The organism is Actinoplanes sp. NPDC051343 (genome assembly GCF_044455125.1).
Taxonomy (GTDB): Bacteria; Actinomycetota; Actinomycetes; order Mycobacteriales; family Micromonosporaceae; genus Actinoplanes.
Genome location: NZ_JBITEL010000010.1, coordinates 1 through 406,361, shown reverse-complemented (window position 1 = coordinate 406,361; position 406,361 = coordinate 1). Strand labels below are relative to the sequence as shown.

Here is a 406,361-nt window from a genome sequence, read left to right as displayed (position 1 = left end):
GCAGCCCACGCCCATTCATCTGGACCAAGACTGCCGAAGAGATCCTCGAATCACTCGCACGGTTTTGCCAACGAATTTACGGCGCACCACACTAGCGGGCTCCAGGCCAGGACGCCCATGCCGTACTCCTGGGTGACTGGCAGGACGTGCGCTTCCACGCCGCGTTGGAGGATCGAATAGCTGGGCTGCTCGGTGACGTAGCGGCCGGCGCGCGCGGCCCATTGGGCCGGCACGATCCGGTAGGCCGGGAAGGTCGACGAGCCGAAGTATCGGATCTTGCCCGCGCGCTGGAGGTCGGTCAGCGCGCCCAGCGTCTCCTCGTCGCTGGTCCGCGGATCCCAGCGGTGCATCTGGTAGAGGTCGACGTGGTCGACCTTGAGCCGGCGGAGGCTGTCGTCGAGGGCGGTGAACAGCCAGCGGCGGGATCCACCCTGCCGGTTGCGGTCGTCGCCCATCGGCAGGGTCGCCTTGGTGGCGAGGACGATGGCGTCGCGCCGGCCGGCGATCGCCTTGCCGACCATCTCCTCCGATTCGCCCTGCCCGTACATGTCGGCGGTGTCGATGAGGTTGATGCCGGCGTCGAGGGCGGTGCCGATCAGGGTGTCGACCTCGTTCTGGCCGGTGCCGCCGATGCGGCCGAAGTTCATGGCGCCGAGAACGAGGGTGCTGACCTGGACTCCCGTCCGGCCGAGGGTGCGGTATTGCATGGGTGGCTCCTCTGGCATGCTTGACTCGAAGCGGAACATGGTTCCGGGAGAAACATACGGAACATTGTTCCGGTTGCCAAGTGAGGTGCGTCATGACGCCGCGGAAGAGAGCGGATGCGGAGCGGAACAAGCAGACGCTCCTGGAGGCAGCGGCAGCGGCCTTCGTCGCCTCAGGGGTGCACGCGCCGGTGCGCGACATCGCGGGGCGCGCCGGGGTGGGCGTCGGCACCATCTATCGGCACTTCCCGACGCGGGCCGACCTGATCGTCGCGGTCTACCAGCACCAGGTCGAGGCGTGCGCTCTCGCCGGTCCGACGCTGCTCGAGGCGTCGTCGTCACCGCATGTCGCGCTCGGACGCTGGATCAATCTGTTCGTGGATTTCCTGGTCACCAAGCACGGCCTGGCCGAGGCGCTGCAGTCGGACGAGGCGGCGTTCCAGAAGCTGCACGCCTACTTCCTCGATCGGCTGGTGCCGGTGTGCGCGTCCTTGCTGGCGGCGGCCGCCGGCGCCGGCGAGATCCGGGCGGACATCGACGGCTTCGAGTTGATGTTCGCGGTCGGCAACCTGTGCATCGGGGCCGGTGCGAGCCCGCGCTACGACGCTCGCCGGATGGTCGAGGTGCTGATCGCCGGTCTGCGGGTGCGCTAGAACAACAAACGGAACACCGTTCAGGCGATGAGCTGCCAGAGGTTCTCGTTCCAGCCCGGCGGCGCCGACCACGGCTGCGGCACCCACACCCGCCACCGATAGCGATCCACCACCTCGCCGCCAGGGGCGAGCCGTGAATAGGCGAGCACATCGCAATGCCCCGGCATCCAGGGCGAATCCGACTCGAGCACGCTGCGTACGGCCAGCAGCACGTCGACCGGGCAGACCGCCACCACCGCCGAGACCGAGGCCCCGGCCACCTCGGGGCCGGACAGCCACGCGGCCACCCGTTCCCGCAGGTCGGCCGGCGTCATCCGGGGCAGATCGGCGGCCGCCGCGGACGAGGGGTAGGCCCCGGCCGCGAAGGAGGGCGCCGGGGAGGGGAGCCGCGACAGGTCGGCGCTCGGCGTCCACGGCCCCAGCCCGAGCAACTCGGCGGTCTGCCGGGCCTGCCGGGCGGGCGAACTGACCACCGAGAAGCCACCGGCCGTGAATAACGGCACCGCTACCGAGCGCAACCATCGGCCGCATGCTCGGGCCTGGGCGCGACCGGCCGCGGTGAGGCCGCCCAGCGGTTCGCCCGGTTCCGGCGGTGCCCAGGTGCCCGGCCGGATGAGGACCAGGCGTACCGGTGCCTCAGAGTGCATCGGACCATGATGAACCCTTGGTCACCGAGGCTCGAAAACAGGGTCCGATGTGGACACAACGGCACGCTGCCACAGCGTTTCAAACCCCGCTCGGCGTCTTGACCGCGGCGACGGCGGGGCCGTAATCTGACGGCAGTCTGTGAAACGTTTCATAAGCAGGGAAGGCCACGATGACCAATCCCGCGGTGCGCGACCTCCTTCAGCGCAGCAACCGGCTGGGCGCCGATCCGCGCAACACCAACTACGCCGGCGGCAACACGAGCGCCCAGGGCAGCGCGACCGACCCGGTCACCGGGGAACCCACCGACCTGCTCTGGGTCAAGGGCTCGGGCGGCGACCTCGGCACCCTCACCGAGAACGGCCTGGCCGTCCTGCGCCTCGACCGCCTCCGGGCGCTCACCAGCGTCTACCCCGGTGTGGAGCGCGAGGACGAGATGGTCGCGGCGTTCGACTTCTGCCTGCACGGGCGGGGTGGCGCCGCGCCGAGCATCGACACCGCCATGCACGGCCTGGTCGAGGCCCCGCACGTCGATCACCTGCACCCCGACTCGGGCATCGCGATCGCGACCGCGGCCGACGGGCCGGCGCTGACCAAGGAGATCTTCCGCGACCGGGTGCTCTGGGTGCCCTGGCGCCGCCCCGGCTTCCAGCTCGGCCTCGACATCGCCGCCGTGCATAAGGCCAACCCGCAGGCCATCGGCGTCATCCTCGGCGGGCACGGCATCACCGCCTGGGGTGCGACGAGCGCCGAGTGCGAGGCCAACTCGCGCGAGATCATCGAAACGGCCGCGGCCTACCTGGCCTCGCACGGCCGTCCGGCGCCTTTCGGCCCGGCGATCCACCAGCCGCTTCCCGTACGCCGTGAGCGCGCGGCCGCCCTGTTCCCGGTGCTCCGCGGACTCGCCTCCACGGATCGTCCCCAGGTCGGCCACTTCACGGACTCCGACGTGGTGCTCGACTTCGTCAACAGCGAGCGGATGCCGGAACTGGCCGCGCTCGGCACCAGCTGCCCCGACCACTTCCTGCGCACCAAGGTGAAGCCGCTGGTCGTCGACACCGCGCCGGACGCGCCGCTCGACGACGTGATCGCCCGGATCAGGGAATTGCACGCGGCCTACCGCGACGACTACCGCGCCTACTACGAGCGGCACGCCACCCCCGACAGCCCGGCCATGCGTGGCGCCGACCCGGCGATCGTGCTGGTGCCCGGCGTCGGCATGTTTTCCTTCGGGGGCAACAAGCAGACCGCCCGGGTGGCGGGCGAGTTCTACGTCAACGCGATCAACGTGATGCGCGGCGCCGAGTCGGTGTCCCGCTACGCCCCGATCGACGAGTCGGGGAAGTTCCGCATCGAATACTGGGCGCTGGAGGAGGCGAAACTTCAGCGGATGCCGAAGCCGAAGCCGCTGGCGACCCGCATCGCGTACGTCACGGGCGCGGGCAGCGGCATCGGCCGCGCCATAGCGAAACGGCTGGCCGCCGAGGGCGCCTGCGTGATCGTCGCCGACCGCGACGGCGACGCCGCACGGCAAACAGCCGTCGAGATCGGCGGTAGTGACGTCGCCATCGCGACGACGGCCGACGTGACCAGCGCCGACGCGATCATCGAGTCGCTGCGGGACGCCGTGCTCGCGTTCGGCGGCGTCGACCTGGTCGTCAACAACGCCGGCCTGTCGATCTCGAAGCCGCTGCTCGAGACCACCGAGGCCGACTGGGACCTGCAGCACGACGTGATGGCGAAGGGCTCCTTCCTGGTGTCGCGGGAGGCCGCCCGCATCCTGATCGCCCAGGGACTGGGCGGCGACATCGTCTACATCTCGAGCAAGAACTCGCTGTTCGCGGGCCCCAACAACGTCGCCTACGGCGCCACCAAGGCCGATCAGGCCCATCAGGTGCGGTTGCTCGCGGCCGAGCTCGGGGCGTACGGCATCCGGGTGAACGGGATCAACCCGGACGGCGTGGTCCGCGGCTCCGGCATCTTCGCCGGCGGCTGGGGTGCCCAGCGGGCCGCGGTCTACGGCGTGCCCGAGGAGAAGCTCGGCGAGTACTACGCGCAGCGCACCCTGCTCAAGCGCGAGGTGCTGCCCGAGCACGTGGCCAACGCGGTCTTCGTGCTGACCGGCGGCGACCTGACCCACACGACCGGCCTGCACATCCCGGTGGACGCCGGGGTGGCAGCAGCTTTCCTGAGATGAGGTCGTTCGCCGCGGTCGACCTCGGTGCGTCCAGCGGGCGCGTGATGGTCGGCCGTGTCGATCGCTCCACGGTGGAGCTCGCCGCCGCGCACCGGTTCGCCAACGAGCCGGTGCGGGCCGGCGGCACCCTGCACTGGGACATCCTCGCGCTCTATCGCGGCGTGCTGACCGGGCTGGCCCAGGCCGGCCCGGTCGACTCGATCGGCATCGACTCGTGGGCGGTCGACTACGGCCTGCTCGACGCGGCGGGAGCGTTGCTGGGCAACCCGGTCCACTATCGCGACGCCCGCACCGACGGCGTGCCCGAGCGGGTGGCCGCGCAGATCGGTGACGACAAGCTCTACGAGATCACCGGCCTGCAGAAGCTGCCCTTCAACACCGCCTATCAACTGGTCGCGGCGATGACGACGCCGCAGTACGAGGCCGCCCAGCAGATGCTGCTGATCCCCGACCTGCTCGCCTACTGGATGACCGGCGAGATCGGCGCGGAATACACCAACGCGTCGACCACCGAGCTGCTGGACGTGCGTACGCGAAACTGGTCCCTGCCGTTGTTGGCCGAACTGGGCCTCCGGCCGTCGCTGCTGCCCGCGATCCGCCAACCGGGGTCGCTGATCGGCTCCTTCGAGGGCACCCCGGTCGTGGCCGTCGGCTCGCACGACACCGCGTCGGCCGTGGTGGGCGTGCCGGCGACGTCCGACCGGTTCGCCTACATCTCCTGCGGCACCTGGTCGCTGGTCGGCCTGGAACTGCCGTCGCCGGTGCTGACGCCCGCGTCACGAGCCGCCAACTTCACCAACGAGGGCGGGATCGACGGCACGATCCGGTTCCTGCGCAACGTGATGGGGCTGTGGCCGCTGCAGGAGGTGATGCGCGAGTGGGGCTCGCCGTCGATCGACGACCTGCTGCGCTCGGCCGCGCTTGCGCCGGCGCTGGCCCACGTGGTCGACCTGGACGACCCGATCTTCCTGCCGCCGGGTGAGATGGCCGGGCGTCTGCGTCGGGCCGCCGGACTGTCCGCCGGCGCGAGCCCGGCCGTGCTCGCCCGCTGCATCCTCGACAGCCTCGCGCTGGCCCACCGGCGCGCGGTGCGGCAGGCCCAGGAACTGGCCGGACGTGACGTCGACGCGGTGCACATCGTGGGCGGGGGAGCCCGCAACGAGCTGCTCTGCCAGCTGACCGCCGACGCCTGCGGATTACCTGTGCTGGCCGGGCCGGTCGAGGCCACCGCACTGGGTAATGTTCTTGTGCAGGCGCGGACCGCCGGCGTCGTCGAAGGTGACCTCGGGGCGATGCGGTCGCTGCTGCGCGAGACCCAGCCGGTCGTGCGCTATTCGCCTTCGGGCGACGAGGGCCAGTGGAGGGCTGCCGAGAGGCGGCTCGCGGAATAGGAGGCGCGGTGCGGATCGCCCTGTTCGTGACCTGCCTGGCCGACACCATGTTCCCGGCCGCGGCCAAGGCGACCGTTCAGCTGCTCGAGCGGCTCGGTCACGAGGTCGTCTTCCCCGAGGACCAGACGTGCTGCGGGCAGATGCACATCAACACCGGCTATCAGAAGGACGCATTGCCGCTGGTGCGGCGGCACGTTCGCGCTTTCGAACCGTACGACGTGGTGGTCGCCCCCTCGGGCAGCTGCGTCGGATCGGTGCGTCACCAGCACGCGATGGTGGCCGCCGGGGACGCCGGTCTCGCCGCGCGTGCCTCCTCCGTGGCGGCCCGCACCTACGAGCTGTCCGAGCTGCTGGTCGACGTGCTCGGCGTGGAAGACGTCGGCGCCTACTACCCGCACCGCGTCACCTACCACCCGACCTGTCACTCGCTGCGGGTGCTGAGGGTCGGCGACAAGCCGCTGCGGCTGCTGCGCAACGTCCGCGGCCTGACCCTGGTCGACCTGCCCGCGGCCGAGGAGTGCTGCGGCTTCGGCGGCACCTTCGCGGTCAAGAACGCCGACACCTCGACCGCGATGCTGGCCGACAAGATGCGGCACGTGCTCGACACCGGCGCCGACGTCTGCACGGCCGGCGACGCGTCCTGCCTCATGCACATCGGCGGCGGCCTCTCCCGGCTGCGAACGGGCACACGTACGGTCCACCTGGCCGAAATCCTCGCGTCGACGGAGGCATGATGACGTTCCTCGGCATGCCCGCCACCGCACCGAGGGGGGTCGGCAACCTGCGGGGCGACGAGCCGTTCCCGGCCGCCGCCCGCAAGGCCCTCGCCGACTCCCAGCTGCGGCTCAACCTGCAGCACGCGACCACCACGATCCGCGGCAAGTCGGGCCGGGTGATCGCCGAACTGCCCGACTGGGAGCAGCTGCGGGAGGCCGGTTCGGCGCTCAAGACCGCCACGATGGCTGCCTTACCGGAGCTGCTCGAACAGCTCGAAGAGCGGGTCACGGCGGCCGGCGGCACGGTGCACTGGGCGGCCGACGCGGTCGAGGCCAACCAGATCGTCACCGACCTGGTGCGGGCCACCGGCGAACAGCGGGTCATCAAGGTCAAGTCGATGGCCACCCAGGAGATCGGCCTCAACGAGGCGCTCGAGGCGGCCGGCATCCAGCCGGTCGAGACCGACTTGGCCGAGCTGATCGTGCAGCTCGGCGACGACAAGCCCAGTCACATCCTGGTGCCGGCGATCCACCGCAACCGCGCCGAGATCCGCGAGATTTTCCTGCGGGCCATGCCCGGTGTCGACCCTTCACTGAGCGACGAGCCGGCCGTGCTGGCGGCGGCCGCCCGGCGTTACCTGCGCGAGACGTTCCTGGCGACCAAGGTGGCGGTGTCGGGGGCCAACTTCGCGATCGCCGAGACGGGAACGCTGGCCGTGGTCGAGTCGGAGGGCAACGGCCGAATGTGCCTGACCCTGCCGGACACCCTGATCACCGTGATGGGCATCGAGAAGATCGTGCCCCGCTGGTCCGACCTCGAGGTCTTCCTCCAACTGCTGCCGCGGGCGTCGACCGGCGAGCGGATGAACCCGTACACGTCGATGTGGCACGGCGTCACGCCGGGCGACGGCCCGCAAGACTTCCACATGGTGCTGCTCGACAACGGGCGCAGCGCGGTGCTGGCCGACGAGATCGGCCGCCAGGCGCTGCACTGCATCCGCTGCTCGGCCTGCCTCAACGTGTGCCCGGTCTACGAGCGCACGGGCGGCCACGCGTACGGCTCGGTCTACCCCGGCCCGATCGGCGCGGTGCTGTCCCCGCAGCTCACCGGCGTCGAGGACAACGCTTCGCTGCCCTACGCGTCCTCGCTCTGCGGCGCCTGCTTCGACGCCTGCCCGGTAAAGATCGACATCCCGTCGATCCTGGTCCACCTGCGCGACCAGGCACCCCACCCGCGCGCCGAAAAGGCGGCGATGCGCGCCGCGGCCTACACGATGGACCACCCCCGGCTCTACGAGGCCGCCCAGCACGCGGCCAAGCTGTCGAAGTTCGCCGGCGGGCGGCTGCCACCGCCGTTGAACGGCTGGACCGCGAGCCGCGACCTGCCGGCCCCGCCGGACGAGACCTTCCGCGATTGGTGGCGAGGCCGATGAGCTCGAAAGACGTCATCCTCAGCCGGGTGCGGGCGGCGCTGCGCGACCAGCCCGCGGTGCCGGACATCCCGCGCGACTACCGCCGCGAGTTCGACCCGGCCGATCTCGACCTGTTCGTCGAGCGGCTGGTCGACTACAAGGCGGTGGTCCATCGTGGACCGGACGTCGCTTCGACGATCAAAACCATTCTCGGTACGGGCACCCTGATCGTTCCGCCCGGTCTGGACCGTTCCTGGCTGCCCGCCGAGGTTTCCGCTCTCGTCGACGACGGTCTGCCGGCCGACCGCATCGCGGCCGCCGACGGCGTGGTCACCGCGGCCGCGGTCGGCATCGCCGAAACCGGCACAATCGTCCTCGACGCGTCCCCCGACCAGGGCCGCCGCATCATCTCGCTCCTGCCCGACCTGCACCTCTGCGTGATCCGCCCGGACCAGGTGGTGGCCGGGGTGCCGGAGGCGGTCGCCCGCCTCGACCCGACCCGCCCACTGACCTGGATCAGCGGCCCGTCCGCCACCAGCGACATCGAACTCAACCGCGTCGAGGGCGTCCACGGCCCCCGCAACCTGCACGTGATCCTGACGCCCTGACGCTCGGAATGCCCCGCCGGGCCACGATGCGCTCATCGGCCGTCGGTGCCGAAAACTCCCGCGCCCGAGGTGATTTGCCGAGGTCGCTTTCTCAGGCGGCAGTTCCGCCATCAGATCGCTTCGTGCCGCCGGCCGCTTCCCGAGTCTGTAAGGCGTGGCCAGCTTCCCGATATTGCCCGATCAAAGGGATCGTCAACAGATAGCGCATGCGTGCCGGCGCGGACTGCGGCGCCACGCTTATCGCGCAATTCAATGCGGGCGGCTATCGCATGCGGGCGTGTCGGACATTGACGGTGTTAGAGTCCGAGCCCTGGCCTGGCTGCGGAGAGACGAGGCGAGATGGGGAGTCCGGTTCGCAGTCTGCGGAGTGGCGTTGCCGTCGCGCTGGGGCTGGCGGCCGTGCTGGTTGCCGCGCCTGCCCGGGCTATGAACTACGGGCCCGGCACCCCCTCGGGCTGGGTCTTCACCGACTCGGCCGACCCCGGTTCAGGTCAGATGGATGCGCCCGGTGACACCCCGCTCGGGTCGTTCGTGGCCGGCGGGGTGAAGCACACCCGCCGGGCCTACTTCACCTATGACCTCAGTGAATTCCGGGGACAGGTGCTTCATCGCGCCACCCTGTCGGCGACCGAGACCTCGGTGACCGACTGCGATACGGCCGGGCCGGTCGAGGTCTGGCGCACCGGGCCGGTCGGGGCGGACACGAGCTGGGCGCATCCGCCGGCCGAGGTGGAGTTGGTCGGGCACGCCGACTTCGGCACAGGGGCGCTCTGCCCGGGGGCCTATCTCGGCGTCGACGTGCTGTCGCAGGTCGACAGTGCAATCGCCCGCGGTGACAAGACGATCAGCTTCGAGGTCCGGATGGCGGCCGGGGCCGAGGCGCGGGCGCTGGCCGGTCGCCTGATGCAGCCGTTCCGGCTGACGATCTGGGGCAACCACGCGCCCGTGCTGAGCCGGCTCGGGCTGCGTGCACCCGCGCGCGGGTGCGGCACGCCGGAGCAGATTCCGAGCGCCGGTGGCCGCACCACGCTCGCGTTGCACGTCGATGACGCCGATCGGGAGCAGCCGCGGTCGGTGCAGTTCGCGATCTGGCCGGTCGAGCACCCCGATCAGCGTAAGCAGATCCGCGGCAGCTACGGCGACGACCCGGACGCGGTCGCCGACCTGAGTGGCTATCCGGACGGCACGGTCCTCGCCTGGGCCGGGCAGGCGCGCGACGCCGACGACACCTCGCCGTGGAGTTCTCCGTGCTTCCTCACGGTCGACAACACGCCGCCGCGGACCGCGCCGACCGTCCGGGCGACCGACTGCACCGGCGCGTTCGTCGTCGACGGTGCCGGCGACCGCGACACGGTCGGCTTCGTCTGGTCGGCGGCGGGGCGCAGCGGGCGGGTGCGCGGTGACCATGCCCGGATCGATACCGGCGCCGACGAGGTCACGGTCGACGCGGTCGACTCGGCCGGAAATCGGGGCCGCGACGTCGCGTACGCCTGCACGCCGCCGGCCGGCGACGCACCCGGAGTTTCGGTTCCTTCCTTGGTCGCCGGCGTGGCCGGCACCATCGCACTGACCTCGCGGGCGGCCGATGCGGTCGCCTACGAGTACGACTTCGGCGACGGCCGGCACCGCATCGACGCGGTGCCCACGGATCCCACCCAGCTGACCTGGACGCCGCGGCACAGCGGCGCCTACACGCTGGCCGTCTCCGCGGTGACCGCGACCGGCGCGCTCTCCGGCCTGCGTGAGCAGTCCTTCGACGTGATCGACCCGACGCCGTCCCTGCGGTCCGATGCCGGGCCGGCGGACGTCGGCGTGCCGGTGCCAGTGAAGATCACGAGCGGTCTGCCGGACGGCGCTGCCTATCGCTACCGCATCGACGGCGGCGCCGAACGGGAAGTCCGGTTCGCCGCCCAGGTCACCGTGCCGGTCGTTGCCGCGCACGCCGGGCCGGTCACGGTGAGCGCCCGGGTGCGCCGGGTCGACGGCACGTTCACCCCGGCGGGCACGCTCACGTTGGCGGTCTCGTCCGCGCCGGTGATCAAGCCGGTGCCCGATCTCGGGGTCGCCGCCGTTGCCGGGCGGATCGGCACGGTCACCCTGACCCCGGCCGAGCCGGGCGTGGTCGGCTACCGCTACTCGTTCGACGGCGGCGCCCAGCGGCAGACCGTCCCGGCCGGGCCGGACGGCCGCGCCGACGTCGAATTCACCCCGGACCGGCCGGGCTGGCGGGTGCTGACCGCGGTCAGCGTCGACGGCGACGGCACGGCCTCCGACCCGCGCGACTATCCGATCGTCGTGGCCGACCCGGCGGTGCAGGTCACGGCCAGCTGGCCGGCCTCGGGGAAAGCGCTCGGCCTGGGCGTACCCGGCACGTTCGGGTTCCTCGGCGACCTGACCGGGGAGACCACCGACTACCTGTGGCACGTCGACGACGGCCCGGTGCGGACGATGCCGCGCGACACCGGCGAGGCGATCACCTCGGTCGCGTTCACACCCGACCACACCGGGCCGAGCACGCTCGCGGTGCAGCGGCGGTTCCGCGACGGCTCGCTGTCGCCGGTCACCGAATACCACTTCGACGTCGGCACCCAGCCTCGGGTCGTCGCCGACCCGGGCCGCGGCCTGCCCGGCAAAGCGACCGCGGTCACCTTCGCCGGGGGCATGCCGGACGTGGTCTCCTTCGACTATCAGGTCGTCGGCGACAGTGACGGCGTGGTCGACAGCGCCGGCACGGTGCTGGCCGACGGCGACGGGGCGGCCCAGATCACGTTCGTCCCGCCGAGCGCCGACAACTACCGGGTGATCGTCACCGGGCACACCGCCGACGGCACGGCCACCGGCACCGCGACGCTGAAGATTCCGGCCTACCTCTGAGGTCCAGGTCCCGCGCGGGGCGGAAACGCGGGCCGTGAACGACTAGGGTCGCGAGGGTGACCAGTCCTATGCGCCGGCCGCCGTCCGATGTCGAGCGGGAGCGTGCGGCCGAAGTGTTGCAGCGGGCGTGCGGCGACGGGCGGCTGACGCTCGAGGAGTTCAGCGCGCGGGTCGGTGCGGTCTGGGCGGCCGAGGACGATGCGGCACTCGAGCAGGCGACGGCCGGGCTGACGACCACGCCGATCGTCGGGTCGGCCCACTCGGTCGACAAGATCGTCACGGTGTTCAGCGACAACAAGCGGCGCGGCCGGTGGAAGCTGCGGTCCGGCCGGCTCAAGCTGCGCAACGTCTTCGGGGCGACCGAGATCGACCTGCGGGCGGTGCTGACCGATCAGAGCGTCATCGAGATCAGCGGAGCCTGCGTCTTCGGCGAGCTCAAGGTGATCGTGCCGGAGGGTGTCGAGGTCGACTTCGTCGGCTCGACCTATTTCACCTCGCGGCACATCCGGCTGGCCGCGGTGCCCCGGGTGCCGGGCACGCCCGAGATCCGCATCCAGGTCACCGGCTGGTTCAGCTCGATCGAGGTCGACTCCAAGCCGTACACACTGCCTCAGAGTTACTGACCGATCGAGACCCAGACGTCGTCCAGGGCGCCCTGGAACTGGTCGTTGTCGGTGAACGAGCCCTTCCCGCCGACGCTGAGCGGGATCCGGTTGCGCACCGACAGGTCGGCCGGCACGCGCGTCGCGCCCCGTTCCGCGCCGTCGACCAGCACGGTCAGCTGGGCGCCGCGGCGCCGGCATTCCAGGGTGTGCCACTGACCGTCGGCGACGCTGACGCCGCTCTTCGCCAGGTGGATGCCCGGCCGCCGGTCGTCGACCATCGCGCAGCTGGGGTCGCCCGCCAGACCGTCGACCTGCAGCTTGTACTGGCTGCCGCTGGCCGAGAAACCCTTCTGCACCACGTTCTCGCCCTTGGTCGTCTGGTCGGCGGCCAGCTTCACCGTCGCGCCCCAGCGGATCGGGCGGGTGCCCGGGTCGAGGTCGGTGGCGGTCGAGGCGCGCAGCGCGATCCGCGGGCACGGCTCATCGTGGCACGGTGGCGGGAACACCAGCGCTTGCCCGTTCCCGTGCCGGGCCGTGGCGAACGCGCCGCCGTGCCGGGCGACCGGGCTGAGATCGTGGCCGTGCCCGGTGATGTCGGCCAGCAGTCCGGCGCCGTCAAAAGAAAAGCGGACAGCGTCCGGCGCGTCCGCCGACGACTGGTCCGTGGCGCCACCGGTCGACAAGGGGCCGGGAGCACCGGTGGATGAGCCGCCGGTCGACGCCCGCGTCAGGGCGCCCGTCGACGCCCGGGCCGACGGCCCGAGCGTCGAGGTGAGCACTGCCACCGCCGCGAGCAGCAGCAGAAAGCGGGTCCTGGACACCGGCTCAGCCGAAGAAGGCGTAACGCTTCTGCGCCTTGCCGCCGATCGTGGTGAAATCGCCTCCGACCGCGACCGTGTGCCGCAGCGGGTCGACCACGATCGTGCGGACGCCGACGATGCCGTTCGCCTGCGGCGCCCACGAGTTCAGCGACCCGTCGGCGTTGACCGCGGCCAGCTTCACCCGCGACTGCGAGCGCCCGGAGCACGTGCCGTGGGCGCCGTTCGCGTTGGTCGTGCAGGCCTTGTCGAAGTGCCCACCGACGTACGCCGTCCCGTCGAGCACCGCCACGCCCTGCACGTCACCGTCGAAGAACCGGGTCCACCGGGCGTGACCGGTCGTGGTGTAGGCCGCGGCCTGCCCGCCCTGGCCGCCCATCGCGGCGTACACCCCGTGGTTGTCGACCGCGATCGCGTGCACGACAGCGGGTGGCGACGGCCGGAAGCCGCCGTCCAGCGCGCCGGTCGACGGGTCCACAGCCGACAGTCGCAGCGTCGAGCGCGCGCCGTCCGTACGGTGGAAGCTGCCGCCCAGATAGACCCGGTTCCCGGCGAAGGCCAGCGCGTGCACGGCGTCGTCGGTGGTCGGCGTCCAGCGACGGTCGATCGCGCCGTCGACGAGCGAGAACGCGGCCAGCCGTGTCCGCGGGGACGAGTCGATCCGGCTGAGCGAGCCACCGACGTACAGCTTGCCGTCGCCCACCGCGAGCGCCTGCGGGATGCCGGTGACCCGGTGGGAGAAGGTGCCGACGGCTCCGGAGGAGCCGTTGATCTGGGCGAGTTTGTCGCGGCGCCGGCCGGAGATGCGGGTGAAGTCGCCCGCGGCGTAGACCGAGCCGCCGGAAACGGCGAGCGCCCGGACCGTCTGGTCGGCCTCGGGCGCCCACGAGAGTAGATCGCCGCTGCGGGTGTCGAAGGCGGCTAGGCGATCGCGGTGCACCAGATGACCGTCGATCATTGCGCTGGTGAACGAGCCACCCACGTAGACCGTGTCGCCGTGGTAGGCGATCGCGTAGACCGAGCCGTTGAATTGCGGGGAGGTGTGGGCCGCGCTGCCCACCACCGCGGCACGAGCCACGCCGGTGCCGGCGATGGCGATGGCGGCCACGGCGCCGCCGATCAGGACACGCTTGGAGATACGCACGCCGGGTCAACGCACGGCCCCCTGATCAGGATGCGTCACCCGGATCGAAGCATTACCCCCGTCCGGGGTCGGTACCCGGGCCGGGCCGGATGGGCCGGACGGGGTGTCCGACGGCAGCGAAAGAATCATGGTGAGGCCGCCGCCGGGGGTCTCGTCCGGGGTCAGCGAGCCGCCCATCGCCTCGGTCAGACCGCGGGACAGCGCCAGCCCGAGCCCGGCCCCGGTGTGGTTGTCGTGGTCGCCGAGCCGCTGGAACGGTTGGAAGACCTTGTCCCGGTCCTCGGCCGGAATGCCCGGCCCGTGGTCGATGACCCGCAGTTCGACACGGTCGCCGACGGCGCGGCCGGCGATCGTCGGCGGGCGGCCGGGCGGGCTGTAGCGTAGCGCGTTGCCGATGACGTTGACCAGGATGCGTTCGAGCAGGCCGGGGTCGGCGCGGACGGCCGGCAGGTCGGGCGGCAGGCGGGAAACGACGTTACCGCCGAGGTCGTCCAGGGCGCGCGGGACGACCTCCTCCAGCCCGATGTCGATCGCGGTGACGCCGAGCGCACCGGCCTGCAGCCGGCTCATGTCGAGCAGATTGGCGACCAGGCGATCCAGCCGGTCGAGTGACTGGTCGGCGGTCTCCAGGAGCTCGCGTCGGTCCTCCGGGCCGAAGTGGACCTCGTTGCTGAGCAGACCGGCGACCGCCGCCTTCGCGCCGGCCAGCGGCGTACGCAAATCGTGGCTGACCGCCGCGAGCAACGCCGTCCTCATCTTGTCGGCCTCGGCCAGCGGCTTGGCCGCGGCCGCCTCGGCAGTGAGCCGTTCCTGCCGCAGTGCGAGCGCCGCCTGGGCGGCGAACGCCTCGACGATGCGCCGGTCGGAGGCATCCAGAGGATGCCCTTTCAGGAGCAGGGTGTGCCGGTCATCGACGATGACTTCCGCGTCGGCCGTACGCGGGTCCGTGCACGGTACGCCGACGGTCGCGCTGACCCGCCCGTCCTCCAGCAGGGTGACCGATTCCAGGCCGAAGGTCTCCCGGAGCCGTTCGAGCAGACGCTCGCCGCGGATCACGCCGCCGGCGATCGTGAACAGCGTCTGCGCCTCGGCCGACGCCCGCGCCGCCTGCCGCGTCTTGCGGGCCGCGGTGTCGACCACCCAGCTCACCGCCAGCGCCACGATCACGAAGACCAGCAGGGCGACCAGGTTGTCGCGTGCGGCGATCGTGAACCGTCCGAGCGGCGGCGTGAAGTAGTAGTTGAGCAGCAGCGATCCGGCCACCGCGGCGAGCAGGGCGGGCCCGAGACCGCCGACCAGCGCGACGCCGACCACCGCGGCGAGGAAGATCAGGATGTCGTTGGTCAGGCCCACGTCGAGGACGAGGGTCAGTGCGGGCAGCCCGAGCAGCACGAGGGCGAAACCGGTGATCTGCCGGGACCAGGACAGCGCCGGCGACACCCGCCGTGCCAACCGTCCCTGCCCGGCCCGCTCGTGGGTGACCAGATGCACGTCGATCGAGCCGGAGAGCGCGGTCGTCGTCACCCCGACGCCGGCGGTGAGCAGCCGGGCCAGCCGGCCGCGGCTGCTCGCACCGAGCACGATCTGGGTCGCGTTGACCCCGCGGGCGAAGTCGAGCAGCGCCTGCGGCACGTCCGCGCCGACCACCTGGTGGTAGGTGCCGCCGAGGCTTTCCGCCACAACCCGCTGCCGGGCCAGCTCGGCCGGGTCGGCGCCGGCCAGGCCGTCGTTGCGCGCCACATGTACGGCGAGCAGATCGGCACCCTTGTTCCGGGCCGCGATGCGCGCCGCGCGCCGGATCAGCGTGCCGCCCTCACGTCCGCCGGTCAGCGCCACCACGACGCGTTCCCGGGTCTCCCAGGTCGCGTCGATCCGGTGGTCGGCCCGATATTTGTCGAGCTGGTCGTCGACCTTGTCGGCCAGCCAGAGCAGGGCCAGTTCGCGCAGCGCGGTCAGGTTGCCGGCTCGGAAGTAGTTGCTCAGCGCCGCGTCGATCTTCTCCGACTGATAGATGTTGCCGTGCGCCATCCGCCGGCGCAGCGCCTCCGGTGTCATGTCGACCAGCTCGACCTGCTCGGCGGTTCGGACGACGGCATCGGGTACGGTTTCCCGCTGCTCGACCCCGGTGATCCGGGCGACGACGTCGTTGAGCGACTCCAGGTGCTGCATGTTGACCGTACTCAGCACGCTGATGCCGGCGTCCAGCAGCTCCTGGACGTCCTGCCAGCGCTTCGCGTTGCGCCGGCCGGGGACGTTGGTGTGGGCGAGCTCGTCGACGACGGCAAGCTCCGGGCGGCGGGCGAGGATCGCGTCGAGGTCCATCTCGGTGAAGTCGGCGCCCCGGTAGGTGATCGGTTTGCGGGCGACGGTTTCCAGGTCGCCGATCATCGCGGCGGTGTGGATCCGCCCGTGCGTCTCGACGAAGCCGATCACGACGTCGGTGCCGCGCTCGGCGCGCCGACGCGCCTCCTCGAGCATCGTGTAGGTCTTGCCGACGCCGGGCGCGGCGCCGAGATAGATCCTCAGTTCACCGCGTGCCATCGGGGGTGCCGTCCAGGGCGCGGTTGAGTTTCAGCACGTTGACCGCGGGCTCGCCCAGGAAGCCGAGCGCCCGTCCGGCGGTGTTGTCCTTGATGAGCCGGTGTACCTGGTCGAGCGACAGCCCACGCTCCCGGGCTATCCGCGGGGCCTGCATGGCGGCGTAGGCGGGACTGATGTCCGGGTCGAGCCCACTGCCGCTCGCGGTGACCGCGTCCGCGGGCACGATCGGCTTGGCCGGCGCGTCGCCCCGGATCGGGGTGATGATGCCGCCCTCGGCCACGTAGTCGTGACCCGGCTGGGCCGGCTGCACCGGCACACCGTCGTAGACGGCCAGGAACGGGGTGCCGGTCTGGTTGACCGAGACGACCCGGGTGACCGCGCCGGTCAGGCCGTCCTTGCGCCACACGGCCAGCGCCGCACCGACGCCGTCGGAGGTGCAGAACGGCCGCGAACCGTCCACCCCCTCCCGCCGGCCGATGTCGAGACTGCGCGTGCACACCTGAGTGAGGAGGCTGGGCTTGTCGGGCAACGTGTCGACCACGCTTTCCGGGCCGAGGTTGCTGGCCCCGGTGGCCGTCGGGTCGTAGCCGTCGCCGGCCGCCGAGGGCCGGCTCTGGAAGTACCGGGTGTGGCCGGTGAAGGACTGGCCGATCAGCGAGTCAGCGGTGCGATGTGAGAGGCCGGGCAGCCGGTCGATCGCCACCATGAGCAGTGGATAGACCAGTCCCAGCAGGACGGTCAGGACGAGCAGCGCACGCAGCGCGGCCAGGTGCCGGGCCAGTGAGATGGGAAGTCGCATTATCGGATCCCGGGAATGAACTGGACGAGAAGGTCGATGAGCTTGATGCCGAGGAATGGCACGATGGCGCCGCCCAGGCCGTAGATCCAGAGATTGCGGCGGAGTAACGCCGAAGCGCTCGACGGCGTGTAGCGCACACCCCGCAGGGCCAGCGGGATCAGCGCGACGATCACCAGGGCGTTGAAGATGACCGCGGACAGGATCGCCGAGCCCGGCGAGTGCAGCCGCATGATGTTGAGCTTGTCGAGCCCCGGATAGACGGCCGCGAACATGGCCGGGATGATCGCGAAGTACTTCGCGATGTCGTTGGTGATCGAGAAGGTGGTCAGCGCGCCGCGGGTGATCAGCAACTGCTTGCCGATCTCCACGATCTCGATCAGCTTGGTCGGGTCGGAGTCGAGGTCGACCATGTTGCCGGCCTCCTTGGCGGCCGACGTGCCGGTGTTCATCGCCACCCCGACGTCGGCCTGGGCCAGCGCCGGCGCATCGTTGGTGCCGTCGCCGGTCATCGCGACCAGCCGGCCGCCCTCCTGTTCCCGGCGGATCAGGGCGAGCTTGTCCTCCGGCGTCGCCTCGGCCAGGAAGTCGTCCACGCCGGCTTCCGCCGCGATCGCGGCCGCCGTACGCGGGTTGTCGCCGGTGATCATGACGGTGCGGATGCCCATCCGGCGCATCTCGTCGAACCGGGCCTTCATCCCCTGCTTGACGACGTCCTTCAGGTGGATGACGCCGAGGGCGCGGGCCGGCTGGCCGGCGGCATATTCGGCGACGACCAATGGCGTGCCACCGGTACCGCTGATCGTGTCGACGATCTCGCCGACCTGCTCGGTCGGGTGGCCGCCGTTCTCGCGGACCCACTTCATCACCGCGGTCGCGGCACCCTTACGAACCTGGCGAGCGCCGATGTCGACGCCACTCATCCGGGTCTGAGCGGTGAAGGGCACGAAGGTGGCGTCGCTCATCAAGCCGGGCTCGCGTTCCCGCAGCCCGAAGTCGTTCTTCGCGAGCACCACCACCGACCGACCCTCGGGGGTCTCGTCGGCCAGGCTGGACAGTTGCGCGGCATCGGCCAGCGTGGCCGCGGTGACCCCGTCGACGGGGACGAACTCCGACGCCTGCCGGTTGCCCAGGGTGATCGTGCCCGTCTTGTCGAGCAGCAGGGTGCTGACGTCGCCGGCCGCCTCGACCGCGCGACCCGACATGGCCAGCACGTTGCGCTGCACCAGGCGGTCCATGCCGGCGATGCCGATCGCCGACAACAGGGCACCGATCGTGGTCGGGATCAGGCAGACCAGCAGCGACACCAGCACGATGCCGGTGACGCCGTGCGCGTTGATCGCGTCGGTGTCGGGCGCCGCCGCGTTGTAGGCCTTCGAGAAGATCGCCAGCGGCTGCAGCGTGACCACCGACAGCAGGAAGATGATCGCGAGCGCGGCGAGCAGGATGTTCAGCGCGATCTCGTTCGGGGTCTTCTGCCGGTTGGCCCCCTCGACCAGCGCGATCATGCGGTCGACGAAGCTCTCGCCCGGCCTCTGCGTGATCTTGACGACGATGCGGTCGCTCAGCACCTTGGTGCCGCCGGTGACCGCCGACCGGTCGCCGCCGGACTCCCGGATGACCGGGGCCGACTCGCCGGTGATGGCCGACTCGTCGACGCTGGCGATGCCCTCGACCACGTCGCCGTCGCCCGGGATGATCTCGCCGGCCTCGACGACCACGATGTCGCCCGGCTGAAGGTCGGGCGCGTCGATCGTACGGCCGTCCTTCAGGTGGGCCACGGTGTCCTGTCTGGCCGCTCGCAACGTGGCCGCCTGGGCCTTGCCCCGGCCCTCGGCGACCGCCTCCGCCAGGTTGGCGAAGACGACCGTCAGCCACAGCCAGACCGTGATGATCCACGCGAGGACCGAAGGTGAGGCGATCGAGAGCACGGTCGTGAAGACCGCGCCGACCTCGACGATGAACATCACCGGGTTGCGCCACAGCGTGCGCGGGTCCAGCTTGGCCATCGCGCCGGGCAGCGACCTCCCCAACTGGTGGGGTTCGAGAAGACCTGGTTTGACCGGCGCCTGAGCGGCCGGCTTTTCGAGAACTGCGGTCATGACGACAGGCCCTCCGCGACGGGTCCGAGAGCGAGAGCGGGAAGGAAGGTGAGAGCGACCAGCACGACGGTCACGCCGACGACCATGCCGACGAACAGGGGCTGGTGGGTGGGCAGCGTGCCCTCCGAGTCGGGCACCGGCCGTTGCCGGGCCAGCGACCCGGCCAGGGCCAGCACCAGAACCATCGGCAGGAATCGGCCGAGCAGCATCACGAGGCCGGTCGCCGAGTCCCACCAGGGTGTGTTCACGGTGAGGCCGGCGAACGCGGAACCGTTGTTGTTGGCGGCACTGGCGAAGGCGTACAGAACCTCGGAGAGGCCGTGCGGCCCGGAGTTGAGCGCCGTGCTGTTGTGCCCGGTGGCGAAAGCCGCCGCGGCACCGATCAGAACGAGAGCGGGTGTGATCAGGAAGTACAGCGAGGCGAGCTTCATCTCGCGCGCGCCGATCTTCTTGCCGAGGTATTCCGGCGTGCGCCCCACCATCAGGCCGGCCACGAACACCGTGATCATCGCGAGGATCAGCAGGCCGTACAGGCCGGATCCGGTGCCGCCGGGCGCGACCTCACCGAGCATCATGTCGACCATCGGCATCATGCCGCCGAACGAGGTGTACGAATCGTGGAACGAGTCGACCGCACCGGTCGAGGTGAGCGTGGACGCGGCGGCGAAGGTGGCCGAGTCCGGCGCCCCGAACCGCACCTCCTTGCCCTCCATCGCGGCACCGACCGCCTGCGGCACCGTGCCGCCGCCGTGCACCTCGAAGCCGACCGTCAGCGCGACACCGGCCAACGCGAGCACCGCCATCACGGCGAGGATCGCGTAGCCCTGCCGGTTCTGGCCGACCATCCGGCCGAACACCCGGGGCAGGCTGAACGGAATCACCAGCAGCAGGAAGATCTCGAGCCAGTTGGTCCACGCGGTCGGGTTCTCGAACGGATGGGCCGAATTGGCGTTGTAGAAGCCGCCGCCGTTGGTGCCCAGCAGCTTGATGGCCTCCTGGCTGGCCACCGGGCCGCCGGTGAGGTGCTGGGTGCCTCCGATCAGCGTGGTCACATCGGTGCCGCCGGACAGGTTCTGCACCATCCCGCCGACCATGAAGATGATCGCGAACAGCACTGCGAACGGCAGCAGCACCCGCATCGTGATCCGGGTCAGGTCGACCCAGAAGTTGCCGAGCGTGCTCTGTTTGCGGGCCGCGAAGCCCCGGACCAGGGCGATCGCCACCGCAATGCCGACCGCCGCGCTCACGAAGTTCTGCACCGCCAGGCCGGCCATCTGCACCAGATGGCCGAGCGCCGACTCACCCGAATACGCCTGCCAGTTGGTGTTGGTCACGAAGCTGACCGCGGTGTTCCAGGCCACGTGGGTCGCCATCTTCGGCACCCCCAGCGCCAGCCAGAGCCGGTCCTGCACGCGCAGGAACAGATAGAGGAAGAGCACCGAGACGGCGGAGAACGCGAGCACGCTGCGGGCGTAGACGCCCCAGGTCTGCTCGGTGCCCGAATCCACGCCGACGAGCCGGTAGATGCCGCGCTCGACGACACTGTCTCGTCTCGCGGTCACCACCCGGTGCAGGTAGTCCCCGAGTGGCCGGTAGCACGCCGCCAGGGCCAGGACCAGCGTGAGGACGAACAGCCCGGCGGCCATCAGAACTTCTCCGGGAACAACAGGGCAGCGACCAGGAATGCGGCGAGAACGACGGCGACGATGCCGCCGATCAGGTTGACGGCGCTCACCAGCGTTCGACCGCCCGGATCAGCACGGTCAGGGCCGCGAACAGCACCACCGTGAGCACGACGAACAACAGATCAGCCACTTTGCCTCGCTCCTTATTTCGGTTGCGAGGCAACGAAAGCGCGGCCGAGCGGGCCCGGACAGGGGTGTTGATACGACTGCTACGAGGCGAGCTGGTTTTTTGACGCGCTATTGACGCGCCGCCCGGAACGGCGCCGGCGTGGCGCGGATCGTGTCGGCGGCGCCCCAGTCGTCGTCGAACTGGGCCAGGACCGCCAGGTGTTGCCGCAGCTGGATGATCGGCATGCGGGCCGGCCAGCCGTCGTCGAGACCGGTCAACTCGGCATAGACGTCGAAGAACCGGCGCGACTCCGGCGGTGGCGCCGTGATCCAGAGATGGGCCAGGTCGACCTCGGCCCACATGTACGACACCGCCGGGTCGATCAGCGCCGCTCGCCCGCCCGCGGTGGCCAGCACGTTCTGGGCCCACAGGTCGCCATGGGTCAGGCCGGCCGGCCGGTCCGGCCGCAGCTCGGGGAGTCGATCACACAGTCGTTCGAGCGCGGCCCGGCCGGCGGGTTCGAGCGCTGCCTCGACGCGGGGCTCGGAGAGCCAGCGGAGCAGCCGGCGCTCGGCGAAGAAGGCGAAGCCGTCGTCGGCCCACGTATTGATCTGCGGCGGCGACCCAACCAGTTGTCGCGGTGCCATCCGAAGCCCGCCCGCGACAACCGCTCCACCAGAAATGCTGTCGGGGGCATCGGCACTGGTCTCCTCCGGTCGGTGCGGGCAGGGTGCTCACTACAAACGCCTCAGAAGACCACTCTGAACCCGGGTTGCGGGCCGGATGTCGAGGGTTTCATTCCGGTGGCCGGATTCCTTTATGTCGCGCGTCACTCACCGATAAGACCGGCGTGTGGCGACGACGGCGGCAGAAGCGGCAGGGAGCGCGATCCAGCGCCTCCCTGTTCGCGACGTACGCCGTCGCCGGCCTGGTGCCGATCGCCGTGCTGGGTGCCGTGCTGATCCGGGGCGTCCAGCAGGACGCGGCCCGGCAGGGCATCGACCAGGGCCGCTCGCAGGCCGCCGTGATCGCCGAGATGGCGGTCAGCCCGGCGCTCGGCAACGCCGACCGGCTCGACGAGGGCCTGACCACCGACCAGCGCCGGCATCTGCAGGAGGCGACCGACCTCGCGCTGTTCCACGGCTCGGTGGTGCGGATGCGCATGCGCACCTTCGCCGGCCAGGTGGTGTACTCCGACGACGGCTCGACGGCCGGTGGCGTCTCGACCGCCGATCCGGACTTCCGGGCCGCCGCGACGGGCGACACCGCGGTCGATGTCGTCAAGGACCCCGATGCGCCGGGCGGCCGGGCGATCCGGGCGCTGCAGCCGGTGGTCGCGAGCGCGACCGGCGAGGCGGTCGGGGTGCTCGAGCTGTACCTGCCGTACCAGGCGATCGCGGGCCGCCTGCACCGTGAGATCGTTCAGACCTATTGGCGGCTCGGCGGCGTGCTCGGCGGCATCTATCTCCTGCTCGGCCTGATTGCCTGGTCGACCACCCGGTCGCTGCGCCGCTACGCCGCCCAGCAGGAGTACGAGGCGCTGCACGACGGGCTGACCGGCCTGCCCAACCGGGAGGAGTTCCGCAACCGGGCTGCGTACGCGCTGGCGACCGCCCGGCGCGACGGCGGCGGCGGCGCGGTGGTGCTGGTCGACCTCAACCGGTTCAAGGAGGTCAACGACACCCTCGGCCACCACGCCGGCGACGAGTTGCTGCAGGTGGTCGCCCGCCGGCTGCAGCCTGGTCTGCGCTCCGGCGACACCCTGGCCCGGCTCGGCGGCGACGAGTTCGCGCTGATCATGCCCGGCCTGCAGGCGGCCGACGTCCTGCCCCGGATGAACCGGCTTCGCGAGGAGCTGACCCGGGAAGCGGTCATCGAGGGCGTACCGCTCAACGTCGAGGCGAGCTTCGGCGTCGCGCTCTACCCCGAGCACGGCTCGGACGTCGAGGAACTGCTGCAGCGGGCGGACGCCGCGATGTATCAGAGCAAGCGCGGCGCGACCGACGTCGTGCTCTACGACGGCGGCGGCGTCGCCACCCCGACCCAGTGGCTGGTCGTGCAGGCCGAGTTGAGGCACGCACTGCAGCGTGACGAGCTGTTCCTGCTTTACCAGCCCAAGGTCGACCTCGCCGACGGTGCGATCAACGGCGTCGAGGCGCTGGTCCGCTGGCAGCATCCGGAACGCGGCCTGTTGCCGCCGTCCGAGTTCCTGCCCGCCGCCGAGCTGTCCGGCGTGATCGAGCCGCTGACCGCCTGGGTGCTGCGCCGGGCGGCCGAGGACCAGGCCCGGTGGCTCGCCGAGGGCCGCCCGTGGGTGGTGTCGGTCAACATCTCGGCCCGCAACCTGGAGACGCCGGGCTTCGCCGATCTCGTGGCCGGCATCCTCGCCGAACACGGCCTGCCGCCCGAGCTCATGCTGCTCGAGGTCACCGAGACGGCGTTGGCCGGCGACGCGGAGACCGCGGCGCAGGCCGTACGCGACCTGGCCGCCCGTGGCATCGGCATCTCGGTCGACGACTTCGGCATGGGCTACACCAGCCTGTCGCAGTTGCGGGGCCTGCCGATCGCCGAGATCAAGATCGACCGCGCGTTCGTCTCCGACCTGCTGACCGATCCGCAGAGCCGGGCCATCGTGCGCTCGGTCATCGAGCTGGCGCACGGTCTGGGCAGCAAGGTCACCGCCGAGGGTGTGGAAACCACCGAGGTGGCCGACTGGCTGGCTTCGGTCGACTGCGACAAAGCGCAGGGCTACGTCTACTCCAGGCCCGTGGCCTGGAGGGAAATCCACGTCGCGGAAGGGGTCATTCGATGAAGCGTCTGTTCGGCATCGCGGTCGTGGCGCTCGCTCTCGCCGCTGGCGGCTGTGCGAGTGCGGCGAACTCGACCAAGGACGCGTCGGCGTCGTCGGACGGGGTCCGCTACGACGCGGCCCTGCACGCCAAGCTGCCGGCCCCGGTGCGCAGCCGGGGCGAGATCCGGCTGCTCACCGCCCCCAGCTATGCCCCGATGGAGCAGCTGGCGGCCGACGGCCAGACGATCATCGGCTTCGAGCCCGACCTGGCGAGCGCGCTCGGCTCGGTGCTCGGCATCAAGGTCGTCATGGTTCCGGGTGACTTCGACACGTCCCTCGACAACATCTCCAAGGGCGCCTACGACGGTGTGCTCTCGTCGATGAACGACACCCCGGAACGGGAGAAGAAGGCCGACTTCCTCGACTATTTCCAGGCCGGCACGTCGATCCTGGTGCAGCGTGGCAACCCGCGCGGGATCACCGACCTCGACGACCTCTGCGGTCAGGTCGTGGCGGTCGAGACCGGCACGGTCCAGGACGACCTGCTGCGGCGTTCGCAGCGCGGCTGCGGCGGCGACAAAATGGTCGTCAAGAAGTTCCGGAGCAACGTCGATGCCTGGCTGGCGCTGCGTTCGGGCAAGGCGATGGCGGTCCTCAACGACTACCCGCCGGCCGCGTACATGGCCGGTGACGTGAAGACCCGGGCGTACTACCAGCTGGCCTCCACCGTGCAATATGAACCGGGGCTGTTCGGCATCGCGCTGCCGAAGAGCAACCCCCAGCTGCGGGACGCGATGCGGCAGGCCCTCGACCGGCTGATCCACTCGGGGGCCTACAACGAGCTGCTCCAGCGCTGGAACCTCATCGGCGGTGGTCTCCCGGCGTCGTCCGTCAACGCCGGAACCTGATCGACCGGGGCTAACCGGCCTGGGTGAGCAGCACGATGCGGCGGTATTCGTTCTGGATGCTGGCCAGGATCAGGTGGCGCTGGGTGGTCGTCAGCTCCGGGTTGTCGAGCAGGGTGTCGAGGTCGTCGCCGAGCTTGCCGAGGGCGGCCCGCAAGCCCTCGTCGTCGGGCACCGTCTCGTCGTCGGGCGCCGTCGCGACGGCCGGCGCGGCCGGGACGTCGACGGCCGGCCGGGCCGGGGCGGGTGCCGGCCGCGGTGGGAACCGGTCCGGCTCGGCCGGGGGCGGCGTGATGGTCCAGGTCGTCGGCTCCGGCAGATCCGGCGGTCCGGAAGCACCGGTTGCCGCCTGCGGCTTGCGGGTCGCCTGCGACTCGGCGGTGGCCTGCATGCGGTCGAGCAGCGCGTTGACCGAGGCGGCGATCTCGGCCACCTCACGCGGTTCCTTGATGGTCGGCAGCCGGCCGCTCAGGTCGTCCGGGCGCAGCTCGCGGGCGCCCTCCTCGAGGCGGCGCAGCGGGCGCAGCACGACCCCGACGGCGAACCAGCCGGCCAGGCCGCCGAGCAGTATCGCGGCCAGCACCGACAGGTCGACCAGCCGGACCGCCTGGCTGTGGCGGCCCTGCACGTCCGAATAGTCGGTGAGCACCTGCAGCTGGATGCCGGTCTTCAGGGTCTCGGCCCACGAGCGGTAGGTGCGGCCGTCGGCCGCCGCGACCGTCGAGAAACCGTCCTTCACCGGGACCGAGAACTGGGTGGTCGAGCCGCTCTGGGCGCGCACCTCGGTGCCGGCCATCAGGCGTACCGAATAGACGCCGTCCGACGGCAGCCGGCCGGACTTCGTGGCATCGGTCCGGATCTGCGTGGCTCGGGCGGTGAGCGCGCGATCGACGTCGGCCCGGTCGCGTTGATCGGTGCGCCAGACGATGAACTGGCCGGTGAGGGCGACCAGCAACGCCACGACGGCGGTGGCGGCGACGGTGAGCTGGGTGCGGGCCTTCATGCGGTCACGACGAACCGGTCGCCGGAAACGCGGCTGAGGACCCTCGGCTCGCCGGCCGCCTCGAGCTTGCGCCGCAGACCACCGACGAAGACGTCGACGACGTCACCGTCCACCTCCCACGTGTATCCCCACACCTGTGCCAGCAACTGCGGTCGGGTGACCGCCCGGCTGGCGTGCCGGGCCAGCACCGCCAGCACCTCCAGCTCCCGGGTCGTGAGATCGAGGTCACGCCCGCGCCGGGTGGCGACCCGGCGGGCCGGTTCGATCGTCAGGTCGCCGAGGTGCAGCGGCCGCTGATCGTCGGTGCCGAGCCGGCCCATCGCCTGCAGGCGCGCCGCGAGCTCGGTCGCCGCGAACGGCTTGACCAGGCAGTCGTCGGCGCCGGCCGCCAGCGCGGCCAGCCGGTCGGCCGCGTCGTCGCGGCCGGCCAGCACGCAGACCGGGAGCGTACGCCGCTGAGCCCGGATGTCCCGCACCACCTCGATCGTGGTCATCCCGGGAAGGCTCACGTCGAGCACCACGGTGGCCGGAGGTTCGGCACTGATCTCGTCGAGGGCGCTCAGCCCGTCGGCCGCCGTACGCACCTCGAAGCCCTCCTTCACCAGGGCACGCCCCAGTGACTCGCGGGCGGCCCGATCGTCGTCCACGACAAGCACATCTGGCACGGACCTCACCTTGCCAGCCGAATCGCACCGGTCGACTCGGAATCCCAGCCTGCGACGGCTCGGCCTTTCGGGTTAAACTGGGTAACGGCCCCAGCCGAGAGGCGCTGCGACGGACGTAAAAAATCCGCCACGCTCGGCCCGGGTTTCTGACACCAAGGGCGCCTCCTGACGAGGGAGGAGCCCTCTTCATGAGCGACAATGCTCATTCAGATCGGCATCAGACGATCAACGGCCTCGAGTTTGCGGTGGCCGATCTGTCCCTGGCCGAGGCGGGCCGGCACCAGCTGCGTCTGGCCGAGCACGAGATGCCGGGCCTGATGTCGCTGCGTAAGGAGTTCGGCGAGTCCAAGCCGCTGCGCGGTGCGCGCATCGCCGGCTCGCTGCACATGACCGTGCAGACCGCCGTCCTGATCGAGACGCTGGTCGAGCTCGGCGCCGACGTGCGCTGGGTCTCCTGCAACATCTTCTCGACCCAGGACGAGGCGGCCGCCGCGGTCGTCGTCGGTTCGGGCACCGCCGACGCTCCCCAGGGCACCCCGGTCTTCGCCTGGAAGGGCGAGTCGCTGGAGGAGTACTGGTGGTGCACGATGCGCCTGTTCGACTTCGGTGACGGCCAGGGCCCCAACATGATCCTCGACGACGGCGGTGACGCCACCCTGCTGGTGCACAAGGGCGTCGAGTTCGAGGCGGCCGGTGCAGTCCCGCAGGCGGCCGAGGGCGACAGCCACGAATACACGATCATCCTCGAGACGCTGCGCGCGTCGCTCGGGGAGTCGTCCGACCGCTTCACCAGGATCGCGGCCGAGATCCGGGGCGTGACCGAGGAGACCACCACCGGCGTGGCCCGCCTCTACAAGCTCGCCAAGGAGGGCACCCTGCTCTTCCCGGCGATCAACGTCAACGACGCGGTCACCAAGAGCAAGTTCGACAACAAGTACGGCATCCGCCACTCGCTGGTCGACGGCCTCAACCGCGCGACCGACGTGATGCTCGGCGGCAAGCTGGCCGTGGTCTGCGGCTACGGCGACGTCGGCAAGGGCTCGGCGGAGACGCTGCGCGGCCAGGGTGCCCGCGTCGTCGTCACCGAGGTCGACCCGATCTGCGCGCTGCAGGCGGCGATGGACGGCATGCAGGTCGTGCGGCTCGAGGACGTGGTCGGCGAGGCCGACATCTTCGTCACCACGACCGGCGGCACCGACATCATCCGGGTCGAGCACCTGACCGCGATGAAGCACAACGCGATCGTCGGCAACGTCGGTCACTTCGACGACGAGATCGACATGGCGGGCCTGGAGAAGGTGCCGGGCATCGAGAAGGTCGAGATCAAGCCGCAGGTGCACGAGTGGCGCTTCCCGGACGGTCACTCGGTGATCGTGCTGTCCGAGGGCCGCCTGATGAACCTGGGCAACGCCACCGGGCATCCGAGCTTCGTGATGTCCAACTCGTTCACCAACCAGGTGATGGCCCAGATCGAGCTGTGGACCAAGCCGGGCGAGTACGAGAAGCAGGTTTACGTGCTGCCGAAGCACCTCGACGAGAAGGTGGCGCGGCTGCACCTCGACGCTCTCGGCGTACGCCTGACCACGCTCACCAAGAAGCAGGCCGAATATCTCGGCGTCGACGTGGACGGCCCGTTCAAGCCGGACCACTACCGTTACTGAGGTCCATTTCTCGTCGCCGGCCGCGCCCCGTGCGCGGTCGGCTACGCAAAGATGGACCCCATGACCGTCCAGGGAGTCCTGCTGTTCGCGCTCTGCGCGGCGGCCGTGATCGTGGCCGTGCGCTGGCTGGCGAACAGGACCGGGCTGCCCTCGGCGGCGCTGCTGACCATCGTCGGCATCGCGTACGCCTATCTTCCGGGCACGAACGTCCCGATCAACGCCGAAGTCGTCCTGACGTTCGTCATCCCGCCCCTGCTCTACAACGCCGCGCTCGATTCCTCGCTGATCGACATCCGGCGCAACCTGCGTACGGTCATCAGCCTGTCGGTGCTGCTCGTGCTCGCCACCGCCTTGCTGGTCGGGGTCGGTTTCGACCTGTTCGTGGGCGGCGCGACGCTGGCCGCCGGGGTGGCGCTGGGCGCCGCGATCGCCCCGCCCGACCCGGTCGCCGCGCTGGCCGTCGGCCGCCGGGCCGGCCTGCCCGGCAACCTGATCACGCTGATCCAAGGCGAGGGCCTGCTCAACGACGCGACGGCGCTGACCATCCTGACCGTGGCGGCGGCCGCCGCGACCGGCGACGGCTTCTCGTTCTCGCACGCGGTGGGCAAGTTCTTCCTCGCCGCCATCGGTGGCCTGGTCGCCGGGGTCGTGGTCGCCTATGCCGTACGTGCGTTGCGCCACTTCCGCCACGACCCGCTCAGCGCCAACGTCATTTCGCTGGTCACGCCGTTCGCGGCCTATCTGCTCGGGGAGTCCGTCCACGTCTCCGGCGTCCTGGCCGTGGTGGTGGCCGGCCTGATCACCGGGCACGACGCCCCGCGGTACGGCTCGGGCGCCAGCCGCCTGCAGACCGGCGCGGTGTGGCGACTGGTCGACTTCGTGCTCGAGGGCGTCGTCTTCCTGCTGATCGGCCAGCAACTGCCCGAGGTGGTGAAGGGCCTGGCCGACTACAGCGCGGGCACGATCGCGGCGGCGCTGGCGGTCTCGGTCGGCGTGACCCTCCTGCTGCGCCCGCTCTGGCTGGTGCTCACGCAGTCGCTGCCCCGCTCGCTGCACACCCGGCTGGGTGCCTCCGCCTCCCCCGACAACCGGTTGAACGCCACGGAGGTGACCGCGCTCAGCTGGGCCGGCACCCGCGGCGTGATCAGCCTGGCCGCGATCTTCATCATTCCCGGCAATGTGCCCGCTCTCGACCTGCTGCGGTTCTGCACGTTCGTAGTCGTGCTGGTCACGCTGATCGGACAGGGCCTGACGTTCGGCCCGCTGGTGCGGCGGCTGGGGTTGCGGGCCAACCACACCGATCTGGCCCGGGAGCGCAACGAGGCCCGGTCGGCGTCGGTGCAGGCGGCCCTCGACCGGCTCGACGAGATCAAGCTGGAGCGGCACGACAACGTCGAGGACCTGGCGATCGACAACATGCGCAAGCAGCTGGAGGTGCGCCTCGAGCGCTACCGCCGGCGGCTCGATCTGCTCGAGAAGGCGGAGTCGGACGAGATGCCGACCTCACCGAAGTACGAAGCGTCGCTGATGGTGCGCAAGCAGGTCATCGAGGCCCAGCGGGAGGAACTGCTGCGCTGGCGGGACGCGGGCAACCTGACCGACGAGGGGCTGCGGACACTCGAGCGCGAACTCGACCACGAGGAACTGCTGCTGCCCGACCGGCAGGCGCGGGCCTGACGCAACCCTTACAAATCCCGGGCCGTTTCCTGATCGACGATCTTCATGATCGTCAGCATGAAACGAGTTCTCGCCCTCGCGCTCGTCGGTGGGGCCCTGCTGCTCGGCGGCTGCGACCGCCAGCAGGCAGCGTCTTCGGCCGGCGGCGACCGGCCCGCGGCCACGCAGAGCCCCGCCGCCTCTGCTTCCGCTGACAAATCGGATCAGTCGAGCAAATCGAATGAGTCTGACGCATCGAGCGCCGACGTCGGCTCCTTGATGAGCGACGTCGACAAGCAGCTCAGCAGCGACGACCAGCCCCCCGCCGACCAGGACTGAGAAGGAAGACACCCATGAACCGCATCGTGCACACCTCCGTTGTCGCCACCGCAGTCCTCGGCGCCGCTCTCGGCCTGGCCGGCCCGGCCTCCGCCGCTCCGGCCACCAAGCCGCTGGATGTGGCCAAGAAGGCCGTCACCACCCGGATCGACCTGCGGCTGGCCGCCCTCAAGAAGTTCTCGGTCGCCCTCTCCGACGCCAAGCAGGTGCAGTCCGGCCACCGGGCCACCCTCACGTCGCTGATCAACGAGCAGACCACCGACCTCACCACCCTGAAGGGCAAGGTCGGCACCGAGACCACGTCGGCCGCGGTCAAGACCGACGCGAAGGCGATGATCGACGACTTCCGCGTCTTCATCCTGACCGGCCCGAAGGTCCGCCTGACCGCCGCCATCGACACCGAGCAGGTGATCGCCGGCAAGCTGGGCACCAAGGCCACCCCGATCAAGTCCGGCCTGGACGGCAAGGTCGACACCCTGCTGGCCATCAAGCCAGGCCCGGACGGCGACGCCATCCGGGCCCAGGTCAAGTCGGTCCGCGACGCTGCCAAGACCGCCCGCACGTCTCTGAAGGCAGTCCGCAAGCAATCGAAGTAGGTACCGATCAGTCCGGGATGTTGCGGCGGCGCAGGCCGGCCGCGCCCAGGGCCGCCAGCACCACGGCCACGGCGGTCAACGTCACCAGCGGGGTGGCCGGGACGCGGCCGCCGGGCAGGTGCGGGATATGGGTGAACGGGCTGATGTCGAGCAGGTAGTGGTTGAGCTGGAGCGTCTCGCCGACCAGCAGAATCAGCAGGCAGACGGCAGGGGCGCCCCAGGCCACCAGCGACCACCGCGGCAGCATCCCGAAGACCAGCACCGCCACGGCGGCCAGCACCCAGACCGCGGGCAGCTGCAGCAGCGTGCCGGCGATGATGCCGCCGACCTCGCCCTGGCCGTAGGTGACGCCGGCGACCAGGCCCTCGGCCAGCAGCGCGACCGCCGGGCCGAGCAGCGAGAAGACCAGGTGGCTGCCGAGCAGGGCGTTGCGGCTCACACCGGTGCTGAGCACCACCTCGGCGTGGCCGGTCTGTTCCTCGTCGCGCAGCCGGAGGGTGGCCTGGATGGCGTAGCAGGCGGCGATCAGCCCGACGATGCCGGCAATGCTGGCGAAGTAGCTGGCGATCAGCCCGCTCCGGCCGCCCAGGCGGGCGAACAGATCGGTCACCGCCTGGTTGCCGTCGGCCAGGTCGTCGACGCTGCTGCCGACGCCGCCGAAGACGAGGCCGAGCACCGCGAAGCCGAACGTCCAGCCGATCAGCAGGCCGCGGTGCAGGCGCCAGGCCAGGGCGAGCGGGGTCCGCAGGCCGGCCGAGGCGAACGGCCGGCCGAGACGCGGGGCGATCAGGCCCGCGCCCAGGTCGCGGCGGCTCAGCAGGAGCACACCACCGGCCACGGTGACGAGGCTGAACAGGACGGTGAGCAGCATCGGCCGGGCGGCGTTCTGCTCGTACGGGAAGACGTGGGTCAGCCAGCCGATCGGCGACAGCCAGGACAGCCACGACAGCTTCTTGTCGCCGAGCGCGGAGATGTCGCCGCCGACCCGCAGCACGTACGCGACGCCGAGCACGACGATCCCGATCGCGCGAGCCGCGCGGGCACTTCCGGCGAGCTGGACCGCGATCGCCGCGACCCCGGCGAAGGCCCACCCGGCCAGTGTGAACTCGGCGCCGAAGGCGAACGACCCGGCCGCGTCGAAGCCGTTGCCGGTCATCGCCGCCACCAGCACCAGGCCGCAGACCAGGCTGGCACCCGTCGTGGCGATCAGGGCCGCCGCGAGCTGGGCCGACCGGCCGACCACGGTGGCACCGATCAGTTCGGTGCGCCCGGCCTCCTCGTCGGTGCGGGTATGCCGCACGACGGTGAGCAGCGCGAACAGTCCGACCATGATGGGGATGAAGCCGGACCGCCAGGCCACCATCACGGGCAGGCTGTCGCCGTGCAGCGGGCCGTAGAGTGCGATGAAGCCGGCGTTGTTCTGGCTGGTCCTCGCGTAGGCCAGGCGCTCGGCGTCGGTCGTGAAGATGGCGTTGAACGTCTTGATATAGCTGGCCGGGACAAGGCCGATGATCACGGACCAGAGCGGCGGCAGGATCCGGTCGCGGCGCAGGATGAGGCGCAGCAGCTTGCCGGTGCCGGTCATTTCCGCTCTCCCGACGACTGGTACTGCCGCAGGAACAGCTCCTCGAGGGACGGCGGCTGGCTGACCAGGCTCCGGACCCCGACCTTGACGAGGGTCTGCAGCGCCGGTTCGAGTGACTCCGAGTCGACGTCGAAGACCACGCGACCGTTGTCGGTGCGCAGCCCGTGGATGCCGGCGAGTTTGGACAGGCCGTCCGGCGGCCCGGAAAGTTCGGCCTGGATGGTGGTCCGGGTGAGATGGCGAAGTTCGGCCAGGGTGCCGGTTTCGACCCTACGACCGTCGCGGATGATCGTCAGCCGGTCGCAGAGTGCCTCGACCTCGCTGAGGATGTGGCTGGAGAGCAGGACCGTACGGTCGCCGCGCGCCTTCTCCTGAAGGATGACCTCGCGGAAGACCTCTTCCATCAGCGGGTCGAGACCGCTGGTCGGCTCGTCGAGGATGAGCAGTTCGACATCCGATGCCAGGGCGGCGACCAGCACGACCTTCTGCCGGTTGCCCTTGGAATAGGTGCGGCCCTTCTTACGCGGGTCGAGCTGGAACCGTTCGAGCAGCTCGGCGCGCCGCTTCGGGTCGAGCCCGCCGCGCAGCCGCCCGAGCAGGTCGATCACCTCTCCGCCGGTGAGGCTCGGCCACAGCGTCACGTCACCCGGTACGTACGCCAGGCGGCGGTGCAGCTTCGTCGCGTCGGACCACGGGTCGCCGCCGAGCAGGCTCACCCGGCCGCCGTCGGCCCGCATCAGGCCGAGCAGGACGCGGATGGTGGTGGTCTTGCCGGCGCCGTTCGGGCCGAGGAAGCCGTGCACCTCGCCGGCACGGACCTGAAGGTCGAGCCCGTCCAGGGCGGTGACCTTGCCGAACCGCTTGATCAGTCCCTCGACGTCGATGGCCTCGGTCATGGCTGCTCCTTCTGTTGTGAAGCGGTGAATTCGGCCAGTGCTTTGCGGGCCTGCTCGGCCAGGTCCGGCGGGACCAGTGGCTGGGAGAAGATCTCGATCGACGCGGAGATCACCCGCGCCCATCCGGCCGGCTCGTCGACGCTCTCGCCCAGCGCGTGTGACAGCAGGTCTCGCATGACGAACATCGACATCTTCATGACCGAGATGACGGCCAGGTAGGCCTGGGGATCGGCGACCTCCAGATCGGACCTCTCCAGCCAGTGCTCGCCGTAGGCGAGGGCCTTGTCGAACATCGCCAGCGCGCTCGGCGAGCCGTCCATCACCGATCGGATGGCGTACTGCTGGAGGCGCATGATCTCGGGCGTGATCCGGCCGAGCAGGTTGGTCTCGGTGAACTGGATGCCGAGGGCCGTGATCTGGTTGAGCGCGTATTCGTCGCAGGCGTCGCGCAGCCCCTCCTTCGAGCCGAAGTGGTGCCGCAGCAGACCGGACGAGACGCCGGCCGCCTGCGCGATGTCGCGAATCGTGGTGGCCGCCATGCCTTTCTCCGCGAACAGGGCGATTGCCGCTTCTCGGATGCGGGCTCGTGCGGTCAGGTCGCTCTGACTACTCACGCGTGTAGCGTACTACACACTTGTGTAGTCGACGTACCAATTCCGGTAAGCGCTTGCCTAGGCCATGGATGAGTATCAATATTGCGAGCATGAGAGCACTTCGCTGGCTTGCCGTGCTGATTTTGGCGCTCCCACTCGTTGCATCCGTGAGCGATCCGGCCGCCGCTGCGTGCCAGGCCGCCAAGCCCGCCGCCGAGCCCGCCGCCGAGCCCGCCGCCGAGCCCGCCGCCGGGGCCGCCGCACCGGTCACCGTGTGGATGGCCGGCGACTCGACGATGGCCAACCCGAGCAGCACCTGTCCGGTCGGATGGGGGAGTCAGTTCGGGGCGCTCTTCACGAGCAGCGCCACGGTCAAGAACCTCGCGGTGGCCGGCCGGAGCATCCAGACCTGGCTCTACGAGGGCAACGTGACCAGCACGAAGGGCTCGGACGGCGAGTGCGTGCTCAGCTCCACCGGGTACTCGACCCGCTGGAACCAGATGCTGACCGGCATGAAGGCGGGCGACTACCTGATCGTGCAGTTCGGCATCAACGACGGCGACACGGCCTGTCCGCGACACGTCGGAACCGCCCGCTACCAGCAACTGATGACCATGATGGCGCAGGCCGCGCTGGCCCGCGGCGCCCATCCGATCCTGCTCACCGCGGTCGCGGCGATCACCTGCTCGGGCAGCACCGCCACCACCAACCGCGGCTTCGTGACGCAGACCCGGGCCGCGGCGGCGGCCACCGGTGCGCCGGTCATCGATCTGCAGACGCTGAGCGTCGCCCTCTACAACCGGTTGCGGTTCTGCCCCAACAACGGCGACTACACCACGGGCGCGCTCGGCGCGTTCTTCTGCAACGACCACACGCACTTCGAGGCATACGGCGCGCAGCAGATCGCCGGCCTGGTCGCCGGCGCTCTGCGGAGCCAGGGCATTCCCCTAGCGAGTTACCTCCGGTAGGCGCCGGGCGGCCTGCGAGTCGAGCGCCGCGAGGAACCGCGACTCGTCCCACTTCTCCGCCAGGGCCTGCCGGAGCAGCGCGGCCTGGGTCGCCGGGGCCAGGCCGTCGACCGGCTGGTCGCGGTCGAGGTTGGTGGGAAAGGCATAGCCCTCGGCGCTCGCCGCGATCACGTTGTCCACATTGCCCTCGAACGAGAGCAGGGCCGGATAGAGGGCTCGGCACATGGCGATGCGGTCGACGCTCTCCATCGCCCGGCCGAACGCCGACGACACCTGCAGCAGGTTGGCCATGCGGCGTACGCCGGTGGTGCGGTTGGTTCCGGCCCCGTGGAAGAGGGCCGGGTTGAAGAACGCGGCGTCGCCCTTGGCCAGCGGCAACTGCACGTGATTCTGATCGAAATAGTCGGTGAACGAAGAGACGTGGAAGGCCAGATAGCCCGGCGCGTACTTCTGCGAGTGCGGCAGATAGAGCGTCGGGCCGGTCTCGACCGGCATGTCGACGTGGGCGATCGCGCCTTGCAGGGTCAGCGCGGGGGAGAGCCGGTGCGCGTGGGCCGGATAGCGCAGCGCCTGCTCCCGCGACATGAAGCCCAGGTGGTAGTCGCGGTGCGCGACCTGGGCCGCGCCGCCCGGGTTGACCACGTTGATCTGCGAGGTGACCTGATAGCCGTCGCCCAGCCAGGCCTGGCTGATCAACGCCAGCGCGGTGTTGGAGTAGTAGGCCGCGAAACCGTCGGGATCGCGTACGGCGAACTTGTCCAACGCACCCCACACCCGGTCGTTCGCACCCGGCTTGGCGAAATGGTCGCCCCCGGCGACGCCGGCGGCCTTCTGCTCCTCGATCATCGCGACGAAGGCCGCGCTCGCCCGGTCGACGACTGAGGGCTCGACGGCATTCTTGAACACCACGATGCCCGGCCCGTCGAGCAGCGCCGACGTGAGTTCCGGCCGAGCCGAGGCCGGCGGGTTGTCGTAGATCAGGACGTTCTGCTCGACACCCACCGCGTGCGGATAGGCGGACAGCGAAGTGGTCTGCTCCACTACGGCCCGGAAGTCCGCGAGTCGGCAGTCATCGGGGGTGAACGAGGTAGTCATGAGGTCACGCTAAGACCCGGCGGAATATCAAAGGCCATTGATAAGACCTCAAAAACCCCTCATCCTGTACGGCGTGAACCACCCCTATCGGATACGCGAGATCGCCGCACAGGCCGGGCTCAGCGAGGCCACCGTCGACCGGGTCCTGCACGGGCGCGGCGGGGTGCGGGAGAGCACGGTCCGCGAGGTGCACCAGGCCATCGCCGACCTCGACCGGCAGCAGTCCCAGGTGCGTCTGGGCGGCCGCACGTTCATGATCGACGTGGTCATGCAGGCGCCGGCCCGGTTCACCGCCGCGATCAAGGTCGCGCTGGAGGCCGAACTGCCCGCCCTGCGCCCGGCGGTGATCCGCTCCCGGTTCCACCTCTTCGACGGCCCGGCCGACCTGCCCGGAGTGCTGGCCAAGGTGGGCCGGTCACGGTCCCAAGGGGTGATCCTCAAAGCGCCCGACTCGCCCGAGGTGGTCGATGCGGTCGGACAGCTGGGTATTCCGGTGGTCACGCTGGTCACCGACCTGCCGACGAGCAAGCGGGTGGCCTATGTCGGCATCGACAACGCCGACGCCGGTGCGACCGCGGCCTATCTGGTCGAGCAGTGGCTGGCCGAGCGGGCCGGAGACGTGCTGGTGGTCCGCGGGCGGGGGTCGTTCCGCGGGGAGGACGAGCGGCTGGGCGGGTTCCGGGCCGAGATGGGTCGCCGGGCACCCAACCGGCGACTGCTCGAAGTCGTGGACGAGGAGGATCGGGCGGCTGCGGTGCACGAGCGTACGCGCGCTGTCCTGCACCGAAATCCCAGCGTGCGGGCCGTCTATTCGATGTATGCCGGAGCCGGCGGCAACGCCGCCGTGGTCGACGGCTTCGCGGCGGCCGGTCGTAACTACGACGTCTTCGTCGCCCACGACCTCGACGACGAGAACACCACGCTGCTGCGCACCCACGCGATCTCCGCGGTGCTGCACCACGACTTGCGGGCCGACGTGCGGCACGCCTGCCTGGCGGTGATGCGGGCCCAGGGCGCACTGCCCGGACGACTGCGCTCCAACCCGTCGGCGATCCAGGTCATCACGCCTTTCAACACCCCGCCGGCGGAATTCTGAGCTTTTTTACGCCACCTGTCCGGATCCGGTCCGGCCACTCGTCACCCTGGCAAAACCACAATGAGGGAGAACGCAAATGCAGTACATGATGTTCGTCTGCACCGACACCGAGCCGGAGACCGACCTGTCCGGGGCGCCCGACATCGAGGCGTGGGTCGCGGACAACGACGCCGCCGGCCGCCGGGTCACCGGAAGCGTGCTCGGCCAGGCGTCGTCCGCGACCACGGTTCGGGTGCGCGGCGGCGAGACGCTGCTCAGCGATGGCCCGTTCGCCGAGACCAAGGAGGTGATCGTGGGCTTCGACATCCTCGAGTGCGCCGACCTCGACCAGGCGATCAAGGTCGCCGCGGCTCACCCGATGGCCTGGACCGGCCGCCTCGAGATCCGGCCGCTCGTTGATCTCTGACGTCGTCTCGGAAGCCGGCCGGGCCTCCTACGCGCGGATCGTCGCCACGCTCATCCGGGTGACCGGGGATTGGACGCTGGCCGAGGACTGCGCGCAGGAGGCGCTGGCCGCCGCTCTCGAAAAGTGGCCGCGCGACGGAATTCCCGGCAATCCGGGTGGGTGGCTGATGACCGTCGCCCGCAACCGGGCGGTCGATCTCTTGCGGCGTACGGCGGTGGAGCGCCGCAAACTCGAGGAGGTGGCGACGTTGTGGAATCCGTCGTCTCTGCCCGACCACCCGTCGCTCGGTCACGAGATCGTGGACGACCGGCTCCGGCTGATCTTCACCTGCTGCCATCCGGCGTTGTCGCTGGAGGCGCGGGTGGCGCTGACCCTGCGCACGATCGCCGGGGTGCCGACCGCCGACATCGCCCGCGCGTTTCTCACCACCGAGTCGACCATGACCCGGCGTCTTACCCGCGCCAAGACGAAGATCGCGGAAGCTCGCATTCCCTATCGGGTGCCGGCGGGCGCCGAGCTGGTCGAGCGGCTGCCGGGGGTGCTCGGGGTGCTCTATCTGCTCTTCACCCGTGGCTACGACGCGGACGGTTCACCGGCGTTCGCCGACGAGGCGATCCGGCTGGCGCGGCTCGTCTCGGAGCTGATGCCCGACGAGCCGGAGGTGGCCGGGCTGCTGGGGTTGTTCCTGCTGCAGCATTCCCGGCGGGATGCCCGCCGGGATGTCGCCGGCCGGCTGGTCATGCTGGAGCGGCAGGATCGCGCGCGGTGGGATCGGGCCATGATCGACGAGGGGCTCGCGATCGTCCGCCGGACGCGGGTGACCGGGCCCTATGCGGTGCAGGCGCGGATCGCGGCCGAACACGTGGCGGCTTCGACCGACTGGGTGGCCGTCGCGGGCTGGTATGACGCGTTGGCGCAAGCTCAGCCGACGCCCGCGGTCGCGCTCAACCGGGCGGTCGCTCACGGCTATGCCTTCGGCCCGGCCGCCGGTCTCGCGCTTCTGGGCGAAGTTTCGGACATGCCGCAGAGCTATCTGCTCGCGGTCGAGGCCGATCTGACCGCTCGTGCCGGCGACCGGGATCGGGCGGCGGGGTTGTTCCGTCAGGCGGCCGAGCACGCTCTGTCCGACGTGGAGCGTCGAGCGTTGCTGGAGCGGGCCGACGAGTTTTAGCGGCAGGGCGGCGTATATCCGGCGCCGAGCGAGTATTGGCGCCAGGTGTCCGCGGTCAGAGCGCCGGCGGTCGTCGCGCAGGCCCGGGAGACCGCCGCAGCCGGGGACAACGCCGACAGCTGGGTGGTGGCATCGTCGCTGGTCGTCGCCAGAGCCGAACCGTCGGGGGTGAACTCGACCGAGCTGACCCGGCCGACGTGGCTCGTGATGGCGTGGCCGACCGCTTTCGGTCGAGCCGGATCGGCGACGTCCCACAGCCGTACGCTCTGGTCCTGCGAGCCGCTGGCCAGGGTGCGCCCGTCGGGGCTGAACGCGACCGCGAGCACGAAGCTGGTGTGCCCGGTCAGCGCGGGCGACCAGGCGACGGGGTGCGCGGGATCGGTGATATTCCAAAGCCGGACGGTGTGATCGGCCCCCGCGGTGGCCAGCGTGCGCCCGTCCGGATTGATCGCGAGCGCCCGCACCCCGCTGGTGTTCACGGTCAGCCGAGCCAGAACGCGCGGCCGGGCCGGGTCGGCGACATCCCATAGGACGACCCGGTCGTCGGCGCCGCCGCTGGCCAGCACCCGCCCGTCGGGCCGGAAGGCGACGTCGTAGACCACGTCGTCGTGCGCGATCGAGGCACCGCCCAGGGCGAGCGGGTGAGCGGGATCGGCGACGTCCCACAGCCGGACGCCGCGGTCGGCGCCCGCGGTGGCCAGGACCCGACCGTCCGGCCGGAACGCGACCGCGTGCACGATGCCGGTGTTGCCGGTCAGTGGCCCTCCCAGCGCGACCGGATGCACCGGATCGGTGGCGTCCCAGAGACGGACCGTGTGATCGTCGCTCGCGCTGGCCAGGATCGCGGTGCCCGGCCGGAAGGCCAGGTCGTTGACGCCGCCGGTGTGCCCGGTCAGGGTCGCCCCGGCCGCGGGACGGAGACGCCGCAGTCGCACGGTGTCGTCGGCACCGCCGGTGGCGAGCAGGTCGCCTGTCGAGTCGACCGCCGCCGACCGGACGGGCCCGCGGTGCCCGGTGAAAGTCGTCGGCGGCAGATGCCAGAGCCGGACGCTGCGGTCCTTACTGACGCTGGCCAGCGCGTGACCGTCGGGGCTGAACGCCAGCCAGTAGACATAGGCGGTGTGCCCGGTCAGCGGGCGGCCCAACGGCCGGGGTATCCGCGGGTCGGCCAGGTTCCACAGGCGTACGGTCTGGTCGGCCCCGGCGGTGGCCAGCACCGATCCGTCGGGGCTGAACGCGACGGCATAGACGGTGTCGGTGTGCCCGGTCAGCGGACGGCCCAGCGGGCGGGCATGGGCCGGATCGTGGACGTCCCACAGCCGTACGCTGTGGTCGTTGGCGACCGTGGCCAGCAACCGTGCGTCCGGCGAGAAGGCGGCGGCATAGACCGTGTCGGTGTGGCCGGTCAGCGGCGGCCCCCACGGTGCCGGGTGGGCCGGGTCGGTCACGTTCCACAGGCGGACGCTGCGATCGTGTCCGAGGCTGACGACCGTGCGCCCGTCGGGGCTGTAGGCGGCCGAGGCGACCGGCTCGGTGGTCCCGGTCATCGGCGGCGCGGCGGCGCGGGCGTGCGCGGGATCGGCGACGTCCCACAGGCGGACGCTGCGGTCCTGGCTCGCCGACACCAGGTGCCGCCCGTCGGGGCTGAACGCGACCGAGAAGACGTAGCTCGTATGCCCCCGGAGCCGGGGTCCCCACGGCACCGGGTGGGCCGGGTCGGTCACGTTCCACAGGGTGATCGTTCCGTCCCGGTTGGCCGCCGCGAGCGTTCGCCCGTCCGGGCTTAAGGCCAGCCAGTAGACCCGCCCGCCGTCGGCGGGCACCGGCCCGGTCAGCGGGGCCGGGTGGAACGAGTCGGCGACGTTCCACAGCCGGATCGCGTCGTCGCGGCCGCCGGTCGCCAGCGTGCGCCCGTCCCCGCTGTAGGCGACCGCGTAGACCACGTCGGTGTGTCCGGTGAGGACGGTCGCCAGCGGCTCGTTCTCCGCCGTGAGCAGGTCGGTGTAGACGTCCGGCGTCGGGTCGAGCCGGTAGGCGGCCAGGTCGAGACCGACGGCGAGCGAGGTGTCGGTCGAGGCCAGTTGCTGGGCCTGGATGCTCATCCGGGCCGCCACGGCCCGATTGCGCTCGGCCACCGCGCTCGCGCGGAGGCGCAGTGCCACCACGGCACCGGCCGACGCCACGACGGTGAGCACGCACAACAGCGCGACGGCGGTCCGGCGTACGCGGGAGGTCCGCCGCTCCAGCCGCACCGAGGCGGCGAGGAAATCCCGCACCTGAGCTGCCGGTGTGATGCCGGTGTCGCGCTCGTCGAGCCAATGCCGGGCGGCGGCCAACCGGCCGCCGCGGAGCAGGCCGCCGGCGTCGTGCTGCTCGCGACTCCACGCCGCGGCGGCGTCGGCCAGCTGCTGATAGGAGCGGAGGGCGTCCCGGTCGGCGCTGATCCAGCCGGCCAGCCGGGGCCACGCCGAGAGAAGTGCCTCGTGCGTCAGCTCGACCGTGCCGGTGTCGAGCGTGATGAGCCGTGCCGCGGCGAGAATTTCGAGAACGGCGCCCGCCTCGGCATCGCGGAACTCCGCGCGGCCGGCCCGCCGCCGCGTGTCGCCGGTCCCCTCGCCGAGCGTCACCAGATGGAGAAAGACGGATCGGGCGATCCGCTGCCGGGCCGGCGACATCGCTTGATAGGCCGTCTCCGCGGTATTGGCCAGGGCGTGGTGCAGGCCGCCCGAGGCCTCGTAACCGCTCAGGCTCAGCGTGTTGCCGCGACGGCGCCGCCAGGTCTCCCGCATGGCGTGCGAGACCAGCGGCAATGCGGTCGGCCGGCCGGCCGCGTCGGCCACCACCCGGGTCAGCAGCGCACTCTCGACGATGTATCCGGCGCGGGCCGCGGGCCGGCCGACGGCACGGCGCAGGTCGTCCACGGTCATCGGGCCGACCAGCAACGTCGCGTCCTGCATGGCATCGAACAGGTCGGGGTGCTCGGAGCAGCGCTGGAAGAAGTCGGCGCGGATGCCCACGACCACGCGAAGCCGGCTGTTGGCCGCCCGCGCGGCGGTCAGCAGCGCGGTGATGAAGGCGTTCCGCTCGGCCGGGTCGTCACACAGGCTGAAGACCTCTTCGAACTGGTCGACGACGAGCGTCAGGTCGGCGCCCGATCGCAGGGCGGTGCGGTGCAGGGCGCGCGGGTCCTGCCGCAGCTCGTCGGCGCCGCTCAGGGCCATGCCCAGCGCGGTCGCACACTCCTCGAGAGGATGCGGGCCCGGCGTGATCAAGAAAACCGGCTCGTCCCGGAGCCGTGCCACCAGGCCCGCCCGGAGCAGGGACGACTTGCCCGACCCGGACGCGCCGAGCACGGCCAGGAACCGTCCGGATCGCGCGCGCTCGACGAGTTCGTCGGTCAGCCGTTCGCGCCCGAAGAACCGGTCGGCGTCCTGCGGCTGGAATGCGGCGAGCCCGGCGTACGGGCAGGCGTCGTCGTCGGTTTCCTCGTGCGAATCGGCGGCGAGCGTATGCCACCTCTCCGTCCACTCGTCGGGGTCGCCCCCGCACGCCCGGACGTAGGCGAGCGTCACGGCGAGGGTCGGCAGCCGCTGCCCGGCCGCCGCGTCGGCCAGCGTGGTCGACGAATAGTGGGCTCGCCGGGCGAGCTCCCGATAGGACGGTGAGCCGGACTTGGCACGCAGCGTGCGCAGACCCGCGGCGAAGGCGGTCAGCGCGCTGCCGTCCGGCGGCAGCGGTCGCTCTCCTCGTGGCACGCCAGCCCCCGTCGGCGTCGGGCAATCCGCGACGAGAGTGCCCGATGTGGACATCGGGCACATCTCAGGCGGTCATCCTAACGGCCCGGAGGCATTGATCGCGATTACTGCACTTGATCGGCGGCGCTACAGCGACCGGAGGTGCTCCGCGCTTCGCCGGACGTCCGCGACCGGCCCTTCCCCGACGAGCCCTTCCCCGACCGGCGGAGCGTCGAGGACGGTGTCCTGCTCGAGCACCCACCAACCCTGGTAATCGTGCTTGTCGAGCGCCGCCGCCACCGCCCCGAAGTCGATGTCGCCGTCGCCGAGCGGCCGGTACATCCCCTCCCGCACCGCGTCGGTGTAGGTCAGGTCGCCGGCCCGCACCCGCACCGCCAGAGCGTTGTCGACGTCCTTGGCGTGCACGTGGGCGATCCGGTCGCCGGCCTGCCGGGCCAGCTCGACCGGGTCGGTGCCGCCGATCAGCAGGTGCCCGGTGTCGAGGCAGAGCGCGACGCCCGACCCGGCCAGCACCCGTTCGACCTCGGGCCCGGTCTCGACCATCGTGCCGACGTGGGGGTGCAGCACCGCGCTGATCCCGCGCCGGGTCGCCTCGGCGTTGAGCTGGTCGAGGTTGGCCAGCAGCCGCCGCCAGCCCGAAGCATCCAGGGACGGCCGCTCGTCGTAGCCGTCGACGCCGGTCGCCGCGGCCAGCACCAGCACGTCACCGGCCGCGAAGCCCTCGAACGCGCGCGCGAGGTGCAGCCCGTCCTCGTGCAGCACGACCGGCACGAACCCGCCCAGCGCGGTCAGCCCATATCCGGACAGCAGCGGGCCCGGGTGGGGCGGCAGGAATCCGGCCGGGCCGAGCTCGGTCGCGGTCAGGCCGACGGCGGCCATCTCGCCCAGCACCCGCTCCACCGGCAGCTGGTAGCCCCAGCCCGGCACCTCACACACGCCCCACGAGATCGGAGCTCCGGCGATGTTTCGCATGGTGCGAGCGTGCAATTCGGCAAGCCAAGGTCGCCAGCGGGCGGGTCCATCAAAAAGGCCTCAGGCGGGCGTGGCCTGCTTGTTCGCCGACTCGAGCGCCCGGGTCGACCAGCGGACCGCGTCCATATATTGCCCGGCCAGGTCGAATGTCCCGAATTCGCCGCGCTCGTAGGCGTCGACCGCCTGCAGCACCCGGCCCAGCCGGCCGGCCCCGTCGACCAGAGCGGCGACGATCTGCGGCGCGAGCGGGAACTGCTCGGTCATCGTCCGGGGCGGGGCGGAGAGGACCGCCGCGACGCCGCTGATGATGCCGGCCATGAACGCCTCGTCGCTCGGCGCGCCGAACCAGGGCGCCACGTTCTCGCAGAGCCGGGCCCGGGTGAGCACGCCCAGCATGTGCTCCTCGGTGGCACCGGCCACGTCGTCGAGCACCATCAGCACCGCCCACTGGCGGATGTGCATGAGGCCGACCATGACGACGGCCTGGCGCACCGACGAGACCCGGTTGGCGTTACCGACGGCGGCCGAGTTGCTGGCCCGGAGCACGCGCAGGGACAGCGCGGGATCGCTCGCGATGATGTCGACGATCTTCTTGAGGTCGGGGTCGGGCGCGGTGAGCGCGCCGACCAGTTCGAGCCGGCGCAGGCGGGAGGGCGACAGGCTGGCGACCGTGAGCACCTGGGGTCGGCTCAGCGCGTACCCCTGGCGCAGTTCCATGCCGTAGCGGTCGGCGATGGCGATCTGCTCGGCGGTCTCGAGCCGCTCGGCCACGATCTGGATGTTGGGGAACCGGCGGCAGGCGGCGACGATCTCGTCGAGCCGGCTCAGGTCGCCGTCGAGCAGGTCCAGCTTCACATACGACGCGAGACTGAACAGGCGCTCGTGTCCGGAGCCCCAGACGAAGTCGTCCAGCGCGATCTTGTAACCCTTGCCGGCCAGCGCGGTGATCCCGTTGATCACCTCGTCGTCGATCTCGACCGTCTCCAGCACCTCGAGCACCACCTGCTCGGGCCCGAAGGGCAGCGTGAGGTTCCCGGAGAGGAACTCCCGGGTCAGGTTGATGAAGCACAGCCGGTCGCCGGCGACCTCTTGGATGCCGAACTCGGTGAACGCGTTGATCATGACGGTGCTGGTCGCGAACGTGTCCTGACGGCCGGCCGCGACCGCGTCCATGCTTCCGCGGAACAGCAGCTCGAAGGCCACGACGTCGCCGTGGACGTCGAAGATAGGCTGCCGCCCGACGTGAATCAGCTGGGTGCCGTCCGAGGACACAGGTTTCACGATCCTCTTCATCGGCCGCGCGTGGCCGGACTTGACGAATTGCGTCCGCCGGTCAGACCGTTGTGCTCCACAGCCCGTCGGTCGACGCCACGAGCAGGGTGTTTCCGCGCCCGGCCACCGCGACGGCGTCGGCCGGCGCGGATCTTGAGGATCCGTCGACCCAGAGACCACCCCCGGCGACGACCGGCTTTCCGCCGGCCAGGGTCAGCGACCGTACGCCGGAAGCATCGCCCCCGAACGCCTTACCCGCCGTCCACCTCCCGGCATGCCATCGCCACACCTCGAACCGGTCGCCGCGCACGCCGGCCGCCACCAGATCACTCCCGTCCCGAACCACCCGCTGGATCTCGTTGTAGCCGCCGGCGTCCGGTGGATCATCGCGCGTCCAGGTCGTGCCGTCGGTGGTGAGCCAGACCGCGGCCTGCTCGTCGAGGCTGTTCTTCACCGCCGCCCCGCCCACGAACGCCCAGCGCCCGTCGTCGAGGTAAGCGGCGTCCCGGGCCATCGTCTGGTGCCCGGCGTCGCTCGCCAGCCCCGGCGCGTCCTCGACCAGACGGAACGTGCGCCCGTCGCCCGAGAGCCACGCCGCGGCCCCGCTGACCCGGTCGCCCGCGATCGCGATGCCGGCGGGACCGGCCGCGATCCGCCCGACGCCACCCGCCTTCTCCCCGCCGTACGTCTCGAAGGGCGCCGGATTCTCGGCCATCACCCCGCCGACCAGCCCCCAGGTGCTGACCCGGGGATTGCCGTGCACGCCGCCCGGGATCGCACCGATCATCGCCACCCGCCCGGCCGCGCACGCCACGCTCTGGATCACCTGGTTGGGCCCGTAGTAGCTGGTCGGCAGCGGCCGGAAGGCCACCGCGCTCCAGGTCTTGCCGTCGGTGCTGGTCCACGCGGCGGGATGAGTGGTGGCGTCCTTGATCACGCCGGCCGCGTACCAGTGGCCGTCGCAGTCGGCCACGTCGTTCAGGCCGATCGTGCCGCGGGCCGGCAGGTCGAGGCGGGTCCAAGCAGGGTGCGTGGGCTTGCTGCAAGCGTTGACCGCCAGCACCGCCGCGAGGACGGCGATGCTGCAAGAAAACGATGTCTTCATGTAATCACCGCGCAGACCGTCGAAAATAGCCGACAAGACCTTGTGGAGTTCATCACAGGAATTCTATGGTCACCAGCACGTCCTCCCATCGATGAAAAGAGCGTCGATGTTCCTTGAATTCAACCGGCCACGGCTGGCCGCCGCGGCCACGGCCTCGATAGTCGGCCTGGGCCTGGCGGTCGGCGCGCCCGTTTCGGCGTACGCCTCCGGCCCGGCACCAACCGCAACCCGCGCCGCTCTCGACCCCGCACTGGTCGCCGGTCGCGGAGCGGCCGTCCCGTTCGTCGAGCAGGAGGCCGAGAAGGCCGTCACCACCGGCTCGGTCATCGGTCCCGACCGCAGCGCCTACACGCTGCCCGCCGAGGCGTCGGGCCGCTCGGCGGTCAAGCTCGCGCCCGGGCAGTACGTCGAGTTCACGCTGCCCAAGACCGCCAACGCGATCACCGTGCGCTACAGCATCCCGGACGCCCCCACCGGCGGCGGCATCACCGCGCCGCTGTCGGTGAAGGCCGGTAGCGATACCCGCACGATGTCACTGACCTCGCAGTACGCCTGGCTCTACAACCTCTATCCGTTCACCAACGACCCGAACGCGGACGTGCTGCATCCGGACTGGTGGATCACCGAGTGCAGTTGTGTACCCAACTCGACGACCCCTCCTTTTGCTGTGACCAAGCCGTTCCGGCCCAACCACTTCTACGACGAACAGCGCCTCCTGCTCGGCAAAACGTACGCGGCCGGCACCAGGATCCGGCTGACTGCCTCGTCGGCCGCCGCCTCGACCGTGATCGACTTGATGGACTCCGAGCAGGTCGGGCTGCCCAAGATCGACCTGCTGGCGGCGAACGTGCTCCTGTTCGGGGCCGACCCGACCGGCCGCCGCGACTCGGCCGACGCCTTCGACAAGGCGATCGCGTTCGCCAAGAAGGCCAAGCTCAAGGTGTACGTGCCGCCGGGCACCTACCAGGTCAACCGGCACATCATCGTCGACAACGTGACGATCGAGGGCGCCGGCAACTGGTACACGGTCATCAAGGGCCACGAGGTCGCGCTGTCGACGCCGGCGCCGGACGGCTCGGTGCACACCGGGGTCGGCTTCTACGGCAAGGACGCGTCGGCCGGTGGCAGCCACAACGTGCACCTGTCCGGGTTCGCGATCGAGGGCGACGTCCGCGAGCGCATCGACACCGACCAGGTCAACGGCATCGGCGGCGCGCTGAGCGACTCGACGATCGACGGCCTCTACATCCACCACACCAAGGTCGGCATGTGGTTCGACGGTCCGATGTCGAACTTGAAGATCACCAACAACGTGATCGCCGACCAGATCGCCGACGGCCTCAACTTCCACACCGGCGTCACCAACTCGGTGGTCAGCAACAACTTCATCCGCAACACCGGCGACGACGGCCTGGCCATGTGGTCGGAGAAGGTGGCCGACGTGAACGACACGTTCGACCACAACACGGTCCAGACGCCGGTGCTGGCCAACGGCATCGCGATCTACGGCGGCACCGACAACACGGTGTCGAACAACCTGATCGCCGACCCGATCCGCGAGGGCAGCGCGCTGCACGCCGGGTCCCGGTTCGGAGCCGAGGCGTTCACCGGGCACCTCTGGTTCACCGGCAACACCACGGTGCGGGCCGGCACGTACGAGCTGAACTGGAACATCGGGCTCGGCGCGATCTGGCTCTACGCGCTGGAGAAGGACATGAGCGCGGACATCGAGGTGGCCGGGGACAACTTCCTCGACAACACCTACAACGCGATCATGGAGGTCGCCGACTTCCCGGTGAAGGACCTCTACTCGATCACGAACGTCCACTACAAGGACATCAAGGTCGACGGCACCGGCACCAGCGTGCTCAGTGCCCGGGTGGCGGGCGGCGCCACGTTCTCCAACGTCGACGCCCGCAACGTCGGGGCGGTCGGCATCAACAACTGCGGCTCGTTCCACTTCACCCCGGCCGGCTCCGAGTTCACGGTGACCGACCTGGGCGGCAACGACGGAGGCTGGCTGGCTCCCTGGGAGTTGCCCAACACGATCACGTGTGACGACCGGCCGCCGGTCGTTGCGCCCCCGGCCCCCTCGGCCTGGTGACCTGGCCGCGCGGCCCTGTCCGGACATTTCGGACGGGATCGCGCGGCTGCTAGCCTGAGCAGCCGAGGACTCGGGCGGAGGAGAAAAGTGAGCCAAACGCTGCTGGTGACCGGTGGGGCCGGATTTGTCGGTGCCAACCTGATCAAGGCATTGCTCGCCGACTACCCGGCCGCGTCGATCGTCTCGCTCGACAACTACTTCACCGGCTCGCCGGAAAACCACAGCAACGATCCCCGGGTGACCTACCTCGACGGATCGACGGTCGACATCGCCAAGATCTGGGCCGGCAGCGGGCGACCCAGCCCCGAGATCATCTTTCACCTCGGCGAATACTCGCGGATCGTGCAGTCGTTCGACGACCACGACCTGACCTGGGACTTCAACCTCCTCGGCACCAAAGAAGTGGTCAAGTTCGCGTCGGCCAACGGCTCCAAGCTGATCTACGCGGGCTCGTCGTCGAAGTTCGGCAACGACGGGGAGGACGAAAACCTCAACCCGTACGCCTGGACCAAGGCGAAAAATATCGAATACATCCGCAACTACGCAAACTGGTACGGGCTCGACTACGCCATCACCTACTTCTACAACGTGTACGGCCCCGGTCAGATCGGCCAGGGGAAGTACGCGACCGTGATCGGCATCTTCGAAAACCAGTACCTCACGGGCGAGCCGCTGACCGTGGTCTCGCCCGGCACCCAGACCCGCGACTTCACCCACGTCGACGACATCGTCCGGGGCATCGTGCTGGTCGCGCAGAAGGGCTCGGGCGACGGCTTCCTGCTCGGCACCGGCCACGAGTGGCCGCTGCTCGAGGTCGCGAAGCTCTTCGGCACCACATACAAGCTGGTCCCGCCGTTGCGGGGGGAGCGCGTGCGCGGCCAGGCCGACACCACCCAGGCCGGCGAACTGGGCTGGGCCCCGCAGCGCCGGCTCGACGAATACATCGCGTCGTTCGTGGCCGCCAACCCGCGTCCGGCCCGGTCATGACCTCAATCACTTAGCCCCTCAGGTCGCGACGGGGCGGAGTTGACTGGGGCGTGTGCGCCGTGCCCTGACCCTCGTGCTCGCGACCGCCTGCGGCCTGACCGTCGCCAACCTTTACTACTCGCAGCCCCTGCTCGACCTGATCGCCCACGCCTTCGGCGTGAGCCAGGGCGCGGCCGCGATGATCGTGACGTTCACCCAGGCCGGGTACGCGCTCGGCCTGCTGTTCCTGCTGCCGCTCGGTGACCTGATCGAGAATCGCAAGCTGAGCACGCGCCTGCTCGCCGGAACGGCCGTGTCCCTGCTCCTGGCGGCGGTCTGCCCGGCGTACCCGATCTTTTTGATCATTTCGGTGCTGGTCGGGCTGACCTCGGTCGTGGCGCAGATCCTGGTGCCGCTCGCCGCTCACCTGGCGCCGCCCGAGCAGCGCGGCGCCTTCGTCGGCAAGGTGATGAGCGGGTTGATCCTCGGCATCCTGCTGGCGCGCACGGTGTCCAGTTTCGTGGCCGATCTGTGGGGCTGGCGCGCGATCTACTTCGTGTCGGCCGGCCTGATGGTCGTCCTCGCCCTGGTGTTGCGCCGGATGCTGCCGCAACGCGCGCCCGACCACACGGCGGGTTACGGCTCGCTCCTGCGTTCGCTGGTGACGCTGGTTCGCGACGAACCGGTCCTGCGTCGCCGGGCGCTGTGCCAGGCGACGATGTTCGCCGCGTTCAGTGCCTTCTGGACCGCGATCGCCTACGAACTGATCGGCGAGCACGGCTTCGGCCAGGCCCAGATCGCGATCTTCGCGCTGGTCGGTGCGGGCGGCGCGGCGGCGGCTCCGCTCGGCGGCAAGCTCGCCGATAGGGGGTACGGGGCTCTGGTGATGGGGGGCGCCCTGCTGTTGGGGACCCTGACCCTGGTGCTGGCCGCGGTGGGGCACCGCAGCGTGGTGCTGCTGGCACTGGCCGGCGTGCTGCTCGACTTCGCGGTGCAGATCCACCAGGTCTCCTCCCAGCAGGAGATCTACGCGCTGCGGGCGGACGCCCGGGCTCGCATCAACACCGTCTTCATGACTACGGTGTTCACCGGCGGGGCGATCTCGTCGGCGCTCACCGGCGCGCTTCACGACCGGTGGGGCTGGACCGGCGCCTGTGTGCTCGGGGCCGCGTTCCCGCTGATCGGGCTCGTGATCTGGGCGCTCGGACGCTTTTCCGCCACCCCGGCCGCGGTCGAGCCGGAGAGGGTTCCCGCGCAGTGACGCGGCTCTCAGAAATGTGCACGGAGGATGCGTTTATCCAGTTCGTTTCCGTTCCGGTCCAGGAATGGCCATCACCTCCCTAATTTGGGCCTTCCGGAAATCCCCTAATCCCCCAACGCGGCTCCTTCGCCGCCGCCTCGGTGCCCAGCAAACTTGCTGGTAGCAGCATTTCCCGTGGCGCTCCGTGACTAGGGGGAAGCTTTCTGTTAGTCACTCGTTAGGTGCGTTCTGTCGTCATCGAGACTTGGGCATGTCTCGCACGTTTCTGTGCATTGGAAAGGGTGACCGGGCCACATTAGAGTGAGCGTGAACTCCACTCCGGACATCGCGTCCCGTCGACCGAAGGATGCTCATGCCCGACACGCCTTCCGTTCCTGACGAGAGCTCCCGGCTCGCCCAGCTGACCTGGCTCATCGCCCTTCCCGCGACGATTGCCGCCGCGGTGCTCGCGGCGACCGCCGGTTACCTGTCCAACGGTGATCACACCGCGCTCCTGCTGCTGATCGCCGCCGCGATCGTCATCGTCCTCGGCACGGCGGTCTACGCGGTCAGCAAGATCCGCCGCGTCGGCGATCGGTCGGCCGAGCTGCGCGCGATGGCCGCCGAGTCGCGGTCCGGGCTCGCACAGAGCCGTTCCGAGCTGGTCGAGACGCGCGCGCAGCTGGGCGACACCCGCAACGAGCTGGCCGGCGCGCGGGCCGAGGTCGAGCGGCTCGCCGAGCGGCTCCGGCAGGCAGAGTCCGCGCCCGCGCCGATGCCGCCGCCCGGTCAACCGAGCGGCCGTCAGGTCGAAGTCTTCGTCAACCTCTCCCGGCGGCTCCAGTCGCTGGTGCACCGCGAGATCAAGCTGCTCGACGCCCTGGAGAACGAGGTCGAAGATCCCGACCTGCTCAAGGGCCTGTTCCAGGTCGACCACCTGGCGACCCGCATCCGGCGGCACGCGGAAAACCTGGCCGTGCTCGGCGGCTCGGTCTCCCGCCGGCAATGGAGCCGTCCGGTCGCCCTCACCGAGGTGCTCCGCTCGGCGATCGCCGAGGTCGAGCACTACTCGCGGGTCAAGCTGGTGCCGCCGATCGACGGCACGCTACCCGGTCACGCGGTCGCCAGCGTCGTCCACCTCATCGCCGAGCTGATCGAGAACGCGACGATGTTCGCGCCGCCGCAGACCCAGGTGCTGCTGCGGGCCCAGCGGGTCGCGGCCGGCGTGGCCATCGAGGTCGAGGACCGCGGCCTCGGCATGCAGCGCGGCGACCAGGAGCGCATCAACCAGCTGCTGGTCAACCCCGACCACATCAACCTCGAGGACCTGCTGCGCGACGGCCGCATCGGGCTCTACGTGGTCTCGGTGATCGCGCGCCAGCACGGCGTGGTCGTCCAGCTGCAGACCAACATCTACGGCGGCACCCAGGCCATCATCATCCTGCCCCAGCCGCTGCTCGACTCGCCGACCACAGCCCAGCAGCTGCGGCCCGCGGCCGCCCGGCCCGAGAGCCTCACCGAGCTGACCACCGAGATCCCGCAGCACTCCTCCTGGCCGATCTCGCCACCGTCAGTCACCCAGCCGCCGATGGCCCAGCCGCCGACGAACCAGCCGCCGACGAACCAGCCGCCGACGAACCAGCCGGCAGTGAACCAGCCGCCGTTGGCCCAGCCGGCAATGACTCAGCCGCCGATCTCCCAGCCGCTGATCCCTCGGCAGCTGCCGGCCCCGGGCGCCGACCTCTATGGCGCCGCCCCGCAGCCGGCGTCGCCCCGGATGGCGGCCGATCTGCCCTCGGGCCCGTTCGCCGGCTCACCCGCCGGTCTCTCCAACGGGCCGGCCGGCTTGGCCAACGGCCAGCCCGGCTTGGCCAACAGCCAGCCCGGCTTCGCCAACGGCCAGACCAGCTTCGCCAACGGCCAGAGCGGACTCTCCGGCGGGCCGTTCCTCGAGCCGGCCGTCGAGCCGGCGGTCGGACCGCCGCGCGCCGACGGGCTGCCTCCGCTGCCACGCAGGCGCAGCCAGACGCACATGGTGCCGCAGCTGCAGCTCGGTCCGCCCGCGCCGGCGCCCGAGCCGACCGGCGAACACAACCCGGGGCTCATGGCCTCGTTCATGCACGGCGTCTCGCAGGGCGAGGCCGACCCGGCCGGTCCCGATCGTCTTTAGTTCGATCCCCCACCCCTTCCCGAGGAAGGTTCGGCTCACATGTCGAGCACTGATCCCGTCGTACGCCCCGCTCAGGACCTCGTCTGGCTCCTGTCCGGCCTGGCCGACCGCGTCCCCGACACCCGGAGCGCCCTGCTGCTCTCGTCCGACGGGCTGCGCAAGGCCGCCCACGGGCTCGACGACGACGGCGCCGACCACCTCGCCGCGGTCGCGTCCGGCCTGTTCTCGCTGGCCCGCAGCGCCGGTTCCCGGTTCGGGGCGACCGACGGGGTGCGGCAGGTCGTCTGCGAGCTTGACGACTCACTGCTGTTCGTCTCCGCCGCCGGGTCCGGGGCGGTGCTCGCGGTCATCGCCGGGAGGGGCGCCGACCCCGGAGTGCTGGGTTACGAGATGGCCCAGCTGGTCAAGTCCGTCCGTCCCTACCTGTCCACACCGAGCCGGCACGAATTTGAGACCCCCGGTGTTCTCGGACGGTGACCATGGTGGGCATCGACGAGCGTTGGTTCGACGACGAGCACTGGTACGACGACGCCGCGGGCCGGCTGGTCCGGCCCTACACGGTCAGCAACGGCCGCACCGAGCCGAGCACCCGGCTGGAGCTGTTGTCGATGGTCGTCGCGACCGGCCGGCAGCCGCACGGTCAGCTGGGCCCCGACCACGCGCAGGCGCTCGTCCTGTGCGGGGCCTTCACCACGGTCGCCGAGGTCGCCGCGCGCTTGCGGTTGCCCGCGGTGGTCACCAAGATTCTGCTTTCCGACCTTGTGGGGTGGGGCGCGGTCGACACCCGCTCGCCCGACCCGCTGGCCGATTCCTCTAACCCGGCGGTACTGGAGACCATCCTCGATGCCCTACAACGACGGCTCTGAAGCGTTCCCGTCCGCCCTCAAACTCCTGATCGCGGGCGGTTTCGGCGTCGGCAAGACGACGTTCGTGGGTGCGGTCAGCGAGATCGAGCCGCTGCGCACCGAAGAACTGCTCACCACCGCGAGCGTCGGCACCGACAAACTGACAGGCGTCGAACGCAAGTCGACGACCACCGTGGCGATGGACTTCGGCCGCATCACGATCAGCCGCGATCACGTGCTCTACCTGTTCGGCACGCCGGGGCAGGAGCGCTTCTGGTTCATGTGGGACGAGCTGTCCGTCGGCGCGATGGGCGCGGTCGTGCTGGCCGACACCCGGCGGCTCGAGGACTGCTTCCCCGCGGTCGACTTCTTCGAGTCGCGGGGCATCGAGTTCCTGATCGCGGTCAACGAGTTCGAAGACGCGCTGCGCTACCAGGTGGACGACGTCCGCAGCGCGCTCGATCTGAAGCCGGACATCCCGGTGATCTTCTGCGACGCGCGGGACCGGCGCTCGGCCACCGGCGTACTGATCGACCTGATCAAGCATCTCCTGCAGACCCGAATCCGCCCATGAACGGAGTCTTGGCATGATTTACGACCTCTCCGCCCACCAGCCGCTCACTCCCACCGACCCCGAGGTGGGCATCCGCATGCGCCGGCTCTCCGAGCTGGGCCTGGGCGACCAGCCGGACCCGGAGTTCGACGACTTCGCGCGCAAGCTGACCGAGGTCACCCAGGCCCCGTACGCGATGGTCAACTTCATCGGCGAGCACCGGCAATACTTCGCCGGTCTGGCTGTGGCGCCGTCCGGCCCGGGCGCGTCCGCCTCGGCCCAGCCGGGCCGGGTGATGGACCGCGATCACGGTTACTGCCCGCATGTCGTGGTGCGCAAGAAGGCCCTGGTGCTCGACGACGTCTGCGACTATCCGCGGTTTGCGGGCAACCCGGTGGTCGACGAGATCGGCATCCGGTCGTACCTGGGAGCGCCGCTGATCGACCGTACGGGCATCGCGCTGGGCACGATCTGCGTGGTCGACATCGAGCCGCGCCCGTGGGGCCGGGCCGGCCTGGAGACGATCAAGTCTTTGGCCGCCGAGTTGATCGACAAGATCAACGCGCGGGAGGCGCGGGGGCTAGGGTCTACGAGTTGACGAAGCCGGCCGTGATGCGAGGGGCAAGTCGTTGCGACCACTGCCCCTTGTCGGTGCCCATCGCCACCTCGGCCAGACGCAGCAGCTGGATGTCGGAAGTACCGGCGGGCGCGAAGATGTGGTGGGCGTCGCGGAGGTAGCGCTCGACCGGGCGATCCGGATAGAGCCCGACCGCGCCGTGCACCTCCATCGCGTTGCGTGCCGAGTCCAGCGCATACTCCACGTTGATCAGCTTGGCGTTCATCAGCTCGGCGTCGCAGGGTAGACCCTGGTCGAGCAGATAGACGGCGTGGTAGGCGGCGAGCCGCGCGGTCATCAGGCGGGACTGCAGCTGCCCGATCTTCAGCTTGATCGGCAGCAGTTCGCCGAGGGGCTTGCCGTAACGGGTGCGGTCGGCCGCGAAGCGCGTCGTCTCATCGACCAGCGCCTGGTGGATGCCGAGCGAGACCGCGGTCAGGTTGGGGCGGCCGTAGAGGATGCTCGACGAATAGGCGACCGCCAGGCCGTCGCCCTCCGCGCCGAGCCGGTTGGCCGCCGGCACCCGGCAGTCCTCGAAGATGAGTTCGCCGAAGCTGAAGCCGTGCAGGCCCATCGAAGGCTTGTGCTCGCCGAGCGAGAAACCGGGCCGGTCGGCCTCGACCAGGAACGCCGACAGGCCGGTCGAGCCCGATCCGGTACGCACGACGACCCCGTGCACGTCGCCGACGTGGCTGTTGCCGACGAAGACCTTCCGCCCGTTGAGCACGTAGTCGTCGCCGTCGCGGACCGCGTTCGCCGTCATGCCCAGCACGTGACCGCCGGACTGCTCCTCGGTCACCGCGATCGTCGGCAGGCAGTCGCCGCGCGCGACGGCCGGCAGCCAGGCCGACTTCTGCTGCTCGCTGCCGAAGTGCAGGATCTTGGCGACGCCGAGCTGGGAGGCCTGCACCATCGCGCCCATCGCTCCGCTGACCCGGGCCAGCTCCTCGATGATGATGGTCTTGGCGAGGTGGCCGAGGCCCATGCCGCCGTACTCGCGGCCGATGGTCACCCCGATCCAGCCCTGACGGGCGATCAGCCGGGAGAGCTCCTGCTGGACCTCCCGCGACTCCTCCATTTCGTCGAGGCGTAGCCGGACCTCGGTCTCCGCAAACGTCCGTACTTCTTGGCGCAGCTTCTCATGGCGTTCGGTCATGAAGTACGCGTCCACGTGAACTCCTATCGACGGTGGCGGATAGCCCGTGCGACGACTTGGAGGCGGCCCGGCAACGTTGGCGGTGACCATCCGTTTGTGGTCGTGTCCACTCAGTACAGATCATTCTCAGGTGATCTCACAATAATTTGCCGATGTTGTAAACATCCCAGTATGTACGTCGGCCATAGTCCCATGCCCACTAGGCACACGTCTATCTTGCCGAACGGCCGAGAGGAGTCTACGGATGCGCTAGCTTGAGCCGGTGACGAACGACCGGTGGTCGCAGTGGCTGCTGACCCGGCGCGACGGAGACAGCGAGCCCATTCGCGCGCAGAACGCGGTGAGTCTGGCCGCGTTCCGCGACGGCGTGCTCGCCCGGGCCGCCCTGCGCCCCGACGACGTCGTGCTCGACGTCGGCTGCGGCACCGGCCTGATCGGCTTCGCCGCCCTCGAACGCCTGGGCCCCGCCGGCCAGGTCATCTTCACTGATATCTCGGACGACCTGCTCGACGAATGCCGGCGCACGGCCGGCGACGATCCGCGCGCCTCTTTCGTACGCGCCGGGGCCGACGATCTTACCGGCATCGAGGACGCGTCGGTCGACGTGGTCACCATGCGCTCGGTCCTGCTCTACTCGGACCGCAAGGAGGCCGCGTTCCACGAGTTCTTCCGCGTCCTGCGCCCCGGCGGCCGCCTGTCACTCTTCGAGCCGATCAACCGTTTCCTGGTCGAACACGGCCCGCACCGCATGTTCGGCCTGCCGGACTCCCCGGTCGACGACCTGCTCCGCAAAATCTCCCTGGTCTACTTCGACGCCGGCTCGGCCGCCGCCTCCCAGACGATTGTCGACTTCGACGAACGCGACCTGCTGGCCTGGGCCGACGCCGCCGGCTTCGACGCGATCGAACTCGACTACCGCGCCGAACTACGCGCCCTGGCCGATCCGATCGTCGACTGGGAGGGCCTGAAACGCACCGCCCCCAACCCCTTGGCCCCCACCTACGGCGACGTCATCGCCGGCGTCCTGACCGCCGAGGAGCAGCGACGCCTCGACACCTACATGCGGGGCCTGGCCGAGGCCGCCACCCCGACCCGCCGCACCCTTGGCATGGCCTTCCTCGCTGCCCGCCGCCCCTGATACTGCAACGGCACTCAGGCGGCCACGTGGGCATCGTCCGGACCGGCCTGGATGGTTTCGACGCGTCAAGGGACGCGAGATCCCCGAACGGCCCGGGTCGACCGGGAGACTGAGGGGATTTTGCTGGCTTCGTGGCGCCGCCCGCCGGGCCGGTCGCTTTTACGATCACCGGCATGGAGACGCTCGGGATCGGTGTGGTCGGGTTCGGGTGGATGGGTCGGGTGCACACGCAGGCGTACGCCCGGGTGCGGCACCACTACCCGCACGTGGTGCGGCCGGTGCTGGTGGCGGTGGCCGACGACGTGCCGGGGCGGGCCGACGCGGCGGCCGGGCAGTTCGGGTTCGACGCGTCGACGCTCGAGTGGCGGAGCCTGCTCGACGATCCGCGGGTCGAGGCGGTCAGCATCACGGCGCCCAATTTTCTGCACCGGGAGATGGGTGCGGCGTTCGCGGCGGCGGGCAAGCACATCTGGATCGAGAAGCCGGTCGGGCTGAGCGCCGCCGACGCGCGGGCGATCGTCGGAGACGTGCAGGTGTCGGTCGGCTTCAACTACCGGAACGCGCCGGCCGTCGAGAAGGCCCGGGAACTGGTCGCGGCCGGCGGGATCGGGCGGGTGACGCACGCCCGGGTGCGGCTGTTCAGTGACTATGCGGCCCACCCGGAAGGGGCGCTGAGCTGGCGCTTCGAGCGGGCGCGGGGCGGCAACGGGGTGCTCGGCGACCTCGGCGCGCACGGTGTCGACCTGACCCGCTACCTGCTCGGCGAGATCGACTCGCTGGTGGCCGACACGGCGATCTTCGTGCCGGAACGGCCGCGGCCGTCCGGGGCGACCGCCGGCCACCAGCGGGGTAGCGGCGAGCCGGGACCGGTCGAGAACGAGGACTACTTCTCGGCCCTGCTCCGTATGGCCTCGGGCGCCCGCGTCGTGCTGGAGGCCAGCCGGGTCGCGGTCGGCGAGCAGAACAGCTACGGCTTCGAGGTGCACGGCACCGCCGGCGCCGTCTTCTGGGACTTCCGCCGCATGGGTGAGCTTCGGGTGGCCGGCGGCCCGGACTATCAGGACGAGGCGGTGCGCACGGTGTTCGTCGGGCCGGGCGACGGTGACTATGCCGCCTTCCAGCCCGGCGCGGGCACGGCGATGAGCTACGACGATCTGAAGGTCATCGAGGCCTACCGGTTTCTGCGGTCGGTGCAGACCGGCACCCCGCACGGCGCCACCCTCGCCGACGCCGTCGCCAGCGCCGAGGCACTCGACGCCATGTCTCGCTCAGCCGAGACCGGCGGCTGGGTCAAGCTGCCCGGTTAGCCACCGGTGGGCGCTCACCTCTCGTCGTCGCGGCCGTTGACGGTGCGCTGGTGGAGGCGGCTGATGGCGGCGTCCCAGGCGTCGTCGGCGGGCTGCGAGTTGCCGCGGCCGAAGAACCAGTCGCCGTGCCAGATCACGGCCATGGCGAGGGCGCCGACCGCCGCGGCCGCGGCCAACGCCTGCAGGCCCTGGGCGATGTCTTCGGCCCACGAGTACCACGACGGGTACATCGCGGCGTTGACATCTCCGATGCGCTCGACGGCGATGCCCTGGTGCAGGTTGGTCAGGTAGGTGTGGAGGGTGACCGGCTGGGTCGCGTCGGAGCCGATGAAGGCGAGACCGACCGCCAGCGTGCCGATGGCCAGCGCGAACACCCAGGTGCGGGCGGTGCGGTTGCCGGCGCGGACGCCCAGAGCCAGGAACGCCGGCGCCATCGTGAGCAGCCCCAGCACGAGCAACTCGATCGCGCCGGTGTGGCCGCGGAGCAGCGCCGGCGGTTCGACGCCGAACTCCCGTTTGATGTCGGCGAGCACGGCCGTCAGCCGATGGGCCGAAGGGCTGGCCCACCAGCGCAGTTCCCACAGTCCGTCGATCACCAGCAGCAGGCCGGCCGGCGCCAGCAGCATGACTATCGTCGTGGCGGCGCGCACGCGCCGCGGTATGTCGGGCCCCGTCATGCCCGGCACTGTAGCGACGACCGGGTCATGGGCACATGTCAATTTCGGGGATCGATGTGGATCTTCGGGGCGATGCCGCGACGGGCACCGGAGAGGACGTCGGCGGCCGAGGAAAGGCCGACCACGGAATCTACGAGCGGGCGCGGATCGACGGCTCCCGATGCGTACGCCTCAATTGTCTCCGCAAGGATCGGCGAACCGCTCAGAATGCCCACGACGGTGATGTCTTTGAGGACCACGCGCCGGGTGTCGATCACCGACGGTTCGCCGGAGATGCCGATGTAGACGATCCGGCCGCCCGGTTCGACCCGCTCGACCGCGAAAGCCGGCAGGCCGGGCGCGTTGCTGGCGTCAAGGATCGCGTCAAATGGCATATCGGGCAGCGTGTCGGCGGTCCACGCCTCGGTGAAACCGAGCGAGGTGGCAAATTTCAGCGACGATTCCGTCGCCCCGAGCAGGTGTACGCGGGCACCACGCGCCCGCGCGAACATGGCCGCCAGCAGCCCGATCGTCCCCGGCCCCATGATCAGCAGTTCGTCGCCCGGTCCGGCGGCGGTGGCCCGGGCGGCCCGCAGCGCGTTGGCTCCCGGCTCGACCAGCGCACCTAGCGTGGCGTCGACGGTGTCGGGCAGTCGGTGCAGCGCCGTGACCGGCACCGGAAGCTGCGCCGCCAGCGCACCGGGCCATCCACGGCGGATGCCGATCTCGTAGCGGTCGGCGCACAGGTGCTGCCGCCCGCCGGTGCATCGCGCGCAGTGCCCGCAGCCGAGCATCGTGTCGCCGGTGACCCGGGCGCCCAGCCAGGACGGGTCGGTGAGCGGGCCGACGTGCGAGACGACGCCGCTCCACTCGTGCCCGATCCGCATCGGGTAGGCGGCCTCGCCGGTGGCCAGGTAGCTCATGTCGCCGGTGAAGAACTCCATGTCGGTGCCGCACAACCCGGCCCGCTCGACGTCGACCACGACCTCGCCCGGCCCGGCGACCGGCGGATCGACCTCTACCACCTCGGTACGCCCCGGCCCGTTGATCACAAACGCCCTCATGTACTCCATGATTACCGCTGTGCAGACGATCGTGGGCGAGGACTGCCCGACCTGTCGCGTGCGGCTCATCAGCGCGGGCGACGCCGTGCCGTGGTGCGGGTCGTGCGAGTGGAACCTGGACGCGTTTCCGGACGGTCGCTCCGACAGCTGGTTCTGGCGCTGGGTGCGCCGGGCCGAGCGGCGGGCCGGCTTCCGGTCCGATCGGGAACTGGCCGGCTCGGCCGGGCCACTGCCGATCGGCGGCCGGGTGTACGCCCTCCTCCTCGTCCTCTCGGCGCTGCTCCTGCTGGCCGATGTCGCCCTGGCCGCAGCCGTGATTTTTCGACTTCGGCTTCAACGCCGGGGTGACCCGGGTCGGGCCGCGCCAGACTCGCGTGCTGACCCTCGGCGTCCCGTTGCTGCTCGCGCTCACCCCGCAGCAGGTGGTCGCGCTGGTCGGCCACGAACTGGGTCACCTGAAGTACGAGGACAACCGCCGCCGCCTTCTGCTTCAGCCGGCGGCCACGTTCTTCAGCCGCCTGGCCCGCGTGTTCAGGCCGCCGCACATGGTCGCCAGGGCCCAATTCGTCAACCTGGCTCGGGTGATCTGGCCACTCGGCGGTGGCATCGCCCATCTTCTGCCGGCCGGGGCGCACGTCGCGATCAAGAGCGCGACGGCGGCTCAGCACCGGGCGGTCGAGCTGCGGGCCGACCTGATGGCCGCGCAAGCGGCCGGCACCGCCGCCGCGGTCGAGATGCTCGATACGCTGACGCTGGTGCCGATCATCTCCGGCTATCTGCAGCACCACGTCGAGCCCGGCGAGGCCGCCGCCCGATGGCGGCGCTATATGGGCTCGGTGCGGGAGCGGCACGTCGACTCGCTGCCGGCCCGGCGGCAGCTTTCCATGCGTACGGACGCGTCCGTGCTCGCCGATCACCCGGCTCCCGGACGGCGGCACCAGTGGTTGTCGGCGCAGCCAGCCCGGACGCCGGGGCTGCTGGTCGAGGAGGCGGCGGGCGTACGGCTCGAGCGGGAGATCGCGCCGTACGCCGAGATCCTGCACCGCGAGATGCTCGACCGCGTGATCGTCTGACCTACGCCGCGAACCAGGCCGGCTCGTCGCTCTGGGCGAGAGCCAGCGCGTGAACGTGATGAGGCGGCAGTTCGGGCAGGTCGTCGACCGCGAACCAGCCGACGTCGATCGACTCGTCGTCGTTCACCCGCGCCTCGCCGCTGACGTGCCGGCATTGGAACATGATCGAGGTCCACCAGACCTGGTCGCCGTTGATCAGGGTGGCCAGGTCGCGTGTCCCGATGCCGAGCAGGCGCTCGACCTTGGCGATCACGCCGGTCTCCTCCTCGATCTCGCGCAGCGCACCCGCGGCCGGCTCCTCGCCCGGCTCGATGATGCCGCTGACCAGCGTCCACTTGTGGTTGTCGGCCCGCCGCACCAGCAGCACCCGGCCCTGGTCGTCGAGGACGACGTTGGTCGCGCCGTTCAGCGGCAGGGGATTGTGCCCGATCCTGGCCCGCAGGGTGAGGACGAATTCAGGAGTAGCCATGGCCCGAACGTAGGTCAGAACGCCGCCATGACGCTCGGGGTGATCATCTTCTGGCATATTCGGGCGATCTCGGCCGGCGCCTGCGGGAAGCCCTGCCGCACCCACGCGACCAGCACCGCGACCAGGCCGCCCGCGTGGTAGGACGCCACGATGTCGGCCGGCAGTTTCAGGCCTACCGGGGTGAGATGGTCGCGCAGCGAGTCGAGGACGAGACCGTGCAGGAGGCGGGTGCCGGCGGTGGCCCCGGAAAACCCGCACAGTGCCTGATAGACGAGCTGGTTGGCGTACGCGTGCTCGAACATGACCCCGATCGGCCGGGTCGGGTCGTCGTGGGAGGGGCCCTCGACGGTGGCGGCCAGCTCGCGTTCCAACGAAGCCCGCAGGTCGTCGAAGCAGGCCGTGAACAGGGCGTCCTTGTCGCGATAATGGGCGTAGAACGTGGACCGGCCGATGTCCGCCCGGTCGAGCACGTCCTGCACGGTGACCTTCTCGTAGCCGCGCTCGACGATCAGGGCGACCAGCGCCTCGCGCAGGGCTCGCCGGGTGCGCCGCACCCGCCGGTCGTTTCCGGTCACTTCCCGCTCCAGTGTTCGTTTCCGCACGTGGAAGCCGATCCGCGCGTTGCCCCTCCGAACCCTAATCGAACACAGTGTTCGGAAACAGAGGGGAACGTCATGCACAACATCAGCCTCCGTAGCCCGCGGATGAGCGGGCCCTTCAACGATCCGGCCGGCTACGACAAGCACACCCGTCCGTTCCGCAAGCTCCACGACCGGGTGGTCGCCGACGCGGCCGCGGCCGGGCTGCCCGACGACGCCCGGGTGCTCGATGTGGGGACCGGGCCCGGCCGGATCCCCCGAGCGCTGGCCGACGATCATCCGCGATGGGCGGTCGACGGTGTCGATCTCGATCCGCGCATGATCGCGTACGCCCAGGACCGTGACCTGGCGCGGCGAGTGAGTTTCGCCGTCGGCGATGTCGCCGACCTGCCCTATCCCGACGACAGCTTCGACCTGATCGTCAGCTCGATGAGCCAGCACCACTGGACCGACGTCGAGGGCGCGATGACGAGCCTGCGGCGGGTGCTACGTCCGGGCGGACGACTCCGGATCTACGACGTCCGGTTCGTCCTCCGGCGGGCCACCCGCGCGGCCCGATCGTCCTTCGGCATTGTCCAGGTTCGAGGAGTGCGAGCGTTTTATGCGCGGCTGGAGGCCTGCTAGAAGCGGCTCGGCCGCCACCACGGCGAACCCGAGCACCCCGATCAGGGCACCCACGAGCACCGTGCTCCGCACCCCGGGGCCGTCGATCAGCGCGGCCCCGATCAGCGCCCCGGCCGTGATGCCGACGTTGAACGCGGTCGACGTGCCGGCGTTGGCCGTGTCGGTGTCGCCCGGCGCGACCTCCAGCACCCGGGCGCCGAGCGCGGTCACCATCCCCGACAGCGCGAAGCTCGTCACCGCCGACACGACCACCGCGAGCACGGTGATCGTGCCGAACGCGTAGAGCACCCCGAGCGCCACCGCCTGCAGCCCGATCGCGGTCAGCATCGTCAGCCAGCCGAACCGCGACACGAACCACCCGGCCACGAACACGCCGGCCATCCCGGCCACGCCGCGCAGCACCAGGGCCGGCCCGACCGCTGACTCGGCCAGCCCGCTGACCTGGGTAAGGAAGGGGTTGACGTAGGTGTAGGCGGTGAACGCGGCGGTCACGGCCAGGATCACGGTCACGACCAGCACGCGATAGCGGCCCGCGTCGGGGGCGGTGCCCCGATCGGTGCCGCTCGCGCCCGGTGCCACGTCGGGCAGGATCGCCTGCAGAGCGACCATGACCAGCACGCCGAGCACGCACAGCACGACGAACGGGACCCGCCACGACGACACCTGACCGAGCCAGGTGCCGGCCGGCACGCCGACGAGCGTGGCGGCGCTGCTTCCCACGTACAGGGTCGAGACGGCGCGCCCGCGCGCCGCCGGAGGGAAGAGCGCCGCCGCGGCCGGGGAGACGATCGCCCAGAAGACGGCCTGGCTCAGCGCGGTGACGACCCGGGCGGCCAGGAGGGTGGCGTAACCGGGTGCGGCCGCCGACAGGGCCGTCGCCACGACGAAGATCCCCAGGAGTACGCCCAGGAGTCTCTTCCGAGGCCACCGGCGGGTGAGCCGGGTCAGCGGCAGCGTGGCGACCACCACGATCAGCCCGTACGCCGTGACCAGCAGTCCGACCGAGGACGCCCGCGCTTGCAGCCCGTCCGCGATCTGCGGCAGCAGCCCGATCGGGAGCGTCTCGGTCGTGACGTAGGTGAAGGTCGACAGCGCCAGGGCGGCCAGGGCGAGGCGCGCGCGGGTCACTCGAAGTCGAGGCCACCGGTGCGGGTGCGCTTGAGCTCGAAGAAGTGCGGATAGTTGGCCAGGGCCACCGCGCCGTCGAAGATCTTCACCGCGTCCTCGCCGCGCGGGATCTTGTTGAGCACCGGCCCGAAGAACGCCACCCCGTCGATGTGAATGGTCGGGGTGCCGACGTCGTCGCCGACCGGGTCCATGCCCTCGTGGTGGCTCTTGCGGAGGGCCTCGTCGTATTGATCGCTCGTGGCCGCCTCGATCAGCGACGCGGGCAGGCCGACGTCGGCCAGCGCGGCCGGGACCACCTCGTCGAGGTTCTTGTCGCCCTCGTTGTGGATGCGGGTGCCGAGAGCGGTGTAGAGATCGCGGAGTACGCCGTCGCCGTGCTGCTGGGCGGCCGCGGTCACTACGCGGACCGTCCCGAGCGAGCGGTCGATGAGCTCGCGGTACGAGTCTGGGAGGTCGCGGCCCTCGTTGAGCACATAGAGGCTCATGACGTGGAACCGGAGATCGAGATCGCTGCGCTGCTGCTCGACCTCGAGCATCCAGCGGGACGTGATCCAGGCGAAGGGGCAGGCTGGGTCGAAATAGAAGTCGACTTGTGTCACGGGCTCACGCTACGACCAAAAGTGCTTGCGCGGCGAACCAATCAGGCGCGAATTGACCGGGCCACTGCCGCGACCCCGGCCATCAGCAGGTCGACGCCGAACGCGAAGTAACGCTCCGGGTCGGGTTCTTCGTTGTATGTACCGGCGAACGCGACAAGCATCGGGAACTGGTCGGCCGGCAGCCGCTCCATCTTCAGGCGCTTCTGCCGCCGCCACTCCGCGACGTCCTGCGCCGGGACCATCGTCGGGCAGTCCGGCTGACCCGAGACCAGGCCGATCGCGCCGTGCAGCAGATAACTCGCGACCCAGAACGCCTCCCGCACCTCGAAGCCGGCCCGGGTGAGCAGGGTGAGCGCGTCGTCGGTGGCGCGGCTGAAGCTGGTCGCCTCGTCCTTCTCCACCGAGTGCAGCAGGTCGGCCAGGATCGGGTGCGCCCGCATCACTCTGACGAGCGAATCCACCATCGCGCGCAGCTGGATGTCCCAGGGATCGGTGTCGGCGCGGTCGGCGCGTACGCCGTCCAGAACATGGTCGACGATGCCCAGCATCAGCTCGTCCTTGTTCTTGAAATGCCAGTACAGCGCCATGGGAGTGACCCCGAGCGCCTGAGCGAGCCGGCGGATGGTCACGGCTTCCAGGCCCTCCTCGTCGCCGAGGCGCAGGGCCCGCTCGGCGACTGCGGACCTGCTGAGTTTTTCGGTCGCCACTTGACAACCATACAACGTACAGGTCTGATGTACGACGTACATGTACAACGTATATGGACGCCGTACAGGGGGCGAGCACGATGGGAAAGAATCGACGCTGGTGGGCGCTGGTAGCAGTAGCGCTCGGCACCTTCATGACGTATCTCGACAACAACGTGGTCAACGTCGCGCTGCCGTCGATCCAGCGTGACCTGAACCTGAGCATCTCCGGGCTCGAGTGGATCGTCAGCGCGTACATCCTGGTCTTCGCCGGCCTGCTCCTGGCCGGCGGCCGCATCGCCGACGTGGTCGGCCGGCGCACCGCCTTCCTCGGCGGCCTGGTCGTCTTCACGCTCGCCTCGGTCGCGGCCGGCCTCGCGCAAAATCAAGAAATGCTGATCGGCGCCCGAGCCGTCCAGGGCCTCGGCGCGGCACTGCTCACCCCGGCCTCGCTGGCCCTGCTGCCCCAGCTGTTCCCCAACCCGCGCGAGCGCGGCACGGCGATCGGCGTCTGGGGCGGCGTCGGCGCCCTGGCCCTCGCGGTCGGCCCGCTGCTCGGCGGCCTGTTCAGCCAGCACACCGACTGGAGCTGGATCTTCCTGATCAACGCGCCGATCGGCGTCGTCACCGTGCTGCTGTCGGTGTTCGCGATCCCGGCCGGCGACCGCGGCACCTCCCGCGGCCTCGACCTCCCCGGCCTGATCACCTCGTCGGTGTCGCTGTTCGCCCTCACCTACGCCCTGATCGAGGGCGAGTCGAAGGGCTGGACCTCCACCCCGATCCTGGCCGCGTTCGGCCTCGCCGCGGCGGTCGCGATCGCCTTCGTGGTCATCGAGATGCGCTCGGCCAACCCGATGATGAACCTGGGCTTCCTGCGCATGCCGGTGTTCAGCGGCGGCCTGATCTCGATGGGCCTGTGGGCGTTCGGCGTCTTCGGCATCTACTTCTACACCGCGATCTACCTGCAGAACGTGCTCGGCTTCTCGCCCACCGAGGCGGGCGCCGCATTCGTGCCGATGGCCCTGGTGATGGCCGTAATGGCGACCCTGGCGCCGCGCCTGGAGGCACGCTTCGGCGCCGGCCGGACGGTCGCCGCCGGCCTGCTGATCATGGCGGTTGCGCTGGGCATCATCGCCACCTTCGGCGAGGGCACGACCTACACCGACCTGCTGCCCTGGTTCGTCCTCTACGGACTCGGTGGTGGCCTGCTGGTGCCGCTCAACAACGTCATCATCGGCGCGCTGCCGAGCGAGCGGGCCGGCATCGCCTCAGGCATGCTGAACGTCTCCCGCGAGGTGTTCGGCCTGCTCGGCGTCACCATCCTCGGCGCGGTCCTCTCCAACCGCTCCGCGGCGGCGACCGGCACCGAACTCCACCGCTACCTGTCCGGCTATCAGTTCTCACTTATGGTGGCCGCGGTCCTGGTCGCCGTGGGCGCCCCCATCGCGTACTTCTCGATGCGCAAGGTCCGCACGCCGGAGCCGGACTCGGAGGCCGCCCTCGAGCCGCCGATCCTCGAAACGGTCTGAACCGTCACCACCAGATGGCCCGGCGCGAAAGCGTCGGGCCATCTTCCCGATCGTTCACGGCGTCAAATGGGCGACCAGATCGGCGACCGAGCCGGTGCGGGCCCGGGCGTGCCCGGTGCCGGCCCAGAGGTTGAGCGAACCGGCGTCGCCCAGCTTGGCCGCGGCGGCCCGGATCGGTGCGGTCAGGTGGTGAATCGCCGGGTAGCCGATCGGGGCGGCCTTCGAATATGCCTCAGTGAACCGGTTGGCGAAACCGCGCGCCGGTTGGCCGGTGAAAGCGCGCGTGACGACGGTCTTCTGGTAGACGCGTTTCAGCATCGCGTCGCGCTGCGCTTCCCGGGTGGCCGCCTCGTCGGCCAGCAGGAATGCGGTGCCGCATTGAACCGCTGCCGCGCCCTTTTCGAGGAGTGCGTAGGCGTCGGCCGCGGACATCACGCCACCGGCGACGATCACCGGTTTGTCGGTGCACGCCCGCACTTCGGCCAAGACCTGTTCGGCGCTGGTGTCGCCCTGGAAATGCGCCGGGTCGGTGGTCGAGGAATGCGCGCCGGCTGCGCCGGCCTGCGCGATCAGCCCATCGGGTTGCACGGCCAGGGCGCGGCGGGCCTCGTCGCGGTCGGTCACGGTTATGAGTACGCGGGAGCCGGCGCGCCGCAACCTTTCCACTATGGTGCGTTCCGGAACTCCGAAGGTGAAGCTGACGACCGGCACGGCGTACGTCTCGGCAAGCGCGACCTTCGCGCCGAAGCTGTCGTCATCGTGGAGCCGCAGCGGCGGCAGATCGACCTGGAATCGCTCGGCTTCCGGTTGCAGAAGCCGGCGATAACGCTCGAGCGCCTCGACGTCGGGAGCCGGGGGCATCGGCACGAAGATGTTCAGCCCGTGCGGGATGTTCCGGACCGCGCGCAGTTCGTCCTCGACGGTCTCCGGCTTCTTGTACCCGGCAGCGAGAAATGCGAGCGCACCCGCATCGGCCGCACCGGTGACCAGCGCGGTCGTCGTGGGGCCGCCGGCCATCGGTGCGACGACAACGGGCCGGATGAGGTCGTCCATGCCTCGACCCTAGTAGTGCCATTTCTGGTTGCCGGCGCCGGTGCATTCCCAGATCTGGGCCGGGGTGCCGTTGCCCGCGTCGCCGTCGGGGACGTCGACGCATTTGTCGGCCTGGCCGCTGACCAGGTCGTAGGAGGTGTTGTAGGAGAACTGCTGTGACGCGTCGCCGTTGCAGGTGGCGAGTTCGAGGTGGGCGCCGTCGCCGGTGGATCGGATCGCGACGCATCTACCGCGCACGCGCAGGGTGCCGTCGTTGGCGAAAGTGAACAGTTGCGGTTCGGTGGGGCGGCAGGCCCAGAGCTTGAGTTCGCCCGTGGTGCCGGGGGCGTAGAGGCAGGTGCCGGTCTGGAAGTTCTGGATCTGCCGGCCGGTGGGCGACGGCTTGGCCGTGGCGGCCAGTTGCTTTGTCGGCGGGGTGCGGTGGCTCGGCTCGGACGACGATGCCGACGCCGAAGGCGATGCCGACGGGGAATGTCTAGGGGACGTGGTGCTGGGAGCCGGTTCGACGAAGGCGGCCGCCGAGGCTGAGGGACTGGGGCTTGCGGTGGGGACCTCGTCGGCCGAGGCGTTTCTGAGTGACGGCCGGACGGCGATGAGGATGGCGGCCAGGACGGCGAGGGCCGCGGCCGCGATCAGCCAGCGGGTCCGGATGCGTTTCGGTGGCTCGGGGTGGTCCGGCTTCTCCTCGACCTCGTGGACGCGCTGCCTGATGTACGCGTATTGGCGCGTCTGCGCCGTCGACGCCTCCTCGGCCGCCTCGCGGAGCAGCCGTTCGGCCGTCTCGGCGTCCGCCCGGCGCGCCGGATCCTTCTCCAGGAGGGCGGCCAGCGCCGGGCCCATCGCGCCGGCCTGCTCGGGCGGCGCCGGCGGCTCGGTGGCGAGCGCGGCCAGGGTGGCCATCGGCGACGATTTCGCGTACGGCGGTTTGCCCTCGACCGCCGCGTACAGCGTCGCGCCGAGTGACCAGAGGTCGGCCGCCGGGCCGATCTCGCCGTCCAGTGCCCGCTCCGGGGCCAGGTAGGACGGTGAGCCCAGCACGATGCCGGTGCTCGTCATGCTGCTGTCCCCGGCCGCCGTCGCCAGGCCGAAATCGGTAAGCACCACCCGGCCGTCCTCGCCGAGCAGCACGTTGGCCGGCTTCACGTCGCGGTGCAGGATGCCTGCCCGGTGGGCCGCTCGCAGCGCCGCCAGGACCTCGAGCCCGACCCGGGCGACCTGTTCCGGCGCCATCGGCCCGTCCGTGCTGACGACTTCGAAGAGTGACCGCGACCGGACCAGCTCCATGACGATCCAGGGCCGGCCGCCGGCGAAGACGACATCGAAGATCCGCACGACGTTGCGGTGGTCGAGCCGGGCGATCGCCCGGGCCTCCCGGATCGTACGTTCCGCCAGGTCACGTTTGTCCTCGGGCGCCATGCCGGCGGGCAGCACCAGCTCCTTGACCGCGACGTCCCGGCCCAGCAGCTCGTCGCGGGCCGCCCACACCCGCCCCATGCCGCCGCGCCCCAGCTCACCTACCAGCCGGTAACGTTCCGCAACCACCCGAGCCCCGATTTCCGACACGACGGAACGGTACCGGCCCCAGCGCAACCGGAGCCGGGTGACCCGCCCTGTGACATCCGTCATAATCAATTGAAGAGCGTCGACTGTCGCGTGTGGACAGTGAACAACCAACGCTCAGAGCTGGCCCGAAGGTCAACCCGGCCAAGGTGCTTCGACCGTGAAGTATCAGAAGTAGTAGGGCTCGAACGACGAGCATGACTTGAGTCGGCTAGGTGACAGTTCCTGGCTTCGTTCGATCGAGACGGTTACGCAGAGACGACCAAAGGAGGCCCGAGGTGGAGCCGGAAGAGACGGCCGCCCTGGTGCGCCGGGCGGCGGCGGGCGACCAGAGCGCGTGGGGAGCGCTGGTCACCGCGTACGCGGGCCTGGTCTGGGCGATAGCCCGCACCCACCGTCTCGGCGCGGCCGACGCCGAGGATGTTGCCCAGACGACCTGGGAAAAATTTGCCCGGACGATGGGCAAGGGCGACATCAACCAGCCGGAACGTGCCGGGGCCTGGCTCGCGACGACCGCCCGCCGGGAGTCGCTGCGCGTGCTGGCCATCCGCAACCGGGTCCTGCCGACGGGCGACCTGGGCTGGATCGGGGCTTCGCCGACCGAAGAAAACCCCGAGGAGGTCGCGCTTGCGCGCGAGGACAGCGCTCACGCCGTACGCGTGTGGCAGGCGCTCCACCTCCTCGGCGAGAACTGCCAGCAGCTGCTCCGGGTCATGATGGCCGACCCGCCACCCTCGTACGCCGATGCCGCCGCCGCCCTCGGCGTGACGGTCGGCTACCTCGGCCCCACCCGCAAGCGCTGCCTGGAGAAGCTCCGGAAGCTCGTATCAGAACCGGTGGAGAGCGGTCATGACTGGTGACAGGGGTGGCCCGCCGCCCCGCGAGGAGGACACCGACGCCATGGACCTGGACGCCGTGCTCCGCGAAGTTGTCTCCCGGGTGGACCCGGTTCCCCCGGCGGTCGAACGGTACGCGCACGCCGCGTACGCGTTCCGCACCGCCGACGAGGACTTCGCCGACCTGGAGTGGGATTCGTGGACCGACGACGCCGAGGCGCTGACCCGGGGCCCGGACGGCACGCGCATGCTCGTCTTCGGGCCGGCCGGTGAGGCGGGCACCAGCATCCATCTGGGGCTGACCCGCACGGCGACCGGGCTCGACCTGGACGGCCTGGTGGAGCCGCCGGGTCCGGGAGAGGTCGAGGTGGAGTTCCGCGGGGGTGTCATCCGCCGGCCGGTCGACAGCGGGGGACGGTTCGACGCCGACCTGCCCGCGGTGCGTTCGATCCGGTTGCGGCTGCGGGGACCCGATTCGGCACCGACCGTCACCGGCTGGGTGGCGCTCGGCTGACGCCCGGAAAGCGAGACAGCAATGCCCGAAGCGACCAGCTTCCCCAACCCGTGGGCGTTCGACCCCCGCGTGCGGTACGACGGCAGCGTCTACTACCTGGCCGGTGAGGTTCTCGTCGGGGCCGAGCCCGAAGGGCCCCGGGTCGTCAGCAACCGGCTGCGCGAGTTCAACGCGGTGCAGATCGATGAGGACAACCCGCTCTCCGAATATGTGACCCGCTGGGTTCTGCCGCCCGGTCGCTCGGTCACCCGAACCCTGCGGGAACTGCGATCTCTGCCCGGGGAGACGCGGGTCGGTGTCAATCATGTGTACGCCGCGAGCCGAGAGAGGATCCCGGTCATCGGCCAGCCGAAGCTGCACGGCGGCGCCGGCGACGATCCGGTTCCCGCACCCGAGGTGGTCGCCTCCGGCTCGGGCGGCCGCGTGGTGCGGGTCGCGGTGGTGGACACCGGGCTCGACCCGAACGCCATGACGCTGCCCCTGTTCCGTGATCACCAGCGGCACGGCGTGCACGAGCCGGACGCCGTCTACGAGAACGCCGCGGCCCGGCAGATCGGCCTGATGGGCGGCCACGGCACGGTCGTGGCCGGCATCATCGCCCGCTACGCGCCGGAGGTGCACCTCTCGTCGATTCAGGTGCTGAGCGTCGCCGGGATCACCGACGACGTCACCCTGGCCAACGCGGTCCAGCGCGCGTTCGACGGCGGCGCCGAGATCGTCAACCTGTCCCTCGGCTGCGTCTACGACGGTTCGCTCGGCCCGCTCGCCCTCGACGCGGTCCTCAGCAATCGGCCGGCCGGGACGGTGGTGGTAGCGGCGGCCGGCAACGTGGAGAAGCCGGAGCCCAACTTCTACCCGGCCGACCGGTCCGACGTCATCGCGGTCGCCGCCATGAACACCGCGGTCGTGCCGGCTGTCCCGGCCGGGTTCAGCAACACGGCACCCTGGGTCGACGTCTGCGCGCCGGGGGTGATGCTGCACTCCACGTACGTCGTCGGCACCTGGAGGTACGGGGCGACACCGCAGACCTTCAACGGATATGTCGCCTGGAGCGGAACCTCGTTCGCCACGCCGTACGTGGTGGCGCGCATCGCGTCGACGACCGGGGCCGGCCAGACCGCCGAGGCAGCCGCGAACAACCTGCTGACCTTGCCGCCGCTGCATGGCGTTCCCGGTTACGGCCTCTACCTGGAAGCGCCGCCCGACCCGACACTGTAGTCAGCCGGCTCCGTAGCAGACGAAAGCGGCCGCCGCCGGCTGCACGGCCGCGAGCGCGGCCGCCGGCGACCGTCCGGCCCGCAACCCGGCGTGCAGGTGCAGCATGACGTCTCGGGTGGCGCCGTCGCGTACCGGCGCCACCGCGGCGATCACCGCGCGGGTGCCGAGCGCGAGCAGCGCGGCCGCGAACCCCATGATCTCGTCGCCGCGGTGCACGGTGAACATGCCCAGGTCGCAGGCGGACAGCACGACCAGGCCGGGCGGCCGGCGCAGCGTCTCCAGGTCGTAGACGGTGAGCGGCCCGTCGCTCAGCCGCAGCGCCGAGAACTGCGGGTTGTCGGCCCGGAAACTGCCGTGCGCGGCGACGTGGACCCGGCGCGCGCCGTCGATCGCGTCGAGCGCCTCGGCGACACCGCCGGTCAGCACCCGGGCGCCGCCGTACAGCCCGGCCAGCGTCTCCACCTCGTCGATCGCGGCGGGCAGACCCGGCCCGGCGATCACCACCGTTTCCCCGCCCGGCGGCTCGGCGCTGGCGGCGCGCAGCCAGCCGGTCGCGCTGGGCGCGACCGAGACCGTACGGTCGTGGCAGCTCGGCAGCACGTGCCAGGGCACGCCGTGCAGCCGTCCCGACGGCACGACCACCAGTTCCCGGTCCCCGAGCCGCGAGCGCAACGGGCCCAGCAGAGCCCGGTCGAGCCGTTCCGCCCCGCTCGCCACCGGCCGGTCGCGCAACGCCATCCGCTGCAGCGCGAACCGCAGCGCCCGCACCTCGGCGTTCATCGCCCCGACCGGCCCCAGCTCGTGCCGGCTGAACCGGCCCCCGGCCAGCACGACCGCGTGCAGCGTCTCCTCGATCGCGATCAGCTCGACCAGCGCGCGTCCGTCCAGGCCGGACACCAGCCCCCGCAGACCGGGACCGCCGGCCGGCGGAACGCGGTCAACCGGCCCGATCTGCCGCACCCGGTCGCGGATCGAGCGTTCCAGGAGCGCCTGCCGATGCCCGTAGCGCCGCGCGTCCCGCCCCTCGGCCACCGCCTGCTCCCGGTCGGCGGCGACCGCACGCAGTTCGGCGATGTCGGCCGCGAACCGGGCGTCGTCCGGTGGCCGGGCGGGCCGGCGCTGCTGGGCCGCGGCCCGCCCGCGCTCGGCCCACAGAAGCAGCTGCTTCGCCGGCCCGGCCACGCTCAGGGCGGTGCGCACCAGTTCCAGCCCGTGCTCGGCCGCGCGTACCCGCAACTCCGTCGCCCCCAGCGTGAGCCGATGCTCGTCGAGCGCCCGCAGCCCAGCCCGCAGGGCCGCCTCGGCACCCCGCCGGTTACCGCCCGCGATGCGCAGCAGCGCCTCGGCGTGCCAGGCACTGACCCGCTGCGCGGCCGGGGCGTCGCTCCGGCGGGCCCGGCGCGCCTGCCGCAGCAGGCCGGTCGCCTCCTCCGGGCGCCCCGCGGCGAGAGCGCAGCGGGCCGCGATCAGCACGGCGTCGGCGGCCGGAACCGCCCAGCCGGCCGCCCGCAGCTCGGCCGCGTTCGACGTCGCCGCCCGCTGAACCTTCTGGTCACGGCGGCCCGCGGTCCAGTCCGTACGCAATCGGCCGTAACGGGCGACGGCCGCCCAGCCCGGACGGCCCTGCCGGTCGAAAGCCCGCCCGGCGAGCCGGGCGGCCCCACCGGCCGCATCGAGATCACCGCACGCGAGGGCCGCGGCGGCGAGCAGAAGACGGGCCTCGGCCAGGTCGGCGCCCATCCGGCGGCGCGCCAGTTCCCGTACGGCGGTGGCCGCGACCTCCCGAGCCTCCCCGTGCAACCCGGCCGCGAGCAGCACGTCACACCGGTCCATCAGGATCATCGCCGTCGGCAGCCGGTTGCCGACGTAGTAGACCTCGGCCGCCGCGAGATGCGTCAGCGCGGTGACGACCCGGCCGGCCCGCCCGTCCGCGAACCCCCGGTTCCATCGCACGTCGGCGACAGCCAGATCCTGGCCCAGCTTCTGATAAAGCTCCTCGGCCCGTTCCAGGTCGGCCTCGGCCGCCTCGGAACGCCCGCGATAGGCCTGCAGAACCCCGCGGTTGTTGAGAAGCTTCGCCTCCCACAGCCGGTCACCCTCCCGGCGGAACACCGCGAGCGCCCGGCCGTACTCCGCGAACGCCTCATCGAACAGCCCCTGCCGCTGCGCCACGACCGCCAGCTGCATCCGCAGGCGGGCTGCCTCGAGCCCTTCCAGCACCGGGGCAGCCCGCTTACCCAGCTGAATCGCCTCGGCGATCGCCCCCTGGTCGGCCCGCACCAGGGCCAGACTCATCCGCCCCTGCGCGGCGAGCACCGCAAGCCCGGCCTCATCGGCGACAACAACCGCCCGCCGCAGATGCCCGGCAGCCGACCGCATGCGGTTACTCTCCCGGCCGGCCAGCCCGAGCACCCGCTCAGCCGCCGACTCGGCCGCCCGATCCCCGGCCTTCCGCGCCCGCGCCCGAACACGCAGCGCTTCAGCGCGCGCCCGCCGCGGATCGGTCGGGACGAGGCGCATCGCTCCTTCGGCGAGCTCAAGTTCGGTCATTGTCTGTTGTCTCTACCGCACTGGCCCCAAGAGCACGACGCCTTTACGCCCGCCATGCAGGATCAACGCTGCGGCTCAGCCCCCGGCGTGTGACCCTCGTCGATACGATCGGAGGGGATGGCCAGATCCCACACCCCGCACCGCGAGGAGCCGGAACACCGGGCGTCCGGCGACGACGGTGCCGGAGGCGGACGTCTCCGGCGTCGGCCGCCCGCAACGGGCGCCGCCGGCGACGACAGCGTGTCCGGGGCTCAGGAACGGGTCGGCGACGTTGCCCGACTAGGGCGTATCGGAAGCGCAAGCGCACCGACCGGCTCACGGACTGAAGGCCCTGGGCCGATCAAGGGACCGGCGGCGAAGATTCCATTGAAGCCACCCAACAACCGGCACAATCTCAGTGGCATCCGGCCGAAGAACCCGGCCAGGGACAAGAACACCGTCGTGCTGCCCGGCACGGATATGGCGGGAGACCTGGCGGATATCTTCGCCGGACGAGGTACGTGGTCCGACAAGACCAGCCGCTATGAGGTGAACGGCCGCACGTACGGGGTGGAATCGACCGGAACTGTCTTTCCGGAGTCAGGTCCCGGCTTCGTCAACCTGTCACGATCCCAATACAAGATTCTCCAGCAGCTCATCGGCTCGGACGGCGACGTCGATGCGGCCCGGGACGCGTTGCGCCGGGACCCGAGCATCGCTGATGCTGACTGGCCGGCGGCGCTGGAGGTTTTCCAACACCACAAGAGCTACAAGGGCGGGGCATGACGTACGGAATCTATTTCGACAGCAGGACGCCGGCCGAAGCGTTGCGGGCGGCCCTGCACGCCGTCTACAACGTGCCGCTCGACCTGGTGTACGCCGGACCGTACGAGGCGCTCAACGACCACGCCGGGCCGGACCCGGTCGCCCTGATCACCCCGGTCGACGGCCCGTTCGGCAACGAGTTCAGCGCAGGCGACAAGCTCCACGAGCTGACCCGCACCGGCGAGCTGGACCTGGCCCAGGCGATCTGCCGGGTAGCCCACACCAGAGCACTGCTGGACGACGGCAGCCAGGCCCCGGACTACTGGATTCTGGTCGCCGCGGACGGCAGCTACGGAAGAGTTCAGACCGACCCGGACAGCGACGAGCTCACCATCCTCTACGCCCTCGAACCCATAGCCGGCGAGCCAGACCTGCCGGTCGAGCCCCCGCCGGACTGGGCCCGAACCTGGTGACCGACGCGCTGGGATCGGAGGCGCTGCCACCCGCCCGTCTTTCCTGGGCGCACCAGGCCGTGACTTCGCCAACACTCTCCAAACATGACAATTGTCAGCGATCCCGCTGACTCCACTCACCGTGAGCTGATGACAGCACTCACTGGGTTGAGGCCGCCCCCGCAACGAGGCTTATCGATGACAACACAAGCCAGACGATGATTATCAGCAGGAGGAACGATGACACATCGGCAACGGCTCACGATGATCGTCGTAACGTTGGCGGCGGCGTTGGGTCTCAGCTTCGCAGGTGCGGGTGTGGCCAGTGCCGCCCCGAGTGCCCCGGCGGCCGCTCCGCCGGTAACCGCCCTCGCCACACCGATCACCGGCACGGCCGCCAACGGCGGCTCCTTCGCCGGCAGCTTCACCCCGTCGAAATTCTCGACGCAGAACGGAAAACTGCTGGCCACCGGCGTACTGACCGGCGCGGTCACTGACTCGTCCGGCGCCACCGTCGGCACCGTCACCCGCACCGTCAGCATGCCCGTGGGCATCGCCGCCGCGACGTGTCAGGTGCTGAACCTCGTCCTCGGACCGCTGCACCTCGACCTGCTCGGCCTGGTCGTCGACCTGAACCAGGTGCACCTGGTCATCACCGCGGTGCAAGGGGCCGGCAACCTGCTCGGCAACCTGCTGTGCGCCATCACCCACCTGCTCGACGGCACCCCCACCGCGGGTGGTCTGTCCGCGCTCCTCAACGCCATCCTTGCTCTGCTCGGCCAGCTCTGACCCGTTCAGCTCTGACCGGTACGTCCGACGCAGTCGCACCCCGCCAGGTGCGGCTGCGTCGCCGTCGTCACTGCAACCAGCCGGCGCCCTCGGCGAGACGGACCGCTTCCAGGCGGTTGCGGGCGCCGGTCTTGCGGAGGATCGCCGAGATGTAGTTCCGAACGGTGCCGGTGCTCAGGTGCAGCTCGGCGGCAACCTCAGTGGACGGCACCCCGGACGCGGCCACGCTCAGCACGTTGAGCTCGCGCGGCGACAGTGGACTGCGCGGCGCCGCCACCATCGCCACGGCCAGGCTCGCGTCGATGACCCGTTCACCCTCGGCGAGCCGCCGAATGCCGCGAACCAGCTCACACGGGGCAGCCTGAGTGCCGACGACGCCGTCGATGCGCAGGTCAAGCGCCCGATTGAGCAGTCCCGGCTCGTCCGGCCCGGCCAGCACCAAGGTAGCGCAGCCGGGCTGCTCGGCGGTGAGCCGGCCCATCGTGGCCAAGCCGTCGCCGGCCAGGAGCGCGATGTTGACCACGGCCACGTCCGGCGGCACCGCGCGGGCCATGTCCGGCGCCTGGTCAAGGGCGCCGAGCTCAGCGACCACCTCGAGGTCCTCCTCCAAGGACAAGGTCGCGGCCAGGGCGCCACGGAGCAGATTTATGGGTTCGACGAGCAGAATGCGAATCACGACGGCCTCCCAGCCAGGGTCAAAGCTTCGGTACGGCCGAACTGGTGCCGGCCGGTTTCCGGATCCCTGCGGGAGTTCGTTCAGCTGGGAGGGCCCGCGTAGCGGACGGTGCGCCCGCGCGCGACGAATTCGACGGCCAGACGACGGCCGGTGGCCACCACTTCCGGCCGCCACGACGAGGAGACGGTGCAAATCGCGGGCCCGTTGCTGCCACCGGCGTCACGTGCCTGGCCGGTGGAAGTCGATTGATCGCCCGGCTGCCTCGGCGGAGCCGGGAGCGGCACCGTCCGCGGTTGAACCGGCGCTGCCGACGGCGTGGCCAGGCCACGCGCGGACGCTTGCGAGAACCGGCACACCGGCGCGGACGCCGACTGGTGAGATACGGCGACACTCGGCAACGCCGTGATTTGGGTCAACACCGGCGTACGGTTCTGCGTCGCGCCGGGCACCTGCGGCCCGGCGGCGAGTCGGGTGTGCTGCGGTCCGGGCAGCTGCGGCCAGTCGGGGAGTTGAGCCTGCTGTGTGCGCGGCCACGAGGGCAGCCGCGGCGAAGCCGCGAGTTCGGCCCGGGGAAGGTCAGGCATCGCGGCGGGCTTCGGCAGAGAAGGAAGCGGGATGGGCTTCGACAACTCATGCCGGGCGACTGCCGCCCGCGCCGAGGTCACCGTAGTTCGCGCAGCGTGCCGCACCGCGCCCGACGGAAGCCGACCCGGTTTCGGCGTCTGGGCCTGCACCCGCCGCACCGTCTTGCCGACCCGAACGCTTTGAACCTGTACCTTCTTCGCGGCCTGGGCCTTCGCCGCGTGGACCGTCGGCGTCTTCGCCGTCGGCCGATGGATCCTCGGCGGGTGAGCCTTGGGAGCGGTCGACTTCGGAACGGTCGGCTTACGCTCCCGAAGGGCCTTGCCGGCGCCAGCGGCTGTGGCCTTGACCGTGCCGACCGGATCGGTCGCGCCGACTTGACCGCTTGGCAGGCCAAGCGACCCCGAATCGGCCCGCGCAGCATGATCAAAGAAGCTGAGCACGAGATACGCCGCAACAGCCGCCCCGAGCAGCACAAACAGCCGAACAATGCGCCGAGTCACCTCGGCCGCACGGTCCTCTCCTTGCGCAACTCCGCTCAGCATCCAGAAGTATTTACCCATCCCTGGCAAGCTGACACACACCGACCAGTAGGGACGGTGAGGCCGGCGAGCGAGCGGAAGGTGACAGTCCGCTCGTCACGCCCGAGATTCTCGTCGATCGGCCGAGCGACCGCACGAGTCCGGGCTTTCGCGCGGGAGCGAAGCTGGGAACGGAGGCCAGCCTGGCCGACCGAGTGGCCGAGCACGTGCGGATGAGTGGGCACGGCGTGAGCCCCGCCGAACGCAGCTCCTGGTCGCGGAGCCTGTCGATCCTCGCGCATGACCTCGCGGACGCGGGCCCGCGGCATCCTGCTGGGGTTCAGACGAGGCCCGGTTTGTCGGGGACACGTTGCCACCACCATGCGTCGCCGCCGTGTGCTGGCGGTGTCGTCGTCTGGTGGGTGAGCGCCTTGAACTTTTCGTCGACGCGGCCAATTGCCCATCGGAACCGCCCGGTCGCGGCGGCCGGTAGCCAGGTGAGTGCCGTCTCCAGTTGGTCGCGGGTGCTCAGGTCGTCGCGGTAGAAGTCGGTTGGGTACCAGCTGTCGGGTGGCCAGCCAGCGGCAATCCGTTCGATGAGCTGTTCCCAGACGGCGAGGTAGGTGCGGGCGTGCCGGACCGCGTCGTGGGAATCCTCGGGCAGTACCGTGTCCTCGTCGGCGAGCCAGGCGGCCAGTTCGTCAGTGACTGGTGTCGGCACTCGGTGCTCGCGGATCACTTCCGGCAGGCGCTCGACGCGCACCGAGGGGAACTGCGGGACGGGCTTTTCGACCGCGTCCAGCCGGTACGCCGCGAGGTCACCGTCCTCCTCGTCGTAAACGCGTGCCCTCGTCCGCGTGCCGTCCGGGGTGATCAGCCAGAACGCCGATGGTGGGAATTCCTGGGCCACCCAGAGCACCGATGTGCCCAGCCGAGCGGCGATGAGCTGGGCGACGACAGCAACGTCGGGCTCCTTGGCCGCGCCAACACCGAGGTAGATGTCGAGCAGCCAAGACAGGTCCCCGCCGACCGGCTCGTAGGTGCACAGGACGGGCGAGTCCCAGGCGCGGTCCTCGGCGTCGCGTTCGGCGATGTCGACCGCGTCAGCCGGCACGCCGACCAGGTCGGCGAGCGCGGCGGCGAGGGCGGCTCGGTCGAAGTCGCCGGCGAGGAGCAGGTCGTATGTCATCCCTGGTAGTTCCCGTCGTAGATGGCCTTGGCTTTGGCAATCGCGTCCGGATTGTTGATGAACCGCGGGTCACGCGTGAAAGCGGGGACCTTCGCCGGATCTCCGCCGGCCTTCGCGATTTCGGTCAGGGCGGTGTACTCGTTGCGGTCCAGTTTCACGATGCCGGGGCCTGAGTCGGGATAGACGGTGCCGCTCGGTTCCACGCCGTACGACCTCCCGTTGATCTCGTAGCGGCTGGTGGGCGCGTCCCAGCGGGCGTTGCCCGCTGCGATCTGCGCTACATCGTCCCGCATCGCGTCCTCGTTGCCGCGCAGGACGACGCTGTTCTTCCGGCCCACCATGCCGCTGCGCGCGCCGGCCACGGTGTGCCGCGCGTTCGGAGGGTTTGAGAGTCTTGCCCCGAGCTGAGCCCACGACGTCGTCCGCGACCGGCCACGGCGGCCCAGCCGGCACCAAGCGCGTCCCGGCGCCCGCAGTTTCCGGCGTGCCCTTCTTGCCGGCCGCGGCGATCCGGTCGGCCGCTTTGGCGTCCGCCTCGAGGATCTCGGAGACGTTGCGTTCCTCGATGTTCGCGGTCTGCTCGGTCACTTTCGCGATGGACTCGGATGCGTGCTCGGCCGCCTGGGCCGCGTCCTTGGCGAGCGCGCGGAATACTGCGCCCAGTTCGCCGTCGGCCATCAGAACCCGAGCCCGCCGACGGCCAACGAGAACCTGGCGCCGTGTTGACGCATCTGGGCGGCGTGCTCGCGGAGGATGCCGAGTTGCGTACGCACCGCCGCCGGATCGATCGACACCTGGGTAGGCTCGGCCGCGCCTGCACCGCCCGACTGCGACCAGTCGAGCCCTGACATCGCCTGGCCGATCTTGGCGAACAGCGGTTTTGCCGCCGCCTCGATGACCTCGCCGATCACATGCTGTTGCAGGTCCATGATCAGGGACTTGATCAGCCGCTCGGCGCCTTCAATGATCAGCGGGACGGCCACCTCCGCAAGACCGGCCGTGGCCACTGCAGCGGCCTGGTCGGCAACGAACGCGGCGGCCATGCCGATGAGGACCGCGATCGCCTCCGCCTTCTGCGCCACGATGTAGCCCGCAGCCGCGTCCAGAGCCATGGCAAGGGTGGCGCAGCCGGTAATGATCTCGTTCACGTGCTGGTCCGACATCGTGCCCCAGCCGGAGCGCATCGCCTCGGTGGAGGCGCCCTGGTGGGCTTCGGCGAGCGCGTGTACAGCGCGGGTGGCGTCCTCATGGGTGGTGCCCTACCGCTTGCCCGAACTCGCGCGTCAAGGACGCGGACAGCCGGACGACGTAGCGTATTTCTGTGGGGACGGCGATCCTCCTGCATCCCGCAACGATGCTTCTCGCCGCATCATTTGGGACCCCACTCACGGCCACGAGCGCTCAGGGCTGAATCTCGCGCGGCACCTTAAACCCCAAACTCGGCCTCCGCGGGGCCGGATGGATCGTGCGTCTCGCGTTCCAAGCGGCACTGTGCTGAAGCCGGTGCCGCGTCACCGCGCGAGAGGACCATCTGTGTCAGAGAAGGAACCCAATCCGCCCGCCCGGCCCCTCCGGCATGGCGAGACCTGGATCTGGACGATTACGAGCAGAACTGGGCCGCCCCGTCAGCGCGCGAATAGTCAGAGACCCGTAAGGCACCTCGTTAGGAGGCGCACTACGGGTCTGACTTCCTTCGTAGTCACGCCGCTGCCTGTCAGTAGTAGTAGGCGTGAGCGGTCGTGGGTGCCTTTCCGGCCCGGGTGTAGCCGCGCAGGATCGAGGCGGCCACCTGAGCGAACAGGCCCTTGTCGACCTCGGGCGAGGTGCCCTGCGAGTCTCCGGTGGTCGCGTCGTAGAGAAGCCCACCGATCGGCCGACCGTTGTCGTCGGACGGGAGGAAACGGCGTATCGGCACCTCGAACGTCACGAAGCCGATCTGCTGATCGGCTTCCCAGCGGTAGAGCACTTGCACACCGGCCGTATCTCCCTGGGCCCATATTCCGATCGAGGCGGTCACTGCTCGAACCCCCTGTTCCGGTCGATGTCCGTCATCCTTGTCGTTGATAGCCGAAGCCCTCTCTGGCCGCTGCTCCGGATCCCATGCAAAGCCGGCTTCGTTTGTTGCCGAGTGTGCCCGTAGGTAGCTGGGATCTCCGGTAGTCGCCATGACGTTGGCCTCGTACCGTTCGTGGTTGAGCAGGTCAACGTCCGCCGGGTGCAGATTGCCGTCAACCAGCCGTTGCCATGCCTCGGCCATTCGCGGGTTCGCGTCGAACGCCCCCACGATGTCGTCACCGTATATATCGAGTAGGTGTTCGTCGCGAAACACATGGTCCTTGATGGTGATGACGTCCTCGGTGCTGAAGCCGTATTTGCTGGCACTTTCGGCGACCGATGCAATGTCGTCGTCGCTGGATCGGATCCGGTCGTACGTCCCGTTCGCCGCCGGTCTGCAGTACGACACCGGCGTCGTCCCCCCTTGCCCGAGCTGGCCGAGCAGGCCATTGAGGCTGTCGATCAGCTCTCCGACCTTGCCGGCCACGCCTTGCAGCCGGCTCAGGCTTCCAACCAGGTCCTTAAGCCACTTACTGATCTTGGCGGCATATGAGGCGCACAACGCGCTGACCTGTTCGACCACCGGCGGGGGCGAATCCGAACGAGGCGAGTTCCTGGTTCGCTTGCAAGATCAGCCGGGAGACCAACGTGGCGATGGCGTCGCGAACCATCATGCGTACGCCGGCGATCAGCTGACCGGCCGCCTCGGTGAGGTCGCCAAGGTTGTGGCGGCCTGAGCCAGGCCGTCGACCGCCCCCTTCTCCCGGCCCACCCAGTTTCGGTACGCATCGGCCGCGTTGCCGGTCTATTCGGCGGCGTCCCAGCGGACGGCTCGGTCCAGGTCACCGGCTCGATCGTCCAGCGCGCCGGCCACGTTGTGCCAGGTCAGCGGTGAGCGGCGATCTGTGCGAGATCTCCGGCCAGCCAGTCGAGCGCCTCGGAAAGCGGCTTGACGTGATCGATGATGCACGCAACCCCGTACTGGAACAGCGCTCCGGTCGGATCAGAGATGACGGCGAGTGCGTCGAGCCTGCGATCCCGTCGCACCGCGTCTCGATGTCCTGCGCGATCCGCACCCCGGACCAGGGGTCGACCGGCGCGTTGGACGCGCTCGCAACGAGCGGATCGGCAGTGCTCGTCGCGTGTTCGGGATTCGGTCCGCGGGCGCCCGTCCGAGCCGTCATAGTCGCTGACGGTGGAGCGCAGCGCGGTCGCGGTGTCGTGAGAGTCGCCGACGGACTTGGAAAACGCCACCTGCCTGTCGAAGGAGAAGTCGCCTGAGTTTCGGATGATCACGTTGTAGTGGCTTGCCTTTGATGTGCTCGGATTAGTCATCACCTGAGGCAGCCCATGTCGCGAGCACTGCGCGACAACCGGGCATATCCGTGTTCCGCGACCTTGCTTACCGCCAACAGATCGGCGCTCTTCCACTCATGCGGACGAGGTCGCAAAAGTGGCCACTCTGGCTGGAAGACGGTCGGTAAGGACTGTGCGTACGGACGGTGTCCAATTGCGGCCACCGGCACGAGGATCGGGCTATGGCAGACAAGTACCGGGCGGTCCTGGCGATGGTGGCCGGGCCGGGCCTGCCGAATTGGGGCGAGCTCACCCGCTCCGTATTACCGGCGGTGTTTCGGGCGCTCGGGCTGGACTGGGGCCAGGCCGAGCACGTGCGGTCCGGAGGCGGTCTATTGATCGTGCTGCCGGCGGAGGCCGCGGGACGACTCGCTGGCGGCTTCGTACAGGAACTGGCCGACTCGTTGGCCGAGCGTCCTAAGCCGATGCGGCTGGGCCTCGGCCTGGCCATCGGCGTGTGCCACAGCGACAGCAGAGGTTGGTACGGGGACGTCGTGACGACGGCTCGCGCGCTCGCCGGGACGCCACCGGCCGAAGGCGACGGCGACGTGTGCCTCACAGCCAGTGACGCCGTGCGGGAGCTGATATCCACCTACGGCGAGGCGACCGACATGGTCCTCACCGCAACCGGCAGCCGATCGGAACCCGGACCGCCGCCGGGCATTGACACATCCGGCTCAGTCGAGCGGCCGGATATCGCGGGCGTGATCGAGGCCGTCGCGGCGCCGGTGGCGACGTTCGCGGAGGAGCTGCCGGTGCTGCTCTCGGCCGATGTCGCGCCCTCCGACGTGCTCGCCTGGATGTACAGGGCGCTCGGCGTGGACAGCCCGCTGTTGCTCGACGATCGGCGCGGCCGCCGGCTGCTGGCCGGGCTGATGCGCTGCTACCGGATGCGGGGCACAGCCTGCGGTCTGGCCGAGCTGATTGAGCTGCGCTACCGAGTGGAGGCCGAAATCTTGGATTCCGGTGGAACCACGTGGTCCCTGGCGCCCGAGACACCCGTCCAGCGTTCGCCCGCGCTCGTCACCGTCCTTATCGACTCCGCTGAGCCGCTCGACGGCCTGGACGAGGTCATCCGGTCCGCTCTGCCGGTCGGGGTCGGCTATCGGGTGTGGCGACGCCCGCGCCAGGCGGCCGGCCTCGTGCGCTGAACCCTTGCTGTTCGCTATTTGGCGTGGTGGCGGTACCCGCCCCGAGCGAATACTGCCGTAGCGACTAAACACGGGAGAGGACCTTCCTTTGGGCCGGGTAACACTGGCGAGCCTGGGCCCGCTGGGTAAGGAGCTCGGCTCCGGCGGTCAGGGCACGGTGTACGCGCTGCCGCGGTCCCAAGCGCCGTTGCTGGTCTACAAGGCGTATTCGAACGATGTCCTGGCCGACCTCGACGTGGGTGTCCTGACTGACATGATCGAGCTGCCGTCCGGACTGCCCGAGCGGGACCGACACAAGCTTCTCGCCGCTGCCGCGTGGCCCCTGGACTCGGTGGTCGACGACAGCGGCAGCGTCCGCGGGTTCACCATGGCTCAAGTCCCTGAGCGTTTTCACACCACTTTGAAGCTGCTCAAAACCCATCAGACCAGGCTCGGTCAGACCCAGCTGCTGCTGAACCCGCCCGACTACCTTGACCGGGTCGAATTGCGCATCGACGACCGGTTCCGGTTCGAGCTGCTCGCCGACATCGCCGCAACGCTGCGCCTGTTCCATCGGCTTGGGCTTACCGTCGGCGACCTGTCGCCGAACAATCTTCTTTACAGCCGTACGGGTACGCCGTGTTGCCATTTCATCGACTGCGACGCTATGCAGCTTGACGGGCGAACCGTTCTCCCGCAGGTCGAGACCACGGACTGGGAGGTGCCCGCCGGGGGCGGCGCTCTCGGTTCTGAGGCGGGCGATGCCTACAAATTTGCTCTCCTCTGCATCCGTCTGTTCGCGGGCGACCAGAGCACCATGGACCCGGAGGTGCTGCTCCGGGTCGCGCCCGAGGTATTCGCCCTGGCCCAGCGGGTGTTGTCCGGCGATGCCGACAACCGCCCGAGTCTCGGCACCTGGGAGAGGATGCTCCGGGCGGCCAAGCCCACGTCGGAGCCGCCCGCGATGACCATCCCGTCGCCACGGATCAGCGAGCCGACGCCTCGGCGGATCGGCGCCACGGTTCCGGCCCCGGCTACGGCCGCCAGGCCGGTGCGCCGGCGCCTCACCCGGGCCCGGCGCCGTAGCCTCGTCAAGGTCGCAGTCGCCGCGCTGATCCTGGGGTTCGTCGGCACGCACACCGCGCAGATCGAATCCGTTGCGCGGCAGGCCGTCCAGGCCACCGAGGCCGCCGTCGCCGGCGACCATGCCGAGGCCCAAGCACAGGCCGACAAGATTGCCGCGATTCTGACTTCTTCGGCGCCCGTCCGCGACAAGGTCAAAGGAGCCGTCACCGATCTCGCGGCCTGCAAGAACCTGACGAAGTCGGTCAGTGACCTCGGCGCCGCCTCGACGGCCCGGCGGAGTTCGCTCGCCGCCGCGAGCGCGCTGGTGGTCACCGAGCTTGACGACGGTGCCGTGCTGAAGAGCCGGCTCGTCTCGGCGTTCCAGCATTCGAAGGCGGCCGACGACGCCTACCGGAGGTGGGGTCAGAAGCTCAGCAAGCTGGGCTGTCGCAAGTCGGTGCGCAATGGCCAGGACCGCCAGCGCGGCGACAAGGAGTCGACGGCGTCCACGAAGGCCAAGCAGGACTTCGCGAAGCTGTGGAACGAGATCGGGCCGGACTTTGGCCACAAGACGGTGGCGTACCAGAACATCTAGATGCCGCCGTCGGCGAGCCTGGTCAGTTCGGCCAGGCGCACCAGTACGACACGCCGGCGGCCCGTGATCACGACGTTGTCTTGGCGCCAGTCGGCCAGGATGCGGCCCAGCGAGCGGTGCGAGGTCAGGGCCAGGCCGGCGAGGTCGTGCTGGGACAGGGCGAGCTCGATGACGACCTCGCCCTCGGGCTGGGTGCTGCCGTATCGCTGGCCGAGGTGGAGCAGCAGCGCGGCGAGCCGCTGCTGGGCGGACTCGGCGCCGGCCGCGGCGCGGGAACGGTCCGCCTCGCGGAGGCGGGCGGAGAGCGTACGGCGGAGGATCGCCGCGACCCCCGAATTAGCCCGCACGAACGGCCCGAACGACGCGGCGGGCAGACGCAGGGCCTCGACCTCGGTCATCGCGGTGAGCGTGGCCGAGCGTAGGCCGCCGTCCGAGCCGGCCAGCTCACCGACTAGCTCACCGGCGTCACGCAGCCCGAGGATCGCCTCGTAGCCGTGGTGGCCGATCGACGAGACCTTGACGCAACCGTCGAGCAGCACGAATGCGTAGTCGCTGGTGTCGCTCTCGCGGACCAGGACGTCGTCGGGGCGGTAGTGCCGCCGCGTACCCATCCGCATCAGCGTCGCCCGCTGGTCCTGGTGAAGGGCATACCAGAACGGCTCACGAGGGTGGCCGAGCGTCATGTCGCTCATCGTATGTCCGTCGGGCCAGCCGGCGCGCCGCTCAGAAGAGCTTCACGAGGCCCCAGATCACGCCCACGACGCAGGCCACCGCGAATACCCAGAACAGCAGGCCGAGCACCAGGTACAGCGTCGGATGGTCGGCCGCTGCCTGCTGCTGCGGCGTGAGCTGAGGGCCGGAGGCAGGCTGCCGGGTGGACCGCGGTGGCGGTGGCGGGGACGAACTGGGTGGTTGGACGCGGCCTGTTGATCCGAAGGGATAGGCCGGTGCCACGTACGTCGTGCCGGAGGGCGGCGGCGTCGACGCGTACCTCTTCGCCCGTGGTTTTGGAGGCGGCGGCACCGGGGGCGGTGGCACGGCCGCCCGTCGCGTTACGCGCGGCGTTGCGGTGACCCGGTGCGGCGCCGAAGGCTGCCGGGGAAGGCCTCCCGCCTGAACCGTACGCAACGCGCCGAGCCAGTCGCCCATCGACGGGCGGATTGTAGAGTTCGAGTCGAGGCTGCGCCGGGCCAACACGCCCAGCTCGCCGGAGACGCCGGCCAGGACGGTGACGTCCGCCCCCATCTGATCCTGGGTGAACAACCGGGCGGCGAGCAGGCCGAACTTGTACGAATCGGAGGCCATGGTCGCCCTCGGCTCGGGACGATGACCGCGCACGTTCCACTCCGGGGTCTCGACCTGCTCGAGGACGTCCCGGCCGCGGAGCCGCATGGCGTCGCAGTCGATGAAGAAGCAGGCCGGATCGTCCAGGTCGATGAGCAGGTTGTTCGGCGACAGGTCGCCGACGACGATGTTGAGGCTGTGCAGCCGGGCCATGACATCGGCGATCGCCTCGAGCAGCTTGAGCCGGGTCTGCGTGTCGAGGCGGATGCCCTTGCGGTTGAGGTATGCCTGCGGGTTGAGCAGGTACTGCAGCGCGGCGGGGACCTCGATTCCGTTGTCGCCCCACGGCATGCGGAACCGGTCGGGGACGCGGCGCATGAGGAACCCGCTGACCTGGCTGCTGTTCAGGACGAGCGCCGCCGGCCATGCGGTGTTCTCGCACAGCCAGCGGCCGCTGAGCTCGTCCAGCGACGGCACGAAGGCCACCATCTGGTGCAGCACGTCCCGGTCGAACACGGTCTCCGGCCGGTACTCCTTGTACGCCGCGGCCCAGACCTTGTTGATCCTGATTCGGTCGGTGGCGTAGACGACTCCCTGGCCGCCGTCGCCGATCCGGGTCAGCGGTTCCAGGACGGGCCGGGTCACCTGGGGTATGTCGTCCATCACTCAGCCTCCGATCCGACGGTGCGGCCAGAGCGCGAACAGAGTCCGGTCGTCATCCCACGTCTCGAACGAAAAGTCCAGGTCGTTGGCGAACTTCAGGACCGGCGGAACGCCGGAGAGCGCAGCGGCGAAATGGTTGCCCACTGCGTTGTCGCCGTCGCCGAGCGGGTCGCCGAAGCCGTCCGTTCCGACGAGCAGGATCTCGTCGGCGGAGATGATCCCGGACTTGACATCGAGTGGTGGTACCCGTGGCAACGCGCTGACCGCGTTGCTGACGACCTGCTCACCCCGGCGGTACTTGGTCGGCGCGAGACACCGGTACCGTCGCTCCCGGACGTTGAGCATCCACGCGCTGGAGTCACCGGCCTGCACGAGCTGCACCCGCGGCGCGTCCCGCCCGGGCAGGACGCACCCGGCCACAAGGGTCGTGGCCATCTTGTCCTCGGCCGCGACCTGGTTGATCTCGGGCAGCCCGAGAGTCATCTGGGCCTGCACGCAGAGCTGCCAGGCCGCGGTCTGCAGTAGCTCCGCCCAGTCCACACCCTCTTCGGGCGAGTTCAGGCCGGTAATCATGTAGTTGATCGCGGCCCGGCAGACCGACGTCGCTCCGATGTGGGACATCGGCGCGTTACCCACGCCGTCGGCCACCGCAAACAGCACCGCGCCAGTCCGCTGATGCCAGGCGACGGCGACGTCGTCCTGCCGCGGGTCGCCGTTGTCGCGGTGGGCGTATCCGCGGGTCGACGCGATCCGCACCGTGAACTCCGACGTGCTCCAACCGTCGGCGATGTAGTCAGGCCGGTACGAACTGGCGTTGGACGGCTTGGGGTCGAAGTCAGGGACCGGCGGCCCTACGACCGGCGGAGCCCACGGACCGGGTGGAGGCCCGGACCCGGCCGGGGATCGCGGCGGTACCGACTGCCCGAGCCGCTCTTGTTGCACAGGCGGCAGGGAGTGGATGTGCGGCCGGGACTGGACGGGCGGTCCGGACTGGACCGGAGGCCCGGGCGGTGCGGTCAGCCCCAGCGGGCCCGGCTCGCGAACCTCTTCCCGCCGGCCCGGAGCATGCGACTGGTGCGCGCCGGTGGGCGGCCTCTCCGTGGTCATCCGTTGATCACCCTGGTAGATCGAACCGGAGGTCCCGGGCGGCCGGGTCCCGTTGGCCGCCACGAAAGGGTCCGCCTGCTGCCCCGGACCCGGCCCCGAGATATTCTGGGTCTCCTGCCCGCGTGGGTCGACCCACCATTTCCACGCCTCGGAGAGGTAGCGAAAAACGCTCATCAGACGACGTCGATCGCCATTTTGAAGTTCTGCGGGCGCTCCACCACGAGCTCCGGCTGCAACGATCCGATCGTCCGGCCGGACTTCACGATGCTTTTGGTCAGCGCCGCGCAGAACTTGGCGATCTCCGCGCCGAGGTCGGCCCCGGTGGAAACGAACGCGTACTCCTGCTTGGTGGCCACGTCCAGCATGGTCTGCGCCTTCACGTCGCCGATGCCACAGGCAATGATGTTCGGCGCGGCCGAGGTGAGGTTCTGGTCGACCAACTCATCGCGCTTCTTGTGCCACCCGTCGCCGTCGGTCGGCTGTCCGTCGCTGAGGAAGAACACCGCCGGGCGGTGGACGGTGTATCCCTGCCCCTTGAGCGAGGCCACGTCGGCCGGGATGCGGGCGCGAAGATCCTCAAAGACCTTGCCGTACGCGGTGCGGTTACGCGCCACCAGTTGCGGGAGCTCGTTCTCGCTGCGCAGGTCTGCCATCGCGAGCCGCAGCTGCACGTCGTCCGAGAACCCGAGGATGGTGAAGCGCACCTTGGCCGCGGCCATCGGCTCGCCGAGCAGGGCGCCGTGCAGCTGGGTCAGGCCGTCGTTGAGGTTGTCGATGTAGTCACTCATCGAGAAGGACTCGTCGGCCACCATGTAGACCGGGAGCAGATTCCCGCTGTTTGCCGTCATCTCACTTACTCGCTCTCCCCGGCTCGGGGCCGGACTGGATCAGGGTTACGCCGCCGAGACGGCAATGTCAGGAAGCCGTGGCCACCCGGAAGTGGGGCGGCAGCTCAAACTCCAGGTCGGGAGCCCCGGCGAGCAACGTCCGGCCGTACGCGATCAGGCAGCGCGTCAGCGCGTCCCAGTAATCGGCGATCGCCTTGTGCACGTCGGCGTCGGCCGTCGCGACGTAACCGAAGTCGGGCTGGGTGGCGATCGCGGCGATCAGCCGACTCGTCGCGCGGCCCACCCCGCACGCCACGATCTGCGGCGCGTACCGATGGGCCGCCGGGTCGGTCAGCCGGGCGTACGGCGTCGGCCAGATCCCGTCGTCGGCCGGCGCCGCGGCGGCGAGCAGAAAGACCAGCGGACGGCGGACGGTGATCCCCTGGCCCTTGAGTGCGTCCACGTCCGGACCGATCCGGCCATACAACGTCTCGAACGCGTTGGCGTAGCTCGCTGGTCCACGGGAGGTCAACCACGGCGCCGACGTTCCCGAGTCGACCGCGGCCATGGACAACCGAGCCGCGACCTGGTCGGCGAACCCGAGCACGGAGAGCCGGATCGTCGGGGCGATGTTGGGCACCCGGCGCAGGCCGTCGAGCAGCCGCTGCAGTCCGTCTCCGAGGTCGTCGAGGTAGGGAGCGGCCTCGGTGGACTCGTCGACCAGCAGGTATACCGGCTGTACGCCGTCGGTGGGGCCCCACACCTTGGTGTTCGGATCCTGTTGCAGCACGACCTGTTCCCGAGCCGGTGGGCCCGGCTGCGTGGGCGGGGCGGACGGCGCTGCCGGGGCGGAGATCCCCCCGGGCGGCAGGACGGGCGGCTGGTTCCAGCTGCCCGGCCCGAGGCTCGCCGGTGTCGCGGCGGGTAGGCCGTACGCCTGGGCCGCGCCCTGCACGAACGGCTGGAATTGTCCGGGCGGCACGATGCCGTTGTCCATCATGAACTTGATGAACTCTGTGGTGCGCTGGCTGTGCACGTCCTGAGCCTGGAGCATCGCGCGCTCGTGTTCCAGCAGCATGGCGGTCACCTTCTCGGTGTCCTCGGGGTGCCGGATCAGATGCTCGCGAGCCATGTCGGCGGCGGTGAGTCCGCGCGCGGCCAGCGCGGTGCGTTCTTTCTCTTGAGCGGCGAGCGTTGCCCTCTGGGCCGCCGCTTCCCGCTCCTGGCGCTGCCGCTCCCGTTGCATCTCGACCAGGTGCTGGTCGGCGTCGATGTCCAGGGTGCGGCGCGCGTCCCGGCGGTTGCGGAAGTACTCGGCGGTCGCGTCGTCGGGCCGTAGACGGGGTATCACCTCGAAGATCGTGATGCCGTCGGCCAGCGCGACCGGGTTAGCGAACTCCTGGTGGATGGCCTGCTCGGCCGCGCTCGGATTGCCGACGTCGTATCGGGAAGTGACGGCCTCGAGGGCCCGGCCGAGATAGGTGTAGACCACCTTGAGGGCGTCGACGATGTTGCGCCGCACCACCTCGCACGGGTCGTGGACCTTGAAGGCGACGTCCACCGTGGCGATGAAGTGGTGACCGTCGCGGGTGCGCAGCGGCTTGCTGGCCAGTTCCGCGGTGCGGCGGTGGTCGCTCATGTCCACGTCGAACCGGGTGCGGCACTCGCTGAACCACCGCTGGCCGAACGTGCGGGTGCGCCCGGAGTAGAAGACCAGCTCACCCGAGGCGGTCGCGTACACGGCGGCGACATTCGGATCGCGGTTGGGTTCCGGGCGAAAAAAGCCCTGCAGGGGCGTCTGGGTGAGGATGAGCGGCACGGAGTTGGTCATCGGGACCCGTTCCTTTTCGCAAGTTCTGCTTCGACGGCGTACGCGGTAAGGCTCTTGGGTTGCAGGGTGTCGGGCGTGAGCCACTGAGTGAGCTGCGCGCGCACATTGAGCTCGACGACGTCGGCCACGCCGATCCGGCCGGGCAATGCAGCCAGCATGTTCGCCAGCGCGCGGCGCACGTCCGGATCGACCTCGGCCAGGTCGGCCCAGTGGCCGAGAACCCGGGCGGTGGTGTCGCCGAGCAGGCCGGAGCGGATGACCTGGTGCCACATCTGCAGCAGCTTGTCCCGCAGCTCGGGGCGCTGGTCGGCGATGAACAGCAGCATCGGCCAGGTGCCGCCGCCCCCGGGCGGGTCCGAGGTCAGGTTGTCGGCCAGCCAAAGGAACACGAAGGTGCCGCTGAGGGCCCGCTGGTCGTCGAACAGCCAGCTCCCCACGCGACGCAGCACCCTGATGGCGTTACCGTCCTCGTCGGCCAGGAGCAGGTCGGACATGCTGTCGCCGACGGCCCGAGCGACGCGGCGGTCGTCGATCGTGGTGAGGCGCTCCAGCGCGTTCAGCGCCCGGTCGGGGCTGTGTACGCCGAGCGTGGAGCCCCACACCCGGGCGGCGGTCGCCTGGCCGAGACGGTTGTTCTCGTTGCTGTACCAGCCGCCCACGGCCGCCTCGACCAGCGGCCGCATCCGGGCGTCGCCGGCCGGCACGCCCAGCGCGGTGGCTGCCACGTCGCGCAGCCAGAACTTTTCATCGATGGCCATCGGCGCCATGGCGTTGCGGTGCACGAAGTCGAACGCCTGCTTGGCGAAGACGCCGAGCGCAGTGCCTGTCCAGATTCGGACGTCCTCCGAGGGATTGTCGGCAAGGTCGCGTAGCCACACCATCAGCGGGAGCTGGATGCGGTACTCGCGCCAGACCCGGGTGAGCACGGCCGAGGCGTAGTCGTCGCCGACGTACTCCATCACTTCGGCCGGGGCGTTGCCGAACGGCCCGCGCACCGTGGTGGTGCGGATCTGCGCGCGTAGAAGCCGCAGCAGCTCACCGCGGGTCGCCGCAAACGGATCGCGCCACGGTGGCCGCGGGCGGTCGCCGTCGGCTCCGTCGTGCGGCCCGTCGAGACGTTCGGCCAGGCGCCCGGCGGCGTAGACGATCATCTCGTACGGCAGTCCGTTGAGCACGGCGAGCGCGATGGCCAGGCAGCGGGTCGGCACGTCGGGCAGGCCGCCGAACCAGATCTCGAAGTCCTCGGTAGCCCGTTCGAGCCAGCGACGTTCCAGCCGGGTGAGGTCCACAGTGGCGCCGTCCAGCTCCTGGCCGATCATCACGGCCAGGTCAGCGGCGGCCTTCATGGTCCGGTCGGCGCTGAACACCTTGTCGGCGAACTCGGCCAGCTTCGGGTCGGCCAACAGCCGCTCGGCGTCAGCCCGCGGCCGGCCGAGTGACCAGGCCACGTGCGAGGCGAGGACCGTGGTCTGTTCCTTCGGCGGGGGCAGCGTGACAACGTACGAGGTGAGGTCCGGGTCGGCGAGCGCGGCGTCGGCGGTGACCGTGATAATCAGCCGGGCGTCGATGTGCTTGAGGGTCGGCTCGAGTTGCTGCAGCACCCAGGCCGAGGTCTGGCTCCAGGCGAGCGGCTCGCAGAGCAGGAAGCCGGCCGAGCGGGGGAGCGGGTCGTCGCTCTTGGCGTCGGTGTCCAGCCAGTGGCCCAGGCCGCGCAGGTCGACGTTGCGGTCGAGGTTGAAGATGCGGCGGTCGGGCGGGGACTGCAGCAGCTTGATCGCCGCAGCGACCTTGCCGTGGCCGGGCTCGGCGCGCAGCACGACGACGCGCCGGCCGCCGGCGGCGTGACGAACGTCGTCCCAGTCGTCCGGAGGGACGAACGCGTGCCGGACCGGCTCGCTCATCCACGCGGCGAGCACCTGCAGCGGGGCGGGCTCGGCGCCGCCAAGCGAGACGACCAGCTTGTCGCCCCCGACCATGTCGCCGGCGACCTTGACGCGGGCGTTCTCGATGCTGTGCTGACGCTGTCGGCCGGCGCGGCCCTCGACCCGCGACGCGTCCGGGTCGGCAGAGTCGACGGTGGTCTTGATCTCGCCGTCGGACGTGGCGTCGGGCAGCACCGGCTTCTGCTGCTCCGGGGGTTGCCCGGAGGCGTTCGGGTCGGCCTTGGGATCCGGCGGGGCAGCCGCCGGAGCTGAGCCGTTGGGCGCGGCGGGGGCCGCAGCAGCGGGAGCCGAGGCCGCAGCGGCGGCGGGATCGGGCGCCGTCACCGGCCGTCCCCGTTGACGTGTTTGTCGCCGAGGATCTGATCGCCGTGCACCGTCACGGTGTCGTTGAAGACGAACCCGCTCTGGCCGGCCGCCGGCCCCTTCTTTGCCTTCGTCTTCGGTTTCGGTGTCGTCGGCTCGGGCGGCGGTGGCGGCGCGGCGGTCACGCCCGGCGGATAGGGATAGCCCGGCACCTGGATCCACGCCGTCTCGCCGCGAAGCTCCTTGGCGTCGATCGCAACGCGCTCGAAGGTGGACGAGTCGACCGAGCGGTAATCGTGCCGGATGACGTCGTCGAACACCTGCCGGGAGACGATCAGCGCGAGGTTTGCCTGGTCGGCAGCGGCGAGCGCGGACTTGAGCGGCGGCGCGTCGACGAGCCGGGCGGTGGTGTTCACCGCGGTGCCGACCCAGCCCTCGCCGTCGTGCTCGCACATTCCCTGGTGGACCGCGACGCGTAGGCGGATCCGGGCGATCGGCGAGCTGACGCGCGCCTTCTCCCGCAGGCCGTCGTCGAGCTCGCGGACGAAGCGTCCGGCCAGCTTCAGTACCGAGACGTCCGGGTCGACCATGAGGATGCCGTCGCCGCGGTCCTCCTGGCCGATGCGGGTGGGGTCGAGGCCGGCCTCGGTCAGGGCGGTCCGGACGACTTGATAGATATCGGCGCGCACCTGCTTCTGCACGGGGTTGGGCCGGGCGCCGAAACCCTCGACATCTACGACCGCGACCGCGTGGAAGGCCGGTTCGGGCATGCGGATGCTCCCAAGGGGAAGAATGACCATGTCGGATAGCACTGTGAGCAGTGCGCCCCCCGATGAACAGGCCATGTGGCATGCTGTCCGGTTTCTGCCGGGGTGCGTAGTCTCAACCTAGGCTGCCGCGGCCGTCATTGCTCTCAGCTGCTCGCACACTACGGAACGCATGATCGGGTGACCGAGTCTCTGTACCCGTGGGGTAACGTCCGTCCCTTTTGCCGACCCTGGTCACCCTCGGATGATCCGCACCCGATGGCCGACCGACAGCGGAAGGGCTGTCGGGATGAGTGGAATGACCGTTTGGGTAGGGTTGCGTGCGCCGGTTGGGGGATCCACCGGGGACAGCGCGATGTAGACGCAGTCCTGCACGCCCGGCAACGGGAACAGCAACTTCTTGATCGTGGACTCGTGCACCGCCTCGCCGAACGGCCAGCCCGCGCCGTCCTCCCCGCCGGTGACCGGGTGTAGGAACGCGTACAGCGCCCGCTCGGCCCGGTCACGCACCTCCCGCGGGTCGGCACCGGCTGCCGCGACGATCTCGACGTCCACTTCGATGCCCTGGTAGCTGGGCGGCATCACGTGCAGCCGGGCGGCCAGAAGACGCCGCTGGTCGAGGAAGCTCCGGACGGCTTCCAGAGTCGCCGCGGACGGCTGCAGGTCGGCCGGTGACGGCCTGTCCCGGCGGTCCGGCGGTGGCGTCGCCACCAGCAGCACCTGGACGGTGCCGGACTGTTCGTCGGCGATGCAGCGCACCCGGGCCAGCGACGGGTCGGCGCGGCGGGCGAGCTCCTCGTGATCGGCCGCGGTGACCGCCCGGTCGCCGGCCCGGAGCAGGCCGGGGGCCCGTTGCCAGAGCTCGGCCTCGGTCTCGGCGTCGCTGCCACCGCGCGCCGGACCGGGGTTCTCCACCCGGAGGCCGGGAAGAGCCAGGTCGATCTCCTGCAGCGCCCCGGCCGGGACGTTGCCGGCCCCGCCGCCGCCCGTCCAGTAGTCGCGGATGCGGACCAGCGCCCCGGCCGGCGGCACCGGGCCGGTCGCGCGGCGCGACCCGTCTGGCCCGGTCACGGCCGGCGGGAAGAAGATCTCGCCGGCCGCCACGTCGTACCGGACGTGGTGGTCGCCGGGCCGGGTCTCCTCGAACGACTCCACCGGCCGCCAGGCCAGCCAGCCGTCACCGGCCGAGGTCTCGATCACGGGGTCCTGGCCCCGGACGACGGCGGGCCGTTCGCGCAGTCGGAACCGCTGGCCCGAGGTGCCGTCGCTGATGCCGAGCGCCTCCTCAACGATGCGGTGTGCCTGCACGGCGAGGACCACCGCCTCTGCCGTCCGCGCCCGGACCTCGCTTGACACCCGGCCGCCGGATAGTCGCAACCACGCCGCCTCGGCTCCGTCCAACCGGTGGCGGACGTGGCCCGGTCCGACCTCCAGCCACAGCGCGCCGCCGGGCCCTGTCCGGTGAAGGCACGGCTGCCATTCGCCGCCGTCCCAGGACTCGCCCGTGACGGCACCGTCCACGCCGGTCAGCTCCACGGTCGTGTGACCGGCGGGTTCGGCCAGGCCGATCAGCAGCTCAGTCGGCTCCGCGCGCAGTTGGATCACCCGATTGGGGATCACCCGAACGGCTCGAACCGTGGTGAACGGCGCAGAGCCGGCGCGGCCGCCGCTCCCTACGCCCGCTGGGCCGATCTCAGTACCGGCCGGGACGTCGAGCGGGGTGGTGAGTGGACTCTCGAAGGTGAGGCGCAAGTGGGCGTGAGCGGCGCGGGGCCCCCGCGGCCGAAGCCCTATCAGCTCCAGCAGCGGACGGCGCAGACGGTTGGAGATCGCGCCGAGACGGTCGTGCATCTGGTCGACGAGCAGCGCGGCCGACACCAGGACGGCGTCCTCCTCGGAGCTGATTGGACGGTTTGTCCCTGCGTCGATGAGACGTCGGCGCAACTCGGCCCGGGCCTGTTCGACGAGATCGGTGAAGCGGCGATCGTCGAACAGGGGTCGCCGGTCGGTCATCCGTTATCCACCTCTAGGACGGGCCGAAGGGATTCTGTCGCTTCACCGACGAGCCGGGGACAGTTATCCGCAGATGATGTAAGCACGCAGATGCGCGATCCGTCGACTGTGAGGTGAGGCGCTGTGTCCGATTTCGTCCAACCGGTGGTTTTGAGTCCTGAGGACACCACCATCAAGCCGGGGGACTGGCAATGGGGGGAAGAGAGCCGCCGTCTCGTACGGCTGTTGCAGGCGCACGATCTCCGCGTACGGCAAAGCCCCCGCCCGCCGAAGCCGGGCGACAAAGGCCTGGCCACCGATATCATTTTGGCCCTCGGTGCCTCCGGCACGATCGGCGCCACCACCACCGTCCTGCTCAACTGGCTCAACGGGCGCAGCACCCGGAGCCTGACGCTGACCGTTGGCGACGGGGCGGCCAAACGCACGGTGAAGCTGGTCAGCGCGGGGCTGACCGACAGCTCCGTGCGGGCTGCGCTGCTCGCCGCCCTCGGCCGCCCGGCGGAAGGGGAGGGCGGTGCGGAGGCACCGGCCGGGCCGCAGGCCGCCGAAGATCAATGAAGGCCGAGCTTCGATACCGCGCACTGCTGCTCGGCAACGACGAGTTCCCCCGCGAACCGGAGTTGTTTCCCGAGCTCGCAGGGCCGCCGACGGATGTGGAACGGCTGCGCGAGGCGCTGACCGACCCGGAGCGTGGCCTGCACCGGCCCGAGGACGTCATCGTGCACCGGAACCTGGAGATCTCGCCGATGCGCGAGGAGATCGAGATGTTCCTGCACGACGGCCGCCCCGGCGACCAGTTGCTCGTCTACTACTCGGGGCACGGCTGGACGGAGGAGGATGGCGAACTGTACCTGTGCACCCGTGACACCACCCGCCGGGCCATCCAGGCCACCACGATGAGCGCCGCCGACCTGGCCCGGCAGGCGCAGGCCAGCCGCGCGACCGCCAAGATCGTCGTGTTGGACTGCTGCAGCTCCGGCAACTACCGGTTCAAGGGCCCGGTGCCCGGCCGCGTCTTCAACGGCCGAGGCGTCGCAGCCCTGACCAGTTCCCAACCTGACCGACCCAGCAGAGACGCCGACGCTCCGGGGCGGCCCAGTCAATTCACCGGCCACCTGGTCGCCGGGCTGCGCGGTGCGGCGCAGGGCCGCGATGGCTACCTGATACTCAGCGACCTCTACGACTACGTGTACGAGCGCATGACCGCTGAGGGTGCAATTCGACCGACTTACCACAACAAGCTCGTCGGCCTCGTGGCCCTCGGCCGCGCGCGCACGGTTCGCGGGCCTGCAGCTGACCCCGGACGGGCGGCCGAGCGGCTGAGAGCGGCCATCGAGCTCGAGACGGTCAATCGCGCGGCGGCGGTGCGCTCGCTGCGCGAGCTCAGCGGGGACGGCAGCAGCAGCTGGGGAATCCTCGCGGCCCTTCGGCTCGGCGAGCTCGCCACCGCGGACGGCGACGACGCGACGGCGGTCAAGGCGTACGCCAAAGTCGTCGCCGCGGGCGACCCGCGCTGGGCCGCCGAGGCCGCCTACCGCCAGGGTTCTCGGCTCGCGGCCATGTGCGACATCGACCGGGCCGCCGAGGCATGGCGGCAGGCGGTCGATCTGGACGACCTACGCTGGTCGCCCGCTGCCGCTCGTGAGCTCGGACGCCTGCTCTGCGGCGCCCCGGCGACCGCTCCGGCCGGGCTCGGCTACTACCGCCAGGCGCTAGCCACCCTGGACGATCCGGGCCTCACGCTGGAGGCCGGCGACGCCTTGCGCGCCGTCGGCCGGCACGCCGACGCCCGCGCGCTCTACCGACGCCTCGCCAACCGGCCGGACCCGCCCTGGCCGGGGATCGGAGCCGAACGGCTCACCGGATTGCCGTCGCCCACGGCCGCGCCTACGGGACGGTGAGCGGCCTCGTGCTCCTTTTGCCATATTGGCCCACTGCGGCACCGTCCCCAAGGATTGGTGATCGTGGCCGCCGCCCCGGCCGCGCCAGCCGAGAGTCAGTGCTGAGACCAGAGCCGGCCTGGCCGGACGCAGTCGGCGTCGGCGCGGTCGACCACGAGAATGGTCTCTCCGGTGCGTTGCGCACGCGGCGTGGGGTGGTCGACGCTGAGGACGTGGATGGGATGGCCGCTGGCGTCGTCGCGCAGGCTCGGAATGCCGACGAATTCGCGGTTTCGGGTCGTTCCGACGGCGATCAGTCCGCCACGGGTGGCGATGTCGAAGACTTCGTTGACGAGGAACTGCACGGCGATCATGGCGCAACGTTCCTATGTTGTTCCTGAGCGCTCGGTTATGTGGCTTGGATGAGCACTGTGCCGCTCTGGATGGTGTCGGCGAGGGCGGCGTCGATGGCGACAGTGGTCTTGTCCGGCGCGCTGTGAAGCTCGATGGACCGTACGACCGCGGTGGCAACCTGAATGTTGCCGTGCGTGACTGCCAGCTCGTCGCCGATGTGGAGTTCGTCGCCTTCGAGCCGGCCGGTTACGAAGGCCCACGGGCGGCTGGAGGTTCTGTGCACGTTCTCGACGATGAGGCGGGTCATGACCGGTTTCCCCTCCAGGTGGCGACAAATCCGTCCTCGGCCGCGTAAGCCTCATCCTCCAGCGGTCCCGTCATGGTCGTGATCCGCCCCTGCTGATGTTGAACGACGTGCACACTTTCATGACCCAAGGTTCGCACCAAGGTTTCCTCGTCCTGGAATGCGGCCGGTCCGAGCTGTACGCCTAACGAGTCAGTTCTCGCCACCGCTCCCTGGAAGTCGAGGTAGGCGACGTCATCTGCGCTTTCCACCACCTCGACCGGCATCCCACGGAAGTCGACCCCGGCCAGCTCGGCGTAGTGCTGGATGGTCTCCGGCGTACGCGGCAAACCGACGCCTTGCTCGAGGACCTCCCGATTCGACAAAGCACCTGATCGCGAATGCAGGACCACGCCCGCGTCTCTTCCGCCGCCCGGCCGCTCTCCCGCAGCCGCGTGGAGTCGGTCGCGTACGGCCTGGTCGTTGCTGTGGTGGTCCTTGAGGTTTTGCTCAATCGCGTCGGCGCCCTTCTCCGCCAGGCTCCTGGTGGTGGCTGCCGCGTTCTCCAAACCCTTGGCCACGCTGTCGGCGATGGCTTTGACGGCGGCTCCGATCCTGCCTCTGGGCATCAGAAGTCCAGAGCTCTGATCTTGGCTGCGAAAGTAGTGCCGTGCTGCCCGATCATGACCGCCTGTTGGCGGAGCGCGGCGACCTGGAGCGTCACCGCTTCGGGGTCGATGGAGAATCCGCCGGGTTCGTCCACCTGAGCGCCTGACTTTGACCAGTCCAGCCCACTCAGCGCGTCTTCGATCTTGGCTAGCAGCGGCTTTGCGGCGGCCTCGATGACCTTGCTGATGATGTACTGCTCCAGGTCGGCGGCGAGGGAGTCGACGACCTTCTCCGCGGCCGCGATGATCAGCGGCACGGCGGCCTCGGCCAGACCGGCGGTTGCGATCGCGGCGGCCTGATCGGCGATGAGTGCCGCGGCCATGTCCACCAGGATCACGACGGCTTCGGCCTTCTGCGCCATGACATACCCGGCGGCCACGTCGAGCGCGTCGGCCAGCACGTGGCAGGCGGTCAGGATCTCGTCGACGTGCCGGGCCGACAGCTTGGCCCAGCCCGAGGTCATCGCGTCGGTTGCCGAGCCCTGGTACGCCGCGGCGATGCCCTTCACCGCCTGGGTGGCTTCGTCATGGGTTGTCTGCACGGCTGTCGCGAAGTCGCGCGTGAACGCGGCGAAGTCGTGCAGGGTGTCCTCGTCGATGTAGGGCTACGGCACACCGATGACGTTGAGCAGATTCACTACCGGCAGTGGCAAGTCATCGATTGCCATAAACGCCACTCTAGGGCCGCGGCCCAAAGGGGCGCTCCGGTGGTGCTCCGTACGTCGTTGGCACCCGACGGCACCGGTAAGGCCTGTCCGGAACTGAGCAGCATCGCGAGCGAAAATGCCCGGAATTTGCTCCGCGCGTCCTCCGACCAGCGCCGGAAGCCCCGCCGACGCCCCCGACGGCACTGGTTGGGACCCCAGGGGACGCCCGAGCACGCATGAGAACGCCCTGGTAGGTACGATATGGGCCGCAGGCCCTCGTAGCTCAGGGGATAGAGCATCGGTTTCCTAAACCGTGTGTCGTAGGTTCGATTCCTACCGGGGGCACCACGTCTGACCCACAAGGAGGCGGCGACCTGGCCGCCTCGCAATTTGTTCAGCGAACGCTGATGGTCACGGTCGCCGTGCTGGTCTTGGCCGGAAGCTTGGCCATCTCGACCGCCAGGAATTCACCCTCGTCCTGCCGGCCGTTGGCCGGCGAGATTTTCGCGTGCAGGGTGAACGGGGTCGTCGCGGACTGCATCAGGCCGTCGATGCCGAAGTCGCTGTCGTTGGACAGGATGATGGTGCGGCCGCCGTTGAGCTGGGCCACGCCCTCGATCTTGTCGTGGGAGAAGAACTTCGCCTGCGGGTCGAGTGACGTCAGCAGCGCGGTGACGTCGAGGAACGGCGCCTTTGACACCGGTTTCACGTCGGCCGCGGCCAGGGTTGCGGTGGCGGTCGCCGTGTCCGTCTTGCCGACCGTGTGTTCGATGCTGCCGCCGTTGATGAGGTAGCCGCCCTTGGACGCGTCGTAGCCGGGAGCCGCCGGGCCCACATCCGTTGCGCCGGTCAGGTCGATTTTGAAGAGTTTTTTGAAGGCCGACGGCGGGAATTTGCCGTCGCGTTCGTCGACCAGGAACGTGGTGGCCGACAGGGCGGTGATCTCGCTGACCGCGGTGCCGGTGTCGTTCGGGTCGTCCAGCAGGTAGAGGTATTCGTGGGTGGCGTGGCTGCGCAGGTTGATCGTGACGATGCGCAGCGTGGTGACGTTGCCGGGCTTCTGGGTCAGGTCGGGTTGTTGCAGCGCCGACTGCATGACGCCGACCAGGGTCCGGCCGTCGGGGGTGACCGTCAAACCTTCCATGCCCTTGTTGGGCACCCGGTTCTTGAGTTCGGGCGGCAGGCTGCCGTCGTACGGGGAGAAGCGGCCGACCTGGCGGCCGTTGCGGTCGAAGTGGGTGATCAGCGGGCCGTACTCGTCGGACACCCAGAAGGTGCCGTCGCGCAGGGCGACCAGGCCTTCCGAGTCGTAGCCGGTGGCGTCGCCGGGCAGGGCCTTGCCGTTCAGATCGGTGATGGTTTCGCCGGTGTTGGCGACGTTGTTGACGTGACCGGTGTACGGGGTGCCGTCCGGCAGGCGCAGGGTGATCGTCTTCTCCAGGACGGCCTTGCCGTCGCCGTCGAAGCGGAACTTGCCGATCTGCGGGTGGAAGTCGGGCAGCGGTTCGACCTTGGTGCCGTTGGGGCCGTCCACGTTGGGGCCGCGGTCGGTCAGGCCGTAGAACTCGTGGGACCGGCCCGGGACCCGGGGTGAGGGAGGAGCCGTAGCCGCCACCACCGATCGTGACGCCGCCGATGGTGGCGAGCGGGGCGATGTGCGTGGAGTAAAGCTTCACCGCGTCACTCACGGTGTAGGTGAATGTGTCGGTGCCCCGGAAGTCCTTGGCCGGGACGTACCGGAATGAGCCGTCCGCGTTGAGCGTGAGCGTGCCGTGCGCCGGATCGGTGTGGTCGATCAGGGTGAGCGGGTCGCCGTGGTCGTTGCCGAGGACGCCTTGACGCGGGTCGACGGTGGTCGCGCCGGAAGTGCGGTAGGCGTCGTTGCGGGCGGCGAGTGACGGCGCGTGATGTGCGCTGGCCGCACCGGGCGTCACCAGGGTCAGCGCGAGTGCGCCGGCGCCGGCGAGTGCGAGCCCGCGGCGGGAAGCGAGCCGCGCGCGGGCGCGGCGGATTGAACGGGTGTCCATGCCCGGAGTCTCGGGCGGCCGGATGACCGGCGGATGAACGGTGAATGGAAACCGGGCTCTGAGATCGCGGGACCGGGCGGCCTCGGCGGCCCGGTCCCGCCACCAATCACCCGGGCGGGCCGGCAAAGCGAGGCCGATTGCGGTTTCATCGACCAGGGCCACGCGTACGCCATCACGCGTCGCGGCGTACCGGAAATGCGCGAGACAAAGTCACATAGACCGCTCGTGCCGTTTCCGCCGCCGCGGGGCTCGCCGAAGAACAGATTGCTCGCATATCGCCTCAGCCTCAGCTCAGTGGGGTCGTGATACAACCCCGGCATGCGCATTTTGTTCGTGGCGGCGCCGCTCCAAGGGCATCTGCTGCCTCTGGTTCCGCTGGCCGCGGCCTGCCGGGACGCCGGCCATGACGTGATTCTGGCCAGTGGCGGGTTCCCGACCGACGTCATGGGCTTGCGCACGGCCGACATCGGGGCTGGGTTCAATCTGGCCCGCAGTGCCATTAGGGTCGCTCTGCGGCATCCGGGCATCGCACGGGCCGAAATGAGCGGAACAGCCGGACAGGCAATGGTCGGCGAGCTTTTCGGCCGGGCCAATCTGGTGCTCGTCGAGCCGTTGGAGGCGCTGGCGTCGAGGGAAAGGCCGGATCTGATCGTCTTCGAACCGCTGGCCGAGGCCGGGGCGGTCGTGGCCGGACGGTTGTCAATTCCGTCGGTGCTGCAGGAAAACACGCTGTGGCCGGCCACCGAACTGTTCAAGGGCGTGACCGGGTCGTCGGTGCTGGCCAAGTTCGACATTCCCAATCCGGAGCTGACGATCGCGGTGACCCCGGCCAGTCTGCGCGGCGGCCCATTGCCGGGTGCGGTTCCGATGCGGCCGGTTCCGTTCTCCGGCGGCGGCTCGATCCCGGACTGGTTGCTGACGCCGGGCGACCGGCCGCGGGTGCTGGTCAGCCGGAGCACGCTGAAGGGGCCGAACGACGGCGACCCGATGCCAGCCGTCATAGCGGCAGCGACGTCCGTCGATGCCGAATTCGTTCTGGTGCGGCCGGCGAAGGCAACCGGCCTTCCCGCGAATGTGCGGGCCGTCGACCGGATCCCCCTCGACCGGGCCCTGCCGCATGCCGCCGCCTTCATTCACCACTCCGGGGCGGGGAGTGTGCTCGGCGGGCTGGTCGCCGGGGTCCCGCAATTGACCACCCCGGGAGCGGGCGACCGCCGTTACAACGCGCGAATGCTGGCCGACCGCGGAGCCGGATTTGCCGTCGATGCCAAGGCGATCGGCGCCGCCGACCTGACCCGTTTGCTGACCGACGAATCGCTGCGCGCGGCGGCTCAGGAGGTCGCCATCGAGATCGCCGAAATGCCGCCGCCGTCTGAAGTGGTGCCTGAGCTCGAGAAGCTCGTCCGAGGCTGAATCGTTCGCACGGACCGCCTCGATGGCGCCGCTCTGATGTCATGGAGGACGACCGGGAGGTTCCGATGAACGTCGAAGACCCGACCGCCAAGTCCCGTCGCTTCTGGGACGACGTCGCCCCGCGCTACGACCGGGCCATGCGTCTTCTGGAGCGCTACCAATTCCGAGGCGGCCGTGAATGGGTGTGCTCGCGGGCCCGCGGCGACGTTCTCGAGGTCGCCGTCGGCACCGGCCTCAACCTCGGCCTCTATCCGCCCGGCACTCGCCTGACCGGCGTTGACCTGAGTCCGGAAATGCTGGCGCGGGCTCGTTCCCGATCGGCTGCGATCAATGCGCCGATCGAGCTGAAGGAGGCCGACGTGGAGGCGCTGCCGTTCGGCGACGGCACTTTCGACACGGTGGTGTCCACATTGGCCATGTGTGCGGTGCCCGATGAGCGCGCGGCCGTTCTGGAGATGCGCCGGGTGCTGCGGCCAGGCGGCCGGCTGCTGCTGCTCGACCACATCGGCAGCAATTGGTGGCCGATCCGGGCCGGTCAGCGACTGATGGAGATCTACACGATTCCGCACGGGGGCGAGCACATGACGCGGCGGCCGCGGCCGGTCGTCGAGCAGGCCGGGCTCGTCATCGAGGAATCGGAGCGGCTCAAGGCGGGCACGGTCGAGCGGATCAGCGCTAGGAAACCGTGAGGAATTCGCCGAGAAAGCGGGCCTCGTCGAGCAACTGGGCGGCCCGATCGGCGTGCCCGGCCCGGTCGTAATCGGCGGCGGCCTCTTCGCGGGAGGCGATTTCATCGCGCACGATCTGCGCGATGTCGTCGGGGGAGAGCACCCGGCGTTCGGCCTCGGCGGCACCGACACCGATTGGCGACTGCTCGATTGCGAGGCCCTTGGTCTCGGCCGGGACGACGGCTTCCGCGTTGTCAATGGCGGCCAGCGTGGACCGCAGCACGCCGACGGCGAGCCGATCGCGGGCCTTCATCGCGGCGGGCAGGGCTTGGCGGAGTTGCTCACGAATCGAGACGGACACGGTTCGTCAGATTAGCCGAACGCCGCTTTCAAATGCGGCAGGAGCGCTTCCAGCGCCGCGCTGACCCGAGGGCGCCAAACGAGCGCGAGCAGGGCGGCAATCGGGACTCCGGTGATCGGCACCGCTTTCAGATCCGGAAAGTCGGCGGCCATCGATTCGCTCAGGACCGCCACGCCGAAACCGCGGGCGGCGAGACTCGCCACGGCGCCGGGCGCCGATGCGGCGAGCGCGAGATCGGGGATCAGACCCTGCGACAGGAAGGCTTCGTCGAAAACGGCACGGATGCCGGTGCCTTCCGGCAGGGTGACGAGCGGGTACGCGGTGAGCTCCTCGACGGAAACCGCGTCCCGGCCGGCGAGTTCTGAATCGGGCGGGGCCAATGCGATAAGCCCTTCCCGGGCGATGACGTGGGAAGCCAGATGCTCCGGGGCGTCGCCGGCCAGACCGACCAGCGCGATGTCGTAGAGCGAGACCCGCACGCCGGTCACCAACTGGTCGGAGTTGTCCTCGGCCAGCTCGAGTTCGATGGCCGGATGCGCGCGGTGGAAGGCGGCCAGGGCGGCGAAGAGCGGCTTCACCTCACAGCCGATCACCATGCCGATCGTCAGGTGGCCGCGCACCAGCCCCTGAACCTGGTCGACGGTCTGCCTCAGGCCGGCCGCGGCGTCCAGCGCGGCTTTCGCGTACGGCAGGGCCTCGCGCCCCGCCTCGGTGAGGCGGGCGGTGCGCCCGGACCGGTCGAAGAGCTCCGCCCCGAGCTCCTTTTCCAGGGCTTTGACCTGCGCACTCACCCCGGATTGGCTGATTCGCACCCGGGCTGCCGCGCGGGTGAAGTTGGCCTCGTCGGCGACCGCGGCGAAGTACTCGAGCTGGCGAAGTTCCATAACCACAGATTCTAGTTACGACAAGAACCATCTGTTGGACTGCTGAGGCCGACCGCGGAAGGGTGGCGTCATGAACGAACGACAGAAGGCCATGAAGCCCGAAGACCTGACCCGCCTCTTCGTCGAGCGGGCCAACGCCAGAGACGCGGCCGGCCTGGCCGAGCTCTACGAGGAAGGCGCGGTCATGGCCTACCCTCCCGGCGGCCAGACCGTCGGCCGAGCCGCGATCGAGAAGCTATGGGCCGAGCTGTTGCCCAAGATGCCGGAGATCAAGCCCGAGCAGCCATTGCCGACGCTGATAAGCGGCGACCTCGCCCTGACCTCGACGCCGCCGCGTGACGGCTCCGGTGCCCGTGCGCAGGTGGTGCGCCGCCAGGCCGACGGCTCGTGGCTGCGGGTGCTCGACCAGCCCGAGTTCGTCACCCCGGGCAGTCGATGAGGCGGTGTCGCTGTGGTGGTGCCGACGGGGGCAATGGCACCACCACAGCGCACGGGGAACGGGGCACAGGGGTTGGTGCGGTGAAACTATCTAGCTCAGAGCGCGATCCGCTGACCGGGGAAGATCAGGTTCGGGTCGTTGATGATGCCGCTGTTGAGCTTGGCCAGCGAGTGCCAGCCGCCCTTGACCTGATAGCGCGAGGCGATGGCCGACAGCGTGTCGCCCGAACGCACCACATAGGTCTTGCCGGTCGCCTTGACCGACGCCGACCGGACGACCCGGTTGGTGGTCGCCTTGTGCTGGCTCGACTTCGACGACTTGTGGGTCACCGACTTCGAGGTGTTGCTCGACTTGGTGCTGTGCGACTTCGAGCTGTGCGACTCGCTGTGCGAGCCGCTGGTGTTGCTGCCCGAGTAATGCTTGGTCGAGCCGCCCTTCTTGCCGCACACCGGCCAGGCGCCGATGCCCTGGCCCCGCAGAACCTTCTCGGCGATCGCGATCTGTTCCGACCGGCTCGCCTTGTTGGCCGTGCTGGCGTACTTGCCGCCGCCGTACGCCTTCCAGGTGCCCTTGGTGAACTGCAGGCCACCGTAGAAGCCGTTGCCCGTGTTGATGCTCCAGTTACCACCGGACTCGCACTGCGCGACGGCGTCCCAGTTCACGCTGGACGCCTGCGCCGGCGAGGCCGGCCCGAGCAGGGCGGCGGTGCCCGCCACGCCCGCGGCGGTGATGCCGAGGGCAATACGGGCATGCTTTCGAATCTGTGCCATGACAGAAATTCCTCCACGCCTGCGAGGTCAGCTGTCGGGTTCGGGCTGAGGTGCCCGGCCGCGGTTGGCGGCTTCACCCCGAGGCGCGCACCAGCGCGCCGAGGAACTTTTGGGTCCCCCGCTCCATGCCTTGGGTCAATTTCCGTCGGGCGGCGGCAAGGACTCGGCGATCCGCCCACGGTGTCCACGATGGCGGACCCGACCGAACCTAGCCGGACGAATTCGGCGACCGCCAAGTTAAGGTGACCTTGTTCTCAGTAATTGACCTATTTGATCTTTCTTTAGGACGAGTATGACCGATATGTGGAGTCCTTAAATTACCAGTCGGTAACCTTCGACTCCATGTCGCTTTGTCTGATGCAGAATCGGCAACTATGACCCAGCCCACCCGCGAGCACGATGTCGTCGTCTACGGCGCCACCGGCTTCGCCGGCGCCCTCGTCGCCCGTCATCTGGCCGCGTACGCCCCTGTCGGCGCCCGGATCGCGTTGGCCGGCCGTTCGGAGACGAAGCTCACTTCGGTCAAGACCGAGTTGGGCGTCGATTGGCCGATCGTGGTCGCCGACGCCTCCGACGAAGCCGCCCTGTCCCGGCTCGCCACCTCCACCCGGGTGGTCGTCACCACGGTCGGGCCGTACCTGAGATACGGCCGCCGGTTGGCCGCGGTCTGCGCTGCGGTGGGCACCGACTACGCCGACCTGACCGGCGAGGTGCTCTTCGTCCGCGACAGCATCGACGCCAACCACGACATGGCCCGCCGCACCGGCGCCCGCATCGTGCACGCCTGCGGCTTCGACTCGATCCCCTCCGACATCGGTGTCCACGTCCTCAATCGTCAGGTCAAGGCTGACGAGGCGGGCGACCTGACCGACACCACGCTGGTCGTGACCAGCCTCCGCGGAGGCATGAGCGGCGGCACCATCGACACCATCCGCGCCCAGATGGAGGAAATGAAGAAGGACCGCGCGCGGCGCCGCATCGCGGCCAGCCCCTACTCGCTGAGCCCTGACCGCGCGGCCGAGCCCGACCTGGGACGCCAGCCGGACATGGTCACCCTGCCCGGTCCGGCCGTCGACCCGTCGTTGCGGGGCACGCTCGCCCCGTTCTTCATGGCGCCGTTCAACACCCGGATCGTGCGCCGGTCGAACGCGCTGCAGAACTGGTCGTACGGCCGCACGTTCCGCTACCGCGAGGTCATGAGCATCGGCACGTCTCCGCTTTCACCGCTGCTGGCCGGGGCCCTGAAGGCCGGGATCGGTGCCGCGATGGTCGGCCTGGCGGTGACGCCGCCGGCGATCCTCGACCGTGTTCTGCCCAGCCCGGGCAGCGGCCCCAGTGAGCGCACCCGCACGTCGGGCCATTTCACCGTCGACGTCTTCACCCGCACGACGACCGGGGCTCGCTATCGCTCGCGGGTCCGCGCGAAGGGTGATCCGGGCTATGCGGCGACCGCCGTCATGCTGGGCGAGTCGGCGCTGGCCCTGGCCTTCGACCGCGACGAGTTGCCGCCTTCGGAGGGTGGCGTGCTGACGCCGGCCACCGCCATGGGAGATGTGCTGGTCAACCGCTTGCGCACGGCGGGCCTGACGATCACCGCGGGCCGCGCCGACTGAGGGCACTGCCGTGACCCGTGCGGCAAGATCCGTGCGGCCAAGATCCGTGCGGCCACGGCTCCGCTCCCGGCCGGCCCGCTGCAGATCGAGGAGTTGACCGGCAGTGGGCCGGGCCGGGCGTGATCCGCCCGGACAAGTCCGGGTCCGTCGGCCGGCCCTGTCGGGAACGCAGGCGTACCTGATCTACGCGAGACTGCCCGACCATCGCCGGTACGTCAATGAGCGAGGAGGTGGCCGGCGATCCACGTCAGGTGGTCAGCCAGTTCGTCCGGGTCCTCGGCCATGTCGCGCGAGATCCAGTCGATGATGACCTCGCTGATGCCCGCGATCAGCGCCAGCAACGTGCGTTCCAGCCGCCGCTTGTCGGCCGTGTCGCCGACGAACCGGTTGACCAGCGGCGCGAAATGCTGGGCGTCCTCCCGCAGCACACCGCGGCGGCGGGTCTCCATGCGCGGCGCGTTGACGTAGATCACGCGGGCGCGTTCCGGATCTTCGACCAGTTTGGCGATCAGCGTGCGCATCATCGGCCGGAGGAGCTCCTCGGCCGTTGCTGCCTGAGGCGGGGCCGACCCGGCGACCTGGCCGAGCAGCCAACGATTTTGCTCGCGGTGCACGATCAGCAGCAGGTTTTCCCGGTCGGTGAAGTGCTCGTAGAAGTAGCGCTTGGAGACCTTTGCTCCGGCGCAAACGTCGGCGACCGTCACGTCCTCGTAATCGCGGGTGCCGAAGAGGTGTACCGCCGCCGTCACGATCCTGGCCCGCCGGTCGCTGGCCCGTTCCTGCCGGGACCGTCCGCCGTAGTTCTCGCCGCGGCGGGATGGTGCGCCTCGGCGCGGCGCAACCGCCGTCCGCTCTTCCACGCCCCCACCGTAGGCCCTCGGCGCCGACTCCTCCTAAACAGTGCCGAAAAGCCCCGGTGATCACGCTTCTCGACAGTCCACGTTGTCCATTCCGGCGATGTCGGTCCGGGTACTATGCCGCCCGTAACACCCTTGACCTCCGCCGCCCTCTGGCCGGAAGTGCCTCCTAACCGGCACGATTCACCTGTGACCGCGAGCCGCCTTCCCTTCCCGCTCACTCTGACGGGAGGCGGCGTCGTCCTGCGCGAATGGCGTTCGGACGACCTCGACGACCTGGTCGTGATGCTCGACGACCCCGACATCGCCCGCTGGACACCGATGCCGTCGCCGTTCGACGTGGAGGCCGGCATCGCGTACCTCAAGCGCGCCTATCAGGGCCGCGCCACCGGCCAGCGCATCCAGCTTGCGATCACCGCCGATGGCAGCGTGCCCCTGGGCGAGGTCCTTCTCTTCGGCGTCGACCTCGGCCTCAAGGAGGCCGAGCTCGGCTATCTGGTCGGCGCGCCTCATCGCCGACGGGGGCTTGCGGCGAGTGCGTTGTCGCTGCTTTCGGCGTACGCGCAGAGCACGCTGAAGCTCTCACGTCTCCTGCTGCGGATCGATCCGGGCAATCTCGCAAGCACCGCCGTGGCCCGTCGCTGCGGCTTCCGTCTCACCGGCGAGCCGGCGATCCTGCAGGAGGGCCCGTACGGCCCGACCAGCCTCGACACGTGGGAACTGGTCGAGGGCCGGGCCGGCACCCGGATGGAACGGCTGAGAAATGTCGCAGCCCGGCGGTACGGTCGTCGCACCCAGTTCTAGGGAGGTGCCCGATGGCCGACCGCGCTCAAGTGATGGCGTTCCGCGTGGCCGCGCAGGGCCTGGCCAAACGTGGCAAGGCCCGGCCCGGCGACCTCGACGTGCTCGATCTCGGCGTCCAGGAGTACATGCCGGGCTCGCTGCAGGTCGCCCTGGCCGCCCGCACCGCCGCCGGCTTCGACGACGATCGCCTGATCATGGTCTGGGCCGCCCGTGGCGCGCCCCACCTGCATCGGCGCCGTGACCTCCCGGCCCTGACTCGCCAGCTGTGGCCGCTCACCGACGCCGATGCGGCCGCCCGCATCAAGAGCGGCCAGATGCCCGATGCGGGCCGGCTGGGCATCGAGGCGTTCCGGGTCACCGCGGCCGCGTTCCGCGAGGTGCTGACCCGTTCGATGGCCCGAGGCGAGGTGAGCACCCAGGTCAGCAAGCGCGTGCCGAAGGAGTTGACCTACGAGTGCCGCTCCTGCAAGGCCCGGCACATCGGCGGCAACATCTGGCAGGTGGCCGGCCTGGCCGGCGGCGTCGAGGTCGAGTCCCGTGGCCGCGAGGCGACGCTCGGCCCGATCCCCGACGGGCCCCCGATCCCCTCGTCGAACGACGGCATAGCCGACCTGATCGCGACTTACCTGCGGTTCCTCGGTCCCGCCACCCCGGCCGAGATCGCCAAATACGTCGGCACCACGACCGCCGAGATCAAGCAGGTCTGGCCGGACGATCTGGCCGAGGTGAGGGTCGAGGGCAAGAAGGCCTGGCTCCCCGCCGCCGCGGTCAAGCATTTGGAGTCGCCACCCGATCCGGTCGGCGTGCGTCTGCTCCCCGGCATGGATCCGCTGCTCCAGGCCCGTGATCGTGACGTGCTGGTGCCCGGCCGCGACCGCCAGAAGGAGGTCTGGCGCATCCTCGGCAACCCGGGTGTCGTCCTGGCCGACGGCGAGATCGTCGGCGTGTGGCGCGCCAAGCTGGTGGCCCGCAAACGGGTCGACCTGACCGTGACCCCGTTCGGCCCGCTGACCCCGGCGCAGCGGGCCGACATCGAGGAGGAGTCCGCGCACGTGGCCCGTGCCCGCGGCGTACCGTCGGCCACCGTCACCTTCGAATAGGCTGCCGGTCATGACTCAGGTCTTCGGCTTGCTCGCGGTCGTAGCCGGGCTCGTCGTCGTGCTCGCGCCGTTCGTGCTGCTGGCTCGGCGCATTCGGCGGAGCAACGCGGGCGCCCGGCTGATGGGTCCGCTCGACGAGATCTACAACGTGGGCGCGCTCAAGACCCGGCAGGAGCAGCAGGTGATGGAATACCGCGCCGCCCCGCGTCCGTCGGCCGACGACGGTCCCCGCTCTTGACAGATCGCCGGAGAAGTTGACCGTCGATAACTCGGAATTATCGGTCTTCGAGGGTAAAAGCCACTATTCACCCCGGGGTCGGCATCCTCGCAGGTATCGCTAAGGCAACGCGCGAGTAACAATGGCATTGATCGGGGTGGTCCTCTTCTCCGGTCAGGTGCGTGACCCGCGGCCCGAGCGGAGGTGGCGACATGCTGAGCAGGGAAGACAGCCGTCGACTGGCAGAACTGGAGCGCCAGTTATGGCGTGACGATCCCGAATTTTGTGCCCGCCTGGAGGGTGGGCAGCCCCTGGTGCCGCCCCGCCGCAAACGCTTCCCGATCACGTTGATCCTGACCGCCGCCGTCCTCTGGGCCACCGCGATCACGCTGGGCATCCTCACCTGGTGGAGCCCCGCCGCGATCACCGCCGCCTGCGCCGTGACCGTCTCGACTGCCGTCTGCCTGCGCGCCCGCCGAGTCTCCAAGGCTTGACCCGCCCGGCTGTGGACGACGACCGATTCTTGTCGTACCCGGCTGCTTGACTCGTCCCCTCCCAGAGCCGGGGTGGGGGGCGGGCTGGGGGCGGCGCGCGCTCGATGATCAAGAGACTCGATGATCAAGAGACTCGACGATCAAGACACTCGACGATCAAAGAAAGGCGACGCCGGACGGGGGACCGGCGTCGCCTTTCTCTTTGGGAAGGGTCTGTCTTGGACTGCCGTCGTGGCCCCCCACGACGGCTGCGAGATCAGGCCCGGGCTTCGCGGGCTCGGCTCCGGAACACCCAGATCCGCATCAGCAGGAACCGCACCCCGGTCGCGACCAGGTTGGCCACCACCAGCACGAAGATCTCGACCGACTTCGGCGGCGCCGACGACAGGCCGTCCAGCAGCGCCAGCGACCCGCTCGTCAGGCCAAGGCCCACCGCAAACACCGCGAGGCCTTGCGCCTGGTGCTTCCAGGCACGGTCGTTTCCCCGTACGCCGAAGGTGAGCCGCCGATTAGCCGCGGTGTTAGCGATGGCCGTGAGTAGCAGGGCGATGAAGTTGGCCCATTGAGGGCCGGCGCCGATCGGGGTGCGCAGCACCGCGTAGAGAAAGAGGTAGGCGAGCGTGCTCGCCACCCCGACCGCGGCGAAGCGGATCAGCTGGCCGGTGAGCCCGGCCGGCACCCCGGCGACCGGCAGCGGATCGCGCCCCAGCTGGTCGCGGAGGGCGCCCAGCGGCAGCCGGCCGGAGCCGAGCGCCCGGGTGAGGCGCCAGATCCCCTTCAGGTCGGCGACCGCGGTCGACATGATGTCGACGCGGCTGTCCGGGTCGTCGATCCAGTCGACCGGCACCTCGTGGATGCGCAGACCGGCCCGTTCGGCCAGCACCAGCATCTCGGTGTCGAAGAACCAGCCGGTGTCCTCGACCATCGGCAGCAGCCGGACGGCCACATCGGAGCGGATCGCCTTGAAACCGCACTGTGCGTCGGAGAACCGGGCGGCCAGCGTGCCCCGCAGAATCAAGTTGTAGCCGCGCGAGATTATCTCGCGCTTGGCGCCCCGTACGACCCGGGAACCGCGGGCCAGGCGCGAGCCGATCGCCAGGTCCGAGTGCCCCGAGATCAAGGGGGCGACCAGTGGGAGCAGGGCGCCGAGGTCGGTCGACAGGTCGACGTCCATGTAGGCGAGAACCGCCGCGTCGGACTGCGTCCACACATGCTTGAGGGCGCGACCGCGTCCCTTCTCGTCCAGCCGTACCGATGCGACGCCGGCCATCTCGGTGCTCAGCCGCCGCGCCACGTCGGCGGTGGCGTCGGTGCTGGCGTTGTCCGCGACAGTGATCCGAAAGGGATAGGGAAAGTGTGCCGCAAGGTACGCGTGCAGACGCCGCACGCACGGCTCGAGGTCGATCTCCTCGTTGTAGACCGGCACCACGACGTCGAGCACAGGTGCCCGGTAGCCGGTCGCGGCGGCGTCGTGCGAAGGCAGCGTCGAAAGGCTCATGCCAGCAACGATCTGCTCGCCAACTAGGTCACCAATGTGGCGACCCTGTGCCACCCCTGTGAACTTTTCCGGGGATATGTCGCTTTCCGAACGCGAGGACGCCGGGCCGGGGCTCCCGGTGAAGGGAGCCGCCTGCCCGGCGTCGGAGGAGATAGTCAGGCCGTGGTGGTGCTGGCCGGAGCGGTCAGGTCGTAGACGGTCACGCCGCCCACCGACTTGGCGGTGAAGTTCTGGGCGATCCACTGGGCGATCTGGGAACTGTCGTTCGAGCCGCCCATGTTGTTGCCGAAGCCGCCGCCGCTGCCGATGAAGTAGTGGATTTTGCCTTCCGCCACGTACTGCTGGAACTGGGCCAGGGTGGGAGAGGGATCGGTGCCGTTGAAGCCGCCGATCGCCATGACCGGCTGGCCGGTCGCCAGCTGGTAGCCGGAGGCGCTCTGCGAGCCGACCGCGGCCGCGGTCCAGGTGTATTTGTCGGCGTCGGCGAGGAGCAGAGCCTTCATCTCGGCGCTGACCGTGGAGGCGTCGAGCAGGCCGCCCATGCCGCCACCGCCGCGCCGGCCGCCACCGAAGCCGCCGCCGTTCTGGCCCGTTCCGTTCCCGTTCCCGGTCCCATTGCCGGTGCTGCCGCCGTTCTGGCCGGTCCCGTTCGCGTTGCCATTGCCGTTCTGGCCGCCGAAGCCGCCGCCGTTTCCGAAGCCGCCGCCATTGCCGCCGCCGTTTCCGAAGCCGCCGCCGTTGCCGTTGCCGTTGAAGCCTGGGAACCCGCCGCCGCCACGACCCCCGCCGGGGAATCCGCCCCGCCCACCGAATCCAGCGGCCACCGCCGGCCCAGCAGTCGGGATCGACCCGGTGTGCGGTTGTGACGCGGTCTGCGTCGCGTACGCCGCAGGCCCCGCAAGCAAAGCAGCCACCGCGACCCCGCCGGCCACCGCAACCACCCGCCGGCCCAGGCGGATCGTCGCAACCAGCGCGGCCGCCGCCAGCAGACCCGCGACCAGCACCACCCACCGCAGCCACGGCAGGAAGTCGGCGCTGCGGGCCAGCAGGTGGTAGGACCACCAGGCCGAGACCGCAACCGTGATCGCGAGCAGGATCATCGGCCACACGTCGCGGCGGGCCCGCCAGAGCAGCACCGCGCCCATCCCGACTACCGCGCCGATCGCCGGCGCCAGCGCGACCGTGTAGTACGCGTGGAAGATGCCCTGCATCAGGCTGAACGTCAGCCCGGTGACGAGCAGCCATCCACCCCACAGGAGCAGTGCCGCCCGCTGCCGGTCGGTGCGCGCCCGTCGCCATGTCACCGCGAGCCCGCCGGCCAGCAAGATCAGTGCCGCCGGGAGGAGCCACGAGATCTGTCCACCCTGGTCGGTGTCGAACATCCGCAGCAGGCCCGTCTGGCCCCAGCCGCCGCCCCCGCCGCCCCCGCCGACGCTGCCGGTCTCGTCGCCCGAGAGGCGGCCGAGGCCGTTGTAGCCGAGGGCGAGTTCGAGCAGGCTGTTGTTCTGGGAGCCGCCGATGAACGGGCGGGACGACGCCGGCCACAGTTCGACGATCGCGATGTACCAGCCGGCCGAGACGACCACCGCCACGCCGGAAAGCAGCAGCTGGACGATGCGTTTGCCGAGGCGAGGAGGACCGGCGAACAGGTAGGCGAGTGCGTAGGCCGGCACCACCAGCAGCGCCTGCAGCATTTTCGCGAGGAAGCCGAAGCCGACGAAGACGCCCGCCCAGACGAGCCACCGGGTCCGGCCGGTTTCGATCGCGCGCGAAGTCGCCCACGCTCCGGCGATCATCAGCAGGACGAGCAGCGCGTCCGGGTTGTTGAACTTGAACATCAGCACCGCGACCGGGGTGAGCGCGAGCACCGCCCCGGCGATCAGCCCGGCCGCCGGGCCGAACCAGCGTTTCACCGTGCTGTAGAGCAGCGCCACGCTGGCCACGCCGATCAGCGCCTCCGGCACCAGGATGCTCCACGAATTGACCCCGAAGATCCGGGCCGAGAGATCCATGATCCACAGCGCGCCGGGCGTCTTGTCGACCGTGATCGAGTTGGCCGCGTCGGAAGAACCGAAGAAGAACGCCTTCCAGCTCGCCGAGCCGGCCTGCACGGCGGCCGAATAGAAGGCGTTGGACCAGCCCGACTTACCGAGGCCCCACAGGTAGAGAACCGCGGTGACCAGCAGCAACACCCACATCGACGGGCGCGCCCAGGCGGCGTCGCCGGCCGGGCCGAAGAAAAACCCGGCTCGGCGCCGGGCCGGGGGTGGTGGCGGCGTTTCCGGGTACGCCGTAGCCGGCGGGACGGGCAACGTCGAAGTCATCGCGACACTCCACACGCGGGGGACAGGGCTTTACCCGACCAACTTTCGGCGTGAGCCCTGTCCCGCCCTTGTGGCGTCCCTGTGCGCTATCTATGAGCCCGTTTCGCCGAAGCCGAAGCCAGACGCTCGAGCACCTCGATGGTGGCGTCCCAGCCCATGCACGCGTCGGTGATCGACTGGCCGTAGGTCAGCTCGCCACCCAGGTTCTGCCGGCCCGGCACCAGGAAACTCTCCAGCATCACGCCGCTGATGCCGCGCTGCCCGGCCGCGACCTGGGCGGCCACGTCGTCGGCGACACCCGGCTGGCGCAGATGGTCCTTGCCGCTGTTACCGTGCGAGCAGTCGATCACCACTCGCTCGGGCAGGCCTTCCTTGCGGAGCAGCGCCAGCGCGTTCTCGACGTCCGTCGCGCTGTAGTTGGGTTTGCCGCCGCCCCCGCGCAGCACCAGGTGGGTGTCCGGGTTGCCGGTGGTGTGCAGGATCGCCGGGGTGCCCGAGTAGTCGATGCCGGGGAAGACGTGCGACACGGCCGCGGCCTGGATCGCCTCGATCGCGGTCGGGATGCTGCCGTCGGGCCGGTTCTTCATGCCGATCGGCATCGACAGGCCGGAGGCGAGCTGGCGGTGCACCTGCGACTCGACCGTACGCGCGCCGATCGCACCCCAGGCCACGGTGTCCGCAATGTACTGCGGAGTGATCGGGTCGAGGAACTCGACCGCGGTCGGCAGACCCCGCCCGACGATCTCCAGCAGCAGCTTGCGGGCAATCCGCAGACCGCTGCTCACATCGCCGGTGCCGTCGAGCGCCGGATCGTTGATCAGACCCTTCCAGCCGACGGTGGAGCGCGGCTTCTCGAAGTAGACCCGCATCACGATCAGCAGGTCGTCGCTGAGCCGGTCGGCCTGCGCCTTGAGGAGCGTCGCGTACTCGCCCGCCGCTTTCGGATCATGCACCGAACACGGGCCGACGACGACCAGCAGGCGCGGATCTCGGCCGTTGAGCACGTCTTCGACCTGCGCTCGGCCGGCCAGCACGGTGTCGTGCAACTCGGACGTCAGCGGCAACTCGTGGTGCAACAAGGCGGGGCTCATCAGCGGCACGACACGCTCGATGCGCTGGTCACGGACGCGCTGGACCTCGGGGACGGTCATCGTTTGTCGCTTTCCTTCTGCCGGACCCCGGGGCTCCCGAGCCGGCTCGCTCGCAAAACAAAAGGCAGCGACGGGAATGTCGCTGCCTCGGCCGGCTCTGGCGGGTGTCTCAGGTCATGCGGTGATGACCGGGACACCGGCTTTGAGCCGGCCCGGTAAACCACCGATACCAACGAGTCACGCCCGACAGCATAGCGCTGCCTCAGCGCGCACGCGGAAGCGTGCGCGCGAGTTGCTCACCTACCGGGACGCGCGCCAGCGGCAGGGTGACGGTGAACACGGTCTGACCAGGCACGCTCTCCACCGACACACTGCCCCGATGAGCCGCCACCACGGCCGACACGATCGACAGCCCCAGCCCGGTACTGCCGGCCGCCCGCGACCGGGAGCTGTCCCCGCGGGCGAACCGCTCGAAGATGTGCGGCTGCAACTCGGCCGGGATGCCCGGCCCACCGTCGATCACCCGAAGAACGGCAGCATCGTTGGTTGCGCTCACCGCGACGGTCACGGTGGTGCCTTCCGGAGTGTGCGTACGGGCGTTGGCCAGCAGATTGGCCAGCACCTGATGCAGTCGCTGGCCGTCACCGACCACGGTGACCGGCTCCTCGGGCAGGTCGAGCTGCCAGAAGTGGCGCGGCCCGGCGGCGTGGGCGTCGCTGACCGCGTCGACGACCAGCATGGTCAGGTCGACCGGATCGTGGGCGAGCGGCCGCCCGGCGTCCAGGCGCGCTAGCAGCAGCAGGTCCTCGACCAGGCCGGTCATCCGCTTGGCCTCCGACTCGACCCGGCCCAGCACGTGCGCGACCTCGTCCGAGATCGGGGCCCGGCTGCGACGGCTCAGCTCGGCATAGCCGCGGATGGCGGCCAGCGGCGTACGCAGCTCGTGGCTGGCGTCGGCGACGAACTGGCGTACCTGCATCTCGCTGGCGTGCCGCGCTTCCAGCGCGTTGCCGACGTGGTCGAGCATCCGGTTGAGGGCCGCGCCGACCTGACCGACCTCGGTGCGCGGATCGGTGTCGCCGACCGGCACGCGCTGGGCCAGCCGCACCTCGCCCTGGTCGAGCCGCAGCTCGGACACCCGGGTCGCGGTCGCCGCAACCCGGTCGAGCGGCGCGAAGTTCCGGCGGATGATCAGGGCACCGGCCCAGCCGGCGACGCCGATCGCGATCAGCACGGCCCCGAAGGTGACCAGCGCGACCTGCACGAGGACCCGGTCGGTGCCCTGGAGGGAGAGCGCTACGACCCGCAAGGTGCCGTTGTTGACCCGGGCCTCGACGCGGAAGGTACCGATACCGTCGAGCGAAACCGTCTCCCGGTGCCCGTCGGCGTCGACGGCGAGCAGCCGCGCCTGGTTGGCCGCGGAGATCCCGGAGAAGGTGAGACCGGGTTGGTCGTCGCTGATCGGGCTCGGCTCGACGACGCCTCCGTGGACCGCGTCCTCGTCGGGATAGTGGGTCAGCTGGATCGAGCCGAGGACGGAGCCGCCGAACGGCCGGTCCCGCGCGTCCGAGTCCGGGTCGGGAAAGCTGCCGCCGTGGAAACCACCCGGGCGGCCGAAGTTCATCGCCTGGTCGAGCTGGTTGTCGACCTGGTGGTAGAGCGTCTTGCTCAAGAAGATCTCGGCCGTGCCACCGACCAGAACCCCGAGCAGGCAGAGCAGAGCGATCATGAGCGCCACGAGTCGGGTACGCAGCGGCCACGTGCCCGGGCTGCGCCACGTCATACGCGGACGGATCTCAGTCAGCGGGCTTGAGGACATAGCCGGCCCCGCGCATCGTGTGGATCATCGGCTTGCGGCCCGCGTCGATCTTCTTACGAAGGTACGAGATGTACAGCTCGACCACGTTGGCCTGGCCGCCGAAGTCGTAGTTCCAGACCCGGTCGAGGATCTGGCTCTTGCTCAGCACCCGGCGCGGGTTACGCATGAGGTAGCGCAGCAGCTCGAACTCGGTCGCCGTCAGCGTGATCAGGTCGCTGCCCCGGCGCACCTCGTGGCTGTCCTCGTCGAGGCTGAGGTCGCCGACGACCAGCTGCGACTCCGTACGCATCGGGGAGTGACCCATCCGCCGCATGAGCCCGCGCAGCCGGGCGACCACCTCTTCCAGGCTGAACGGCTTGGTGACATAGTCGTCGCCGCCCGCGGTGAGGCCCGTGATGCGGTCTTCGACCGAGTCCTTGGCCGTCAGGAACAGCACCGGCACCTCGGGCGTCTCGCCGCGCAGCCGGCGCAGCACCTCAAGCCCGTCGATGTCAGGCAGCATCATGTCGAGGACGACGGCGTCGGGCCGGAACTCGCGGGCGGTGCGCACGGCGGTCTGGCCGTCCCCCGCGCTCTTCACGTCCCAGCCCTCGTAGCGCAGAGCCATCGAGAGCAGTTCGGCGAGCGTCGGCTCGTCGTCGACCACCAGCACCCGAACCGGCCCACCGTCGGGGCGGCGGAGCTCGTTGGTGTCTGCGTTCGCCATCGTCATGCCCCTACTTTTATGGGTCACGCTTTGCGCGAGCTTTCCGCTTCCTGTGTAGCACCTGTGACCGCGGACCGGCAGCGGAAAGCCAGTGCGACCAGGGCGGCCGCTGCCACGGTAAATACCCCGTTACCGGTAAAAGCCACCGGATCGGCCCGGTGCTTCAGGGTGGTGAGCAGGAAACCGGCCCACGCGTACGTCATCAGCGCACCCCCGGCAAGGGCGATCTCGTGCCGGCTCTGCCATCCGGCGCGGCGGCCGAGCCACACGATCAGCCAAGCCGCCAGGGCGACGATCGTGACCGTGAGGGCGACGCCCGGCCAGGTCGCGGGTAGAACGAGATAGGCGCTCGACAGCCCGAAGCCCACCACCCCGACCAGCCACGGACGCGGCACCCATCGGTCCGACCCGCGGGGCGACGGCCGCGGCTCCCGCTGCCGCCGTGGTTCCCGCTCGAGCTGCAGTGCCGGCTCGTGGTGCAGTGCCGGCTCGTGGTGCAGTGCCGGCTCGTGGTGCAGTGCCGGCTCGTGGTGCAGTGCCGGCTCGTGGTGCAGTGCCGGCTCGTGCTGCAGTGCCGGCTCTCTGTCTCGCGCTGGCTGCCGCTTCGGCTCCGGACTCGGCAGGAGCAGGGCGATCCAGATCAGCACGAGGGCGACGACCGCGACACCGATGCCCTGCGCCCAGGTGACGTGGTATTCGCCGCTTTGCACGCTGTCATAACGGATCAGCAGGCCGGCGGCTAGGTAGACCGCGGTAGTCACGGCGAGTCCGAACCGCCCGAGCCACGGGGTTGTTGTCCGGTTGCGCGACGTCAGCGTCTCGGTCAGCAGGATCGGGATGCCGATGCTCCAGACGGCGTGGTTGAGCACGAACTGGAGACCGTAGAACCCGCTCACGCCGAGCACCGGAATGCGGACCGCGTCATAATCCACGCCCTCGTAGGCGGTGCTGAACAGGGAACCGTCGAAGACCCCGGCCTCCACGAGGCCGTAGGCCAGGCCGAGAACGAGGAGGGTCGGCCAGCCCTTTCCCGTACGTCGTGCGACCTCCCGTACCAACAGGGCCCCGCCACCGTAGAAAGGAGCCAGAAGGATCAGCGCGCCGATCTCGCGGATCGCCACGTTGCCGAGCAGGAACTCGCCGACGAGCGGCGCTAGAAGAGCCAGACCCAGGACGGATTTCCACGGCGTACGCATGACCTGAGCCTGGCCGCCCGGCCTGCCCCGCCGCGACGGCCGACGGACGGTGCCGCATAGACCAAAGTCGACGGTTCCGCCGCCCTTCGGCCGCGGCCAGACTCGACGCCCAACCCGTAGCGTGAGCCCATGCGAATCGACGCCGCACTCATCGCCCTGGCGGCGGTGCTGGGCGCGCTGTTCTGTCTCGACTCGCAGCACGCCACCGTCCTCGATCTTGCGGTGGGCTTGGTGGCGTGCCTCGCCCTGTTGGCTCGCCGCCGCCGGCCGGCCATGGTCGCCGGCCTGCTCATGGCCTCGACGGTGCTGTCGGCCGCGGGGATGGGGGCCACCGCGATCGCAGTCGGCGCGGTGGCCCTTTACCGGTCGTTGCGGGTGACCGCGGTGGTGGTCGCCGTGCACGCCGCAGTGGTGATCCCGCTGTTCGCCTTGGCGGCCGGCAGCGCCCGCGACTTCGTGCAGGGGACGGCGGTGCTCCTCGCGCTGGACACCGCGGCCGTAGCCACCGGTCTGCTCGCGCGCTCGGTGCACGACCGGAGCCGTGAGACCGAGGTGCGGCACTGGCTGCAGATCGAGGAGGTCCGTCACGCCGAGCGGGAACGCATCGCCCGCGAGATGCACGACGTGCTCGCCCACCGCATCTCCCTGCTCGCCGTGCATGCCGGAGCGCTCGAGGTGCGACGGTCGGCGCCGGAGGAGGAACGGCGGGCGGCCGCGGTCGTGCGGGAGTGCGCCTACCAAGCGCTGGAGGATCTCCGGGCAGTGATCGGCATGCTGCGAGACGACGACATATCCGATGCCGACCGCCCCCAGCCAACGCTCGCCGACCTGCCCGCGCTCGTCGAAGAGGCCCGACAAGCCGGCTCCACGATCACCCTCGACAGCCGACTCGACGACCTGGCCGCGGCGCCGGAGTCAGTCGGCCGACATGTCTACCGCGTCGTCCAGGAGGGCCTGACCAACGCCCGCAAGCACGCCCCAGGCGCCCCGGTCCACGTGTGCCTCCAGGCCACCGACGAGCTGACCGTCGAGATCACCAATCCCGTCCCGCAAGCCAGGAAGACGACGCTCCCGGGCGCGCCAGGCGCCCTACCGGCCGCTGCCGGGAGCGGCGTTCCGGACGCCGGAGGCAGCTTGGCGGCTGGAGTGCCAGACGCGGGAGGCGGCCTGACGGGTGGGGTGCCGAGCGCGGAAGCTGCCTTGCCGTGCGCGGAGGGTGATGGGCCGGGTGTGAAGAGCCGCTCGCCGAGCGCGGTGCCGGGCGTCGGGAGCGGTGTGCTGAGGGCGGGAGGGAGTCTGCCGGGGGCGGGAGACGGTCTGCCGGGGGCGGGGAGTGGTCTGATCGGGCTCGGGGAGCGGATGGATCTGGTCGGTGGGGAGTTGGAGTTCGGGCTTACGGCGGAGGGTGAGTTCCGTCTGGTTGCCCGGGTACCGTGGCCGCCGTGACGGTGCCGGTTCGAGTGCTCATCGTTGATGACGACGCGCTCGTCCGGGCTGGCCTCGCGATGATGCTGGGCGAGTTGGACGGCATCGAGGTGGTGGGGGCGGTGGCCGACGGCAGCGAGGTGCTCGGAGCGGTCAATCAGCATCGGCCCGACGTTGTGCTGATGGACATTCGGATGGCTGGGCTGGATGGCATCAGCGCGACGGAGCAGTTGCGGGCCCGCCGGGAGCCGCCGGAGGTCATCATCCTGACGACCTTTGACACCGATCGGCACATTCGGCTTGCTTTGCGGGCCGGGGCCAGTGGCTTTCTGCTCAAGCACACGCCGCCGGAGAAGATTGCGCACGCTGTCCGGCAAGTGGCGGCCGGTGAGCCGATGATGTCGCCGGGTGTGTTTCGCCGGGTTATGAGCTTTGCCGCCGAGCCGGCCGGTGACCCGCGGCAGGAGCAGGCGCGAGCGGTGCTGGCACGGCTCAGCCCGGGCGAGCGGGAGGTCGCACGGCTCGTCGCGGAGGGGCGCACCAACCAGGACATCGCCGGTGAGCTGGCAATGAGCACGGCCACGGTCAAGGCGTACATGTCGCGCATCCTGACCAAGCTGGAGCTGACCAACCGGGTTCAGGTCGCGCTGCTCGTGTCGGAAGCGGACAAAGGCTGCTAAAGCGCCCATAATCGTCGGCATGTGGCTGGGCGGACGAGTAACGGCGATCTTCCTTGCCCTGGCTGCGATCCTCGTTGCGGCGCCGGCGCGGGCGGCTCAGAACTGCTCGCTTACCCGAAGCGGCGGCGTCTACTGCGACGGCGCGGCGCAGCCGGTCCGGGTTCGGGTCACCGGCAAGGTCGTGCAGCTCGCCGCGTCCGGAGACAGCACCTGCGCGCTTACTGAACCGGGCGAGGTTTATTGCTGGGCCGGCGCTGACCAGGCGGCCCGCCACGGAGCTAGCCAGGCGGCAGGCAACGGAGCTGACCAAGGTGCCGACCGCGCGGCGGCCGGGATGGGCACCGGCGACGGCGGATTCGGCTTCAACCCGCTGCTCCTGATCTCGATCGGACTGGCCCTGATCGGCGCCGGATTCGCGCTGGTCAAGATGGGCAGCGGTCAGGGCGCGAGGTCGAGGGTCGCATCCCGCCACCGGTCGGCGCCCTCCTTGAGTCGCTCGGTGTAGTCCGGGCGGGTCCAGTTCACCCAGGTCAGCTGGGTGAGTTGCTGGGCCGCGCCGGCCGCCGTGATCGACATTGTGATGCCGGGGGTGGTCTGCGTTGTCAGCGTGGCACCACCGTTGCTGGTCGGCTTGGGCACCGCGACCTCGTGCGAGGACGGGTCGGCGAACCCGAGCAGCGCCCACGGCACCCGTACCACCAGGTCGTCGCCGTCCCGGTGCCAGATCGAGCGGCTGTCCGCGTGCGGGTCGCTCGGATCCCACGACCCGTACCGGAGGATGCCCGCGTCCTGCAGCTCCAGCGGCAGCTTCTGTTTGGTGCCGGGCACGGTCAGCCGACGGTTCACGATCAGGCTGAACGGCTTCCAGCCGACCGGTGCCTGGCCGCGTTCCGAGCCCGGCACGGCGTAGTCCAGCGGCATCGGGTCGAGCTCGTTCCGCAGGTACGCCTGCCCGGTCCGCGCGACAAGGTTGAGGGCGAGTGCGGCGTCCGGCTTGCGGTCGGTGCTCCCGGCGAACGGCGTGCCGGCCAGGCCGGGCAGCACGTCGAAGCCGACGGCCAGCGAGTCCGGCGGGGAACCGCCGAGGCCGATGGTCAGGTTCACGTACGACTCGTCGACCGTCGCCGTCACCCGCCGGGCCGGCCAGCCACCCTGGGTGTTGAGCAGCTGTTGCGGGGAGCCGCCGGGTTCGCCGTTCGCGTCCATCGCCAGCAGCCCGAAGTTCTGCGCGTTGGTCATCGGGTCGTGCCACAGCTGGCGCCGGTCGGGATCCTGGTGGGCGCTGGTGTTCCAGCTCATCGTGAACCACTCGTCGGTCCACTCGAAGAGGAAGCCACCGGCCAGGTTCTGGTCGTGGATGAGCCGCAGCAGGCCGGCGTCGATCTGCATCGCCTGCTGCTCGCTGTGGTCACCCTGGGTGCGTCCGAGCGGCGCATTGTGGGCCGAGCCGATCGACGACGGCACGCCGAATTCGGTGATCAACGTGGGCATGTCCGGGTGGTGCCGCCCCAGGGCGGCGACATAACCGGCGTACGGGTCGGACCGCCCGTCGTACTGATAGTCCTGCAGTGCTGGCTCGTGCCGCTGGAAGTCCGGGTAGTAGGGGTAGGCGTGGTAGCTGGCGAAGGTGCCCGCCGGCCAGTCCGCGGTCGGCCGCACGTGGTTGGCGTCCAGTTGCAGCATGTCCTCGCGGGCCAGCGGCTCGTCGGGATGGCGCAGCGGGTCGGTGGTGGGCCAGTTGACGAAGGCGATCGGCTGACTGAGTCCCAGGTCGGCCCCGTAGCCGGCGAGTTCGTCCATGCGCGCGGCCAGCCACCGCTCGGTTGGCGTGGCGTCGCCCGTCGAGCGGAAGTACTTTCCGTCATGGCCCGGTGCTGACGCATTGTGTTTGTCGGAGGCTTCCCCCGCGTACGGGTCAAGCTCCGTGCCGACGATCCACCCGAGCAACCACGGTGTGATGTCGGTGTTCCACACGCCGCTGGCCCGGCCGGGCGAAGCCGGCCGGCTGAGGTGGCCGGAGACGGCGCCGGAGGCGTCTTTCAGCTCACGCTGAAAGGCGGTGGTGACGGCCGGGTCGAAGAGGTTGCGCTTCTGGATGTACGAGTCGTCGGGCAAGTTGACGCCCTGCATGAGATAGATCGGCCGATCCGGGTTGGCCTCGTTGTACGCCGCGAGCTGCTGATAGAACGCCGGCGGGTGGATCGTGTAGATCCGCACCACCCGGATGCCGAGCCAGCTCATCGCCGCGAACCAGGCCCGATATTGCGCGGCCGCGATCGACAGATCGCCCGACTGGTGACCGGGCGTGGTGGCGCCCAGGTTCACTCCGGGCAGGAAGGTCCGATCGCCACCCGCGGTGTGTAGCTGGAACTGCTGACCGTCCGTGCTCGCGACCATCTTGAGGCCGTTCGCATCGACCAGCTTGGGCGCCCACGAACTGCCCTTGGGCGGCGACGGAATCTCGCTCATCCCGGCGATCAGGAATGCCGGCGAGCTCGGGGTCACGGACGAGGTTCCGCCGGCCAGCAGCAGGCAGAGCGCCAGCATGAAGACGCCGATGACGGTCGCTCGGACACGCCCGAATCGGGGACGCGGCGGCGCGTACATGAGGTGGCTCGGGAAGTCGCCCACCCGAGCATTGTCTAAGGCGAAAGTTGCTGAATGGGGCGAATTGTCGGGAACCTGGGATCACTCGAACCCTCGCCGTTGGCTCGATGTTGTGCCAGCGTTGAGGATCGAGGTCGGCGGCGATGGCCGCCCGCGGGTGAGGAGCGAGCGTGGATCTTCTCGAGGAGTACCGCCGGGCCACCTTCTTCTTCGAGTCGGGCGATCCGCTCGGGGCCAGCCGGCTCCTCGAGCCGATCGTCCAAGCCGAGCCGCACAACGCTGCGGTCCGCCAGTTACTGGCCCGGGCCTATTTCAACTCGGCCCAGCTCAACGGCGCCGAAACCCAGCTCAGGGCACTGATCGAACATGATCCTTCCGATCATTACGCACATCACGTGCTCGGCCGGACCCTCGAACGGGCCGGCCGTTTTCGTGAGGCGCTCCCGCACCTGCGGCTCGCCGCCGCGATGAAGCAGCAGCCCGACTACGCCGAGGCCGTGCACCGCGTCGAGCAGTGGCTCGGCAAACAATAGGCGGCTTTCGGTGGATGGAGGCCGGGCCGCGGCGTGCCTCAGCCGCCGCCTGGAAACCGCCCGGGCCACGCTCGGATACAACCCCGGCCACGCTGATACAACCCCCGGCCGTGCCCGATACAACCCCGGACCACGTCCGATACAACCCGGTTACGCCCGGATACAACCGTCGGCTACGCCCGGATACAGCCCGGTCTCCGGCGCTCGACGGGCGCGACTCAGCAGACACCCGAGAGGGCGGACCCGGCCGAGACCAGAGACTCCCTCGCTCCGGCTCCGATCGGCCAGACACCACCTAGGATCGTGACCTGTGAAACTCAAGCTTGACCTTCACGACATCTTCAACAAGGGCCAGCAGATCGACAAGGCCCTGCGCGACATCATCGACGAGGCGATTGAGAAGAAGGCGACCCTCGTCGAGATCATCCCGGGCAAGGGCAGTGGTGCGCTGAAGAAGAAGGTGCTCCGGTTCCTCGACCAGCGGGAGATCAAGCAGCTCTATCACCGGGTGGAGAAGGACGGCGACAACTGGGGCCGGCTCTTCATCCACTTCCGCTTCAAGGAGTCGACCGGCCGCCGCGGCCGGGGCCGCTGACGACCGCCGCGGACGGCGGTCGAACCATCGCCGGCCATGCGGGAACGTTGCGGACAAAGGCGCGCCGTCGCCGGGCATGCGGGAACGTTGCGCGCACCGGCCGGGCCGGCGGCGGCTATGCCTGAACGCTGACGGCACCCGGCCGTGCCGGCAAGGGGGCGATCGGGCGCGGCGCTCGGCGGTCAGAACTTGTAGGTCTTGGCCACGGCCAGTAACTCGCTGGTGTGTGAGCCGACTATGCCCACGTTGGCCGGGCGTTCCTGGAAGCCGGGGACCCCGGTGAATCCGTCGCTGCCGTCCATCGCCCGGAACGTTACCGGGCCCGGGGTGCGGACCGTGACCGTGATCTCGATGCCGTCGGCTGGTGGGCCGTGGAAGACGAAGCCCCAGCCCCACCGCTGGTTTTTCTGGTTGGCCGGGATGATCGGCTGGCCCTGCACCTCGGCCGCCAGCACCCGGGTCTCGGCGCCGACGTGCAGGGTGACCAGGCGAACCGGGCGTTGCGGGGTCAGTCGCAGCACCAGGCGCCTGGCGCCGTCCGCCGGGACGTCCCTTTCGAGGGTCAGCCGGGGCGCCGGGATGCCGGCCGGCTGGGCCTTGCCGGTGCGTACCTTTTCCGGGCCGAAGAACGGCAGGCTGTCGCGGACCTCGTGCTGCCGGCCGGAGACGTACTGCGAGGTCCACTTCTGCACGCTCGCCTCGTCGCTCACCCACTGGGCGGTGTTGTTGTCGGCGTCCAGCGCGTACATCAGCTGGGTCAGCGCCGGATGGGTGCGATCGAACCGGTCGACCGACAGGCCGACCACGCTGAAGACGACCAGGGCCAGCGCGGCGGCCACGGCCGGGAGCGTGCCGCGGCGGCGGGCGCTGAGCGCGGCCGGGCCTCGCTGACCGCCGCCCTCGGGGTGGAGCAGGTCGATCACCGGCAAGAGGGCCAGGCCGAGCAGCACGGCCAGGAATGCACCCGCGCCGGCCAGCGGCATGCCGAGCGCCGGGAACAACATCACCGCGGTCGGCAGCAGGATGATCACCGCGACTGCTCCGCCGAGCACCACCGCGGCCACCGACCACCAGCCGCGCAGCAAGATTGCCACGATGCCTAGGATCGCGCCGGCCAGGGCGGGCAGCGCGGCCAGGTATGATCCGCCGGGCGTCGCCCCGGCCAGCACCAGGCCGAGCACGGCCAGCCAGCCGAGGCCGCCGATTGCCAGAGCGGCCGCTCCGAGCCTCCGCCGGAACATCGCGAACCAGGCGAAGACCACCAGCGCGGTCAGGGCCAGCACGCCCAATCGGTAGGGCACGGGGTGGTAGGGGTCGATCGGCAGCTCGCCGTAGGCCGGGCGGATCAGCTTGAGGACCAGCCAGTAGACCTGGGCCAGCACCGGGGCGGCCACGATCGGGATCAGCGTCACCGCGAACGCGCCCAGGCCGCGCTTCGTCGTGATCAGCCCGCGCCGGCGGGCCAGCCAGGCCAGCGCCAGTACCGCGACCAGCGCCGCCGCGGCGAACGGCCAGACCAGCGAGCCCGGATAGCGTACGAGCAGGCCGGGCGCCGGGAAGTAGGTCGCGTCCTCGCTCGAGCCGAGCCGGGTCAGGTTGTCGTTGCCCAGTTCGCGGGTGAGCGCCAGCGCGTTGTCGCCGTGGTGCTGGAGGCTGTCACGGTTCATCGCCGAGGGCCGGTCGGTGGGTGCGTGGTAGACCGCCGCCCCGTCGATGTAGGCCGAGTTGAGCCCCTGGAAACCGGCCAGCCGGAACGGCGTGAAATCGGTGTCGTTGGGCAGCAGCCGATAGATCTCGACCGCGAACGAGGTGCCGACCGGCTTGGGGGTGTGCGCGTACGCATCGACGAGCTTCTGGTTGTGGTCGGACGTCTCGAACATGATCGCCGGACCGGAGCTGCCGCGGGCCTCGAGGTTGAGAACGATTCCGCCGTCCTTGGCCAGCGGGCTCTGGTGCACGAACGCCGCCGCGCCGCACAGGCACGCCTCCTCGGCGTCGGTCAGCACGAGCACCACGTCGTTGCGCAGCCGCGGTCCGTTGACCAGCGCACGGGCCGTCTCGAGCACGGTCGCGACGCCGGCCGCGTCGTCGTTGCCGCCCGGACCGGTCTGCACCGAGTCGTAGTGCGCGACCAGGAACAGCCGCCCGGTCGACGCGGTGCCCGGTATGACGGTGACGATGTTGCGCACGTGGGCGAGACCGATGCCGCCGGCCGAGGACGACAGCTCCCCGCCCTCCGGCGAGACCGTGTCCTGCACCTCAGGCGTCAATCCGAGCTGCCGCAACGCCGTGACGAGATGCTCCCGTACCGAATTTTGCGCAGCGCTTCCCACCGGGTGCGGAACCGTGGCGATGGCCTGGACCTGCTCGAAGGCCCGCCCGGCGCTGAATTGACTCGGCGGAGCCGAGGAAGGAGCCGCCGCCGGCGGCTCGACCGAGCGAACCGCGGCAAAACCGATCAAAGCCAGCACGACGATCGCCGCCAGGGCGGCGAGAGCCCGGTGGGCGACATCGACGAGGGCGGGTGCGCGCATGGGGTCATCTAAGCGGCTGGGTACGACAACCGGGTAGCGAAAAGATCGATTACGGCGTGGCATAGCGTTGTCGGGGTGAGTACGCCGATCGACCCCGCCGCCGTCGTCGCGGAGTTCATCGACGCCGTGGCCCCCTACGACCCCGATCCGGGTGCGCGGCCGGTGGCGATCGTCGGTGTCCGCACCGCGCTCGGCGAGGGTGTCTTTCCGCTGAGTGACCATGTCGTGCGCGCCCTGTGCCGGGCCCTGGCCTCCTATCGCGACCCGGAGGACCGCGGCACCTGCGTCGAGTGCGGAGGTCGTCACCTCGACGAAAACCTGCATTGCCGGGATTGCGGGCGTTTGCACGGCATCCTCGGCCAGGTGATCGCCGACCACGCGGCCCGGGTGGCCGCGGCGGCGAGGTCCGAGCCCGGTGAGGACGACCGTTGAGGGGTCAGAGTTGTGTGCCCGCCGCTCCTGAGCGACGATCAGCGGGACACGCCCGGTGCAGACGAGTGGGGTTCTCGGCATGACGGAACGGTCGGTCGCGCCCCGCGTCCGCGGCGCCACGGCCACGCCTCAGGAGCGGCTGCGCGTGCTCCTCGTCGAGGACGACGAGGGCGACGCGTTCCTGGTCCGCGAGTTGCTCGACGAGGCCGAGGCCCCGTTCGAGCTGAGCGTGGCCACCACGCTGCGTGAGGCCGGCACCAAGATGCAGGGCGTGCAGTGCGTCCTGCTCGACCTGGGCCTGCCCGACGCCGAGGGCATCGACGGACTGCGCAAGTTTCTCTCGGTCGCCGGTGGCGCCGCCGTCTGCGTGCTGACCGGCCGCTCCGACGAGCACCTGGGCGTCGCCGCGGTCGCCGAGGGCGCCCAGGACTACCTGGTCAAGGGCCAGGTCGACGGCGTGCTGCTGACCCGGGCGCTGCGCTACGCGGTCGAGCGCAAGCGGGCGGACGAAAACGCCCAGCGCCTGCGCGAGGTCGAGCTTCGGCAGGCCGAGTCGGCCCGTCTGGAACGCGGCCTGCTGCCCCAGCCGCTGATGCAGACCACCGAGGTCGCGGTGCACACGTTCTATCGCTCGGGGCGGGCGATGGGTTTGCTCGGCGGCGACTTCTTCGACGTCGTCCAGGTCGGCGACGACCGGCTGCACGTGATCGTCGGCGACGTCTGCGGCCACGGGGTCGACGAGGCCGCGCTCGGCGTGGAACTCCGGGTCGCCTGGCGGGCCCTGGTGCTGGCCGGGGTGCCCGAGGAACAGATCCTGAGTTCACTCGAACAGGTGCTGATGAGCGAGCGCCGGGCGCGGGAGATCTTCGCGACCGTCGCCTCGGTCGTGGTCGATCTGACGAGCAACCGCGCGACCGTACGCCTCGCCGGCCATCCGCCACCCGTGCTGCTGTCCGGGGGCCGGGCGGTCCCGGTCCCGGCCCGCACCGGCATCGTGCTGGGCGTCAGTCCCAAGCCGGCCCCGGCCACCGACGTCGAGTTCATGGGCGAGGACTGGTCCCTGCTGCTCTACACCGACGGCTTGATCGAGGGCCACACCGGCGCCGGCAACGAGCGGCTCGACGTCGACGGCCTGTGCAGGCTGCTCGGCGAGCCGTCGGCCGCCGACGTGCCGCTGGCCGCCCTGCCGGCCTGGCTGGTCGGGCGGGCCGAGCAGGCCAACGGCGGCCCGCTGGCCGACGATGTGGCGATGTTGTTGATCTCCCGGGGGAGCGGGCGTTGAACGTGTGGAACCTCAGCACCTGGACCCTCCGGCGGCGCATCGTCGCGCTCTGCTTCACGGTCGGCGTGCTGCTCAGCGCGCTGGCCGTGTTCGCGGTGGTCACCGCCGCCCGCAACAACCGCCAGCTCGACGACGTGCTCAACCGGGCCAGCCCGATGCGGGCGGCCGGCGAGTCGCTCTATACCGCCCTGGTCGACCAGGAGACCGGCATCCGCGGTTACGCGATCACCGGTCAGACGGCCAATCTGGCGCCCTACACGAGCGGGCAGCAGGAGGAGCGCGACGACGTCGCGCTCATCGAGGGCCTGCTCAAACCGGACGACACCGACATCAGGGCGTCCCTCGATCTGGTGAAATCGCAGGCCGCGGCCTGGCACAGCGAGGTCGCCGAGCCGGTGATCAAGACGATCGAATCGCGGGGCAAGGCGGCCGGGCAGACCCAGATCACGGCCGCCTCGACCGGCCGGTTCGACGCCGTACGCGCCGCGATCGACCGGATGCAGGGCCAGATCCAGACGCTGCGCGACAAGTCGGCGGCGGCCGCCCGGCACACCAGCCAGACCCTGGTGGCCCTGCAGATCGCCGCGTCGGCGATCGTCATCCTGGCCGGTGCGGCCCTGCTGCTGCTGCTCGACCGGCTGGTCAGCCGTCCGGTCGTCGAGCTGGCCGAGCAGGTGCGTGATGCCGCTGAGGGCAACTACGACCGGCACATCGCCAGTGGCGGCTCGCCGGAGCTGGCCGGTCTGGCCGGCGATGTCGACGCCATGCGGCAGAAGATCGCGACCGAACTGTCCGAGGTTCGCGAGGCCCGCACCCAGGTCGAGTGGATCAACGACCAGCTCAAGATTCAGGCCGAGGAGCTCACCCGTTCCAACCGTGACCTCGAGCAGTTCGCCTACGTGGCGTCCCACGACCTGCAGGAACCGCTGCGCAAGGTGGCCAGTTTCTGCCAGCTGCTGCAGCGCCGCTACGCCGGGCAGCTCGACGAGCGGGCCGACCAATACATCGGCTTCGCGGTCGACGGCGCACAGCGCATGCAGCGGCTGATCAACGATCTGCTGGCGTTCTCCCGGATCGGCAGGCTGACCAGCGGTTTCACCGAGGTCGACCTCAACCGGGTGCTCGAGGAGGTGCGGTCGCAACTCGAGGCCCGCGCCGGCGCCGACGGCGAGATCATCTGGGCCGATCTGCCCATCGTGGAGGGCGAGGAGCCGCTGCTGACGACGCTGTTCGTCAACCTGATCGGCAACTCGCTGAAGTTCCGCCGGCCGGACGTGCCGCCGGTCATCCGGGTCAGCGCTCAGCTCGAGGACGACGAGTGGCAGATCAACGTGCGCGACAACGGCATCGGCATCGAGGCCGAGTTCGCCGACAAGGTGTTCGTCATCTTCCAGCGGCTGCACGCGAGGGACGCCTACGACGGCACCGGCATCGGACTCGCCATCGTCAAGAAGATCGTCGAATATCATGGCGGTCGGATCTGGCTGGACCTCGACGTCGAGGAAGGCACCTCGATCAACTTCACGATCCCGGTGCTGCCCGGTTCGACGGAGCCTTCCCAGGCCCCGGAAACGCAGAAAGAGGTCACCGCATGACCGAGCTCACGAGAGCCGAGGGCACACCGATCGAGGTGCTGCTGGTCGAGGACGACCCCGGCGACGTCCTGATGACCCAGGAAGCCTTCGAGGAGCACAAGGTCCGCAACCGGCTCACGGTGGTCTCCGACGGTGCCGAGGCCCTGGCCTACCTGCGGCGCGAGGGTCCGTTCACCGAGGCTCCGCGCCCCGACCTGATCCTGCTCGACCTCAACCTGCCCCGGCGTGACGGCCGCGAGGTGCTCGAAGAGATCAAGAAGGACGAGGACCTCGGCCGCATCCCGGTGGTCGTGCTCACCACCTCCTCGGCCGACGAGGACATCCTGCGCAGCTACCAGTTGCACGCCAACGCCTACGTGACCAAGCCGGTCGACTTCGATCGGTTCATCGCGGTCATCCGGCAGATCGACGAATTCTTCGTCAGCGTCGTGAAGTTGCCGCCGCGTGCTTGAACAGGTCGCCGAGCTCATCCGGGAGGTCGCGGCCACGGTCGTGCTCCCGCGTTTCCGGCACCTCTCGGCCGACGAGGTGCATCAGAAGACACCGGGCGATCTGGTCACGGTCGCCGATCAGGAGTCCGAACGCGAGCTGACCCGCGGGCTGACCGCGCTGCTGCCGGGTTCGACCGTGGTCGGCGAGGAGGCGGTCGCCGCCGACCCGGGCATCCTCGACCGGCTGACCGGCCAGGGGCCGATCTGGATCGTCGACCCGGTCGACGGCACCAACAACTTCGCGGCCGGCAAGGAGCCGTTCGCGATGATGGTGGCGCTGGTCGAGGGGGGCGAGACGGTCGCGTCCTGGATCCTCGACCTGCCCGGCGACCACCTCACGGTGGCCGAGCGCGGTTCCGGCGCTTACCGCGACGGCGTACGCGTCAAGAGCCGCACCGACGACCCGGGCCTGGCCGCGATGGTCGGCGTGGTCGCCACGCACTACTTCCCGGACGACCTGCGTGACGAGGCGAAGAGCAACGCCCACTTCTTCCGCGAGATCACCCGCGGCCGGCACTGCGCGGGCTGGGAATACCCGGCCGTCGCCACCGACCGGCAGCAGTTCGCGGCGTTCTGGCGGGTGCTTCCGTGGGACCACGTGCCCGGCACGCTGATCATCCGGGAGGCCGGCGGCACCGTGCGGCACTTCGACGGCTCCGACTACCAGCCGGCCAACCGCGAGTCAGGTCTGCTCGTCGCGGAGAACGCGGATATCTGGCAGTCGGTGCGCGACACGTTGCTGCCGTCGTTCCGCGGTTAGCTCTTCTCCCGCGAAACGATCATGACCCGGTTGCCGGCCGGGTCGAGCACCCGGGCCATCCGTTCGCCCCAGGCCTGGTCGCTCGGCTCCTCGACGACCAGCACGCCGGCCGAGCGCAGCGTCGCGACGGCCCGGTCGCAGTCGTCGGCATAGACGCAGATCTCCAGCGAATCGGCGGGTGCGGCCAGCGGGTCGAGGCCCAGCCCGATCTCACTCGCGCCGAGCCGCACCACCACGAAATCGGGTTCGCCCTCCGACGGGAACGCGTAGGTCGCCTGGAAACCGAGCAGGCCGACGTAGAACTGAAGGGCCGCCGCGATTGAGGGGACGGTCACAATCGGAAACGCCGTGGTGAACACGACTGCCACCCTAAGGTGCGGAGCATGTCCCCTGCGTACCTCGATGAGGTTTTTGGTCTGCGCGGACGCACGGCGGTCGTGACCGGCGGCAGTTCCGGCATCGGGCGCTCGATGGCGGTCGCGCTGGGCCGGGCCGGCGCCCGCATCATCCTGGTCGCGCGGCGCCCGGAGCCGATGTCCGAAGTGGTCGAAGAGCTCGAGGGGCACGACGCGGAAGGACACGCGATCTCCGTCGATCTCGCCGACCGGGCGGCGCTCACGGCCGCCGTCCGCAAGATCACCGACGTGTACGGCGTACCGGACGTGCTCGTGAACTCGGCCGCGGTAAATCGCCGGCCGCCGATGGACGAGCTCACCGAGGACGACTGGGACGTCACGATGAGCGCCAACCTCACCGCGCCGTTCCTGCTCGGGCAGGCCTTCGGCCCGGGCATGGCGGCCCAGGGCTGGGGACGCATCATCAATGTCGCGTCGCAGCAGGCTTTCCGGGCGTACGGCAACAGCGGCGCGTACGGGGTTGCCAAGGCCGGTCTGGTCGCGCTCACCCGATCGCAGGCCGAAGCGTGGTCGCCGCACGGCGTCTGCTGCAACGCGATCGCGCCCGGGGTGGTACACACGCCGCTGACCGAGCCGACCTTCGCCGACCCGGCCAAGGTGGCGCAGCACGCCGCGCGCACGATGATCGGGAGAAACGGCGTTCCGGATGATTTCGGGGCGTGTGCCGTCTTTCTGGCCAGCAATGCTGCCGTTGCCGTAACCGGCCAGACACTCTTCGTCGACGGCGGGTACTCGGCGACTTGATCTATCTGTCCGCCCCTTGCGCCCCGCGATAGAGTTTGCCCCGCTCATGACCTGGGGAGGTTCCGTGGCGGCGACAACCCTCCGCCGGCTTTACGCTGCGCTCGCGTTGCTCGTGACCGCCTGCGCGCTGCTCCTGGCCGCGCCCGGCTCGGCGGCCTACGCCGACCCGAAAGGCGAAAGCGGCGGCAAAAAACTCGAGGACGCTCTGGAATCGGCGGCCAAGGGCCAGGCCGATGCCATCCAGAAGCTGAACGCGTCGAAGAAGCGCCAGTCCGACCTGCAGAAGCTGGTCGCCCAGTCGCAGGCCGGCGCGAAGGCGCTGGAGACGCAGGTCGGTGTCATCGCCAACCGGTCCTATCGGCTCGGCCGCTCCAACACCGCCGCGATGCTGCTCGACAGCAGCTCGCCCGACATCTTCCTGGAACGGGTCGAGCGGCTCGACATGATGGCCCAGGTCGACGGGTCGACGCTGAAGAAATATGAGGACGACCTCAGCGCGGCCCGGCAGGCCAAGGCCGACATCGACCGCGAGGTGGCCGAGCAGCAGAAGCAGGTCACCGCGCTGGGCAAGAAGAAGAAAGAGGCCGAACTGGCGCTGGCCAGCGTCGGCGGCGGCTCGGCCGGCAGCGGTTTTCTCGACGCCAACTCGCCGCTCGCCAAGGCGGCACCGCGCAACTCGGACGGGTCGTGGCCCAAGGAGGGCTGCACGATCAACGACCCGACGACCACCGGCTGCATCACGCCGCGCCTGCTCAACGCCTATCAGAACGCCAAGGCCGCCGGATTCAGCCACTACGTGGCCTGCTTCCGGCATCAGGACAGCGGCGAGCATCCCAAGGGCCGGGCGTGCGACTTCTCGGCCCATGCCAGCGGATTCGTCAACGAGGCGGCAACCGGCGCCGACAAGGACTACGGCAACCGCCTGGCGGCGTACTTCATCAAGAACTCCGACCGGCTCGGCGTTCTGTACGTGATCTGGTACCGGCAGATCTGGATGCCCGGCACCGGATGGAAGGCGTACAGCGCCACGGGTGACGCGGCCGCGGTGCACACCAACCACGTACACCTGTCGGTCATCTAGGGCGTGGGGGTGCGTCGGTAGCATTCCGGCGATGGGAGTCCCGTCGCGCGCGCTGCCGTCCGCCCTCGCCTCGACGCTCGTCTTCGGGGCCAGCGGCTCGGTGCTGGTCCTCGAGATCCTCGCGTTGCGCCTGGTGGGGCCGTACGTGGGCGTCACGCTGCAGGTGAGCAGCTCGGTCATCGGCGTCTCGCTGGCCGCGATCGCGTACGGCACCTGGCTGGGTGGCCGGCTGGCCGACCGGTTGAACCCGCGGGCCCTGCTCGCCCCGGTCCTGGTCCTCGGCGCGATCGGCACCGCGCTCACCCTGCCGCTGGTCCGCTGGGCCGGGGAGATCCTGCGCGGCGGGGCCGCCCCGGCGGTGCTCCTGCTTGCCGCGATGGCCGTTTTCCTCCCGGCGTTCCTGCTCTCCACGGTCACGCCGATGGTGGTGAAACTCCAGCTGGCCGACCTCGACCGCACCGGCGCGGTGGTCGGCCGACTGTCGAGCATCGGCACGCTGGGCGCGATCACGGCGACGCTGGCGACCGGCTTCATCTTCGTGGCGGCCATGCCGAGCAGCTGGATCGTGCTGAGCCTGTCCGGGCTGCTGGCGCTGGGCGGGCTGGTGCTGGGCTGGTGGCTGCGGCGGGACGCGGAGGCGCTGCCCGGTGGCCCGCGCGCCCGGGCACTGCTCGGCGTGGTCGGCCTGGCGGCGGCCGGTCTGGGCGCGACGGCCCCGAACCCGTGCGACGTCGAGACCGCCTACCACTGCGCCTCGGTCGAGGCGGACGGGGCCGACCCGAGCGGGCGGCTACTGGTCCTCAACTCGGCCCATCACTCGTACGTCGACCTGAGTGACCCGCTGCACCTGGATTTCGCGTACGTCCAATGGCTCGCGGCGGTGACCGACGCGGCCTCCCCGACCGATGTTCTCCATCTCGGCGGAGGCGGTTTCACGATGCCCGAATACCTGCGGGCGACCCGGCCCGGCAGCCGCCAGCTGGTGCTCGAGCTGGACGGCGGCCTGGTCAAGCTCGATCGGCAGAGGCTCGGGCTGGCGACCGGGCCCGACCTTCGGGTGCTGGTCGGCGACGCCCGGGTCGGGCTGACGTCGCAGCCGACGGCCGCCTACGACCTGGTGATCGGCGACGCGTTCGGCTACCTGGTGGTGCCCTGGCACCTGTCGACCCGCGAGATGATGGCCCAGGTCGCGCGCACCCTGCGTCCGAGCGGCATCTACGCCCAGAACGTGATCGACTACCCGCCCGACCGGTTCGTCAAGTCCGAGCTGGCGACCGTCGCGGCCGTGTTCCCGCACGTCGCACTGATCGCCCCGTCTGCGGCCCTGTCCGGCTCGACCGGCTCCAACTTCGTGATCGTCGGGTCGAAGAATCCGCTGCCGCTGGACGCCATCCGGGCCGGCCTCGACCGGCACGCCAAGGACCCGGTGACGCTGATGCCGGACGGCTCGTTCGCCGGGCACGCGCGGGTGCTGACCGACGACTACGCGCCGGTCGACCAGCTCCTCGGCTATTGAATACGGACATAACCCCCAGGTTTTGGTGTGCGGGGCTTGGCCGCCGGTGCTGCGGGTCACAATCGGCATATGGGGCGGACGGAGCGAAACGGTCAGGGGAGTTCGCTTCGTATCGCGGGCCGGTACCGGCTCGTCGAGAAACTCGGGACGGGCGGCATGTCGGTCGTCTGGCGCGGCTACGACGACGTGCTCGGCCGGCAGGTCGCGGTCAAGGTGCTGTCTCCCCGGCTCGCCGGTGACCAGGCGTTTCGCGATCGGCTCCGCCAGGAGGCACTCGCCGCGGCCCGGCTCGCCCACCCGCACATCACCGGCATCTTCGACTTCGGCGAAACGTCGGTGATCGGCGAACTGTCGGTGCCGTTCGTGGTCATGGAACTGAACGACGGCGAATCGGTCGCCGCCCGCATCGGCCGGCAGGGCGCGCTGGACTGGCGCGAGGCCGTGACGATCACCGCCGAGGTTGCGTCGGCGCTGGCCACGGCTCACGCCCGCGGGCTGGTGCACCGCGACGTCACGCCGGCCAACGTGATGCTCACCGGGGCCGGCGCCAAGGTCGTCGACTTCGGGATCTCGGCCGCGGTCGGTCAGCGCGACGCGGCCCCCGACGGCAGCCTCCTCGGGACGCCGGCCTACCTCGCCCCGGAACGCCTCGGCGGCGCGCACGTCTCGGCTGCCACCGACGTGTACGCCGTCGGCCTCCTCCTCTACCGCAGCCTGACCGGCCGGCTGCCGTGGCCGGCCGAAACCACCGCCGATGCCCTGCGTGCCCATCTCTATGCCGCGCCGGCCCCGGTTCCGGACCAGACGGGCATGCCGTCCGCCGTCGGCACGCTGTGCCTGCGTTGCCTGGCCAAGAATCCGGCCGACCGCCCGGGTGCGGCCGAGGTGGCCCGGTCGCTGGCCGCGCTGGTCGGACTTCAGTCGATCATGCCGCCGCCGACCGCACGCGAGCCGGGCACGGCGCCCGCGCGGGGCGCGGCGGCGCCGGTCAACCCCGTGCCGCGAGGCCTGGGTCGCGCCGCTCTCGCCTATCTTGGGCTGCCCGGGGGTACGCCGGGACCCCGGCCGAGGGCGCACCTACTTCGCCTCCGCGCCGGACTGAAGATCGCGTCGGTGCTGGGGATGGGCGGCGTACGGCCCCTCGGCGGCGGCGTCTTCGCCGGCCGCCGCCCGTCGCTGCCCACGGTGTCGTTCCGTCACCGGCTGCAGGTGGTGATCGGCATCGTGGCGGTGCTCGTCATCGGCGGCGTGGCCTGGTCATCGACGCGGGGAACGCCGTCGGTCGGACAGGCGCAGGCGGCCGGCGCGGCCCCGGCGTCGGTGCCGCAGGGAACCGCCTGCGCGGTCCGCTACCAGCTCAAACGCGACTCGGGCAGCGACTATGAGGCGCTGCTGACGGTGGCTACCACCGATGCGGTGGCCGGCCATCGCTGGCGGGTGCAGTTCGCCTATCCGGGGTCGCAGAAACTGACCTCGCCGGAGAAGACGGTGACCCAGAAAGGCCACCAGGTCGTCGTGAAGGGACGAGGCAAGCTGCGGGCGTTCACTCTGCGCGGCGACTACCGCGGGGTGAATGCGCTGCCGTTCTCGTTCCGCCTGAACGGGCAGCGGTGCCGGGCCGAGGTGCTGGGCAGCATGACCGGTTCCCCGTCGGACGAGCGGCAGGGCGTGAGCGAGGCGGCCGGGGATCGAAATAGGTCGACGTCGGGCCCGACGGTTCCCTAGTTTGGTAGCTCCGTTGAGGAGCTCTTCTTGCGTGCCCGTTTCGCCGTGCCCCTGGGCGCGGACTTCTCGAAATTGTGGACCTCAACCGCGGTGTCCAACCTGGGCGACGGCGTCACCATGGTCGCCGGTCCCCTGCTCGTGGCCTCACTCAGCCCGGACCCGGCCGCGGTCGCCGGCGCCGCCTTCGCCCAGCAGCTGCCGTGGCTGCTCTTCGCCCTGATCAGCGGCGCCTGGGCCGACCGCCTCGACCGGAGACGCCTGGTAGCGACGGTCAACGTGGTGCGGGGCGCAGCCGTCGGCGTACTCGCCATAGCCGTAGCCTCCGGCTCAGTCGGCGTGCCACTCATTTTGATCGTGTGCTTCGTGCTCGGCACCGGCGAAACCCTCGCCGACACCGCGTCGGCCGCCTTCGTCCCGGCCCTCGTGCCGCCCGCGTCGCGGCCCCGGGCCAACTCGCTGCTCTACGCCACCTTCAACCTGATCAACCAGTTCGCCGCCAAGCCGTTGGGGGCGTGGTTGTTCGTCGTGGCGGCCTTCCTGCCGTTCGGCCTGAACGCCCTGACGTTCGGCGCATCGGCCCTGCTCGTGGCCTCGATCCGTCCCCTGCCGGCACCGTCGCCCTCGCGCGCCGGCCGGTTGTCCGCGGAGATCGCCGAAGGTGTGCGGTTCCTCTTCGGCCACCGCCTTCTTCGCACCCTGGCGGTCACGATGGCCGTCGCCAACCTGGTCTTCTGCGCTGCGTTCGCCATCTTCGTGCTCTACGCCATGCAGCGCCTTGGCCTCTCGGACGTCGGCTACGGCGTGCTGCTGCTCGCTTTCGCGGCCGGCGGCCTCCTGGGCACGCTGGTCGCCCCCCGGCTGCTCCGGGCGGTCGGAGCCTCGTTGCTGCTCCGCCTGGGCCTGCTTGTCGAGGTAGCCCTGCACGCCACCCTGGCCCTGACCACGACCCCGCTGGTAGCCGCCTCGATGATCGTCATCTTCGGCATCCATACGACGGTCTGGGGCGTGGTCGTCACGACGATCCGCCAGCGCGACATTCCGGCGGCCCTCTTCGGCCGGGTAACCAGCGTCTACTCGCTGATCGACCTGGCCGGCGCGGCTGCGGGTTCGCTGGCCGGCGGCTTGTTCGCCACCGCGTTCGGTCTGACGGCGACGTACGCCGCCGCAGCGGCCGCGATGCTGGCCGTGGCCGTGGTCGCCTGGCACCCCCTCCGAGCCGCCGCAACCTGACCGCGGTGCTGATGACGACGGCCCTGCCGCCGCGGCGGCAGGGCCACGGCCGTTCTTCGGCGACATGGCCGAGGCGTTGTACCGGGAGGCGATCGAACGGTTGTGGCGTTCACTGGACGCCGCCGACGAACTTGCCCTCGCCGGGCCTGTTGGGCCGGAAGCGGAGCCCTGACCAGCGGTCGTCGATTGCCACCTGGCCGCACGGCCGCATGTCGAAGTCGGCGACGATCGGCCACAGCGAGTCGCGGCCGATGTCGGCCTTGTTGCCCTTCGGGTAGGCGACCCAGAACGCCCCGGGCTTGTCGAGGTCGCCAACGTGCTTCTGCAACTGCTCACGCGCCCCGGCCGCGCTCTCGGCGAACACGATCGCCGTGCTCGCCGCGGCCAAGGCGTCGACCTCGCGCACACCCTCGGGCATCGGCGCGAGCAGCGGCACCTGCGCCGGGTCGGAGAGCCAGACGGTGGTGTGCGGCTTGATCAGCAGCTTCTCGGCAATCGTCTTCATGCCCTCGACACTTCCACCGACAAATTTAGTTGTCAACGAACATCGGTAAATGCCCTCCCACCCCCGCGACCCTTCAGCTCGCCTCGCCGCCCCAGTCGTCGGCCGCTCGGGCGTCCGCCGCGCCGGTGATCGGTCGGCGGCCCGCGCGCCGCAGCCGCCCCGGTCCCGTACGCCCGCCGATCTGCACGATGCGGTCGCGCCCGGCCCGATGTCGGCGCTCGGCGGTCGGATGGAGCGCGCGGAACGGGACGATCTGCGCTTCGCATGCCGAGCCGTCCAGCGCTTCCCGCGCCGGGTCGACGTGCGCTCCTTGCGTGGAGTCGATCTGTGCTTCCCGCGTCGGATTGACCTGTGCTTGCCGTGTCGAGTCGATCTGCGCCTCACTCGCTGAGTCGACCTCTGCGGAGTCGGCGTTGTCGTCGCTCACGGGGGGAAGGTCGCGTCCCGGCGGAACGAGCCGGAGGCGGCTCGCCGCGGGTGCGCCGAAACCGACTTGCGGCCCGACTCGACGCGGCCGTCGCGAACCCGGATCTCGAGAGGTCACCCCCGGCCCGAGAAACTCGTCGAGCAGAAGGTCGGCATCGCGTAGGTGTTCCGCGTCCTCCGGCTTCCCTGCGCTCACGTGGCTCTGGTCACAAGGCCGGCCCCTCTCGGGTAGACCCCGCGGGCCGGGAAAGTCGCGACGGCGATGAGCCGGATGGTCTCCGCCCTCACCGGCGTCCGGAAACGTCCTGCGCCGGTGGCTGCCATCGACCGGCTGGAAACGTCGTCGACCCGTCGACCTGCGGTTTCTCGGCACGATCCACTCCTCTCCAGAACTCGCGAACGACCCGATTTTGTCGGTCGCGGCCGACTCGGCGTACGGGATCTTTGAAGGCCTGTGGATAACTTTCTGGCCTGTGGATAGCCGGGGTTTTGTCGGTGCCGGCTGATAGACATGCCGGGTGACCGAGACGACCGGAACCGTGGCTGACCAGGCCGAGCGAGCAGCGGTGCGCGAGCGCGCCGAGGAGGTGTTGCGCCGCCTGGCCGGCGAGCACGCGACGCTGCGAGAGGACCAGTGGCGCGCCATCGAGGCGCTCACGGTCGACCGGCGGCGGGTGCTCTGTGTCCAGCGCACCGGCTGGGGCAAATCGGCAGTCTATTTCGTGGCGACCGCGCTTTTACGTGACGGCGTCACCGCGCAGTCCGGCGAGCGTGAGGCCGGGCCGACCGTCATCGTGTCGCCGCTGCTGGCGCTCATGCGCAACCAGGTCGACGCCGCTGCCCGCGCGGGCATCCGAGCCCGCACGATCAACTCGGCCAACCTCGACGAGTGGAGCGTGATCCAGGCCGAGATCCGGCTCGGTGAGGTCGATGTCCTGCTGATCAGTCCGGAGCGCCTCAACAACCCCGATTTCCGCGACAACGTGCTCCCCGACCTGGCCGCGACGACCGGCCTGCTGGTGGTCGACGAGGCGCACTGCGTCTCCGACTGGGGGCACGACTTCCGCCCGGACTATCGGCGTCTGCGCCAGTTCCTGGCCGGCCTTCCGTCCCGCACCCCGGTGCTCGCCACCACCGCAACGGCCAACGCCCGGGTGACCGCCGATGTGGCTGATCAGCTCGGCGACGCGCTGGTCCTGCGCGGCTCGCTCGAACGAGACTCGTTGCGCCTGGCCGTGCTCGACCTGCCCGATCCGGCGCATCGGCTGGCCTGGCTCGCCGACCATCTCGAGCGGCTGCCGGGCTCCGGCATCGTCTACACACTGACCGTCGCCGGCGCCACCGAGGCCGCCGATTTCCTGCGTTCGCGCGGCTTCGCGGTGGCCTCTTACACCGGCCAGGTCGACGACAGCGAGCGTCGGGCGGCCGAGCAGGGCCTTCTCGACAACAAGCTCAAGGCCTTGGTCGCCACGTCGGCACTGGGGATGGGTTTCGACAAGCCCGATCTGGGCTTTGTGATCCATCTCGGCGCGCCGCCGTCCCCGATCGCCTATTACCAGCAGGTCGGCCGGGCGGGTCGTGCGGTCGAGCATGCCGAGGTCGTGCTGCTGCCCGGGGCGGAAGACGTCGCGATCTGGCGCTACTTCGCCTCGCTGGCCTTCCCGCCCGAGGATCAGGTGCGGTCTGTCCTGTCGCACCTGGCACCGGACCGTCCGATGTCGACCCAGGCCCTCGAGCCGCTGGTCGACCTGCGGCGCAACCGGCTCGAGATGATGCTCAAGGTCCTCGACGTCGACGGCGCGGTCCGTCGGTCGCGCGGCGGCTGGCTCGCCACCGGAGAGCCGTGGACCTACGACACGGCCCGTCTGCGACGCGTCGCCGAGGCGCGCAGGGCCGAGCAGGACACCATGATCGAGTACGCGTCGAGCACCACCTGCCGCATGGAGTTTCTTCGCCGTTGCCTGGACGACCCCGAGGCCGGACCTTGCGGCCGCTGTGACAACTGTTCCGAGCCGCTGTTCGACGCCGAAGTGTCGGCCGCCTCCCTCGCCGCCGCCAACGCGTTCCTGGGCAAGCCGGGCGCCGAGATCGCCCCGAAGAAGATGTGGCCCACCGGCCTCGCCGCGGTCGGACTGTCACTCAAGGGCAAGATCGCGGCGGCTGAGCAGATCGAGCCGGGCCGTTCCGTCGGTCGCCTGTCCGACCTGGGCTGGGGCAACCGCCTCCGCGCGCTGGTCGCCGACGACGCACCCGACCAGCCGATTCCCGATGATCTGGCCGCCGCCGTGGTCGAGGTTCTCAAAGCGTGGGCTCACGGGGAGGACGCCTGGGCGCAGCGCCCGGCCGGCGTGGTCGCGGTCGGCTCGCGGCGCCATGCGCTGCTCGTGCAGAGCCTGGCCGAGCACATCGCCAAGGTTGGGCGCCTCCCGCTCCTGGGCGGGCTGACGTCGACCCACGAGGGTGGCGGCGCGCGGGGGAACAGCGCCCAGCGGGTGCTCGCCCTGCACGACGCTTTCACCGTCCCGGCCGAGCTCAAGGCGGAACTGTCCACCTTGTCCGGCCCCGTGCTGCTCGTCGACGATCTGGTCGACTCGGGCTGGACGATGACGCTCGCCGGCCGGGCCCTGCGCCGGGCCGGAGCCGGCGCGGTGATGCCGCTCACGCTGGCGGTCGCCAACTGACGCCGCGCCGGGCCGGAGCCGGTGCGGTGATGCCGCTCATGCTGGCGGTCGCCAACTGACGCCGCGCCGGGCCGGAGCCGGTGCGGTGATGCCGCTGGCCGTCGCCAACTGACGCTGCGCCGGCGAGGGACGCCGGGGCTGACGCTCAGGTGGGGGATGGTCGCGCGAGAGCAGGTACCGGCAGAATGGGACAAAGGATTTCAAAGTGGATGACAACGCTCCCGGAGGCCGGCGACGGCGTGATACCGGTAGGGGGTATGCTCTGGCTATGTCCGATGAGTCGACGCACCACGCTGGCCCGCACGGTTACTCCGGTGACAAGGCTGCCCTGCTCGGGCGTCTCCGTCGCATCGAGGGGCAGATCCGCGGCCTGCAGCGGATGGTCGACGAAGATACCTACTGCATCGATGTGCTGACCCAGATCTCCGCCGCCAAGAGTGCGCTCCAGGCGGTGGCGGTTGGCCTGCTCGAGGACCACCTGGCCCACTGCGTCGTCGACGCGGCACGGGCCGGCGACCCCACGGCCAAGGTCAAAGAGGCGTCCGATGCGATCGCGCGGCTCGTCCGTTCGTGACGGCCGTTGTCTGAGAGGGGCTTTGCCATGGCTGTGACCAGCACCTACACCGTGACCGGGATGACCTGCTCGCACTGCGTGCAGGCGGTGACCGGCGAGCTGTCCACGCTTCCCGGCGTCGAGGACGTGCGCATTGACCTGACCTCGGGCGCGGTGACGGTGACCAGCGCGGCGCCGCTCGCCGACAACGACGTTCGGGCCGCGGTCGACGAGGCGGGCTACGAACTGGCCGGGGTCTGACCCCCGGCGGGAACTTTGCGGTCGCGCCGACGGACTCATCCAGTAGAGCGTGATCAACGAACGGGGGAAACGGGATGGCTGTTGATCAGCAGACGGAGGAGCCACCCGATTTCGGCCGGCGGCCGGCCGATCCGGCGACAAGCGGGAAGGCCGAGGAGAGGGCCACGTTCCGGCTGGCCGCCTACGGCGCCGTGCTCGTGGTCGTGCTGTTCGCGGGCTACGGGCTGGGCCGGCTCAACAACGGAGCAACCTCGGCATCGGCCCCACCGGCGGCAACCGGCACCAGCAGCGGCGCGCCCCAGGGCGCCGGCGGGGACATGCCGGGCATGGCCATGGGCGAGAGCGAACCCCACACCCACAACGCCGACGGCACGGTCACCCAGTCCGCGGTCGCCCTACCGGCGGGCTCCATGGTCGGCGGCCTCTCGCTCAGCTCGGCCAACCTCACCCTCGTACCGCTGAAGACCACCTTCCAGGCCGGCTTGAAGCAGCACCTCAGGTTCCGCATCATCGGCGCCGGCGGCGCACCCGTCACCATCTTCGCCGTCGTCCACGACAAGCTTCTGCACCTCATCGTGGTCCGCCGTGACTTATCCGGCTATCAGCACCTGCACCCCACGATGAACCCGGACGGCACCTGGACCATGGACCTCACGCTGGCCCAGCCGGGCATCTACCGGATGATCGCCGACTTCACCGCGATCGTCGGTGGCCAGCAGGTCGCGGCCGCGCTGGGCAGCGACCTCACGGTCGCCGGACCGTACGCCCCGGTGCCCCTGGCCGCCCCCGCGAAAACGGCTCACACCGGTGGCTTCGCGGTCGGCTACGAGGGCACCCCGAACACCCGGTCGGTGCAGCCGATTTTGGTGAGCGTCGCCGGACCCGACCGCAAGCCGGCCGCCCTGCAGCCCTACCTCGGGGCGTACGGCCACCTGGTGATGATCCGGCAGGGCGACCTCGGCTACGTCCACGTCCATCCCGAGGCGCAGCTGGTCGGCGGCAAGGTCAAGTTCTGGCTGACCGCGCCGAGCCAGGGCACCTACCGGATGTTCTTCGACTTCCAGGTCGCGGGCCAGGTGCACGACGCGGCCTGGACCGTCACGGTCAGCTAGGCAGCATGGTCGACAAGGCCGGTTTCACACCCCACTCCTCGACCAACGATGCGTACTCGGAAAGCTGGGCCGATGTCGGCGCCGCGCCGGTCCGCCGGGCCCGCAGCATCAAATTTCGAGGCGTGTGCGCCGAGTCGATGAACTCGACCACGTCGACCCGGTAGCCGTTCAACCGCAGCAGCGACGCCCGCAGCGTGTCGGTGAGGACGTCGGCGAACCGCTCCCGCATGATCGCGTGCCGGGTGAGCTCTCCGAACGGTGCCGGCGCCGTCCGGCCCTTGAGCTGGGCCGCGATGTCGTGGTGGCAGCACGGCGCGGCGAGCACCCACGAAGCCGACCAGCCGACCGCGCGGGCCAGCGCCTCGTCGGTCGCGGTGTCGCAGGCGTGCAGCGCCAGCACCAGATCGGGCTCGAACGGCAGCGAGGCCGAAGAAATGGTCCCCGCGACGAACGAGACGTCGTCGGAACAGCCGAGGGATTCGGCGACGGCGGAATTCCGTACGCGTTGGTCCTCGCGCACATCGACCCCCACGACCTCGACGGAAACGCCTCGCCCGGCCAGGTATCGATAGGCCGCGAACGTCAGATAGGCATTGCCGCAGCCCAGATCGACGACGCGCAGCGTCGGCGGCAGTTCGGCGGGCAGGGTCGCCTCGAGGGCGCGCAGAAAGGCGTCGATCTGCCGCCGCTTGGCCGCATTGCCGCCGATCACTTCGAAAAGCGGGTCGCCCGGATCGAGGAGCCACTGCTTGGTCCGGTCGTGATCGGCCGCCGCCGAATCCCGGGACGCCGAGGCCCGATGAATCTGCGCGTCGCCCTTCTTGGTGATTCGCACCTGCACGGTCGAGGACGCCGTCTCGATGTGCCAATTCCCGAACGGCTCGGCCAGCAGCGAATCGACTGCTTCGGCCGCCTCCGGTCCCGGAACGACATTTCGAGTGGTCGGGCGCGCCCCGTCGTCGGTCACGATCTGCAGCCGCGCCCCGGCCTTCAAGGTGACCGGCCGCAGCTCGGCCCGGGTCACCGAAGGGGTGAAACCGCGCCGCCGGCCGGCCGCCACCGCGCGGGTGAGCCCCGGGTCTAGTAAGAGTTCACGGACTTCGGCGAGCACATCGGCGAGCGGTTGTGGCATGCATCCATTCTGCCTGGCTCCTCGGGTCTTCCGTTCGCCACCAAGTTGATCTATACATTGGCGCGGAGGTGCCTCATGTCGTACCGGGGCGACCCGCTCTCGGTCCGGCTGCGCGCCGAAACGCACGCCGCGCACGACGCGGCGCAACGAAGCGGTTTCCTAGGGTCACTCGCGGCGGGCCGCTTGCCGTTTGCGGCGTACGCCGACCTGGCCGCGCAACATTGGTTCATCTACGAAGCCCTGGAACTGGCCGCCGCGGCGATGACCGACGACCCGGTGGCCGGCGCATTCGTCGCACCCGAACTGCACCGCCTGCCCGCGATCGAGTCCGACCTGACGTTCCTTTACGGCCGGGGCTGGGAATATCGCATCGAGGCGCTGCCCGCGACCACTACCTACTGCACCCGGCTGCGCGAGGCGGCGTTCGCCGGGGCGCCCGAATTCATCGCCCACCATTACACCCGCTATCTGGGTGACCTGTCCGGCGGCCAATATCTGGGCCCGGCAATTGCCAGGTCCTATGGCCTCACCACCGACGGCCACCGGTTCTTCGTCTTCGAGGGCGTCGACCCGTTCGTCTTCAAAGCCCGCTACCGGCAGATGCTCGACGCCCTGAACTGGCCGCGCTCGCAGGAACGGATCTTCCTGCGCGAGGTCGGCGAGGCGTACCGGCTCAACATCAGCCTGCTCACCGAACTGAAGGAGCGCTGGGTATGAACCCGTTCCCGCCCGAGGTGGTCGCCCAGATCGCGGCCCACATGAACGGCGACCACGCCGACGACAACGTGCTGATCGTGCGGGCGCTCGGCGGCATCCCGCAGGCGACGGCCGCCCGCATGTCGGGCCTGGACGCCGACGGGATGGAGTTCGCCGCCATCGTCGACGGCATCGAGGTCCCGGTGCGGATCCCGTTCCCGGAACGCCTCACCGAACGCCGCCAGGTCCGCGCCGAGGCCGTCCGCATGTACCGCGAAGCCTGCACCACCCTGGGGATCGATCCCCGGCCTTGAGATTGTGGACGGCCGCCCGAAATTGTCGGACCCCGGTGCTCTACTCGACCCCTCCCAAAACAGGGGTGGGGGGAGGTGGCGGGGGCCAGGCGGCATGGTCGAGCCGGCAGGGTCCGGCGCGGAGACCGGCGGCCGCGCCGGACATGCGAAAGGCCCGGCCGAGTGGCCGAGCCTTTCGCAGATAGAAATCAGGCGGTGGTGCCGACTCCGGCCTCGGAACCGCCGGTCATCTCGGCCGAGCCCGACCCGCTGCCGCGGTTACCCCGGGTGCCCCGGCGCCGCTTGCGCTTGGGCTGGTCGGCGTCGTCGTCGGAGTCAAGGTCGGCGTCGGCCGGGGCCGACGAGTCGGCGGCGGCATGGTCACCGCCGTCGGAAAACACCGGCATGTTCACGGGTGCGGCCTTGCGTCGCGTACGCGGGGGAGCCGCCTCCTCAACCGCATCGCCGGTCGTCTCCGCCACCGGGGCGGCGGTCGCCTTGCGGCGGGTCCGCTTGGGTGCCACCCCGAGTTCGGAAGCCGGGTCCGAATCGGCCGGCGTCTCCACCGCGGGAGCGACGTCGGCCGCGGCGCGAGTGCGGGTACGCGGCGTGGTCGCGCCCTCTTCGGACGCCGACACCGACTCGTCGGCCACCGTGCGACGGCTGCGGGTCCGGGGGGCCGTGGCGGCTGCATCGGCCGCCGCCGGGTCGTCGGTTACCGCGCGACGGGTGCGGGTCCGGGTCGACGGGGCGGCCTCGACCTCCGAAGCCGGCTCATCGCTGACCGGGCGGCGGCTGCGCGTCCGAGTGGCCGGCGCGGCCTCTTCGACGGAAGCCGAAGTGGGAGCCGAAGCCGGCTCGTCGCTCGCCCGGCGCCGGCTGCGCGTGCGCGCGGCCGGGACGATCTCGTCGTCCGGCGAGCCGGCGCTGGGCGCGGCCTCCACCGGCGAGTCGGTCACCCGGCGGCGGCTGCGGGTACGCAAAGCCGGCGCGATCTCGTCGACCGGCGAGTCGACGGAGGCCGAGGAGTTGACGGCGGCCGAGGAGTTGACGGCGGCCGAGGAGTTGACCGATGCCGAAGAGTTGACCGATGCCGAAGAGTCGACGGAGACCCCGGAACCGACGGGGGTCGAAGCGACAGCCGAGTCGGGAGCGTCCGGCGAGGACGCCGTGCGGCGACGGCGCGAGCGGGTCCGCGACGCCGGTGCGTCCTCGGCGAGAACACTCGAGGACTCCGTGGTTTCGGCGGCCGGGCTCTCCGGCGTACCGGAAAGCTCGTCGCCCGCCCGGCGCCGGCGACGCTGGCGCTTGGGGCGGTCTTCGCCGCCGTCGGAAGACGGCCCGGACGATGAGCCGAAGGACGGTCCGGAGGAATCCGGCCGGCCTCGCCGACCGTTCCGGCCCCGTTCCCGGCGGCGTCCGCCGCCACCCAGGTCCTCCTCGATCTCGGCCGAAAGGCCGGCCCGGTTGCGCTCGGCCGTCGGCAACGTGCCCGAGATGTCGGTCGGAATGTCGAGGTCACTGTAGAGCGCGGCGCTCGTGTGGTAGGTCTCCGGCGGCTGCGGCATGCCCAGGCCGAGGGTCTTGTCGATGAGGACCCAGCGCGGCATGTCCTCCCAGTCGACGAAGGTCACCGCGACGCCGGTCGCGCCCGCCCGGCCGGTGCGGCCGATGCGGTGGGTGTAGGTCTCCGGGTCTTCCGGGCAGTCGTAGTTGATGACGTGGGTGACGCCGGAGACGTCGAGGCCGCGGGCGGCGACGTCGGTGGCGACCAGCACGTCGATCTTGCCGGAGCGGAAGGCGCGGAGCGCGCGCTCGCGGGCGCCCTGGCCGAGGTCACCGTGGACGGCGGCGACCGCGAAGCCGCGGAAGTCGAGGTCTTCGGCGAGGCGGTCGGCGGCCCGCTTGGTGCGGGTGAAGATCATGGTGAGGCCGCGGCCGCGGGCCTGCAGGATCCGCGCGATCATCTCCACCTTGTTCAGCGGGTGGGTGCGATAGACGACCTGCTTGGTCAGCGGCGACGGGCCGCTGTCGGCGGTGTGACCGGCGTGGATGGTGACCGGGTGGTGCAGGAACCGGCGGGACAGCGCGACGATCGGGTCGGGCATGGTCGCCGAGAACAGCATGGTCTGCCGCTGCTCGGGCAGCATCGCCAGGATCTTCTCGACGTCGTCGAGGAAGCCCAGGTCGAGCATGCGGTCGGCCTCGTCGAGCACGAGCGTCTTGACGCTGCTCAGCTTGAGCTGCTTCTGCTTGGCCAGGTCGAGGAGGCGGCCGGGCGTGCCGACCAGGATCTCGACACCCTTCTTGAGGGCGTCGACCTGCGGCTCATAGGCGACACCGCCGTAGATCGGCAGCACCCGCACCCCGCGGGTGCTGCCCGCGGCGGCGAGGTCACGTGCCACCTGCAGACCCAGCTCGCGGGTCGGTACCACGATGAGAGCCTGCGGCATGCCGTCGGCGCCCTCGGACGGGGCGAGCAGCCGCTCGAGCATGGGCAGGCCGAACCCGAGGGTCTTGCCGGTGCCGGTGGGCGCCTGGCCGATCAGGTCGGTGCCGCGCAGCGCGATCGGAAGTGCGTACTCCTGGATGGCGAAGGCCCGGGTGATGCCGGCCTTGGCCAGCGCCTCGACGGTCTCGGCCCGGATTCCCAGCTCGGCAAAGGTGGGGCTGTCGGGGCGGACGGGGGCGCGGTTGGTAACTGGTACGAGTGCGGGTTCTGAGTTCTCGATGTCGGTCATGAAGTTTTACGGGTGCCTCTCGTGGTGCGCCCGTCGAAACCTGGGGCGCGCTATGGGTAGGGCGCGGGCCACACGCTCGAAAGCGGGCCGCACGCGCGGGTCGCCGCGGCGATCAAGAGGATCGACGTCGACGGCGACGCGACAAGTCTACCCGACTCGGAGATCTCGCACCTCAGAGCAGAGTTACGGAAGGGGGCCGCGGGATTCCGCGACCCCCTTCGAGACAGCCTCAGCGAGTGGTGAAACCGAACGGCCGGTTGGACGACTCGGCAATCTCCACGTACGCGACCTTGGCGATCGGGATGATCACCTTGCGGCCCTTCTCATCCGTGAGCGACAGCACGCCGTCCTTGGCCATCGCCTCGGTCACGGCCTGCTCGACCTCCGCCGGGGTCTGTGCGCTCTCGAGCACCAGCTCACGCGGCGTGTGCTGCACGCCGATCTTGACCTCCACGGGGTCCTCCTCTGTGCGCGTCCGACGCACTGAAGGCTATCCGATTTCGGCCGGTGTTCCGCCGGATGTGCCGTCCTGAAGGGGGAAGCTGGCGATGCCGCGCCAAATAAGCGCAGCTACCAGCGTTTCCGCTTCCGCTTTAGGCGTACGCCGTCCGTTGGCCAGCCAGTACTGAGCCGACTGCCCGGACGTCCCGACGAGGCCCGCCGCGAGCAACTGGGCCTGGTCGGTGCTGAGGTTGGTGTCGACGATGATCGTGTCGGTCACCGCCTCGATGCAGCCCTGCTCGACCCGCTCGACCCGCTGGCGCACCTGCGGATCGTTGCGGAGGTCGGACTCGAAGACGAGACGGAAGGCCTCGCTCTCGTGGTCGACGAAGTCGAAGTAGGCCTGGACGGCGCCCTTGACCCGTTCCTTGTTGTCGGTCGTGGCCATCATCGCGCTGCGCACCTTGGCGATTATCGCGTCGCAGTGCGTGTCGAGCAGCGCGAGGTAGAGCTCGAGCTTCCCCGGGAAGTGCTGATAGAGCACGGGCTTGGAGACGCCGGCGCGCTCGGCGATGTCATCCATCGCGGCTGCGTGGTAACCCTGCGCAACGAAGATCTGCTGGGCGGCCGCCAGCAGCTGCTTGCGCCGCGCGGAGCGGGGCAGGCGCGTAGGGCGGGCGGTCTGTGGTCCGCCGGACGCTGCGGTCATCTCTCTGAACCTCCAGGGGGTTGGTCCCCGCGGTTTGGTCGGCGCGGTATGCCCGGATCGGCGCGTGTCGCAGCCGTGCGGTCAATTGTCGCGACGCTGCAACTTATCGCCACCGCAAGCACACGGTAGCCTCAGCGGGGGCGAGCGAGGAGCACGCGGTGGATGAAACAGGGCATTCCGGAGACGCCGGAGCCGCGGAGGGCGGCGACGGTGCTGATCCGCATGAGCGCACCCGGCTGAACGGCTGGGCGACGCCGGACAGCCCCTGGTCCCACCCCGGTGCCCCGCTCGAACAGGAGAATGACGTCCCGGCGTGGCGTCGCCCGGCTCCGGAAAACAGGCCCTCCTCGGGCGTCCCGCTGCCGGCGCCGACACCGCCCGGGTTCGTCGACGCCAGGCCGACCGGCGAAATTCCCCCGTCCGGGGCAGCGGACCGGTGGGGTGAGACCCGTTCGCGCTACTCCGACCTGCTGGCGCCGCTCGCGCCGCCGCCCCTTCCCAGCGTTCCCGAGCAGTCCCGCCCCGGCGGCGGAAGTTTCGGCAGCCCGGCCGTGCGGTCGGAGCCCGGCCAGTCGACCGGCGGCTTCGGGAGCAGGGAGCCCGGTCAGTCGACCGGCGGCTTCGGGAGCAGAGAGCCTGGCCAGTCGACCGGCGGCTTCGGGAGCAGAGAGCCCGGCCAGTCGACCGGCGGCTTCGGGAGCAGAGAGCCTGGCCAGACAACCGGCAGCTTCGGCAATGGCGGGCCTGCTCCCACGTCCGGCGGCTTCGGTAGCAGTGAGCCGACTCCGACGTCCGGCGGCCTCGGCAGCAGTGAGCCCGCTCCGACGTCCGGCGGCTTCGGCCGCAGCGAGCCTGGCCAGACGACCGGCGGTTTCGGAAATATCGAGCCCGGACAGGTCACCGGTGGCTTCGGCAGCCCGGCCGCGGCGCGGCCTTCGCCGCTTCGCGCCTTCGATGTGCCTACGCCGAGCAGCGCACCCCCTTATCCGTACGAGGGGGACCTCGACGACGCAGCGCCCCCCGCACCGCCGCAGCGCGCCACCACGGCCGTTCCGCTCGTGCGCCCGGCCGCCCCGGGTGGCCGCCGCGCCGACTGGATCGCCTCCGAGATGGGCCAGGACGCCCGCCACGCGCTGAGCCAGGGCACCCCGATCCAGGGCACTCCGATCCAGGGCACTCCGGTCACCGGCAGCCCGGTTGTGCCCGAACGGGCCGCGACCCCCGAGCCCCCGCGCGTTGTGACGCAACCGGAAAACCCGGTCGGCGACGAGGCGAAACTCGCCCGCCCGTCGTACGATCCGTCCAGCTTCCCGCGCGGCCAGGGATACGAGCCCTCGCCGGCCGCGGAGACCTCCGGCTACACCCCGCCGCCGGCCTACGCCGGGTTCGGTGGTCGCGACGCCGGCCCGGTCCGGCCCGGTGACCCCGGGGCTGCCCGGGCGACCGAGTCCGCCGACCAGGGCGCCCGTTCGCTGCTGCCCCAGCGCGTCCCGGCCCAGCCGGACGTGCCGAGAGTTCCGGAGCCACCGCTGGTGGAGCCCACCGCCGAGACGCCCGCGCTGGCGCGCATCGCGACGCACCTGCGCCGCGGTGACGTGTTGCCGGCGCAGGAACGGCAGGAAGGGTTCGACGTGCAGGCGATCCTGGCCGCGGTCCGCGAGGTGGCCGGCGTGCGCGACGCGTCGTTGCGCACCACTCCGGCCGGCGCCCACAGCCTGCGTCTCGACCTTGCCGAGGGCGCCGACCCGGCCGAGGTGAGCCGCCGGGTGGCCCGCCTCCTGCAGGACCGCATGGGCCTCGACGCGGCGATGAAGGGTGAGGCCCTGCCCCCATTGCCCCCTCCCACGTCCCCCGTCTCGCCGGCGCGGGCCACCGCCCCGGTGTCACCCCCACCAAGGGATGCCTCGCTGCGGGAAGGCAGGCCCCGGGGAAGTTCGCTCAGGGATGCCACGTACGAGGACAGCGCCCAGCGGGATGCCACCCGCCAGGAGAGGCGGGATGCCGCCTTCCAGGAAAGGCCGGACGCCGCCTTCCAGGAGCGGCGGGATGCCGCGTCCCGGGAGACCTCGCTGAGCGATGCCTTGCCTCGGGAGACCTCCCTCCGGGAAGCCCCGCGCCGGGAAAGAGAACGCGAACGGCATCGGGAGTCAACGCTGAGCGACGTCCAGCCGGCGAGAGAGGCCGCCCCGGGCCCCGCGATGGAGGCCCCCCCGACCAGGGCAGCCCCGGCGGCTAGGGAGATTGCCCCGGCCAGGGAGACTTCGTCGACCCAGGCTTCCGCGCCGACCCGGGCGAAGCCGGTCGAGAGGGCCCCGGAAAAGCCCGCCCAGCACGAGCGCCACGACGACGAGCCCCGGATCATCTCGGAGACCGCGATCGTGCCGAGCGGCGTCGAGACTCCGCCCCGCCCGCTCTATCCGGCCCACGACCCCGGCCCCCGCATCGTCATCGAGAACGTGCAGGTCAACACGTTCGGCACCGACGCCACGGTCGAGGTGCGGCTGGGTGTCGGCGGCCGGTCGGCGGCCGGTGAGGCGAGCGGCCCGGCGGTCGACGGTTACCTGCTGCGGCTCTGCGCGATGGCCACCGCCGCCGCGGTCGACCAGTTACTCTCCACCACCGACCATCCGGAGGGGCCGGTGCGCTGCTTCGTCGAGCATGCCGCCGCCGTACCGTTCGGTGCCTCCCATGTCGCCGTCGCCGTGCTGCTGCTGTCCTGGAACGGCTGGGTCGAGCAGCTGGCCGGCTCGGCCGTGGTCACCGGCGACGACCGGCTGGCCATGGTGCGCGCAACCTTGGCGGCGGTCAACCGCCGGCTTGAGGCACTCTTGTCGGGATGAAGGGCGCCATCCTGGCCGCCGACGGCGCGTTGCGGCCGGTCGGCGACATACCACCTCCTTGGCCCGCCCGGCGGGTGACCGTCGACGGGAAGATGCTCCACGTCCGTGACACCGCGGGGACCGGTCCGGACGCCGAGCCCGCCGTCTACGTGCACGGTCTCGGCGGTTCCTCGCAAAACTTCACCGACCTGGCGGGCCTGCTCGCCGACCGGTTCGACGGGCAGGCGATCGATCTGCCCGGCTTCGGTTACAGCGATCCGAACCCCCACTATTCGATCCGGGCCACGGCCGACACCCTGATCGGCTATCTGGAGTTCGCGGGGCGGGGCCCCGTGCATCTGGTCGGGAACTCGTTGGGCGGGTCCATCGCCGTACGCGTCGCGGGCTTGCGCCCCGACCTGGTCCGCACCCTCACCTTGATCTCCCCGGCCATGCCGTTCCTGGACCCGCGCCGCACGGCGCAGGGTCCGCTGCTGCCGATTCTGGCGCTGCCCCGCGCCGAGCGGTTGTTCGCGTGGGGGATGGCCCGGATGACCGTCGACGAGATGGCCGACCAGGTGATGATCGCCTGCTTCGGTGACACCTCCAAGATCAACTCGCAGCGACGGGCCGAGGCGATCGAGGAGATCAAGCTCCGTTACACGGTGTCGCACTACCCGCGGGCCTACCTGGGCACGCTGCGCGGCCTGGTCTCCAGCTTCCTGCGGGCCTATCTGCCCGGCGCCGGTTCGCAGTGGCGGCTGGCCGCCAACGTGGTCGCGCCGACGCTGGTGATCGGCGGTCTGGACGACAAGCTGGTCGATCCGCGGGTGCCGGCCCAGGTCGCCCGGGTGATCCCGGACAGTCGCCTGCTGATGCTGCCGCGGGTCGGTCACGTCGCGCAGATGGAGGTGCCGCGCCTGGTGGCCCGGGGAATCGTGGGGATGCTCTCCGACATCGCCGCCTAGGGGCAACCTGTGCGACTCTGGCCGGGCGATGATCGAGAAATCTCCTCACGTTCGGGATCGGTGGCGCCAGTGGTGGCTGGCGGTCTTCGCGCTGGTCCTGGTCGTTGTCGCCGGCGTGCTGGCCGGCCGGCATCTGCGCTCCGGCGGCTGGCAGCCGGTCGCCGCGCCCTCCTCGGCGGCGCCCGCCACGCCGCCTCTCCGGGAGTCGACGCCGTCGCCGTCACCGAGCAGAACCAGCTTGCTGCAAACTTCGGGGAAGGTGCCCACTCACGGCTCCGGTTCCTTTTCGTACGCGATGAGCACCGGTCCCGTGATGGGCCGGACGGGCCCGTTGCGCCGTTTCCGGGTCGGCGTGGAGAACGGCAGCAACGAGGGCGTGGCCGCGTTCGCCGACCAGGTGCAGGCGACGTTGGGCGATCCGCGCAGCTGGACCGGCGGCGGCACGCTGCGCCTGCAGATGGTCGCGGTGGGGGAGAGGTACGACTTCACGGTTTACCTTGCGACCCGCGGCACGACCGGCCGGATGTGTCTGGCCGGCGGCACGAACGTGACGATCCACGGGCGGCCGTACACGTCGTGCCGCACGACCGGGAAGGCGATCATCAACCTGGACCGCTGGCGGTTGTCGGCTGCCCCGTACCGGGCGGCCGGGATCCCGCTCGGCGTCTACCGGCAATATGTGATCAACCATGAGGTGGGGCACGAGTTGGGGCATCACCACGTGGGCTGTCCGAGGGCCGGGGGACCGGCGCCGGTGATGGTTCAGCAGACGCTCACGCTGCGCGGATGTGTCGTGAACCCGTGGCCGCGCTTCGACGGCAAGTTCCTCACGGGACCGCCCGTCTGATCGAATCAGGCCCGCCCGATCGCTGATCCGTGGCAATCTCGCGTTTGTCATGGCAAAGGTGATGAGCCGGACTCGCGATCGTGAGCCGGTGGCCACGTCGGCGGTGCGAGCGACCAGGTCGAGCGGCCGCCGCGTGGTCCGCACGCCGGTCGTCCTGCCCGGTGAGAACGTCCCCGCGGCGGTCCGCGACCCCGGGCCGCGCCACCGGTTTCTGAGCACCCTCTTCTTCCTGCTGATCGTCGTGGGGATGCTGCTGCTCGGCCGCTACGTCGGAGCCGGGGGCCGTGCCGGGCCGCGCCCGTCCGTCGCGGCCCCGGCCGGGCACGTGGCCCCACCGGTGCCGCGGGTCGAACCCACCCCCTCGGCCGCCGCGCGGCCGGAAGCGGGCACGAGCGGCCAGTTCGCGTACGTCAACGGCTTCGGACCCGTCCTGGGCCGCGCCGGACCGATCCACCGTTTCAAAGTCGCGGTGGAAAGGCCGTCGCCGGCGCAGGCCGGCGCGGACTTCGCCCACGCGGTCGACCGCACGCTGGGTGACGGGCGTAGTTGGATCGCCTCCGGGCGGTTCCGGCTGCAGCGGGTGCCGGAGGGCGCCTCGGCCGAGTTCACGGTCTATCTGGCGTCGCCGAAGACCTCGCAGCGGATGTGCTCGACCGGCGGCCTGGAGACCGGCGGCTACACCTCGTGTCGCCTGCCGCGAAAGGTGATCATCAATGACGCCCGGTGGGACGGCGCGGTGCGTGACTATCGCGCTCCGATCTCGACGTATCGGCAGTACGCGATCAACCACGAGGTGGGGCACCAGTTGGGGCACGGGCACGAGGCGTGTCCCGGTAAGGGCCGCCCGGCCCCGGTCATGATGCAGCAGACGCTGGGCCTCAAGGGCTGCGTGGCCAACGCCTGGCCGTATCGGAACGGCGAGCGGTACACCGGCCCGTCGATCCGCTGAAAATTCCCGTGTCCCGCATGTCGGGCCGGTGTTCAACGTCATGGCCGCGACGCGGGCCAACGAGCAAGAATGGGGGGCGATCCTTACCGCCAACCCGGGAGTCACAGGGTGCTTGACAAGAACGTGGCACTGCCCCCGCTCGTCGAGCCGGCCGCAGAGCTGAGCGTCGATGAGATCCGCCGCTACTCGCGGCACCTCATCATCCCGGATGTCGGGATGGTCGGTCAGAAGCGTCTCAAGAACGCCAAGGTGCTCGTCGTCGGCGCCGGCGGTCTCGGCTCGCCGGCCCTGCTCTACCTGGCCGCGGCCGGTGTGGGCACGCTCGGCATCGTCGATTTCGACACGGTCGACGACTCCAACCTGCAGCGCCAGATCATCCACGGCGTCTCCGACGTCGGCCGGCCCAAGGCCGAGTCCGCGGCGGACAGCATTCGCGAGATCAACCCGCTGGTCAACGTGATCATTCACAACACCGCGCTGGATCGCGACAACGTCAAGGAGATCTTCAGCCAGTACGACCTGATCGTCGACGGCACCGACAACTTCGCGACCCGATACATGGTCAACGATGCCGCGGTGCTGCTCGGCAAGCCGTACGTCTGGGGTTCGATCTACCGCTTCGACGGCCAGGCCTCAGTCTTCTGGGAGGAGTACGGTCCCTGCTACCGCTGCCTCTACCCGGAGCCCCCGCCGCCCGGCATGGTGCCGAGCTGCGCCGAGGGCGGCGTCCTCGGCGTGCTGTGTGCGTCGATCGGGTCGATCCAGGTCAACGAGGCGATCAAGCTGATCACCGGCATCGGTGAGCCGCTGGTCGGCAAGTTGATGGTCTACGACGCCCTCGAGATGGAATACCGCAAGATCAAGGTGCGCAAGGACCCGAACTGCGCGCTCTGCGGCGACAACCCGACGGTCACCGACCTGCTGGAAGACTACGACGACTTCTGCGGCGCGGTCTCCGAGGAGGCTCAGGAGGCGACCCTCGACTCGACGATCACCGCCCGTGAGCTGAAGGAGTGGCAGGACGCCGGCAAGGACGTGTTCCTGGTCGACGTGCGTGAGCCCGCCGAGTGGGAGATCAACCGCATCCCCGGCGCCACGCTCATCCCGAAGGGTGAAATCCTTTCGGGCGAGGCCCTGTCCCGCTTCCCGCAGGACCGGCAGATCGTGCTGCACTGCAAGTCGGGTGTGCGCTCGGCCGAGGCGCTGGCGGCCATCAAGGCAGCCGGTTTCAAGGACGCCGTGCACGTCCAGGGTGGCATCGTCTCCTGGGTCAACACGGTCGACCCGTCGTTGCCGTCATACTGACCCTTCGTGCCGTCACGCCTCGTCACCAATCGGTGACGAGGCGGGGCGGACGTTCCGGACAGTTACCAGGACGACACAGCGGATCGCTGTCCCGAGTTGTAGCGTGACGGTCGTGGTCGATATTGATGCGGCGATCGGATACGTGATCGCGCACGGAGATCCGGTCGAGCGAGCTCGACTGCACTATCTCCGCACGCGCCAGCAGGCGCCCGACGAGATCATCGATCGCATCACCGCCGGGCAGACCTCGGCCGGGGGCTGGCCCGCCTCGACCGACAGCGCGATTCCCTCGGTCGACGCCACCTGCTTCCGCCTCAACGAGCTCGACGACCTCGGTGGCCTGCACGGCCCGGCGGTCGATCGGGCGCTCAACTGGCTGGCTGCGGCCCAGCGTGACGACGGCTCCTGGCAGGAGGACGAGTCGCTGGCCGCCGAGGCTCCGGCCTGGGCGATGCCTGGTGACCCCGAGGCCACGCTCTATCTGACCGCGCTGGCCGGCTATTGGATGACGGTCGCCGAGATGGAGACCAACCCGCACCACACCGGGCCGGTTCGCTACGGCGCCAACCTCGCCGCGGCCGCCCAGTTCTTCGTCGCCCGGCTGCGCCCGGACGGCACCTGGCCGTCCTATCTGGCGGCCGGCTGGCACGCCGCCGGCCTGCTCGGGGAGCAGCAATATTTTTATGAGGCGGCCCGCATCCAGCTGGTGCTCGGCGACCGGTTGCCCGACATGACCGCGGCTGACATCGCGTCGATGGCGGCCGCGCTGCGCCGGGTCAACCTGGGTGACGACTGGTTGTTGCAGAGCGCGCGCAAGCGGCTCGCCGAGACGCAACGTACCGACGGCGGCTGGGACAGCGCCGAGGGGCCCAACTTCGACGTCAACACCACGCTCATGGTGCTGAGGGGCCATCGCTGACATCCGCCGAACGGCCATCATTACGCTCAGTAGTTAGGGCTATTGGGTCAATACCGACACGTCGGGCATAGTGGGTAACGGCCCCAACCGGGGCCGGGCGAGATGAAGATCCGCACGGGCGATGAAGTTGGTCGCTACAGTCCGGCGGGGAGTCAGTAGCGAAACCGGCGCCTACGAAGCAACTCCTTCGGAGGAACGCCGTAATGCGTAAGTCTGTGAAGCGCGCCGTCGTCATCGGTACCACCCTCGCTGTCGCCGGTGTGGCCGGTGCTGCCTGGGCGTCGTGGGTCGCCGGCGGCGATGGAACCGCCAGCGCCCAGGCCGGCACGGCGAGCGAGTTGACGACCAATGTGGTCACCACCGACGCGACCCTGTTCCCGGGCGTGACCGGCGACTCCACCATCTCGATCAACAACCCGAACCCGTACCCGGTCAAGGTCACCTCGATCGTCTGGAACCCGAGCGACGGCGTCCAGGCCACCCCGGTCGCCGGCAAGACCTGCGGCAACACCGGCGTCTACTTCGGTGACTTCTCGCAGAACAACATCGGCACCAACGGCGTCCTCTCCGGCCTCGACCTCGAGATCGCCAAGGGCGACAGCGCGCAGTTCACCCTCCCGAAGACCGTCCACATGATCAATAACTCGGAGGACGGCTGCCAGGGCGCCACCTTCTCGATCAAGGTGCACGTGAGCGGTGTGAGCAACGCCAGCTGACGTACGCGGCCGGCGGCGACCTCGCCGCCGGCCATTCGGCTCGGAAGGCCGTCTGCCATGAAGCTCCGCCCTGCCCTCGCCGGTGTCAGCCTGACGGCCGCCGCGTTGCTGGCCACGCCGGTCCCGGCGCTGGCGGCCTGGACGACCTCCTCCGGCCACGCCGGCCTCAGCGCACGGGCTGCCGTCCTGCCCGCCCCGGCGACACCGTCGGCCACCGCGCACGGTTCGTCGGTGCGGGTGACGTGGTCGTCGATGACCGCCTTTCCCGTACGCGGCTACCGCCTGACCCGCACCAACGCCCTGACCGTGACAACCGTCGAGGCCGGCAGTCACTGCGGCGGCCTCCTGACGACACCGGCGTGTACGGAGGGTGACGTCCCGCCCGGAAGCTGGTCCTACGCGGTCCTCGCCGTAGTCGGCGACAGCTGGACCAGTGCATCGGTCCCGAGCGCCCCGATCGTGATCGGCCGACCGCCACCGCCTGCCGAGGATTCCGTCGCCCGGCCACCCGCGCCCGCCTCGTTACCGGCTCCATCAATGACCACCACGCCGTCTCCCTCCGCGCCGCCGTCACAGGTGCCCTCGGCGACGCCGAGCGCGCTCACGTCGGCCAAGCCATCAGCGTCGCCTACGCCGAGCGCGACCACGTCGGCCAAGTCATCAGCGTCGCCTACGCCGAGCGTGACCACGCGGGCCGAAGCCAACGTCTCACCCGAGCCGCATGACTCGGTGGAGCCGGCCGAGGGCGTCATCACGCCCAGCTAGTGCCGGCCCATTCGCCGGCCTAGCCCGGTTGCACTGAGCTCAGCGCGTGTGGCCGTTCCCGGTGACGATGTACTTCGTCGAGGTCAGCTCGGGCAGGCCCATCGGGCCGCGGGCGTGCAGCTTCTGCGTGCTGATGCCGATCTCGGCCCCGAAGCCGAACTCGCCCCCGTCAGTGAACCGGGTGGACGCGTTGACCATGACCGCGGCCGCGTCGACGCCGGCCGTGAAGCGACGCGAAGCCGTCACCGACTCGGTCACGATCGCCTCGGTGTGGCCGGTGCCGTAGCGGCGGATGTGGTCGAGCGCGTCGTTCAGGGAGTCGACCACCGCGACCGAGATGTCCGCCGACAGGTATTCGGTCTCCCAGTCGACCTCGGTCGCCGGCACCACGTCGTCGCTGTGGGACGCCACCCGCGGGTCGCCGTGCACTGTCACCTTGGCCGACGCGAACTCTTCCAGCACCAGCGGCAGGAACGTGTCGGCGATCTCCGCGTGCACCAGCAGCGACTCGGCCGTGTTGCACGTGGACAGGCGCTGGGTCTTCGAGTTGACCGTGATCGCGAGCGCCTTTTCCAGGTCGGCCGTGGCGTCGACGTATACGTGGCAGTTGCCGACGCCGGTCTCGATCACCGGGACCGTCGACTCCTCGACCACCGTCTTGATCAGGGACGAGCCGCCGCGGGGGATCAGCACATCGACCAGGCCGCGGGCCCGCATCAGCTCCTTGACCGAGTCGCGGCTGGTCGCGTCGACGAGCTGGATCGCGTCGGCCGGCAGGTCGGCGTCGGCCACCGCCTTGCGCAGCACCGAGACGATCGCCGCGTTGGAGCTGAGGGCCGAGCCGGAGCCGCGCAGCAGCACCGCGTTGCCCGACTTGAGGCAGATGCCGGCCGCGTCGGCGGTCACGTTGGGGCGGCCTTCGTAGATGATGCCGACCACGCCGAACGGCACCCGCACCTGCCGCAGCTCGAGCCCGTTGGCCAGGGTCGAGCCGCGGACGACGTCGCCGACCGGGTCGGGCAGCGCGGCGAGCTGGCGCAGCCCGTCGGCCATGGCCGAGACACGGTCGGCGGTCAGCGTGAGGCGGTCGATCATCGCGTCGGTCAGGCCGCCGTCACGGGCGTTGGACACGTCGACCGCGTTGGCGGTGACGATCTCGTCGGAGCGCGAAACCAGACGGTCGGCCATCAGCAGCAGCGCCCGGTCCTTCTCGGCGCGGGTGGCCGCGGCCAGTTCGATCGAGGCCACCCGTGCGTCAGTGGCCTGCTGCTGAACGGTCATCGCGTTACCCCGATCAAAGGAGGACAAGGTCGTCCCGATGAACGACCTCACGTTCATAGCCTGGCCCCAGTGTCGCCGCCAACTCGGGTGTGGAGCGTCCCAGAAGTGCGGGCAGCTCGACCGCGTCGTAGTTGACCAGCCCGCGGGCCACCGGCGCGCCCGACCCGGCGTCGACCAGGTCGACCGGGTCGCCGGCCGCGAATGACCCGTCGACCGCGGTGATGCCGGCCGGCAGCAGTGACTTGCGCCGGGCCACGATCGCGGTGACCGCACCCGGGTCGAGGTGCAGCCGGCCGCGGGGGGCGGTGGCGTGGGCGAGCCAGAAAAGGCGGGCCGCCGGCCGCTGCGAGGCGGCGTGGAAGAGCGTGCCGACCTCGTCACCGGCCAGAACCTCACCGGCCCGGGGTGCGGAGGTGAGCACGACCGGAATGCCGAATCCGGTCGCGATGCGGGCGGCCTCGACCTTGGTGACCATGCCGCCGGTGCCGACACCGGACCGGCCGGGCGTGCTGATGCTGATGTCGGAGAGATCCGAGGAGGAATCGACCGTCGGGATGCGGCGCGAGGACGGGTCGGACGGGCTGCCGGTGTATAGCGCGTCCACGTCGGAGAGCAGCACCAGCAGGTCGGCCTGCACCAGGGCGGCGACGAGCGCGGCCAGCCGGTCGTTGTCGCCGAACCGGATCTCTTCGGTGGCGACCGTGTCGTTCTCGTTGACGATCGGGAGGGCGCCCAGGTCGAGCAGCTTGCGGAGGGTGCGGTACGCGTTGCGGTAGTGCGCCCGCCGGGTCACGTCGTCGACGGTCAGCAGCACCTGCCCGACGGTTTTGCCGTGCCGAGCGAAGCCCGCCGCGTACCGTCCGATGAGCAACCCCTGGCCGACCGACGCCGCCGCCTGCTGCGTGGCCAGGTCTCGCGGCCGGCGGCGCAGCCGCAGGGGTGCGAGACCGGCCGCGATGGCACCGCTGGAGACCAGCACCACCTCGCGCCCGGAGGTCGCCAGCGAGCCCAACGCGTCGACCAGGGCGTCGACGCGCGCCTCGTCGATGCCGCCGGACGCCGTGGTCAGCGAGGACGACCCCACCTTGACCACGACCCGGCGTGCTTCGGTCACTACATCGCGCACCCGGCCATTGTCCTCGTGCGGGTCCGCGGAATCGGCCCGAGATCCCATATCGTGGCTCGGGTGACACCGCAGGAGTACGCCGAAGAGGTGCTCGCGCTCGTCGAGCGCATCCCCGAGGGCAAGGTCATGTCGTACGGTGCGATCGCCGACGCCCTCGCCGACGTCTCCGGGCGCAACTCGGCCCGGCAGGTCGGCACCATCATGGCCCGGCATGGCGGCGGGGTCCCGTGGCACCGCGTGGTGACCAGCGCCGGGCGGATGCCGCCGGGTCACGAGCAGGAGGCCCGGCAGCGGCTGCTCTCCGAGGGCGTACCGCTGAAGGGCGACCACGTCGACATGTCACGCGCCCATTGGTTGCCCTAGGCCGATCAGCCGCGCGGCGCCCCGCATCTGGAATTCGAGGAACCCGCGCCGGTCCTCGTCGATCGAGTTGTTGAGCTGCCCGAACAGTTCGGAGCTGACCGCGCCGCAGAGCTGGGTGAACGCCGCGATGGTCGCGCCCACGACCTGGGGCGGTATCCGCGAGTCGAACTGGCCCGCGACCGCCGCCAGCTCTTCGGCGTAGCGTCCGCTGATCGGCGGCCCGGCGGTGACCGCGCCGTCGCCTATGGCGTCGCGCACGATCGAGACGATCAGCAGGATGACCCGGGTGGCCGGCCCGACGGTGTCCTGGGGGGCCTGATAGCCGGGCACCGGGCTGCCGTAGATCAGGGCCCACTGGTGTGGTTCGGCGAGCGCCCATTCGCGGACGGCCAGCCCGACCGCGACCAGCTTCTCGGTGTGCCCGGTCACGCCTTCGATCGCCTGTTCCGCGGCGACGCCGACCGCGTCGTACGCGTCGATGATGAGCGCCGTGAGCAGCTCGTCCCGGCTGGCGAAGTAGCGGTAGACGGCGGACGAGGCCATGCCGAGGTCGCGGGCGACCGCGCGCAGCGAGAGGTTGGCCCCTTCGGTGGCCAGGTGGCGCCGGGCCACCGTCTTGATCTCGTCCGTCATCTGGGCCCGGACCCGGGCTCGTACTCCCGCTGCACTCATGCGACCAGTGTGTCATACCGAGAGCAGTGCTCTTGCCAAACAGTGATCGTGGTGGCATCGTTGTTCTCGTCAGAGAGCGGTGCTCACAAAAGCGAGCAAGGAGAATGGCATGCACGTCATCGTTGGTTCCGGCCCCGTCGGTAGCTCCATCGCCCGCCTGCTCGCCGGCCGCGGCGAGAGCGTCCGGATGATTACGCGGAGCGGCAGCGGCCCCGAGCACAAGCTCGTCGAGCGGGTCGCCGCCGACGCCTCGGATGCCCGCCGGCTCACCGAACTGGCCGCCGGCGCGGAGGTCGTCTACAACTGCGCCAACCCGAAGTACACCGAGTGGGAGCAGAAGTGGTTCCCGATGAACGACGCGATGATCGCCGCCGCGAAGGCGACCGGCGCGGTCTACGCGATCACCGGCAATCTCTACGTCTACGGGTTGCAGCCCGGCGGCTACATGCGCGAGGACACCCCGATGGCCGCGGTCGGCCGCAAGGGCAAGGTCCGCATCAAGATGTGGCGCGACGCCCTGGCCAGCGGTGTGCGTACGGTCGAGGCACGCGGCGCCGATTACATCGGCGCCGGAGCGGTGGGCATCTTCTCGGCGGTCCTGCTTCCGGCCATGGCCACCCGACGTACGCCGTGGGTCCCGGCCGACCTCGACGCACCGCACACCTTCACCTACACCGGTGACATGGCCCGTGCCCTGGTCGACCTGGCCGGTGACGAGCGCGCCTGGGGCCGGGCCTGGCACGTGCCGTCGGCCGACCCGATCAGCCTCCGCGAGCTGACCGACCGCTACTGCGACCTGATCGGTGTCCCGCACCTGACCATGCACAAGCTTCCGCGCTGGATCAACCACGCCATCGGCCGCTTCAACCCGATGATGCGCGAGATGGCCGAGATGGACTACCAGTTCTACTTCCCGTTCCGGCTCGACAGCACACTGACGGCGCGGACCTTCGGCCTCACCGCCACGCCGCTCGAGGTCAGCCTGCGGGAGACCGCCGAGGACGCGGAACGCATCTCGGCGCGAACGATGTGAGGTCAAAGCCGTAGGCCGACTCAGAGCAGTAGGCCCACTCCGGCGCGGCGCGGATCCCCGGCCGCGCCGGCCTGGCCGACCGCGGTCACCCCACCGAAGTAGTGGTCGAACTCCGGCCACTCGTTGATCTGCCAGCCGGCGTCGGCCAGCAGCGCCAGTTCGTCGCGGCGGTAGCCGGGCTCGACGTGCGCGACGTCGCCGACGACGTGCAAACGCGGGCGGCGGATCGCCGACTCCATGTCGAGACCGTCGACCAGCACCCCCAGGAGCGTGTCGACCAGGGCCGTACGGATGCGGGACGCCCCGGCCGACCCGATCGCCACCGCGAGCCGGCCGTCCGGGTCGATCACCACCAGCGGGCACATGTTGGACGCCATCCGGCGGCCCGGCGCCAGGTTGTCGGTGAGCAGTTCGCCCTCGCCGAGCATCGAGTTGAGGTGAACGCCCAGGCCGGGCAGCCACACGCCGGAGCCAAGACCGAGCGTCGTCGTGATGACGCAGGCGTTGCCGTCGGCGTCGACCACCGAGATGTTCGTCGTGTCGCCGATCTTCTGGACGCCCTGGTCGCGGAGCGCGGCGGCGACGCCGGGCGCGCGCGCCGGCCGTCCCAGGTCGGCCGGCAGCCCGGCGATCGTGTCGACCGTGCGGCTGAGATCGTGCCGGGCCCGGATCCGGTAGCCGGCGAGCAGCGCATGGTCGACCGGGGTCTCCATGACCCGATAGCCGGCGAGGTCGCGGGGCCCGAGCGCGCCGCCGGCCGAGCGCACGGCCTCGACCAGCAGGGCGGCGTACGAGCCGGTGTAGAAGACGGCCGGTCCCTCGTCGGCCAGCCCGCCCAGCGCCTCGTCGAGGCCGGGATGGAACAGCACGTCGCCGCCCGTGAGCTGCCGCCCGCCGGGCGTGTAGACCTCGGCGCCCGCACCCCAGTTGAGGGCCGGGGCGCAGGCCTCGAGCGTACGAGCGTGCGCGTCCGGCAGCCGCACGCCGCGGCGCGCCAACCCGATCGCCGGCTCGACCACGGAGGCCCAGGGCAGCCGCCCCCATCGCCGGTGCACCTCGCCGCACCCGGCCGGAACGCCCGGCACCGCGACGCTGGCCCCGCCGATCGAATAGACCTGCCGCACGCCGCCGAAGTAGACGTCCACCTCGATCATCGGACCGGGCCGGTGGTCGCCGTCGGTGCCCGGCACCGTGGCGAAGAAGTCCAGGCAGGTCACCTCGCCGGTGGCCGCCTCGAAGTAGGTCGCGAACCCGCCCCCGCCCAGCCCGGTGAAAATCGTTTCACCGACGCAACCGGCCAGCACGGCGGCGACCGCGGCGTCGGCCGCGCCGCCCCCTTCTGCCAGGATCCGCAGCCCGGCCTCGGCGGTCGCCGGGTGGCTGGCGGCGACCCCGGCCGCAACGCTCGTCATCAACCTGAGCGTAGGCGTAGCAGGATGATCGTGGTTACGATGCGCGTCGATGACGACCGCCGACCCCGCCCCTTCAGGCCGGCCGGCCCCCGCCCTCCCGCGTCGCGTTCTGGCCGGATATTCGCTGGGCTCGCTGGTCACCGGGTCGTTCGGTACGGTGCCCGGTTTGCTTCTTCTGCCTTATTTGACAGACACGCTGGGTGTTGCGGCGGGTGTGGCCGGATTGCTGGTCCTGCTGCCGAAGGCGTGGGACGTGCTGGTCAACCCGATCGCCGGGCGCATCTCCGACCGGCGGGGCGACCGGCGGCCCTTCCTCATCGTGGCGGGCCTGGCGCTGGGCCTGCTCTTCGCCGCGCTGTTCGCCGGCCCGTTCCGCAGCGGCGCCCCGGCCGGGGCTTACGTCGCGGTTGCGTTTCTGGCCGCGGCTACCGCGTACGCCTTCTTCCAGGTGCCCTACGTGGCGATGCCGGCCGAACTGACCGGCGGCTACGCCGAGCGCACCCGCATGATGACCTGGCGGGTCGCCGTCCTGGCCCTGACCATCCTGATCTCGGGCGCGGTGGCCCCGCTGGTCGTCGACCGGACCGGCGGCGGCATCACCGGTCACCGTTGGGCGGGAGTCTTCGTCGGCACGCTCATCGTCGCCGGCGCTCTCGGTGTCTACTTCGGAACCCGGCGGGCCGGGTCGAAGCCGGCGGCCGAACCCGAGAGCGATCTGCGCACCCAGTTGCGCATCGCGTTCACCAACCGCCCGTTCCGGGCGCTGCTGCTCTGCTGGATCGTCCAGGCGGTCGGGGTCGGAACGATGCTGGCCGGCGTCCAGTACTTCGCCGACCACGTGGTCGGTCACTCGTCGGCCGCCACCTTCCTCTTCGCCGCGTTCGTCGGGCCGGCCCTGCTCGTGATGCCACTGTGGAGTTACGTCGGCGGGCGCATCGGCAAGCGGCGCTCGCTGATCGCCGGCTCGCTGCTCTTCGGGGGCTTCGGCCTGCTCATGGTCGCCGCGCCCGTCCTGCCGGCCGTCGTCATCTACCTCATCGCGGCCGTGGTCGGTGTCGGCTACGCCGGGCAGCAGGTCTTCGCGATGGCCATGCTGCCCGACTGCATCGACGTCGACACCGAGCGCACCGGCAGCCGCCAGGCCGGGGTCTTCAGCGGTCTGTGGACGGCGGGGGAGACCTTCGGGCTGGCGCTCGGCCCGGGCGTATACGCGTTGATCCTGCAGCTCTTCGGCTATGTCTCGTCGTCGACTGGCACCGCCGCCGTCCAGGACGAGACGGCCCGGCTGGGCGTGCTGCTCGGCTTCACACTCGTACCGGCCGTCCTGGTGGCGGCCGCCGTGCTGGTGTTGCGCCCGAACCGGGAGGTTGCATGATCAACGCATTGCCGGACGAGGGGATCCCGGCCGAGCAGGCCCTGGCCGAGCTGCGCGAGTTGCGGGCCGGCGACCTGCCGACGCACGGTGGCCGGCTCTTCGCGTACGTCTATGACCCCGCGCTCGACGGCCTGGACGATCTCGCCCAGGCCGCCCACGCGATCTCCTCGCACGTCAACGGCCTCGACCCGACCGCCTTCCCGTCCCTGCTGGCGATGGAGAACGCGCTGGTCGGCGCGGCGGCCCGGCTTCTCAACGGCGAACAGGCGGCCGGCAGCGCGACCGGCGGCGGCACCGAGTCGATCCTGCTGGCGGTCAAGGCGGCCCGCGACTCGCGTCCCGATCTGACCACCCCGCGCATGGTCGTCCCGTCCTCCGCGCACGCCGCGTTCGCGAAGGCCGCCCACTATCTGCGGGTCGCCCTCGACGTGGCACCGGTCGGCCCCGACCTGCGGGCCGATCCGGCCGCGACGGCCGCCCTGATAGCGAAGGACACGGTCCTGGTCGTCGGCTCGGCCCCGTCGTACGCCCACGGCGTGGTCGACCCGATCCCCCAGCTGGCCGCCATCGCGGCGGACAACGGCGTGCGCTTCCACGTCGATGCCTGCTTCGGCGGCTGGGTGCTGCCCTATCTGAAGCGCCTGGGCGCCGACCTGCCCGACTTCGACTTCACCGTGCCCGGGGTCACCAGCATCTCGGTCGACCTGCACAAATACGCGTACGCCCCGAAGGGCGTGTCGATCCTCCTGCACCGCACCGAGAAGCTACGCCGCCCGCAGTACTTCGCCTACGCCGGCTGGCCCGGCTACACGATGGTCAACCCGGTGATCTCGTCGACCCGCTCGGGCGGGCCGATCGCGGCCGCGCTGGCCACCCTGCGCACGATCGGCGACAACGGCTACCTCGACCTGGCCGCCCGCACCCGCGACGCGGTGTCCATCCTTGCCGCCGCGGTCGAGCAGACGGACGGCGTACGCCTCTTCGCCCCGCCCGAGACCACCGTGGTGTGCATGGCGGGCGAGGACACCGACCTCTTCGTGCTCGCCGACGAACTGGCCGCCCGCGGCTGGCACACCCAGCCTCAGATGGCGTTCGGTGACCTCCCGCCGACCATCCATCTCACCGTGACCGCCGCGGTCGCCGCCGCCGCCGCCGAGTTCGCCCCCGCCCTGGCCGAGGCGGTCGCGGCCGCCCGGTCCCGCGGCCCGGTCGAGATCCCGCTGCCCGACCTCACGCCCGAGATGATCACGCCCGGGCTGGTCGCTCAGATGGCCGGTCGGCTGGAGGGGATGGCCGCCGTCAACTCGTTGCTCAACGTCGCCACCCCCGAACTGCGCGAGGCTCTTCTGACGGCCTTCCTCAGCGTCCTGCAACGACCGGAGTAGGTTGACCACGTGGCCGGTCTGCCAGGAGTGCTCGGGGAACCCATCCGGTTCGTGCTGAACTGGGGACGGCGCTACTCCCTCTGGGTTTTCAATTTCGGTCTGGCGTGCTGCGCGATCGAGTTCATCGCGACCAGCATGAGCCGGCACGACTTCATGCGGATGGGCGTCATCCCGTTCGCCCACGGCCCGCGGCAGGCCGACCTGATGGTCGTCTCGGGCACGGTCACCGACAAGATGGCCCCGGCGATCCGCCGGCTCTACGACCAGATGCCCGAGCCGAAGTACGTCATCTCGTTCGGCTCGTGCTCCAACTGCGGCGGCCCCTACTGGGACTCCTATTCGGTGACCAAGGGCGTCGACCAGATCATCCCGGTCGACGTCTACGTGCCCGGCTGCCCGCCCCGCCCCGAGGCCCTGCTCCACGGCATCCTGCGCCTGCAGGAAAAGATCGCGGCCGAGCAGTCCGGCCCGGGTGGCGTCCCGCGCGCCGACGTGGCCGCGCTGACAGCGCCACCCGTTCACCCGCCCACCTCCTAAGATGTGCCCATGACGCCCGAAGAGGTCGGCGAACGCCTGGTCGCGCTGCTGACCGACGACTCACCCGAGGCGCCGCCGGGCGAGATCATCGCGAGCGTCTCCGGCGGTGGTCCCGGGCACGAGCGCGCGGTCGTCGACGTGCCGGTCGCCCGCTGGTGGGAGTCGGTCGGCACGGCCAAGCACAACGGCGCGGTCGGCTGCGACTTCTTCGACTGGCTGTCCGCGGTCGACGAACTCGACGACGGTTTCTCGGTCGTCGCCCACCTCTACTCCACCCGCCGGCACCACGCGCTGCTGCTGCGCACCCGGGTTCCGCGGGAAGATCCGGTGGTGGAGTCGGTGGTGGAGCTTTTCCCCGGCGCCGACTGGCACGAGCGCGAGACGTACGAGATGTTCGGCATCTCGTTCGCCCGCCACCCCGACCTCAAGCCGCTGCTTCTCCCGCCCGAGTTCGAGGGCCACCCGCTGCGCAAGGAGTTCGTGCTGGCCTCCCGGGCCGCCAAGGCGTGGCCGGGCGCCAAGGAACCGGGGGAGTCCGAGTCGGGCGCGGCCAAGCGGGCCCCGATGCGTCCGCCGGGCGTGCCCGGCCCGGGCGAGTGGGGTCCCCGCTGATGCCGCTCTGGCTCGAACTCGTCATCCGCATCGTCGCGGTTCTCGCCGGCTTCCTCGTGCTCCCGCTGGTTGTCGGGCAGGCCGAGCACAAGGTGATGGCCCACATGCAGGGGCGGGTCGGCCCGATGTACGCGGGGGCCTACCACGGCTGGGCCCAGCTGATCGCCGACGGTGTGAAGTTCGTCCAGAAGGAGGACATCACCCCGCGCGACGCCGACAAGCGGGTGTTCCAGCTGGCCCCGCTGGTGGCGCTGTTTCCGTACCTGGTGGTGCTCCTGGCCGTACCCCTGGGGCCCGGCAACCTGGTCGCCCAGGGCTTGGACATCGGCTTGTTCTTCGTCCTCGCCCTTCTGGGCGTGGGCGTGCTCGCCGTGCTGATGTCGGCGTGGGCGAGCGCCAACAAATACAGCCTGCTCGGTGGCCTGCGCGGCGCCGCCCAGCTGCTCGGCTACGAGCTTCCGCTGGTGCTCTCCGCGGCCAGCGTCGCGATGGCCGCGGGCACGCTGAGCCTGCCCGGCATCCTCGACGCCTGGTCGCCGTGGTGGCTGCTCTGGCAGGCGCCGGCCGCGATCGTCTTCTTCATCTCCGGCGTCGCCGAGATCCGCCGGCCGCCGTTCGACATGCCGATCGCCGACTCCGAGCTGGTCTTCGGCTACATGACCGAATACACCGGCCTGCGTTTCGCGTTCTTCCTGCTCGCCGAATACGTCGGCATCGTCGTGATCGCCGCCCTGACCACCGTGCTGTTCCTCGGTGGCTGGCACGGGCCGTTCGCCGATCAGCTCGGCTGGCTGTGGACGCTGGTCAAGGTGTTCGCGCTGTCCTTCGTGATCATCTGGTTCCGGGTGACCTTCCCGCGGCTGAGGGAAGACCAGCTGCAGCGCCTGTGCTGGCTGGTCCTGGTGCCGGTGGCGCTGGCCCAGCTGGTCCTCACCGCCGCGATCAAGGTCATCTGAACGGCTCGACCCGGTCCCGCACCGCGTTGTAGACGGTGTCCGGCACCTTGGTCGTGTCCAGATGATCGAACAGCTGGTAATCGAAGGATTCCGAGGGCTTGGGCATCGGATCCCAGCAGTCCCAGGGCAGCGCCTCGACGTTGTCCATCGCCGCCACGTCGCGCACCAGGTTGCCCGCGATCCACCAGTCGCCGGCCCCGGTGTCGCCCAGGCCGAACGTGTCCGGGTCGGCCCCGCCCCGCCGGAACAGCTCCCACGCCTCGCCGCCGGTCAGGAACTGCCCGTCGGGCAGGTCATCAGGGTCGAAGTCAATCTTGAACTCGGCAAGCAGCACCCCGTCGAGCTGGGCGTCGCCGCGCTTCCAACGCCCGTCCTCGTAGTACTCGACCACCCAGTGGTCGACCCAGAACCCCGGATTGAAATACCCGCCGAACCCGCAACGGGCCCGCGCCGGCACCCCATGCGCCCGCAACATCGCGACCGCCAGCACCGTAAACCCCCGGCAGTTCGTCGCCATCCGATCCCCGGGCTCCCGGGCGACGTCCAGCGGCTCACCGATCGTGTCGAGCAAATCCTCGGCCCGGCGGAGATGAACCGTCGACGTGTCCACCTTGTCGACCCCGTACATGCCGGTCAGGAACTCGTGAATGCACAGCCCGTGCAGCACCCCGGCGATCCCGCCGAAGTCACCGGGCAGCGCCGCCACCCTTCCCGCCGACTTCCCCAGTCCGGTCATGACACCCGGGGTCAGATATTTGCTCTCCATTCCGCCAGCAAACCCCCTGACACGCTGTCAGAGTCAACTTTGTCGCGGGGGTGTGCTCGCATCGCGATCGACGACGGGGCAGGATATGCGTTTGTGAGTGACGACGGGGACCGCGGCGCGCCCGGCAAAGGGCTGATCAACGGGCTTGCAGTCACGCTCAAGACGATGACCAAACGGTCCATCACCCAGCAGTACCCCGACGTCGAACCCGAACTTCCCCCGCGCAGCCGAGGCGTCATCGCCCTGCTCGAGGAAAACTGCACGGTCTGCATGCTGTGCGCCCGCGAGTGCCCCGACTGGTGCATCTACATCGACTCGCACAAGGAAGAGGTCGTCGTTCCGGGCGCCGCCCGCGCCCGTCAACGCAATGTCCTCGACAAATTCGACATCGACTTCTCCCTCTGCATGTACTGCGGAATCTGCATCGAGGTCTGCCCGTTCGACGCCCTCCACTGGACCCCCGAGTTCGAATACTCCGAGTTCAGCGTGCTCGACCTGCTGCACGACAAGGACCGGCTGAGCGATTGGATGCGCACGGTGCCCCCGCCGCCGGCCCACGACGTTCTCGGCGAACCGTCGAAAGAGGAGGCCACCGCGGCCCGCAAGGCAGCCGGTCCGGGCGCGGCAACTGCCGCTAAAGCAGCTTCCGTACGCCGTACGCCGCCCCCAACCGCAGCCGGGCGCCCCCCGGCTTCCCGCCCCGGCGCCGCCCCCAACCCCGAAGATACGTCCCGAGAGCCGGAGCAGTGACGGTCGCGGACGCGCTGATGCTGGCCCTCGGCGTCATCGCGGTCGGCTCGGGCGCCCTCGTCGTCATCAGCACCCACCTGGTCCGCGCCGGCCTCTACCTGGTGATCAGCCTAGGCGCGACCGCCGGCCTCTACCTGGTGCTCGGCGCCGAGTTGGTCGCCTGGGTCCAGGTCCTGGTCTACGTCGGCGCGGTCGTCGTCCTGCTCCTCTTCGCGGTGATGCTGACCCGAGCCCCGATCGGCCCGTCGACCGACCTCGACCGCCCGGCCGGCCCGGCCGCCCTGATCGGCGCGGGCGTCGGCTTCGGACTGGCCGCCCTGCTGGCCGACGCCTTCCACTGGACCCGCTACGACCCACCCCCGACCGGCACCGCGGAACGCGTCGGCGCCCAAATCTTCGGCGCCTGGGTCCTCCCGTTCGAGGTGCTCTCCATCCTCCTGCTGGCAGCCTTGGTAGGCGCCATCGTCCTGTCCCGCCCCGACCTGGGCGCCCGCCCCGACCCGGAGGCCGCGGCGGTGCCCACCCAGCCACCCACCCCCGACCCGCTAACCGAGTCGGCCACGGTGGTAGCCCGCCTCGAACGCATCGCCGCCCGCCAGGCCAACGCCCAGGCCCGCCTACGCCAGTCCGCCGCCGAACAGCGAGCAGCCACAGCCGCCGCGCCCACAGCCGCCGCGCCCACAGCCGCCGCGCCCACAGCCGCCCCGGCCTCCGGCGGTTCGGTCGCTGCCGGTTCGGTCGCTGCCGGTTCGGCCACGGCCGACCCAAATCCGGTTGGCGCGACGCCCGGGGCCACCACCAGCCCCAAGGACGTCCTCAAAGGCAAATCCGCCGACGTCATCTTCGGCGCTCAGGCCCGCCGCACCCGCCTGGGCGGCGATACCCCCGCCGAGCCAGGCACCACCCGCGACGACGTCATCGAGGGCACCGCCACCGAAACCGGCACCGCCCCGGCCCCCGCCGGCCGGCGCCCTTCTCCGACCGGCCCGGCCATCGAGGGCACCGCCTCCGCGAATAATCCGTCGGGCCGCAGCCCGGCCCGCCCGTCAATCGAAGGCTCCGTCCCGCAGACCGGCTCCGCCCCGCAGACCGGCTCAGCCCGCCGCCCGGCGCGAGGCCGCCCGTCGATCGAGGGCACCGCCTCGGAAACTGGCTCAGCCCGCCGTCCCGCGCAGGGCCGCCCGTCGATCGAAGGCGCCGCTCCGGAAGGCGGCTCAGCCCGCCGTCCCGCGCGGGCCCGCCCGTCGATCGAAGGCTCCGCCATCGAGCGACCGACGGGCGCCGACCGTTCCGGACCTGCGATCGAGGGCTCGGCCGGCTCGGCCCAGCGGTCAGACACGCCCGATGGCCAACCCGTCCTCGGTGACAGTCGCCCCCGGCCCAGCGTCACAGGCCGCGCCGACCGCCCAGCGCTTTCCGCGCCCGACGACCAGGCCGGCCGTGACCAGGCCGGCCCCAACAAAGCCGGCCCCAACAAAGCCGGCCCCAACAAAGCCGGCCGCAACCAAGCCGGCCCCGACAAAGCCACCCGCGACGAGGAGGGCGACGCCTGATGCACGTCGTCATCCCCTACGTCATCGCCTCCCTGCTTTTCGGCCTCGGCGTCTACGGCGTCCTGCGCCGCCGCAACGCGATCCTGGTCCTCATGGCCGTCGAGCTGATGCTCAACGCCATCAACCTGATCTTCGTGGCGGCCGATTCGACGATTCGCCAGAGCTTGGTCGGAGTCCAGCCCGAGGCCTGGGCCCATGCCGCCCCCGAACCCCGGGCCGGCGCGATTTTCGCCCTCTTCGTGATCGTCCTGGCCGCCGCCGAGGTAGGCGTAGGGCTCGCGATCATTCTGCAGTTCTACCGGTTGAGGAAAGCGATCGCGATCGACGAGATCCCGATGCACGAGGCGGACGATCCTGAGCAGGTGACCACGTGACGGCCGCTGTTGCCGGTGCGCTGATCCCCGGCGTACCCGTGCTCCTGGGTTTGGTCGGTCTGACCCTGCCGCCGAATGATCGGCCGGGGCGCGGCCCGGCGGCCGCGCTGGGCATCGCCGGTGCGGCAATCGCACTCGCCGTGACCACCGCCCTGTTGCTCTTCGCGCATAAGCCGCTGGACGCCAGTCGGCGCTGGGTGAACATCGGCGGCCTCGACATCACGCTCGGCTTCAACGCCGGTGTCGCGGCGCTCTACATCGCGGTGGCCGTCTGCGTTGTGGCGCTCTTCGTGCAGATCTACTCGGTCGCCTACCTGCACGACGACCCCCGCTATGGCCCCTATGCCGCACAGGTCAGTCTGTTCACCGGTGCGATGCTCCTGGTCGTCACGTCCAGCGGCCTGATCAGCCTGCTCGTCGGCTGGGAGATCATGGGCGCCTGCTCCTACCTGTTGATCGGCCACGACCGCCGCCTGCCCGAGGCCCCGGCCGCCGCGGTCAAGGCGTTCCTGGTCACCCGGGTCGGCGACGTCGGCTTCCTGTTGGCGGTTGCCTTCCTCACCGTGGGTGCCGGCACCGACCGCCTGAGCGTCGTGCTCACGCACCATTACGGAGGACCGACACTCACCGCGGCCCTGCTGCTGTTGCTGGCCGGAGTCGCCGGCAAGAGCGCCCAGTTCCCCCTGCACACCTGGTTGCCGGACGCGATGGCCGGCCCGACCCCGATCTCGGCGCTGATCCACGCGGCCACGATGGTCGCGGCCGGCGTCTACGTCGTCTTCCGCACCTACCCGTTGTTCGAGCAGTCACCGGCCGCGCTCAGCGTGCTCGGCGTGATGGCGGCGATCACGATCCTGCTCGGCGCGCTCAGCGCCACCGCTCAGGACGACATGAAACGCGTCCTGGCCTGGTCCACGGTCAGCCAGATCGGCTACATGACCGGCGCGCTGGCCGTCGGCTCGCCCGCCGCCGCGCTGTTTCACCTGCTCACCCACGCCGCGTTCAAGGCGCTGCTGTTCCTCGCCGCCGGCGCCGTGATCCACGTGGTCGGCACCAACTACCTGTCCCGCATGGGCGGTCTGCGCCATCGGATGCCGCTCACCTTCTGGTCGTTCGTGATCGGCCTCGGCGCGCTGGCCGGTTTCCCGCCGCTGGCCGGTTTCTGGTCGAAGGAGAACGTGCTGACCGCGGCCGCGCACGCGACCGACGGCGGCGGCCCGGCGCCGGTCTGGGTCGGCTGGGTGGTCTGGCTGGCCGCGCTTCTCGCGGTTTTCGTCACCGCCTGGTACGCCACCCGCCTGCTCCTCTGCGCCTTCTTCGGGGTGTCCCGCGAGCACGGCCCGGACGGCCCGGACTGGGAGATCGGCTTCGACGACGCGCGCTACACCCCGCCGCTGACCCCGCACGACCCGCCCGCGGCAATGCGCTGGCCGATCCTGCTGCTGGCGATCCCGGCTGCTCTGCTGGGCCTGGCTGCCTATGCGCCCGGCTTCCGCACCGCGCTCGAACTGGAACAACCTCACCTGACCGTGGCCGTCCTCCTGCCGCTGCTGCTGCTCGTGGCCGGCGCCGGCACCGCCTGGTGGTTGTGGCGGGCCGTCCCGGGCGCCGACCCGGCGCTGGCTCTGGGCCGTGCCCGCGGGTTTCTGGCCGCCGGTTTCCGCCTCGACGACGTACAGACCCGTCTGGTCGTCCGCCCGGTCAAGTCCGTCGCCGAGCTCATGAGCAAGGCCGACAAGCACGTGGTCGACGCGGCGGTTGAGGGCACCGGCACCACGACGACCCGTCTCGGCGGCCTGCTCCACTCGGCCCACCGGGTCGCGCTGCCCGGCGCGGCGGTCCTCGTTCTCTCCGGCGCCTTGCTGCTCGGCGTCATCGCCGCCTGGTACGGAGCCGCCTCATGAACAGCGACTATCTGACCGACGCGCCGACCGTCTGGCTCCAGGTCGTGCTGATCGCCGTGCTCGCCGTACCGGCCGTCGGCGCGGCGGTGGTCGCTCTCCTTCCGCGCCGTCTCGACCGTCCGGCCCGTTTCGCCGCCACCGCGTTCGCGGCGATCACCCTGGTGCTGACCCTGCTGCTGCCGTTCGGCCACACCCCGCCGCGCGGCTGGTTCAGCTACGGCCCGGTCACGCTCGGAACGCCACCGGGCCCACCGGCGGTGCCCTGGGTCGACTTCGACAAGGCCTGGGTCCCGGCCCTGCACATCGACTTCCACCTCGGGGTGGACGGCGTCTCCTACCCCCTGATCGTGCTGACCGCCCTGCTCACGTTGCTCTGCTGCGCGTACACGGCCTGGAAGGGTGACGGTCGCGCCCTGGCGGCCCTCCTCCTGGTTCTCGAGGTCGGCATCCTCGGCACGTTTCTTTCGCTCGACCTGGTCCTGTTCTTCCTGTTCTTCGAGGTCGTCCTCCTGCCGATGTACGCGGTGATCGCCGGCTGGGGCGGTGACCAGCGTCGAGCCGCGGCCCGCAAGTTCGTTCTCTACACGCTGTTCGGCTCCGTTCTGCTGCTGCTCGGCGTGATGACCGTGGTCGTCGCCGCGGGCACCGGCGACATGCTTGCGCTGCCGAACGCCGGCCTCGGCCACACCACCCAGTGCGCCGCGTTCGCGCTGTTCGCGGTCGCGTTCGCGGTCAAGGCCCCGCTCTGGCCGCTGCACACCTGGCTGCCGGACGCGCACACGCAGGCCCCGACCGTGGGTTCGGTGATCCTGGCCGGCGTACTCCTCAAGATGGGCACCTACGGCTTGATCCGCATCGGCGTCGGCGTCACCCCCGAGGGCGCCCATTGGGCGGCCCCCGTCCTCGGCGTCCTCGCCGCCGCCGCGATCATCATCGGTTCGCTGGTCTGCCTCCGCCAGACCGAGTTGAAGCGCCTGATCGCCTACTCGAGCGTCGGCCACATGGGCTTCGTCCTGCTCGGCATCGCCACGCTCACCGTCACCGGCCTGCAGGCGGCCCTGCTCGGCAACGTCGCACACGGCCTGATCACCGGCCTGCTGTTCTTCCTGGCCGGCGCCGTCAAGGACCGCGCACACACCGGCGAACTGGCCGACCTGGGCGGCCTCCGCGAATCGGCTCCCCGGCTGGCGGGCCTGCTGGGCTTCGCCGCGATCGCTTCCCTCGGCCTGCCCGGCCTGGCCGGCTTCTGGGGCGAGGCTTTCGCGGTCATCGCCGCGGTCCGCCGGGGCGGACCTCTGTGGCTCACGCTGGCTGCCTTGGCCGCCGTCGGCGGCGCCCTCACGGCCGCCTATTTCTTGCGCTTGCTGCGCCGGCTCACGCACGGCGTTCCCTCAGTTTCCGTACGCGGTGTGCCCGCGTCGGCGGCCGGCGCCGAGTGGCTGGCCTGGGCCCCGCTGGTGGTCCTGACCCTGGCCGTGGGCGTGGCTCCCGCCCTGGTCCTGGCCGCGACGTCGGGGGTCCTGAAGTGACGATCGACCACGTGTCCCTGCTGCCCCTGTACGCCGCCGCCGGCACCCCGCTGCTGGTCCTGATAGCCGAACTGGCGACCGGGAAGCGCGCGGCCGCCGCCGGCTCGGTCCTGCTCGGCGGCATAGCCACGATCGTCTGCGCCGTCCTGGGTTCCCGCACACCCACCTTCTGCACGGCCGCCAACCTCTGCTCCTGGACCCCCGGCCCCCTGGCCGTAGTGTCCGCGGTGGTCTTCGCCGCCCTGACCGTAGGCGTCCTCGCCCTCTCCTTGCCCGGCCTGAAGCTGAGCATGGCCCCGCCGGGCGAGTACTGCTTCCTACTGGCCTCGTCCATGGCCGGCGGCGTGGTGATCGGCTACGCGGGCGACCTGATCACCCTGATCGTCGGCCTGGAAACCCTGACGCTGCCCCTGTACGTCCTGGTCGGCCTCCGCCGCTTCGCCCCCCGCGAGAGGGTCACCACCTCCGGCGCTTCCGCGTCGGTAACGTTCTTTCTGATCAGCGTCGTCTCCACCGCGATCGCCCTGCTCGGCGCGGCCCTCAACTACGCCGCGACCGGCGCCTTCCACCTCAACCGCCTGACCGACGGCATCGGCCCCCTGGCCCCGGTAGCGACCGTCGGCGCAACCCTGCTGGTGGTCGGCTTCGCCTTCAAGGTGGCCGCGGTGCCCTTGCACGCCTGGGCCCCACCCACCTACGACGGCGCCCCGATCCCGGTAGCCGCCTATCTCTCCACGGCTTCGAAGCTGGGCGGCGTACTGGCCCTGGCGTCGATCGTGTCGCGGTTGGACACCGGCTCGGTGATGGCAGTGCTGGCCGTCCTCACGATGACCGTGGGCAACCTGGTGGCCCTGACCCAGACCCGCATGGTCCGCCTGCTGGCCTGGTCCTCGGTGGCCCAGGCGGGCTACATCCTGGCCCCGCTGGCCCTGGGCCCCCACGGCGTCCGAGCCGCGATGGCGTACACAGTCTTCTTCGTAGCCTTGGAGTTCATAGCCTTCGCCGCGGTAGCCGCCCTGCGCCCCACCGGCTCCGACGGCGGCCCGCTGTCCTACTACCGGGGCACCGCCCGCCGCACACCGTGGCCGGCCGCGGCCCTGGTCCTGTCGTTGGCCGGTCTGGCCGGCTTGCCCCCGGGCCTGGCCGGCCTGTTCGCCAAGGTCACCATCATCAACGCCCTGATCGACCGCGGCTGGGGTTGGCTGGCCGGCGTGGTAGCCCTGAACGCGGTGATCGCACTGGCCTACTACATCCGCGTAGCCGCCACCCTCTACTCGACCACCCGGTCCCCGGAACCCTCAGCCGCCGGCGTGGTGGACCCGGCCCTGCTCGAGGCCGCCATCCACCCCCACCAGCCGCTCGCCCGCCCGATAGCGGTAGCCCTGACCGCCTCCGCCGCGGCCGCCGTAGTTCTGGGCTTCGCCCCCCAACTGCTCTTCGCCGCCCTGACCTGAACGCTCAGATACCCGTCTTGTTCACTCCGTAGACGGCCTGCGAGTGCGTGAATCCCTCGCCGGTGTCCGACTCAAGCTGCTCGATCAGTGCCTTGCGCGAAAAGCCCGACATAGCGAGGTAGTTCTTGGCCGACTCGCAGCCCGTGCGGGTTGCGCTACCCGCTTTCCGGACTCCTCAGCGTCGGGGTATACGCCGCGATGGCCGGTGTGTCGTCGCTCACCGCGATGGCGGACTGGCTACACGATCTCGACGACATCGCCCGGGCCCGGCTCGGCTTCCCGGGAAGGGCGCCGGCCACCACCACGATGTGGCGGCTGCTGATCCGCCTGGACATCGACCTGCTGTCCACGATCCTCGCGAGTTGGCTATGCACCCGTACCCGCCCGGCACACAGACCACGACGGCCGCGCTACCAGCACGTCATCGCCGGCGACGGCAAAACTGTGCAGGGCGCCCCCCCGGGCCGACGGCACTCAAGTGCAACCTACTGTTCGCACTGGACACCAGCACCGGCATCGTCCTGGCCCCAAAAGGTCACCGTCAACGCGAAATCCAACGAAATCCCGGCGTTCACACCGTTGCTGGACGCGGTCGAACAGGTCCTGGGCAGCCTGAAATCTGATCTTCGTCGCCGACGCACTCCATACCCAGACGGCTATGCGAACGAGATCGCCGCTCGGGGCGCGCACCTGCTGATCCTGGTCAAAGGCAACCGGGCGAAGTTGTTCGCCCGGCTCACCACACTGCCCTGGGCGCAGATCTCGATCGGGCACCAGACCCGCGACCGCGGTCACGACCGATCCGAGACCCGAAACGTCAAAGCCGTCACTCTGCACACACCCCGCGGCATCCAGTTCCCGCACGCGCAGCAAGCACCGGACCCGCACCATCACCACCAGCGGCAAGACCAGCCGCGAAACCGCGTACTTGACCATCTCACCACCTGCCGCCGACACCAACCCAGCCGACCTGCAGCAGGGGGCCCGTTCCGAGTGGCTGATCGAAATCTCGTACACCACGTCCGGGTCGTAACGTTTCCGTGAGAATCTTCATCAAGCACGGACTGGCAACAGACCCGCCGTCATGGCCGCCCTGCGTAACACCGCAATCGGTTTCCACCGGGCCAGCGGCGCCGCCAACATCACCCGCGCCACCCGACGAGCCGACCGGCCCCCCGATCTGAGCACGGCCGTGACTAGCACCATTGCGAGAACGCAATGATCTGGGCACGACGAAGCTCCGGTTGAACCAGATCCGTGGAAAGACCTGGCCTCAACGGAGCTTCGTCCCTATCCGGCACGTCGACGTCGCGATCGCCACCCACCGTAATGATGATGTTGAAATGGCCGTGGAGAACCGCAACGATCGCCCGGTTCTTGCAGTCCATCCTTCTACCAATTTGAAATTCACCTACAGACGGAGAAGGCGGTCGATGTGCCTGCGGCCGACGCCGTAGCCACGACGTGATACCCGGACGGACAGCGGCCGTCACGCCACCGCGCCACTCCAACTCCCTAGTGGCGATGCCGAAAAGCATTGACATCCGTGAACGTAGATGGACACGGTCGTCAGCGGCGTAGGTCGCGGATGCGGTTATGCTAACGGGGAGTGATTGAAGTGACGAACGAACAGCTGACGATCGGCGAGATGATATCTCAGTGCCGAAAATATCGGCGCTTGCGCCTCATGTCAGTTTCCTTCCTCTGTGCGGGGTGACGACAACCGTCACGTAAATGCCAGGTGGTCGCATCCGTTTTGGTGCCGCACACCTGCACCGCTGCACGAGTTGATGCACGACGGCCATTGGCGTCGAGTATCAGGCGCCGGGTCGCCATGGGCGACCTGATTAAGCACATTCGCAATGACAAGTGCCAGTGACATACGCGTTAACCCGCCGTCATCAATGTCACCGTCGGCACCGAGAGTCAGCAGGCTGAATCGGTGTGCGCCATTGCGCTCAGAAGAAGTTGGGAGAATTCCAAGTTATCCTGCGCATGCAGCCGCATGCATGCGCAGGTTTACACGATTGTCGACATCAAAGGCAGTCGCAGTGGTCAATCCTTGGAATTCCCGTGCGCAAAAGTAATTCGCGTCGGAATGTTCGCCAACACAAGCAATTGACAGTTGTCAATGAACCTGTAAGGCTCCTCAAGCGATCGCAATCCGGCATGTTTCCGTTCGGTATGTGCCGGAGCTACACGGGGGCGCTCTCCAACGATGTCCTCTTCATCGACGAGCGAAAGTGGGTTCCATGAGAATCAAGTCCGGCTTCCGAACAGTTATCACCGTCGTGACATCCAGCGCCGTGGTGGCGGCAATGGCGCTTGTCTCGACCGGGACGTCCGCCTCGGCCTCGACGACTTCACTGCAGGGCTCGGCGTCCGGCGTCGTCTCGTCGCCGCCGGTCAACGTTTCGGACGATGTCCTCGCAGCGGGGATAAAGCACATCGCTGACGCCAACGCGACGGCCACCCGGACCAACGGCAAGGCCGCGGAACGAGTTGTTCGTGCTGTCCACTCGCAGGTCGATTCTGGGGCCGTCAGCCTCAAGGCGGTCGATCCCAGCAAGTTGCTGTGGTCGGATGCCGAAGTGGTCCAGGCGAAAGAGGGCGGTCGCGCTGTTCGCGTGCCGGCCAGCGAGGCCAGGGGCGACGAAAGCGCCGTGGCGTTCATCCTCCACGGTGACCACATCGCCTCGGTCATGGAGCAAAAATTCAGCCCGGTCTCGTCGACCGCTCTGCGACTTCAGTTCTACTTCGACGGCCAGCTGCGACTCGACAAGGTCGCGGATTCTGCGACAAAGGTTGTCTCCGACTACGCCGACTGGGCGCCCGGCGGGGCTGCGACCCCAGCGCTCAGCTGGAGCAAACTGAATAACTGCCTGGCCTCCATGGGTATCCCGTGGGCCGTCATCACGCTCCTTTCCGTGGCGTGCGGTATCGCTTGCGCACTCACGGCCGGCTTCGCGTGCGCCGCCTGCTTGCTCGAAGCCGGCGCGGGCACGTTGAGCACGATCCAGTACTGCCTCAGCAAGTCGTAAACCCAGCATGGAGGACCGCGATCCGCCTCGGTGAGGCGGGCCGCGGTCCTTCAATATAGGAACGTGCACGCGACCGGCCCGGAAGTCGAGCCGCTAGACTCTAGACTGCAGGAAGTATACGAGTTCGCAGCGCCACAGGCCTCACGCGAAATAATAGGAGGATATGCCATGCGGCGTCGCCGATTGAATATCACGTTCGGTTGCTTCCTCGCCGCTTTGGCCGCATCCATTCTGGTCATCCGGGTGTCGAACTATGCCATCTTCGCGTCTATCGCGATCATTGTCGTTCTGGGCGTTTGGATGGCAATCCTCGCCAAGAGCTCCTGACCTTTCCTTGATCGTCCCCCATGGACATGTGGCCGGGCAGTGAGAATTTTCAATCGGTAATCCCGGTCATCGGAATCCACGGCCCCACGGGAAAACGACGCCGCCTGCGCCCCCGGGTCGATCTCCTAACGGAGGGCGCGAAGGCGAGCACCGCTCCCACTCTTTGCCGTGCGGTCTCGTCTTGGCCGTAGATGCACTTGGCGTACACCCTCATGAAGAAAGGCGGCCGACCACCGGAACGCTTCGGTGCCGGCGGCTTGAGCAGCTTAGGAAGCGCCCGAAAGACCGCGAAGCGCGCGCTCGAAATTCTTGGACCGAACGGTTGATCGTCAACCGCGAGGGCCTTAGTTAGTGCATAACTGACGGATCATGATGTGCGGTCGCGGGTAGCGCGGAGCCGGCCAAGGGTTCGGCGAGGTCGAGGGTGGCCTGGTAGGAGTCGATTCGCTTGTCGTATCGGGTCGCCATGCCACGCCAATGCTTTCGCCGGTTGAAGCTGCCACCTTCGACGTTGTTGCGGTCGCGGTAGCGCTCGGCGTCGAAGTTCGGCGGGCGTCCACCGGCTGCTTTCTTGTTGGCCCGGTTGGACTTTTTGATCGCTGCACTCGGGGATCACGGCGACAATCTTGCGGGCACGCAACGCGGCCCGGTTCCCTTGCTGGAGTACGCCGTGTCAGCCATCATCGAGTCCAGGCGTTTACGCGGCCGGCCGACACCACTGGCCCGCGCGACAGCCACCTCATCCAGCAAGGCGACCAGCTGCCTGGCGTCGGAGGCTGGTCGTACGCCGTTTGGTACGGGGCGTATCGCTCAGGCATGTGCGCCCACGGTGATCCGATCCGCTGCACCCGGCAAATCTCATTGATCACCTGCCGCCTCGTTTTCCCTGCTCCGTCAGGTGCGCCGTAGCTAGTGCGCGGAGACCCCAGCGCGCCGAAGTTCGGATACACCCGCCGCGCCGGTGTTCAAGCTGTACCTGCTGACGACGACGAGGAGACCTTCTTCCGTCCCGTAGCAGGGCGCACCCTCTCGATCAAAAGCGAGCCCACGCCATCGGCGAGCTGATGGGCAGGTCCCGATGCTCGCTCATGCAGCAACGCCCTCGGAGGCCAAGCGGTCGGCGGGGATCGTCAGCGGCGGGCGACGCGCTTTTCGACCTCGGCCCGCAGGTCCTTCGGCAGGTTTTCGGCCTCGAGCAGCTGCGGCAATGACCCGTGGTCGAACATCCAGATCCGGAAGGCCTCGCCGATCGACACCCCGCGACCCGGCCGGTGGACGATCTCGATCGGGTCGCCGACCTGCAGCGAGCCCGGCGTCACGATTCGCAGATAGGCCCCGGTCCTATTGGCCTGCGCGAATCGCCGCGTCCATCGCGGTTCCTCCATCCGCGCCTGGAACGTCGCGCACGGGATCCGCCCGAACGTCGCCTGCAATTCGACTTCGGCTCCGACCTTCCAGATCTCGCCGATCATTGCCCCGTTGACGTCCAGCCCGACCGTGGTCAGGTTTTCGCCGAAGAAACCCGACGGCAGCGACCGCCCCAGCGACGACTCCCACCAATCCAGGTCTTCCCGGGCGTACGCATAAACCGCCTGGTCGTCCCCACCATGGCTCTGAACGTCGCCGATCAGGTCGCCGACCACGCCGCTGTGCAGGCCCGTCGTTTTCGGCCCCGGCGGCCGCACCGAAATGGGATCGGTCACCGGCTGTTTGTCGATGCCCGTCATTGCCAGGCCTTTGGCCGGGTTGGGCCGGGGTACCGCCACGTTGACCGACAACACCTTCATGCGAAAGTCACCACCGTCCGGTCCTGGACCGGCCGGAAGCCGAGTCGCTGATAGAGCCCATTGCTGGTCGGGTTGGCGAGATCGGTGAAGAGCACCACTTCCGATGCGCCGTCTCGCCGGGCGGCGGCGCACGCCGCTGCGGTTGCCGCGCCCGCATATCCGCGGCCTCGTAGGGGAGGCGGGGTGAAGACATATCGAATGCGCACTACGCCGGCCGCCGGGACTGTCCGCATCACCATTGCGGCGGGCGCGCCGTCGGAGTCGAGCGCGATGGTCACGATGTCGTCGGCCAGCGCCTCGTCGACCACGGCTCCGACGTCGGGAACCGGTTCGCCTATGCCGGCGAGAAAGTCGTGCACCCACGAGATGAGCAGCGCGCGGTCGGCCGGGACTGCCGGGCGAGTCGGACCGCCCGGCGGTTGAAGAGTGGACAGCCGATAAAGCCGGGTCCGCATATGCGCTTCGGCGGTTGTCCCGGTCCGGGCCAGCCACGGCGCGACGAACAAATCGATTTGGGCGGCCGGCAGGTTGACTCCCGGCAGCGCCCGGCCGTCGAATGCCGCCACGGCTTCGGTCACCGCCGGCGGCGGCACCTCGCCGAACAGCACCGGGTGCGGTGGTGTCTGCAGGAGCGCGCCCGCGACAACCCCGTCGGGGTTGCGCCAGGTGCCGAAAACTGGGGCTTCTTTCCCGTACGCCGAAAGCCCGCGCCGCCGCAGCGTGCCGATAAGCGTAAGCAGAGTCGTGTGCTCGACCGGCCGGGAGTGGAGGTGAGCCTCGGCGGCCGTCACGAAGCTTTCGATGTCGTCGGTCAGCTCCCAGGCCATGGGTTCTATCTTTCGCGATCGCCGACGGCGGCGCAGCCTATTAAAGTCCCCATGCCTTGGCCACTCGAACCAGCGTGTCCTGCCGGCTGGCCGGGTCGTAGACCGTGCCGGCCAAAATCAACTCGTCGGCCCCGGTGCGGGAGACCAGCCCGTCGAGGCCCGCCACGACCTCGTCGGCTGTTCCCGCGAACTGGGTTCCGGGCAGCGAGTCGAGCAGGCTCCGGTCGAGGTCGCTGAGTTCGACGGCGGCCGCCTGCGCCGGCGAGACGATCGGGCCGAGCTTGCCGGTGCGCAGGCTCAACGCCATGATCCGGCTGGGGCCGGCCAGGTAGAGCGCCTCCTCGGTCGTCTCGGCCGCGATCACCGAGGCGCTGACCATGACGTGCGGCGCCGGGTGCTGCGGGGAGGGCTGGAAACCGGTGCGGTAGAGACGCAGCGCGTTGTCCACATCGGAGCTCATCGCGAAGTGGTAGGCGTAGCAGAACGGCAGCCCGAGCGTCGCCGCCACCTGGGCGCCGTAGGTCGAGCTGCCCAGCATCCACACCTCCGGGTACGTCGCCGGGGCCGGCGTCGCGTGCAGGCGGGCGACCAGTTCCGGGTCGATGCGGTCGTCGCCGAGCAGCCCGAGCAGCGTCTGCAGGTGTTCGGGGAACTGCTCGACCGTCAGGTAGGGCGAGACACCGCGCAGGGCCGCCGCGGTCGTCTGGTCGGTGCCGGGGGCGCGCCCGATGCCGAGGTCGATGCGGTGCGGGTGCAGCGCCTCCAGCGTCGCGAACTGCTCGGCGACCACGAACGGCATGTGGTTGGGCAGCATCACACCACCCGAGCCGACCCGGATGCGGCTGGTGTGGGCGGCGATCGAGGCGATCAGCACCGGTGGTGAGGTCGAGGCGACGGCCGGCATGTTGTGATGCTCGGCCACCCAGAATCGGGCGTAGGCCAGCTCGTCGGCGGTCCGCGCGGTCTCGAGCGTGCCCCGCAGCGCGTCGGCGCTGTCATGCCCCTCACGAACGGTGGCCAGGTCAAGCACGGAGAGTGGAACTCGGGAGGTCACCCGCCGACTTTATCTCCGGCGCCGGCCGCGAGCTTTCTGGACTCCGACGGTGACCGCGCCGAGGGCGGCGCCGGGCACCAGCATCCAGACCGGCCAGGGGTAGAGATAACCCGGGGTGGTGACCGCGACCAGCACGTAGACCACGAGGTTGACGGCGAGCAGGGCACCCCAGATGGTCCAGAGGACGATGAGCGCGGTCGGCATCCGGCGGGCCTCGCGCCGGGCGTCGGCCTCGCCGCGGGCGGCCACGTCGGCCGAGCTCATGCCCGGGCGGGGGAGGTCGTCGACCAGCGCGATCAGGTCGCCGTAGGTGCGAGCGGCGTACGCCTGCCCGACCCGGTCGTCGTATTCGTGCAGGGAGAGCCGGCCCTCGTCAAGCGCCGACTTCAACTGGTCGGCGATCTTCTGCCGGTCGGCATCGGCCGCGCGCAGCGTCTCCAGCTGCTGCTCGGACGGCCGCCGCCCGGGACCGCTGACGTCTTTAGCCATCGGACGCTCCCTTTACGCACCCCCGTGGACCGGGTCAGGCTATCGGAGTTCAACCACGGATCGTCAGGGGGAATAACCATGAGCCTGAGGCCGACCGGGGACGCCGGAGCCGAGCAGATCACTGCCGCACTGCGGTCGTTCTACGACACCGAGGTCGACCGTCGGGACGGCATGATCAGACAGAGCTGGAAGCTCGACGAGCGGGCCGCCTTCCTCGACCGGCTGCGGGCGGCCGAGGCGCGCACGCTGCTCGAGGCCGGGGCGGGCACCGGTCAGGACAGCCGGTTCTTCTCCGATGAGGGCCTGGAGGTGACGGCGATCGATCTGTCCCCGGCGATGGTCGAGCGCACCCGCGCGAAGGGCGTCCGATGCCTGGTCGGCGACATGACGTCGCTCGACTTCGCGCCCGGCGAGTTCGACGCGGTCTACACCTTCAACTCGCTCCTGCACGTGCCGAACGCGTCGCTGGCGGCCACCTTGGCGCGCATTCGGACGGTGCTGCGCCCGGGCGGCCTCTTCTACCTGGGCACCTACGGCGGCGACGGGCCCGAGGAGGGCTTCTCGGAGGACGAGCGGTTCTTCGCCTTCCGGACCGATCAAGAGCTTTTGACGTACGCGCAGGGACAGTTCGAAATCCTCGACTTCCACGTCGTCCCCGCTCGAGAGGGCCGCTTCCAGTCCCTGACCCTCGTCCGGCCCGGAGACTAGTGCGCGTGGTGGTACTGGTGCACGAGGGCGTGCCCCTTGCCGCGAGCGATCAGCCAGCGGTTCACCGGGACGGTGATCACGAAGGCGATGGCCAGCGTGCCGACCAGGCTGGCCCAGAACAGCCAGTCGGCGAGGCCGGCGTTCATCGCGCCCGGGATCGCGATCAGGCCCAGGTTGTCCATCAACTCCATGCTGGTGATCGAGACGGTGTCGCTGGCCAGCGCGATGCCGAGGGCCCGCCGCAGCGGGACGCCGGCCCCGAGGACCGGGCGCATCGCCAGGGTGTATCCGAAGACGAAGGCCAGCGCGATCGAGACCACGATGTTGGCCGCGTTGCCCCAGCCCAGCGCCGTGGTGAGGACCATGCCGAGGATCTCGCCGAGGGCGCAGCCGGTGAGGCAGTGCAGCGTGGCCGAGATCGCGGCGCGAGTCAGTTCCCGGGGTGTCATGGCGCCGACTATACCCCCTGGGGGTACCCGTCCGCGCGTACGAAAAAAGGCAGGGCCGGAAACGGCCCTGCCTTTCGTCGGTGTTGCGTCAGCGCACGCGCTGAAGCGAGTTGGCCTGCTGGCGGAGGCGGGCGATGCGCTCCTCCATCGGAGGGTGGGTCGAGAACAGCGCGCCGATGCCACCGGCGCGGAACGGGTTGGCGATCATCAGGTGTGCGGCGCTGGTCAGCTGCCCCTCGGCGGGCAACGGCATGCGCTGAGCGCCGTACTGGATCTTCTCGAGCGCACTCGCGAGAGCGAGCGGGTCGTTGGTCAGCGCCGCACCGGACGCGTCGGCCTGATATTCGCGGCTCCGGCTGATCGCCAGCTGGATCACGGTCGCGGCCAGCGGGCCCAGGATCAGCATGAGCAGCAGCGCGGCCGGGTTGGGGCCGTCGTCGTCATCCGACCCGCCGAGCGGCAGAAAGAGCGCCAGCTGGGCAAACATCGTGATGATGCCGGCCAGGACGGCCGCCACGCTGGAGATCAGGATGTCGCGGTTGTAGACGTGCGACAGCTCGTGCCCGATGACCCCGCGCAGCTCCCGCCGGTCGAGCAGCCGGGTGATGCCGACGGTCACCGCCACCGCGGCGTGCTCCGGGTTACGCCCGGTCGCGAACGCGTTGGGCTGCGCCGACGGCGAGACGTAAAGCTTCGGCATCGGCTGGCCCGCGGCACGCGAGAGCTCCCGGACGATCTGGTAGAGCGCGGGGAACTCGGCCTCGCCGACCGGCTGGGCCCGCATCGCCCGCAGCGCGAGCTTGTCGGAGAAGAAGTAGGTGCCGGCATTCAGCGCCAGCGAAATAATCACGGCGAACACCAGGCCGCCGCTGCCACCCACCCAGTAGCCGACGCCCAGGATGATGGCGGTCAGCAGACCGAGCAGGGCGGCCGTCTTGAGGCCGTTGTGATGGCTGGACAACTGGGACTCCTTCGCGAGTCGGGCGGGTAGGCCCGTGCCCCATGGAACACCCGCGACCGGGGAATTCATCCGGTGCTGACTGTGAGTTCCCTGGACCCTCGCTGATTCGATTTCCGGTCGGACCGGGCTGTTACGTTCGGCGCCATGGCTGAGGTCGAGTTGCGCACGGTCCGAGACGAAGACTTAGACACGCTGTTCGACATGATGCGAGACCCGGTCGCGGTCCGGATGGCCGCCTTCACACCCCCCGACCCCGACGACCGGGCGGCCTTCGACCGCCACCAGGCCCGCGTACGTACGCTCCCCGACGCCGAAAACCGCGCGGTAACCGTCGACGGTCGGTTCGTCGGCACGATCGCCTGCTTCGTGATGGAGGGCGACACTGAGATCACCTACTGGATCGACCGCCATTGGTGGGGCCAGGGCATCGCCAGCCGGGCGGTGTCCCTGTTCCTGTCGGAGGTCGCGGTCATGCGGCCACTGTTCGCCCGGGCAGCCAGCGACAACGAGGGCTCGCTGGCGGTGCTGAAGAAGGCCGGGTTCCGCGAGGTGGGCCGCGCGGTCTCGTTCGCCGACGGCCGCCAGACCGAGATCGAGGAGACAGTCCTGCGCCTCGAATGAGCGACAAAAGCAAACGACCCCGGAAAACTTCCGGGGCCGTTCTCCGTGCCGGTGGCGGGTGAAGGATTCGAACCTTCGAAGCTTTCGCGACGGATTTACAGTCCGAGCGGAAAACGCCCTTTTACCTGCGAGAACATCGAAAAATCGGCTAGGTGGGGGACCCATTGGGGACGCGGCTGGATCTTTCATCTCTCAGCTACTCGCTGACGTCGACGTCGCAGGCGCCTTCGCCTGAGCCTATCTCTCGCTGCCTCACCGGGTGTCAGCCCTGCCGATCGCTCAAGCATGTTTGGCGGGGTCGAACTGGCGGTCCGACCGGATCGCGCATGAACCAGGCTGAGCAGACTCCGTCTCCGTACAAGAGATGATCGACCGTCGGCCCTGGGTAGCTTATGGTGATCGATGTGTCCTTCGTGGTCCGCGCGACGTTCCAGCGCAGACACGACTAGTCAGCGTTTCCCAACAGCAGCGAAGGCGTGAACGATGCCGGACGCGGTCGCAGACTGGCTTGAGCGCCAGACGGATAGGGTCCTAGCCCGTCAGAGATCTCAAGTGGACACGGCGAAGGTTGTTGCGACGTTTTCAGTGGGTATCGCGGCAACGCTGACTGCTACAGCGCTACAAGTAGGCAAGCCGTCGGGGTGGGATGAGCTGGCAACAGGATTGCTATTTGCTGCGTTCCTCGCGGCCATCGTCGTCGTGGTCTTCGATCGCTTAACGGATGCAAATCACGGCAACTTAATCCAACTTGCCTTCGTTCATGGATGGACCCAAGAAAGGCTTCTAAAGGAATTGCAGGCTGCGACGATAGCTGCCGTTGACGCCAACTCCTGGGTTTTAACTGCAGTCAGGATATCCACGGTAGCTCAAGTCGGAATTTCAACGCTGTCCGGAATTGTTGCAGTTGTTTCACTATTGACCTGACTGGTGTATCATCGGGAGATGGCCGGCAATGAATTCCTGAAGGTCGTCGGGTGGAGCATCGTTCCGCTGAGAGGTGAGCGTGCGCGCTGGGCGCGCGCCGTCGCGAGTGCCCGAGAATCGCTCGGTTTACCCCCGCTGGACGAGCGTGTCCCAAATCCGAGGACTGCTGACGAAGGATATGCGCTCGTCCCGCGCCAGCAGGCATCTAAGGCCTCGGTGCCCGCCGGCGATGCTGGCGCGGTGAGTGGATCGATCGTCCGCGCAGTCTCTACCCAGAAAGAGCGAACGCGCCAAACTGATCTCGCCGCCGTCAGGGCGGGAACGCTAGTTAAAGCTCGACGTAAATCGTTTGAGGCGCGCCATTCCGTGATAAGGGATATTGTGACGCGCTATGAGTCCGGAGAGAGTATCCGTAGTATCGCGGCCACTACTGGGCGGTCTTGGGGGTTTATTCACCGCGTGCTGACCGAATCGGGCGTGCACCTCCGGCAGCGTGGCGGGGCGAGGCGTCGAAAGAAGGCCTGAGTGCTCGCGTGTATTCGTGGGAAGCGATCTTCTGATCCCCGATCTACCGACGCGGTTCGTGATGGTCGCGGTTGAATAGCTTCGAGTTTGAGGGGTTTCGGGGCAGGACTGAGTCGGCCGGGCCCAGTTGGTCCCCATACCGACGGCCCTCTTTACGGGCCCTGCTCATGTTCGCTCGTAGAGCCGCTGAGCTGGCTAAACGCTGGTAGCAGTAGGTGTTGTTTCAACGTTGGTGAGCCTCTGGCAGCCTGGGGACGGACTGAGGGGCTCGTAGAGCCATTCGACACCTCGTGCCCGACGAGTCATCCCGGTCGTCTTGGGCTCCGCCCTGCCGGGCGTCGGTCTGGCATCCCTTGGGCAGGCGGGCAGGATGACTCCGGACCCGACCACCCTCCCCGGACGCCCCGCAGACCCCCCGTCGCGCCCTCCCTGTAGACGCCTCGGCTTCAGGGCCGGTGGCCGCGAACCTGAGGGTTGTCGCCGACGCACTTGACGGCGGGGTCGCGGACGCTGCCCGGCAGGGGCCTTCGAGTTCGGGAGATGTCAGCGGGGGTCGACTGGATCGCTCTATTCCGCTGCCGTCCCCGGGCACCTTTACACGAAAGAGTGAGATAGAGGCCACAGCGCTTAATGGGAATATGCACCTCACCGCTTCGGGGTGCCGTTTTTCGACCGTAGGAGAAACAGCGTATCGCAGCAACGCGACATTTACGACGAGTCGCCGCATGTGATTTCGTTCCCTTCGTTAGTCCGGACACGTGTTCGCAACACGAGTTGAAGAGCGAAGGGAACTCTCCATGGAGCGCACGCAGTGGATCGTCATCATGATCCTTACTGGCTTACTCGCTGCCGTTGGGGCAGGTTTGCTGGCGCACGCAGGTGGTGTAACAGTTCCAATGGCGATCTTGACTGGCGGCGGTGCCTTTTTGGGAACGGATACGCTGTTTCTCGGCCTGCTGCACTACGGAAGCGGAGGCCCAACATAGCCCGGCATGGGCTTCGTCCTCGCACCTGTCGAGCTTCAGGGGCAATTTGAGGTGTGCGCTGAGGGCCCAGTCACGTAGCGTGACGGAGTTGTGCTCACGGGATAGGAGGAGCTCCTTGGACCCGCGAACTTGGCGTCAGACGCCATGCCTCGGATGCGACGACGTGGTGAAGCGTCAACGTGATTCATGGGTCGAGATAGCGGGCACCCGATCAGGGTCATGGTTGATAGCGATCGCAGTCGATCCGGGCCGTTTGCGCTCCGACCCACTCCCGCCCCCTGCGGACGAACCGTTGTACGTGCTAGGAGTCGCTCACAAGGACTGCCTGGACATGGCGAGGCAACGGCTTCGGGACCAGCAAGTCCGTCTGCCGTCAGAGTTGCCGCTGGCCTTGCTTGAGTTCCCCACCGAGGAGGATCAAGGCCCCGATATCCATCTTCCTCCAGCGGAAGGGTCGTGCCCTTTCTGCCAAGGACACATTGGGCGGATCACAAAAGAGGACATCCTTCCCAGGTGGCTAATTCGAGAGCTTCGGAACCGGGGCGCGAGGTTCACAAAGGACGGGCGGCCGACTCGAAACTTGGACGGTCTGACAGTTCCAACGTGCTCGGACTGCAACAACAATTGGATGTCCGTGCTTGAGAATGACGTCAAGGACACAATCCTCCGCCTCTTCGCGCACGACGAGGCCGTGATCGATGCTGAGACGCAGGGTCGGTTGGCACTGTGGGCAACGATGAAAGCGATACTCTTTGATCAGTTGGCAGACACCGCATACATTCCACGATACTTCGGTCACCACCTACGAATCGAGCGCAAACCGCACGCTGGCACGTACGTATGGATGGCTGCCTACCACGATCCATCCGATGGGCTCTCAATGAATCAGCGTCTGATATATGCGAAGGACGATGGGCAGGTGATTGCCGTATGCATCACGTTCACGTTCATCAGGCTGACGTTTCAAGTGTTGATCCCGTTTTACCCAGGCACACTCGCCGAGATGGAGAGCTTCGGAGGCTCGGTGATCCAGCTATTTCCATCCACTACCGATCACCTTGCATGGCCGCCACCTTACCGGTTTGATGGACAGTCCATCGGCGCCCTGGAGCAACGTATCCACGATAACCGGAAATCCGTTGCGGTCACTGTCAGGCTCGCGTCGACCCACCCACGTGCGTAAGAGGAGTCATCCCGGTCGCCTGGGCTCCGCCATGCTGGACCACCGCCAGGGCGTCAAATAGCCCCAAGGCGAAGGCCCGATATCCGACCTCGGCACCCAGCTCGCCCACCTCGCCGCCTCCGGCGCGGACACGGCCGAGGTGGTGGCGACCGGCCGGGCGCTGCTCGACGGCGCCGATGTGCCGGGCGGGTGGTCGCCGTTGATCCCGCTTGGCAAGGGCCGCCACCTGCCGCCGTTTCCGGCCGAGTTGTTGCCTGGTTGGCTGGCCGAGCAGGTGTTCGCCGTTGCGGAGTTCACCCAAACGCCGCTCGACCTGGCCGGCAGCCTCGCCTTGGCGTGTCTGTCGACGGCGGCCGGCGGCCGGGCCGAGGTTGAGGTACGCGGGTCCTGGCGGGAACCGACCAACCTCCACACGGTCGTTGTGCTCCCGCCCGGCTCCCGCAAGTCGGCGGTGTTCGCGGCCATGGTCGCTCCGATCCTCGCTGCGGAAAAGGCGATGATCGAGCGGACCGCACCCGCGATCATCGAGGCCGAGCTAGCGCGAAAGTCGCCGGGAAGGCGGCCGAGAAGGCCGCGCTCGCCGCCGCGAGCGCCGACCCGGGCGGCCGGGACACGTTGATCGCGGAGGCGACGGCCGCCGCGATGAACGCCGAGGCGATCACGGTTCCGGCGAAGCCGCAGCTTGTCGCGGACGACGTGACCAGCGAAACGGCCGCATCGCTGCTCGCCCAGCAAGGCGGCCGGCTGGCCGTGCTGGACGAATTGGCGAACTCCGCCTTAACGAGGAAGGCCCTCGACGCCCTGGCGCTGCCAATCGACGGCAAGGCCGCTGCGGCGAGCACGATTCACCGCAAGCGGGCGATCTTCAGCGGAGCCCTGCGGTATGGCGTCGAGCTAGAGGACCTTCCCGCGCATCCCTTCGAAAAGGTTCGCTGGGCGGCGCCAAAACTTAGCAGTGCTATCGACCGGCGCGTCGTGGTCAACCAGGAGCAGGGGCGTCGGCTGCTGCTCGCTGTACGCCGCACCTATCCCGAACTGGAGGCGTTCTTCGGAACGATGTTCTACGCCGGTCTTCGGCCCGAGGAAAGTCTCATGCGGGCCGAGCCGGAGTATGAGCGGCCGGCGAAGAAAGGCGGATGGGGGCGGCTCCATTTTGAGCGGGTCGCTTCCAGAGGCGGGAACGGCTTGGACCGATACCGGCGCGGCGACCGAAGAGCGTGGTCTCAAGCACCGGGACAAGACCGAGGTCCGGTCCGTGCCTGCCCCGCCGCCGCTGTGCGACCTGCTGGATCGCCACCTTGAAACATGGTCGCTCCCCAAGAATCGCCGGTTGTTCGTCACCCGTCGTGGGGCCGGCGGCATCTACGTTCCGGCGAGCAACAGCCCGGTTCCCGCAACAGTGTCAGCATCGCGTGGCGAAAGGCGCGAGCGGCGGGGCTTACGCCTGAAGAGTTCGCTTCCCCTCTGGCCGCAACGCCGTACGACCTGCGGCACGCGTGCGTCTCGTTTCAGCTCTCCCAAGGTGTCTCGCCAGCCTTGATCGCTCGTTGGGCTGGCCACAGCATCAAGGTCTTGCTGGACATCTACGCGAGCTGGGTCTTCGGCGAGGAGGACGCGGCGATGCGGCGTATCGAGGAGGGCTACGAGGAGGGAAGTTGATCTCCTCCCCCGAAAACTCCGGCCGCCTCGTTCGGGGGACGTATGGGGGACAGCGAGTGAGATCAAGCGCTGTCGAGTGAGATCAAGTGAGAGTCACGAAAGAAGGCCCCTGACCGGCTTACACGCTGGTCAGGGGCCTCTTCGTGCCTGTGGTGGCGGGTGAAGGATTCGAACCTTCGAAGCTTTCGCGACGGATTTACAGTCCGCTCCCATTGGCCGCTCGGGCAACCCGCCTGGCAATGGCACCGCGGTCTCCCGCGGCGCGGACAACAGAATAACCGCATCCACGATCGCCTCCGCAACCGGGTACGGTCGGCATGTCGGAGGCCGCCGGCCGGCCTCCCTTCGAGATCGAAATACGTCGGCACTCAGGAGAGTCTGATCATGGCAGCCAGCCCGTCCTTCGACATCGTGAGCAAGGTTGACCGGCAGGAGGTCGACAACGCGTTCCACCAGACGGAGAAGGAGCTGGGCACCCGCTTCGATTTCCGGGGCACCGGCACCACCGTCGCGAAGTCGGGTGAAGAGGGCGTGACGATCACGTCCGAGACCGAGGAGCGCGCGTCGGCCGCCCTCGACGTTTTCAAGGAGAAGCTGGTCAAGCGCAACATCTCGCTGAAGTCGCTCGAGGCGGGGGAGCCGCGCCAGTCCGGCAAGACCTACAAGATCGACTGCAAGGTCGTCGAGGGCATCGAGACCGACAAGGCCAAGGCGATCAGCAAGAAGATCCGCGACGAGGGTCCCAAGGGTGTGCAGGCTCAGATTCAGGGTGACCAGCTGAGGGTGACCGGCAAGAAGCGGGACGACCTGCAGGCCGTGATCAACCTGCTCAAGCAGGAGGACTTCGGGGTCGCCCTGCAATTCACCAATTACCGCTGAGCGCGGGCCCGCGAGGTCGCAGACTGGGGCCATGAACACCGGTCAGTGGACGATGGTCGTCGGCGGGGCGATCGGCTTGGCACTGGCGGCCTTCGGCGGCCGCATGCTGATCACCGGCCGGGCCCCCCAGGCGACCGCGCGGGCGTTCCGCAACGTCCGCGAGGCCGGTTGTTACCACACGTTGTTCGGGGTGGCGCTGGTGCTGGTGGTGGTCGGCACGAATTTCGGCAGCAGCCCCGCCGCCCTGGTCATGACCCTGCTCGCGGTGGCAATGGTCGGCCTGGCGGTCGTGCGCTTCCGGCCACGCGGCCGGCGGTCGGCAGGGCAGAAATAGCCGGGCAGCAAGAGCCGGGCAGCAAGAGCCGGGCAGCAAGCGCCGGGCAGCAAGCGCCGGGCAGCAAGCGCCGGGCAGCAAGAGCTGGGGGAAAGAGCGGGCGGTAAGAGAAGGTAGAAATACCGCATGGCCCTCACCCATGCGGTTCTTTCGTTCGCCCTGCTCGGCGCGCTACTGACCATCACCCCGGGTCTCGACACCGCGCTGGTCCTGCGCAGCGCGGTCACCATGGGCCGCGGCCCGGCCTTCGCGACCGCGTTCGGCATCAACGCGGGCGCCCTGATCTGGGGTGCGGCCGCCGCGGTCGGCGTCTCGGCCCTGCTCACCGCGTCCGCGACCGGCTACCTCATTCTCCGGGTCGCCGGTGCCGCCTACATGCTCTACCTCGGCGTCCGCATGATCGTCGGAGCCGTGCGGCGTCCGGGGGAGGTTGCCGCCGCGCCGCGGGAGCCGCGCACGCCGACCGTCTGGAACACCTTCGGCCGTGGTCTGCTCACCAACCTGCTCAACCCCAAGATCGGCGCCTTCTACGTCGCCGTTCTGCCGCAGTTCATCCCCGCCGGCGCGTCGCCGCTGGGCGTGGGTCTGCTCCTCGCGCTGGTCCACGACGCCGAGGGCCTGATCTGGTTCACCGCGATCATCACGGGCGCGCAGGCGTTCCGCGGCTTCCTCAGCCGCCGCCGGGTGCAGCGCGCCGTCGACGGCGGCACCGGCGCGGTGCTGGTCGGCTTCGGCCTCAAACTGGGCCTCTCCAGCCGCTGAGGAAACAGCCGCGTAAACAGCTGAGGAAACAGCCGCGTAAACAGCTGAGGAAACAGCTGAGGAAACAGCCGCGTAAAGAGGGGAGTAAGAAGGACACGTGATCGAACCGGTTGTCGACCTCGACCAGATCCCTGCGCTCCCCGGCCGCGTCCTCCTCGCCGACGTGCGTTACTACCTCGACGGGCGGTCCGGCCGCGAGGCGTACGACAGCGGCCACCTACCGGGCGCGATCTTCGTCGACCTCCATCACGATCTGGCGGCGCCCGCGTCGCCGGCCGAGGGCCGGCATCCGCTGCCGGACGCGGCGTTCTTCTCCGAACGGATGGCGTCGCTCGGGCTTTCCGATGACGACACGCTTATTGCGTACGACGATGCCGGCGGTGTCATGGCCGCCCGTCTGGTGTGGATGCTCCGGTCCACGGGCCGGCGGGCGGCGCTGCTCGACGGCGGCCTCAGCGCGTACGCGGGAAAGCTGGAAACCGCGGAGCCGCAGCTTCCCCGGGGATCTTTCGCCGTCCGGCCGTGGCCGGCGGAGCGTCTGGCGACGATCGACGACGTGGCTTCCGGCGGTTCGGTGTTGGTCGATGCCCGCCCGGCCGACCGGTTCCGCGGGGAGAACGAGACGCTCGACGCCCGTCCGGGCCACATTCCGGGTGCCCGCAGCGTCCCGTGTCGCGAGAACGTCGACGTCTCCGGCCGGTTCGCGACGGCCGAGGTGCTGCGTGCGCGTTTCGCCGCGGCTGGCGTGACCCGCGACGCCGACGTCATTTCCTATTGCGGCTCCGGTGTGACGGCTTGTCACAATCTGCTGGCCTTGGAGCGGGCCGGTTTCGGACCGGGCCGTCTCTACCCGGGCTCGTGGTCGCAGTACAGCGCCACCGACCGTCCCGCCGAGGTCGGTTAGAGGTCGAGTTCGAGGCCGGCCCGGGCCTGCTCTTCGACCCAGCGGTTGTGTGCCTCCCAGGCGGCCTGTTTGCTGCTGCCGAGGGCCAGTCCGATCTGGGTCCACGATGCTCCCGCCTCGCGTGCCGATCGCACCATCGCCTGCCGTCCGTAGCCGGCCTTGCGGATCACGACCTCGCTGAGGGCGAGCATTTCCAGTGCTTCCTGCCGGTTGAGCGGTGCTCCGTCGCTGTGTTGGCGCACCGAGGACAGCGCGTCCCGCATCCTCAGTTCGTCGTAGCGCGTTGTAGCCGTCGAAAGCGTGTGTTCGCGCTCGAGTTCGTCCGGGGAAGTCACGCGCGACAGTCTCTCGTCAGGCCCACCTGACGTCAAGGCAACTTGACAGTAACGGTGCGAAACGACCTCATATCTCCGCCTATTTCGGACCTAAAGCCGTCAATTTTGCGGCGGCTCCACTCGGTGTTCCCTCAGCCGTTCGGTCAGGATTTCGGTATGTGTGGCTTCGACCCGCCGCCGGACACTCCCCGTCGCACATCGGGTGTGGCACCATCATGGAACCCCCCACCGGTGCGTGTTACAGATTCAGGAGTCAAACATGTCTGCAAGGAAGCTGGGCCGTTTCGCCGGCTTGGTTTTCGTGCTGGCCGTGGTCTTCGGTGCCGTGGGTGCCGTCAGCGTCGAGCACGCTCGCGCGGTCACCGGGGCTAGCACTGCGGCCCAGTCCGTAAACGCCGCGGCTCAGTCCGTCAATGTCTCCGTCGAGTGGGACTGACGCAGGCCCCCACGTGTCATCGGCGGCGTTGACTGACAAGGGAGTCCGATGGCCACCAGGCGTGCGCGAGAAGGACGTCAATCCGCGCAGAACGCGTGGCTGATCACTTCTCCGCTGGCGATTTTTGCCCTCGTCTGCACGGCTTTCTTCTGGGTCAATAAGCCCAACTGGTATTCGCACTGGTTGGGCGGCCTTCTGGCGCTGGCCGGGATTTGTCTGGCCTATGTCGGTGTGTTCAACGTCGTCATCCGGCGCAGCACCTACAGCATCATCCTGACCGAGATCCCGTTCGTCCTGGTCCTTTACTACCTGCCGGCGGCCATGGTCACCTGCGTGGTCGCCGCCGCGGTCGTGATCACCCAGCTGGCCCGGTCCAGCGTCGTCGTGCCGAGCAAGATGTGGTTCAACGTGGCCAAGGCCGCGGCCAGCATCTCCGCGGCCTCCCTGGTGATCGCCGCCCTGCCGCATCCGCACGGGGCCGGCCCGGCCACCTGGGCCGTCATCGGTACCGCACTGCTGGTCAACACCACGGTCGACATGTTCTGCATCGCCGCCGTGATGAGCGTGGTGCAAAACGTCCGCGCCGGCCAGGACGTGCTTCGAGGAATCTGGCCGCCGCTGCTGATCGGACTGGTCAACAGCGTGATCGGGATGCTGTTCCTGATCGCCCTGGTGTTCAACCGATGGTCCGCGATCCTGCTCGCGGTCCTGTGCACCACGTTGATCCTGATGCTGCGGTCGTTCGCCGACTTCTTCCGTCAGCACCGCACCATGGCCGACGTCTACGAGCTCACCAAGGCCGTCCGCGACGAGCGCAGCGAGGCCAGCCTGCCCGACGTGCTGCTCGGCCGGGTCCGCGCGGTGATGCGCTCGGAATACGCGACGTTGTGGCTGGCCCCGCAGGGCCGTCATCCCGAGGTGATGCTCACCGCCCGGGTCGAAAATCGAGGTCTGCTCGACATGTCGCCGACCCCGGGTTCGATCCGGGAACGGGCGATCCACGACGGCCGCACGGTCGCCGTCGGCACCCGGTTCGACGAGTTCGTCGAGCTGCGGTCGGCATTGCGCGGATCGAAGATCAAGGACGTCATCGTGGTGCCGCTGCGCTCGGGGCAGACCGAGATCGGCACCCTCGAGGTCTGCAACCGGCTCGGCGACACCCGCACCTTCCGCGACGGCGACGTCCAGGTGCTCGAGACCATCGCGGCGCATGCCGCCGTGGCGGTCGAAAACGCGCGCCTGGTCGACCGCCTGCGCTACGACGCCTACCACGATCGCCTGACCGGCCTGCCCAACCGCCGGCGCATCGTCGACGCGCTCGCCGAGTCGGTGAAGGTCCGCGCCGAGGAAGAAGTCGTCGCCGTCCTGCTCCTCGACGTCGACGGCCAGCGCGACGTCAACGAGTCGATGGGCCACGCCGCCGGCGACAAGCTGCTGGCCGAGGTGGCCGAGCGTCTGAAGGGCATCGCCGGCCCGGGTGCCCTGGTCGGCCGGATCGGCGGCGACGAGTTCGTGGTCACCATGCGGGCCGAGAGCACCGACGCGACCGTCCGGCTCGCGACCGAGATGCGCGAGCAACTGCGGGGGCCGATGTCGGTGGGCACGCTCACCCTCGACATCGACACCGCGATCGGTGTCGCCGTCTACCCCGATCACGGCGACGATCCCGAGACCTTGCTGCAGAGGGCCGAGCTGGCCGGCAATTCGGCCAAGGTCCTTCCGTACGGGGTGCAGCTCTTCCACCCGGCGCTGGAGTCCCGGGCCGTCCGGCGTCTGGGCATCGCGGCCGACCTGCGCCAGGCTCTCGACAGCGGCCTCGTCGACGTCTACTTCCAACCCAAGGTCACGCTCTCCGACCGTCACCTGGTCGGCGTCGAGTGTCTGGCCCGCTGGCAGCACCCGGCCCACGGCGAGGTGGCCCCGGAAGACTTCGTGGCGGTCGCCGAGCACACCGGCCAGCTTTCCCGGCTCACCGAGGTGGTGCTCACCGAAGGTTTGCGGCGCTGTTCCGAGTGGGCCCAGGCCGACCGCCCGCTCTCGATCGCGGTCAATCTTTCGGTACGCACCCTGCTCGACTCACGCTTTCCCGACCAGGTCGAGAGCCTGCTCGATCAATACCAGGTGGCCCCGGCCCAGGTGACCTTCGAGATCTCCGAGCCGGGCATGCTCGGTGACATCGAGCGGGTCCTGCCCACTCTCTATCGCCTGCGTGACCTCGGCGTGCGGCTGAGCGTCGACGACTTCGGCACCGGCGCCTCCTCACTGTCTTATCTGCGCCAGTGGCCGGTACACGAGGTAAAGATCGACGACAGTTTCGTGCAGGGCATGGCGACCGATTCCGGCGATCTGGCGATCGTGCGGGCCGTGATCAGCCTTTCCCGCGAGTTCGGGCTGACCGTGGTCGCCGAGGGCGTCGAGAGCGAGCTGACCCTCGACCTGCTCGAAGAGATGGGCTGCGAGATCGGCCAGGGTTACCTGTTCAGCCGCCCTTTGCCGTACGAGCGGTTGGAGGCCTGGTTCAGCGCTCGCACCGAGTCGACGACCACCGATCAGGGCGAGGTCCGCAGGCTCCGAGCGGTGATCTGAGCAGCGGTTCCGCGACACGAGGGGATCCGATTTCACCCCCGGAAAGGGGCCGTGTAGTCTTACTTCCGCAGCGGGCGAGAGATCGCGCGCTGATTGGTTTGCAGCCGGCCCCCTTAGCTCAGTCGGCAGAGCGTCTCCATGGTAAGGAGAAGGTCTACGGTTCGATTCCGTAAGGGGGCTCTACCGGGTTCGTTCGCCGCCGCAGGCGCAGGACGTAAGCCTGGCGCGGCGGGGTAGCTCAGTTGGCAGAGCAAGCGGCTCATAATCGCTGTGTCGCCGGTTCAAGTCCGGCCCTCGCTACTTGGCACGGGGTCCCGTCCGGGATCCCCACTTTGCAGTTCGGCCCACCGAGCGTCTACGCTGGTTAGCCGGTAATACGAAACCCGTGAGCAGGAAGGCACCCCGCCGTGGCCAAGGCGACAGACGTCCGTCCGAAGATCACCCTGGCGTGTACGGAGTGCAAGGAGCGGAACTACATCACCCGGAAGAACCGGCGTAACGACCCCGACCGCGTCGAGCTGAAGAAGTTCTGCCCGCGGGACGGCCGCCACACCCTGCACCGCGAGACACGCTGACTCTCGGCTTCCAGCTACTGACCGCGCCACCCGGATTCGTTCCGGGCGGCGCGGTTTAGTCTGTGGGGCATGCCCCTGGACCAGTCATTTGTCGGCCGCACCTATCCGCCGACCGAGCCCTACCTCGTCGGCCGGGAGAAGATCCGGGAGTTCGCCCGGGCTATCGGCGCCATCGACGCTGAATATCACGACCCGGAGGCCGCCCGGGCCCGCGGTTACGCCGACGTGGTCGCTCCGCCGACCTTCCCGGTGATCGTGACGATGGGTTCGAGCAAGCAGTTCATCGAGGACCCCGAGCTGGGCATGGACTACAGCCGCGTGGTGCACGGCGACCAGAAGTTCGCGTACGTCCGTCCGGTCGTCGCCGGTGACTCGCTGGTCTGCCACAACACCATCGAGGACATCACCTCCCGGGGCGGCCACGACTTCCTGACCACCCGCACCGACGTGACCACCGAGTCCGGCGAGCCGGTGCTCACCGCCTGGTCCAAGCTGGTCCAGCGGGGCGAAGAGCAGCGGGGAGAAACCAAGTGACCGACCAACTGGAGCCGCAGACCTTCCGGGTCACCCGGGCCGACCTGGTGCGTTACGCCGGCGCTTCGGGCGACTTCAACCCGATCCACTGGAGCGAGCGCTTCGCCGCCGGTGTCGGTCTGCCCGGGGTGATCGCACACGGCATGTTCACGATGGCGCTGGTCGGCCGGGCGGTGACGACGTGGGCCGGCGCGGCCGACGCGGTGGTCGAGTTCAGCGTCCGGTTCAGCCGTCCGGTGCCGGTGCCCGACACCGACGAGGGCACCGAGGTGGTCGTGTCGGCGACGGTCAAGGAGACGACCGCCGACGGGCATCGACGACTGGCTCTCACCGCCACCTGCCAGGGCGAAAAGGTGCTCTCGCTGGCTCAGGCAGTCATCCGCAAATAGGTTCAGTGACGCCACGGTGACCCGGGTTGGGAGATCCGTGTGTGAACCCGTACACTGGTGCGCCGTGGGGCAGTGAACCACTCGACGACGCATGCCGCCGAGAGGGAAATGTGCCTCGCACAGGGGTGTAGCTCAATTGGCAGAGCAGCGGTCTCCAAAACCGCAGGCTGCAGGTTCAAGTCCTGTCACCCCTGCGCAACCTCCTAGACGTGCCCGCCCGGTGCGCGGTCCGCACGACCCGGCGCCGGTCGAGCGCTGACGGGACCCCCATCATCACGATGACGGAAGTAGGGCGCTATGGCCGAGAGGAACCGACCCGGTGACGCCGGCGACCCGGGTGACGAGGTCTACGACGCCGACGCTGTCACCGACGATGAGGTGGCGGACGACGAGGAGCTCGACGGCGACGAGCCGGTGAGCCGTGGCGGCACCGCCGTCAAGGAGCGCACCAGGGGTTCCGGCCCGAAGGCCCGGAAAGAGGCCCGCCGCACCGGCCTGTTCGGCCGCATCGGTGGTTTCTTCCGTGAGGTCGTCAGCGAGCTGCGTAAGGTCATCTGGCCGACCCGCAAGGAGCTGATCACCTACACGACCATCGTCATCGGTTTCGTGACCGTCATGACGGCGATCGTGGGTCTGCTCGACTACGGGTTCGGCAAGGGCATCCTCTGGGCGTTCGGCGGCTGATCGGCCGTCGGGCGCGACCCGACCGGCAGCGGTCCGACCGCTGCCGCGTGAGACGAAGACATATTTGGAAGTGAGCGAGCGTGCCTGAGTACGACGAGACCGCGACGGTCACCGACGAGGAGTCGGTGGAGACCGCGGCCGCCGACGAGTCGATCGAGGCGTCGGTGGAGAACACGACCACCGACGAGTCGATCGAGGCCGCTGACGACGAGCAGCCCGCCGCCGTGGCGGCGGTCGCTGACGACGAGGACTACGACCCGGTGCAGGAGCTGCGGCAGAAGCTGCGCTACGCCCCCGGCGACTGGTACGTCGTGCACTCGTACGCGGGCTACGAAAACAAGGTCAAGACCAACCTCGAGACCCGCATCACCAGCCTCGACATGGAGGAGTTCATCTTCCAGGTCGAGGTCCCGACCCGCGAAGAGGTCGAGGTCAAGAACGGCAAGCGCAACCAGGTGCAGGCCAAGGTTTTCCCGGGCTACATCCTGGTCCGCATGGACCTGACCCCGGAGTCCTACTCCTGCGTGCGCAACACGCCTGGGGTGACCGGCTTCGTGGGCGCCACCGACCGGGTCGACCGGCCGGCCCCGCTCTCGCTGGACGAGGTCCTCAAGTGGCTCGCCCCGGCGGTCGAGCTGGAGGAGAAGAAGGCGAAGCCCGAGATTAAGGTGCTCGACTTCGAGGTGGGCGACTCGGTCACGGTCACCGACGGCGCGTTCGCGTCGCTGCCGGCCTCGATCAGTGAAATCAATGCCGACCAGCAGAAGTTGAAGGTTCTGGTCTCCATCTTCGGCCGTGAGACGCCAGTGGAGCTCAACTTCAACCAGGTCGCCAAGATCTGACCAGCAGTCAGTGGGAGGGCCGTGAAACAGCGCGGCCCGCCAACAACCACAGGAGTAATGAAATGCAGCATGGCAAGGGCTACCGCAAGGCGGCCGAGCAGATCGACCCCAACAAGCTCTACGACCCGACCGACGCCATCAAGCTGACCAAGGAGTCGAACCCGACCAAGTTCGACGCGACCGTCGAGGTCGCGATGCGGCTGGGCGTCGACCCTCGTAAGGCCGACCAGATGGTCCGTGGCACCGTCAACCTGCCGCACGGCACCGGCAAGACCGCCCGCGTGATCGTGTTCGCGCAGGGTGCGAAGGCCGAAGAGGCCGTCGCGGCCGGCGCCGACGAGGTCGGCACCGACGAGCTTGTCGCCCGCATCCAGGGTGGCTGGCTGGACTTCGACGCCGCGATCGCGACGCCGGACCAGATGGCCAAGATCGGCCGGATCGCCCGGATCCTCGGCCCGCGTGGTCTCATGCCCAACCCGAAGACCGGCACGGTCACCATGGACGTGACCAAGGCGATCAACGAGATCAAGGGCGGCAAGATCACCTTCCGGGTGGACAAGCACTCCAACCTGCACCTGATCATCGGCAAGGCCTCGTTTACCGAGGAGAAGCTGGTGGAAAACTACGCCGCCGCGCTCGACGAGGTCCTGCGGGCCAAGCCGTCGGCGGCCAAGGGCAAGTACCTCAAGAAGGTCACCTTCAGCACCACGATGGGCCCGGGCGTCCCGGTCGACCCCAACGTGGTGAAGGGTCTGCGCCCCGAGGGCGCCGAGGCCTGACAGCACTCGAAAGCGAGGCCCCCGGGGACAACCCCGGGGGCCTTTCTTGTGGGAGGCTTCCGGTCGTGCGTTTCGAGCAGGTCGCTTTCCGGTACGCGCGGCGCGCGGGCTGGACGCTGCACGAGGTGGCTCAGATCGTCGAGCCCGGCGAGACGGTCGTGGTGCTGGGTCGCAATGGTGCCGGCAAGTCGACCCTGCTCCAGCTGGCGGCCGGCGTGCTGCGCCCGACCCGGGGCGCGATCCGCGACCGTCCGGCGACGGTCGGCTGGGTCCCCGAGCGCTTTCCGGCCGACCAGCCGTTCACCGCGGGCGGCTACCTGCACCGCATGGCCGAGGTGCGCGGCCAGACCGATCCGGCGGTGGTCGACCGCTGGATCGAGCGTCTGCTGCTCTCCGAGCACGCCGGCACCCGTCTGACCGATCTCTCCAAGGGCACCGCGCAGAAGGTCGGCCTCGCCCAAGCGCTGCTCCTGCGTCCCGGCCTGCTGGTTCTCGACGAGCCGTGGGAAGGTCTCGACGCGGCCGCCCGAACGCTGATCCCCGGCATCGTTTCCGAGGTGACCCACGCCGGCGGCTCGGTGCTGGTCAGCGACCACCGCGGCGAGATCACCACGCTCACCGGCGCCCGCCACTGGACGGTCGCCGACGGCACGGTCACCGCCGCCTCGTCCGCTGCCTCAACGGCGCCGGAGGACGAGGTCGTCGTCGAGGTCGCCGTCCGCCGGGCGGACGCCGACCAGGCGGTGGTCCGGCTGCGTGCGGCGGGTCACCGCGTCCTGGGCGTACGTGAGGTGGACGCCCGATGATCGCCCTGACCCGGATGCGTCTGTCCGGTTTCGGCCGCAGCGGCCGTGCCCTCCCACCCGCCATCGCCGTGCTGGTTGTCCTCGGCGTCATCTACGGTGGCGGCGCGGCCCCGGCCGCCATCGCGTACGGCTACTCCGCCGCCGCCCTCTTCCCGGTGCTGGCCTGGCTCACCAAGGTGCTGCTCGACGCCGAGCCGGACGTGCAGCGCCGCCTGGCCCGCGTCTCGGTCGGCCCGTCCGGCGAGGCCCTGGCCGGCGTCCTGGCCGCGCTGGTGGTGTCGGTGATCGTCTGCGTGCTGGCGATGGGCGCCCCGTGGCTCTTCCACGGCATCGACCACACGAAGTCCCTGGGCCGCGGCATCGTGCTCGGCATCCTGGCCCACCTGCTGGCCATCCCGCCCGCGATCGCTCTCGGCGCCCTCTCCAGCCGCGCCGTGACCCGCTCGATCCGCACCGGCGTCGCGGTCCTGGCCGTGGCCACCGTGCTGGTGGTGGTGCTCGGCCTCAAGGGTTCGTGGGCGCCGTGGCTGGTCCCGCCCGTGATGGCGACCGCCCGAGCCCTGAACGACCCCGGCCTGCCCCCGGCCGGCACCCTGGCCCTGCTGATCGCCTGGGCCGTCCTGTGGTCCGCCGCCGCCTTCACCGGCTACGCCGCCCTCCGCCGCTCCCGCTCCTGACGCGATTTGGCCGTTGCATTCCCACCTTGTAGTGTTGCTGTCGAAGTTCCACCCACAGACCGCTGGTTGCCGCAGTCGCCGTCGCATGACGGAGATCGTGGCCGAAGGATCCGCTTAATGCGGACGACCCGCGCAGGGGAGAACGGTTCGTGATCGGGTCAGCGCCCTCGAGCGCACCTCATCCGCCCCGTGCGCCCTGCGCCGGGGCGTTTCTCATTCTCCAGGATTCCTTCTCCCAGTGGTTCGAGCATTGAGAGAGGAGGGACATGGCGGACAAGCCGGTCCGGGCCGACAAGGCCAGCGCCGTTGCCGAGCTCACGGACAACTTCCGTAATTCGGCGGCCACCGTGTTGACCGAGTACCGCGGTCTCACGGTTTCGCAGCTCACCGAGCTGCGGCGCTCGCTGGGCAAGGAAACCACGTACTCCGTGTCGAAGAACACGCTCGCGAAGCGGGCGGCGACCGACGCGGGCATCGGGGGCCTCGACGAGCTGTTCACCGGTCCTACCGCGCTCGCTTTCGTCAGCGGTGACCCGGTCGAGGCGGCCAAGAGCCTGCGGGCTTTCGCCAAGGCTCACCCCGTCCTGGTCATCAAAGGCGGCGTATTCGAGGGCAAGGCGCTCAGCGCCGACGAGGTCAACAGGCTCGCCGACCTCGAGTCCCGTGAGGTGCTGCTGGCCAAGCTGGCCGGTGCCATGAAGGGCAACCTGAGCAAGGCCGCGGCCACGTTCCAGGCTCCGCTTTCCCAGGCCGTTCGCCTGGTGGACGCCCTGCGTGCCGAGCGCGAGAAGGACGGTTCCGCCGAGGCCGCCTGACGGCCTCGCGAACCGAGCAACGTTTACATCAGAAGCTAGGAAAGGTTGCCAGACATGGCGAAGCTCAGCACCGACGAGCTGCTCGACGCGTTCAAGGAAATGACGCTGATCGAGCTGTCGGAGTTCGTGAAGCAGTTCGAGGACGTCTTCGACGTCCAGGCCGCCGCGCCGGTTGCCGTCGCGGCCCAGGGTGGCGGCGGCGCGGCTCCGGCCGAGGCCGAGGCCGAGAAGGACTCGTTCGACGTCGTTCTCGAGGGCGACGGTGGCAAGAAGATCCAGGTCATCAAGGTCGTGCGTGAGCTGACCGGCCTGGGCCTCAAGGAGGCCAAGGACGCCGTTGAGGCCGCCCCCAAGGCGATCCTCGAGGGTGTCAACAAGGAGAAGGCCGACGCCGCCAAGGCGAAGCTCGAGGCCGAGGGCGCCAAGGTCACCCTCAAGTGATCTAAAGCTCCGCTGCATTCTCTTGCCGCCGGCGGCGACCCGTGCGAACGGGTCGCCGCCGGCGGCGTTTTACACGTGAAATCGCAGGTCGGCGCCGACTTTTCCAGTGTCGGGGAGCCGACCGCCAAAGCCGGTCCAACCGGACATTGTCTGGAGTATGGTCGCTAGGACGTGCCCGGCGGGCGACGGTCAGGGTTCGACCCGTGCTGCAGCCCTTGACTGTGTGTCCGCTGACAGGCACGCTGACAACAGCAAGTTTCCGCGCTTGCGACAGCCGCCCTGGGGGTAACCGGTCTTGTCCCGGCCTTCCAGTTCGGCACCCGAGGGAGTTGAGCCGCGTTCGAACGGCCCCGCATGAGGCCCTGGTCCTGCAGGTGCAGGTCAGAGGGTGTCGGGGCGTGTTCCGCAGGCCCCCTCCGGTGTGGGCTGGACAGCGGTTAGCCGAGCGGCTACACTGCTAGTTTGCGCTGCCTTCTGTCTTGAGCCCTGCCGGTACATCCGCATGGATGATTTCCGGGGGGTTCATTGGAGTGCACGCAGACAGTTGCATACCGCAGCTGCAGCCGCATCAGCAGCACCGGTCCTCGGAAGGACGCATCTTGGCAGCTTCCCGCCCTGCGAAGACCAGCCGTACGTCGAGCGCTTACGCACCCCGCCGTGTCTCTTTCGGCAGGATCACCGAGCAACTTGAGGTCCCCAACCTCCTCGCCCTCCAGACGGATTCTTTCGACTGGCTGGTCGGGAACGAGGCTTGGCAGGCCCGGACGACGGACGACCCGCATGCCCACTCGGGCCTCGCAGAGATCCTCGAAGAGATCAGTCCCATTGAGGACTTCTCCGGCACCATGTCGCTGTCCTTCTCGTCTCCTCGATTCGACGAGGTCAAGGCCTCGATCGAGGAGTGCAAAGAGAAGGACCTGACCTACTGCGCACCGCTGTTCGTGACCGCGGAATTCACCAACAACACCACTGGCGAGATCAAGAGCCAGACCGTGTTCATGGGCGACTTCCCGATGATGACCCCCAAGGGGACGTTCGTCATCAACGGCACCGAGCGCGTCGTGGTGAGTCAGCTCGTCCGTTCGCCGGGCGTGTACTTCACCAAGGAGCCGGACAAGACCTCCGACCGCGACCTCTCCAGCGTCAAGGTCATCCCCAGCCGGGGTGCCTGGCTGGAGTTCGACATCGACAAGCGCGACACCGTCGGCGTCCGGATCGACCGCAAGCGCCGGCAGGCCGTCACGGTCCTGCTGAAGGCGATCGGCTGGTCGGCCGACCAGATCCGTGAGCGGTTCGGGTGGTCCGAGCTGCTCATGACCACGCTGGAGAAGGACCACATCGCCGGGCAGGACGAGGCTCTGCTCGACATCTACCGCAAGCTCCGCCCTGGTGAGCCCCCGACCCGGGAGAACGCGCAGACCCTGCTCGACAACCTCTTCTTCAACCCGAAGAGGTACGACGTCGCCAAGGTCGGACGCTACAAGTTCAACAAGAAGCTCGAGATCGACGTCCCGATCGTCCGGGGCACGCTGACCGAGGAAGACATCGTCAAGACCGTGGACTACCTCTGCCGGCTGCACGCCGGTGAGGAGGGCTACGAGGCGGACGACATCGACCACTTCGGCAACCGTCGCCTGCGTACCGTCGGCGAGCTCATCCAGAACCAGGTCCGCGTGGGCCTGTCCCGGATGGAGCGCGTCGTGCGTGAGCGCATGACGACCCAGGACGTCGAGGCGATCACGCCGCAGACCCTGATCAACATCCGTCCCGTGGTGGCGGCGATCAAGGAGTTCTTCGGTACGTCGCAGCTGTCGCAGTTCATGGACCAGACCAACCCGCTGGCGGGCCTGACCCACCGGCGCCGGCTGAGCGCGCTCGGCCCGGGTGGTCTGTCGCGTGAGCGGGCGGGCTTCGAGGTTCGCGACGTGCACCCGTCCCACTACGGCCGGATGTGCCCGATCGAGACGCCCGAGGGCCCGAACATCGGTCTGATCGGCGCGCTCTCGACGTTCGCGCGGGTCAACCCGTTCGGATTCATCGAGACGCCGTACCGGAAGGTGGAGGACGGTCGGGTCACCGACGAGGTCCACTACCTGACTGCCGATGAGGAAGACCGGTACATCAAGGCGCAGGCGAACGCCGTGGTGAGCAGTGACGGCACGTTCGCCGAGGATCGCGTCCTGGTCCGCCGTAAGGGCGGTGAGGTCGACTACGTGCCTGGTGCGCAGGTCGACTACATGGACGTGTCGCCGCGGCAGATGACCTCGGTCGCCACCGCGATGATCCCGTTCCTCGAGCACGACGACGCGAACCGTGCGCTCATGGGTGCCAACATGCAGCGTCAGGCCGTGCCGCTGGTCAAGGCCGAGGCCCCGCTGGTCGGTACGGGCATGGAATACCGTGCCGCGGTCGACGCCGGTGACGTGGTCGTCGCCGAGGTCGGCGGTGTGGTCGAGGACCTGTGTGCCGACTACGTGACGGTCCACCAGGACGACGGTCACCGGCGTACATACCTGCTGCACAAGTTCCGCCGCTCGAACGCCGGCTCCTGCGTCAACCAGAAGCCTGTCGTCTTCGAGGGTGACCGGGTCGAAGCCGGCCAGGTCGTCGCCGACGGTCCGTGCACCGACGAGGGGGAGATGGCCCTCGGCCGCAACCTGCTCGTCGCGTTCATGTGCTGGGAGGGCCACAACTACGAGGACGCGATCATCCTGTCGCAGCGCCTCGTGCAGCAGGACGTCCTCACCTCGATCCACATCGAGGAGCACGAGGTCGACGCCCGGGACACCAAGCTCGGCCCGGAGGAGATCACCCGCGACATCCCCAACGTCTCCGAGGAGATGCTGGCGGACCTGGACGAGCGGGGCATCATCCGGATCGGCGCCGAGGTCGTCCCCGGCGACATCCTGGTCGGCAAGGTCACGCCCAAGGGCGAGACCGAGCTGACCCCCGAGGAGCGGCTGCTCCGCGCGATCTTCGGTGAGAAGGCCCGGGAGGTCCGGGACACCTCGCTGAAGGTGCCGCACGGCGAGACCGGCACGGTCATCGGCGTCCGGACGTTCTCTCGCGAGGACGGCGACGAGCTGCCCCCGGGTGTGAACGAGCTGGTCCGGGTCTACGTCGCTCAGAAGCGCAAGATCCAGGACGGCGACAAGCTCGCCGGCCGGCACGGCAACAAGGGCGTCATCTCGAAGATCCTCCCGGTCGAGGACATGCCGTTCCTCGAGGACGGCACCCCGGTCGACATCGTGCTCAACCCGCTCGGTGTGCCCTCGCGTATGAACATCGGTCAGGTTCTGGAGACCCACCTCGGGTGGATCGCCAAGACCGGCTGGGAGATCGAGGGCGACGACACCGAGTGGAAGCGGCAGCTTCGCGCGATCGAGGCGCACGAGTCGGTCAAGGACTCGAACGTCGCGACCCCCGTCTTCGACGGTGCGCGCGAGGAGGAGATCAAGGGCCTGCTCGAGTCGACGCTGGTCAACCGCGACGGTAAGCGGCTGGTCAACGGCGACGGTAAGGCGCAGCTGTTCGACGGTCGTTCCGGCGAGCCGCTGCCCGACCCGATCTCGGTCGGCTACGTCTACATCCTCAAGCTCAACCACCTGGTCGACGACAAGATCCACGCACGGTCGACCGGCCCGTACTCGATGATCACGCAGCAGCCGCTCGGTGGTAAGGCCCAGTTCGGTGGCCAGCGGTTCGGCGAGATGGAGTGCTGGGCGATGCAGGCCTACGGCGCGGCTTACGCGCTGCAGGAGCTGCTGACCATCAAGTCCGACGACGTGCTCGGCCGCGTGAAGGTTTACGAGGCCATCGTCAAGGGCGAGAACATCCCGGAGCCGGGCATCCCCGAGTCCTTCAAGGTGCTGCTCAAGGAGCTGCAGTCGCTGTGCCTGAACGTTGAGGTGCTCTCCAGCGACGGTGTGGCCCTGGAAATGCGCGAGACGGACGACGAGGTCTTCCGGGCCGCGGAAGAACTCGGCATCGACCTGTCCCGGCGCCCGAACGAGGGCGTCAGCAGCGTCGAAGAGATCTGACGGAGTGCGGTCCCCAGGGCTTTCAAGGTTTTTCGTCGCAGTGCGGCGAAGCCGCCTTGAAAGCACCGGGGGCCGCCCCGCCGGCCTGGAATTTATCCGAGCAACGAAACACGAGGGATAGTCCAAGTGCTCGACGTCAACTTCTTCGACGAGTTGCGCATCGGCCTTGCCACTGCTGACGACATCCGCCAGTGGTCGCACGGCGAGGTCAAGAAGCCCGAGACGATCAACTACCGCACGCTCAAGCCCGAGAAGGACGGACTCTTCTGCGAGAAGATCTTCGGCCCTCAGCGGGACTGGGAGTGCTACTGCGGTAAGTACAAGCGGGTTCGGTTCAAGGGAATCATCTGTGAGCGCTGCGGCGTCGAGGTGACCCGGTCCAAGGTGCGTCGTGAGCGCATGGGCCACATCGAGCTGGCCGCGTCGGTCACGCACATCTGGTACTTCAAGGGTGTGCCGAGCCGGCTGGGCTACCTGCTCGACCTGGCGCCGAAGGACCTCGAGAAGATCATCTACTTCGCCTCGTACGTGGTCACGAGCGTGGACGCCGAGTCGCGTCACCGTGACATGTCCACGATCGAGAACGAGATCTTCGCCGAGAAGCGGCAGTCGGAGAACGGCCGCGACTCGGAGATCGAGAAGCGCGCGGCCAAGCTCGAGCAGGACCTGGCCGAACTTGAGGCCGAGGGTGCCAAGGCGGACGTGCGGCGCAAGGTCAAGGAGGCCGGCGAGCGCGAGATGCGCCAGATCCGTGACAAGGCGCAGCGCGAGATCGACCGGCTCGACGAGGTGCTCGACACCTTCCGCAAGCTCGACTCCAAGCAGCTGGTCACCGACGAGCTGCTCTACCGCGAGCTGCGGGACCGTTTCGGTGAGTACTTCACCGGTGGGATGGGCGCCGAGGCGATCAAGGCGCTGCTGCAGAACATGGACCTGGACGCCGAGGCCGAAAACCTGCGGGAGATCATCCGCAGCGGTAAGGGCCAGCGGAAGATCCGTGCGCTGAAGCGGCTCAAGGTCGTCGCCGCGTTCCTGAACACGCGTAACTCGCCGCTCGGCATGGTGCTCGACTGTGTCCCGGTCATCCCGCCGGACCTGCGCCCGATGGTGCAGCTCGACGGTGGCCGCTTCGCGACCAGCGACCTGAACGACCTGTACCGCCGCGTGATCAACCGGAACAACCGGCTCAAGCGCCTGATCGACCTGGGCGCGCCCGAGATCATCGTCAACAACGAGAAGCGGATGCTGCAGGAGGCCGTCGACGCGCTGTTCGACAACGGCCGCCGCGGCCGGCCGGTCACCGGCCCGGGTAACCGCCCGCTCAAGTCGCTGTCCGACATGCTCAAGGGCAAGCAGGGCCGGTTCCGTCAGAACCTGCTCGGCAAGCGCGTCGACTACTCCGGCCGTTCGGTGATCGTCGTCGGCCCGCGGCTCAAGCTGCACCAGTGCGGGCTGCCCAAGCAGATGGCTCTGGAGCTCTTCAAGCCGTTCGTGATGAAGCGCCTGGTCGATCTCAACCACGCGCAGAACATCAAGTCGGCCAAGCGGATGGTCGAGCGTCAGCGCCCGGTCGTGTGGGACGTCCTCGAAGAGGTCATCAGCGAGCACCCGGTGTTGCTGAACCGCGCGCCGACGCTGCACCGCCTGGGCATCCAGGCCTTCGAACCGCAGCTGGTCGAGGGCAAGGCGATCCAGATCCACCCGCTGGTCTGTACGGCGTTCAACGCCGACTTCGACGGTGACCAGATGGCGGTGCACGTGCCGCTGTCGGCCGAGGCGCAGGCCGAGGCCCGCATCCTGATGCTCTCGTCGAACAACATCCTCAAGCCGGCCGACGGCAAGCCGGTCACCATGCCGACCCAGGACATGGTCATCGGTCTCTACTACCTGACCCACCAGACCGCCGGCACCAAGGGCGAGGGTCGGATCTTCAGCTCGGACGCCGAGGCTCGGATGGCGTTCGACAACGGCGAGCTGCACCTGCAGGCGCCGATCCGGGTCCGCCTGCGGGAGGTCGTCGGTGTCGACAACGGCGCCAAGGCCGACAAGTGGGAAGCCCCGGAGGACTGGACCGAGGGCGAGCCGCTGCTCGTCGACACGACCCTGGGTCGCGTCATCTTCAACGAGACGCTGCCGCCGGGGTACCGGTTCGTCAACTATGAGATCCGCAAGGGTCAGCTGTCGGCGATCGTCAACGACCTCGCCGAGCGCTTCCCCAAGGTGGCCCTCGCGGCGACCCTGGACGCGCTCAAGGAGGCCGGCTTCCACTGGGCCACCTGGTCCGGTGTGACGATCGGCATGGGCGACGTCATCGGCCCTCCGCGCAAGCCGGAGATCCTCGCTCGCTACCAGGTCGAGGCGGACCGCATCGACAAGCAGTACCAGCGTGGTCTGATGACCGCCGAGGAACGTCGCGGCGAGCTCATCGAGATCTGGACCAAGGCGACCAACGAGATCTCCAAGGAGATGGAGAGCACGCTGCCGCACGAGAACCCGCTCTGGGTAATGATCAACTCGGGCGCTCGCGGCAACCTCCTCCAGCTCCGGCAGATCGCTGCGATCCGTGGTCTGGTGGCCAACCCCAAGGGTGAGATCATCCCGCGGCCGATCACCTCGTCGTACCGCGAGGGTCTGACCGTGCTGGAGTACTTCATCTCCACCCACGGTGCCCGTAAGGGCCTGGCCGACACCGCGCTGCGTACCGCCGACTCGGGTTACCTGACCCGTCGTCTGGTGGACGTGTCGCAGGACGTCATCATCCGCGAGGAGGACTGCGGCACCGACCGCGCGATCCCGATGCAGGTGGGCGAGCGGGAGCCGGACGGCACCCTGGTCGTGCACACGCACGCGGAGACCGGTGTGCACGCCCGCACGCTGGCCGACGACATCAACGACGCCAACGGCAACCTGGTCGTCGCCCGCGGCTCGGACCTCAACTCGATCCTGGTCGAGAAGCTCGTCGCCGCCGGCGTCGAGAACGTCCGGGTGCGCAGCGTCCTGACCTGTGAGTCGAAGCTCGGCGTGTGCGCGGCCTGCTACGGCCGTTCGCTGCCGACCGGCAAGGGCGTGGACATCGGTGAGGCGGTCGGCATCATCGCCGCTCAGTCCATCGGTGAGCCCGGTACGCAGCTGACGATGCGTACCTTCCACACCGGTGGTGTCGCGGGTGAGGACATCACCCAGGGTCTGCCGCGTGTGCAGGAAATCTTCGAGGCCCGCGTTCCCAAGGGCAAGGCGCCCATCGCCGACACCCCGGGACGCATCCGCATCGAGGACGGCGAGCGCTCGCGCAAGATCATCGTGGTGCCGGACGACGGCAGCGAGGAGATCGTGTACGACAAGATTTCCAAGCGCGTGAAGCTCCGGGCCCACGACGGCGACCACGTCGGCGTCGGCGAGAAGCTGACCGAGGGCACCATCGACCCGCACGAGCTTCTGCGGATCATGGGTCCGCGGGCGGTCCAGGTCCACCTGACCAGTGAGGTCCAAGAGGTCTACCGCTCGCAGGGTGTGCTCATCCACGACAAGCACATCGAGATCATCATCCGCCAGATGCTGAAGCGGGTGACGGTCATCGACTCGGGCGCGGCGGAGTTCCTGCCGGGCGTGCTGGTCGACCGGGCGCTCTTCGAGTCGGAGAACCGCCGGCTCGTCGGCGAGGGTGGCGAGCCCGCCGCCGGTCGTCCGGTGCTCATGGGTATCACCAAGGCCTCGCTGGCCACCGACTCCTGGCTCTCGGCGGCCTCCTTCCAGGAGACCACCAGGGTGCTGACCGACGCGGCGATCAACTCGCGTAGTGACTCGCTCGTCGGCCTCAAGGAGAACGTGATCATCGGTAAGCTCATCCCGGCCGGTACGGGCATCAGCAAGTACCGCAACATCCGGGTCGAGCCGACCGAGGAGGCCAAGGCCAAGGTCTACTCGATGACCGGTTACCCGGAGACCGACTACGGCTTCGGGCCGGCCAGCGGGCAGGCAGTTCCGCTGGACGACTTCGACTTCGGGTCGTACCGCTGATCCTGAATTAGATGAAGGGCGGCCGCGCACAGCGCGGCCGCCCTTCGGCCTTTCTACTATGGGTGGGTGACCCTTCCCGCGGCCGTGCCCACCCGCCACCCGATGGATCCGGACCCGGAGCCCTCGACCAAGGCGCGCGCGGTCTTCGCGCTCGGGCTCCTGGGCTTCCTGACCGGCGCGTTCGTCGGCGGGGTGATCCCGGCCACCCTGGCGCTCGTGCTGGCCCGGCAGGCGTCCCGGCAGGCCTGGCAGGCGGGCGGCTACCTGACCGGCTCGGCATGGATCCAGCGTGGCCGCCGGCTGGCCTGGGCCGGCATCGTGCTGGCCCTGGCCGCGCTGGTGGTGGCCGCCATCGCCGGCCTGCTGCACCTGGCCGCCCGGCCCGGCGGCACCGACTTCGCGCCGGGCACCGACTGAGCCCGAGACGGCCCGACCAGGGCGGGCTGCGGCCGGCCTCGTTCGGGTGACATGCTCTTCTCATGACCCAGCAGCCGGCGGCCGACCCCTTCCCGCCACCGAGCGCGCCGCCCGCGCAGCAATTCGCCGTGCCGCCGCCGTCCCCGTCCGGGCGCTGGCAGCCGGAGCGTGTCGACCCGCTGCCGGGCACCGAGTTCGGCCTCGTCCAGTTGCGCGTCATGCCGATCACGTCGGGTCTGGCGATCGGCTCGCTCATCGCCGGCATCGGTTCGATCCTGGTCTCGTTCCTCGTGCTCTGCTTCGGCATCACGGGCGCCGACAGCGGCTGGGGTGGTTGGGTGTCGGGCGCGTTCACGCTGCTCAGCGTCGTCTTCGGAGCCGGGGCCGTCGTTCTGGGCCTGGTCGCCCGCCGCCAGATCCGCCGCTCCGGGCACACCGGCCAGGTGCGCTTCACCGGTGGCGGCATGGCGATCAGCGGCCTCGTCTGCGGTTGTGCCGGGGCGGGAATTGCCCTGCTCTCCCTGGCGTTGGCACTGGTGTTGCAGGTCTCGTCCTGAGTGATGTGACCGCCTTTCCGGCCGATCCGGCACCGCGGCGATACCGCCGAAGAGCACCCGGTACACTTGCCTTGGAGATATCAATCGTGAGAGCCCGGGTCATGAGACAAGAGTGGACGCCAGTCCACTGATTTTGACCTGGGTGCTTGTGGTAGGTAGTCTTTCCCCTCGTGCCCGAGCTTGCTCGGGCAACTCGTGTGTGCCCCGTTCGGCTGATACCGAGCGCGGGGCATTGGCCACGATGAGCGCTCTGCTCTGAGGCATCTCGGAGCTGGCACAGAACAAGACCCGAAACGCGTGGCAACGCGTGGCGGGACCGTGAGCCGGGCGACACGCCCGACCGCGGGGGCCGGACTCCTTCCCTTCCGGGAAGGTGACCAGCACAAACAGAGCATAAGAAGACGTGCGGCCGCCTAGGAAGCGGCCGAAGGGAGCGGAGAAACCCGGTGCCCACGATCCAGCAGCTGGTCCGCAAGGGCCGCCAGGCGAAGACGAGTAAGACCAAGACGCCGGCGCTGAAGGGAAGTCCTCAGCGGCGCGGCGTGTGCACGCGCGTGTACACCACTACCCCCAAGAAGCCGAACTCTGCGCTGCGCAAGGTCGCTCGTGTGAAGCTCAGCAGCCAGATCGAGGTCACGGCGTACATCCCGGGTGTCGGTCACAACCTGCAGGAGCACTCGATCGTGCTCGTGCGTGGCGGCCGAGTGAAGGACCTTCCCGGCGTCCGCTACAAGATCGTCCGCGGTTCGCTGGACACCCAGGGTGTCCGCAACCGCAAGCAGGCCCGCAGCCGTTACGGCGCGAAGAAGGAGAAGAGCTGACATGCCGCGTAAGGGCCCCGCTCCGCGCCACCCTGTGGTCGCCGACCCGGTTTACAACTCGCCGCTGGTCACCCAGCTGATCAACAAGATCCTGATCGGTGGCAAGCGTCAGCTCGCCGAGCGCATCGTCTACGGCGCCCTCGAGGGTGCCCGCGAGAAGAGCGGCACCGACCCGGTCGTCACGCTCAAGCGCGCGATGGACAACGTCAAGCCGACCCTCGAGGTCCGCAGCCGCCGCGTCGGTGGCGCGACCTACCAGGTTCCGGTCGAGGTCCGTACGCCGCGTCAGACCACCCTCGGTCTGCGCTGGCTGGTCCAGTACTCCAAGGCCCGCCGCGAGAAGACCATGATCGAGCGTCTCCAGAACGAGCTGCTCGATGCCAGCAACGGTCTCGGTGCCGCCGTCAAGCGGCGCGAGGACACCCACAAGATGGCGGAGTCCAACAAGGCCTTCGCGCACTACCGCTGGTAAGACCCGCCTGTCGGCCCGGCCTCGGCCGGGCCACGGCAGAAGTCGTACCGGTCCACGAGACGACGACGAAGAAGAAAAGTAGGGATTGAAGTGGCCGCCGCAGACGCGCTCGCCAACGTACGCAACATCGGCATCATGGCGCACATCGATGCCGGCAAGACCACGACTACTGAGCGAATCCTGTTCTACACCGGTATCACGTACAAGATCGGTGAGGTCCACGAAGGCGCAGCCGTCATGGACTGGATGGAGCAGGAGCAGGAGCGCGGCATCACGATCACTTCCGCCGCCACCAAGTGCGAGTGGAAGGGCCACACGATCCAGATCATCGACACGCCCGGCCACGTCGACTTCACGGTCGAGGTCGAGCGGTCGCTGCGTGTGCTGGACGGTGCGGTTGCGGTGTACGACGGCGTGGCCGGCGTCGAGCCGCAGACCGAGAACGTCTGGCGGCAGGCGGACAAGTACCACGTTCCCCGGATGTGCTTCGTCAACAAGCTCGACCGGACCGGCGCGGACTTCTTCCGCTGCGTGCAGATGATGATCGACCGGCTGAACGCGACCCCGTTGGTCCTGCAGATCCCGATCGGCCTCGAGAGCAACCACATCGGTGTCGTCGACCTGATCGGCATGCGCGCGCTCACCTGGCGTGGGGAGACCCAGAAGGGTGACGACTACGCGATCGAGGAGATCCCGGCCGACCTGGTCGACTCCGCGAACGAGTGGCGCGAGAAGCTGATCGAGACGCTGGCCGACGTGGACGACGACGTCATGCTGAAGTACCTCGAGGGCGAGGAGCTCTCGCAGGACGAGATCAAGGCCGCCATCCGGCGCGCCACGATCGCCAGCAAGGCCAACCCGGTGCTGTGCGGCTCGGCGTTCAAGAACAAGGGCGTCCAGCCCATGCTCGACGCCGTGATCGACTTCCTGCCGTCGCCGCTGGACATCCCGGCCATCGAGGGCACCGCGACGGACGGCGAGACGCCGATCCAGCGCAAGCCGTCGAACACGGAGCCGTTCTCCGGCCTGGCGTTCAAGATCCAGACGGACAAGCACCTCGGCAAGCTGACCTACGTCCGGGTCTACTCCGGCACGCTCGACTCGGGTTCTCAGGTGGTCAACTCCACCAAGGACCGCAAGGAGCGGATCGGCAAGATCTACCAGATGCACGCGAACAAGCGTGAGGAGCGTCCAACGGCGCAGGCCGGTGACATCATCGCCGTCCAGGGTCTCAAGCAGACCACGACCGGTGACACGCTCAGCGACCCGGCCAACCCGGTCATCCTGGAGTCGATGACTTTCCCGGAGCCGGTCATCCAGGTCGCCATCGAGCCGAAGACCAAGTCGGACCAGGAGAAGCTGGGCACCGCGATCCAGCGCCTGGCCGAGGAGGACCCGACCTTCCGCGTCTGGAACGACGAGGAGACCGGGCAGACGGTCATCGCCGGCATGGGCGAGCTCCACCTCGACATCCTCGTCGACCGCATGCGGCGCGAGTTCAACGTCGAGGCCAACATCGGTAAGCCGCAGGTGGCGTACCGCGAGACGATCCGCGGCACCGTGGAGAAGCTCGACTACGTGCACAAGAAGCAGACCGGTGGCTCGGGCCAGTACGCCAAGGTCATCGTCAAGGTGGAGCCCCTGCCCCTCGCGGCGGACGGCCCGACCTACGAGTTCGTCAACGCCGTGAGCGGCGGCCGCATCCCCCGGGAGTTCATCCCGTCGGTGGACGCGGGCGCGCAGGACGCCCTGCAGTACGGCGTTCTCGCCGGCTACCCGCTGGTCGGTGTCAAGCTGACGCTGCTCGACGGTCAGTACCACGAGGTCGACTCGTCCGAAATGGCCTTCAAGATCGCCGGTTCCATGGTGATGAAGGAGGCCGCTCGCAAGGCCGACCCCGCGCTGCTCGAGCCGATGATGGCCGTTGAGGTCACCACGCCCGAGGACAACATGGGTGACGTCATCGGCGACCTCAACTCGCGCCGTGGCATCATCCAGTCGATGGAAGAGCGTTCGGGCGCCCGCGTCGTCAAGGCGCTGGTTCCGCTCTCCGAGATGTTCGGCTACGTCGGCGACCTCCGGTCGAAGACGCAGGGCCGGGCGAGCTACAGCATGCAGTTCGACTCCTACGCCGAGGTTCCGCAGAGCGTCGCGAAGGAGATCATCGCGAAGGCCACCGGCGCCTGAGGGCTTCGGTCACCGATGCGGTGAGGCGCGTGCGGTCCGTCGAGGGCCGCACGCGCACGAGCAGTCGACAGAGTCCCTATCGCCTTATCGGGCGTGCCGGGCGCAAGAAAAGACACAGTCCACAGGAGGACACCAGTGGCGAAGGCGAAGTTCGAGCGGACTAAGCCGCACGTCAACATCGGCACCATTGGTCACATCGACCACGGTAAGACGACGCTGACTGCGGCCATCACCAAGGTCCTGCACGACGAGTTCCCGGAGCTCAACCCGTACACCCCGTTCGACGAGATCGACAAGGCGCCGGAGGAGAAGGCCCGCGGCATCACGATCTCGATCGCGCACGTCGAGTACCAGACCGCGGCGCGTCACTACGCGCACGTGGACTGCCCCGGCCACGCGGACTACATCAAGAACATGATCACCGGTGCCGCGCAGATGGACGGCGCGATCCTGGTGGTTGCCGCGACCGACGGCCCGATGCCGCAGACCAAGGAGCACGTGCTCCTGGCCCGCCAGGTCGGCGTTCCGTACATCGTCGTGGCGCTGAACAAGAGCGACATGGTCGACGACGAGGAGCTCCTGGAGCTCGTCGAGCTCGAGGTCCGTGAGCTGCTCAGCACCTACGAGTTCCCGGGCGACGACCTGCCGGTCGTGCGCGTCTCCGCTCTGAAGGCGCTCGAGGGCGACAAGGAGTGGACCGCCAAGCTCATGGAGCTGATGAACGCGGTCGACACCGCGATCCCGCAGCCCGAGCGTGACACCGACAAGCCGTTCCTCATGCCGATCGAGGACGTCTTCACGATCACCGGTCGTGGAACGGTCGTCACCGGTCGCGCCGAGCGTGGCATCCTCAAGCCGAACGAGGAGGTCGAGATCGTCGGCATCCGCGAGAAGTCGACGAAGACCGTCTGCACCGGCATCGAGATGTTCCGCAAGCTGCTCGACGAGGCCCGCGCGGGCGAGAACGTCGGCCTCCTGCTGCGCGGTATCAAGCGCGAGGACGTCGAGCGCGGCATGGTCGTGGTCAAGCCCGGCACGAGCACCCCGCACACGGAGTTCGAGGGCCAGGTCTACATCCTCTCCAAGGAGGAGGGTGGCCGGCACACCCCGTTCTTCCAGAACTACCGGCCGCAGTTCTACTTCCGCACCACGGACGTCACCGGCGTCGTCACGCTGCCCGAGGGCACCGAGATGGTCATGCCGGGCGACTCCACCAGCATGTCGGTCAAGCTGATCCAGCCGATCGCCATGGAGCAGGGCCTGAAGTTCGCGATCCGTGAGGGTGGCCGCACCGTCGGCGCCGGAACGGTCACGAAGATCAACGCCTGAGTCAGGTGACCCCGATTAGCGTTGCCGCGATGGATGCGGCATACTAGTCAGGTTGCGTCCGCGCAGGGGGGTTGGCTGCACGCCTCTTCACAGAGAAACGGTGGCCAGCCCCCCTCGCCCGGTGTCCGGACGTGTTTGTAGCCCGGCCGGCACCATCTGATCCCCGTGATCATGTTTGTGTGAACGCTGAATAACGTCAGTCATCGCGACACGCCCGACCGCGGGGGTCGGACAACGCAGGATCGTCGGTCCTGCGGGCTGCGAGAGTCACCGCTTTCGCACCTAGCGGCATCGAGAAAAGGAAACAGAAGCCACCATGGCGGGACAGAAGATCCGCATCCGGCTCAAGGCCTATGACCACGAGGTTGTCGACTCCTCGGCGCGGAAGATCGTTGAGACGGTCACGCGTACCGGGGCACAGGTTGCAGGCCCGGTGCCGCTGCCCACGGAGATCAACCGTTTCTGCGTGATCCGTTCGCCGCACAAGTACAAGGACTCGCGCGAGCACTTCGAGATGCGCACGCACAAGCGGCTGATCGACATCATCGACCCGACTCCGAAGACGGTCGACTCGCTCATGCGCCTCGACCTGCCGGCTGGCGTCGACATCGAGATCAAGCTGTAGGGATCCGGACTAATGGACAGGCAAGTTAAGGGCATCCTGGGCGCCAAGCTCGGCATGACCCAGGTCTGGGACAACAACAAAGTCGTCCCCGTGACCGTGGTGCAGGCCGGCCCGTGCGTCGTGACTCAGGTGCGCACCGGCGAGAAGGACGGCTACTCGGCAGTCCAGCTCGCGTTCGGTGCGATCGACCCGCGCAAGGTGAACAAGCCCGAGAGTGGTCAGTTCGCCAAGGCCGGTGTCTCGCCGCGACGTCACCTCGTCGAGCTGCGCACCACCGACGCCGGGTCGTACGAGCTCGGCCAAGAGGTCACCGTTGAGACGTTCGCGGCGGGTACGCCGATCGACGTCACCGGTAAGACCAAGGGCAAGGGCTACGCCGGTGTCATGAAGCGGCACGGCTTCCACGGTCTCAAGAGCAGCCACGGTGTCGAGCGCAAGCACCGCTCGCCCGGCTCGATCGGCGCCTGCGCCACCCCGGGCCGCGTGTTCAAGGGCGTGCGGATGGCCGGCCGGATGGGCAGCCAGCGCTTCACCGCTCAGAACCTCACCGTGCAGGCGGTCGACGCCGAGAACAACCTGATCCTCGTGCGGGGTGCGGTTCCCGGCCCCAAGGGTGGGCTCATCCTGCTCCGTACCGCGGCTAAGAAGGGCGGTGCCAAGTGAGCTCGGTTGACGTGCTCAACGCCGAGGGCGCCAAGGCCGGCTCGGTCGAGCTGCCCGGCGACATCTTCGACGTGCAGGCGAACATCCCGCTGATGCACCAGGTCGTCGTGGCTCAGCTGGCCGCGGCCCGCCAGGGCACGGCGAAGGCCAAGACCCGCGGCGAGGTCGCCGGTGGCGGCAAGAAGCCGTACAAGCAGAAGGGCACCGGCCGCGCCCGTCAGGGCTCGATCCGCGCGCCGCAGTTCACCGGCGGTGGCGTCGTGCACGGTCCCGTGCCGCGCGACTACAGCCAGCGGACCCCCAAGAAGATGAAGGCCGCCGCTCTGCGTGGCGCCCTCTCCGACCGGGCCCGCGACGGCCGGGTGCACGTGGTCGAGGCGTTCGTCACCGGCGAGAAGCCGTCGACCAAGGCCGCGATCGCGACCCTGCGCAAGGCGACCGAGGCGCGGAAGGTTCTGGTCGTGCTCAGCAGCACCGACGAGCTGAACTGGCTCTCGCTGCGCAACGAGTCGTCCGTGCACCTGCTCGAGTCCGGTCAGCTCAACACGTACGACGTGCTGGTCGCCGACGACGTGGTCTTCACCAAGGACGCGCTCGACGAATTCCTCGGCGTGCCGGCGGAAGCTTCGGAGGAGAGCAAGTGACTACCATCTCCGACCCGCGCGACGTGATCGTTGCGCCGGTGGTCTCCGAGAAGAGCTACAGCGTTCTCGACCAGAACTGGTACACGTTCCTCGTCCACCCGGACGCGAACAAGACCCAGATCAAGATCGCTATCCAGCAGATCTTCGACGTCCGCGTGCTGACGGTGAACACCGCGAACCGCGAGGGCAAGCGCAAGCGGACCAAGACGGGCTTCGGCCGTCGCAAGGCGACGAAGCGCGCGATGGTCAAGCTGGCTGACGGTGACCGTATCGAGGCCTTCGGCGGCCCGGTCAGCTAAGGGGTGTAAATCATGGCTATCCGTAAGTACAAGCCGACCACGCCGGGCCGTCGCGGCTCCAGCGTCGCCGACTTCGCCGAGATCACCCGGTCGACGCCGGAGAAGTCTCTGCTGGTTCCGCTGCCCAAGAAGGGTGGCCGCAACGTCCACGGCCGGATCACCACCCGGCACCAGGGCGGCGGTCACAAGCGCCAGTACCGGCTGATCGACTTCAAGCGGGTCGACAAGGACGGCGTGCCGGCCAAGGTCGCGCACATCGAGTACGACCCGAACCGCACCTCCCGCATCGCTCTCCTGCACTACGCCGACGGCGAGAAGCGCTACATCCTCGCGCCGAAGGACCTGTCGCAGGGCGACACCGTCGAGTCGGGACCGGGCGCGGACATCAAGCCGGGGAACAACCTGCCCCTGCGCAACATCCCGGTCGGTACGACGGTCCACGGTGTGGAGCTTCGTCCCGGCGGTGGCGCCAAACTGGCCCGCTCGGCCGGTGTCGGTATCCAGCTGCTCGGCCGTGAGGGCGCGTACGCCACGCTGCGTATGCCCTCCGGTGAGATCCGCCGGGTCGACATCCGCTGCCGCGCGACGGTCGGCGAGATCGGCAATGCCGAACAGTCGAACATCAACTGGGGCAAGGCCGGCCGCATGCGTTGGAAGGGCAAGCGCCCGACCGTCCGTGGTGTCGCCATGAACCCGATCGACCACCCGCACGGTGGTGGTGAGGGTAAGACCTCTGGTGGTCGCCACCCGGTCAACCCGGCTGGTAAGCCGGAGGGCCGTACCCGCCGCAAGGGCCAGGAGAGCGACAAGCTGATCGTTCGCCGCCGCTACGCCACCCGCAAGCGCGGGTAACGGGAGTAGAAGAAAATGCCTCGTAGCCTGAAGAAGGGCCCGTTCGTCGACGACCACCTGCTCAAGAAGGTGGAAGTCCAGAACGACAAGAACTCGAAGAACGTCATCAAGACCTGGTCGCGGCGCTCGACGATCATCCCCGAGATGCTCGGGCACACGATCGCCGTGCACGACGGGCGCAAGCACGTCCCGGTGTTCATCACCGAGGCCATGGTCGGACACAAGCTCGGCGAGTTCGCTCTGACCCGTACGTTCAAGGGTCACGAGAAGGACGACCGCAAGAGCCGTCGTCGCTAGTCAGTCCACGGATAGGAAAGGGGTCACAGCGATGCCAGCAAAGAACGCCGCTCCGGTTCTTCCGGGCAGTCGCGCGGTTGCGAAGCACGTCCGCATCTCGCCGAACAAGGCACGCCGTGTCGTCAACCTCGTCCGCGGTCTGCCCGCGAAGGAGGCTCTGACGGTCCTGCAGTTCGCGCCGCAGGCGGCGAGCGAGCAGGTTTACAAGGTGCTCGCGAGTGCAATCGCGAACGCGGAGAACAACGAGCGGCTCGACCCGGACGCGCTCCTGGTCAGCGAGGCGTTCGTCGACGAGGGTCCGACGCTCAAGCGGTTCCGGCCGCGGGCGCAGGGCCGGGCGTACCGGATCCGCAAGCGCACCTGTCACATCACGATCGCCGTCGAGGCGGTCCAGGTCGCCCGGCCGGCCAAGAAGGCCGCGGCGGCGAAGAAGGCAGCACCCGTGAAAACGAGCGCCGCCACTGCTCAGAATTCAGGGGCAGAGCCCGAGACGACGGAGGAGTCCGAGTAATGGGCCAGAAAGTTCACCCCACCGGATTCCGCCTCGGTATCTCCACCGACTGGAAGAGCCGCTGGTTCGCGGACAAGCTCTACAAGGACTACATCGGCGAGGACGTCAAGATCCGCCGCATGATGTCCAAGGGCCTCGAGCGCGCCGGCATCTCCAAGGTGGACATCGAGCGCACCCGTGACCGGGTCCGCGTGGACATCCACACCGCCCGGCCGGGCATTGTCATCGGCCGCAAGGGCGCCGAGGCCGACCGCATCCGCGGCGAACTCGAGAAGCTGACCGGCAAGCAGGTCCAGCTCAACATCCTCGAGGTGAAGAGCCCGGAGTCGGACGCGCAGCTCGTGGCGCAGGGCGTCGCTGAGCAGCTGTCCTCCCGGGTCAGCTTCCGCCGGGCGATGCGCAAGGCCATGCAGTCGGCGATGAAGAACCCGATCTGCAAGGGCATCCGCGTGCAGGTCTCCGGCCGCCTCGGCGGCGCGGAGATGAGCCGTACGGAGTTCTACCGCGAGGGTCGCGTTCCGCTGCACACGCTGCGGGCCAACATCGAGTACGGCTTCTTCGAGGCCCGTACCACGTTCGGCCGCATCGGCGTGAAGGTCTGGATCTACAAGGGCGACGCCGTGCCGGGTCGCGAGGTTGCCCCCGAGGCGCCCGCGCGCCCGCGCCGTGACCGCTCGGACCGTCCGGACCGTCCGCGCCGCACCCGGTCCGGCTCGTCCGGCACCACCGCGGGTGGCACCGAGGCCGGTCGCGCCGCACAGCAGGCGGCGCAGTCCGAGCCGGCGCCCGCGCAGAACGACACTGCCGCTGCTCCGGCTGCGGCCGAAACGCAGCAGGAGGGCTGACCCATGCTGATTCCGCGTAAGCCCCCAAAGGGCTTCCGGAAGCCGCACCACCCGGACCGCCACGGCGCGTCCAAGGGCGGCAACCGGGTCGTCTTCGGTGAGTTCGGTATTCAGGCTCTCGAGCCGGCGTACGTGACCAACCGGCAGATCGAGTCGGCTCGTATCGCGATGACCCGCCACATCAAGCGTGGCGGCAAGGTCTGGATCTCGGTCTTCCCGGACCAGGCCCTGACCAAGAAGCCGGCCGAAACCCGCATGGGTTCCGGTAAGGGTTCTCCCGAGTGGTGGGTGGCGAACGTCAAGCCGGGTCGCATTCTCTTCGAGATGTCGTTCCCGAACGAGACGATCGCGCGTGAGGCGATGCGCCGCGCGATCCACAAGCTCCCGATGAAATGCCGCATCGTTACGCGCGAAGTGGGTGAAAGCTGATGGCGGCGGGCGTGAAAGCGGGCGAGCTTCGTGAGCTCTCCGGTGATGACCTGGTCTCCCGGCTGCGGGAGGCGAAGGCCGAGCTTTTCAACCTGCGCGTGCAGGGTGCGACCGGCCAGCTCGACAACCACCGGCGGTTGCAGGTTGTCCGTAAGGACATCGCGAAGATCTACACGATCATGCGTGAGCGCGAGCTGGGGCTCTCGGTTGCGCCGGATGAGGTGACTGCATGAGCGAGAACGACACTGCTGCTCCGCGGGCTCAGCGCAAGGTGCGCGAAGGGCTCGTGGTCGGCGACAAGATGGACAAGACCGTCGTGGTCGAGGTCGAGGACCGCGTCAAGCACGCGCTCTACGGCAAGGTGCTGCGTCGCACGCGCAAGCTCTACGTGCACGACGAGCAGAACGCGTGCGGTATCGGCGACCGGGTTTCCCTGATGGAGACCCGTCCGCTCTCCGCCACCAAGCGGTGGCGGATCGTGGAGATCCTCGAAAAGGCCAAGTGAGTGTGCGCTGGGCCGGCCCCCGGCCGGCCCAGCGGACCTTCGTTCCGCCAAGCTTCAGGGCGTTTACGCCCCGGAGAACTGGCAGACATAGGAGACCCCAGTGATCCAGCAGGAGTCGCGACTTCGTGTCGCTGACAACACGGGTGCGCGCGAGATCCTGTGCATTCGCGTACTCGGCGGCTCCGGTCGTCGTTACGCGAGCATCGGTGACGTCATCGTGGCCACGGTCAAGGACGCCATTCCGGGCGCGGGTGTGAAGAAGGGTGACGTCGTCAAGGCGGTCATCGTCCGCACCAGCAAGGAACGGCGTCGGCCGGACGGCTCGTACATCCGCTTCGACGAGAATGCCGCCGTCATCATCCGCGACGGTGGCGACCCCCGCGGTACCCGCATCTTCGGCCCGGTCGGGCGCGAGCTGCGCGACAAGCGGTTCATGAAGATCATCAGCCTGGCGCCGGAGGTGCTCTGACCGTGAAGATCAAGAAGGGCGACACGGTCGTCGTCATCGCCGGCAAGGACAAGGGTGCCAAGGGCAAGGTCATCGCGGCCTACCCGAGGCAGGACAAGCTCCTGGTCGAGGGCGTCAACCGCGTCAAGAGGCATGAACGCATCCGGACCACCCAGCGTGGTTCGAAGACCGGTGGCATCGTGACCCAGGAAGCCCCGATCCACATCTCGAACGTGCAGATCGTGGACGACCAGGGCAAGCCGACCCGGATCGGTTACCGGATCGACGACAACGGCCAGAAGGTCCGCATCGCGCGTACGACCGGTAAGGAAATCTGATGACTGCCGCTACCCAAAACGCAGAGACGCAGCCCAAGACGCTGCCTCGCCTGAAGCAGAAGTACCGCAGCGAGGTCATCGCCGCGCTTCAGGAGCAGTACAAGTACGGCAACCCCATGCAGATTCCCGGCCTCGTGAAGGTCGTCGTGAACATGGGTGTTGGCGAGGCTGCCCGCGACGCCAAGCTGATCGACGGCGCCGTGCGGGATCTGACGACGATCACCGGTCAGAAGCCGCTCGTCCGCCGGGCTACCAAGTCCATCGCGCAGTTCAAGCTGCGTGAGGGCATGCCGATCGGCGCGAAGGTCACTCTTCGCAACGACCGCATGTGGGAGTTCCTGGACCGGCTGCTGTCGATCGCGCTGCCGCGTATCCGTGACTTCCGCGGTCTCGACGGCCGCAAGCTCGACGGGCACGGCAACTACACGTTCGGCTTGACCGAGCAGTCGGTGTTCCACGAGATCGACCAGGACCGGATCGATCGCACGCGGGGCATGGACATCACGGTGGTCACGACCGCCACGACCGACGACGAGGGCCGGGCGCTGCTCAAGCTCCTGGGCTTCCCGTTCAAGGAGAACTGAGAATGGCTAAGAAGGCGCTGATCATCAAGGCGGCCGCGAAGCCGAAGTTCGCCGTACGGGCATACACCCGCTGCCAGAAGTGCGGTCGCCCGCACTCGGTCTACCGCAAGTTCGGCCTGTGCCGGGTTTGCGTGCGGGACATGGCCCACCGTGGTGAGCTGCCCGGCGTGTCCAAGGCCTCCTGGTAACCATCCAACCGCCCCACCCGCCACCCTTGAGCGGACTAAAGGCGGCTACCTTGTATTACCGCTTCGCCGTAGGCCCGTTCGACACGGGAACCCCGGCGAGAAAGGTTGACGAATACCCATGACGATGACGGACCCGATCGCAGACATGCTCACGCGTCTGCGAAACGCCAACCAGGCGTACCACGACAAGGTGACCATGCCCTTCTCGAAGATCAAGGCGAACATCGCCGAGGTCCTCAAGGCCGAGGGCTACATCGCTTCCTGGTCGGCCGAGGAGCCCGAGGAAGGCGCTGTCGGCAGGCGTCTGGTCGTAGAGCTCAAGTACGGCCAGAGCCGCGAGCGCAGCCTCGCCGGCATCAAGCGCGTCTCGAAGCCCGGTCTCCGGGTGTACGCCAAGGCTGACGAGCTCCCGCGCGTGCTCGGTGGCCTCGGCGTCGCGATCATTTCGACGTCCCAGGGGCTGCTGACCGACAAGCAGGCCCGCAAGCGGAGCGTTGGCGGGGAAGTCCTCGCCTTCGTCTGGTAACTGGAGACTTTGACATGTCGCGAATCGGACGTAAGTCGATCCCGGTCCCGGCCGGCGTCGATGTCACCATCACGGGGCAGACCGTCAAGGTCAAGGGCCCCAAGGGCGAACTCTCGCACACCGTCGCCGACCCGATCACGGTCGAGCGGGAGGGCAGCGAGCTGCACGTCAACCGTCCCAACGACGAGCGCAAGGCCAAGGAGCTGCACGGCCTTTCTCGTACCCTGGTCGCCAACATGATCGTCGGCGTCACCGAGGGCTACAAGAAGACCCTGGAGATCAACGGCACCGGTTACCGCGTGACCGCGAAGGGCACGGACCTGGAGTTCGCTCTGGGCTTCTCGCACCCGGTCAACGTGGTTCCGCCGGCCGGCATCACCTTCTCGGTGGAGCGGCCGACGCAGTTCACCGTTGCCGGTATCGACAAGCAGCTCGTGGGCGAGGTCGCCGCCAACATCCGGAAGATCCGTCCGCCGGAGCCCTATAAGGGCAAGGGCGTGAAGTACCAGGGCGAGGTCATCCGCCGCAAGGCTGGAAAGGCAGGTAAGAAGTGACCGCCACGCTGCTCAAGCGCCGCAATGGCGCCGGTGTCGGTGCCGCGCGTGCCGTCGGCAAGGCGCGTCGGCACTTCCGGGTCCGCAAGAACGTCCGCGGCTCCGCCGAGCGTCCCCGCCTGGTCGTCACCCGCTCTTCGCGGCACATCTCCGCGCAGATCATCGACGACCTCAAGGGTCACACCCTCGCGTCGGCCTCCACGCTCGACACGTCGATCCGTGGTGGCGAAGGCGACAAGAGCGCTCTGGCCGGCAAGGTCGGCGCGCTGCTCGCGGAGCGGGCCAAGGCCGCGGGCATTTCCAAGGTCGTCTTCGACCGCGGTGGCAACAAGTACGCGGGCCGGATCGCTGCGCTCGCGTCGGCCGCCCGCGAAGCCGGACTCGAGTTCTAGGAGGAATTGACCAATGCCTGGTCAGCAGCGCCGAGGCGGCGGGTCCGGCGGTAACACCGAGGGTGGCAACCGCCGGGACAACCGCCGCGAGGGCGGTCGCGGCAACGCGCCCGTCGACAAGACCCCGCATCTCGAACGGGTCGTCGCGATCAACCGCGTAGCCAAGGTCGTCAAGGGTGGTCGTCGCTTCAGCTTCACCGCCCTGGTGATCGTCGGCGACGGCGACGGCACCGTCGGCATCGGCTACGGAAAGGCCAAGGAGGTGCCCGCGGCGATCGCCAAGGGCGTCGAGGAGGCCAAGAAGCACTTCTTCAAGGTGCCGCGGATCGGTGCGACCATTCCGCACCCGATCACCGGTGAGGCGGCCGCGGGTGTCGTGCTGCTCAAGCCGGCCTCCGCCGGTACCGGCGTCATCGCCGGTGGCCCGGTGCGTGCCGTGCTCGAGTGCGCGGGCATCCACGACGTGCTCTCGAAGAGCCTCGGCTCGTCGAACCCGATCAACATCGTGCACGCGACGGTGGCCGCGCTGAAGGGCCTCGAGTCGCCGGAGCAGGTCGCGGCCCGCCGTGGCCTCCCGGTCGAGGACGTGGCGCCGGCGGCCATGCTGGCGGCGCGTGCGGAAGCGGCGGTGCACTGATGGCGCGCTTGAAGGTCACCCAGGTCCGGTCCGGTATCGGCCGTAAGCAGAACCAGCGGGACTCCCTGCGGTCGCTCGGTCTGAAGCGGATCAACGATGTGGTGGTCAAGGAGGACCGTCCCGAGATTCGGGGCATGATCTTCGCCGTGAACCACCTCGTGAGTGTTGAGGAGGTCGAGTAATGGCGATCAAGGTCCACCACCTGCGTCCGGCGGCCGGCGCCAAGACGGCCAAGACCCGCGTTGGTCGCGGTGAAGGCTCGAAGGGCAAGACCGCCGGTCGCGGTACCAAGGGCACCAAGGCGCGTTACCAGGTTCCGGCCCGGTTCGAGGGTGGGCAGATGCCCATCCACATGCGCCTGCCGAAGCTCAAGGGCTTCAAGAACAAGAACAAGGTCGTCTTCCAGGTCGTCAACCTGGACCGTCTCGCCGAGCTGTTCCCGAACGGCGGCGAGGTCGGTCCGGCCGAGCTGGTCGAGGCCGGTGCGGTCCGCAAGGGCCAGTTGGTCAAGGTGCTCGGCGCGGGCGAGCTGGACGGTGTGTCGCTGACCGTCTCGGCGCACGCGTTCAGCGAGTCGGCCAAGGAGAAGATTGCTGCAGCCGGCGGTTCCGCCACCGAGCTGTGATATGTGGGGGTGCTCGCCCGGGCGATGAGAAACGCGTCGCCTGGGCGGCATCCCCTTTGTGGCGTCTGACCAGCCCGTCCGCGGGCCGGGTGGGCGCCTACCCGCAGTGGTGGCTACCGTGACTCACTGCGGCGCTCCAAGACTGTTAGAGTCCGTTCCCAGCTAGGAATATCGGCCTTCCGGCCGATGCCTTTCCCCCACCCGCCGGATCCGGCGGCTTCCGCGCAGGAGGAAGAAGTTGCTCTCCGCCTTTACCAGTGCGTTCCGGACGCCTGACCTGCGCAAGAAACTGCTGTTCACGGTCGCGATCATCGCGCTGTACCGGCTGGGTGCCACCATGCCCAGCCCGGGGGTGTCTTACACCAACGTGCAGGCTTGTCTCAAGGTGGTCAACTCCACCGACTCCGGTGGGCAGGTCCTCAACCTGCTCAATCTCTTCTCCGGCGGCGCACTGCTGCACCTGTCGGTCTTCGCGCTCGGCATTATGCCGTACATCACGGCGTCGATCATCTTGCAGCTGCTGACCGTGGTGATTCCCCGCCTCGAGCAGCTCCGCAAGGAGGGCCAGTCCGGCCAGGCGAAGATCACGCAGTACACCCGCTATCTGACGCTCGGCCTGGCGATCCTGCAGTCCTCGGCGTTCGTCGCCCTCGCGCGCACCGGCCAGCTGTTCGGCAACGCGTGCGACCAGAGCGACCCCAAGATGCAGATCGTCCCGCAGAACACCGGGCTGCCGACCTGGCTGACCCTCACGGTTCTGGTGCTGACGATGACCGCCGGCACCGGCGTGGTGATGTGGCTCGGTGAGCTGATCACCGACCGCGGCGTCGGCAACGGCATGTCGGTGCTGATCTTCACCTCGATCGCGGCCCGTCTCCCCGGCGAGGGCTGGACGATCAAGGAGTCGAGCGGCTGGGGCAAGTTCAGCCTCGTCATCATCCTGGTGCTGCTCATCATCTGTGCCGTCGTCTTCATCGAGCAGGCCCAGCGCCGCATCCCCGTGCAGTACGCGAAGCGCATGATCGGCCGCCGGATGTACGGCGGTACCTCGACCTACATCCCGCTCAAGGTCAACCAGGCCGGTGTCGTCCCGGTGATCTTCGCGTCCTCGCTGCTCTACCTGCCGCAGCTGTACCTGCAGTTCTTCGACAAGAACAACCTCAAGGGCTACCAGATCTGGATCGAGAAGTGGCTCGCCGCTCCGACCAGCTCGCTCTACATCGGCGTCTACTTCCTGCTGATCATCTTCTTCACGTACTTCTACGTCTCGATCACGTTCAACCCGACCGAGGTCGCGGACAACATGAAGAAGTACGGTGGGTTCGTTCCGGGCATCCGTCCGGGCAAGCCGACCGCCGACTACCTGGACTTCATCCTCAGCCGGATCACCCTGCCGGGCGCGCTCTACCTCGGCTTGATTTCGGTGCTGCCCAACTTCTTCTTCATCTGGCTGAACCAGCAGCAGTACCAGAACTTCCCGTTCGGCGGTACCGCAGTGCTGATCATGGTCGGCGTGGGTCTGGAGACGGTCAAGCAGATCGAGAGCCAGCTGATGCAGCGTAACTACGAAGGGTTCCTCCGGTAGTGGGGACGCGGAGCCGGGGGGCTCGTGCGTCGGGCGTTTCTCGTTCTCACCGAAGCGAGGCGATGTAGGTGCGGCTGGTACTGGTGGGCCCTCCGGGGGCCGGCAAGGGGACCCAGGCTGAGTTCATCGCTGCCCATCTCGCCGTGCCGAAGATCTCGACCGGGGACATCTTCCGGGCCAACGTCTCGCAGGGCACGCCGCTGGGCGTCGAGGCCAAGCGCTACATGGACGCCGGGCAGCTGGTTCCGGACGAGGTCACCATCAACATGGTCCGGGACCGGCTCGCCGAGCCGGACGCGGGCGACGGCTTCCTGCTGGACGGTTTCCCGAGAACCGTCCCGCAGGCGTCGGCGCTCGACAAGCTCCTGGCCGACCTCGGCACCGCGCTCGATCTCGTGATGGAGCTCGTGGTCGACGACGACGAGGTCATCCGGCGGCTCTCCGGCCGCCGGACCTGCCGCGGCTGCGGCAAGATCTGGCACGTCGAGTTCGATCCGACAAGCAAGGAGAACATCTGCGACCGGTGCGGGTCGGAGCTGTTCCAGCGGGACGACGACAAGGCCGAGACCATCGCCAACCGCCTGGTGGAATACGCCGATAAGACCGCGCCGCTCGTCGACTTCTTCGGTGCGCAGGGCAAGCTCGTGGGCATCGACGCGACCGGCCCGGTCGAGGACGTCACCGTGCGCGCCATCGACGCCCTGCGGTCGTACGGGGGCTGACATGCGTCGCCCCCAGCTGGACATTCAGCTGAAAACCCCCGAGCAGATCGAGTTGATGCGGGGCGCCGGCCTAGTCGTCGCCGCCGCGCTGGACGCGATGCGTGACGCGGTCGCCCCCGGCGTCTCCACCGCCGACCTCGACGCGATCGCCGAGAAGGTCATCCGCGACGCCGGTGGGGTCCCGTCGTTCAAGGGCTACCACGGCTTTCCCGCCTCGATCTGCGCGTCGGTCAACGAGCAGGTCGTGCACGGCATCCCGAACGCCTCCCAGATCCTGCAGGAGGGCGACCTGCTCTCCCTCGACTGCGGTGCCATCCTGAACGGCTGGCACGGCGACTCGGCGATCACGGTCGGCGTGGGGGAGACCGACCCGGCGCTGCTGCGCATGGCCGAGGTGGCCGAGGACGCGATGTGGGCCGGCATAGCGGCCGCCGCCCGCGGCTCGGCCAACGGCCGGGGCAAGCTCACCGACATCTCGTTCAACGTCGAGAAGACGGTTCGCAAGGCGGGCCGCTACGGCATCGTCGACGGCTACGGCGGACACGGCATCGGCACCGAGATGCACCAGGACCCGCACGTGCTCAACCACGGCAAGCCGGGCAAGGGCCCGAAGCTGGTCGCCGGCCTGTGCCTCGCCATCGAGCCGATGATCACCATGGGTTCGCCGCGCACGCACGAGTTGGAGGACGGCTGGACCGTAGTGACCCGTGACGGGTCGAAGGCGGCCCACGTCGAGCACACCATGGCAATCCTCGACGACGGCGTGTGGGTGACGACCGCGCCGGACGGCGGCCGGGGCCGCCTGGGAGATCTCGTCACGGCCCGCCAGCCTCGGTAACGCCGGACGGCGGCGAGGGCCGCGACAACCCGGCATCGCCTCGGTGGCGATCGGCTGGCATGCTGGGACGCATGGGGCGCGAGGGAATGCGGGCCGGCGACAGTGATCGCAAGGCAGTGGCGGATCAGCTCAAGACGGCTCTCGACGAGGGCCGGCTCGACCTGAGTGAGTACGACGAGCGACTCCAGCAGACCTACGCCGCGAAGACCTTCGCCGACCTCGACGGGCTGCTCGACGACCTGCCCGGCACGGTGCCGCCCCAGCAGTCCCAGGTGCAGCCGGCCACGCCGGCCGGGGCCCCCGCTCCGGCACCCGCGCACTCGGTCGCCGCGCAGTGGGCCCGCTGGACCGGGCCGTACGGCGGCGCCTTCCTGGTCTGCGTGCTGATCTGGGCGGTCACCAGCGCGAGCGCCGGCCACCTCGTCTACTTCTGGCCGGTCTGGATGCTGATCCCGATCGTCCTCGGGGTGGGTGGCCAGTGGTTCGGCTACAGCCACGGCCAGTCCGACCGGGACGCGCGCCGCGACGCCTATCGGGGCGCCCGCGACGAGCGTCGTGACCGTCGCCGCGGCATCTGAGGCGTGACGGGACCGCCATGACCGATGGCCTGAGCCGCGATCAGATGCGGGCGTCCCATGCCGACCGCGAGCGGGTGGTCGAGCGTCTGAGGGCGGCGCTCGACGAGGGCCGGCTCGATCTGGGCGAGTACGACGAGCGCCTGCAGCAGGCCTACGCCGCCAGGACCTACGGCGATCTCGATGGCCTGCTGACCGACCTGCCGGTGGGGCAGCACCCGGTCCCCGCCGAGGCCCCGGTGGAGCCGAGGCGCAAGAGCCCTACCGCCGAGTGGATCCTTCGTCAGTGGCAGAGCTGGGTGCCGGCCGCCGTGGCCCTGACCGCGATCTGGGCGATCAGCGGGTTCGGCGACTACTGGCCGGGCTGGATCATCGGCATCTGGGCCGCGGCCGTGCTGTGGCGAACGGTCAACGGGCTGATGACCGGGGCACCTCGGCGCGAGTTCGAGGAGCGTGCGGCCCGGGAGCTGAGGGAGCGCGAGGAGAAGGAGCGCCGGGCTCAGGCACTCACCTCGCAGCCGCCGAATCGGCAGCCACCGAAGGAGAAAAACGCCGACATGTCCGGTTCTTCGGGGGGCGACACACCCGACCCCGGGTAACGGTGACCTCGGTTTGGTGTCGTCGCTGGGGCGCGCGTACACTGGCTAGCTGGCGCGCAGCGTCCACTCTTGCATGTCCTCAGCGCTTCGAGGATGGCGGGAGCCGCGGCTGGTCCGAGCCTCACGTATGAGGATCGGGTAAGACGCTGTACGAGCGCTAGCCCCAAACCCCGATGTCAGGTAGCGGAGGACATGCCAAAGAAAGACGGAGCCATCGAGATCGAAGGCCGAGTGATCGAGCCCCTGCCGAACGCCATGTTCCGCGTGGAGCTCGCCAATGGTCACAAGGTGCTGGCTCACATCTCCGGCAAGATGCGGCAGCACTACATCCGCATCCTTCCCGAGGACCGGGTCGTCGTCGAGCTCTCGCCGTACGACCTGACCCGTGGGCGCATCGTCTACCGCTACAAGTAGTGGGGTCGCGGGTATTACGTCCCGTTCCGACTGAGAGTTAAGGCAAACCGTGAAGGTCAAGCCGAGCGTCAAGCGGATCTGCAACAACTGCCGGGTCATCCGGCGGCACGGCCGCGTCATGGTCATCTGCAAGACCGACGCGCGCCACAAGCAGCGCCAGGGCTGAGTCCCGGGTCCGCTGCCAGATCCGGCATCACGAACAAGCTTCTCCCCGGCCACTTCTCGTGGCCGCACCCCCGGTTGGAGGCCGGGGCCCGTCCGGGCAGACGGGGTGGGAGCGGCACAGACCTCCGACGTGAATGAGGAGTACGCCCACTTATGGCTCGACTCGTCGGCGTAGATCTTCCCCGCGACAAGCGGATGGAGATCGCGCTCACTTACATCTTCGGGATCGGCCGGACCCGCTCGGTGGAAGCACTGGCAGCGACCGGTATCGACCTGGACAAGCGCTCGAAGGACCTCACGGAAGAGGAGCTGGTTCAGCTCCGCGACTACATCGAGGCCAATTTCAAGGTTGAGGGTGACCTTCGCCGCGAGGTCGCCGCGGACATCCGCCGCAAGGTGGAGATCGGGGCTTACCAGGGCATCCGCCACCGCCGGGGTCTTCCCGTGCGTGGACAGCGGACCCGCACCAACGCCCGTACCCGCAAGGGTCCGAAGCGCACGGTCGCCGGTAAGAAGAAGCCCGGTCGGAAGTAATAGGAGCGCACTGACTTATGCCACCGAAGGCACGCGCAGGGGCCGCAGTAAAGAAGGTCCGGCGCAAGGAACGCAAGAACGTCGCCCACGGGCAGGCGCACATCAAGAGCACCTTCAACAACACCATCGTGTCGATCACCGACCCGACCGGTGCGGTCATCTCCTGGGCTTCGTCCGGCCAGGTGGGTTTCAAGGGCTCCCGCAAGTCGACCCCGTTCGCCGCGCAGCTGGCCGCCGAGGCCGCCGCTCGCCGGGCGATGGAACACGGCATGCGCAAGGTCGACGTGTTCGTCAAGGGCCCCGGTTCCGGCCGGGAGACCGCCATCCGTTCGCTGCAGGCCGCGGGCCTCGAGGTCGGCCAGATCGCCGACGTCACGCCGCAGCCGCACAACGGGTGCCGTCCGCCTAAGCGTCGTCGGGTCTGAGGGAGATCTAGAAACAATGGCTCGTTATACAGGTGCGGACTGCAAGCGCTGCCGCCGCGAGAAGATGAAGCTGTTCCTCAAGGGCAGCAAGTGCGACGGGCCGAAGTGCCCGTTCGAGTCGCGTCCCTTCCCGCCCGGCCAGCACGGCCGCGGTCGGACCAAGGAGACCGAGTACCTGCTTCAGCACCGCGAGAAGCAGAAGGCCCGCCGCGTCTACGGCGTGCTGGAGAAGCAGTTCCACACGTACTACGAGGAGGCTGTCACCAAGCCGGGCAAGACCGGCGAGGTGCTGCTGCAGATCCTCGAGTCGCGTCTCGACAACGTCGTCTACCGGGCCGGCCTCGCGCAGTCCCGGGACATGGCCCGGCAGCTGGTCAAGCACGGCCACTTCCTGGTCAACGGCCACAAGGTCGACATCCCGTCGTACCGGGTCAAGGAGCACGACATCGTCACGACCCGCGAGAAGTCGAAGGAGATGACTCCCTTCGTCGTTTCGCAGGCCCAGGCCGGTTCCCGGCCCGTGCCGGCGTGGCTCGAGACCATCCCGAGTGAGATGAAGATCCTCGTGCACTCGCTCCCGGCCCGCAGTGTCATCGACACCCAGGTCCAGGAGCAGCTGATCGTCGAGCTCTACTCCAAGTAGAGCTCGTGGGTGCCGGCCAAGTCCGGCCGGCACCCGAAAGACGGCCGTCATATAGCGGATGGCCTGACAGAAAGAAGAACAGCGTGCTCATCAGCCAGCGGCCGACCCTCACGGAGGAGTCGCTCAGCGAGACCCGCTCCCGGTTCACCATCGAGCCTCTGGAGCCGGGCTTCGGCTACACCCTCGGCAACTCGTTGCGGCGGACCCTCCTGTCGTCCATCCCGGGCGCGGCGGTCACCAGCATCAAGATCGACGGCGTTCTGCACGAGTTCACCACGATCCCCGGTGTCAAGGAGGACGTGGTCGAGCTGGTCATGAACGTCAAGGAGCTGACCACCAGCTCCGAGCACGACGAGCCGGTCAGCATGTACCTGCGCAAGCAGGGCCCGGGCGACGTCACCGCCGGTGACATCCAGCCCCCGGCCGGCGTGTCCGTGCACAACCCCGACCTGAAGCTGGCCACGCTCAACAGCAAGGGCCGGCTCGACATGGAGCTCACCGTCGAGCGGGGCCGTGGCTACGTCACGGCGGCGCAGAACAAGACCGCCGGTGCCGAGATCGGCCGCATCCCGGTCGACTCGATCTACTCGCCGGTCATGAAGGTGACCTACCGCGTCGAGGCGACCCGTGTCGAGCAGCGCACCGACTTCGACCGTCTGATCATCGACGTCGAGTCGAAGGCGTCCATCTCGCCGCGTACCGCGCTGGCGTCGGCCGGCTCGACCCTGGTCGAGCTGTTCGGTCTCTGCCGCGAGCTCGACGAGACCGCCGAGGGCATCGACATCGGACCGTCCCCTCAGGACGCGCAGCTGGCCGCCGATCTGGCTCTGCCGATCGAGGAGCTGGACCTCACCGTCCGCTCCTACAACTGCCTCAAGCGCGAGGGCATCAACAGCGTGGGCGAACTGATCGGGCGGACGGAGGCCGACCTTCTGGATATAAGGAATTTCGGTCAGAAGTCGATCGACGAGGTCAAGATGAAGCTCGCCGGAATGGGCCTGGGCCTCAAGGACAGCGCGCCGTCCTTCGACCCGGCGCACGTCGTGGATTCGTTCGGCGACGTGGACTACGACACCGACGACTACCGCGAGACCGAGCAGCTCTAAGAGCAGCCGGTCAGCCGTATAACAAGGAGCATCGCCAATGCCCACGCCCACCAAGGGTCCCCGCCTCGGCGGCAGCCCGGCGCACGAGAAGCTCATCCTGGCCAACCTGGCTACCGAGCTTTTCCGGCACGGGAAGATCAAGACCACCGAGACGAAGGCCCGGCGCCTGCGCCCGCTGGCTGAGCAGCTCATCACCAAGGCGAAGCGTGGCGACCTGCACGCTCGTCGCCGGGTGATGACGGTCGTGCGGGACAAGGACGTCGTTTACGCCCTGTTCGACCAGATCGCTCCGCGGTACGGCAACCGGCCGGGTGGCTACACCCGGATCACCAAGACCGGCCCGCGCAAGGGTGACGCCGCTCCGATGGCCGTCATCGAGCTGGTCGAGGAGCTGCAGGTCGCGGCCACCACGGCGCCGGCCAAGAAGGCGGCCCGTAAGGCCGCCGCGCAGCAGGCCAAGGTCGAGGCGCTCGCCCCGGAGGAAGAGACCCCGGCCACCGCGCCGGCCGCCGTGGCGGACGACCAGGATGCCGAGCCGCCGGTGAACGCTTCCGGTGACAAGGGTGCCGAGGGCCCCGGCGACCAGGCCGAGGGCGAGGACACCGAAGAGAAGGCCTGATCTCAGGCTTCAGCTTGGCGGGCCCGGCACTCTTTCGAGAGTGCCGGGCCCTTTTTCGTACGGGATTTGGACCGGTCCCGCCACGACGACCCCAGCGCCGTCGTGCGTCACGGCCGAAGAGGGGACTTTCGCGTGAGCGACACCATCCGCTTGCGACTGGACGTGTCGTATGACGGTGCCGATTTCTCGGGCTGGGCGGCACAACCGTCCCGGCGTACGGTGGCCGGGGTTCTGACCGAGGCGATGGGCCGGCTCATCGGCCCGGACCACCCGCTGGGTCTGACCGTCGCGGGCCGGACCGACGCCGGCGTCCACGCGACCGGCCAGGTCTGCCATATCGACCTGCCCGCCGAGGTGTGGACGACCTTGGCGGGCTCGCTGCTGCGCCGGCTGGCCGCCCTGATGCCGCCGGACGCCCGGGTGCGGGCCGTGACCGAAGTGCCGGACACTTTTGACGCCCGTTTCTCGGCCACCTTCCGCCGGTACGAGTACCGCGTCGCCGACACGCCGTGGGGTCCCGAGCCGCTGCGCCGGTACGACACGCTGGGCTGGGTGCGGCCGCTCGACCTGGATCGGCTGAACGCGGCGGCGGCCGGGCTGGTCGGCGAGAACGACTACGCGGCGTACTGCAAGCGCAAGGAGCACGCGACCACCGTGCGCGCGATCACCCGGCTGGACTGGAGCCGCGATCCGGACCGGATCTGCGTGGCGACCGTGCAGGCGGACGCGTTCTGTCAGTCGATGGTCCGCAGCCTGGTCGGCGCCATGCTCTCGGTGGGGGACGGCCGGCGCGACCCCTCCTGGCCCCGGACCCTGCTCATGTTGCGCGAACGCTCGAGTGAGGTGACCGTGGCCCCGGCGCACGGGCTCACGCTGGTCGAGGTCGGCTATCCGGCCGAGGGCGACTATGCCTCCCGTGCCGACGCGACCCGGCGGATGCGGGCCTGACGCGGGCCCGGCAGGTCACTCCGGTTGCTTGCGGGACCGTTCGGTGAGGACACCGGCGTCCAGGTAGCCGTCGACCAGGTCGGCGTTGATGCGGGCCGCGTTCGGGTCGTCGTTGAGCACCACGGCGCCCCCCGGGCGGGTGATGACGCAATAGAGCAGGTAGTGGCCGCGGGCGTGCCAGCCGACCTGGCCGGCCACGGCGGGAGTGGCCGGACCGGGGCCCGGCTCGCCGGCGGCCATCGCGGCGAAGCTGCCGTCACCGGTCTCGACCAGGTGGCGAAGCTGGGCGTCCACCGCGCTCGCGCCGGCCGCGTCGGCGAGGTTGAAGAGGCCGGCGGTCACCTGGTAGTTGCCGTACGGCGCGGTCAGGGAGGCCCGGACGACCTGGCTGCAGCCGTGTCCACCGAGCAGATTGCCCAGCGCGCCGACGGTGGCGATGCTGCACTGGCTGTCGATGTGGGTCATCGTCACCCGGTAGGCGGCGGTGCCGCCGGGCGGGCGCACCTCGGCCCGATCGGGGAAGACCTCCTGAAGGGTGAGCGGCGTGCCGTCGGCGGACCGGGAGGCCAGCGCGTCGGCCGAGGCTGCGGCGGAGGGCTCGTCCCGGCGCTCGTCGGCGACGATGAAGAAGGCGATCAGGCCGAAGACGGCGACCACGATCAGGCCGGCCAGCGCCTTGGTGAGCGCCTGGGCGGCCCACTGGGGGCTGACCGGCAGGACGGCGGCACGGGGGAGTGCGAGCACGCCCCCGGCGGCGACGGTGAGCGGGCGGGTTCGGAAGCGGGGGTCGACGCGCTGCCGGTGCCGGGCGGCGACCCTGGTATCTCCGGCGGCTCGGCGGTGGCCGGCCGCGTGGGGGGAGCGGGAGGTACGCGAAGGGGTGCCGTGGAGCATTCACTCACGCTAGGAGCGCACGCTGATCTATGAACGCACACGGTGTGCGGCACCCCCGGGGCAGGGCCGCTCGTTGCGCGGTTGCAGACTTGACCGGTGACCGCGGAACACTACTTCAGCGCCGAGCCCAGCGCGCCCGCCCAGCGAGGCGAGATCCAGTTCAGCGTCGGCGGGCGGGACTACCGGCTCGCCACGGCGTCGGGCGTGTTCTCGGGCGGGCGACTCGACCCTGGCACGGCCGTACTCCTGCGGAAGGGTGACCTGCCGACCGCCGCAACCACCGGGGTTTTCCTCGATCTCGGGTGTGGTTACGGGCCGATCGCGGCCGTCCTGGCCGCCGAGGCACCGCAGGCGCTGGTGTGGGCGATCGACGTGAATTCCCGGGCGCGCGAGCTGACCGGCGAGAACGCCGCGTCGCTGGGTCTCGCGGAGCGGATCCGGGTGTCCGAGCCGGACGCGGTGCCGGCCGAGGTGACGTTCGACCAGATCTGGAGCAACCCGCCGACCCACGTCGGCAAGGCCGAGTTGCACGCGGTGATGGAGCGCTGGCTGCCCCGGCTCGCGCCGGGCGGCGTCGCCTGGCTGGTGATCAACCGGCACCTGGGCGGTGACTCGTTCCACGCCTGGCTGGTCGAACGCGGCTGGGAGGTCGAGCGCATGGCCAGCCAGAAGGGTTATCGCGTGCTGAGGGTGACCCGGAAAACCGACTGACCGCGAGGGCATCGACCAGGCAGGATGCTCCCATGGGTTACGTGGATGTCGCCGGCGTGGGCTATGTGCTGCCCGATGGGCGCGAGTTGCTGGCCGATGTGGCGTTCCGGGTCGGCGAGGGCGCCAAGGTGGCGCTGGTCGGGCCGAACGGGGCGGGGAAGACCACGTTGCTGCGCATGGTCGCCGGCGACCTGCCGGTGCCGGTCGGGGCGGTCGCCCGCTCGGGCGGGCTCGGCGTGATGCGCCAGTTCATCGGCATGATCGGCGACGACCGCACGCTGTCCGACCTGGCACTCTCGCTGATGTCACAGCCGTTGCGAGCGGCCGGCGAGCGCCTCGCCACCGCCCTCGCGGCGCTGGACGACTCGGAGCGCAGCCAGATCTCCTATGCCAACGCGCTGACCCATTGGGGCGAGGCCGGTGGCTATGACGCCGAGGTGTTGTTCGACACAGTCGCAGTGGCCATCTTGGACAAGCCGTGGGAAGAGGTGCGCAACCGTCCGGTGCGGACGCTCTCCGGCGGTCAGCAGAAACGGTTTGCGCTCGACCTGCTGCTGCGCGGCGACGACGAGGTGCTGCTGCTCGACGAGCCGGACAACTTCCTCGACGTGCCGGCCAAGCGCTGGCTCGAGGAGCGGCTGCGCGAGTCGCCCAAGTCGGTGCTCTACGTCTCCCACGACCGCGAGTTGCTGGCCCGGACCGCCGATCGGGTGGTGACCGTCGAGGGCGGCAGCGCCTGGACGCACCCGGGCGGGTTCGCGTCGTGGCACGAGGCCCGCGTGCACCGCCACGAGCGGCTGGAGGAAAACCGGCGGCGCTGGGACGAGGAGCGCGAGAAGCTGCGCGAGCTGATGCTGATGTACAAGCAGAAGGCGGCGTACAACTCCGACATGGCGTCGCGCTACCAGTCGGCGCAGACCCGGTTGCGCAAGTTCGAGGAGGCCGGCCCGCCGCCGCTGCCGCCCAAGGACCAGTCGCTGCGGATGGATCTGCGCGGCGGGCGTACGGCCAAGCGGGCCGTGATCTGCTCGGATCTCGAGATGGAAAACCTGACGTTCCCGTTCGATCTGGAGATCTGGTACGGCGACCGCGTGGCCGTGCTCGGGGCGAACGGCACCGGCAAGTCGCATTTCCTGCGGCTGCTGGCGGCCGGCGGCACCAGCCCCGACGTCGAAAATCAGCCGGTCGACGGGGCGCCGCTGGCCCACGTGAAGCACAACGGTGTGGCTCGGCTGGGCGCCCGGGTGCGACCGGGGCACTTCTCGCAGACCCACGATCGGCCGGAACTGGTCGACCGGACGTTGGTCGAGATCCTGTGGCGGGGTGACGAACATCGCTCCGGGCGCGATCGGGCCGGGGCGATGAAGGCCCTCAACCGATATGAGCTGGCCGCGCAGGGCGACCAGAAGTTCGGCACGCTCTCGGGCGGGCAGCAGGCACGGTTCCTGGTGCTGCTGCTCGAGCTCTCCGGCGCGACGTTGTTGCTGCTCGACGAGCCGACCGACAACCTCGACCTGGCCTCGGCCGAGGCGCTCGAGGAAGGGTTGATGGCGTTCGAGGGCACGGTGATCGCGGTGACCCACGACCGCTGGTTCACCCGGTCGTTCGATCGGTTCGTGCTGTTCCAGGGTGACGGAGAGGTGGTCGAGACACCACAGCCAGTTTGGGAAGTGCGCTAGCGCTTTCGGTCGCGGGCCGGTTATGGTCCGAGGAAGAACCAACCCCACGGGAGTCCGGTGCACCGGGCTGAGAGGGGGGCTGTTGCGGCCCCCGACCGTCGAACCTGATCCGGGTCATGCCGGCGCAGGGAGGAGCGTGTGGTGTTTCCTCGGTTGCACATCATCACCGACTCGCTGGACGTCGTGCGGGCGGTGGTCGGGCTCGGCCCGGTTGCGATCCAGATCCGGGTCAAGTCGTCCTCTCGGCTGGCCTACGAGTTGGCGCTGGCCGCGTTGCCGTTGTGCCGCACGGCCGGCGCGTTGTGCCTGATCGATGATCGGGTCGAGGTGGCGCTGGCCGTCGGGGCCGATGGCGTTCACGTGGGGTCGTCCGATCTACCGGTTTCGGTGGCTCGGCGGCTTCTCGGTCCGACGGCCGTCGTCGGAGGCACTTGTCGCGACCTTGCGGACATCCGTCGCGCGGTTGCCGATGGTGCTTCCTATGTCGGGCTCGGTCCGGTCTTCGCCACGTCCACAAAGGATGGCCTGCCGCCGCCCATGGGGCCGGCGGTGGCCGGCGCCGCGGCCGCCGCGGCGCCCGAGATCCCGGTGATCGCGATCGGCGGGATCACCGTCGACCGGGTGCCGGAACTCCGGACCTACGGGGTGGCCGTGGTCTCGGCGATCGCGGCCGACCCGGTCGGTGCCACCACCTCGTTCCTGAAGGCGCTGTCGTGAGCGTCGCGGTGGTCGGCGGCGGGATCATCGGCCTGTCCATCGCCTCGCGGCTGGTGGACAACGGCGCCGACGTCACGATCTTCGACGACGGTGAGTACGGCGCCTGGAACGTCGCCGCCGGCATGCTCGCGCCGGGCGGGGAGGCGGCCTTCGAGACACCGGCCCTGGTCCGGCTGATGTCGTCGTCCGCCGAGCGCTGGTCGTCGTTCGCGGCCTCGCTCGGCGTCGACGTGGGCTACGACGAGACGGGCACGCTGAGCCTCGCCGTCACGGCCGACGACGTCGCCGTGGCCGCGCGGGAGTGGCCTTCGCCGGCCCTGCGGCCCTCCCGCCTGCGCGAACTCGAGCCGGCCCTGTCGCCGCGGGTGCGGGCCGGCGTGCACCGGCCGGCCGATTGCCAGGTCGACCCGCGCCGGGTCGTGGCGGCGCTGCGGGAGCGGCTCGGCGACCGGATCGTCACCAAGCGGCTGTCGACGCTCGACGAGGCCGGCGCGCCGACGGTCGTGGTGGCGGCGGGCTGCGGCACGGCGGCGCTCACCGGCCTGCCGATCCGGCCGGTCAAAGGCCAGGTGCTCCGGCTGCGCGGCGAACCCGGGCTGCTCCGGCACGTGATCGAGGCGACGGTCGACGGGCGTTCGGTCTACGTCGTGCCGCGGGCCGACGGCGAGATCGTGGTCGGGGCGACCCAGGAGGAACGCTCCGACTGGACGGTGACCGCCGGGGGCGTCCACGACCTGCTGCGGGCGGCCATCGAACTCGTGCCCGACCTCGCCGAATGCACACTGGCCGAGACGCTGGTCGGTCATCGGCCGGGCACACCGGACAACGCGCCGCTGCTCGGCGTGCTCCGCGAGGGCGTCGTGGTCGCGGCCGGGCACTTCCGGAACGGCGTACTGCTGGCGCCGGTCACCGCCGACCTGATCGCTGACCTGGTGTTGACCGGAACCACCGATCCCATGCTCGACGACTTCGCGCCGGGGAGGTTTGCATGAGGGTGACAGTGAACGGCCGGGACTGTGTCGTTGCGGCCGCGCTGTCGGTAGACAGCCTGGTCACCTCGTTGCTCGAAGCGCGGCGCGGGGTCGCCGTCGCGGTCAACGGGACGGTGGTGCCGCGGTCGACCTGGACCGAGGTGACGCTGGCCGACGGCGACACGGTCGAGGTGCTCACCGCGGCCCAGGGAGGCTGACGATGATCTTCGGAGACTCGCGCCTCATCCTCGGCACCGGCGGGGCGTCCAGCCTGGCCGTGCTCGAGCAGGCGATCGTCGCGTCGGGCACCGACCTGGTCACGGTCGCGCTGCGCCGGGTCGACGCGGCCGGGCCGGGCCTGCTCCCGCTCCTCGACCGGATCGGCGTGCGGGTGCTGCCGAACACGGCCGGCTGCTACACCGCCGGCGACGCGATCAAGACCGCCCATCTGGCCCGCGACGCGTTCGAGACCGACCTGGTCAAACTCGAGGTGATCGGCGATGACCGGACCCTGCTGCCGGACGGCATCGAGCTGCTGCGGGCGGCCGAGACGCTGGTCACGGACGGGTTCACGGTGCTGCCGTACACCAGCGACGACCCGATCCTGGCCCGCCGGCTGGCCGACGTGGGCTGCGCGGCGGTGATGCCTGCCGGGTCGCCGATCGGCTCCGGCCTGGGCATCTCCAACCCGCACCACATCCGGTTGATCCGCGGGACCGTCGACGTGCCGGTGATCCTCGACGCGGGCATCGGCACGGCCTCGGACGCGGTGCTCGCGATGGAACTCGGCTGCGACGGGGTGCTGATCGCCAGCGCGATCACCCGGGCCGACGACCCGGTCGGGATGGCGACGGCGATGCGGCATGCCGTCGAGGCCGGGCGGCTGGCGCACGCGGCCGGGCGGATCCCGCGACGCTTCCACGCGCTGGCGTCCACTTCGGACGAGGGCATCGCGCGATGGTGACCACACCGGCCGGGCTCGTCGTGCTCACCGATCGGCGGCTCGCCGCGGGCTCCCTGCCGGAGGTGGTCGAGGCGGCGGTCCGCGGAGGCTCGGCCTGGGTCATTCTCCGCGAGAGGGATCTGCCGTACGCGGCCCGGCGCGCACTTGCCGGCGAACTGCGGGCCGTGGTTCCGCCGGGCCGGTTGATCGTCGCCGGTCCCGATCCGCTGGGTGGCGATGCGGTGCACCTGGCCGAGGCCGATCCGTGGCCGGTGCCCAGGGTGGGGTTGGTCGGGCGGTCCCGGCACGACGTCGTGTCACCGTCCGAAGAGGACTACGTCACGCTCTCGCCGGTCTTTCTGACCTCGACGAAGCCGGGCTACGGCCCCGCGTTGGGCCCGGTCGAGGCGGCTCGCCTGGCGGGTTCGGTGCCCTGGCTGGCTCTGGGCGGGATCGACTCGGTGGCCCGGGTCGAGGTGTGCGCACGGGCCGGCGCGGCCGGGATCGCGGTGCTGGGCGCGGTGATGCGGGCGCCGGACCCGGAACAGGTTGCCCGGGAGCTGTCCACGGCTTTCGCGGCGGCGGTGGACAGCGGGGTGGGGTCGTGACTCCGCCGGTGGTGCTCACGATCGCGGGGTCGGACTCGGGTGGGGGCGCCGGGATTCAGGCCGACCTCAAGACGTTTGCTGCGCTCGGCGCCTATGGCGCGTCGGTGATCACGGCGGTTACGGCGCAGAACACGGTCGGGGTCACCCGGATCCATCCGGTGCCGGCCGAGATCGTGGCGGCGCAGCTCGATGCGGTGCTCAGTGATCTGCCGGTGGCCGCGGTCAAGGTCGGGATGGTCGGGGACGCGGCGGTTGCCGAGGTCATTGCGGCGCGGGCCGGAGAGCTGCCGCATCTGGTGGTCGATCCGGTGCTCGTCGCCACGTCCGGGGCGACGTTGGGGAACGCTGCGTTTGTCGAGCGGCTTGTCGCGTACGCGCAGGTGCTGACGCCGAATCGGCGGGAGGCGCGGGCGCTGGCCCGCGATCAGGGCGGATCGCCGGAGGCGGACGCCGCCGTGCTGGCCGCGCGGGGAGCGCGCGCGGTGGTTGTGACCGGCAGTGAGCTGGCGGTCGATGTGCTCCGTTACGACGGCGTGACGGAGGTGCTGACCGGTGAGCCGGTGGCGACCGCGAACAATCACGGCTCCGGCTGCACGTTCTCGGCCGCGATCGCCGTTCGGCTGGCGGCCGGGGATGCGGTTCCCGATGCGGTGCGTGCGGCCAAGGAGTACGTGACCGTCGCGCTGCGTGGCGGCAGCGAGTGGCGGCTGGGTGCCGGGCCCGGGCCACTGAACCACTTCGCCTAGATCAGTCCGTCCCGAATCAGCCGGCGGGGCGGCCCAGGGATTCGTGCGGCCATTTGCCGCCCGTTAAGTACCGATAGGGGAGGAATCATGAGACGCAAGGTGTACGTCGACGGCTCGCGCTCGGACATCCGGGTGCCCTTCACCGAGGTCGAATTGGACGGCGGAAACGAGCCGGTCCGGCTGTACGACACGTCCGGGCCGGGCAGCGGCCCGGAAGCCGGCCTTCCGTCGCTGCGCGAGCCGTGGCGGGGCGGCCGCACCCAGTTGGCCGCCGCGCGGGCCGGGATCGTGACGCCGGAGATGGAGTTCGCGGCGATTCGTGAGGGTGTCGACGCCTCGGTCGTACGGGAGGAGATCGCCGCCGGCAGGGCGGTCCTGCCGGCTAACCGCAACCACCCGGAAAGCGAGCCGATGGTGATCGGCTCGCGGTTCCTGGTCAAGGTCAACGCCAACATCGGCACCTCGGCGGTCACGTCGTCGGTGGCCGAGGAGGTCGAGAAGATGACCTGGGCGACCCGGTGGGGCGCCGACACCGTAATGGACCTGTCGACCGGGCCGCGGATCCACGAGACCCGGGAGGCGATCATCCGGAACTCGCCGGTTCCGATCGGGACCGTGCCGCTCTACCAGGCTCTCGAGAAGGTGAACGGCGACCCGACGAGGCTCAGCTTCGAGGTGTTCAAACAGACCGTGCTCGAGCAGGCCGTGCAGGGCGTGGACTACATGACGATCCACGCGGGGGTGCTGCTGCCCTATGTCCCGCTGGCCGCCGAAAGGGTCACCGGGATCGTCTCGCGCGGGGGCTCGATCATGGCGGCGTGGTGTTTGGCTCACCATGAAGAGAATTTCCTCTATACCAACTTCGACGAGCTTTGTATGATTTTTCGTGATTACGACATCACGTTCTCGCTCGGGGACGGGCTGCGGCCGGGGTCGATCGCCGACGCCAACGACGAGGCACAGTTCGCGGAGTTGCGGACGCTGGGCGAGCTCACCCACCGGGCGTGGGAGTACGACGTGCAGGTCATGGTCGAAGGGCCGGGCCACGTGCCGATGCACAAGATCAAGGAGAACGTGGATCGCCAGGTTGAGGTTTGTGCGGGCGCCCCGTTCTATACGCTCGGCCCGCTGACCACGGACATCGCGCCGGCCTACGACCACATCACCTCGGCGATCGGTGCCGCGATGATCGGGATGTTCGGCACCGCGATGCTCTGCTACGTCACCCCGAAGGAGCATCTCGGCCTGCCGAACCGCGACGACGTGAAGGCCGGGATGATCGCCTACAAGATCGCGGCGCACGCGGCCGACCTGGCGAAGGGGCACCCGGGTGCCCAGGCGTGGGACGACGCGTTGTCGAAGGCGCGGTTCGAGTTTCGGTGGGAGGACCAGTTCGAGTTGGCGCTCGATCCGGAGACGGCCCGGTCCTATCACGACGAGACGTTGCCCGCGGCGCCCGCCAAGACTGCCCATTTCTGCTCGATGTGCGGGCCGAAGTTCTGCTCGATGAAGATCAGTCACGAGCTGCGGGCCATGGGTATGCGCGACAAATCCAATGAATTCGTCAAGTCGGGCGGCCAGGTCTACGTGCCGTTGGAGTCGGCGCCACCGGCGCCGACTCGCTAGGCGAGCGATGACGGAGTCCGATCGGCATGTTCACGATCGGACTCCACGCCGTCCGGCTTTGTTTCCCGTTCGGCCACTCGCGGCGTACCACAGAAGTGTTTCCATTGGCGTACGTCAATGGTTAACGCGCGTTAACGATGGCCGAGACCGCTCACCCAGTCGACGAATTCGTCGCCTTGTCCGTTGCGTCCGCGAGGCTGCGGGGCCGGGCTTGTCGACAATGGAGGGCTGACCGGTGCGGGCGCGACCGGCGGTGCGTTCACCGGTTGCGGCTGCGGCCGCGGCGCGAAACCGTTGAAGCTCGCACCACCCTCCTCCGGCGGAACCGTGAAAACTCCGGTGTCGGACGGCCGGAGTTGCTCCTCGGAGCGCTGAGCGGCAACCGCCGCGGCCTGTGCGATCGCCGAGGACGTCTGCGCCTCGCGGCGCGGCAGCGGCGGACGGTCCGGGGTAGGCCGGGACTTGACCGGGCCGGATCCGTCGGCTGGAACCGCCGGGCCCCGGCTGAGCACGGCCACCAGCACCGAGCCGAGCACGCCCGCACCGGCCGCGGTCATCGCCGCCCAGTAGGGAACGACCTGGTAGCGCTGGTCGCCCGAGCCCGGGCCGGCCACCAGGTAGGCCAGCGTCAGCAGAGCGGGGCCGGCCAGGCCGGACAGCGCGACCGTGAGCGTCGGCATGGCCCGCCGGCGAGCCGCCACCCCGACCGCCACGCCGCAGATCAGGGCCAGTGCGGGCATGGTGAACAGGGCCGTCCGCTGGGTCACCGAGTCGCTCAGGAACGAGGCGTCGATCACGCCGAGGCGCGTCGCCGGCAGCGGCTCGGACGGGGCCATCGAGGGCGCCACCGAGACGATGGCGATCGCCCAGACCCCGGCGCCCACGGCGGTCAGGTTCCAGCGCGCCACGGCATGACTGACCGCGGCGTACGCCGCGACGATGCCGACCGCCGCACCGAGCGCCGCGCACACGCCGATGATGAACACCGGCCGCACGCCGGCGATCTGCGCGGTGCGGGCCGGCTCCATGGTCAGCGGCACCACGATCGCCGCGCCGAGGGCCGCCGACACCGCGGCGACCAGGCGGGTGCCCGCGCCGGCGTGCGGTGGCAACGCCCGGCGACCGACCATCGCGCCGATCACCGCCGAGGCCATCGCGATCCATGCGACCCAGGCAAGCTGAGCCATCCACTGGTCACGCGCTGTGACGTCGACGACGCGGGTCAGGCGGAGGATGCCCAACCCGTACGCCAAGCCGAGCTGACTCGCGCCGCCCGCAGCGGCGGCGCCGAGAGTCGCCCCGAACAGTTTCGCCCAGGTCCGAAAAGCCATGACGCGCACGTTACGGAATCGATCCCCGGTGGCGCCACTTCAGCGGGCAATTCTTAAGTCAGTCCAAAATACCGGTTATGTAACATGCAGGGGACATTACCTAGAGTGACTCAATGGGTCATTAATTGATCATGAGGCAAGCCGCCAGCGGCCGCTCCGGGCCACCAGCATGGTCAGTGCCTGGGGCATCAGACCGGAGTGGCTGTCGGGCGTGAAGCGGATCGGGCCGGAGAGCCCGTCGATCTGCGAGGTCTCGAGGATGTCGCGGATCCGGTCGCGGTCGCTTCCCGCCCGGACCACGGCGGCAGCGATCAGGTCGACCGCGTCGGCGGCGAACGCGGCGACACCCGAATAGCTGCCGTAGCGCGAGGTGTAGTCGCGGAACCACTGCTTGCGGGCCGCCTTGGCCGGGGTGGTCGCGATGACGTCGTCGATGGCCAGCGTCTGCGTGAAGACCATCTCCGCGTTGTCGGTCGCGGCGACCGCCTCCGGCGCGATGAACTGATCGCTCGCGGCGGCCGCGTCGAAGTAGAGGCGACCGCCGAAGCCGGCCGCCTTTGCGCTGGTCGCGGCCAGTTGTGCCTGATCGGGACCGGTCAGCACGACCAGGGCGTCGGGCTTCGCGTCGACCAGGGTGCCGACCGTCTGGCTGATGTCGGTGGCGGTCGGCTTGACCGAGCGGGGCGTCGTGACCTTGATGGCGGTCTTGTTCAGCTCGGCGGTCAGTGCCTGCTCGCTGCCGTTGCCGTACATGTCGTCGGAATAGACGATCGCGACCTTCTTGACGGTCTTTGTGCGGGTCAGCTCGGAAACCAGCGCAGCGGTGCTGTCGGCCGAGTTGGGGCCGAGCTTGAACAGGTAACGCCGCTCGCTGATCGGGTTCGCGACCTGATCGGACGGGGCCAGCGCGATCGTCGGGAGCTTGTCGTCGGTGATCGTCTTGATGGCGCCGACCGCGCACTGGTCGCAGTTACCGCTCACCACCGCGACCACGCTCTTGTCGGCGCCGAAGGTGCCGATGTTGCGCAGCGAGGAGGTCGGATCGGAGCGGTTGTCCTGGGTTCGCAGCGACAGCTTCTTGTCTCCGAGCTGTCCGGAAGCGTTCACTTGGTCGATGCGGAGTTGCAGTGCCCGCGCGTACGCGATGTCGACCACCGACGAGTTGTCCAGATCGGCGCCGACCACCAGGGTGTCGCCGGACCCGGCCGGGTCGTCCGAGCTGCATGCGGTCAGTCCGCCGAGCAACAGGGCCGGCGTCAACAGTGACGCCGTGACGCGACGATGAAACCTCACTGCGGGTGCCTCCAGGGGGGCGGGAAGGCGGGAACTGCCGACGGCTACGGTGTCCGGTGTGGACCCTGCCGACACGGACAGGGTGTCCGCTTTGAACGCGCCAAACCTTGCCAACGTGAAGGTCCCCGGTCAAGCGGACCCCTATCGATGTCGCGGGACGCTTGTCCCACATAATGGTTGGTATCGGGATGGTGCAGAGTTACTGAACCACTACTGGTTGTCACGCCCATGACATTTGTGCACGTCAAAGCAGTTTAGATATCCGGTTACGAATCGAGAAACGGCCTACCGGATGAACGCTCGAGAGGTTTACGGCCGTTTCCAGGCTTCCCAAAGGGACTGCCATTCTGATGAAATTCCTCGGCCGCAGGCAGTTCGCGGGCGAAGAGACACGGGGATGACCACGGAGGAGATGTCGTGAGCACCGGTTCTTCGACCCAGGTGACGCGCCGTGGTGTCTTCCCTCGCCTGCGGGACACCCGGATCCGCGCCAAACTGGCCCTCATTCTTGTCGTCCCTCTGATCGCAGTTATGGCTCTCGCCGGCGTCCGGCTGGTCGATGTCGGACAGCAGGCCTCGGAAGCCGGTCAGGTACAAAAGCTGACCAAGCTCGGGACCGACGTCTCGGAACTGGCCCAGCTGCTGCACGTCGAGCGGATGGCCGCCGCCGCCTACCTGTCCGGCCCCAACGGCAAGGTCGGCCCCTACAACGCGGCGATCCAGAACACCGACGATCACATCCAGGCCTACTTCGCCGACCGGGACGCGCTGGACAGCCCACCCCCGGCGGTGCGCGACCGGCTCAACCGGATCGATGACCACCTCCACACCATGGACGCCACGCGCAACGTCGTCTCCCAGCGCAAGGGCATCGCGGTCGCCGAGGCGGTCTCCCGCTACAGCGTCGTGATCACCGACCTGGTGTCGTACGGCGACGCGGTCAGCCAGTTCGCCGGCGACGGTCAGGTGGCCGACGGCCTGCGTGCCCTCGCCGCGTTCGCCAAGGCCAAGGCGGGCACCGCCGAGCAGGAGGCAATCGCGTACGCGGCCCGCATCGCCGGCGACAACAGTGCCGAGGAGCGCACCGCGTTCATCGCCACCCAGACCAGCCAGCAGGAGGCGCTGACCGCCTTCTCGCTGGCCGCCTCCCCGGCGCAGCAGACTCTGGTCAACAGCGTCGTCACCGGCGACGCGGTCAACCTGGCCGACCAGGTCAGCACCGAGATCAGCCGCGGTGAGGCGATTCCGCCGGCCGACGTCACCGCAGCACTCGGCGCGATCGTCGACCTGATGCGATGGGCCGAGCAGCAGCTCGAATCCGAAATCCTCAAGAAGGCGGGCGAGGAGCGCGACTCGGTCGTCCGGCAGACCGCGGTCGAGGCCGTGCTGGTGCTGCTGGTGCTGGCCGTCGCCATCGCGCTCGCCGTCGTGCTGGCCCGCTCGCTCAACCTCTCGCTGCGGCGCCTGCGTGAGGGCGCGCTCTCGGTGGCCCACCGCGACCTGCCCGAGGTGGTCGCGCGGCTGCGCGACTCCCGCAACCTGGGCGAAAACAGCGCCGAAGAAATCGTCGAGCAGGTCAAGGACCCGATCCGGCTCAACAACCGGGACGAGATCGGCCAGGTCGCACAGGCCTTCAACGTCGTACACCGGGAAGCCGTGCGCATCGCGGCCGAGCAGGCCGCCCTGCGGACGAGCGTCTCGACGATGTTCCTCAACCTGGCCCGCCGCAGTCAGTCACTGGTCGACCGGATGATCGGCGAGCTGGACACGATCGAGCGCACCGAGGACGACCCGAAGCGTCTGGCCCGGCTCTTCGAGCTCGACCACCTCGCCACCCGGATGCGCCGCAACGACGAAAACCTGCTGGTCCTGGCCGGCGCCGACTCCAGCGCCCCGCGCCGCGAGGACGCCTTGCTGGTCGACGCCCTGCGCGCCTCCCAGTCCGAGGTCGAGCTCTACAACCGCATCGAGTTCGGCACGGTCGACACCGACGTCTCGATCGTCGCGCTGGCCGTCAACGACGTCGTCCGCCTGGTCGCCGAGCTGCTCGACAACGCCACCCGCTTCTCGCCGCCCACCACGATCGTGGTCGCCGACGCCCGGCGCATCCGCGACTACGTGGTGATCCAGGTCGAGGACCGCGGGCTCGGCATGTCCGAGGAGCAGATGGACCAGCTCAACCGGCGGCTGTCCGAGCCGCCGAGCGTCGACGTGGCCGCGTTCCGGCTGATGGGCCTGGCCGTCGTCGGCCGGCTCGCCGCCCGCTACGGCATCCGCGTCGAGCTCCGGCCCAACCTCGAGGGCGGCACGGTCGCCCAGGTCACGCTGCCGAGCAGCATCGTGGTGCTGCCCAGCCGGCGCGACGCGCTGCGCGGCGGCAGCGGTGCCACCCCCGAGCTGGGCGGTCCGTCCGGCGGCTGGGACACACTGCCCGCCGGTCGCACCGCGACGGCCACGCTGCCGGCCCTCTCGCCGGCCCCGATGTCCGACCCGGACCAGCCGATGCACCCGCAGCTGCCGATGTTCCCGTCCCAGCGCCCACCGTCCGAGGTCCAGCGGCCGCCGGAGGTCCAGCGGCCGGCGGAGGTCCAGCGGCCGGCCGAGCCCCGGCGGCCGTCCGAGATCGAGCCGACGCCCAACCGTCCTCCGCTGCCGTCCCGGGCCGCCCGGGCGGGCGACGTCGACGCCTCCCTGGCCGGTTTCGCGGCGCCCACCGCGGCGATGCCGTCGGTCACCCGCGACCCGCAGGCCTTCTCACCGGCACCGCAGGCGATGCCGGTGAGCCCCGAGCCCAACGGGTGGGGTGCCGCTCTGGCCGCGATGCCGCCCGTGCCGCCTCCGCCGACCCTGGCGCCCGCCGAGGAGCGGAACGAGCTTCCGATCTTCGTCGAGATGCAGCAGAGCTGGTTCCGGCAGTACGACCAGAGCCCGGAGGAGTGGGGCATGCCCACCGCCGGCTACGCCCCACCACCCAACTCCCCGGCGTTGACCGCGCCCACGGTCACCGTCCCCGAGCAGCGGGTATCCCGATCCACCACCACCGGCGGGCCCGACCAACGCATGCCGTCGACACCACCGGCAGCTGCCGCCGCCACGGCAGCACCTCCGGTCTCCGCACCACCGGCCCCGGACGCTCTGACGACGACCGGGCAGAATGGATCGGTCCCCAAGCCGCGCCCCGCGGCCGAGGACCGTTGGAAGACCGCGGCCGACGAAGGCTGGAAGCGGGCGATGGCGGCGGCCGAACCGGCCGATGCCGGCACGACCAAATCCGGCCTTCCCAAGCGCGTACCGCAGGCCCAGCTGGTGCCGGGCGGCGTGCAGACCGGCGGACAGCGCACTCAGAACCGTCGTACACCCGACGAGGTGCGAGGACTCCTGTCCGCGTACCACCGGGGAGTGCAACGAGGGCGGACGGACGGCGTCGCCGAATCCCCCACCGCCTTCCAGGCTAAGGAGAAGGACCAGTGACCAGGCCCCCCACCATGCAGGACATGGGCTGGCTGCTCAACAACTTCGCCAACAGCGTCGCCGGTATCGCCCACGTCGTGGCGGTGTCGGCGGACGGCCTGCTGTTGGCCTCATCACGTGACCTGCCGACCGATCGCGCCGACCAGCTCGCCGCGATCACGTCCGGCGTGGTCAGTCTGACCGACGGCGCGTCCCGCATGTTCCACGCGGGTGCCGTGCAGCAGACGATCATCGAAATGGACAGCGGTTATCTTTTCCTCATGTCCATCAGCGACGGTTCGTCGATGGCCGTGCTCGCCGCGCGAAACTGCGACGTCGGGCAGGTCGGCTACGAGATGGCCCTGCTCGTCGAGCGGGTCGGTGCCGCTTTGTCACCGGCTCCGCGCGAAGTCGTCGGCCACTGATTCACCCGGCGCGACCGGTACGGAAAGGGGGTGACGGATGGGACAGTCCAATGACCCGAGGGGCAACCTCGTACGCCCGTACGCCGTCACCCGCGGCCGCACCGAACCGCGTCGGGACATACCGATCGAGGCCGTTCTGGTTGCCAGCCAGGCCGGTTTGCAGGAGGCCCGGTTCGCCGGGCATGACAAGTACCGAATCGCCGTGCTGTGCGAGTCGAAGCCCCAGTCCCTAGCCGAGTTATCGGCCTTCACGAGACACCCACTAGGTGTCATGAAGGTGCTGGTGGCCGACATGGTCGCCGACGGACTGCTGACATTGCACAGTGCCGCTCCCAAAACCGGATTCGCGGAGCGGATGGATCTGCTGGAAAGGGTGTTGAGTGGACTTCGCAAGCTCTGAGCGGGCGGGTGCCCAACCCAAGGAGATCACCTCCGCGAAGATCGTCATAGCCGGCGGCTTTGGCGTGGGCAAGACGACCCTGGTCGGCGCGGTCTCCGAGATCGAGCCGCTGACCACCGAGGCCGTGATGACCTCGGCGGGCCAGGGCGTCGACGACGCGTCGAAGGTGCCCGGCAAGGGGACGACCACGGTGGCGATGGACTTCGGCCGCATCACGATGGCCGACGACCTGATCCTCTACCTCTTCGGCACCCCGGGGCAGACCCGTTTCTGGTTCATGTGGGATGAACTGATCCGGGGAGCGGTGGGCGCGGCCGTACTGGTCGACACCCGTCGCATCGCCGACGCCTTCGCGCCTCTCGACTATTTCGAGAATCGTCACCTTCCGTACCTGGTTGCTCTCAACTGTTTCGACGGCGCCCCGCGCTACGAACCGGAAGAGGTCCGCGAGGCGCTGGCCATCCCGGCCCACGTCCCGCTGATCATGTGCGACGCCCGGATCCGTGACTCGGTCAAGGCGGTCCTGGTCGGTGTCGTCGAGCACGCGATGGCGACGCTGGTCGCCGAACAGGGCGGCCTCACCTCGGTCAGCTGACCTTTCGCCCCCGCCGCGACATCGGGATAGAAATCCAGGTGTCGTGGCGGGTCGGCGGGTGACAGGATGTCGCGCCATGAGCGATCGTCCTGAGTTCCCCGCCGATCTCGTGCTGACCACCGAGCGGTTGACGATCCGCCCGCTCGGCGATTCCGATGTGGATGCGATCGTGGTTGCCGCTCGCGACCCGTTGACGCAGCAGTGGCTGCCGTTGCCGCGGCCCTACCTGGCCGACCACGCGCGGGGCTTCGTGCACGACATCGCCTCGGCGGCCCAGTCGAGCGGCGGTGGGCTGATCCGGGGGATCGAGTCGGAGGGCCGGCTGGCCGGTGCCATCGATTTCAAGGCCACTGACTGGCGAAACGGCGAGACCGAGATCGGCTACTGGACCCATCCGGCGTTCCGTGGCCGCGGGATCATGGTCGAGGCGGTCACCGCGATGGCCCACTACGCACTGACCGAGGCCGGCCTTCAGCGTGTCGTCCTGCGGATCGCTCCGGGCAACGCGCCGTCGGCCAGGGTGGCCGAGAAGGCCGGCTTCACCCGGGAGGGCGTGGCCCGCAACGCCGGGTTCATCCACGACGGCCGGGTCGACCTGGTGATCTACTCGTTGATCCGGCCCGACGTTCTTCAACGTGAGCTCAAGCCGGCAGGCGGTAGCCGCGTTTGACGACCGTCTGGACGATGCCTGTCGAACCGAGGCCGGCCCGGAGCCGGGCGACGGCCATCTCGACGGCGTGCTCGTCGGCGCCGCGTGGCAGGGCGTGCAGCAGCGCGGCCCGGGAGAATACCTGGCCGGGGGTGACGGCCAGGGCCCGCAGCACGGCCATCGGCGCCGGGGCGAGCGGGCGCAGGTCGCCGTCGACGATCGCGGCGTGGCCGCGCAGCGTGAGCGAGTGTCCGGCCACCTCCAGCGAGAGGGCGCGCTTCGGCAGTTCCTCCACGATCGCGCGGACGAGGGCGCCCAGTCGGGCCCGGCCCGGCGTGACGACCGGCACGTCGAGGCTGCGCAGGGGAGCCGCGGTGACCGGGCCCACGCAGGCCGCGAGCACGTGCGTGCGGAAAGCGTCGAGCAGGGCCGGCCCGGCGGCTCGGAGCAGCGCCGTGACCGCCGGGGCGGCGGTGAAGGTGACCGCGTCGACCAGCCGCCCGCCGATCAGGTCGACGAGGCGGTCCAGCGGCGCCGGGTCGACCGGGGCGGCCCAGCGGTAGACCGGCACCTCGATCACCCGGGCCCCGGCCGCTTCCAGGGCCTCGACGTATTCCGGCTGTCGTTCGCCGTGCTGCTGGAGGGCCACGGTGCGGCCGGCGACGCCCCGGCCGGCGAGATGGGCGAGCATCTCGTCGGGGTCCTCGCTCTCGGGCGACCACTGCTCGCGCAGCCCGGCCGTACGCACCGCGGCGCGCGCCTTCGGGCCGCGGGCGACCAGATAGGCCTCGGAAAGTATGCCGCGCAGCGGCTCGGACAGGCCCCACGCGTCGGCCGCCTCGAGCCAGCCGCGCAGACCGATGCCGGTGCTGACCAGCACGATGTCGGGCGGGGTGTCGAGGCAGGCTCGGGTGGCGGCCCGCAACTCGGCGTTGTCGGTGATCGGCACGATGCGCAGCGCGGGAGCCAGCACAACCCGGGCCCCGCGGCTCTCCAGCAGGTCGGCCAGCTCGTCGCGGCGGTGGTCGGAGGTGCGGTGGTCGGAGGTCACACCCACCGTGTAGCCGGAGAGTGAGGCCGTCGGCTCACGCAGCCCGGCCGCGGTGATCACCGCCCGACGGATGCCCCCCGTGCGGTCGGTCATGGTTCGAGAAGTCGCGGCGTGGCCGGCCGGTCCACCGAAGGGCACGCTCGGAGTACGCCGTCCTCAGCGTCGACCCGCTCCCATGTCACGCCTGCGTTCTCCGCCATACCTCCGGCCAGCGCACGCCGCGACTTCTCCTCGCCGGATCGGCAAGCCGACCCGGCGGTCACCATCAGGTCCGTCCTCAACCCTGACGGTGGCCTCTTAATAGTGCGTCGCCGGTGCACGCCCGGGCTAGCTCGCCCGGGGCGCATCACATCGGCAATCGCACGAACGACCATGGCCGAACTGTGCCGCCGAGGGGTTTCCTCCCGGCGTCCCGCATGTTTCGAGCCTGCTAAGAGGTGTCTCCGGCTCCCGCTGTCGGGCGTGTCCCGATCGCGGGGTAGGGTGTAGGCAGGCTCTATCGAGCTGCCACCGTTTTGACATGCCGCGGTTTGACATGCCGTTTTGACCCTGCGCGGCGCGGGCGGGTATTGTTGCCTGCTGTTGTGCGGCAGCGGCTCTTGAGAAGCTGGTCGCGCCACTACGCGACTAGCGCGCGACCCCAGACCGACGAACGAGACAAGGTAATTCTGTGCGTACGTACAGCCCGAAGCCGGGTGAGATCGAGCGTCAGTGGCACATTATCGACGCTTCTGACGTCGTTCTGGGCCGCCTGGCTACCCACACCGCCACTCTTCTGCGCGGCAAGCACAAGCCGACCTTCGCGCCGCACGTCGACACCGGCGACTACGTGGTGATCATCAACGCGGGCAAGGTGGCGCTGACCGGCAACAAGCGGCAGACCAAGATCGCCTACCGGCACTCCGGCTACCCGGGCGGCCTCAAGCAGGTCCGCTACGAGGACCTGCTGACGAAGAACCCGGAGAAGGCGATCGAGCTGGCCGTCAAGGGCATGCTCCCGCACAACAAGCTGGCGCGGCAGGTCATCAAGAAGTTGAAGGTCTACCCGGGTGCCGAGCACCCGCACGCCGCTCAGCAGCCCCAGCCGTTCGAAATCACCCAGGTCGCGCAGTGACCGCAGAAGAAGGCAGCAGCATGACCGACATCATCGAGCCCGAGGTCGTCGAGACCGTCGAGACGGTCGAGGAGCCCGCTGAGACGGTCGTCGTGGTCGAGGCACCCGCGCCGGCTCCGGTCCGCGCCCCGCGTCCCGGTGACCGTCCCATCCAGACCGTCGGCCGCCGCAAGGAGGCCATCGTCCGGGTGCGTCTCGTCCCCGGCACCGGCAAGATCACCTGCAACGGCCGCGACCTCGAGGCTTACTTCCCGAGCAAGGTGCACCAGCAGCTCATCCGCGAGCCGCTCGTGACCGCCGAGAAGGCCGAGCAGTTCGACGTCCTCGCCAACCTGCACGGCGGCGGCATCACCGGCCAGGCCGGCGCGCTGCGCCTCGGCATCTCCCGCGCGCTCATCACGAACGACCCCGATGACCGCCCCGCCCTCAAGAAGGCCGGCTTCCTGACCCGTGACGCCCGCGTCAAGGAGAGCAAGAAGTACGGTCTCAAGAAGGCCCGTAAGGCCCCGCAGTACTCGAAGCGCTGATTTTGCGCCGCGTCTGACCGACGGCCGGTATCGTCCCCTGTTTTGTGGGGACCGGTACCGGCCGTTTTGGCATCCCGGCTCTACGCGAAGCAAAGATCTGCCCCCTCCCCGCTGCATTTGCTATGTGAAAGGAAGCCTCCATGGGGCGACTGTTCGGCACCGACGGCATACGCGGACTCGCGAACGGCGATCTGACCCCGGAGCTGGCGCTGTCCGTGGCGGTCGCGGCCGCCCGGGTTCTGGTCGAGAGCGACGGCAGCCATCCGCCGCTCGCGATCGTCGGGCGCGACCCGCGGGCCAGCGGCGAGATGCTCGAGGCGGCCGTGGTCGCGGGGCTGACCAGCGCCGGTGCCAACGTCGTCCGGGTCGGGGTGCTGCCCACGCCGGCCGTGGCGTACCTGGTCGCCCAGACCAGCGCCGACCTCGGCGTGATGCTCTCCGCCTCGCACAACCCGATGCCGGACAACGGGATCAAGCTCTTCGCGGCCGGCGGGCTGAAGCTGCCGGACGAGCTGGAGCAGCGGATCGAGAAGGCCATCGAGGACGGGCACGGCCTGGTCGGGCGGCCCACCGGGGCCGGGATCGGACGGGTGCACGACCTGCTCGACGGGGCCGAGCACTACATCAAGCACCTGGTCGGCTCCCTGCCGCACCGTCTCGAGGGCATCAAGGTCGTCGTCGACTGCGCCAACGGGGCGGCCAGCGAGGTCGGGCCCACCGCGTACGAGGAGGCGGGGGCCGAGGTCATCTCGATCCACGCCGAACCGGACGGCCTGAACATCAACGACGAATGCGGTTCGACGCATCTCGACAAGGTGCAGGAGGCGGTCATTCGCGAGGGCGCCGACCTGGGCATCGCCCACGACGGCGACGCCGACCGCTGCCTGGCCGTCACCGCGTCCGGTGACATCGTCGACGGCGACCAGATCATGGCGATCCTGGCGCTGGCCATGCGCGACGCCGGCACGTTGACCGACAACACATTGGTCGCGACCGTGATGAGCAACCTCGGCCTGCGGATCGCCATGAAGCAGTCCGGCATCAAGCTGCTGGAGACCAAGGTCGGCGACCGGTACGTGCTCGAGGCGCTGAACGAGGGCGGCCTGGCGCTGGGCGGCGAGCAGAGCGGGCACGTCGTGATGCCGGCGTTCGCCACCACCGGCGACGGCGTACTGACCGGTCTGCACCTGATGGCCCAGCTGGCGTCCTCCGGCAAGTCGCTGGCCGACCTGGCCGCGGTCGTGCACACGCTGCCCCAGGTGCTGATCAACGTGAAGGTCGGCGACCGGGCGGCGGGGGCGGCGGCGCCGACCGTGCAGGCCGCGGTCGCGCTGGCCGAGAACGAGCTGGGCGAGACCGGCCGGGTGCTTCTGCGTCCGTCGGGCACCGAGCCGCTCGTACGCGTGATGGTCGAGGCCGAGACCGAGGAGCAGGCCCGCGCGGTGGCCGAGCGGATCGCCGCCGAGGTCACCGCCGCGAGCCCGGTCGCCTAACCGGACAGCTTGCGCAGACGCTGGGCCGCCTCGTCGATGACCTCTTCGCGCTTGCAGAAGGCGAAGCGGATCAGGTGGCGGCCCTCGTCCGGATGGTCGTAGAAGACCTGGGTCGGCACGGCCACGACACCGCAGCGTTCGGGCAGCGCGCGGCAGAACTCGTCGCCTGAGGCGGACGACAGCGGACGGATGTCGACCGTCACGAAGTAGGTGCCGGACGACGGCAGCACGTCGAAGCCGGCCTCGGCCAGCCCGGCGGTCAGCCGGTCGCGGCGTGCCTGCAGGCCGTCGCGGAAACCGGTGAAGTAGCTGTCCGGCAGGCCGAGCGCGACGGCCACCGCGGGTTGCAGCGGCGACGCGTTGACGAAGGTCAGGAACTGCTTGACCCGCTGCACGGTCGAGACCAGCGCGGCCGGGCCGGTCGCCCAGCCCACCTTCCAGCCGGTGCACGAGAACGTCTTGCCGGCCGACGAGATGCGCAGGGTGCGCTCGGCCATGCCCGGGAGGGTCGCCAGCGGCACGTGCGCTTCGGCGGCGTCGGTGAAGACCAGGTGCTCGTAGACCTCGTCCGTCACGGCGTACGCGTCGTGCTCCTGACAGAGAGACGCGATAAGCGTGAGTTCGTCGCGGGTGAAGATTTTGCCCGTGGGGTTGTGCGGTGAGTTGAGCAGCACCAGCCGGGTGCGCGGCCCGAAGGCCCGCCGCAACTCGCCCTCGTCGAACCGGTAGATGCCGTCGGGGCCCGGGCGGAGGGTGACGGGCCGTCGCACGGCGCCGGCCAGCGTCACCGAGGCCGCGTACGAGTCGTAGTAGGGCTCGAAGACAACGACCTCGTCCCCGGCTTCGCAAAGCCCCATGATCGCGGCCGCTATCGCCTCGGTCGCGCCCGCGGTCACCACCACCTCGGAGTCCGAATCGCGGGTGAGGCCCCAGAAGCGCTGGTCGTGGGCGGCGATCGCGGCGCGGAGCGCGGGGATGCCGGGGAGCGGCGGGTATTGGTTGGCGCCGCCGCGCAGGGCTTCGGCGGCCGCCTCGAGCATCTCCGGCGGCCCGTCGGTGTCGGGGAAGCCCTGCCCGAGGTTGATCGAGCCGGTGCGGACGGCGAGCGCCGACATCTCGGTGAAGATCGTGGTGCCGAACGCGCGCATGCGTTCGACCAGCGGGTCGGTCATTTGTCCTAGTCCAAGGCGAAGTAGGTGCAGGCGGCGGTGGCGAAGCCGTTGGGGCCGGAGGCGGTCTTCTTGACCTCTTTGCCGTCGACCAGTGCCCGGCAGGTGATCGAGCCGTCGACGCTGCCGGTGCGCATCGCGATGACCGAGATCAGCGTAGGCGTCTCCATCGTGGCGGTGAACCGCCACGGCAGCCTCACATTGTCGGCCCGGGTCGGGTCGGCACCCAGCTTCGGCAGATAGATGATCTCGGCCGGTCCGTCGCCGGTCACCTCGTAGGTGACCTGGATCTGCTTGCCGGTGTCGGTCGGTAGGCCGCCGTCCGGCACGTCGGGGAAGGTCGGGTCGGTCAGCGGCTTGATCGCCTCGTGGGCCTTGGCCTTGACGTTGTGCACGATCAGGACGCCCGCGGTGCTGACGCCGCCGCAGAGCAGGAGCGCCACCGCGATCACGACGGCGATCAGGGGTGCGTTGCTCTTGCGCGGCGGCGGGGCGTACGGCTGGGGTGCCGGGTATTGGTAGCCCTGGCCGTAGTCGGGTGGGTAGCCCGGGGGCGCGTAGTTGACCGGCGGGAACTGGGTGGTCGGCGGCTGGTTCGGGGTGCCGTCAGGTTGGGGGCTCTCGCTCAACTTCTCTCCCGGGGAGGCCGCGGGTGCATTTGCCGACCGTACGTCAAAGCTGCCAGCCGCAGCTTCGCCCCCATTGGGGCATTTCGGCCATAGCGGTTGTTTCGATCAGGTCGCGTGCTCGAAAGTGTGCCTCTCGCGCATGACGGGTGATTGAATCTCCGCTACGCTGCCCCGCATGTGTGGAATCGTGGGCTACGTCGGGGGACGCCCGGCACTCAGCATCGTTCTCGACGGCCTTCGCCGCCTCGAATACCGCGGATACGACTCGGCCGGCGTCGCAGTCGTCGACGCCGGCGACCTCCTGACCGAGAAACGGGCCGGCAAACTCGCCAACCTCGAGAAGGCCCTGGCCGAGCGGTCCGGCGACGAGATCGCGGCCGGCCGGACGGCGATCGGGCACACCCGCTGGGCCACCCACGGCGGCCCGACCGACCGCAACGCCCACCCGCACCTGTCCGCCGACGGCCGGGTCGCCGTCATCCACAACGGCATCATCGAGAACTTCTCCCGCCTGCGGGCCGAGCTCGAGGCGACCGGCGTCGAGTTCACCAGCGACACCGACACCGAGTGCGCCGCCCACCTGCTGGCCGCCGAGGTTCGCTTGCTGCGTTCGTCTCAAGATCTTTCCGGTCCGGCTCTTCTCGCCGAAGCGATGCGGCGGACCGTACGCCGTCTCGAAGGCGCCTTCACCCTGCTCGCGATCGACGTCGACGTGCCCGACGCGGTCGTCGCCGCCCGGCGCAACTCGCCGCTCGTGGTCGGCCGCGGCGACGGGGAAAACTTCCTGGCCAGCGACGTGTCGGCGTTCATCGAGCACACCCGCCAGGCGATCGAGCTCGGCCAGGACCAGGTCGTGCTGATCACCCCGGGCGGCATCGAGATCACCGACTTCGCCGGTGAGCCCGCGGCCGGGCAGGAGTTCCACATCGACTGGGACGCGTCGGCCGCCGAAAAGGGCGGGTACGACTACTTCATGCTCAAGGAGATCGCCGAGCAGCCCCAGGCGATCGCCGACACCCTGCTCGGCCGGCTCTCCGACCGCGGCGAGATCGTGCTCGACGAGGTGCGCCTGACCGATCAGGACCTGCGCGACGTCGACAAGGTCTTCATCGTGGCCTGCGGCACGTCCTACCACGCCGGGATGGTCGCCAAATACGCCATCGAGCACTGGACCCGCGTCTCCTGCGAGGTCGAGCTGGCCAGCGAGTTCCGCTACCGCGACCCGATCCTCGACCGATCCACGCTGGTGATCGTGATCAGCCAGTCGGGCGAAACCATGGACACCCTGATGGCGCTGCGGCACGCCAAGGAGCAGAAGGCCCGGGTGCTGGCGATCTGCAACACCAACGGCTCGACGATCCCGCGCGAGTCGGACGCCGTGCTCTACACCCACGGCGGTCCCGAGATCGCGGTCGCGTCGACCAAGGCGTTCCTCACCCAGCTGGTCGCCTGCTACCTGATCGGGCTGCACCTCGCGCAGATCCGCGGCGTGATGTACGCCGACGAGGTCGCCGCCGTCGTCTCCCGCCTGAGCGACACCCCGGACAACCTGCGCGAACTGCTCGCCTCGATGGAGGACGTCCGCGCCCTGGCCCGCGAACTCAAGACGGCTTCAACCGTGCTCTTCATCGGACGGCACGTGGGCTATCCGGTGGCTCTCGAGGGCGCGCTGAAGCTGAAGGAACTGGCGTACATGCACGCCGAGGGCTTCGCGGCGGGCGAGCTGAAGCACGGGCCGATCGCGCTGATCGACGAGGGCACACCGGTGGTGTGCGTCGTGCCGTCGCCGGCCGGGCGGGGCGTGATGCGCGACAAGGTGGTGTCGAACATTCAGGAGGTGCGCGCCCGCGGCGCCCGCACGATCGTGATCGCGGAGGAGGGCGACGACTCGGTCAAGGCGTACGCCGACCACCTGATCTCGGTGCCGCACACGCCGACGCTGCTGGCGCCGCTGATGACGACCGTGCCGTTGCAGATTCTCGCGTGCGAGATCGCGGCTGCCCGGGGGTTGGACGTCGACCAGCCGCGCAACCTGGCCAAGTCCGTCACCGTGGAGTGATCAGACCGGTCGGTTCGAACGGCGACCTGCAGCCCACGGTAGCGGGCCACCGCGACCGGCAGAGCACCCTCGATCGCCTGGTCCGGCGTCGACATCCGACCAACCCGAAAAGCGGTTCATCGACGCCAGCCGGCCCGGCGACAACGCCCCCGGATCATGCGTATGACAGGGGCGAAGAGTCACACCGGACCGGGCGACCGAGCCGTCCCCGACCGAGGACGATCAAAAGAGCTCATTCAACCGGTCCGGTACGACAAGCTTCAGCCGTTGTCCACCGGGGGCCGCCCCAGCGTGATGGCAGCGAGGGCGTCCAGGGATCGACTGCCCGGATCCCAGTAGCCCAGGTGGCCGCCGCCCGGCCGGCTGGCGAAGACGCGGGCCCCGAACTGCGGGTCGCTGGGGTTCTCGCCGAACCACAGATGTCGCTCCGGCTCGACGACTCCGAAGCCCGCCCGGGTCAGCTCCTCGGCCAGACCGCGCGGTGAGACGGCGGCGTATTGGATGACGTCGCTGCCCGACGTCGACGACCAGACGTGGCCGGGCGGGGCGTGCAGCTGGGCGGCCGAGTTGACGCCCACGCCGGGGGACCCCACGAAGACCACCTCGTCGGCCAGGTTTTCGCCGGACGCTGCGGCCCGGCCGACCACCAGCGAGCCGTAGCTGTGGCCGACCACGGTCTGGTGGGCTGGGCCGGCCTGGTGGCCGGCGCGGAGGCCCTCCTGGAAGCGGCTCAGCGCCGGGGCGGCCCGGGTAGCTTGCCCGGCGCTTGCGGCCTCGTCAACGAAATCGGGCGCGTCGTAGTCGAGCCATAGCACAGCGCTGGTCGAGGCGGCCGGGTCCACCTCGGTCGCCCGGGCTGCCACCCGGGCCGCCCGGGTCAGTTCGCCGTTGAAGGAGGCCAGGTCGGAGGTCATGCCGGGGACGTGGGTGAGCACGTTGCCGGCGCGGTCGGGATCGCCGAGGGCGACCACCACCCGGCCTTCTCCGCTCGTGTCGAGCCGGAGCAGGTAGGCCCGCGGCCCGTCCTCCGACGCCAGCGTGTCGGTCAGCGTGTCGAGGCCGTGCTGCACCCCGTGCGCGGCGGCCGGCCTCACCCGGCGGTCGTCGAACAGGAGGCGGTTGGCGGCGTCGCGGTCGGCGGCCGGGATGCCGTCGAGCGGGGCCAGCCAGCCCGGCTCGGTGGCCAGCAGCCAGCGTTGCTCGCCCGGGGTCAGGCCGGACCACCACCGATGCACCTCGGCCGGCGTGGCGGTGCAGGACGGCCGAGCGGGCCCGGGCGGCTCGGCCGGGCCGAAGCTGAGCCCGGCAACGGCGGTGGCGTCGGCACGATCGGCGGCCGTCAGGGCGGCCGTCAGGTCGGGTGTGACCGCAGCCGATGGACCGCCGCGCAGCGTGCCGTCGTCGGCGATCGTCAGGCCGCCCCGGGCCGCCGCCGCGGCGGCCCGGGACAGCAGCGCGCGGGCCCGGTCGAGGGATGTCGCGAACTCGCTGATCGCCTGGTCGGCCTGCCAGCAGAGGACACGGAACACGGCCAGCCCGCGGCCGAGCCGGTGCAGGCGGTCGGTGGCCGCCCGGGCGGCGGTGCCGGACCAGGCGCCGGCGAAGCGTGCCAGAAGCGGTGGTAGCTCGGCGGCCAGGTGGCCGGCCAGGGTGGCCCACCGCCGCCAGGCGGCGGCGAGGGCGTGCCAGCGGCTCGGGTCGGTGGTGCGAAGGCGCAGGTAGACGGTTTCGGCTGTCATCGGGCCTGGCGCAGGCGGGCGGCGGCACGGGCGTCGGCCGCCTCGTAGGACGCGGCGGCCTCGGTGATCTGGCGGGCGGTCTCGGCCAGGTCGGCGCCGAGGCGGGTGAGTTGGGAGCGGGCGGCCGCGGCGGCCAGGGCGGCCGCGTCGACGGTGGCCCAGCGCGGGGACGGTGCGGGTGCCGGGGCCTGTGCGGCCGCGCCGGTCACCCGGGACGCGGTGCCGGACAGCGCGGCGACGATGCGGCGCAGGTCGTCGGTGTCGACCTCGAGGTCAGGGTTCATCGGCAGCCTCCATGCGGGTGGGAACGGGATAGGGCGAGGTTAAAAGGCGGGGACGGTCGGCCGGTTGCGCTTGTGGACGGCGCTGCCACGTACGGAAATTTGTGCACAGGCCTTGCGCCGCGCCGGACCGATAGGGTTGTTCCGTGATCGTGGCTGTCGGCATCGATGTCGTTCTGGTGGACCGATTCGCCCGCGCCCTCGAGCGCACACCCCTGCTGGCCGTCCGGCTCTTCACCGAGGACGAGCGGATGACCGTCTCCGGCAACCCCCGCTCGGCGGAGTCGCTGGCCGCCCGATTCGCGGCCAAGGAGGCGGTGGCCAAGGCCCTCGGCGCGCCGGCCGGCATGCTCTGGCACGACTGCGAGGTGGTCTCCGACCCCGACGGCCGCCCGTGGTTGACGGTTTCCGGTACGGTCGCCGCGGTCGCCGCGGAGCGGGGCGTCAAGCGTTGGCATCTGTCCCTCTCCCACGACGGGGGCATCGCCTCCGCGATGGTGGTGGCGGAGTCCTGAGGCAGCAAGCCTGAACTGGAGGAGACATGCGGCAGGCGTGGCGGGTTTCGGACGTCCGGGCGGCCGAGCAGGAGCTCATGGCGACGCTGCCCGAGGGTGCGCTCATGCAGCGGGCGGCGGCCGGCTTGACCCGGCGCTGCGTGCTGCTGCTGGACGACTCCGGCGGGGTCTACGGCGCCCGCGTGCTGTTGCTGGTCGGCAGCGGTGACAACGGCGGTGACACGCTCTACGCCGGTGCCGCGCTGGCCCGTCGCGGCGCCCAGGTGCGGGCCCTGCTGATCAAACCGGACCGGGTGCACCTGGCCGCGCTCTCGGCGCTGCGCCAGGCCGGCGGCTTCACGGTCGGCGAGCTGCCCGAACGCGCTGATCTGGTGCTCGACGGCATCGTCGGCATCGGAGCGAGCGGCGGTCTGCGCGAGCCCGCGATCACCCTGGTGGCCGGGCTGGCCGGCCTGCGCGGCCGGGACGGTGAGCGGCCGCCGGTGGTCGCGGTCGACGTGCCGAGCGGGATCGCGGTGGACACCGGCGACGTGCCCGGCGAGGCGGTCACCGCCGACGTCACGGTCACCTTCGGCTGCCTGAAGCCGGCCCACGTCGTCGGGGCGGCGGCCGCCCGCTGCGGCCAGATCGAGCTGATCGACATCGGTTTGGGCCCGGTGCTGCGGGGCGACCCGGCGCTGCGGGTGCCGGACGCCGGCGACATCGCCGAATGGTGGCCGCAGACGAGCCCGTTCTCCGACAAGTACAGCCGGGGCGTGGTCGGCATCGCGACCGGCTCGGCGACCTACCCCGGCGCGGCGATCCTCTCGGTCGGCGGGGCCCTGGCCGGGCCCACCGGCATGATCCGGTACGCGGGGAGCGCCGACCAGGACGTCGTCCGCGCCCACCCGTCGGTCGTCGCGGTGGGCAAGGTCGCCGACGCGGGTCGCGTGCAGGCCTGGGTGTGCGGCTCGGGGCTCGGCACCGGCGACGAATCGCGGACCGCCCTGCGCAGCGTGCTGGCGACCTCGGTGCCGGTCGTGCTCGACGCCGACGCGATCACCATGCTGGTCGACGGGCGGCACGCGGAGGACCTGCGCCGGCGCGACGCGCCCCTGGTGATCACGCCGCACGACGGCGAGTTCCAGCGGCTGGCCGGCGAGGCGCCCGGCCCCGACCGGGTCGGCGCGGCCTGCAAGCTGGCCGCCTGGATCAACGGGGTGGTCCTGCTCAAGGGTGACCGCACGATCGTGGCCACCCCGGCCGGCGAGGTGTGGGTCAACTCGACCGGCAGTTCGGTGCTGGCGACCGCGGGCAGCGGCGACGTGCTGGCGGGGCTGCTCGGCTCGCTGCTGGCCGGTGGCCTGGCCCCCGATCGAGCGGCGATCGCGGCGGCCTACGTGCACGGGCTGGCCGGTCGGCGCGCTGCCGAGGGCGGCCCGGTGACGTCGCCGCACGTGGCGGACGCGCTGCGGCCGGTGCTTGCCGACCTGCTTGCTTGAGCAACTGTCAGACCCCATCAGTAGGCTGGCAATCATGTGGCAGGCCGAGGTCCGGGTCGATCTGGACGCAATCCGACACAACGTCGAGGTGCTGCGCGCCGGCACGACCGCCGAGGTCATGGCGGTGGTGAAGGGCGACGGCTACGGACACGGCCTGGTGCCGTCGGCCCGGGCCGCGCTGGCCGGCGGGGCGACGTGGCTGGGTGTCGCGACTCTCGACGAGGGCCTCAAGCTGCGTCAGGCCGGGCTCGAGGCGCCGATCATGGCCTGGTTGCACGCGCCCGGCCTGCCGCTGCACGAGGGTGTCGAGGCCGGCCTCGACCTGAGTGCCGGCTCGGTCGAGCTGCTCGACGACCTGGTGCGGGCCGCGGGCCGCACCGGCCGCACGGCCCGGGTGCACCTCAAGATCGATACTGGGCTGTCCCGCGGGGGCGCGACCGCGGCCGAGTGGCCGGTCCTGCTCGAGGCGGCGGCCAAGGCCCAGGCCGACGGCCACATCGAGGTCATCGGCGTCTGGAGTCACCTGGTCCACGCCGACGTGCCGGGGCACGAGACGACCGATCGCCAGCTGGCCGCGTTCGCCGAGGCGCTGGCGGTCGCCGAGGGGTTCGGCGTCACTCCGCGCTATCGGCACATCGCCAACTCGGCGGCCACGCTGACCCGCCCCGACACCCACTACGACCTGGTCCGCCCCGGGGTGGCGGTCTTCGGGCTGTCGCCGGTGCCGGGTGAGACGTTCGGGCTGCGGCCGGCGATGACGGCCCGGGCCCGGGTCGCCCTGACCAAGCGGGTGCCGGCCGGGCAGGGCGTGTCCTACGGCCACACCTACGTCACCGAGCGCGAGACGACCCTGGCCCTGGTGCCGCTGGGCTACGCCGACGGCGTTCCCCGGCACGGCAGCAACATCGGACCTGTGCAGCTGGGCGGCAAGCGCCACACGATCGCCGGCCGGGTCTGCATGGACCAGATCATGGTTGACGTCGGCGACGATCCGGTGGTGGCGGGCGACGTCGCTACGCTGTTCGGGCCGGGCGACGACGGCGGCCCCACCGCGACCGAGTGGGCCGATGCCATCGGCACGATCAACTACGAGGTGGTCACCCGGTTCGGGAGCACCCGGGTGCCGCGGGTGTACGACGGGACGGCCGGGGTGCCGTCGTGAGTCCTGCGCCCCTCTCGCGGCGCCGGGCCAAGCAGGTCGGCATCGCCGGCGCCGCGGTCGGTATGGTCGCGGCCGGGCTGGCCACCGTGTTCGCCGTCGAGCGGTCGCTGGTCCGCAAGTCGCTCAACGCCCCCGGCGACCCGCACGCCGAGGAACCGTTCGAGGAGCAGCCGTTCGACGAACAGCTGACGGTGACCGCGGCCGACGGCACCGACCTGCACGTCGAGGTCGTCGAGGCTTCGCGGCCCGGTAGAAAACCGACGGTCGTCTTCGTGCACGGGCTCGCCCTCGACATGGGAACCTTCTATTTCCAGCGGCAGGCGCTCGCTTCACAAGGCGATCACCGGCTGGTCTTCTACGACCAGCCCGGCCACGGCCGGTCGAGCAAGCTGAAGTCCGGCAACTACGACATCGCGGCTCTCGGCAAGTCGCTGGCCGCCGTGCTCGACGCGACGGTGCCCGACGGCCACATCATCCTGGTCGGACACTCGATGGGCGGCATGACGATCATGGCGTTCGCCGAGCAATATCCGGAGTGGTTCGGCGAGCGGGTCACCGGTGTCGTGCTGATGTCCACCTCGGCCGGCCTGGTCGACAAGACCAAGCTCGGCATCCCGACGCTGGTCGCCCGGGCCAGCGCGCCGTTCTTCCCGCTCTGGGGCCGTGCCGCCCACCTCGGCGGCGGCACCATCGACCGGGCACGGCTCGCCTCGAGCGATCTGGCCTGGCTGCTGACCCGGCGCTACGGCTTCGGCGATGCCAAGCCGAGCCCGTCGCTGGTGACGTTCGTCGAGAGCATGAACTCCAAGACCTCGGTCGAGACGCTCACCAAATATCTGCGCACGCTCTACGACCACGATCGGACGCCCGCGCTGTCGGCGCTGCGCGGTGTGCCGGTGCTGGTGATCGTCGGCACCAAGGACTATCTGACCCCGGTCGTGCACTCCGAGGAGATCCTGAAGCACCTGCCCGAGGCCGAACTGGTCAAGATCGAAAACAGCGGCCACGTGGTGATGCTGGAGAAGGCCGACGAGGTCAACGCGGTTCTCATCCCGTTCCTGGAGAAGATCTCGTGAAGCTGGCCACCGTCGAGGACACGAAGGCGTTCGGGCGCCGGCTGGCGACGATCCTGCGCCCCGGCGACCTGGTCGTGCTGACCGGGCCCCTCGGTGCCGGCAAGACCGCGCTGGTGCAGGGCATCGGGGCCGGTCTCGGCGTGCAGGGGCCGATCACCTCGCCGACCTTCGTGATCGCCCGGGTGCACCGGGGGCCGGTGCCGCTGGTGCACGCGGACGCCTACCGTCTCGGCGACCGTCCCGACCCGCGCGGCGAGATCGACGACCTCGACCTGGACGCCTCGGCCGACGAGGCGGTGACCGTGGTCGAGTGGGGCGCCGGCCTGGTCGAGCGGCTCAACGACGAATACCTCGAGGTGCGCATCGACCGCCTCGAAGACGAAACACGCGTGATCGAACTGCTTGCCCACGGCGGCGACTGGGCGTCCCGCCTGCATCGACTGGAGACAATGTGAACCTTCCTGACCTGCTGCCGGACGAGTGGCGGGCCGAACTCTTGCCGTTCCTGGACGCTGCGGCCACCGCAGCGCTCGGTGCCTTCGTGGCTCGGGAATACGCCGAGCACACGATCTATCCCCCGATCGAGGACCTGTTCGCGGCCTACCGGCTGTGCACCCCGGCCGACACGCGGGTGCTGATCCTCGGCCAGGACCCGTACCACGGTCCCGGCCAGGCGCACGGCCTCAGCTTCAGCGTGCGTGACGGCGTACGCATCCCGCCCTCGCTGCGCAACGTCTTCAAGGAATTGGCCGAGGACCTGGGCGTCGAGGTGCCCGGGTCGGGCAACCTCACCGGCTGGGCCCGGCAGGGCGCGCTGCTGCTCAACGCGGTGCTGACCGTGCGGGCCGCGTCCGCCGCGTCGCACGGCGGCAAAGGCTGGGAGACGTTCACCGATGCGACGATCAAGGCGCTCAACGCGCGCGAGGAGCGGGTGGTGTTCCTGCTCTGGGGGTCGTACGCCCGCAAGAAGGTCGAACTGATCACCAACCCGCGGCACGTGATCCTCGAGGCGGGCCACCCGAGCCCGATGAACCCGAAGGGATTCCGTGGCGCGCGGCCCTTCAGTGCGGCCAACAAGGCGCTGGCCGACGGCGGTCGCCCGGTCATCGACTGGGACCTGAGCGCCGCGAGTTAGGGTCGTCCCGTGCTCGTTCTAGCTCTGGACACTGCTACGCCGGCCTCGACGGCCGCGCTGGTCGAGGTCACCGCCGAGGGGATCAAGGGGGTGGCCGAGCGGCGCACCGTCGACCCGCGGGCGCACGGTGAGAAGCTCGCCCCCGAGATCGTGGCGACGCTGGCCGAGGCCAGGGTGCGGCCGTCCGAGCTCGGGGCGATCGTGGCCGGGCTCGGCCCGGGCCCGTTCACCGGCCTGCGGGTCGGCCTGGCCACCGCGGCGAGCATGGGTCAGGCGCTGGACATTCCGACCTACGGCGTGTGCTCCCTCGACGGGCTCGGGCGGGCCGCCGGCCCGGGGCGGGTGCTGGTGGCGACCGACGCGCGGCGCCGCGAGGTCTACTACGCGACGTACCTGGACGGCGCACGCGTGATCGGGCCGGACGTCGCCAAGCCGGCCGATGTGTCCACGGCGATCGCGCGGGTGATCGCCGTGCACGTGGCGGCCGAGATCTCGGAGAGCGAGGCCAGGGAGTCGGCCGAGGCTCTCTCGGGTGCGGACGCCGCTCGTCAGGCCGCGGCCCTCGCGCACGCGGCGGCGGAAGAGGCGGCGGCGGCGATCGACCGCATCAAGCGGGCGCACGACGACCTGCCCGGGTTCGAAGCCGCCCACCTGACCGGCCTCGTCGACCGGGCGGCCGGTGAGGGCGCGCTGAAATACGCGGCGACGTTCGCCGTACCGGTGGAGGAACACCTGCTCTATCCGCCCGGTGCCGCCCTGGTGGCACTCGCCGCGCCGCGCATTCGCGCGGGGGCACCGAGCGAGCCGCTGACCCCTCTCTATCTGCGGCGGCCCGACGCGGTCGAGCCGTCCGGTCGCAAGCCGGTGCTGACCTGATGCGGATCGAGCGTTTCCGCTGGTGGCACATCGCCGACGTGATGCCGCTGGAGGAAGATCTGTTCGGCGAGGAGAAGTGGTCGAGCGCGATGTTCTGGAACGAGCTCGCGCAGCACAACTTCTACATCGTCGCCACCGAAAAGGAAGAAGTGCTCGGTTACGCGGGGCTGGCGGTGACGGGCGACGAGGCGTGGGTGCAGAACATCGCGGTCCGGGGCACGGCGCAGCGCCGGGGCATCGGGCGCGATCTGCTCGAGGCGCTGCTGGGCGAGGCGGCCCGGCAGGGCGTCAAGAAGACCCTGCTCGAGGTGGCTGTGGACAACGCACCCGCCCAGCACCTCTATGCCAGATACGATTTCGAGCCGGTCGGGATTCGTCGCGGCTACTACCAACCCAGCAACACGGACGCCTTGGTGATGATGCGCAATGCCTGATGAACCCCTCGTCCTGGGGATCGAGACCTCGTGCGACGAGACCGGTGTCGGCATCGTGCGCGGGCACACCCTGCTGGCCGACGCGCTGGCGTCCAGTGTGGAGCAGCACGCCCGCTTCGGCGGGGTCGTGCCCGAGGTCGCCAGCCGCGCCCACCTCGAGGCGATAGTGCCGACCATGCAGCGCGCGCTCGCCGACGCCAAGGTCACTCTGGCCGACATCGACGCGATCGCGGTTACCGCCGGGCCCGGGCTGGCCGGCGCGCTGCTGGTCGGGGTCGCAGCGGCCAAGGGATACGCCTTGGCCGCCGACAAGCCGATCTACGGCGTCAACCACCTGGCCGCCCACGTCGCGGTCGACACCCTCGAACACGGGCCGCTGCCCGAACCGGCGATCGCGATGCTGGTCTCCGGTGGACACTCGTCGCTGCTGCTGGTCGACGACCTGACCGCCGGGGTCACGCCGCTCGGCGCGACGATCGACGACGCGGCGGGTGAGGCGTTCGACAAGGTGGCGCGTCTCCTCGGACTGGGATTTCCGGGCGGGCCGATCATCGACCGTACGGCAAACGACGGTGACCGGAAGTCGATCGCCTTCCCCCGGGGCCTGACCGCGGCCCGAGACCGGGCCGCCCACCGCTTCGACTTCTCCTTCTCCGGGCTCAAGACCGCGGTCGCCCGATGGGTCGAGGCCCGCGAGCGCGACGGCGAGCCGGTGCCGGTGGCCGACGTGTCGGCGAGCTTCCAGGAGGCGGTCTGCGACGTGCTGACCGCCAAGGCGATCGACGCCTGCCTGACCAACGGGGTGAAGACGCTGCTGATCGGCGGGGGAGTCGCGGCCAACTCGCGGCTCCGGGTGCTCGCGTCGGAGCGCGCCGCGAAGCACGGAATCGAGGTTCGCGTGCCCCGGCCGCAGCTGTGCACCGACAACGGCGCGATGGTCGCGGCGCTCGGCTCCCATCTCGTCGCGGCCGGCGTCGCCCCCAGTCGTCTCGATCTGCCTGCCGATTCCGCAATGTCATTGACCGCGGTCAGCGTGACGGGATAGACAGCAATGATCGAAAGGCGGGGCTCATGATCGCGCGGATGTGGGAGATACGCGCCCTCGGCAGCGGCTTCGACGAGCTGCTGTCCTGGGTGTGCGACGTGGCGGTGCCCCGGCTCGAGGTGCTGCCGCAGCACGTGTCCAGCGAGGTCTACACGTCGACCGACAACCGCATCGTGGTCATCACGAAGTGGCGCAACACCCCGGAAAATCTGCTGGCGCCGCCGCCGAAGCTGATCGCGCGGTCGCCCCACGTCTGGGATTTCAACCCCGTCGACCGCTGAGATCGGCTAGCGGGTCACCGCGATGAAGATCGCGAGCAGGACCAGCGTCACCGCGGCGATCGCGAAGAGCATCAGGAGGTCGCCGCGGGGCCGCTCCTCCCGGGGTGGCTCGGCGGGCAGGTCATGCGTGACGGCGGCGAGGTCGTCGAGCGTCCGGGCGTCGTGCGCGAGCCGTGCTCGCTCGGCGAACTCGTCCAGCGTCAGCCGCCCGGCCCCGGTGTGCCGCTCGAGCGCGGCCACCGTCCGCTGCCGATCCTCATCCGACGCCCGAATTTCCACCGGCGCACTCTAACGCGAAAAGGCGCGCCCGAACCGGGCGCGCCTTTCGACTGTGCGTGCGATCAGAAGCCCGGGCCGTGCTGGTGGCCGTGGCCACCGTGGCTGTGCCCGTGGCCGCCCGCGGCGGCCGGCTCCGGATCGGCCGGCTTCTCGACCACGAGGCTCTCCGTGGTGAGCAGCAGCGCGGCGATCGAGACGGCGTTGGACACCGCGTTGCGGGTGACCTTGACCGGGTCGATGATGCCGGCGGCCGCGAGGTCGACGTACTCGTCGGTGGCGGCGTTGAGGCCGTGGCCCCAGCCGAGCTCGGCGACCTTGCCGACCACGACGTAGCCGTCGTGGCCCGCGTTCTGCGCGATCCAGCGGAGCGGCTCCACCAGCGCCTTGCGGACGATGCCGACGCCGATCGCCTCCTCGCCGGTCAGGCCGAGGTCACCGTCGAGCTCCGAGACGATCTGGGCGAGTGCGGCGCCGCCACCGGGGACGGTGCCTTCCTCGACCGCTGCCTTGGTCGCCGCGATGGCGTCCTCGATGCGGTGCTTGCGCTCCTTCATCTCGACCTCGGTCGCGGCACCGACCTTGATGACCGCGATGCCGCCGGAGAGCTTGGCCAGCCGCTCCGAGAGCTTCTCCCGGTCCCAGTCGGAGTCCGACGCCTCGATCTCCTTGCGGATCTGCGAGACCCGGTCGGAGACCTCGGCCGAGCGGCCGCCGCCGTCCACGACTGTGGTGTTCTCCTTGTCGACCACGATGCGCCGGGCGGTGCCCAGCATGTCGAGGGTGACCTGGTCGAGCTTGTAGCCGAGCTCGGGCGCGATCAGCTCGCCGCCGGTGGCGATCGCCATGTCCTGCAGCATCGCCTTGCGGCGGTCGCCGAAGCCGGGAGCCTTCACCGCGGCGACCTTGATGGTCTTGCGGATCGCGTTGACCACCAGGGTGGACAGGGCCTGGCCCTCGACGTCCTCGGCGATGATCAGCAGCGGCTTGCTCTCCTGCAGAACTTTTTCCAGCAGCGGGAGGAGCTCCTCGATGCTCGAGATCTTCTGCGTGGTGATCAGGATGTACGCGTTCTCGAGGACGGCCTCCTGCGACTCCGCGTCGGTGACGAAGTTGGGCGAGATGAAGCCCTTGTCGAACTGCAGACCCTCGGTGACCTCGAGCTCGGTCGCCATCGCCGAGCCCTCCTCGACGGTGATGACACCGTCGCGGCCGACCCGGTCCATCGCCTCGGCGATCAGCTCGCCGATGGTGGCGTCCTGGGCCGAGATGGTGGCGACGTTGGCGATCGCCTTGTGGTCGGCGACCTCGACGGCCTTGGCCAGCAGCGCCTTGGAGATGACCTCGGAAGCCTGGTCCATGCCGCGCTTGAGACCGATCGGGTTGGCACCCGCGGTCACGTTGCGCAGGCCCTCGCGGACCAGCGCCTGGGCGAGCACGGTCGCCGTGGTAGTCCCGTCGCCGGCGACGTCGTTGGTCTTCGTCGCCACCTCCTTGACCAGCTGGGCGCCGAGGTTCTCGTACGGGTCGGTGAGCTCGATCTCCTTGGCGATGGTGACGCCGTCGTTGGTGATCGTGGGCGCGCCGAACTTCTTGTCGAGGACGACGTTGCGGCCGCGTGGGCCGAGGGTGACCTTGACCGTGTCGGCGAGCGTGTTGACGCCGTGCTCCAGCAGGTGCCGGGCGTCGTCAGAGAAGCTGAGAATCTTCGCCATGTATTGGTCCCTTCACGCACCAACGCCCTGACCCAACGATGTGGGCCAGGGCGGTCAGCACTGTCAGTAGGTCACTTCTCGATGACCGCGAGGACGTCGCGGGCGGAGAGCACCAGGTACTCTTCGCCGGCGTACTTGACCTCGGTGCCGCCGTACTTCGAGTAGAGAACCGTGTCGCCGACGCTTACGTCGATCGGGACGCGGTTGCCCTTGTCGTCGATCCGGCCGGGGCCGACGGCGAGGACGGTGCCCTCCTGCGGCTTCTCCTTGGCGGTGTCGGGGATCACGATGCCCGACGCCGTGGTCGTCTCAGCCTCGTTCGCCTGGACCACGATGCGGTCCTCGAGCGGCTTGATCGCAACCTTGGTCGCGGTAGTCACGGGCATTTCCTCCTGGGTGCAGGTTTCGCCGGCCAGTGCTGGCCGGACTGATGCCTCATGCCACCGGGCGGGGCCGTCGTCGCGGGTGCCGGTCCGCCTGGTGCCTAACCTCCCGCCGGAAGGCGGATGGCTGGCACCCTCATGTTGAGAGTGCTAACCGCGAGGTTATGCCGGAACTAGCACTCCGTCAACCAGAGTGCCAATGTCGTCATGCCGAGGAGAATGCCTGCGTGACCGATGACTTGACCACCCTCCTGCGTACCCCCGAAGGGGTGCGTGCGCTGGCCCTGGCGGCCGAGGTGGCCGCCCTCGATCCGCTCGCCGCGGCAGCGTCGGTGCGGGCTCGCGGGGTGGCCCCGGATCTGGCGGCGGCCGCGCTGACCCAGGTCGAGTTGCGCCGTCGGGCGGTGCGGAAGTTCGGCCCGTCGGCCGGGCGGATGTTTTTCACCCGGGCGGGGCTCGAACAGGCGACGCGAGCGGTCGTCGCGGACCGGCGGGCGGCGCGCCTCGCGGCGGCCGGGGTCAAGACCTTGGCCGATCTGGGGTGCGGGCTGGGCTCCGACGCGCTGGCGGCGGCACGGGCCGGGCTTTCGGTGTACGCCGTGGAAGCCGATCCGCACACCGCAGCACTGGCCGCGGCCAACGTCGACGAGGCGGGACTGGCCGATCTGGTCACGGTCGAATGCGCCGACGCGACCACCGTCGACCTGGCCCGCTTCGACGCGGTCTTCGCCGACCCGGCACGCCGAAGGGCCGGTCGTGGCCGCGTCTTCGACCCGCGCTCGTACTCTCCGCCGTGGGATTTCGTGGCCGGGCTGGCCGACCGGATTCCCCGCACGGTGCTCAAGCTGGCCCCCGGCATCGACCACGACCTGCTCCCGCCGGGCGCCGAGGGGGAGTGGGTGAGCGTCGACGGCGATCTGGTCGAGGCCGCGTTCTGGTGCGGCCCGCTGGCCTCGGCGGCGCGCCGGGCGGTGCTGCTGCCGTCGGGCGCCGAACTGACCGGTTCCGGCACGCAGGCCGCGCCGGTCGGGCCGATCGGCGCCTTCCTGTACGACCCCGATCCCGCCGTCGTCCGCTCGCACCTGGTGGCCGAGTTCGCGGCCACACTTGCCGGGCGCCTCGCCGACCCGTCGATCGCCTACGTCTTCACCGACGAGCCGGTCGACACACCGTACGCCCGGAGGCTGGCCGTGACCGACGTGCTGCCGTTCTCGCTCAAGCGTCTGCGGGCTCTGCTGCGGGAGCGCGGGGTGGGCCGGTTGGAGATCCGCAAGCGGGGTTCGGCGCTGGAGCCGGACAAGCTGAGACGTGATCTCAAGTTGTCCGGGCCGGCTGCCGCGTCGCTCGTGCTGACCCGGGTGGCCGGCGCTCCGACCGCCATTCTGTGTCGACCGTTGTAAAGGGTCTGGCAATAGGGCAGATCACCGTGGGGAAACGGGCACGTCCGACGATCATCGCCGGTAGTAGCGTTCCGGCCATGGCGAAGAAGGCCGCCGCCGGCACCCCGGCGACCGCGCTGCTGACCGCGCAAAAGGTCGAGCACACCCTGCATCCGTACGAGGTGGCGCCCGACGCGCCCAACTACGGCGCGCTGGTGGCGCAGGCCCTGGGGATCGCTCCCGAGCAGGTCTTCAAGACGCTGATCGTGGGGGTCGACGGGTCGCTGGTGGTGGCGGTCGTGCCGGTCACCGGTGACCTCGACCTCAAGGCACTGGCCCAGGCGGCGGGGGGTAAGCGGGCGGCGCTGGCCGACCGGGCGGCCGCCGAGCGCAGCAGCGGCTATGTGCGCGGCGGCATCAGCCCGCTCGGGCAACGCAAGCGGCTGCCGACTGTCATCGACGACTCGGTTACGGTACTGACCAGGATGTATGTCTCGGCCGGCCGTCGCGGTCTCCAGGTCGGCCTCGCACCCGGTGATCTGATTCGGCTGACCGAGGCAGTTACCGCCCCGATCCGGACATAGACGGCGAAAGTCGCGCTTGATCCATCGGCCGTTACGACAACGTTACGCGTCGAGAGGATCTTTCTCCCGAGATCGGTCGAGAACGGGCGCGCGAGTGACTTAGCGTAACTTTGTGGCCCACCACCAGCGAATGTCCGGGACCGGTTTCGGGCTGAAGATCGAGTCGGATTCCCCGCATCACGGCCGTGTTGCCGGATTGTTATGGCCGGTTACGAGTTCGCCCGGCAACACGGCTTGTGCGACGGGCGGCGACAGGAATACGTTGCCGGGCACAACAAACTAGCTTGTGATCTAACCGCGGCACGGGAAGTGACACTCCCGGCAGCGCACAACATCGAATCCGATCGAAGCCCCGGATTTACCCGAAAGGACACAATTAATGCGTAAGGGATTGTTCGCCCTTGCCGCGGTCGGCTTGCTGGCCACCGGCGGCATGGCCGCCTGTGGCAAGGACAAGAGCAACGACACGGGCAGCGGTGGCGGCACGAAGTCGGGCGGCAAGCAGGTCGGCATCATCCTCCCCGACACCAAGAGCTCGCAGCGGTGGGGCACGGACGACCCGAAGTACCTGAAGGCGGCGTTCGACGCGGCCGGCGTCACCTACGACATGCAGAACGCGCAGGGTGACAAGCAGCAGTTCCAGACGATCGCGGACAGCATGATCTCCGAGGGCGTCAAGGTTCTCATTACCGTGAACCTGGACTCCGGCACCGGTGCGGCCGTGCTCGCCAAGGCCAAGCAGGCGGGTATCGCCACCATCGACTACGACCGCCTGACCCTGGGCGGCGGCGCGAACTACTACGTGTCGTTCGACAACGTCAAGGTCGGCCAGCTGCAGGGCCAGGGCCTCGTCGACTGCCTGAAGGCCAAGAACTACACCAAGCCGGTCGTCGCCGAGCTCAACGGCTCGCCCACCGACAACAACGCGACCCTGTTCGCCCAGGGTTACGACGGCGTGCTCAACCCGCTGTACGCGAACGGCACCCTGCAGAAGGGCCCGAACCGTTCGGTTCCGGACTGGGACAACGCCACCGGCGGCACCTACTTCGAGCAGATGCTGACCCAGAACAAGAACATCAAGGGTGTTCTGGCGGCCAACGACGGTCTCGGTGGCGCGGTCATCGAGGTCCTCAAGAAGCAGCACCTGAACGGCCAGGTCCCGGTCACCGGCCAGGACGCCACCGTCACGGGTCTGCAGGCCGTCCTCGCGGGCGACCAGTGCATGACGGTCTACAAGGCCATCAAGAAGGAGGCCGACGCGGCCTCCGGTCTGGCGATCGCCCTGGCGAAGAACCAGAAGCCGACCACGGCGACCGGCACCACCACCGACCCGCAGACCAAGGCGACCATCCCGTCGGTCCTGCTGGACCCGGAGTCGATCACCAAGGCGAACGTCAAGGACGTCATCGCCGACGGCTTCGTCACCAAGGACCAGATCTGCACCGCGGCGTTCGCCAAGGCCTGCACGGACGCGGGCATCAGCTGACTCTCCAGTGACGGGCTAGTCCCGCATCACGGCTGACAACGGCGCCGCTCACGCCCACCGGGTGTGGGCGGCGCCGGAGTTGGGTCGGCACCACCCCCCTCTCGCCTGTGGCGGAGCCACGACGACGACCCCGGTCACTAAGCGAAGGAGATCCATCCGTGGCCGCGACACCCCTTCTGGAACTTCGCGGGATCGACAAGAGTTTCGGTCCCGTGCAGGTTCTGCACGACGTCTCGCTGAGCGTCTATCCCGGCGAAGTCACCGCCCTCGTCGGCGACAACGGCGCCGGCAAGTCGACGCTGGTCAAGTGCGTCAGCGGTATCTACAGCATCGACTCGGGCTCGGTCACCTTCGACGGTAACCAGGTTGCGGTCCACACCCCGCGTGACGCCGCCGCGCTGGGCATCGAGGTCGTCTACCAGGACCTCGCGCTCTGCGACAACCTGGACATCGTCCAGAACATGTTCCTCGGCCGGGAGAAGACCCGCGGCATCGTCCTCGACGAGCCGACCATGGAGCAGATGGCCGGCGACACGCTGGCCAGCCTCTCGGTCCGGACCGTGAAGTCGCTGCGCCAGCTGGTGGCCAGCCTCTCCGGCGGCCAGCGGCAGACCGTGGCGATCGCCAAGGCCGTGCTCTGGAACTCGCGGGTCGTCATCCTCGACGAGCCGACCGCCGCGCTCGGTGTTGCGCAGACCGCCCAGGTGCTCGAGCTGGTCCGCCGGCTCGCCGACAACGGCCTCGGCGTCCTGCTGATCTCGCACAACATGAACGACGTCTTCGCGGTCTCCGACCGCATCGCCGCGCTCTACCTCGGCCGGATGGCAGCCCAGGTCAAGACCACCGACGTGACGCACTCCCAGATCGTCGAGCTGATCACGGCGGGCCGGAGCGGCAACATCGGGCTGCCGCCGGAGAAGCCCGCCGACGCGGCCATCGACATCACGCCCGGAGGCGAGCAGTGAGCACCACGACCACTACGACCACCGTGGGTGGAATCAAAGTCGTCAAGCCGACGGTTCAGAGCCACATCCGCGATTACTGGGGTCGCGTCCGCGGCGGTGACCTGGGCAGCCTTCCGGCCGTTCTCGGCCTGATCGCGCTCTGCATCATCTTCGCCGTCACCACGGACACCTTCACGAGCAGCCTGAACGTCGGAAACCTGTTCAACCAGGGCGCGCAGGGCATCTTCATCGCCATGGGCCTGGTCTTCGTCCTGCTGCTGGGCGAGATCGACCTGTCGGCCGGTTTCGCCAGTGGCATGTCCGGCGCGGTGATGGCCGTGCTGCTGACCAACCACGGCCTGCCCGCGTACGTTGCGATCCCGGCCGCGCTGCTCACCGGCGTGGTGAGCGGTTTCGTGCTCGGCTTCCTGGTCGCCAAGGTCGGCATCCCGTCCTTCGTCGTGACGCTGGCCGCGTTCCTCGGTTTCCAGGGCATCCTGTTGCTGCTCGTCAAGGGCGGCACCCTGATCGCGGTCCGTGACAAGTTCACGCTCTCGCTGAACCAGAACAACCTGTCGGTGACCTGGAGCTGGGTCCTGGCCGCGGTCATCATCCTGCTTTTCGCGGGAGTGCAGTTCACCAACGCCCGCAGCCGCCTGTCGCGTGGCCTGGTCTCCGACCCGTGGGGCATCATCGCCGCGCGGATCGTCGGCCTGGCCGTCGTGACGATCGTCGGAACCGCTCTGCTGACCCAGGAGCGTGCGATCAACCCGGCGATCAACTCGCTCAAGGGCGTGCCGATCGTCGTGCCGATCGTCGGCTTCTTCTACGTGCTCTGGACCTTCGTCCTCAGCCGCACCACGTTCGGCCGGCACATCTACGCGGTCGGTGGCAACACCGAGGCGGCCCGCCGCGCCGGTATCCCGGTCGACCGGATCCGCATCTCGGTCTTCGTGCTCGGTCAGCTGATGGCCGCGGTCGGCGGCATCATCCAGGTCAGCCGGGCGGCCTCGGTCGACCCGAACACCGGCGGCAGCAGCGTGCTGCTCTACGCCGTGGCCGCGGCCGTCATCGGCGGCACCAGCCTCTTCGGTGGCAAGGGCAAAATCATCAATGCGGTGGTCGGTGGTCTCGTGATCGCCGTCATCAACAACGGTATGGCCCTCCTGAACGTCTCGGACGGCGTCCGTTACATGGTCACCGGCATCATCCTTCTGGTCGCGGCCAGCGTCGACGCGCTGTCGCGCCGCAGGGCGGCTGCCACCGGCAACCGATGAGCAAATCGAACCCGGGTGTGGGGGCGGCACGCTGATGCGGGCCGGCCCCACCCAGGAGGAGATTCGCCGGCACAACCTCGGGACGCTGCTTCGCTACGTGCACGTGCACGGAGCGACGTCCCGGGCGGAACTCACCACCCGGCTCGGGCTCAACCGGAGCACCATCGGCGCCCTGACCGCCGAGCTGACCACCGCTGGGCTGGTCAGCGAGGCGGCACCACGCGAAACCGGCCGGGCCGGACGACCGTCACTGGTCGTCCGGCCCGAGTCGTCCAAGGTGTTCGCGTACGCGCTGAGCATCGAGGTCGACCGGCTGCGCGCGGCCCGGGTCGGCCTCGGCGGCCGCATCCTCGACCGCCGGGAGACCGACCGGCCGCGCGGCATGCAGGTGCTCGACGCGGTGGAGCCGCTGGCCGAGTTCGTCCACGAGTTGCGCCGGGAGGCACCCGACGACAGCCGTTACGTCGGCACCGGCGTGGCGGTCGCGGGCATGGTGCGGCGAGTCGACGGTGTGGTCCGGCTGGCACCGACGATCGGCTGGGTCGAGGAGCCGGTCGGTGCCGCGCTGCGCACCGAACTGGGCTACCTCGGCCCGCTCACGGTCGCCAACCACGCCGACGTGTCGGCCCTGGTCGAGCACGCCCGGGGCGCGGCGATCGGCTGCGACAACGTCATCTATCTGCACGGCGACGTCGGGGTCGGCGCCGGCATCATCGCCGACGGCCGGCGGATCTCCGGCCACGGAGGGTACGGCGGGGAGGTCGGCCACATGGTCGTCAACCCGTACGGCCGGGAGTGCAGCTGCGGGTCGCGCGGCTGCTGGGAGACCGAGATCGGCGAGGCGGCGCTGCTGAAGTACGCCGGGCGGACCGACCGGAGCGGCCGCGACGCGGTGCTCGACGTGGTCGATGCCGCGATGCGCGGGGACAGCCAGGCCCAGTTCGCGGTGCGCCAGGTCGGCGAGTGGATCGGCTTCGGCGTCGGCAACCTGATCAACATCTTCAACCCGGAGGCGGTGATCTTCGGCGGGACGATGCGTGACATCTACCTGGTCGCCGCGGCCCAGATCCGTAGCCGGCTCAACGCGATCGCGCTGCCGGCCTGCCGGGAGCACATCCGCCTGCGTACGCCCGAGCTGGGCCCCGACGCGGCCCTGATCGGTGCGGCCGAGCTCGCCTTCGAGCGCCTCCTCGAGGACCCGCTGCTCGGCTGAGCAACCGGGCCGTCCGGACCGCTCGGCGCGCGCCCGCCGACGCCGGCTGCGAGCTTTCTTACGAGGTGCTTGCGTCTATCGCCGATCGCGCGGCGTCGCGAGACGATGGGGTCGTGAAATCTTCCCTGCGTGCCGGGTTCGCCGGGGTGGCGTCCGCGGCAGTGGCGCTCGGGGTGGCCGAGGTCGTGGCGGTCCTCACCGGGCCGCTGTCGGCGCCACTGCTGGCGGTCGGCGGAGTGGTCGTCGACAACGTCCCCGGGCCGGTCAAGGACTTCGGGGTGCAGGTCTTCGGCGTGCACGACAAGACCGCCCTGATCACCGGCACGGCTCTGCTGCTGGCGGCGTACGCGTTCGTGGTCGGGCTGATCGCGCGGCGGCACTGGCGGGTGGCGCTGGTCGGGATCGCCCTGTTCGGGCTGGTCGGCGTCGCGGCCGCGATGACCCGGCACGACGCGTCCGCGCTGGCCGCCCTGCCGTCGCTGATCGGGGCCGGCCTGGCCGTCCCGGTGCTGCGTTATCTGCTGGGCGTCGCCGAGCCGGCGCGGGCGGACGGCCCGGAGGCCGACGGCGGCACCACCGACGAGACGGGACGCGGTTCTGCGGTTGGCCCGCGGGACACCGCGTACGTTCTGGAAAGCCGCCGCCGGTTCCTCAAAGCCGTCGGTGTCGCGGCCGGTGTGGCCGCGGTGAGCGGCCTCGCCGGCCGGTTCCTGACCTCGCGGCAGGCGGTGACCGAGGCGCGTGATGCGATCCGGCTGCCGGTGCCGCGGGAGCCGGCGCCGACGCTGCCGGCCGGGGTGCAGGTGCCCGGCGCGTCGCCCTACGTCGTGCCCAACCACGACTTCTATCGGATCGACACCGCGCTCTACCCACCTCAGGTGGACCCCTCGACCTGGCAGCTGACCATTCACGGGATGGTCCGCAACCCGATCACGATCACCTGGGAGCAGTTGCTGCAGCGCCCGATGATCGAGCGCTACGTGACGCTGACCTGCGTGTCCAATGAGGTAGGCGGCGATCTTGTGGGTAACGCGCTCTGGCTCGGCACGCCGATCAAGGCGCTGATCGAGGAGGCCGGTCCGCTGCCCGGCGCCGATCAGGTGATCCAGCGTTCGGTGGACGGCTGGACGTGCGGTACGCCGACCGCGGCGTTGCTCGACGGGCGGGACGCCCTGCTCTCGATCGGCATGAACGGGCAGCCGCTGCCGATCGAGCACGGCTTCCCGGTGCGGATGGTGGTGCCGGGGCTGTACGGGTACGTCAGCGCCTGCAAATGGATCACCGAGATCGAGCTGTCCCGGTTCGCCGACTTCGACGCGTACTGGGTGCCGCGCGGGTGGTCCCAGCAGGCGCCGATCAAGACCGAGTCGCGCATCGACACACCCCGCGACGGCTCCAAGCGGAAGGCCGGCACGGTCATGGTGGCCGGGGTGGCGTGGGCCCAGCACCGGGGGATCGGCAAGGTCGAGGTGCAGATCGACAACGGGCCCTGGGAGGTGGCGACACTCGCCGCCACGGTGTCCAGCGACACCTGGCGGGAGTGGAGCTACGCATGGCCGGCCACCCGCGGTAAGCACAGTGTGCGAGTTCGGGCGACCGACGCCACCGGAGAAACCCAAACCAGTGAACCGGCCGACCCGGCGCCCGACGGGGCCAGTGGATGGCACACCATCCAGGTCCAGGTCGATTAGTTGAAGGCCGCACTAGCGGTCCGTCGGGATTACGCAAGTCGCTCATACGGTGGCTTGCATGTCAGCCGATGCGGTTGTTGAAGAACCGCGGAACAACTCGACACGATCCCCCGACGGGGACCGTGTCGTCAGCTGTGTCGTGATGCCGCGCGATGGCCGGCGTCAGGCGGCCGGTGCCTGCCTCTGTGCCGGAACGGCCGACTTGTGGGGCCGGCCGAGACGGGCCTCGAGCCGAGCAAGGTCAACACGTCCGTGAGAACGGTCGGCGAGGTCCTCCCAGCCGACGGCGAGCAGCCGCAGCCGCTCCGCTTCGCTGAAACCTCCCCAGACCCCGTACGGTTCACGGACTGCCAGGGCGTGCGCCGCGCACTCCGCCCGCACCGGGCAGGCGGCACACATCGACTTGGCTTTGGCCTCACGGCGGTTGCGGGACGATCCGCGCTCGCCGTCGGGGTGGAAGAACTGGGCGGTGTCGCGGCCTCGGCAGAGGCCGAGACGCTGCCAGTCCCACAGGTCGGCGATGGGCCCGGGCAGTCTGCGAACGTTCGACATCAAACACCCTCCTCCCGCGCGGCACCGCGGTGTGTCGTCATGAGGGGCCTTGCTCAGGCCTGTCGCGGTGTTACCCCGGTGATCGGCGGCTCACACGCACCATCTCGATGTCTTCGGCTGTCGTATGACATCGGGCAAGCAACTGATACCGATCTTTCCCATTTTTTCCATCTAAAGCGCGTAATGCTGCGGCCCTCGCGTGATCTCCTCTGAGAGAGAAGGAGGATCACTGTGCGTACCGTCCTCGTGTGCGTCCGTACCCCGCTGGCGGCCCAGACCGTCGCGTCCACCGCGGCCCGGCTCGGCATGACCGGCGTCGTCCGGACCGCGGTCAGCGAGACCGAGGCCATGATCCGACTGGCTGAACGGCCGGCCGAAGTGGTCCTGGCCGACACAGCCGTGACCCGTCCCGACAGCGTCGGATTCACCCGGCGCGTACTAGCCCGCGCCCCCCAGGCGCAGGTCGTACTCTTCGGCGCCGAAGACCCGCGCGTCGCCGCGGCCGCAGTCGCCGCCGGCGCCCGCGGCGTAATCCGCGGCGTCGAACACGACCTGGTCAGCGTCGTCGCCAAAGCACTGCTCCTACTCCTGCTCCCGGTACGCCCCCAAGGCATGCCGATCAACGGCGCCAACGCCCAACCCGCCGCGGTCGCCGGCGGCGCCCGCAACACCAACTCGGCCGCGGCCCGCCAGGCCTACCAGAACGGCATGCCGATGGGCTCGCCCAACGCCGCCGCCGTACCCGCCATGCTGCCGAACTCGCCGATGGTCCCGGCACAGCGCGGCGACGCACCGATCGACCCCCTCACCGGACGGCCCATGGTGGCCTGGCCCGGGAACGAAACCCAGGTAGGAGTAGCCGACCCGGCCCCGGCCGGACGGCGGCTCACCCTCACCGAACGGGAACTGCAGGTACTCCGGGGAATGGCCGACGGGAAGAGCAACGCCGAGATCGGTCGGGAACTGTTCGTATCCGAGGACACTGTTAAGACTCATGCTCGGAGGTTGTTCCGGAAGTTGGGGGCTCGCGACCGTGCACATGCGGTGGCGGCTGGGTTCCGGGCTGGGCTTGTTGCTTAACGGTTTTTGGGTGGTTTGGTTTGGTTTGGTGCGTAGCGCTGGGCGTGGCTGGCGTTGGGACGTGGCTTGGCTGGGTAGTTGGCGCTGGACGTGGCTCGGCTGGGTGTGTGGCGCTGGGGCGTGGCGTGGCGTGGCGTGGCGTGGCTGGGCTGGGCTGGGTGCATTGCGCGGGCGACGTGGCTGGGGCGGGTGCTAAGCGCGGGCGACGTGGCTGGGCTGGGTGCACGCGGCTGCTGTGTTTGCTGGCTCCGCTTCGCTCCGCGGGCAATCGCCCCTTTGGGGCTGATGACTTGGCTCGTGGTTTTCTGACGCCAGCAAAACCCGCTGGCGGCAGAAAACCGCGGGCCAAGTCATCAGCGGGGCGATTGCGGGTGCTGGAGTGGCTACGGGGCAAACGTAAGTCGTGAGGCTGTTGCGGGGGTTGGGCTTGGTGGGGGCGGCCAGGGCCACGGCCACGGCCAGGGCCAGGGCCAGGGCCGGGCTTTGCCGGGGCTGGGCCCTGCGAGCGCCGGGGCTGGGCTTTGAGCGGGGCGGCTTCCCGAGCGCCGGGGCTGAGCTTGCCCGGGCGGCTTGGCGAGCGCCGGGGCTGAGCTTGCCCGGGGCTGGGCTTTGTAACGGTCGGGCGGCAGCCTGGGTTTGCGGCGGCTCTGTGTGGGCGGGTGGGCCGGGCGCGGCTGGGGTCGGTGGGGTGGTTAGGGCTGGTCTTCTTCGGTGCCTTCGGCCAACGTGTCGTGTACGCCGTCGGCGTAGCCTCGGGCGTACTCCCACGTGACGTAGTGGTCTGGGTCGGGGTCGTAGGCCGGCTCGTGCACGCGGGGGCGGCCGCTGGTCAGCAGGTGCCGGAGATTGCCGCGGAGCAGGTCCCAGTCGAAATAGTGCGGCTCGTGGCAGTCTTCGCACTCGATCACTAGCCCACGGATGCCCGCCGGGCTCAGCAACGCCTGATAGATCTCCAGGTCGGAGAGATCCTCCAGGACGTCCTGCCGCTCGGTGTCGGTCAGCGGTTCGGTCTCGTCGTCCTCTGGGAGGTCGTCGAGTCCCGCGGCCGGGTCGGCGGGGTCGCCGTTGAACGGGTCGATCGGCTCTTCTTGCACCCCCTTACCGTACCCACCTCCGGTAGGTGTGCGCTGGCCCGCACGTGCTGTCCGCCGCAGCAGGGCGGAGCGGGGCGATGGGTAGGATGAACACTCCGTCTTTCTGCAGTTAGGGATGCCCAGTGCCAAGTGAGTATGGGGAAACTGAGTCCGCCCGTTCTGAGTCGGCTCGCACCGTGCCTCTCGGCCTGACCTTCGACGACGTGCTGTTGCAGCCGGCCGAATCGGACGTCGTGCCCAGCCGGGTCAACACGATCACCCGGATGACCCGCGGCGTCGAGTTGTCGATTCCGCTGCTCTCGAGTGCGATGGACACCGTCACCGAGGCGCGCATGGCGATCGCCATGGCCCGGCAGGGCGGCATCGGTGTGCTGCACCGCAATCTCTCGCTGGAGGACCAGGCGTCCCAGGTCGACCTGGTGAAGCGGTCCGAGTCCGGCATGATCACCAACCCGATCACCTGCAGCCCCGACGACACCCTGCAGCAGGTCGACCAGATGTGCGCGCGCTACCGCATCTCGGGTCTGCCGGTGGTCGACGCGCAGGGCGTCCTGGTCGGCATCGTGACCAACCGCGACATGCGGTTCGTCACCGACACCAGCGCCAAGGTTCGCGAAGTCATGACCAAGATGCCGCTGGTGACCGCCCCGGTCGGGGTGCACAAGGAGGAGGCGCTCGCGCTCCTTTCCCAGCACAAGGTGGAGAAGCTGCCGCTGGTCGACGAGGGCGGCCACCTGCGCGGGCTGATCACGGTGAAGGACTTCGTCAAGTCCGAGCAGTACCCGAACGCGACCAAGGACCCGCAGGGCCGCCTGCGGGTGGCCGCGGCGGTCGGGGTGGGCGACGACTCGTACAAGCGGGCCCGCGCGCTGGTCGACGCCGGCGTCGACGTGGTCATCGTGGACACCGCGCACGGCCACCAGCGGGCGGTGCTCGAAATGGTGTCCCGCCTCAAGAAGGACACCGCGGTCGACATCGTGGGCGGCAACATCGCGACGTTCGCGGGGGCCACGGCTCTGGTCGAGGCGGGCGCCGACGCGGTCAAGGTGGGTGTCGGTCCCGGCGCCATCTGCACGACCCGGGTGGTGGCGGGGGTCGGCGTACCGCAGATCACCGCGATCATGGAGGCGTCCCGGGCCTGCCGCCCGGCCGGGGTTCCGGTGATCGCCGACGGCGGCATTCAATACAGCGGTGACATCGCCAAGGCGATCGTGGCCGGCGCCGACTCGGTGATGCTGGGCAGCCTGCTGGCCGGTTCCGAGGAGAGCCCCGGCGACCTCATCTTCATCAACGGCAAGCAGTACAAGTCCTATCGGGGCATGGGTTCGCTCGGTGCGATGCAGTCGCGCGGTCAGGCCAAGTCGTACTCGAAGGACCGTTATTTCCAGCAGGATGTCAACGAGGACAAGCTCGTCCCCGAGGGCGTCGAGGGCCAGGTGCCCTACCGCGGCCCGCTTTCCCGGGTGGCGCACCAGCTGGTCGGCGGCCTGCGGGCGGCGATGGGCTACACCGGTGCCGAGACCATCCCCGACTTGCAGGAGCGTGGGCAGCTCATCAGGATTACCGCTGCGGGCCTCAAGGAAAGCCACCCGCACGACATCCAGATGACTGTCGAGGCCCCGAATTACCACTCCCGCTAAAAGCGAGCGCTAAGAGGGCTGAGAAATATGCGTGACGTCGTGGAGATCGGTCTCGGCAAGACCGCTCAGCGCGGTTACCACCTGGACGACATCGCCATCGTCCCGAGCCGGCGGACCCGCGACGTGGACGACGTGTCCACGGAGTGGCGGCTCGACGCCTACCCGTTCAAGATCCCGTGCGTCGCGCATCCGTCCGACGCGACCATGAGTCCCGATTCGGCGGTCGCCCTGGGTCGTCTCGGCGGCCTGGGCGTGCTCAACGCCGAGGGCCTGTGGACGCGTTACGAGGACCCGACCAAGGTCCTGGAGGAGCTGGCCTCGCTCGACGAGGACGCCGACGCGACCAAGCGTCTCCAGGAGGTCTACGCCGAGCCGATCCGCCCCGAGCTGATCGCCGAGCGGGTCCGGACGATGCGCGACGGCGGCATCACCGTCGCCGTCCGGGTCTCGCCGCAGCACACCCTGGCGCTCGCCCCGGTCGTGCTCGACGCCGGCATCGATCTGCTGGTCATCCAGGGCACGCTGGTCAGTGCCGAGCACGTCTCGGTCACCGACGAGCCGCTCAACCTCAAGGAGTTCATCGCCGACCTCGACCTTCCGGTCATCGTCGGCGGGTGTACGGACTACAAGACGGCCCTGCACCTGATGCGTACCGGCGCGGCCGGAGTGATCGTGGGTGTCGGCGCCGACGAGTGGTCGACGACCGACACCGTGCTCGGCATCCGGGTGCCGATGGCGACCGCGATCGCCGACGCGGCGGCCGCCCGTCGTGACTACCTCGACGAGACCGGCGGGCGCTACGTCCACCTGATCGCCGACGGCGGCATCTCGACCAGCGGTGACATCGCCAAGGCGATCGGCTGCGGCGCCGACGCGGTGATGCTCGGCGAGCCGCTGTCGCTGGCCGAGGGCGCGCCCGCCGGCGGTGCCTGGTGGCACTCGGCGGCCAGTCACCCGTCGCTGCCGCGGGGCGGGTTCTGCATCGCGGGCGAGCCCGACGGCACGCTCGAGGAGCTGCTGTACGGCCCGGCCAACCGCCCCGACGGCCAGCTCAACCTGTTCGGCGGTCTGCGCCGGGCGATGGCCAAGTGCGGTTACCGCGACGTCAAGGAGTTCCAGAAGGTCGCGCTGGTCCTCGACCACTGAGGCCGGGCGGCGTGCGACGGGTGGTGCGGGCGGCCGCGGTGCTGGCCGCCCTTCTGCTCCTGGGCGCCTGCTCGGGCAAGCCGGACAAGCCGGTCGACTCGCAGGCGTTCGTCGACGGTGCGAAGGGCATCGGCGATTCCTATTTCCCGACGGCGGGCAACGGCGGCTACGACGTGGCCGGCTACGACCTGGCCCTGAAGTACGACCCGAAGTCGGGGCAGTTGGACGGCACGGCGACGATCACGGCGACCGCGACCGAGAACCTGAAGCGGTTCAATTTCGACCTGGCCCACCTCGGCGTGCGGTCGGTGACCGTCGGCGGCGGCGCCGCGAGGTCCGATGTGGACGGCGACGAGTTGCTGGTGACGCCCCCGAAGGGGATACGCCGCGGTGAGAGGATGACGGTCGTCGTCGCGTACGGCGGAAAGCCGCAGCAATTGCGCGATCCCGACATCGGTGGGGGTGGCTGGCTGCGCACGTCGGACGGTGCGCTCGCGCTCGGCCAGCCGCAGTCGGCGAGCACCTGGTACCCGGTGAACGACCACCCGGCCGACAAGGCGACGTTCAAGCTGGCCATGACCGTGCCGGACGGCCTCGACGTGATCAGCAACGGGGTGGCCGGCCCGCGGCCGAGCAGCGGCGGCTGGACGACCTGGAACTGGTCCGAGGCCTCGCCGATGGCCAGCTATCTGTCCACTGTCGTGATCGGACACTATCGGGTCGCGTCGTCCACCCACGACGGCAAACCGATGGTGATCGCGGTGCCGGCCGGGGTGCCGGCCGACGGTCCCGCCGCGACCTCGGTCGGCCGCACCGGCGAGATCGCCGACTTCCTGGCGAGCCGGTTCGGGCCCTATCCGTTCGACGCCTACGGCGCGATCGTGGTCGATGACAGCCGGATCGGCTACGCGCTGGAGACCCAGACCCGGCCCGCCTATGCCTCGTCGTTCTTCCACGACGGCCCCGACCTGACCGTGGTCGCCCACGAGTTGGCCCATCAGTGGTTCGGCGACAGCGTGGCACTCGAACGCTGGAAGGACATCTGGCTCAACGAGGGCTTCGCGACCTACGCCGAATGGCTGTGGACCGAGCACTCGGGCGGGGCGACCGTGGCGGAGTCGTTCGACCGGGCGTACAACGGTTTCCACTGGGGTGACCCGCCCGGCGACCCGGGGGTGTCCCGGCTCTTCGGCGACGCCGTCTATCAGCGCGGCGCGATGACGGTCTATGCGCTGCGCCAGGCGATGGGCGACGCCGCCTTCGGCCGGCTGCTCACGACCTGGACCAGCACTCATCGGGACGGCAACGGCACCACCGCCGAGATGAGGTCACTGGCCGAGCAGCTGTCCGGCCGGAACCTCGATGCGCTGTTCCAGGCCTGGCTCTTCGGCCGGACCAAGCCGCCGCATCCCTAGTGGTTGACCAGTTTCTTGTGGGCGGCGAGGAACGCGGCGACCTTGTCCTGTGCGACCGCCTTGAGGAACGCCTTGCCGTCGGACTTGAGGGCCTCGCCGCGGTAGGAGCCGCCGCTGCCGACGCCGGCGCCGGGCAGGCCGACCATGGTGATGCCGGACGCGGTCAGGTTGCGCAGGGCGTACGCGTATTCCAGAGGGGTGCGCCCGCCCACATCGACCAGTGACTTGCCGAGCGCGCCGATGATGCCCTGGAGTTTGGCCGAGTCGCCGCCCAGGTTCTGGGTGAGCGCCTTGGTCAGGATCGCCTCGACCAGCTGGCGCTGGTGCCGCTGCCGGTCGTAGTCACCGTTGGGCAGGCCGTACCGCTGGCGCGCGTAGTCGATCGCCTGCCAGCCGACGAAGTGGCGCTTGCCCGGCTTGTAGACCGCCTGCGGACCGGTGTAGTCGCCGCCGCCCGACTTGAGCGGCCGCAGCGAGCCGTCCGGCTTGCGGTGGTGCGACTTGACCGTCTCGTCGACCGTCATGTCGATGCCGCCCAGCTTGTCGACCAGCTTCGACAGGCCGCCGAAGTTGAGGATCGCGCCGGCCTGGAACGACTTGATGCCGGTGTAGTTGCTCAGCGTCCTGGTGAGCAGTTCGTAGCCCTGCGGCACGTTCGTCTTCTTCGAGCCGGGCACCCGCGACCCGCGGCTCATCGCCTCGGTCAGCTTGTAGGTGCCGCCGCCGAAGCCGGCCTTGCCGAACGCCGGCATCTTGACCAGCAGGTCGCGGGGGAGCGAGTAGAGGTACGCCGTCTTCAGGTCGGGCTCGACGTGCAGCAGCATGATCGCGTCGGAGTGCGGTTCCCAGTCGGGGATCGTCACGCGGGTGTCGACGCCGAGGATCACCAGGTCGAGCGGGCCCTTGATGTCGGCGCCGGGCGACGGTGGCGGGGTGGTCGGCGCGGCCGAGGTCGGTGCCGCGGCGGCCGGCTGCCCCGCGGGCTTCTTCGAACCCGAGGAGTGCGAACACGCGGTGCCGGTGGCGAGCAGCACCATGACCACCGCCCCGCCGATCGAGCGTCGCAACTTCGAAGTCCGCATGGCGGCACAGTAAATGACCGTTTCCAGCGGCACCAGAGCCGCAACCGCGCGCCCACCAAGACTCAACCCGTCGATTCCGAAGGTGGGGAGGCAGGCCGAAGCGACGGGGGAGCGGGATATGCGCGTACGGAACATGGTTTTGGGAGCCCTTGCGGCAATTGCCGTCACGCCGGCCCTTCCCGCTCATGCCGCCACCGCTTCGCAGACCTTGATCGTCGGCCTCAGGGCCGCCGATCGGAACGGGCCGGCCGGCGCCGAGGACCTCCCCGGTACGGGGGCCGTCACCGTTGACGTGCCGCGAGATCGTCTCGCCGACGCGTCGCGCAAGCTTGCCGCCGACCCCAACGTCGCCTACGTCGAGCCGGACCACGTCGCCCACGCGGCCGCGCTGACTCCGAACGACCCCGGCTACGCCGGCCAGTGGGGTGCCGTGCAGACCCGCGTCAACGAGGCCTGGTCGTCGGTGCGCGGCGCGAGCCGGGTCGTGATCGCGGTCGTCGACACCGGCGTGACCGCCACTCCCGACCTGGCCGGACGGGTGCTCGACGGCCACGACTTCGTCAACAACGACGACGACCCGCGCGACGACAGCGGCCACGGCACGATGGCCGCCGAGGTGGCCGGGGCCAACGGCTACAACGGTGCCGGCATCGCCGGTGTCTGCTGGGCCTGCCGGATTCTGCCGGTCAAGGTGCTGGGCAAGGACGGCAGCGGCAGCTACAGCGACATCGCCGAGGGCATCCGGTACGCCGCCGACCGGGGCGCCAACGTGATCAACCTGTCGCTGAGCGGCACCGACGACAGCCGGTTGCTGCGCGACGCGGTGGCCTACGCGACCGGCAAGGGTTCTCTGGTGCTGGCCGCGGCCGGCAACGACGGCTCGAGCACCCTGCACTACCCGGCCGCGGTTCCGGCCGTGCTCGCGGTCGGCGGAGAGACCAGTACCGGCGCCCGCTACCCGTGGTCCAACTACGGCAGCTGGGTCGACGTGACCGCACCCGGGTGCAACCCGTCGCAGGCCCTGAACGGCTCGATCGAGCAGTACTGCGGCACGTCGTCGGCGACGCCGTTCACCGCCGGGGTGGCGGGCCTGCTGGCCTCGACCGACCCCGCGCCGTCGGCGGCCACGATCCGGGCCGCGCTGGCCGCCTCCCGGGTCGGCTCGACCGGCCGGATCGACGCCCTGAACGCGCTCAACGCGCTGCCGTACGCCGGTGACAAGACCGCGCCGGCCCTGGTCTTCGCGACCGTTCCGCACGTGACCCGGGGGATCGTCACGGCCACGGTCGCCGCCTCCGACCAGCACGGTGTCGCCAAGGTCCAATTTTATGCCGGCGGCCGGCTCGTCGCGACCGACACCACCGCTCCCTACTCGCTGTCGTGGAAGGCGACGGCCAAGGGTGTGGTCGCTCTGCAGGTGCGCGCGTACGACCGGGCCGGTAACGCGGCGGGCACCGCTCGCGGTGTGAAAATCTGACCCTCGGTAAACTTCGGCCGGTGACTACCCCGCGTCCCGTTCTCGTCGTCGACTTCGGCGCACAGTACGCCCAGCTGATCGCCCGCCGCGTCCGTGAGGCGCGGGTCTACTCGGAGATCGTGCCGCACTCGATGCCGGTCGCCGAGATGCTGGCGAAAAACCCGGCCGCGATCATCCTGTCCGGCGGCCCGTCCAGCGTCTACGAGGCGGGCGCGCCCGGGCTCGACGCCACCCTGTTCGACAACGACGTGCCGGTCTTCGGCATCTGCTACGGCTTCCAGGCGATGGCCCAGGCGCTGGGCGGCACGGTCGCGCACACCGGCTCCCGCGAGTACGGCCGCACCCTGTTGACCGCCCAGGGCGGCACCCTGCTGCGTTCGCTGCCGGCCGATCTGCCGGTCTGGATGAGCCACGGCGACAGCGTCGCGGTCGCGCCGCAGGGCTTCGCGGTCACCGCGTCGACGCCGGGCGCGCCGGTCGCCGCGTTCGAGGATCTGAACAGCAGGCGGGCCGGCGTGCAGTTCCACCCCGAGGTGGCGCACACCGAGCAGGGCCAGGAGATGCTCAAGCGCTTCCTGTACGACATCGCCGGCCTCGAACCGACCTGGACGCCCACCAACATCATCGAGGACCAGGTCGCGGCGATCCGCGAGCAGGTCGGCGACAAGCAGGTGATCTGCGGTCTGTCCGGCGGCGTCGACTCGGCGGTCGCCGCCGCACTCGTGCACAAGGCCATCGGCGACCAGCTGACCTGCGTGTTCGTCGACCACGGGCTGCTGCGGGCGGGCGAGGCCGAGCAGGTCGAGAAGGACTACGTGGCGGCCACCGGCATCCGGCTCAAGGTGGTCGACGCGGCCGACATCTTCCTTGGGCACCTGGCCGGGGTCATCGACCCCGAGCAGAAGCGCAAGATCATCGGCCGGGAGTTCATCCGGACGTTCGAGGCGGCGGCCCGTGAGCTGGACGCCGAGCGGCACATCGAGTTCCTGGTGCAGGGCACGCTCTACCCGGACGTGGTCGAGTCGGGTGGCGGCACCGGCACCGCCAACATCAAGTCGCACCACAACGTCGGCGGGCTCCCCGACGATCTCCAGTTCGCGCTGATCGAGCCGCTCCGCACGCTGTTCAAGGACGAGGTGCGGGCGCTCGGCGCCGAGCTGGGGCTGCCCGAGGAGATGGTCCAGCGGCAGCCGTTCCCGGGTCCCGGCCTGGCCATCCGCATCATCGGCGCGGTCGACCGGGGCCGGCTCGACATTCTGCGCGCCGCCGACCTGATCGCCCGCGAGGAGCTGACCGCGGCCGGGCTCGACCGCGACGTCTGGCAGTTCCCGGTGGTGCTGCTGGCCGACGTCCGCAGCGTCGGCGTGCAGGGCGACGGCCGCAGTTACGGCCACCCGGTCGTGCTGCGCCCGGTATCGAGCGAGGACGCGATGACGGCGGACTGGTCGCGCCTGCCGTACGACCTGATCGCCCGCATCTCGACCCGCATCACCAACGAGGTGCGCGAGGTCAACCGGGTGGTGCTCGACGTGACGAGCAAGCCGCCGGGCACTATCGAGTGGGAGTAGGTACCTCTTCGGGGATCAGGAACCACATGAGGGGGTAGGCGAGCAGCGCCGCACCCCAGGTGGCCGCGGCGAGGATCGCGAAGCCGACCCGGATCAGCACCGGGTCGACGCCGAAGTAGCGGCCGAGGCCGCTGCAGACGCCGGCCACGATCCGGTCGTCGAGGGGCCGGCGGAGTAGCTTGTACGCGGTGACTGTCATGCCTCGATGGTCGCCGCGGACGGCCCCCGACGACCTCGGTGACCGCCCGGATACCGACCCTGATTTGTGGATACGCCCGGTAATGGCCCGACTGCGTGGTGTCCGACGCAACGCTCTGATCTGCGGTTACGTTCTGCGATCAGTCTGTCAGGAATTTGACAGACGTTTTCTGAAGGTAACGTAAACCGGGCAGAATGCCGCCGTGACCCCCGCACTCGAACCGCTTCGCCGGATCGCCGCGTACGCCGTCGCCACCGATGACGACGGTCGTGTCCTGTTGGTCCGGGCGTCCAGTCGCTCCGGCACTCCGGGCGTCTGGTCGCTACCGGGCGGCGCCGTCGACCACGGCGAGGACCCCAACCACACCGTCGTCCGGGAAACCGCCGCCGAGACCGGGCTCTCGGTGGCCGTGACCGGGCTGCGCGACGTCCTCGCGGACATGCGCTCGCTGCCGCACCGCGGCGTCACCATCCACACGGATCGCCTCATCTACACCGTCTCCATCCGCGGCGGCAATCTCGTCGACCGGGTCGGGCACCCCACCGACCTGGCCCGCTGGCACACGATCGAGGAGGCGTCCCGCCTCAAACTGCGGACCTTCGCGGCCGCCGCACTCGGTCTCGACACCTCGGCCGGCGACCTGCGTCCCGAGATCGCCCCGGACTTCCCGTCCTTCTACGCCTACCCCGGGCCGGACGGGCTGCACCGCGCGCAGCGCTTCGCGGCGTACGCGATCGCCACCGACCCGCACGACAACCTGCTGATGACCCGCATCGCCCCCGGTTACCCGGGTGCGGGCCGCTGGCACCTGCCGGGCGGCGGCACCGACTACGGCGAGCAGCCGGGCACCGCCCTCATCCGGGAACTCGTCGAGGAGACCGGGCAGGAGGGCCGGCTGATCGAACTGCTCGGCGTGGCCAGCCACCGGGACGCGGCGTCGCTCGGCCCCGAGGGCTATCCGATCGACTGGCACGGCGTGCGTGCCTTCTATCGGGTGGTCGTCGACAAGCCGACCGAGGTCGTGATCAAGGATGTGGGCGGATCCACGTCGGAGGCCCTCTGGATGCCGTTGGCCCAGGTGGCGGCCCTGTCCGAGGACGAGGTGACGGAAATTACGGCCGAGGCGCTGCGGAAGGCGCAACTAATCTAGGGCGATGAAGATCAGACGGGTCGGCTCCTACGGGATCTGCCGGAACGCCGACGGCCGGGTGCTGCTGGCCCGCAATTCGGACCTCAGCGAGTTCCCCGGGCAGTGGACATTGCCCGGGGGCGGCGTCGAGCAGGGCGAGCACCCCGACGACGCGGTCGTCCGGGAGTTCGCCGAGGAGACCGGTCTGTCGGTGCTCATCGACACGCTCCGCACGGTGACCGCCGACGTGGTGCGGCTAGCGACCGGGCCGCTGGAACACACAGACCGGTTGGTCTACGACGTCTCGGTCATCGGCGGCTCATTGCGAGCCGAGACCGGCGGCACGACCGATCGAGTTGAGTGGATCCCCTCACAGGAGCTCGCCGGACTTTCCCTGATGCCGTTCACGGCCTATGCGCTCGGCCTCACGGACTCGCCGCCTCCGGCGACATCGTCCGACGAGCCTCTCGCTCGCCCGGAGCGGGTCCAGCGCTTCGGGGCGTACGCGGCGGCCACCGACCCCGATCGGCGGATCCTGCTCACCCAGATCAGCGAGGGCTACGGCGGCGCCGGACTCTGGCACGTGCCCGGTGGTGGCACCGACCACGGGGAGACGCCTGAGCAGGCGCTCCACCGCGAGTTGTACGAGGAGACGTCCCAGCGCGGCCGGGTGACCGGTCTGCTCGGGGTGTCGCATCGCTACGACCCAGCGGCCCTCGGCCCCGAGAAGCGGCCGATCGACTGGCACACGATCCGCATTCTGTTCCGGGTCGAGATCGACGTGCCGACCGAGGCCGTGATCACCGAGGATGCGGGCGGCTCGACCTCGCAGGCCGGCTGGTTCACGCGGGACGAGATCGACAAGCTGGAGTTGACGGAGCTGGCCCGCGCGGCCGTGGAGGAGATCGATAGTGAAAAGACGCGTTAAACTTGCCGCACGAAGAAGGTTCACGCGACTAACCAGCTGAACTTCTCAAAACTGGGCATGGAGGACGCAGCGCACCCTTACCGAGGGCGCCATCTGATGTCTCGCCAAGGCCGTTCGGCTGTGCGATGGTGTAACCCGCCATTCCCCCGCGTCCGTCTCAACAACGGGCGACACCCCCAACAACCCGCCGCAAAACCCAGCCGGTGGACCGTCCGATCCCCATGGAGGAAGCAAGTGCCGAGTACCCCTTGGCGCCGGCGGCGTACGACGGATAGTCCCCGTCCCGCCGGGCGTCGTTGGGCAGGCCGGTTGCGCCGCGGCGGAAGCATCGCCCGGCAGGCCCTGCTGGTGCGGGTGGGCCGCCGATCCGGAGGAGACTCCGGACGCGCTGCCACCGCCACCCGGGCCGAGGTGATCTACACGGGGCCGGAAGTCGTCACGCCCCGTCCGACCCTCCCGACCGGCGTACACATGGCAGCCTCCGCCCCGGCCATCGCGGCCTCGGTCGTCGAGGCCGAAGCGGCCGTCTCCCTGCTGCCCGGCGAGCACACGGTCGCCCGACGGCTCCGGTTCGCGCTGGTCAACGGCTGCACCCTGGCCAGCCTGGCCCTCGGCCTGGTCGCGATCTTCCTGGCGATGCACGGCGAGGTGCGCGGCGCGGCCGCCTGCCTGGTCGCCTGCGTGGCATTCGACGGCCTCGACGGCGCGCTCGCCCGCAAGCTGGGCGTGTCGAGCCCGTTCGGCGCCCAGATGGACTCGCTGGCCGACATGTGCTCGTTCGGTCTGGCCGCCCCGGTGGTCGTCTACTCGTCGCTGGCCCATGAGGTGCCCACGGCCGCGGCGATGGTCGCCTGCATCATGGTGGCCGCGTGCGCCGCGATCCGGCTCGCCCGGTTCAACGTCTCGCCCAAGGACGGCAAGTTCTTCTGCGGCGTGCCCACTACGATGGCCGCGGCTGTGCTGGCACTCACCGTGCTGATCGACCTGCCGCTGCCCGGCTTCGCCGTGCTCGGTGGGGTGGCACTGCTCGCCTTCGCGATGGTGTCCAGCTTCCCGTACGCGAAGCTGGCCCGCCTGCTCAAGCTGCCGCCGTGGCTGCTGGCGCTCCCGCTGGTGGCCGCGTTCGTCGACGCCCGGCTCACCTTCGTCGCGGTCGTCGCGACGTACCTCATGAGTGGCCCGATCATGTGGGCGCGGGACAAGCGCGCTTGAGCTAGGCGGCTCCGCTTCGCTCCGCGGCAATCGCCGGTAGGGGGCCGCTCCGTCAGGGGCGGCCTTCCTGTCGTTGCGTTCAGATCCAGCGGGCGATGACGGTCGAGCCGCCGACGACCTTGTCCTGCACCGCGACCAGCGACTCGGCCTTGTCGGCGGGCAGGTAGACGTCCGTGCGGGAACCGAAGCGGATAAGGCCCATCCGCTCGCCCCGGGCGACCAGCGTGCCCACCGGCACCCGCTGCACGATGCGGCGGGCGATCAGGCCGGTGCGCTGGGCGACCACAACCGTGCCGCGCTCGGTGTCGAGCACGGTGTATGCCGCGACGTTGTGCTCGGCGGCCGCCGTCATCGCGTTGGCGTACCCGCCGTCCTCGACGAAGTAGTCGGCCACCCGGCCGGCCACCGGCACCCGGTTGACGTGCACGTCGAGCACCGACAGGAACACCGCGATGCGCAGGAACTCGCCCGGCCCGAACCGCTCGTCGGTCATCCGCTCGACCGACAGCACGCGGCCGTCGGCCGAGGCCACCACCGCGGCCGGGTCGGACGGGGCCTCGCGCTCGGGATCGCGGAAGAACGCCGCCACCGGAGCCGCGGCCAGCGCGGGCAGCAGCCAGAGCTTCGACTTCGGGCGGGCGATGCGGGCCACCGCGGCCAGGCCGAGCGCGATGCCGGCCGCGGCCACGCCGTTGGAGTCGAGGTGCATGCCGCGGGTGACCGGCACGCTGGACGGCCGGTAAACCGGGGAGAGAGTGCTTGCCACCTGCGGCGACGCGGGAGTGAAACGCAGCTTGTGCACGCGCAGCGGCGGCTGGTTGCGGACGACCAGGTCGGAGCCGACCCCGAACAGCGCGCTCTGCCGGAACAACTCGGCCGCGGCCCCGCCCGTACGCCCCGGGAGTGCCGGCGTCGCGAGGGTGACCACCGCACCGTCGGTGAGGTATTTGCCCACCCGGTCGAGCAGGCCCCGGACCTCGTCGGTGGTGCCGGTCACCGGCTCACCCACGATGACCACGTCGGCCGGCTGCGCCTCGTCGAGCGAGTCGACGATCTTCACCCGGTCGGCGATCCAGCTGCCGAGGCCGTCGATGTGGTCGCGGAGCAGGTCGGCGGTGCTGCGCTCGCCGGCCACCAGGGTGAGCGTGTCACCGGGCAGCAGCGCCTCGACGGCCGAGGCCACCACGAGCGAGGCGTGATCGGCGCCGATGACCAGGGCGGACGTCGCCACGTTGGGCCGGGCGAACTCGGCGGTCAGGGCACGCGCGGCGATGGGGCCGACGCCGGCGACGGGCGCATTGGACACGGCGGGAAACGGGGTCATGCCGTCGAGCATAATGACGCCGCCCGCAGACCATGGACCTGCGGGCGGCGTACGAGGTGCGGGCGGTCAGTCGCGGTCGGCGGATCCCGGCTTGGCGTCCGGGTGCTGCCGCTGGAAGCTCTCCGCCGGGTCGTCCAGAAGTTCCCGCACGATCGACGCGTGCATCTCGGGCGGCAGGTCGCCCGGGGTCCCGACCGGCTTGGGCGCCTCGGTGGTGGTGGTCGCGGTCACGTGCACCGGCTCGGGGGCCTGGCGGCCCGAGCGGATCGCCCCGAACAGCCCGATCACGCCGAAGAGGATCAGTGCGCCGGCGATCAGCCAACCGACGGCCGGCAGGTGGACGTTGACCACGCGCGAGACCGCCCACCAGAGCGCGACCAGCAGGAAGATCACGCCGAAGCTCAGCGAGACGCCGTCGGTGCGGTGCGGCTTCATCGGGCCACCTCCAGGTTTCCGGTGTCCATCTGCAGGTCGAGCTTGAGCGTGCCGCCGCCGGCGCCGTCCGGGCCCTGGTCGGAGATCGTGGTGTCGACGTTGTGGTCGTTGAGCTCCTGGCCCAGGATCACCGCTCGGCCGTTGTCGAGGTGCACCGTGGCGGTGGTGTCGACGTTCGGCGGCAGCAGGACCTTGAGCTGGCCGAACCGCATGGTCGCGGTGACCGTCTGCTGCTGGCCGGTGAAGTTCACGTCGCGCAGGTCGAGCGTCGCGTTGCCGGCCGTGAAGTCGTAGCGGTCGGCCACTGCGGCCAGGGTGCCCGGGCGGTAGACGCTGTTGCCGATCTGGCTGCCGTACCGCTCGGCGCTGCTGGTGACGCCCAGGCCGATCGAGAGGAGCACGGCCAGGAAGATCAGCCCGCGGGCCCGGCCCAGCCAGGCACCGAGGATCAGGCCGAGCGCGACGGTGACCAGGGCGGCCGCGAAGTACGCCGAGATCGCGATGTGGGCTCCGGCGTTGTCGAGCACCGCCATCAGACCGATGACGACCACGACCGCGAAGAAGGTCAGCCGGCCGAGCTTGGAACGCTCCCGGGGCGGCTTCGGCGGGCGCGGCGGCTGCTGCGGTGGCCGCGGTGGCTCGTAGGACTGCTGTCCGCTCGGGCCCCACGGTCCGTGCGGCGCGAACGGCGGCCGGTAGCCCTCGGCCGGTGGGGCCGACGAGTAACCGGGTGTGGCCGGCGGCTCGGGGATCAGGGGAGCGGTCACCGGTTCCGCGGTCGCCGTGCTCGCGGCCGGCGCAGTGAACTGCGGCGCGGCGAACGACGGCGCGGTGAACCGGGCCGTCTCAGATGTCGGACCCGCAGGCGGCGGAACCGGGCCCGGGCCCGCGGCCGCCGGAAACGTCGCGGCTTCCGGGGACGAGGACGAGCCGCTCCGCTTGATCAGCAGAACCGCACCCAGGATGACGGCGGCGGCCAGCACGGCCGCCCGGGCGCCGTCGTGCACGATGAACGCGAACGAGAGCACCGCGGCGGCACCGAGCACGACCACCGAGAGCGGCGCCATGCCCGAACGGCCCTTGCCGAGCAGCGACTCGACCGGCGAGGCGGTGTCGCCCTCGGCCGGGATGATCAGCCACCCGATCAGGTAGAGAAGGACGCCGGCCCCGCTGAGGATGCCCAGCACGGCGAGCAGCACGCGCCAGAGGACCGGGTCGGTGTTGGTGGCCCGGGCCAGCGCGGCGCAGACGCCGGCGACGTATCGGCCCTGGCGGGGCCGCACCAGCTTGTCGCGGGAGAACCCGGGGCCGCCGAGGTTGGTCATCCACGGCGGCATGTTGTTGGCGCCGGGCGGCGGAGGGGGCGGAGGCGTGGCGTCACCGGCCGGTGGCGCATCGGCCGACGGGGCACCCGTCGGTGGGGTATCGGCCGGTGGGGTATCGGCCGGTGGCGCGTCGGCCTCCGGGATGCCGCCGGCGGGGGGAGTCCAGGCCGGCGGCACGTCGGCTGCCGGCATCTCCGTCGGCATCTCCGTCGGCGTCTCCGCCGTCGGCATCTCCGCGGTGGGCTCGACCCGGGTCGCTTCGGCCTGGGTCGCTTCGGCCTGGGTCGCTTCGCCCTGGGTCGCTTCGGCCTGGGTCGCCCCGGTTTGTGCCGCCTCGGTCTTGATCGCCTCGGTCGGGAGCGCCTCGGTGGGTGTGTCGGAGTCGGGCGTGGCGGGGACCGAAGGCGCCGGTGCGTCCTGCGACGGACCGGACGGGCCCCGCGATTCGGCAGCTTCGTCGTTCATGACATCGATCCTGGCCGCGACGGCACCCGAGTTGCTTCCGGCGCCGACCCTGAGGCCACCCTGAGATCCTCGGCTACCGATCCTCGGGGAAGTTCCCCGTGGCCCAGCGCCCCCATACGTGTGACGATCGGTGTATCCGACCGAGGAGGAGCCATCACCGCCGCCGCCCACCCGCCTGTCCGCCGGCTGTACCGGCCGCGTGACCACCGGATCATCGCCGGGGTCGCCGCCGGGCTGGCCGAGCATCTGGGTCTTCCCGTGCTGGCGGTGCGCATCGCTCTCGTCGTCCTCCTCGGTTTCTCCGGTCTCGGCCTGCTGCTCTATGCCGCGTTCTGGGCCGTGCTCCCGCAGCAACAGCTGACGGGTGCCGAGGCACCTCGCCGCCGCGAGCTCGGCATGCTGCTGCCGTTCGCGGCCATCGGCCTCGGGGTGATTCTCCTGCAGGCGCTGGTCTTCCGCGACAACGTGGCGGGGACCGTCGGCTGGCTGATCGCCGTGATCGCGGTCGGCGCCGGCATCATCTGGCATCAGTCCGACCCCACCCGGCGGGGTCAGCTCGGCGCCGGTCGGCTGCCCCAGGCGCCCTGGCTGGCCGCCGTGGTGGCCGAGAGCGACCGCCGCGCGTTCCTGCTGCGCTTCGTCGGCGGCGGCGTGCTGGTCGCGACCGGCATCATCGGCGTGGTCGCGGTCTACACCCCGACCACCAACTTCACCGACGTGATCAACGGCGTGATCTTCGCGCTGGTCGGGCTCGTCGGTGTCGGCGTGGTCGCGGCGCCGCTGCTCTGGCGCATGTTCAACCAGCTGCGGACCGAGCGCGAGGGTCGCATCCGGGAGCAGGAGCGGGCCGAGGTGGCCGCCATGATCCACGACCAGGTGCTGCACACGCTGGCGCTGATCCAGCGCAACTCGGCCGACATCAAAGAGGTGCAGCGGCTGGCCCGGGGCCAGGAGCGCAGCCTGCGCAACTGGCTCTACAAGCCCACCGCGTCGCCGACCGAGCGCTTCGCGGCCGCCCTCGAGCAGGCCGCGGCCGAGGTCGAGGACACCTACGCGATCAGCGTCGAGACCGTGGTGGTCGGCGACACCCCGTGCGACGAGGGGGTCGCCGCCCTGGTCGCGGCCGCCCGGGAGGCGCTCGTCAACGCGGCCCGGCACGCCAAGGTGCAGACCGTCTCGCTCTACGCGGAGGTCGAGGCCGACGAGCTGAGCGTGTTCGTGCGCGACCGCGGCGCCGGCTTCGACATCAACGGCGTGGAAGAATCACGCCACGGCGTCCGAGGGTCGATCATCGGGCGCATGAAGCGACACGGCGGGCGAGCCGAGATCCGGAGCACGCCGGGCGAGGGCACCGAGGTCCGCCTCACGCTCCCGGCCACCCGAGACAGTGTGACGAGCGGGAAGGAGACCGCACGATGACCGAACCCATGGGTGCGACCGACGGCGGGCGGCTCAAGGTCTTCCTGGTCGACGACCACGCGATGTTCCGCGCGGGAGTGCGAGCTGAGCTGGGTGCACATGTCGACGTGATCGGCGAGGCCAGCTCGGTCGCCGAGGCAGTCAGCAAGATCGGCGCGCTGGAGCCCGACGTGGTGCTGCTCGACGTGCACATGCCCGACGGCGGCGGCCGCGCGGTGCTCGACGCGATGCGCCGCAGCCACCCGCACATCCGCTTCCTCGCCCTCTCGGTGTCGGACGCGGCCGAGGACGTGATCGGCCTCATCCGGGCCGGCGCCCGGGGCTACGTGACCAAGACGATCTCGCCCGACGAGCTGGCCGCCGCGATCAGGCGGGTGGCCGACGGCGACGCCGTGTTCAGCCCGCGGCTGGCCGGCTTCGTGCTCGACGCGTTCGCCTCCCGGCCCGACGTGCCGGTCGCCGACCCCGAGCTCGACCAGCTCACCAACCGCGAGCGTGAAGTGCTTCGCCTGCTCGCGCGGGGTTACGCCTACAAGGAGATCGCCAAGGAGCTGTACATCTCGATCAAGACGGTCGAGACCCACGTCTCCAACGTGCTGCGCAAGCTGCAGATGAGCAACCGCTACGAATTGTCACGGTGGGCGGCGGATCGGCGGCTTGTCTGACCTCGATCGACGCGGTCGTCACGCCCTGTCCGTGATCCGTTCCGCTCCGTCGACATTTCCGAGCTGGGCCAGATTTCCGCAGGTCAAGGCGGACATGAGCGTCTAACCAAGACGGCCCGTGGTGGGTTACCCTGCCCCGGTCTGGCTAGTATCGGCTTGGTAACGGGGCTCGGGGCTGCCCGTCTCTCTGTGTCACAGTGGCAGCTGCTCGCACACCCCCCTGTGAGCCCCAAGAGGAGGCAACCTTCCCATGCTCGGGAAACGCCCGTGGAAGATGGCGGTCGGCGTGGCCGCCATCGCTCTGTTGGCCGCCGGCTGTAGCAGTGGTTCGTCGGACGACACCGAGGCCCTGCCCAACAGCGTCGTTATCGGCGTCGGTGAGCCGGAGCACCTTCTCCCCACCGACACGACCGAGGCCAACGGCTCCGAGGTTCTCGCCTCGCTCTACTACCCGCTGGTCAAGTTCGACTCGAAGAACGAGCCCCAGCTGGTGGCCGCCGAGTCGATCACGCCGGACAAGACCAACAAGACCTGGACGATCAAGCTGAAGCCGGACTTCACGTTCAGCAACGGCGAGCCGGTCACGGCCGACAACTACATCAGCGCGTGGAACTACGGTGCCTACGGGCCCAACGGCCAGCTTGCGGGTTACTACTTCGCCCGCATCCAGGGCTACGCCGCGATGCAGCCGGTCGACCCGGACGGCGACGGTCCCGAGAAGGCGAAGGCGCCTACCGCGACCAAGCTCAGCGGCCTGCAGAAGGTCAACGACCTGACGTTCAAGGTCGTTCTCTCCGAGCCGTTCGCGGGCTGGGAGGCGGTCATGGGCTACGACTGCTTCTACCCGCTGCCCAAGGCCGCGTTCTCCAGCCCGGGCGTGATCGCCAAGGGCTTCGAGGACGCGCCGATCGGCAACGGGCCCTTCAAGATGAAGGGCAAGTGGGAGCACGACCAGCAGATCCAGGTCGAGAAGGTGGCCGACTTCAAGGGCCAGGTGCCCAAGGTCGACGCGATCACCTGGCGCATCTACCAGGACCTCGGCGCGGAGTACGCCGACCTGGTCGCCGGCAACGTCGACGTGCAGACCCAGATCCCGGTGGAAAACCTCTCCGCCGCCTCGGCCGACCTGGGCACCCGCTTCCAGAAGAGCCCCAACTCGCTGTTCCAGTTCATCGGGTTCCCGCTCAAAGACCCCCAGTTCAAAGATCCGCGCGTCCGCCGGGCGATCTCGATGGCGCTCAACCGGCAGGAGATGACCGACCAGCTCTCGCTCGGCTCGCAGTCGCCGGCGACGTCGTTCGTCTCCCCGGTGGTCGACGGTTACCGCCCCGACTCCTGCGGCGAGAACTGCCTGTACAACCCGACCAAGGCCAAGCAGCTCTACCAGCAGGCCAACGGGCCCCGGACGATCACGGTGACGTACAACACCGACGGTGGCTACAAGCCGTGGATCGACGCCATGTGCAACCAGATCAAGGCGTCGCTGGGCATCAACTGCGTCGGTCACGCCGAGGCGAAGCTGCCCGACGTGCTCAAGAAGGTCGAGGCCGGGGAGAGCGTCGGCCTGATCCGGCTGGCCTGGGTCATGGACTACCCGCTGATGGAGGACTACCTCACGCCGCTCTACTCGACCGGCGGCTCGTCGAACTACTACGGCTACAGCAACTCGTCGTTCGACAGCCTGATCAAGGAGGGCTCGGAGGCCAAGACTCCGGCCGGCGCGGTGAAGAAGTGGCAGGAGGCCGAGGACATCCTGGCCGAGGACATGCCGGTGATCCCGCTCCGCTTCGGGGAGAACGTGTTCGGCTACTCCGAGAAGGTCACGAACGTAACGGTCGACCTGTTCCAGAAGGTGGACATCTACAACATCGAAGTAGCCGACTAATCTGACCGCTCGAACGGTGGTGGCGCCACGGGGCACGTGAAACCGTGGCGCCACTTCATGTTTGACCACCCTCGTGTGTTCCGTCGTGCCCACAAGGCGCGGCGAGCTTGATGCGGAAGAGGCAACACCGAAGATGTTCCGCTACGTCGTGCGGCGCCTGCTGCTGATGGTTCTGACCTTCTTCGGCGCGACCTTCGTGGTCTACGCGCTGGTGTTCCTCAACGCTGACGACCCGATCCAGGCCCTGGTCGGCGATCGTCCGGTCACCGCCACCCAGCGGCTCGTGCTGACCGAGCGCTACCACCTGAACGACAGCTTCCTGCAGCAGTACTGGTACTACGCGAAGGGGCTCCTGACCGGCGACTTCGGTACGTCGCTGACCGGTCGTTCCATCAAGGACATGCTGGCCGACGCGTGGCCGCTGACCATGCGGCTGGCGGTGATGGCGATCGTGTTCGCGGCGATCATCGCGATCGGGGCGGGCGTGGTCTCCGGCGTGCGGCGGGGCGGCATCTTCGACAACGCAACCCTGCTGTTCACGCTGGTGCTGCTGTCGCTGCCGATCGTGGTGCTGGCGCCGCTCGCTCAGCTGATCTTCGGCATCAAGCTCGGCTGGTTCGCGCCGACGGCCGGAAAGAACGCGACCTTCATGCAACTGCTGCTGCCGGCGTTCGTACTGGCCAGCACGGTCGTGGCGGCCGAACTCCGGGTCAGTCGGGCGTCGGTGTCGGAAAACTTGCGCGCCGACTACGTGCGTACGGCCCGCGCGAAGGGCTTGTCCCGAGCGCGAGTCATCGGTGTTCATGTCCTGCGCAACTCGCTGATCCCGGTGATCACGCTGATCGGGGTCGACGTCGGGGTGCTGATGTCGGGCGCGATCGTGACCGAGAAGGTCTTCAACATCCCCGGGGTCGGTTTCAACCTGTGGCGCGGCCTGCGCACCGAGGACGGGCCGGTGGTGGTCGGTTTCGTCAGCGTCCTGGTGATCGTGTTCCTGGTGCTCAACCTCATCGTCGACCTGCTCTACGCCGTGCTGGACCCGAGGATCCGCTATGAGTGACATCAACCTGGTCACCGCCGCCGAGGCATCCGGCCAGGCGACCGACCCCCGCCGCACCGACCGGCCGGGCCGATCTGCCAAAACCAGGACTGCGGCAAGAGGGCCCCGCAGCCTGGCCGCCGACGCGTGGTTCGACCTGCGGCGCAACAAGATCTTTTGGCTTGCCGGGGTGCTCGTCGCGCTGGTCCTGCTGATGGCGATCTGGCCGTCGCTGTTCACCTCCGCCGACCCGAACCAGTGCATCCTCGGCCGGGCTCACCACGGCGCCGACGAGAAGGCGCTGCTCGGCTACGACTTCCAGGGTTGCAACGTGTACGCCCGGACCGTCTACGGCGCCCGCGACTCGATCGTCGTCGGCGTCTTCGCCACCCTGATGTCGGGCGTGCTCGGCCTGCTGTTCGGTCTCGCCGCCGGCTACTACGGCCGCTGGGTCGACGCGATCCTCTCCCGCTTCATCGACATCGTGCTCGGCATCCCGTTCCTGCTCGCCGCGATCGTGCTGACCCGCCGCCTGGAGGGCCCGAACTCGACCGGCCTGCTCGCGGTGACCGTGACCCTGGGCGTGCTCGGCTGGACCGCGGCGGCCCGGGTGATGCGCTCGTCGGTGATCTCGGCCAAGGGCCAGGACTACGTCCTGGCCGCGCGCATGCTCGGCGCCGGGCCGGCCCGCATCATGTTCCGGCACATCCTGCCCAACGCGGTGGCGCCGTTCATCGTGGTGCTGACCATCCTGCTCGGCATCAACATCGCCAGCGAGGCGACCCTGTCGTACCTCGGGGTCGGGTTGCAGGGCGACGCGATCAGCTGGGGCACGGCGATCTCCGACGAGGGGGCGTACGTCCGCATCCACCCCGGGCCGCTGGTCTGGCCGTCGGTGTTCCTGGGCGTGACCGTGCTCGCCTTCATCATGCTCGGCGACGCCATCCGCGACGCCTTCGATCCGAAGCTGCGGTGAACCGATGACCGATATCCAGGCCGAGATGGACGTGCTGCCCGGCGTCGACCCGAACGCGCCGCTGCTGCAGGTCGACGACCTGCACGTCGAGTTCCGCACCCGCGACGGCGTGGCCAAGGCGGTCAACGGCGCCAGCTTCTGGGTGCGGCCGGGGGAGACCCTGGCCGTGCTCGGCGAGTCGGGGTGCGGCAAGTCGGTGACCGCGCAGGCGATCATGGGCATCCTCGACACCCCGCCGGCCGTGGTGACCGGCGGCAAGGTGCTCTATCGCGGCGTCGACCTGCTGCAGCTTTCCGAGCGGGAGCGTCGCAAGGTCCGGGCCAACCGGATCGCGATGATCTTCCAGGACGCGCTCTCCGCGCTCAACCCGGTCTATTCGGTCGGTTTCCAGGTCGCTGAGCTGTTCCGCAAGCACCGGGGGATGTCACGCACCGACGCCAAGCGCCGGGCGATCGGCCTGCTCGACCAGGTCCGCATCCCGGGCGCGCGCAGCCGCATCAACGACTACCCGCACCAGTTCTCGGGCGGCATGCGGCAGCGCGTCATGATCGCGATGGCGCTCGCTCTCGACCCCGAGCTGCTGATCGCCGACGAACCCACCACCGCGCTCGACGTGACCGTGCAGGCGCAGATCATGAGCCTGCTGGCCGAGCTGCAGCGCGAGCGCAACATGGGCCTGATGCTGATCACCCACGACATGGGCGTGGTGGCCGACGTCGCCGACCGAATCTCGATCATGTATGCCGGGCGGATCGTCGAGGAGGCGCCGGTCTACGACATCTACGGCCGGCCCGCCCACCCGTACACGAAGGCGCTGCTCGAGTCGATCCCCCGGCTCGACCGCAAGGGTTCCCAGCTCAACGCCATCGGCGGGTTGCCGCCTGCCCTCACCGACATCCCGCGCGGGTGTCCTTTCCACCCGCGTTGCGCGTACGCCCGGGACGTGTGCGCGCAGGATCCGCCACCACCCGCGTACCGGATCGGCGACTACCGCATGGCGCGTTGCCACTTCATCCGGGAGGTGCTCGGTGTCTGACGTCGTGCTCGAGACGCGGGAGCTGGCCAAACACTTCCCCTCGCGCAAGGGCGCCGTACGCGCGGTGGACGGCGTCGACCTCCAGCTGCGGCGCGGCGAGACGCTCGGCATCGTCGGCGAATCCGGGTGCGGCAAGTCGACGCTGGCCAAGCTGCTGGTCGGACTGGAACGGCCGACCGGCGGCTCGATCGTGGTGCGCGGGCACGACATGGCGACCCTGCGCGGTGCCGACATGCGACGGTCGCGGCGGCACATTCAGATGGTGCTGCAGGACCCGTACACCTCGCTCAACCCGCGGATGACCGTGGGCGACATCATCGGCGAGCCGTACGAGATCCACCCGGACGTCGTGCCGCGCGCGCAGCGGGCCCGGGTCGTGCAGGAGCTGCTCGACGTGGTCGGGCTCAACCCCGACCACATCAACCGCTACCCTCACCAGTTCTCCGGCGGCCAGCGGCAACGCATCGGCATCGCCCGTGCGCTCGCCCTCAAACCCGAGATCATCGTCTGCGACGAGCCGGTATCGGCGCTCGACGTCTCGATCCAGGCCCAGGTGATCAACCTGCTGGGGCAGTTGCAGCGCGAGTTCGGGCTGTCCTACATCTTCATCGCGCACGACCTGTCGGTCGTGCGGCACATCTCCGACCGGGTCGCCGTCATGTACCTCGGGAAGATCGTCGAGCTCGGCTCGGACCAGGCGATCTACGAGCAGCCGACCCATCCGTACACTCAGGCGCTGCTCTCCGCCGTACCGGTGCCGGACCCGCGCCTGCGCGGGCGGCGTGACCAGATCGTCCTGGAGGGTGACGTGCCGTCGCCCGCCGATCCACCGACCGGCTGCCGGTTTCGCACCCGGTGCTGGAAGGCGCAGAGTGTCTGCGCGCAGCACGAGCCGCAGCTGGAGATGCGGCAGCGGTCACCGCATCCCAGTGCGTGTCACTTCGCCGAGGTCCGCAACGTGATCCGGCGTTATTGACGGGATCAGAGCGGGCCGCGGCCGGCGCGGAGGATCATCTGCGCGACCTGGATGCCGTCGGCGCCCAGCGCCGAACGGAAACGCTCGAAGATCGCCTGTTCGCGGGAGAGCACCAGGCGGGTGCCGCCGCTCGCCATTCGCGTGCGGCCGACCTGCTGCGAGAGGCGGGCCCGCTCCAGCCAGAGGTCGATGATGGCCTGATCGATCTCGTCGATCCGTTCCCGCATGGCCTTGATCTCGTGGGCGGCCAGAACCTCGCCGGCACCGGTGTTCTCGGTGTCGGGCACGACGTCGGCGCTCATGTGCTGCTCCTCGGGTGCTTGCGCCCCGGTCATCCCGGCCCGGGCAGCATCAGGCCCCGGGCTGGGAAGCCCGGGGCCTGATGGAAGTCGCTCGTTCAGACGCGTCCCACGGCGGCCGGGTTTCCGGTGCCGTAGAAATAAAATCGCGCCCGCTGGATCACGAGCCGAGTATGCCCCCGGCAAACTGGCGTTCGCAAGGAAACCGCCCGAACCGTGGGACAGGTCAGGAGTGCTGCTTCATCCAGGTCATGCAGCCCTTGTCGACGGTCTTGAATGGCGCGCCGAACGCGATCCGCGAGGCGTCGTCGATGTCTTCCTGGACGCGCAGCTTGAGCCGCACGAAGTTCATCGTCCGGGCCTCGCCGTACTTCGTGGCCAGGCACTCCACGGCGAAGTGGCCGAGGCCGTAGAACCGGGCCACCGCGCGGTCGGACGCGTCGTCCTTGAGCGGGCTCTCGACCATCGACCGGGGCGGCTTGCTGCCGTGCAGCGCGTCGCGTACGTCCGGGAAGTTCCAGTCCTGGCGGGTGTGCTGGGGAAGCCATCCGATGTAGTCGGCGACGCCCTCCATCAGCCACAGGTCGGGGTCGTCGGTCGAGGTGAGGTTGCTCAGCGTGGCGACGTGGGCCATCTCGTGCTGCAGCACGACCTTGAGCTCCGCACGGTCGTCCTTCAGCTTCGGCATGTGCAGCACGACGTCGCTGCCGGCCGAGCCGGTAGGGATCGTGTACGCCACCGCGTAGCTCGCGTCGTTACCGCCGTACCAGGTCTTCCAGGCCTTGTCGGTCGCCAGGAACACGCGGTAGCGCAACTGCGGATTGCCCACCATGGCGGCGAACCGGTCGTCGGTGCGTGCGGCCTTGTCGGCGATCGTGAGCACGGTCTTCAGCTGGCCGGACAGCGACTTGGGTGCGCCGACGGTGACCCGGGACCCCTGGGCGTAGACCATGTCGCCCGCCTCCCAGGGGTAGGGCTGCAGCTGGGTCCGGTAGCTGCCCTTGCCGACCTTGCTGATCACCCAGCGGCCGTTGAACTCCTTGAGCGTCAGCTTCTCGGGGATGTGCGACGGGCCGTTGTCGCTGCCGGGGACCAGGGACGGGCAGTCCTTCTGGCTCAGGCAGAAGATCATTTCGTTGTTGAGTTCGACCGGGCCGTCGGACTTGCCGCCGGTCGAGCTCTGGTACGAGAACTGGGTGACGTGCAGCGCCTGGAAACTCGAGTAGAGCTGCGCGAAGTGCTTGCGCAGGGCCGGCTGCTTCGGGTCGACGGCGGCCAGCCAGCCGCTGCGGTCGTGCCGGGTGAGGGCGGTCGCCTGGTCGGCGAGGGCCTTGACCGCCAGCTCGTAGGGACTGGGCGGGGTGGTCGGGGTGGCGGCCGCGGCGGGCGCGGCACCGAGGCCGCTCGCGGGGGTCTTGGAGCCGAACGGCAGGACGACGATCGCGGCCGCGGCGGCGGCGATCGCGACGACCGCGAGCACGGCGACCCACCACCAGCGGCGGCGTGGCACGGGCGGCGCGCTGAGAAGAACGTCGTGGTCCGGCCGTCGTTGCGCGGGGATCGCGGGAGCCGACCAATCGGACTTGTCGGACTCCTCGACATCGGACGCATCCGCGGAAACGGCTGTCTCCGGGTCAGAACCGGATGAATCGAACATCGTGCGGCCCCCGCTGAACACATGTGAGAGAGGCGCTGATTGAAGCAGATCCAAGCCGGGAGCGGCGAGGCGGATTCGGTTTCTTGTCGGGGGGTCGGCCTAGACTTGCTCCCGCGATGCGAGCTTCCTCAGAACCCCCCGCCGCCACCCTGTTCTCCATGCCTCCCGTGCGAGAGCCCGGTGACGCTCCTCCCCGCCCACCGAAGAACCGGCTTGATCCCGAGTCGCTCCTGGTCGGGCTCAACGGCCCTCAGCGGGACGCGGTCACCCATGCGGGCTCGCCGCTGCTGATCGTGGCCGGTGCCGGCTCGGGCAAGACCCGGGTGCTGACCCACCGGATCGCCTATCTGCTGGCCGAGCGCGACGTGCACCCCGGCCAGATCATCGCGATCACCTTCACCAACAAGGCGGCCGGCGAGATGAAGGAGCGGGTCGCCCACCTGGTCGGCCCGCGCGCCCGGCTGATGTGGGTGTCGACCTTCCACTCGGCCTGCGTACGCATCCTGCGGGCCGAGCACGATCACGCCGGGCTCAAAAGCACCTTCTCGATCTACGACGCCGACGACTCGCGCCGCCTCATGCAGATGGTCGGCCGCGAGCTCGACCTCGACCCCAAGCGCTACACGCCGCGCGGCCTCGCCGCCCAGGTCTCCAACCTGAAAAACGAGCTGGTCGGGCCCGAGGAGTTCAAGGAGAAGGCCAAGGGCCCGCAGGAGCGCGCCGTCGCCGAGGCGTACGAGCTCTATCAACGACGTCTGCGTGAGGCCCACGCCCTCGACTTCGACGACATCATCATGGCGACCGTGCACCTGTTCCAGTCGCACCCGCTCGTCGCCGAGGCCTATCGTCGCCGCTTCCGGCACGTCCTCGTTGATGAATACCAGGACACCAACCACGCGCAATACCAGCTGATCAAGGAGCTGATCGGCGTCGACAACCCCGGTGAGCTGTGCGTGGTGGGCGACGCCGACCAGTCGATCTACGCGTTCCGCGGGGCGACCATCCGCAACATCCTCGAGTTCGAGCGCGACTACCCCAACGCCCGCACGATCCTGCTCGAGCAGAACTACCGGTCCACCCAGACCATCCTGTCGGCCGCCAACGCGGTGATCGACCGCAACACCTCGCGCAAGCCCAAGCGGCTCTGGAGCGACCAGGGCGCGGGCGAGCAGATCGTCGGCTACGTCGCCGACACCGAGCACGCCGAGGCCGACTGGGTGGCCCGCGAGATCGACCGGCTGCACGACCGGGAGGACATCCGCCCCGGTGACGTAGCCGTCTTCTACCGCACCAACGCGCAGTCCCGTGTCTTCGAAGAGGTGTTCATCCGGGTCGGCCTGCCCTACAAGGTCGTCGGCGGCGTCCGTTTCTACGAGCGCAAAGAGGTACGCGACGCACTCGGCTACCTGCGCGCGGTGGTCAACGACGACGACACGGTCAGCATCCGGCGCGTGCTCAACACGCCCAAGCGGGGCATCGGCGACCGGGCCGAGGCGTGCATCGAAGCACTGTCCTCACGCGACCGCATCTCGTTCGGGCAGGCGCTGCGGCACGCGAAGGACGCTCCGGGCATCGCCGCCCGGTCGGCCAACAGCATCACCGAGTTCGTGCAGATGCTCGACGAGCTGCGTGAGCTGGCCCAGACCGCGCCGCCCGAAGAGGTGCTCGAGGCGGTCCTCCAGCGCAGTGGCCTGCTCACCGAGCTCGAGGAGAGCCTCGACCCGCAGGACCAGGGCCGGGTCGAAAACCTGCAGGAGCTCGTCAGCGTCGCCCGCGAATACACCGAGCGGGTCGAGGCGCAGGCCGAGGAGGACAGCCCGCAGGCGGCCACCCTGGCCGGCTTCCTCGAGCAGGTCGCGCTGGTCGCCGACGCCGACCAGCTGCCCGACGACGACCCCGACAATCAGGGCGTGGTCACGCTGATGACCCTGCACACCGCCAAAGGCCTCGAGTTCCCGGTGGTGTTCCTGACCGGACTCGAAGACGGGGTCTTCCCGCACATGCGGGCGCTCGGCGACAACTCGGAGCTCGAAGAGGAACGTCGTCTGGCCTATGTGGGCATCACCCGCGCCCGCCAGCGGCTCTATCTGTCCCGCGCGGTCACCCGCGGCGCCTGGGGCCAGCCGCAGTACAACCCGCCGTCGCGCTTCACCGACGAACTGCCACCCGAGCTGATCCGCTGGGAGCGCACGGCCGGCAACTACACGTCGTGGTCGGGCACCGGCGGCGGCGTGGGCGGCCGGTCAGGCGGCGACCGGGGACGCGGCGGCGGCTTCGCCGGCGGCACGCCCAAGGCCCAACAGCTGGCGAGCCGGCTCGGCATCGACGGCAGCAAGCTCGCCACGGCGAGCGATCTGCCGCAGGCGCCGAAGGTCGCGGTCGGCGATCGGATCAACCACCAGAGGTACGGCCTGGGCCGCGTGCAGGCGGTCGAAGGCCACGGCCCGGGCGCCCGCGCCCAGATCGACTTCGGCGACCAGGTGATGTGGCTGATCCTCCGGCACGCCCCGATCGAGAAGATCTAGCTCAGCGGCACGCAGCCGGAAATGTCGACGCCGTGGTGGTGCATCCACGCGGTCGGCTCGATCGGGTTCTGGTAGTAGCCCTGGTGCACCTCGAAATGCAGGTGCGGGCCGGTGGAGTGCCCGGTCGAGCCCTCGTTGCCGATCTGCTCGCCGGCCGCCACCCGCTGCCCGACCGACACCGTGATGGCCGACAGGTGGCCGTAGTGGGTGAGAAAGCCGTTGCCGTGGTCGATCAGCACGGCGTTGCCGTAGCCCTCGGCGACACCGGCCCGCACCACGACGCCCGCGCCGGCGGCCACGATCGGGGTGCCGTCGGGGGCGGCCAGGTCGACGCCCGCGTGCAGGCGGCCCCAGCGCTCACCGAAGCACGAGGTGACGACGGCGGTCGGGTTGGGGTCGACCCAGGCGGGGGGTGCCTTACGGGTCGTCACGGCGGGCTGGGGGCGTTCTTTCTTCCGGGCAGCGACCGCCGAGGCGACCCCGACGGTGATTTCGGCAGGCCGCGCCTTGCCGGCCAGCAGCTCCGTGCCGCCCACGCCCGACGCGGACGGGCTCAGCGCGGCGGAGGCCGCGGGGGAGCCGGTAGCGGGTGAGCTGAGGGCTGCGGAGGCGCTCGGGGCATCCTGGGCGGGCGAATGGTGGGAGGCGTTTGCCGCGGCCGCGCTGCCCAGGGCTACGCCGGCCGCCAGGGAAGCGCCCAGGGCGGTGCCCAGCAGCGTGGCGGGCGAGGCGAGGGGCTTGCGCCGGCGGCGGTGACGGCCGGCAGATCCGTACGGCACGCAGGTGACCCTTCCCAGGCGGAAACTACCGACATCTGCCTGTCGGCCCGCGCGTACGGAAGGCTGAGTGAGGAAAGTCGTGCCTCACCGATTTGCAACCAGGGTGAGGGACCGCCCAGCGGTCAGGAGGCGGCGTCCGCCATGCTCGCGTAGACCGACTCGACGCCCAGCTTGATGTCGACGCCCCGCTGCCGCAGGAACGGGATCGGGTCGGTCGGCTGGCCCTTCACGTGGATCTCGAGGTGCAGGTGCGGCCCGTACGAAGCGCCGGTGTTGCCGACCTCACCGATCGCGTCGCCGGCCTTGACCTGCTGGCCGGCCTTGACGAAGAGGCGGCGGGCGTGGGCGTAGATGACCTCGGTGCCGTCGGTGTTGCGAATCGTGATGCTGTAGCCGTAGCCGCCGTTGTAGCCCGACTGCGTCACCGTGCCGGCGTGCACCGACTTGAAGACGGTGCCCTGCGGGTCGGCCAGGTCGATGCCGGCGTGGAGAACGCCCCACCGCACCCCGTATGGGGAGGTGAAGGTGAACTCCTCCATCGGGAGCATCCAGACGTCGGCCGCCGTCTCGTTGGTGCTGAGCTTGGTCTTGTCGACGGAGGCGCTGCGGTCCTCGCTGCGGGACGCGGCGTGGTTGTCGGTCGAGCGGTCGGCGATCGCGTCCGAGGCGACGTGCGCGCTCTCGAGGTTTTTCAGGACCTCGGGGCTGACCGCCTTGTGGTCCGGGATCTGCGAGGCCGCGCCGAGGGCGACGACCCCCGCGCCGACGAAGGCCGAGGTGACGACGATGGCGTAGCGGCTGCGGGGAGGGGTGGGTACGCGACGCCGGCCGCGATAGCGATCGGGCTCAGACGACAAGCGCTGGCGCACGAACAACCCTCCGTCAGAAGCAATTCCGTGGCGGTTTCGGACCGTCGAAATTTCGGTGATCCGAGTTCCGTCCTGGCCGCCGGATCGGGTTTAACCGGTTGACGACCGGGAGCCACGGTAGCCAAACGGCTGCCGACCCACAAGTCACAGAGCCAATTCGCTGACAGTTCCCGGTCCGTATTGAGGGGAGAATGTCCGAATTCGTTACCTTTCCCGAACGACTTCGTTGGGCACTCTCCGTGATCATTGGGAAAGCATAAAGTCAGGTTACTCTGAATACAGTTTCGGTCACCTTACGTATTTTCACTTTCCCGGAGCCGCTTACCTCGGGGCGGTTCGCCGGGTTACCGTTCGTTAAGGTGGCAACGGTGCCCGGGAGTCGGAGGGTCAGCAGGATGCAAGCACGGATCAGGGTCGTCGTGGCGAAACCCGGCCTGGACGGGCACGACCGCGGGGCCAAGGTGGTGGCCCGCGCGCTGCGCGACGCGGGCATGGAGGTCGTGTACACCGGCCTGCATCAGACACCCGAGCAGATAGTCGAGACCGCTATTCAGGAGGACGCCGACGCGGTCGGCCTCTCCGTTCTCTCCGGCGCGCACATGACGTTGTTCCGGCGAGTGATCGAGTTGTTGGCGGAACGTGACGCAAGTGACATCGTCGTATTCGGTGGCGGCATCATTCCGGTCGATGACATCGCGGAATTGGAATCGCTCGGCGTCGCCAAGATTTTCACACCCGGGGCCACCACCGCGTCCATCATCGAATGGGTGCGCGCCAATGTGACTGAGTCAGTGGCCTGACCGGGGGAAACGGACAAGGGGAGAGGCCGGACGCACCCCTCACACGTCCGGCCTCTCTATGCACGATGCCCCGCCGCCACCCCTCGACCGACAGGGCATCGGCCGTCCCGTGCCGGTCCGCTCAGCGGTCCGACATCACTCTCAACGACGCCTTCCCGGGCGGGTTACGCGACTTCACCGGAGTTTTTCTCAGGCGGCCCCACCGGGCCGGAGTGTGCCCTCTTGCACACCGTGCACCCGCGGCTACGGGCCGCCCGATCTGGTCGCTAGTCTGCGACTAGGGCCGTCCCGTAAATCGGGAAGGCCGGACATTCTTCACGCCGGCGACGCCAGAAATGACCGCCGGGCACACAGGTCGGGACGCAACGGTGCGGCTTGCCGGCGCTTGGCGTCGCGAGCGAAAGGAGACACGTGGACCTGTTCGAGTATCAGGGGCGTGACCTGTTCGAACGGCACGGGCTGCCCGTGCTGGGCGGCGGCGTCGCGGAGACCCCGCAGGAGGCTCGGGCGATCGCCGAGCGCCTGGGTGGCAAGGTCGTCGTCAAGGCGCAGGTCAAGGTGGGCGGCCGGGGCAAGGCCGGCGGCGTCAAGCTGGCCGACGGGGCGGACGAGGCCGAGGCCCGCGCCACCGACATCCTGGGCATGGACATCAAGGGCCACACGGTCCACAAGGTGATGCTGGCCGAGACGGCCGACATCAAGGAGGAGTACTACTTCTCCTACCTGCTCGACCGCGCGAACCGCACCTTCCTGTGCATCGCCAGCGTCGCCGGCGGCATGGAGATCGAGACGGTCGCCGAGACCGACCCTGACCGGGTCGCCAAGATCGCCATCGATGCCAGCAAGGGCGTCGACGAGGCGAAGGCCCGTGAGATCGTCACCGCGGCCAAGTTCCCGGCCGACGTCGCCGACCACGTCGTCGACATCGCGGTGAAGCTGTGGGCCGCGTTCGTCGCCGAGGACGCCACGCTGGTCGAGGTCAACCCGCTGGCCAAGGTCGGCGACGGCCGGGTGCTGTGCCTGGACGCCAAGGTGACGCTGGACGAGAACGCGTCGTTCCGGCACCCCGACCACGAGGCGCTGGTCGACCAGTCCGCGGTCGACCCGCTGGAGCAGGCGGCCAAGGCCAAGAACCTCAACTACGTCAAGCTCGACGGCGAGGTCGGCATCATCGGCAACGGCGCCGGCCTGGTGATGTCCACCCTCGACGTGGTGGCGTACGCGGGTGAGCGGCACGGCGGCGTCAAGCCGGCCAACTTCCTCGACATCGGCGGCGGCGCGAGCGCCCAGGTGATGGCGAACGGTCTCGAGATCGTCCTCGGTGACCCGGCCGTCAAGTCGGTCTTCGTGAACGTCTTCGGTGGCATCACCGCCTGCGACGCCGTGGCCAACGGCATCATCCAGGCGCTGGCGCTGCTCTCCGAGCGTGGCGAGGACGTCTCCAAGCCGCTCGTGGTGCGCCTCGACGGCAACAACGCCGAGGAAGGCCGGGCCATCCTCGACGGCGCCAACAACCCGCTGGTCCAGCGGGTGGACACGATGGACGGAGCGGCCGAGCGCGCCGCCGAGCTCGCGGCTGCGGGGAAGTGACGTAATGGCTATCTGGCTCACCAAGGACTCGAAGGTCATCGTCCAGGGCATCACCGGCTCGGAGGGCTCCAAGCACACCCGCCGGATGCTCGCCGCGGGCACCAATGTGGTCGGCGGCGTCAACCCGCGCAAGGCCGGCACCACGGTGGACTTCGACGGCAACTCGCTCCCGGTCTTCGCGACCGTGGCCGAGGCGATGAAGGAGACCGCGGCCGACGTGTCGGTCATCTTCGTCCCGCCGGCGTTCACCAAGTCGGCGGTCGTCGAGGCGATCGAGGCCGAGATCCCGCTCGCCGTCGTGATCACCGAGGGCGTGCCGGTGCAGGACTCGGCCGCGTTCTGGGCGCTCAACGTCGCCCGCGGTCAGAAGACCCGGATCATCGGCCCGAACTGCCCGGGCATCGCCTCGCCGGGCTCGTCGAACGCGGGCATCATCCCGGCCGACATCACTCCGGCCGGCCGCATCGGCCTGGTCAGCAAGAGCGGCACGCTGACCTACCAGATGATGTACGAGCTGCGCGACATCGGCTTCTCCACCTGCGTCGGCATCGGCGGTGACCCGATCATCGGGACCACCCACATCGACGCGCTCAAGGCGTTCCAGGACGACCCGGAGACCGACGCGATCGTGATGATCGGCGAGATCGGCGGCGACGCCGAGGAGCGCGCGGCCGAGTTCATCAAGGAGAACGTCACCAAGCCGGTGGTCGGCTACATCGCCGGCTTCACCGCCCCGCCCGGCAAGACCATGGGTCACGCCGGCGCGATCATCTCGGGTTCGGCCGGCACCGCCGACGCCAAGAAGGTGGCCCTCGAAGCCGTCGGCGTCAAGGTCGGCAAGACCCCGAGCGAGACCGCGCGGCTCATGCGCGAGGTCATGAGCTGATTTTGGTACTGCATCGGCCGGCGCGCCGCCACGGGAGTCTGATCGACCCCGATGGCGGCGCGTCGTCGTATCCGGATCGCCCGAACGCCTCCGGCGTGCAAAAGTAGTCGCGATGCCGAGCCCACACGACCGATCCGACGACCCGGACGACGCGTTCGCGATCGCCGAGGCGGCGCAGGTTGCCGCCCGCGAGACCGTGCCTCTCGACCGGGCGCGGTCCGAGGGCGTCGACCGGCCGACCGAAGCGGTGCCGATCGAAGCCGACGAACCCACCGGCGCGATCCCGGCCGCGGAACTGCCGGACGCCTCCGACGGCCGTGCTTCCGAGGGCCGTGCTCCCGAGGGCCGTGCCGCTGACGGGCATGCCACGGTGCTGGTCGACGATCGGGTGCTGGGTGCTCGGGAGACGGTCAAGGTGCCGGAGCAACGCCGGCCGGCCGAACGGCGCCGCCGGGCCCCGCTGCCGCTCGCGGCCGCGTTCGCCACGATCTGGGCCGCCCTGCTGTCCTATCTGCCCGTTGCCGCGGTGATCGGCCTGGCCCGCACGATCGAGGGCCAGGGCGGGCTGGGCGGCGCCGCGCACGCCGGACTGGCCGGCTGGCTGCTCGGCCACGGGGTGCCGGTCGGCACCTCGATCGGTGCGCTCGGGCTGGCCCCGCTGCTGCTCACCACCCTGATCGTCTGGCGGCTCAACCGGGCCGGCCTGCACGTCACCCGGGCCATGGGCGCCCGGCACTCCGGCAAGATCGGTGACGCGCTGCTGGTCGGGTTCGCGATCGGCCTGTGCTATTCGCTGCTCGGCTCGCTCGCCGGGCTGGCCGTCGACGCGCCGCACACCGAGGTGTCGTCCGGCCACGCGGCGATCAACTTCTTCCTGCTCGGCGCCGCCGGGTCGCTGTTCGGCGCGCTGCGCGGCACCGACGCGCTGAGCGTGCTCGCCCGGCGGGCGCCGCAGGTGCTGCGGCACGGCGTCCGCACCGGCATGGTGGCCGCGCTTTTGCTGCTGGCGGCGGGTGCCGCGGTGGCCGGCCTGTCGATCGCGGTCGGCGGCGGACCGGCGGCCGACATGATCTCGGAGTTTCGCACCGGGGTGGCCGGGCAGGCCGGCATCACCCTGGTCAGCCTGGCCTACGGGGCGAACGGCGTGGTCTGGGCGGCGGCCTACCTGCTCGGGCCCGGCTTCGCGCTGGGCACCGGCTCGGTCGTACGTCTCACCGAGGTGACGGCCGGCCCGCTGCCCGCAGTTCCGCTGCTCTCCGGCCTGCCGAACGGCCCGATGGGCGCGGCCGGGATCGCGCTGCTGGCGATCCCGGTGGTGGTCGGTCTCACCGCCGGATGGCTGATGGTCCTGCGGGTGCTCAGCGACCGCAAAGATCAGCCGAAGCCGGCCGAGCTGCGGTGGCCGCTGGTGCTCGGCGGCGGCCTGCTGGCCGGCCCGGTGGCCGGGTTGCTGCTGGGCCTGATGAGCCTGTTCTCCGGCGGCTCGCTGGGCGACGGGCGGATGGCCACGGTCGGACCCGACCCGTGGCAGGTCGGCCTGGTGGCCACCGTGGTGGTCGCCGTCTCGGCGACGATCGGCGCGGCGGCCGGCCGCATCTTCGGGCCCAGCCCGAAAGGCTGAGCCCCACCCAAAGAGTCGGACCCGACCGGAAGGCCCGGGCCTCGCTCAGAGAGTCGGACTCGACCGGAAGGCCGGGGCCTCGCTCAGAGAGTCGGACCCGACCGGAAGGCTGGGGCCTCGCTCAGAGAAGGGGATCCAGCCCGAAGAGCCGGCCTCTCAGAGAGTCGGATCAGGTCCGAAGGCGGGGGCCGCTCAGAGAAAGGACCCAGCCCGACGAGCCGGGTCCTGCTCAGAGAATCGGGCCCGGCCGGCGGGGCTGGGGCTCACTACGAGAAGTGGTAGTAATTCGTGTGGCCGGTCGCCAACAGGATGATCCAGCTGATGATGCCCAGACCGGTCGCGGCGGCCCCGCAGATCAGGCCGGCCATTGCCTGGCTGCGGTTGGTCGCCAGGCCCTGGTTGGCCTTCTGCAGGCCGAGCCAGCTGACGATCGCGCCGGCGATGCCGACCGGGATGCCGAGCCCGCAGCAGCAGATCAGCGGGATCGCGGCGATACCCAGGATCATGCCGACCAGGCCCTGCGTGTTCTGGGGTGGCTGCGGGGCGCCCGGGTAGCCCCCGGTCGGCGGCCCGTAGTACGGGGGAGGCGTGGGCGGAGTGGACACAGGTACCTCGTTTCTCGTGCGACCGGTCGGGATAGGGTTCTCGGGTGACCGATCCCGCCCCCGCTCGCCTGGTCGTCCTGATCTCGGGATCGGGCAGCAATCTACAGGCTCTCATCAACGCCACCAGTGATTCCGCTTATGGGGCACGCGTGGTGGCGGTCGGGGCCGACCGGGACGGCATTGCCGGGCTCGACCATGCGGCGGCTGCCGACATACCCACTTTCGTGGATTCGGTCAAGGACTACGAGACCCGCGAGGCGTGGGACCGGGCGCTCACCGCGCACGTCGAGCAATACCAGCCCGACCTGGTCATCTCGGCGGGCTTCCTCAAGCTGGTCGGCGCGCACTTCCTGGCCGCGTTCGGCGATCGCTACATCAACACCCACAACGCGCTGCTGCCGGCCTTCCCCGGCATTCACGGCCCGCGCGACGCCCTCGCCTACGGCGTCAAGATCGCCGGCGCGACGCTCTTCTTCGTCGACGCGGGTGTCGACACCGGCCCGATCATCGCGCAGGTCAGCGTTCCCGTGCTCGACGACGACACGGAAGAGACGCTGACCGAGCGGATCAAGGTGGCCGAGCGCGCCCAGCTGGTCGAGCACGTCGGCCGGCTGGTGCGCGAGGGCTGGACCATCGAGAACAGGAAGGTACGCATTCCGTGAGTTCGTCTGACGAGGGCCGGCGCCCGATCAAGCGGGCGCTGCTGAGCGTTTACGACAAGACCGGCCTCGTCGAGCTGGCCCGGGCGCTCGCCGGCGCCGGTGCCGAGATCGTCTCCACCGGCTCGACCGCGTCCACGATCGAGGCGGCCGGTGTTCCGGTCACCAAGGTCGAGCAGCTCACCGGCTTCCCCGAGACGCTCGACGGCCGGGTCAAGACGCTGCACCCGCGGGTGCACGCGGGCCTGCTCGCCGACCTGCGGCTCGACGCGCACGCCGAGCAGCTGCGCGAGCTCGAGATCGAGCCGTTCGACCTGCTGGTGAGCAACCTCTACCCGTTCAGCCGGACCGTGGCGAGCGGCGCGACGGTCGACGAGTGTGTCGAGCAGATCGACATCGGCGGTCCGGCCATGGTTCGAGCCGCAGCCAAAAATCACGCGTCGGTTGCGGTTGTCACGGCCGTCGAGGCGTACGAAATCGTGCTGGAGGCCGTCAAGGCCGGCGGTTTCACGCTGGCGCAACGGAAGCTCCTGGCCGCCCGGGCCTTTGCCGACATCGCGGAGTACGACATCGCGGTGGCCAACTGGACCACGACGACCCTGGTCGGTGAGCAGGAGTGGCCCGAGTTCGCGGGCATCGCGCTGCGCCGCGAAAATACGCTGCGCTACGGGGAGAACCCGCATCAGCAGGCCGCGCTCTACCTCGACCCCAACGCGCCCGCCGGGCTGGCGCAGGCCGAGCAGCTGCACGGCAAGGAGATGTCCTACAACAACTACGTCGACGCCGACGCGGCGTGGCGCAGCGCCAACGACTTCACCGAGCCGTGCGTCGCGATCATCAAGCACGCCAACCCGTGCGGCATCGCGATCGGCGCCGACGTGGCCGAGGCGCACCGCAAGGCGCACGCGTGCGATCCGGTCTCCGCGTTCGGTGGCGTCATCGCGGTCAACCGCGAGGTGACGCTTGAGCTGGCCCAGCAGCTGGGTGAGATCTTCACCGAGGTGATCGTCGCGCCGTCCTTTGCGGACGAGGCGCTCGAGTTGCTGCGGGAGAAGAAAAACCTGCGCGTGCTGACCGCCCCGCCGTGGAACCCGGCTCCGGCCGAGTTCAAGCAGGTCGGCGGTGGTGTGCTGGTGCAGATGGCCGACCGCATCGACGCGCCGGGCGACGATCCGGCCGGGTGGACGCTGGCGACCGGCGAGCCGGGCCCGCCCGAGATGCTTCGCGATCTTGCCTTCGCGTGGCGGGCGATCCGCAGCGTGAAGAGCAACGCGATCCTGCTCGCCCACGACGGCGCCACGGTCGGCGTCGGCATGGGCCAGGTCAACCGGGTCGACTCGGCCAAGCTGGCGGTCGACCGGGCGGGCTCGTCACGAAGCAACGGCAGCGTCGCGGCTTCGGACGCGTTCTTCCCGTTCCCGGACGGGCTCGAGGTGCTGATCGCAGCCGGTGTCAAGGCGGTCGTGCAGCCCGGCGGGTCGATTCGCGACAATGCGGTCATCGAAGCGGCGGCGAAAGCCGGGATCACCGTCTACTTGACCGGGACGCGACACTTCTACCACTGACATGTCGGACTTAGTGCAAAACTCCACCTTCTCCGGCGACGACTGGGCGCTGGAGGAGGTGGGGCATGTCCGATACGAAGATTGTGCCTTTCACGACGTCGACTGGTCGGAGGCGCGGCTGACCGGCTGCGTGTTCAGCCACTGCACCTTCGGTGGGGTGCGGTTCAACGCGGCCGTCCTGACCAGCACCGCGATCCTGCACTCGACGTTCCGCAAGTGCTCGTTCTTCGACACCACGCTGGCCGACTGCAAGCTGACCGGCACCCAGTTTCTCGACTGCGGGCTGCGGCCGCTCACCGTGCAGGGCGGCGACTGGGCCTACGTGGCGCTCCGGGGGCAGAACCTGACCGGGGCGAAGCTGAAAGGGCTGCGACTGCGCGAGGCCGACCTGACCGGCGCCGACCTCACGCGGGCCGACCTGCGGGACGCCGACCTGGCCTACGCACGACTCAAGGAGACCCGGCTCGAGGGCGCCGACCTGCGCGGCGCCGACCTCGACGGAATAGCGCTGCGCGAGGTCGACCTGCGCGGCGCCCGCATCGACCTCGCTCAGGCAGGCGCCTTCGCGGTCGCCCACGGAGCGATAGTGTCGCCTTGACCACCCCGGGCAGACCGGCCGGTAACCCCGGGCTTACCGCTTGATACGGTCCGGAAAAACGGAAGTGGGAGAGCTAATGGGCAAGAAGGTAACCGTCGTCGGTGCCGGTTTCTACGGTTCGACGACCGCGCAGCGCCTGGCCGAGTACGACGTCTTCGAGACCGTCGTGCTCACCGACATCATCGACGGCAAGCCGGCCGGCCTCGCCCTCGACCTCAACCAGTCCCGGCCCATCGAGGGCTTCGAGACCAAGGTCGTCGGCGCCACCACCGGCCCCAACGGCGAGGGCTACGAGGCCATCGAGGGCTCCGACGTCGTCGTCGTCACCGCCGGCCTGCCCCGCAAGCCGGGCATGAGCCGCATGGACCTCCTCGAGGTCAACGCCAAGATCGTCCGCCAGGTGGCGGAGAACATCGCGAAGTACGCCCCCAACGCCGTCGTCATCGTCGTCTCCAACCCGGTCGATGAGATGACCGCGCTCGCCCAGCTCGCCACCCAGTTCCCCAAGAACCGGGTGTTCGGCCAGGCCGGCGTGCTCGACACCGCCCGCTTCACCAACTCGATCGCCGAGACCCTCGCGGTGCCGGTCAAGAGCGTCAAGGCGCTCACCCTCGGCTCGCACGGCGACACCATGGTCCCGGTCCCGTCCCGCTGCACGGTCGACGGCAAGCCGCTCTCCGAGCTGCTCCCGGCCGACAAGATCGAGGAGCTGGTGGTCCGCACCCGCAACGGTGGCGCCGAGGTGGTCGCCCTCCTCAAGACCGGCTCGGCCTACTACGCCCCGTCGGCCGCCGCGGCCCGCATGGCCAAGGCCGTGGTCCAGGACGCCGGCACGGTCATGCCGGTCTGCGCCTGGGTCGACGGCGAATACGGCATCTCCGGGGTCTACCTGGGTGTGGAGGCCGAGATCGGCGCCTCGGGCATCAAGCGGGTCGTCGAGGACAAGCTCACCGACACCGAGATCGCCGGCCTCAAGGAGGCCGCCGAGGCCGTCCGCGCCAAGCAGGCGGACGTCGCCGAGCTCTGAGTTTTCGACGAAGGTGCCGGGCCGCTGCGGTCCGGCACCTTTCTCGTACGCGGTGTCCAGCCGTCGTTGGGTGCCGCCGGAGTTTCGCCGTTCGACGCGGCCGCCACCTGCCGCGGGTTCATCCCGAAGCGCCGCGGGCCCACCCCCGCCAAGGGGTCGAGCACCCACCGCGCCCGCTCCTCGGGCTTCCGGTTCCACCAGGGCATGCCGTCCTCCGACTTCTTCGAACGACTACCGGAACTCGGTGCCCAGGTGGGAGACGGCCAGGGTCGTGCCTCGGGCGTGCACCTCGTCGAGGATCGTCCGGCGGGTTGTGCGGGCCAGTGCGGGGTCCATGTCGTTGGCGTAGGCCAGATCCGGGTCGATCAGCTGGACGGCGTGCACCAGCAGGTCGCCGGTGACCAGCAGGGTTTCCGAGCCCTGGTAGGCCCAGACCGACTGGTGACCGGGCGTGTGCCCGGGCGTCGGCACGATCCGCAGACCGGGGGCCAGCACCAGCCCACCCTCGATCTCCTGCAACCGGCCGTCCGCCCGTAGCGGCGCGATCAGGCGGTCGTGCTGGCCGGTGTCGGCCCGCCGAGCCGTGTACAGGTCGACGTCCGCCTGCTGCACGATGACCCGTGCGTTCGTGAACGGGGAGTCGGCCGGCACGGCCCAGCCCACGTGATCACCGTGCAGATGGGTCAGGACGATCGCGGTCACCTCGGACGGTTCGATGCCGGCCGCCGCCAGTTCGGCGGGCAGCCGGCCGGGCACCGGCGCGTAGCTCGCGGCGAGCGATTGCTCCGGCCCGATCCCGGCGTCGATCAGCGTCACCGGCCCGTCGCCCGCCCGGACCGCGAAGCTGCGGAACGACAGCCACCACTCGCCGTGGCCGGTCACCGCCGACGGGTCGAGCGCGTCGGCCGCCGCCCACTGCTCGGGTGACGCGTCGGGAAACGCCGCCGCCCGGCTCATGAAGGCGGGGCCGGCCGCGTCGAGCAGGGCGGTGACGGTGAACGGTCCGATCGTGCGCGTGAGCGGCATAACCCCTGAGTCTAAGAACGCACCCCCTATGCAGTACGCTCGTACTGCTAAAGCGTGTGTTTCGGAGAGGAGCGCCGGCCGATGGCGAAAATCAAGGTCGAGAACCCGGTCGTGGAGCTCGACGGCGACGAGATGACCCGGATCATCTGGAAGCAGATCCGCGAGCAGCTGATCCTGCCCTACCTCGACGTCAACCTCGAGTACTACGACCTCGGCATTCAGTACCGTGACGAGACCGACGACCAGGTCACGGTCGACGCGGCCAACGCCATCAAGCGGCACGGTGTCGGCGTCAAGTGCGCCACCATCACCCCCGACGAGGCCCGGGTGCAGGAGTTCGGCCTCAAGAAGATGTGGCGCTCGCCGAACGGCACGATCCGCAACATCCTCGGCGGCGTCGTCTTCCGCGAGCCGATCATCATGTCGAACGTGCCGCGGCTCGTCCCCGGCTGGACCAAGCCGATCATCATCGGCCGGCACGCGCACGGTGACCAGTACAAGGCGACCGACTTCGTGGCGCCGAGCGCCGGCAAGTTCACGATGACGTTCACGCCCGACGACGGCTCGCAGCCGATCGAGTTCCACGTCGCCGACTTCCCGGCCGGCGGGGTCGGCATGGGCATGTACAACTACGACGAGTCGATCCGCGACTTCGCGCGCGCCTCGTTCCGGTACGGCCTGGCCCGCAACTACCCGGTCTACCTCTCCACCAAGAACACGATCCTCAAGGCGTACGACGGCCGGTTCAAGGACCTGTTCGCCGAGATCTTCGAGTCCGAGTTCGCCGACCAGTTCAAGGACGCCGGTCTGACCTACGAGCACCGGCTGATCGACGACATGGTCGCGGCCGCGCTCAAGTGGGAAGGCGGCTACGTCTGGGCCTGCAAGAACTACGACGGCGACGTCCAGTCCGACACCGTCGCGCAGGGCTTCGGCTCGCTCGGCCTGATGACCAGCGTGCTGATGACCCCGGACGGCAAGACCGTCGAGGCCGAGGCCGCGCACGGCACGGTCACCCGGCACTACCGGCAGTGGCAGAAGGGCGAGAAGACCTCGACCAACCCGATCGCCTCGATCTTCGCCTGGAGCGGCGGCCTCAAGCACCGCGGCCTGCTCGACAGCACCCCCGAGGTGACTGCGTTCGCCGAGACCCTCGAGAAGGTCTGCATCGAGACCGTCGAGGGCGGCCAGATGACGAAGGACCTCGCGCTCCTGATCTCCCGCGACGCCCCGTGGCTGTCGACCGACGAGTTCATGAACGCCCTGGACGAAAACCTGGCCCGCAAGCTCGCCTGACGTTTTTCCACACGTGTAAAGGCCGCCTGATGGCGGCCTTTACACGTTTCCGGGTGGCGCGAAAGGTGGGATCTTCGGCGTTGCGGCCGGGAGGCGTACGCGGTGAGGATCGGTTCATGCCACCCCACCACGTGCTGATCGTCCTGTTCGACGGCGTGCAGAGCCTCGACGTGACCGGTCCGCTCGAGGTGTTCACGGGCGCGAGCCGGCTTGATCCGGGCCGCTATCGGATTTCCACCGGGAGCATCGGGGGCGCTTCCGCGCGTACGTCAAGCGGCCTGAAAATTACCCCGGACCTGGCGCTGACCCACCCGCCGGACACCCTGATCGTGCCCGGCGGAGCCGGCACCCGGCCGGCGCCGCCGGAGCTGGTCGCCTGGCTGCGCGAGAACGGGGAGAAGCCGCAGCGTCTCATGTCGGTCTGCTCGGGTGCGTTCCTGCTCGCCGAGGCCGGCCTGCTCGACGGCCGGCGCGCCACCACGCACTGGCAGCACTGCGATGCGCTGGCCCGACGCTTCCCCGAGGTCGCCGTCGAGCGCGAGCCGATTTTCGTGCGGGACGGCCGGGTCTCCACCTCGGCCGGAGTCACCGCCGGCATCGACCTGGCGCTGGCCCTGGTCGAGGACGACGTGGGGCGCGACGCGGCCCTGACGATCGCCCGGCACCTGGTTATGTTCCTGCGGCGACCGGGCGGGCAGAGCCAGTTCAGCGCCCAGCTGTCCGGCCAGCTGGCCGCACGCACCGCGTTGCGCGACGTGCAGCGGCTGATCGCCGACCACCCGAACACCGACCTGTCGGTGGCGGTGCTGGCCGCCCGCGCCAACCTTTCGCCGAGGCACTTCACGCGGGCTTTCGCGGCGGAGACCGGCGTGCCGCCGGGTCGCTATGTGGATCGGGTACGCCTGGAGACCGCTCGCCGCCTGCTCGAGGACACCGGGGACGGGGTCGCCGAGGTGGCCCGAGCCAGCGGCTATGGCACCACTGAGGCGATGCGGAGGGCCTTCGTGCAGGCGCTCGGTGTGGCCCCGTCGGAATACCGCCGTCGTTTCTAGGAGGCTGTTCATGCAGATCGCCGTCGTGCTCTACGACCGGGTGACCGCGCTCGACGCGATCGGCCCGTACGAGATCCTCAGCCGCCTGCCGGGCGCCTCGCTCTCGTTCGTCGCGGTGGAGGCCGGGCCGGTCCGCACCGACACCGGCCGTCTCTCGCTGGTCGCCGACGCGTCGCTGGACGAGGTGCCCGCCCCCGATCTGGTCCTGGTGCCGGGCTCGCCGGCCGCGCCGACCGGCGAGGGCCCTATCCGCCAGTGGCTGCGGGCGGTTGACGCCGGCACGACCTGGACCACCTCGGTGTGCACGGGTTCGCTGGTGCTGGCCGCGGCCGGCCTGCTGACCGGCCGACGGGCGACCACCCACTGGCTGGCGCATGACCGGCTGGCGTCCTTCGGCGCGCTTCCGGTGGCCGAACGCGTCGTGGTCGACGGCAGGTACGCCACCGGCGCTGGTGTTTCGGCCGGCATCGACCTGGCCCTCGACCTGGCCGCCCGCATCGCCGGCCGGGACGTGGCCCAGAGTCTGCAGCTGGCCATCGAGTACGACCCGGACCCGCCCTTCGACGCCGGCTCGCCGCGGACCGCGCCGCCGTCGATCGTCGACAACCTCCGGAGAAACCGGCATCTGATGCTTGATGCATGAAGCTATGTGCCGAAACGCATGTTTATTACCGTAACCGCCGGTTACACCCGTCGTTTCTCATGCAGAACGGATGACGGGCACGACAGTGAGGGGTCGCCCGCCGGATCGGCTGCCTTGTCCCGGGCGCCATCCGGTACCTCTCACGGTCGGGTCCGGCCAGTGGGCGCCGACGCGCCCGCCGTCCCTTCCCTGCGGGGGGCCTTGTCCCGGGCCCCCCGCCCCTCTGCCAACGCGTCGGGTTTAATCGGGTGTGTCAGTAAAAAGGCTCCTGGCCGCCCAGTCAGCAGTGATCGTGCTGGTCTCGGTCAACCGGCTGAGCCCGTTCACCAAGGAATTCGCCGCCGCCAACCAGTTTCTGCGCTGGGTCGAAGTGCTCAACCTGCTGCTGTCGCTGGCCGGCGTGGTGCTGACCTTCCGGCTGTTACGTGCGGTGCGCCCAGCCGCGAACCGGTGGCTGGACCTGACCTTCGCGGTCGGGGTCTGGCTCTACGCGGCAGGCTACGGCGACCACGAGACCACCAACTACCTGCACGAACGCTTCTGCCCGACGACCGCGAGCGACCTGTGCCGGATCGTCGCCTACCACGACGACACGTTCTCGCACCTGCTGTTCTTCGCCGGCTTCATCGTGCTGGCGGTCGTGGTGATGGCGGCCCAGGCGAGCGCACCCGACCCGAGGCCGCTGACCACGTCCGACCACTTCTCGGTGGTGTTGAACGGCCTGCTCGTGGCGGCCGGCATAGTCGCCAACCTGGCGTTCGAGCCGATCGGCCTCGACCTGTACGTGGTCGCGATCGTGGCCGTCGTCGCGGTCGTGCTGCTGCTGCGCCACCCCGGCCAGCTGGTCCTGCGCTACTACGGCCTCGCCTTCGTAACCGGCCTCCTCGCAACGGCGGCGATCAGGGCCTCCTAGCGGGGCCGTGACGGTCGAGGCTGCCGATACTTTGCCGGCGGCCAGGTTCAGCACGGCGTAGGGGCTCGAGTCGCCGGCCCGCACGTAATCGTGGCTCGCGCGTTGCGGGGTGCCGGGCAGCATCTGGGATTTCTCGTCCAGGCACAACACCACGGCGCGTTCCGATGGATCCACGTAGCGGCCGACGGCCTCGGCGTCTTTCGGAGTGACGTCGGCAGGGCCGGCCGGGGCTCATCCAGCAGCCCTCGAGCCGGTCGAGCGCGAAGCGACCACGGGAACGCCCGGTTTCCGCAGCGATCCGCCCGTTCGGGGGTCAGGCGTCGCGGAGCATTTCGGCGGCCTTCTCGGGCACGATGTCGTTGACGAAGGAGCCCATTGCCGACTCGGAGCCGGCCAGGTATTTCAGCTTGTCGGCGGCTCGGCGGATGCTGAACAGCTGCAGGTGCAGGTAGCCCAGGTCGCGGCCCTCGCCGACCACCGCCTGGTGCCAGGCCGAAATGTAGGGCATGGGCTTGCCGAACAGCCGGTCGAAGCGGCCCAGCACGTCCAGGTAGAGCGGGCCGAAGGCGTCGCGCTCCTCATCGGACAGTTCCGGGATGTCGGCCACCTTGCGGTGCGGTGCCAGCTGCACTTCGAACGGCCACCGGGCGGCCGCCGGAACGTACGCTGTCCAGTGCTCGTTTTCGCCGATCACCCGGGTTTTGGCCGTGCGTTCGGCGGCCAGGACGTCGGCGTACAGGTCGCGGCCGGTCCGGGTGCGATAGCGCGCCGCCGCCGTCAGCATCGACCGGGTCCGCGGCGGGACGGTCGGGTAGGCGTAGATCTGGCCGTGCGGGTGGTGCAGGGTGACGCCGATTTCGACGCCGCGGTTTTCGAACGGGAAGACCTGGGCGACGCCGGTGAGGCGGGACATCGCGGTGGTGCGGTCGGCGAGCACGTCGATGACTGTGCGGACGCGTGCCGGCGTGAGGGCGCCGAACGAGCTGTTGTGGTCGCTCGTGAAGCAGACGACCTCGGCCCGCCCGATGCCCGGCCGCACCGGCACCAGTTCGGTCAGTGAGGTGATCTCGTCGGGGGCGATGCGGTCGCTGAACGACGGGAACTGGTTTTCGAAGACCACCACGTCGTAGGAGGGCGCCGGGATCTCGCTGGCGAACGACGACGTCGAGGGGCAGAGCGGGCATGCGTCGGACGGCGGCAGGAACGTGCGGGTCTGCCGGTGCGCGGCCACCGCCACCCACTCGTCGACCAGCGGGTCGTAGCGCAGCTGGGACGTGTGCGGGGGCGGCGGCAGGTGCCGGGTGTCGGGGAAGCCGGCGCGGTTCGAAGAGGAATCTTCGTTGAAATAGATCAGCTCCCGGCCGTCCGAGAGGCGGATGGCCTGGCGCGAGGCGAACGTCACTGCCCGCTCACCACCACGAGCTCGGGCACGGTTTCCTCCAGCAGGGCGCGGGCCTGTTCGTCGAGCCCGTCGTCGGTGATCAGCACGTCGGCGCGTTCGAGCGCGACGATCGAGGAGATGCCGACCGTGCCCCACTTGGTGTGGTCGGCCATGACGACCAGGCGTTCGGCCGCCTCGACGAGTGCGCGGTTGACGTCGGCCTCCATCAGGTTGGGGGTGGTGTAGCCGGCGCGCTCGCTCATGCCGTGCACGCCGAGGAAGAGCATGTCGAGGTGGAGCGTGCCGATCGCGGCGACCGCCACCGGGCCGACCAGTGCGTCCGACGGGGTGCGGGTGCCGCCGGTCAGGACCACGGTCTGGTCGGGGCGGCCGGCGCGGTAGAAGATGTCGGCGACCGGGATCGAGTTGGTCACCACGGTCAGCGCGGGCACGTCGACCAGCCGCTGGGCGAGGCCTGCGGTGGTGGTGCCGGCCGAGAGGGCGATCGCGTCGCCGGGGGAGACCAGGGCGGCTGCCCGCATGGCCATCGCGGCTTTCTCCACGCGCTGGCGCACCGACTTGGCGGCGAAGCCGGGTTCGTGGGCCGAGCCCGGGCTGACCGTGGTCGCGCCGCCGTGCACCTTGGACAGCAGGCCGCGGTCGGCCAGCGATTCCAGGTCACGGCGGATGGTCATGTCGGAGACGCCGTATTCGGAGGCCAGCTCGCTGACCCGGACGCCGCCGGCGGCCCGGACCCGGTCAAGAATCGCTGCTTGGCGCTGTTGTGCAAGCATCAGCGTCGCGCCCCTAAAGCAGCCACATTTTCGAACACACCCGAACACTACCTTGCGATCGGGGATGCGCGAAAGAGTGAGGGTCAGATACCGCGACCGCGCTTGTGTAATGCCGACAACACGTTCTCGACCTTGACCGCGCCGGTCATCGCGGCGAGGGCGATCGCGGTCCGCGGCTCCCTCCAGTTCGCTCGCACCGCTTCCTTGCTGAACTGCCAGGCCTGGCTCCGATTGCCGGTCGCCGCCGACCAGCACGCCAGCTGCCCATAGACGCGGGCCGCTCCCGGCCGGCATCCGCTGATCTCCGGGTGCCGCTGCATCATCCACCTCAGCGAGGAGATCTTGGTGGCGTACTCGTAGGCGTAGTGCGACGAGCGGCCCCACAGCACCCGCACGAGCGGCTCGTCGAGATGCACGATCGGCGCACGGCGGGCGGCCCGCAGCAGCAGGTCCCAGTCCTCGTTCTGGCTGCCCGGCGCGTCCTCGGCGACCAGGCCGACGGCGTCCGGCGCGAGCGCCGACCGTCGGATCAGGAACGACGACGAATGCAGCATCGACATCCGGGACCGGGCGAGCTGGTCGATGGTCACCCGGCTACCGCCGGCCAGCCTTGCGGTCGTACGCCCCTCGAAGTCGACCTCGATCGCGCACGTGGCGAACTCGGAGTCCGGTTCGGCGAGCAGTGCCGCGACCTGCCGGCGCAGCTTGTCCGGCTTCCACTGGTCGTCGTCGTCGCAGAACGCCACGAATTCGGTGTCCAGGGCCAGGATGCCGGTGTTGCGGGCGCCGGCCAGCCCCGAGGTCCGCCAGTTGGTCAGTACCAGCACCGGCACCGAGCCGGCCTCGGACGACGACGAGGCGAGCAGGTAGTCGGGCTCGGTCTGGTCGTAGACCACCAGGATCTTGAGCTCGCCCGGGTAGCGCTGGTCGCGGACCGCCGCGATCGCCTTGCGGACCAGTTCGGGCCGGTTCCGGGTCGGGATCACGACGCCGACTGAGGGCCAGTTCATCACGCCTCCTGCGGGGCCGAGAGAGACAGGGGATAGCCGTAGGCGTGCAGCATCGGCCCGCAGACGGCGCCGACCAGCCGGCGCTGGACGCTGGGCATGGCCCGCACCCAGGCGTCGTCGCGGCGCAACGTCACGCGGCCGACGGTGAAGCGCATCGGGTTGCCGGCCGCGCTGTGCCCGACGCCGAGATCGGCGTAGTCCGGCCGGACGAAGGAGAGGTCGTCCTGGGCGAGCCGGAGCCCGGCGAAGTCGGCCAGCTTGATCAGTTCGGTGCGCGGGTCGGTCAGGAATTCCTCGTAGCGGATCCGGCGCACCGCGACGCCGCGGCGGGCGAGCAGGCCGAACGCGGCGTTGTGGGCGTTCCAGAGCATCGCCGAGCGGCCGGGGGAGTAGCGGGTCATCTCGTCGGTGCCATCGGTTTCCGGCCGGGAGACCCGCTTGGTCCACGAGTACGCCACCCCGCGCGCGTCCCGCACGACGTGCACCACCCGCAGGTCGATGTCGGCCGCCCAGCGCAGCACGTGGGCGAGCGCCGAGTGCTTGGACGAGTCGACCACCACCGGCGAGCCGGAGACCTCGGCCGCCGCGGTGTAGACCCGCCCGTAGTAGCTCGCGTATTCGCGGACGTCGTCGGCGACCTCCCCGGCGCCGGCCAGCCGCGGGATGTGCCGGGTTCGTTCGACGGTTTCGCGGAGCGTGTGCACCCGGTCGACGTCGACGTTGGCCCAGCCGTTGAACGCGCGCTCGCCGACCTGTTTCCAGAACGTGCAGGCCGAGAACCGGGCGCCGCAGCCGCAGCGCTCGTCGTCGCGGATGTCGCGCTGCCAGAGGTGGACCACTTCGCCGAGGGCGCACACGCCCGGGAGTTCGCCGAGCAGACGTTCGACGAGCGTCGTACCGCTACGTCCCAATCCACCCAGAAATAACACGCGTGCCACTTTGGTCCGCCTTCGCTCGTTTCAGCTCATATAACGAGCGAATGGTCCCGAAGGAGGCGTTGGGTGGGCATCGAGGCTTTCGACCGCGTACACCTGGACGGCACCGGCATCGACCGGATCACCGAGGCCGAGGTGGTGGCGATCGTGCGGGATGCGCTGATGCGCGGCCGCGGCGGGCGCATCGTCACCCCGAACATCGACATCCTGCGCCGGGCGCAGCGCGAACCCGAGGCGCGGCGCTTCCTCGAGGACGCCGATCTGGTGGTGGCCGACGGCATGCCGCTGATCTGGGCCAGCAAGCTCGGCGGGGCGCCGCTGCCCGAGCGGGTCGCCGGCAGCAGCCTGATCTGGTCGCTGTCCGGCGGTCTCGGCCGCGACCGGCGCTCGATCTACGTCATCGGCGGGGAGCCGGCGCGGGAGGGCGAGAGCGACGGCGCGACCCGGGCCGCCGATCGCCTGGCCGCGGCGTGCCCCGGGCTGCGGGTAGCGGGTGCCCTGTGTCCGCCGTACGGCTTCGAGCGCGACCGCAACGCGGTGGCCGACCTGTGCGCCAAGGTCTCCGGCGCCGAGCCGGATCTGGTATTCGTCGGTCTCGGCTTCCCCAAGCAGGAGCGGATCGTCGACCGGTTGCGGCCGGAACTGCCGAACGCGTGGTTCGTCGGGTGCGGGGCGGCGGTCAACTTCGTGGCCGGCGACGTCGACCGGGCGCCGCGCTGGATGCAGCGCACCGGCCTGGAATGGGCGCACCGGCTGGGCACCGAACCACGGCGGCTGGCCGGGCGCTATCTGCGGCACGACGCGCCCTATGCGTTGCGGCTGCTGGCCGGCGCCCCCGTGCAACGGGCCCGCACCAAATAGTCTCTGCCTCATGAAACTGCACCACGTTCAACTGCTGATCCCGCCGGGCGGCGAGGAGGTCGCCCGTGCCTTCTACGCCGGCGTGCTCGGCATGGCCGAGGTCGAGAAGCCGCCCGAGCTCAGGAAGCGGGGCGGCTGCTGGTTCCGCCGGGAAGATCTGGAGCTGCACCTCAGCCCGGTGGACGACTTCGCGCCCGCCACTCGCGCGCACCCAGGCGTACTCGTCAACGACCTTGATGTTCTGGCCGGCAAACTGGAAACCGCCGGCCGCCCGGTGCGCTGGGACACCAACTTTCCGGGCTTCCGGCGGTTCCACTCGGCCGATGACCACGGCAACCGCTTGGAGTTCATGGAGCCGGTCAGGGATTGAAGTACGGATCCTTGACCAGTCGGTGGAACGCCTTGAACGCCGGTTTGTCGCCGGCCAGCTGGAACTGTTTGTTCGGCGCGTTACCGTCCGGATCGGACTCGAAGTAGGCGACGGCCTTGATCTGCGGGTTGGCCTTGAAGGTCCGCTCGGCGTCGGACAGCCAGGCCGCCCGCCCGGCCGATCCCCACGACCTGGCCACCCCGAACTCGCCGATGATGATCGGCTTGGGGTGCTGGGCCGCCCACCGCAGGAACGGGCCCATCAGCTGCCCGATCGGCTGGAACTGGGTCGCCGCGTAGACGTCGACGCAGGTCCAGTCGACCTGGTCGTCGCCCGGATAGAACGGTGCCGCGTCGCCCCGCTGGAAGCCCTCGGCGGTCGGGCACCAGACCCAGCTGACGTTGTTCGCGCCCTGCCGGCGGAAGATGTCCCGCACGTACTTCCAGGCCGCGATGTAGTCCTCGCCCGACCACATCGTGGCGCGCAGGTTGGGCCGGTCCATCTCCCAGCGCATCCGCAGCAGCACCGGCACCTGCAGCGCCTTGACGGCGTCAGCCTGCCGGCGGATCAGATCGTCGTACTCGCCGTCCACGATGGACCGGTTGTCGCCGGTCGCCCAGCTGACCATCAGGGTCGCGCCCTGGGCCAGGAACTCCTTGTCCGACGACGTGCCGACCATCTGCTCGAACCGGCGGTACGTGTTGACGATCTTCAGCTTGCGGCCGAGGCTCGTCTCCATGTCGTCGACCGCCGCGAGGCGGCCCACGTGGGTGAGCTGCTCCGGCTTGATCCACGCGCCGACGTAGGCGCCCGTTCTCGGCGCTTTGAACGGTCCGGACTCGAATGGCCCTGGGTTGATCGCGATGCCGTTGGGCTTCGTCGACAGATCGGGCGGGGGCGCCGGCGCCGGCTTCTTCGGGCCGGAGCACCCGGCGATCAGCAGCAGAAGAGCGGCTAAGGCCGCGACAACTCTACGCACGGCGCGCCGCATAAAGGACGTTGACCGCGTACTGGTCGCTGCCGGGAAGACGACGAACCGCCGCATCGGCCACCCGGGCCAGCGGATTCTGGTGCAGACCCGGCGTGATCATCGAGAAGCCACGCCGCTCGACGATCTCGAACCCGTGCCGCGACATCAGCCGGTAGATCTGCTCGTGCGACAACTCGGCGAACCACCGCTCGCCGTCGTGCCGGCGCGCCCGCAGATGCCGCAGCGACCCCGCGTTGCCGTGGTTCTCCACCACCAGCAGACCCGCGTTGGGATCCGGCAGCGCCTTGGCCGCGAACGCCATCGCCCGGTCGCGCACCGCATCGTCCACATTGAGCAGCAGCCGGAACATCGTCACCAGCACCGGCTGACCGGCCTGCACCGGCTCCGGCACCGGACCCTCGATCGGCACCTTGTGCCAGACCGCGTGCGAGCCCACCTCGGCCGCCTTGGTCATCATCTCTTCCGAGGTGTCGTAGCCGTGCGCCTCACGCACCATGCCGTGAAGCGTGCGGATCGCCCGCCCGGTGCCGCAGGCGAAGTCGTGCTGCACCGGGGCCCGGGGACCGAACTCGCGTTTCACCAGCGCGCGCAGATAGTCGCGCTGCCGCTGATTGATCTGCCACGCGTAGCTGTCCGGTGCGTACGTGACGTTCTCGTACTTCTCGACCGCCGAGGCGTCCTGGAACACCTTGGTGTAGTCCATGGTCAACTGGTACTCCTCTTCCCGAAGGGTTTGAATGCGGCCAGTGCCAAGGGGCCGCGCAGCAGCCAGGTGCCGGCCAGGAAGGCCGGCACCGCGACCAGCACGGCCAGGGTGAGGCCGACCGTTCCGTCGCCCGCCAGGCCGGTGGCCAGCCGGGGGAGAAGGCCGAAGCAGCCGATCGAGAGCAGCGCCGCCGCGCGGGTGCCGGCACCGAACGGGTGCAGGCCGACCGCGCGGCCGACCTGGATCAGCGGCAGCAGGTTGTTGGCGACCATCGCGCAGGCCAGCCCGACGGCCGCGCCGAGCGCGCCCATCCGGGGCACCAGCAGACTGTCGAGCCCGATCGTGACGGCCAGCGCGACCAGCACGTTGACCAGGTTCCACGAGGTGCGGCCGGCCATCGCCAGCACCATGTCGACCATGCCGCAGCCGGTCGCGACGAGCATCGCACCGGCCAGCACGACGACGACCGGGACACCGGAGGTGTAGCCGTCGCCGAAGAGCTTGAGATAGACCGGCGCGAACAACATCACCAGCAGGTTGATCGGCCAGGTGACGAGCACGAGCCAGCCGGTCGCGGTCTGGTAGAGGTGGTTGGCCGCCGCGCGGTCGCCGGTCGCCAGCGCCTCGGCGAGCCGTGGTTGCACCGACTGCGAGATGCCCTGGTTGGCAAACTGGATCAGCACCACGAATCGGCCCGCCACGGCGTAGATCGCCGCCGGCACCAGGCCGCCGAGGGCGGCCACCAGCAGCACGTCGACCCGCTGCAACGCCAGCTGGGCCACGCTGGCCAGGGCGCGCGGCCCGGTGAAACGCCAGAAGGCGCGGCGCACCTCGCTCCGCTCGGCGCGGGTGGTGGTCACCCCGGCCGGTTTGCTCGCGCGATAGAGCTTGCGGACGGCGTACGCCGCGAGCACCGTCACCGGCAGATAGGGGGCCGCCCATGCGAACGCGAACAGGGGCAGCGACGCACTCGTCCACAGCGCCGCGACCCCCGCGAGGGCAACCAGCGCGACCTGCAGCCCGCTGCGGAGCACCCGGTCGAGCAGCACGGTCGGCCGCATCGCCCGATAGCCGCGGGTGGCCGTGAGCAGGGCGTCGGTGAGCGCCTGCAGCGGCACGAAAACGGCCAGCGCGCGGAGCCCGGCGGTGTGCGCGCCGATCACCCCGGCCGCCTGGTGGGCGGTGGTGCGGGCGATCGCCGGCGCGAGGAACCACAGGACGGCCGCGAGCAGCACCGACAGCACCAGTACGGGCAGCAGCCCGGCCCGCAGGCAGGCGCCGAGCAGGTGGTCCCGGCCGGTCGCCCGCAGCCGGGCCGGCCAGTAGACCAGGCCGGTCTGGGTGCCGAGCTTGGCCAGCCCGCCGGTCAGCACGAACGCGGCGGTGGCGGAGAAGAACGCGCCCGCCTGGTCGGTACCGAGAGACCTCGCCACCACCCAGGTGACGATGACGCCGGCGCCACCGGCGAGAGCGGATCCGGCCATGTTGGCCAGGCCTCCCCGCGCGACCTTCTTCGTCGCCTCCCGTTCGAGGACCGCGGTCATGCCGGCCGACGCCAGACCGGTGTGCGCCCGAGCCAGGACGCCAGGGCGTCGTCGTGGCGGTGGTAGTGGGCGGTCAGCTCGCGGCGCAGCGCCGGGTCCATGTCGGACTGCCGGGGGCGCGCGTTGTGCTGCTCGAAGGCCGGCCGCTCGAAGTAGGTCGGCAGGCCGAGGAAGTCGCAGATCTCGTCGTAGACCTCGGCCGGCTGGGCGAAGAACCGCTCGCTCTCCACCACGTGGATGCGCTCCCGGCCGACGTGCTGGGCCATCACGCTGAGGTAGCGGGCGTACTCGCCGCGGGCCCGGTAGGCGTGGTGCTGGTGGGCGAAGCTGTAGTAACGCGGGTCCTCGGCCAGCCGGTCTTCCTGGCGATGCAGCCGGGCCGGTTCGAGCGCCAGCGCCGCCCCGAAGTCGCGCTCGGTCTCGAAGCCGCGCGCCACCTCGTGGTGATGCTGGGAGTAGGCGCGCTCGACCGGGTCCCGCACCAGCGCGATCAGCTTGGTGTGCGGCAGATCGCGGGCGATCCGGGCCGCGGCCTGCGGGTGATACATGTAGTAGGGCGCCGACTCGAACGTCTGGGCCGGCGAGCCGTACCGCTCGGTCAGCCGGTCGGCGTGCCGCTGCAGCGGGAAATGTCCCTTGTACCAGGCCATCCCGCGGTTGTACGACACGTCGAAGTAGTGCACGCCCTTGTGCAGCACCGCTTTCAGGATCATCGGGTGGTCGGCCAGCGCGCGATAGAGCGAGGTCGTGCCGCAGCGCTGACCGCCGCAGATCAGGAAGGTGGGCGTCATCCGCTTCGGTGCGGTCAACCGGCCGTACGAGCGGGAGCCCAGGTGGACCACCCGCTTCACCGGCGCCGGAACCTTGCGTACGTCCACTGTGCTCAGAGCTCCTCGACCCGGCGGATCAGCACCGGCAGCAGCCAGGTGCCGAGCACGCCCAGACGGGCGCCGGCCTCGGCCTGGCGATCGGTCAGATAACGGGTGGCCAGGTCGACCAGGTAGAGCAGCGCGGTCACCGTGCGGCCCTCGGCGGGTACGCCGAACGGGGCCAGCAACTCGGCCGCCTTCTGCACGGTCACCTCGACCGCGTCCTTGGCGTCGTCGGTCGACTGGATACGCCGCTGCAACTCGTGATGCACGGCGTCGAAGCCGAGCGGCACCCCGGTCGCGAACCGTTCCCAGTCCCAGACGAGCAGGGCGTCGTCAACGTTGGCCATGTTCCAGGGCGCCCAGTCACCGTGCCAGGCGCCGTACCGGAAGGCGGTCTCGCCGGCGTGCTTGACCAGCATCTCGGCCGCCGCGGTGAGGCTCACGCCCTCGGGCCGGTCGGCCACCGCGGCCAGCCGCTGGCGCAACTCGTGCCAGTACGACCCGGCGGCCAGCGTGCCCTGCGTGTAACCGCAGCAGCCGGCGATGTCGAGCATGGCCGCCACCAGGCGGCGCGGGGTCAGGGTGGCCCGGGGCAGCCAGACCGGCAGCGCCGACTGGACCAGCACCTGCAGGCCCTGCCACTGACCGGCGTGCAGCACCCGGGGCACGGTCAGCTTGGTCAGGCCGCTGCTGCCGAGCGCGGTCAGCGCCGCCGTCTCGGCCTTCACCAGCCGCTGGGTGAGCGGGCCGGTGCCCAGCTTGGTGAAGCCGAACGTGTCGCCCTCCGGCCCGATCAGCTGCAGCACCGGCTTGCGGTTGGCCCGCGCCGGTCCGATGTGGATGCTGATTGCCAGCTCGCGGGCCAGCGCATCGCTCAGATATCCGTCGATGCTGGTCGAGAACGGGCCGGTGACCCGGATCCGGTCCCGCAGCAGCATGCTCGAGGCGCCGGTACGCAACGCCGCCACGACCGCATCGCGCTTCAACCGTGCGGTCCGGGACTGCGGTTCGGCGTACCGGCGGACCGCGACCGCCGCGACGCGGCGCGAAACCGTCGGGACCAGCAACCGGGGCCGCCGAGCATCCGGGACGACCAGATATTCGGCGATCGGCGTGCCCGGCGACCCGTCGGTGCGGCACGGCTGCGGGTAGAGGAGGTCGAGCACCTCGCTGAGGTACTGGGTGCGCAGGGCCGCGTCGCCGGTGGTCAGCTCGGGCGGCGCGGTCTTGACCGGGCTCAAAGTTCTTCCCCCTCTTGTCGGACTACCTGATTGCGCCAGAGCAGCGCGAACGCCAGGACCATGAAGGCCAGAGGGGTGACCAGCGAGTTGTACCAGAGCATCGCCGAGAACGAGGTGACGATCGCGGCGCTGCCGGCAATGCCGATCGGGGTGCGGTCGCGGCGGAAACGCCACAGCCCGTACAGGAAGAAGCCGAGATAGCCGATCGTGCCGACCGCGCCGTGCGCGTAGATCAGCTGCCACAGCTGGCCGTTCCCGCCGACGGTGAAATTGCCGCAGCGCTCGCAACCGGCGCTCTCGCCGACCGTGATCGACTGCCGGCCACCGGCCGTGTTCCGGGTGCTGCCGTAACCGACGACCGGCGACTCGGTGAAACCGTCCAGCGCCTTGTCGATCAGGAACGAGCGCACGCCGTTCGACTTGCCGTTGTCGAGCCGCGCCGACACGACGCTGCCGAGCGGGGTGGCGACGAGCCCGACCGTGAGCGCCGCCCCGGCCAGGGCGACGACGGCCAGGATCCAGAGCCGGCCGGCGAGCACGTAACGGGCGGCGACGTAGAGGGCGAGCACGCCGAGGCCGATCCACAGTCCCCGGTTGAGCGAGACCACGGCCGGCACGATGGAGACGGCCAGGCAGATCAGCGCCCACATCTTCGTGCGGCCCCGGCCGGACTGCCAGGCCGCCACCACCAGCCAGGCGGCCAGCAGGCAGAAGTTGTTACCCCAGGTGTTGGTGTAACCCCACGGCGCGGCCGGCCGCGGCCGGTCCCCGCCGACCAGGTCCATGATCTGGGCGGCGTACGGGTGGACCATCGACTGGACGAAACTCATGCTGCGCAGGTGACCGGGCAGCAGCATCTCGACCGGCGAGGTGAACTCGAAGTTCCCGGCCACGATGCCGAGCAGGCCGCCCAGCACGGTCACCACGAACATCCAGCCGAGCAACCGGACCAGACGCTTCTGCGGTAGCTCGGCCTCGGTCAGGTTGCCGGCGTAGACCAGGAGCACGGTCAACGCCACGTACATCCCGAGCCGGAAAACGACGGCGGGCAGGCGGCCCGACGCGTGCCCGGGCACCGTACCGGCCGGGTCGGCGCCGAGGGCGCCGATGCTCACCACCACCGCGACGAGGAAGAGCGCCCACCACGCGAAGCCGGGAGGAAGGCGCAGCCGCCGCCCGGCGGCGGCCCGCCGCAGCAGGAGGAACAGCATCGGCACGGCGACCAGGGCGAAGATGAGTACGCCGAGACCGAGCGCCCACCACAGGGGATAGAACGCGAGCACGGCGGTGACCGGCCAGGCGGGCAGCGCGCGTTTTTTGCCGTCCTCCGCCGGGCCGCCGGGTTGCTCCGGGGCCGCGACCGAAAGGCTCACTGCTGGTCGCCGTCCGCGGCTTTGACCACGCCGGACATGTCAATGATCGCCGTATCGTCGGTCGGGCCGTGCGGGCTCGGAAGTGCCTTCGGGGCCGTGTCCTTGGCCGCCGCTTCCTTCTGGGCCGCGGTCAGGGTGCCGGTCGGGAAACGCATCGGCTGGGTCATGTCGCCGTCGCGGATCGGCCTGCCGCCGGCCACCCGCATGCCCGGCGTCAGCGTCACCGCGGGGCCGTGCATGTCGGCCGCCCGGATCGGGGCCAGGCGCGGCACCACGACCGCACCGAGCAGGGGCGTGCCGACCCGCTGCAGCTGCTCGGCCGCGTCGAGCAGGGCCGGGCGCCGCGAGCGCCGCAGCTCGACCGCGAGGATCGCCGCGTCGGCCAGGCTGGCCAGCCCCTGCGCGTCGGCGCTGCTGCTGGTCGACGGCGCCTCGATCACCACGAAACCGCCCTGGCCGCGCAGCGTCTGCAGGGTGTCGCGCAGCCGCTGCGACTGCATCAGGCCGGCCGCGGTGGCGGCGCCGCCGGTGGTGATGACCCGCAGCGACGGGATGCGCGGCGTGCGCTGCAGGGCCCGGGCCAGGCTCACCCGCCCGGCCAGCAGCTCGGAGAGGCCGGGCGTCGCCGAGATGCCGAACATCCGCGCCAGAGGCGCGGCATCCACCACGCTGTCCGGCAGGTGCGCGCCGATCAGCACGACGTTGCTTCCGGTACGCGCGAGCGCCGCGGCCAGGTTCGCCGACACCAGCGTCGCGGCCGAACCGCGGCTCGCCCCGGTCACCACGATGATCTGGTCGCCCGGCTGCAGGCTGGCCAGGATCTCGTTGCGCAGCCGGTTGAAGACGCGGCCGCCCGCGCCGTACGGCTGCAGCACGTCATCGAAGTGCGGGGTGGTGCGGTCGTCGAGCGCCGCCAGCACCGGCATCCGGCCGCGGTCGCGCACGTCGGCCGCGGTGCGCAGCCGCCGGTCGAAGCGTTCCCGGGCGAAGGCCAGCAGCAGACCGAGCAGCAGGCCGACCATGCCGCCGGTGGCCAGGTTGATCATCGGGTTGGGGCTGGTCGGGGTGTCCGGGAGCCGGGCGTCGCTGATGATGCTGCCCGCGCCGACCGTGGTCGTGGTCAGCTCGTTCAGCTTGCCGGTCAGCGAGTTGAGCTGGTTCTGCGAGTTGTTGCGCAGGCTCAGCAGGTTGCTCTCGTCCGGGCTGCCCTTGGCGGCCCGCGACAGCCGGGCGTTGATGCCGGTCAGCGTCGTGGTGAGCTGCTTGACCTTGACGTTCAGCGTCTTGATCTGCTGGTTCAGGCCGTCCTGCGCGGTCTCCTGCCGGTTGCGCAGATACGCCTCGGCGAACGCGTGCGACCCGGACTGGGACTCCTGCGGCGTACCGCCCTTGAAGTTGATCACCAGGACGGTGGTGTTCGCCGGCACCTCGACCGACACGTCCTTGGCCAGGTCGATCGGCGAGCGGGTGGTCCGCAGCAGCTGGGCCGCCTTGACCGCGACCGCGCCGGAACCGACCAGCTGCGCCTCGGTGTCGAGGTTGACCGCGCCCTTCGTGCGGCCACCGGACGCGTTGGTGTCCTGGTCGACCGCCTGCACCAGCACCGAGGTCGACGACTCGTAGACCTTCGGCAGCGCATGGGTCAGAGCCGTACCGGCGCCGAGCCCGGCCCCCGTCGCCAGCAGCGCGATCCACCAGTGGCGGCGAAAGACGCCGAGGTAGTGCGAAACATCAGCGGGCGAGGCGGACGGTTCCATCGGTGCGGCGGCCCTTCCGAGGGGTGGAGTGAGAGGTACGTTTTGCCCCCGGAGGGGTAAACGTCTCACCAGCGCCCGCGTGATGGGTCAGTTCAATCTGGGCTCCACCCAGCCGTTCTCCACGAGGTAGGCCAGAACGACCTCGATCGCCTCCGGCACCGACATGTCGGTGGTGTCGACGGTGAGCTCGGCCTTGGCCGGTTCCTCGTACGGGTCGTCGATGCCGGTCATGCCCCGCAGCTGGCCGGCCCGGGCCCGGGCGTAGAGGCCCTTGCGGTCGCGCTGCTCGCAGACCTCGAGCGGGGTCGCCACGTGCACCAGCACGAAACCGGCCCCGGCTTCGGTCGCCATCCGGCGGGCGGCCAAGCGGGCGTTCTCGTAGGGCGCGATCGGGCAGGCCACGGCCATGCCGCGGTGCCGGGCCACCTCGGCCGCGACCCAGCCGATGCGGCGCACGTTGCGGTCGCGGTCGGCCTTGGAGAAGCCGAGACCGGCCGACAGCTCCCGGCGTACGACGTCGCCGTCGAGCAGCGTGATCGTGCGGTCGCCGCTCTCCCGCATCGAGTCGACCAGGCCGCGGGCGATCGTCGACTTGCCGGAGCCGGAGAACCCGGTGAAGAAGACGACCAGACCGCGGTGCCGCCGCGGCGGACGTACCCGGACCAGTTCCTTGGCCACCGCGGGCGGCGTGTGCCACTCCGGCAGCGGGAAACCGCGGTCGAGCAGATCGTCGATCTCGGCCGGGGTCATGGCCAGGCGGCGGTTGCGGGGCGGGATGTCGTCGCGCCAGCGCCACTGGCCGTCCCGGTTGTCGTACGCCAGCTCACGCGGGACCAGCACCCGCAGGCCGGCGCCGGACAGCATCTCGCCGGTCGACAGCACATGGGTCACGCCGTACGCCCCGGCCACCCGCGCCCGCAGCAGCGCGTCGCGCATCTCGTCGCCCCGGGTCAGCAGCGGGACGGCCACGATGGTCGCCGGGGGCATCCGGTCGCGGGCCGCGAAGATCGCCCGGACGAGTGCCTCGGGCGGCAGACCGTCGGGGCCGGGGCCACTCACCGGCACCAGAATCAGCAGGTGGGCGGCGAGCGTACGGGCGGCGTGCGCGATCTGCGCGAGCTGAGGCCGGTGCAGCGGGCGGTCGGCGATCACGCCGAGCACCCGGCCCGGCGGGAGCAGGGCCTTGACCTCTTCCGGCGAGCGCCGTAGCCGCTGGAACGGGCCGTGCCCGCCGTCGCCCATCCGGCGGACGGCACCACCCGCGCCATAGCGCTGCGGGTCGATCGGCCACACGTCGGAGAGCTCGAGGGCGGCCACCGGCGCGCCCTCGGGGTCGGTCAGTACGACCGCGCGGCGACGCGGGTCGTCGGCGTCGAGCCGGCTCGCCAGTTCGGCGGGAAGCTCCAAGGTGACCGGTACCGGCCACTGCGTACCGTCGGCGAGCTGACCGCGGCGCTGCAGCGCGGCCAGATCGGCCCGGCCGAGGAACCCGGGCAGCGGCGCATACGCCCCGCTCAGCAGGAGCTCCAGGTCAGCGAGCTCGTGCGGGCGCGGCGTGTACGACGGGGCGTCCCGGAGCACGTCCTCGGGCAGCACCGAACCATTCACTGTTGTATCCCCCTGCGGCCGATTAGGAGACAGTTTTGCAGCCCTGCTGATCGGGGTCGAGGCGGGTATCCCCACGACGGATTCCACATCAGGTATTCGACAAATCGGATAAAAGTTACAATACTGGCTTATCGTGAGTCGTCGCCCGCGCCGTTTTCGGCCTCTCCGCTTCGCCGCGATTCCTGTGGCCTTCGCTCTTTCCGCCGTCACCACGCTCGCTTGGGCGTGGACCGGCGGGATGTCGCAGATCGGCCTTCCCGGCGACCCGACCGTGGCGCTGCCGCTGGTGGCGCCCGGTCCGTCGCCGTTCTCGGCCGCGCCGGACCTCGCGCCCCTACCGCCCGGCGGCTTCAACGCGCCGATGACACGCCCGGGCGACGACCCCGTTGTCCACGCTGCCGCTCCGACCACGTCGGGTGCCGCGGGGCCTTCGGGTTCTCCACCGGCCGCGCCGTTCGCCCCACCCGTCCTGTCGCGGTCCGCGTGCCACACCGGGGCGAAACTGGTGCCGACCTGCGGCGTCCTCTGGGGAGTCGCACCCGGCGCGCACACCGAGTCGCGGGGTTACTCGGCGCTGGCCGCGTTCGAACGCAAGACCGGCCGCCACCAGGCCATCTACCACGCCTATCACGGCGGCATCCATCAGCTGTTCCCCACGCCGCAGGAGATCGCGATCGCCCACCAGAAGGGCTCCCCGCGCATCCTGTTCCTCAACTGGAAACCCGAAGCCGCCTCGTGGGCCGCGATCGCCCGCGGCGACAAACGCACCGACGCGTTCCTCGACCGACTCGCCGGGCACATCCACCGGACGTTCCCCGACAAGTTCTTCTTCGCCGTCCACCACGAGGGCGAGAACGACGTCCGGGAAAGGGCCGGCTCGGGCTACACGGCCAAGGACTACGCCGCGATGTACCGCCACGTGGTGAAGCGGCTGCGCGCCCACGGCGTACACAACATGGTCACCGTGCTGGTACACATGGCGTACGTGCCGCACGCCACCAAGAGCTGGTTCGATCAGATGTACCCGGGCGACGACGTCGTCGACTGGATCGGGCTGGACGTCTACGCGTACAGCACCCCCGGCTACGGCCACGGCGACTTCGCCGAGGTCCTCAACCGCAAACTGGGCGGCAAACGCGCCTGGCCCGGCTTCTACAACTGGGCGGCCCGCAAACACCCGCACAAACCGGTGATGATCGCCGAGTGGGGCGTCTGGTCCTCGAAGAGGAACACCAAGTACAAGGCCGACTTCTATCGCGACCTGGGCTCCGAGCTACGCCGTTTCCCGCGCATCAAGGCGATGGTCCAGTTCGAGACCCCACACAACCAGAAGGGCCAGGACTCGTCGGTCGACAGCACCCCGGCCGCCCTGCAGGCCTACCGCCACCTCGGCCACCTGCCGATGTTCCAGGTGGCCGTAACCTCCCGCTGAGCCGGCCCCGAGCCGGCTACAGCGCGGGGCGGACGAGCGCGGCGATGGCGACACGCCAGCCCTCACTCAACGGCTCCGCCGCCTCCGGCCTCCCATCGGCGAAAATCGATGGCAGGCCGGCGTACCGGAGTGTCCGGTCGAGTGGCACCCAGCCGGCGCCCCGGCTTCGCCCGTCGTCCCCGGCCTCGGCCGAGATCCGACCGAGAGGCTCTTCGTCGCCGCGTCGCAGCGACGTCAGCGCCTCGAGCGTCCAGCGCCGCCACCTGCTCCCCGGACTGTCCACGTACATTCGGTCGAGCTCGGCCATCGCGGCGAGCACCGCGTCGTCGTCGGCCAACTGAAGGACCGCCTTGGCCGTGATGGCGGTTCCCAGGCTCAGCCGTAGGCCGTACTGATCGCACTCGGCGGCCATTTCGTCGCACGCATCGACGGTGGTGAGTCCGGCAACGGCTTCCCGCCAGAGAGCCGCGCTTTCGTTCTCGCGCGCGACCCGGTGTCGGCCCTGCCGGCGCAGCCACATGGCGCGCAGCCGAGGCCCCACGACCGCCTCAGCAAGATCGCCCTGTTCCCACGCCAGGTCGCTTCGAAGCCGGCGGACCTCGGTCTCGTCGGTCGGAGGTGCCTCCCGCAGGAGTTGCTCGACCTCGTCGAAACGGCGCAGCGTCAGCAGCGTGCGCCCGAACTGGTAGCGGATCAGCGATGACTCCGGCTCCGCGGCCCGCAGCGTACCGAGGATTTCCTCGGCTTCCTCCGCCCTGCCCGAGTCGCGCAAGGCGTAACAGATGAAGATTCGCGTCGCGCGAGCCACGTCCGCGGGCGGTGACATCTCGAGCGTCTCGCGGAAGTAGGCGATCCGTTCAGTCGCGGAGCGCCCGGGATATGCGGAGAAGAACCGCGACAGCGCGCCCATCCAGGTGCGGCTGTCCGGCGGTGGGAGCCGCTCGGCGGTTCGCGCCATTCCGGGCAACTCGAACAGCGATCGTCGCAGCCAGTCCGCTTGGAGATCATGATCTGCGCAGAGCTGCGCTGCTACTTCGAGCATGGCGAGCCGGCGGTCTACGTCACCCGGTGTCTCGTCGTGTCGAACGTGCAGCGCGCTGATCAGTCCGTCGGCGCGGCGCCGGCGGTCCGCCGAGGTCCAGGCACCCGGCTCCCGGCCCGACTCGTCGCGCAGGGCGGCGCGAACGGCATCGTGCAACCGGAAACCGAACCACGGGTGGTCGACCTGGTTGACCAGCGTGCGCGCGCAGAAGCGCACGGCGTCTCCCTCGCTGCGCCCCGATGCCTCGGCCAGCAGGGCCGGATCGAACCACGGCAGGAGGCTCGCGGTCCGAGCGACGTCGCGTTCGGCCTCCGGGAGATCGGCCAGGATCCGGCCGACCAGCGCGGGCAACGGCCCGCCGAAAAGCTCGGGCAGTGGCACGCCGGCGCTCTGCCGGGCGACCGAGAGCGCGAGATCGAGGTAAAGAGGCAGGCCGTGCGCTCCGTCGCGGATACGGCCGATCACCTCGCCGCTCAACTCCGGATTGCCGCCGTGGCCCGACGCCCGCTCGAGAAAGCGGACGACGTCGTCGTCGGCGAGATCGCCGACCAGATGCTGGCGCGGTTCGCCCTCGGCCCGCAGGCTGAGCCCGGGCCACACGTGTGCACCCACCGCCGCGAGGCCGGGCACCGACGGATCGGCCCATTCGAGACTTCGGCGCGTCGTCATGACCCAGAGCACGCCCGGCGTCAGGTGGACGATCCGATTCAGTAGACGCTCCTGGCTCCGGTCACCGCCCTGTATGTACTCGACGGCGTCGGCGAACGCGACCACCAGAGACCTCTCCGAGCGGACCAGCCGCTCCAGATCCCACGAGAGCAGGCCGGCCAGTGTGGCCGCAACCCACGGCGAGGCATCCCGCTCAGCCTCGCGGGCGATCGCCGCGAGCGGCTCGCAGTCGCGCAACCATCGATCGCGAAGTCGGCCCCGGCGAATCGCGTCGACGATGGCCAGGCCGACTCGTGCGGTCAACTGGCCCGCCGCGAGGCCGTACCCGGCCTGCCCGATGGCATCGCCCACGGTGTCGATGATCTGGCCGCGGAGGTCGAAGCCGGCCCGATTGCGGAACTCCGGAAGGGCGATGCCGGGCCGCGCCTGCGTCCACCACGCCGCCAGGCCCAGATCGAAGGCGGGAAAGGGGCGCCCGGGTCCACCGACCGCGTTGCGCAGAGCGAGCACCGTTCCGACTGCGTCGAACGCGTGGGAGCCGTGGAGGTCCAGCCGGGCCGTGCGTACCTGGTGATCGAGTCTCAGCGGATCGGGCCAGTCCGTGTTCTCCGGAACCTCGCCGTGCAGCCATCGCTCCAGCCGGTGCGAGAGTTCGGTCTTCCCGATCCCGCCGACGCCGTAGAAGGCCAGAACGTTCGTGCGCGCGGTCCGGAGCAGAGTCGCTCGATCGGCGAGGACGTCCGACAGGTGATTCACTGCCGCGACCGAGAAGCTCGTGCTCTCGGGAATGCGATCGGTGAAGAGATCGACGGCGGACCAGCCGGGGTCGAAGATGTCGTCCAGACTCACTGCTGTGCCCCGTGTCTTCCGCCGGTGAGCGTGCACGTTCAGCCGATCACCAGGGAAGCCGGAATCGTATCGGCCATCCAGGCCAGTCGATCGGGCTGCTGTGCGCCGGCGCCGGACCGGTTTCCCGGCCCGGCGCCGGGCCGGTCAGCTGGTTTCGCCGGCGACGCTGAAGGAGCCGAGGCGCTGGATGGCGTAGAGGGTGCCACCGACCGCGAAGATTGCGCTCATCACGATGGCGACCGGGATCGAGACCTTGCCCGGCAGTATGTCGGTGGGGTGCATTTTGTCGGCCAGCGCGATCGCGTACTGCTCGATCGAGAGGACCCGGGTGCCGCTCAGGAAGCGGCCCAGCAGGCCCTCCCAGACCAGCACGTAGACCAGGCCGAGCAGGACCGGGCGCCGGCTCAGGAGGCTCAGCAGCAGGAACAGCGCCGAGTAGGCGACCGCTCCGACTGCCGCGCTGACCGCCAAGGCCACGCCGAAGGCGGCCGAGTCGGCCAGCAGTCCGGCGATGAACAGCGGGACGGCCGCGCTGACCGCGGTCACCACCACTGCCACCGCCAGCTTGGCGAAGATGATGTCGCGGCGGGGGAGCGGCTTGGTGAGGATGTGCACGATCGTGCCGTCGTCCACCTCGGAGCCGAGGACGCCGGTGCCGACGATCAGTGCGGTCACCGGGAGGACGACGACGAAGCCGAGGCCGACGATGACCGGCTGGCCCCACTGGGACGGCTCGACGCCGTTCGTGCGGCAGATCAGCGCCAGGGCGATCATCAGGAGTGGCAGCGGCAGCAGGAGCAGCAGCCGGCGACGGCCGAACAGGCCGCGGACGGTGATGTAGGCAACCGTGGACATCATGCCTCCAGCAGGTAGGAGAAGACGCTCTCCAGGGACTCGTCGGACGGCAGCAGCTTGCGCAGCCGGATGCCCTCGCCCAGGGCGATGCGCGGGAGCGCGCGGGTGAAGCTGCCGTAGTCGCTGGCCCGCACGGTGAGGCCGGTCTGCTCGACCTCGACGCCGCTCACCGACTTCTCGCCGATCAGGGCGACCGCCAGGCGCCGGTCGTCGGAACTCTGCAGGGCGAAGACGTGCGGCCGGTTGGTCATCAGCCGACGGATCTTGCGGTAGTCGCCGGAGGCCGCGAGGCGACCCGCCACGATCACCTGGACCAGGCCGGAGAGCTGCTCGACCTCTTCCAGGATGTGCGAACTGAACAGGATCGTGTGCCCCTGTTCGCCCAGTTTGTGCAGCAGCGTCATCATGTGCATGCGCTGGCGGGGGTCCATGCCGTTGAACGGTTCGTCGAGCAGCAGCACCTGCGGCTCGTGGACCAGCGCGGCCGCGACCCGGGTGCGCTGGCGCATGCCCTTGGAGAACGTCTCGATGCGCCGGTCCTGCGCGTCGGTCATCTCGACCAGGCGCAGCGCCCGGTCGGCGGCGGCCGCCGGGTCGGGAAGCTTCTGCATCTTGGCGCACGCGGTGACGAACTGGCGGGCGGTCAGGAAGCCGTGCACCGCCTCGCGCTCGGCGACCAGGCCCAGCGTGCGGTAGATGCCGGGGTTGCGCCAGGTCGGTGACCCGTCGATGGTTACGGTGCCGCGGGACGGGCTGAGGAAGCCCGCCATCATGTGCAGCACCGTGGTCTTACCGGCGCCGTTGGGGCCGAGCAGGCCGGTGACGCCCGGCTCCAGGCTCATGCTGATGTCGTTGACCGCCACGACGTTGCCGTACCAGCGGGACACGTTCTGCAGGTCGACAGTGCTCAAAGGGAGGCCACCTTCCGATAGCGGGCCAGCAAGAGCAGCAGCAGGGCCGCGACCAGGCAGACGAGTTCGATGCCGTAGATCGGCCCGAAGCTGCCGATGTCGATGCCCTGCCTCGGGTTCTTGCGCAACCAGGTCGAGACGCCGGTGACCAGGGTTTCCGGGCTGGCGAGGCCGGCCAGGTTACGCGCCTTGTCGGACGGCAGGATGCTCAGCACCCCGACCAGCGGCGTGGTGACCACGAACAGGGCGACGATGCCGCCGGCCGCGAAGGCTCGCTTGCCGGTGGCCGAGGCGATCAGCAGGGCGATGGAGGAGAAGACGACCGCCCACAGCACGCTGTAACCCCAGCCCGGCAGCAGGCTGCCGGCCTCGTGCCAGACACCCTTCATGCCGGTCTTGGTGGTGAAGGCGGCGCCCAGGAACATGATCAGCTGCGGCACTCCGAGGAGCAGCCACACCGCGCTGACCAGCGCCACGACCTTGGCCGCGACGTAGTCGAAGGCGCGCACCGGGCGGCTGAAATAGAGCGGCAGCACTCCGGCCCGCAGGTCACGGGAGACCAGTTCGGGCGCGATGATGGCGACGAAGAAGACGATCAGTACGGCCATCGTCTCGTCGAACTGGTAGTAGGTGAACAGCGTGATGTTGGCCTTGGCTTTCACCCCGGCGTTGATCACGGCGATGAGCAGCCCGATGCCGGCCACCAGCCAGGGGAAGATCTTGGATTTGGCGGGCCGGCCGAGGCCGAATGCGGCCCGGATGCCGTGTACGTACAGCGCGCCGAACAGGGCGCCCCGGCCGAGCTTCGGCCCCTCGTACCGCTGATATCCGATGTCGTGGATGACGCCGGCCTCAGACATCGGCCGTCTCCTTCGTCGTGAAGAGCTCGGCCACCCGGTGGCGTCGCTGGTCGAGGCGGTGCAGTGGCAGGTCGAGCTCGGCGACGACGCGGAGGATCTGGTCGTACGAATCGTCGGAGTCGAGCGGAACCAGCAGCAGGCTTCCTTCGCGGCTGACCGCGAGGCCCTGGTTGGTGAGGGCTTGCGCGAGCTCGTCGGTACCCTCGCTGACCTCGACCGCCAGAACGTCGGAGGCGGCCGTCATGGCCGAGATGCGGTCGGCGCGCAGCAGCCGGCCGCCCTCGATCGCGATGAGCGAGTCGCAGATCCGCTCGACCTCACCGAGCAGGTGGGAGCAGACGACGACGGAGATGCCGAATTCGTTGCCGATCCGGTGGATGAGGTTGAGCATGGCGTCGCGGCCGGCCGGGTCGAGGCCGTTGGTCGGCTCGTCGAGGAGCAGAAGGTCGGGGTCGTGCACGAGGGCCTGGGCCAGCTTGACCCGCTGCTTCATGCCAGTCGAGTAGCCGCCGATCTGCCGGTAGCGTTCCTCGTAGAGGCCGACGTGCCGCAGGGCCTCGGAGGCCCGTTCGCGTGCCGCCGTCTTGGGGAGGCCGCTCATCCGGCCGAGGTGGGTCACGAACTCGGAGGCCGAAACGTCCGGCGGCAGCGCGTCGTTTTCCGGCATGTATCCGACCCGGGCCCGCACGCGGTCGGTCTGCGTGGTCGGGTCGAGATCGAAGACCCGGACCGACCCGCTGGACGGCGCGAGAAGGCCCAGCATGATTTTGATGAACGTGCTCTTGCCGGCGCCGTTGGCGCCGACGAGCCCGATGACGCCTGCCTCGACGTCGACGGTCAGGTCGGCGAGCGCCTTTACCCCGCCGCCGTACGTCTTCGTCAGCGCTTGAGTCGCGATGATGGTCACAGGCACAGCCTAGGAACCGCCCGCACCCCGCCGGATCAGGTACAACCCTGAGAGGCGGCCCTGGCCTCTCAGCTCGCTCTCAGAAAGGCGGAGCGGCCCCTGCCGCCAGACAGGGACCGCCGGGACCGCCGGCCACTGCCGCCAGACTGCGGCCGACCCCATGGGAGCGCTCCCACGTCGCTCGACTCTAGCGAAAGGTCAGTCGCGCCACCAGCCGTCGAGCGGAGTCACGGGCACCGAGCGCTTGTGGCGGGTCATGCGGTAGATCGATTCGAGCTTGTCGGCGACCTCGGGAGCCACGTCGGCGCCCTCCAGGTAGTCGTCGATCACCGAGTACGTCAGGCCCAGCGCGACCTCGTCCGGCAGGGCGGGCCGGTCGTCCTCGAGGTCGGCGGTCGGAACCTTCTGCCAGACCGACTCCGGCGCGCCCATCTCCTGCAGCAGCCGGGCGCCCTGGCGCTTGGAGAGGCCGGTCAGCGGGGTCACGTCGACGCCGCCGTCGCCGTACTTGGTGAAGAAACCGGTGATCGCCTCGGCGGCGTGGTCGGTGCCGACGACGAGCAGGTTGAGCTGGCCGGCGATCGCGTACTGGATCACCATGCGCTCGCGGGCCTTGATGTTGCCACGGACGAAATCACGCAGCGGCTCGCCCAGGTCGCGCGACACCTCGGCAGCCAGGGCGTCGGCGCTCGGCTTGACGTTGGCCACGATCGAGCGGTCCGGCCGGATGAAGTCGAGGGCGATCTGCGCGTCGGATTCGTCGGCCTGCACGGCGTACGGCAAACGGACCGCGACGAAAGTCGCGTCGTGACCCTCCGACCGCAGTTCCTCGCTCGCGATCTGGCACAGCCTGCCGGCCAGCGTGCTGTCCTGGCCGCCGCTGACGCCGAGAACGTAGCCCTTGGTCCGGGACGCGCGCAGATAGTCCTTGAGGAAGTCGACCCGGCGCCGAATCTCGTCGGTGGGGACGACGGACGGCCGCGCGCCGAGCTCGTCGAGGATCTGCTTCCGGAGGTTGGTCACCCTCGTACGGTATCCGGCCGTGTCCCCGGCCGGCCCGGGGGAACTGTGCGTTGCCTTAAGGTTAACGAAAGGTGTACGAGGGTATGCGGCCCCGCCGGGGCGAAGGAGAGGCGTGGGCCGTGACGATGACGGGATTCTGGCAGCCGGACGGGCTGCCGACCCGGGCCGACCAGGTCGACCAGGTGGAGCTCAAGCTGGTGGTGCCCCGCACGGGCAGCCGGTCGCTGGGCATCGACCACGACCGCGGGCCGGCCCGCCGCATCTACTTCCTCGACACCCCCGACCTCGCCCTCTATCGCCTCGGCGTGATCATCCGGTTCCGTGACCGGGCCCACCGGCGCGACGACGCCGTGGTCAAGCTCCGCCCGGTCGTGCCCGGCCGGGTGCCGGGCTGGCTCCGCCACGCCGACTGCTTCCGCATGGAGATCGACGCGCTGCCCGGCCACTCGGTCTGCTCCGGTGCCCTCAAGAAAAGGCTCGGGCGAAGCGCGGTGTCGCGGGCGGTGGCCGCGGGGCGGCCACTGATCAAACTTCTCTCGCCCCGCCAGCGGCGGCTGCTCCTGAAGTACGCCCCGCAGGTCAAACTCGGCGATCTGACCGTGTTCGGGCCGATCCACGTGCGCTGCCAGAACGTCAAGCTGCGCGGCTTCGACGGCGGGCTGACGGCGGAGCGGTGGCGCTACCCCGACGGATCCGACCTGGTCGAGCTGTCGACCCGTTGCCCGGTCGACGAGGCGCCGGCGGTCGCGGCGCGCATCTCCACGGCGCTCCGGGCGTACGGCGTGGTCCCCGCCGACCTGCAGGTCACCAAGACGGAGATCGCCCTCGGCTCGTAGAAGGCCCCGCCGAAAAGCGCGGCGCCCGCGGAAAGCGGACGCCGCGCCGGGAAACCGGAACTCAGCCGGTGTTGCGCATGCCGGCGGCGATGCCGTTGACGGTGGTGAGCAGGGCGCGTTCCAGGGCCGTCGAGTCCGACGGGGCCCGGCGGCTGCCCGGGGCCGTGGCCAGCTGGCGCTCGCCGTCGCCCAGGTCGCGGTATTGCCGCAGCAGCGCCACCTGGAGGTGGTGGAGCGGCTCCAGGTAGGTGTCGCGCACGCCCAGGGTGCGCTTCAGTTCGGGCTGGGAGCCCAGCAGGTCGGTGCCGCCGGTGATGGCCAGAACCTCCCGGACCGTGCGGTCGTACTCCTCCTCGATCGTCTCGAAGATCGGCCGCAGGTGGGCCGGGACGAGCGTGTCGACGTAGCGCCGCGCGATGTTCAGGTCGGTCTTGTTGAGCATCATCTCGACGTTCGAGAGGAACGTCTTGAAGAACTCCCAGTGCTCGTGCATCTCGGTGAGGACCTCGGTGTGCCCGGCCTCGCGGGCCGCCTGCAGGCCGGAGCCGACGCCGAACCAACCGGGAACGATCTGCCGGGTCTGCGTCCACCCGAACACCCACGGGATGGCCCGCAGGCCGCCGAGGCCGGCGTCGGTGTTGGGCCGCTTGGCCGGCCGTGATCCGATGTTGAGCTGGCCGAGCAGTTCGGTCGGGGTGGCGGCCCAGAAATATGCCGGCAGGTCAGGGTTTTCGACCAGCGAGCGATAGGTCTTGAAGGCCGCGTCGGAGGCGGCATCCATGGTGGCGTCCCACCGCGCCAGCTGCTCGGGGTTGACCGAAGGCGACGTGTGAAGCAGCGTCGCCTGCAGAACGGCGGCCACGGTGAGTTCGAGATTTTCGCGCGCCAGAGCCGGCAGAGTGTATTTGTCGGAGATGACCTCGCCCTGCTCGGTCACCTTGATCGCGCCGTCCAGAGTGCCGTAGGGCTGGGCCAGGATCGCCTCGTGCGTCGGGCCGCCACCACGACCGACGGTGCCACCGCGACCGTGGAAGAGGCGCAGCCGGACCCCGTGCCGGGCGGCCACGTCACGAAGCGACCGCTGCGCCTTGTGGATGCCCCACTGACTGGTCGTGATACCCCCCTCCTTGTTGGAGTCGGAGTAGCCGAGCATGACCTCCTGCACGTCGCCGCGGGCCCGCACGATCTCGCGGTAGGCCGGCAGGGACAGCATCTGGTCGAGCAGGTCGCCGCCGGCGTCGAGCTCGGCCGGGGTCTCCAGCAGCGGCACGATGCCGACCCGGGCCCGGCCGGTGTGGACGTCGATCAGGCCGGCCTCGCGGGCCAGCACGGCCGCGGCGAGCACGTCGTCGACGCCGAGGGTCATCGAGATGATGTACGACTCGATGACATCCGCGCCGAACCGGTCCTGCGACTCCCGGATCGTGTTGAACACGTCGAAGGTCTTGCGGGCCGAGTCGGTCAGCGGGGTGTCGAGGGCGGACAGCGGACGCCGCCCGGTCAGCTCGTCGGCCAGCAGCTTGGTGCGCTGCGCGCGGTCGAGCGCCGCGTAGTCGTCGACCTCGCCGACCTGCGTGTACATCTGCTGGAGCACCTCGTGGTGCTTCTCGGCGTGCTCGCGCACGTCGAGCGTCGCCAGCTGCAGGCCGAACGCCGACACCGTACGGATCGCCGTCGCCACCACGCCGACCGCGGTCAGCTGGCCCGAGTTGCGGGCCAGCGACGCCCGCATCAGCTCGAGGTCGCTGATCAGCTCGTCGCTGCCCAGGTAGTCGCGGCCGGGCACGTGGGCCGTGCCCTGGTCGAGGCGCTTGCGGGTGTTGGCCAGCTTGGCCTTGATGGCCCGGACCTTGAGGCGGTAGGGCTCCTCGGCGTTGGTGCGCCGGAAGCGGCCCGGCACCTCGGGCAGGGCGTCGAGGTCCTTGGCCAGCGAGGCGGCCAGGTCGAGCGAGACACCGCGCAGCCGGCGGGAGACCGACAGCTCGTCGATCAGCTCGTCCATCGCCTTCTCGGTGGCCTGGATGCCGTGCTCGTGCTGGATGATCAGCACGTCGCGGGTGACCGCCGGGGTGACGAACGGGTTGCCGTCGCGGTCGCCGCCGATCCACGAGCCGAACGACAGCGGCCGGCTGGTCGGCGCGGTCTCGACGCCCAGCTGGCGCAGGGTCTCGGCGAGGTCGCCGAGCACCTGCGGGGCCGCATCGGCGTAGAGGTCGCGCAGGTAGTAGACCGCGTTGCGGGCCTCGTCGGTCGGATCGGGCCGGTCGAGCCGCAGCTCGTCGGTCTGCCAGAGCAGGTCGATCAGCTCGGCGAAGCGGCGGGTCGAGGCGGTGGTGTCGGACGCGCCGTACAGCACCGCGGCCGACGCCTCGGCGTCGAGTGAGTCGGCCAGTTGCCGCAGCTTGGAGAGGATCGAGCGGCGGGCCGCCTCGGTCGGGTGGGCGGTGAACACCGGGCGGATCGCGAGCCGGCGGGCGGCCGCGGCGATCTCGTCCGCTCCGACGCCCTGCTCGGCGATCAGCTTGGCCGCCTGGTCGAGCCAGCCGCCGTTGCGGGCGCGGCGACGCTGCAGGTCACGGGCCCGGTGGACCTGCTCGGTGATGTTGGCCAGGTGGAAGTAGGTGGAGAACGCACGGGCCAGCTTGGTGCCGGTCGTGACATCCATCTTGGCGAGCCGGTCGGCGGCGGCCCCGGCGTCCTGGCGGACCAGGGCGCGGACCTCCTCGACCAGGTCGAGCAGCGGGCGGCCCTCCTGGCGGGCGAGGGTCTGGCCGAGCAGGGTGCCGATGCGCCGGATGTCGGCGCGAAGCGCTGCGTCGGGGCCGTCAGGGTCCAGGCGGCCGTGCTGGTCGGTCATCGGGGCGCTCCTTCGCGATCAGGTGCTCCAGGACTGCGCTGTCCCGACTGCCGCCGATCGTATCGGCGTGACCTCGAGCAGGGGTGAATTGAGGAACTTCTCACCCGAGCCGTCTCACGCCGAGATCGGCACCGCCGACCTTAGTCGCGCCGCCGGGACCGCCGGTGCCGGAGGCCGGAAGAGCAGCCGTTCCGGCGTCGAGACCGGAGCCGCCTTGGTGACGAAGTCGCGGCGGGCCGCCGCGAACCCGGATCGATCGCCGAACATGTCCCGGCTCATCTCGGCCAGCTCACGGGCCTCGTAGACCTCGAGCGGTACCCGCTCGCCGGCGAGACGCTTCGCTTTCGCCGCGCGGCGGGCGCGCGCCACCCGTGGGTCACTCTGCCGTTCGGCGAGTGCGGTCAGCCATTCCGCGTACGCGTCGGGATGGCGCGGCCCGACCTCGTCCACGAGTCCCATCGCGGCCGCCCCCGACGCGCTGACCGGGAGTTTCTCGTCGATGAGCCGTTGCGCCTGCTCGGGGCCGACCCGGCGGGGGAGCGTGAAGGTGTGCAGTTCGGAGCCGTACAGCCCGATGTCGTAGTAGGGGTTGAGCACGATCCCGTCCCGGGCCGCCACGATGTCGGCGCCCAGCCCGAGCATCACCCCGCCCGCTCCGGCGCTGCCCGCATAGGCGGCGATCACGACCTGCCGGCTGCACGTGATGATCGCCCGGCACACTTCGTTGATCGCGCGGATGCCGGCCCACGCCGCCCCGGACGGGTCGGACGACGCCTCGATGACGTTGAGGTGGATGCCGTTGCTGAACGCGTCCGTGCTGCCCCGCAGCACCAGCACGTCGGTGTCCTGGGCCGCCGCGTGCTTGAGCCCGGCGAGCAGCCGCCGGCAGTGCCCGGCCGCCATCGCGCCGTTGTAGAAGTCGAACGCCAGCCATCCGATGCGCCCGGTGCGGCGATACCGGATCTGGCGATAGGCGGCCGGCGATTCCGGCTCGCTGCCGGGCGGCAGCGGTGAGTGCGGTACGCCGCGGAGCCGCGCACCGAGAAGCGTGGTCGCCGGCAGCTTGATGTTCCGGTGTTTCTCGGGTGACCGCAGATGGCCGAGCCAGACGCTGCCGTCCCCGGTGCCGACCAGCACCGCCCCCTGGCGGCGGCTGACCAGTTCGCCGGGCCGGGCGCCGCGGTGCAGGCCGGGGTGCGCGTCGTACGCGAAGACCGGCAGTCCGCTGATCTCGGCGCGTACGCCCGGTGAGCCGTCGGCGGCCCGGATCCGCCGCACGATGTGCTCGGTCGGCTCGTTGAAGTCGAATGACCGGTCGTCCTGGCGCATCAGGGGCCGCAGCCGGGCGCCGCCCTCTCTCCGCAGTTCGGGTTGTGGCAGGAGGGCCTCGGCCGGCATCCGCTCGGCCGGTACCGGTGTGAAGGCGGGGTCGTCGGCCTTGGTCACCACCTCGAAGATGCACTCCATCGCGGCGTCGGCGACCGGCCCGTTGTACAGCGACGACTTGCGCGGCGGCGCCATCGGCAGCCCGAAGGTGCGGGTGGCCCAGATCGGCCCGGCGTCCATCTCCTCGACCGCCTGGAGCGCGGTGACGCCCCACCGCCGGGCGCCCTCCATGATCGCCCAGTCGAGCGAGGAGGGTCCGCGGTCGCCGACCGGACCCGGATGGATGATGATCGTCCGCCACTGCTGCCAGACCTCGGACGGCACCCGGTCCTTGAGGAACGGGCAGATGATCAGCTCCGGATCGGCGGCCCTGCTTCCGTCGATCATGTCCTGCGCACTGGTGGCCAACTGAACGCCCACGTCGTGCCCGGCCTCCCGCAGCGCGCACCACGCGCGCTGGGTCAATCCGTTGAACGCCGTAACGATCAGCAGGATCCGCACGTTGCCTCCCCAGGGAACCCATTTAAGACCGGCACTATTCACGGCTTTTGGGTGGTTAAGTCGGACATGTTGTCCGACACTTACTGGTCCGGCGGCCGGACTAAGCTTGGTGTCGTACCCCCGCCCTCCTGGGCGCTGGGGTTAAAAGACGTGTCTCGGGGGATCCCCATGCAACTCGCCGGACTGATCCCGGCCGCCCTGCGCGACCGGGGCCTCGCTCGCGCCCGTGACCTGGCGCGTAAGGCCGATCCAAATGGACTCTGGGTCGACTCCGACTCGCTCGATCTGACCGCGCCGGCCGCGCTGCGCCCGTTCGTGGTCGCTACCGTGGCCGGCACCACCGACGTCGGCGGCGCCGACCGCCCCGTGCTGGCGGTCACCGCCACCAGCCGCGAGGCCGACGACCTGGTCGACGCGCTGGGCTGCCTGCTCAGCCCCGACCGGGTCGCGGTCTACCCGTCCTGGGAGACGCTGCCGCACGAGCGGCTGTCCCCGCGATCCGACACGGTCGGCCGCCGGCTGGCCGTGCTGCGCCGGCTCGCCCACCCCGGCGACCAGCCGATCCAGGTGGTGGTGGCGCCGGTACGGTCGGTGCTGCAACCCCAGCTCAAGGGCCTGGGTGACCTCGAGCCGGTGGAGCTGACCTCGGGCGGTGAGGCCGAACTGGAGGGCGTCGCGCGGCGGCTGTCCGACATGGCGTACGCCCGGGTCGACCTGGTCACCAAGCGCGGCGAGTTCGCGGTGCGCGGTGGCATCCTCGACGTCTTCCCGCCGACCGACGAGCACCCCTCCCGGGTCGAGTTCTGGGGTGACGAGGTCGAGGAGATCCGCACCTTCGCGGTCGCCGACCAGCGCACGATCGACCAGGTCGACCGGTTGTGGGCCCCGCCGTGCCGTGAGCTGCTGCTCACACCTGCGGTCCGGGAGCGGGCCGCCGAGTTGTCGGCGGACCATCCCGAGCTGGCGGAGATTCTCGACAAGCTGGCCGAGGGCATCCCGGTCGAGGGCATGGAGTCGCTGGCCCCGGCGTTGCTGCACGGCACCGACAGCATGGAGTTGCTGCTCGACTGCCTCCCGCCCGGCGCCCACGTGCTGCTGTGCGACCCCGAGCGCATTCGCACCCGGGCGCACGACCTGACCCGCACGTCGAACGAGTTCCTGGAAGCGTCCTGGGCCGCGGCGGCCGTCGGCGGGCAGGCCCCGATCGACGTCGGAGCGGCCGCCTTCCGCACCCTGGCCGACGTGCGGGCGCACGCGGCGACGCTGCACCAGCCATGGTGGACGGTGTCGCCCTTCGGCCTGACCGAGACCGACGACGAAAAAGCCGATGACCAACCGTGGCTCGAGACGCCGTCCGTCGAGGTCTCGCCCGACGCCGGTGACGCGATCGCGCTCTCGGCCCAGCCGGTGCCGCTCTATCACGGCGACACCTCGAAGCTGGTGTCGGACCTGTCGGACTGGTCCCGCGGGGACTGGTCGATCGCCCTGGTCTTCGAGGGCCACGGCACTGCCGAGCGGGCCACCGAGGTGCTGCGTGACGCCGGCGTCGGGGTCACCCCGGTCGACTCGATCCCGGTCGCGATCGAGCCCGGCCAGGTGCTGATCACGCGCGGCGGCCTCAACCACGGCTTCGTCGACGCCGGGTCGCGGCTCGCGGTGATCACCGGCAACGACATCAGCGGCGGCCGCGGAGCGTCCACCAAGGACATGCGCAAGATGCCGTCCCGGCGGCGCAACACGATCGACCCGCTCGAGCTCAAGACGGGCGACTTCGTGGTGCACGAGCAGCACGGCATCGGCCGATACGTCGAGCTGGTGCAGCGTACGGTCAACGGCGCCGACCGCGAATACCTGGTCCTCGAGTACGCGGCGTCCAAGCGGGGCCAGCCCGGCGACCGGCTCTACGTGCCCACCGACCAGCTCGACCAGCTGTCCCGCTACGTCGGCGGCGAATCGCCCACGCTGCACAAGATGGGCGGCTCCGACTGGCAGAAGAGCAAGGCGCGGGCCCGCAAGGCGGTCCGCGAGATCGCCGCGCAGCTCATCCAGCTGTACGCCGCCCGCCAGGCGTCCAAGGGCCACTCGTTCGGCCCGGACACCCCGTGGCAGCGTGAGCTGGAGGACGCCTTCCCCTACACCGAGACCCCCGACCAGATGGCCGCGATCATCGACGTCAAGCAGGACATGGAGCTGGCCGTCCCGATGGACCGGCTGATCTGCGGCGACGTCGGCTACGGCAAGACCGAGATCGCGGTGCGGGCGGCGTTCAAGGCGGTGCAGGACGGAAAACAGGTAGCCGTGCTGGTGCCGACCACGCTGCTCGCCCAGCAGCACTTCAACACGTTCACCGAGCGGATGAGCCAGTTCCCGGTGACCATCAAGCAGTTGTCCCGGTTCCAGACGCCCAAGGAGACCACGCTCACGCTCGAGGAGGCGGCCAGCGGTGCCGTCGACATCGTGATCGGCACCCACCGGCTGCTGGCCAGCTCCACGCGGTTCAAAAACCTCGGCCTGATCATCGTCGACGAGGAGCAGCGCTTCGGCGTCGAGCACAAGGAGCAGCTCAAGGCCCTGCGGGCGTCGGTCGACGTGCTGACCATGTCGGCCACCCCGATTCCCCGGACGCTCGAGATGGCGATCACCGGCATCCGCGAGATGTCGACCATCGCCACCCCGCCCGAGGAGCGGCACCCGGTGCTCACCTTCGTCGGTGGCCAGGACGACAAGCAGGTCGCGGCGGCCATCCACCGCGAGCTGCTCCGCGACGGGCAGGTGTTCTATCTGCACAACCGCGTCGAGTCGATCGACCGGGCGGCCCGCAAGCTGCGCGAGCTGGTGCCCGAGGCCCGGGTCGCGGTGGCGCACGGCCAGATGAGCGAGGAACAGCTGGAGAAGGTCATGATCGGCTTCTGGGAGAAGGAGTTCGACGTCCTGGTCTGCACCACGATCGTCGAGTCCGGCATCGACATCCCGAACGCCAACACGCTCATCGTCGAGCGGGCCGATCTGCTCGGTCTGGCCCAGCTGCACCAGATCCGCGGCCGGGTCGGCCGCGGTCGCGAGCGGGCGTACGCCTACTTCCTCTACCCGCGCGAGAAGCCGCTGACCGAACAGGCCCACGAGCGGCTGGCCACCATCGCCCAGCACACCGAACTGGGCGCCGGTATGTACGTCGCGATGAAGGACCTCGAGATCCGCGGCGCCGGCAACCTGCTCGGCGGCGAGCAGTCCGGCCACATCGAGGGCGTCGGCTTCGACCTGTACGTGCGGATGGTCGGCGAGGCGGTGCAGGCCTTCAAGGGCGAACGGCCCGAGGAGGAGCTCGAGGTCAAGATCGACCTGCCGATCGACGCGCACCTGCCGACCGAATACATCGCGGTCGAGCGCCTGCGCCTCGAGATGTACCGCAAGCTGGCCGAGGCGCGCGACGAGGCGCGTCTCGCCGAGGTGGTCGCCGAGATGACCGACCGCTACGGCGAGCCGCCCGAGCAGGTCGCCAACCTCATCGCGGTGGCGCGGTTCCGCCTGCTGGTCCGGGCGTACGGTCTGACCGACGTGTCCGTGCAGGGCAAGCACCTGCGGTTCTCGCCGCTGCCGCTGCCCGACTCCAAGCAGATGCGGCTCAAGCGCTACCACCCGGATTCGGTCTACAAGACGACGACCGACCAGGTCAGCGTGCCGCGGCCGAGCACCCGGCGGGTGGGCGGCGAGCCGCTGCGCGACCAGGCGCTGCTGCAGTGGTGCGCGCAGCTGCTCAAGGACGTGCTGGGAGAGGTGCCCGCGCCGGTCAAGGCCTAGAAAAGGTGATTCGGGGGTCGGAGGGCATGCCTCGCACTGGTCGTGAGAGAGTCATGACCATGCAGCGTGCTCGCCGACTCGCATCCGTGGTCGTTGTCGCTTCTCTCGGCGTGGCCGGGCTCTCCGCCTGCCGGTCGGAGTCCTCGGTCGCGGCCTATGTCGGCGGTTCCGGGCGCATCACCACCGACCGCGTCGACGCCGTCTACAACGAAGTGCGCGACCAGCTGCAGGCCTCGCCGCCCGACGCCCAGGCTCCCGACGGCCAACCTGTGGACGGCCAGCCGACGCCCGCCTCCTCGGGGCCGGTCACCATGCCGATCACCCGCGCCGACGTCGTGTCGCTGCTGCTCGGCGGCGGCATCGTCGACAAGCTAGCCGCCGCTCAGGGCGTCGCCGCCCCGACCGAGCAGGACCTGCAGGAGGCCCAGCTCGCGAGCGCGCTCAAGCTGCCCGCCAACTCGGAATACGCGCAGCTCTACGCCGTGTGGCTGTTCAAGGTCGACGCACTGCGGGCCAAGGTGACGACGCCGGGCAACCCGACCGACGCCGACCTGCAGGAACTGCACGACGGGCTGGTCGCCATCCAGCAGTACGACCCGTCCACGCCGTTCTCCAAGTTCAAGACCGATCTGGCCGCCAGCGCCAACATGTCCGTGGTGCGGCAGGCCGCGGCGGTGCGCGACGAGATCGTCAAGGCGGGTTCGCAGTCCGACATCCGCATCAACCCGCGCTACCAGCCGACCAAGCTGCCGCTGCTCGTCACGCAGGACCAGCGGAACGGCATGATCGTCCCGCTGATCACGGTGCCGATCGGGCCGCAGGACCAGGCCGCGCCGGTGACCGACGCGCGCTGAGCGTGACCGCCCGCATCGTTCTGCTCGTCACCTCGCCGCGCCTGCCGGCCGGGCTGCTGACCGCGGCCGCGTGGGATGTCGTGCGGGCCCATCCGGTCTTCACCGCGGCCGAGTCCGCTCAGGCGGCGGCGCTGAGGGCCAGCGGCGTGCCGGTCACCGTGATCGAGCCCGATCCGGAGCGCCTGCTGGCGGCGCTCGGCCCCCACGAGGACGCGGTGGTCTGGCTCGGCGGCCCGACCGGCGACCAGGACTTCACGCGGAGGCTCGGCCTGCGGCTCGCCAACGAGCCGTCGCTGGCCGAACTCGAGCTGATGTACGGGTCGTGGGACCCGCCCGGCGCCCGGCTGCTCGACGCGGTCGCGGTGATGGACCGGCTGGCCTCGCCCGGCGGTGACCCGTGGAAGCGGGCCCAAAATCACCGCACGCTCGCGCCCTACCTGCTGGAAGAGGCGTACGAGGCGTACGACGCGATCGAGTCGGACGACCTCGACGCGCTGCGCGAGGAACTCGGCGACGTGCTGCTGCAGGTCGTGCTGCACGCCCGGCTGGCCGAGGAACTGCCCCCCGACGAACGCTGGAACGTCGACGACGTGGCCGGTGGGCTCGTCGACAAGATGGTGCGGCGCAACCCGCACGTCTTCGCGGGGGAGACCGTCGAGGGCCTCGAGGAGATCACCGCGAACTGGGAGCGCATCAAGAAGGCCGAGAAGTCCCGCGACTCGGCGCTCGACGGGATCGCGCTCAGCCAGCCCGCGCTCGCGCTGGCGGCCAAGATTCTGCAGCGTGCGGAGCGGGCCGGCGTGGGCGTACCGCTGCCGGAAAGCGCCGATCTCGGCGCGACCCTGCTGCGACAGGTTTTCGAAGCCCGCAAGGCGGGCGAGGACGCCGAGGCCGCTTTGCGGCGGGCCGCTTTGCGGTACGCCGAAGACGTGCGCTCGGCGGAACAGCAGAATGTCAGAGGTGCCGAGTAGGTTTCTCGGCATGCCGGAGTTCGTCCCCCTCGCCGAGCAGATCGTCGACGCCATCCTCGAGAGCGAACCGGGTCTCGCCTCCTTCGCGGGCGACCACCGTTTCGACGACCGCCTGCCCGACCTGTCGCCCGGTGGCGTGGCCGCCCGGGTGTCCATGTTGCGCGATGCCGCCGACGCGCTGTCCGGCATCGACCCCGACGCCTTCGACGAAGAGGATCGGGTCGACCACGCGATCCTCTCCGCCGTCGTCGAGCGGGGCCTGTTCGAGCTGACCGACGTGCGAGAGCACGAGTGGAACCCGTTGGAGCACAACCCCGGCCCGCTGCTGCACACGTTGCTGGCGCGGCCGTTCGCCCCGGCCGAGGAGCGACTGGCCAGCCTCGGCGGCCGGCTCGCCGCGATCCCCGACGCGCTGGCCACCGCCCGGGCCGTGCTGGGCGACGTGCCCCGCATCCACGCCGAGACGGCGATCGGCCAGTTCCAGGGCACGGCCGCGCTGATCCGCCACGAGTTGCCGCTGCTGCTCGCCGAGGAGCCGGGCATGCAGGCGGCGATCGAGCCGTCCGCGGCGACCGCGCTGAGCGCGCTTGCCGAATTCGACGGCTGGCTCCGCGGCCGGCTCGAGAGCGGAGACCCCGGGCGCGACCCGCGGCTCGGCCGCCCGCTGTGGGAGGCCCGGCTGTGGCACACGCTCGACACCGAGTTGCCGGCGGCCGAGATCCTGTCCCGCGCCCGCGCCAACCTCGACCGCGTCGGCGCCGAGCTGCGGGAGGCCTCGGCCGAGCTGGTCGGCGGCCCGGCCACCGACGAGACGGTCCGCCGGGCCCTCGCCGCCCTGGCCGCCGACCACCCCGACAACGCCACGATCGTCGACCTGGCCAAGGTCACGATGACCGAGGCGACCGACTTCATCCGCGAGCACGACCTGCTGACCCTGGTCGACGACCCGTGCGTGATCGAGGAGATGCCCGAGTTCGCCCGCGGCGTCGCGGTGGCCTACTGCGACCCGCCGGGCCCCCTCGAGACGGCCGACGTCCCCACGTTCTACTGCATAGCGCCGACCCCGTCCGACTGGCCGGCCGAGCGCGCCGAGAGCTTCTACCGCGAATACAACAACCAGATGATCCGCAACCTGACCGTCCACGAGGCGATGCCCGGCCACTTCCTGCAGATCGCCCACTCCCGCCGCTTCCGCGCCGCAACCCGGGTGCGCGCACTCGGCTGGTCGGGTCCGTTCGTCGAGGGCTGGGCGGTCTACGGCGAAGAGGCGATGGCCGCCCTCGGCTTCGGCGGCCTGCCGGTACGCCTGCAGCAGCTCAAAATGCAGCTGCGAATGAGCCTCAACGCCATCATCGACCAGCTGGTGCACTGCGACGGACTGCCCGAGTCCGAGGCCATGGCCCTGATGACCGGGCGCGGCTTCCAGGAGGAGGGCGAGGCGGCCGGCAAGTGGCGCCGCGCCCTGCTCACGTCGACCCAGCTCTCGACCTACTTCGTCGGCTACACCGAGGTCTCGGCGATCGCGGCCGCCCGCCCTTTCGGCGCCACCCCCAAGGCCTGGCACGACGCGATGCTCGCGCACGGCTCCCCGCCCCCGCGTCACCTGAGCGCCCTGCTGGGCGTGTGAAGCGAACGCCGGAGGCGCTTGCGCGTTCCGCTCTTGCCCGGACTTACCGTGGCGGCATGCGCATCGTGGCGATCCGCCTCCGTCGGCGGGCGCCGGCTTTGCGTCGCGTCGTTCGTACGGCCCGAGTTGTTTCGCCCGCTACAGCCTTCGGCCGGAGCGGCGGGACTTCCCGGTGGATGAGCTTCTGCTTCGGCGCATTCGCTTCGTCGCCGTCCTACTGCGGTTAGCCGCCGCCTGGCACGCCGCAGCGCTTCTGAAGAAGTCCCGCGATGTGTGTTCCACCCCAAGTGGGCCCGATTCCGTGCGACGACTCCGATGGCCGGTCGTGCTGCGGGACCGCTTGCGTACAAAGGACGTACGCAGCTCCCGCCTCACCCCGGGAGTCCGATATGCCTACGATGGGCGAACTGATCTCGGACCGGGATGGCTGGGATCCGCAGTGGACGGTCGCGACAGCCGGGAGTTCGACACGGGCACGACGCATCCGGCGCGGCGCTATGACTACCTGCTCGGCGGCACGGACAACTTTGCCGTCGACCGGGACGCCGCCGACGAGATCGTGGCGCGGCATCCGACGGCCCGGCTGGGCGCGCGGAAAAACCGCTGGTTTCTCCACCGGGCGGTGCGGTTCATGGCCGCCCGGGGCATCCGGCAGTTTCCTCGACATCGGGTGCGGCATTCCGACCTCGCCCAACACCCATGAGATCGCCCAGCAGGCCGACCCGACGTCTCGCGTGGTCTACGTCGACAACGACCCGCTGGTGGTGGCCACGCACGAGGGCGGCCGGCCTTCCTCGAGGCCTACCTGCGGGAGCCGCGCAGATTCTGGAAAATCCCCGGCTGCTGGAGACCCTCGACCTCGCCGAGCCGACGGGTCTGCTGCTGGTCGCGGTCCTCCACTGAGTCGCAGTGGGCCGACCGCTCCGGCCCCGAACTGGCCGCCCTCTTCGACCATCCCCGCCTGGAGCAGGCCGCCTCGGGCGTGCAGTCGGTCTCCCGCTGGTGGGGGACGCGCCCGATCCGCGCCCAGCGGTCGAGGACGTCGCCAGCAACGGCATCCCTTCTACGGGTCATTCCGGCCCGCGGACCGCTTCGTCCAATGTCGGGGCCGTCTACTTTCGCTGGTCGGTGACCGTCGCGGCCGGCGGCAGCTCGAAAGCCGACAGGTCCGGCTTGTCGGAGTAGGCGGTCAGGGCCAAGTCGGCCTGTTTTCCATCCATCGTGGCGGTGAAGCTGCCCAGTGCGCCCTCGGCGGTGACGCACACCGTGAAGTCGGCAGTGGGCGTGTGGGTGACGCCGGTGAGGGCCAGGCAGGTCGCGTGGTGGCCGGCCATCGTCGTGTCGTGCTGCTTGGCGACCGCCCCTGGGTCGACCGCCGCCTGGTTGAGCATCGCCAGCACGGCGTCGGGCGTGATCAGCGCTCCGGTCGAGCGGACGTCGGCCGGGGCGGGGCTGGTCTCGGTGCACTTCAGGGCGGGCTCCGCGCCGGCGCAGCGGGTCGTCGCCGACGAGGTGCGGATCATGCGGCCGCCGGGGAAGGTGTAGGCCACCCGGGTCGGCTTCTGCGCCTGGGTGATCTGCGCCTCGTCGCCCCCGGCCAGCTGGTAGGTCGCGGTGTAACTAAGCGTGGTCGACCCGGCGAGCTGCGTGGCCAGCTCGGAGACCAGATCGTCGTGGGCGCCCCCCGCCGCGTTGGCCGAGTCGACCCCGCCGCAGGCGGCCGTGACCAGCATCGCCGCGGCGGCGGCGACGCCGGTCAGAACAAGACGCACGGCAGACACGCTGACACCCTTGCCTATCCGCGCAACCCTGCGCAAACCAAATCCCGACTACCCGGCGGAGGCGGTGCGGGACCGCGACAGCATCTGCTGCCTCATGATGTAGCGGCGGATCATCTTGGCCGTGTGGTCGTCCTTGCTGTCGAAGACGGCGACCATTTCGACCGAGAGCGGCCCCCGGCGTGGCACCTGCTGGCGCATCGAGCTGACCTTGATGGCCCGCGCGGGAAACGCCGCGACCTCGTCGGTGAGCTGAACCTTCAGCACCATTTCGTCGCCCGGACGCACGATCACGTCGGTGAAGTGGGCGCGTACCGCCCGCTCGCTCAGATCGTGGACGAATCCGACGGCGTCGTCCTCGCCGTCCCGTTCCATCAGGATCAGCTCGCCGCCGCCGCCGCGTACGTAGTCCCGGGCCTGTTCGATGGACGGTTCGCCGGCGAAGCGGACCTCGAACCGGTTGCCTTCGACCGCGGCGACGTTGGCCGTCACGGCGTACCGGCCGCGCGGAGCCGCCGCCCAGCGGACCGTGATGGCCGAGCCCTGGGGCGGGATCTCGGAGAGGGCGAGCGAGAGAGTGATCACCTCCTCGCCTGCGTGTATGACCCGGACGTCCGGCACTGTTTCGCCGTATGAGGTCATCTCGATGTACGACCCGTCGGCGGGAAGCATGGGTTCGCTCATAGTGGCCGGGTGATCGGCCAGCTCGGGGCCGACTTGAGGAAACCCGCACCTTCGGGTTCACCGGCCGCCCGAACAGGCCCCAGGAAGGCTCGATACGCTCTGTGTCGTGGTCGGCCGCAGGGTGGCGGTCGGGTGAAAGGGCCGGTCACGAGGCCGGCACAAGCTGTTAGGGAGCGACACGACACATGGCCACCATTGAAGCGATCGTCGCCCGCGAGATCCTCGACTCCCGGGGCAACCCGACCGTCGAGGTCGAGGTCGGGCTGGACGACGGCACGGTCGGCCGCGCCGCGGTGCCCTCGGGCGCCTCGACCGGCGCCTTCGAGGCGATCGAGCTGCGGGACGGCGACAAGGGTCGTTACCTGGGCAAGGGCGTCGAGAACGCGGTCTCGAACGTCGAAGACAAGATCGCTGACGAGCTGATCGGCTACGAGGCGAGCGAGCAGCGCCTGATCGACCAGAAGATGCTCGACCTGGACGGCACCGCCGACAAGTCGGAGCTGGGCGCCAACGCGATCCTCGGTGTCTCGCTGGCCGTTGCGAAGGCCGCCGCGCTCTCCGCCGAGCTGCCGCTGTTCCGCTACGTCGGCGGTCCGAACGCGTCGTTGCTGCCGGTGCCGATGATGAACATCCTCAACGGTGGCGCGCACGCCGACTCGAACGTCGACGTGCAGGAGTTCATGATCGCCCCGATCGGCGCTCCGACCTTCCGCGAGGCGCTGCGCACCGGTGCCGAGGTCTACCACGCCCTCAAGAGCGTGTTGAAGAAGAAGGGCCTCTCGACCGGACTGGGTGACGAGGGCGGCTTCGCGCCGAGCCTGCCGTCCAACGCGTCGGCGCTCGACCTGATCGCCGAGGCCGTGCAGGCGGCCGGCTTCACCCTGGGCACCGACATCGTGCTGGCCATGGACGTCGCCGCGACCGAGTTCCACAAGGACGGGTCGTACGTCTTCGAGGGCTCGCCCAAGTCGACCGACGAGATGATCACGTACTACGCGAAGCTGGCGGCGGAATACCCGATCGTCTCGATCGAGGACCCGCTGGACGAGGAGGACTGGGCGGGCTGGAGCGCGATGACCGCTCAGCTCGGCGACAAGATCCAGATCGTCGGCGACGACCTGTTCGTCACCAACCCGACCCGCATCGGCCGGGGCATCGCCGAGAGCGCGGCCAACGCCGTCCTCGTCAAGGTCAACCAGATCGGCTCGCTCACCGAGACGCTCGACGCCGTCGACCTGGCCCACCGGGCCGGCTTCCGGACGATGATGAGCCACCGCTCGGGCGAGACCGAGGACGTCACGATCGCCGACCTGGCGGTCGCCGTGGGCAGCGGCCAGATCAAGACCGGTGCCCCGGCGCGGTCCGACCGGGTCGCGAAGTACAACCAGCTTCTGCGCATCGAGGAGCAGCTGGAGGGTGCGGCCCGCTACGCCGGGGCGGGCGCTTTCCCGCGTTACCGCACCGCGTAACGGCCGTCCGGCAGATCATGGAGTTGTGGGTCTCACCGGAACCGGCATAGGTTTCGGTGAGTGCCCACAGCGGCCGTCGGGGGAGGAGGAGCGGTGACGACACAGCGGCGCACGCCGAGCGGCCAAGGCCCGACCCGTCGTCCGACCTCCAGCGTGCCCCGGGTGCGGGCCACCGGCTCGGTCCGGCACCGCAACCGCGCCGCCCGCCCGGCTCTCAACCGGCGCACCGTCTCGGCGAACGCGGGCCCGGCGAAGCGTACGGTCGCGCCGCGCCCCCGGGCGCTCACCGGCCGCGCAACCGTCCTGATCGTCATGTTCGTGGCGCTCGCCCTGGCCTACACCTACCCGCTGCGCGTCTATCTGGCGCAGGAGTCGCAGATCGCCCAGCTGCAGGCCGATCAGGCCGCCCAGCGCAAGCTGATCCAGACCAAGTCGGAAGAGCTGGCCAAGTGGCAGGACCCGGAATACATCAAGGCCCGGGCCCGCGCGAAATACTTCTATGTCGAGCCCGGCCAGACGCCGCTACTGGTGCTCAACGACCCGTCGGTCGTCGCGAAGAGCACGGCCAAGGACGCGCCGGCCGCCGCCCCCGATTCCTGGTACGACACGCTGTGGAACAGCGTCCGAGCCGCCGACGCGGAGCCAACGAATTAATGAACTTTTTTCAACGTGGCGAGGGCGGCAATGCCCGGCGCCGGTCAACGGCCCAGAGCCCGTTCGCCCGAAGTCAGGTTGAAAAAGGTTCAACGGAACAACCGACCGAAGCCGACCTCGACATCGTGGCGGCCCAGCTCGGCCGTCGTCCCCGCGGCACCCGTGCGATCGCGCACCGCTGCCCGTGCGGCAATCCGGACGTGGTCGAGACCTCGCCCCGGCTCGATGACGGCACCCCGTTTCCGACGCTTTTCTATCTGACCTGTCCGCATGCCACGGCCGCCTGCAGCCGCCTGGAGTCGGCCGGGGTGATGCGCGACATGCAGGAGCGGCTGGCGACCGATCCCGAGCTGGCCGAGCGCTACGAGAAGGCCTCCGAGGACTACCTTTCCCGGCGCAAGGCGATCGAGGACGTGCCGGAGATCTCGCACGTCGCCGCCGGCGGCATGCCCGATCGGGTGAAATGCCTGCATGTTCACCTCGGACACGCGCTCGCCGCGGGCCGGGGGGTAAATCCTTTCGGCGACGAGGTGAGGGACGCGATCGAGCCCTGGTGGGCCGGCGGTCCATGCGTAGAAAAGCCGGAGTGATGGCCGATATCAGGCGAGCAACAACCCGCGACGTGAAGAAGATCCGGGAGCTGGTCGACGCCTACACCGCCGACCGCCGCCTGCTCAGCAAGGCGACGGTGACCCTCTACGAGTCGGTGCAGGAGTTCTGGGTCGCCGAGGACGACCACGAGATCATCGGCTGCGGGGCCCTGCACGTCATGTGGGAGGACCTGGCCGAGATCCGCACGGTCGCCGTCGATCCGGCCTTCCGCGGCCGCAAGATCGGCCACCAGCTGGTCAACCGCCTGATCGACCAGGCGCGCGAACTCGGCGTCGCCCGCGTTTTCTGCCTGACCTTCGAGACGCGCTTCTTCGGCTCGTTCGGATTTGCCGAGATCGACGGGGCGCCGGTGCCGCACACCGTCTATGAGCAGCTTCTGCGCTCCTATGACGAGGGTGTCGCCGAATTCCTCGACCTGGAACGGGTCAAGCCCAACACGCTGGGGAACACGAGAATGCTGCTGCATCTATGAGGGTCGCGGCCATCGATTGCGGGACAAATTCCATTCGCCTTCTCATTGCCGACGTCGAGGGGGAAAAGCTCACCGACGTCACCCGGCAGATGCAGATCGTCCGGCTCGGCGAGGGCGTCGACCGTACGGGACGAATCAGCGATGCGGCGTTGGCGCGCACTCGCGCGGCGCTTACCGCGTACGGCGAAGAAATCGCCGCGCTCGGCGTGACGCGCGTCCGGATGTGTGCCACCTCGGCCTCGCGTGACGCTTCCAATGCCGACGATTTCCGCGCGATGGTCCGTGGGGTGATCGGCGTCGATCCCGAGGTGATCAGCGGACGTCAGGAAGCGCATCTGTCCTTTGTGGGCGCGCTCAACGGGCTGAGCGCGGAGCTGCCCTGCCTGGTCTTCGACCTGGGCGGCGGCTCGACCGAATTCGTCACCGGGAGCACCGATGTCGAGCAGGCGATCTCGATGGACATCGGCTGCGTGCGCATGACCGAACGGCATCTGCACGACGACCCGCCTTCGGCGGCCCAGATCGCCGCGGCCTCGGCGGAAATCACGGAAGCGGTCGATGTCGCGCTCGCTGCCGTTCCCGGCCGCGATTCCCGTACGCTCGTGGGCCTCGCCGGCACGGTGACGACGGTGACCGCACTCGCTCTCGGACTGCCGGCATACGACGCGTCCCGCATTCACCATGCGCGGGTGAGTTACGGGGCGGTCGCCCGGGTGAGCGCCGATCTGCTCGGCATGACGGTCGCCGAGCGGCTCGCCCTTCCGGTGATGCATCCGGGCCGGGCCGATGTGATCGGTGCGGGGGCCCTGATTCTGCGCATCATCATGGAGCGCTCGGGCCATTCGTCGCTGGTCGCCTCGGAGCACGACATTCTCGACGGGATCGCGTTCGGCCTGGCTTGATCGGCTTTTTGCCGGAAGGCGGTATCCCGCCGTTGACGGTACTTCGCGATGCACAGTACTGTGCACCGCGTGGACACGACCCAGCTCTTGAAGGGCGTGCTCGACCTCGCCGTCCTCGCCGCCCTGCGCGACGAGGACGGCTACGGCTACGACATCCTCCGGCGCCTGCGCGGCGCCGGGCTCGAGGACGTCGGCGACGCCTCGGTCTACGGCACGCTGCGCCGGCTCTTCAATGCCGGCTTCCTCAGCACCTATGTGGTGCCCAGCGACGAGGGCCCGCACCGCAAGTACTACGCGCTCAACCCGGCCGGACGTGCCGAACTGCAGCGCTCGGGTAAGGTCTGGCACGGCTTTGCATTGATCATGGACGATCTGCTCAGCGAGCGGGAGACGGCGTGAATCCGACTGTTACGGGTCAAGACGAGGTCGTCGCCTACGTCGCGGCGGTCCGGGCCGCGCTGAACGACCTGCCTCCGTCGGTCATCGACGAACTCCTCGAGGACCTCCCGGAACACCTGGCGGAAGTCCAGGCCGAGGGAACGGGCACGCTGAGAGATCGGCTGGGCGCCCCCGAGGCGTACGCGTCGGAACTGCGCACGACGGCCGGCTTCGTCGGCGGCTTCCCGGACCCACCACCGGCCCGGCGATGGGAATTGAACCGCGAAGCGATGGCCACCGTGCGGCGCGTGCTCGATCAGGCCGACGTACGCGTGGGCCCGGTGATCGGCTACCAGAAGGCCAGCGACTTCCTGGTCCTGCTGCGGCCGGCCTGGTGGGTGCTGCGCGGCTACCTGGCCGCGATGGCGATCGTCTGGCTCTTCGACGACAGCCGCAACCACGGCCTGCTGCCCCGGCTCGGCGGCAGCACCCTGCTCTCGCTGGTGTGGCTGGCCGCCTGCGTCGCGGCGTCGATCATGATCGGCAAGCGGGCCCGTGGCTGGACGAAGTGGCCGCGGTACGCCCTGCGCGCCGGCACGGTCCTGCTGGTGCTGTTCGCGATCTCCGGCTTCGTGGCCGCCGACAGCGACACCCGCAACACCGACTCCTACACGGTCGGCGACTACGGCGGCGGCAACCCGTACAGCGGCGTCCAGGACGTCTACGTCTACGACTCGCAGGGCCACCTCGTGCAGGGTGCACGGCTGTTCGACCAGGACGGCTCACCGATCCAGCTCGGATCCGGTCCGACCTACTGCACCGATCCGACGACCGGCGAGTCGGAGCAGAGCCGCAGCCTGGGCTACCCGTACTGCCCGCAGAACGCGCCGTTCACCGCGCCGCAACCCTCCGGCAGTGCCACGGCCACCCCGTCCGCGAGCGGGTCCTCAATGCCGGTTTCGCCCGGCCCGACGGGGTCCGTTCCGCCGACCCCACCGACCGGTTCGGTTGCCACCGCACAGCCATCGGTGTCACCGTCGGTCACCCGTTCGGGCGGCTTGGGGAACGGTAAATAAAAGCTGGGTAACGGGGTCGCGGGAGGGGTCGACGGGCCGCTAGGGTCACCCCCTGCGACCGGCCGACCCCCTCGGCCGGCCCCCTCGAGAGGACCTTCCGTGAGCAACCCGGTTCCGCCCCCCGGTGGCGCATACCCGCCCCCGCCGGCGCAGGGCCAGCCCGGCTTTTCGCCGGCGCCCGGTCAGCCTGCCCCGCAGGGCCAGGCCTACCCGCCCGCGCCCGGCCAGCCCGGTCAGCCCGGTGCGGAACCGGCGCAGTTCGGCCAGTTCCCGACCGAGAAGCCGAAGAAGTCGATGAAGGGCCGCCTGCTGAGCATCCTCGGCGTGGTCGTGCTCGTCATCGTCGGCATCGCCGTCAAAGCCGGCATCGGCAGCGCGCTCCACCCGGACAAGGCCAAGGAGGCCAAGGTCGGCGACTGCGTGGCCGCCCAGGGCAAGGTCCCGACCGAAGAGGGCAAGACCAGCGAGGCCGACGCCAAGGTCGTCGACTGCACCTCCACGGATGCCGCTTACTCGGTCGTCGGCCGCGTCAACGGCGAGTCCAACACCAACAGCAAGTCCTGCGACCAGTACTTCACCGACGAGAAGGCCGACTACTTCGTCTACTCGTCGACCTCGGGCAGCGGCTACCTGCTGTGCCTGAAGGCCAAGAAGGCCTGACCCACACCTGATCCGCATCTGATTCGCAGGCCCGGCGAGGCCCCGCAGTTTTGCGGCGCCTCGCCGGGCGGCGTTTCAGCCGCCTTCGGTCACCGACGGGTCGGTGCCCAGGTCGGCGAAGCGGAGGCGGAAGACGGCCGGCATCGGCATGCGATGCCAGAAGCCCAAGTCGACCGGCCGGCCGAACCCGGCCAGCGCCCGCGCGATGAAGGTGCCGTGCCCGGCGGCCAGCACGAGGCCGCCCCGGTTCTCGCGAGCGAGCATGCGGACCGCGCCGACCGCGCGGACGGTGAGCTGGTCCATGCTTTCGCCGCCCGGACGCGCGAAGGACGGATCGGCCCAGCTGCGGGCATAATGCGGCTCCCAGTCGTCGGTGTAGGGCAGTCCGTCGTCCCATTCCCGCAGGTTCCAGTCGGTGCGGACGGGAAGGCCGAGCGCTTGCGCCGTGGGCTCGACAGTCTGCACGGCACGCCGGTACGGGCTGGACCACACGGCCGCCGGTCGCGGCTCGGCCAGTGCATCGACCAGGTCGAACGCCTGCCGCAGGCCGTCGGGGGCCAGCGGGCGGGCGAACTCGTCCGGTCCGTCGGCGGGGCGAGGGACGGACAACGCGTGCCGGACCAGAACCACGTCGGTGTGCACCCGCGAACGTTAGCCGCTCCGCGTCCGGGTGCTGAGCACGTCGCGAACGTCGTCCTGATAGAGCAGAAGGACGACGGCCTCCCGCTCGGAGGAGTAGCGCACGTCCCGCACGTCGAGCAGAAACTCGCCGAGGTCCACCCGGACGTCCGCCTCGGGGTGGCCCAGCAGCATTTGCATCAGTTCAAGCCGGTCCACGGCCCACTCCCGCCTGCGTAGTCTGCCCGCACGCCGGGCACCAGCGGCTCTTCAATCGAAAACTGAACAGTCCGGCAATAAAGCCGAGCACAACCCCCATTGCCACTGCCATTTCCATATCCCTCCACTTTCGGCGTCGATCGGCGCTTACAAGTCTGGACGCGGCATCGATACGCTCGGAACCCTTCCTGCACCGCCGGGTCCGAGCGGTGTGGTGAATGGTTTTCATGTGCGGCAGTGTGGAGAGATCCACAAATCGTGTGGCGGTGATGTGGAATGTCGGAGGAAGTGCTGATCTCCCCGTCGGCCTTTCTGCTCGGCGAGTTGCGGCGGGCGCGCTCGACGGCAGGAATGAGCCAGGAAGATCTCGGCCGCACGATCAACTATTCGGGCTCCCAGGTCAGCGCCGTCGAGAACGGACAGCGTCCGCCGACCCGCGACTATCTGGTGGCGATCGACGGTGCTCTGCACACCGGTGGGCTCTTCGAGCGCCTCCAGAGCAACCTGGCCAACTTCGACCAGGCGCCGGTCTGGTTCCGCGATTGGCTCGTCATCGAGCGCGAGGCGACACTGATCCGCTGGTTCGAGCCGCTAGTCGTGCCCGGCATCCTTCAGACGCAGGCCTACGCCCACGCGCTCATGGCGGGTTCCGTCCTAGTCGATGACGACGAGATCGACCAGCGAGTGGCAGCCCGACTCGACCGACGGTCTCTGCTGACCCAGCCGAAGCCGCCGACTGTGATCGCACTCATCGATGAAGGTGTGCTCAACCGCCGTGTCGGAAGCGCCGAGATCATGTCCGAGCAGTGCGAGTTGCTTGCCGACTTCGGCGCACGACCGCACGTCCAAATTCAGGTGGTCCCGGCGGCGGTCGGAGTGCACGCTGGCCTTAGTGGCCCCTTCGCTTTGGCGCGAGCACTCGACTTCGAGATCGCACATCTGGACGGTCCGCTGACAGCGCAGATAACCAACAGATCTAGTGACATTGATAGTCTCATCCGTGCGTGGGAGGCGATCCGCGGTGATGCCCTGCCGAGGACACAGTCTCTTGACTTGATCAAGGAAGTGGCGAAGACATGGCAGACCTGAGCGGGGCGGTCTGGCGCAAGTCGACTCGCAGCGGCAACGGCGGGAACTCCTGTGTCGAGGTGGCCAAGAATCTTCCGGGCGTGGTTGGCGTGCGGGACAGCAAGGATCGGTCCGGGCCGGCCCTGACGTTCGGGCCTGAGGCGTGGGCGGCGTTCCTGGCCGGTGTGAAGGACGGCGAGTTCGACCTTTCGGACTGAGGTCATCGGGATGGTGGGACTTGAGCGGGGCGGTCTGGCGCAGGTCCGCCCGGAGCGGCAACGGCGCGGGTGACGCTGTCGCCGCGAGGGTTGCGGATGACTTTCGGGGTCGCCTCGCGCACGTCGCGGTGAGCGTGACGCTGCTTTCGCGCCAGACGAGGCCCAGTCCGGCGCAGAACAAGCGCCCATCCTGCGCCGCCGGGGGCGAACCGGGCCTACCCGGGTGCGGGGCTCTGAGTGAATAGTGGTTCGCTGGCTTGATGCGGTTGGGTGAGTGGACGTCGCGTACGAAAGAAGACGTGGTGAGGCACGCGGCGGAAGCCGCGTCGCTCAGCGTGCTCGGTGCCGGGGTCGCGGATTGTTTTGCCTGCCCGCGGCTTGTCGCCTGGCGTGAGGAAGTCGCCGTCACCAAGCGTGCGTCCTTCCGCGACCAAACCTACTGGGGGCGACCCATCCCCGGCTGGGGACCGGGCGACGCCGAGATCGGGATCCTCGGGCTGGCCCCGGCCGCCCACGGCGGCAACCGCACCGGGCGAATCTTCACCGGCGACCGGTCGGGAGACGTGCTGTTCGCGGCGCTGCACCGGGCCGGCCTCGCCAATCAGGCGACCAGCGTCAGCATCGACGACGGGCTCCAACTCCGGCACACCCGGATCTTCGCCGCCGTGCGGTGTGCGCCGCCCGACAACAAGCCGTTACCCCAGGAGCGGGACAACTGCGCTCCGTGGCTGCACCGGGAAGTCACGCTGATCCGGCCGACATTGAAAGTAGTTGTTGCGCTCGGAGCTTTCGCGTGGCAAGCGTGGTGGCCGACCGCAACCGCAGTGTATGAGGCCAAAGCCCCGGTCCCACGGCCCAAATTCGGCCATGGTGCCGAGGTCAGCGTGCCTGGAGCGCCGACCCTGCTGGGCTGTTTCCATGTCAGTCAGCAGAACACTTTCACCGGCCGGTTGACGCCGCCGATGCTCGACGACGTGTTCGCCCGTGCGAAAGCGCTCGCGGGCCTGGCATGATGCGAGCGCACCGAAAGGACCTGAGCACACGACATGGATCTCGCTGCCCTGCGCCGGTGGTGGCCGCTGGCCGCCGTCCTCGTGCTGCTCTTCGTGACCTCACTGGCCGCCACCCGGTCGCAGCCGCAACTCGATCAGATCAAGCCGGACGCGACCGCGACGACCCCGCCGCCGCTGCTGCCGACCACGATCCCGTCGGCGACCGCGGCCGGCGCCCAGACCGACACGCCGTCCAACGGGCTGCCCGACTGGGTCGGCACCGTGGCGCTGGTCCTGCTCTGCGTGGTCGGCCTGATCGTGCTCGGCATCGTGGTGTTCGCGCTGCTGCGTGAGCAGGCCAAGCGCCGCGCCAAGCGGAAGGGCAAGCTGGCCCGGAAGCAGGCGCAGCCGCGCACGGCCGACGAACTGGTCGCCGCGCTCGACGCCGGTCTCGAGGAGCTGTCCGACGCCGACCGGGACCCGCGCCGGGCCGTGATCGCCTGCTGGGTGCGTCTCGAGCAGGCGGCCGCGGCGGCCGGCACCCCGCGGCACCCCGGCGACACGCCGACCGACCTGGTCGGCCGGCTCCTGGCCGAGCAGCAGGTCGACTCGCGGGTGCTGGCCGCGCTGCTCGAGGTCTACCGGCAGGCCCGTTACGCGACGCACACGGTCGACGACCAGATGCGCCGGCAGGCCGTCGACGCGCTTCAACGGCTGCGGGCCGACCTGGGGGCGGGGGTGCCGGTGTGAGCCTCGACGACCTTTTCAGTGCGCGCGACGAGCCGGTGGCCGAAGAGCCGGTCGAAGCGCCCGTCGTCCGACAGAAAAGCAAGGCGCTCTGGCTGCTGCGCAACGCTCTGCTGGTCGCCGCCGCGACCACGGTCACCGTCGCCGCACTCCGGGCCGGTGGCCTGCACGCGCCGCTGATTCTGATCATCGCGGCGTTCATCGGCCTGCGGCTCATCCTGCTCGCGGTCTCCGAGGTGGCGCCGCCGCCGCTTCCGAAACGGCGAGGCGGTGGTTCCGGTTCGTCGTCCGGTCCGGCCAGCGATGCGCTCCGCGCGGCCGTACGCCGGTGGGAACGCACCCTGGACCGGGCGCACGCCGACCCCGATCTGTACTCGCGTAACGTTCTGCCGGTGCTGGCCGAGATGGCCGACGAACGGCTGCGGTTGCGCCACGGCATCACCCTGGCCTCCGACCCTCGCCGGGCTCGCGAGCTGCTCGGCGACCCGACGTGGGAGGCCCTGCACGACCCGGGTCGGCGGGCCGGCAAGACCCGAGAGCTCGAGTCCCTGGTTGAAGCGTTGGAACGACTGTGAGAAAGGTTGCGCCGGTGGCAGAGACAGGCGGTCAGGCTCTCCCCCCATACGAGGTGGGGAGGCTGGCGGGCGCGGTCCTCGACTCGGTCGGCAGCGTGCTCGTCGGCAAACGCTCGGCGCTCGAGCTGGTGCTGGCCGGCATCCTGGCCGGCGGCCACGTGCTGCTGGAAGACCTGCCCGGTCTCGGCAAGACGCTGACCGCGCGGTCGTTCGCGCAGGCGCTCGGCCTCGACTTCCGCCGGCTGCAGTTCACCCCCGACCTGTTGCCCGCCGACGTGACCGGCTCGTTCCTCTACGACCAGCGCAAGGGCGACTTCGCGTTCCGGGCCGGCCCGGTCTTCACCAACATGCTGCTGGCCGACGAGATCAACCGGACGCCGCCCAAGACCCAGGCCGCCCTGCTCGAGGCGATGCAGGAAAAGCAGGTCTCGGTCGAGGGCGTCACCTACCGTCTCGACCCGCCGTTCCACGTGCTCGCCACCGCCAACCCGATCGAATACGAGGGCACCTATCCGCTGCCCGAGGCCCAGCTCGACCGGTTCCTGCTGCGGGTCTCCTTCGGCTATCCGACCGCCGAGGAGGAGTGGGAGGTGCTCCAGCGCCGCATGGCCCGCCGCCAGGAGGAGGCGTTCCTTCAGCCGGTGGTCGACGCGCGCACCCTGCAGGCGATGCAGGCCGCGCTCGAGATGATCGCGGTGGAGGACTCGATCGGCCGCTACTGCGTGTCGCTCGCCTCGGCCACCCGTGAGCACGGGTCGGTGATGGTCGGCTCGTCGCCGCGTGGCTCGCTCGCGCTTCTGCTGCTGGCCCGCGCCCGGGCCGCGATGGCCGGCCGCGACTTCGTGATCCCGGAGGACGTCAAGGACGTCGCCGTCCCCGCCCTCGCCCACCGCATCACGCTGCGGCCCGAGATGTGGCTGCGCCGGGTCGACCCGGCGTTCGTGGTCGACGAGGTGCTGGCGGCCACGCCGGCCCCGGCCAGCGGCGCCCTGCCGACCTACGCGACCGGATACCAGCAGCAGTGACCTTCAGCCCCACGCTGCGTCGCGCCTTTCCCTCGACGGCCGAGCCGTCGGGGGAAGCGTGGTCGGGCCCGGCCTGGGTGCCGACCCGCGCGCTGGGGCGCACGGTCCTGCTCATCGGTCTGCTGCTCCTGCTCGGGGTGGCTCTGGGCCGGGTCGATCTGGTGTTGCTGGCGGCGCCGTTCGCGATCGGCGCGGCGGTCGGCCTGCGGCGCATGCCGCATTCGGCGCCCGAACTGACGATCGAGACGGGCAGCGACTACCTGGTCGAGGGCGGTCACGTCGAGGCGGCGGTCTCGGTGGCCAACCCCGATGTGATCTCGTACGACCTGGTCGTGCTGCGCACCCGTACGTCTCCCTGGTTGAAGCTCGAACATGCCGACCGGCCGTTCGCCATCCGGGTCGGATCCGACGCCTGGGCGGCGATCGAACTGCCCGGCGACGCCCTGCGCTGGGGCCGGCAGGACATCGGCCCGGCAGCCGCCCGGGTCGCCGCGTGCGGCGGCCTGCTCGCCTGCCGCCCGGTGGTCACCCCGGCCGAGGGCGTGCGGGTCTATCCGGTCACCGACCCGTTCAACGCCACCGAGGCCATGCCGGCGGCCGCCGGCCTGGTCGGAAACCATCGGTCGCGGCGCATGGGAGAGGGCGGCGAGCTTGCGGGCGTACGCCCGTTCGCGCCGGGCGACCGACTGCGGCGCATCGACTGGCGGGTGTCGCTGCGCACCCGAGACCTGCACGTGGCGTCCACCCTGTCCGACCGGGACGCCGAAGTGTTGCTGCTGCTCGACGTGCTCGGCGAGGTCGGCCTGTCCGGCGGCGTCGCGGGCAGCGCGTCGGTGCTCGACACGACGGTCCGGGCGGCGGCCGCGATCGCCGAGCACTACCTGCAGCGGGGCGACCGGGTGTCGCTGCTCGAATACGGGGCGGCCGCGCGACGGCTGCGCGCGGCCACCGGCCGCCGGCAATACCTGACCGTGCTGGAATGGCTGCTCGACGTGCGTCCCGACCCGATCGAGGGCGACGAATACCAGAACGTGTTCGGCCCCCAGCACGTCTCGTCGGACGCCCTCGTCATGGTGCTGACACCGCTGGTCGACCCGCGGTCGGCCGACATGCTGGCCCAGCTCACCCAGTCCGGCCGGTTCGTGGTGGCGGTCGACACGCTGCCCGAGTCGGCCCGGCCCGAACTTCGCAACCAGTGGACGCCGATGGCCACCCGCCTGTGGCGCATCGAGCGCGAAAACGTGCTCGGCCGGCTGCGGGAACACGGCGTACCGGTGGTGGCCTGGGCCGGCGCGGGCAGCCTCGACCTGGTGCTGCGCGACGTGGCCCGGATGGCCTCGGCACCGCGGGGGCGCTGATGGACGCGATCCTCGTACGCCTCGAGCGCGCCCGCCGGGCGCTCAGCCGCTTCACCATGATCCCGTTCCTGATCCGGCTCGGCATCGCCGTGGCCGGCATCCTCGCGATGTCGGTGTCGTGGCCGCCGTCGCTGCTGGCCAGCCAGTTCTTCCTGCCGATCGCGATCGTCGCGGTCTACCCGGCGTTCGTGCCCCGCGGCCGCGGCGCGACCGTCGCGGCCCTCGTCGCGGTCGCCGGCTGGCTGGTCGACACGGCCGGCTTCGACGCCCGGGTCGCCCTCTGGCGGGTGCTGGCCATCGCCACTCTGCTCTACCTCGGACACTCGCTGACCGCCCTGGCCGCCGTCCTGCCCTACGACGCGGTCGTCAACGTCGACGTGGTCGGCAACTGGCTGGCCCGGGCATTCGCGGTCGTGATCGTCTCCGCGGTGCTGACCGTGGGCGCCCTCGGACTGACCGCCGACCTGGCCGGCGGCGCCTTCCTGATCGCCACGCTGGTCGGCCTGGCCGGCGCGGTCGGCGCCACGATGCTCATCGCCCGGCTGCTCCGACGAACCTGAGATCTTGTGTGCCACAGCACTTGACGTCACGGAGCAGGCCGTCGGGGCAGGTCACGTGGGGCTGTACGCCGCGCTGCGCCTGTCCAGGAAACTCACCGCGCGACGCGCCGAAGTAGTCGTCGTCGACCCCCAGCCGCACATGACGTACCAGCCGTTCCTCCCCGAGGCGGCAGCCGGGAACATCTCCCCGCGGCACGCCGTCGTGCCCCTGCGCCGGGAACTCAAGAACTGCCGGGTCATCGCCGGTGAAGTCACTCGCGTGGAACACGCCCGCAAGACGGTGACGATCCAGCCCATCGAAGGGCCGGCCACCGAAATGGCGTACGACCACATCATCGTGGCGCCCGGCTCCGTCTCCCGTACCCTGCCGGTCCCCGGCCTGCGTGAACACGGCATCGGGTGCAAACCATCGGCGAAGCCATCTTCCTGCGCAACCAGGCGTCCCTGACGTTCGTCTTCGTCGGTGGCGGCTTCGCCGGCATCGAGGCGATGGCCGACATGGAAGACGTCGTCCGCTCGGCGATGAAGTACTACGCCGAACTCGACCCGGCCGAGGTCAAGTTCGTCCTGGTCGAGGCCACCAACCGGATCCTGCCCGAAGTCGGACCGCAGATGGGCGCGTACGCCGCCCGCGAACTCGCCAAACGCGGCATCGACCTGCGCCTCGACACCCGCCTCGAATCCTGCGTCGACGGCGAAATCGTCCTCTCCGACGGCTCCCGTTTCCACGCCGAAACCCTGGTCTGGACGGCCGGCGTCAAACCGTCCCCGAAGCTCGACCGCACCGACCTGCCCCGCGGCCCCCCGCGGCCACCTCACCTGCCGGCCCACCCTCCAGGTGGTCGACGGCGACCAGGTGCTCGACGGGGTGTGGAGCGCCGGCGACTGCGCCCAGGTGCCCGATCTGACCACACCCGGCGCATTCTGTTCGCCGAGCGCCCAGCACGCGGTCCGCCAGGCCCGGGTGCTCGCCGACAACATCCGGCAGGTCATCCTCGGCGGCGCACCCTCCGAATACCGGCACAAGCACGTCGGCGGCGTCGCCGGCCTCGGCCTCTACAAGGGCGTAGCCAACGTCTACGGCATCAAAGTGAAGGGCCTCCCGGCCTGGTTCATGCACCGGACCTACCACATGAGCCGCATCCCGTCCTTCAACCGCAAAGTCCGGGTCGTCGCCGACTGGACGCTGGCCTTCCTCCTCCGCCGCGAAACCGTGGCCCTCGGCCAACTGCACACCCCGCGCACCGAATTCACCGACGTGACGCCGTCGGTGCTCGACGACCGCACGCCGGTCGGCGCCGGCACCGCCCGTTAGTCCCGTCGGACCATCGGTCCGTTGCCCGATTCCGCCACCCGGGTCCCACCCGATACGGTGTGACCTGCAAGGCCCGGGTGGTGGAACGGCAGACACGGCCGCCTTAAAAGCGGCTGCCTCACAAAGGCGTGCGGGTTCGAGACCCGCCCCGGGCACCCTGAAGATCCGCAGCGTTTGTGTGCCCCGCCGGGGCACGCAACAGATCCGCAACGGGTTCGGGCGTGCCTTCCGCCGAGTCGAGGATGTCTTGCACAGTAGCGCTGAGCAGGGTCGCGGTGTCTCCGGTGATCGTGATCCGCAGGTCCAGTTCGCTGGTGCGGTCGTCGTAGCGCAGCTCAAGGTGGAAGGCATCGAAAAGGCGTCGCCGTTGCGCTTCCGGTAGCCGGCTGACCGCGAGGCTTGTCGTAGGTATCGCCTCCAACAGCGCCGGGTCGGTCTCCGGCTGGAGCTTGCCTTGCTCTGTGAGTTCGGCGAGCAGGTCCGTCTTCTTGCGCACGTCGGCGAGGATCGTTCGGAATCGCTCCTGGATTCCGGACCGCCACGCTTGGTCGAAGTTGTCGTCTCCGGACGGCTCGAACTGCTCGAGCTCGGTGATGAGGTTGGTCTGGCGACGCTGAAGAGCCGCGATCTCCCTGGTGAGCGCTGCCGCGCGTTCGTCGACATCGTTGCGGACCGGGGGCCGTCCTACCGCCGCGGCCAGGAAGCCGGCGCGAGCTTCGCCGAAGATCCGTCGCTCGAAGAACTGGTTGAGCAGCGGCATGATGTCGTCTTCGCGGACCGTCACGTGCGCCGGGTGGGCGTCGAACCACGGGAGGTGCCCGTGGTGGTCGGGTTTCGGGCTGCACCGGTAGTAGGTGAGCTGACGGACGGTGTGGCCCCACATGCGTCGGTCGCAGAGCGCGTGGCGCAGATAGCTCCGGAGCAGGTAGGTCCGTTTCGCCAACGGGCTCGGCGTGGCGTCGGACCGCGAGCCTTGCCGGAATCGGCCGACCGTGCTGGCCGCTTCGAAGATCTCGCGAGTGACCAAGGGTTCGTGGGTCGGCAGGGCGGACCACACCCAGGCGGAGGGCGGGTTGACCTTGCCGCGGATGCCGCGTTCCGGTCGGGGGCGCTTACGGCGGTTCCACACCATGTATCCGGTGTGCTTGGGGTTGTCGAGGACCTCGCGGACGTTGCTGGCCGTCCAGGCGCCGACCCGGTGGCGGCGGCCTTCTCCGATGATCGGGTCCGGCGGCGGATACCGGTCGGGGTCGGCGTTGAGCCGGTCGGCGATGGCCTGGTAGCCGATTCGATCCAGGGCCCGCATGAGGAAGATTCGGGTGACCACCGGCCCGCGGATGTGATCCGGGACCAGGCGGTGCTTGGTCCGGCCCTGCTCGGCCTTGTTCTTGACGGGGTGACGCGTCTTGACGGCGGCGTAGCCGTACGGGGGCTTGCCGATGTTGAAGCCCTGGTTGGTGTGGGCTTTGGTGCCGCCCCAGGACAGCTCCAGCATGTTCAGCACGTACCACTCGGCGATGGCCTGCTTGATCCGCCGGGTCAGGGTGGGCGTCGCCCGGCGGAACGGTGCGGCGCGTTTGTCGAGTCCCGGAACTGCGGACGGGTCGATGCCCTCGTCGGCGGCCAGCAGAGCGACGCCGGCCTGCTCCAGCTCGTATTCGATCTTCGTGCTGAAGTAGGTGGTCCGGGCGACCCGCTCGATCGACTCGCACACCACCGCCACGAATCGCCGGTCGGGGCGCTGAGCCTCGGCGAGCAGGTCCGCGATCCCGCCGTCGCGGGGGATGGGGATGTCGAACTGCTCGTGTGCGGTGCCGGTGCCGCGGCGTTCGACGCTCTTGCGCCCGGACTCGACGTCGTAGAACTTCGCCACGATGACGAATCCGGGCGGCAGCGCGTTGCGCGAGTTCTCCAGCTGGCGGGGCAGGGAGAGGGTGGGATCCTGCGCGTCGTCGGTCGAGGTGCGGCCCATCCACGCGACGGGCACCGCCGCCTGCTGGAGAATCTCGGGGACGTTCTGGTCGGCAACGATACGAAGCCAGTCGAGCAGAGTCGCCTCGTCACCAGAGTGCGATACCTCAGGCGGTTGTGCGGTCATGTCGTCCTCCGTCTGCCTCGTCGGCTGGGTGGCTGGCGAACCACTCGAGCGCGTCCCTGACGGCTGCCCCTTGCCGCTTGATCAGCTCCTCGGCGGCGGTTCCGTGAACCACCACGAACGTGATGTTGAGGGCGAGCGGATCGGTGACGGGGTGCTGGGTGGCGCCAGCTCGGGCCGCCGCACCGTAACGTGACTCATCTGCCGGCGGGCTCGGCTTGTCGGCTCTGTCGCCGGGCGAGAGGGCGCTGTCGCGTTGGCCGGTCGCTGTGTCACGGGTGACAAGAAATTGGCGCGGATTCTGACGCCCCGGGCCGCGACCGCTGTCGCCGCTGTCATGGGGTGTCAAGGCCACCGCCCCGGACGTCCGAATTTCACCGGCGTGGAGCGGAGGGTCTGTCGTGGGGTGTCGGCGTCGCTGTCGCGATCTGACGTCGGCGGCTCATGGCCTGCCGCGTAGGTGGAGGTGTCGTGTGCCGTCGGGGGTGCCTCTGTCGCCGCGGTGCCGCTCAGGGCGGTGCGCCAGAGGATGATCGGTGCCGTGTCGTGAGCAGTCATCGGCGGGTTGCCCCCGTGCCGACTGGCCGTGTTCGCACTGCACAAAGGCGTCGTTGCAGGCCTTTACGCGGCGTCGGTGTGGCCGTCCCGGGCCAACAGCCACCCAACAGAGCCTCGTTGTTGGGTGGTGCTGGTTCCAACGGTCACCGGCCAACAGCGCACCGACCTGGGGTGTTGGCCGTGTTGGATCACGTGACCATGCCCAACACGGTCATGTGATCTCCTCGCGGTCCTGTTGGGTCGGTGTTGGGCGCCCGGCCGTGACGGATGCCGCGTTGGGCGCCCAACCTGAGGCCTTGGCAGACGGGACATCCAGCCCCACGGCGCCCCCTGTCCGCCCTCGGGGGGATCGCATCGGCGTCGGCTTGAACGGGCCCCGTTCACACCAGCTTCCGACCTCGTTGGGCGACTAATGCTCGGCTGCCCCGCCTGACGCGCAGATGTAAAGGCTGTTCAGGCCCTCCTGCGCCAGCCGCCGGTCGGAACCGCCAAATGCGACTGCCCGACCAGCGCTGTCGTCGTGGCCTTGGCTCGAATTTGGCGCTGTCAGCCTGAGCCCGGTCTGTTGTCCGGCCCACGTGTTGGCCCGGACCCGGCACCGCCAGGCCGACCCCAGGCCGACCCTCCACGCCCAACACCGCAGCTAGAAGCCACCGTGCCAGCTACCCGGCCGGCGCGACTCTTCCCTCTGGGGGAAGTCTCCCGACCGGGGGAGCAGCCTATGCCGCGGCCGGTCGGGTGATGTGGCGCGCTCGGGACCAGCATCAATGGCCACCGTTGGCGCGGCGCCGCTGGGCCGGGGTGAGTGCTCCCGATCGCCCGACCTGGTCGTAGGACTGCGTCGGTAACGTCGCCCAACTCGGCGTGCTCGCCGGACGTGGCGGGTTGACCGCCGCGGGCAAGGCGGCGGTGGTCATAGCGCCGCACTGCAGGCACCACCTGCTCTTGACCTTGAAGCTGATCAGACCAGCGAGGAACCCCACCAGGAGCGCGCTCGTGGCCGCTATCGCCACCACAGCGGTTCACCTCCGCGAACGAGGTGGTTCATGGTCGTCGTCATGGGTGACATCTCCCTCGGACTTGCGGTCACCGTCGCGTGGCTGTGGGCGATGGTGTTGGAGGGACGGGCTCGCCAGGTGCGTGCTGGGGGCTGGTTCTGGCGAGCCCGCCGGTGTCGCTCACCGCAGCTGCCTGGGCGGCGGATACAGCGGTGAGGTGATGGATTCCATTCATCCGGTGGGTTGGGGTTGCCGCCAGCGGTGGTACGCGGACACTGGCGGTGTCCGCATCGGTCGCCGACATGCGGGGCGGAGTGGAGGCTTTGGTGATCGACGACGGGTGGGAATCAGCGCTGACGGCAGTCGACGTGGCCCGCGCGGGTGTCTCGTACGACTGGCTGACCAGCGTCGATGACCGGCTGTTCTGGGTGGAGTCGTCTCCGGACGCCGGCCGTGATGCGGTGGTGACCTGGTCAGCCGGGTCGGTTGCCGTTCTGCCCGGTGACGGGGTGGGCAGCGGCTTACACGCCTACGGGGGGATGCCGTACGCGGTCTTGCCGTCGGGTGAGGTCGTGCGGGTGAACGGTGAGTCGGGGCAGCTCACCGGCGTGGTCACGAGGTCTGCCACCGCGCACGCCTATGGGGATCTGACCTGGTCGGGCGTCGAGCTGCTGGGCGTCCGGGAATACGCCGGTGGGGATGACCTGGTTGGGGTCGAGATGTCGTCCGGACGGCTGCGGGTTCTGGAGGCGACGGACGGGTTTCTCGCTTCGCCTCGGGTGTCCGGGGATCGGCTGGCCTGGGTGCGTTGGGGCCGGGTGGTGATGCCGTGGGATTCCAGCGAGGTGTGGACGGCGAGCTACATGCTGGATGGGCAGCCAGTGGACCCCGTACGCGTAGCCGGCGGGCCCGACGAGTCGGCGTTCCAGCCGCAGTGGGGCGTCGATGGGTGGCTGTATTTCATGTCGGACCGGACCGGGTGGTGGAATCTTTACCGGTGGCGTGACGGCCGGACCCAGCCGGTCGCCCCGGTTGAGGCTGAGTGCGCGACCGCGCCGTGGGAGTCGGGCTACGCCAACTATGCGATGCTGCCGGACGGGCGGATGGTGATGACCGTCCAGCGAGGCCCGGTGCATGAGCTGGCGGTGGTGTCGTCCGGCGCGGTGGCGCGGCTACCGGTGCCGTACACGTCGATCAAGCCGTTCCTGGCGGTGGTGGGTGACCGGGTCGCTGTGATCGGCTCCTCGCCGACCCGCATGCAGGAAATCGCACTGGTGAGCACGGATGGCTCCGGCGGGGTCGAGGTGGTCCGGCCTGGCGTGGATCGCGGGTTCGCTGATGTGTCGGTGCCGCAGCTTCTTCAGGTCGAGTCCGGCGGTGCCCAGGTGACGGCGGTCCTCTACCCGCCGTCCGGTGACGCCGGTCCCGCGCCAATGATCGTGCGCCCCCACGCCGGGCCGACCTACCACAGCGATCTTCGGCTGGATGGTGAGGTGCAGTTCTTCACCAGCCGGGGGTTCGCGGTGACCGACGTCGACTATCGGGGCAGCACCGGCTACGGGCGTGCGTTCCGGAAGGCTCTCGACGGGCAGTGGGGCCGAGTCGACGTCGCGGATTGTCGTGCCGTCGCCGAGCATCTGATCGACACCGGCCGGGCGATACCGGGTGCGATGTTCATCTCCGGGGCCAGCGCGGGCGGCTACACGGCGTTGCGAGCCGTCAGCGAGGAGGGACCTTTCGCGATGGCGGTTGCCCGGTCAGCGATCGTCGACCCGCAGCGGTGGACGACGACCGCACCCAGGTTCCAGCGTCCGCACGCCGCGATCCTGGCGTCGCCCGACTCGGCGGTCCGAGCAGACCAGGTTCGCCGGCCGGTGCTGCTGCTCCATGGCGTACGGGATGAGATCGTCCACATCGGCGACACGGCGGCCTTGGCGGACGGGCTGCGCGGGCTCGGCCTGTTAGTCGGCATGCTGACGCTGGAGAACGTCGGGCATTACGTGTCCGGGACCGGTCTGGTGGCGGCGCTGGAAGCGGAGCTCGACGCCTACCGGAGCGTGCTCAAGGATGCCGGCTTACCGGTGCCGGGCTGAACAGCACTGGCAGCCGCAGTTGTGCGTACTCGGTGACCCCCTGCACCGCGGGCTGGTCGAGGTCCGGTTGGAGTTCGGCCAGCATGAGCACGATGCGGTGGGATCGCCCGGCGGGCCACCGCGCACGGGTGGTCGACCTTGCGGTTGCGGCCGGGTCGGCTTCAGCCTGTATCGATGCGCTGCGCAGGCAAGTTCGTCGCCGCTCCGGCCGTACGCGCGGGTCAGTACCGCACGGCAGCGGCCCCCACCGCCGGGGTGCTGGCGTGTTCGGTGCCGCGTAGCGCGGCGGCGAGTCGGGCGGCTTGGTCCGGGTCGCCGCAGTACAGGGGCGAGGTGGGCGAGGCTGACCGCGATGAGTCCACCTGTTACGGCGGGCACTTCTAGGGTTGCGGTTATGGGCTAGAGGTCGGCTTCGCCATCTTTGACGCCACCAATGAATGCTCGCCACTCATCGGGGGTGAAGACGAGCGCCGGCCCGCCAGGGTCCTTGCTGTCACGCACAGCAACGAAGCCGTCAACCGTGGCCCACTCCACACATTGGCCGTTGGAATCGCTGCGGGTGCTTTTGCGCCACTTGGCGCTGGACAGGTCGATCACTGCCGCGCCTCCTTCTTGGGTCTACGCCAGCTCCCTGGCGACGGCCGCGATCAGGTCACGGGACTTGGTGACGCTCAGCGCAGCGGTTTGCAGGTGGGTATAGGTAAGCGTAACCCGCCGCATGTCGTCTTCCCGCTCCAGATACACGTCACCGGCCTGGCTGACGACGTAGGCCACAGGGCTGTGGACGCCCTCCGGGAAGTCGAGGATCGAGAAGGATCCCGTCGTCCCGGGATGGTGCCCTTCGGTGAACGGCAACACCTGGATAGTAATGTTCGGCCGGTTACTGAGCGTCAGAAGATGTTTGAGCTGTGCCCGCATGACGTCATTGCCACCGGTGCGCCGGTGCAGCACGCCTTCATCGACGACCGCCCAGAACTTGAGGGGAGGGTCTTCGGTCAGGCAGTCCTGCCGCGCCATCCGCAGATCGACGCGGCGCTGTACCTCGGCTTCGTCGTCCGGCCAGGCGGCGGCAACGACCGCGCGGGCGTAGGCCTCGGTCTGTAGTAGGCCGATCCACCAGGCTGATGCGAAGGCGAAGAAGCTCAAGTCGCTCCTGCAAACCGCAGCCTCCCGGCGGCGAGGGTCGCCTGTCCGGATTCCGTTCGTCCAAGCCGCGGTCTTCCTGTCGGAACCTGGCCTGCAGGTGGTACCCGTGTCCAGACACCGCAACTCTTGTGTCTCCTTCGGCATCCGATTCGCTCGCGGGCCGCATACCGCCCCGGGCCGCACTATCCAGGAATTCGGGATAGCTCATGGCAACTGACGGCAAAGACCCGCTTCTGTCCATCGCGGAGTTGGTTGCCGACCGCATTGCGGAGAACGGCTATGCATTCGTAGAAGATAACCAATTGGACGACCTGGCAGTCGCGATCCACTCGTTTCTCACGACTGCGGGAATCTCGATCAATGGCGAAAGCGAGGCCGACACCTCCAGCGATTCGAACGCGGTGCCAGCGCCGCAGCCCGAAAGGCTGGAACGCTCTCGGCACAATCTCCGCCATGATCAATTCGACTGACGGCTACTGCGCGACCAAGGCTCAGTGATCGCTCCGACCAGGACTACCGAAGGAGATGCCACCATGAACATCACGTGCCTGGACCGCGTTGCCCTCGACGTTGCCGGCAACGGTGTTGATCACACCTCCGTCGCGCGCCTCCAGGTGCGGCAACAGATTTCGCCAAAGTTCGCTTAGCTGCGCCTCGAACTCGGGGTCGTGCGCGGCGGCGTTCGCGAGCTGCTGCCTAACAATGTCGATCGACGTGGCGTTCGAGGCGTCGGCTCCGGCTTCGGGAAGCTCCAGAACGGATCCCGGTCGCTCCAGTCGACGCCGGACCAGCCGTACGAGGGCATCGAACGCCGCTCGTCCGCCGGCGGCGAGTCCCTCGGCGGTCTTCGTCGCCAGAGTGACCGCGATGCTGGTCAAGAGTTCCTGGTCGGTCACGGTGCCTCCGCTGCCCGGGTTGTTCTGTATCGGGATACATCGATCAGCGTAGGTGCGAGCACCCAGTCGAGGCGTTTGCTGATCGCATATTTGTCATGGTAATGTCACTTTCTGTAATCTTGATCTCGAATTCGGGAGAGGTTTCGTGTCGGAAAAGTGGGAAGCAGATTCTTCTGCGTCATTTGTTCGACGAATGGGAAAGTCGTCTCATGAGCTTGGACAGACATCCGGCAACTCGAGCTGCCCGGACATCTGGGAGCTCGACAACGGCGACGTTGCGGTCATCGGTTCCGACCTGACCGCGTCCTATGAGGGCCGGTTGCCGGCCGGCGTCAGCGTAGACCCCGGCGAGCGCCTGGTGGTCATACCGCGAAGGGCGATTCTGGCGGCGAAGGCGGACATCCCTGATGCGTGATCTCCTCGACGGCGCGACCGGCGAGCCGATGGAGCTGGATGCCTACTACGCCGACTTCGAGAGGAACTTCTGGGCGATCACCGAGTTGGGCTTCTGGAAGCTGGAACGCCAGCAGTACTTCCGAGAGCCTGGGTACGACAGCTGGGAGGCCTTCGAGAAGGGCGACTGGGACGAGTCGTTGCGCCTCCTGGAGGCCGGGCGCGCGGACATGGTCGACTATCACCGTCGTGTCGAGGAGCACGGCTTTGTCGCGCGACGGGTTCGCGTCGTGGAGGAGCCGATCATCCCTTACCTGCAGTGGGAGCTGTACGCCCTTCGGGTCCGCGATCAGAGTGGGGGCAGCGTCCGGGTTGTCGGTCCGGACCAGGTTGCCCAGTTCGAAGACGGCTGGACGCTTCCGGAGATCTACACCCTGGGCCACACCGTCATGTACCAGGCCGTGTACGACGATGCCGGAGTGCTGGAGTATGCCCGCCGCTTCGTCGATCGCGACCTCGTCACGCGCTGCCAACGATTCATTCAAGACCTGTACGAGGCCGGTGAACCTCTGGAGCATTTCTTCACCGGCCACGTCGCGACGCTCCCGCCGCCTGACCATCCCTAGATAGGCGGTGGACGCGCCCTGACCACGTCGATGCCCGACGACCGCGATCCGGCGATGCCGCATGTCAATCGCCTGGAAGCATCGGGTTCCAACGACGTGGTCCAGGCACGCGACGTCCACGGTGGAGTGCACTTCCATCGGGCGGCTGAGGCGGCCTTCGCGGTAACGCCGTCGCAGCTGCCGGGCGACGTACGCGGGTTCGTCAACCGCCATGCCGAACTGGCCACGCTCACCAGCGTTGCCGAGGAACGACACGACGATGCCCTGGCCGCCGCAGTCACCGTCATTACCGGTACGGCCGGCGTCGGGAAGACCTCGCTCGCACTGCACTGGGCCCATAGCGTGCGAGATCGTTTTCCCGACGGCCAGCTGTACGTGAATCTGCGAGGCTACGATCCCGGCCAGCCGGCCATACCGGAAGAAGTCCTTGATCGCTTTCTGCGTGACCTGGGCGTGCCGGGCTCGGTGATTCCGTTGCGCCTGGACGAGCGGGCCTCGCTATACCGGTCGCTGCTTGCCACTCGCCGGATGCTGATCGTTCTGGATAATGCCGCCACTCCTGGACAGATCCGCCCGCTGCTGCCCGGAACTGTCGGCTGCCTGGTGCTTGTGACCAGTCGAAGCCATCTTTCCGGGCTTGTCGCGCGCGATGGCGCGTACCGGCTGGGGCTGGACATTCTGCTGGAGGATGACGCCGTGGCTCTGCTAGGAACGGTGACCGCTCGGTATCGCGGGCACGACCAGCGCCACGAATTGGTCGAGCTGGCCCGGTTGTGTGCGCGGCTACCGTTGGCCCTGCGCATCGCGGCCGAGCGTGCGGCGAGCCGGCCGATGCTGCGACTCGACGAACTGATCGCCGACCTCCGCGACGAATCGGCGCTGTGGGACGCGCTCACCTCCGAGGGCGGCGACGATGCCGACGCCGTACGAACCGTCTTCGCCTGGTCTTATCGCGCACTTCCGGAACCGGCCGCTCGGCTGTTCCGGCTGCTCGGCCTTCACCCGGGCAACGAGTTCGGCGCGCCGGCCGCTGCCGCGCTCGCGGCGGTTAGCGCAGCTCAGGCACGTCAGCAGCTCGACGTTCTGATCGGCGCGCACCTGCTCGAACAACCCGCGCCCGGCCGCTACGAATTCCATGACCTGCTTCGCGCGTACGCCGTCGACCAGGTCCGCCATCTCGAAAGCGCCGAAACCCGAGCCGAGGTCAGCGAGCGCATCCTGAGCTGGTATCTCCATTCCGCTGATGCGGCCGCGGCCCGCATCGCCGTATTCGATCGGTACGAGCTGACCGGCGCGCTACCCGCCGACGTGGCTCCAGCTGTCTTCGACGGTCATGAAACAGCGCTGCGGTGGTATCAGGCGGAGAACAGCAACCTCGTCCTCGGTACCAGAGCGGCAGCCGACGCGGGCCTCCACTCGATCGCTTGGCGCCTTGCCGCCGTCCTTCGCGGAATCTACATCCATCAGAACGCTTTCGATGACTGGCTGGCCACGAGCAGGATCGGCGTCGACTCGGCCGAACGAGACGGCGACCGCCGTGGCCAGGCCGAAGCCCTCGAAAGCCTCGGACGCGCGTACTTCCAGTCCCGCCGTATCGACGAAGCCGAGACCAGCCACCGCGCGGCCCTCGCCATGAGGCAAAGCGTTGGCGATCGGTTCGGCGAAGCCGTGTCTCTCAACACCTTGGGCCTGATCGGCCTGCGACGGCGGCGACTCGACGAGGCGCGCACCTACTTCGAGCAAGCTGGCGTGATCTTCGCCGAACTTGGCGACCGCCGGTGGGAGGCGCTGATCCGCAGCAACCTCGCCGAAACCCTGCTCGAGGTTCAGCAACCGCGAGACGCGGCCGATATCCTCGCCGACGTTGTCACCGTCTTCCGCGAACTCGGCGACCGTGCCAGCGAAGGCAACGCGCTGTTCCACTCGAGCTGGGCTCAACGCGAGCTTGGCAACCTCGACACCGCCCGTGCCCTCATCGACGAAGCACTCCACATCGCCGAAGAGGAGGAAGCCCAGGTCTGGCAGGCCCACTGGCTCGTCGAGCTCGGTGCCGTCCAACGAGCCGCCGGACAGCTAGCCGACGCCCTCGTCGCTTACCAGCGAGCCGCCGCAATCCAACGCCAGCTCGGCGACCGTAGCCGGGAAGCCTATGCACTCGACGGCGCCGGCCAGGCATATGAGGAGATGGGCCGGGCCGAGGACGCCATTGACTTCTACCGTACGGCCGCAGCCACCCACCGAGACCAGAACGATCGATGGCACCTGGCCCAGACGCTCTACCGCCTCGGCCAGGCCGCCGACGACACACGCTCACTTCAACAGGCGCTCGACCTGCTCGCCGAGTTCGACGATCCGCGCGCCGCGGCCCTCCACGCCGCCGTCATCGAGGCTCTGCCGGATCGGTGACCGGCGCCGAATCCACAATCCAGATCGGCGCGTCCGAGCACTCGACTCGAATCCCGTCCGTCGCCTCCAGCCGCGTACGAAACACCCTCAGCTGTTGCCCGTTGACCACTGCGACGGGCGCGCAATCGCGTCCCATGAACGCGAACATCCTCACCTGATTGTGGATCTCGCGCGCTGACCGCGACCAGTCAACCCTCGAAAACTCGGGCTCAATGAACCCGGCGGCCGACGCCGCGGCATCGTCCTGCGGCGTACCGGGAACCTGTCGCGCAGCCATGTCCAGCGCCACGGTGAGTTCATCATGTAGCGCCGGCCGGAGCCGCCCCCACAGCCGCTGCGGGGTCACGTCCTCATCGAGTGGGATGCCACCACGCTGTGTGAGGATTGGGCCGGCATCAAACCGCTCATCCATGCGATGAATCGTCAGCCCGACCTCGGAGTCGCCGTTCCGGATCGCCCACAGCACCGGCGCCGGACCCCGATACCGAGGCAACAACGACGTGTGAACGTTCACCACGCCGAACCTCGGGACATTTAGCACGGCGGCCGGCAGTTTCCAGTTGAAGCCGTACACGATTAGCAGGTCTAGCTGGTAGCCGGCCAAACCCTCGACCAGCCCTTCGGCGTTGCCTGGAAGCAGCAGATCCATCCCCGGCGGAAGGGCCGCGACGATGCGTGCCGCCGCGTGGGCAGCGTGCGAGTCGGTGTCGCTGTCGGGCTTCATCGAACGGCAGTTCACGTATGCGACGGGGACATAGCCAGCTTCAAGACAAGCCACGTGGAGCGTATCGAATTCCTCAACACCAAACGACGCGATTGCGACGCGCATCGAATCCGTCACCGTTCGCATAGTACGACTAGTCCCGCCGGTGTGAAGCAGCTGCCCCAACTGGCAACCCAGCTCGTGATCCGAGAACCCGCGGTAGGTGCTCGCCATGAAGCAGATCTCCATGTGCAAGAACCCACTGACGCGGCGGATAATCTGCCCGTCCGGCGACACGGCCTGTGCTGACACCCCCGCGAGAAGATCGGCAAGCTCCCCCAGGCGGCTCTGTTAACTGCGGATTAGACCAGGCCGCCGTCGGCAGGCTCCTCGAAGACATCTGCGCCCACGATTGTTCCTGGCCCATCAACCTCCATGATCGCATCGACACCTAAACTGCGCGCGCGAGGGATCGCGCATCCGACCGTAACGCCGGGTATATGCTGTCGCGCAAACCTGTGATGTCGAACCCAGCTAGGGGGTCTTACGGTGAGCGACCGGGTCATCGAAAACCCGATTATCAACTCACCGTATGGGCGACCAACCCGCCACTTCGCCTTCGACGCGGAGGGGATAACAGACCGGGTTGAGGATGGCCGACGACCATCGAGCTTCTTCATCCCGGTGCCGAGGCCTCGCAAGCGGGGGCAGCAGCTGGAACTGCAGGTCTTCACCGAAGACGACATCAAGCTCAACAAACAGGTCAACGACGTTCGTGAACGCGTAGACGCATGGCGGGAAGCGGGATGGCCCAACGTCACCCCCACGACTCGCCGATTGCTGGAGTACTGGGGCGATCCCGATCGGGACAACAAGCTGCTGTTCTGCCAGCGCGAGGCTGTCGAGACGGCGATCTTCCTGGCGGAAGGCGCGACCAAGTGGCATGGAAGCTGGATCAACAACGACCTGGACGCGCACAACGCCGAGTACAACAACGGACTGTCGCGCGTCGCGCTGAAGATGGCGACCGGAACCGGAAAGACGATCGTCATGGCAATGTTGATCGCCTGGCAGACGATCAACAAAGTACATGCGCCGTATGACAAGACCTTCGCCAAGCGCTTCCTGGTGGTCGCCCCAGGGCTTACCATCCGTGACCGGCTGCGGGTGCTATTACCGGAGGACCCCGGCAACTACTACCGGGAACGGGATCTGGTGCCGGCCGAGTTCGCCGATGACCTCGGCCAGGCAAAGATAGTAATCACCAACTTCCATTCGTTCCAGCTTCGTGAGACTCGGTTCGGCCGCAGCGCGAACGGGAACACCAAGGCGCTCGTGGCGCCTGGACGACCCGACCCGTTCCTGGAAACGCCAGCACAGATGGTCAGTCGGGTGTTACGGGAACTCGGTGGTTCCTCGGAGATCATCGTCTTCAACGACGAGGCCCACCACTGCTATCGGGGCCGCATCGGCGAGCCCGAGCCCGATGCGGACACCGTCGAGAACCTGCGCGGTGACGAGCGCAAGGAGGCCGTCGACCGGCTCGAGGATGCTCGCGTCTGGTTCAGCGGCTTGGAGGCGATCCGGTCCAAGGTCGGCATCAAGAAGGTGTACGACCTGTCCGCCACGCCCTTCTTTCTAGCCGGCTCAGGCTACCGGGAGGGCACTCTCTTCCCCTGGGTGGTCAGCGACTTCTCCCTGATCGACGCCATCGAGGCCGGCATCGTCAAAATTCCCCGGGTGCCGGTGGACGACAACCGGGTGGCCAACCGCGTGACGTACTTGAACCTGTGGGAAGAGGTGCGGGACTCGCTGCCCAAGGGCGGGCGGAAGTCCAACCAAGGTTTCACCTCTGCCGACCTGCCCGGCGCACTGACCGGGGCCCTGCACAGCCTCTACGGCTCCTACCAGAAGGCATTCGAGGCATGGGAGAGGTCAGATGCTGCCTCGCACGGCCAGCCACCGCCCGTGTTCATCGTCGTGTGCAGCAACACGACAGTCTCGCAGGCTGTCTACGACTGGATCGGCGGGTTCGATCGTGAGCAGGGTGGTCACGTACTGCCGACTGCGGGGCAACTCCCCCTGTTCAGCAACGTGACGGACGGGCAGTGGCTGAACCGGCCACCGACAATCCTGGTCGACGCCGCGGAGTTCGAGTCCGGCAAGCTGTCGCCGGAGTTTCGCGGTGCCGCTGCTCGCGAGATCGCCGAGTTCAAACAGGAGTACGCCGACCGCTTCCCCGGCAGAACGGCGGACGACATCTCGGACGTCGATCTCCTGCGCGAGGTCATGAACACCGTCGGCAAACCGGGCAAACTCGGCGAAACCGTACGGTGTGTTGTCAGCGTCTCCATGCTGACGGAAGGCTGGGACGCCAACACCGTCACCCATATCCTCGGCGTGCGTGCCTTCGGCACTCAACTGCTGTGCGAGCAGGTGGTTGGCCGTGGCCTGCGACGAGTTTCGTACGTCGCCGACGAGGACGGGATGTTCACTCCCGAGTACGCCGACGTCTACGGTGTACCTTTCCAGTTCATCCCGACTGTTGCCGTGACGCGTGAACTGCCGATGAAGCCGATCCGCAACGTTCGCGCTGAACCCGACCGCGACGCGAAATTGGAGATCACGTTTCCGCGAGTGGTCGGCTACCACCTGGAGATGCCTGACGAGCCGCTAACCGCGGACTTCTCCGATCCTGATCTGCGGATGGTGTTGTCGAAGGCGGACCTGCCGACCAAAACCACAGTCGCGGGACAGGTCGGCGAGGAAGCCGTACACGGACTTGAACAGCTGGAGCGGTATCGCGGACGACACGTTGCCTACTGGTTGGCCAGCGAGGTGCTCCGGCGGAAGTTACGCACCGAGAGCGGCGACCTGCGGCCCTGGTACTTCCCGCAGGTCCTGGCGATCACTCAGCAGTGGCTGCACCGCTGCGTCGACATCCGCGACGACCAGGCCGTCGGGCTGATCCTGCTGCGCGAGGCTGAGGCAGTGGAGAAGGTCTGGCAATCGATCACCTGGCAAGGCGGGAGCCGAGACCGTTGGGTGTTGCCAGTGCTGCGGTCCGTGGAACCGGTAGGAACAACGTCCAGCGTGGACTTCCGGACTACCAGAGACGTCTGGCCGACGAACCCGAAGCGGTGCCGGGTCAATCTCGTGACGCTGGACGGCAAGGACGGCAACGCCTGGGAACGGGCCGTGGCGCAGGCGATCGAATCCTTGCCGGAGGACCAGGTCGCCGCGTACGTGCGCAACGACCATCTCGACTTCTTCGTCCCGTACGAACATGCCGGCCGGAGCCGGCGGTTCTACCCGGACTTCTTGGTGAAACTCGCCGATGTCGGCGACGGCATCGTCCGTACCCTGATCGTCGAGGTGTCCGGGGGCCGCAAGTCGCAGTCCGAGGCGTCGCAGAAGGCGTGGGCAGCCCGTAACCTGTGGGTTTCCGCGATCAACAACAGCGGCAGGTTCGGGCGGTGGAGCTTCTGCGAGCTTCGCGACCCCACCACGGCCAAACGAGACCTACGCCCAGCCATCGATGCCTTGTTCGCCCTACGCGGCCTGTCGGAACTCACCGATGCCGCTTCCGCCGAAGAGGAACTTGTCTGATGCCCCCGAGGAGCCGCAAGCCCGCCGCTGGCGCCGCGCCCGTCCAGGCGATTGTGCATCCCACCGACCGCAGGCTGAACATACCGACTGCGGATGGCCACGAACTCGTTTCGACTGACGCCGCCCGGATCGAGCGGGTCATCAAGGAGCGCGATCCCAGTCTCGACCCTCAGCTGGTCTGGATCGGCAAAGAGGCACAGGACGCCGAGGACCTGGTGGTCGAGGCGCCTCCGATCTACATCCAGGAGAAGATCGCCCCACGCACCTTGGTCGAGGAACTGCGCAGGGCCAGCGAACGGGCCAAGGCGAGCGAGAACGAACAGCTCGGCCTCTTCGCCAACGACTACGAGAGCTTCGACGGCCTGGACGGATGGCAATCTGTCGAGTATTACCAGCACCAAGCCAACTGGTCCAACCGCATGATCCTCGGCGACTCCCTACGCGTCATGGCGTCGCTGGCGGAGAAGGAGCGGCTGCGCGGCAAGGTCCAAATGATCTACATCGACCCGCCGTACGGCATCAAATTCGGCTCCAACTGGCAGATGTCGGCACGCAAGCGAGACGTCAAGGACGGCAACCTCGCCGACGTAACTCGCGAAGTCGAGCAAATCAAAGCGTTCCGCGACACCTGGGAGTTAGGAATTAACTCCTACCTAGCATACTTGCGTGACCGCCTAATCGTGGCTCGAGACCTATTAACAGAATCCGGCAGTATTTTTGTTCAGATTGGGGATGAGAACGTTCATCGGGTTCGATGCCTAATGGATGAGGTGTTCGGGCCTGAGAACTTCGTCAGCCAGATCGCTTTTCGCAAAACAACCGGAAAGGGAAGTGGGCTGCTTGATAATACCTATGATTCGATAGTGTGGTATGCCTCAAACGTCGCAGCCGTAAAATATCGACCAACATACGAGCCCAGAACGATTCGCGACGACTCGAATTTGCGACAAATAGAGCTATCGAACGGTGAGCGTCGCCCCATGAGGAGCGATGAGGCCAACGAAGTCGTAGAATTGCCAGAGGGTGCGCGTCCGTTCCGATACAATCCATTAACAAATCAACGGCCCGCGCAAGGTGCGGACCTTCGCTCCTACGTACTTCACGGGAAAAGCTTTACGCCCGGAAATGGAACGTTTCGCACCGACGCGGAAGGCATGAAACGCCTGGAGTTGGCGGGACGCCTTCTGCCCTCTGGTAAGACCCTAAGCTTCCTTCGATACCTTGACGACTTTCCATTCAAGCCGCGAAGTGACATTTGGGACGACACTCGAATTAGCGGTTTCGGAGATAAGAAGACTTATGTCGTCCAGACAGCCGCGCGGGTTGTAGAACGATGCGTGTTGATGTCCACCGATCCGGGTGATTTGGTGCTCGATCCGACGTGCGGGTCTGGAACGACCGCCTATGTTGCCGAGCAATGGGGGCGACGCTGGATCACAATCGATACTTCCCGAGTCGCGATCATGCTGGCCCGACAGCGGTTGATCGGTGCGAAGTATCCAGCTTATCTGCTCACCGACTCTGCCGAAGGGCGCGTCAAGGAACGCGACTTAACTGGCACCGAGCCGCCGCCTACGCCACCTGCCGACGATATCAGTAAGGGTTTCGTCTACGAGCGCGTCCGGCACGTGACCCTCAAGTCTATCGCCAACAACCCAGATATCAAGGAGAGCATGAGCCGCAAGGAGATCGATGCGGCAATTGCCCGGCACGCCGAGACGGAACTGCTCTACGACCGGCCGTATGAGGACAAAAAGCGGATCCGGGTCGCTGGCAGATTCACCGTCGAAAGCCTGTCACCGCACCGATCGGCAACCTTTGCGATCGGCGATGAGCGTTCCGGAGGCACCGATGTTGATGGGTACCTCAAGACGATCATCGACAATCTCGCCAAGGCGGGTGTGCAGAACGGCTGGCGTAACGAGCGGCTGGAGTTCGCGTCGCTGGCCCCATACCCCGGAAAGATGATTCACGCGGACGCCGCGCGCCGCAACGGCGACGAGGGCGCCTCGGCGCGGATTGCGGTCAGCATTGGGCCTCAGTACGGCACGGTAGACGCGGACTGGGTCAAGGATGCGACTCGTGAGGCGCTCAAGGGCGTCGGCTTCGACCTGCTACTTATATGCGCTTTCAGCTTCGATGGGCGGGCTAGCGTGGCCGCCGACGAGTTCGCTCCGGACGGAAACGACTTCGCAACGGTCGCAGAACAACGACAGCTCGGGCGTCTCCCGGTTCTACTGGTCCGGATGAACGCGGATCTTGCGATGGGCGATACGCTGCTGAAGAAGACCGGGACGGCCAACCTTTTCACCGTATTCGGCGAGCCAGACATCGCGATCGACCCGGCGCCCGACGGCATTGTGGTCGAGATCCGCGGTGTCGACGTCTACAACCCTACTACCGGAGAACTCCGACCGGATAACGGCGTTGATGATATCGCCCTGTGGATGATCGACACCGACTACAACGAGGAGGAGTTCTTCGTCCGGCAGATCTACTTCGCGGGTACCGCTGGCAAGCCCGACGCTCTCGACCCGTACTCCCGGTTGCGTAAGGCGCTTCGCGCGCAGATCGACGAGTCCGCCTGGGCTAGCCTCTACGGCCACCGATCCCGCCCGTTCCTCCGCCCCGAGTCCAGAAAGATCGCAGTAAAGGTGATCAATAACTACGGGGACGAGGTCGTCAAAGTCTACGAGGTTTGAGTCGGCGGTTGGTACCCGTACTCCGCCAGCCGGCTTCGTGCGATGTCCAGTTCCTCCTCCGTGAACAGCCCGGCGAACCGTTCTTGGAGCACGACCGCCTCGGCTGACAGGTCGAGGCGGCCTTTCTCCCACAACGAGCTGAAGCCGCTGGAGACCGATCCCGCCCTCAGAAGTCGCCGAGCCGCTTCTAGGCCGCCTACCTCCTCAACCATTCGCAGGAAGTAAGCGGCGTTGTATCCTGCCTCTCGCTTGGCCTTGCGGTAGACGTCCAGCATCGCGTGGTGAAACTCGGCGGTGACCTTCGGATCGTCCTCGGCTGCCGCTTGTCGGTGCAGTGACGCAGTCGGGCTCAGACGCTGTTCGGGCACCTTGCGTGGTCCGCCAGAAGGACGGCTCTCAGGCTGGTACGCGGCGTTACGGGCCAGCGCGATCCGGTCGGACAAACCCGTACCCATATGTTGAGGTCGGGGCATGCCGCGTCTGATCAGTGCGCGGCTCAGTGCGGGAAAGATGTCGCCGAGCGTCAGCAGTGGTCCGCCGCCCGGGACACCTCGCCTCAGCAGGCCGACCAACTCTCCGGTGAATGCTGTGTAATCCGCGCCTACTGGCGCGACGGCCGAGGAGTAGGCAGGCGCCGACGCCAGGGTGTAGGTGCCCTTGATGTCTAGTACTCCAGCCGTAGATCGTGATGGTTATGGATGTTGGTGCTGGTAGTGGCTGATTTTGGCTCGGTATTGATGCCGTCGGCGCCAGGTTG

The 406,361-nt window shown here is 69.6% G+C and carries 389 protein-coding genes, 6 tRNA genes, 8 pseudogenes and 3 riboswitches; of the genes and pseudogenes, 262 read left to right on the top strand and 141 right to left on the bottom strand.

The window, feature by feature from the left end:
• Positions 1–92 precede the first annotated feature (92 nt).
• Positions 93–707, bottom strand: a pseudogene (locus tag ACIA5C_RS32120) (aldo/keto reductase); the annotation flags it as partial.
• Between the two features lie 92 nt (positions 708–799).
• Here ACIA5C_RS32120 and ACIA5C_RS32115 point away from each other — a divergent pair.
• A complete protein-coding gene (locus tag ACIA5C_RS32115; RefSeq protein WP_396061555.1) occupies positions 800–1,357 on the top strand; it encodes a TetR/AcrR family transcriptional regulator in 558 nt (185 codons plus the stop codon).
• Between the two features lie 20 nt (positions 1,358–1,377).
• On the opposite strand, the gene ACIA5C_RS32110 is transcribed toward ACIA5C_RS32115, so the two are convergent.
• Positions 1,378–2,004 carry a hypothetical protein gene (locus ACIA5C_RS32110; RefSeq protein WP_396061552.1) on the bottom strand — a complete coding sequence of 209 codons (627 nt, stop codon included), beginning with the start codon at positions 2,002–2,004 and terminating at the stop codon, positions 1,378–1,380.
• A gap of 170 nt (positions 2,005–2,174) precedes the next feature.
• On the opposite strand from ACIA5C_RS32110, the gene ACIA5C_RS32105 reads away from it, so the two are divergent.
• The 7 genes from ACIA5C_RS32105 (at position 2,175) to ACIA5C_RS32075 (ending at position 11,823) form a co-directional block, all read left to right on the top strand.
• Complete coding sequence (locus ACIA5C_RS32105) at positions 2,175–4,199, top strand: bifunctional aldolase/short-chain dehydrogenase (protein ID WP_396061549.1); 2,025 nt, start codon at positions 2,175–2,177, stop codon at positions 4,197–4,199.
• Positions 4,196–5,590: a rhamnulokinase family protein gene (locus ACIA5C_RS32100; protein ID WP_396061547.1), complete on the top strand. Its 1,395-nt coding sequence runs from the start codon at positions 4,196–4,198 to the stop codon at positions 5,588–5,590. The genes ACIA5C_RS32105 and ACIA5C_RS32100 overlap by 4 nt, the downstream gene beginning before the upstream one ends.
• An 8-nt stretch (positions 5,591–5,598) precedes the next feature.
• Entirely contained in the window at positions 5,599–6,324 is a 726-nt protein-coding gene (locus ACIA5C_RS32095; protein WP_396061544.1) for a (Fe-S)-binding protein, read from the top strand.
• Complete coding sequence (locus ACIA5C_RS32090) at positions 6,321–7,739, top strand: LutB/LldF family L-lactate oxidation iron-sulfur protein (protein WP_396061542.1); 1,419 nt, start codon at positions 6,321–6,323, stop codon at positions 7,737–7,739. The genes ACIA5C_RS32095 and ACIA5C_RS32090 overlap by 4 nt, the downstream gene beginning before the upstream one ends.
• Positions 7,736–8,326, top strand: a complete 591-nt coding sequence (locus ACIA5C_RS32085; protein ID WP_396061540.1) for a lactate utilization protein C — start codon at positions 7,736–7,738, stop codon at positions 8,324–8,326. Before ACIA5C_RS32090 ends, ACIA5C_RS32085 begins: the two co-directional genes overlap by 4 nt.
• A gap of 339 nt (positions 8,327–8,665) precedes the next feature.
• Complete coding sequence (locus ACIA5C_RS32080; RefSeq protein ID WP_396061538.1) at positions 8,666–11,200, top strand: hypothetical protein; 2,535 nt, start codon at positions 8,666–8,668, stop codon at positions 11,198–11,200.
• A 56-nt stretch (positions 11,201–11,256) separates the two neighbouring features.
• Positions 11,257–11,823, top strand: a complete 567-nt coding sequence (locus ACIA5C_RS32075) for a DUF1707 domain-containing protein (RefSeq protein ID WP_396061535.1) — start codon at positions 11,257–11,259, stop codon at positions 11,821–11,823.
• On the opposite strand, the gene ACIA5C_RS32070 is transcribed toward ACIA5C_RS32075, so the two are convergent.
• From ACIA5C_RS32070 to ACIA5C_RS32035, 8 genes are all read right to left on the bottom strand, one after another.
• Positions 11,817–12,626 (bottom strand): LamG-like jellyroll fold domain-containing protein, encoded by an 810-nt coding sequence (locus ACIA5C_RS32070; RefSeq protein ID WP_396061532.1) that lies wholly within the window; start codon positions 12,624–12,626, stop codon positions 11,817–11,819. The genes ACIA5C_RS32075 and ACIA5C_RS32070 overlap by 7 nt on opposite strands.
• 4 nt (positions 12,627–12,630) lie before the next feature.
• Positions 12,631–13,767, bottom strand: coding sequence for a hypothetical protein (locus ACIA5C_RS32065; RefSeq protein WP_396061530.1), 1,137 nt, complete (start codon positions 13,765–13,767; stop codon positions 12,631–12,633).
• Positions 13,768–13,773: 6 nt separating this feature from the next.
• Positions 13,774–16,308, bottom strand: coding sequence for a DUF4118 domain-containing protein (locus tag ACIA5C_RS32060; RefSeq protein ID WP_396061528.1), 2,535 nt, complete (start codon positions 16,306–16,308; stop codon positions 13,774–13,776).
• The gene (locus ACIA5C_RS32055) at positions 16,295–17,107 is read right to left on the bottom strand and encodes a potassium-transporting ATPase subunit C (RefSeq protein WP_396061525.1); all 813 of its coding nucleotides are present in this window, start codon (positions 17,105–17,107) and stop codon (positions 16,295–16,297) included. Before ACIA5C_RS32055 ends, ACIA5C_RS32060 begins: the two co-directional genes overlap by 14 nt.
• Positions 17,107–19,206 (bottom strand): potassium-transporting ATPase subunit KdpB, encoded by a 2,100-nt coding sequence (kdpB, locus tag ACIA5C_RS32050; RefSeq protein WP_396061522.1) that lies wholly within the window; start codon positions 19,204–19,206, stop codon positions 17,107–17,109. Before kdpB ends, ACIA5C_RS32055 begins: the two co-directional genes overlap by 1 nt.
• Positions 19,203–20,852 (bottom strand): potassium-transporting ATPase subunit KdpA, encoded by a 1,650-nt coding sequence (gene kdpA / locus ACIA5C_RS32045; protein WP_396061519.1) that lies wholly within the window; start codon positions 20,850–20,852, stop codon positions 19,203–19,205. Before kdpA ends, kdpB begins: the two co-directional genes overlap by 4 nt.
• On the bottom strand, positions 20,852–20,941 hold the full coding sequence (kdpF, locus tag ACIA5C_RS32040) for a K(+)-transporting ATPase subunit F (RefSeq protein ID WP_396061516.1): 90 nt from the start codon (positions 20,939–20,941) through the stop codon (positions 20,852–20,854). Before kdpF ends, kdpA begins: the two co-directional genes overlap by 1 nt.
• Positions 20,942–21,128: 187 nt before the next feature.
• Positions 21,129–21,647: a fructosamine kinase family protein gene (locus ACIA5C_RS32035; protein WP_396061513.1), complete on the bottom strand. Its 519-nt coding sequence runs from the start codon at positions 21,645–21,647 to the stop codon at positions 21,129–21,131.
• Positions 21,648–21,850: 203 nt separating this feature from the next.
• Between ACIA5C_RS32035 and ACIA5C_RS32030 the strand changes: the two genes are divergently transcribed.
• Together ACIA5C_RS32030 and ACIA5C_RS32025 are read left to right on the top strand one after the other, a co-directional pair.
• Entirely contained in the window at positions 21,851–23,812 is a 1,962-nt protein-coding gene (locus tag ACIA5C_RS32030; RefSeq protein WP_396061510.1) for a putative bifunctional diguanylate cyclase/phosphodiesterase, read from the top strand.
• Positions 23,809–24,699, top strand: coding sequence for an ABC transporter substrate-binding protein (locus ACIA5C_RS32025; protein ID WP_396061507.1), 891 nt, complete (start codon positions 23,809–23,811; stop codon positions 24,697–24,699). The genes ACIA5C_RS32030 and ACIA5C_RS32025 overlap by 4 nt, the downstream gene beginning before the upstream one ends.
• 10 nt (positions 24,700–24,709) lie before the next feature.
• Here ACIA5C_RS32025 and ACIA5C_RS32020 read toward each other — a convergent pair whose 3' ends face one another.
• Together ACIA5C_RS32020 and ACIA5C_RS32015 are read right to left on the bottom strand one after the other, a co-directional pair.
• A complete protein-coding gene (locus ACIA5C_RS32020; protein ID WP_396061505.1) occupies positions 24,710–25,699 on the bottom strand; it encodes a HAMP domain-containing protein in 990 nt (329 codons plus the stop codon).
• Complete coding sequence (locus ACIA5C_RS32015) at positions 25,696–26,364, bottom strand: response regulator transcription factor (RefSeq protein WP_396061502.1); 669 nt, start codon at positions 26,362–26,364, stop codon at positions 25,696–25,698. Before ACIA5C_RS32015 ends, ACIA5C_RS32020 begins: the two co-directional genes overlap by 4 nt.
• A gap of 90 nt (positions 26,365–26,454) precedes the next feature.
• A riboswitch (S-adenosyl-L-homocysteine riboswitch) is annotated at positions 26,455–26,535 on the top strand.
• 17 nt (positions 26,536–26,552) lie between these two features.
• Here ACIA5C_RS32015 and ahcY point away from each other — a divergent pair.
• The 4 genes from ahcY to ACIA5C_RS31995 are packed head-to-tail and all read left to right on the top strand — an operon-like array spanning position 26,553 to position 30,616.
• Complete coding sequence (gene ahcY, locus ACIA5C_RS32010) at positions 26,553–28,025, top strand: adenosylhomocysteinase (RefSeq protein WP_396061499.1); 1,473 nt, start codon at positions 26,553–26,555, stop codon at positions 28,023–28,025.
• A 60-nt stretch (positions 28,026–28,085) separates the two neighbouring features.
• Positions 28,086–29,702 (top strand): Na+/H+ antiporter, encoded by a 1,617-nt coding sequence (locus ACIA5C_RS32005; RefSeq protein WP_396061497.1) that lies wholly within the window; start codon positions 28,086–28,088, stop codon positions 29,700–29,702.
• 45 nt (positions 29,703–29,747) lie between these two features.
• Positions 29,748–30,020: a hypothetical protein gene (locus ACIA5C_RS32000; RefSeq protein WP_396061495.1), complete on the top strand. Its 273-nt coding sequence runs from the start codon at positions 29,748–29,750 to the stop codon at positions 30,018–30,020.
• Positions 30,021–30,034: 14 nt separating this feature from the next.
• Entirely contained in the window at positions 30,035–30,616 is a 582-nt protein-coding gene (locus tag ACIA5C_RS31995; RefSeq protein ID WP_396061492.1) for a hypothetical protein, read from the top strand.
• A 7-nt stretch (positions 30,617–30,623) separates the two neighbouring features.
• Here the strand turns inward: ACIA5C_RS31995 and ACIA5C_RS31990 are convergent, their stop codons facing one another.
• Genes ACIA5C_RS31990 through ACIA5C_RS31980 form a run of 3 tightly spaced genes read right to left on the bottom strand, consistent with a single transcriptional unit; the run spans position 30,624 to position 33,711 of the window.
• Positions 30,624–32,201: an ABC transporter permease gene (locus ACIA5C_RS31990; protein WP_396061489.1), complete on the bottom strand. Its 1,578-nt coding sequence runs from the start codon at positions 32,199–32,201 to the stop codon at positions 30,624–30,626.
• A complete protein-coding gene (locus tag ACIA5C_RS31985; protein ID WP_396061486.1) occupies positions 32,198–33,097 on the bottom strand; it encodes an ATP-binding cassette domain-containing protein in 900 nt (299 codons plus the stop codon). The genes ACIA5C_RS31990 and ACIA5C_RS31985 overlap by 4 nt, the downstream gene beginning before the upstream one ends.
• On the bottom strand, positions 33,094–33,711 hold the full coding sequence (locus ACIA5C_RS31980) for a TetR/AcrR family transcriptional regulator (protein WP_396061483.1): 618 nt from the start codon (positions 33,709–33,711) through the stop codon (positions 33,094–33,096). The genes ACIA5C_RS31985 and ACIA5C_RS31980 overlap by 4 nt, the downstream gene beginning before the upstream one ends.
• An 89-nt stretch (positions 33,712–33,800) precedes the next feature.
• On the opposite strand from ACIA5C_RS31980, the gene ACIA5C_RS31975 reads away from it, so the two are divergent.
• A complete protein-coding gene (locus ACIA5C_RS31975) occupies positions 33,801–34,658 on the top strand; it encodes a GDSL-type esterase/lipase family protein (RefSeq protein WP_396061480.1) in 858 nt (285 codons plus the stop codon).
• Here ACIA5C_RS31975 and ACIA5C_RS31970 read toward each other — a convergent pair.
• On the bottom strand, positions 34,638–35,753 hold the full coding sequence (locus tag ACIA5C_RS31970) for a phytanoyl-CoA dioxygenase family protein (RefSeq protein WP_396061478.1): 1,116 nt from the start codon (positions 35,751–35,753) through the stop codon (positions 34,638–34,640). The genes ACIA5C_RS31975 and ACIA5C_RS31970 overlap by 21 nt on opposite strands.
• A gap of 73 nt (positions 35,754–35,826) precedes the next feature.
• Between ACIA5C_RS31970 and ACIA5C_RS31965 the strand changes: the two genes are divergently transcribed.
• The 3 genes from ACIA5C_RS31965 (at position 35,827) to ACIA5C_RS31955 (ending at position 38,426) form a co-directional block, all read left to right on the top strand.
• Positions 35,827–36,849 carry a LacI family DNA-binding transcriptional regulator gene (locus ACIA5C_RS31965; protein WP_396061475.1) on the top strand — a complete coding sequence of 341 codons (1,023 nt, stop codon included), beginning with the start codon at positions 35,827–35,829 and terminating at the stop codon, positions 36,847–36,849.
• Positions 36,850–36,925: 76 nt separating this feature from the next.
• A complete protein-coding gene (locus tag ACIA5C_RS31960; RefSeq protein ID WP_396061472.1) occupies positions 36,926–37,255 on the top strand; it encodes a YciI family protein in 330 nt (109 codons plus the stop codon).
• On the top strand, positions 37,245–38,426 hold the full coding sequence (locus tag ACIA5C_RS31955) for an RNA polymerase sigma factor (protein WP_396061470.1): 1,182 nt from the start codon (positions 37,245–37,247) through the stop codon (positions 38,424–38,426). The genes ACIA5C_RS31960 and ACIA5C_RS31955 overlap by 11 nt, the downstream gene beginning before the upstream one ends.
• Here the strand turns inward: ACIA5C_RS31955 and ACIA5C_RS31950 are convergent.
• The 4 genes from ACIA5C_RS31950 to ACIA5C_RS31935 all read right to left on the bottom strand — a co-directional run bounded on the left by ACIA5C_RS31950 (position 38,423) and on the right by ACIA5C_RS31935 (position 45,530).
• Positions 38,423–42,181, bottom strand: coding sequence for a hypothetical protein (locus ACIA5C_RS31950; RefSeq protein WP_396061468.1), 3,759 nt, complete (start codon positions 42,179–42,181; stop codon positions 38,423–38,425). The genes ACIA5C_RS31955 and ACIA5C_RS31950 overlap by 4 nt on opposite strands.
• 126 nt (positions 42,182–42,307) lie before the next feature.
• Positions 42,308–43,153 (bottom strand): TIM barrel protein, encoded by an 846-nt coding sequence (locus ACIA5C_RS31945; RefSeq protein ID WP_396061465.1) that lies wholly within the window; start codon positions 43,151–43,153, stop codon positions 42,308–42,310.
• A 60-nt stretch (positions 43,154–43,213) separates the two neighbouring features.
• The gene (locus ACIA5C_RS31940) at positions 43,214–44,434 is read right to left on the bottom strand and encodes an EAL and HDOD domain-containing protein (RefSeq protein ID WP_396061462.1); all 1,221 of its coding nucleotides are present in this window, start codon (positions 44,432–44,434) and stop codon (positions 43,214–43,216) included.
• A 52-nt stretch (positions 44,435–44,486) separates the two neighbouring features.
• Positions 44,487–45,530 (bottom strand): hypothetical protein, encoded by a 1,044-nt coding sequence (locus ACIA5C_RS31935; protein ID WP_396061459.1) that lies wholly within the window; start codon positions 45,528–45,530, stop codon positions 44,487–44,489.
• Between the two features lie 106 nt (positions 45,531–45,636).
• Here ACIA5C_RS31935 and ACIA5C_RS31930 point away from each other — a divergent pair, with 106 nt between their 5' ends.
• The 8 genes from ACIA5C_RS31930 (at position 45,637) to ACIA5C_RS31895 (ending at position 54,006) form a co-directional block, all read left to right on the top strand.
• On the top strand, positions 45,637–47,634 hold the full coding sequence (locus ACIA5C_RS31930) for a glycosyl hydrolase family 28-related protein (protein ID WP_396061456.1): 1,998 nt from the start codon (positions 45,637–45,639) through the stop codon (positions 47,632–47,634).
• 87 nt (positions 47,635–47,721) lie between these two features.
• Positions 47,722–48,621: an NAD-dependent epimerase/dehydratase family protein gene (locus ACIA5C_RS31925; RefSeq protein WP_396061453.1), complete on the top strand. Its 900-nt coding sequence runs from the start codon at positions 47,722–47,724 to the stop codon at positions 48,619–48,621.
• 52 nt (positions 48,622–48,673) lie between these two features.
• Positions 48,674–49,861 carry an MFS transporter gene (locus ACIA5C_RS31920; RefSeq protein WP_396061450.1) on the top strand — a complete coding sequence of 396 codons (1,188 nt, stop codon included), beginning with the start codon at positions 48,674–48,676 and terminating at the stop codon, positions 49,859–49,861.
• Between the two features lie 352 nt (positions 49,862–50,213).
• Positions 50,214–52,010 carry an ATP-binding protein gene (locus ACIA5C_RS31915; RefSeq protein ID WP_396061447.1) on the top strand — a complete coding sequence of 599 codons (1,797 nt, stop codon included), beginning with the start codon at positions 50,214–50,216 and terminating at the stop codon, positions 52,008–52,010.
• A gap of 39 nt (positions 52,011–52,049) precedes the next feature.
• A complete protein-coding gene (locus tag ACIA5C_RS31910) occupies positions 52,050–52,487 on the top strand; it encodes a roadblock/LC7 domain-containing protein (protein ID WP_396061445.1) in 438 nt (145 codons plus the stop codon).
• 2 nt (positions 52,488–52,489) lie between these two features.
• Positions 52,490–52,876, top strand: coding sequence for a DUF742 domain-containing protein (locus ACIA5C_RS31905; protein WP_396061597.1), 387 nt, complete (start codon positions 52,490–52,492; stop codon positions 52,874–52,876).
• On the top strand, positions 52,854–53,429 hold the full coding sequence (locus ACIA5C_RS31900) for a GTP-binding protein (protein WP_396061443.1): 576 nt from the start codon (positions 52,854–52,856) through the stop codon (positions 53,427–53,429). Before ACIA5C_RS31905 ends, ACIA5C_RS31900 begins: the two co-directional genes overlap by 23 nt.
• 13 nt (positions 53,430–53,442) lie before the next feature.
• Positions 53,443–54,006, top strand: a complete 564-nt coding sequence (locus tag ACIA5C_RS31895; protein WP_396061440.1) for a GAF domain-containing protein — start codon at positions 53,443–53,445, stop codon at positions 54,004–54,006.
• Here ACIA5C_RS31895 and ACIA5C_RS31890 read toward each other — a convergent pair.
• Entirely contained in the window at positions 53,996–55,195 is a 1,200-nt protein-coding gene (locus ACIA5C_RS31890; RefSeq protein WP_396061437.1) for an acyl-CoA dehydrogenase family protein, read from the bottom strand. The genes ACIA5C_RS31895 and ACIA5C_RS31890 overlap by 11 nt on opposite strands.
• A 247-nt stretch (positions 55,196–55,442) precedes the next feature.
• Between ACIA5C_RS31890 and ACIA5C_RS31885 the strand changes: the two genes are divergently transcribed.
• Both ACIA5C_RS31885 and ACIA5C_RS31880 read left to right on the top strand, forming a co-directional pair.
• Positions 55,443–56,318 carry a class I SAM-dependent methyltransferase gene (locus ACIA5C_RS31885; RefSeq protein WP_396061434.1) on the top strand — a complete coding sequence of 292 codons (876 nt, stop codon included), beginning with the start codon at positions 55,443–55,445 and terminating at the stop codon, positions 56,316–56,318.
• Between the two features lie 173 nt (positions 56,319–56,491).
• Positions 56,492–57,625, top strand: a complete 1,134-nt coding sequence (locus tag ACIA5C_RS31880) for a Gfo/Idh/MocA family protein (RefSeq protein WP_396061431.1) — start codon at positions 56,492–56,494, stop codon at positions 57,623–57,625.
• A gap of 14 nt (positions 57,626–57,639) precedes the next feature.
• On the opposite strand, the gene ACIA5C_RS31875 is transcribed toward ACIA5C_RS31880, so the two are convergent.
• Positions 57,640–58,302: a hypothetical protein gene (locus tag ACIA5C_RS31875; protein WP_396061428.1), complete on the bottom strand. Its 663-nt coding sequence runs from the start codon at positions 58,300–58,302 to the stop codon at positions 57,640–57,642.
• Between the two features lie 38 nt (positions 58,303–58,340).
• Positions 58,341–59,345 carry a zinc-binding dehydrogenase gene (locus ACIA5C_RS31870; protein ID WP_396061426.1) on the bottom strand — a complete coding sequence of 335 codons (1,005 nt, stop codon included), beginning with the start codon at positions 59,343–59,345 and terminating at the stop codon, positions 58,341–58,343.
• A 344-nt stretch (positions 59,346–59,689) separates the two neighbouring features.
• Here ACIA5C_RS31870 and ACIA5C_RS31865 point away from each other — a divergent pair, with 344 nt between their 5' ends.
• Complete coding sequence (locus ACIA5C_RS31865) at positions 59,690–60,418, top strand: M48 family metalloprotease (protein WP_396061424.1); 729 nt, start codon at positions 59,690–59,692, stop codon at positions 60,416–60,418.
• A 1-nt stretch (position 60,419) separates the two neighbouring features.
• On the opposite strand, the gene ACIA5C_RS31860 is transcribed toward ACIA5C_RS31865, so the two are convergent.
• Together ACIA5C_RS31860 and ACIA5C_RS31855 are read right to left on the bottom strand one after the other, a co-directional pair.
• Positions 60,420–60,887 (bottom strand): NUDIX hydrolase, encoded by a 468-nt coding sequence (locus tag ACIA5C_RS31860; protein WP_396061422.1) that lies wholly within the window; start codon positions 60,885–60,887, stop codon positions 60,420–60,422.
• Positions 60,888–60,901: 14 nt separating this feature from the next.
• Entirely contained in the window at positions 60,902–61,462 is a 561-nt protein-coding gene (locus ACIA5C_RS31855; protein WP_396061419.1) for a TetR/AcrR family transcriptional regulator, read from the bottom strand.
• Positions 61,463–61,561: 99 nt separating this feature from the next.
• Here ACIA5C_RS31855 and ACIA5C_RS31850 point away from each other — a divergent pair.
• Positions 61,562–61,954 (top strand): annotated as a pseudogene (locus ACIA5C_RS31850) (class I SAM-dependent methyltransferase); the annotation flags it as partial.
• Positions 61,955–61,972: 18 nt separating this feature from the next.
• Here ACIA5C_RS31850 and ACIA5C_RS31845 read toward each other — a convergent pair.
• The 3 genes from ACIA5C_RS31845 to ACIA5C_RS31835 are packed head-to-tail and all read right to left on the bottom strand — an operon-like array spanning position 61,973 to position 64,544.
• On the bottom strand, positions 61,973–63,238 hold the full coding sequence (locus ACIA5C_RS31845) for an MFS transporter (protein WP_396061416.1): 1,266 nt from the start codon (positions 63,236–63,238) through the stop codon (positions 61,973–61,975).
• Positions 63,235–63,837: a DsbA family protein gene (locus ACIA5C_RS31840; RefSeq protein WP_396061414.1), complete on the bottom strand. Its 603-nt coding sequence runs from the start codon at positions 63,835–63,837 to the stop codon at positions 63,235–63,237. Before ACIA5C_RS31840 ends, ACIA5C_RS31845 begins: the two co-directional genes overlap by 4 nt.
• Positions 63,838–63,878: 41 nt before the next feature.
• Positions 63,879–64,544, bottom strand: coding sequence for a TetR/AcrR family transcriptional regulator (locus ACIA5C_RS31835; RefSeq protein ID WP_396061411.1), 666 nt, complete (start codon positions 64,542–64,544; stop codon positions 63,879–63,881).
• An 80-nt stretch (positions 64,545–64,624) separates the two neighbouring features.
• Between ACIA5C_RS31835 and ACIA5C_RS31830 the strand changes: the two genes are divergently transcribed.
• Positions 64,625–66,052, top strand: a complete 1,428-nt coding sequence (locus ACIA5C_RS31830) for an MFS transporter (RefSeq protein ID WP_396061409.1) — start codon at positions 64,625–64,627, stop codon at positions 66,050–66,052.
• Positions 66,053–66,106: 54 nt separating this feature from the next.
• Here the strand turns inward: ACIA5C_RS31830 and ACIA5C_RS31825 are convergent, their stop codons facing one another.
• Both ACIA5C_RS31825 and ACIA5C_RS31820 read right to left on the bottom strand, forming a co-directional pair.
• Positions 66,107–67,105 (bottom strand): nitronate monooxygenase, encoded by a 999-nt coding sequence (locus tag ACIA5C_RS31825; protein ID WP_396061407.1) that lies wholly within the window; start codon positions 67,103–67,105, stop codon positions 66,107–66,109.
• Positions 67,106–67,114: 9 nt separating this feature from the next.
• Entirely contained in the window at positions 67,115–68,668 is a 1,554-nt protein-coding gene (locus ACIA5C_RS31820; protein WP_396061404.1) for a protein kinase, read from the bottom strand.
• A gap of 275 nt (positions 68,669–68,943) precedes the next feature.
• Here ACIA5C_RS31820 and ACIA5C_RS31815 point away from each other — a divergent pair, with 275 nt between their 5' ends.
• Genes ACIA5C_RS31815 through ACIA5C_RS31805 form a run of 3 tightly spaced genes read left to right on the top strand, consistent with a single transcriptional unit; the run spans position 68,944 to position 71,233 of the window.
• Positions 68,944–69,525: an RNA polymerase sigma factor gene (locus ACIA5C_RS31815; protein ID WP_396061401.1), complete on the top strand. Its 582-nt coding sequence runs from the start codon at positions 68,944–68,946 to the stop codon at positions 69,523–69,525.
• Entirely contained in the window at positions 69,515–70,015 is a 501-nt protein-coding gene (locus ACIA5C_RS31810; protein ID WP_396061398.1) for a hypothetical protein, read from the top strand. The genes ACIA5C_RS31815 and ACIA5C_RS31810 overlap by 11 nt, the downstream gene beginning before the upstream one ends.
• Before the next feature lie 21 nt (positions 70,016–70,036).
• On the top strand, positions 70,037–71,233 hold the full coding sequence (locus ACIA5C_RS31805) for a S8 family peptidase (protein WP_396061396.1): 1,197 nt from the start codon (positions 70,037–70,039) through the stop codon (positions 71,231–71,233).
• Here the strand turns inward: ACIA5C_RS31805 and ACIA5C_RS31800 are convergent, their stop codons facing one another.
• Entirely contained in the window at positions 71,234–73,783 is a 2,550-nt protein-coding gene (locus ACIA5C_RS31800) for a CHAT domain-containing protein (protein WP_396061393.1), read from the bottom strand. It abuts the gene before it with no gap.
• A 117-nt stretch (positions 73,784–73,900) separates the two neighbouring features.
• On the opposite strand from ACIA5C_RS31800, the gene ACIA5C_RS31795 reads away from it, so the two are divergent.
• The 3 genes from ACIA5C_RS31795 (at position 73,901) to ACIA5C_RS31785 (ending at position 75,768) form a co-directional block, all read left to right on the top strand.
• Positions 73,901–74,548, top strand: coding sequence for a hypothetical protein (locus ACIA5C_RS31795; RefSeq protein ID WP_396061391.1), 648 nt, complete (start codon positions 73,901–73,903; stop codon positions 74,546–74,548).
• On the top strand, positions 74,545–75,000 hold the full coding sequence (locus tag ACIA5C_RS31790) for a hypothetical protein (protein WP_396061388.1): 456 nt from the start codon (positions 74,545–74,547) through the stop codon (positions 74,998–75,000). Before ACIA5C_RS31795 ends, ACIA5C_RS31790 begins: the two co-directional genes overlap by 4 nt.
• A gap of 219 nt (positions 75,001–75,219) precedes the next feature.
• Positions 75,220–75,768, top strand: a complete 549-nt coding sequence (locus ACIA5C_RS31785) for a hypothetical protein (protein ID WP_396061386.1) — start codon at positions 75,220–75,222, stop codon at positions 75,766–75,768.
• A gap of 67 nt (positions 75,769–75,835) precedes the next feature.
• Here the strand turns inward: ACIA5C_RS31785 and ACIA5C_RS31780 are convergent, their stop codons facing one another.
• From ACIA5C_RS31780 to ACIA5C_RS31750, 7 genes are all read right to left on the bottom strand, one after another.
• On the bottom strand, positions 75,836–76,444 hold the full coding sequence (locus tag ACIA5C_RS31780; RefSeq protein ID WP_396061383.1) for a LuxR C-terminal-related transcriptional regulator: 609 nt from the start codon (positions 76,442–76,444) through the stop codon (positions 75,836–75,838).
• A gap of 80 nt (positions 76,445–76,524) precedes the next feature.
• Positions 76,525–77,589: a hypothetical protein gene (locus tag ACIA5C_RS31775; RefSeq protein WP_396061380.1), complete on the bottom strand. Its 1,065-nt coding sequence runs from the start codon at positions 77,587–77,589 to the stop codon at positions 76,525–76,527.
• 298 nt (positions 77,590–77,887) lie between these two features.
• Complete coding sequence (locus ACIA5C_RS31770; RefSeq protein ID WP_396061378.1) at positions 77,888–78,736, bottom strand: hypothetical protein; 849 nt, start codon at positions 78,734–78,736, stop codon at positions 77,888–77,890.
• Positions 78,733–79,098: a hypothetical protein gene (locus tag ACIA5C_RS31765; protein ID WP_396061375.1), complete on the bottom strand. Its 366-nt coding sequence runs from the start codon at positions 79,096–79,098 to the stop codon at positions 78,733–78,735. The genes ACIA5C_RS31770 and ACIA5C_RS31765 overlap by 4 nt, the downstream gene beginning before the upstream one ends.
• A 315-nt stretch (positions 79,099–79,413) precedes the next feature.
• Positions 79,414–79,884, bottom strand: coding sequence for a hypothetical protein (locus tag ACIA5C_RS31760; protein WP_396061373.1), 471 nt, complete (start codon positions 79,882–79,884; stop codon positions 79,414–79,416).
• A gap of 566 nt (positions 79,885–80,450) precedes the next feature.
• Complete coding sequence (locus ACIA5C_RS31755) at positions 80,451–81,374, bottom strand: hypothetical protein (protein ID WP_396061370.1); 924 nt, start codon at positions 81,372–81,374, stop codon at positions 80,451–80,453.
• Between the two features lie 302 nt (positions 81,375–81,676).
• Complete coding sequence (locus ACIA5C_RS31750; RefSeq protein ID WP_396061368.1) at positions 81,677–82,126, bottom strand: hypothetical protein; 450 nt, start codon at positions 82,124–82,126, stop codon at positions 81,677–81,679.
• Positions 82,127–82,359: 233 nt separating this feature from the next.
• Between ACIA5C_RS31750 and ACIA5C_RS31745 the strand changes: the two genes are divergently transcribed.
• Both ACIA5C_RS31745 and ACIA5C_RS31740 read left to right on the top strand, forming a co-directional pair.
• Positions 82,360–83,298 carry a hypothetical protein gene (locus ACIA5C_RS31745; RefSeq protein WP_396061365.1) on the top strand — a complete coding sequence of 313 codons (939 nt, stop codon included), beginning with the start codon at positions 82,360–82,362 and terminating at the stop codon, positions 83,296–83,298.
• 88 nt (positions 83,299–83,386) lie between these two features.
• Positions 83,387–84,937 (top strand): hypothetical protein, encoded by a 1,551-nt coding sequence (locus ACIA5C_RS31740; protein ID WP_396061362.1) that lies wholly within the window; start codon positions 83,387–83,389, stop codon positions 84,935–84,937.
• On the opposite strand, the gene ACIA5C_RS31735 is transcribed toward ACIA5C_RS31740, so the two are convergent.
• The 8 genes from ACIA5C_RS31735 to ACIA5C_RS31700 all read right to left on the bottom strand — a co-directional run bounded on the left by ACIA5C_RS31735 (position 84,934) and on the right by ACIA5C_RS31700 (position 95,675).
• A complete protein-coding gene (locus ACIA5C_RS31735) occupies positions 84,934–85,620 on the bottom strand; it encodes a Crp/Fnr family transcriptional regulator (RefSeq protein ID WP_396061359.1) in 687 nt (228 codons plus the stop codon). The two genes, ACIA5C_RS31740 and ACIA5C_RS31735, sit on opposite strands and share 4 nt — an antisense overlap.
• Positions 85,621–85,660: 40 nt before the next feature.
• Complete coding sequence (locus ACIA5C_RS31730; RefSeq protein WP_396061356.1) at positions 85,661–86,884, bottom strand: hypothetical protein; 1,224 nt, start codon at positions 86,882–86,884, stop codon at positions 85,661–85,663.
• Between the two features lie 3 nt (positions 86,885–86,887).
• Positions 86,888–87,991 carry a protein phosphatase 2C domain-containing protein gene (locus tag ACIA5C_RS31725; RefSeq protein WP_396061353.1) on the bottom strand — a complete coding sequence of 368 codons (1,104 nt, stop codon included), beginning with the start codon at positions 87,989–87,991 and terminating at the stop codon, positions 86,888–86,890.
• A gap of 173 nt (positions 87,992–88,164) precedes the next feature.
• Positions 88,165–88,839, bottom strand: coding sequence for a hypothetical protein (locus ACIA5C_RS31720; RefSeq protein ID WP_396061350.1), 675 nt, complete (start codon positions 88,837–88,839; stop codon positions 88,165–88,167).
• A 67-nt stretch (positions 88,840–88,906) separates the two neighbouring features.
• Positions 88,907–90,649 carry a hypothetical protein gene (locus ACIA5C_RS31715; protein ID WP_396061347.1) on the bottom strand — a complete coding sequence of 581 codons (1,743 nt, stop codon included), beginning with the start codon at positions 90,647–90,649 and terminating at the stop codon, positions 88,907–88,909.
• The gene (locus tag ACIA5C_RS31710) at positions 90,646–92,916 is read right to left on the bottom strand and encodes a hypothetical protein (RefSeq protein ID WP_396061345.1); all 2,271 of its coding nucleotides are present in this window, start codon (positions 92,914–92,916) and stop codon (positions 90,646–90,648) included. Before ACIA5C_RS31710 ends, ACIA5C_RS31715 begins: the two co-directional genes overlap by 4 nt.
• Positions 92,913–93,665: a hypothetical protein gene (locus ACIA5C_RS31705; RefSeq protein WP_396061342.1), complete on the bottom strand. Its 753-nt coding sequence runs from the start codon at positions 93,663–93,665 to the stop codon at positions 92,913–92,915. The genes ACIA5C_RS31710 and ACIA5C_RS31705 overlap by 4 nt, the downstream gene beginning before the upstream one ends.
• Positions 93,666–93,896: 231 nt before the next feature.
• Positions 93,897–95,675: a putative baseplate assembly protein gene (locus ACIA5C_RS31700; RefSeq protein WP_396061339.1), complete on the bottom strand. Its 1,779-nt coding sequence runs from the start codon at positions 95,673–95,675 to the stop codon at positions 93,897–93,899.
• Between the two features lie 123 nt (positions 95,676–95,798).
• Between ACIA5C_RS31700 and ACIA5C_RS31695 the strand changes: the two genes are divergently transcribed.
• Complete coding sequence (locus ACIA5C_RS31695; RefSeq protein WP_396061337.1) at positions 95,799–96,233, top strand: hypothetical protein; 435 nt, start codon at positions 95,799–95,801, stop codon at positions 96,231–96,233.
• Entirely contained in the window at positions 96,230–97,576 is a 1,347-nt protein-coding gene (locus tag ACIA5C_RS31690) for a caspase family protein (protein ID WP_396061334.1), read from the top strand. Before ACIA5C_RS31695 ends, ACIA5C_RS31690 begins: the two co-directional genes overlap by 4 nt.
• 95 nt (positions 97,577–97,671) lie before the next feature.
• On the opposite strand, the gene ACIA5C_RS31685 is transcribed toward ACIA5C_RS31690, so the two are convergent.
• The 4 genes from ACIA5C_RS31685 to ACIA5C_RS31670 are packed head-to-tail and all read right to left on the bottom strand — an operon-like array spanning position 97,672 to position 99,402.
• On the bottom strand, positions 97,672–97,929 hold the full coding sequence (locus ACIA5C_RS31685) for a hypothetical protein (RefSeq protein WP_396061331.1): 258 nt from the start codon (positions 97,927–97,929) through the stop codon (positions 97,672–97,674).
• Positions 97,930–97,964: 35 nt separating this feature from the next.
• Complete coding sequence (locus tag ACIA5C_RS31680) at positions 97,965–98,216, bottom strand: hypothetical protein (protein ID WP_396061328.1); 252 nt, start codon at positions 98,214–98,216, stop codon at positions 97,965–97,967.
• Positions 98,213–98,821, bottom strand: a complete 609-nt coding sequence (locus ACIA5C_RS31675) for a hypothetical protein (protein WP_396061326.1) — start codon at positions 98,819–98,821, stop codon at positions 98,213–98,215. The genes ACIA5C_RS31680 and ACIA5C_RS31675 overlap by 4 nt, the downstream gene beginning before the upstream one ends.
• Entirely contained in the window at positions 98,821–99,402 is a 582-nt protein-coding gene (locus ACIA5C_RS31670; protein WP_396061323.1) for a hypothetical protein, read from the bottom strand. Before ACIA5C_RS31670 ends, ACIA5C_RS31675 begins: the two co-directional genes overlap by 1 nt.
• Before the next feature lie 377 nt (positions 99,403–99,779).
• On the opposite strand from ACIA5C_RS31670, the gene ACIA5C_RS31665 reads away from it, so the two are divergent.
• Positions 99,780–99,855: transfer RNA gene (locus ACIA5C_RS31665), tRNA-Arg, on the top strand.
• 46 nt (positions 99,856–99,901) lie between these two features.
• On the opposite strand, the gene ACIA5C_RS31660 is transcribed toward ACIA5C_RS31665, so the two are convergent.
• Positions 99,902–101,122 (bottom strand): esterase-like activity of phytase family protein, encoded by a 1,221-nt coding sequence (locus ACIA5C_RS31660; protein WP_396061320.1) that lies wholly within the window; start codon positions 101,120–101,122, stop codon positions 99,902–99,904.
• Between the two features lie 58 nt (positions 101,123–101,180).
• Positions 101,181–101,534, bottom strand: a pseudogene (locus ACIA5C_RS31655) (Ig-like domain-containing protein); the annotation flags it as partial.
• Between the two features lie 318 nt (positions 101,535–101,852).
• Between ACIA5C_RS31655 and ACIA5C_RS31650 the strand changes: the two are divergent.
• Both ACIA5C_RS31650 and ACIA5C_RS31645 read left to right on the top strand, forming a co-directional pair.
• Complete coding sequence (locus tag ACIA5C_RS31650) at positions 101,853–102,947, top strand: nucleotide disphospho-sugar-binding domain-containing protein (protein WP_396061318.1); 1,095 nt, start codon at positions 101,853–101,855, stop codon at positions 102,945–102,947.
• 65 nt (positions 102,948–103,012) lie between these two features.
• Entirely contained in the window at positions 103,013–103,636 is a 624-nt protein-coding gene (locus tag ACIA5C_RS31645; protein ID WP_396061316.1) for a class I SAM-dependent methyltransferase, read from the top strand.
• Here the strand turns inward: ACIA5C_RS31645 and ACIA5C_RS31640 are convergent.
• Positions 103,623–103,976: a hypothetical protein gene (locus ACIA5C_RS31640; protein WP_396061313.1), complete on the bottom strand. Its 354-nt coding sequence runs from the start codon at positions 103,974–103,976 to the stop codon at positions 103,623–103,625. The genes ACIA5C_RS31645 and ACIA5C_RS31640 overlap by 14 nt on opposite strands.
• Before the next feature lie 11 nt (positions 103,977–103,987).
• Positions 103,988–104,860 (bottom strand): LysR family transcriptional regulator, encoded by an 873-nt coding sequence (locus ACIA5C_RS31635; protein ID WP_396061310.1) that lies wholly within the window; start codon positions 104,858–104,860, stop codon positions 103,988–103,990.
• 91 nt (positions 104,861–104,951) lie between these two features.
• Between ACIA5C_RS31635 and ACIA5C_RS31630 the strand changes: the two genes are divergently transcribed.
• Positions 104,952–105,299, top strand: coding sequence for a YybH family protein (locus ACIA5C_RS31630; protein WP_396061594.1), 348 nt, complete (start codon positions 104,952–104,954; stop codon positions 105,297–105,299).
• Between the two features lie 95 nt (positions 105,300–105,394).
• Here the strand turns inward: ACIA5C_RS31630 and ACIA5C_RS31625 are convergent, their stop codons facing one another.
• Positions 105,395–106,069, bottom strand: a complete 675-nt coding sequence (locus tag ACIA5C_RS31625) for a transglycosylase family protein (protein ID WP_396061308.1) — start codon at positions 106,067–106,069, stop codon at positions 105,395–105,397.
• 1 nt (position 106,070) lies between these two features.
• Positions 106,071–106,237, bottom strand: a riboswitch (cyclic di-AMP (ydaO/yuaA leader).
• A 206-nt stretch (positions 106,238–106,443) separates the two neighbouring features.
• On the opposite strand from ACIA5C_RS31625, the gene ACIA5C_RS31620 reads away from it, so the two are divergent.
• A complete protein-coding gene (locus ACIA5C_RS31620) occupies positions 106,444–107,682 on the top strand; it encodes a saccharopine dehydrogenase family protein (protein ID WP_396061305.1) in 1,239 nt (412 codons plus the stop codon).
• A 215-nt stretch (positions 107,683–107,897) separates the two neighbouring features.
• Here the strand turns inward: ACIA5C_RS31620 and ACIA5C_RS31615 are convergent, their stop codons facing one another.
• Positions 107,898–108,542, bottom strand: coding sequence for a TetR/AcrR family transcriptional regulator (locus ACIA5C_RS31615; RefSeq protein ID WP_396061302.1), 645 nt, complete (start codon positions 108,540–108,542; stop codon positions 107,898–107,900).
• A 186-nt stretch (positions 108,543–108,728) separates the two neighbouring features.
• Between ACIA5C_RS31615 and ACIA5C_RS31610 the strand changes: the two genes are divergently transcribed.
• The 4 genes from ACIA5C_RS31610 to ACIA5C_RS31595 all read left to right on the top strand — a co-directional run bounded on the left by ACIA5C_RS31610 (position 108,729) and on the right by ACIA5C_RS31595 (position 111,154).
• Positions 108,729–109,343, top strand: coding sequence for a GNAT family N-acetyltransferase (locus ACIA5C_RS31610; RefSeq protein ID WP_396061299.1), 615 nt, complete (start codon positions 108,729–108,731; stop codon positions 109,341–109,343).
• 11 nt (positions 109,344–109,354) lie between these two features.
• The gene (locus ACIA5C_RS31605) at positions 109,355–110,443 is read left to right on the top strand and encodes a winged helix DNA-binding domain-containing protein (protein ID WP_396061297.1); all 1,089 of its coding nucleotides are present in this window, start codon (positions 109,355–109,357) and stop codon (positions 110,441–110,443) included.
• A 10-nt stretch (positions 110,444–110,453) separates the two neighbouring features.
• On the top strand, positions 110,454–110,681 hold the full coding sequence (locus ACIA5C_RS31600; protein WP_396061294.1) for a hypothetical protein: 228 nt from the start codon (positions 110,454–110,456) through the stop codon (positions 110,679–110,681).
• A 191-nt stretch (positions 110,682–110,872) separates the two neighbouring features.
• A complete protein-coding gene (locus ACIA5C_RS31595) occupies positions 110,873–111,154 on the top strand; it encodes a DUF3040 domain-containing protein (RefSeq protein ID WP_396061291.1) in 282 nt (93 codons plus the stop codon).
• Positions 111,155–111,410: 256 nt separating this feature from the next.
• On the opposite strand, the gene ACIA5C_RS31590 is transcribed toward ACIA5C_RS31595, so the two are convergent.
• From ACIA5C_RS31590 to ACIA5C_RS31565, 6 genes are all read right to left on the bottom strand, one after another.
• Positions 111,411–112,652 (bottom strand): glycosyltransferase, encoded by a 1,242-nt coding sequence (locus ACIA5C_RS31590; protein WP_396061289.1) that lies wholly within the window; start codon positions 112,650–112,652, stop codon positions 111,411–111,413.
• A gap of 155 nt (positions 112,653–112,807) precedes the next feature.
• A complete protein-coding gene (locus ACIA5C_RS31585) occupies positions 112,808–114,976 on the bottom strand; it encodes an ArnT family glycosyltransferase (RefSeq protein WP_396061286.1) in 2,169 nt (722 codons plus the stop codon).
• An 86-nt stretch (positions 114,977–115,062) separates the two neighbouring features.
• Positions 115,063–116,127 (bottom strand): 3-deoxy-7-phosphoheptulonate synthase, encoded by a 1,065-nt coding sequence (locus ACIA5C_RS31580; RefSeq protein ID WP_396061283.1) that lies wholly within the window; start codon positions 116,125–116,127, stop codon positions 115,063–115,065.
• A 202-nt stretch (positions 116,128–116,329) separates the two neighbouring features.
• Complete coding sequence (locus tag ACIA5C_RS31575; RefSeq protein ID WP_396061280.1) at positions 116,330–117,850, bottom strand: sensor histidine kinase; 1,521 nt, start codon at positions 117,848–117,850, stop codon at positions 116,330–116,332.
• A gap of 13 nt (positions 117,851–117,863) precedes the next feature.
• A complete protein-coding gene (locus ACIA5C_RS31570; RefSeq protein ID WP_364101113.1) occupies positions 117,864–118,598 on the bottom strand; it encodes a response regulator transcription factor in 735 nt (244 codons plus the stop codon).
• A 17-nt stretch (positions 118,599–118,615) separates the two neighbouring features.
• Positions 118,616–119,788 (bottom strand): hypothetical protein, encoded by a 1,173-nt coding sequence (locus ACIA5C_RS31565; RefSeq protein WP_396061277.1) that lies wholly within the window; start codon positions 119,786–119,788, stop codon positions 118,616–118,618.
• A gap of 129 nt (positions 119,789–119,917) precedes the next feature.
• On the opposite strand from ACIA5C_RS31565, the gene ACIA5C_RS31560 reads away from it, so the two are divergent.
• Genes ACIA5C_RS31560 through ACIA5C_RS31550 form a run of 3 tightly spaced genes read left to right on the top strand, consistent with a single transcriptional unit; the run spans position 119,918 to position 122,398 of the window.
• Entirely contained in the window at positions 119,918–121,234 is a 1,317-nt protein-coding gene (locus ACIA5C_RS31560) for a sensor histidine kinase (RefSeq protein ID WP_396061275.1), read from the top strand.
• Positions 121,231–121,893, top strand: a complete 663-nt coding sequence (locus ACIA5C_RS31555; protein WP_396061272.1) for a response regulator — start codon at positions 121,231–121,233, stop codon at positions 121,891–121,893. The genes ACIA5C_RS31560 and ACIA5C_RS31555 overlap by 4 nt, the downstream gene beginning before the upstream one ends.
• 19 nt (positions 121,894–121,912) lie before the next feature.
• Positions 121,913–122,398, top strand: coding sequence for a hypothetical protein (locus ACIA5C_RS31550; RefSeq protein WP_396061270.1), 486 nt, complete (start codon positions 121,913–121,915; stop codon positions 122,396–122,398).
• Here the strand turns inward: ACIA5C_RS31550 and ACIA5C_RS31545 are convergent.
• Positions 122,332–124,524, bottom strand: coding sequence for a hypothetical protein (locus ACIA5C_RS31545; protein ID WP_396061268.1), 2,193 nt, complete (start codon positions 124,522–124,524; stop codon positions 122,332–122,334). The two genes, ACIA5C_RS31550 and ACIA5C_RS31545, sit on opposite strands and share 67 nt — an antisense overlap.
• A 146-nt stretch (positions 124,525–124,670) precedes the next feature.
• On the opposite strand from ACIA5C_RS31545, the gene ACIA5C_RS31540 reads away from it, so the two are divergent.
• Positions 124,671–125,033 (top strand): tetratricopeptide repeat protein, encoded by a 363-nt coding sequence (locus tag ACIA5C_RS31540; protein WP_396061266.1) that lies wholly within the window; start codon positions 124,671–124,673, stop codon positions 125,031–125,033.
• Between the two features lie 310 nt (positions 125,034–125,343).
• The gene (locus ACIA5C_RS31535) at positions 125,344–125,628 is read left to right on the top strand and encodes a Smr/MutS family protein (protein WP_396061264.1); all 285 of its coding nucleotides are present in this window, start codon (positions 125,344–125,346) and stop codon (positions 125,626–125,628) included.
• 182 nt (positions 125,629–125,810) lie between these two features.
• Here ACIA5C_RS31535 and ACIA5C_RS31530 read toward each other — a convergent pair whose 3' ends face one another.
• Positions 125,811–128,162: a M28 family peptidase gene (locus ACIA5C_RS31530; protein WP_396061262.1), complete on the bottom strand. Its 2,352-nt coding sequence runs from the start codon at positions 128,160–128,162 to the stop codon at positions 125,811–125,813.
• Between the two features lie 75 nt (positions 128,163–128,237).
• On the opposite strand from ACIA5C_RS31530, the gene ACIA5C_RS31525 reads away from it, so the two are divergent.
• From ACIA5C_RS31525 to ACIA5C_RS31505, 5 genes are all read left to right on the top strand, one after another.
• Positions 128,238–128,594, top strand: a complete 357-nt coding sequence (locus tag ACIA5C_RS31525; RefSeq protein ID WP_396061259.1) for a hypothetical protein — start codon at positions 128,238–128,240, stop codon at positions 128,592–128,594.
• 79 nt (positions 128,595–128,673) lie between these two features.
• Positions 128,674–129,876 (top strand): PP2C family protein-serine/threonine phosphatase, encoded by a 1,203-nt coding sequence (locus tag ACIA5C_RS31520; protein WP_396061257.1) that lies wholly within the window; start codon positions 128,674–128,676, stop codon positions 129,874–129,876.
• Positions 129,873–131,471, top strand: a complete 1,599-nt coding sequence (locus ACIA5C_RS31515) for an ATP-binding protein (RefSeq protein WP_396061254.1) — start codon at positions 129,873–129,875, stop codon at positions 131,469–131,471. Before ACIA5C_RS31520 ends, ACIA5C_RS31515 begins: the two co-directional genes overlap by 4 nt.
• Entirely contained in the window at positions 131,468–131,923 is a 456-nt protein-coding gene (locus tag ACIA5C_RS31510) for a response regulator (RefSeq protein WP_396061252.1), read from the top strand. The genes ACIA5C_RS31515 and ACIA5C_RS31510 overlap by 4 nt, the downstream gene beginning before the upstream one ends.
• The gene (locus tag ACIA5C_RS31505; protein ID WP_396061250.1) at positions 131,916–132,722 is read left to right on the top strand and encodes an inositol monophosphatase family protein; all 807 of its coding nucleotides are present in this window, start codon (positions 131,916–131,918) and stop codon (positions 132,720–132,722) included. The genes ACIA5C_RS31510 and ACIA5C_RS31505 overlap by 8 nt, the downstream gene beginning before the upstream one ends.
• On the opposite strand, the gene ACIA5C_RS31500 is transcribed toward ACIA5C_RS31505, so the two are convergent.
• Positions 132,719–133,081 (bottom strand): VOC family protein, encoded by a 363-nt coding sequence (locus ACIA5C_RS31500; RefSeq protein ID WP_396061247.1) that lies wholly within the window; start codon positions 133,079–133,081, stop codon positions 132,719–132,721. The genes ACIA5C_RS31505 and ACIA5C_RS31500 overlap by 4 nt on opposite strands.
• A gap of 24 nt (positions 133,082–133,105) precedes the next feature.
• Here ACIA5C_RS31500 and ACIA5C_RS31495 point away from each other — a divergent pair, with 24 nt between their 5' ends.
• From ACIA5C_RS31495 to ACIA5C_RS31475, 5 genes are all read left to right on the top strand, one after another.
• Positions 133,106–133,882, top strand: a complete 777-nt coding sequence (locus ACIA5C_RS31495; protein ID WP_396061245.1) for an SDR family NAD(P)-dependent oxidoreductase — start codon at positions 133,106–133,108, stop codon at positions 133,880–133,882.
• Between the two features lie 46 nt (positions 133,883–133,928).
• Entirely contained in the window at positions 133,929–134,963 is a 1,035-nt protein-coding gene (locus tag ACIA5C_RS31490; protein WP_396061243.1) for a coiled-coil domain-containing protein, read from the top strand.
• A 31-nt stretch (positions 134,964–134,994) separates the two neighbouring features.
• Positions 134,995–136,479, top strand: a complete 1,485-nt coding sequence (locus tag ACIA5C_RS31485; protein ID WP_396061241.1) for a fused MFS/spermidine synthase — start codon at positions 134,995–134,997, stop codon at positions 136,477–136,479.
• 69 nt (positions 136,480–136,548) lie between these two features.
• Positions 136,549–138,204: a serine/threonine-protein kinase gene (locus tag ACIA5C_RS31480; RefSeq protein ID WP_396061239.1), complete on the top strand. Its 1,656-nt coding sequence runs from the start codon at positions 136,549–136,551 to the stop codon at positions 138,202–138,204.
• A gap of 27 nt (positions 138,205–138,231) precedes the next feature.
• Positions 138,232–139,434, top strand: coding sequence for an MFS transporter (locus tag ACIA5C_RS31475; protein WP_396061236.1), 1,203 nt, complete (start codon positions 138,232–138,234; stop codon positions 139,432–139,434).
• Between the two features lie 109 nt (positions 139,435–139,543).
• Here ACIA5C_RS31475 and ACIA5C_RS31470 read toward each other — a convergent pair whose 3' ends face one another.
• Both ACIA5C_RS31470 and ACIA5C_RS31465 read right to left on the bottom strand, forming a co-directional pair.
• Positions 139,544–139,939: a hypothetical protein gene (locus ACIA5C_RS31470; RefSeq protein ID WP_396061234.1), complete on the bottom strand. Its 396-nt coding sequence runs from the start codon at positions 139,937–139,939 to the stop codon at positions 139,544–139,546.
• Between the two features lie 73 nt (positions 139,940–140,012).
• Positions 140,013–140,366, bottom strand: a complete 354-nt coding sequence (locus ACIA5C_RS31465; protein ID WP_396061231.1) for a hypothetical protein — start codon at positions 140,364–140,366, stop codon at positions 140,013–140,015.
• A gap of 517 nt (positions 140,367–140,883) precedes the next feature.
• Between ACIA5C_RS31465 and ACIA5C_RS31460 the strand changes: the two genes are divergently transcribed.
• The 4 genes from ACIA5C_RS31460 (at position 140,884) to ACIA5C_RS31445 (ending at position 144,972) form a co-directional block, all read left to right on the top strand.
• Entirely contained in the window at positions 140,884–143,046 is a 2,163-nt protein-coding gene (locus ACIA5C_RS31460) for a DEAD/DEAH box helicase (RefSeq protein WP_396061228.1), read from the top strand.
• A gap of 268 nt (positions 143,047–143,314) precedes the next feature.
• Entirely contained in the window at positions 143,315–143,620 is a 306-nt protein-coding gene (locus ACIA5C_RS31455) for a metal-sensitive transcriptional regulator (RefSeq protein WP_396061225.1), read from the top strand.
• Between the two features lie 27 nt (positions 143,621–143,647).
• Positions 143,648–143,860: a heavy-metal-associated domain-containing protein gene (locus ACIA5C_RS31450; protein WP_396061222.1), complete on the top strand. Its 213-nt coding sequence runs from the start codon at positions 143,648–143,650 to the stop codon at positions 143,858–143,860.
• A 74-nt stretch (positions 143,861–143,934) separates the two neighbouring features.
• The gene (locus ACIA5C_RS31445; protein ID WP_396061219.1) at positions 143,935–144,972 is read left to right on the top strand and encodes a hypothetical protein; all 1,038 of its coding nucleotides are present in this window, start codon (positions 143,935–143,937) and stop codon (positions 144,970–144,972) included.
• On the opposite strand, the gene ACIA5C_RS31440 is transcribed toward ACIA5C_RS31445, so the two are convergent.
• Positions 144,965–146,104 (bottom strand): class I SAM-dependent methyltransferase, encoded by a 1,140-nt coding sequence (locus ACIA5C_RS31440; RefSeq protein ID WP_396061216.1) that lies wholly within the window; start codon positions 146,102–146,104, stop codon positions 144,965–144,967. The genes ACIA5C_RS31445 and ACIA5C_RS31440 overlap by 8 nt on opposite strands.
• 75 nt (positions 146,105–146,179) lie before the next feature.
• Here ACIA5C_RS31440 and ACIA5C_RS31435 point away from each other — a divergent pair, with 75 nt between their 5' ends.
• A complete protein-coding gene (locus ACIA5C_RS31435; RefSeq protein ID WP_396061213.1) occupies positions 146,180–146,821 on the top strand; it encodes a heme oxygenase (biliverdin-producing) in 642 nt (213 codons plus the stop codon).
• A complete protein-coding gene (locus ACIA5C_RS31430; protein ID WP_396061210.1) occupies positions 146,818–147,114 on the top strand; it encodes a DUF2470 domain-containing protein in 297 nt (98 codons plus the stop codon). Before ACIA5C_RS31435 ends, ACIA5C_RS31430 begins: the two co-directional genes overlap by 4 nt.
• A 1,258-nt stretch (positions 147,115–148,372) precedes the next feature.
• Here ACIA5C_RS31430 and ACIA5C_RS31425 read toward each other — a convergent pair.
• The 3 genes and pseudogenes from ACIA5C_RS31425 to ACIA5C_RS31415 form a co-directional block, all read right to left on the bottom strand.
• Positions 148,373–149,834 (bottom strand): annotated as a pseudogene (locus ACIA5C_RS31425) (DEAD/DEAH box helicase); the annotation flags it as partial.
• Between the two features lie 229 nt (positions 149,835–150,063).
• Positions 150,064–150,288, bottom strand: coding sequence for a DUF3107 domain-containing protein (locus ACIA5C_RS31420; protein WP_396061207.1), 225 nt, complete (start codon positions 150,286–150,288; stop codon positions 150,064–150,066).
• Positions 150,289–150,324: 36 nt separating this feature from the next.
• Positions 150,325–150,984, bottom strand: coding sequence for a TetR/AcrR family transcriptional regulator (locus ACIA5C_RS31415; RefSeq protein WP_396061204.1), 660 nt, complete (start codon positions 150,982–150,984; stop codon positions 150,325–150,327).
• 158 nt (positions 150,985–151,142) lie between these two features.
• On the opposite strand from ACIA5C_RS31415, the gene ACIA5C_RS31410 reads away from it, so the two are divergent.
• From ACIA5C_RS31410 to ACIA5C_RS31375, 8 genes are all read left to right on the top strand, one after another.
• Positions 151,143–153,824, top strand: a complete 2,682-nt coding sequence (locus ACIA5C_RS31410; protein WP_396061202.1) for a hypothetical protein — start codon at positions 151,143–151,145, stop codon at positions 153,822–153,824.
• Positions 153,821–154,771, top strand: a complete 951-nt coding sequence (locus ACIA5C_RS31405) for an alpha/beta fold hydrolase (RefSeq protein WP_396061199.1) — start codon at positions 153,821–153,823, stop codon at positions 154,769–154,771. The genes ACIA5C_RS31410 and ACIA5C_RS31405 overlap by 4 nt, the downstream gene beginning before the upstream one ends.
• Positions 154,772–154,799: 28 nt before the next feature.
• Positions 154,800–155,618: a DUF3152 domain-containing protein gene (locus ACIA5C_RS31400; RefSeq protein WP_396061196.1), complete on the top strand. Its 819-nt coding sequence runs from the start codon at positions 154,800–154,802 to the stop codon at positions 155,616–155,618.
• Positions 155,619–155,679: 61 nt separating this feature from the next.
• Entirely contained in the window at positions 155,680–156,567 is an 888-nt protein-coding gene (locus tag ACIA5C_RS31395) for a DUF3152 domain-containing protein (protein WP_396061194.1), read from the top strand.
• Between the two features lie 69 nt (positions 156,568–156,636).
• Positions 156,637–157,872 carry an adenylyltransferase/sulfurtransferase MoeZ gene (gene moeZ, locus ACIA5C_RS31390; RefSeq protein ID WP_396061191.1) on the top strand — a complete coding sequence of 412 codons (1,236 nt, stop codon included), beginning with the start codon at positions 156,637–156,639 and terminating at the stop codon, positions 157,870–157,872.
• A gap of 112 nt (positions 157,873–157,984) precedes the next feature.
• Positions 157,985–158,791: a prenyltransferase/squalene oxidase repeat-containing protein gene (locus tag ACIA5C_RS31385; RefSeq protein WP_396061189.1), complete on the top strand. Its 807-nt coding sequence runs from the start codon at positions 157,985–157,987 to the stop codon at positions 158,789–158,791.
• Between the two features lie 203 nt (positions 158,792–158,994).
• Positions 158,995–159,507: a hypothetical protein gene (locus ACIA5C_RS31380; protein ID WP_396061186.1), complete on the top strand. Its 513-nt coding sequence runs from the start codon at positions 158,995–158,997 to the stop codon at positions 159,505–159,507.
• A gap of 57 nt (positions 159,508–159,564) precedes the next feature.
• The gene (locus tag ACIA5C_RS31375) at positions 159,565–160,272 is read left to right on the top strand and encodes a hypothetical protein (RefSeq protein ID WP_396061183.1); all 708 of its coding nucleotides are present in this window, start codon (positions 159,565–159,567) and stop codon (positions 160,270–160,272) included.
• Between the two features lie 39 nt (positions 160,273–160,311).
• On the opposite strand, the gene ACIA5C_RS31370 is transcribed toward ACIA5C_RS31375, so the two are convergent.
• Complete coding sequence (locus tag ACIA5C_RS31370) at positions 160,312–161,553, bottom strand: glutamate-5-semialdehyde dehydrogenase (RefSeq protein ID WP_396061180.1); 1,242 nt, start codon at positions 161,551–161,553, stop codon at positions 160,312–160,314.
• Between the two features lie 13 nt (positions 161,554–161,566).
• On the bottom strand, positions 161,567–162,679 hold the full coding sequence (proB, locus tag ACIA5C_RS31365; RefSeq protein ID WP_396061177.1) for a glutamate 5-kinase: 1,113 nt from the start codon (positions 162,677–162,679) through the stop codon (positions 161,567–161,569).
• Positions 162,680–162,739: 60 nt separating this feature from the next.
• Between proB and ACIA5C_RS31360 the strand changes: the two genes are divergently transcribed.
• Positions 162,740–163,042: an MGMT family protein gene (locus ACIA5C_RS31360; protein ID WP_396061174.1), complete on the top strand. Its 303-nt coding sequence runs from the start codon at positions 162,740–162,742 to the stop codon at positions 163,040–163,042.
• On the opposite strand, the gene ACIA5C_RS31355 is transcribed toward ACIA5C_RS31360, so the two are convergent.
• Complete coding sequence (locus ACIA5C_RS31355; protein WP_396061171.1) at positions 163,019–163,714, bottom strand: TetR/AcrR family transcriptional regulator; 696 nt, start codon at positions 163,712–163,714, stop codon at positions 163,019–163,021. The two genes, ACIA5C_RS31360 and ACIA5C_RS31355, sit on opposite strands and share 24 nt — an antisense overlap.
• A gap of 109 nt (positions 163,715–163,823) precedes the next feature.
• On the opposite strand from ACIA5C_RS31355, the gene ACIA5C_RS31350 reads away from it, so the two are divergent.
• On the top strand, positions 163,824–164,747 hold the full coding sequence (locus tag ACIA5C_RS31350) for an NAD-dependent epimerase/dehydratase family protein (protein ID WP_396061168.1): 924 nt from the start codon (positions 163,824–163,826) through the stop codon (positions 164,745–164,747).
• A 20-nt stretch (positions 164,748–164,767) separates the two neighbouring features.
• On the opposite strand, the gene ACIA5C_RS31345 is transcribed toward ACIA5C_RS31350, so the two are convergent.
• Complete coding sequence (locus ACIA5C_RS31345) at positions 164,768–166,159, bottom strand: gamma-glutamyltransferase (RefSeq protein ID WP_396061165.1); 1,392 nt, start codon at positions 166,157–166,159, stop codon at positions 164,768–164,770.
• Between the two features lie 49 nt (positions 166,160–166,208).
• Between ACIA5C_RS31345 and ACIA5C_RS31340 the strand changes: the two genes are divergently transcribed.
• From ACIA5C_RS31340 to ACIA5C_RS31320, 5 genes are read left to right on the top strand one after another with little or no spacing between them, the layout of a single operon-like run.
• Positions 166,209–167,534 carry an MFS transporter gene (locus ACIA5C_RS31340; RefSeq protein ID WP_396061162.1) on the top strand — a complete coding sequence of 442 codons (1,326 nt, stop codon included), beginning with the start codon at positions 166,209–166,211 and terminating at the stop codon, positions 167,532–167,534.
• Complete coding sequence (locus ACIA5C_RS31335; RefSeq protein WP_396061159.1) at positions 167,531–168,919, top strand: pyridoxal phosphate-dependent decarboxylase family protein; 1,389 nt, start codon at positions 167,531–167,533, stop codon at positions 168,917–168,919. Before ACIA5C_RS31340 ends, ACIA5C_RS31335 begins: the two co-directional genes overlap by 4 nt.
• A 9-nt stretch (positions 168,920–168,928) precedes the next feature.
• Positions 168,929–169,456: an NADH-quinone oxidoreductase subunit B gene (locus ACIA5C_RS31330; protein ID WP_396061156.1), complete on the top strand. Its 528-nt coding sequence runs from the start codon at positions 168,929–168,931 to the stop codon at positions 169,454–169,456.
• Between the two features lie 9 nt (positions 169,457–169,465).
• A complete protein-coding gene (locus ACIA5C_RS31325) occupies positions 169,466–170,068 on the top strand; it encodes an NADH-quinone oxidoreductase subunit C (protein ID WP_396061154.1) in 603 nt (200 codons plus the stop codon).
• Positions 170,068–171,024 carry an NADH-quinone oxidoreductase subunit H gene (locus tag ACIA5C_RS31320; RefSeq protein ID WP_396061151.1) on the top strand — a complete coding sequence of 319 codons (957 nt, stop codon included), beginning with the start codon at positions 170,068–170,070 and terminating at the stop codon, positions 171,022–171,024. The genes ACIA5C_RS31325 and ACIA5C_RS31320 overlap by 1 nt, the downstream gene beginning before the upstream one ends.
• Here ACIA5C_RS31320 and ACIA5C_RS31315 read toward each other — a convergent pair.
• A complete protein-coding gene (locus ACIA5C_RS31315; RefSeq protein ID WP_396061148.1) occupies positions 171,017–171,790 on the bottom strand; it encodes a transglutaminase-like domain-containing protein in 774 nt (257 codons plus the stop codon). The genes ACIA5C_RS31320 and ACIA5C_RS31315 overlap by 8 nt on opposite strands.
• 93 nt (positions 171,791–171,883) lie before the next feature.
• Between ACIA5C_RS31315 and ACIA5C_RS31310 the strand changes: the two genes are divergently transcribed.
• The 6 genes and pseudogenes from ACIA5C_RS31310 to ACIA5C_RS31285 all read left to right on the top strand — a co-directional run bounded on the left by ACIA5C_RS31310 (position 171,884) and on the right by ACIA5C_RS31285 (position 179,354).
• Positions 171,884–172,540, top strand: coding sequence for a NuoI/complex I 23 kDa subunit family protein (locus tag ACIA5C_RS31310; RefSeq protein ID WP_396061145.1), 657 nt, complete (start codon positions 171,884–171,886; stop codon positions 172,538–172,540).
• Positions 172,537–173,073 (top strand): annotated as a pseudogene (locus tag ACIA5C_RS31305) (NADH-quinone oxidoreductase subunit J); the annotation flags it as partial. The gene ACIA5C_RS31310 and the pseudogene ACIA5C_RS31305, both read left to right, overlap by 4 nt.
• A gap of 1,019 nt (positions 173,074–174,092) precedes the next feature.
• Positions 174,093–174,467 (top strand): NADH-quinone oxidoreductase subunit NuoK, encoded by a 375-nt coding sequence (nuoK, locus tag ACIA5C_RS31300; RefSeq protein ID WP_396061143.1) that lies wholly within the window; start codon positions 174,093–174,095, stop codon positions 174,465–174,467.
• The gene (locus ACIA5C_RS31295) at positions 174,464–176,371 is read left to right on the top strand and encodes an NADH-quinone oxidoreductase subunit L (RefSeq protein WP_396061140.1); all 1,908 of its coding nucleotides are present in this window, start codon (positions 174,464–174,466) and stop codon (positions 176,369–176,371) included. Before nuoK ends, ACIA5C_RS31295 begins: the two co-directional genes overlap by 4 nt.
• The gene (locus ACIA5C_RS31290; RefSeq protein ID WP_396061138.1) at positions 176,368–177,900 is read left to right on the top strand and encodes a NuoM family protein; all 1,533 of its coding nucleotides are present in this window, start codon (positions 176,368–176,370) and stop codon (positions 177,898–177,900) included. The genes ACIA5C_RS31295 and ACIA5C_RS31290 overlap by 4 nt, the downstream gene beginning before the upstream one ends.
• Positions 177,897–179,354, top strand: a complete 1,458-nt coding sequence (locus ACIA5C_RS31285) for an NADH-quinone oxidoreductase subunit N (protein ID WP_396061136.1) — start codon at positions 177,897–177,899, stop codon at positions 179,352–179,354. Before ACIA5C_RS31290 ends, ACIA5C_RS31285 begins: the two co-directional genes overlap by 4 nt.
• Positions 179,355–179,358: 4 nt before the next feature.
• Here ACIA5C_RS31285 and ACIA5C_RS31280 read toward each other — a convergent pair whose 3' ends face one another.
• A complete protein-coding gene (locus tag ACIA5C_RS31280) occupies positions 179,359–179,466 on the bottom strand; it encodes an Ltp family lipoprotein (RefSeq protein ID WP_396061134.1) in 108 nt (35 codons plus the stop codon).
• A 38-nt stretch (positions 179,467–179,504) separates the two neighbouring features.
• Here ACIA5C_RS31280 and ACIA5C_RS31275 point away from each other — a divergent pair, with 38 nt between their 5' ends.
• The 3 genes from ACIA5C_RS31275 (at position 179,505) to ACIA5C_RS31265 (ending at position 182,722) form a co-directional block, all read left to right on the top strand.
• A complete protein-coding gene (locus ACIA5C_RS31275) occupies positions 179,505–180,398 on the top strand; it encodes a transposase family protein (protein WP_396061132.1) in 894 nt (297 codons plus the stop codon).
• Between the two features lie 1,208 nt (positions 180,399–181,606).
• Positions 181,607–182,395 carry a hypothetical protein gene (locus ACIA5C_RS31270; protein WP_396061129.1) on the top strand — a complete coding sequence of 263 codons (789 nt, stop codon included), beginning with the start codon at positions 181,607–181,609 and terminating at the stop codon, positions 182,393–182,395.
• 168 nt (positions 182,396–182,563) lie between these two features.
• Positions 182,564–182,722, top strand: coding sequence for a hypothetical protein (locus ACIA5C_RS31265; RefSeq protein ID WP_396061126.1), 159 nt, complete (start codon positions 182,564–182,566; stop codon positions 182,720–182,722).
• A gap of 1,130 nt (positions 182,723–183,852) precedes the next feature.
• On the opposite strand, the gene ACIA5C_RS31260 is transcribed toward ACIA5C_RS31265, so the two are convergent.
• The 4 genes from ACIA5C_RS31260 to ACIA5C_RS31245 are packed head-to-tail and all read right to left on the bottom strand — an operon-like array spanning position 183,853 to position 186,879.
• Complete coding sequence (locus tag ACIA5C_RS31260; RefSeq protein WP_396061123.1) at positions 183,853–184,509, bottom strand: MOSC domain-containing protein; 657 nt, start codon at positions 184,507–184,509, stop codon at positions 183,853–183,855.
• Entirely contained in the window at positions 184,506–185,336 is an 831-nt protein-coding gene (locus ACIA5C_RS31255; protein WP_396061120.1) for a GNAT family N-acetyltransferase, read from the bottom strand. Before ACIA5C_RS31255 ends, ACIA5C_RS31260 begins: the two co-directional genes overlap by 4 nt.
• Positions 185,337–185,376: 40 nt before the next feature.
• Positions 185,377–186,390: an LLM class flavin-dependent oxidoreductase gene (locus ACIA5C_RS31250; RefSeq protein WP_396061117.1), complete on the bottom strand. Its 1,014-nt coding sequence runs from the start codon at positions 186,388–186,390 to the stop codon at positions 185,377–185,379.
• Positions 186,391–186,399: 9 nt separating this feature from the next.
• The gene (locus ACIA5C_RS31245; protein WP_396061114.1) at positions 186,400–186,879 is read right to left on the bottom strand and encodes a DUF1707 domain-containing protein; all 480 of its coding nucleotides are present in this window, start codon (positions 186,877–186,879) and stop codon (positions 186,400–186,402) included.
• Positions 186,880–186,957: 78 nt separating this feature from the next.
• On the opposite strand from ACIA5C_RS31245, the gene ACIA5C_RS31240 reads away from it, so the two are divergent.
• Positions 186,958–187,587: a class I SAM-dependent methyltransferase gene (locus ACIA5C_RS31240; protein ID WP_396061111.1), complete on the top strand. Its 630-nt coding sequence runs from the start codon at positions 186,958–186,960 to the stop codon at positions 187,585–187,587.
• On the opposite strand, the gene ACIA5C_RS31235 is transcribed toward ACIA5C_RS31240, so the two are convergent.
• Both ACIA5C_RS31235 and htpX read right to left on the bottom strand, forming a co-directional pair.
• Positions 187,584–188,036: a DUF4396 domain-containing protein gene (locus ACIA5C_RS31235; protein ID WP_396061108.1), complete on the bottom strand. Its 453-nt coding sequence runs from the start codon at positions 188,034–188,036 to the stop codon at positions 187,584–187,586. The genes ACIA5C_RS31240 and ACIA5C_RS31235 overlap by 4 nt on opposite strands.
• A gap of 88 nt (positions 188,037–188,124) precedes the next feature.
• Positions 188,125–188,997 (bottom strand): zinc metalloprotease HtpX, encoded by an 873-nt coding sequence (gene htpX / locus ACIA5C_RS31230; protein ID WP_396061106.1) that lies wholly within the window; start codon positions 188,995–188,997, stop codon positions 188,125–188,127.
• A gap of 144 nt (positions 188,998–189,141) precedes the next feature.
• Here htpX and ACIA5C_RS31225 point away from each other — a divergent pair, with 144 nt between their 5' ends.
• From ACIA5C_RS31225 to ACIA5C_RS31195, 7 genes and pseudogenes are all read left to right on the top strand, one after another.
• Positions 189,142–189,618: a GNAT family N-acetyltransferase gene (locus tag ACIA5C_RS31225; RefSeq protein ID WP_396061103.1), complete on the top strand. Its 477-nt coding sequence runs from the start codon at positions 189,142–189,144 to the stop codon at positions 189,616–189,618.
• Between the two features lie 552 nt (positions 189,619–190,170).
• Complete coding sequence (locus ACIA5C_RS31220) at positions 190,171–190,542, top strand: hypothetical protein (protein ID WP_396061100.1); 372 nt, start codon at positions 190,171–190,173, stop codon at positions 190,540–190,542.
• 252 nt (positions 190,543–190,794) lie between these two features.
• Positions 190,795–191,067, top strand: a complete 273-nt coding sequence (locus ACIA5C_RS31215) for a helix-turn-helix domain-containing protein (RefSeq protein ID WP_396061591.1) — start codon at positions 190,795–190,797, stop codon at positions 191,065–191,067.
• Between the two features lie 797 nt (positions 191,068–191,864).
• Positions 191,865–192,053, top strand: a complete 189-nt coding sequence (locus tag ACIA5C_RS31210) for a hypothetical protein (RefSeq protein WP_396061097.1) — start codon at positions 191,865–191,867, stop codon at positions 192,051–192,053.
• Positions 192,054–192,681: 628 nt separating this feature from the next.
• Entirely contained in the window at positions 192,682–193,236 is a 555-nt protein-coding gene (locus tag ACIA5C_RS31205; protein ID WP_396061094.1) for a hypothetical protein, read from the top strand.
• A 79-nt stretch (positions 193,237–193,315) separates the two neighbouring features.
• Positions 193,316–193,992 (top strand): annotated as a pseudogene (locus ACIA5C_RS31200) (DUF3987 domain-containing protein); the annotation flags it as partial.
• A gap of 780 nt (positions 193,993–194,772) precedes the next feature.
• Positions 194,773–194,895 carry a hypothetical protein gene (locus ACIA5C_RS31195; protein ID WP_396061091.1) on the top strand — a complete coding sequence of 41 codons (123 nt, stop codon included), beginning with the start codon at positions 194,773–194,775 and terminating at the stop codon, positions 194,893–194,895.
• A gap of 150 nt (positions 194,896–195,045) precedes the next feature.
• Here ACIA5C_RS31195 and ACIA5C_RS31190 read toward each other — a convergent pair.
• Positions 195,046–195,129, bottom strand: a tRNA-Tyr gene (locus ACIA5C_RS31190).
• 150 nt (positions 195,130–195,279) lie between these two features.
• Between ACIA5C_RS31190 and ACIA5C_RS31185 the strand changes: the two genes are divergently transcribed.
• The 4 genes from ACIA5C_RS31185 (at position 195,280) to ACIA5C_RS31170 (ending at position 197,774) form a co-directional block, all read left to right on the top strand.
• Positions 195,280–195,774 (top strand): YajQ family cyclic di-GMP-binding protein, encoded by a 495-nt coding sequence (locus tag ACIA5C_RS31185; protein WP_396061089.1) that lies wholly within the window; start codon positions 195,280–195,282, stop codon positions 195,772–195,774.
• Between the two features lie 31 nt (positions 195,775–195,805).
• Positions 195,806–196,108, top strand: a complete 303-nt coding sequence (locus ACIA5C_RS31180; protein WP_396061086.1) for a hypothetical protein — start codon at positions 195,806–195,808, stop codon at positions 196,106–196,108.
• Between the two features lie 126 nt (positions 196,109–196,234).
• A complete protein-coding gene (locus tag ACIA5C_RS31175; RefSeq protein ID WP_396061084.1) occupies positions 196,235–196,870 on the top strand; it encodes a LysE family translocator in 636 nt (211 codons plus the stop codon).
• A gap of 97 nt (positions 196,871–196,967) precedes the next feature.
• Positions 196,968–197,774: a sulfurtransferase gene (locus ACIA5C_RS31170; protein WP_396061082.1), complete on the top strand. Its 807-nt coding sequence runs from the start codon at positions 196,968–196,970 to the stop codon at positions 197,772–197,774.
• Here the strand turns inward: ACIA5C_RS31170 and ACIA5C_RS31165 are convergent.
• Positions 197,771–198,109 carry a hypothetical protein gene (locus ACIA5C_RS31165; protein ID WP_396061079.1) on the bottom strand — a complete coding sequence of 113 codons (339 nt, stop codon included), beginning with the start codon at positions 198,107–198,109 and terminating at the stop codon, positions 197,771–197,773. The two genes, ACIA5C_RS31170 and ACIA5C_RS31165, sit on opposite strands and share 4 nt — an antisense overlap.
• A gap of 259 nt (positions 198,110–198,368) precedes the next feature.
• Here ACIA5C_RS31165 and ACIA5C_RS31160 point away from each other — a divergent pair, with 259 nt between their 5' ends.
• The 57 genes from ACIA5C_RS31160 (at position 198,369) to truA (ending at position 240,648) form a co-directional block, all read left to right on the top strand.
• Complete coding sequence (locus tag ACIA5C_RS31160) at positions 198,369–198,545, top strand: hypothetical protein (protein WP_396061077.1); 177 nt, start codon at positions 198,369–198,371, stop codon at positions 198,543–198,545.
• A gap of 48 nt (positions 198,546–198,593) precedes the next feature.
• Positions 198,594–201,131: a putative bifunctional diguanylate cyclase/phosphodiesterase gene (locus ACIA5C_RS31155; RefSeq protein WP_396061075.1), complete on the top strand. Its 2,538-nt coding sequence runs from the start codon at positions 198,594–198,596 to the stop codon at positions 201,129–201,131.
• A 107-nt stretch (positions 201,132–201,238) separates the two neighbouring features.
• Positions 201,239–201,311, top strand: a tRNA-Thr gene (locus tag ACIA5C_RS31150).
• Positions 201,312–201,358: 47 nt separating this feature from the next.
• Positions 201,359–201,431, top strand: a tRNA-Met gene (locus tag ACIA5C_RS31145).
• 107 nt (positions 201,432–201,538) lie between these two features.
• On the top strand, positions 201,539–201,706 hold the full coding sequence (gene rpmG, locus ACIA5C_RS31140; protein ID WP_203803251.1) for a 50S ribosomal protein L33: 168 nt from the start codon (positions 201,539–201,541) through the stop codon (positions 201,704–201,706).
• 69 nt (positions 201,707–201,775) lie between these two features.
• Positions 201,776–202,240, top strand: coding sequence for a MaoC family dehydratase N-terminal domain-containing protein (locus ACIA5C_RS31135; protein WP_396061072.1), 465 nt, complete (start codon positions 201,776–201,778; stop codon positions 202,238–202,240).
• The gene (locus ACIA5C_RS31130; protein WP_396061070.1) at positions 202,237–202,629 is read left to right on the top strand and encodes a MaoC family dehydratase; all 393 of its coding nucleotides are present in this window, start codon (positions 202,237–202,239) and stop codon (positions 202,627–202,629) included. The genes ACIA5C_RS31135 and ACIA5C_RS31130 overlap by 4 nt, the downstream gene beginning before the upstream one ends.
• 121 nt (positions 202,630–202,750) lie before the next feature.
• Positions 202,751–202,823: transfer RNA gene (locus ACIA5C_RS31125), tRNA-Trp, on the top strand.
• A gap of 103 nt (positions 202,824–202,926) precedes the next feature.
• Complete coding sequence (secE, locus tag ACIA5C_RS31120; protein ID WP_396061067.1) at positions 202,927–203,313, top strand: preprotein translocase subunit SecE; 387 nt, start codon at positions 202,927–202,929, stop codon at positions 203,311–203,313.
• 80 nt (positions 203,314–203,393) lie between these two features.
• Entirely contained in the window at positions 203,394–204,155 is a 762-nt protein-coding gene (gene nusG / locus ACIA5C_RS31115; protein ID WP_396061065.1) for a transcription termination/antitermination protein NusG, read from the top strand.
• A gap of 62 nt (positions 204,156–204,217) precedes the next feature.
• Positions 204,218–204,934: a 50S ribosomal protein L1 gene (gene rplA / locus ACIA5C_RS31110; RefSeq protein WP_396061062.1), complete on the top strand. Its 717-nt coding sequence runs from the start codon at positions 204,218–204,220 to the stop codon at positions 204,932–204,934.
• A gap of 65 nt (positions 204,935–204,999) precedes the next feature.
• Positions 205,000–205,740 carry an ATP-binding cassette domain-containing protein gene (locus tag ACIA5C_RS31105; RefSeq protein WP_396061059.1) on the top strand — a complete coding sequence of 247 codons (741 nt, stop codon included), beginning with the start codon at positions 205,000–205,002 and terminating at the stop codon, positions 205,738–205,740.
• Positions 205,737–206,417, top strand: a complete 681-nt coding sequence (locus ACIA5C_RS31100) for a hypothetical protein (RefSeq protein ID WP_396061056.1) — start codon at positions 205,737–205,739, stop codon at positions 206,415–206,417. Before ACIA5C_RS31105 ends, ACIA5C_RS31100 begins: the two co-directional genes overlap by 4 nt.
• Before the next feature lie 266 nt (positions 206,418–206,683).
• On the top strand, positions 206,684–207,232 hold the full coding sequence (gene rplJ / locus ACIA5C_RS31095; RefSeq protein ID WP_396061053.1) for a 50S ribosomal protein L10: 549 nt from the start codon (positions 206,684–206,686) through the stop codon (positions 207,230–207,232).
• Between the two features lie 54 nt (positions 207,233–207,286).
• On the top strand, positions 207,287–207,673 hold the full coding sequence (rplL, locus tag ACIA5C_RS31090) for a 50S ribosomal protein L7/L12 (RefSeq protein ID WP_396061051.1): 387 nt from the start codon (positions 207,287–207,289) through the stop codon (positions 207,671–207,673).
• Between the two features lie 599 nt (positions 207,674–208,272).
• Positions 208,273–211,713, top strand: coding sequence for a DNA-directed RNA polymerase subunit beta (locus tag ACIA5C_RS31085; RefSeq protein ID WP_396061048.1), 3,441 nt, complete (start codon positions 208,273–208,275; stop codon positions 211,711–211,713).
• A gap of 126 nt (positions 211,714–211,839) precedes the next feature.
• Positions 211,840–215,730 carry a DNA-directed RNA polymerase subunit beta' gene (locus tag ACIA5C_RS31080; protein WP_396061045.1) on the top strand — a complete coding sequence of 1,297 codons (3,891 nt, stop codon included), beginning with the start codon at positions 211,840–211,842 and terminating at the stop codon, positions 215,728–215,730.
• Positions 215,731–215,832: 102 nt separating this feature from the next.
• Positions 215,833–216,147 (top strand): hypothetical protein, encoded by a 315-nt coding sequence (locus ACIA5C_RS31075; protein WP_396061589.1) that lies wholly within the window; start codon positions 215,833–215,835, stop codon positions 216,145–216,147.
• 62 nt (positions 216,148–216,209) lie between these two features.
• Entirely contained in the window at positions 216,210–216,704 is a 495-nt protein-coding gene (locus ACIA5C_RS31070; RefSeq protein WP_396061042.1) for a DUF4190 domain-containing protein, read from the top strand.
• Between the two features lie 446 nt (positions 216,705–217,150).
• On the top strand, positions 217,151–217,525 hold the full coding sequence (gene rpsL, locus ACIA5C_RS31065) for a 30S ribosomal protein S12 (protein ID WP_014440718.1): 375 nt from the start codon (positions 217,151–217,153) through the stop codon (positions 217,523–217,525).
• A 1-nt stretch (position 217,526) separates the two neighbouring features.
• Positions 217,527–217,997, top strand: coding sequence for a 30S ribosomal protein S7 (gene rpsG / locus ACIA5C_RS31060; protein ID WP_127499794.1), 471 nt, complete (start codon positions 217,527–217,529; stop codon positions 217,995–217,997).
• A 90-nt stretch (positions 217,998–218,087) separates the two neighbouring features.
• A complete protein-coding gene (gene fusA, locus ACIA5C_RS31055) occupies positions 218,088–220,184 on the top strand; it encodes an elongation factor G (protein WP_396061040.1) in 2,097 nt (698 codons plus the stop codon).
• 135 nt (positions 220,185–220,319) lie between these two features.
• A complete protein-coding gene (gene tuf / locus ACIA5C_RS31050; protein ID WP_396061038.1) occupies positions 220,320–221,513 on the top strand; it encodes an elongation factor Tu in 1,194 nt (397 codons plus the stop codon).
• A 316-nt stretch (positions 221,514–221,829) separates the two neighbouring features.
• Positions 221,830–222,138, top strand: a complete 309-nt coding sequence (gene rpsJ, locus ACIA5C_RS31045) for a 30S ribosomal protein S10 (protein ID WP_007073037.1) — start codon at positions 221,830–221,832, stop codon at positions 222,136–222,138.
• 12 nt (positions 222,139–222,150) lie between these two features.
• Positions 222,151–222,801, top strand: coding sequence for a 50S ribosomal protein L3 (gene rplC, locus ACIA5C_RS31040; protein WP_396061036.1), 651 nt, complete (start codon positions 222,151–222,153; stop codon positions 222,799–222,801).
• Positions 222,798–223,445, top strand: a complete 648-nt coding sequence (rplD, locus tag ACIA5C_RS31035; protein WP_396061034.1) for a 50S ribosomal protein L4 — start codon at positions 222,798–222,800, stop codon at positions 223,443–223,445. The genes rplC and rplD overlap by 4 nt, the downstream gene beginning before the upstream one ends.
• Positions 223,442–223,744 (top strand): 50S ribosomal protein L23, encoded by a 303-nt coding sequence (gene rplW, locus ACIA5C_RS31030; protein ID WP_396061031.1) that lies wholly within the window; start codon positions 223,442–223,444, stop codon positions 223,742–223,744. Before rplD ends, rplW begins: the two co-directional genes overlap by 4 nt.
• A 12-nt stretch (positions 223,745–223,756) precedes the next feature.
• On the top strand, positions 223,757–224,596 hold the full coding sequence (gene rplB, locus ACIA5C_RS31025; protein ID WP_396061029.1) for a 50S ribosomal protein L2: 840 nt from the start codon (positions 223,757–223,759) through the stop codon (positions 224,594–224,596).
• A gap of 15 nt (positions 224,597–224,611) precedes the next feature.
• The gene (gene rpsS, locus ACIA5C_RS31020; protein WP_396061026.1) at positions 224,612–224,893 is read left to right on the top strand and encodes a 30S ribosomal protein S19; all 282 of its coding nucleotides are present in this window, start codon (positions 224,612–224,614) and stop codon (positions 224,891–224,893) included.
• 31 nt (positions 224,894–224,924) lie between these two features.
• Complete coding sequence (gene rplV / locus ACIA5C_RS31015; protein ID WP_396061024.1) at positions 224,925–225,404, top strand: 50S ribosomal protein L22; 480 nt, start codon at positions 224,925–224,927, stop codon at positions 225,402–225,404.
• Entirely contained in the window at positions 225,404–226,249 is an 846-nt protein-coding gene (gene rpsC, locus ACIA5C_RS31010) for a 30S ribosomal protein S3 (protein WP_396061022.1), read from the top strand. The genes rplV and rpsC overlap by 1 nt, the downstream gene beginning before the upstream one ends.
• Before the next feature lie 3 nt (positions 226,250–226,252).
• Positions 226,253–226,678 (top strand): 50S ribosomal protein L16, encoded by a 426-nt coding sequence (gene rplP / locus ACIA5C_RS31005; RefSeq protein WP_396061019.1) that lies wholly within the window; start codon positions 226,253–226,255, stop codon positions 226,676–226,678.
• Entirely contained in the window at positions 226,678–226,911 is a 234-nt protein-coding gene (rpmC, locus tag ACIA5C_RS31000; RefSeq protein WP_396061016.1) for a 50S ribosomal protein L29, read from the top strand. The genes rplP and rpmC overlap by 1 nt, the downstream gene beginning before the upstream one ends.
• The gene (gene rpsQ, locus ACIA5C_RS30995) at positions 226,908–227,183 is read left to right on the top strand and encodes a 30S ribosomal protein S17 (protein WP_396061014.1); all 276 of its coding nucleotides are present in this window, start codon (positions 226,908–226,910) and stop codon (positions 227,181–227,183) included. Before rpmC ends, rpsQ begins: the two co-directional genes overlap by 4 nt.
• A gap of 100 nt (positions 227,184–227,283) precedes the next feature.
• Positions 227,284–227,652, top strand: coding sequence for a 50S ribosomal protein L14 (gene rplN, locus ACIA5C_RS30990; protein WP_364103682.1), 369 nt, complete (start codon positions 227,284–227,286; stop codon positions 227,650–227,652).
• The gene (gene rplX, locus ACIA5C_RS30985; protein WP_396061587.1) at positions 227,649–227,969 is read left to right on the top strand and encodes a 50S ribosomal protein L24; all 321 of its coding nucleotides are present in this window, start codon (positions 227,649–227,651) and stop codon (positions 227,967–227,969) included. Before rplN ends, rplX begins: the two co-directional genes overlap by 4 nt.
• Entirely contained in the window at positions 227,969–228,553 is a 585-nt protein-coding gene (gene rplE, locus ACIA5C_RS30980) for a 50S ribosomal protein L5 (RefSeq protein ID WP_396061011.1), read from the top strand. Before rplX ends, rplE begins: the two co-directional genes overlap by 1 nt.
• A 2-nt stretch (positions 228,554–228,555) precedes the next feature.
• A complete protein-coding gene (locus ACIA5C_RS30975; protein ID WP_014440734.1) occupies positions 228,556–228,741 on the top strand; it encodes a type Z 30S ribosomal protein S14 in 186 nt (61 codons plus the stop codon).
• Between the two features lie 118 nt (positions 228,742–228,859).
• Positions 228,860–229,267 (top strand): 30S ribosomal protein S8, encoded by a 408-nt coding sequence (gene rpsH / locus ACIA5C_RS30970; protein WP_364103677.1) that lies wholly within the window; start codon positions 228,860–228,862, stop codon positions 229,265–229,267.
• 14 nt (positions 229,268–229,281) lie between these two features.
• On the top strand, positions 229,282–229,821 hold the full coding sequence (gene rplF, locus ACIA5C_RS30965; protein ID WP_396061008.1) for a 50S ribosomal protein L6: 540 nt from the start codon (positions 229,282–229,284) through the stop codon (positions 229,819–229,821).
• An 8-nt stretch (positions 229,822–229,829) separates the two neighbouring features.
• Positions 229,830–230,213 carry a 50S ribosomal protein L18 gene (rplR, locus tag ACIA5C_RS30960; RefSeq protein ID WP_396061584.1) on the top strand — a complete coding sequence of 128 codons (384 nt, stop codon included), beginning with the start codon at positions 229,830–229,832 and terminating at the stop codon, positions 230,211–230,213.
• Between the two features lie 13 nt (positions 230,214–230,226).
• On the top strand, positions 230,227–230,850 hold the full coding sequence (gene rpsE / locus ACIA5C_RS30955; RefSeq protein WP_396061006.1) for a 30S ribosomal protein S5: 624 nt from the start codon (positions 230,227–230,229) through the stop codon (positions 230,848–230,850).
• Positions 230,850–231,032, top strand: a complete 183-nt coding sequence (rpmD, locus tag ACIA5C_RS30950; RefSeq protein ID WP_014440739.1) for a 50S ribosomal protein L30 — start codon at positions 230,850–230,852, stop codon at positions 231,030–231,032. Before rpsE ends, rpmD begins: the two co-directional genes overlap by 1 nt.
• The gene (rplO, locus tag ACIA5C_RS30945; RefSeq protein WP_396061003.1) at positions 231,032–231,475 is read left to right on the top strand and encodes a 50S ribosomal protein L15; all 444 of its coding nucleotides are present in this window, start codon (positions 231,032–231,034) and stop codon (positions 231,473–231,475) included. The genes rpmD and rplO overlap by 1 nt, the downstream gene beginning before the upstream one ends.
• Positions 231,476–231,713: 238 nt before the next feature.
• On the top strand, positions 231,714–233,060 hold the full coding sequence (secY, locus tag ACIA5C_RS30940) for a preprotein translocase subunit SecY (RefSeq protein WP_396061000.1): 1,347 nt from the start codon (positions 231,714–231,716) through the stop codon (positions 233,058–233,060).
• A gap of 68 nt (positions 233,061–233,128) precedes the next feature.
• On the top strand, positions 233,129–233,782 hold the full coding sequence (locus ACIA5C_RS30935) for an adenylate kinase (protein WP_221376851.1): 654 nt from the start codon (positions 233,129–233,131) through the stop codon (positions 233,780–233,782).
• 1 nt (position 233,783) lies between these two features.
• Positions 233,784–234,620 (top strand): type I methionyl aminopeptidase, encoded by an 837-nt coding sequence (gene map / locus ACIA5C_RS30930; protein WP_396060998.1) that lies wholly within the window; start codon positions 233,784–233,786, stop codon positions 234,618–234,620.
• A gap of 71 nt (positions 234,621–234,691) precedes the next feature.
• Positions 234,692–235,198, top strand: a complete 507-nt coding sequence (locus ACIA5C_RS30925; RefSeq protein ID WP_396060996.1) for a DUF1707 domain-containing protein — start codon at positions 234,692–234,694, stop codon at positions 235,196–235,198.
• A gap of 17 nt (positions 235,199–235,215) precedes the next feature.
• Complete coding sequence (locus ACIA5C_RS30920; RefSeq protein ID WP_396060994.1) at positions 235,216–235,794, top strand: DUF1707 domain-containing protein; 579 nt, start codon at positions 235,216–235,218, stop codon at positions 235,792–235,794.
• A gap of 192 nt (positions 235,795–235,986) precedes the next feature.
• Positions 235,987–236,208, top strand: coding sequence for a translation initiation factor IF-1 (gene infA, locus ACIA5C_RS30915; RefSeq protein ID WP_007073013.1), 222 nt, complete (start codon positions 235,987–235,989; stop codon positions 236,206–236,208).
• A gap of 49 nt (positions 236,209–236,257) precedes the next feature.
• The gene (gene rpmJ / locus ACIA5C_RS30910) at positions 236,258–236,374 is read left to right on the top strand and encodes a 50S ribosomal protein L36 (RefSeq protein ID WP_015619018.1); all 117 of its coding nucleotides are present in this window, start codon (positions 236,258–236,260) and stop codon (positions 236,372–236,374) included.
• Between the two features lie 152 nt (positions 236,375–236,526).
• Positions 236,527–236,907, top strand: a complete 381-nt coding sequence (gene rpsM / locus ACIA5C_RS30905; RefSeq protein ID WP_396060991.1) for a 30S ribosomal protein S13 — start codon at positions 236,527–236,529, stop codon at positions 236,905–236,907.
• Positions 236,908–236,924: 17 nt separating this feature from the next.
• Positions 236,925–237,332 (top strand): 30S ribosomal protein S11, encoded by a 408-nt coding sequence (rpsK, locus tag ACIA5C_RS30900; protein ID WP_020513613.1) that lies wholly within the window; start codon positions 236,925–236,927, stop codon positions 237,330–237,332.
• Between the two features lie 16 nt (positions 237,333–237,348).
• On the top strand, positions 237,349–237,975 hold the full coding sequence (rpsD, locus tag ACIA5C_RS30895) for a 30S ribosomal protein S4 (protein ID WP_364103646.1): 627 nt from the start codon (positions 237,349–237,351) through the stop codon (positions 237,973–237,975).
• Positions 237,976–238,058: 83 nt separating this feature from the next.
• Complete coding sequence (locus ACIA5C_RS30890) at positions 238,059–239,081, top strand: DNA-directed RNA polymerase subunit alpha (RefSeq protein ID WP_364103643.1); 1,023 nt, start codon at positions 238,059–238,061, stop codon at positions 239,079–239,081.
• A gap of 37 nt (positions 239,082–239,118) precedes the next feature.
• Positions 239,119–239,700, top strand: a complete 582-nt coding sequence (gene rplQ / locus ACIA5C_RS30885; RefSeq protein WP_396060987.1) for a 50S ribosomal protein L17 — start codon at positions 239,119–239,121, stop codon at positions 239,698–239,700.
• 132 nt (positions 239,701–239,832) lie between these two features.
• Entirely contained in the window at positions 239,833–240,648 is an 816-nt protein-coding gene (gene truA / locus ACIA5C_RS30880) for a tRNA pseudouridine(38-40) synthase TruA (RefSeq protein ID WP_396060985.1), read from the top strand.
• Positions 240,649–240,663: 15 nt separating this feature from the next.
• Here the strand turns inward: truA and ACIA5C_RS30875 are convergent, their stop codons facing one another.
• Positions 240,664–241,542 (bottom strand): hypothetical protein, encoded by an 879-nt coding sequence (locus ACIA5C_RS30875; protein ID WP_396060983.1) that lies wholly within the window; start codon positions 241,540–241,542, stop codon positions 240,664–240,666.
• Positions 241,543–241,638: 96 nt separating this feature from the next.
• Between ACIA5C_RS30875 and ACIA5C_RS30870 the strand changes: the two genes are divergently transcribed.
• The 9 genes from ACIA5C_RS30870 to thiC all read left to right on the top strand — a co-directional run bounded on the left by ACIA5C_RS30870 (position 241,639) and on the right by thiC (position 249,543).
• On the top strand, positions 241,639–242,253 hold the full coding sequence (locus ACIA5C_RS30870; protein ID WP_396060981.1) for a class I SAM-dependent methyltransferase: 615 nt from the start codon (positions 241,639–241,641) through the stop codon (positions 242,251–242,253).
• Positions 242,254–242,285: 32 nt separating this feature from the next.
• Positions 242,286–243,932 carry an ABC-F family ATP-binding cassette domain-containing protein gene (locus tag ACIA5C_RS30865; protein ID WP_396060979.1) on the top strand — a complete coding sequence of 549 codons (1,647 nt, stop codon included), beginning with the start codon at positions 242,286–242,288 and terminating at the stop codon, positions 243,930–243,932.
• A 36-nt stretch (positions 243,933–243,968) separates the two neighbouring features.
• A riboswitch (TPP riboswitch) is annotated at positions 243,969–244,080 on the top strand.
• Complete coding sequence (thiE, locus tag ACIA5C_RS30860; protein ID WP_396060977.1) at positions 244,071–244,649, top strand: thiamine phosphate synthase; 579 nt, start codon at positions 244,071–244,073, stop codon at positions 244,647–244,649. It overlaps the preceding riboswitch by 10 nt.
• On the top strand, positions 244,646–245,641 hold the full coding sequence (gene thiO, locus ACIA5C_RS30855) for a glycine oxidase ThiO (RefSeq protein WP_396060975.1): 996 nt from the start codon (positions 244,646–244,648) through the stop codon (positions 245,639–245,641). Before thiE ends, thiO begins: the two co-directional genes overlap by 4 nt.
• Positions 245,638–245,838, top strand: a complete 201-nt coding sequence (gene thiS, locus ACIA5C_RS30850; protein ID WP_396060973.1) for a sulfur carrier protein ThiS — start codon at positions 245,638–245,640, stop codon at positions 245,836–245,838. The genes thiO and thiS overlap by 4 nt, the downstream gene beginning before the upstream one ends.
• 2 nt (positions 245,839–245,840) lie before the next feature.
• Positions 245,841–246,584, top strand: a complete 744-nt coding sequence (locus ACIA5C_RS30845) for a thiazole synthase (RefSeq protein ID WP_396060970.1) — start codon at positions 245,841–245,843, stop codon at positions 246,582–246,584.
• Positions 246,581–247,171 (top strand): thiamine phosphate synthase, encoded by a 591-nt coding sequence (locus ACIA5C_RS30840; protein WP_396061582.1) that lies wholly within the window; start codon positions 246,581–246,583, stop codon positions 247,169–247,171. Before ACIA5C_RS30845 ends, ACIA5C_RS30840 begins: the two co-directional genes overlap by 4 nt.
• Positions 247,168–247,917, top strand: a complete 750-nt coding sequence (gene thiD, locus ACIA5C_RS30835) for a bifunctional hydroxymethylpyrimidine kinase/phosphomethylpyrimidine kinase (protein ID WP_396060968.1) — start codon at positions 247,168–247,170, stop codon at positions 247,915–247,917. The genes ACIA5C_RS30840 and thiD overlap by 4 nt, the downstream gene beginning before the upstream one ends.
• Positions 247,918–248,004: 87 nt before the next feature.
• A complete protein-coding gene (thiC, locus tag ACIA5C_RS30830) occupies positions 248,005–249,543 on the top strand; it encodes a phosphomethylpyrimidine synthase ThiC (RefSeq protein WP_396060966.1) in 1,539 nt (512 codons plus the stop codon).
• Positions 249,544–249,674: 131 nt separating this feature from the next.
• On the opposite strand, the gene ACIA5C_RS30825 is transcribed toward thiC, so the two are convergent.
• Both ACIA5C_RS30825 and ACIA5C_RS30820 read right to left on the bottom strand, forming a co-directional pair.
• On the bottom strand, positions 249,675–250,874 hold the full coding sequence (locus ACIA5C_RS30825) for a hypothetical protein (protein ID WP_396060964.1): 1,200 nt from the start codon (positions 250,872–250,874) through the stop codon (positions 249,675–249,677).
• Between the two features lie 129 nt (positions 250,875–251,003).
• Positions 251,004–252,167: an ABC transporter substrate-binding protein gene (locus tag ACIA5C_RS30820; RefSeq protein ID WP_396060961.1), complete on the bottom strand. Its 1,164-nt coding sequence runs from the start codon at positions 252,165–252,167 to the stop codon at positions 251,004–251,006.
• Between the two features lie 417 nt (positions 252,168–252,584).
• On the opposite strand from ACIA5C_RS30820, the gene ACIA5C_RS30815 reads away from it, so the two are divergent.
• The 5 genes from ACIA5C_RS30815 to ACIA5C_RS30795 all read left to right on the top strand — a co-directional run bounded on the left by ACIA5C_RS30815 (position 252,585) and on the right by ACIA5C_RS30795 (position 257,707).
• Positions 252,585–255,638, top strand: a complete 3,054-nt coding sequence (locus ACIA5C_RS30815; protein WP_396060959.1) for a nitrate- and nitrite sensing domain-containing protein — start codon at positions 252,585–252,587, stop codon at positions 255,636–255,638.
• Positions 255,635–256,042 (top strand): roadblock/LC7 domain-containing protein, encoded by a 408-nt coding sequence (locus tag ACIA5C_RS30810; RefSeq protein WP_364103595.1) that lies wholly within the window; start codon positions 255,635–255,637, stop codon positions 256,040–256,042. Before ACIA5C_RS30815 ends, ACIA5C_RS30810 begins: the two co-directional genes overlap by 4 nt.
• A gap of 37 nt (positions 256,043–256,079) precedes the next feature.
• Positions 256,080–256,442 (top strand): DUF742 domain-containing protein, encoded by a 363-nt coding sequence (locus tag ACIA5C_RS30805; RefSeq protein ID WP_364103592.1) that lies wholly within the window; start codon positions 256,080–256,082, stop codon positions 256,440–256,442.
• The gene (locus ACIA5C_RS30800; protein ID WP_396060956.1) at positions 256,423–257,037 is read left to right on the top strand and encodes a GTP-binding protein; all 615 of its coding nucleotides are present in this window, start codon (positions 256,423–256,425) and stop codon (positions 257,035–257,037) included. Before ACIA5C_RS30805 ends, ACIA5C_RS30800 begins: the two co-directional genes overlap by 20 nt.
• A 76-nt stretch (positions 257,038–257,113) precedes the next feature.
• Positions 257,114–257,707 (top strand): GNAT family N-acetyltransferase, encoded by a 594-nt coding sequence (locus ACIA5C_RS30795; RefSeq protein WP_396060953.1) that lies wholly within the window; start codon positions 257,114–257,116, stop codon positions 257,705–257,707.
• Here ACIA5C_RS30795 and ACIA5C_RS30790 read toward each other — a convergent pair.
• On the bottom strand, positions 257,679–258,830 hold the full coding sequence (locus ACIA5C_RS30790) for a uroporphyrinogen-III synthase (RefSeq protein WP_396060950.1): 1,152 nt from the start codon (positions 258,828–258,830) through the stop codon (positions 257,679–257,681). The two genes, ACIA5C_RS30795 and ACIA5C_RS30790, sit on opposite strands and share 29 nt — an antisense overlap.
• 577 nt (positions 258,831–259,407) lie before the next feature.
• Here ACIA5C_RS30790 and rplM point away from each other — a divergent pair.
• From rplM to glmM, 3 genes are all read left to right on the top strand, one after another.
• Positions 259,408–259,851 carry a 50S ribosomal protein L13 gene (gene rplM, locus ACIA5C_RS30785; protein WP_396060947.1) on the top strand — a complete coding sequence of 148 codons (444 nt, stop codon included), beginning with the start codon at positions 259,408–259,410 and terminating at the stop codon, positions 259,849–259,851.
• 20 nt (positions 259,852–259,871) lie between these two features.
• On the top strand, positions 259,872–260,378 hold the full coding sequence (rpsI, locus tag ACIA5C_RS30780) for a 30S ribosomal protein S9 (RefSeq protein ID WP_396060944.1): 507 nt from the start codon (positions 259,872–259,874) through the stop codon (positions 260,376–260,378).
• Between the two features lie 140 nt (positions 260,379–260,518).
• A complete protein-coding gene (gene glmM, locus ACIA5C_RS30775) occupies positions 260,519–261,871 on the top strand; it encodes a phosphoglucosamine mutase (protein WP_396060941.1) in 1,353 nt (450 codons plus the stop codon).
• On the opposite strand, the gene ACIA5C_RS30770 is transcribed toward glmM, so the two are convergent.
• Both ACIA5C_RS30770 and ACIA5C_RS30765 read right to left on the bottom strand, forming a co-directional pair.
• Positions 261,868–263,043 carry a pyridoxal phosphate-dependent aminotransferase gene (locus tag ACIA5C_RS30770; RefSeq protein WP_396060938.1) on the bottom strand — a complete coding sequence of 392 codons (1,176 nt, stop codon included), beginning with the start codon at positions 263,041–263,043 and terminating at the stop codon, positions 261,868–261,870. The two genes, glmM and ACIA5C_RS30770, sit on opposite strands and share 4 nt — an antisense overlap.
• Before the next feature lie 5 nt (positions 263,044–263,048).
• Complete coding sequence (locus ACIA5C_RS30765; protein WP_396060936.1) at positions 263,049–263,669, bottom strand: MmpS family transport accessory protein; 621 nt, start codon at positions 263,667–263,669, stop codon at positions 263,049–263,051.
• Between the two features lie 175 nt (positions 263,670–263,844).
• On the opposite strand from ACIA5C_RS30765, the gene glmS reads away from it, so the two are divergent.
• Positions 263,845–265,728, top strand: coding sequence for a glutamine--fructose-6-phosphate transaminase (isomerizing) (glmS, locus tag ACIA5C_RS30760; RefSeq protein WP_396060934.1), 1,884 nt, complete (start codon positions 263,845–263,847; stop codon positions 265,726–265,728).
• A 260-nt stretch (positions 265,729–265,988) separates the two neighbouring features.
• Here the strand turns inward: glmS and ACIA5C_RS30755 are convergent, their stop codons facing one another.
• Both ACIA5C_RS30755 and ACIA5C_RS30750 read right to left on the bottom strand, forming a co-directional pair.
• Positions 265,989–267,467: an alpha/beta hydrolase gene (locus ACIA5C_RS30755; RefSeq protein ID WP_396060931.1), complete on the bottom strand. Its 1,479-nt coding sequence runs from the start codon at positions 267,465–267,467 to the stop codon at positions 265,989–265,991.
• Complete coding sequence (locus ACIA5C_RS30750; protein ID WP_396060929.1) at positions 267,464–267,751, bottom strand: hypothetical protein; 288 nt, start codon at positions 267,749–267,751, stop codon at positions 267,464–267,466. Before ACIA5C_RS30750 ends, ACIA5C_RS30755 begins: the two co-directional genes overlap by 4 nt.
• A gap of 143 nt (positions 267,752–267,894) precedes the next feature.
• On the opposite strand from ACIA5C_RS30750, the gene ACIA5C_RS30745 reads away from it, so the two are divergent.
• From ACIA5C_RS30745 to ACIA5C_RS30700, 10 genes are all read left to right on the top strand, one after another.
• Complete coding sequence (locus ACIA5C_RS30745) at positions 267,895–268,263, top strand: holo-ACP synthase (protein ID WP_396060927.1); 369 nt, start codon at positions 267,895–267,897, stop codon at positions 268,261–268,263.
• Positions 268,264–268,289: 26 nt separating this feature from the next.
• Positions 268,290–269,744 carry an NAD(P)H-hydrate dehydratase gene (locus ACIA5C_RS30740; RefSeq protein WP_396060925.1) on the top strand — a complete coding sequence of 485 codons (1,455 nt, stop codon included), beginning with the start codon at positions 268,290–268,292 and terminating at the stop codon, positions 269,742–269,744.
• Between the two features lie 34 nt (positions 269,745–269,778).
• The gene (gene alr / locus ACIA5C_RS30735; protein WP_396060923.1) at positions 269,779–270,906 is read left to right on the top strand and encodes an alanine racemase; all 1,128 of its coding nucleotides are present in this window, start codon (positions 269,779–269,781) and stop codon (positions 270,904–270,906) included.
• Between the two features lie 62 nt (positions 270,907–270,968).
• Positions 270,969–271,982: an alpha/beta fold hydrolase gene (locus tag ACIA5C_RS30730; protein ID WP_396061578.1), complete on the top strand. Its 1,014-nt coding sequence runs from the start codon at positions 270,969–270,971 to the stop codon at positions 271,980–271,982.
• The gene (tsaE, locus tag ACIA5C_RS30725) at positions 271,979–272,437 is read left to right on the top strand and encodes a tRNA (adenosine(37)-N6)-threonylcarbamoyltransferase complex ATPase subunit type 1 TsaE (protein ID WP_396060921.1); all 459 of its coding nucleotides are present in this window, start codon (positions 271,979–271,981) and stop codon (positions 272,435–272,437) included. Before ACIA5C_RS30730 ends, tsaE begins: the two co-directional genes overlap by 4 nt.
• A complete protein-coding gene (gene ung, locus ACIA5C_RS30720; protein WP_396060919.1) occupies positions 272,434–273,117 on the top strand; it encodes a uracil-DNA glycosylase in 684 nt (227 codons plus the stop codon). Before tsaE ends, ung begins: the two co-directional genes overlap by 4 nt.
• A 9-nt stretch (positions 273,118–273,126) precedes the next feature.
• Positions 273,127–273,993, top strand: a complete 867-nt coding sequence (tsaB, locus tag ACIA5C_RS30715) for a tRNA (adenosine(37)-N6)-threonylcarbamoyltransferase complex dimerization subunit type 1 TsaB (RefSeq protein WP_396060917.1) — start codon at positions 273,127–273,129, stop codon at positions 273,991–273,993.
• On the top strand, positions 273,993–274,427 hold the full coding sequence (rimI, locus tag ACIA5C_RS30710; RefSeq protein ID WP_396060914.1) for a ribosomal protein S18-alanine N-acetyltransferase: 435 nt from the start codon (positions 273,993–273,995) through the stop codon (positions 274,425–274,427). Before tsaB ends, rimI begins: the two co-directional genes overlap by 1 nt.
• Positions 274,420–275,472 (top strand): tRNA (adenosine(37)-N6)-threonylcarbamoyltransferase complex transferase subunit TsaD, encoded by a 1,053-nt coding sequence (gene tsaD, locus ACIA5C_RS30705; RefSeq protein WP_396060912.1) that lies wholly within the window; start codon positions 274,420–274,422, stop codon positions 275,470–275,472. Before rimI ends, tsaD begins: the two co-directional genes overlap by 8 nt.
• 26 nt (positions 275,473–275,498) lie before the next feature.
• Positions 275,499–275,753, top strand: coding sequence for a hypothetical protein (locus ACIA5C_RS30700; protein WP_396060909.1), 255 nt, complete (start codon positions 275,499–275,501; stop codon positions 275,751–275,753).
• A 6-nt stretch (positions 275,754–275,759) separates the two neighbouring features.
• Here ACIA5C_RS30700 and ACIA5C_RS30695 read toward each other — a convergent pair whose 3' ends face one another.
• From ACIA5C_RS30695 to groES, 3 genes are all read right to left on the bottom strand, one after another.
• A complete protein-coding gene (locus ACIA5C_RS30695; protein ID WP_396060906.1) occupies positions 275,760–276,032 on the bottom strand; it encodes a DUF1707 domain-containing protein in 273 nt (90 codons plus the stop codon).
• 62 nt (positions 276,033–276,094) lie between these two features.
• On the bottom strand, positions 276,095–277,744 hold the full coding sequence (gene groL / locus ACIA5C_RS30690) for a chaperonin GroEL (RefSeq protein WP_396060903.1): 1,650 nt from the start codon (positions 277,742–277,744) through the stop codon (positions 276,095–276,097).
• 71 nt (positions 277,745–277,815) lie between these two features.
• On the bottom strand, positions 277,816–278,130 hold the full coding sequence (gene groES / locus ACIA5C_RS30685; RefSeq protein ID WP_089155197.1) for a co-chaperone GroES: 315 nt from the start codon (positions 278,128–278,130) through the stop codon (positions 277,816–277,818).
• Positions 278,131–278,354: 224 nt separating this feature from the next.
• On the opposite strand from groES, the gene ACIA5C_RS30680 reads away from it, so the two are divergent.
• The 7 genes from ACIA5C_RS30680 (at position 278,355) to ACIA5C_RS30650 (ending at position 286,701) form a co-directional block, all read left to right on the top strand.
• Positions 278,355–279,527 (top strand): methyltransferase domain-containing protein, encoded by a 1,173-nt coding sequence (locus ACIA5C_RS30680; protein ID WP_396060901.1) that lies wholly within the window; start codon positions 278,355–278,357, stop codon positions 279,525–279,527.
• Positions 279,528–279,604: 77 nt separating this feature from the next.
• Complete coding sequence (gene ybaK / locus ACIA5C_RS30675) at positions 279,605–280,090, top strand: Cys-tRNA(Pro) deacylase (RefSeq protein ID WP_396060897.1); 486 nt, start codon at positions 279,605–279,607, stop codon at positions 280,088–280,090.
• 379 nt (positions 280,091–280,469) lie between these two features.
• Positions 280,470–281,576 (top strand): sugar ABC transporter substrate-binding protein, encoded by a 1,107-nt coding sequence (locus ACIA5C_RS30670; protein ID WP_396060894.1) that lies wholly within the window; start codon positions 280,470–280,472, stop codon positions 281,574–281,576.
• Positions 281,577–281,734: 158 nt separating this feature from the next.
• A complete protein-coding gene (locus ACIA5C_RS30665) occupies positions 281,735–282,541 on the top strand; it encodes an ATP-binding cassette domain-containing protein (protein WP_396060891.1) in 807 nt (268 codons plus the stop codon).
• The gene (locus ACIA5C_RS30660) at positions 282,538–283,797 is read left to right on the top strand and encodes a sugar ABC transporter permease (protein WP_396060889.1); all 1,260 of its coding nucleotides are present in this window, start codon (positions 282,538–282,540) and stop codon (positions 283,795–283,797) included. The genes ACIA5C_RS30665 and ACIA5C_RS30660 overlap by 4 nt, the downstream gene beginning before the upstream one ends.
• Before the next feature lie 34 nt (positions 283,798–283,831).
• The gene (locus ACIA5C_RS30655) at positions 283,832–285,010 is read left to right on the top strand and encodes an ROK family protein (protein ID WP_396060886.1); all 1,179 of its coding nucleotides are present in this window, start codon (positions 283,832–283,834) and stop codon (positions 285,008–285,010) included.
• 113 nt (positions 285,011–285,123) lie between these two features.
• Positions 285,124–286,701, top strand: a complete 1,578-nt coding sequence (locus ACIA5C_RS30650; RefSeq protein ID WP_396060883.1) for a molybdopterin-dependent oxidoreductase — start codon at positions 285,124–285,126, stop codon at positions 286,699–286,701.
• 162 nt (positions 286,702–286,863) lie between these two features.
• On the opposite strand, the gene ACIA5C_RS30645 is transcribed toward ACIA5C_RS30650, so the two are convergent.
• Positions 286,864–287,253, bottom strand: coding sequence for a WhiB family transcriptional regulator (locus ACIA5C_RS30645; RefSeq protein WP_396060880.1), 390 nt, complete (start codon positions 287,251–287,253; stop codon positions 286,864–286,866).
• Between the two features lie 231 nt (positions 287,254–287,484).
• On the opposite strand from ACIA5C_RS30645, the gene ACIA5C_RS30640 reads away from it, so the two are divergent.
• Positions 287,485–288,333 carry a response regulator transcription factor gene (locus ACIA5C_RS30640; RefSeq protein ID WP_396060878.1) on the top strand — a complete coding sequence of 283 codons (849 nt, stop codon included), beginning with the start codon at positions 287,485–287,487 and terminating at the stop codon, positions 288,331–288,333.
• A gap of 692 nt (positions 288,334–289,025) precedes the next feature.
• Here the strand turns inward: ACIA5C_RS30640 and ACIA5C_RS30635 are convergent.
• A complete protein-coding gene (locus ACIA5C_RS30635) occupies positions 289,026–289,427 on the bottom strand; it encodes a DUF5319 domain-containing protein (protein WP_396060876.1) in 402 nt (133 codons plus the stop codon).
• A 122-nt stretch (positions 289,428–289,549) separates the two neighbouring features.
• On the opposite strand from ACIA5C_RS30635, the gene guaB reads away from it, so the two are divergent.
• From guaB to ACIA5C_RS30620, 3 genes are read left to right on the top strand one after another with little or no spacing between them, the layout of a single operon-like run.
• Positions 289,550–291,067, top strand: a complete 1,518-nt coding sequence (gene guaB, locus ACIA5C_RS30630; protein ID WP_396060874.1) for an IMP dehydrogenase — start codon at positions 289,550–289,552, stop codon at positions 291,065–291,067.
• 27 nt (positions 291,068–291,094) lie between these two features.
• Positions 291,095–292,213 (top strand): GuaB3 family IMP dehydrogenase-related protein, encoded by a 1,119-nt coding sequence (locus tag ACIA5C_RS30625; RefSeq protein WP_396060872.1) that lies wholly within the window; start codon positions 291,095–291,097, stop codon positions 292,211–292,213.
• Complete coding sequence (locus ACIA5C_RS30620; RefSeq protein WP_396061576.1) at positions 292,210–293,628, top strand: M1 family metallopeptidase; 1,419 nt, start codon at positions 292,210–292,212, stop codon at positions 293,626–293,628. Before ACIA5C_RS30625 ends, ACIA5C_RS30620 begins: the two co-directional genes overlap by 4 nt.
• On the opposite strand, the gene ACIA5C_RS30615 is transcribed toward ACIA5C_RS30620, so the two are convergent.
• Positions 293,625–294,710, bottom strand: a complete 1,086-nt coding sequence (locus ACIA5C_RS30615; protein WP_396060870.1) for an LCP family protein — start codon at positions 294,708–294,710, stop codon at positions 293,625–293,627. The two genes, ACIA5C_RS30620 and ACIA5C_RS30615, sit on opposite strands and share 4 nt — an antisense overlap.
• 118 nt (positions 294,711–294,828) lie before the next feature.
• Here ACIA5C_RS30615 and ACIA5C_RS30610 point away from each other — a divergent pair, with 118 nt between their 5' ends.
• A complete protein-coding gene (locus ACIA5C_RS30610; RefSeq protein ID WP_396060868.1) occupies positions 294,829–296,187 on the top strand; it encodes a S8 family serine peptidase in 1,359 nt (452 codons plus the stop codon).
• Positions 296,188–296,207: 20 nt separating this feature from the next.
• Positions 296,208–297,755 (top strand): glutamine-hydrolyzing GMP synthase, encoded by a 1,548-nt coding sequence (gene guaA, locus ACIA5C_RS30605; RefSeq protein ID WP_396060866.1) that lies wholly within the window; start codon positions 296,208–296,210, stop codon positions 297,753–297,755.
• Here the strand turns inward: guaA and ACIA5C_RS30600 are convergent.
• Positions 297,739–297,954, bottom strand: a complete 216-nt coding sequence (locus ACIA5C_RS30600) for a PspC domain-containing protein (RefSeq protein ID WP_396060864.1) — start codon at positions 297,952–297,954, stop codon at positions 297,739–297,741. The two genes, guaA and ACIA5C_RS30600, sit on opposite strands and share 17 nt — an antisense overlap.
• A gap of 202 nt (positions 297,955–298,156) precedes the next feature.
• On the opposite strand from ACIA5C_RS30600, the gene ACIA5C_RS30595 reads away from it, so the two are divergent.
• From ACIA5C_RS30595 to ACIA5C_RS30585, 3 genes are all read left to right on the top strand, one after another.
• Positions 298,157–299,104 carry an NUDIX hydrolase gene (locus ACIA5C_RS30595; RefSeq protein WP_396060862.1) on the top strand — a complete coding sequence of 316 codons (948 nt, stop codon included), beginning with the start codon at positions 298,157–298,159 and terminating at the stop codon, positions 299,102–299,104.
• A gap of 4 nt (positions 299,105–299,108) precedes the next feature.
• Positions 299,109–300,011 carry an NUDIX hydrolase gene (locus ACIA5C_RS30590; protein ID WP_396060859.1) on the top strand — a complete coding sequence of 301 codons (903 nt, stop codon included), beginning with the start codon at positions 299,109–299,111 and terminating at the stop codon, positions 300,009–300,011.
• A 309-nt stretch (positions 300,012–300,320) separates the two neighbouring features.
• Complete coding sequence (locus ACIA5C_RS30585; protein ID WP_396060857.1) at positions 300,321–301,223, top strand: CDP-alcohol phosphatidyltransferase family protein; 903 nt, start codon at positions 300,321–300,323, stop codon at positions 301,221–301,223.
• A 79-nt stretch (positions 301,224–301,302) separates the two neighbouring features.
• Here ACIA5C_RS30585 and ACIA5C_RS30580 read toward each other — a convergent pair whose 3' ends face one another.
• From ACIA5C_RS30580 to ACIA5C_RS30570, 3 genes are all read right to left on the bottom strand, one after another.
• Positions 301,303–302,547 (bottom strand): phosphatidylserine decarboxylase, encoded by a 1,245-nt coding sequence (locus ACIA5C_RS30580; protein WP_396060854.1) that lies wholly within the window; start codon positions 302,545–302,547, stop codon positions 301,303–301,305.
• Between the two features lie 66 nt (positions 302,548–302,613).
• The gene (locus ACIA5C_RS30575) at positions 302,614–302,982 is read right to left on the bottom strand and encodes a hypothetical protein (RefSeq protein ID WP_396060852.1); all 369 of its coding nucleotides are present in this window, start codon (positions 302,980–302,982) and stop codon (positions 302,614–302,616) included.
• Complete coding sequence (locus ACIA5C_RS30570; protein WP_396060849.1) at positions 302,979–304,772, bottom strand: PspC domain-containing protein; 1,794 nt, start codon at positions 304,770–304,772, stop codon at positions 302,979–302,981. The genes ACIA5C_RS30575 and ACIA5C_RS30570 overlap by 4 nt, the downstream gene beginning before the upstream one ends.
• A 153-nt stretch (positions 304,773–304,925) precedes the next feature.
• Between ACIA5C_RS30570 and ACIA5C_RS30565 the strand changes: the two genes are divergently transcribed.
• The 7 genes from ACIA5C_RS30565 (at position 304,926) to ACIA5C_RS30535 (ending at position 312,768) form a co-directional block, all read left to right on the top strand.
• Entirely contained in the window at positions 304,926–306,191 is a 1,266-nt protein-coding gene (locus tag ACIA5C_RS30565; protein ID WP_396061573.1) for a PspC domain-containing protein, read from the top strand.
• Complete coding sequence (locus ACIA5C_RS30560; RefSeq protein WP_396060846.1) at positions 306,188–306,856, top strand: response regulator; 669 nt, start codon at positions 306,188–306,190, stop codon at positions 306,854–306,856. The genes ACIA5C_RS30565 and ACIA5C_RS30560 overlap by 4 nt, the downstream gene beginning before the upstream one ends.
• A 250-nt stretch (positions 306,857–307,106) precedes the next feature.
• On the top strand, positions 307,107–308,741 hold the full coding sequence (locus ACIA5C_RS30555; RefSeq protein ID WP_396060844.1) for an ABC transporter substrate-binding protein: 1,635 nt from the start codon (positions 307,107–307,109) through the stop codon (positions 308,739–308,741).
• Between the two features lie 133 nt (positions 308,742–308,874).
• Complete coding sequence (locus ACIA5C_RS30550) at positions 308,875–309,801, top strand: ABC transporter permease (protein WP_396061570.1); 927 nt, start codon at positions 308,875–308,877, stop codon at positions 309,799–309,801.
• The gene (locus ACIA5C_RS30545) at positions 309,794–310,756 is read left to right on the top strand and encodes an ABC transporter permease (RefSeq protein ID WP_396060841.1); all 963 of its coding nucleotides are present in this window, start codon (positions 309,794–309,796) and stop codon (positions 310,754–310,756) included. Before ACIA5C_RS30550 ends, ACIA5C_RS30545 begins: the two co-directional genes overlap by 8 nt.
• Positions 310,757–310,760: 4 nt before the next feature.
• On the top strand, positions 310,761–311,792 hold the full coding sequence (locus ACIA5C_RS30540) for an ABC transporter ATP-binding protein (RefSeq protein ID WP_396060838.1): 1,032 nt from the start codon (positions 310,761–310,763) through the stop codon (positions 311,790–311,792).
• Complete coding sequence (locus ACIA5C_RS30535; protein ID WP_396060834.1) at positions 311,785–312,768, top strand: ABC transporter ATP-binding protein; 984 nt, start codon at positions 311,785–311,787, stop codon at positions 312,766–312,768. The genes ACIA5C_RS30540 and ACIA5C_RS30535 overlap by 8 nt, the downstream gene beginning before the upstream one ends.
• 5 nt (positions 312,769–312,773) lie before the next feature.
• Here the strand turns inward: ACIA5C_RS30535 and ACIA5C_RS30530 are convergent, their stop codons facing one another.
• A complete protein-coding gene (locus tag ACIA5C_RS30530) occupies positions 312,774–313,070 on the bottom strand; it encodes a chorismate mutase (protein ID WP_396060832.1) in 297 nt (98 codons plus the stop codon).
• Positions 313,071–313,293: 223 nt separating this feature from the next.
• Positions 313,294–314,577: a hypothetical protein gene (locus tag ACIA5C_RS30525; RefSeq protein ID WP_396060829.1), complete on the bottom strand. Its 1,284-nt coding sequence runs from the start codon at positions 314,575–314,577 to the stop codon at positions 313,294–313,296.
• 305 nt (positions 314,578–314,882) lie between these two features.
• Here ACIA5C_RS30525 and pcrA point away from each other — a divergent pair, with 305 nt between their 5' ends.
• A complete protein-coding gene (pcrA, locus tag ACIA5C_RS30520; RefSeq protein ID WP_396060826.1) occupies positions 314,883–317,249 on the top strand; it encodes a DNA helicase PcrA in 2,367 nt (788 codons plus the stop codon).
• Here pcrA and ACIA5C_RS30515 read toward each other — a convergent pair.
• Together ACIA5C_RS30515 and ACIA5C_RS30510 are read right to left on the bottom strand one after the other, a co-directional pair.
• Entirely contained in the window at positions 317,246–318,028 is a 783-nt protein-coding gene (locus ACIA5C_RS30515) for a M23 family metallopeptidase (protein ID WP_396060824.1), read from the bottom strand. The genes pcrA and ACIA5C_RS30515 overlap by 4 nt on opposite strands.
• Positions 318,029–318,150: 122 nt before the next feature.
• Positions 318,151–318,897, bottom strand: a complete 747-nt coding sequence (locus ACIA5C_RS30510; protein WP_396060822.1) for a M23 family metallopeptidase — start codon at positions 318,895–318,897, stop codon at positions 318,151–318,153.
• 395 nt (positions 318,898–319,292) lie between these two features.
• Between ACIA5C_RS30510 and ACIA5C_RS30505 the strand changes: the two genes are divergently transcribed.
• From ACIA5C_RS30505 to ACIA5C_RS30490, 4 genes are all read left to right on the top strand, one after another.
• Positions 319,293–319,697: a cobalamin B12-binding domain-containing protein gene (locus ACIA5C_RS30505; protein ID WP_396060820.1), complete on the top strand. Its 405-nt coding sequence runs from the start codon at positions 319,293–319,295 to the stop codon at positions 319,695–319,697.
• Positions 319,698–320,108: 411 nt separating this feature from the next.
• Positions 320,109–321,287 carry an ADP-forming succinate--CoA ligase subunit beta gene (gene sucC / locus ACIA5C_RS30500; protein WP_396060818.1) on the top strand — a complete coding sequence of 393 codons (1,179 nt, stop codon included), beginning with the start codon at positions 320,109–320,111 and terminating at the stop codon, positions 321,285–321,287.
• Between the two features lie 4 nt (positions 321,288–321,291).
• A complete protein-coding gene (gene sucD / locus ACIA5C_RS30495; protein WP_396060815.1) occupies positions 321,292–322,173 on the top strand; it encodes a succinate--CoA ligase subunit alpha in 882 nt (293 codons plus the stop codon).
• A gap of 112 nt (positions 322,174–322,285) precedes the next feature.
• Positions 322,286–323,794: a DUF6350 family protein gene (locus tag ACIA5C_RS30490; RefSeq protein ID WP_396060813.1), complete on the top strand. Its 1,509-nt coding sequence runs from the start codon at positions 322,286–322,288 to the stop codon at positions 323,792–323,794.
• Between the two features lie 266 nt (positions 323,795–324,060).
• On the opposite strand, the gene ACIA5C_RS30485 is transcribed toward ACIA5C_RS30490, so the two are convergent.
• Complete coding sequence (locus ACIA5C_RS30485; RefSeq protein ID WP_396060810.1) at positions 324,061–324,399, bottom strand: hypothetical protein; 339 nt, start codon at positions 324,397–324,399, stop codon at positions 324,061–324,063.
• A 44-nt stretch (positions 324,400–324,443) separates the two neighbouring features.
• Between ACIA5C_RS30485 and purN the strand changes: the two genes are divergently transcribed.
• The 4 genes from purN (at position 324,444) to mdh (ending at position 328,248) form a co-directional block, all read left to right on the top strand.
• The gene (gene purN, locus ACIA5C_RS30480; protein WP_396060808.1) at positions 324,444–325,061 is read left to right on the top strand and encodes a phosphoribosylglycinamide formyltransferase; all 618 of its coding nucleotides are present in this window, start codon (positions 324,444–324,446) and stop codon (positions 325,059–325,061) included.
• Entirely contained in the window at positions 325,058–326,623 is a 1,566-nt protein-coding gene (gene purH / locus ACIA5C_RS30475) for a bifunctional phosphoribosylaminoimidazolecarboxamide formyltransferase/IMP cyclohydrolase (protein ID WP_396060806.1), read from the top strand. Before purN ends, purH begins: the two co-directional genes overlap by 4 nt.
• A 1-nt stretch (position 326,624) precedes the next feature.
• The gene (locus tag ACIA5C_RS30470; RefSeq protein ID WP_396060804.1) at positions 326,625–327,221 is read left to right on the top strand and encodes a pentapeptide repeat-containing protein; all 597 of its coding nucleotides are present in this window, start codon (positions 326,625–326,627) and stop codon (positions 327,219–327,221) included.
• 76 nt (positions 327,222–327,297) lie between these two features.
• Positions 327,298–328,248 (top strand): malate dehydrogenase, encoded by a 951-nt coding sequence (gene mdh, locus ACIA5C_RS30465; protein ID WP_396060802.1) that lies wholly within the window; start codon positions 327,298–327,300, stop codon positions 328,246–328,248.
• 231 nt (positions 328,249–328,479) lie between these two features.
• On the opposite strand, the gene ACIA5C_RS30460 is transcribed toward mdh, so the two are convergent.
• Positions 328,480–329,274, bottom strand: coding sequence for an MBL fold metallo-hydrolase (locus ACIA5C_RS30460; protein ID WP_396060800.1), 795 nt, complete (start codon positions 329,272–329,274; stop codon positions 328,480–328,482).
• Positions 329,275–329,355: 81 nt separating this feature from the next.
• On the opposite strand from ACIA5C_RS30460, the gene ACIA5C_RS30455 reads away from it, so the two are divergent.
• From ACIA5C_RS30455 to ACIA5C_RS30440, 4 genes are all read left to right on the top strand, one after another.
• On the top strand, positions 329,356–330,570 hold the full coding sequence (locus ACIA5C_RS30455) for an NADP-dependent isocitrate dehydrogenase (protein ID WP_396060797.1): 1,215 nt from the start codon (positions 329,356–329,358) through the stop codon (positions 330,568–330,570).
• Between the two features lie 116 nt (positions 330,571–330,686).
• Positions 330,687–331,622, top strand: coding sequence for a GlxA family transcriptional regulator (locus ACIA5C_RS30450; protein ID WP_396060795.1), 936 nt, complete (start codon positions 330,687–330,689; stop codon positions 331,620–331,622).
• A gap of 10 nt (positions 331,623–331,632) precedes the next feature.
• Positions 331,633–332,265, top strand: coding sequence for a DJ-1/PfpI family protein (locus ACIA5C_RS30445; protein WP_396060793.1), 633 nt, complete (start codon positions 331,633–331,635; stop codon positions 332,263–332,265).
• A gap of 250 nt (positions 332,266–332,515) precedes the next feature.
• Positions 332,516–333,178, top strand: coding sequence for a hypothetical protein (locus tag ACIA5C_RS30440; protein ID WP_396060791.1), 663 nt, complete (start codon positions 332,516–332,518; stop codon positions 333,176–333,178).
• Between the two features lie 18 nt (positions 333,179–333,196).
• Here the strand turns inward: ACIA5C_RS30440 and ACIA5C_RS30435 are convergent.
• The 5 genes and pseudogenes from ACIA5C_RS30435 to ACIA5C_RS30415 form a co-directional block, all read right to left on the bottom strand.
• Positions 333,197–333,379 (bottom strand): annotated as a pseudogene (locus tag ACIA5C_RS30435) (IS630 family transposase); the annotation flags it as partial.
• A gap of 112 nt (positions 333,380–333,491) precedes the next feature.
• Positions 333,492–334,580: a galactose-1-phosphate uridylyltransferase gene (gene galT, locus ACIA5C_RS30430; protein WP_396060789.1), complete on the bottom strand. Its 1,089-nt coding sequence runs from the start codon at positions 334,578–334,580 to the stop codon at positions 333,492–333,494.
• Positions 334,577–335,353, bottom strand: coding sequence for a DeoR/GlpR family DNA-binding transcription regulator (locus ACIA5C_RS30425; RefSeq protein WP_396060787.1), 777 nt, complete (start codon positions 335,351–335,353; stop codon positions 334,577–334,579). Before ACIA5C_RS30425 ends, galT begins: the two co-directional genes overlap by 4 nt.
• 83 nt (positions 335,354–335,436) lie before the next feature.
• Positions 335,437–336,363 (bottom strand): glycosyltransferase family 2 protein, encoded by a 927-nt coding sequence (locus tag ACIA5C_RS30420; RefSeq protein ID WP_396060784.1) that lies wholly within the window; start codon positions 336,361–336,363, stop codon positions 335,437–335,439.
• The gene (locus ACIA5C_RS30415) at positions 336,363–337,301 is read right to left on the bottom strand and encodes a sulfotransferase (protein ID WP_396060782.1); all 939 of its coding nucleotides are present in this window, start codon (positions 337,299–337,301) and stop codon (positions 336,363–336,365) included. The genes ACIA5C_RS30420 and ACIA5C_RS30415 overlap by 1 nt, the downstream gene beginning before the upstream one ends.
• Positions 337,302–337,364: 63 nt before the next feature.
• Here ACIA5C_RS30415 and ACIA5C_RS30410 point away from each other — a divergent pair, with 63 nt between their 5' ends.
• A complete protein-coding gene (locus tag ACIA5C_RS30410; RefSeq protein ID WP_396060779.1) occupies positions 337,365–338,159 on the top strand; it encodes a WecB/TagA/CpsF family glycosyltransferase in 795 nt (264 codons plus the stop codon).
• Between the two features lie 10 nt (positions 338,160–338,169).
• Positions 338,170–338,529, top strand: a complete 360-nt coding sequence (locus ACIA5C_RS30405; RefSeq protein ID WP_396060778.1) for a glyoxalase — start codon at positions 338,170–338,172, stop codon at positions 338,527–338,529.
• Here the strand turns inward: ACIA5C_RS30405 and ACIA5C_RS30400 are convergent.
• The 8 genes from ACIA5C_RS30400 to cysC all read right to left on the bottom strand — a co-directional run bounded on the left by ACIA5C_RS30400 (position 338,519) and on the right by cysC (position 348,621).
• On the bottom strand, positions 338,519–339,508 hold the full coding sequence (locus ACIA5C_RS30400) for a glycoside hydrolase family 26 protein (protein ID WP_396060777.1): 990 nt from the start codon (positions 339,506–339,508) through the stop codon (positions 338,519–338,521). The two genes, ACIA5C_RS30405 and ACIA5C_RS30400, sit on opposite strands and share 11 nt — an antisense overlap.
• Positions 339,501–340,223, bottom strand: a complete 723-nt coding sequence (locus ACIA5C_RS30395) for a methyltransferase domain-containing protein (protein WP_396061568.1) — start codon at positions 340,221–340,223, stop codon at positions 339,501–339,503. Before ACIA5C_RS30395 ends, ACIA5C_RS30400 begins: the two co-directional genes overlap by 8 nt.
• A 2-nt stretch (positions 340,224–340,225) precedes the next feature.
• Complete coding sequence (locus ACIA5C_RS30390) at positions 340,226–341,770, bottom strand: lipopolysaccharide biosynthesis protein (RefSeq protein ID WP_396060774.1); 1,545 nt, start codon at positions 341,768–341,770, stop codon at positions 340,226–340,228.
• Positions 341,767–342,648 (bottom strand): sulfotransferase domain-containing protein, encoded by an 882-nt coding sequence (locus tag ACIA5C_RS30385; protein WP_396060772.1) that lies wholly within the window; start codon positions 342,646–342,648, stop codon positions 341,767–341,769. Before ACIA5C_RS30385 ends, ACIA5C_RS30390 begins: the two co-directional genes overlap by 4 nt.
• Positions 342,649–342,653: 5 nt before the next feature.
• Entirely contained in the window at positions 342,654–343,883 is a 1,230-nt protein-coding gene (locus ACIA5C_RS30380; RefSeq protein WP_396060770.1) for a hypothetical protein, read from the bottom strand.
• Positions 343,880–345,256, bottom strand: coding sequence for an O-antigen ligase family protein (locus tag ACIA5C_RS30375; protein ID WP_396060767.1), 1,377 nt, complete (start codon positions 345,254–345,256; stop codon positions 343,880–343,882). Before ACIA5C_RS30375 ends, ACIA5C_RS30380 begins: the two co-directional genes overlap by 4 nt.
• Positions 345,253–347,013 carry a Wzz/FepE/Etk N-terminal domain-containing protein gene (locus ACIA5C_RS30370; protein ID WP_396060765.1) on the bottom strand — a complete coding sequence of 587 codons (1,761 nt, stop codon included), beginning with the start codon at positions 347,011–347,013 and terminating at the stop codon, positions 345,253–345,255. Before ACIA5C_RS30370 ends, ACIA5C_RS30375 begins: the two co-directional genes overlap by 4 nt.
• A gap of 87 nt (positions 347,014–347,100) precedes the next feature.
• Entirely contained in the window at positions 347,101–348,621 is a 1,521-nt protein-coding gene (gene cysC, locus ACIA5C_RS30365; RefSeq protein ID WP_396060763.1) for an adenylyl-sulfate kinase, read from the bottom strand.
• A 238-nt stretch (positions 348,622–348,859) separates the two neighbouring features.
• Between cysC and ACIA5C_RS30360 the strand changes: the two genes are divergently transcribed.
• Positions 348,860–350,053 (top strand): glycoside hydrolase family 26 protein, encoded by a 1,194-nt coding sequence (locus ACIA5C_RS30360; protein ID WP_396060761.1) that lies wholly within the window; start codon positions 348,860–348,862, stop codon positions 350,051–350,053.
• 16 nt (positions 350,054–350,069) lie between these two features.
• On the opposite strand, the gene ACIA5C_RS30355 is transcribed toward ACIA5C_RS30360, so the two are convergent.
• The 6 genes from ACIA5C_RS30355 to nadE all read right to left on the bottom strand — a co-directional run bounded on the left by ACIA5C_RS30355 (position 350,070) and on the right by nadE (position 357,169).
• Positions 350,070–352,613: a tetratricopeptide repeat protein gene (locus ACIA5C_RS30355; protein ID WP_396060759.1), complete on the bottom strand. Its 2,544-nt coding sequence runs from the start codon at positions 352,611–352,613 to the stop codon at positions 350,070–350,072.
• Between the two features lie 144 nt (positions 352,614–352,757).
• A complete protein-coding gene (locus tag ACIA5C_RS30350) occupies positions 352,758–353,468 on the bottom strand; it encodes an ABC transporter permease (RefSeq protein WP_396061565.1) in 711 nt (236 codons plus the stop codon).
• Positions 353,468–354,379, bottom strand: a complete 912-nt coding sequence (locus ACIA5C_RS30345; RefSeq protein WP_396060757.1) for an ABC transporter ATP-binding protein — start codon at positions 354,377–354,379, stop codon at positions 353,468–353,470. Before ACIA5C_RS30345 ends, ACIA5C_RS30350 begins: the two co-directional genes overlap by 1 nt.
• A complete protein-coding gene (locus tag ACIA5C_RS30340; RefSeq protein WP_396060754.1) occupies positions 354,376–355,239 on the bottom strand; it encodes an ABC transporter permease in 864 nt (287 codons plus the stop codon). Before ACIA5C_RS30340 ends, ACIA5C_RS30345 begins: the two co-directional genes overlap by 4 nt.
• The gene (locus ACIA5C_RS30335) at positions 355,232–356,146 is read right to left on the bottom strand and encodes an ABC transporter ATP-binding protein (RefSeq protein WP_396060752.1); all 915 of its coding nucleotides are present in this window, start codon (positions 356,144–356,146) and stop codon (positions 355,232–355,234) included. The genes ACIA5C_RS30340 and ACIA5C_RS30335 overlap by 8 nt, the downstream gene beginning before the upstream one ends.
• 198 nt (positions 356,147–356,344) lie before the next feature.
• Entirely contained in the window at positions 356,345–357,169 is an 825-nt protein-coding gene (gene nadE, locus ACIA5C_RS30330) for an ammonia-dependent NAD(+) synthetase (protein ID WP_396060749.1), read from the bottom strand.
• A 125-nt stretch (positions 357,170–357,294) separates the two neighbouring features.
• Between nadE and ACIA5C_RS30325 the strand changes: the two genes are divergently transcribed.
• Positions 357,295–358,005, top strand: a complete 711-nt coding sequence (locus tag ACIA5C_RS30325; protein ID WP_396061563.1) for a hypothetical protein — start codon at positions 357,295–357,297, stop codon at positions 358,003–358,005.
• 61 nt (positions 358,006–358,066) lie between these two features.
• On the opposite strand, the gene ppc is transcribed toward ACIA5C_RS30325, so the two are convergent.
• Both ppc and ACIA5C_RS30315 read right to left on the bottom strand, forming a co-directional pair.
• On the bottom strand, positions 358,067–360,862 hold the full coding sequence (gene ppc / locus ACIA5C_RS30320; RefSeq protein WP_396060747.1) for a phosphoenolpyruvate carboxylase: 2,796 nt from the start codon (positions 360,860–360,862) through the stop codon (positions 358,067–358,069).
• A 114-nt stretch (positions 360,863–360,976) separates the two neighbouring features.
• On the bottom strand, positions 360,977–362,749 hold the full coding sequence (locus ACIA5C_RS30315) for a hydrogenase maturation protein (RefSeq protein ID WP_396060745.1): 1,773 nt from the start codon (positions 362,747–362,749) through the stop codon (positions 360,977–360,979).
• A gap of 168 nt (positions 362,750–362,917) precedes the next feature.
• On the opposite strand from ACIA5C_RS30315, the gene mfd reads away from it, so the two are divergent.
• The 5 genes from mfd to ACIA5C_RS30290 all read left to right on the top strand — a co-directional run bounded on the left by mfd (position 362,918) and on the right by ACIA5C_RS30290 (position 370,702).
• On the top strand, positions 362,918–366,547 hold the full coding sequence (gene mfd, locus ACIA5C_RS30310; protein WP_396060742.1) for a transcription-repair coupling factor: 3,630 nt from the start codon (positions 362,918–362,920) through the stop codon (positions 366,545–366,547).
• A 59-nt stretch (positions 366,548–366,606) separates the two neighbouring features.
• Positions 366,607–367,401 carry a hypothetical protein gene (locus ACIA5C_RS30305; protein ID WP_396060740.1) on the top strand — a complete coding sequence of 265 codons (795 nt, stop codon included), beginning with the start codon at positions 366,607–366,609 and terminating at the stop codon, positions 367,399–367,401.
• A gap of 2 nt (positions 367,402–367,403) precedes the next feature.
• Entirely contained in the window at positions 367,404–368,372 is a 969-nt protein-coding gene (locus ACIA5C_RS30300) for a MazG family protein (RefSeq protein ID WP_396060737.1), read from the top strand.
• A 10-nt stretch (positions 368,373–368,382) separates the two neighbouring features.
• Complete coding sequence (locus ACIA5C_RS30295) at positions 368,383–369,999, top strand: DUF885 domain-containing protein (RefSeq protein ID WP_396060735.1); 1,617 nt, start codon at positions 368,383–368,385, stop codon at positions 369,997–369,999.
• Between the two features lie 439 nt (positions 370,000–370,438).
• Entirely contained in the window at positions 370,439–370,702 is a 264-nt protein-coding gene (locus tag ACIA5C_RS30290; RefSeq protein WP_396060732.1) for an SAM-dependent methyltransferase, read from the top strand.
• A 409-nt stretch (positions 370,703–371,111) separates the two neighbouring features.
• Here the strand turns inward: ACIA5C_RS30290 and ACIA5C_RS30285 are convergent, their stop codons facing one another.
• Complete coding sequence (locus ACIA5C_RS30285) at positions 371,112–371,771, bottom strand: hypothetical protein (RefSeq protein ID WP_396060729.1); 660 nt, start codon at positions 371,769–371,771, stop codon at positions 371,112–371,114.
• Between the two features lie 57 nt (positions 371,772–371,828).
• On the bottom strand, positions 371,829–372,461 hold the full coding sequence (locus tag ACIA5C_RS30280) for a hypothetical protein (protein ID WP_396060727.1): 633 nt from the start codon (positions 372,459–372,461) through the stop codon (positions 371,829–371,831).
• Between the two features lie 185 nt (positions 372,462–372,646).
• Here ACIA5C_RS30280 and eno point away from each other — a divergent pair, with 185 nt between their 5' ends.
• The 8 genes from eno (at position 372,647) to ACIA5C_RS30240 (ending at position 378,684) form a co-directional block, all read left to right on the top strand.
• Positions 372,647–373,930 (top strand): phosphopyruvate hydratase, encoded by a 1,284-nt coding sequence (eno, locus tag ACIA5C_RS30275; protein WP_396060725.1) that lies wholly within the window; start codon positions 372,647–372,649, stop codon positions 373,928–373,930.
• Positions 373,931–374,023: 93 nt separating this feature from the next.
• Positions 374,024–374,584, top strand: a complete 561-nt coding sequence (locus ACIA5C_RS30270) for a septum formation initiator family protein (protein ID WP_396060722.1) — start codon at positions 374,024–374,026, stop codon at positions 374,582–374,584.
• Entirely contained in the window at positions 374,584–375,174 is a 591-nt protein-coding gene (locus ACIA5C_RS30265) for a DUF501 domain-containing protein (RefSeq protein WP_396061560.1), read from the top strand. The genes ACIA5C_RS30270 and ACIA5C_RS30265 overlap by 1 nt, the downstream gene beginning before the upstream one ends.
• Positions 375,174–375,668 carry an amino-acid N-acetyltransferase gene (locus tag ACIA5C_RS30260; protein WP_396060719.1) on the top strand — a complete coding sequence of 165 codons (495 nt, stop codon included), beginning with the start codon at positions 375,174–375,176 and terminating at the stop codon, positions 375,666–375,668. Before ACIA5C_RS30265 ends, ACIA5C_RS30260 begins: the two co-directional genes overlap by 1 nt.
• Positions 375,665–376,570: an exopolyphosphatase gene (locus tag ACIA5C_RS30255; protein WP_396060717.1), complete on the top strand. Its 906-nt coding sequence runs from the start codon at positions 375,665–375,667 to the stop codon at positions 376,568–376,570. Before ACIA5C_RS30260 ends, ACIA5C_RS30255 begins: the two co-directional genes overlap by 4 nt.
• Positions 376,571–376,639: 69 nt before the next feature.
• A complete protein-coding gene (locus tag ACIA5C_RS30250; protein WP_396060715.1) occupies positions 376,640–376,969 on the top strand; it encodes a PadR family transcriptional regulator in 330 nt (109 codons plus the stop codon).
• Positions 376,966–378,024 carry an HAAS signaling domain-containing protein gene (locus ACIA5C_RS30245; protein ID WP_396060712.1) on the top strand — a complete coding sequence of 353 codons (1,059 nt, stop codon included), beginning with the start codon at positions 376,966–376,968 and terminating at the stop codon, positions 378,022–378,024. The genes ACIA5C_RS30250 and ACIA5C_RS30245 overlap by 4 nt, the downstream gene beginning before the upstream one ends.
• Before the next feature lie 99 nt (positions 378,025–378,123).
• A complete protein-coding gene (locus ACIA5C_RS30240) occupies positions 378,124–378,684 on the top strand; it encodes a hypothetical protein (RefSeq protein WP_396060709.1) in 561 nt (186 codons plus the stop codon).
• A 75-nt stretch (positions 378,685–378,759) separates the two neighbouring features.
• On the opposite strand, the gene ACIA5C_RS30235 is transcribed toward ACIA5C_RS30240, so the two are convergent.
• Positions 378,760–379,326, bottom strand: coding sequence for a histidine phosphatase family protein (locus tag ACIA5C_RS30235; RefSeq protein ID WP_396060707.1), 567 nt, complete (start codon positions 379,324–379,326; stop codon positions 378,760–378,762).
• Between the two features lie 9 nt (positions 379,327–379,335).
• Positions 379,336–379,521 (bottom strand): hypothetical protein, encoded by a 186-nt coding sequence (locus ACIA5C_RS30230; RefSeq protein ID WP_396060704.1) that lies wholly within the window; start codon positions 379,519–379,521, stop codon positions 379,336–379,338.
• Between the two features lie 276 nt (positions 379,522–379,797).
• On the opposite strand from ACIA5C_RS30230, the gene ACIA5C_RS30225 reads away from it, so the two are divergent.
• From ACIA5C_RS30225 to ACIA5C_RS30180, 10 genes and pseudogenes are all read left to right on the top strand, one after another.
• Positions 379,798–380,610: a helix-turn-helix transcriptional regulator gene (locus ACIA5C_RS30225; RefSeq protein ID WP_396060702.1), complete on the top strand. Its 813-nt coding sequence runs from the start codon at positions 379,798–379,800 to the stop codon at positions 380,608–380,610.
• Positions 380,598–380,807, top strand: coding sequence for a DUF397 domain-containing protein (locus ACIA5C_RS30220; protein ID WP_396060700.1), 210 nt, complete (start codon positions 380,598–380,600; stop codon positions 380,805–380,807). The genes ACIA5C_RS30225 and ACIA5C_RS30220 overlap by 13 nt, the downstream gene beginning before the upstream one ends.
• A 260-nt stretch (positions 380,808–381,067) precedes the next feature.
• Positions 381,068–381,820: a uracil-DNA glycosylase gene (locus tag ACIA5C_RS30215; protein WP_396060698.1), complete on the top strand. Its 753-nt coding sequence runs from the start codon at positions 381,068–381,070 to the stop codon at positions 381,818–381,820.
• A gap of 33 nt (positions 381,821–381,853) precedes the next feature.
• Complete coding sequence (locus ACIA5C_RS30210; protein WP_396060695.1) at positions 381,854–382,549, top strand: DUF4129 domain-containing protein; 696 nt, start codon at positions 381,854–381,856, stop codon at positions 382,547–382,549.
• Positions 382,546–383,121, top strand: a complete 576-nt coding sequence (locus tag ACIA5C_RS30205; protein WP_396060692.1) for a hypothetical protein — start codon at positions 382,546–382,548, stop codon at positions 383,119–383,121. Before ACIA5C_RS30210 ends, ACIA5C_RS30205 begins: the two co-directional genes overlap by 4 nt.
• Positions 383,122–383,135: 14 nt before the next feature.
• Positions 383,136–384,146 carry an AAA family ATPase gene (locus ACIA5C_RS30200; RefSeq protein ID WP_396060690.1) on the top strand — a complete coding sequence of 337 codons (1,011 nt, stop codon included), beginning with the start codon at positions 383,136–383,138 and terminating at the stop codon, positions 384,144–384,146.
• A 14-nt stretch (positions 384,147–384,160) separates the two neighbouring features.
• Positions 384,161–385,504: a DUF58 domain-containing protein gene (locus tag ACIA5C_RS30195; RefSeq protein WP_396061557.1), complete on the top strand. Its 1,344-nt coding sequence runs from the start codon at positions 384,161–384,163 to the stop codon at positions 385,502–385,504.
• Positions 385,504–386,064 (top strand): hypothetical protein, encoded by a 561-nt coding sequence (locus tag ACIA5C_RS30190; RefSeq protein ID WP_396060687.1) that lies wholly within the window; start codon positions 385,504–385,506, stop codon positions 386,062–386,064. Before ACIA5C_RS30195 ends, ACIA5C_RS30190 begins: the two co-directional genes overlap by 1 nt.
• Positions 386,065–386,068: 4 nt before the next feature.
• A pseudogene (locus ACIA5C_RS30185) lies at positions 386,069–387,379 on the top strand (NAD(P)/FAD-dependent oxidoreductase).
• Positions 387,380–387,450: 71 nt separating this feature from the next.
• A tRNA-Leu gene (locus ACIA5C_RS30180) sits at positions 387,451–387,534 on the top strand.
• Here the strand turns inward: ACIA5C_RS30180 and ACIA5C_RS30175 are convergent.
• Together ACIA5C_RS30175 and ACIA5C_RS30170 are read right to left on the bottom strand one after the other, a co-directional pair.
• Positions 387,498–389,477: a recombinase family protein gene (locus ACIA5C_RS30175; protein ID WP_396060685.1), complete on the bottom strand. Its 1,980-nt coding sequence runs from the start codon at positions 389,475–389,477 to the stop codon at positions 387,498–387,500. The two genes, ACIA5C_RS30180 and ACIA5C_RS30175, sit on opposite strands and share 37 nt — an antisense overlap.
• A 1,319-nt stretch (positions 389,478–390,796) precedes the next feature.
• Positions 390,797–391,048 carry a hypothetical protein gene (locus ACIA5C_RS30170; RefSeq protein WP_396060682.1) on the bottom strand — a complete coding sequence of 84 codons (252 nt, stop codon included), beginning with the start codon at positions 391,046–391,048 and terminating at the stop codon, positions 390,797–390,799.
• 263 nt (positions 391,049–391,311) lie between these two features.
• Here ACIA5C_RS30170 and ACIA5C_RS30165 point away from each other — a divergent pair, with 263 nt between their 5' ends.
• Positions 391,312–393,123 (top strand): prolyl oligopeptidase family serine peptidase, encoded by a 1,812-nt coding sequence (locus ACIA5C_RS30165; protein WP_396060680.1) that lies wholly within the window; start codon positions 391,312–391,314, stop codon positions 393,121–393,123.
• Between the two features lie 399 nt (positions 393,124–393,522).
• Here ACIA5C_RS30165 and ACIA5C_RS30160 read toward each other — a convergent pair whose 3' ends face one another.
• Both ACIA5C_RS30160 and ACIA5C_RS30155 read right to left on the bottom strand, forming a co-directional pair.
• Positions 393,523–393,720, bottom strand: a complete 198-nt coding sequence (locus tag ACIA5C_RS30160) for a DUF397 domain-containing protein (RefSeq protein ID WP_396060677.1) — start codon at positions 393,718–393,720, stop codon at positions 393,523–393,525.
• Between the two features lie 21 nt (positions 393,721–393,741).
• On the bottom strand, positions 393,742–394,269 hold the full coding sequence (locus ACIA5C_RS30155) for a DUF5753 domain-containing protein (RefSeq protein WP_396060674.1): 528 nt from the start codon (positions 394,267–394,269) through the stop codon (positions 393,742–393,744).
• Positions 394,270–394,475: 206 nt separating this feature from the next.
• Here ACIA5C_RS30155 and ACIA5C_RS30150 point away from each other — a divergent pair, with 206 nt between their 5' ends.
• Entirely contained in the window at positions 394,476–394,739 is a 264-nt protein-coding gene (locus ACIA5C_RS30150; RefSeq protein ID WP_396060671.1) for a hypothetical protein, read from the top strand.
• Between the two features lie 21 nt (positions 394,740–394,760).
• On the opposite strand, the gene ACIA5C_RS30145 is transcribed toward ACIA5C_RS30150, so the two are convergent.
• On the bottom strand, positions 394,761–395,165 hold the full coding sequence (locus tag ACIA5C_RS30145; RefSeq protein WP_396060668.1) for a hypothetical protein: 405 nt from the start codon (positions 395,163–395,165) through the stop codon (positions 394,761–394,763).
• A 145-nt stretch (positions 395,166–395,310) separates the two neighbouring features.
• Between ACIA5C_RS30145 and ACIA5C_RS30140 the strand changes: the two genes are divergently transcribed.
• The 3 genes from ACIA5C_RS30140 to ACIA5C_RS30130 are packed head-to-tail and all read left to right on the top strand — an operon-like array spanning position 395,311 to position 398,590.
• Positions 395,311–395,580, top strand: coding sequence for a hypothetical protein (locus ACIA5C_RS30140; protein ID WP_396060665.1), 270 nt, complete (start codon positions 395,311–395,313; stop codon positions 395,578–395,580).
• Positions 395,573–396,184 (top strand): DUF6879 family protein, encoded by a 612-nt coding sequence (locus ACIA5C_RS30135; RefSeq protein ID WP_396060662.1) that lies wholly within the window; start codon positions 395,573–395,575, stop codon positions 396,182–396,184. Before ACIA5C_RS30140 ends, ACIA5C_RS30135 begins: the two co-directional genes overlap by 8 nt.
• A 30-nt stretch (positions 396,185–396,214) precedes the next feature.
• A complete protein-coding gene (locus ACIA5C_RS30130) occupies positions 396,215–398,590 on the top strand; it encodes an ATP-binding protein (RefSeq protein ID WP_396060660.1) in 2,376 nt (791 codons plus the stop codon).
• On the opposite strand, the gene ACIA5C_RS30125 is transcribed toward ACIA5C_RS30130, so the two are convergent.
• On the bottom strand, positions 398,565–399,431 hold the full coding sequence (locus ACIA5C_RS30125) for a methionyl-tRNA formyltransferase (RefSeq protein WP_396060657.1): 867 nt from the start codon (positions 399,429–399,431) through the stop codon (positions 398,565–398,567). The genes ACIA5C_RS30130 and ACIA5C_RS30125 overlap by 26 nt on opposite strands.
• Positions 399,432–399,842: 411 nt before the next feature.
• On the opposite strand from ACIA5C_RS30125, the gene ACIA5C_RS30120 reads away from it, so the two are divergent.
• Both ACIA5C_RS30120 and ACIA5C_RS30115 read left to right on the top strand, forming a co-directional pair.
• Positions 399,843–402,902, top strand: coding sequence for a BPTD_3080 family restriction endonuclease (locus tag ACIA5C_RS30120; RefSeq protein WP_396060654.1), 3,060 nt, complete (start codon positions 399,843–399,845; stop codon positions 402,900–402,902).
• Complete coding sequence (locus ACIA5C_RS30115) at positions 402,902–405,604, top strand: site-specific DNA-methyltransferase (RefSeq protein ID WP_396060650.1); 2,703 nt, start codon at positions 402,902–402,904, stop codon at positions 405,602–405,604. Before ACIA5C_RS30120 ends, ACIA5C_RS30115 begins: the two co-directional genes overlap by 1 nt.
• Here ACIA5C_RS30115 and ACIA5C_RS30110 read toward each other — a convergent pair.
• Entirely contained in the window at positions 405,592–406,176 is a 585-nt protein-coding gene (locus ACIA5C_RS30110) for a hypothetical protein (RefSeq protein WP_396060647.1), read from the bottom strand. The genes ACIA5C_RS30115 and ACIA5C_RS30110 overlap by 13 nt on opposite strands.
• Between the last annotated feature and the right edge of the window lie 185 nt (positions 406,177–406,361).

Excerpts from the sequence above, each read along its gene's own strand:
- ACIA5C_RS32115 (WP_396061555.1), top strand. The coding sequence starts at position 800 with ATGACGCCGCGGAAGAGAGCGGATGCGGAGCGGAACAAGCAGACGCTC.
- ACIA5C_RS32110 (WP_396061552.1), bottom strand. The coding sequence starts at position 2,004 with ATGCACTCTGAGGCACCGGTACGCCTGGTCCTCATCCGGCCGGGCACC.
- ACIA5C_RS32105 (WP_396061549.1), top strand. The coding sequence starts at position 2,175 with ATGACCAATCCCGCGGTGCGCGACCTCCTTCAGCGCAGCAACCGGCTG.
- ACIA5C_RS32100 (WP_396061547.1), top strand. The coding sequence starts at position 4,196 with ATGAGGTCGTTCGCCGCGGTCGACCTCGGTGCGTCCAGCGGGCGCGTG.
- ACIA5C_RS32090 (WP_396061542.1), top strand. The coding sequence starts at position 6,321 with ATGATGACGTTCCTCGGCATGCCCGCCACCGCACCGAGGGGGGTCGGC.
- ACIA5C_RS32085 (WP_396061540.1), top strand. The coding sequence starts at position 7,736 with ATGAGCTCGAAAGACGTCATCCTCAGCCGGGTGCGGGCGGCGCTGCGC.
- ACIA5C_RS32080 (WP_396061538.1), top strand. The coding sequence starts at position 8,666 with ATGGGGAGTCCGGTTCGCAGTCTGCGGAGTGGCGTTGCCGTCGCGCTG.
- ACIA5C_RS32060 (WP_396061528.1), bottom strand. The coding sequence starts at position 16,308 with ATGGCACGCGGTGAACTGAGGATCTATCTCGGCGCCGCGCCCGGCGTC.
- ACIA5C_RS32055 (WP_396061525.1), bottom strand. The coding sequence starts at position 17,107 with ATGCGACTTCCCATCTCACTGGCCCGGCACCTGGCCGCGCTGCGTGCG.
- kdpB (WP_396061522.1), bottom strand. The coding sequence starts at position 19,206 with ATGACCGCAGTTCTCGAAAAGCCGGCCGCTCAGGCGCCGGTCAAACCA.
- kdpA (WP_396061519.1), bottom strand. The coding sequence starts at position 20,852 with ATGGCCGCCGGGCTGTTCGTCCTCACGCTGGTCCTGGCCCTGGCGGCG.
- ACIA5C_RS32035 (WP_396061513.1), bottom strand. The coding sequence starts at position 21,647 with ATGGCACCGCGACAACTGGTTGGGTCGCCGCCGCAGATCAATACGTGG.
- ACIA5C_RS32025 (WP_396061507.1), top strand. The coding sequence starts at position 23,809 with ATGAAGCGTCTGTTCGGCATCGCGGTCGTGGCGCTCGCTCTCGCCGCT.
- ACIA5C_RS32020 (WP_396061505.1), bottom strand. The coding sequence starts at position 25,699 with ATGAAGGCCCGCACCCAGCTCACCGTCGCCGCCACCGCCGTCGTGGCG.
- ahcY (WP_396061499.1), top strand. The coding sequence starts at position 26,553 with ATGAGCGACAATGCTCATTCAGATCGGCATCAGACGATCAACGGCCTC.
- ACIA5C_RS32005 (WP_396061497.1), top strand. The coding sequence starts at position 28,086 with ATGACCGTCCAGGGAGTCCTGCTGTTCGCGCTCTGCGCGGCGGCCGTG.
- ACIA5C_RS32000 (WP_396061495.1), top strand. The coding sequence starts at position 29,748 with ATGATCGTCAGCATGAAACGAGTTCTCGCCCTCGCGCTCGTCGGTGGG.
- ACIA5C_RS31995 (WP_396061492.1), top strand. The coding sequence starts at position 30,035 with ATGAACCGCATCGTGCACACCTCCGTTGTCGCCACCGCAGTCCTCGGC.
- ACIA5C_RS31990 (WP_396061489.1), bottom strand. The coding sequence starts at position 32,201 with ATGACCGGCACCGGCAAGCTGCTGCGCCTCATCCTGCGCCGCGACCGG.
- ACIA5C_RS31985 (WP_396061486.1), bottom strand. The coding sequence starts at position 33,097 with ATGACCGAGGCCATCGACGTCGAGGGACTGATCAAGCGGTTCGGCAAG.
- ACIA5C_RS31975 (WP_396061480.1), top strand. The coding sequence starts at position 33,801 with ATGAGAGCACTTCGCTGGCTTGCCGTGCTGATTTTGGCGCTCCCACTC.
- ACIA5C_RS31970 (WP_396061478.1), bottom strand. The coding sequence starts at position 35,753 with ATGACTACCTCGTTCACCCCCGATGACTGCCGACTCGCGGACTTCCGG.
- ACIA5C_RS31960 (WP_396061472.1), top strand. The coding sequence starts at position 36,926 with ATGCAGTACATGATGTTCGTCTGCACCGACACCGAGCCGGAGACCGAC.
- ACIA5C_RS31945 (WP_396061465.1), bottom strand. The coding sequence starts at position 43,153 with ATGCGAAACATCGCCGGAGCTCCGATCTCGTGGGGCGTGTGTGAGGTG.
- ACIA5C_RS31935 (WP_396061459.1), bottom strand. The coding sequence starts at position 45,530 with ATGAAGACATCGTTTTCTTGCAGCATCGCCGTCCTCGCGGCGGTGCTG.
- ACIA5C_RS31930 (WP_396061456.1), top strand. The coding sequence starts at position 45,637 with ATGTTCCTTGAATTCAACCGGCCACGGCTGGCCGCCGCGGCCACGGCC.
- ACIA5C_RS31915 (WP_396061447.1), top strand. The coding sequence starts at position 50,214 with ATGCCCGACACGCCTTCCGTTCCTGACGAGAGCTCCCGGCTCGCCCAG.
- ACIA5C_RS31910 (WP_396061445.1), top strand. The coding sequence starts at position 52,050 with ATGTCGAGCACTGATCCCGTCGTACGCCCCGCTCAGGACCTCGTCTGG.
- ACIA5C_RS31905 (WP_396061597.1), top strand. The coding sequence starts at position 52,490 with ATGGTGGGCATCGACGAGCGTTGGTTCGACGACGAGCACTGGTACGAC.
- ACIA5C_RS31900 (WP_396061443.1), top strand. The coding sequence starts at position 52,854 with ATGCCCTACAACGACGGCTCTGAAGCGTTCCCGTCCGCCCTCAAACTC.
- ACIA5C_RS31895 (WP_396061440.1), top strand. The coding sequence starts at position 53,443 with ATGATTTACGACCTCTCCGCCCACCAGCCGCTCACTCCCACCGACCCC.
- ACIA5C_RS31880 (WP_396061431.1), top strand. The coding sequence starts at position 56,492 with ATGGAGACGCTCGGGATCGGTGTGGTCGGGTTCGGGTGGATGGGTCGG.
- ACIA5C_RS31875 (WP_396061428.1), bottom strand. The coding sequence starts at position 58,302 with ATGACGGGGCCCGACATACCGCGGCGCGTGCGCGCCGCCACGACGATA.
- ACIA5C_RS31870 (WP_396061426.1), bottom strand. The coding sequence starts at position 59,345 with ATGAGGGCGTTTGTGATCAACGGGCCGGGGCGTACCGAGGTGGTAGAG.
- ACIA5C_RS31860 (WP_396061422.1), bottom strand. The coding sequence starts at position 60,887 with ATGGCTACTCCTGAATTCGTCCTCACCCTGCGGGCCAGGATCGGGCAC.
- ACIA5C_RS31830 (WP_396061409.1), top strand. The coding sequence starts at position 64,625 with ATGGGAAAGAATCGACGCTGGTGGGCGCTGGTAGCAGTAGCGCTCGGC.
- ACIA5C_RS31825 (WP_396061407.1), bottom strand. The coding sequence starts at position 67,105 with ATGGACGACCTCATCCGGCCCGTTGTCGTCGCACCGATGGCCGGCGGC.
- ACIA5C_RS31810 (WP_396061398.1), top strand. The coding sequence starts at position 69,515 with ATGACTGGTGACAGGGGTGGCCCGCCGCCCCGCGAGGAGGACACCGAC.
- ACIA5C_RS31805 (WP_396061396.1), top strand. The coding sequence starts at position 70,037 with ATGCCCGAAGCGACCAGCTTCCCCAACCCGTGGGCGTTCGACCCCCGC.
- ACIA5C_RS31800 (WP_396061393.1), bottom strand. The coding sequence starts at position 73,783 with ATGACCGAACTTGAGCTCGCCGAAGGAGCGATGCGCCTCGTCCCGACC.
- ACIA5C_RS31795 (WP_396061391.1), top strand. The coding sequence starts at position 73,901 with ATGGCCAGATCCCACACCCCGCACCGCGAGGAGCCGGAACACCGGGCG.
- ACIA5C_RS31790 (WP_396061388.1), top strand. The coding sequence starts at position 74,545 with ATGACGTACGGAATCTATTTCGACAGCAGGACGCCGGCCGAAGCGTTG.
- ACIA5C_RS31785 (WP_396061386.1), top strand. The coding sequence starts at position 75,220 with ATGACACATCGGCAACGGCTCACGATGATCGTCGTAACGTTGGCGGCG.
- ACIA5C_RS31775 (WP_396061380.1), bottom strand. The coding sequence starts at position 77,589 with ATGGGTAAATACTTCTGGATGCTGAGCGGAGTTGCGCAAGGAGAGGAC.
- ACIA5C_RS31770 (WP_396061378.1), bottom strand. The coding sequence starts at position 78,736 with ATGACATACGACCTGCTCCTCGCCGGCGACTTCGACCGAGCCGCCCTC.
- ACIA5C_RS31750 (WP_396061368.1), bottom strand. The coding sequence starts at position 82,126 with ATGACTAATCCGAGCACATCAAAGGCAAGCCACTACAACGTGATCATC.
- ACIA5C_RS31745 (WP_396061365.1), top strand. The coding sequence starts at position 82,360 with ATGGTGGCCGGGCCGGGCCTGCCGAATTGGGGCGAGCTCACCCGCTCC.
- ACIA5C_RS31735 (WP_396061359.1), bottom strand. The coding sequence starts at position 85,620 with ATGACGCTCGGCCACCCTCGTGAGCCGTTCTGGTATGCCCTTCACCAG.
- ACIA5C_RS31730 (WP_396061356.1), bottom strand. The coding sequence starts at position 86,884 with ATGGACGACATACCCCAGGTGACCCGGCCCGTCCTGGAACCGCTGACC.
- ACIA5C_RS31725 (WP_396061353.1), bottom strand. The coding sequence starts at position 87,991 with ATGACCACGGAGAGGCCGCCCACCGGCGCGCACCAGTCGCATGCTCCG.
- ACIA5C_RS31720 (WP_396061350.1), bottom strand. The coding sequence starts at position 88,839 with ATGACGGCAAACAGCGGGAATCTGCTCCCGGTCTACATGGTGGCCGAC.
- ACIA5C_RS31715 (WP_396061347.1), bottom strand. The coding sequence starts at position 90,649 with ATGACCAACTCCGTGCCGCTCATCCTCACCCAGACGCCCCTGCAGGGC.
- ACIA5C_RS31705 (WP_396061342.1), bottom strand. The coding sequence starts at position 93,665 with ATGCCCGAACCGGCCTTCCACGCGGTCGCGGTCGTAGATGTCGAGGGT.
- ACIA5C_RS31700 (WP_396061339.1), bottom strand. The coding sequence starts at position 95,675 with ATGACCGACCGGCGACCCCTGTTCGACGATCGCCGCTTCACCGATCTC.
- ACIA5C_RS31690 (WP_396061334.1), top strand. The coding sequence starts at position 96,230 with ATGAAGGCCGAGCTTCGATACCGCGCACTGCTGCTCGGCAACGACGAG.
- ACIA5C_RS31685 (WP_396061331.1), bottom strand. The coding sequence starts at position 97,929 with ATGATCGCCGTGCAGTTCCTCGTCAACGAAGTCTTCGACATCGCCACC.
- ACIA5C_RS31680 (WP_396061328.1), bottom strand. The coding sequence starts at position 98,216 with ATGACCCGCCTCATCGTCGAGAACGTGCACAGAACCTCCAGCCGCCCG.
- ACIA5C_RS31675 (WP_396061326.1), bottom strand. The coding sequence starts at position 98,821 with ATGCCCAGAGGCAGGATCGGAGCCGCCGTCAAAGCCATCGCCGACAGC.
- ACIA5C_RS31650 (WP_396061318.1), top strand. The coding sequence starts at position 101,853 with ATGCGCATTTTGTTCGTGGCGGCGCCGCTCCAAGGGCATCTGCTGCCT.
- ACIA5C_RS31645 (WP_396061316.1), top strand. The coding sequence starts at position 103,013 with ATGAACGTCGAAGACCCGACCGCCAAGTCCCGTCGCTTCTGGGACGAC.
- ACIA5C_RS31635 (WP_396061310.1), bottom strand. The coding sequence starts at position 104,860 with ATGGAACTTCGCCAGCTCGAGTACTTCGCCGCGGTCGCCGACGAGGCC.
- ACIA5C_RS31630 (WP_396061594.1), top strand. The coding sequence starts at position 104,952 with ATGAAGCCCGAAGACCTGACCCGCCTCTTCGTCGAGCGGGCCAACGCC.
- ACIA5C_RS31625 (WP_396061308.1), bottom strand. The coding sequence starts at position 106,069 with ATGGCACAGATTCGAAAGCATGCCCGTATTGCCCTCGGCATCACCGCC.
- ACIA5C_RS31620 (WP_396061305.1), top strand. The coding sequence starts at position 106,444 with ATGACCCAGCCCACCCGCGAGCACGATGTCGTCGTCTACGGCGCCACC.
- ACIA5C_RS31605 (WP_396061297.1), top strand. The coding sequence starts at position 109,355 with ATGGCCGACCGCGCTCAAGTGATGGCGTTCCGCGTGGCCGCGCAGGGC.
- ACIA5C_RS31600 (WP_396061294.1), top strand. The coding sequence starts at position 110,454 with ATGACTCAGGTCTTCGGCTTGCTCGCGGTCGTAGCCGGGCTCGTCGTC.
- ACIA5C_RS31595 (WP_396061291.1), top strand. The coding sequence starts at position 110,873 with ATGCTGAGCAGGGAAGACAGCCGTCGACTGGCAGAACTGGAGCGCCAG.
- ACIA5C_RS31590 (WP_396061289.1), bottom strand. The coding sequence starts at position 112,652 with ATGAGCCTTTCGACGCTGCCTTCGCACGACGCCGCCGCGACCGGCTAC.
- ACIA5C_RS31585 (WP_396061286.1), bottom strand. The coding sequence starts at position 114,976 with ATGACTTCGACGTTGCCCGTCCCGCCGGCTACGGCGTACCCGGAAACG.
- ACIA5C_RS31580 (WP_396061283.1), bottom strand. The coding sequence starts at position 116,127 with ATGACCGTCCCCGAGGTCCAGCGCGTCCGTGACCAGCGCATCGAGCGT.
- ACIA5C_RS31575 (WP_396061280.1), bottom strand. The coding sequence starts at position 117,850 with ATGACGTGGCGCAGCCCGGGCACGTGGCCGCTGCGTACCCGACTCGTG.
- ACIA5C_RS31570 (WP_364101113.1), bottom strand. The coding sequence starts at position 118,598 with ATGACGATGGCGAACGCAGACACCAACGAGCTCCGCCGCCCCGACGGT.
- ACIA5C_RS31565 (WP_396061277.1), bottom strand. The coding sequence starts at position 119,788 with ATGCGTACGCCGTGGAAATCCGTCCTGGGTCTGGCTCTTCTAGCGCCG.
- ACIA5C_RS31560 (WP_396061275.1), top strand. The coding sequence starts at position 119,918 with ATGCGAATCGACGCCGCACTCATCGCCCTGGCGGCGGTGCTGGGCGCG.
- ACIA5C_RS31550 (WP_396061270.1), top strand. The coding sequence starts at position 121,913 with ATGTGGCTGGGCGGACGAGTAACGGCGATCTTCCTTGCCCTGGCTGCG.
- ACIA5C_RS31530 (WP_396061262.1), bottom strand. The coding sequence starts at position 128,162 with ATGCGCGCACCCGCCCTCGTCGATGTCGCCCACCGGGCTCTCGCCGCC.
- ACIA5C_RS31520 (WP_396061257.1), top strand. The coding sequence starts at position 128,674 with ATGACGGAACGGTCGGTCGCGCCCCGCGTCCGCGGCGCCACGGCCACG.
- ACIA5C_RS31510 (WP_396061252.1), top strand. The coding sequence starts at position 131,468 with ATGACCGAGCTCACGAGAGCCGAGGGCACACCGATCGAGGTGCTGCTG.
- ACIA5C_RS31495 (WP_396061245.1), top strand. The coding sequence starts at position 133,106 with ATGTCCCCTGCGTACCTCGATGAGGTTTTTGGTCTGCGCGGACGCACG.
- ACIA5C_RS31490 (WP_396061243.1), top strand. The coding sequence starts at position 133,929 with ATGACCTGGGGAGGTTCCGTGGCGGCGACAACCCTCCGCCGGCTTTAC.
- ACIA5C_RS31485 (WP_396061241.1), top strand. The coding sequence starts at position 134,995 with ATGGGAGTCCCGTCGCGCGCGCTGCCGTCCGCCCTCGCCTCGACGCTC.
- ACIA5C_RS31480 (WP_396061239.1), top strand. The coding sequence starts at position 136,549 with ATGGGGCGGACGGAGCGAAACGGTCAGGGGAGTTCGCTTCGTATCGCG.
- ACIA5C_RS31470 (WP_396061234.1), bottom strand. The coding sequence starts at position 139,939 with ATGAAGACGATTGCCGAGAAGCTGCTGATCAAGCCGCACACCACCGTC.
- ACIA5C_RS31455 (WP_396061225.1), top strand. The coding sequence starts at position 143,315 with ATGTCCGATGAGTCGACGCACCACGCTGGCCCGCACGGTTACTCCGGT.
- ACIA5C_RS31450 (WP_396061222.1), top strand. The coding sequence starts at position 143,648 with ATGGCTGTGACCAGCACCTACACCGTGACCGGGATGACCTGCTCGCAC.
- ACIA5C_RS31445 (WP_396061219.1), top strand. The coding sequence starts at position 143,935 with ATGGCTGTTGATCAGCAGACGGAGGAGCCACCCGATTTCGGCCGGCGG.
- ACIA5C_RS31440 (WP_396061216.1), bottom strand. The coding sequence starts at position 146,104 with ATGCCACAACCGCTCGCCGATGTGCTCGCCGAAGTCCGTGAACTCTTA.
- ACIA5C_RS31435 (WP_396061213.1), top strand. The coding sequence starts at position 146,180 with ATGTCGTACCGGGGCGACCCGCTCTCGGTCCGGCTGCGCGCCGAAACG.
- ACIA5C_RS31430 (WP_396061210.1), top strand. The coding sequence starts at position 146,818 with ATGAACCCGTTCCCGCCCGAGGTGGTCGCCCAGATCGCGGCCCACATG.
- ACIA5C_RS31415 (WP_396061204.1), bottom strand. The coding sequence starts at position 150,984 with ATGACCGCAGCGTCCGGCGGACCACAGACCGCCCGCCCTACGCGCCTG.
- ACIA5C_RS31405 (WP_396061199.1), top strand. The coding sequence starts at position 153,821 with ATGAAGGGCGCCATCCTGGCCGCCGACGGCGCGTTGCGGCCGGTCGGC.
- ACIA5C_RS31400 (WP_396061196.1), top strand. The coding sequence starts at position 154,800 with ATGATCGAGAAATCTCCTCACGTTCGGGATCGGTGGCGCCAGTGGTGG.
- ACIA5C_RS31395 (WP_396061194.1), top strand. The coding sequence starts at position 155,680 with ATGAGCCGGACTCGCGATCGTGAGCCGGTGGCCACGTCGGCGGTGCGA.
- moeZ (WP_396061191.1), top strand. The coding sequence starts at position 156,637 with ATGGGGGGCGATCCTTACCGCCAACCCGGGAGTCACAGGGTGCTTGAC.
- ACIA5C_RS31380 (WP_396061186.1), top strand. The coding sequence starts at position 158,995 with ATGCGTAAGTCTGTGAAGCGCGCCGTCGTCATCGGTACCACCCTCGCT.
- ACIA5C_RS31375 (WP_396061183.1), top strand. The coding sequence starts at position 159,565 with ATGAAGCTCCGCCCTGCCCTCGCCGGTGTCAGCCTGACGGCCGCCGCG.
- ACIA5C_RS31370 (WP_396061180.1), bottom strand. The coding sequence starts at position 161,553 with ATGACCGTTCAGCAGCAGGCCACTGACGCACGGGTGGCCTCGATCGAA.
- ACIA5C_RS31355 (WP_396061171.1), bottom strand. The coding sequence starts at position 163,714 with ATGAGTGCAGCGGGAGTACGAGCCCGGGTCCGGGCCCAGATGACGGAC.
- ACIA5C_RS31350 (WP_396061168.1), top strand. The coding sequence starts at position 163,824 with ATGCACGTCATCGTTGGTTCCGGCCCCGTCGGTAGCTCCATCGCCCGC.
- ACIA5C_RS31345 (WP_396061165.1), bottom strand. The coding sequence starts at position 166,159 with ATGACGAGCGTTGCGGCCGGGGTCGCCGCCAGCCACCCGGCGACCGCC.
- ACIA5C_RS31340 (WP_396061162.1), top strand. The coding sequence starts at position 166,209 with ATGACGACCGCCGACCCCGCCCCTTCAGGCCGGCCGGCCCCCGCCCTC.
- ACIA5C_RS31335 (WP_396061159.1), top strand. The coding sequence starts at position 167,531 with ATGATCAACGCATTGCCGGACGAGGGGATCCCGGCCGAGCAGGCCCTG.
- ACIA5C_RS31325 (WP_396061154.1), top strand. The coding sequence starts at position 169,466 with ATGACGCCCGAAGAGGTCGGCGAACGCCTGGTCGCGCTGCTGACCGAC.
- ACIA5C_RS31320 (WP_396061151.1), top strand. The coding sequence starts at position 170,068 with ATGCCGCTCTGGCTCGAACTCGTCATCCGCATCGTCGCGGTTCTCGCC.
- ACIA5C_RS31315 (WP_396061148.1), bottom strand. The coding sequence starts at position 171,790 with ATGGAGAGCAAATATCTGACCCCGGGTGTCATGACCGGACTGGGGAAG.
- nuoK (WP_396061143.1), top strand. The coding sequence starts at position 174,093 with ATGCACGTCGTCATCCCCTACGTCATCGCCTCCCTGCTTTTCGGCCTC.
- ACIA5C_RS31290 (WP_396061138.1), top strand. The coding sequence starts at position 176,368 with ATGAACAGCGACTATCTGACCGACGCGCCGACCGTCTGGCTCCAGGTC.
- ACIA5C_RS31280 (WP_396061134.1), bottom strand. The coding sequence starts at position 179,466 with ATGTCGGGCTTTTCGCGCAAGGCACTGATCGAGCAGCTTGAGTCGGAC.
- ACIA5C_RS31270 (WP_396061129.1), top strand. The coding sequence starts at position 181,607 with ATGAGAATCAAGTCCGGCTTCCGAACAGTTATCACCGTCGTGACATCC.
- ACIA5C_RS31265 (WP_396061126.1), top strand. The coding sequence starts at position 182,564 with ATGCGGCGTCGCCGATTGAATATCACGTTCGGTTGCTTCCTCGCCGCT.
- ACIA5C_RS31260 (WP_396061123.1), bottom strand. The coding sequence starts at position 184,509 with ATGAAGGTGTTGTCGGTCAACGTGGCGGTACCCCGGCCCAACCCGGCC.
- ACIA5C_RS31255 (WP_396061120.1), bottom strand. The coding sequence starts at position 185,336 with ATGGCCTGGGAGCTGACCGACGACATCGAAAGCTTCGTGACGGCCGCC.
- ACIA5C_RS31245 (WP_396061114.1), bottom strand. The coding sequence starts at position 186,879 with ATGGCTAAAGACGTCAGCGGTCCCGGGCGGCGGCCGTCCGAGCAGCAG.
- ACIA5C_RS31240 (WP_396061111.1), top strand. The coding sequence starts at position 186,958 with ATGAGCCTGAGGCCGACCGGGGACGCCGGAGCCGAGCAGATCACTGCC.
- ACIA5C_RS31235 (WP_396061108.1), bottom strand. The coding sequence starts at position 188,036 with ATGACACCCCGGGAACTGACTCGCGCCGCGATCTCGGCCACGCTGCAC.
- ACIA5C_RS31225 (WP_396061103.1), top strand. The coding sequence starts at position 189,142 with ATGGCTGAGGTCGAGTTGCGCACGGTCCGAGACGAAGACTTAGACACG.
- ACIA5C_RS31210 (WP_396061097.1), top strand. The coding sequence starts at position 191,865 with ATGGAGCGCACGCAGTGGATCGTCATCATGATCCTTACTGGCTTACTC.
- ACIA5C_RS31205 (WP_396061094.1), top strand. The coding sequence starts at position 192,682 with ATGTCCGTGCTTGAGAATGACGTCAAGGACACAATCCTCCGCCTCTTC.
- ACIA5C_RS31185 (WP_396061089.1), top strand. The coding sequence starts at position 195,280 with ATGGCAGCCAGCCCGTCCTTCGACATCGTGAGCAAGGTTGACCGGCAG.
- ACIA5C_RS31180 (WP_396061086.1), top strand. The coding sequence starts at position 195,806 with ATGAACACCGGTCAGTGGACGATGGTCGTCGGCGGGGCGATCGGCTTG.
- ACIA5C_RS31175 (WP_396061084.1), top strand. The coding sequence starts at position 196,235 with ATGGCCCTCACCCATGCGGTTCTTTCGTTCGCCCTGCTCGGCGCGCTA.
- ACIA5C_RS31160 (WP_396061077.1), top strand. The coding sequence starts at position 198,369 with ATGTCTGCAAGGAAGCTGGGCCGTTTCGCCGGCTTGGTTTTCGTGCTG.
- ACIA5C_RS31155 (WP_396061075.1), top strand. The coding sequence starts at position 198,594 with ATGGCCACCAGGCGTGCGCGAGAAGGACGTCAATCCGCGCAGAACGCG.
- ACIA5C_RS31135 (WP_396061072.1), top strand. The coding sequence starts at position 201,776 with ATGCCCCTGGACCAGTCATTTGTCGGCCGCACCTATCCGCCGACCGAG.
- secE (WP_396061067.1), top strand. The coding sequence starts at position 202,927 with ATGGCCGAGAGGAACCGACCCGGTGACGCCGGCGACCCGGGTGACGAG.
- rplA (WP_396061062.1), top strand. The coding sequence starts at position 204,218 with ATGCAGCATGGCAAGGGCTACCGCAAGGCGGCCGAGCAGATCGACCCC.
- ACIA5C_RS31100 (WP_396061056.1), top strand. The coding sequence starts at position 205,737 with ATGATCGCCCTGACCCGGATGCGTCTGTCCGGTTTCGGCCGCAGCGGC.
- rplJ (WP_396061053.1), top strand. The coding sequence starts at position 206,684 with ATGGCGGACAAGCCGGTCCGGGCCGACAAGGCCAGCGCCGTTGCCGAG.
- rplL (WP_396061051.1), top strand. The coding sequence starts at position 207,287 with ATGGCGAAGCTCAGCACCGACGAGCTGCTCGACGCGTTCAAGGAAATG.
- ACIA5C_RS31075 (WP_396061589.1), top strand. The coding sequence starts at position 215,833 with ATGGATCCGGACCCGGAGCCCTCGACCAAGGCGCGCGCGGTCTTCGCG.
- ACIA5C_RS31070 (WP_396061042.1), top strand. The coding sequence starts at position 216,210 with ATGACCCAGCAGCCGGCGGCCGACCCCTTCCCGCCACCGAGCGCGCCG.
- rpsG (WP_127499794.1), top strand. The coding sequence starts at position 217,527 with ATGCCGCGTAAGGGCCCCGCTCCGCGCCACCCTGTGGTCGCCGACCCG.
- rpsJ (WP_007073037.1), top strand. The coding sequence starts at position 221,830 with ATGGCGGGACAGAAGATCCGCATCCGGCTCAAGGCCTATGACCACGAG.
- rplC (WP_396061036.1), top strand. The coding sequence starts at position 222,151 with ATGGACAGGCAAGTTAAGGGCATCCTGGGCGCCAAGCTCGGCATGACC.
- rplB (WP_396061029.1), top strand. The coding sequence starts at position 223,757 with ATGGCTATCCGTAAGTACAAGCCGACCACGCCGGGCCGTCGCGGCTCC.
- rpsS (WP_396061026.1), top strand. The coding sequence starts at position 224,612 with ATGCCTCGTAGCCTGAAGAAGGGCCCGTTCGTCGACGACCACCTGCTC.
- rplV (WP_396061024.1), top strand. The coding sequence starts at position 224,925 with ATGCCAGCAAAGAACGCCGCTCCGGTTCTTCCGGGCAGTCGCGCGGTT.
- rpsC (WP_396061022.1), top strand. The coding sequence starts at position 225,404 with ATGGGCCAGAAAGTTCACCCCACCGGATTCCGCCTCGGTATCTCCACC.
- rplP (WP_396061019.1), top strand. The coding sequence starts at position 226,253 with ATGCTGATTCCGCGTAAGCCCCCAAAGGGCTTCCGGAAGCCGCACCAC.
- rpmC (WP_396061016.1), top strand. The coding sequence starts at position 226,678 with ATGGCGGCGGGCGTGAAAGCGGGCGAGCTTCGTGAGCTCTCCGGTGAT.
- rpsQ (WP_396061014.1), top strand. The coding sequence starts at position 226,908 with ATGAGCGAGAACGACACTGCTGCTCCGCGGGCTCAGCGCAAGGTGCGC.
- rplE (WP_396061011.1), top strand. The coding sequence starts at position 227,969 with ATGACTGCCGCTACCCAAAACGCAGAGACGCAGCCCAAGACGCTGCCT.
- ACIA5C_RS30975 (WP_014440734.1), top strand. The coding sequence starts at position 228,556 with ATGGCTAAGAAGGCGCTGATCATCAAGGCGGCCGCGAAGCCGAAGTTC.
- rpsH (WP_364103677.1), top strand. The coding sequence starts at position 228,860 with ATGACGATGACGGACCCGATCGCAGACATGCTCACGCGTCTGCGAAAC.
- rplF (WP_396061008.1), top strand. The coding sequence starts at position 229,282 with ATGTCGCGAATCGGACGTAAGTCGATCCCGGTCCCGGCCGGCGTCGAT.
- rpsE (WP_396061006.1), top strand. The coding sequence starts at position 230,227 with ATGCCTGGTCAGCAGCGCCGAGGCGGCGGGTCCGGCGGTAACACCGAG.
- rpmD (WP_014440739.1), top strand. The coding sequence starts at position 230,850 with ATGGCGCGCTTGAAGGTCACCCAGGTCCGGTCCGGTATCGGCCGTAAG.
- rplO (WP_396061003.1), top strand. The coding sequence starts at position 231,032 with ATGGCGATCAAGGTCCACCACCTGCGTCCGGCGGCCGGCGCCAAGACG.
- map (WP_396060998.1), top strand. The coding sequence starts at position 233,784 with ATGCGTCGCCCCCAGCTGGACATTCAGCTGAAAACCCCCGAGCAGATC.
- ACIA5C_RS30925 (WP_396060996.1), top strand. The coding sequence starts at position 234,692 with ATGGGGCGCGAGGGAATGCGGGCCGGCGACAGTGATCGCAAGGCAGTG.
- ACIA5C_RS30920 (WP_396060994.1), top strand. The coding sequence starts at position 235,216 with ATGACCGATGGCCTGAGCCGCGATCAGATGCGGGCGTCCCATGCCGAC.
- infA (WP_007073013.1), top strand. The coding sequence starts at position 235,987 with ATGCCAAAGAAAGACGGAGCCATCGAGATCGAAGGCCGAGTGATCGAG.
- rpsM (WP_396060991.1), top strand. The coding sequence starts at position 236,527 with ATGGCTCGACTCGTCGGCGTAGATCTTCCCCGCGACAAGCGGATGGAG.
- rpsK (WP_020513613.1), top strand. The coding sequence starts at position 236,925 with ATGCCACCGAAGGCACGCGCAGGGGCCGCAGTAAAGAAGGTCCGGCGC.
- rpsD (WP_364103646.1), top strand. The coding sequence starts at position 237,349 with ATGGCTCGTTATACAGGTGCGGACTGCAAGCGCTGCCGCCGCGAGAAG.
- rplQ (WP_396060987.1), top strand. The coding sequence starts at position 239,119 with ATGCCCACGCCCACCAAGGGTCCCCGCCTCGGCGGCAGCCCGGCGCAC.
- ACIA5C_RS30875 (WP_396060983.1), bottom strand. The coding sequence starts at position 241,542 with ATGCTCCACGGCACCCCTTCGCGTACCTCCCGCTCCCCCCACGCGGCC.
- ACIA5C_RS30865 (WP_396060979.1), top strand. The coding sequence starts at position 242,286 with ATGGGTTACGTGGATGTCGCCGGCGTGGGCTATGTGCTGCCCGATGGG.
- thiS (WP_396060973.1), top strand. The coding sequence starts at position 245,638 with ATGAGGGTGACAGTGAACGGCCGGGACTGTGTCGTTGCGGCCGCGCTG.
- ACIA5C_RS30845 (WP_396060970.1), top strand. The coding sequence starts at position 245,841 with ATGATCTTCGGAGACTCGCGCCTCATCCTCGGCACCGGCGGGGCGTCC.
- thiC (WP_396060966.1), top strand. The coding sequence starts at position 248,005 with ATGAGACGCAAGGTGTACGTCGACGGCTCGCGCTCGGACATCCGGGTG.
- ACIA5C_RS30825 (WP_396060964.1), bottom strand. The coding sequence starts at position 250,874 with ATGGCTTTTCGGACCTGGGCGAAACTGTTCGGGGCGACTCTCGGCGCC.
- ACIA5C_RS30805 (WP_364103592.1), top strand. The coding sequence starts at position 256,080 with ATGGGACAGTCCAATGACCCGAGGGGCAACCTCGTACGCCCGTACGCC.
- ACIA5C_RS30795 (WP_396060953.1), top strand. The coding sequence starts at position 257,114 with ATGAGCGATCGTCCTGAGTTCCCCGCCGATCTCGTGCTGACCACCGAG.
- ACIA5C_RS30790 (WP_396060950.1), bottom strand. The coding sequence starts at position 258,830 with ATGACCGACCGCACGGGGGGCATCCGTCGGGCGGTGATCACCGCGGCC.
- rpsI (WP_396060944.1), top strand. The coding sequence starts at position 259,872 with ATGACCGACATCATCGAGCCCGAGGTCGTCGAGACCGTCGAGACGGTC.
- glmM (WP_396060941.1), top strand. The coding sequence starts at position 260,519 with ATGGGGCGACTGTTCGGCACCGACGGCATACGCGGACTCGCGAACGGC.
- ACIA5C_RS30770 (WP_396060938.1), bottom strand. The coding sequence starts at position 263,043 with ATGACCGACCCGCTGGTCGAACGCATGCGCGCGTTCGGCACCACGATC.
- glmS (WP_396060934.1), top strand. The coding sequence starts at position 263,845 with ATGTGTGGAATCGTGGGCTACGTCGGGGGACGCCCGGCACTCAGCATC.
- ACIA5C_RS30755 (WP_396060931.1), bottom strand. The coding sequence starts at position 267,467 with ATGACAGCCGAAACCGTCTACCTGCGCCTTCGCACCACCGACCCGAGC.
- ACIA5C_RS30750 (WP_396060929.1), bottom strand. The coding sequence starts at position 267,751 with ATGAACCCTGACCTCGAGGTCGACACCGACGACCTGCGCCGCATCGTC.
- ACIA5C_RS30740 (WP_396060925.1), top strand. The coding sequence starts at position 268,290 with ATGCGGCAGGCGTGGCGGGTTTCGGACGTCCGGGCGGCCGAGCAGGAG.
- alr (WP_396060923.1), top strand. The coding sequence starts at position 269,779 with ATGTGGCAGGCCGAGGTCCGGGTCGATCTGGACGCAATCCGACACAAC.
- ACIA5C_RS30730 (WP_396061578.1), top strand. The coding sequence starts at position 270,969 with ATGGTCGCGGCCGGGCTGGCCACCGTGTTCGCCGTCGAGCGGTCGCTG.
- rimI (WP_396060914.1), top strand. The coding sequence starts at position 273,993 with ATGCGGATCGAGCGTTTCCGCTGGTGGCACATCGCCGACGTGATGCCG.
- tsaD (WP_396060912.1), top strand. The coding sequence starts at position 274,420 with ATGCCTGATGAACCCCTCGTCCTGGGGATCGAGACCTCGTGCGACGAG.
- ACIA5C_RS30700 (WP_396060909.1), top strand. The coding sequence starts at position 275,499 with ATGATCGCGCGGATGTGGGAGATACGCGCCCTCGGCAGCGGCTTCGAC.
- groL (WP_396060903.1), bottom strand. The coding sequence starts at position 277,744 with ATGGCGAAGATTCTCAGCTTCTCTGACGACGCCCGGCACCTGCTGGAG.
- groES (WP_089155197.1), bottom strand. The coding sequence starts at position 278,130 with ATGCCCGTGACTACCGCGACCAAGGTTGCGATCAAGCCGCTCGAGGAC.
- ybaK (WP_396060897.1), top strand. The coding sequence starts at position 279,605 with ATGGCGAAGAAGGCCGCCGCCGGCACCCCGGCGACCGCGCTGCTGACC.
- ACIA5C_RS30670 (WP_396060894.1), top strand. The coding sequence starts at position 280,470 with ATGCGTAAGGGATTGTTCGCCCTTGCCGCGGTCGGCTTGCTGGCCACC.
- ACIA5C_RS30655 (WP_396060886.1), top strand. The coding sequence starts at position 283,832 with ATGCGGGCCGGCCCCACCCAGGAGGAGATTCGCCGGCACAACCTCGGG.
- ACIA5C_RS30645 (WP_396060880.1), bottom strand. The coding sequence starts at position 287,253 with ATGTCGAACGTTCGCAGACTGCCCGGGCCCATCGCCGACCTGTGGGAC.
- ACIA5C_RS30625 (WP_396060872.1), top strand. The coding sequence starts at position 291,095 with ATGCGTGACGTCGTGGAGATCGGTCTCGGCAAGACCGCTCAGCGCGGT.
- ACIA5C_RS30615 (WP_396060870.1), bottom strand. The coding sequence starts at position 294,710 with ATGCGGACTTCGAAGTTGCGACGCTCGATCGGCGGGGCGGTGGTCATG.
- ACIA5C_RS30610 (WP_396060868.1), top strand. The coding sequence starts at position 294,829 with ATGCGCGTACGGAACATGGTTTTGGGAGCCCTTGCGGCAATTGCCGTC.
- ACIA5C_RS30600 (WP_396060864.1), bottom strand. The coding sequence starts at position 297,954 with ATGACAGTCACCGCGTACAAGCTACTCCGCCGGCCCCTCGACGACCGG.
- ACIA5C_RS30590 (WP_396060859.1), top strand. The coding sequence starts at position 299,109 with ATGAAGATCAGACGGGTCGGCTCCTACGGGATCTGCCGGAACGCCGAC.
- ACIA5C_RS30580 (WP_396060854.1), bottom strand. The coding sequence starts at position 302,547 with ATGACCCCGTTTCCCGCCGTGTCCAATGCGCCCGTCGCCGGCGTCGGC.
- ACIA5C_RS30575 (WP_396060852.1), bottom strand. The coding sequence starts at position 302,982 with ATGAAGCCGCACCGCACCGACGGCGTCTCGCTGAGCTTCGGCGTGATC.
- ACIA5C_RS30570 (WP_396060849.1), bottom strand. The coding sequence starts at position 304,772 with ATGAACGACGAAGCTGCCGAATCGCGGGGCCCGTCCGGTCCGTCGCAG.
- ACIA5C_RS30560 (WP_396060846.1), top strand. The coding sequence starts at position 306,188 with ATGACCGAACCCATGGGTGCGACCGACGGCGGGCGGCTCAAGGTCTTC.
- ACIA5C_RS30555 (WP_396060844.1), top strand. The coding sequence starts at position 307,107 with ATGCTCGGGAAACGCCCGTGGAAGATGGCGGTCGGCGTGGCCGCCATC.
- ACIA5C_RS30550 (WP_396061570.1), top strand. The coding sequence starts at position 308,875 with ATGTTCCGCTACGTCGTGCGGCGCCTGCTGCTGATGGTTCTGACCTTC.
- ACIA5C_RS30545 (WP_396060841.1), top strand. The coding sequence starts at position 309,794 with ATGAGTGACATCAACCTGGTCACCGCCGCCGAGGCATCCGGCCAGGCG.
- ACIA5C_RS30540 (WP_396060838.1), top strand. The coding sequence starts at position 310,761 with ATGACCGATATCCAGGCCGAGATGGACGTGCTGCCCGGCGTCGACCCG.
- ACIA5C_RS30530 (WP_396060832.1), bottom strand. The coding sequence starts at position 313,070 with ATGAGCGCCGACGTCGTGCCCGACACCGAGAACACCGGTGCCGGCGAG.
- pcrA (WP_396060826.1), top strand. The coding sequence starts at position 314,883 with ATGCCTCCCGTGCGAGAGCCCGGTGACGCTCCTCCCCGCCCACCGAAG.
- ACIA5C_RS30505 (WP_396060820.1), top strand. The coding sequence starts at position 319,293 with ATGCAAGCACGGATCAGGGTCGTCGTGGCGAAACCCGGCCTGGACGGG.
- sucD (WP_396060815.1), top strand. The coding sequence starts at position 321,292 with ATGGCTATCTGGCTCACCAAGGACTCGAAGGTCATCGTCCAGGGCATC.
- ACIA5C_RS30490 (WP_396060813.1), top strand. The coding sequence starts at position 322,286 with ATGCCGAGCCCACACGACCGATCCGACGACCCGGACGACGCGTTCGCG.
- ACIA5C_RS30470 (WP_396060804.1), top strand. The coding sequence starts at position 326,625 with ATGTCGGACTTAGTGCAAAACTCCACCTTCTCCGGCGACGACTGGGCG.
- mdh (WP_396060802.1), top strand. The coding sequence starts at position 327,298 with ATGGGCAAGAAGGTAACCGTCGTCGGTGCCGGTTTCTACGGTTCGACG.
- ACIA5C_RS30460 (WP_396060800.1), bottom strand. The coding sequence starts at position 329,274 with ATGCCGCTCACGCGCACGATCGGACCGTTCACCGTCACCGCCCTGCTC.
- ACIA5C_RS30455 (WP_396060797.1), top strand. The coding sequence starts at position 329,356 with ATGGCGAAAATCAAGGTCGAGAACCCGGTCGTGGAGCTCGACGGCGAC.
- ACIA5C_RS30450 (WP_396060795.1), top strand. The coding sequence starts at position 330,687 with ATGCCACCCCACCACGTGCTGATCGTCCTGTTCGACGGCGTGCAGAGC.
- ACIA5C_RS30445 (WP_396060793.1), top strand. The coding sequence starts at position 331,633 with ATGCAGATCGCCGTCGTGCTCTACGACCGGGTGACCGCGCTCGACGCG.
- ACIA5C_RS30425 (WP_396060787.1), bottom strand. The coding sequence starts at position 335,353 with ATGCTTGCACAACAGCGCCAAGCAGCGATTCTTGACCGGGTCCGGGCC.
- ACIA5C_RS30420 (WP_396060784.1), bottom strand. The coding sequence starts at position 336,363 with ATGAACTGGCCCTCAGTCGGCGTCGTGATCCCGACCCGGAACCGGCCC.
- ACIA5C_RS30405 (WP_396060778.1), top strand. The coding sequence starts at position 338,170 with ATGAAACTGCACCACGTTCAACTGCTGATCCCGCCGGGCGGCGAGGAG.
- ACIA5C_RS30395 (WP_396061568.1), bottom strand. The coding sequence starts at position 340,223 with ATGGACTACACCAAGGTGTTCCAGGACGCCTCGGCGGTCGAGAAGTAC.
- ACIA5C_RS30390 (WP_396060774.1), bottom strand. The coding sequence starts at position 341,770 with ATGACCGCGGTCCTCGAACGGGAGGCGACGAAGAAGGTCGCGCGGGGA.
- ACIA5C_RS30370 (WP_396060765.1), bottom strand. The coding sequence starts at position 347,013 with ATGGAACCGTCCGCCTCGCCCGCTGATGTTTCGCACTACCTCGGCGTC.
- ACIA5C_RS30360 (WP_396060761.1), top strand. The coding sequence starts at position 348,860 with ATGTCGCAGATCGGCCTTCCCGGCGACCCGACCGTGGCGCTGCCGCTG.
- ACIA5C_RS30350 (WP_396061565.1), bottom strand. The coding sequence starts at position 353,468 with ATGTCCACGGTTGCCTACATCACCGTCCGCGGCCTGTTCGGCCGTCGC.
- ACIA5C_RS30340 (WP_396060754.1), bottom strand. The coding sequence starts at position 355,239 with ATGTCTGAGGCCGGCGTCATCCACGACATCGGATATCAGCGGTACGAG.
- ACIA5C_RS30325 (WP_396061563.1), top strand. The coding sequence starts at position 357,295 with ATGACGGGATTCTGGCAGCCGGACGGGCTGCCGACCCGGGCCGACCAG.
- ppc (WP_396060747.1), bottom strand. The coding sequence starts at position 360,862 with ATGACCGACCAGCACGGCCGCCTGGACCCTGACGGCCCCGACGCAGCG.
- mfd (WP_396060742.1), top strand. The coding sequence starts at position 362,918 with ATGCAACTCGCCGGACTGATCCCGGCCGCCCTGCGCGACCGGGGCCTC.
- ACIA5C_RS30305 (WP_396060740.1), top strand. The coding sequence starts at position 366,607 with ATGCAGCGTGCTCGCCGACTCGCATCCGTGGTCGTTGTCGCTTCTCTC.
- ACIA5C_RS30295 (WP_396060735.1), top strand. The coding sequence starts at position 368,383 with ATGCCGGAGTTCGTCCCCCTCGCCGAGCAGATCGTCGACGCCATCCTC.
- ACIA5C_RS30280 (WP_396060727.1), bottom strand. The coding sequence starts at position 372,461 with ATGAGCGAACCCATGCTTCCCGCCGACGGGTCGTACATCGAGATGACC.
- eno (WP_396060725.1), top strand. The coding sequence starts at position 372,647 with ATGGCCACCATTGAAGCGATCGTCGCCCGCGAGATCCTCGACTCCCGG.
- ACIA5C_RS30265 (WP_396061560.1), top strand. The coding sequence starts at position 374,584 with ATGAACTTTTTTCAACGTGGCGAGGGCGGCAATGCCCGGCGCCGGTCA.
- ACIA5C_RS30260 (WP_396060719.1), top strand. The coding sequence starts at position 375,174 with ATGGCCGATATCAGGCGAGCAACAACCCGCGACGTGAAGAAGATCCGG.
- ACIA5C_RS30255 (WP_396060717.1), top strand. The coding sequence starts at position 375,665 with ATGAGGGTCGCGGCCATCGATTGCGGGACAAATTCCATTCGCCTTCTC.
- ACIA5C_RS30225 (WP_396060702.1), top strand. The coding sequence starts at position 379,798 with ATGTCGGAGGAAGTGCTGATCTCCCCGTCGGCCTTTCTGCTCGGCGAG.
- ACIA5C_RS30220 (WP_396060700.1), top strand. The coding sequence starts at position 380,598 with ATGGCAGACCTGAGCGGGGCGGTCTGGCGCAAGTCGACTCGCAGCGGC.
- ACIA5C_RS30215 (WP_396060698.1), top strand. The coding sequence starts at position 381,068 with ATGCGGTTGGGTGAGTGGACGTCGCGTACGAAAGAAGACGTGGTGAGG.
- ACIA5C_RS30210 (WP_396060695.1), top strand. The coding sequence starts at position 381,854 with ATGGATCTCGCTGCCCTGCGCCGGTGGTGGCCGCTGGCCGCCGTCCTC.
- ACIA5C_RS30190 (WP_396060687.1), top strand. The coding sequence starts at position 385,504 with ATGGACGCGATCCTCGTACGCCTCGAGCGCGCCCGCCGGGCGCTCAGC.
- ACIA5C_RS30175 (WP_396060685.1), bottom strand. The coding sequence starts at position 389,477 with ATGACCGCACAACCGCCTGAGGTATCGCACTCTGGTGACGAGGCGACT.
- ACIA5C_RS30150 (WP_396060671.1), top strand. The coding sequence starts at position 394,476 with ATGGCAACTGACGGCAAAGACCCGCTTCTGTCCATCGCGGAGTTGGTT.
- ACIA5C_RS30135 (WP_396060662.1), top strand. The coding sequence starts at position 395,573 with ATGCGTGATCTCCTCGACGGCGCGACCGGCGAGCCGATGGAGCTGGAT.
- ACIA5C_RS30130 (WP_396060660.1), top strand. The coding sequence starts at position 396,215 with ATGCCCGACGACCGCGATCCGGCGATGCCGCATGTCAATCGCCTGGAA.
- ACIA5C_RS30115 (WP_396060650.1), top strand. The coding sequence starts at position 402,902 with ATGCCCCCGAGGAGCCGCAAGCCCGCCGCTGGCGCCGCGCCCGTCCAG.